This is a genomic window from Sphingomonas aurea (assembly GCF_030678875.1).
Classification (GTDB): domain Bacteria; phylum Pseudomonadota; class Alphaproteobacteria; order Sphingomonadales; family Sphingomonadaceae; genus Sphingomonas; species Sphingomonas aurea.
This window is the reverse complement of sequence record NZ_JAUUDS010000001.1, coordinates 167,313-612,975: the sequence shown is the minus strand read 5'-3', so window position 1 is coordinate 612,975 and position 445,663 is coordinate 167,313. Positions and strand designations below refer to the sequence as shown.

Annotated in this window: 453 protein-coding genes, 10 tRNA genes, 2 other RNA genes, 1 pseudogene and 1 riboswitch (2 of these 467 only partly in view); of the genes and pseudogenes, 218 read left to right on the top strand and 248 right to left on the bottom strand. The window is 68.6% G+C overall.

The annotated features are described in order from the left end of the window. On the top strand, positions 1-68 hold the 3' end of the coding sequence (locus Q5H91_RS03185; protein WP_305171760.1) for a hypothetical protein. 628 nt of this gene lie to the left of the window's left edge; only the last 68 of its 696 coding nucleotides appear in the window; the start codon falls outside the window, past its left edge; the stop codon is at positions 66-68. Here Q5H91_RS03185 and Q5H91_RS03180 read toward each other — a convergent pair. Both Q5H91_RS03180 and Q5H91_RS03175 read right to left on the bottom strand, forming a co-directional pair. Continuing rightward, entirely contained in the window at positions 65-1,840 is a 1,776-nt protein-coding gene (locus tag Q5H91_RS03180) for a cation:proton antiporter domain-containing protein (RefSeq protein ID WP_305171759.1), read from the bottom strand. The genes Q5H91_RS03185 and Q5H91_RS03180 overlap by 4 nt on opposite strands. A gap of 125 nt (positions 1,841-1,965) precedes the next feature. Then, positions 1,966-3,186, bottom strand: a complete 1,221-nt coding sequence (locus Q5H91_RS03175; protein WP_305171758.1) for an NADP-dependent isocitrate dehydrogenase — start codon at positions 3,184-3,186, stop codon at positions 1,966-1,968. Positions 3,187-3,350: 164 nt separating this feature from the next. Here Q5H91_RS03175 and Q5H91_RS03170 point away from each other — a divergent pair, with 164 nt between their 5' ends. The 3 genes from Q5H91_RS03170 (at position 3,351) to Q5H91_RS03160 (ending at position 6,076) form a co-directional block, all read left to right on the top strand. Next, the gene (locus Q5H91_RS03170) at positions 3,351-4,379 is read left to right on the top strand and encodes an SGNH/GDSL hydrolase family protein (RefSeq protein ID WP_305171757.1); all 1,029 of its coding nucleotides are present in this window, start codon (positions 3,351-3,353) and stop codon (positions 4,377-4,379) included. Between the two features lie 78 nt (positions 4,380-4,457). Next, a complete protein-coding gene (locus Q5H91_RS03165) occupies positions 4,458-5,195 on the top strand; it encodes a phosphatidylserine decarboxylase (protein ID WP_305171756.1) in 738 nt (245 codons plus the stop codon). Next, entirely contained in the window at positions 5,192-6,076 is an 885-nt protein-coding gene (locus tag Q5H91_RS03160; RefSeq protein ID WP_305171755.1) for a CDP-alcohol phosphatidyltransferase family protein, read from the top strand. The genes Q5H91_RS03165 and Q5H91_RS03160 overlap by 4 nt, the downstream gene beginning before the upstream one ends. On the opposite strand, the gene Q5H91_RS03155 is transcribed toward Q5H91_RS03160, so the two are convergent. Next, a complete protein-coding gene (locus Q5H91_RS03155; protein WP_305171754.1) occupies positions 6,015-6,254 on the bottom strand; it encodes a hypothetical protein in 240 nt (79 codons plus the stop codon). The genes Q5H91_RS03160 and Q5H91_RS03155 overlap by 62 nt on opposite strands. Positions 6,255-6,568: 314 nt before the next feature. Here Q5H91_RS03155 and rpsB point away from each other — a divergent pair, with 314 nt between their 5' ends. The 13 genes from rpsB (at position 6,569) to Q5H91_RS03090 (ending at position 18,477) form a co-directional block, all read left to right on the top strand. Further along, positions 6,569-7,393: a 30S ribosomal protein S2 gene (gene rpsB / locus Q5H91_RS03150; RefSeq protein WP_305171753.1), complete on the top strand. Its 825-nt coding sequence runs from the start codon at positions 6,569-6,571 to the stop codon at positions 7,391-7,393. 87 nt (positions 7,394-7,480) lie between these two features. Further along, a complete protein-coding gene (gene tsf / locus Q5H91_RS03145) occupies positions 7,481-8,416 on the top strand; it encodes a translation elongation factor Ts (RefSeq protein WP_305171752.1) in 936 nt (311 codons plus the stop codon). 200 nt (positions 8,417-8,616) lie between these two features. Beyond that, positions 8,617-9,357, top strand: a complete 741-nt coding sequence (gene pyrH / locus Q5H91_RS03140; protein WP_305171751.1) for a UMP kinase — start codon at positions 8,617-8,619, stop codon at positions 9,355-9,357. After that, the gene (gene frr / locus Q5H91_RS03135; RefSeq protein ID WP_305171750.1) at positions 9,344-9,901 is read left to right on the top strand and encodes a ribosome recycling factor; all 558 of its coding nucleotides are present in this window, start codon (positions 9,344-9,346) and stop codon (positions 9,899-9,901) included. Before pyrH ends, frr begins: the two co-directional genes overlap by 14 nt. An 85-nt stretch (positions 9,902-9,986) precedes the next feature. Then, positions 9,987-10,703 carry an isoprenyl transferase gene (locus Q5H91_RS03130; protein WP_305171749.1) on the top strand — a complete coding sequence of 239 codons (717 nt, stop codon included), beginning with the start codon at positions 9,987-9,989 and terminating at the stop codon, positions 10,701-10,703. Between the two features lie 59 nt (positions 10,704-10,762). After that, entirely contained in the window at positions 10,763-11,506 is a 744-nt protein-coding gene (locus Q5H91_RS03125; protein WP_305172373.1) for a phosphatidate cytidylyltransferase, read from the top strand. After that, positions 11,503-12,660 carry a 1-deoxy-D-xylulose-5-phosphate reductoisomerase gene (locus tag Q5H91_RS03120; RefSeq protein ID WP_305171748.1) on the top strand — a complete coding sequence of 386 codons (1,158 nt, stop codon included), beginning with the start codon at positions 11,503-11,505 and terminating at the stop codon, positions 12,658-12,660. The genes Q5H91_RS03125 and Q5H91_RS03120 overlap by 4 nt, the downstream gene beginning before the upstream one ends. After that, positions 12,657-13,790 (top strand): M50 family metallopeptidase, encoded by a 1,134-nt coding sequence (locus tag Q5H91_RS03115; RefSeq protein ID WP_305171747.1) that lies wholly within the window; start codon positions 12,657-12,659, stop codon positions 13,788-13,790. The genes Q5H91_RS03120 and Q5H91_RS03115 overlap by 4 nt, the downstream gene beginning before the upstream one ends. A gap of 120 nt (positions 13,791-13,910) precedes the next feature. Then, the gene (gene bamA, locus Q5H91_RS03110) at positions 13,911-16,649 is read left to right on the top strand and encodes an outer membrane protein assembly factor BamA (protein ID WP_305172372.1); all 2,739 of its coding nucleotides are present in this window, start codon (positions 13,911-13,913) and stop codon (positions 16,647-16,649) included. Then, positions 16,649-17,305 carry an OmpH family outer membrane protein gene (locus Q5H91_RS03105; protein ID WP_305171746.1) on the top strand — a complete coding sequence of 219 codons (657 nt, stop codon included), beginning with the start codon at positions 16,649-16,651 and terminating at the stop codon, positions 17,303-17,305. The genes bamA and Q5H91_RS03105 overlap by 1 nt, the downstream gene beginning before the upstream one ends. Further along, positions 17,302-17,796 carry a 3-hydroxyacyl-ACP dehydratase FabZ gene (gene fabZ, locus Q5H91_RS03100; RefSeq protein ID WP_305171745.1) on the top strand — a complete coding sequence of 165 codons (495 nt, stop codon included), beginning with the start codon at positions 17,302-17,304 and terminating at the stop codon, positions 17,794-17,796. Before Q5H91_RS03105 ends, fabZ begins: the two co-directional genes overlap by 4 nt. 98 nt (positions 17,797-17,894) lie before the next feature. Continuing rightward, positions 17,895-18,125, top strand: a complete 231-nt coding sequence (gene rpmE, locus Q5H91_RS03095; RefSeq protein ID WP_305171744.1) for a 50S ribosomal protein L31 — start codon at positions 17,895-17,897, stop codon at positions 18,123-18,125. Positions 18,126-18,159: 34 nt separating this feature from the next. Continuing rightward, complete coding sequence (locus tag Q5H91_RS03090) at positions 18,160-18,477, top strand: PilZ domain-containing protein (RefSeq protein WP_305171743.1); 318 nt, start codon at positions 18,160-18,162, stop codon at positions 18,475-18,477. Between the two features lie 8 nt (positions 18,478-18,485). Here Q5H91_RS03090 and Q5H91_RS03085 read toward each other — a convergent pair. Continuing rightward, positions 18,486-18,575, bottom strand: a tRNA-Ser gene (locus Q5H91_RS03085). A gap of 153 nt (positions 18,576-18,728) precedes the next feature. Between Q5H91_RS03085 and Q5H91_RS03080 the strand changes: the two genes are divergently transcribed. From Q5H91_RS03080 to mazG, 8 genes are all read left to right on the top strand, one after another. Continuing rightward, entirely contained in the window at positions 18,729-19,733 is a 1,005-nt protein-coding gene (locus Q5H91_RS03080) for a lytic murein transglycosylase (RefSeq protein WP_441347522.1), read from the top strand. 72 nt (positions 19,734-19,805) lie between these two features. Beyond that, the gene (locus tag Q5H91_RS03075; protein WP_305171741.1) at positions 19,806-20,969 is read left to right on the top strand and encodes a D-alanyl-D-alanine carboxypeptidase family protein; all 1,164 of its coding nucleotides are present in this window, start codon (positions 19,806-19,808) and stop codon (positions 20,967-20,969) included. A 7-nt stretch (positions 20,970-20,976) separates the two neighbouring features. Further along, the gene (locus Q5H91_RS03070) at positions 20,977-21,963 is read left to right on the top strand and encodes a DNA polymerase III delta subunit-related protein (protein ID WP_305171740.1); all 987 of its coding nucleotides are present in this window, start codon (positions 20,977-20,979) and stop codon (positions 21,961-21,963) included. A gap of 35 nt (positions 21,964-21,998) precedes the next feature. Continuing rightward, positions 21,999-23,546 (top strand): methionine--tRNA ligase, encoded by a 1,548-nt coding sequence (metG, locus tag Q5H91_RS03065; protein ID WP_305171739.1) that lies wholly within the window; start codon positions 21,999-22,001, stop codon positions 23,544-23,546. Continuing rightward, complete coding sequence (locus Q5H91_RS03060) at positions 23,546-24,322, top strand: TatD family hydrolase (RefSeq protein WP_305171738.1); 777 nt, start codon at positions 23,546-23,548, stop codon at positions 24,320-24,322. The genes metG and Q5H91_RS03060 overlap by 1 nt, the downstream gene beginning before the upstream one ends. Before the next feature lie 4 nt (positions 24,323-24,326). Next, the gene (locus tag Q5H91_RS03055; protein WP_305171737.1) at positions 24,327-25,091 is read left to right on the top strand and encodes an MBL fold metallo-hydrolase; all 765 of its coding nucleotides are present in this window, start codon (positions 24,327-24,329) and stop codon (positions 25,089-25,091) included. Continuing rightward, positions 25,088-25,249, top strand: a complete 162-nt coding sequence (locus Q5H91_RS03050; RefSeq protein ID WP_305171736.1) for a hypothetical protein — start codon at positions 25,088-25,090, stop codon at positions 25,247-25,249. Before Q5H91_RS03055 ends, Q5H91_RS03050 begins: the two co-directional genes overlap by 4 nt. Positions 25,250-25,270: 21 nt before the next feature. Then, positions 25,271-26,008: a nucleoside triphosphate pyrophosphohydrolase gene (gene mazG, locus Q5H91_RS03045; protein ID WP_305171735.1), complete on the top strand. Its 738-nt coding sequence runs from the start codon at positions 25,271-25,273 to the stop codon at positions 26,006-26,008. Here the strand turns inward: mazG and hflX are convergent. The 7 genes from hflX to dusB all read right to left on the bottom strand — a co-directional run bounded on the left by hflX (position 25,989) and on the right by dusB (position 35,059). Beyond that, entirely contained in the window at positions 25,989-27,281 is a 1,293-nt protein-coding gene (hflX, locus tag Q5H91_RS03040) for a GTPase HflX (protein ID WP_305171734.1), read from the bottom strand. The two genes, mazG and hflX, sit on opposite strands and share 20 nt — an antisense overlap. Further along, entirely contained in the window at positions 27,278-27,865 is a 588-nt protein-coding gene (gene hfq / locus Q5H91_RS03035) for an RNA chaperone Hfq (protein WP_305172371.1), read from the bottom strand. The genes hflX and hfq overlap by 4 nt, the downstream gene beginning before the upstream one ends. 29 nt (positions 27,866-27,894) lie before the next feature. Continuing rightward, entirely contained in the window at positions 27,895-29,268 is a 1,374-nt protein-coding gene (gene ntrX, locus Q5H91_RS03030) for a nitrogen assimilation response regulator NtrX (RefSeq protein WP_305171733.1), read from the bottom strand. A 4-nt stretch (positions 29,269-29,272) separates the two neighbouring features. Then, a complete protein-coding gene (locus Q5H91_RS03025) occupies positions 29,273-31,492 on the bottom strand; it encodes a sensor histidine kinase NtrY-like (protein ID WP_305171732.1) in 2,220 nt (739 codons plus the stop codon). A 102-nt stretch (positions 31,493-31,594) separates the two neighbouring features. Then, positions 31,595-33,019, bottom strand: a complete 1,425-nt coding sequence (ntrC, locus tag Q5H91_RS03020) for a nitrogen regulation protein NR(I) (protein ID WP_305171731.1) — start codon at positions 33,017-33,019, stop codon at positions 31,595-31,597. Then, positions 33,016-34,074 (bottom strand): two-component system sensor histidine kinase NtrB, encoded by a 1,059-nt coding sequence (locus tag Q5H91_RS03015; protein WP_305171730.1) that lies wholly within the window; start codon positions 34,072-34,074, stop codon positions 33,016-33,018. The genes ntrC and Q5H91_RS03015 overlap by 4 nt, the downstream gene beginning before the upstream one ends. Next, positions 34,061-35,059: a tRNA dihydrouridine synthase DusB gene (dusB, locus tag Q5H91_RS03010; RefSeq protein ID WP_305171729.1), complete on the bottom strand. Its 999-nt coding sequence runs from the start codon at positions 35,057-35,059 to the stop codon at positions 34,061-34,063. Before dusB ends, Q5H91_RS03015 begins: the two co-directional genes overlap by 14 nt. Positions 35,060-35,141: 82 nt before the next feature. On the opposite strand from dusB, the gene Q5H91_RS03005 reads away from it, so the two are divergent. From Q5H91_RS03005 to Q5H91_RS02995, 3 genes are read left to right on the top strand one after another with little or no spacing between them, the layout of a single operon-like run. Continuing rightward, a complete protein-coding gene (locus Q5H91_RS03005) occupies positions 35,142-36,293 on the top strand; it encodes a bifunctional 2-C-methyl-D-erythritol 4-phosphate cytidylyltransferase/2-C-methyl-D-erythritol 2,4-cyclodiphosphate synthase (protein WP_305171728.1) in 1,152 nt (383 codons plus the stop codon). Next, positions 36,290-36,811, top strand: coding sequence for a hypothetical protein (locus tag Q5H91_RS03000; protein ID WP_305171727.1), 522 nt, complete (start codon positions 36,290-36,292; stop codon positions 36,809-36,811). Before Q5H91_RS03005 ends, Q5H91_RS03000 begins: the two co-directional genes overlap by 4 nt. Positions 36,812-36,821: 10 nt before the next feature. Beyond that, positions 36,822-37,334 (top strand): CinA family protein, encoded by a 513-nt coding sequence (locus Q5H91_RS02995; protein ID WP_305172370.1) that lies wholly within the window; start codon positions 36,822-36,824, stop codon positions 37,332-37,334. Here the strand turns inward: Q5H91_RS02995 and Q5H91_RS02990 are convergent. After that, positions 37,286-37,753 (bottom strand): type II toxin-antitoxin system RatA family toxin, encoded by a 468-nt coding sequence (locus tag Q5H91_RS02990; RefSeq protein WP_305171726.1) that lies wholly within the window; start codon positions 37,751-37,753, stop codon positions 37,286-37,288. The genes Q5H91_RS02995 and Q5H91_RS02990 overlap by 49 nt on opposite strands. Before the next feature lie 7 nt (positions 37,754-37,760). Continuing rightward, entirely contained in the window at positions 37,761-38,702 is a 942-nt protein-coding gene (gene lipA, locus Q5H91_RS02985) for a lipoyl synthase (RefSeq protein WP_305171725.1), read from the bottom strand. Between the two features lie 190 nt (positions 38,703-38,892). Here lipA and Q5H91_RS02980 point away from each other — a divergent pair, with 190 nt between their 5' ends. Then, positions 38,893-39,522 carry a carbonic anhydrase gene (locus Q5H91_RS02980; protein WP_305171724.1) on the top strand — a complete coding sequence of 210 codons (630 nt, stop codon included), beginning with the start codon at positions 38,893-38,895 and terminating at the stop codon, positions 39,520-39,522. A gap of 51 nt (positions 39,523-39,573) precedes the next feature. On the opposite strand, the gene aspS is transcribed toward Q5H91_RS02980, so the two are convergent. Then, positions 39,574-41,394, bottom strand: a complete 1,821-nt coding sequence (gene aspS / locus Q5H91_RS02975) for an aspartate--tRNA ligase (protein ID WP_305171723.1) — start codon at positions 41,392-41,394, stop codon at positions 39,574-39,576. 173 nt (positions 41,395-41,567) lie between these two features. On the opposite strand from aspS, the gene rnd reads away from it, so the two are divergent. Further along, entirely contained in the window at positions 41,568-42,743 is a 1,176-nt protein-coding gene (gene rnd / locus Q5H91_RS02970; RefSeq protein WP_305171722.1) for a ribonuclease D, read from the top strand. After that, positions 42,740-43,024 carry an I78 family peptidase inhibitor gene (locus Q5H91_RS02965; protein ID WP_305171721.1) on the top strand — a complete coding sequence of 95 codons (285 nt, stop codon included), beginning with the start codon at positions 42,740-42,742 and terminating at the stop codon, positions 43,022-43,024. Before rnd ends, Q5H91_RS02965 begins: the two co-directional genes overlap by 4 nt. Here Q5H91_RS02965 and Q5H91_RS02960 read toward each other — a convergent pair whose 3' ends face one another. From Q5H91_RS02960 to Q5H91_RS02945, 4 genes are read right to left on the bottom strand one after another with little or no spacing between them, the layout of a single operon-like run. Then, entirely contained in the window at positions 43,025-44,512 is a 1,488-nt protein-coding gene (locus Q5H91_RS02960; RefSeq protein WP_305171720.1) for a Ppx/GppA family phosphatase, read from the bottom strand. Next, positions 44,509-46,665, bottom strand: coding sequence for an RNA degradosome polyphosphate kinase (locus Q5H91_RS02955; protein ID WP_305171718.1), 2,157 nt, complete (start codon positions 46,663-46,665; stop codon positions 44,509-44,511). The genes Q5H91_RS02960 and Q5H91_RS02955 overlap by 4 nt, the downstream gene beginning before the upstream one ends. Next, positions 46,662-47,297, bottom strand: coding sequence for an HdaA/DnaA family protein (locus Q5H91_RS02950; protein WP_305171717.1), 636 nt, complete (start codon positions 47,295-47,297; stop codon positions 46,662-46,664). The genes Q5H91_RS02955 and Q5H91_RS02950 overlap by 4 nt, the downstream gene beginning before the upstream one ends. Continuing rightward, positions 47,297-48,514 (bottom strand): heavy-metal-associated domain-containing protein, encoded by a 1,218-nt coding sequence (locus Q5H91_RS02945; protein ID WP_305171716.1) that lies wholly within the window; start codon positions 48,512-48,514, stop codon positions 47,297-47,299. Before Q5H91_RS02945 ends, Q5H91_RS02950 begins: the two co-directional genes overlap by 1 nt. A 63-nt stretch (positions 48,515-48,577) precedes the next feature. Here Q5H91_RS02945 and purM point away from each other — a divergent pair, with 63 nt between their 5' ends. From purM to Q5H91_RS02925, 4 genes are read left to right on the top strand one after another with little or no spacing between them, the layout of a single operon-like run. After that, positions 48,578-49,684, top strand: a complete 1,107-nt coding sequence (purM, locus tag Q5H91_RS02940; protein ID WP_305171715.1) for a phosphoribosylformylglycinamidine cyclo-ligase — start codon at positions 48,578-48,580, stop codon at positions 49,682-49,684. Continuing rightward, complete coding sequence (gene purN, locus Q5H91_RS02935) at positions 49,677-50,237, top strand: phosphoribosylglycinamide formyltransferase (RefSeq protein WP_305171714.1); 561 nt, start codon at positions 49,677-49,679, stop codon at positions 50,235-50,237. Before purM ends, purN begins: the two co-directional genes overlap by 8 nt. After that, positions 50,234-50,599 carry an MmcQ/YjbR family DNA-binding protein gene (locus tag Q5H91_RS02930; RefSeq protein ID WP_305171713.1) on the top strand — a complete coding sequence of 122 codons (366 nt, stop codon included), beginning with the start codon at positions 50,234-50,236 and terminating at the stop codon, positions 50,597-50,599. The genes purN and Q5H91_RS02930 overlap by 4 nt, the downstream gene beginning before the upstream one ends. Next, on the top strand, positions 50,596-51,201 hold the full coding sequence (locus Q5H91_RS02925; RefSeq protein ID WP_305171712.1) for a hypothetical protein: 606 nt from the start codon (positions 50,596-50,598) through the stop codon (positions 51,199-51,201). The genes Q5H91_RS02930 and Q5H91_RS02925 overlap by 4 nt, the downstream gene beginning before the upstream one ends. An 83-nt stretch (positions 51,202-51,284) precedes the next feature. Here the strand turns inward: Q5H91_RS02925 and Q5H91_RS02920 are convergent, their stop codons facing one another. From Q5H91_RS02920 to Q5H91_RS02905, 4 genes are all read right to left on the bottom strand, one after another. Next, positions 51,285-51,827 carry a GNAT family N-acetyltransferase gene (locus tag Q5H91_RS02920; RefSeq protein WP_305171711.1) on the bottom strand — a complete coding sequence of 181 codons (543 nt, stop codon included), beginning with the start codon at positions 51,825-51,827 and terminating at the stop codon, positions 51,285-51,287. A 10-nt stretch (positions 51,828-51,837) separates the two neighbouring features. Continuing rightward, positions 51,838-52,260, bottom strand: a complete 423-nt coding sequence (gene ndk / locus Q5H91_RS02915) for a nucleoside-diphosphate kinase (RefSeq protein ID WP_305171710.1) — start codon at positions 52,258-52,260, stop codon at positions 51,838-51,840. Between the two features lie 72 nt (positions 52,261-52,332). After that, entirely contained in the window at positions 52,333-52,773 is a 441-nt protein-coding gene (locus Q5H91_RS02910) for a DNA polymerase III subunit chi (protein ID WP_305171709.1), read from the bottom strand. 79 nt (positions 52,774-52,852) lie between these two features. Next, the gene (locus Q5H91_RS02905; RefSeq protein ID WP_305171708.1) at positions 52,853-54,328 is read right to left on the bottom strand and encodes a leucyl aminopeptidase; all 1,476 of its coding nucleotides are present in this window, start codon (positions 54,326-54,328) and stop codon (positions 52,853-52,855) included. Between the two features lie 242 nt (positions 54,329-54,570). Here Q5H91_RS02905 and Q5H91_RS02900 point away from each other — a divergent pair, with 242 nt between their 5' ends. The 3 genes from Q5H91_RS02900 to rsmA all read left to right on the top strand — a co-directional run bounded on the left by Q5H91_RS02900 (position 54,571) and on the right by rsmA (position 59,295). Next, on the top strand, positions 54,571-56,748 hold the full coding sequence (locus Q5H91_RS02900) for an LPS-assembly protein LptD (protein ID WP_305171707.1): 2,178 nt from the start codon (positions 54,571-54,573) through the stop codon (positions 56,746-56,748). 279 nt (positions 56,749-57,027) lie between these two features. Next, positions 57,028-58,443, top strand: a complete 1,416-nt coding sequence (locus Q5H91_RS02895) for a peptidylprolyl isomerase (RefSeq protein ID WP_370655208.1) — start codon at positions 57,028-57,030, stop codon at positions 58,441-58,443. A 27-nt stretch (positions 58,444-58,470) separates the two neighbouring features. Continuing rightward, on the top strand, positions 58,471-59,295 hold the full coding sequence (rsmA, locus tag Q5H91_RS02890; protein WP_305171706.1) for a 16S rRNA (adenine(1518)-N(6)/adenine(1519)-N(6))-dimethyltransferase RsmA: 825 nt from the start codon (positions 58,471-58,473) through the stop codon (positions 59,293-59,295). Between the two features lie 6 nt (positions 59,296-59,301). Here rsmA and Q5H91_RS02885 read toward each other — a convergent pair whose 3' ends face one another. Genes Q5H91_RS02885 through guaB form a run of 3 tightly spaced genes read right to left on the bottom strand, consistent with a single transcriptional unit; the run spans position 59,302 to position 62,461 of the window. Continuing rightward, a complete protein-coding gene (locus Q5H91_RS02885; RefSeq protein ID WP_305172368.1) occupies positions 59,302-59,796 on the bottom strand; it encodes a hypothetical protein in 495 nt (164 codons plus the stop codon). 31 nt (positions 59,797-59,827) lie between these two features. After that, positions 59,828-61,000: an RsmB/NOP family class I SAM-dependent RNA methyltransferase gene (locus Q5H91_RS02880; RefSeq protein ID WP_305171705.1), complete on the bottom strand. Its 1,173-nt coding sequence runs from the start codon at positions 60,998-61,000 to the stop codon at positions 59,828-59,830. Positions 61,001-61,003: 3 nt separating this feature from the next. Next, positions 61,004-62,461, bottom strand: a complete 1,458-nt coding sequence (gene guaB / locus Q5H91_RS02875; protein WP_305171704.1) for an IMP dehydrogenase — start codon at positions 62,459-62,461, stop codon at positions 61,004-61,006. 161 nt (positions 62,462-62,622) lie between these two features. On the opposite strand from guaB, the gene Q5H91_RS02870 reads away from it, so the two are divergent. The 3 genes from Q5H91_RS02870 (at position 62,623) to Q5H91_RS02860 (ending at position 65,819) form a co-directional block, all read left to right on the top strand. Then, the gene (locus Q5H91_RS02870; protein ID WP_305171703.1) at positions 62,623-63,066 is read left to right on the top strand and encodes a MarR family winged helix-turn-helix transcriptional regulator; all 444 of its coding nucleotides are present in this window, start codon (positions 62,623-62,625) and stop codon (positions 63,064-63,066) included. Then, positions 63,059-64,132 carry an HlyD family secretion protein gene (locus Q5H91_RS02865; RefSeq protein WP_305171702.1) on the top strand — a complete coding sequence of 358 codons (1,074 nt, stop codon included), beginning with the start codon at positions 63,059-63,061 and terminating at the stop codon, positions 64,130-64,132. The genes Q5H91_RS02870 and Q5H91_RS02865 overlap by 8 nt, the downstream gene beginning before the upstream one ends. A 136-nt stretch (positions 64,133-64,268) precedes the next feature. After that, positions 64,269-65,819, top strand: coding sequence for a DHA2 family efflux MFS transporter permease subunit (locus tag Q5H91_RS02860; RefSeq protein WP_305171701.1), 1,551 nt, complete (start codon positions 64,269-64,271; stop codon positions 65,817-65,819). A 204-nt stretch (positions 65,820-66,023) separates the two neighbouring features. Here Q5H91_RS02860 and Q5H91_RS02855 read toward each other — a convergent pair whose 3' ends face one another. Further along, the gene (locus tag Q5H91_RS02855; RefSeq protein WP_305171700.1) at positions 66,024-67,100 is read right to left on the bottom strand and encodes an aspartate-semialdehyde dehydrogenase; all 1,077 of its coding nucleotides are present in this window, start codon (positions 67,098-67,100) and stop codon (positions 66,024-66,026) included. A 90-nt stretch (positions 67,101-67,190) separates the two neighbouring features. Further along, entirely contained in the window at positions 67,191-69,452 is a 2,262-nt protein-coding gene (locus Q5H91_RS02850) for a S9 family peptidase (protein ID WP_370655207.1), read from the bottom strand. 277 nt (positions 69,453-69,729) lie between these two features. Here Q5H91_RS02850 and Q5H91_RS02845 point away from each other — a divergent pair, with 277 nt between their 5' ends. From Q5H91_RS02845 to Q5H91_RS02835, 3 genes are read left to right on the top strand one after another with little or no spacing between them, the layout of a single operon-like run. Then, a complete protein-coding gene (locus Q5H91_RS02845; RefSeq protein WP_305171698.1) occupies positions 69,730-70,401 on the top strand; it encodes a DUF6975 family protein in 672 nt (223 codons plus the stop codon). Between the two features lie 39 nt (positions 70,402-70,440). Next, entirely contained in the window at positions 70,441-71,292 is an 852-nt protein-coding gene (locus tag Q5H91_RS02840) for an AAA family ATPase (RefSeq protein ID WP_305171697.1), read from the top strand. Positions 71,293-71,299: 7 nt separating this feature from the next. After that, positions 71,300-72,478, top strand: a complete 1,179-nt coding sequence (locus tag Q5H91_RS02835) for a vWA domain-containing protein (RefSeq protein WP_305171696.1) — start codon at positions 71,300-71,302, stop codon at positions 72,476-72,478. 550 nt (positions 72,479-73,028) lie between these two features. Here Q5H91_RS02835 and Q5H91_RS02830 read toward each other — a convergent pair. After that, positions 73,029-74,114, bottom strand: a complete 1,086-nt coding sequence (locus Q5H91_RS02830; protein ID WP_305171695.1) for an anhydro-N-acetylmuramic acid kinase — start codon at positions 74,112-74,114, stop codon at positions 73,029-73,031. Positions 74,115-74,198: 84 nt separating this feature from the next. Here Q5H91_RS02830 and rimO point away from each other — a divergent pair, with 84 nt between their 5' ends. After that, the gene (gene rimO, locus Q5H91_RS02825; RefSeq protein ID WP_305171694.1) at positions 74,199-75,527 is read left to right on the top strand and encodes a 30S ribosomal protein S12 methylthiotransferase RimO; all 1,329 of its coding nucleotides are present in this window, start codon (positions 74,199-74,201) and stop codon (positions 75,525-75,527) included. On the opposite strand, the gene Q5H91_RS02820 is transcribed toward rimO, so the two are convergent. Further along, positions 75,524-75,667, bottom strand: coding sequence for a lmo0937 family membrane protein (locus tag Q5H91_RS02820; RefSeq protein WP_305171693.1), 144 nt, complete (start codon positions 75,665-75,667; stop codon positions 75,524-75,526). The two genes, rimO and Q5H91_RS02820, sit on opposite strands and share 4 nt — an antisense overlap. Positions 75,668-75,779: 112 nt before the next feature. Here Q5H91_RS02820 and Q5H91_RS02815 point away from each other — a divergent pair, with 112 nt between their 5' ends. Beyond that, a complete protein-coding gene (locus Q5H91_RS02815; protein ID WP_305171692.1) occupies positions 75,780-77,153 on the top strand; it encodes a leucyl aminopeptidase family protein in 1,374 nt (457 codons plus the stop codon). Between the two features lie 4 nt (positions 77,154-77,157). Here Q5H91_RS02815 and Q5H91_RS02810 read toward each other — a convergent pair whose 3' ends face one another. After that, positions 77,158-77,640 (bottom strand): hypothetical protein, encoded by a 483-nt coding sequence (locus Q5H91_RS02810; RefSeq protein ID WP_305171691.1) that lies wholly within the window; start codon positions 77,638-77,640, stop codon positions 77,158-77,160. A 65-nt stretch (positions 77,641-77,705) separates the two neighbouring features. Continuing rightward, positions 77,706-78,452, bottom strand: a complete 747-nt coding sequence (gene tpiA / locus Q5H91_RS02805) for a triose-phosphate isomerase (protein WP_305172367.1) — start codon at positions 78,450-78,452, stop codon at positions 77,706-77,708. An 88-nt stretch (positions 78,453-78,540) separates the two neighbouring features. Here tpiA and Q5H91_RS02800 point away from each other — a divergent pair, with 88 nt between their 5' ends. From Q5H91_RS02800 to Q5H91_RS02790, 3 genes are read left to right on the top strand one after another with little or no spacing between them, the layout of a single operon-like run. Next, the gene (locus tag Q5H91_RS02800; RefSeq protein WP_305171690.1) at positions 78,541-80,484 is read left to right on the top strand and encodes a SurA N-terminal domain-containing protein; all 1,944 of its coding nucleotides are present in this window, start codon (positions 78,541-78,543) and stop codon (positions 80,482-80,484) included. A 13-nt stretch (positions 80,485-80,497) separates the two neighbouring features. Then, positions 80,498-81,979, top strand: a complete 1,482-nt coding sequence (locus Q5H91_RS02795) for an anthranilate synthase component I family protein (protein WP_305171689.1) — start codon at positions 80,498-80,500, stop codon at positions 81,977-81,979. 3 nt (positions 81,980-81,982) lie between these two features. Beyond that, the gene (locus Q5H91_RS02790; RefSeq protein ID WP_305171688.1) at positions 81,983-82,606 is read left to right on the top strand and encodes a LysE family translocator; all 624 of its coding nucleotides are present in this window, start codon (positions 81,983-81,985) and stop codon (positions 82,604-82,606) included. Positions 82,607-82,651: 45 nt separating this feature from the next. Here Q5H91_RS02790 and Q5H91_RS02785 read toward each other — a convergent pair whose 3' ends face one another. Continuing rightward, positions 82,652-83,071, bottom strand: coding sequence for a hypothetical protein (locus tag Q5H91_RS02785; RefSeq protein ID WP_305171687.1), 420 nt, complete (start codon positions 83,069-83,071; stop codon positions 82,652-82,654). Positions 83,072-83,159: 88 nt separating this feature from the next. Here Q5H91_RS02785 and Q5H91_RS02780 point away from each other — a divergent pair, with 88 nt between their 5' ends. From Q5H91_RS02780 to lexA, 6 genes are read left to right on the top strand one after another with little or no spacing between them, the layout of a single operon-like run. After that, on the top strand, positions 83,160-83,744 hold the full coding sequence (locus Q5H91_RS02780) for an anthranilate synthase component II (RefSeq protein WP_305171686.1): 585 nt from the start codon (positions 83,160-83,162) through the stop codon (positions 83,742-83,744). After that, the gene (gene trpD / locus Q5H91_RS02775; protein ID WP_305171685.1) at positions 83,741-84,736 is read left to right on the top strand and encodes an anthranilate phosphoribosyltransferase; all 996 of its coding nucleotides are present in this window, start codon (positions 83,741-83,743) and stop codon (positions 84,734-84,736) included. The genes Q5H91_RS02780 and trpD overlap by 4 nt, the downstream gene beginning before the upstream one ends. Continuing rightward, positions 84,733-85,506 carry an indole-3-glycerol phosphate synthase TrpC gene (gene trpC / locus Q5H91_RS02770; protein ID WP_305171684.1) on the top strand — a complete coding sequence of 258 codons (774 nt, stop codon included), beginning with the start codon at positions 84,733-84,735 and terminating at the stop codon, positions 85,504-85,506. The genes trpD and trpC overlap by 4 nt, the downstream gene beginning before the upstream one ends. Further along, on the top strand, positions 85,503-85,973 hold the full coding sequence (gene moaC / locus Q5H91_RS02765; protein WP_305171683.1) for a cyclic pyranopterin monophosphate synthase MoaC: 471 nt from the start codon (positions 85,503-85,505) through the stop codon (positions 85,971-85,973). The genes trpC and moaC overlap by 4 nt, the downstream gene beginning before the upstream one ends. Beyond that, a complete protein-coding gene (locus tag Q5H91_RS02760; RefSeq protein WP_305171682.1) occupies positions 85,970-87,148 on the top strand; it encodes a molybdopterin molybdotransferase MoeA in 1,179 nt (392 codons plus the stop codon). Before moaC ends, Q5H91_RS02760 begins: the two co-directional genes overlap by 4 nt. Before the next feature lie 55 nt (positions 87,149-87,203). Then, positions 87,204-87,887, top strand: coding sequence for a transcriptional repressor LexA (lexA, locus tag Q5H91_RS02755; protein WP_305171681.1), 684 nt, complete (start codon positions 87,204-87,206; stop codon positions 87,885-87,887). Here lexA and Q5H91_RS02750 read toward each other — a convergent pair. Continuing rightward, positions 87,878-90,040, bottom strand: coding sequence for a ComEC/Rec2 family competence protein (locus tag Q5H91_RS02750; protein WP_370655206.1), 2,163 nt, complete (start codon positions 90,038-90,040; stop codon positions 87,878-87,880). The two genes, lexA and Q5H91_RS02750, sit on opposite strands and share 10 nt — an antisense overlap. Positions 90,041-90,098: 58 nt before the next feature. On the opposite strand from Q5H91_RS02750, the gene gltX reads away from it, so the two are divergent. From gltX to Q5H91_RS02735, 3 genes are read left to right on the top strand one after another with little or no spacing between them, the layout of a single operon-like run. Further along, entirely contained in the window at positions 90,099-91,529 is a 1,431-nt protein-coding gene (gltX, locus tag Q5H91_RS02745) for a glutamate--tRNA ligase (RefSeq protein WP_305171680.1), read from the top strand. A 16-nt stretch (positions 91,530-91,545) separates the two neighbouring features. Further along, on the top strand, positions 91,546-92,829 hold the full coding sequence (locus tag Q5H91_RS02740; protein ID WP_305171679.1) for a citrate synthase: 1,284 nt from the start codon (positions 91,546-91,548) through the stop codon (positions 92,827-92,829). Between the two features lie 43 nt (positions 92,830-92,872). Continuing rightward, positions 92,873-93,037 (top strand): hypothetical protein, encoded by a 165-nt coding sequence (locus Q5H91_RS02735; protein WP_305171678.1) that lies wholly within the window; start codon positions 92,873-92,875, stop codon positions 93,035-93,037. A 6-nt stretch (positions 93,038-93,043) separates the two neighbouring features. Here the strand turns inward: Q5H91_RS02735 and Q5H91_RS02730 are convergent, their stop codons facing one another. The 4 genes from Q5H91_RS02730 to Q5H91_RS02715 all read right to left on the bottom strand — a co-directional run bounded on the left by Q5H91_RS02730 (position 93,044) and on the right by Q5H91_RS02715 (position 97,126). Beyond that, a complete protein-coding gene (locus Q5H91_RS02730) occupies positions 93,044-94,399 on the bottom strand; it encodes a PAS domain-containing sensor histidine kinase (protein ID WP_305171677.1) in 1,356 nt (451 codons plus the stop codon). Next, positions 94,396-95,484 carry a hypothetical protein gene (locus tag Q5H91_RS02725; RefSeq protein WP_305171676.1) on the bottom strand — a complete coding sequence of 363 codons (1,089 nt, stop codon included), beginning with the start codon at positions 95,482-95,484 and terminating at the stop codon, positions 94,396-94,398. The genes Q5H91_RS02730 and Q5H91_RS02725 overlap by 4 nt, the downstream gene beginning before the upstream one ends. A 77-nt stretch (positions 95,485-95,561) precedes the next feature. Then, entirely contained in the window at positions 95,562-96,734 is a 1,173-nt protein-coding gene (locus Q5H91_RS02720) for a hypothetical protein (protein WP_305171675.1), read from the bottom strand. A gap of 98 nt (positions 96,735-96,832) precedes the next feature. After that, entirely contained in the window at positions 96,833-97,126 is a 294-nt protein-coding gene (locus Q5H91_RS02715; RefSeq protein ID WP_305171674.1) for an Hpt domain-containing protein, read from the bottom strand. 129 nt (positions 97,127-97,255) lie between these two features. Here Q5H91_RS02715 and Q5H91_RS02710 point away from each other — a divergent pair, with 129 nt between their 5' ends. Continuing rightward, positions 97,256-99,745, top strand: a complete 2,490-nt coding sequence (locus Q5H91_RS02710; protein ID WP_305171673.1) for a coiled-coil domain-containing protein — start codon at positions 97,256-97,258, stop codon at positions 99,743-99,745. A 51-nt stretch (positions 99,746-99,796) separates the two neighbouring features. Next, the gene (locus Q5H91_RS02705) at positions 99,797-100,321 is read left to right on the top strand and encodes a hypothetical protein (protein WP_305171672.1); all 525 of its coding nucleotides are present in this window, start codon (positions 99,797-99,799) and stop codon (positions 100,319-100,321) included. A 4-nt stretch (positions 100,322-100,325) separates the two neighbouring features. On the opposite strand, the gene Q5H91_RS02700 is transcribed toward Q5H91_RS02705, so the two are convergent. The 28 genes from Q5H91_RS02700 to Q5H91_RS02565 form a co-directional block, all read right to left on the bottom strand. Beyond that, entirely contained in the window at positions 100,326-100,607 is a 282-nt protein-coding gene (locus Q5H91_RS02700; RefSeq protein ID WP_305171671.1) for a DUF1467 family protein, read from the bottom strand. A 5-nt stretch (positions 100,608-100,612) separates the two neighbouring features. Next, positions 100,613-102,247, bottom strand: coding sequence for a ribonuclease J (locus tag Q5H91_RS02695; protein WP_305171670.1), 1,635 nt, complete (start codon positions 102,245-102,247; stop codon positions 100,613-100,615). Positions 102,248-102,300: 53 nt separating this feature from the next. Further along, on the bottom strand, positions 102,301-103,092 hold the full coding sequence (locus tag Q5H91_RS02690; RefSeq protein WP_305171669.1) for a type III pantothenate kinase: 792 nt from the start codon (positions 103,090-103,092) through the stop codon (positions 102,301-102,303). A 10-nt stretch (positions 103,093-103,102) separates the two neighbouring features. Then, positions 103,103-103,801: a biotin--[acetyl-CoA-carboxylase] ligase gene (locus tag Q5H91_RS02685; protein ID WP_305172365.1), complete on the bottom strand. Its 699-nt coding sequence runs from the start codon at positions 103,799-103,801 to the stop codon at positions 103,103-103,105. Positions 103,802-103,812: 11 nt separating this feature from the next. Beyond that, positions 103,813-105,276: an NADH-quinone oxidoreductase subunit NuoN gene (nuoN, locus tag Q5H91_RS02680; RefSeq protein WP_305171668.1), complete on the bottom strand. Its 1,464-nt coding sequence runs from the start codon at positions 105,274-105,276 to the stop codon at positions 103,813-103,815. Next, positions 105,276-106,856 (bottom strand): NADH-quinone oxidoreductase subunit M, encoded by a 1,581-nt coding sequence (locus tag Q5H91_RS02675; protein WP_305171667.1) that lies wholly within the window; start codon positions 106,854-106,856, stop codon positions 105,276-105,278. The genes nuoN and Q5H91_RS02675 overlap by 1 nt, the downstream gene beginning before the upstream one ends. Positions 106,857-106,863: 7 nt before the next feature. Then, positions 106,864-108,978, bottom strand: coding sequence for an NADH-quinone oxidoreductase subunit L (nuoL, locus tag Q5H91_RS02670; RefSeq protein WP_305171666.1), 2,115 nt, complete (start codon positions 108,976-108,978; stop codon positions 106,864-106,866). Between the two features lie 4 nt (positions 108,979-108,982). Then, positions 108,983-109,288, bottom strand: coding sequence for an NADH-quinone oxidoreductase subunit NuoK (gene nuoK, locus Q5H91_RS02665; RefSeq protein WP_305171665.1), 306 nt, complete (start codon positions 109,286-109,288; stop codon positions 108,983-108,985). After that, positions 109,285-109,896, bottom strand: coding sequence for an NADH-quinone oxidoreductase subunit J (locus tag Q5H91_RS02660; RefSeq protein ID WP_305171664.1), 612 nt, complete (start codon positions 109,894-109,896; stop codon positions 109,285-109,287). The genes nuoK and Q5H91_RS02660 overlap by 4 nt, the downstream gene beginning before the upstream one ends. 45 nt (positions 109,897-109,941) lie before the next feature. Next, positions 109,942-110,427 carry an NADH-quinone oxidoreductase subunit NuoI gene (gene nuoI / locus Q5H91_RS02655; protein WP_305171663.1) on the bottom strand — a complete coding sequence of 162 codons (486 nt, stop codon included), beginning with the start codon at positions 110,425-110,427 and terminating at the stop codon, positions 109,942-109,944. Continuing rightward, positions 110,424-111,482 (bottom strand): NADH-quinone oxidoreductase subunit NuoH, encoded by a 1,059-nt coding sequence (nuoH, locus tag Q5H91_RS02650; protein ID WP_305171662.1) that lies wholly within the window; start codon positions 111,480-111,482, stop codon positions 110,424-110,426. The genes nuoI and nuoH overlap by 4 nt, the downstream gene beginning before the upstream one ends. Further along, positions 111,479-113,473 carry an NADH-quinone oxidoreductase subunit NuoG gene (gene nuoG / locus Q5H91_RS02645; protein WP_305171661.1) on the bottom strand — a complete coding sequence of 665 codons (1,995 nt, stop codon included), beginning with the start codon at positions 113,471-113,473 and terminating at the stop codon, positions 111,479-111,481. Before nuoG ends, nuoH begins: the two co-directional genes overlap by 4 nt. 5 nt (positions 113,474-113,478) lie before the next feature. Continuing rightward, positions 113,479-114,108 (bottom strand): hypothetical protein, encoded by a 630-nt coding sequence (locus Q5H91_RS02640; protein WP_305171660.1) that lies wholly within the window; start codon positions 114,106-114,108, stop codon positions 113,479-113,481. Next, the gene (gene nuoF, locus Q5H91_RS02635) at positions 114,105-115,418 is read right to left on the bottom strand and encodes an NADH-quinone oxidoreductase subunit NuoF (protein ID WP_305171659.1); all 1,314 of its coding nucleotides are present in this window, start codon (positions 115,416-115,418) and stop codon (positions 114,105-114,107) included. Before nuoF ends, Q5H91_RS02640 begins: the two co-directional genes overlap by 4 nt. Beyond that, entirely contained in the window at positions 115,408-116,091 is a 684-nt protein-coding gene (locus tag Q5H91_RS02630) for a complex I 24 kDa subunit family protein (protein ID WP_305171658.1), read from the bottom strand. The genes nuoF and Q5H91_RS02630 overlap by 11 nt, the downstream gene beginning before the upstream one ends. Continuing rightward, positions 116,091-117,326 carry an NADH-quinone oxidoreductase subunit D gene (locus tag Q5H91_RS02625; RefSeq protein WP_305172364.1) on the bottom strand — a complete coding sequence of 412 codons (1,236 nt, stop codon included), beginning with the start codon at positions 117,324-117,326 and terminating at the stop codon, positions 116,091-116,093. The genes Q5H91_RS02630 and Q5H91_RS02625 overlap by 1 nt, the downstream gene beginning before the upstream one ends. 41 nt (positions 117,327-117,367) lie before the next feature. Next, positions 117,368-118,219 carry an NADH-quinone oxidoreductase subunit C gene (locus Q5H91_RS02620; RefSeq protein WP_305171657.1) on the bottom strand — a complete coding sequence of 284 codons (852 nt, stop codon included), beginning with the start codon at positions 118,217-118,219 and terminating at the stop codon, positions 117,368-117,370. Beyond that, positions 118,212-118,421 carry a hypothetical protein gene (locus tag Q5H91_RS02615; RefSeq protein WP_305171656.1) on the bottom strand — a complete coding sequence of 70 codons (210 nt, stop codon included), beginning with the start codon at positions 118,419-118,421 and terminating at the stop codon, positions 118,212-118,214. Before Q5H91_RS02615 ends, Q5H91_RS02620 begins: the two co-directional genes overlap by 8 nt. Continuing rightward, a complete protein-coding gene (locus tag Q5H91_RS02610) occupies positions 118,418-118,972 on the bottom strand; it encodes a NuoB/complex I 20 kDa subunit family protein (protein ID WP_305171655.1) in 555 nt (184 codons plus the stop codon). The genes Q5H91_RS02615 and Q5H91_RS02610 overlap by 4 nt, the downstream gene beginning before the upstream one ends. A 2-nt stretch (positions 118,973-118,974) precedes the next feature. Then, positions 118,975-119,349: an NADH-quinone oxidoreductase subunit A gene (gene ndhC / locus Q5H91_RS02605; RefSeq protein ID WP_305171654.1), complete on the bottom strand. Its 375-nt coding sequence runs from the start codon at positions 119,347-119,349 to the stop codon at positions 118,975-118,977. Between the two features lie 166 nt (positions 119,350-119,515). Continuing rightward, positions 119,516-120,328, bottom strand: a complete 813-nt coding sequence (locus Q5H91_RS02600) for an inositol monophosphatase family protein (RefSeq protein WP_305171653.1) — start codon at positions 120,326-120,328, stop codon at positions 119,516-119,518. A 174-nt stretch (positions 120,329-120,502) separates the two neighbouring features. Further along, positions 120,503-121,066 (bottom strand): elongation factor P, encoded by a 564-nt coding sequence (efp, locus tag Q5H91_RS02595; RefSeq protein WP_305171652.1) that lies wholly within the window; start codon positions 121,064-121,066, stop codon positions 120,503-120,505. 55 nt (positions 121,067-121,121) lie between these two features. After that, on the bottom strand, positions 121,122-121,703 hold the full coding sequence (locus tag Q5H91_RS02590; RefSeq protein ID WP_305171651.1) for a M23 family metallopeptidase: 582 nt from the start codon (positions 121,701-121,703) through the stop codon (positions 121,122-121,124). A gap of 4 nt (positions 121,704-121,707) precedes the next feature. Then, positions 121,708-122,733, bottom strand: coding sequence for a L,D-transpeptidase family protein (locus Q5H91_RS02585; RefSeq protein WP_370655205.1), 1,026 nt, complete (start codon positions 122,731-122,733; stop codon positions 121,708-121,710). Between the two features lie 64 nt (positions 122,734-122,797). Then, positions 122,798-123,481: a thiamine phosphate synthase gene (gene thiE / locus Q5H91_RS02580; protein ID WP_305171649.1), complete on the bottom strand. Its 684-nt coding sequence runs from the start codon at positions 123,479-123,481 to the stop codon at positions 122,798-122,800. A gap of 59 nt (positions 123,482-123,540) precedes the next feature. Further along, entirely contained in the window at positions 123,541-124,449 is a 909-nt protein-coding gene (locus Q5H91_RS02575) for a class I fructose-bisphosphate aldolase (protein ID WP_305172362.1), read from the bottom strand. Positions 124,450-124,484: 35 nt separating this feature from the next. Further along, the gene (locus tag Q5H91_RS02570) at positions 124,485-124,814 is read right to left on the bottom strand and encodes a type II toxin-antitoxin system PemK/MazF family toxin (RefSeq protein ID WP_305171648.1); all 330 of its coding nucleotides are present in this window, start codon (positions 124,812-124,814) and stop codon (positions 124,485-124,487) included. Beyond that, the gene (locus Q5H91_RS02565) at positions 124,805-125,041 is read right to left on the bottom strand and encodes a ribbon-helix-helix protein, CopG family (protein WP_305171647.1); all 237 of its coding nucleotides are present in this window, start codon (positions 125,039-125,041) and stop codon (positions 124,805-124,807) included. Before Q5H91_RS02565 ends, Q5H91_RS02570 begins: the two co-directional genes overlap by 10 nt. Before the next feature lie 129 nt (positions 125,042-125,170). Here Q5H91_RS02565 and Q5H91_RS02560 point away from each other — a divergent pair, with 129 nt between their 5' ends. Continuing rightward, positions 125,171-125,683: a TlpA family protein disulfide reductase gene (locus Q5H91_RS02560; RefSeq protein WP_370655204.1), complete on the top strand. Its 513-nt coding sequence runs from the start codon at positions 125,171-125,173 to the stop codon at positions 125,681-125,683. A gap of 115 nt (positions 125,684-125,798) precedes the next feature. Here the strand turns inward: Q5H91_RS02560 and Q5H91_RS02555 are convergent, their stop codons facing one another. From Q5H91_RS02555 to gap, 3 genes are read right to left on the bottom strand one after another with little or no spacing between them, the layout of a single operon-like run. Then, the gene (locus tag Q5H91_RS02555; protein WP_305171646.1) at positions 125,799-126,989 is read right to left on the bottom strand and encodes a phosphoglycerate kinase; all 1,191 of its coding nucleotides are present in this window, start codon (positions 126,987-126,989) and stop codon (positions 125,799-125,801) included. A 2-nt stretch (positions 126,990-126,991) separates the two neighbouring features. Next, positions 126,992-127,396, bottom strand: a complete 405-nt coding sequence (locus Q5H91_RS02550; RefSeq protein ID WP_305172360.1) for an MOSC domain-containing protein — start codon at positions 127,394-127,396, stop codon at positions 126,992-126,994. Between the two features lie 52 nt (positions 127,397-127,448). Further along, a complete protein-coding gene (gap, locus tag Q5H91_RS02545; protein WP_305171645.1) occupies positions 127,449-128,459 on the bottom strand; it encodes a type I glyceraldehyde-3-phosphate dehydrogenase in 1,011 nt (336 codons plus the stop codon). Positions 128,460-128,613: 154 nt separating this feature from the next. Here gap and Q5H91_RS02540 point away from each other — a divergent pair, with 154 nt between their 5' ends. The 4 genes from Q5H91_RS02540 (at position 128,614) to Q5H91_RS02525 (ending at position 130,054) form a co-directional block, all read left to right on the top strand. Continuing rightward, positions 128,614-128,811, top strand: coding sequence for a hypothetical protein (locus tag Q5H91_RS02540; protein WP_305171644.1), 198 nt, complete (start codon positions 128,614-128,616; stop codon positions 128,809-128,811). Further along, positions 128,811-129,116: a cell division protein ZapA gene (locus tag Q5H91_RS02535; protein ID WP_305171643.1), complete on the top strand. Its 306-nt coding sequence runs from the start codon at positions 128,811-128,813 to the stop codon at positions 129,114-129,116. The genes Q5H91_RS02540 and Q5H91_RS02535 overlap by 1 nt, the downstream gene beginning before the upstream one ends. Positions 129,117-129,299: 183 nt before the next feature. Further along, positions 129,300-129,830 (top strand): 5-formyltetrahydrofolate cyclo-ligase, encoded by a 531-nt coding sequence (locus tag Q5H91_RS02530; protein WP_305171642.1) that lies wholly within the window; start codon positions 129,300-129,302, stop codon positions 129,828-129,830. Next, the gene (locus tag Q5H91_RS02525; protein WP_305171641.1) at positions 129,827-130,054 is read left to right on the top strand and encodes a DUF2842 domain-containing protein; all 228 of its coding nucleotides are present in this window, start codon (positions 129,827-129,829) and stop codon (positions 130,052-130,054) included. Before Q5H91_RS02530 ends, Q5H91_RS02525 begins: the two co-directional genes overlap by 4 nt. A gap of 104 nt (positions 130,055-130,158) precedes the next feature. Here Q5H91_RS02525 and Q5H91_RS02520 read toward each other — a convergent pair. The 5 genes from Q5H91_RS02520 to Q5H91_RS02500 all read right to left on the bottom strand — a co-directional run bounded on the left by Q5H91_RS02520 (position 130,159) and on the right by Q5H91_RS02500 (position 135,944). Further along, positions 130,159-130,235, bottom strand: a tRNA-Asp gene (locus Q5H91_RS02520). A gap of 65 nt (positions 130,236-130,300) precedes the next feature. Beyond that, the gene (locus Q5H91_RS02515; protein ID WP_305171639.1) at positions 130,301-131,530 is read right to left on the bottom strand and encodes an AI-2E family transporter; all 1,230 of its coding nucleotides are present in this window, start codon (positions 131,528-131,530) and stop codon (positions 130,301-130,303) included. A 42-nt stretch (positions 131,531-131,572) separates the two neighbouring features. Next, entirely contained in the window at positions 131,573-131,914 is a 342-nt protein-coding gene (locus Q5H91_RS02510) for a hypothetical protein (RefSeq protein WP_305172358.1), read from the bottom strand. A gap of 127 nt (positions 131,915-132,041) precedes the next feature. Next, a complete protein-coding gene (locus Q5H91_RS02505) occupies positions 132,042-134,156 on the bottom strand; it encodes a prolyl oligopeptidase family serine peptidase (protein ID WP_370655203.1) in 2,115 nt (704 codons plus the stop codon). A gap of 69 nt (positions 134,157-134,225) precedes the next feature. Continuing rightward, complete coding sequence (locus tag Q5H91_RS02500; RefSeq protein ID WP_305171637.1) at positions 134,226-135,944, bottom strand: DUF885 domain-containing protein; 1,719 nt, start codon at positions 135,942-135,944, stop codon at positions 134,226-134,228. 115 nt (positions 135,945-136,059) lie between these two features. Between Q5H91_RS02500 and Q5H91_RS02495 the strand changes: the two genes are divergently transcribed. Further along, on the top strand, positions 136,060-136,923 hold the full coding sequence (locus tag Q5H91_RS02495) for an alpha/beta fold hydrolase (RefSeq protein ID WP_305171636.1): 864 nt from the start codon (positions 136,060-136,062) through the stop codon (positions 136,921-136,923). A gap of 69 nt (positions 136,924-136,992) precedes the next feature. On the opposite strand, the gene Q5H91_RS02490 is transcribed toward Q5H91_RS02495, so the two are convergent. Both Q5H91_RS02490 and eno read right to left on the bottom strand, forming a co-directional pair. Then, positions 136,993-137,235: an FtsB family cell division protein gene (locus Q5H91_RS02490; protein ID WP_305172357.1), complete on the bottom strand. Its 243-nt coding sequence runs from the start codon at positions 137,233-137,235 to the stop codon at positions 136,993-136,995. A gap of 73 nt (positions 137,236-137,308) precedes the next feature. Continuing rightward, positions 137,309-138,589: a phosphopyruvate hydratase gene (eno, locus tag Q5H91_RS02485; RefSeq protein WP_305171635.1), complete on the bottom strand. Its 1,281-nt coding sequence runs from the start codon at positions 138,587-138,589 to the stop codon at positions 137,309-137,311. A gap of 138 nt (positions 138,590-138,727) precedes the next feature. Here eno and Q5H91_RS02480 point away from each other — a divergent pair, with 138 nt between their 5' ends. The 5 genes from Q5H91_RS02480 (at position 138,728) to Q5H91_RS02460 (ending at position 140,636) form a co-directional block, all read left to right on the top strand. Continuing rightward, the gene (locus Q5H91_RS02480) at positions 138,728-139,246 is read left to right on the top strand and encodes a hypothetical protein (RefSeq protein WP_305171634.1); all 519 of its coding nucleotides are present in this window, start codon (positions 138,728-138,730) and stop codon (positions 139,244-139,246) included. A 7-nt stretch (positions 139,247-139,253) separates the two neighbouring features. Further along, entirely contained in the window at positions 139,254-139,586 is a 333-nt protein-coding gene (locus tag Q5H91_RS02475) for a phage holin family protein (RefSeq protein WP_305171633.1), read from the top strand. Further along, positions 139,583-139,903 carry a DUF3618 domain-containing protein gene (locus Q5H91_RS02470; RefSeq protein ID WP_305171632.1) on the top strand — a complete coding sequence of 107 codons (321 nt, stop codon included), beginning with the start codon at positions 139,583-139,585 and terminating at the stop codon, positions 139,901-139,903. The genes Q5H91_RS02475 and Q5H91_RS02470 overlap by 4 nt, the downstream gene beginning before the upstream one ends. Further along, positions 139,881-140,324 carry a hypothetical protein gene (locus Q5H91_RS02465; RefSeq protein ID WP_305171631.1) on the top strand — a complete coding sequence of 148 codons (444 nt, stop codon included), beginning with the start codon at positions 139,881-139,883 and terminating at the stop codon, positions 140,322-140,324. The genes Q5H91_RS02470 and Q5H91_RS02465 overlap by 23 nt, the downstream gene beginning before the upstream one ends. A gap of 90 nt (positions 140,325-140,414) precedes the next feature. Then, entirely contained in the window at positions 140,415-140,636 is a 222-nt protein-coding gene (locus tag Q5H91_RS02460; RefSeq protein WP_305171630.1) for a DUF4170 domain-containing protein, read from the top strand. A gap of 5 nt (positions 140,637-140,641) precedes the next feature. On the opposite strand, the gene Q5H91_RS02455 is transcribed toward Q5H91_RS02460, so the two are convergent. The 4 genes from Q5H91_RS02455 to carA form a co-directional block, all read right to left on the bottom strand. Next, positions 140,642-141,277, bottom strand: a complete 636-nt coding sequence (locus Q5H91_RS02455; protein WP_305171629.1) for a rhomboid family intramembrane serine protease — start codon at positions 141,275-141,277, stop codon at positions 140,642-140,644. A gap of 1 nt (position 141,278) precedes the next feature. After that, positions 141,279-141,755, bottom strand: coding sequence for a transcription elongation factor GreA (greA, locus tag Q5H91_RS02450; RefSeq protein WP_305171628.1), 477 nt, complete (start codon positions 141,753-141,755; stop codon positions 141,279-141,281). Between the two features lie 76 nt (positions 141,756-141,831). Then, positions 141,832-145,158, bottom strand: coding sequence for a carbamoyl-phosphate synthase large subunit (gene carB / locus Q5H91_RS02445; RefSeq protein ID WP_305171627.1), 3,327 nt, complete (start codon positions 145,156-145,158; stop codon positions 141,832-141,834). Positions 145,159-145,509: 351 nt separating this feature from the next. Next, entirely contained in the window at positions 145,510-146,682 is a 1,173-nt protein-coding gene (gene carA / locus Q5H91_RS02440) for a glutamine-hydrolyzing carbamoyl-phosphate synthase small subunit (protein WP_305171626.1), read from the bottom strand. Positions 146,683-146,772: 90 nt separating this feature from the next. Here carA and Q5H91_RS02435 point away from each other — a divergent pair, with 90 nt between their 5' ends. The 4 genes from Q5H91_RS02435 to Q5H91_RS02420 all read left to right on the top strand — a co-directional run bounded on the left by Q5H91_RS02435 (position 146,773) and on the right by Q5H91_RS02420 (position 152,809). Then, positions 146,773-147,225 (top strand): GatB/YqeY domain-containing protein, encoded by a 453-nt coding sequence (locus Q5H91_RS02435; protein ID WP_305171625.1) that lies wholly within the window; start codon positions 146,773-146,775, stop codon positions 147,223-147,225. Between the two features lie 160 nt (positions 147,226-147,385). Then, complete coding sequence (gene dnaG, locus Q5H91_RS02430) at positions 147,386-149,257, top strand: DNA primase (protein WP_305171624.1); 1,872 nt, start codon at positions 147,386-147,388, stop codon at positions 149,255-149,257. Further along, complete coding sequence (gene rpoD, locus Q5H91_RS02425; RefSeq protein ID WP_305171623.1) at positions 149,257-151,284, top strand: RNA polymerase sigma factor RpoD; 2,028 nt, start codon at positions 149,257-149,259, stop codon at positions 151,282-151,284. The genes dnaG and rpoD overlap by 1 nt, the downstream gene beginning before the upstream one ends. 40 nt (positions 151,285-151,324) lie before the next feature. Continuing rightward, complete coding sequence (locus Q5H91_RS02420; RefSeq protein ID WP_305171622.1) at positions 151,325-152,809, top strand: class I SAM-dependent methyltransferase; 1,485 nt, start codon at positions 151,325-151,327, stop codon at positions 152,807-152,809. A 75-nt stretch (positions 152,810-152,884) separates the two neighbouring features. Here Q5H91_RS02420 and rplS read toward each other — a convergent pair whose 3' ends face one another. Genes rplS through Q5H91_RS02405 form a run of 3 tightly spaced genes read right to left on the bottom strand, consistent with a single transcriptional unit; the run spans position 152,885 to position 155,505 of the window. Then, the gene (rplS, locus tag Q5H91_RS02415; RefSeq protein ID WP_305171621.1) at positions 152,885-153,277 is read right to left on the bottom strand and encodes a 50S ribosomal protein L19; all 393 of its coding nucleotides are present in this window, start codon (positions 153,275-153,277) and stop codon (positions 152,885-152,887) included. Between the two features lie 3 nt (positions 153,278-153,280). Then, positions 153,281-154,006 (bottom strand): tRNA (guanosine(37)-N1)-methyltransferase TrmD, encoded by a 726-nt coding sequence (trmD, locus tag Q5H91_RS02410; RefSeq protein WP_305171620.1) that lies wholly within the window; start codon positions 154,004-154,006, stop codon positions 153,281-153,283. Beyond that, positions 154,006-155,505 carry a serine hydrolase domain-containing protein gene (locus tag Q5H91_RS02405; protein WP_305171619.1) on the bottom strand — a complete coding sequence of 500 codons (1,500 nt, stop codon included), beginning with the start codon at positions 155,503-155,505 and terminating at the stop codon, positions 154,006-154,008. The genes trmD and Q5H91_RS02405 overlap by 1 nt, the downstream gene beginning before the upstream one ends. 72 nt (positions 155,506-155,577) lie before the next feature. Here Q5H91_RS02405 and Q5H91_RS02400 point away from each other — a divergent pair, with 72 nt between their 5' ends. Then, the gene (locus Q5H91_RS02400; RefSeq protein ID WP_305171618.1) at positions 155,578-156,483 is read left to right on the top strand and encodes an NAD(P)/FAD-dependent oxidoreductase; all 906 of its coding nucleotides are present in this window, start codon (positions 155,578-155,580) and stop codon (positions 156,481-156,483) included. A gap of 5 nt (positions 156,484-156,488) precedes the next feature. On the opposite strand, the gene rimM is transcribed toward Q5H91_RS02400, so the two are convergent. The 5 genes from rimM to Q5H91_RS02375 form a co-directional block, all read right to left on the bottom strand. Continuing rightward, complete coding sequence (gene rimM / locus Q5H91_RS02395; RefSeq protein WP_305171617.1) at positions 156,489-156,983, bottom strand: ribosome maturation factor RimM; 495 nt, start codon at positions 156,981-156,983, stop codon at positions 156,489-156,491. Then, positions 156,964-157,101, bottom strand: a complete 138-nt coding sequence (locus Q5H91_RS02390; protein ID WP_305171616.1) for a hypothetical protein — start codon at positions 157,099-157,101, stop codon at positions 156,964-156,966. The genes rimM and Q5H91_RS02390 overlap by 20 nt, the downstream gene beginning before the upstream one ends. Positions 157,102-157,192: 91 nt before the next feature. Further along, complete coding sequence (rpsP, locus tag Q5H91_RS02385) at positions 157,193-157,621, bottom strand: 30S ribosomal protein S16 (RefSeq protein ID WP_305171615.1); 429 nt, start codon at positions 157,619-157,621, stop codon at positions 157,193-157,195. 119 nt (positions 157,622-157,740) lie between these two features. Then, positions 157,741-159,249 carry a signal recognition particle protein gene (ffh, locus tag Q5H91_RS02380; RefSeq protein WP_305171614.1) on the bottom strand — a complete coding sequence of 503 codons (1,509 nt, stop codon included), beginning with the start codon at positions 159,247-159,249 and terminating at the stop codon, positions 157,741-157,743. Positions 159,250-159,455: 206 nt separating this feature from the next. Beyond that, on the bottom strand, positions 159,456-160,025 hold the full coding sequence (locus Q5H91_RS02375; protein ID WP_305171613.1) for a DUF924 family protein: 570 nt from the start codon (positions 160,023-160,025) through the stop codon (positions 159,456-159,458). On the opposite strand from Q5H91_RS02375, the gene mtaB reads away from it, so the two are divergent. From mtaB to Q5H91_RS02360, 3 genes are all read left to right on the top strand, one after another. Next, positions 160,024-161,217: a tRNA (N(6)-L-threonylcarbamoyladenosine(37)-C(2))-methylthiotransferase MtaB gene (gene mtaB / locus Q5H91_RS02370; RefSeq protein ID WP_305171612.1), complete on the top strand. Its 1,194-nt coding sequence runs from the start codon at positions 160,024-160,026 to the stop codon at positions 161,215-161,217. The genes Q5H91_RS02375 and mtaB overlap by 2 nt on opposite strands. After that, positions 161,214-162,149, top strand: a complete 936-nt coding sequence (gene ftsY / locus Q5H91_RS02365) for a signal recognition particle-docking protein FtsY (RefSeq protein ID WP_305171611.1) — start codon at positions 161,214-161,216, stop codon at positions 162,147-162,149. Before mtaB ends, ftsY begins: the two co-directional genes overlap by 4 nt. 151 nt (positions 162,150-162,300) lie before the next feature. Further along, positions 162,301-162,987 carry an inner membrane-spanning protein YciB gene (locus Q5H91_RS02360; RefSeq protein WP_305171610.1) on the top strand — a complete coding sequence of 229 codons (687 nt, stop codon included), beginning with the start codon at positions 162,301-162,303 and terminating at the stop codon, positions 162,985-162,987. A gap of 97 nt (positions 162,988-163,084) precedes the next feature. On the opposite strand, the gene Q5H91_RS02355 is transcribed toward Q5H91_RS02360, so the two are convergent. After that, positions 163,085-163,696, bottom strand: a complete 612-nt coding sequence (locus Q5H91_RS02355) for a superoxide dismutase (RefSeq protein ID WP_305171609.1) — start codon at positions 163,694-163,696, stop codon at positions 163,085-163,087. Between the two features lie 64 nt (positions 163,697-163,760). Continuing rightward, positions 163,761-164,795, bottom strand: coding sequence for a phage shock protein operon transcriptional activator (gene pspF, locus Q5H91_RS02350; RefSeq protein ID WP_305171608.1), 1,035 nt, complete (start codon positions 164,793-164,795; stop codon positions 163,761-163,763). Positions 164,796-164,963: 168 nt separating this feature from the next. On the opposite strand from pspF, the gene Q5H91_RS02345 reads away from it, so the two are divergent. The 9 genes from Q5H91_RS02345 to Q5H91_RS02305 all read left to right on the top strand — a co-directional run bounded on the left by Q5H91_RS02345 (position 164,964) and on the right by Q5H91_RS02305 (position 168,175). Then, positions 164,964-165,107, top strand: coding sequence for a hypothetical protein (locus Q5H91_RS02345; protein WP_305171607.1), 144 nt, complete (start codon positions 164,964-164,966; stop codon positions 165,105-165,107). A 37-nt stretch (positions 165,108-165,144) separates the two neighbouring features. Further along, positions 165,145-165,813: a phage shock protein PspA gene (gene pspA / locus Q5H91_RS02340; RefSeq protein WP_305172356.1), complete on the top strand. Its 669-nt coding sequence runs from the start codon at positions 165,145-165,147 to the stop codon at positions 165,811-165,813. Between the two features lies 1 nt (position 165,814). Next, on the top strand, positions 165,815-166,126 hold the full coding sequence (pspB, locus tag Q5H91_RS02335) for an envelope stress response membrane protein PspB (protein ID WP_305171606.1): 312 nt from the start codon (positions 165,815-165,817) through the stop codon (positions 166,124-166,126). Position 166,127: 1 nt separating this feature from the next. After that, positions 166,128-166,505: an envelope stress response membrane protein PspC gene (pspC, locus tag Q5H91_RS02330; RefSeq protein WP_305171605.1), complete on the top strand. Its 378-nt coding sequence runs from the start codon at positions 166,128-166,130 to the stop codon at positions 166,503-166,505. Between the two features lie 31 nt (positions 166,506-166,536). Beyond that, a complete protein-coding gene (locus tag Q5H91_RS02325) occupies positions 166,537-166,827 on the top strand; it encodes a hypothetical protein (RefSeq protein WP_305171604.1) in 291 nt (96 codons plus the stop codon). Between the two features lie 26 nt (positions 166,828-166,853). Then, a complete protein-coding gene (locus tag Q5H91_RS02320) occupies positions 166,854-167,138 on the top strand; it encodes a hypothetical protein (protein ID WP_305171603.1) in 285 nt (94 codons plus the stop codon). A gap of 27 nt (positions 167,139-167,165) precedes the next feature. After that, positions 167,166-167,408 carry a hypothetical protein gene (locus Q5H91_RS02315; protein WP_305171602.1) on the top strand — a complete coding sequence of 81 codons (243 nt, stop codon included), beginning with the start codon at positions 167,166-167,168 and terminating at the stop codon, positions 167,406-167,408. Between the two features lie 14 nt (positions 167,409-167,422). Then, positions 167,423-167,659: a hypothetical protein gene (locus tag Q5H91_RS02310; protein WP_305171601.1), complete on the top strand. Its 237-nt coding sequence runs from the start codon at positions 167,423-167,425 to the stop codon at positions 167,657-167,659. A 108-nt stretch (positions 167,660-167,767) separates the two neighbouring features. After that, positions 167,768-168,175, top strand: a complete 408-nt coding sequence (locus Q5H91_RS02305) for a SufE family protein (RefSeq protein ID WP_305171600.1) — start codon at positions 167,768-167,770, stop codon at positions 168,173-168,175. On the opposite strand, the gene Q5H91_RS02300 is transcribed toward Q5H91_RS02305, so the two are convergent. Further along, positions 168,166-168,468 carry a (2Fe-2S) ferredoxin domain-containing protein gene (locus tag Q5H91_RS02300; RefSeq protein WP_305171599.1) on the bottom strand — a complete coding sequence of 101 codons (303 nt, stop codon included), beginning with the start codon at positions 168,466-168,468 and terminating at the stop codon, positions 168,166-168,168. The two genes, Q5H91_RS02305 and Q5H91_RS02300, sit on opposite strands and share 10 nt — an antisense overlap. Next, complete coding sequence (locus Q5H91_RS02295; RefSeq protein WP_305172355.1) at positions 168,465-168,995, bottom strand: J domain-containing protein; 531 nt, start codon at positions 168,993-168,995, stop codon at positions 168,465-168,467. The genes Q5H91_RS02300 and Q5H91_RS02295 overlap by 4 nt, the downstream gene beginning before the upstream one ends. A gap of 169 nt (positions 168,996-169,164) precedes the next feature. Between Q5H91_RS02295 and Q5H91_RS02290 the strand changes: the two genes are divergently transcribed. Both Q5H91_RS02290 and Q5H91_RS02285 read left to right on the top strand, forming a co-directional pair. After that, complete coding sequence (locus Q5H91_RS02290) at positions 169,165-170,745, top strand: SulP family inorganic anion transporter (RefSeq protein ID WP_305171598.1); 1,581 nt, start codon at positions 169,165-169,167, stop codon at positions 170,743-170,745. Continuing rightward, a complete protein-coding gene (locus Q5H91_RS02285; protein ID WP_305171597.1) occupies positions 170,742-171,377 on the top strand; it encodes a carbonic anhydrase in 636 nt (211 codons plus the stop codon). The genes Q5H91_RS02290 and Q5H91_RS02285 overlap by 4 nt, the downstream gene beginning before the upstream one ends. Before the next feature lie 36 nt (positions 171,378-171,413). Here Q5H91_RS02285 and Q5H91_RS02280 read toward each other — a convergent pair whose 3' ends face one another. The 10 genes from Q5H91_RS02280 to Q5H91_RS02235 form a co-directional block, all read right to left on the bottom strand. Next, positions 171,414-173,372, bottom strand: coding sequence for a hypothetical protein (locus tag Q5H91_RS02280; protein ID WP_305171596.1), 1,959 nt, complete (start codon positions 173,370-173,372; stop codon positions 171,414-171,416). Positions 173,373-173,423: 51 nt separating this feature from the next. Beyond that, an RNA gene (rnpB, locus tag Q5H91_RS02275) (RNase P RNA component class A) lies at positions 173,424-173,810 on the bottom strand. Between the two features lie 10 nt (positions 173,811-173,820). Beyond that, positions 173,821-174,510 carry an N-acetylmuramoyl-L-alanine amidase gene (locus Q5H91_RS02270; protein ID WP_305171595.1) on the bottom strand — a complete coding sequence of 230 codons (690 nt, stop codon included), beginning with the start codon at positions 174,508-174,510 and terminating at the stop codon, positions 173,821-173,823. A gap of 54 nt (positions 174,511-174,564) precedes the next feature. Next, positions 174,565-175,428, bottom strand: a complete 864-nt coding sequence (locus Q5H91_RS02265; protein WP_305171594.1) for a CheR family methyltransferase — start codon at positions 175,426-175,428, stop codon at positions 174,565-174,567. Then, positions 175,425-176,486: a chemotaxis protein CheB gene (locus Q5H91_RS02260; RefSeq protein WP_305171593.1), complete on the bottom strand. Its 1,062-nt coding sequence runs from the start codon at positions 176,484-176,486 to the stop codon at positions 175,425-175,427. The genes Q5H91_RS02265 and Q5H91_RS02260 overlap by 4 nt, the downstream gene beginning before the upstream one ends. Positions 176,487-176,514: 28 nt before the next feature. Then, positions 176,515-176,880, bottom strand: coding sequence for a response regulator (locus tag Q5H91_RS02255; RefSeq protein ID WP_305171592.1), 366 nt, complete (start codon positions 176,878-176,880; stop codon positions 176,515-176,517). Between the two features lie 72 nt (positions 176,881-176,952). Further along, complete coding sequence (locus Q5H91_RS02250; RefSeq protein WP_305171591.1) at positions 176,953-177,381, bottom strand: chemotaxis protein CheW; 429 nt, start codon at positions 177,379-177,381, stop codon at positions 176,953-176,955. Then, positions 177,378-179,681 (bottom strand): chemotaxis protein CheA, encoded by a 2,304-nt coding sequence (locus Q5H91_RS02245; RefSeq protein WP_305171590.1) that lies wholly within the window; start codon positions 179,679-179,681, stop codon positions 177,378-177,380. The genes Q5H91_RS02250 and Q5H91_RS02245 overlap by 4 nt, the downstream gene beginning before the upstream one ends. 65 nt (positions 179,682-179,746) lie before the next feature. Then, positions 179,747-180,427: a histidine phosphotransferase family protein gene (locus Q5H91_RS02240; RefSeq protein WP_305171589.1), complete on the bottom strand. Its 681-nt coding sequence runs from the start codon at positions 180,425-180,427 to the stop codon at positions 179,747-179,749. Then, positions 180,424-180,858 carry a M67 family metallopeptidase gene (locus Q5H91_RS02235; RefSeq protein WP_305172354.1) on the bottom strand — a complete coding sequence of 145 codons (435 nt, stop codon included), beginning with the start codon at positions 180,856-180,858 and terminating at the stop codon, positions 180,424-180,426. Before Q5H91_RS02235 ends, Q5H91_RS02240 begins: the two co-directional genes overlap by 4 nt. A 27-nt stretch (positions 180,859-180,885) precedes the next feature. Here Q5H91_RS02235 and Q5H91_RS02230 point away from each other — a divergent pair, with 27 nt between their 5' ends. The 5 genes from Q5H91_RS02230 to Q5H91_RS02210 all read left to right on the top strand — a co-directional run bounded on the left by Q5H91_RS02230 (position 180,886) and on the right by Q5H91_RS02210 (position 185,343). Beyond that, entirely contained in the window at positions 180,886-181,833 is a 948-nt protein-coding gene (locus tag Q5H91_RS02230; protein ID WP_305171588.1) for an RluA family pseudouridine synthase, read from the top strand. 64 nt (positions 181,834-181,897) lie between these two features. Continuing rightward, positions 181,898-182,803 (top strand): RNA polymerase sigma factor RpoH, encoded by a 906-nt coding sequence (gene rpoH / locus Q5H91_RS02225; RefSeq protein ID WP_305171587.1) that lies wholly within the window; start codon positions 181,898-181,900, stop codon positions 182,801-182,803. A gap of 4 nt (positions 182,804-182,807) precedes the next feature. Then, positions 182,808-184,034 carry a flavin monoamine oxidase family protein gene (locus Q5H91_RS02220; RefSeq protein ID WP_305171586.1) on the top strand — a complete coding sequence of 409 codons (1,227 nt, stop codon included), beginning with the start codon at positions 182,808-182,810 and terminating at the stop codon, positions 184,032-184,034. A gap of 11 nt (positions 184,035-184,045) precedes the next feature. After that, on the top strand, positions 184,046-184,717 hold the full coding sequence (mtgA, locus tag Q5H91_RS02215) for a monofunctional biosynthetic peptidoglycan transglycosylase (RefSeq protein WP_370655202.1): 672 nt from the start codon (positions 184,046-184,048) through the stop codon (positions 184,715-184,717). Next, a complete protein-coding gene (locus tag Q5H91_RS02210) occupies positions 184,705-185,343 on the top strand; it encodes a CAP domain-containing protein (RefSeq protein ID WP_305171585.1) in 639 nt (212 codons plus the stop codon). The genes mtgA and Q5H91_RS02210 overlap by 13 nt, the downstream gene beginning before the upstream one ends. Before the next feature lie 57 nt (positions 185,344-185,400). Here the strand turns inward: Q5H91_RS02210 and Q5H91_RS02205 are convergent, their stop codons facing one another. From Q5H91_RS02205 to Q5H91_RS02170, 8 genes are all read right to left on the bottom strand, one after another. Continuing rightward, positions 185,401-185,646, bottom strand: coding sequence for a hypothetical protein (locus Q5H91_RS02205; RefSeq protein WP_305171584.1), 246 nt, complete (start codon positions 185,644-185,646; stop codon positions 185,401-185,403). A 76-nt stretch (positions 185,647-185,722) separates the two neighbouring features. Then, on the bottom strand, positions 185,723-186,046 hold the full coding sequence (locus Q5H91_RS02200) for a YbaB/EbfC family nucleoid-associated protein (RefSeq protein WP_305171582.1): 324 nt from the start codon (positions 186,044-186,046) through the stop codon (positions 185,723-185,725). Further along, positions 186,043-187,680, bottom strand: a complete 1,638-nt coding sequence (locus tag Q5H91_RS02195) for a DNA polymerase III subunit gamma/tau (protein ID WP_305171581.1) — start codon at positions 187,678-187,680, stop codon at positions 186,043-186,045. Before Q5H91_RS02195 ends, Q5H91_RS02200 begins: the two co-directional genes overlap by 4 nt. Positions 187,681-187,869: 189 nt before the next feature. Further along, positions 187,870-187,963: signal recognition particle sRNA small type (gene ffs / locus Q5H91_RS02190), an RNA gene on the bottom strand. Positions 187,964-188,002: 39 nt separating this feature from the next. Continuing rightward, entirely contained in the window at positions 188,003-188,293 is a 291-nt protein-coding gene (locus Q5H91_RS02185; RefSeq protein WP_305171580.1) for a hypothetical protein, read from the bottom strand. 113 nt (positions 188,294-188,406) lie between these two features. Next, positions 188,407-188,712: a 2Fe-2S iron-sulfur cluster-binding protein gene (locus tag Q5H91_RS02180; protein WP_305171579.1), complete on the bottom strand. Its 306-nt coding sequence runs from the start codon at positions 188,710-188,712 to the stop codon at positions 188,407-188,409. Next, entirely contained in the window at positions 188,709-189,788 is a 1,080-nt protein-coding gene (locus Q5H91_RS02175) for a cysteine desulfurase family protein (RefSeq protein ID WP_305171578.1), read from the bottom strand. The genes Q5H91_RS02180 and Q5H91_RS02175 overlap by 4 nt, the downstream gene beginning before the upstream one ends. Next, complete coding sequence (locus Q5H91_RS02170) at positions 189,785-190,873, bottom strand: cysteine desulfurase family protein (RefSeq protein WP_305171577.1); 1,089 nt, start codon at positions 190,871-190,873, stop codon at positions 189,785-189,787. The genes Q5H91_RS02175 and Q5H91_RS02170 overlap by 4 nt, the downstream gene beginning before the upstream one ends. A 98-nt stretch (positions 190,874-190,971) precedes the next feature. Between Q5H91_RS02170 and Q5H91_RS02165 the strand changes: the two genes are divergently transcribed. Further along, the gene (locus tag Q5H91_RS02165; protein WP_305171576.1) at positions 190,972-191,628 is read left to right on the top strand and encodes an alpha/beta hydrolase; all 657 of its coding nucleotides are present in this window, start codon (positions 190,972-190,974) and stop codon (positions 191,626-191,628) included. Positions 191,629-191,719: 91 nt separating this feature from the next. Here Q5H91_RS02165 and Q5H91_RS02160 read toward each other — a convergent pair whose 3' ends face one another. Together Q5H91_RS02160 and Q5H91_RS02155 are read right to left on the bottom strand one after the other, a co-directional pair. Further along, positions 191,720-191,887, bottom strand: coding sequence for a hypothetical protein (locus tag Q5H91_RS02160; RefSeq protein WP_305171575.1), 168 nt, complete (start codon positions 191,885-191,887; stop codon positions 191,720-191,722). Continuing rightward, the gene (locus tag Q5H91_RS02155; RefSeq protein ID WP_305171573.1) at positions 191,887-192,858 is read right to left on the bottom strand and encodes a threonine ammonia-lyase; all 972 of its coding nucleotides are present in this window, start codon (positions 192,856-192,858) and stop codon (positions 191,887-191,889) included. The genes Q5H91_RS02160 and Q5H91_RS02155 overlap by 1 nt, the downstream gene beginning before the upstream one ends. A 139-nt stretch (positions 192,859-192,997) precedes the next feature. Between Q5H91_RS02155 and Q5H91_RS02150 the strand changes: the two genes are divergently transcribed. Further along, entirely contained in the window at positions 192,998-194,230 is a 1,233-nt protein-coding gene (locus tag Q5H91_RS02150) for a type III PLP-dependent enzyme domain-containing protein (RefSeq protein WP_305171572.1), read from the top strand. 118 nt (positions 194,231-194,348) lie between these two features. After that, positions 194,349-195,449, top strand: a complete 1,101-nt coding sequence (locus tag Q5H91_RS02145; protein WP_305171571.1) for a 1,9-bis(guanidino)-5-aza-nonane synthase — start codon at positions 194,349-194,351, stop codon at positions 195,447-195,449. 231 nt (positions 195,450-195,680) lie between these two features. Here the strand turns inward: Q5H91_RS02145 and Q5H91_RS02140 are convergent, their stop codons facing one another. Both Q5H91_RS02140 and Q5H91_RS02135 read right to left on the bottom strand, forming a co-directional pair. Next, the gene (locus Q5H91_RS02140) at positions 195,681-196,892 is read right to left on the bottom strand and encodes a pyridoxal-dependent decarboxylase, exosortase A system-associated (protein ID WP_305171570.1); all 1,212 of its coding nucleotides are present in this window, start codon (positions 196,890-196,892) and stop codon (positions 195,681-195,683) included. Continuing rightward, complete coding sequence (locus tag Q5H91_RS02135) at positions 196,889-198,388, bottom strand: acyl-CoA ligase (AMP-forming), exosortase A system-associated (RefSeq protein ID WP_305171569.1); 1,500 nt, start codon at positions 198,386-198,388, stop codon at positions 196,889-196,891. The genes Q5H91_RS02140 and Q5H91_RS02135 overlap by 4 nt, the downstream gene beginning before the upstream one ends. Positions 198,389-198,479: 91 nt before the next feature. Between Q5H91_RS02135 and Q5H91_RS02130 the strand changes: the two genes are divergently transcribed. Further along, a complete protein-coding gene (locus Q5H91_RS02130; RefSeq protein WP_305171568.1) occupies positions 198,480-198,752 on the top strand; it encodes an acyl carrier protein in 273 nt (90 codons plus the stop codon). A gap of 5 nt (positions 198,753-198,757) precedes the next feature. Here Q5H91_RS02130 and trxB read toward each other — a convergent pair whose 3' ends face one another. Beyond that, on the bottom strand, positions 198,758-199,726 hold the full coding sequence (gene trxB / locus Q5H91_RS02125; RefSeq protein ID WP_305171567.1) for a thioredoxin-disulfide reductase: 969 nt from the start codon (positions 199,724-199,726) through the stop codon (positions 198,758-198,760). Between the two features lie 114 nt (positions 199,727-199,840). Between trxB and Q5H91_RS02120 the strand changes: the two genes are divergently transcribed. The 3 genes from Q5H91_RS02120 (at position 199,841) to fdhD (ending at position 203,489) form a co-directional block, all read left to right on the top strand. Next, the gene (locus Q5H91_RS02120; RefSeq protein WP_305171566.1) at positions 199,841-202,135 is read left to right on the top strand and encodes an FdhF/YdeP family oxidoreductase; all 2,295 of its coding nucleotides are present in this window, start codon (positions 199,841-199,843) and stop codon (positions 202,133-202,135) included. Further along, positions 202,132-202,665, top strand: coding sequence for a molybdenum cofactor guanylyltransferase (gene mobA, locus Q5H91_RS02115; protein ID WP_305171565.1), 534 nt, complete (start codon positions 202,132-202,134; stop codon positions 202,663-202,665). The genes Q5H91_RS02120 and mobA overlap by 4 nt, the downstream gene beginning before the upstream one ends. 116 nt (positions 202,666-202,781) lie before the next feature. Continuing rightward, positions 202,782-203,489 carry a formate dehydrogenase accessory sulfurtransferase FdhD gene (gene fdhD, locus Q5H91_RS02110; RefSeq protein WP_305172352.1) on the top strand — a complete coding sequence of 236 codons (708 nt, stop codon included), beginning with the start codon at positions 202,782-202,784 and terminating at the stop codon, positions 203,487-203,489. On the opposite strand, the gene Q5H91_RS02105 is transcribed toward fdhD, so the two are convergent. The 3 genes from Q5H91_RS02105 to Q5H91_RS02095 all read right to left on the bottom strand — a co-directional run bounded on the left by Q5H91_RS02105 (position 203,446) and on the right by Q5H91_RS02095 (position 206,016). Then, positions 203,446-203,522, bottom strand: a tRNA-Met gene (locus Q5H91_RS02105). The two genes, fdhD and Q5H91_RS02105, sit on opposite strands and share 44 nt — an antisense overlap. A gap of 44 nt (positions 203,523-203,566) precedes the next feature. Then, entirely contained in the window at positions 203,567-204,088 is a 522-nt protein-coding gene (locus Q5H91_RS02100; RefSeq protein ID WP_305171564.1) for a 2'-5' RNA ligase family protein, read from the bottom strand. Next, positions 204,085-206,016, bottom strand: coding sequence for a potassium transporter Kup (locus tag Q5H91_RS02095; protein WP_370655201.1), 1,932 nt, complete (start codon positions 206,014-206,016; stop codon positions 204,085-204,087). The genes Q5H91_RS02100 and Q5H91_RS02095 overlap by 4 nt, the downstream gene beginning before the upstream one ends. 204 nt (positions 206,017-206,220) lie before the next feature. Between Q5H91_RS02095 and Q5H91_RS02090 the strand changes: the two genes are divergently transcribed. Then, a complete protein-coding gene (locus tag Q5H91_RS02090; RefSeq protein WP_305171563.1) occupies positions 206,221-206,442 on the top strand; it encodes a DUF3072 domain-containing protein in 222 nt (73 codons plus the stop codon). Here the strand turns inward: Q5H91_RS02090 and Q5H91_RS02085 are convergent. From Q5H91_RS02085 to Q5H91_RS01990, 20 genes are all read right to left on the bottom strand, one after another. Then, positions 206,439-207,098, bottom strand: coding sequence for a tetratricopeptide repeat protein (locus tag Q5H91_RS02085; RefSeq protein ID WP_305171562.1), 660 nt, complete (start codon positions 207,096-207,098; stop codon positions 206,439-206,441). The two genes, Q5H91_RS02090 and Q5H91_RS02085, sit on opposite strands and share 4 nt — an antisense overlap. Further along, complete coding sequence (locus Q5H91_RS02080; RefSeq protein ID WP_305171561.1) at positions 207,062-207,454, bottom strand: cytochrome c-type biogenesis protein; 393 nt, start codon at positions 207,452-207,454, stop codon at positions 207,062-207,064. The genes Q5H91_RS02085 and Q5H91_RS02080 overlap by 37 nt, the downstream gene beginning before the upstream one ends. Next, positions 207,451-207,978 carry a redoxin family protein gene (locus Q5H91_RS02075; RefSeq protein WP_305171560.1) on the bottom strand — a complete coding sequence of 176 codons (528 nt, stop codon included), beginning with the start codon at positions 207,976-207,978 and terminating at the stop codon, positions 207,451-207,453. The genes Q5H91_RS02080 and Q5H91_RS02075 overlap by 4 nt, the downstream gene beginning before the upstream one ends. Then, positions 207,975-209,885, bottom strand: a complete 1,911-nt coding sequence (locus Q5H91_RS02070) for a heme lyase CcmF/NrfE family subunit (RefSeq protein ID WP_305171559.1) — start codon at positions 209,883-209,885, stop codon at positions 207,975-207,977. Before Q5H91_RS02070 ends, Q5H91_RS02075 begins: the two co-directional genes overlap by 4 nt. Beyond that, positions 209,882-210,316: a cytochrome c maturation protein CcmE gene (gene ccmE, locus Q5H91_RS02065; RefSeq protein ID WP_305171558.1), complete on the bottom strand. Its 435-nt coding sequence runs from the start codon at positions 210,314-210,316 to the stop codon at positions 209,882-209,884. The genes Q5H91_RS02070 and ccmE overlap by 4 nt, the downstream gene beginning before the upstream one ends. A 100-nt stretch (positions 210,317-210,416) precedes the next feature. Beyond that, positions 210,417-211,142: a heme ABC transporter permease CcmC gene (ccmC, locus tag Q5H91_RS02060; RefSeq protein WP_305171557.1), complete on the bottom strand. Its 726-nt coding sequence runs from the start codon at positions 211,140-211,142 to the stop codon at positions 210,417-210,419. A gap of 131 nt (positions 211,143-211,273) precedes the next feature. Further along, on the bottom strand, positions 211,274-212,326 hold the full coding sequence (locus Q5H91_RS02055; RefSeq protein WP_305171556.1) for a Glu/Leu/Phe/Val family dehydrogenase: 1,053 nt from the start codon (positions 212,324-212,326) through the stop codon (positions 211,274-211,276). 98 nt (positions 212,327-212,424) lie between these two features. Then, positions 212,425-212,501 (bottom strand) — tRNA-His (locus tag Q5H91_RS02050). Between the two features lie 49 nt (positions 212,502-212,550). Continuing rightward, the gene (gene gspN, locus Q5H91_RS02045) at positions 212,551-213,276 is read right to left on the bottom strand and encodes a type II secretion system protein N (protein WP_305171555.1); all 726 of its coding nucleotides are present in this window, start codon (positions 213,274-213,276) and stop codon (positions 212,551-212,553) included. Then, complete coding sequence (gene gspM, locus Q5H91_RS02040) at positions 213,273-213,749, bottom strand: type II secretion system protein GspM (protein ID WP_305171554.1); 477 nt, start codon at positions 213,747-213,749, stop codon at positions 213,273-213,275. The genes gspN and gspM overlap by 4 nt, the downstream gene beginning before the upstream one ends. A 10-nt stretch (positions 213,750-213,759) precedes the next feature. Next, the gene (gene gspL, locus Q5H91_RS02035; RefSeq protein WP_305171553.1) at positions 213,760-214,857 is read right to left on the bottom strand and encodes a type II secretion system protein GspL; all 1,098 of its coding nucleotides are present in this window, start codon (positions 214,855-214,857) and stop codon (positions 213,760-213,762) included. Continuing rightward, positions 214,854-215,843, bottom strand: coding sequence for a type II secretion system minor pseudopilin GspK (gspK, locus tag Q5H91_RS02030; protein WP_305171552.1), 990 nt, complete (start codon positions 215,841-215,843; stop codon positions 214,854-214,856). The genes gspL and gspK overlap by 4 nt, the downstream gene beginning before the upstream one ends. Continuing rightward, positions 215,833-216,483 carry a type II secretion system minor pseudopilin GspJ gene (gspJ, locus tag Q5H91_RS02025; RefSeq protein ID WP_305171551.1) on the bottom strand — a complete coding sequence of 217 codons (651 nt, stop codon included), beginning with the start codon at positions 216,481-216,483 and terminating at the stop codon, positions 215,833-215,835. The genes gspK and gspJ overlap by 11 nt, the downstream gene beginning before the upstream one ends. Before the next feature lie 50 nt (positions 216,484-216,533). Further along, a complete protein-coding gene (gspI, locus tag Q5H91_RS02020) occupies positions 216,534-216,980 on the bottom strand; it encodes a type II secretion system minor pseudopilin GspI (RefSeq protein ID WP_305171550.1) in 447 nt (148 codons plus the stop codon). Continuing rightward, positions 216,970-217,485 (bottom strand): GspH/FimT family pseudopilin, encoded by a 516-nt coding sequence (locus Q5H91_RS02015; RefSeq protein ID WP_305171549.1) that lies wholly within the window; start codon positions 217,483-217,485, stop codon positions 216,970-216,972. Before Q5H91_RS02015 ends, gspI begins: the two co-directional genes overlap by 11 nt. Positions 217,486-217,616: 131 nt before the next feature. Continuing rightward, positions 217,617-218,060, bottom strand: coding sequence for a type II secretion system major pseudopilin GspG (gene gspG, locus Q5H91_RS02010; RefSeq protein WP_305171548.1), 444 nt, complete (start codon positions 218,058-218,060; stop codon positions 217,617-217,619). Between the two features lie 19 nt (positions 218,061-218,079). Next, positions 218,080-219,303, bottom strand: a complete 1,224-nt coding sequence (gspF, locus tag Q5H91_RS02005; protein WP_305171547.1) for a type II secretion system inner membrane protein GspF — start codon at positions 219,301-219,303, stop codon at positions 218,080-218,082. Beyond that, entirely contained in the window at positions 219,296-220,927 is a 1,632-nt protein-coding gene (locus tag Q5H91_RS02000) for a GspE/PulE family protein (protein ID WP_305171546.1), read from the bottom strand. Before Q5H91_RS02000 ends, gspF begins: the two co-directional genes overlap by 8 nt. After that, positions 220,924-223,164 carry a type II secretion system secretin GspD gene (gspD, locus tag Q5H91_RS01995; protein WP_305172350.1) on the bottom strand — a complete coding sequence of 747 codons (2,241 nt, stop codon included), beginning with the start codon at positions 223,162-223,164 and terminating at the stop codon, positions 220,924-220,926. Before gspD ends, Q5H91_RS02000 begins: the two co-directional genes overlap by 4 nt. Then, positions 223,164-224,015, bottom strand: a complete 852-nt coding sequence (locus tag Q5H91_RS01990; protein ID WP_305171545.1) for a type II secretion system protein N — start codon at positions 224,013-224,015, stop codon at positions 223,164-223,166. The genes gspD and Q5H91_RS01990 overlap by 1 nt, the downstream gene beginning before the upstream one ends. Before the next feature lie 127 nt (positions 224,016-224,142). Between Q5H91_RS01990 and Q5H91_RS01985 the strand changes: the two genes are divergently transcribed. Next, the gene (locus Q5H91_RS01985) at positions 224,143-224,808 is read left to right on the top strand and encodes a prolyl hydroxylase family protein (protein WP_305171544.1); all 666 of its coding nucleotides are present in this window, start codon (positions 224,143-224,145) and stop codon (positions 224,806-224,808) included. On the opposite strand, the gene Q5H91_RS01980 is transcribed toward Q5H91_RS01985, so the two are convergent. The 6 genes from Q5H91_RS01980 to Q5H91_RS01955 form a co-directional block, all read right to left on the bottom strand. Beyond that, positions 224,805-227,615 (bottom strand): TonB-dependent receptor domain-containing protein, encoded by a 2,811-nt coding sequence (locus tag Q5H91_RS01980; RefSeq protein ID WP_305171543.1) that lies wholly within the window; start codon positions 227,613-227,615, stop codon positions 224,805-224,807. The genes Q5H91_RS01985 and Q5H91_RS01980 overlap by 4 nt on opposite strands. A 95-nt stretch (positions 227,616-227,710) precedes the next feature. Continuing rightward, positions 227,711-229,354 carry a beta-helix domain-containing protein gene (locus Q5H91_RS01975; protein ID WP_305171542.1) on the bottom strand — a complete coding sequence of 548 codons (1,644 nt, stop codon included), beginning with the start codon at positions 229,352-229,354 and terminating at the stop codon, positions 227,711-227,713. A 169-nt stretch (positions 229,355-229,523) separates the two neighbouring features. After that, positions 229,524-229,880, bottom strand: a complete 357-nt coding sequence (locus tag Q5H91_RS01970; RefSeq protein WP_305172349.1) for a JAB domain-containing protein — start codon at positions 229,878-229,880, stop codon at positions 229,524-229,526. Between the two features lie 167 nt (positions 229,881-230,047). Beyond that, on the bottom strand, positions 230,048-230,587 hold the full coding sequence (locus Q5H91_RS01965; RefSeq protein ID WP_305171541.1) for a hypothetical protein: 540 nt from the start codon (positions 230,585-230,587) through the stop codon (positions 230,048-230,050). A gap of 11 nt (positions 230,588-230,598) precedes the next feature. Further along, a complete protein-coding gene (locus Q5H91_RS01960; protein ID WP_305171540.1) occupies positions 230,599-230,967 on the bottom strand; it encodes a hypothetical protein in 369 nt (122 codons plus the stop codon). A gap of 63 nt (positions 230,968-231,030) precedes the next feature. Beyond that, positions 231,031-231,540: a response regulator transcription factor gene (locus Q5H91_RS01955; protein WP_305171539.1), complete on the bottom strand. Its 510-nt coding sequence runs from the start codon at positions 231,538-231,540 to the stop codon at positions 231,031-231,033. Positions 231,541-231,670: 130 nt separating this feature from the next. Between Q5H91_RS01955 and Q5H91_RS01950 the strand changes: the two genes are divergently transcribed. Next, positions 231,671-232,612, top strand: coding sequence for a DUF808 domain-containing protein (locus tag Q5H91_RS01950; RefSeq protein WP_305171538.1), 942 nt, complete (start codon positions 231,671-231,673; stop codon positions 232,610-232,612). 43 nt (positions 232,613-232,655) lie between these two features. Here the strand turns inward: Q5H91_RS01950 and Q5H91_RS01945 are convergent, their stop codons facing one another. From Q5H91_RS01945 to lon, 4 genes are all read right to left on the bottom strand, one after another. After that, on the bottom strand, positions 232,656-233,195 hold the full coding sequence (locus tag Q5H91_RS01945) for a hypothetical protein (RefSeq protein ID WP_305171537.1): 540 nt from the start codon (positions 233,193-233,195) through the stop codon (positions 232,656-232,658). A gap of 371 nt (positions 233,196-233,566) precedes the next feature. After that, positions 233,567-233,641 (bottom strand) — tRNA-Val (locus tag Q5H91_RS01940). A 68-nt stretch (positions 233,642-233,709) separates the two neighbouring features. Further along, positions 233,710-233,982 carry an HU family DNA-binding protein gene (locus Q5H91_RS01935; protein WP_305171536.1) on the bottom strand — a complete coding sequence of 91 codons (273 nt, stop codon included), beginning with the start codon at positions 233,980-233,982 and terminating at the stop codon, positions 233,710-233,712. Positions 233,983-234,121: 139 nt separating this feature from the next. Continuing rightward, complete coding sequence (gene lon / locus Q5H91_RS01930) at positions 234,122-236,518, bottom strand: endopeptidase La (protein WP_305171535.1); 2,397 nt, start codon at positions 236,516-236,518, stop codon at positions 234,122-234,124. 161 nt (positions 236,519-236,679) lie between these two features. Between lon and Q5H91_RS01925 the strand changes: the two genes are divergently transcribed. Both Q5H91_RS01925 and Q5H91_RS01920 read left to right on the top strand, forming a co-directional pair. After that, positions 236,680-237,609, top strand: a complete 930-nt coding sequence (locus Q5H91_RS01925) for a glycosyltransferase family 2 protein (protein ID WP_305171534.1) — start codon at positions 236,680-236,682, stop codon at positions 237,607-237,609. 1 nt (position 237,610) lies between these two features. After that, complete coding sequence (locus tag Q5H91_RS01920; protein WP_305171533.1) at positions 237,611-238,846, top strand: glycosyltransferase family protein; 1,236 nt, start codon at positions 237,611-237,613, stop codon at positions 238,844-238,846. A 107-nt stretch (positions 238,847-238,953) separates the two neighbouring features. On the opposite strand, the gene clpX is transcribed toward Q5H91_RS01920, so the two are convergent. The 5 genes from clpX to Q5H91_RS01895 form a co-directional block, all read right to left on the bottom strand. Beyond that, the gene (gene clpX, locus Q5H91_RS01915) at positions 238,954-240,222 is read right to left on the bottom strand and encodes an ATP-dependent Clp protease ATP-binding subunit ClpX (protein ID WP_305171532.1); all 1,269 of its coding nucleotides are present in this window, start codon (positions 240,220-240,222) and stop codon (positions 238,954-238,956) included. A gap of 223 nt (positions 240,223-240,445) precedes the next feature. Further along, the gene (locus Q5H91_RS01910) at positions 240,446-241,135 is read right to left on the bottom strand and encodes an ATP-dependent Clp protease proteolytic subunit (protein WP_305171531.1); all 690 of its coding nucleotides are present in this window, start codon (positions 241,133-241,135) and stop codon (positions 240,446-240,448) included. A gap of 57 nt (positions 241,136-241,192) precedes the next feature. Continuing rightward, entirely contained in the window at positions 241,193-242,164 is a 972-nt protein-coding gene (locus tag Q5H91_RS01905) for a glycosyltransferase family 2 protein (protein ID WP_305171530.1), read from the bottom strand. 255 nt (positions 242,165-242,419) lie between these two features. Then, positions 242,420-244,108 carry a trigger factor gene (gene tig, locus Q5H91_RS01900; protein WP_305171529.1) on the bottom strand — a complete coding sequence of 563 codons (1,689 nt, stop codon included), beginning with the start codon at positions 244,106-244,108 and terminating at the stop codon, positions 242,420-242,422. Between the two features lie 59 nt (positions 244,109-244,167). Beyond that, positions 244,168-244,252: transfer RNA gene (locus tag Q5H91_RS01895), tRNA-Leu, on the bottom strand. Between the two features lie 111 nt (positions 244,253-244,363). Between Q5H91_RS01895 and Q5H91_RS01890 the strand changes: the two genes are divergently transcribed. Then, a complete protein-coding gene (locus tag Q5H91_RS01890; RefSeq protein WP_305171528.1) occupies positions 244,364-244,525 on the top strand; it encodes a hypothetical protein in 162 nt (53 codons plus the stop codon). 3 nt (positions 244,526-244,528) lie between these two features. Then, a complete protein-coding gene (locus Q5H91_RS01885) occupies positions 244,529-244,780 on the top strand; it encodes a hypothetical protein (RefSeq protein ID WP_305171527.1) in 252 nt (83 codons plus the stop codon). 5 nt (positions 244,781-244,785) lie between these two features. Here Q5H91_RS01885 and Q5H91_RS01880 read toward each other — a convergent pair whose 3' ends face one another. The 5 genes from Q5H91_RS01880 to gatC all read right to left on the bottom strand — a co-directional run bounded on the left by Q5H91_RS01880 (position 244,786) and on the right by gatC (position 249,420). After that, on the bottom strand, positions 244,786-245,421 hold the full coding sequence (locus Q5H91_RS01880; protein ID WP_305171526.1) for a peptidylprolyl isomerase: 636 nt from the start codon (positions 245,419-245,421) through the stop codon (positions 244,786-244,788). Between the two features lie 281 nt (positions 245,422-245,702). Then, positions 245,703-246,101 carry a GFA family protein gene (locus tag Q5H91_RS01875; RefSeq protein ID WP_305171525.1) on the bottom strand — a complete coding sequence of 133 codons (399 nt, stop codon included), beginning with the start codon at positions 246,099-246,101 and terminating at the stop codon, positions 245,703-245,705. After that, the gene (gatB, locus tag Q5H91_RS01870) at positions 246,098-247,564 is read right to left on the bottom strand and encodes an Asp-tRNA(Asn)/Glu-tRNA(Gln) amidotransferase subunit GatB (RefSeq protein ID WP_305171524.1); all 1,467 of its coding nucleotides are present in this window, start codon (positions 247,562-247,564) and stop codon (positions 246,098-246,100) included. Before gatB ends, Q5H91_RS01875 begins: the two co-directional genes overlap by 4 nt. 1 nt (position 247,565) lies before the next feature. Continuing rightward, on the bottom strand, positions 247,566-249,050 hold the full coding sequence (gene gatA / locus Q5H91_RS01865) for an Asp-tRNA(Asn)/Glu-tRNA(Gln) amidotransferase subunit GatA (RefSeq protein ID WP_305171523.1): 1,485 nt from the start codon (positions 249,048-249,050) through the stop codon (positions 247,566-247,568). 67 nt (positions 249,051-249,117) lie between these two features. Next, a complete protein-coding gene (gatC, locus tag Q5H91_RS01860; RefSeq protein WP_305171522.1) occupies positions 249,118-249,420 on the bottom strand; it encodes an Asp-tRNA(Asn)/Glu-tRNA(Gln) amidotransferase subunit GatC in 303 nt (100 codons plus the stop codon). Between the two features lie 105 nt (positions 249,421-249,525). Between gatC and Q5H91_RS01855 the strand changes: the two genes are divergently transcribed. The 4 genes from Q5H91_RS01855 to Q5H91_RS01840 all read left to right on the top strand — a co-directional run bounded on the left by Q5H91_RS01855 (position 249,526) and on the right by Q5H91_RS01840 (position 253,477). Further along, positions 249,526-250,647 (top strand): DUF3089 domain-containing protein, encoded by a 1,122-nt coding sequence (locus Q5H91_RS01855; protein ID WP_305171521.1) that lies wholly within the window; start codon positions 249,526-249,528, stop codon positions 250,645-250,647. Beyond that, complete coding sequence (gene ruvX, locus Q5H91_RS01850; protein WP_305171520.1) at positions 250,644-251,108, top strand: Holliday junction resolvase RuvX; 465 nt, start codon at positions 250,644-250,646, stop codon at positions 251,106-251,108. The genes Q5H91_RS01855 and ruvX overlap by 4 nt, the downstream gene beginning before the upstream one ends. Positions 251,109-251,276: 168 nt before the next feature. After that, a complete protein-coding gene (locus tag Q5H91_RS01845; RefSeq protein WP_305171519.1) occupies positions 251,277-252,263 on the top strand; it encodes an aspartate carbamoyltransferase catalytic subunit in 987 nt (328 codons plus the stop codon). Next, on the top strand, positions 252,260-253,477 hold the full coding sequence (locus tag Q5H91_RS01840; protein WP_305171518.1) for a dihydroorotase: 1,218 nt from the start codon (positions 252,260-252,262) through the stop codon (positions 253,475-253,477). The genes Q5H91_RS01845 and Q5H91_RS01840 overlap by 4 nt, the downstream gene beginning before the upstream one ends. Here the strand turns inward: Q5H91_RS01840 and Q5H91_RS01835 are convergent. The 4 genes from Q5H91_RS01835 to serB all read right to left on the bottom strand — a co-directional run bounded on the left by Q5H91_RS01835 (position 253,466) and on the right by serB (position 256,722). Continuing rightward, positions 253,466-254,413 (bottom strand): tetratricopeptide repeat protein, encoded by a 948-nt coding sequence (locus Q5H91_RS01835; protein WP_305171517.1) that lies wholly within the window; start codon positions 254,411-254,413, stop codon positions 253,466-253,468. The two genes, Q5H91_RS01840 and Q5H91_RS01835, sit on opposite strands and share 12 nt — an antisense overlap. After that, positions 254,410-254,991 carry a hypothetical protein gene (locus Q5H91_RS01830; protein ID WP_305171516.1) on the bottom strand — a complete coding sequence of 194 codons (582 nt, stop codon included), beginning with the start codon at positions 254,989-254,991 and terminating at the stop codon, positions 254,410-254,412. The genes Q5H91_RS01835 and Q5H91_RS01830 overlap by 4 nt, the downstream gene beginning before the upstream one ends. A 1-nt stretch (position 254,992) precedes the next feature. After that, the gene (locus tag Q5H91_RS01825) at positions 254,993-255,709 is read right to left on the bottom strand and encodes an AAA family ATPase (RefSeq protein ID WP_305171515.1); all 717 of its coding nucleotides are present in this window, start codon (positions 255,707-255,709) and stop codon (positions 254,993-254,995) included. A gap of 128 nt (positions 255,710-255,837) precedes the next feature. Continuing rightward, positions 255,838-256,722 carry a phosphoserine phosphatase SerB gene (serB, locus tag Q5H91_RS01820; protein WP_305171514.1) on the bottom strand — a complete coding sequence of 295 codons (885 nt, stop codon included), beginning with the start codon at positions 256,720-256,722 and terminating at the stop codon, positions 255,838-255,840. On the opposite strand from serB, the gene miaA reads away from it, so the two are divergent. The 6 genes from miaA (at position 256,715) to leuA (ending at position 264,173) form a co-directional block, all read left to right on the top strand. Then, positions 256,715-257,716, top strand: coding sequence for a tRNA (adenosine(37)-N6)-dimethylallyltransferase MiaA (gene miaA / locus Q5H91_RS01815; protein ID WP_305171513.1), 1,002 nt, complete (start codon positions 256,715-256,717; stop codon positions 257,714-257,716). The genes serB and miaA overlap by 8 nt on opposite strands. Next, positions 257,713-259,476 carry a biosynthetic-type acetolactate synthase large subunit gene (gene ilvB, locus Q5H91_RS01810; RefSeq protein WP_305171512.1) on the top strand — a complete coding sequence of 588 codons (1,764 nt, stop codon included), beginning with the start codon at positions 257,713-257,715 and terminating at the stop codon, positions 259,474-259,476. The genes miaA and ilvB overlap by 4 nt, the downstream gene beginning before the upstream one ends. A gap of 145 nt (positions 259,477-259,621) precedes the next feature. Next, a complete protein-coding gene (gene ilvN / locus Q5H91_RS01805; RefSeq protein ID WP_305171511.1) occupies positions 259,622-260,137 on the top strand; it encodes an acetolactate synthase small subunit in 516 nt (171 codons plus the stop codon). Between the two features lie 107 nt (positions 260,138-260,244). Continuing rightward, a complete protein-coding gene (ilvC, locus tag Q5H91_RS01800; protein WP_305171510.1) occupies positions 260,245-261,264 on the top strand; it encodes a ketol-acid reductoisomerase in 1,020 nt (339 codons plus the stop codon). A 407-nt stretch (positions 261,265-261,671) separates the two neighbouring features. Then, entirely contained in the window at positions 261,672-262,277 is a 606-nt protein-coding gene (locus tag Q5H91_RS01795; protein WP_305171509.1) for a YceI family protein, read from the top strand. A 234-nt stretch (positions 262,278-262,511) separates the two neighbouring features. Continuing rightward, positions 262,512-264,173 carry a 2-isopropylmalate synthase gene (gene leuA, locus Q5H91_RS01790; protein WP_305171508.1) on the top strand — a complete coding sequence of 554 codons (1,662 nt, stop codon included), beginning with the start codon at positions 262,512-262,514 and terminating at the stop codon, positions 264,171-264,173. Between the two features lie 49 nt (positions 264,174-264,222). Here the strand turns inward: leuA and Q5H91_RS01785 are convergent, their stop codons facing one another. Both Q5H91_RS01785 and folE read right to left on the bottom strand, forming a co-directional pair. Then, on the bottom strand, positions 264,223-264,969 hold the full coding sequence (locus Q5H91_RS01785; RefSeq protein WP_305172348.1) for an SDR family oxidoreductase: 747 nt from the start codon (positions 264,967-264,969) through the stop codon (positions 264,223-264,225). Beyond that, entirely contained in the window at positions 264,966-265,604 is a 639-nt protein-coding gene (gene folE, locus Q5H91_RS01780; RefSeq protein ID WP_305171507.1) for a GTP cyclohydrolase I FolE, read from the bottom strand. Before folE ends, Q5H91_RS01785 begins: the two co-directional genes overlap by 4 nt. Positions 265,605-265,672: 68 nt before the next feature. Here folE and Q5H91_RS01775 point away from each other — a divergent pair, with 68 nt between their 5' ends. Together Q5H91_RS01775 and Q5H91_RS01770 are read left to right on the top strand one after the other, a co-directional pair. Continuing rightward, complete coding sequence (locus tag Q5H91_RS01775; RefSeq protein WP_305171506.1) at positions 265,673-265,876, top strand: hypervirulence associated TUDOR domain-containing protein; 204 nt, start codon at positions 265,673-265,675, stop codon at positions 265,874-265,876. Between the two features lie 45 nt (positions 265,877-265,921). After that, positions 265,922-266,188 carry an SWIB/MDM2 domain-containing protein gene (locus Q5H91_RS01770; RefSeq protein WP_305171505.1) on the top strand — a complete coding sequence of 89 codons (267 nt, stop codon included), beginning with the start codon at positions 265,922-265,924 and terminating at the stop codon, positions 266,186-266,188. Positions 266,189-266,213: 25 nt separating this feature from the next. Here Q5H91_RS01770 and Q5H91_RS01765 read toward each other — a convergent pair. The 6 genes from Q5H91_RS01765 to Q5H91_RS01740 form a co-directional block, all read right to left on the bottom strand. Further along, a tRNA-Arg gene (locus Q5H91_RS01765) sits at positions 266,214-266,290 on the bottom strand. A 78-nt stretch (positions 266,291-266,368) separates the two neighbouring features. Beyond that, entirely contained in the window at positions 266,369-267,286 is a 918-nt protein-coding gene (locus Q5H91_RS01760; RefSeq protein ID WP_305171504.1) for a DMT family transporter, read from the bottom strand. Beyond that, positions 267,283-267,711, bottom strand: coding sequence for a DUF1178 family protein (locus Q5H91_RS01755; protein WP_305171503.1), 429 nt, complete (start codon positions 267,709-267,711; stop codon positions 267,283-267,285). The genes Q5H91_RS01760 and Q5H91_RS01755 overlap by 4 nt, the downstream gene beginning before the upstream one ends. After that, positions 267,708-268,532 (bottom strand): carbon-nitrogen hydrolase family protein, encoded by an 825-nt coding sequence (locus Q5H91_RS01750; protein WP_305171502.1) that lies wholly within the window; start codon positions 268,530-268,532, stop codon positions 267,708-267,710. The genes Q5H91_RS01755 and Q5H91_RS01750 overlap by 4 nt, the downstream gene beginning before the upstream one ends. After that, positions 268,529-268,786, bottom strand: a complete 258-nt coding sequence (gene grxC, locus Q5H91_RS01745; RefSeq protein ID WP_305171501.1) for a glutaredoxin 3 — start codon at positions 268,784-268,786, stop codon at positions 268,529-268,531. The genes Q5H91_RS01750 and grxC overlap by 4 nt, the downstream gene beginning before the upstream one ends. Before the next feature lie 32 nt (positions 268,787-268,818). Then, complete coding sequence (locus tag Q5H91_RS01740) at positions 268,819-269,550, bottom strand: ComF family protein (RefSeq protein ID WP_305171500.1); 732 nt, start codon at positions 269,548-269,550, stop codon at positions 268,819-268,821. Positions 269,551-269,592: 42 nt separating this feature from the next. Between Q5H91_RS01740 and Q5H91_RS01735 the strand changes: the two genes are divergently transcribed. Continuing rightward, positions 269,593-270,423, top strand: a complete 831-nt coding sequence (locus tag Q5H91_RS01735) for a class I SAM-dependent methyltransferase (RefSeq protein WP_305171499.1) — start codon at positions 269,593-269,595, stop codon at positions 270,421-270,423. A 3-nt stretch (positions 270,424-270,426) separates the two neighbouring features. On the opposite strand, the gene Q5H91_RS01730 is transcribed toward Q5H91_RS01735, so the two are convergent. The 3 genes from Q5H91_RS01730 to Q5H91_RS01720 form a co-directional block, all read right to left on the bottom strand. Next, complete coding sequence (locus Q5H91_RS01730) at positions 270,427-272,271, bottom strand: acetyl/propionyl/methylcrotonyl-CoA carboxylase subunit alpha (RefSeq protein ID WP_305172347.1); 1,845 nt, start codon at positions 272,269-272,271, stop codon at positions 270,427-270,429. Between the two features lie 17 nt (positions 272,272-272,288). Next, the gene (locus tag Q5H91_RS01725) at positions 272,289-273,890 is read right to left on the bottom strand and encodes a carboxyl transferase domain-containing protein (protein WP_305171498.1); all 1,602 of its coding nucleotides are present in this window, start codon (positions 273,888-273,890) and stop codon (positions 272,289-272,291) included. A 145-nt stretch (positions 273,891-274,035) separates the two neighbouring features. Continuing rightward, positions 274,036-275,202, bottom strand: a complete 1,167-nt coding sequence (locus Q5H91_RS01720) for an isovaleryl-CoA dehydrogenase (RefSeq protein ID WP_305171497.1) — start codon at positions 275,200-275,202, stop codon at positions 274,036-274,038. A 107-nt stretch (positions 275,203-275,309) separates the two neighbouring features. Between Q5H91_RS01720 and Q5H91_RS01715 the strand changes: the two genes are divergently transcribed. Then, complete coding sequence (locus Q5H91_RS01715) at positions 275,310-276,179, top strand: LysR family transcriptional regulator (RefSeq protein ID WP_305171496.1); 870 nt, start codon at positions 275,310-275,312, stop codon at positions 276,177-276,179. Between the two features lie 5 nt (positions 276,180-276,184). Here Q5H91_RS01715 and Q5H91_RS01710 read toward each other — a convergent pair whose 3' ends face one another. From Q5H91_RS01710 to Q5H91_RS01695, 4 genes are all read right to left on the bottom strand, one after another. Further along, the gene (locus Q5H91_RS01710; RefSeq protein WP_305171495.1) at positions 276,185-277,819 is read right to left on the bottom strand and encodes a TldD/PmbA family protein; all 1,635 of its coding nucleotides are present in this window, start codon (positions 277,817-277,819) and stop codon (positions 276,185-276,187) included. Positions 277,820-277,884: 65 nt separating this feature from the next. Continuing rightward, positions 277,885-278,499 (bottom strand): uracil-DNA glycosylase family protein, encoded by a 615-nt coding sequence (locus Q5H91_RS01705; protein ID WP_305171494.1) that lies wholly within the window; start codon positions 278,497-278,499, stop codon positions 277,885-277,887. A 12-nt stretch (positions 278,500-278,511) separates the two neighbouring features. Beyond that, positions 278,512-278,595 (bottom strand) — tRNA-Leu (locus tag Q5H91_RS01700). Between the two features lie 53 nt (positions 278,596-278,648). Next, positions 278,649-280,160 (bottom strand): YifB family Mg chelatase-like AAA ATPase, encoded by a 1,512-nt coding sequence (locus Q5H91_RS01695; RefSeq protein WP_305171493.1) that lies wholly within the window; start codon positions 280,158-280,160, stop codon positions 278,649-278,651. 207 nt (positions 280,161-280,367) lie between these two features. On the opposite strand from Q5H91_RS01695, the gene rpmH reads away from it, so the two are divergent. The 9 genes from rpmH to Q5H91_RS01650 all read left to right on the top strand — a co-directional run bounded on the left by rpmH (position 280,368) and on the right by Q5H91_RS01650 (position 286,521). Then, a complete protein-coding gene (gene rpmH / locus Q5H91_RS01690) occupies positions 280,368-280,502 on the top strand; it encodes a 50S ribosomal protein L34 (RefSeq protein WP_017978410.1) in 135 nt (44 codons plus the stop codon). A gap of 53 nt (positions 280,503-280,555) precedes the next feature. Beyond that, complete coding sequence (rnpA, locus tag Q5H91_RS01685; RefSeq protein WP_305172346.1) at positions 280,556-280,876, top strand: ribonuclease P protein component; 321 nt, start codon at positions 280,556-280,558, stop codon at positions 280,874-280,876. Positions 280,877-280,947: 71 nt separating this feature from the next. Then, on the top strand, positions 280,948-281,142 hold the full coding sequence (yidD, locus tag Q5H91_RS01680; protein WP_370655232.1) for a membrane protein insertion efficiency factor YidD: 195 nt from the start codon (positions 280,948-280,950) through the stop codon (positions 281,140-281,142). 34 nt (positions 281,143-281,176) lie between these two features. Continuing rightward, positions 281,177-282,880, top strand: coding sequence for a membrane protein insertase YidC (gene yidC, locus Q5H91_RS01675; RefSeq protein WP_305171492.1), 1,704 nt, complete (start codon positions 281,177-281,179; stop codon positions 282,878-282,880). 209 nt (positions 282,881-283,089) lie between these two features. After that, positions 283,090-283,707 (top strand): ribosome biogenesis GTP-binding protein YihA/YsxC, encoded by a 618-nt coding sequence (gene yihA / locus Q5H91_RS01670; protein ID WP_305171491.1) that lies wholly within the window; start codon positions 283,090-283,092, stop codon positions 283,705-283,707. Positions 283,708-283,730: 23 nt separating this feature from the next. Further along, positions 283,731-284,066: a gamma-glutamylcyclotransferase family protein gene (locus Q5H91_RS01665; RefSeq protein WP_305171490.1), complete on the top strand. Its 336-nt coding sequence runs from the start codon at positions 283,731-283,733 to the stop codon at positions 284,064-284,066. Between the two features lie 76 nt (positions 284,067-284,142). After that, complete coding sequence (locus Q5H91_RS01660) at positions 284,143-285,207, top strand: acyl-CoA dehydrogenase family protein (protein ID WP_305171489.1); 1,065 nt, start codon at positions 284,143-284,145, stop codon at positions 285,205-285,207. Then, positions 285,198-285,950 carry a PIG-L deacetylase family protein gene (locus Q5H91_RS01655; RefSeq protein ID WP_305171488.1) on the top strand — a complete coding sequence of 251 codons (753 nt, stop codon included), beginning with the start codon at positions 285,198-285,200 and terminating at the stop codon, positions 285,948-285,950. Before Q5H91_RS01660 ends, Q5H91_RS01655 begins: the two co-directional genes overlap by 10 nt. Further along, positions 285,907-286,521, top strand: coding sequence for a class I SAM-dependent DNA methyltransferase (locus Q5H91_RS01650; RefSeq protein WP_370655200.1), 615 nt, complete (start codon positions 285,907-285,909; stop codon positions 286,519-286,521). The genes Q5H91_RS01655 and Q5H91_RS01650 overlap by 44 nt, the downstream gene beginning before the upstream one ends. A 477-nt stretch (positions 286,522-286,998) precedes the next feature. On the opposite strand, the pseudogene Q5H91_RS16615 reads toward Q5H91_RS01650, so the two are convergent. Beyond that, positions 286,999-287,433: pseudogene (locus Q5H91_RS16615) on the bottom strand (glycosyltransferase family 2 protein); the annotation flags it as partial. A 170-nt stretch (positions 287,434-287,603) separates the two neighbouring features. Between Q5H91_RS16615 and Q5H91_RS01640 the strand changes: the two are divergent. After that, entirely contained in the window at positions 287,604-289,298 is a 1,695-nt protein-coding gene (locus tag Q5H91_RS01640; protein ID WP_305171486.1) for a DUF1800 domain-containing protein, read from the top strand. Further along, a complete protein-coding gene (locus tag Q5H91_RS01635) occupies positions 289,298-290,686 on the top strand; it encodes a DUF1501 domain-containing protein (RefSeq protein WP_305171485.1) in 1,389 nt (462 codons plus the stop codon). The genes Q5H91_RS01640 and Q5H91_RS01635 overlap by 1 nt, the downstream gene beginning before the upstream one ends. Positions 290,687-290,701: 15 nt before the next feature. Here Q5H91_RS01635 and Q5H91_RS01630 read toward each other — a convergent pair whose 3' ends face one another. From Q5H91_RS01630 to Q5H91_RS16500, 12 genes are all read right to left on the bottom strand, one after another. Next, complete coding sequence (locus Q5H91_RS01630; RefSeq protein ID WP_305171484.1) at positions 290,702-290,914, bottom strand: DUF4287 domain-containing protein; 213 nt, start codon at positions 290,912-290,914, stop codon at positions 290,702-290,704. Between the two features lie 140 nt (positions 290,915-291,054). Further along, positions 291,055-292,866, bottom strand: a complete 1,812-nt coding sequence (lepA, locus tag Q5H91_RS01625) for a translation elongation factor 4 (RefSeq protein WP_305171483.1) — start codon at positions 292,864-292,866, stop codon at positions 291,055-291,057. Positions 292,867-292,944: 78 nt separating this feature from the next. Further along, positions 292,945-293,021: transfer RNA gene (locus Q5H91_RS01620), tRNA-Pro, on the bottom strand. 115 nt (positions 293,022-293,136) lie between these two features. Beyond that, the gene (locus Q5H91_RS01615; RefSeq protein WP_305171482.1) at positions 293,137-293,529 is read right to left on the bottom strand and encodes a response regulator; all 393 of its coding nucleotides are present in this window, start codon (positions 293,527-293,529) and stop codon (positions 293,137-293,139) included. Between the two features lie 62 nt (positions 293,530-293,591). Next, positions 293,592-296,030 carry an ATP-binding protein gene (locus Q5H91_RS01610; RefSeq protein ID WP_305171480.1) on the bottom strand — a complete coding sequence of 813 codons (2,439 nt, stop codon included), beginning with the start codon at positions 296,028-296,030 and terminating at the stop codon, positions 293,592-293,594. Next, the gene (locus Q5H91_RS01605; RefSeq protein WP_305171479.1) at positions 296,027-297,355 is read right to left on the bottom strand and encodes a GGDEF domain-containing phosphodiesterase; all 1,329 of its coding nucleotides are present in this window, start codon (positions 297,353-297,355) and stop codon (positions 296,027-296,029) included. Before Q5H91_RS01605 ends, Q5H91_RS01610 begins: the two co-directional genes overlap by 4 nt. A gap of 279 nt (positions 297,356-297,634) precedes the next feature. Then, on the bottom strand, positions 297,635-299,086 hold the full coding sequence (locus Q5H91_RS01600) for a flavin-containing monooxygenase (RefSeq protein WP_305171478.1): 1,452 nt from the start codon (positions 299,084-299,086) through the stop codon (positions 297,635-297,637). Next, positions 299,083-303,306, bottom strand: a complete 4,224-nt coding sequence (locus Q5H91_RS01595) for a translocation/assembly module TamB domain-containing protein (RefSeq protein ID WP_305171477.1) — start codon at positions 303,304-303,306, stop codon at positions 299,083-299,085. The genes Q5H91_RS01600 and Q5H91_RS01595 overlap by 4 nt, the downstream gene beginning before the upstream one ends. Next, positions 303,306-305,426: an autotransporter assembly complex protein TamA gene (locus tag Q5H91_RS01590; protein ID WP_305171476.1), complete on the bottom strand. Its 2,121-nt coding sequence runs from the start codon at positions 305,424-305,426 to the stop codon at positions 303,306-303,308. Before Q5H91_RS01590 ends, Q5H91_RS01595 begins: the two co-directional genes overlap by 1 nt. Positions 305,427-305,686: 260 nt before the next feature. Next, the gene (locus tag Q5H91_RS01585) at positions 305,687-306,121 is read right to left on the bottom strand and encodes a hypothetical protein (RefSeq protein ID WP_305171475.1); all 435 of its coding nucleotides are present in this window, start codon (positions 306,119-306,121) and stop codon (positions 305,687-305,689) included. After that, positions 306,118-306,876, bottom strand: coding sequence for a prepilin peptidase (locus tag Q5H91_RS01580; protein ID WP_305171474.1), 759 nt, complete (start codon positions 306,874-306,876; stop codon positions 306,118-306,120). The genes Q5H91_RS01585 and Q5H91_RS01580 overlap by 4 nt, the downstream gene beginning before the upstream one ends. Next, complete coding sequence (locus Q5H91_RS16500) at positions 306,869-307,120, bottom strand: hypothetical protein (protein WP_370655199.1); 252 nt, start codon at positions 307,118-307,120, stop codon at positions 306,869-306,871. The genes Q5H91_RS01580 and Q5H91_RS16500 overlap by 8 nt, the downstream gene beginning before the upstream one ends. Positions 307,121-307,216: 96 nt before the next feature. On the opposite strand from Q5H91_RS16500, the gene Q5H91_RS01575 reads away from it, so the two are divergent. Beyond that, the gene (locus tag Q5H91_RS01575) at positions 307,217-308,404 is read left to right on the top strand and encodes an acetyl-CoA C-acyltransferase (protein WP_370655198.1); all 1,188 of its coding nucleotides are present in this window, start codon (positions 307,217-307,219) and stop codon (positions 308,402-308,404) included. Positions 308,405-308,737: 333 nt separating this feature from the next. Here Q5H91_RS01575 and Q5H91_RS01570 read toward each other — a convergent pair whose 3' ends face one another. Next, positions 308,738-309,235, bottom strand: a complete 498-nt coding sequence (locus Q5H91_RS01570; RefSeq protein WP_305171472.1) for an SH3 domain-containing protein — start codon at positions 309,233-309,235, stop codon at positions 308,738-308,740. A gap of 128 nt (positions 309,236-309,363) precedes the next feature. On the opposite strand from Q5H91_RS01570, the gene Q5H91_RS01565 reads away from it, so the two are divergent. Together Q5H91_RS01565 and Q5H91_RS01560 are read left to right on the top strand one after the other, a co-directional pair. After that, complete coding sequence (locus Q5H91_RS01565; protein WP_305171471.1) at positions 309,364-310,362, top strand: 2-hydroxyacid dehydrogenase; 999 nt, start codon at positions 309,364-309,366, stop codon at positions 310,360-310,362. An 86-nt stretch (positions 310,363-310,448) separates the two neighbouring features. Next, the gene (locus tag Q5H91_RS01560; protein WP_305171470.1) at positions 310,449-310,640 is read left to right on the top strand and encodes a YMGG-like glycine zipper-containing protein; all 192 of its coding nucleotides are present in this window, start codon (positions 310,449-310,451) and stop codon (positions 310,638-310,640) included. A 42-nt stretch (positions 310,641-310,682) separates the two neighbouring features. On the opposite strand, the gene Q5H91_RS01555 is transcribed toward Q5H91_RS01560, so the two are convergent. From Q5H91_RS01555 to Q5H91_RS01545, 3 genes are all read right to left on the bottom strand, one after another. Further along, entirely contained in the window at positions 310,683-311,330 is a 648-nt protein-coding gene (locus Q5H91_RS01555) for a DUF4893 domain-containing protein (RefSeq protein ID WP_305171469.1), read from the bottom strand. 164 nt (positions 311,331-311,494) lie between these two features. Beyond that, on the bottom strand, positions 311,495-312,898 hold the full coding sequence (locus Q5H91_RS01550; protein WP_305172344.1) for an NAD(P)H-dependent flavin oxidoreductase: 1,404 nt from the start codon (positions 312,896-312,898) through the stop codon (positions 311,495-311,497). A gap of 79 nt (positions 312,899-312,977) precedes the next feature. Continuing rightward, positions 312,978-314,123: a glycosyltransferase family 4 protein gene (locus tag Q5H91_RS01545; RefSeq protein ID WP_305171468.1), complete on the bottom strand. Its 1,146-nt coding sequence runs from the start codon at positions 314,121-314,123 to the stop codon at positions 312,978-312,980. 133 nt (positions 314,124-314,256) lie between these two features. Between Q5H91_RS01545 and Q5H91_RS01540 the strand changes: the two genes are divergently transcribed. Beyond that, complete coding sequence (locus tag Q5H91_RS01540; RefSeq protein ID WP_305171467.1) at positions 314,257-314,505, top strand: hypothetical protein; 249 nt, start codon at positions 314,257-314,259, stop codon at positions 314,503-314,505. 63 nt (positions 314,506-314,568) lie between these two features. On the opposite strand, the gene Q5H91_RS01535 is transcribed toward Q5H91_RS01540, so the two are convergent. The 3 genes from Q5H91_RS01535 to Q5H91_RS01525 all read right to left on the bottom strand — a co-directional run bounded on the left by Q5H91_RS01535 (position 314,569) and on the right by Q5H91_RS01525 (position 317,258). After that, a complete protein-coding gene (locus Q5H91_RS01535; protein WP_305171465.1) occupies positions 314,569-315,180 on the bottom strand; it encodes a PEPxxWA-CTERM sorting domain-containing protein in 612 nt (203 codons plus the stop codon). 61 nt (positions 315,181-315,241) lie between these two features. Further along, complete coding sequence (locus Q5H91_RS01530) at positions 315,242-316,363, bottom strand: glycoside hydrolase family 130 protein (protein ID WP_305171464.1); 1,122 nt, start codon at positions 316,361-316,363, stop codon at positions 315,242-315,244. A 16-nt stretch (positions 316,364-316,379) separates the two neighbouring features. Then, on the bottom strand, positions 316,380-317,258 hold the full coding sequence (locus Q5H91_RS01525) for an alpha/beta fold hydrolase (protein ID WP_305171463.1): 879 nt from the start codon (positions 317,256-317,258) through the stop codon (positions 316,380-316,382). A 36-nt stretch (positions 317,259-317,294) separates the two neighbouring features. On the opposite strand from Q5H91_RS01525, the gene Q5H91_RS01520 reads away from it, so the two are divergent. Continuing rightward, positions 317,295-318,653, top strand: coding sequence for a protein adenylyltransferase SelO family protein (locus Q5H91_RS01520; protein WP_305171462.1), 1,359 nt, complete (start codon positions 317,295-317,297; stop codon positions 318,651-318,653). Between the two features lie 29 nt (positions 318,654-318,682). Continuing rightward, a complete protein-coding gene (gene astD, locus Q5H91_RS01515) occupies positions 318,683-320,092 on the top strand; it encodes a succinylglutamate-semialdehyde dehydrogenase (RefSeq protein ID WP_305171461.1) in 1,410 nt (469 codons plus the stop codon). A 41-nt stretch (positions 320,093-320,133) separates the two neighbouring features. Here the strand turns inward: astD and Q5H91_RS01510 are convergent, their stop codons facing one another. Then, positions 320,134-321,933, bottom strand: coding sequence for a DUF885 domain-containing protein (locus Q5H91_RS01510; RefSeq protein ID WP_305171460.1), 1,800 nt, complete (start codon positions 321,931-321,933; stop codon positions 320,134-320,136). Between the two features lie 128 nt (positions 321,934-322,061). Here Q5H91_RS01510 and cobA point away from each other — a divergent pair, with 128 nt between their 5' ends. From cobA to Q5H91_RS01485, 5 genes are all read left to right on the top strand, one after another. Next, positions 322,062-322,853, top strand: a complete 792-nt coding sequence (gene cobA / locus Q5H91_RS01505; RefSeq protein ID WP_305171459.1) for a uroporphyrinogen-III C-methyltransferase — start codon at positions 322,062-322,064, stop codon at positions 322,851-322,853. Further along, positions 322,850-323,146 carry a DUF2849 domain-containing protein gene (locus Q5H91_RS01500; protein WP_305171458.1) on the top strand — a complete coding sequence of 99 codons (297 nt, stop codon included), beginning with the start codon at positions 322,850-322,852 and terminating at the stop codon, positions 323,144-323,146. Before cobA ends, Q5H91_RS01500 begins: the two co-directional genes overlap by 4 nt. Before the next feature lie 142 nt (positions 323,147-323,288). Further along, complete coding sequence (locus Q5H91_RS01495) at positions 323,289-324,911, top strand: nitrite/sulfite reductase (RefSeq protein ID WP_305171457.1); 1,623 nt, start codon at positions 323,289-323,291, stop codon at positions 324,909-324,911. A 179-nt stretch (positions 324,912-325,090) separates the two neighbouring features. Next, positions 325,091-325,525 (top strand): DUF934 domain-containing protein, encoded by a 435-nt coding sequence (locus Q5H91_RS01490; protein ID WP_305171456.1) that lies wholly within the window; start codon positions 325,091-325,093, stop codon positions 325,523-325,525. Further along, the gene (locus tag Q5H91_RS01485; protein ID WP_305171455.1) at positions 325,518-326,276 is read left to right on the top strand and encodes a phosphoadenylyl-sulfate reductase; all 759 of its coding nucleotides are present in this window, start codon (positions 325,518-325,520) and stop codon (positions 326,274-326,276) included. Before Q5H91_RS01490 ends, Q5H91_RS01485 begins: the two co-directional genes overlap by 8 nt. A 29-nt stretch (positions 326,277-326,305) precedes the next feature. Here Q5H91_RS01485 and Q5H91_RS01480 read toward each other — a convergent pair whose 3' ends face one another. The 3 genes from Q5H91_RS01480 to Q5H91_RS01470 all read right to left on the bottom strand — a co-directional run bounded on the left by Q5H91_RS01480 (position 326,306) and on the right by Q5H91_RS01470 (position 329,157). Next, positions 326,306-326,524 carry a hypothetical protein gene (locus tag Q5H91_RS01480; RefSeq protein ID WP_305171454.1) on the bottom strand — a complete coding sequence of 73 codons (219 nt, stop codon included), beginning with the start codon at positions 326,522-326,524 and terminating at the stop codon, positions 326,306-326,308. Between the two features lie 166 nt (positions 326,525-326,690). Beyond that, positions 326,691-327,395, bottom strand: a complete 705-nt coding sequence (locus tag Q5H91_RS01475; RefSeq protein ID WP_305171453.1) for a hypothetical protein — start codon at positions 327,393-327,395, stop codon at positions 326,691-326,693. Between the two features lie 268 nt (positions 327,396-327,663). After that, positions 327,664-329,157, bottom strand: a complete 1,494-nt coding sequence (locus tag Q5H91_RS01470) for a replicative DNA helicase (protein WP_305171452.1) — start codon at positions 329,155-329,157, stop codon at positions 327,664-327,666. Between the two features lie 96 nt (positions 329,158-329,253). Here Q5H91_RS01470 and Q5H91_RS01465 point away from each other — a divergent pair, with 96 nt between their 5' ends. The 5 genes from Q5H91_RS01465 (at position 329,254) to nusG (ending at position 331,760) form a co-directional block, all read left to right on the top strand. Then, a complete protein-coding gene (locus Q5H91_RS01465; RefSeq protein ID WP_305171451.1) occupies positions 329,254-329,736 on the top strand; it encodes a UPF0262 family protein in 483 nt (160 codons plus the stop codon). A gap of 4 nt (positions 329,737-329,740) precedes the next feature. Beyond that, complete coding sequence (locus Q5H91_RS01460) at positions 329,741-330,415, top strand: GH25 family lysozyme (RefSeq protein WP_305171450.1); 675 nt, start codon at positions 329,741-329,743, stop codon at positions 330,413-330,415. Beyond that, a complete protein-coding gene (locus Q5H91_RS01455) occupies positions 330,412-330,876 on the top strand; it encodes a cytidine deaminase (protein ID WP_305171449.1) in 465 nt (154 codons plus the stop codon). The genes Q5H91_RS01460 and Q5H91_RS01455 overlap by 4 nt, the downstream gene beginning before the upstream one ends. 137 nt (positions 330,877-331,013) lie before the next feature. Beyond that, the gene (secE, locus tag Q5H91_RS01450) at positions 331,014-331,211 is read left to right on the top strand and encodes a preprotein translocase subunit SecE (RefSeq protein ID WP_305171448.1); all 198 of its coding nucleotides are present in this window, start codon (positions 331,014-331,016) and stop codon (positions 331,209-331,211) included. Between the two features lie 12 nt (positions 331,212-331,223). Further along, positions 331,224-331,760, top strand: a complete 537-nt coding sequence (nusG, locus tag Q5H91_RS01445; RefSeq protein WP_305171447.1) for a transcription termination/antitermination protein NusG — start codon at positions 331,224-331,226, stop codon at positions 331,758-331,760. 194 nt (positions 331,761-331,954) lie between these two features. On the opposite strand, the gene Q5H91_RS01440 is transcribed toward nusG, so the two are convergent. Both Q5H91_RS01440 and Q5H91_RS01435 read right to left on the bottom strand, forming a co-directional pair. After that, positions 331,955-332,752 carry a carbon-nitrogen hydrolase family protein gene (locus Q5H91_RS01440; RefSeq protein WP_305171446.1) on the bottom strand — a complete coding sequence of 266 codons (798 nt, stop codon included), beginning with the start codon at positions 332,750-332,752 and terminating at the stop codon, positions 331,955-331,957. 94 nt (positions 332,753-332,846) lie between these two features. Further along, positions 332,847-333,821, bottom strand: a complete 975-nt coding sequence (locus Q5H91_RS01435; RefSeq protein ID WP_305171445.1) for a hypothetical protein — start codon at positions 333,819-333,821, stop codon at positions 332,847-332,849. 415 nt (positions 333,822-334,236) lie between these two features. Between Q5H91_RS01435 and Q5H91_RS01430 the strand changes: the two genes are divergently transcribed. The 6 genes from Q5H91_RS01430 to Q5H91_RS01405 all read left to right on the top strand — a co-directional run bounded on the left by Q5H91_RS01430 (position 334,237) and on the right by Q5H91_RS01405 (position 338,612). Further along, positions 334,237-334,596: a PEPxxWA-CTERM sorting domain-containing protein gene (locus Q5H91_RS01430; RefSeq protein WP_305171444.1), complete on the top strand. Its 360-nt coding sequence runs from the start codon at positions 334,237-334,239 to the stop codon at positions 334,594-334,596. Between the two features lie 132 nt (positions 334,597-334,728). Then, positions 334,729-335,160: a 50S ribosomal protein L11 gene (gene rplK, locus Q5H91_RS01425; protein ID WP_305171443.1), complete on the top strand. Its 432-nt coding sequence runs from the start codon at positions 334,729-334,731 to the stop codon at positions 335,158-335,160. 4 nt (positions 335,161-335,164) lie between these two features. Further along, positions 335,165-335,857, top strand: a complete 693-nt coding sequence (gene rplA, locus Q5H91_RS01420; protein ID WP_305171442.1) for a 50S ribosomal protein L1 — start codon at positions 335,165-335,167, stop codon at positions 335,855-335,857. Between the two features lie 107 nt (positions 335,858-335,964). Further along, positions 335,965-336,411 (top strand): YaiI/YqxD family protein, encoded by a 447-nt coding sequence (locus tag Q5H91_RS01415; RefSeq protein WP_305172343.1) that lies wholly within the window; start codon positions 335,965-335,967, stop codon positions 336,409-336,411. 41 nt (positions 336,412-336,452) lie between these two features. After that, positions 336,453-336,917 carry a GFA family protein gene (locus Q5H91_RS01410; RefSeq protein WP_305171441.1) on the top strand — a complete coding sequence of 155 codons (465 nt, stop codon included), beginning with the start codon at positions 336,453-336,455 and terminating at the stop codon, positions 336,915-336,917. Between the two features lie 45 nt (positions 336,918-336,962). After that, positions 336,963-338,612, top strand: coding sequence for a thiamine pyrophosphate-binding protein (locus Q5H91_RS01405; protein WP_305171440.1), 1,650 nt, complete (start codon positions 336,963-336,965; stop codon positions 338,610-338,612). Between the two features lie 115 nt (positions 338,613-338,727). On the opposite strand, the gene Q5H91_RS01400 is transcribed toward Q5H91_RS01405, so the two are convergent. Then, a complete protein-coding gene (locus Q5H91_RS01400; RefSeq protein ID WP_305171439.1) occupies positions 338,728-338,910 on the bottom strand; it encodes a CsbD family protein in 183 nt (60 codons plus the stop codon). 96 nt (positions 338,911-339,006) lie between these two features. Then, on the bottom strand, positions 339,007-340,014 hold the full coding sequence (thiS, locus tag Q5H91_RS01395) for a sulfur carrier protein ThiS (RefSeq protein ID WP_305171438.1): 1,008 nt from the start codon (positions 340,012-340,014) through the stop codon (positions 339,007-339,009). A gap of 91 nt (positions 340,015-340,105) precedes the next feature. Between thiS and aroQ the strand changes: the two genes are divergently transcribed. From aroQ to Q5H91_RS01360, 7 genes are all read left to right on the top strand, one after another. Then, positions 340,106-340,543, top strand: coding sequence for a type II 3-dehydroquinate dehydratase (gene aroQ / locus Q5H91_RS01390; RefSeq protein ID WP_305171437.1), 438 nt, complete (start codon positions 340,106-340,108; stop codon positions 340,541-340,543). Positions 340,544-340,574: 31 nt separating this feature from the next. After that, on the top strand, positions 340,575-341,066 hold the full coding sequence (gene accB / locus Q5H91_RS01385) for an acetyl-CoA carboxylase biotin carboxyl carrier protein (RefSeq protein ID WP_305171436.1): 492 nt from the start codon (positions 340,575-340,577) through the stop codon (positions 341,064-341,066). 2 nt (positions 341,067-341,068) lie between these two features. Further along, on the top strand, positions 341,069-342,421 hold the full coding sequence (gene accC, locus Q5H91_RS01380) for an acetyl-CoA carboxylase biotin carboxylase subunit (RefSeq protein WP_305171435.1): 1,353 nt from the start codon (positions 341,069-341,071) through the stop codon (positions 342,419-342,421). Positions 342,422-342,575: 154 nt separating this feature from the next. After that, positions 342,576-342,926: an ArsC/Spx/MgsR family protein gene (locus tag Q5H91_RS01375; protein WP_305171434.1), complete on the top strand. Its 351-nt coding sequence runs from the start codon at positions 342,576-342,578 to the stop codon at positions 342,924-342,926. Positions 342,927-343,208: 282 nt separating this feature from the next. Then, entirely contained in the window at positions 343,209-343,547 is a 339-nt protein-coding gene (locus Q5H91_RS01370) for a P-II family nitrogen regulator (RefSeq protein ID WP_305171433.1), read from the top strand. Positions 343,548-343,640: 93 nt separating this feature from the next. Further along, on the top strand, positions 343,641-345,053 hold the full coding sequence (glnA, locus tag Q5H91_RS01365; RefSeq protein WP_305171432.1) for a type I glutamate--ammonia ligase: 1,413 nt from the start codon (positions 343,641-343,643) through the stop codon (positions 345,051-345,053). A gap of 224 nt (positions 345,054-345,277) precedes the next feature. Further along, positions 345,278-347,383 (top strand): TonB-dependent siderophore receptor, encoded by a 2,106-nt coding sequence (locus Q5H91_RS01360; protein WP_305171431.1) that lies wholly within the window; start codon positions 345,278-345,280, stop codon positions 347,381-347,383. A 6-nt stretch (positions 347,384-347,389) separates the two neighbouring features. Here Q5H91_RS01360 and Q5H91_RS01355 read toward each other — a convergent pair whose 3' ends face one another. The 3 genes from Q5H91_RS01355 to Q5H91_RS01345 are packed head-to-tail and all read right to left on the bottom strand — an operon-like array spanning position 347,390 to position 354,464. Next, positions 347,390-348,373: a quinone oxidoreductase family protein gene (locus tag Q5H91_RS01355; RefSeq protein ID WP_305171430.1), complete on the bottom strand. Its 984-nt coding sequence runs from the start codon at positions 348,371-348,373 to the stop codon at positions 347,390-347,392. Positions 348,374-348,384: 11 nt separating this feature from the next. Continuing rightward, positions 348,385-352,497 (bottom strand): translocation/assembly module TamB domain-containing protein, encoded by a 4,113-nt coding sequence (locus Q5H91_RS01350; protein WP_305171429.1) that lies wholly within the window; start codon positions 352,495-352,497, stop codon positions 348,385-348,387. Further along, a complete protein-coding gene (locus Q5H91_RS01345; RefSeq protein WP_305171428.1) occupies positions 352,497-354,464 on the bottom strand; it encodes an autotransporter assembly complex protein TamA in 1,968 nt (655 codons plus the stop codon). The genes Q5H91_RS01350 and Q5H91_RS01345 overlap by 1 nt, the downstream gene beginning before the upstream one ends. Positions 354,465-354,562: 98 nt before the next feature. Between Q5H91_RS01345 and Q5H91_RS01340 the strand changes: the two genes are divergently transcribed. After that, positions 354,563-354,757 carry a hypothetical protein gene (locus tag Q5H91_RS01340; protein ID WP_305171427.1) on the top strand — a complete coding sequence of 65 codons (195 nt, stop codon included), beginning with the start codon at positions 354,563-354,565 and terminating at the stop codon, positions 354,755-354,757. On the opposite strand, the gene Q5H91_RS01335 is transcribed toward Q5H91_RS01340, so the two are convergent. After that, complete coding sequence (locus Q5H91_RS01335; protein ID WP_305171426.1) at positions 354,754-355,374, bottom strand: S24 family peptidase; 621 nt, start codon at positions 355,372-355,374, stop codon at positions 354,754-354,756. The two genes, Q5H91_RS01340 and Q5H91_RS01335, sit on opposite strands and share 4 nt — an antisense overlap. 90 nt (positions 355,375-355,464) lie before the next feature. Between Q5H91_RS01335 and Q5H91_RS01330 the strand changes: the two genes are divergently transcribed. From Q5H91_RS01330 to Q5H91_RS01320, 3 genes are read left to right on the top strand one after another with little or no spacing between them, the layout of a single operon-like run. Then, entirely contained in the window at positions 355,465-355,641 is a 177-nt protein-coding gene (locus Q5H91_RS01330) for a hypothetical protein (RefSeq protein WP_305171425.1), read from the top strand. Next, positions 355,638-355,955, top strand: coding sequence for a hypothetical protein (locus tag Q5H91_RS01325; protein WP_305171424.1), 318 nt, complete (start codon positions 355,638-355,640; stop codon positions 355,953-355,955). Before Q5H91_RS01330 ends, Q5H91_RS01325 begins: the two co-directional genes overlap by 4 nt. Before the next feature lie 58 nt (positions 355,956-356,013). Then, the gene (locus Q5H91_RS01320) at positions 356,014-357,198 is read left to right on the top strand and encodes an acyl-CoA dehydrogenase (RefSeq protein ID WP_305171423.1); all 1,185 of its coding nucleotides are present in this window, start codon (positions 356,014-356,016) and stop codon (positions 357,196-357,198) included. A 150-nt stretch (positions 357,199-357,348) separates the two neighbouring features. Here Q5H91_RS01320 and Q5H91_RS01315 read toward each other — a convergent pair whose 3' ends face one another. Beyond that, positions 357,349-358,647: a sugar MFS transporter gene (locus Q5H91_RS01315; protein WP_370655197.1), complete on the bottom strand. Its 1,299-nt coding sequence runs from the start codon at positions 358,645-358,647 to the stop codon at positions 357,349-357,351. 109 nt (positions 358,648-358,756) lie between these two features. Between Q5H91_RS01315 and Q5H91_RS01310 the strand changes: the two genes are divergently transcribed. Continuing rightward, entirely contained in the window at positions 358,757-359,521 is a 765-nt protein-coding gene (locus Q5H91_RS01310; protein WP_305171422.1) for a class II aldolase/adducin family protein, read from the top strand. Here the strand turns inward: Q5H91_RS01310 and Q5H91_RS01305 are convergent, their stop codons facing one another. Beyond that, entirely contained in the window at positions 359,522-360,322 is an 801-nt protein-coding gene (locus tag Q5H91_RS01305; protein WP_305171421.1) for a DODA-type extradiol aromatic ring-opening family dioxygenase, read from the bottom strand. 95 nt (positions 360,323-360,417) lie between these two features. On the opposite strand from Q5H91_RS01305, the gene Q5H91_RS01300 reads away from it, so the two are divergent. Next, complete coding sequence (locus Q5H91_RS01300; protein ID WP_305171420.1) at positions 360,418-360,960, top strand: (2Fe-2S)-binding protein; 543 nt, start codon at positions 360,418-360,420, stop codon at positions 360,958-360,960. A 236-nt stretch (positions 360,961-361,196) separates the two neighbouring features. On the opposite strand, the gene Q5H91_RS01295 is transcribed toward Q5H91_RS01300, so the two are convergent. Beyond that, positions 361,197-361,982: a 3-hydroxybutyrate dehydrogenase gene (locus tag Q5H91_RS01295; RefSeq protein WP_305171419.1), complete on the bottom strand. Its 786-nt coding sequence runs from the start codon at positions 361,980-361,982 to the stop codon at positions 361,197-361,199. Between the two features lie 112 nt (positions 361,983-362,094). Between Q5H91_RS01295 and ypfJ the strand changes: the two genes are divergently transcribed. Continuing rightward, positions 362,095-363,012 carry a KPN_02809 family neutral zinc metallopeptidase gene (gene ypfJ, locus Q5H91_RS01290; RefSeq protein ID WP_305171418.1) on the top strand — a complete coding sequence of 306 codons (918 nt, stop codon included), beginning with the start codon at positions 362,095-362,097 and terminating at the stop codon, positions 363,010-363,012. A 66-nt stretch (positions 363,013-363,078) separates the two neighbouring features. Here ypfJ and Q5H91_RS01285 read toward each other — a convergent pair whose 3' ends face one another. Next, entirely contained in the window at positions 363,079-364,341 is a 1,263-nt protein-coding gene (locus tag Q5H91_RS01285) for a DUF2171 domain-containing protein (RefSeq protein WP_305171417.1), read from the bottom strand. 80 nt (positions 364,342-364,421) lie between these two features. Between Q5H91_RS01285 and Q5H91_RS01280 the strand changes: the two genes are divergently transcribed. From Q5H91_RS01280 to Q5H91_RS01270, 3 genes are all read left to right on the top strand, one after another. Beyond that, positions 364,422-364,497: transfer RNA gene (locus tag Q5H91_RS01280), tRNA-Ala, on the top strand. Between the two features lie 64 nt (positions 364,498-364,561). After that, positions 364,562-365,302 (top strand): NUDIX hydrolase, encoded by a 741-nt coding sequence (locus tag Q5H91_RS01275; protein WP_305171416.1) that lies wholly within the window; start codon positions 364,562-364,564, stop codon positions 365,300-365,302. Positions 365,303-365,316: 14 nt separating this feature from the next. Beyond that, positions 365,317-366,057, top strand: a complete 741-nt coding sequence (locus tag Q5H91_RS01270) for an extensin-like domain-containing protein (RefSeq protein WP_370655231.1) — start codon at positions 365,317-365,319, stop codon at positions 366,055-366,057. A gap of 1 nt (position 366,058) precedes the next feature. On the opposite strand, the gene Q5H91_RS01265 is transcribed toward Q5H91_RS01270, so the two are convergent. The 4 genes from Q5H91_RS01265 to Q5H91_RS01250 all read right to left on the bottom strand — a co-directional run bounded on the left by Q5H91_RS01265 (position 366,059) and on the right by Q5H91_RS01250 (position 368,761). After that, positions 366,059-366,613, bottom strand: a complete 555-nt coding sequence (locus Q5H91_RS01265; protein WP_305171415.1) for a hypothetical protein — start codon at positions 366,611-366,613, stop codon at positions 366,059-366,061. A 192-nt stretch (positions 366,614-366,805) separates the two neighbouring features. After that, complete coding sequence (locus Q5H91_RS01260; RefSeq protein ID WP_305171414.1) at positions 366,806-367,090, bottom strand: hypothetical protein; 285 nt, start codon at positions 367,088-367,090, stop codon at positions 366,806-366,808. Positions 367,091-367,158: 68 nt separating this feature from the next. Then, on the bottom strand, positions 367,159-367,944 hold the full coding sequence (locus Q5H91_RS01255) for a transglutaminase-like domain-containing protein (protein ID WP_305171413.1): 786 nt from the start codon (positions 367,942-367,944) through the stop codon (positions 367,159-367,161). Positions 367,945-368,020: 76 nt separating this feature from the next. After that, entirely contained in the window at positions 368,021-368,761 is a 741-nt protein-coding gene (locus Q5H91_RS01250) for a Bax inhibitor-1/YccA family protein (RefSeq protein WP_305171412.1), read from the bottom strand. A 141-nt stretch (positions 368,762-368,902) separates the two neighbouring features. Between Q5H91_RS01250 and thpR the strand changes: the two genes are divergently transcribed. After that, positions 368,903-369,448, top strand: coding sequence for an RNA 2',3'-cyclic phosphodiesterase (gene thpR / locus Q5H91_RS01245; protein ID WP_305171411.1), 546 nt, complete (start codon positions 368,903-368,905; stop codon positions 369,446-369,448). Positions 369,449-369,507: 59 nt separating this feature from the next. Continuing rightward, a complete protein-coding gene (locus Q5H91_RS01240; RefSeq protein ID WP_305171410.1) occupies positions 369,508-370,050 on the top strand; it encodes a superoxide dismutase family protein in 543 nt (180 codons plus the stop codon). A 2-nt stretch (positions 370,051-370,052) separates the two neighbouring features. Here the strand turns inward: Q5H91_RS01240 and Q5H91_RS01235 are convergent, their stop codons facing one another. The 3 genes from Q5H91_RS01235 to Q5H91_RS01225 form a co-directional block, all read right to left on the bottom strand. After that, positions 370,053-371,624: an MFS transporter gene (locus Q5H91_RS01235; RefSeq protein WP_305171409.1), complete on the bottom strand. Its 1,572-nt coding sequence runs from the start codon at positions 371,622-371,624 to the stop codon at positions 370,053-370,055. Positions 371,625-371,790: 166 nt separating this feature from the next. Next, positions 371,791-372,216 (bottom strand): hypothetical protein, encoded by a 426-nt coding sequence (locus Q5H91_RS01230; RefSeq protein WP_305171408.1) that lies wholly within the window; start codon positions 372,214-372,216, stop codon positions 371,791-371,793. Between the two features lie 94 nt (positions 372,217-372,310). Then, positions 372,311-372,883: a type 1 glutamine amidotransferase domain-containing protein gene (locus Q5H91_RS01225; RefSeq protein ID WP_305171407.1), complete on the bottom strand. Its 573-nt coding sequence runs from the start codon at positions 372,881-372,883 to the stop codon at positions 372,311-372,313. 110 nt (positions 372,884-372,993) lie between these two features. Between Q5H91_RS01225 and Q5H91_RS01220 the strand changes: the two genes are divergently transcribed. From Q5H91_RS01220 to Q5H91_RS01210, 3 genes are all read left to right on the top strand, one after another. Beyond that, the gene (locus Q5H91_RS01220) at positions 372,994-374,004 is read left to right on the top strand and encodes a DNA topoisomerase IB (RefSeq protein ID WP_305171406.1); all 1,011 of its coding nucleotides are present in this window, start codon (positions 372,994-372,996) and stop codon (positions 374,002-374,004) included. Position 374,005: 1 nt separating this feature from the next. Further along, a complete protein-coding gene (locus tag Q5H91_RS01215) occupies positions 374,006-375,190 on the top strand; it encodes a mechanosensitive ion channel family protein (RefSeq protein WP_305171405.1) in 1,185 nt (394 codons plus the stop codon). 66 nt (positions 375,191-375,256) lie between these two features. Further along, positions 375,257-376,000, top strand: coding sequence for a hypothetical protein (locus Q5H91_RS01210; protein WP_305171404.1), 744 nt, complete (start codon positions 375,257-375,259; stop codon positions 375,998-376,000). A 216-nt stretch (positions 376,001-376,216) separates the two neighbouring features. On the opposite strand, the gene Q5H91_RS01205 is transcribed toward Q5H91_RS01210, so the two are convergent. Continuing rightward, positions 376,217-379,183: an L-glutamate gamma-semialdehyde dehydrogenase gene (locus Q5H91_RS01205; RefSeq protein ID WP_305171403.1), complete on the bottom strand. Its 2,967-nt coding sequence runs from the start codon at positions 379,181-379,183 to the stop codon at positions 376,217-376,219. Between the two features lie 98 nt (positions 379,184-379,281). Here Q5H91_RS01205 and Q5H91_RS01200 point away from each other — a divergent pair, with 98 nt between their 5' ends. The 3 genes from Q5H91_RS01200 to Q5H91_RS01190 all read left to right on the top strand — a co-directional run bounded on the left by Q5H91_RS01200 (position 379,282) and on the right by Q5H91_RS01190 (position 381,817). Continuing rightward, the gene (locus tag Q5H91_RS01200) at positions 379,282-379,737 is read left to right on the top strand and encodes a MaoC family dehydratase (RefSeq protein WP_305171402.1); all 456 of its coding nucleotides are present in this window, start codon (positions 379,282-379,284) and stop codon (positions 379,735-379,737) included. 24 nt (positions 379,738-379,761) lie between these two features. Continuing rightward, a complete protein-coding gene (locus Q5H91_RS01195) occupies positions 379,762-380,940 on the top strand; it encodes an acetyl-CoA C-acyltransferase (protein ID WP_305171401.1) in 1,179 nt (392 codons plus the stop codon). Between the two features lie 394 nt (positions 380,941-381,334). After that, the gene (locus Q5H91_RS01190; RefSeq protein WP_305171400.1) at positions 381,335-381,817 is read left to right on the top strand and encodes a pyridoxamine 5'-phosphate oxidase family protein; all 483 of its coding nucleotides are present in this window, start codon (positions 381,335-381,337) and stop codon (positions 381,815-381,817) included. Between the two features lie 74 nt (positions 381,818-381,891). Here the strand turns inward: Q5H91_RS01190 and Q5H91_RS01185 are convergent, their stop codons facing one another. Continuing rightward, positions 381,892-383,124, bottom strand: coding sequence for a polyhydroxyalkanoate depolymerase (locus Q5H91_RS01185; RefSeq protein ID WP_305171399.1), 1,233 nt, complete (start codon positions 383,122-383,124; stop codon positions 381,892-381,894). A gap of 152 nt (positions 383,125-383,276) precedes the next feature. Here Q5H91_RS01185 and Q5H91_RS01180 point away from each other — a divergent pair, with 152 nt between their 5' ends. Further along, positions 383,277-385,094 carry an ABC transporter transmembrane domain-containing protein gene (locus Q5H91_RS01180; RefSeq protein ID WP_305171398.1) on the top strand — a complete coding sequence of 606 codons (1,818 nt, stop codon included), beginning with the start codon at positions 383,277-383,279 and terminating at the stop codon, positions 385,092-385,094. Positions 385,095-385,102: 8 nt separating this feature from the next. Here Q5H91_RS01180 and Q5H91_RS01175 read toward each other — a convergent pair whose 3' ends face one another. The 3 genes from Q5H91_RS01175 to Q5H91_RS01165 all read right to left on the bottom strand — a co-directional run bounded on the left by Q5H91_RS01175 (position 385,103) and on the right by Q5H91_RS01165 (position 390,211). Beyond that, positions 385,103-387,388 (bottom strand): ribonuclease R family protein, encoded by a 2,286-nt coding sequence (locus Q5H91_RS01175; RefSeq protein ID WP_305171397.1) that lies wholly within the window; start codon positions 387,386-387,388, stop codon positions 385,103-385,105. A gap of 141 nt (positions 387,389-387,529) precedes the next feature. Continuing rightward, positions 387,530-388,612 carry a potassium channel family protein gene (locus Q5H91_RS01170; protein ID WP_305171396.1) on the bottom strand — a complete coding sequence of 361 codons (1,083 nt, stop codon included), beginning with the start codon at positions 388,610-388,612 and terminating at the stop codon, positions 387,530-387,532. Positions 388,613-388,678: 66 nt separating this feature from the next. Then, positions 388,679-390,211, bottom strand: a complete 1,533-nt coding sequence (locus tag Q5H91_RS01165) for an aminoacyl--tRNA ligase-related protein (RefSeq protein WP_305171395.1) — start codon at positions 390,209-390,211, stop codon at positions 388,679-388,681. Positions 390,212-390,342: 131 nt separating this feature from the next. On the opposite strand from Q5H91_RS01165, the gene Q5H91_RS01160 reads away from it, so the two are divergent. Then, the gene (locus tag Q5H91_RS01160) at positions 390,343-391,242 is read left to right on the top strand and encodes a DMT family transporter (RefSeq protein ID WP_370655196.1); all 900 of its coding nucleotides are present in this window, start codon (positions 390,343-390,345) and stop codon (positions 391,240-391,242) included. On the opposite strand, the gene Q5H91_RS01155 is transcribed toward Q5H91_RS01160, so the two are convergent. Further along, positions 391,229-391,732 carry a CcdC protein domain-containing protein gene (locus tag Q5H91_RS01155; RefSeq protein WP_305171394.1) on the bottom strand — a complete coding sequence of 168 codons (504 nt, stop codon included), beginning with the start codon at positions 391,730-391,732 and terminating at the stop codon, positions 391,229-391,231. The genes Q5H91_RS01160 and Q5H91_RS01155 overlap by 14 nt on opposite strands. 85 nt (positions 391,733-391,817) lie before the next feature. Here Q5H91_RS01155 and Q5H91_RS01150 point away from each other — a divergent pair, with 85 nt between their 5' ends. After that, the gene (locus tag Q5H91_RS01150) at positions 391,818-393,563 is read left to right on the top strand and encodes a DUF885 domain-containing protein (RefSeq protein WP_305171393.1); all 1,746 of its coding nucleotides are present in this window, start codon (positions 391,818-391,820) and stop codon (positions 393,561-393,563) included. Beyond that, a complete protein-coding gene (locus Q5H91_RS01145; protein ID WP_305171392.1) occupies positions 393,560-393,895 on the top strand; it encodes a hypothetical protein in 336 nt (111 codons plus the stop codon). The genes Q5H91_RS01150 and Q5H91_RS01145 overlap by 4 nt, the downstream gene beginning before the upstream one ends. 3 nt (positions 393,896-393,898) lie before the next feature. Here Q5H91_RS01145 and gcvPB read toward each other — a convergent pair whose 3' ends face one another. The 6 genes from gcvPB to Q5H91_RS01115 form a co-directional block, all read right to left on the bottom strand. Beyond that, a complete protein-coding gene (gene gcvPB, locus Q5H91_RS01140; RefSeq protein ID WP_305171391.1) occupies positions 393,899-395,461 on the bottom strand; it encodes an aminomethyl-transferring glycine dehydrogenase subunit GcvPB in 1,563 nt (520 codons plus the stop codon). Continuing rightward, positions 395,458-396,816, bottom strand: a complete 1,359-nt coding sequence (gene gcvPA / locus Q5H91_RS01135) for an aminomethyl-transferring glycine dehydrogenase subunit GcvPA (protein ID WP_305171390.1) — start codon at positions 396,814-396,816, stop codon at positions 395,458-395,460. Before gcvPA ends, gcvPB begins: the two co-directional genes overlap by 4 nt. Positions 396,817-396,955: 139 nt before the next feature. Beyond that, positions 396,956-397,324, bottom strand: a complete 369-nt coding sequence (gene gcvH / locus Q5H91_RS01130) for a glycine cleavage system protein GcvH (protein WP_305171389.1) — start codon at positions 397,322-397,324, stop codon at positions 396,956-396,958. Position 397,325: 1 nt separating this feature from the next. Beyond that, entirely contained in the window at positions 397,326-398,519 is a 1,194-nt protein-coding gene (gene gcvT / locus Q5H91_RS01125) for a glycine cleavage system aminomethyltransferase GcvT (protein ID WP_370655195.1), read from the bottom strand. Positions 398,520-398,685: 166 nt separating this feature from the next. Further along, positions 398,686-398,812, bottom strand: a riboswitch (glycine riboswitch). A 36-nt stretch (positions 398,813-398,848) separates the two neighbouring features. After that, positions 398,849-400,006: an acyltransferase family protein gene (locus Q5H91_RS01120; protein ID WP_305171388.1), complete on the bottom strand. Its 1,158-nt coding sequence runs from the start codon at positions 400,004-400,006 to the stop codon at positions 398,849-398,851. After that, on the bottom strand, positions 400,006-400,620 hold the full coding sequence (locus Q5H91_RS01115) for a hypothetical protein (RefSeq protein WP_305172337.1): 615 nt from the start codon (positions 400,618-400,620) through the stop codon (positions 400,006-400,008). Before Q5H91_RS01115 ends, Q5H91_RS01120 begins: the two co-directional genes overlap by 1 nt. Before the next feature lie 117 nt (positions 400,621-400,737). Here Q5H91_RS01115 and ispH point away from each other — a divergent pair, with 117 nt between their 5' ends. Genes ispH through rnhA form a run of 3 tightly spaced genes read left to right on the top strand, consistent with a single transcriptional unit; the run spans position 400,738 to position 403,113 of the window. Further along, a complete protein-coding gene (ispH, locus tag Q5H91_RS01110; RefSeq protein WP_305171387.1) occupies positions 400,738-401,697 on the top strand; it encodes a 4-hydroxy-3-methylbut-2-enyl diphosphate reductase in 960 nt (319 codons plus the stop codon). Between the two features lie 10 nt (positions 401,698-401,707). Further along, positions 401,708-402,667 (top strand): homoserine kinase, encoded by a 960-nt coding sequence (gene thrB, locus Q5H91_RS01105; RefSeq protein WP_305171386.1) that lies wholly within the window; start codon positions 401,708-401,710, stop codon positions 402,665-402,667. Continuing rightward, on the top strand, positions 402,664-403,113 hold the full coding sequence (gene rnhA, locus Q5H91_RS01100; RefSeq protein ID WP_305171385.1) for a ribonuclease HI: 450 nt from the start codon (positions 402,664-402,666) through the stop codon (positions 403,111-403,113). Before thrB ends, rnhA begins: the two co-directional genes overlap by 4 nt. A 23-nt stretch (positions 403,114-403,136) precedes the next feature. Here the strand turns inward: rnhA and Q5H91_RS01095 are convergent, their stop codons facing one another. The 3 genes from Q5H91_RS01095 to Q5H91_RS01085 form a co-directional block, all read right to left on the bottom strand. Beyond that, on the bottom strand, positions 403,137-403,922 hold the full coding sequence (locus Q5H91_RS01095) for a histidine phosphatase family protein (RefSeq protein ID WP_305171384.1): 786 nt from the start codon (positions 403,920-403,922) through the stop codon (positions 403,137-403,139). A 76-nt stretch (positions 403,923-403,998) separates the two neighbouring features. Then, entirely contained in the window at positions 403,999-404,175 is a 177-nt protein-coding gene (locus Q5H91_RS01090) for a YegP family protein (protein WP_305171383.1), read from the bottom strand. Between the two features lie 10 nt (positions 404,176-404,185). Further along, positions 404,186-405,307 carry an NAD(P)/FAD-dependent oxidoreductase gene (locus Q5H91_RS01085; protein ID WP_305171382.1) on the bottom strand — a complete coding sequence of 374 codons (1,122 nt, stop codon included), beginning with the start codon at positions 405,305-405,307 and terminating at the stop codon, positions 404,186-404,188. 78 nt (positions 405,308-405,385) lie between these two features. Between Q5H91_RS01085 and Q5H91_RS01080 the strand changes: the two genes are divergently transcribed. Genes Q5H91_RS01080 through Q5H91_RS01050 form a run of 7 tightly spaced genes read left to right on the top strand, consistent with a single transcriptional unit; the run spans position 405,386 to position 412,379 of the window. Then, complete coding sequence (locus Q5H91_RS01080) at positions 405,386-405,874, top strand: A24 family peptidase (RefSeq protein ID WP_305171381.1); 489 nt, start codon at positions 405,386-405,388, stop codon at positions 405,872-405,874. 52 nt (positions 405,875-405,926) lie between these two features. Further along, positions 405,927-406,964, top strand: coding sequence for a Flp pilus assembly protein CpaB (cpaB, locus tag Q5H91_RS01075; protein WP_305171380.1), 1,038 nt, complete (start codon positions 405,927-405,929; stop codon positions 406,962-406,964). A gap of 1 nt (position 406,965) precedes the next feature. Next, positions 406,966-408,465: a type II and III secretion system protein family protein gene (locus tag Q5H91_RS01070; RefSeq protein WP_305171379.1), complete on the top strand. Its 1,500-nt coding sequence runs from the start codon at positions 406,966-406,968 to the stop codon at positions 408,463-408,465. Between the two features lie 17 nt (positions 408,466-408,482). Further along, positions 408,483-409,121, top strand: a complete 639-nt coding sequence (locus Q5H91_RS01065; RefSeq protein WP_305171378.1) for a CpaD family pilus assembly protein — start codon at positions 408,483-408,485, stop codon at positions 409,119-409,121. A 1-nt stretch (position 409,122) separates the two neighbouring features. Continuing rightward, the gene (locus Q5H91_RS01060) at positions 409,123-410,400 is read left to right on the top strand and encodes a CpaE/TadZ family protein (protein WP_305171377.1); all 1,278 of its coding nucleotides are present in this window, start codon (positions 409,123-409,125) and stop codon (positions 410,398-410,400) included. 4 nt (positions 410,401-410,404) lie between these two features. Then, positions 410,405-411,370, top strand: a complete 966-nt coding sequence (locus tag Q5H91_RS01055) for a type II secretion system F family protein (protein WP_305171376.1) — start codon at positions 410,405-410,407, stop codon at positions 411,368-411,370. A gap of 16 nt (positions 411,371-411,386) precedes the next feature. Beyond that, complete coding sequence (locus tag Q5H91_RS01050) at positions 411,387-412,379, top strand: type II secretion system F family protein (protein WP_305171375.1); 993 nt, start codon at positions 411,387-411,389, stop codon at positions 412,377-412,379. Here the strand turns inward: Q5H91_RS01050 and Q5H91_RS01045 are convergent. Further along, the gene (locus Q5H91_RS01045) at positions 412,376-412,996 is read right to left on the bottom strand and encodes a response regulator transcription factor (protein ID WP_305171374.1); all 621 of its coding nucleotides are present in this window, start codon (positions 412,994-412,996) and stop codon (positions 412,376-412,378) included. The genes Q5H91_RS01050 and Q5H91_RS01045 overlap by 4 nt on opposite strands. A gap of 100 nt (positions 412,997-413,096) precedes the next feature. Here Q5H91_RS01045 and Q5H91_RS01040 point away from each other — a divergent pair, with 100 nt between their 5' ends. The 6 genes from Q5H91_RS01040 (at position 413,097) to Q5H91_RS01015 (ending at position 418,043) form a co-directional block, all read left to right on the top strand. Beyond that, a complete protein-coding gene (locus Q5H91_RS01040) occupies positions 413,097-413,744 on the top strand; it encodes a response regulator (protein WP_305171373.1) in 648 nt (215 codons plus the stop codon). After that, complete coding sequence (locus tag Q5H91_RS01035) at positions 413,741-416,242, top strand: ATP-binding protein (RefSeq protein WP_305171372.1); 2,502 nt, start codon at positions 413,741-413,743, stop codon at positions 416,240-416,242. The genes Q5H91_RS01040 and Q5H91_RS01035 overlap by 4 nt, the downstream gene beginning before the upstream one ends. Continuing rightward, positions 416,239-416,634 carry a response regulator gene (locus tag Q5H91_RS01030; protein ID WP_305171371.1) on the top strand — a complete coding sequence of 132 codons (396 nt, stop codon included), beginning with the start codon at positions 416,239-416,241 and terminating at the stop codon, positions 416,632-416,634. Before Q5H91_RS01035 ends, Q5H91_RS01030 begins: the two co-directional genes overlap by 4 nt. Before the next feature lie 87 nt (positions 416,635-416,721). Further along, complete coding sequence (gene rplU, locus Q5H91_RS01025) at positions 416,722-417,018, top strand: 50S ribosomal protein L21 (protein ID WP_305171370.1); 297 nt, start codon at positions 416,722-416,724, stop codon at positions 417,016-417,018. 30 nt (positions 417,019-417,048) lie between these two features. Beyond that, on the top strand, positions 417,049-417,318 hold the full coding sequence (gene rpmA, locus Q5H91_RS01020) for a 50S ribosomal protein L27 (RefSeq protein ID WP_305171369.1): 270 nt from the start codon (positions 417,049-417,051) through the stop codon (positions 417,316-417,318). A 182-nt stretch (positions 417,319-417,500) separates the two neighbouring features. After that, entirely contained in the window at positions 417,501-418,043 is a 543-nt protein-coding gene (locus tag Q5H91_RS01015) for a GNAT family N-acetyltransferase (protein WP_305171368.1), read from the top strand. Positions 418,044-418,487: 444 nt separating this feature from the next. Here Q5H91_RS01015 and Q5H91_RS01010 read toward each other — a convergent pair whose 3' ends face one another. Further along, a complete protein-coding gene (locus tag Q5H91_RS01010) occupies positions 418,488-419,354 on the bottom strand; it encodes a metal-dependent hydrolase (RefSeq protein ID WP_305171367.1) in 867 nt (288 codons plus the stop codon). Positions 419,355-419,423: 69 nt separating this feature from the next. On the opposite strand from Q5H91_RS01010, the gene Q5H91_RS01005 reads away from it, so the two are divergent. From Q5H91_RS01005 to lptG, 10 genes are all read left to right on the top strand, one after another. Continuing rightward, entirely contained in the window at positions 419,424-420,020 is a 597-nt protein-coding gene (locus Q5H91_RS01005; RefSeq protein ID WP_305171366.1) for a TetR/AcrR family transcriptional regulator, read from the top strand. 93 nt (positions 420,021-420,113) lie between these two features. Further along, a complete protein-coding gene (gene obgE, locus Q5H91_RS01000) occupies positions 420,114-421,160 on the top strand; it encodes a GTPase ObgE (RefSeq protein ID WP_305171365.1) in 1,047 nt (348 codons plus the stop codon). Then, on the top strand, positions 421,145-421,717 hold the full coding sequence (locus Q5H91_RS00995) for a Uma2 family endonuclease (protein ID WP_305171364.1): 573 nt from the start codon (positions 421,145-421,147) through the stop codon (positions 421,715-421,717). Before obgE ends, Q5H91_RS00995 begins: the two co-directional genes overlap by 16 nt. 33 nt (positions 421,718-421,750) lie before the next feature. Then, positions 421,751-422,851: a glutamate 5-kinase gene (proB, locus tag Q5H91_RS00990; RefSeq protein WP_305171363.1), complete on the top strand. Its 1,101-nt coding sequence runs from the start codon at positions 421,751-421,753 to the stop codon at positions 422,849-422,851. Further along, positions 422,848-423,741, top strand: a complete 894-nt coding sequence (locus tag Q5H91_RS00985) for an NAD-dependent epimerase/dehydratase family protein (protein WP_305171362.1) — start codon at positions 422,848-422,850, stop codon at positions 423,739-423,741. The genes proB and Q5H91_RS00985 overlap by 4 nt, the downstream gene beginning before the upstream one ends. A 37-nt stretch (positions 423,742-423,778) precedes the next feature. Then, positions 423,779-424,024 carry an acyl carrier protein gene (locus Q5H91_RS00980; RefSeq protein WP_305171361.1) on the top strand — a complete coding sequence of 82 codons (246 nt, stop codon included), beginning with the start codon at positions 423,779-423,781 and terminating at the stop codon, positions 424,022-424,024. Positions 424,025-424,031: 7 nt separating this feature from the next. Beyond that, the gene (gene spt, locus Q5H91_RS00975; RefSeq protein ID WP_305171360.1) at positions 424,032-425,294 is read left to right on the top strand and encodes a serine palmitoyltransferase; all 1,263 of its coding nucleotides are present in this window, start codon (positions 424,032-424,034) and stop codon (positions 425,292-425,294) included. A gap of 141 nt (positions 425,295-425,435) precedes the next feature. Further along, on the top strand, positions 425,436-427,304 hold the full coding sequence (locus tag Q5H91_RS00970) for an ATP-binding protein (RefSeq protein ID WP_305172336.1): 1,869 nt from the start codon (positions 425,436-425,438) through the stop codon (positions 427,302-427,304). Between the two features lie 60 nt (positions 427,305-427,364). Beyond that, positions 427,365-428,567 (top strand): LPS export ABC transporter permease LptF, encoded by a 1,203-nt coding sequence (lptF, locus tag Q5H91_RS00965; RefSeq protein WP_305171359.1) that lies wholly within the window; start codon positions 427,365-427,367, stop codon positions 428,565-428,567. After that, entirely contained in the window at positions 428,567-429,664 is a 1,098-nt protein-coding gene (gene lptG, locus Q5H91_RS00960) for an LPS export ABC transporter permease LptG (protein WP_305172335.1), read from the top strand. Before lptF ends, lptG begins: the two co-directional genes overlap by 1 nt. A gap of 29 nt (positions 429,665-429,693) precedes the next feature. On the opposite strand, the gene Q5H91_RS00955 is transcribed toward lptG, so the two are convergent. Then, a complete protein-coding gene (locus Q5H91_RS00955; RefSeq protein ID WP_305171358.1) occupies positions 429,694-430,782 on the bottom strand; it encodes a fatty acid desaturase family protein in 1,089 nt (362 codons plus the stop codon). Between the two features lie 130 nt (positions 430,783-430,912). On the opposite strand from Q5H91_RS00955, the gene Q5H91_RS00950 reads away from it, so the two are divergent. Next, positions 430,913-432,061, top strand: coding sequence for an N-acetyltransferase (locus Q5H91_RS00950; RefSeq protein WP_305171357.1), 1,149 nt, complete (start codon positions 430,913-430,915; stop codon positions 432,059-432,061). 44 nt (positions 432,062-432,105) lie between these two features. Here Q5H91_RS00950 and Q5H91_RS00945 read toward each other — a convergent pair whose 3' ends face one another. The 4 genes from Q5H91_RS00945 to Q5H91_RS00930 form a co-directional block, all read right to left on the bottom strand. Continuing rightward, the gene (locus Q5H91_RS00945; protein ID WP_305171356.1) at positions 432,106-432,378 is read right to left on the bottom strand and encodes a hypothetical protein; all 273 of its coding nucleotides are present in this window, start codon (positions 432,376-432,378) and stop codon (positions 432,106-432,108) included. Positions 432,379-432,533: 155 nt separating this feature from the next. After that, on the bottom strand, positions 432,534-433,340 hold the full coding sequence (locus Q5H91_RS00940) for a transporter (protein ID WP_305171355.1): 807 nt from the start codon (positions 433,338-433,340) through the stop codon (positions 432,534-432,536). After that, positions 433,340-434,110 (bottom strand): exodeoxyribonuclease III, encoded by a 771-nt coding sequence (gene xth / locus Q5H91_RS00935; RefSeq protein WP_305171354.1) that lies wholly within the window; start codon positions 434,108-434,110, stop codon positions 433,340-433,342. Before xth ends, Q5H91_RS00940 begins: the two co-directional genes overlap by 1 nt. 3 nt (positions 434,111-434,113) lie before the next feature. Further along, positions 434,114-434,467: a HesB/IscA family protein gene (locus Q5H91_RS00930; RefSeq protein WP_305171353.1), complete on the bottom strand. Its 354-nt coding sequence runs from the start codon at positions 434,465-434,467 to the stop codon at positions 434,114-434,116. A gap of 89 nt (positions 434,468-434,556) precedes the next feature. Between Q5H91_RS00930 and radC the strand changes: the two genes are divergently transcribed. Continuing rightward, entirely contained in the window at positions 434,557-435,240 is a 684-nt protein-coding gene (gene radC, locus Q5H91_RS00925) for a RadC family protein (protein ID WP_305171352.1), read from the top strand. 246 nt (positions 435,241-435,486) lie between these two features. Here radC and Q5H91_RS00920 read toward each other — a convergent pair whose 3' ends face one another. Further along, on the bottom strand, positions 435,487-435,963 hold the full coding sequence (locus Q5H91_RS00920) for an EF-hand domain-containing protein (RefSeq protein WP_305171351.1): 477 nt from the start codon (positions 435,961-435,963) through the stop codon (positions 435,487-435,489). 208 nt (positions 435,964-436,171) lie between these two features. On the opposite strand from Q5H91_RS00920, the gene purB reads away from it, so the two are divergent. Continuing rightward, a complete protein-coding gene (purB, locus tag Q5H91_RS00915; protein ID WP_305171350.1) occupies positions 436,172-437,488 on the top strand; it encodes an adenylosuccinate lyase in 1,317 nt (438 codons plus the stop codon). Between the two features lie 85 nt (positions 437,489-437,573). Continuing rightward, the gene (locus Q5H91_RS00910) at positions 437,574-437,720 is read left to right on the top strand and encodes a hypothetical protein (protein ID WP_305171349.1); all 147 of its coding nucleotides are present in this window, start codon (positions 437,574-437,576) and stop codon (positions 437,718-437,720) included. A gap of 41 nt (positions 437,721-437,761) precedes the next feature. On the opposite strand, the gene Q5H91_RS00905 is transcribed toward Q5H91_RS00910, so the two are convergent. Then, entirely contained in the window at positions 437,762-438,217 is a 456-nt protein-coding gene (locus tag Q5H91_RS00905; protein WP_305171348.1) for a DUF3291 domain-containing protein, read from the bottom strand. Positions 438,218-438,381: 164 nt separating this feature from the next. Here Q5H91_RS00905 and Q5H91_RS00900 point away from each other — a divergent pair, with 164 nt between their 5' ends. Further along, positions 438,382-438,987 (top strand): hypothetical protein, encoded by a 606-nt coding sequence (locus Q5H91_RS00900; protein WP_305171347.1) that lies wholly within the window; start codon positions 438,382-438,384, stop codon positions 438,985-438,987. Positions 438,988-439,021: 34 nt separating this feature from the next. Here the strand turns inward: Q5H91_RS00900 and dnaJ are convergent, their stop codons facing one another. Beyond that, positions 439,022-440,140: a molecular chaperone DnaJ gene (dnaJ, locus tag Q5H91_RS00895; protein WP_305171346.1), complete on the bottom strand. Its 1,119-nt coding sequence runs from the start codon at positions 440,138-440,140 to the stop codon at positions 439,022-439,024. A gap of 102 nt (positions 440,141-440,242) precedes the next feature. Beyond that, positions 440,243-442,156 carry a molecular chaperone DnaK gene (gene dnaK / locus Q5H91_RS00890; protein ID WP_305171345.1) on the bottom strand — a complete coding sequence of 638 codons (1,914 nt, stop codon included), beginning with the start codon at positions 442,154-442,156 and terminating at the stop codon, positions 440,243-440,245. A 163-nt stretch (positions 442,157-442,319) separates the two neighbouring features. Here dnaK and Q5H91_RS00885 point away from each other — a divergent pair, with 163 nt between their 5' ends. Together Q5H91_RS00885 and Q5H91_RS00880 are read left to right on the top strand one after the other, a co-directional pair. Beyond that, positions 442,320-442,760: a copper chaperone PCu(A)C gene (locus tag Q5H91_RS00885; RefSeq protein ID WP_305171344.1), complete on the top strand. Its 441-nt coding sequence runs from the start codon at positions 442,320-442,322 to the stop codon at positions 442,758-442,760. After that, on the top strand, positions 442,757-443,227 hold the full coding sequence (locus Q5H91_RS00880; protein ID WP_305171343.1) for a vgr related protein: 471 nt from the start codon (positions 442,757-442,759) through the stop codon (positions 443,225-443,227). Before Q5H91_RS00885 ends, Q5H91_RS00880 begins: the two co-directional genes overlap by 4 nt. A 55-nt stretch (positions 443,228-443,282) precedes the next feature. Here Q5H91_RS00880 and Q5H91_RS00875 read toward each other — a convergent pair whose 3' ends face one another. The 3 genes from Q5H91_RS00875 to Q5H91_RS00865 form a co-directional block, all read right to left on the bottom strand. After that, the gene (locus Q5H91_RS00875; RefSeq protein WP_305171342.1) at positions 443,283-443,801 is read right to left on the bottom strand and encodes an FxDxF family PEP-CTERM protein; all 519 of its coding nucleotides are present in this window, start codon (positions 443,799-443,801) and stop codon (positions 443,283-443,285) included. A 205-nt stretch (positions 443,802-444,006) separates the two neighbouring features. Next, on the bottom strand, positions 444,007-444,954 hold the full coding sequence (trhO, locus tag Q5H91_RS00870; RefSeq protein WP_305171341.1) for an oxygen-dependent tRNA uridine(34) hydroxylase TrhO: 948 nt from the start codon (positions 444,952-444,954) through the stop codon (positions 444,007-444,009). Then, on the bottom strand, positions 444,951-445,663 hold the 3' portion of the coding sequence (locus Q5H91_RS00865; protein ID WP_305171340.1) for a threonine synthase. It continues 505 nt past the right edge of the window; only the last 713 of its 1,218 coding nucleotides appear in the window; its start codon lies beyond the right edge, outside the window; its stop codon occupies positions 444,951-444,953. The genes trhO and Q5H91_RS00865 overlap by 4 nt, the downstream gene beginning before the upstream one ends.

Here is a 445,663-nt window from a genome sequence, read left to right as displayed (position 1 = left end):
GCAAGGGAGCCAAGGCGCTGGCCGACCGGCTGCTGCCGTTCGGCTGGTTCGACGACAAAGACTCCTAGGCGTCCGCGATCTGGCTCTTGCGCACCCGGCGTAGGCGGGGCTCGCGGTCCAGCGACGCCTCGCGCCGGATCAACTGGCGCAGCTCGTCGCGCTTCTCGTGGATCGAGGCGATCACCGGTCCCATCGCCACGCCCAGATCGACCAGCACCGCCTCCGACAATTGCAGCGAGCTTTCCAGCGTCTCGGGAACGGCATCGGTCACCCCTGCGCGGTAGAGTTCCGCGGCATGAGCCGCGTCGCGGGCACGGGCGATGATCGGCAGCGTCGGTGAAAGGGCCCGCATCCGCCGCGCCAGCCTGACGGTCAGGACCGGATCGTCCATCGTCAGGATCAGCGCGCGCGCCTCTGACAGGTTCAGCCGGTCGACCAGTTCGTTGCGCGAGATGTCGCCGAACAGCACCGGATAGCCGGCCGCGCGTGCCTGCGACACGCTGTCGATATCCGCTTCCACGGCCAGATATCTCTGCCCGTGCGTGGTCAGCATATCGGCGACCATCTGCCCCACCCGGCCGAAGCCGATCAGGATCGTGCCCGGCCCATCCGGATCGGTGACGACGATCGGCTCGATCGCGCGCGCCTCGATACGCCGCGCCGCCAGCCGTCCCGCCTTGGCCAGCAGTGGGGTGATCGTCAGCCCGATCGAGGTCACCGTCTGCCAGAAGGCGGCGGTGGAGGGCAGGATCAACTGCGCCTGTGCAGCGGTCGCCAGCACGATTAGCGTGGTTTCGGACGGGCTGCCCATCAGCAGCCCGGTTTCCGCCGCCGTTCCCAGCCGCGCCTGCCCGACGCGCAGCAGCAGGAAGGTGACGATCGCCTTCACCGCCACCACGCCGACCACTGCGAGCAGCAGCGACGACCAGTTCGCCGCGATGGAACGCAGGTCCAGGTCCATGCCGACGGTGATGAGGAAGACGCCGAGCGCCAGCCCCTTGAACGGCGCGGTGATGACCTCGACCTCGCTGTGATACTCGGTTTCGGCAATCAGCAGCCCTGCCAGCAACGCACCGACGATCGGCGACAGGCCGGCAGCCGTGGTCGCGACCGATGCGGTGATGACGACGAGCAGCGACGCCGCCAGGAACAGCTCCGGGCTCTTGGTTCGTGCCGCCTGCGCGAACAGCCGCGGCAGCACGATCCGTCCGCCGACATACATGGCGACGACGGTCAGCGCCCCGCTCAGCGCCACGCCGCCGATACTCTCCCACCCGCCACCGCTCGCCGCAGGGGCCATCGCACCCAGCACGAAGATGATCGGCACCAGCGCCAGATCCTCGAACAGCAGCATGCCGAACGCGGACCGCCCGACGGCGCTCGTCGTCCCGACCAGCGGCAGCACCAGCGCGGTCGACGACAGCGCCAGCGCCAGCCCCAGTCCCGCCGCGCCGCCGGTGCCCTGACCCATCATGTGCAGCGCCAGGCCGATCAGCACTGCCGACCCGGCCAGCTCGGCAAAGCCCACCCCGAAGACCAGCCGTCGCATCGCCCACAGCCGCTTGAACGACAGCTCGAGCCCGATCGAGAACAGCAGCAGGACGATACCGAACTCGGCAAAGGGCGCGATCGACTCCCGGTCGCCGATCGTGACGTAGTAGAGCCATGGAAACCGGTCGATCAGCGAACCCAGCCCCGCCGGCCCGACCAGCACGCCGACCAGGATGAACCCGATTACCGGACTGATCCGAAACCGCGCGAAGGCCGGGATCACCAACCCGGCCGCCCCCAGGATCACCAGCGCGTCGCTGAATGCCGCATTGTCCAGTCCGATCGCCATGGCATCGTTCTAGCCGGGCGAGTCGGCGGCGTCAGTGCGAAAAGGCCGCGGCGCAGACAAAGAAAAAGGCACGGCGGTCGCGATCGACCACCGTGCCCCTTCCTGCGCACCGATGAAAGCGGGCGCTACGCCCAGTTGGCCATCGCGTTCTCGAGGTTGACGCGGACCTGCTCGAAAAACTGCTCGGTCGTCATCCACGGCTGGTCCGGGCCGATCAGGATGGCGAGATCCTTGGTCATGTGGCCGTTCTCGACCGTCTCGATGCACACCCGCTCGAGCGTCTCGGCGAAGCGGGTGACGTCGGGCGTGTCGTCGAACTTGCCGCGATACTTCAGGCCACCGGTCCAGGCGAAGATCGACGCGATCGGGTTGGTCGAGGTCGCCTTGCCCTGCTGATGCTGGCGATAGTGGCGGGTGACGGTGCCATGCGCCGCCTCCGCCTCGATCGTCTTGCCGTCCGGGGTCATCAGCACCGAGGTCATCAGTCCGAGCGACCCGAAGCCCTGCGCGACCTGATCCGACTGCACGTCGCCATCGTAATTCTTGCAGGCCCAGACGAACTCGCCGTTCCACTTCAGCGCGCTGGCGACCATGTCGTCGATCAGGCGATGCTCGTAGACGATGCCCGCGGCGGCGAACTGATCCTTGAACTCGGCCTCGAAGATCTCGGCGAACAGGTCCTTGAAGCGGCCGTCATAGGCCTTCAGGATCGTGTTCTTGGTCGACAGGTACAGCGGCCAGCCGCGACCCAGCGAATAATTCATGCTGGCGCGGGCGAAGTCGCGGATCGACTCGTCCAGATTGTACATGCCCATCGCGACGCCGCCGGCCGGGAAGTCGAACACCTCGTGCTCGATCGTCTGGCCGTCCTCGCCCTGCCACTTCATCGTCAGCTTGCCCTTGCCGGGCACGACGAAGTCGGTGGCCTTGTACTGGTCGCCGAACGCGTGGCGGCCGACGACGATCGGGTGCGTCCAGCCGGGAATCAGGCGGGGAACGTTCTTGATGACGATCGGCTCGCGGAAGATCACGCCGCCCAGGATGTTGCGGATCGTGCCGTTGGGCGACTTCCACATCTTCTTCAGGCCGAACTCCTCGACGCGCGCCTCGTCGGGGGTGATCGTCGCGCACTTCACCGCGACGCCGTATTTCTGGGTGGCGCGGGCGGAATCGATTGTCACCTGATCGTCGGTCGCGTCGCGATGCTCGACGCCCAGGTCGTAATAGTCGAGCTGGATGTCGAGATAGGGCTTTATCAGGCGCTCGCGGATCCATTCCCAGATGATCCGGGTCATCTCGTCGCCGTCGATCTCCACGACGGGCGTCTTCACCTGAATCTTGGCCATGCGTTCTCGGTCCTCGGCAAAAGGAAAGGGGATGGGCCCGCGTCTAGGCGGCGAGCCTCCGGCTGGCAACGGGGCATGCCCTTGGGAACGCTGGCGTGAGCAGGTCGTTCTGCGCTGGTAACCATGATGCACGACTAAACGTGCGGGTGAGCAGGGAGAGAGCGATGCGATACGGACGGCATGCGGCCTTCGGCACAATGGCCCTTCTGGCGGCGATGGTCGCGCTTCCGGCGGCGGCACAACAGCAATCCTATGACCGGCTGTTCGTGTTCGGCGACAGCCTGGTTGATTCCGGGAATGCGCAGGTATTCCGGGCACAGAGCGGCGGAGCAGATCCCGCGCCGGCCGCCCTGGGCTATTTCGATGGGCGCTTCTCCAACGGATATAACTTCGCCGACTATCTGTCGCTCGGGATCAGCGGCAGTCCGGCGACCGCCTCGGCGCGGGGCGGGATCAATTTCTCCGTCGGCGGCGCACAGGCGGCGGAGGTGACGGGCGATGCGAGCCCGAGCTTCATCGAGCAGATCGGGTTCTTCGACGAGAGCGGCGCCAGCTTCGACAGCGATGCGCTGGTGCTCGTCACCCTCGGCGGCAACGACGTACGTGGCCAGTTGGCGGCACTCGGCAATGGATCAAGCAACGCGCCAAACCTGACGCCCGCGATTGCCGCGCTCACCGCCGGCCTCGGCGACCTCTACGACCGCGGCGCGCGCAACTTCGTCGTCACCGGGCTGCCGGACATCGGCCAGATCCCGGCGGTGACCAGTCTGGGATCCACCGCCCTTGCGAATGCGGGAACGCAATTGTCCTCGGGATTGAACGCGGCGTTTGCGCAGGTCGTTGCCGGGTTCAACACGCGGCCCGGCGCCAATGCGGCGTTCTTCGACCTCTTCAACTTTCAGAAGACGATCTACGCCAATCCTGCCGCCTATGGTCTGCCGGTGCCGCTCGACACGACCACGCCGTGCCTGATCCTGCCCAATCCGGCATCGGGCTGCGGCGACAATGTCTATTTCGATGCGATCCATCCGACCACCGGTGTGCATCTGGCCATCGCACAAGGGATCGGGGCGCAGATCGGCGTGGCGGTGGTGCCCGAGCCGGCGAGCTGGTCGCTGATGCTGCTTGGCTTCGGCCTGACCGGTATGGTGCTGCGGCGCCGGCGGCAGGTCGTGGCGATGACCTTTGCCTGATCTATCTGCGCGGCCCGACCGACGCTCGGATCGCCGCGCGATTGTCACTGACGGCCGGGGAGGGTACACCCCGGCCGCATGACATCATTAGAAAAGCCGCCGGTGGCGACCTCGACGGTGAAGTGGCGCTTCCCCACCGTCCATCCCGAAGGTCGCAAATACGCCGCGATCTCGCTTGGCATCACCCTGCTCCTGACCATCGTGTCGAACGTCCTGTTCTGGCCGATGATCGGGGTCACGATCTGGGTGCTGGCGTTTTTCCGCGATCCCGTCCGCACCACGCCGCAGGGCGATGGCCTGATCGTCGCGCCTGCGGACGGGCTGGTGACGATGATCCAGCGCGTTCCCGTTCCGCGGGAGCTGATCGGCGATCTGGGAGAGGCACCGCTGGTCCGCGTGTCGATGTTCATGTCGGTGTTCGACGTCCATATCAACCGTACGCCGATCGCCGGCACCATCCGCCAGGTCGTCTACATCTCCGGCAAGTTCCTGAATGCCGATCTCGACAAGGCATCCGACGAGAATGAGCGGCAGCATATTGTGGTCGAGGGTCGCCCGCTCGCCGACGGCAGCGTCCGGCGGATCGGCTTCACCCAGATCGCCGGCCTGGTCGCCCGCCGCATCGTACCCTTCGTCAAGCCCGGCGACATGGTCGCGACCGGCCAGCGCGTTGGCCTGATCCGCTTCGGCAGCCGCGTCGACGTCTATCTGCCCGACGACTGCGCACCGCAGGTGACGCTGGGCCAGCGCACCATCGCCGGCGAAACCGTGATCGGCCGCATCGACGGTGTCGCCGTCACCGGCATCTCGCAATGATCGACGCCGACCCAAACTCGGCCGAAGGTGGAAACGAGGCGAGGCCGCCGCGATCTGTCGGACCGCGCACCGCCGCGTTCCGCTCGCGCGGGCGCTTCTCGCGGCCGCCGCGCGGGTTGCCGCTGCGCGCGATCGCGCCCAACGCCGTCACGGCGCTGGCGCTCTGCTCCGGCCTGTCTGGTGTGCGCTTCGCCATCGCAGGCCAGTGGGAGCAGGCGGTGACGATGATAATGATCGCCGGCGTGCTGGACGGGATCGACGGGCGCATCGCCCGACTGCTGCGGGGCGAGAGCCGATTCGGTGCCGAGCTCGACTCCTTGTCGGACGCCATCTCGTTCGGGGTCGCACCCGCGCTCATCATGTATCTCTGGTCGCTGGCCGCACTGCCGCGGATCGGCTGGATGTGCGCGCTGCTGCTTGCCGTGTTCTGCGCGCTACGCCTCGCCCGCTTCAACGCCAAGATCGACGAGCATGACCAGCCGCATAAATCGGCCGGCTTCCTGACCGGGGTTCCGGCACCGGCCGGGGCGGGGCTGGCGCTGCTGCCCCTCTTCTTCTGGCTTTGGACAGACGAGCCGATCTTCGCCTCGCCCTATCTGGTCGCACCCTGGGTCGCGTTCGTCGCGTTGCTGATGGTGTCGAGCATCGCGACCTTCTCCTGGTCGTCGCTACGCCTTCGCCGGAGCATCCGGTTCGAGGCTTTGGCAGGGGTGGTGCTGCTCGGTGCGGCACTGACCACGGCGCCCTGGCATACGCTCAGCGCGATCTCGGTCCTGTATCTGGCGACGCTGCCGTTCAGCATCGCCAGTTATGGCCGGGTCAGGCGGCTTCGCGCAGCCGATGGATCGACGCGGGCACCGGCATCGCCGCCCAGCGCCTGACCGCGATACGCCGCTCTGCCTGGGCCAACTGACGCAGCGGCGCGAACGAGAACGAGGCTTCGGTCCGACCCGATGCCAGCCGCAGGATACGACGCCACTGCGGCACGATCGATGCCAGGATCACCGACACCGCCAGCGCTACCGCGCCTGCAAAAACCAGAACACTGATGACCGACATGTTCGCCTCCCTGACGCGAACGTCACTTAATCGACGTTCGAAAACCGGCAGACGCACGCTCAGGTTCCGCAAAATCGGCTAAAAACGCCGATATCTGCGGTATTTAGCACCGGAATTGCGGTGTTTGACCCGATGTGCCTCTGTTGAACACTGTATGTTCCACTTGCGTTCCGCATGTCAAGCGGTTGCGCAGTCGGCGAGGCTGGGCTAAGGGGCGCGCCTCAACTCCGCATGGGAAGCATCATACACCGGTGCGCAGGCTTACAGCCGCCGCGTCATCCGCTCCCCAGAGGCATAACCGGAAGGAATTACCTATGGCGGCACCTGTCGTCACCATGCAGCAGCTCATCGAAACCGGCGCGCACTTCGGCCACCAGACGCATCGCTGGAACCCGAAGATGAAGCCCTACATCTTCGGCGACCGCAACGGCGTCCACATCCTCGATCTGTCGCAGACCGTGCCGCTGTTCGCGCGCGCGCTGGAGTTCGTGTCGTCGACCGTCGCCAGCGGCGGCAAGGTGCTGTTCGTCGGCACCAAGCGCCAGGCGCAGGAGCCGATCGCCGATTCGGCCCGTCGTGCCGGCCAGCACTTCGTCAACCATCGCTGGCTGGGCGGCATGCTCACCAACTGGAAGACGATCTCCAACTCGATCAAGCGCCTCAAGAGCCTTGAGGAGCAGCTGTCGGGCAACACCGCCGGCCTGACCAAGAAGGAAGTGCTGCAGCTGACCCGCGAGCGCGACAAGCTGGAGCTGTCGCTGGGCGGCATCCGCGACATGGGCGGTGTGCCCGATGTCATGTTCGTGATCGACGCGAACAAGGAAGAGCTGGCGATCAAGGAAGCCAACACCCTCGGCATCCCGGTCGTCGCGATCCTCGATTCGAACGTGTCGCCGGACGGCATTGCCTTCCCGGTCCCCGCCAATGACGACGCGGCGCGCGCGATCCGCCTCTATTGCGAGGCGATCGCCATCGCCGCGACCCGTGGCGGTCACGAGCAGCAGCAGCGCCGCGGCGTGGACATCGGCGCCATGGCCGAGCCGCCCGCCGAGGAGCAGGTCGAGGTTGCCGCCGAGGATACCGGTGCAGCGACCGTCGAGGGTGCGGGCGCCGAGACCGAGCGCCAGATCGACGCCTGAGCCGTCACCGGTTCGTCATGCGGGCGGGGCAGGGCGTTGGCGCCTCGCCTCGCCCGCAAACACATTCTGACTGGAAGGATTACAGACATGGCCGATATCACGGCAGCGATGGTCAAGGACCTGCGCGAGAAGAGCGGCGCGGGCATGATGGACTGCAAGAAGGCGCTGAACGAGACCGCCGGCGACATGGACGCCGCGCTGGACTGGCTGCGCACCAAGGGCCTTGCGGCCGCGCAGAAGAAGTCGAGCCGCACCGCGGCCGAGGGCCTGATCGGCATCGCCGTGTCCGGCACCAAAGGTGCGGCGGTCGAGGTCAATTCGGAGACCGACTTCGTCGCCAAGAACGACCAGTTCCAGCAGTTCGTCCGCGAAGTGACTCAAATCGCGCTCGCCACCGGCGGCGACGTCGAGGCGCTGAAGGCTGAGACCATGCCGTCGGGTACGTCAGTCGCCGAGGTGCTGACCAACAACATCGCGACGATCGGCGAGAACCAGTCGCTGCGCCGCGCCAAGCGCCTGGAAGTGTCGCAGGGCGCGGTGGTTCCCTACGTCCACACGCAGCAGGCGCCGGGTCTGGGCAAGATCGGCGTGCTCGTCGCGCTCGAATCCGATGCTTCGAATGAGGTGCTGCAGACGCTCGGCAAGCATCTGGCGATGCACATCGCCGCCGCCTTCCCCAAGGCGCTGAACGAGGCCGACCTGGACGAGGCCGAGATCGAGCGCGAGCGCGCGATCGCCGCCGAGAAGGCCGGCGAGAGCGGCAAGCCCGCCGACATCGTCGCCAAGATGGTCGAGGGCTCGATCGCCAAGTACCGCAAGGAGCACGCACTGGTCAGCCAGCTGTTCGTCATGGACGGCAAGACCAAGATCAGCGACGTCGTCGCCAAGGCGGGCAAGGACGCCGGCACGACCATCGTGCTGAAGGACTATGTCCGCTTCCAGCTGGGCGAGGGTATCGAGAAGGAAGCCTCTGACTTCGCCGCAGAGGTCGCCGCGGTGTCGGGTGTGCCGCAGGGTCAGTGATCCGGCGTGGGGAGGGGGCAATGCTTCCTCCCCTTGATCGCTTCGAAGTTGACGTCATGCCGGGCTCGTCCCGGCATGACGGTTTCAGCTGGGCTGGCGACGGCCCGCGATGAATTTCCGGTGCAGCCGCGGCGCTCGGGTTGCCCCGCCTGCGCCCCCCGCCTAAGGTCCGCGCCGCTCCCCCGATTTGACCGAGACGCATGACCGAACCCCGCTTCAAACGAATCCTGCTGAAATTGTCGGGAGAGGTACTGATGGGGGAGGGTGGCCTCGCCATCGATCCCGTCATCACCGCCCGTGTCGCCGGCGAGATCGCCGATGTCCGTGCCGCCGGGTACGAGCTGTGCGTCGTGGTGGGCGGAGGCAACATCTTTCGCGGCCTGTCCGCCGCCGCAAAGGGCATCGAGCGGGCGACCGCCGATTATATGGGCATGCTCGCGACCGTCATGAACGCGCTCGCGGTGCAGAACGCGCTGGAGCAGATCGGCGTCGACACGCGCGTTCAGTCGGCGATCCCGATGGCCAGCGTCTGCGAACCCTTCATCCGTCGCCGCGCCGAGCGGCATCTGGAAAAAGGCCGCGTGGTGATCTTCGCCGCCGGCGTCGGCAGCCCGTTCTTCACCACCGATTCCGGTGCAGCGCTGCGCGCGGCCGAGATGAAGTGCGACGCCCTGTTCAAGGGCACCAGCGTCGACGGCGTCTATGATGCCGATCCCAAGAAGGTGCCGACCGCCACCCGTTACGAAACGGTCAGCTATTCCCGCGTCCTGTCCGACGACCTGAAGGTCATGGACGCCTCCGCCATCGCGCTCTGCCGCGACAACAGCATCCCGATCGTCGTCTTCAACATCCGCGAGCACGGCAACTTCGCCGCGGTGCTCCGCGGCGAGGGCATTTCCACGATCGTGCAGAACCAGGAGACTATCGATGCCCGCCTATGACAAGGCCGATATCCAGCGCCGCATGACCGGCGCGGTCGACGCGCTGAAGCACGACCTGGGCGGCCTGCGCACGGGTCGCGCCTCGGCGACCCTGCTCGATCCCGTCACGGTCGAGGTCTATGGCAGCCACATGCCGCTCTCGCAGGTCGCGACCGTCTCGGTACCCGAGCCGCGCATGCTGTCGGTGCAGGTGTGGGACAAGTCGAACGTCGGCCCCGTGGAAAAGGCGATCCGCTCCGCCGGGCTCGGCCTGAACCCGATCAACGACGGCCAGACGCTGCGCCTGCCGATCCCCGACCTGACCGAGGAGCGCCGCAAGGAACTCGCCAAGCTCGCCAGCCAATATGCCGAGAAGGCGCGCATCGCCGCCCGCAACGTTCGCCGCGACGGCATGGACAGCCTGAAGACGGACGAGAAGAAGAACGTCTTCGGCGAGGACGAGCGCAAGCGGCACGAAACCGAGCTGCAGAAGATCACCGACGCGACCATCGCCGACATTGATGCCGCATCGAGTGGCAAGGAAAAGGAAATCCTCGGCAAGTGACGGGCAAACAGCTTCAGCTGTTTGGCGCAGGCCGCCGGCCTGCGTGCCCCGTCACTCCCGCGGAGCGCCGGTGGAGCAGGGTCGCGTGAGCACCGCGCCCGTCCTCGCCGCGGCGGACACCACCATCCCGCGCCACGTCGCCATCATCATGGACGGCAACGGGCGCTGGGCGAAGCGGCGTCATCTGCCGCGCGCTGCCGGGCACAAGGCCGGGGTCGACGCCGTCCGCCGGGTCACCCGCGCCGCACGGGCGATGGGGATCGAGGCGCTGACCCTCTACGCCTTCTCGTCCGAGAACTGGCGACGACCCGAGGAGGAGGTCGGCGAGCTGATGAAGCTGCTGCGCTTCTTCATCCGCTCCGACCTGGCCGAACTCGCGCGCGAGAATGTGCGCCTGCGCGTCATCGGCGACTATCGCGCGTTCAGCCCGGATCTCGTCGCGCTGATCGACGACGCGATCGCGCGGACCGCAGCCAATAGTGGCCCACTGCTGGTGATCGCGCTCAACTACGGCGCGCAGGCCGAGCTCGCCGCCGCCGCCCGCCGCCTCGCCGCGCGCCTGCCGGCCGAGCGGATCGACGAGGCCGCGATCGAGGCGGAACTGGACACTGCCGACCTGCCGCCGCTCGATCTCGTCATCCGCACCTCGGGCGAGCAGCGCCTGTCGAATTTCCTGCTGTGGCAGGCTGCCTATGCCGAGCTGCTGTTCGTCGACACGCTGTGGCCGGATTTCGATGCCGAAGCACTGGCGGACGCCGTTGCGGTGTTCGGGCGCCGGCAGCGGCGTTACGGCGGCCTGTGACCGATCCCCTGTCAACACCCGACCTGAAGCTCCGTACCCCGTCCAACCTGCGGCTGCGGATGATCGCCAGCGTTGCGATGATCGCGGTCGCGCTCGTCGCGCTTGTCGCGGGCGGGGTGCTGTTCTGGTTGCTCGCAGTCGTCGCCGCCCTGTTCATGATGGCCGAGTGGGCGAACCTGTCCGGTGCTTCCCCGCGCGAGAAGCGGATCGGCCAGTTCGCGCTGTCGGTGCCGCTCGCGCTGATGGCGCCTGCCTCGCTGATCCTGGAGGTCCACGACTTCTTCACGCTGGGGCTGCTGGTCGGCGCGGCGTTCTTCGTCGTGATCGTCACGAATCGCCGCCAGCTGGCGCTCGGCATCCTGTACTGCGGGCTGCCGGTACTCGCGCTGGTCGTGCTGCGTCGGCACGAGGCGGGGCTGGTCCACGCGCTCTGGGCGCTGGCGCTGGTCTGGGCGACCGACATCGGCGCCTTCTTCGCCGGACGCTCGCTTGGCGGGCCAAAGCTGGCGCCGCGGATCAGCCCGGCCAAGACGTGGTCGGGGCTCATCGGCGGCATCCTGCTGGCGACCGCCTTTGCCTTTGCCATGCATGTGGGTGAAGGGCTGCCGTTCCGCCTCGTCCTCGCCACGCCGCTGCTGGCGATCCTGGCGCAGGGCGGCGACCTGCTGGAAAGCTGGATCAAGCGGCGCGCGGGCGTGAAGGATTCGGGCAATGTCCTGCCCGGTCATGGCGGCGTGCTCGACCGGCTCGACGGCGTCGTCCCGGTGGCGCCGATCGCCGCGCTGATCGTCCTGCTGACGTGAGGACGGTGACGGTCCTGGGTGCCACCGGCTCGGTCGGCACCTCCACGCTCGACCTGATCGAGCGTGAGCCGGAGCGGTTCCGCGTCCGCGCGCTGACCGCCAATTGCGACGTAGCCAAGCTCGCTGCCGCCGCGCGCCGCACCCATGCCGAATTGGCGGTGGTTGCGGACGAGGCGTGCCTGCCCGCACTGCGCGAGGCGCTGGCGGGCACCGCCACCCGCGCCGCCGGCGGGGCCGCCGCGGTGATCGAGGCGGGCGCGTCGGGCGCCGACTGGACGATGGCCGCGATCGTCGGCTGCGCCGGGCTCGCCCCCACGATGGCGGCGATCCGGAACGGCGGCACGGTGGCGCTCGCCAACAAGGAGGCGCTCGTCTCCGCCGGCGACGTCGTGATGCGCGCGGTCACGGAGCATGGCGCGCGCCTGCTACCGGTCGACTCCGAGCACAATGCGATCTTCCAGTGTTTCGATTTCGACCGGCCGCATCAGGTCCGCCGCATTGTCCTGACCGCCAGCGGCGGGCCGTTTCGCGACACGTCGCTTGCCGATATGGCGCGGGTGACGCCGGTACAGGCGGTCGCGCATCCGAACTGGTCGATGGGCGCCAAGATCTCGGTCGATTCGGCGACGATGATGAACAAGGGGCTGGAGCTGATCGAGGCCGCCCGCCTGTTCCCCATCTGTCCTGAGCAGATCGAGATCGTCGTCCACCGCCAGTCGGTGATCCACAGCCTGGTCGACTATGTCGACGGATCGATGCTCGCGCAGCTCGGCCCGTCCGACATGCGCGTGCCGATCGCCCACGCACTCGCCTGGCCAGAGCGGATGGCGACGCCGATGGCGCCCCTCGACCTGGTGAAGCTCGGCCGGCTCGACTTCGAGGCACCCGATCCGGGTCGCTTCCTGGCCCTCTCGCTCGCCCGGAGCGCGGTGAACGCGGGTGGTGCAGCACCGGCGATCCTGAACGCCGCCAACGAGATCGCGGTCGCCGCCTTTCTGGCCGGACGGATCGGCTTCCTCGAAATTGCCGCAATCGTCGACGATATCCTGCAACGCTACGATCCGCCATCGCCGGAGACGCTCGACGCGGTACTCGCCGTCGACGCCCGTGCGAGGGAGCTGGCGGCCGGGCGGGTAGAGGATTGCGTGCGTTGATCGAGGCTCCCGGTATCCTGCTGACCCTGATCGCGTTCGTCGCGGTGATCGGCCCGCTCGTCTTCGTGCACGAGATGGGCCATTACCTCGCCGGCCGCTGGTTCGGGATCAAGGCAGAGGTGTTCTCGATCGGCTTCGGTCGCGAGGTCGCCGGCTTTACCGACCGGCGTGGTACGCGGTGGAAGTTCGGCTGGCTGCCGCTCGGCGGCTATGTGAAGTTCGCCGGCGACATGAACCCCGCCGGCCAGCCCAGCGCCGACTGGCTGGCGCTGCCCGCCAGCGAGCGGGCAAAGACCTTCCAGTCCAAGCCGGTGTGGCAGCGCGCGATCGTGGTTGCGGCCGGGCCGCTGGTCAATTTCCTCGTCGCCATCCTGATCCTTGCGGGCTTCGCGCACTTCTACGGCGTCCGCTACGCGCCGCCGCTGGTGGGAGAGGTGGTCGCCGCCAGCCCCGCCGCCGCGGCTGGCCTGCGCGCCGGCGACCGGATCGTGGCGCTCGGTGGCCGCTCGGTCGAGAGCTTCGCCGATATCGCCCAATATGCGATGATGCGCCCGGGTGAGGCGGTGCGCGTCGACCTGCTGCGTGCCGGTCGGCCGGCCAGCACCACCGTGGCGATCGGCACGCTGAAACAACGCGATCGGTTCGGCAACGAGTATCGCATCGGCCGCGTCGGTATTGGCAGTCCGCCGGTCGAGTATCGCCCCGTCTCGGTTCTCCGCGCTCCCGTAGAGGGTGCCATCCAGGTCGTCGCGATCGTCCGCGGTTCGCTCGACGCGATCGGCCAGATCATCAGCGGCCGCCGCTCTGTCGAGGAACTGGGTGGCCCGCTGCGCATCGCCAAGGTGTCCGGCGAGCAGATGACCCTGGGCTGGCCCGCCTTTATCGGGCTGGTCGCGCTGGTGTCCATCAATCTGGGGTTCATCAACCTGCTGCCAGTGCCGATGCTGGATGGCGGCCATCTGCTCTTCTACGCGATCGAGGCGGTGCGGCGGCGCCCGGTCGACGGACAGGTGCAGGAATGGGCGTATCGCGGTGGTCTGGCGGCGATTTTGGCCTTGATGATCCTGGTGACGTTCAACGATCTGGCTTCGCTCGGCCTGTGGCGCAATCTCGCCGGGTTGATTGGCTGAAGAAGCTGGGGCAGGGCGAAATCGACAGGGGTCGGTGTCACGTTATCCTGGGGTGGTTTTCTAGTGAAGAATAATGGTCATTCGGTCGCGGCGGTCGGCGCGACGCTGCTGGCGAGCACGATGCTCGCAGGCGTCCCTGCGCTGGCGCAGACGGGCACGGCCCCGGCGCGCGCACCTGCGGCCTCGCCCCCGGCAACCACGCCCCCCGCGGTGCCGGCCGCCGGAGCCGCGACGACGACGGCGGCACCGACTGCGCCGGTAACAGCCGGCACGATCCGCTCGCTGAAGGTGGAGGGCTCGCAGCGTATCGAGCCGGAGACGGTGCTCTCCTACACCAAGCTGCGGGTGGGTATCCCCTACACCACCGCGACGCTCGACCAGGCGCTGGTCGACCTGCAGGCGTCGGAGCTGTTCGCCGACTATTCGATCTCCGGCGTGGAGAGCGGCAACATCGTGCTGCGCATCCGCGAGAACCCGATCATCAACCGGGTGATCCTGGAGGGTAACAAGGCGATCAAGAGCGACAAGATCCAGAAGGAGCTGAAGCTCGCCCCCCGGCAGATCTTCACCCGCACCGCGGTGCGCGCCGATGTGGCGCGGATCATCGAGCTGTATCGTCGCGGCGGCCGCTTCGCCGCGGTGGTCGAGCCCAAGATGGTCAACCTCGACCAGAACCGCGTCGATATCGTCTACGAGATCAGCGAGGGATCGAAGTCCAAGGTCCGCCAGATCAACATCCTGGGCAACGAGAAGTTCTCGGACGACGAGCTGCGCGGGCAGATGTACACCAAGCAGTCGCGCTGGTTCCGCCTGCTGTCGTCGGGCACCAGCTACGACCAGGATCGCCTCGCCGCCGACCAGCAGAAGCTGCGCCAGTTTTACCTGACCAACGGCTATGCCGATTTCCGCGTAACCAGCGCGGTGGCCGAGCTGACGCCCGACAAGCGTGATTTCATCATCACCTATGTCGTCGAGGAGGGGCCCCGCTACAAGTTCGGCGACGTTACCGTCGACAGCGAGATCCGCGACTTCGACAACACCCGCCTGGCTGCGTCGCTGCCGATGAAGAAGGGCGACTGGTACAACGCCAAGATGGTCGAGGATTCGATCGACAGCCTCAGCCAGTCGGCGGGCCTGTTCGGCTATGCCTTCACCCAGGTCGATCCCGAGTTCCAGCGCGACCGCGACACCCTGACGATGGGGATCAACTTCCACATCGCGCAGGCGCAGCGCACCTATGTCGAGCGGATCGACATCAACGGCAACACCCAGACCCAGGACAAGGTGATCCGCCGCGAGATGCGCCTGGGCGAGGGCGACGCGTTCAACGATTTCCAGATCAAGCGCTCGCAGGACCGCATCAACTCGCTCGGCTATTTCCAGGACAAGTTCGAGATCAAGCGGACGCAGGGGACGACCCCGGACCGCATCCTGCTCGAAGCGCCTGTCGAGGAGAAGTCGACCGGCGAGCTGCAGCTGTCCGCCGGCTTCTCCAGCCTGGAGCGGTTCATCATCCAGGCGAACGTCACCCAGCGCAACTTCCGCGGCAAGGGGCAGGAGCTGCGCTTCGGCGTCAACTATTCCAGCTACCAGAAGTCGGTCGAGGCCGGCTTCACCGAGCCATACCTGTTCGACAAGAACATCGCGGTCGGCGTCGACATCTTCCGTCGCGACTTCAACCAGTTCAACTTCGATCTGAACGGCAACCGCAACACCATCTACAACCAGGTGTCGACCGGCTTCCAGGTCCGCTCGGGCGTGCCGCTGACCGAATATTGGTCGCTGTCGGCGCGCTACGGCCTCTCCTATGACGAGGTCGGGCTGGCGGACAGCCTGCTGGTCAACGGACAGTGCAGCAACGCGACCGTCGGCCGCTATCTCTGCGAGGCGCTGGGCAATCGCTGGACATCGTCGGTCGGCTACTCGCTGATCTACAACAGCCTGAACAGCAACTTGCGGCCCACCGCGGGCATGCGCCTGAACTTCAGCCAGGATTTCGCCGGCCTGGGCGGTGACGTGAAGTATATCCGCACCCGCGCCGAATTCGCCAAGTACAAGGGGCTGGGCAGCGGCTTCGTGCTCTCCTTCCTCGGCGAGGGCGGTTACATCAAGTCGCTCGAGAAGAGCCGGGGCGAGGGGATCGACAAGGTCCGCATCATCGACCGCTTCTACCTGGGCGAGCCGAACTTCCGCGGCTTCGACATCCGCGGCGTCGGTCCACGCATCCAGCGCGTGCCGCTCATCACCGACACCACGACCGGGCTGCAGTCGATGAGTACCGATCGCAACCAGATCGCCGACGACCCGCTGGGCGGCAAGGCCTATTATCTCGGCCGCGTCGAGCTGGAACTGCCGCTGGGCGCCGGTGCGCGTGAGATGGGATTGCGCCCGTCGATCTACGTGCAGGCGGGCAGCCTGTTCAGCCTGACCCGCCCGCTGCCGACGACGACGTTCGCGCAGGCGACGAATGCGGACGGCAGCCCGAAGTTCAACGCGGATGGCTCGCCGACGCTGCTCGCCGCCCCGCTGACCACCAACGTCAACAACCAGACGCTGGCGCTCTACACGGTCGGCAGTGGCGATACGACCAATGCCGGACTGACCACGACCTGTGCCGTCGGCTACTCGTCGACGCTCGGCGGGACCTGCTCGGGCACGTCGACCAACATCGCACAGACCACGCAACCGTTCACGGAACGCTTCCTCGGCAATTCGCCGCGGCCGCGTCTGTCGATCGGTATCGGCGTCAACTGGAATTCGCCCTTCGGCCCCTTGCGCATCGATCTCGCCAAGGCGCTCATCAAGCAGAAGGGCGACGACGACAAGCTTATCACCTTCAACGTAGGGACGCAGTTCTGATGACTCGTATGACCGCACTCCTCCTCGCCGCGGCCGCGCTGCCGCTGGCCGTCTCGACCGCTTCGGCGCAGGTGAACGGCGTCGCCGTCGCCAATCCGGAAGGCGCCGTCGCCAACTCGCGCGCCTGGGCCGCCGCCCGCACGCAGATCGAAACCACCTACAAGACCCAGATCGACCAGGCGAACGCCCGTCGCGAGGCGATCAGCAAGGAATTGCAGCCGCTCGTCACCGCGTATCAGACGGCAGCCCGCGCCCCGAACCCCAATCAGGCGTCGCTGCAGAGCCAGGCCCAGACCATCCAGACCCGCCAGCAGGCCGCCGAGCAGGAGCTGGGCCAGCTGACCCTTCCGGCGCAGCGTGCGCAGGCCTATGCGATCGAGCAGATCTCGGCGCGCCTGAACGAGGCGGTGCAGACCGTCGTGCGTGCCCGCAACGTCAGCCTGCTGATCCGCCCGGACGCGGCGCTGTTCACCCAGCCGACCGCCGACATCACGCCGGCGATCACGACCGAGCTCGACCGCCTGGTCCCGACGGTCGGCATCACCCCGCCCGCCAACTGGCAGCCGGGTCAGCAGCAGCAGGGTGCCGCACCGGCCGCCACCGCGCCGGCCGCGACCACCACGCCTGCGCGTCCGACGAAGCCCAGCGGCCGGTGACCGACACCGTCGCCGACGGTACGGAGGTGAACCATGGTCCGCTCGACATCGGGCGGGTCATGGCGGCTCTGCCGCACCGTTATCCCATGCTGCTGGTCGACCGGGTGGAGGAGCTGGTGCTCGACACCCGCATCGCCGCGATCAAGGCGGTGACGATCAACGAGGGCTTCTTCCAGGGTCATTTCCCCGGTCGCCCCATCATGCCTGGGGTGCTGATCGTCGAGGCGCTCGCCCAGGCGGCGGGCATCCTGGCGGTGCAAAGCCTTGGCCTCGCCGGCTCGGGCAAGCTCGTCTATTTCATGGCGATCGATGGCGCGAAGTTTCGCAAGCCGGTCGAACCCGGCGTGCTGCTCCGGCTGGAGGCGAGCTTCGTCCAGAAGCGCGCTTCGGTCTGCAAGTTCGCAGGCGTTGCCAAGATCGACGGACAAGTCGTTGCGGAGGCTAACTTCACCGCCATGATCGCCGATCCGCCAAAGTCGCAGAGCGTGTGACTTTCCGCCGGACACTTTGACTTTCGGGGCGGCCTTGGATAGGGGCCGCCCCTCGTTTCCCGGCTGGTCGGAACCAGCCACTTCGGAAGGCCAACACCATGAAGCAGAACACCCACCCCGACTATCACACGATCAAGGTCCAGATGACCGACGGCACCGTGTTCGAGACCCGCTCCACCTGGGGCAAGGAAGGCGACACGATGCAGCTCGACATCGACCCGCTGGCACATCCGGCCTGGACCGGCGGCCGTGGCACGATGCTCGATGCGGGCGGCCAGGTTGCCCGCTTTAACAAGCGCTTCGGTGGTGGGCTGACGCTCCGCAAGTAACCTGACGTTAGGCATGGCGGCGTAGCACGTCGCCATGTTTGTCGCGGAATTTGAGCCGTTTCATCCTAAAGGACGCCGCGCTTCACCCCGCGCGGCACTGACGATCGACGCGAGTCTCGATCGTGGGCGGCTCGGCCGCGCGGTCTGCCGGGTCATCGACCTGTCGACGACCGGCGCCCGGCTCCAGACCTATTCGGCGCTCAGCCGCGGCAGCATGATCTGCCTGATCCTGCCCGAGCTGGGCAAGGTCGAGGCCGAAATCATGTGGTCCAACGACTTCCTCGCCGGCTGCCAGTTCCGCCGTCCCATCCTCCAGACCCTGGTCGACCGCCTCGCTGGCGACGACGACTGACCCAAGGGTGGCGGAGAGAGTGGGATTCGAACCCACGGTGGGCGTGAACCCACGGCGGTTTTCAAGACCGCTGCCTTAAACCACTCGGCCATCTCTCCGCAGCGTCGCCCTCCCTAGCGTGCGCGCCCGGTCGTGCAAGCCCGGCGACGATCCGACTTGCCGCGCCGCGCCGTACGCCCGACAAGCGGGGCATGCCCAAACCCCTTGGTTCTACCGCGTTCCTTCCGCTTGCGCTGCTCGCCGCATCGTCGATGCCCGCGAGCGCGCAGGATCTTGCCCCGCCACCCGCAGAGGTCACGCCGGTCGCCGATCCGTTCCGCCAATATCTCGACCAGGTGCAGCAGCGCGCTATCGCGCAGGGTGTTTCGCCTGCCACGATCGCGCGCGAGTTCGCGGGGCTGACGCTCAACCAGCGGGTGATCGACCTCGATCGCCGCCAGCCGGGCAATCCGCAGAGCACCAGCTTCTCGCCCTTCGCGCCCTATCAGGCCGACCATGTCGATGCCGCGCGGATCGGACGCGGACGGACGGTCTATCAGGCCCAGCGTGCGCGGCTCGCCAGTATCGAGCGGGACACGGGAGTCCCCGAATCGATCATGGTCGCGATCTGGGGGCACGAGACCAATTACGGCAGCTACACCGGCAATTTCGACCTGATCCGCTCGCTTGCCAGCCTTGCGTTCGACGGTCGCCGACGCAGCCTGTTCGAAGGCGAGCTGATCGCGGCGCTGAAGATGATCGATCGCGGCGTGCCGCGGTCGCAGCTGAAGGGCAGCTGGGCCGGGGCGACGGGCAATCCGCAGTTCCTGCCGTCCATCTATCTCCGCCTGTCACGCGACGGCGATGGCGATGGGCGCGCCGACATCTGGACCAGCGACGCCGACACGCTCGCCTCGATCGCCGCCTATTTCGTCGATGCCGGCTGGCGGCCGGGCCAACCGTGGGGCGTCGCGGTCGGCGTGCCGGCGGGGTTCGACCGTTCGGCGATCCGCAACCGGCTGGTCAGCCCGCGCTGCCCACGCGTGTTCGAACGGCACAGTGGCTGGCGCTCGGTTGCGGAGTGGCGGGCACTGGGCATCGCACCGCTCGGCCGGGCGCTGCCCGCCGATGACGTGCAGGCGACGCTGATCGAGCCGGACGGGCCGGGCGCCACAGCCTATCTGCTGACCGGCAACTACCGGGTGATCCTCGATTACAACTGCTCGAACTTCTACGCGCTGTCGGTCGGGCTGCTCGCCGACGCGGTCGCCGGATGAGCGCGTGACGGGCGCCGACGCGCTCGCTATGGCTGTGCCGTTCCTGAACACCCGCCGACAACGGACTTTTCCATGAAGAAGCTGATCCTCGCCCCCGTCATGGCCGCGCTGCTGGCGTGCCCGTCCACTGCCGCCGCGCCGCAGTTCCAGACGCCGGCGCCCGTCGCCTTCCTGCAGGACCTGTCGACCGGTGCGATCCTGTTCCAGCGCGATGCCGACCGGCGGATGCCGCCGGCGTCGATGGCCAAGATGATGACGGTCTATGTCGCGTTCGATCTGGTCAGGCGCGGCGAGCTGAAGCTTAACGACATGGCGACGGTACGGCCGGAGACGTGGAAGCGCTGGCACGGACCCGCGGCGGGGTCGACCATGTTCCTGTCGGCGGGGGAGCAGGTCAGCGTCGCCAACCTGCTCTATGGCATCGTCACGCTATCGGGCAACGATGCCTGCGTCGTGCTGGCCGAGCATATCTCCGGTTCCGAACAGGCGTTTGTCGAGCGGATGAACCGGGTCGCGCAGCAGATCGGTCTGAAGAACAGCCATTTCGGCACCTCGAACGGCTGGCCGGACGAGGGCGTGACCTATGTCACCGCGCGTGACCTGGCGACGCTCGCCGAAGCGACGATCCAGAACTACCCGCAGCTCTACAAGCAGTTCTACTCGCGCCGGGACTTCACCTGGGGCAAGACGATGGGCGGGTCGGAGATCACCCAGGCCAATCGCGATCCGCTGCTCGGCCGCGTCGCCGGGGCCGACGGGTTGAAGACCGGGCATACCGAGGAAGCCGGCTATGGCTTCACCGGCTCGGCGGAGCAGAATGGCCGCCGGCTGGTGATGGTGATGGCCGGGCTGAACAGCTTCAACCAGCGCATCGAGGAGTCGGTGCGCTTCATGGACTGGGGTTTCCGCGCCTGGCAGGCCAAGCCGATCGCCGCCAAGGGCAAGCAGGTCGAGACGGCCGCCGTACAGATGGGCACCGCCTCCACCGTGCCGCTGGTCGCCGGGCAGGATCTAAAGGTCACGCTGCCCGCCGGCCTGGCGCCGGAACTGAGCGCCAAGGTGGTCTATCAGGGTCCGATCAAGGCTCCGATCAAGGCCGGGCAGCACATCGCCGACCTGGTCATCAGCTCGCCCGACGTTCCCGAGCAGCGCCTGCCGCTGGTCGCAGGCACCGATGTGGGCGAGGCGGGCTTCTTCCGCCGCGCCTGGAACGGATTGACCTCCTTCTTCGGCTGACCGGGCGGTGACCTCCGGGCCCGGTTACCGCCCGCTGGGTAATGACGCGGCAAAAGCCGCGTTCGTGGCGGCGCTGGACAGCGGAGCGCTGCACCATGCCTGGCTGCTGACGGGTGCGGAGGGGATCGGCAAGGCTGGCTTCGCCCGTGCCGCGGCATTGCGGATGCTGGCCGAAGGGGCAGGGGAAGCACTGCCGCCGGGCTTGGCCGTGCCTGCCGACAGCCGCACCGCGGCGTTGGTGGCGGCGGGGTCGCACCCCGACTTCCGCCTGCTTGCGCGCTTGCCCAAGGATGCCGACAAACCGGACGGCGAGCTCGCCCGGTCGATCAGTATCGCGCAGGTGCGCGCCCTTCAGCCGCTGTTTGCAACCGCCCCGTCGATGAGCCGGCGGCGGGTGGTGGTGATCGACGCGATCGACGATCTGGAGCGCAACGCCGCCAACGCGCTGCTCAAAAATCTCGAGGAGCCGCCGCAAGGCACGATCTTCCTGCTCGTCAGCCACATGCCCGGTCGCCTGTTGCCGACGATCCGCTCGCGCTGCCGGTTGCTGCGGTTCGAGCGGCTCACCGATGTCGAAGTCGGCACGATCATCCGTGACGCGCTGCCCGATGCGGATGCCGCTGAGATCGCCGCACTGGTGACCGCTGCGGAAGGTGCACCGGGGCGGGGGTTGCGCTTCGCGGGCCTCGACCTGGCATCGGTCGACGCGGCGATCGCCGCCATCGCCAACGATGGCGACCCCGACAATGTCCGCCGGGCCGCCCTTGCCAGGCAACTGGCGGGAAAGGCGGCGCAGCCCCGCTACGAAGCGTTCCTCGATCGCGTGCCCGCCCATATCGCCCGTGTCGCCCGCACTCGCACCGGTGCACCCCTGAAAACAGCGCTGGACGCCCATACCGCGGCGCGCGACCTTGCCGGCGCGGCGCGCGGGCTGTCGCTCGACGCGGGCGGGACGGTGTGGGAAATGGCGGGGCTGCTGGCGCGGCTGGGGTGATTGTCCTGAGGCGCATCACTGCCTAGAGCGGCAGTATGTCCGATCCCTATTACATCACGACCGCGATCAGCTATCCGAACGGCCGCCCGCATATCGGCCATGCTTATGAGGCGATCGCCGCCGATGCGATCGCGCGCTTTCAACGGCAGGCGGGACGCGACGTACGCTTCCAGACCGGCACCGACGAGCATGGGCTGAAGATGGTCCAGACCGCGCGCGACCGCGGGGTCGAGGTGCGCGCGCTTGCCGACGAAATGTCGTCGTATTTTCAGGCGATGTGCGACGATCTTGCGATCAGTTACGATCGCTTCATCCGGACCACCGACGCCGATCACCACCGCGCCAGCCAGGCGATCTGGCAGGCCATGGCCGACGCTGGCGACCTGTACCTCGACCGGTACGAGGGTTGGTACTCGGTGCGCGACGAGGCTTTCTACGACGAGAAGGAGCTGACCGAGGGGGAAGGGGGCGCCAAACTGTCGCCACAGGGCACGCCAGTCACCTGGACCGCGGAGGAGACGTGGTTCTTCCGCCTGTCCAAGTACCAGCAGCCGCTGCTCGATCTGTACGCGGCCGAGCCCGACTTCATCCGGCCCGATGCCCGGCGTAACGAGATCCTGCGCTTCGTCGAGGGCGGGCTGTCCGACCTGTCGGTGTCGCGGACCAGCTTCGACTGGGGCGTGCCGGTGCCGGGCAGCCCGGGACATGTGATGTACGTCTGGGTCGACGCGCTGACCAACTATCTGACCGGCGCTGGTTATCCGAACGGAACGACGCCGCACTGGCCGGCCGACCTGCACCTCATCGGCAAGGATATCGTCCGCTTCCACGCGGTCTATTGGCCGGCCTTTCTGATGTCGGCCGGGATCGCGTTGCCGAAGACCGTGTTCGGCCATGGTTTCCTGCTGCATCGCGGCGAGAAGATGTCGAAGAGCCTGGGCAACGTCGTCGATCCGGGCGATCTGGCGCGCGCGTTCGGGGTCGATGGCCTCCGCTATTTCCTGCTGCGGGAGGTCAGCTTCGGACATGACGGTAGCTATTCGGCAGAGGCGATCGTGACGCGGGTCAATGCCGAACTCGCCAACGCCTTTGGCAATCTGGCGCAGCGCACCTTGTCGTTCATCGCCAAGAATCTGGAGGGCGCGCTGCCCGATGCAGGCCGCCGCGACGATGCCGACGCGGTGCTGATCGAGGAGGTGGTCGTCGCATGTGCCGGGCTGAAGGCGGCGTTCGGCGACCTGATGCTCAGCCAGGGGATCGAGGCGTGGCTGCGGGGCGTCTATGCCTGCAACCAGTATATCGACGCGCAGGCGCCCTGGGCGCTGCGCAAGGCCGATCCTGAGCGGATGCATGCGGTGCTCGGCACGCTCGTGCGCTCGATCCGGATGCTCGCGATCGCGATCCTGCCGGTGGTGCCGGAGGGGGCGGGGCGCATCCTCGACCTGCTCGGTGCCGAGGCGCGGGATCACGCCGCGGTCGACGACGATGGCTGGTACGCGCGACAGGTCGCAGCCGGCTTCAAGCTCGGAACGCCGGCCCCGGCCTTTCCGCGACTGGAGATGCCGGCGGAGGAGGCTGCCTGATGCTGGCCGACAGCCACTGCCACCTGAACTACAAGGGGCTGGTCGAGGATCAGGCCGGCGTACTGGCCCGCGCACGGGCGCGCGGTGTCACCGCGATGCTCAACATCGCCACGCGCGAGCGCGAATGGGACGAGGTGATCGCCACTGCAGAGCGTGAACCCGACGTCTGGGCAACAGTCGGCATCCACCCCCACGAGACCGACGAGCATCCCCACATCGACACCACGAAGCTGGTCGAGCGTGCGCACCATCCCCGTGTGGTCGGCATTGGTGAGTCCGGGCTCGACTATCACTACGACCACAGCGACCGGACACGGCAGCGCGACAGTTTCCGCGCGCATATCGCCGCCTGCCGCGCAACCGGACTCCCGCTGATCGTCCACACTCGCGATGCCGAGGACGACACCGCCCAGATCCTGACCGACGAGATGGGGAAGGGGGCCTATCCCGGCGTCATCCACTGCTTCACCGCCAGCGCAGATTTCGCGGACAAGGCCCTGAACTTGGGACTCTATATCTCGATATCCGGCATCGTGACGTTCCGCAATGCAACCGATCTGCAGGCGGTTGCCGCACGGCTGCCGATCGAGCGGCTGCTGATCGAAACCGACGCGCCATTCCTCGCGCCCGTGCCGCATCGTGGCAAGCCGGGTGAGCCGGCGTTCGTCGCCGATACGCTCGCCTTCCTTGCCAAGCTGCGCGGCGAGGATGCCGACATGCTGGCCGAGCGGACCGCGGTAAACTTCCATACTCTATTCGCCAAGACGAAGGGCTGAACGGGTGAGGGCGCGCATCTTAGGCTGCGGCACCTCTTCCGGAGTGCCGCGGATCGGCAACGAGTGGGGTGCGTGCGATCCCGGGGAGCCTCGCAATCGCCGTACGCGCGCGGCCTTGCTGGTCGAACATGGCGACGTGCATGTGCTGATCGATACCGGCCCGGACATGCGGGAGCAGTTGTTGGCCGCGGACGTCGCGGCACTGGACGCGGTGATCTGGACGCACGATCATGCCGATCACTGTCACGGGATCGACGACCTGCGGCAGGTGTATCACGCGCTCGGTCATCCAGTGCGTGGGCTGGCGCGGCCAGAGACGATGGCGGCGCTGGAGACGCGGTTCGGCTACGCCTTTCGCGGGCGGCCCGGATATCCGCCGACCATCTCCGCAGAGCCGCTGCCGGACCGGATCACGATCGGCGATGTCGCCATCACTGTCGTCGATCAGCCACACGGCAGCACGATGAGCGCCGGACTGCGGTTCGAAGCTGGCGGCCGGTCAATCGGTTATGCGACGGACTTTCATGACCTTACGCCAAGCATGCGGGCGCTCTACACCGGACTGGACGTCTGGATCGTCGATGCACTGCGCCACGCGCCGCATCCGGCGCATCCCACGGTCGGCGCAGTGCTCGGCTGGGTCGAGGAACTGCGGCCGAAACGGACCGTGCTGGTCCATATGGACCAGAGTATGGATTATCGCAGCCTGCTGGACGCGCTGCCCGCCGGCGTCGAGCCGGGTTACGACGGCATGGTGATCGTACCGTGAACTCCACGCCATCGTTGATCTTCTACCTGCTGGTGCTGATCCTGCCGATCGCCGCATTGGCGGCGCGGCGCGTGCCGATGAGGACGACGGTACTGATGGTTAGTGCATGGGCAGCAATCTTCGCGATCGGCTTTCTCCTGTTCTCTTATTTTACATAATATATATTATCGGATCGATGTATGGCTGAAGAGGGGCTTGCCCGACTGCTCGCGATCATGGCGCGGCTGCGCGATCCTGAGCATGGCTGCGACTGGGACGTTGCGCAGCGCTGGGAGACGATCGCACCCTATACGATCGAGGAAGCCTATGAAGTCGCCGACGCAATCGAGCGTGGCGACGTGGACGACGTCCGCGACGAACTCGGTGACCTGCTGCTTCAGGTCGTGTTCCAGAGCCGGATCGCCGAGGAAAATGGCCACTTTACCTTCGACGATGTCGCCTGCTCCATTGCCGACAAGATGGAACGCCGCCATCCCCACATCTTTGGTGAAAGCGCCACCCGGCCAGACTGGGAGGCGATGAAGGCGGCCGAGCGTCCCGACGGCGGCGCGTTGGATGGTGTCGCCCTCGGCCTGCCGGCTTTGCAACGCGCCGAGAAGCTGCAACGCCGCGCCGCCCGGGTCGGCTTCGACTGGCCCGACGCGAGCGGCCCACGCGCCAAGATCGATGAGGAACTGGCAGAGGTCGATGCCGCGCCCCCTGACACGCTCGCCGAGGAGGTCGGCGACCTGCTGTTCAGCGTCGTCAACTGGGCACGGCATCGCGGCGTCGACGGCGAACAGGCGCTGCGATCCGCAAACGCCAAGTTCGAACGGCGGTTCGCGGCGATGGAACGGATCGCGGGCACCGGCTTCGCGGCCCTGACGCTCGACCAGAAGGAGGCGTTATGGGGTCAGGTCAAGCAAGCCGGCGCATGAACCTGGCATAATCCTCCTGCGCCAGGCGGACATCGACCTGGGTCACGTCGTCCTCGCTATGCTGCGCGACCACCTCGCCATGGGCGTGGAGCCAGGCCAGGCTGGCGCCGTCGCCGGCCGGCAGGTCGATGCAGTAGCGGCGATGCCCCTCGGTCAGCTTGGCGGCGACCGCGGCGATCAGCTCGTCGACCCCCTCCCCGGTCAAGGCGGAGATGGTCATCACCCCTTCCCTGCGTGCCGCGTCGCCGAGCACGTCCTCGCGCTCCTCGCCGTCCAGCAGGTCGAGTTTGTTCCACGCCTCGAACCGCGGCGTCGACTCGTCGACACCCAGGTCCGCCAACACCTGTTCGACGTCGGTCCGCTGCGCCTCGGTATCGGGATGGGCGATGTCGCGGACATGGATCAGCAGGTCGGCCGATACCACTTCCTCGAGCGTCGCCTTGAACGCCGCGACAAGCTGGGTCGGGAGGTCGGAGACGAAGCCGACTGTGTCCGACAGGATCGCCTTGTCGATCCCCGGCAGCGCGATCTGACGCAACGTGGGATCGAGCGTGGCGAAGAGCAGGTTTTCCGCCATGACGTCGGCACCGGTCAAGCGGTTGAACAGCGTCGATTTTCCGGCATTGGTATAGCCGACCAGCGCGATGACAGGCCAGGGCGCACGCTGGCGCCGCTCGCGGTGCAGGCCGCGTGTCCGGCTGACCTGTTCCAGCTCACGGCGAAGGCGCGCCATGCGGTCGCGGATCAGGCGGCGATCGGCCTCGATCTGGGTTTCGCCGGGTCCGCCGAGAAAGCCGAAGCCGCCGCGCTGGCGCTCCAGATGGGTCCAGCTGCGCACCAGCCGGCCGGACTGATAGTCGAGATGGGCCAGCTCGACCTGCAACCGCCCCTCGGCCGTTGCGGCCCGCTCGCCAAAAATCTCGAGGATCAGGCCCGTGCGGTCGATCACCTTCGCCTTCAGCGCGGTTTCCCAGTTGCGCTGCTGGATGGGGGTGAGCGGCGCGTCGACGACGACGAGCGCGGCATCTTCCATCGCGACGCGGGTCGCCAGTTCCTCGATCTGACCGCTGCCGATCAGCGTCGCGGCACGGGGCGCACGGACGCGAACGGCGACACGGTCGACGACATCGATGCCGATGGCGGCGGCCAGGCCGGCGCTCTCCTCCAGCCGCGCCTCAGCGTCGCGGGTCGAGTCACCACGGTCGGGCAGCACGACGATCGCCCGCGCGCCGCGGGTGAACTCGTCGCGATCACGCTCGAAACCGGTGCTCAATCCTCCTCGTCCGCCGGGCCGTTCTGCTCTTCCGCCAGGTTCAGCGGGCGCGCCGGCTGGATGGTCGACACAGCATGCTTGTAGACCAGCTGCACCATGCCCTCGCGCTGGAGGAGCATGCAGAACAGGTCGAACCCGGCGATCTGCCCCTGGAGCATGACCCCGTTGATGAGGAACATGGTCACGCTGTCCTCGGACTTGCGAACCGCGTTGAGAAACAGCTCCTGGAGCAGCGGCGTCTTGCGCTGGTTCTCACCGACCTGCGCAACGATCGCGTCGGCATCGAAGGTGCCGCCCGGCATGATCGTGGAGATGGCATGCTTGTAGATCAGCTGCGACTGGCCGTCGCGGCGGAGCAGCACGGAGAAATTGTCGAACCAGGTCACGATGCCCTGGAGCTTCACGCCCTTCACCAGGAACATGGTCACCGGCACCTTGGAACGGCGCAGAGCGTTCAGGAAAAGGTCCTGAAGCGAGGTCGGTTTGTCGGCCATTCGGCAAGCCTTCTTGTTGGCGGACCATGGCCCGCAATCGCACCGTTTACCGGCGTCGGCAGGCCGCCCGACGGACGGCCGCTGCCATATCTAGGTAGTCGGCGGCATTCCGTCCACAGTCAGTCGTCGCGGGTTTCGGTGATGCCGAGCAGCTTCAGCTTGCGATGGAGCGCCGAGCGTTCCATGCCGATGAAGCTGGCCGTCCGCGAGATGTTGCCCGAGAAGCGGCGGATTTGGACACGCAGATATTCCCGCTCGAACGTCTCGCGCGCCTCGCGCAGGGGTGCCCCCATGATCGCCGAGGCGCCGCGGTCGCCGCCCCCTTCCCCGCCCAGCACCTCTGCCGGCAGCATGTCGAGATCGATGCGGCCGATCCGGTCGCCGGGTGCCAGGATGACGGTACGTTCAACGACGTTGCGCAGCTGGCGGACATTGCCGGGCCACTCATAGGATTGCAGCGCGACCATCGCGTCGGCGGCAATTTCGGGCACCGGCACGCGCCGCTCGCCGGCATAGCGGGCGAGGAAGTGCTGGACGAGCGGCGGAATATCCTCGCGCCGGTCGGCGAGCGGCGGGATCAGCACGGGAACGACGTTGAGCCGGTAGTAGAGATCCTCGCGGAAGCGGCCCGCCGCGATCTCCTCGGTCAGGTCGCGCGCGGTGGCTGAGACGACGCGGACGTCGACCTTCACCACCCGATTGCCGCCGACACGGGTGAAGCTCTGATCGGTCAGCACGCGCAGGATGCGCGCCTGAGTGCCGAGCGGCATGTCGGCGATCTCGTCGAGGAACAGCGTGCCGCCATGCGCCTGTTCGAGCAGGCCGGGGCGGACCAGATCGCCGCCCTCCTCGATGCCGAACAGCTCCTCCTCGACCCGCTCCGGCGCCATGTTGGCAGCGGAGACGATGACGAACGGCGCAGTGGCCCGCTGGCTCCAGCCCTGGAGCAGCCGCGCCGCGACCTCCTTGCCGACGCCGGCAGGGCCGACGATCATCACCCGGCTGCCGGTGGCGGCGACCCGCTTCAGCGTGGCGCGGACGCCGTTGATCGCGCCCGAGGTTCCGGTCAGGTCGACCTCACCGCCGACCGTGGCGCGCAGCGACGCCACCTCGCGGCGCAGCCGCTCGCTCTCGGTCGCACGCTCGACCATCAGCAACAGGCGTTCGGCCTCGAACGGCTTCTCGATGAAGTCGACCGCGCCCTTTCGGATCGCGGCGACGGCAGTGTCGAGGCTGCCATGGCCCGAGATGACGAGGACGGGAATCGAGGGGTCGCGCCGCTTGATCTCGTCGAGCAGTTCCAGCCCGTCGAGGCGGCTGCCCTGCAACCACACGTCGAGGAGCGCCAGCGAGGGACGCCGCGCGGCGATCGCCTCCAGCGCCGAGTCGCTGTCGGCGGCGCCGCGGGTCTCGTACCCCTCGTCCTCCAGCACGCCGGCGACAAGCTCGCGAATGTCCAGCTCGTCGTCGACCACGAGAATATCTAACGCCATCAGTTCATATCCGATTCTGTGTGAGTGCGGCGAGCTGGCCCTCCCCTGCCAGCTCGGGCTCGGGTTCCCCGTGGTCGAGCGACGCGAGCCGCGCCGCGTCGAAGGTCATGGTCACGACGGTGCCGCCGCCGGGACGGTCGGAAAAGGCGATCGTGCCGCCATGCTCCTCGACGATCTTCTTGACGATCGCCAGCCCCAGCCCGGTGCCCCGTGCACGCGTGGTCATATAGGGTTCGGCAATGCGATCGCGTGCCTCGGGCAGGCCGACGCCGTTATCGGCGACGGTCAGCACGATTTGGTCGGGCACCGGCTCGGCAAGGGTCATTACGATCTCGCCGCCCTCGCCGCCCCGCGCCTCGATCGCCTCGACCGCATTCTTGACGATGTTGGTCAGCGCCTGGCCGATCTGGCGCCGGTCGCAGACCAGGCTAGGGCCAGGATCGTCATGGACCAGCTCGAACCGGATGGTCGGGTGCGCGACCTCGTGCAGGAACATCGCCTGGCGGGCGGTGTCGAGCAGCGGCTCCATCCGGAACACGGGCTTCGGCATCCGCGCGAATGAGGAGAATTCATCGACCATGCGGCGCAGGTCGCCGACCTGGCGGACGATCGTCTCGGTCAGGCGCTGGAAGGTGCCGTCGTCCGCCTCGATCTTGCTGCCGTAGCGGCGCTGGAGCCGCTCGGCGGCGAGCTGGATCGGAGTGAGCGGGTTCTTGATCTCGTGCGCGATGCGGCGTGCGACATCGGCCCAAGCGGCGCGACGCTGGTCGGACAGCTGCTGCGTCACGTCGTCGAAGGTCAGGATGGGGCCGCGGTCGATCTCCGCGCAGCGCACCGCGAGCGTGCGCGCCGCGGCACCGCTGCCGACCTCGACCACCGCTTCGCGCACCCCACCGCCGACGAGCGCGTCGAGCGTCGGCGCGACGTCGCGCAGCTCGCGCCCGACGATACCGCTCGCGTCGGCGCCGAGCAGGCGACCGGCAGAGGCGTTGGCAATGCTGATCGTGCGGCCCGGCGTGGTGGCGATGACACCGGCCGACACGCCCGCCATCACCGCCTCGATCAGCGCGCGGCGGCTGTCGAGCTGGGTGTTGGCGGCCAACAGCTCGCCATTCTGCTCCTGGATGCGGCCGGTCATCTGATTGAAGGCATTCGCCAGCGCCGCCACCTCGTCGCGGCTGCCGGGATCGGGCACGCGCGTCGACAGGTCACCGTCGGCGACGCGGCGGGCGGCGACGACCAGATCGCCGATCGGGCTGACCAGTCTGTCGGCGACCTTCAATGCGATCCACACGGCGATGCCGATGATGAGGAGCGAAAGGGCGTAAAGGGCGATGTTGAAGCGCAGCTGAAGAACGCGCGACCGCTCCTGCAAGCCGCGATAGTCGGTCAGCATCATTTCGCCGCGCCGGATCTGACGGAGCAGCTCGTCGTCATAGACGCGGGCGGCATACAGGTAATAGCCCGGCCGGTCGGCGAAGGGGACGAGGACGCCGGCCCGGTCGTTGCGACGGACCAGCACGAACTTGGCGCCCGCGTTTAGCTTGGCGATCATATCCGCACTGACCAGGCTGAGCAGCGGCCGGCCATAGGGGTTCAGCACTGCCAGCGGATCCTCGCCCGGCCGGAAGATCATCGCTTCGGACAAATTGCGGCGATAGGTCTGGTCGAACAGGTAGCGGCTGAACTGCTGGTCGAGCGGCTGGGATTGTAGGTAGAAGGACAGGTCGCCCGACATCGCTTCCGCCTCGCGCGCGACGCGCGACAGCTCCATTCCCAGATTTTCCTTCGGGATCGACATCGCATTTTCGATCATCCCGCGCGACCGGTCGGACGAGAAGAAGTCGACGCCGAACTGGAACAGCAGCGACGAAGCGATCACGACCAGCAGCATCGGCACCGCCGCCATCGCCGAAAAGGAGGCGACGAGGCGGACGTGCAGTCGACGGCTGCCCGACGACGATGCCTCCGGCTCGCGCCGCAGCGCGACGCGGCGGCCGGCAAGCACGATCAGCAGCGCGCCGGGAATGATGTTGGCGATCAGCAGGATGACGACGATGGTCTGATGCACCGGCCGGTCGGTACGCCCGTCACCGAAGATGGTCAGATAGCTGATCGCCGCGGCGAGGATCGCGCACGCCAAAACGCCGGCCTCAAGGTAGCGTAGGCCGCTGCGGCCACGCAGCTTGCGGAGTATCGACCGGTCCTCATTGACGGCATCCATCGCTGCGCGCCTTACCAGCGGTGTTGCAGCCAAGCCACACAAAAACGCCGCCGTGCCGGGTTGGGACGCTGGAGGCGTGCAATCAGCACTTTGCGGTATGACTTACTTGAGAATGTCGATGTTCAGCTCGGTCAATCGCTTGCGCAGCGTATTGCGGTTGATGCCCATCGCGCGGGCGGCGCGTAGCTGGTTCTGGCCGTGGCGGGCGAGCATGGTCAGGATCAGCGGCCGCTCGACCTCGCCGATCACGCGTTCGTAGAGCGAACCATCGTCGAGCGCGCCGGGCCGCTCGCGCGCGATGCGGTCGATCAGGGCGCGGACGGCGGCGGCGATATCCCCGTCGCTGGTCGCCGCGCCGGTCGCCGCGTCGACTCCGCTGGCGCCGAGCATGGCGCGAACGCCGTCCCCGTCGATCACCTCGTCGCGTGCCAGCACCGCGAGGCGGCGCATCAGGTTTTCCAGCTCACGCACGTTGCCGGGCCAGTCGTGCGCCTCCAGCGCCGCGACCGCATCAGGCGCGAGGCGGCGGCGGGGCAGGCCCTGCTCGGCGGCGCGGCCCAGGAAATGCTGGGCGAGGAGCGCAACGTCCGGCCCGCGTTCCCGCAGCGCCGGCAGGGCGACGGGAACGACGTTGAGGCGGTAGAACAGGTCCTCCCGGAACTGGCCGGTGCGAACCTGGTCGGTCAGGTCGCGGTTGGTCGCGGCGACGATGCGCACGTCGGCGCGGATCGTGCGACTGCCGCCGACGGTCGTGAACTCGCCGGTCTGGAGCACGCGGAGCAGGCGGGTCTGTGCCTCCAGCGGCATGTCCCCGATCTCGTCGAGGAACAAGGTGCCGCCGCCCGCCTGCTCGAACCGCCCCGCCGCGCGCTGGGCGGCGCCGGTGAAGGCGCCCCGCTCATGCCCGAACAGTTCCGCCTCGATCAGCTCGCGTGGGATCGCGGCCATGTTGATCGCGACGAACGGCCCGGCGCGACGATTGCCGAGATCGTGGACGGCGCGCGCGACCAGCTCCTTGCCGGTCCCCGACTCGCCCGAGACGAGCACGGTCAGGTCGTTGGACACGACGCGCGCGATGACCCGGTACACGTCCTGCATCGCGGGTGACCGCCCTATCAGCGGCAGGGCGGCGTCCTCGACCGCCTGTTCCGCCTCGGGCGCGGTGCCGCTGCGCGCCAGAGCGCCGGTCACGGCGCGGGTCAGCACATCGAGGTCGAACGGCTTGGGCAGGTATTCGTACGCCCCCGACTCGGCGGCGCGCACAGCGGTGGTCAGCGTGTTGCGCGCGGACATGATGATGACCGGCAGCCTTGGGAAGCGCTCCGCCACCTCGCGCATCCGGTCGATACCGTCGCCGTCGGGCAGCACGACGTCGCTGATGAGCACGTCGGGCGCTCCGGCGGCCAGTTGCCGATCGAGTTGGGTCAGGCTGTCGGCCGTCGCCACGCTGTGCCCGGCGCGGCGCAGCGCCTGGGCCACCACCGTGCGGATCGCGGCATCGTCGTCGCAGACCAGGATGTTGCTCATCCTTGTGCCCTTGGCAGGAGGAGACGGAGGATGGTCGCGGGCGGATCGCCCTCGCGCGCATATTGGACCAGCCCGCCCATGTCGCGGACCAGCTTGTCGACGAGCGCCAGGCCGAGCCCCTGCCCCTCCGGCTTGCCGGACACGAAGGGGTCGAACAGGTGCTCGACGATATCGGCGGGGGCGCCGGGGCCGTTGTCGATGACGCAGACCTCGATCGGAAGCGGCACGCGCTGGCCGCCGTCGGAGCGGGTGATGCCGTGGCGGTAGCCGGTGGTAATCGTCAACAGCGGCTCGCGCACGCCGGCAACGGCCTCGCGGGCGTTCTTCAAGAGGTTGATGAGCACCTGGGTCAGCGCGTCGCGGTTGACCAGTGCCAGCGGGAGCGACGGATCGTAGCGCTCCTCGATCCGCACCCCGCGCGCAAACCCGGCCTGCGCGACGCCGCGGACATGCGCCAGCAGCGGGTAGATATTCTCGCCCGACAGCGGCAGCGGGCGGGTGTCGCCGAATTCCTGCATCCGGTCGATCAGCCCCGCGATGCGATCGACCTCGGTGGTGATGAGACAGGTCAGCTCGCCCGGGCCGAGCAGTTGCGCGGCACCGCGGATACCGGACAGCGGGTTGCGGATCTCGTGCGCCAGCATCGCCGCCGCGCCCACCGCCGCCCGCGCGCCGGAGGAGCGATCGCTCGACTGGGCAAGGCGGCGCGATCCGGCCGCGTTGTGGAGCGTCACGACGCGCCAGCCAGGATGGTCGGCGATACCGGTTTCGACGAAGTCCACCCGCATGCGAATGCCTCTGACCGTCTCGATGGCGATGTCATAGACCGCGAAACCGAAGCCGTCCCCCGCCTCCAGCCCCTGCGGCGGCGGCAGGATGGCGGCGAGCGGCTGGCCCAGCATCAGCCGCTCCGACACGCACAGCATCTGCTCGGCGACGGCATTGGCGTGGGTGATGCGGTCGTCAGGATCGATCACCAGCACCGCGACTGGCAGCGCGGCGAACAGCTCGGCATAATCCGGACGGTCGCCGGGTACCGGCTCAGGCTGCGGCAAGGCGGCGCCAGGGGGCGTAGAACTCGGCGAGCATCGCCTTCACGCGGTCGGCACCCGGCTCCTGGTTGACCGCGTTGCGGAACTCGGCCGATCCCGGCAGTCCCTTGGTATACCAGCCGATATGCTTGCGGGCCATGTTGACGCCGGTGAAGCTGCCATAGTGGGACAGCATCGCCTCATAATGCTCGACGATGATGCGGTACTGCTCGTCCAGATCGGGATCGGGTACACGCCGCCCCTCCGCCAGCCAGGTCATCACCTGCCTCAGCAGCCAGGGCCGGCCATAGGCACCCCGCCCGATCATCAGCCCGTCGGCTCCCGACTGGTCGAGGGCCGCCTCGGCGTCCTCGATCGAACAGATGTCGCCGTTGACGATGACCGGGATCGACACCGCCTGCTTCACGCCCGCGACGAAGCGCCAGTCGGCCTGCCCCTTGTACATCTGGTTGCGGGTGCGACCGTGGACCGTGACCATGCGGACGCCCAGATCCTCGGCGATGCGGGCCAGCTCGGGCGCGTTCAGGCTGTCGTGGCACCAGCCCATCCGCATCTTGAGCGTCACCGGCGCGGACACCGCCTTCACCACCGCACGGACCAGCTCTGCGGCGAGCTTCAGGTCGCGCATCAGCGCGGAGCCAGCGTCGCCGTTCGTCACCTTCCGGACAGGACAGCCCATGTTGATGTCGATGATCGCGGCGCCGCGATCCTCGGCGAGCTTCGCCGCCTCACCCATCTCGTACGGGGTGCAGCCGACGAGTTGCATCGACACCGGCTCTTCCGACAGGTGCCACGCCGCCTTCTGGATCGACTGGCGCGTCTCGCGGATCGCCGCCTGACTGGCGATCATCTCGGTGACGTTCAGGCCCGAACCGTAGCGGCGGACGAGCGTACGGAACGGCATGTCGGTGACGCCGGTCATCGGTGCGAGCACGACCGGGCAGTCGATCCGGACGGGTCCGATCTGGATGGGAGAGAGGGTGCGCATCGATCTGCCTGAAAAACGGGCACTCTCTACGCGCTGTGCCCCGCGCTGGCAAGCTGCGGCCGAGCACGCTAGGCGGCGGCGGATGACCAACGCCCCCGCCCCGCGCACCGCCGCCCTGATCGTCGCCGCCGGGCGCGGCCTGCGCGCGGGGACTGCGCTACCCAAGCAATATGCGCCTGTTGCCGGACAGCCGATGCTGGCGCACGCCTATCGCGCCTTTGCCGAGCATCCGGGGATCGACACGGTGCTGGTGATGGTCGCGGAGGGGCAGCAGGCGATGGCGCGCGACGCCGTCGGAGCGGACGCGCGGATCGGTGTCGGCGGGGTGCTACGGCTCGATACGGTGAGGATCGGGCTGGACCTGCTCGGATCGGAGACGACGCGGGTGCTGGTGCATGACGCAGCGCGGCCGTTCGTGCCGGCCGGGGTGATCGACCGCGTGCTGGCGGCGCTTGACGAGGCGGATGGCGCGGTGCCGACGCTCGCGGTGGTCGACACGCTCAACCGCGAGGACGGCACGCTGGTGCCACGCGCGGGGCTGCACCGGGTCCAGACGCCGCAGGGCTTCCGCATCGCCGTGCTGGCCCGCGCCCACGCCGCCTGGCCCGCGGGCGAGGATGCCAGCGACGATGCGCAGATGGTGCGGGCGCTTGGCGGACGGGTCGAGTTGGTGCAGGGCGACGCGATGCTGGAAAAAGTGACCTATCCCGAAGACTTCGCCGCCGCCGAGGCCCGTATCCGCTGGGAAACGCGATCGGCGAGCGGCTTCGACGTGCACCGGCTGGAAGCGGGCGAGGAGCTATGGCTGGGCGGTGTCCTGATCCCGCATGATCGCGGCCTGTCCGGGCATTCCGACGCCGACGTCGTGCTCCACGCACTGACCGACGCGCTGCTCGGCACCATCGCCGCCGGTGACATCGGCACCCACTTCCCGCCGAGCGACCCGCAGTGGCGCGGGGCGGCATCCGACCAGTTCCTGGCCCATGCCGCGACACTGATCGCCGACAAGGGCGGGCGGATCGACTTCGTCGACCTGACGATCCTGTGCGAGGCGCCCAAAATTGGCCCGCACCGCGCCGCGATGATCGCGCGGATCGCGGAGATCCTGACGATCGATCCCGCGCGGGTCAGCGTCAAGGCGACGACGACGGAGCGGCTGGGCTTCACCGGCCGCGAGGAGGGGATCGCGACGCAGGCGATCGCCACGGTCAGCCTGCCGGAGATGCCGCGATGAAGTCCCTGGCCATTCCGCTCGTAGCACTTGCGCTGCTCGCCCAGCCGGTCGCGGCGCAGGGCCGCTGCGTTACCGACGCGCAGGCCGAATCGCTGGCGCTGGTCGCCCTGCCCGAGATCATCCGCGAGACGGGCCGCGTGTGTTCGGCACGGCTACCCGCCGCCAGCCTGATCCGGCGCGCCGACAGCGACCTGATCGCGCGCTATCAGGCGGCGGCCGACCGCGCCTGGCCGGCGGCGAAGACGGCGATCGGGCAGTTGAGCGACCCGGCGGTCGTCATGCTGCTCGATTCGGAATACGCGCGGCCCGTCATCGCCAGCGTGGTGGTGCCGCAGATCGTCGGTCGCATCGACCTGGCCGATTGCGGCACGATCGACCGGCTGGTGACCCAACTCGAACCGCTGCCGCCGCGCAACACCGCGTCGGTGGTCGTCACGGTGCTGCGCTATCTGAAGACGGACCGGGCGCGGGCCGGCAAGGCGGCGGTGCCGCAGCTGCCACTGTGCCCGGCACCGTGAGGGAATGATGATGGACACGCTGCTGCCGCCCGAGCTGATCGACCTTGCCGTCCGCGTGATCGAGGAGAACCGCGCCGCAGGTCGGCGCATCGCGGTCGCCGAGAGCTGCACCGGCGGGCTGGTCGCCGCCGCGCTGACCGAGGTGCCGGGATCGTCCGACGTGCTGGAGGCATCCGTCGTCACCTATTCGAACGAGGCGAAGTCGGCGCTGCTGAAGGTCAGCCGCGACGTGCTGGAGACGTTCGGCGCGGTGTCGGTCGCGGTCGCGTGGAGCATGGCGCGCGGCGCACAGGAGGCGACCGGTGCGGACGTGGCCGTCGCCATCACCGGTATCGCGGGGCCGGGCGGCGGATCGGAGAAGAAGCCGGTCGGCACCGTCGTCTTCGCGGTGGCAGAGAAGGGTGCGGACCCGGCCGATGTGCATGCCGATCGACGCCAGTTCGACCCCGACCTGGGCCGCGGTGCGATCCGGCTTCAGGCGGCGCTGTGCGCGCTGGAACTGCTGCTGCCGCCTGCCCCATAGAGTGCTGCTGCACGCGTTTCGAACGCCCCGATCATCTTGCGCAGCGCCGCGCCGAAGACCTGCCCCGCCAGCATCTCGAACACCCGGTTCTTGAAGGCGAAATCGACCGCGAAATCGACCGCGCAGCCGCCCTCCTCGGCGCGGAAGCGCCAGTCGTTGCGGAGATATTTCAGCGGGCCGTCGACATAATCGACGCTGATCCGCTCGGCGCGGACCTTCTCGACCCGGCTGGTGAAGGTTTCGCGCAGGCCCTTGAAGCCGACGATCATGTCGGCCAGCGTCTCGGTCTCGCTGTCCTTGCGCACGCGCATCGCCGTTACCCAGGGCAGGAACTCGGGATATCGCTTCACGTCGGCGACGAGGTCGAACATCTGCTCCGGCGTATAGGGCAGATGGCGGGTTTCCTGATGCTGCGGCATGAGCCCGTTACGCCTGCGCCCCGACCGGCCGGCGCGCGCCCAGCTTCGCCTCGCGCGCGGTGCGCAGCCGCTGGAAATCGTCGCCGGCATGGTAGCTCGACCGGGTCAGCGGCGACGAGGCGACCAGCAGGAAGCCCTTGGCGCGAGCGATCCCGGCATAGGCGTCGAACGCTTTGGGCGTCACGAACTCCTGCACCTTCGCGTGCCTGGGCGTCGGCTGGAGATACTGGCCCATGGTCAGGAAATCGATGTCGGCCGAGCGCATGTCGTCCATGACCTGATGCACCTCCAGCCGCTCCTCGCCCAGCCCGAGCATCACGCCCGACTTGGTGAAGATCGACGGATCGTGGCGCTTCACGCTCTCCAGCAGGCGCAGCGACGCGTAGTAGCGCGCACCCGGCCGGATCGTGGGGTAGAGACGCGGCACGGTTTCGAGATTGTGGTTGTAGACGTCCGGCCGGGCCTCGACGATCGACTCGATCGCGGACTGCGCCTTGTTCCGGAAATCGGGGGTCAGGATCTCGATCGTGGTCGCCGGGTTGCTGCGGCGGATCGCCTGGATGACCTTCACGAACTGCGACGCGCCGCCATCGGGAAGGTCGTCGCGGTCGACAGAGGTAACGACGATGTGGCTGAGCCCCATCTGCGCGGCGGCATCGGCCACGTTCTGCGGCTCCATCGCGTCGACCGCGCGGGGCATGCCGGTCTTGACGTTGCAGAAGGCGCAGGCGCGGGTGCAGGTGTCGCCCAGGATCATGACGGTCGCGTGCTTCTTGGTCCAGCACTCGCCGATATTGGGGCAGGCCGCCTCTTCGCAGACAGTGGTCAGGCTCTTCGAGCGCATCAGCGCACGGGTGGCGGCGAAGCCCTCCGACGTCGGTGCCTTGACACGGATCCAGTCGGGCTTGCGCAGGCGCTCCGGGCGGGCGAGCGGCGTCATCTCGTTCATGCGCGCCAGATAGGGCGGGTGCCGGCAAAAGTCACGGCCAACGCGACTTTCCAATCACCGACATGACAGACTTGTCATGTTTCAACCCGCTGGGGTATCGGGACGCCGCACGCCATGGAACGGCTCGCCTCGCGGGCGGTTCGATGGCAATCGGCCGGTTCGGCCTCATCCCCAAGGAGCATGACAGACGATGACCGACTTCTCCGACCTGATCGACGGCTATTACCGGTTCCGCGGCAATGAGTGGCTGGAGGAGAAGCAGCGCTGGAGCGAACTCGCCAGCGGGCAGGAGCCGAAGGTGATGATTATCGCCTGTTCCGACAGCCGCGTGGAGCCAGCGACGATCTTCGGGTCGCGGCCCGGCGAGGTGTTCGTGGTGCGCAACGTCGCGGCGCTGGTGCCGCCGTTCGACGCCTCGGGCGGCCTGCACGGCGTGTCGGCGGCGGTCGAGTTCGCGGTGACCAAGCTGAAGGTCGAAGAGATCGTGGTGCTGGGCCATGGCGCCTGCGGTGGCGTCAACGCCGCGCTGACCCAGAGCCTGGCCGATGCCAAGCCGGGCGAAGGCGGCTTCGTCGCCGAGTGGATCGGCCTGCTGAAGGAGGCGCGCGATAAGGTCGCCGCCGAGCACGGCACCGGCCCCGAGGGCCAGAGCGCGCTGGAGCAGGCGGGCGTCCAGGTGTCTATCGCCAACCTGAAGACCTTCCCCTTCATCCAGCAGGCGCTGGATGCGGGCGAGTTGAAGATCCATGGCGCGGTCTTTGCCATCGCCGACGGCAAGCTGCGCGTGCTGCAGGACGGCGGGCAGTTCGAGGCGGCGTGACGAGGCACCGGGCAGGGATGATCCCTGCCCGGCTTGTCCCGGCAGAACGTATTACTGCGCCGAGGGCGCCACCGTCACCGCGACGTTGGCGGCCTTGGACGCCTCGGCCGTGGAACGCAGGCTCAACTCGCGCAGCTGCTTCAGGCTGGCCGGGCTGGGTGCGGCCATCAGCAGGTCCTCGGCGCGCTGGTTCATCGGGAACAGCGTGATCTCGCGCAGGTTCTGGGCGCCGCAGATCAGCATGACGATCCGGTCAACGCCCGCCGCCATGCCGCCGTGCGGCGGGGCGCCGTACTGGAAGGCGCGGTAGAGGCCGCCGAACCGCTCCTCCACATCGGCCTTGGACAGGCCGACCAGCTCGAACGCCTTGACCATCAGCTCGGGCGACTGGTTGCGGATCGAGCCCGACGCGATCTCGTACCCGTTGCAGACCAGATCGTATTGGTACGCCTTGATCGACAGCGGATCGGCGCCGGTCAGCGCCTCCATCCCGCCCTGCGGCATCGAGAATGGGTTGTGGGCGAACTCGACCTTCTTCTCGTCCTCGTCCCACTCGTAGAAGGGGAAGTCGACGATCCAGCACAGCCGGAACGCGCCCTGCTCGATCAGGCCGAGCTGCTCGGCGACGCGGGTGCGCGCGGCACCGGCGAGCTTGGCCGCCTGCGCCGCCTTGCCGGCTGCGAAGAACAGCCCGTCGTCGGGGCCGAGACCGAGCGCGGCATAGATCGCCTCCATCCCCTCGGTGCCGTGATTCTTGGCAATCGGACCGCCAAACTCACCGCCCTTGCGGGTGACGTAGCCGAGGCCGGCATGACCCTCGGCGCGCGCCCACTCGTTCATCTCGTCGAAGAACTTGCGGCTCTTGTCGGCGGTAGCTGGCGCCGGGATGGCGCGGACGACGTCGCCGCCGCCGACGATCCGCTCGAACAGGCCGAAACCAGAGGTACGGAAATGCTCCGACACGTCGGTAATGACGAGCGGGTTGCGCAGATCGGGCTTATCGCTGCCGTATTTCAGCATCGCCTCGTCATAGGGGATGCGCGGGAACTTGCCCGAAGGCGTGACGGCGCGACCATCGGCGAAGCTCTCGAAGATGCCGCCGATCACCGGCTCCATCGTCTCCCACACCTCTTCCTGGGTGACGAAGCTCATCTCCAGGTCGAGCTGGTAGAATTCACCCGGCAGCCGGTCGGCGCGGGGATCCTCGTCGCGGAAGCAGGGAGCGATCTGGAAATAGCGGTCGAAGCCGGCGACCATCAGCAGCTGCTTGTACTGCTGCGGCGCCTGCGGCAGCGCGTAGAACTTGCCGGGATGGATGCGGCTGGGCACCAGGAAGTCGCGCGCGCCCTCCGGCGAGGAGGCGGTCAGGATCGGCGTGGAATATTCGGTGAAGCCCGCCGTTTCCATGCGGCGGCGCATGTCCGAGATCACCCGGGTGCGGCGGACGATGTTGGCGTGCAGCGTCTCGCGCCGCAGGTCGAGGAAGCGGTAGCGGAGGCGGATGTCCTCCGGGTATTCCTGCTCGCCGGCAACGGGCATCGGCAGCTCGTCGGCAGCCGACAGGATCGTGGCGCCGCGGGCGAAGACCTCGATCTCGCCTGTCGCCAGGTTGGCGTTCACCGTGCCGGCGCTGCGCGCCTTCACGCTGCCGTCGATCGTCACGACCGATTCGACGCGCACCGCCTCCAGCACCGCCAGTGCCGGCGAATCGCTGTCGGCGACGATCTGGGTGATCCCGTAATGATCGCGCAGGTCGACGAACAGCACGCCGCCATGATCGCGCTTGCGATGGACCCAGCCGGACAGGCGGACGGTGTCGCCGACATTGCCGGCGGTCAGCGCGGCGCAGGTGTGGGTGCGGTAGGCGTGCATCGGGTTCTTCTTTTCTTCGTCACCCCAGCGCAGGCTGGGGTCTCATGGGGCAAGGGTGCCGCCCCGCGCCGAAAGATGCCAGCCTTCGCTGGCATGACGGGTTGGGAGATGATGCGCCCTCCCCTTCCCACCCCCTCTTTGTCAACCCGCACGCACGTCGCTATGGGCGACAGATGCATATCCACCCGCTCGTCACCGACAGTGCCACGCTCGCCAATCTCTGCGCCCGGCTTTCCCAGGCGGACTTCGTCGCGATCGACACCGAATTCATGCGCGAGAGTACCTATTGGCCGGAACTCTGCCTGATCCAGATCGCCGATACCGAGGAGGCGGCAGCGATCGATCCGATGGCACCGGGGCTGGACATGACTCCGCTCCTCGACCTGCTGGTCCATAACGAGGACGTGTTGAAGGTCTTCCACGCCGGCGGGCAGGATATCGAGATCGTCTACAACCTGACCGGCAAGACCCCGCACCCGCTGTTCGACACGCAGGTGGCGGCGATGGCGCTGGGTCAGGGCGAGCAGATCGGCTATTCCAACCTTGTCGACAGCTGGCTGGGGATCAGCATCGACAAGGGCGCGCGCTTTACCGACTGGTCCAGGCGTCCACTCGACGCGCGGCAGATCGAATATGCGATCGGCGACGTCACCCATCTGGCGCGGATCTTCCCCAAGATGCTGGAGCGGCTGCGCACCACCGGGCGCGGCGCGTGGCTGGACCAGGAAATGGAGCGGCTGGCCGATCCCGCCCACTATGCCAACGATCCCGATCTGGCGTGGAAGCGCGTGCGTATCTCCGGCCGCAAGCCCGAAGTGCTCGGCCGGCTGAAGGCACTGGCGCGCTGGCGCGAGCTGGAAGCGCAGGCCAAGGACCTGCCGCGCGGCCGCATCGTCAAGGACGAGACGCTGGGCGACCTTGCCGGCAACCCGCCGCGCAAGCAGGCTGATCTCGCCAAGGTGCGCGGCCTGTCGGCGACCTGGGCAGGCAACGACATCGGTGCGCGGCTGATGGCGGCGATCGAGGGCGCAGGGCCGCTGCCCGCCGACGAGCTGCCGCCCCGCGATGACCGCAAGCCGGGGCTGGGCAAGGACGGCGCGCTGGTCGCCGACCTGCTGAAGCTGCTGCTGAAGATTCGCGCGCGCGACATCGACGTTGCCTCGAAACTGCTGGCGCGCAGCGACGAGCTGGAGGCGCTGGCCGCGGGATCGCGTAAGGGGCTACCGATGCTGGAGGGCTGGCGTTACGACCAGTTCGGGCGCGACGCGGTGGATCTGGTCGAGGGTCGACTGGGTTTTGCCGTCAAGGGTGGCCGACTGACGATGACCCGGACGGAGGATGTGGCATGAAGACGCCGATCATCGCTGGCCTGCTGCTTGCCGCCGGCTGCGCGCCGGTCGCCCCAGTCGAGCCGCCGCGTGGACCCTGCATGGTCGACGAGGCGCTGCGGATGCGCTTCGTCGGCACGAAGTTCCGGATGACCATGCGCGAGACGATCCAGCGCGCCGCCAATGCCCGCACCGCCCGCATCCTGCGCCCCGACGACGCGGCGACGATGGATTATCGCGAGGACCGGCTGAACATCCTGCTCGACGATGGCGGGCAGGTCGACGGCCTGCGCTGCGGCTGACTAGCCGAGTATCGCCGCCCGGTTCATGATCCCGGCCAGCGCGACGTGGCGGCGCTCGGTCGTTTCGGCGTAGAGCGGCCGGTCGGCGTCCGCGAGGGTCAGCGTCACCGCGTCGCCACTCAGCGACAGCGAGGAGCGGGCGAGCGGGCCCGCCAGTCCGCTCGACAGGCGCTGGCCCAGGCGAATTGCCAGACCCCAGATCACCGCCTGCCGCAGCGCCTCTGCCCCGGCCAGCCGCTGGAGCGGGTCGGGGATCGCGGTTCCCCCGCCCAGACTGGTGAACAGCGCCTGCGCCAGCATCGCGCGCTCGGCCGCCTCCATCGCGACCCAATTGCCGTGGAGCGCGATCTCCAGCCCGCGCTCGGCGCGGAACTCGGGATTGGCGCGCCAGCCGACATCGGCGAGCAGGCAGGCGGCATGGCGGATGCGCGCGAGGCGGGCGGGCTGGTCGGCGAACAGCGGCGCGATCCATCGGTCCAGCAGGTCGCCATGTTCGGGAAAGCGGCCGAGGATACGGCCCTCCTCGCGCGCGGCGACGATCAGCGGGTCGAGCGCGCGGGTCTGCTCGTCCAGCGCGCCGTAGAGCAGCCCCTCGCGAAGGCCATAGGCGGAGACGATGGTGGTACGGCTGCCCAGTCGGCGGATCAGCACGCCGAGCAGCGCGCCGGCATCGGCGAGCGTGCTCGCCCGGCCCGACGACAGGCCGGGCACGGTGCGCAGCTTCGCCTTGGTAAGATGCGAGACGCTGCGGCCGAGGCGCGCGATCGTCTCCGGCGACAGGCAATATTGGTGCGCGATCGGCAGCGGATAACCGGACTGCGCCATGTCGAGCCGGGCGAGCGCGCGCCAAGATCCGCCAACGAGGTAGAAGGGCAGGCCCGCCCCCTGCCCCGTCCAGCCGGCATCGGCGATCAGCCGCGACACCTTGCTGTCTAGCGCCTTGCCGCGGATCCCGGCGATGCGCAGCACGCCGAGCGGGAAGGACACGCGCTTCTCCACCGCGCCGGCGCGCACGCGGACCAGTTCCAGGCTGCCACCACCCAGATCGCCGACGATGCCGTCGGCATCGGGGATGCCGGACAGGACGCCGAGGCCCGCGCCCACCGCCTCCTGCTCGCCGGTCAGTATCTCCACCTTCAGGCCGAGCGCCGTGGCGGCGGCGATCAGCTCCTGACCGTTGGCGGCGTCACGGACCGCGGCGGTGGCGACGGTGCGGACCGTCTCGACCTCCATCTCGCGCACCACCGCGGCGAACCGCGCGAGCGACTGCCGTGCCAGCGCCATCGCTGCGGCGTCGATGCTGCCCGTCGCTGCCAGCCCGCGGCCGAGCCCGGCCATGACCTTCTCGTTGAACAGCACGGCCGGCACCCGCGGCTGACCCTGGTAGACGACGAGGCGGACCGAGTTGGAGCCGATGTCGATGATCGCGACGCGCGGGGTGGCGGGCCGGGTCGCGCCCTCACCCACCAGCCGGCCGAGCAGGCTCATGAAATCGTCCGCAGCAGCAGGGTCGGCACCTTCTCCAGCGCCGCGCCGCGGCCCGACAGCGACGGGTTGGTCATGAAGTAGCGGTGGAGGTTGAACGGCCGCTCGCCGGGCACGATGCGGGTATATTCACCGTCCGGACCCAGGATCCAGCTCTGCTCGTCATCAAGGAGGTTGGCGACCATCACCTGGTCGAGGATCTGGTCGTGGACGGTGCGGTTGGTGATCGGCAGCATATATTCGACGCGGCGGTCGAAGTTGCGCGGCATCCAGTCGGCCGACGAGATGAACAGCTTGGCGCCGTCGTTCGGCAGCGCCTTGCCCGCGCCGAACGCCCAGATGCGGCTATGCTCCAGAAAGCGGCCGACGATCGACTTGACGCGGATATTCTCCGACAACCCCTCCGTCTGCGGGCGCAGGCAGCAGATGCCGCGGATGATGAGGTCGATCTGCACGCCGGCGCCGCTCGCCTCGTACAGCTTGTCGATGATTGCGGGGTCGACCAGCGAGTTCATCTTGGCCCAGATCGCCGCCGGGCGGCCGGCGCGCGCCGCCGCGATCTCGTCGTCGATCAGCCCGGTCAGGCGACGGCGCAGACCGAGCGGCGACAGGCTGAGGCACTGCATGTCGCGCGGCTCGACATAGCCGGTGACATAGTTGAACATCTGCGCGGCATCGCGGCCGAGCTGCTGGTCGGCGGTGAAGTAGCTTATGTCCGTATAGATGCGTGCGGTCACCGGGTGATAATTGCCGGTGCCGAAATGGCAGTAGGTGCGGACCTGCCCGTTCTCGCGCCGCACGACCATCGACACCTTGGCATGCGTCTTCCAGTCGATGAAGCCGTAGACGACCTGCACCCCCGCCCGCTCCAGCTGCGATGCCCAGAGCAGGTTCTGCTCCTCGTCGAACCGCGCCTTCAGCTCGACGACCGCGGTCACCGACTTGCCCGCCTCGGCAGCGGCGACCAGCGCGTTGATGACGGCGGATTGTTTACCGGCGCGGTAGAGCGTCTGCTTGATCGCGATGACGTCGGGATCGGCGGCGGCCTGTTTCAGGAAGGCGAGCACCACCTCGAACGACTCGTACGGATGGTGGACGACGATGTCCTTGGCGCTGATCGCGGCGAAACAGTCGCCGTCGAACTCGCGGATGCGTTCGGGAAAACGCGGAGTCATCGGCGGGAACTTCAGGTCGGGGCGATCCTCGTCGACCAGCGCGTCGAGATCGGCGATGCCGAGCAGGTGGCCGCTCTCGGTGATGATCGCGTCGGTGCCGCCCAGCTCGCCCTTCAGCACGGCGGCGAGCGGATCGGGCATCCCCGTCTCCAGTTCGAGCCGAATGACGCGGCCGCGGCGGCGGCGCTTGATCGCCTTGGCGAAGTAGCGGACCAGATCCTCCGCCTCTTCCTCGATCTCGATGTCGCTGTCGCGCAATACGCGAAAGGCGGCGGCGCCGTGGACGACATAGCCGGGGAAGATCAGCGGCGCGAACCGCTTCACGATGGTCTCGACCGACACGTAGCGCGCCTCGTCGCCGGGCAGGCGGACGAAGCGGGGCGTGGTGGCGGGCAGCATCACCAGCTCGCGGATCGGCTCGCCATCGGCGATCCGCTCCAGGTCGAAGATCACCGACAGACCGCGATTGGGGATGAAGGGAAAGGGATGCGCCGGGTCGAGCGCCTGCGGCGTCAGGATCGGAAAGATCTGGTGGCGGAAATGATCCTCCAGCCAGTCGCTCGCCGCATCGTCGATCGCGTCGCGGCGCAGTACCCAGACGCCCGCCTCGTCGAGCAGCGTGCGCAGGTCGCCCCACACCGCCTGCTGGCTCTCCATCAGCCGGTCGGCCTCCGCGACGATCGCGCCCAGCTGCTGCCCCGGCGTCAGGCCGTCAGCGGAACGGCGATCGACGTCCTGCGCCTGCTGCCCCTTGAGGCCGGCGACGCGGACCATGAAGAACTCGTCGAGGTTCGACCCGCAGATCGAGAGGAAACGCAGCCGCTCCAGCAGGGGATGCGCGCCGTTGCACGCCTCTTCCAGCACCCGCCGGTTGAAGGCGAGCCAGGACAGCTCCCGATTGAAATAGCGGTCGTTGGGCTCGGCCGCGATCTCGTCGTCATCGACCACGGCAAGCGGGGCGATATGGGCGGGGCGGTTCATGCGTCCTCCAAAAAGCCGGGCGTGGCGCCGGCATCGATCAGGCCCGCTTCGATCAGCAGCGAGCGGGCAAGGGGAATGGTCAGACGGCGGCGGCGTTCCAGCGACACGCGGTCAAGCGCGTCGACGATCCGCTCGATCGCGGCGTGACTGCGCTCGGTCCGGGCGGCGAGCCAGTCGACCAGCTCGGCGGGCGCAGGCAGGCCGCGCCGCTCGACATGATGGGCCAGGAGGGCGCGAGCGAGGCTGTCGTCCGGTGGAGCGATCGTCGCCAGCGGACTGGCGGCAAGACGGGTGCGAAGGTCCGGCAACGCGACCGGCCAGGCAGGCGGCGCGGCGTCGGCGATCAGCAGCAGCGGGCGCTGCCGGTCCTGCGCGGCATTCCAGGCGTGGAACAATGACTCTTCCGGCTCGGCGGGCGCGTCGTCGATCACCACGCCGCCGGTCCGTGCCACGAACAGGCGGCCGAGCGTGCTGCGCCCCGAGCGTGGCGGACCGACGAGCAGCGCGGTGCCCACCGGCCACTCGCGCCATTCCTCCAGCATCCGCACCGCCGCCGCGTTGGATGGGGTGACCAGGAACACCGCGTCGCGCGGCTCCGCCGGCCAAGCGAGCGGCAGCGCCAGCTGGCTCATCAGCCGGGCCCGTCCTCGGCTGGCGTCGCGCGGCGGATGCGCAGCGTCGTGCCGGAACTCGCGACCTGATAGCCCCGCGCCTCCAGCTCGCGCTGCAGGGCGGCGGGATCGCCATCGACGACGACGCGCATCAGCGAGACGCCACCCAGCGCCAGGCTGCTGGTATCAGCGCTGCGCACGCCGGGAATGGCGCGGACCAGCGCCTCGGTATTGGCGACGCTGGCGGTGCCGGGCGTGTCGTATTGCACGGTCAGCGTCGTGCCGGTTGAAACCGCCAGGCCGGCACCCTCGCCGCCCTCCGCGATCAGCTCGGCCTCGGGCACCGGGGTCGGCGTGGCGTTGGGGTCGGGCGGTGGCGTCAGCGACGGATCGGCGCCGAGCCGGCCCTGCCGCAGCGCCTGCTGATAGAGCGCATCGATCCGCGCGACACCGGCGTCGAGCAGCTGCGGGATGCCGTCGGTACTGCCGACGCGCAGGGTGAAGCCGCCCAGCACCTCGTCATCGGGGCCGTGACGCGCCTGGAACACGCCGATCACCGGGCCACCCGGCCATTGGCGATAGAGGCGGACGCTCGGCACCAGCACGTCGGCGGCGCCATATTGATCGATGATCGTCCGCCACCAGCCGCGCCCCGGCCGGGTTACCTGGCCGACGTTCAGCAGCAGCGAATCGGGGCCGGTGCCGGCGGGGCGGACATAATCGACGGTGCTGTTGCCGGTGCGAAAGCGCGCCCAGGCCTGCTGCCACTCCGACCGTGCCTCGAACACCTGCCCGACGCCCGCAGACCATTGCACCGGCACGACCAGCATCGGCGACGAGCGATCCGCGTTCGGCGCGATGCCGAGCAGCGCACCGGCACGGTAGCGGTCGAACAGCACGCCCAGCCGCGCGATGTAGCGGGTGGGGCCGATCTGCTCGTTCTCGACGACGATGCCCGACACCATCTGGTCGAGCGTACCGTCCGACACCAGCGCGCCGCCGCCACCCAGCCGGCGCGACAGCTGCACCCACGCCTTGCGCTGGGCGAGGCGCCAGCCGGCGAGGCGCGCCGTCTCCGCGGTCTTGCCACCGACATCGACGGTGACGCCCGCCACCTCGAACGCGCCGCCGCCGTCGACCGGCGCGACGCCGCGGCTGCCCCCCTCGATCTGGGCGAGCGTGGCGCTTCCCGCGGCAAGGGCCGCGATGGCGACAAGGATCATCGACGAGCGGCGCATGCGAGGCGCCTTTTGCAGAAGCGGGCGTGGAAATCCAAGCGCGATATGGCTAGGCGCCGAACCATGAGCCAGAATGACGATTCCGCGACACCCTATACCTATGCCGATGCGGGGGTCTCGATCGCCGCGGGCAACGCGCTGGTGCGCGCAATTGCGCCGCTCGCACGCTCGACGCGGCGGCCGGGGGCAGACGCCGACCTGGGCGGGTTCGGCGGGATGTTCGACCTAAAGGCGGCGGGCTTTACCGATCCGCTGCTGGTTGCCGCCAACGACGGCGTCGGCACCAAGCTGAAGCTGGCGATCGAGTGGGATCGGCACGAGGGGGTCGGCATCGACCTGGTCGCGATGTGCGCCAACGACCTGATCGTCCAGGGCGCGGAGCCTTTGTTCTTCCTCGACTATTACGCCAGCGGCAAGCTGGAGGCGGGGATCGCGGAGCGGGTCATCGCCTCGATCGCGGAGGGGTGCAAACAGGCCGGCTGCGCGCTGATCGGCGGCGAGACGGCAGAGATGCCGGGCATGTACGCGGCGGGCGATTACGACCTGGCCGGCTTCTGCGTCGGCGCGGTGGAGCGCGAGCGGCTGCTGACCGGCGACCGGGTCGGGCCGGGCGACGTGATCCTGGGACTGGGCTCGTCGGGGGTGCATTCCAACGGCTTCTCGCTGGTGCGGCGACTCGCGGCCGATCTGGGCTGGAAGATGGATCGCCCCGCACTGTTCGATCAGGACCGGCTGCTGATCGACGCGCTGATGGCGCCGACGCGGATCTACGTCGCCAGCCTGCTGCCGCTGCTGCGCGAAGGCGCGATCAACGGCCTGGCGCATATCACCGGCGGCGGACTGCTGGAGAATGTGCCCCGCGTGCTGCCGAAGGACGCCCATGCGGTGATCGATGCCGATGGGTGGCCGCTGCCCCGCCTCATGGCGTTCCTGCAGGCGCAGGGTCGGATCGAGCCGGAGGAGATGGCGCGGACCTTCAACACCGGCATCGGCATGGTCGCGATCGTCGCCGAGGATCGTGCCGGCGCGGTGACGGCGGCGCTGGAGGCCGCGGGTGAGACGGTGTTCCGCATCGGCCGGGTCGAGTCGGGTGTTCGCGGCTGCACGGTGCGCGGCTCGGCGGAGACGTGGAGTGCGCGGGCGGACTGGTCTGCGACGCATCATGGCTGAGCCGGTCCGGGTCGGCATCCTGATCTCCGGCCGGGGATCGAACATGATGGCGCTGGTCGAGCAGGCACAGGGGTACGAGGTGGCGCTGGTCGCGTCCGACCGGCCGGATGCGGCCGGGCTGGCCTGGGCGCGCGAGCGCGGCATCGCCACCTTCGCGCTGTCGCCCAAGGGGATCGGCAAGGCGGGATACGAGGCCGAGATCGATGCGGCCCTGCGCGCGGCAGGGGTGCAGGTGATCGCGCTTGCCGGTTACATGCGGCTGCTGTCCGACGCGTTCGTCGCGCGCTGGCGCGAACGGATCGTCAATATCCATCCCTCGCTGCTGCCCCGCTACAAGGGGCTCGACACCCATTCCCGCGCGATCGCGGCGGGGGATGCGACGGCGGGCTGCTCGGTCCATGTCGTGACCGAGGAGCTGGATGGCGGCGCGGTGCTGGGGCAGGCCGAGGTTTCGATCCTGCCCGGCGATACCGCCGACACGCTGGCAGCACGGGTCCTGGTGGCCGAACATGCGTTATACCCGCGCATCCTGGCGGAGTATGTGAGCCGATGACCGACAGCCCCATCCTGCTGCGCGTCCGCGAACTGGCGCTGCTGCTGCCCGAGGTGGAGGAGCGGCCGAGCCATGGCCAGCCGACCTTCTTCGTCGCCGGCAAGCAGTTCGCGCAGGTGCGCGAGGATCATCACGGCGACGGACGGACCGTCGTGTGCGTCCGCACCAGCGGCACCGACGAGCAGGCGATGCTGATCGACGCCGCGCCCGACACGTACAGCCGTCCCGCCTATCTGGGGCCGAGCGGCTGGGTGAGCATCGATCTGGCCGGCGAGCCGGACTGGACCCTGGTCGAGGACCGGATCGCACGCAGCTGGGAGCTGGCGGCGCCGGCAGGACTGCTGGAGGCGGGCGGGCGATGAGCGATCCGACCCCGCAGGAACGCCGCGATGCGGCGGCGACCCGGCGACGCTGGGTGTCCCTGGCCGAGGCGGTGGCTGTGGCCGGCGTGCTGATCGGCGCGTTGACGCTGTGGATGAACTGGTCCGACCGCCGCGCGGATCAGGCGGACAAGGCGGCGACGCAGACCGCCGAATCGCGTGAGAAAGCGCGGGTCGAGCTGGTGGCGACCGTCGAGGATGGCGGCCGATCGCTGGCGCTGAAGGATGCGCGGCACGACCTGTCCGACGCTGTGGTCACCTTCCCCCAGGCGCTGGGCATCGCGGCGCAGCGTCCCTCCGGAGATCCGGCGATCGAGGCGGCGTGGTTTGCCGATCCGCTGCTGGCGCTGACCGACGGCGGCCCGGACGATCGTGCCGGGCGGCTGCCGGTGCTGGTGACGCTCCGCTACTGGGATGGCGACACGGCGCGAACGGCGACCGGGATCTATGACGTCGTGTGGAAGACCGAAGGCCGGGTCCTGCGCGGTCGTACGCTGCGGCTGGACGGGCTACGGCTGCGGCAGCGCGGCGGCACGCAGGCGCAGCTGGACGGCGCCTGGGCGCGCGAGAAGCCACGCACCTAGATCATCGACAGCGATCGGGTTGGGTCGCCGGACCGAAGTCATCCCGCCGCTAAGCGGGCGCCCGCAAGGGCAATAACGGTGGTTCAACCCGTTTGGGGAATGCCCTGGATCTGCCGGGCGTAGACGAGATCGTCGTGCCAGGTGGCACCGACCTTGAAGCGGCGGCGCTCGGCGACGACGAAACCCTGACGCTCGTAAAAGGCACAGGCGCGCGCGTTGCCGGCGAAAACGCCGAGCAGCATGCGGTTCGCACCCAATGCCCGCGCATCGTCCAGCGCCTGCTCCATCAGGGCGGCGCCCAGACCGGTGCTGCGCGCGGTGGACAGGGTATAGATGCGGCGCAGCTCGATATCGCCGGGGCCGGTATCGCCGACCTCCTGCGGAGCGGTCAGGACCGTATAGCCGACCGGCGCGGCGCCGTTTTCATGCTCGGCCAAGGTCACGACGCTGCCGAAATCCTCCGCCCAGGCGGCGAACGTCGCGGGCGCGCTCTTGGCGGTCAGGTGGGCGATGATATCCGCACCGGACAGAATACCGGCGAAGGTCTCGAGAAAGCTGGCCGCCGCGACCAGCGCGACTGCGGGCGCGTCCGCCGGGGACGCACGCCGCAGCCGCCAGTCGGTCATCAGCGCCCGATCAACCAACGATCTCTTCGGGCTTGAAGAAGTAAGCGATCTCGATCTCGGCATTCTCGTCGGAGTCCGAGCCGTGGACGCTGTTCGCCTCGATCGACTCGGCCAGCTCCTTGCGGATCGTGCCCGGCTCGGCATTGGCGGGGTTGGTCGCGCCCATCACGTCGCGGTTGCGCTGCATGGCGTTCTCGCCCTCCAGCACCTGCACGACGACCGGGCCGGAGATCATGAAGGTGACCAGGTCGTTGAAGAAGGGACGCTCGCGGTGGACGGCGTAGAAGCCCTCGGCCTGCTCGCGGGTCATCTGGATGCGCTTGGACGCGACGACGCGCAGGCCGGCCTCCTCCAGCATCTTGGTGACGGCGCCGGTCAGGTTGCGGCGGGTGGCATCGGGCTTGATGATCGAAAAGGTACGGTTCGCGGCCATGACGGTCACGGGCTCCCTGGATGAAGGTGTCGGAATGCGCGCCGCCCTAGTCGCGGGCGCGCGGCTTGGCAACTAGGCGGCCTGTTCCCAGCGGCCGCCGTCACCCTGTTTCCAATAACGCCGCTCGATCCCGTCGCGGCCGGCAAGCGCCTTCCACGCGAGGCGGGCGTCCTGGATACGGTCGTCGTCGAAGAAGTGGAAGGCGCGATCGAACGCCAGCGCGTCGTCGCGCCACACACCGTCGACCAGGGCGATGTGGCGGGCGCCGTTGGCGGCATCGGACGTGGCGGCGATCAGGATCGGCTGGTCGGCATCGTCGGGACCGCCCGTCTCTGCATGGGGCAGGAAGCTTTCGGGCGTATAGGCCCACAGATGCCGGTCGAGGTGGCGTCGCTGGTCCTCCGCACCGCTCACCACCAGCAGGCGCCCGCCGCCCGCCACGATCCGCTCGGCGATACGCGGCAGCGCGCGGTCGAGTGGGGTGGCGGTGAGGTGGTAGAAGTCGACCTGCATGTCCACGAGGGTAGCGCGGTGCGGCGAGTGGGTCACCTTCTACGTCATGCCGGGACGATCCCGGCATGACGATGGCAGCCTATTTCTCGAAATTGTCCGCCACGAAGCGGTCGAGCAGCTTCACGCCGTAGCCGGTCGCGCCCTTGTCGTACGTCGTCCCAGGCTTGTCGGCCCAGACCATGCCGGCAACGTCGAGATGCGCCCACTTCACCCCGTCGTCGACGAAGCGCTGGATGAACTGCGCCGCGGTGATCGATCCGGCACCGCGCGGTCCGACATTCTTCATGTCCGCGATCGGGCTGTCGATCAGCTTGTTGTAGGTGTCCGACAGCGGGAAGCGCCACAATTTGTCGTCGGTGGCGGTGCCGGCGGCGATCAGCTGGTCGGCGAGCGCGTCGTCGTTCGAGAAGATGCCGGCATATTCATTGCCCAGGCTGACGATCATCGCACCGGTCAGGGTGGCGAGGTCGACGATCACCTTCGGACGGAACGTCTTCTGGGTCCAGGTGATCGCGTCGGCGAGCACCAGCCGCCCCTCGGCATCGGTGTTCAGCACCTCGATGGTCTGGCCCGACATCGACGTCACGACGTCACCCGGCCGGGTCGCCGCGCCGTCGGGCATGTTCTCGACCAGCCCGCAGACGCCGACGACGTTCGCCTTCGCCTTGCGGCCCGCCAGCGCCTTCATCGCGCCGACGACGGCACCGGCGCCGCCCATGTCCCACTTCATGTCCTCCATGCCGGCGGCGGGCTTGATCGAGATGCCGCCGGTGTCGAAGGTCACGCCCTTGCCGACCAGCGCCAGTTCGGGATCGCCCTGACCAGCGCCCTGCCATCGCAGCGCCAGCAGCCGTGCCTCGCGCACCGAGCCCAGGCTGACCGCTAGCAGCGAGCCCATGCCAAGGTCGCGCATCGCCGCCTCGTCGAGGACGACGATCTCCAGCCCCAGCCCCTCGACATCGGCGCGAACGCGCTCGACGAAGCTCTCGGGATAGAGGATGTTGGGCGGCTCGGCGACGAGGGTGCGGGTCAGTTCCAGTCCCTTGGTCACCGCCTGCTGCGCGTGCCATGCGGCGTCCGTACCGGCGGGTGCGCCGGCGATGGTCAGGGTGGCGAGGCTAGGCTTCTGGTTGTCGGGCAGGCGGGTGCGATAGGTGTCGAGCCGCCAGGCGCGCTGCGCGGCGGCGGCGGCGAATCGTGCCACTGCCAGCGGCTGCACCGCCGCCTGCTTCGACAGATCGACCACGGCCTCGGTCGTGCCGGAGGTCAGCAGCCGCGCGACCAGCGCGCCGCCAGCCTTGGCCCAGTCGTTGTCGCCGCCCGCGCCGATGCCGGCCAGGATCACCCGCCGCGCGCCCGCGCCATTCGGCACGACGAGGTCGAGGAGCGTCCCCGCCTCTCCGGTGAAGCGCTGTCCGGCTGCGGCCACCGTCGCCAGCTGTGCGGCACCGCCCGGGTTCGTGCCCCAGTCGAGTTGCGGCAGCCCGTCCTTCCCGACCGGATAGACGGTGAGCGCCGCATCGGCGGCCGCGGACGGAGCAAGCTGAATCTGCATCAATACCTCTTCGATCTCGTCCGTTCATCTAGGCACGGCCACCTCCGGCGGCAACCACGGCACCGGCGCGTGTCGGTCGACATATGTCGGACCATGCGATAGGCGCTGATGCCAGGCGACCGTATCGGGGCGGCCGCCGGCCTGAGGGGTCGAGCAACATCGTGTCGCGTACCTGCCGGCCATTCAGCGGCCCATCCAGCAGCTTTGCCCTTGTCGTCGCCCTAGCCGCGGCCGCCACACCGGTGGCGGCGCAGACCCTGCAGGACCGTGGCGGCGCCCCTGCCGCCCCTGTCGCCGCGACGCCGACCGTCGATGCCGAGCAGGTGCAGTTCAGCGCCGCGACGCTCGAATATGATTACGACGCCGACATCGTCACCGCGACCGGCGACGTCCGCATGCTGCGCCGCGACGACCGGCTGCGCGCCGACAAGGTCGTCTGGAATCGCAAGACGGGCAAGGTCGTCGCCAACGGCAATATCGCGATCGCCAACCCGCAGGGCGACGTCGCGTATGGCGACGAGATCGAGCTGACCGACTCGCTGCGCGACGGCGTCGTGAACAACATGCTGCTGGTCCTGAACAAGGGCGGGCGGCTGGCCGCGGTGCGTGGCACGCGCGAGGAAGACGGCACCGTGCTCCTCGACCGGGCGGCCTATACCGCCTGCGCCGTCGAGACGCGCGCCGGCTGTCCCAAGGAGCCCAGCTGGAAGATCACCGCGGTTCGGGTGACGTATCGCCCGGAGCGCGAGCGGGTCTATTACGACGGCGCGCGGATCAACCTGTTCGGTCTGCCCACGCTTCCCCTTCCCCGCTTCTCCCACCCGGTCGGCGGCGGCAGCGACAGCGGCCTGCTCAGCCCCGATGCGCGGTACAGCCAGGTCAACGGGCTGGAAGTCGCCCTGCCCTATTATTTCCGGCTCGCGCCCAATCGCGGGCTGACCGTCACGCCGCACATCTATTCCAGCGTGCTGCCGATGGCAGAGGTCGACTATTCGCAGCTGAGCGACACCGGCGCGTTCCGCCTGCACGGCTATCTGACCGAGAGCCGGCGCAGCGACGACCTGCAGACGCTCGACCCTACCGACACGCGGATGGCGCTGCGCGGCTATATCGACGGCATCGCCCGCTATCAGTTCACGCCGGAGTGGAGCGCCAGCGGATCGCTGCGCTGGGCGAGCGACCGCACCTTCCTGCGCCGCTACGACATCTCGCGTGACGACCGGCTGCGCAACACCGCCAGCCTGCAGCGGATCGGCACCGACAGCTACTTTGCGATCACCGGCTGGGCGGTGCAGACGCTGCGCGTCAACGATTCGCAGGGAATGCAGCCGATCGCCCTGCCCGAGATCGATTACCGCCGGCGAATGACCGAGGGGCTGCTCGGCGGACGGGTAGAATTGCAGCTGAACAGCCTGGCGCTGTCCCGGACCGAGGGTCAGGATACGCAGCGTGCCTTTGCCAGCGTCCGCTGGGACCTGCGCCGGCTGACCAACTGGGGGCAAGAGGTCACCTTCACCGCCTTTGCCCGCGGCGATGCCTATAACACCCACGATACGCTGAGTACCGCCGTCGCCAGCTATCGCGGCACCGAGGGGTTCCAGACCCGCGCGATCGGCGCGGTCGCGGTCGACATACGCTGGCCGTTCGTCGGGCCGCTGGGTGGCGGCAACCAGCGCTTCACGCCGCGCTTCCAGATCGTGGCGGCGCCTCGCGTCAAGAACCTGTCGATCCCCAACGAAGACTCGCGTGCCGTCGATCTGGACGATTCCAACCTGTTCGCGCTCAACCGCTTCGCCGGATACGACCGGTTCGAGGATTCGACCCGCGCGACGTACGGCGCGGAATACGGGCTGGTCCTGCCCGGCTTCACGCTGGATGCGGTGATCGGCCAGAGCTATCGCCTGAACGCGCGCCCGTCGATCCTGCCGGACGGGACCGGGCTGTCCGACCGCTTTTCCGACTATGTCGGCCGCACCGAACTGCGGTTCCGCGACTTCGTCTCGATCGTCCATCGCTATCGCCTGGACAAGGACGGGTTCGCCGTGCGCCGGAACGAGGTGGACGCGACGGTCGGGTCGCGCAGCACCTATGCGCTGGTCGGGTACCTGAAGCTCAACCGCAACATCACCACGGTCGAGGATCTGCGCGACCGCGAGGAGCTGCGGGTCGCCGGACGCGTCCAGTTCGCACGCTTCTGGTCGGCGTTCGGGTCCGCGATCGTCGACCTGACCAACAAGGCGGAGGATCCCTTGTCGCTCGCCGACGGCTTCGATCCGATCCGTCACCGGCTGGGCGTGCAGTATGAGGACGACTGCCTGCGGCTGGGCGTGACCTGGCGGCGCGACTATCGTCAGATCGGCGACGCGCGGCGCGGCAACACCTTCCTCTTGACGCTTGGCCTGACCAACCTGGGTCGGTAAGGCCCAAACTCGCTCAGGACAACGCCGTGACGGAGCCGAGGCGGGTGACAGGCCAGGAGCAAGGAGGGAGCGATGCCAAGCATCGTGACCGACGCGCGACGCCGCCTGTCGCACGCCTCGGCCCGCCGCGCAGCGGTCGCCCGGAGCCGCTTGCTGACAGCGTCAGGCCGCTTGCGCGTAGCACCGCTACGCGACAGCGCGACCTTCCTTGTCAGTAAGCGGCTCCGGGCGATCACGGCATTGTCCTGAGCGAGTTTGGACCGTAAGCGGTGGTTCAGCATGGCGCGGCTAACCGCGGCGGTGTCGACCGGACGGCACCTGATGGGAACGGACATATACGTGAAGCATGAAAGTCGGTGGGTCGCGGCGAGCGGCCGGTTGCTGGGATCGGTGATGCTGGCGGTGCTGGCCGGCGGCGCGGTGGCGCAGCAGCCCGAACAGTCGAGCGCGGCCGGGCTGGACCTGCCCGCCAATCTCGAGATCTTCGGCAAGCTCGACCCCAACGTCCGCAAACCGACGGCGATCGTCAACGAGCATGTCATCACCGGCACCGATGTCGACCAGCGCGTCGCGTTGATCCTGGCGGCGAACAACACCACCAAGCTGCCCCAGGCCGAGTTGGATCGGCTGAAGCTGCAGGTGCTGCGCCAGCTGATCGACGAGACGCTGCAGATCCAAGAGGCGAAGACCGCCGACATCACGATCACGCGCGACGAGTTGCAGCAGAGCTACGACCGGATCGCCCAGAACTTCAATCGTACGCCGGCGCAGATGGCGGGCTTCCTGCGCGACGCCGGGTCGTCGGAACGGTCGCTGAAGCGGCAGATCGAGGGCGAGCTGGCCTGGCAGCGTTATCTGCGCCGTAAGGTCGAGCCGTCGGTCAATATCGGCGAGGCCGAGGTCAAGGCGATCCTCGACCGGCTGGAGGCGGCCAAGGGGACCGAGGAGTATAATCTCCGCGAGATCTATCTTTCTGCCAACGACGCCACCGCCCCGCAGGTGCTGGCGCGCGCGAAGCAGATCATCGCGGAGATCCAGAAGGCGCAGCAGCCGTTCGGCTTCTTCGCACGGCAATATTCCGAGGCGTCGACCCGCGGTGTCGACGGCGACCTGGGCTGGGTGCGCGCGGCGCAGCTGCCGACCGAGCTGGCCGCCTCGGTCCAGCAGATGCAGCCCGGCCAGGTCGCGGGCCCGATCCCGATCCCAGGCGGCTTCTCGATCATCGCGCTCGCCGACAAGCGGCAGGTGCTGACCGCCGATCCGCGCGACGCGCGGCTCAGTCTGAAGCAGCTGACGCTCAAGTTCCCGCCCGGCCTGGCCGAGGCGCAGGCGGCGGCGAAGGCGGCGGCGTTCGGCAAGGCACTGAGCGCGATCCAGGGCTGCGGCACGGTGGCGAAGGTCGCGGCGACGATCGGTGCGGAAGTGGTCGACAATGATGCGATCCGCGTCCGCGACCTGCCGCCGCAGCTGGCCGAGATCATGCTGCAGCTTCAGGTCGGCCAGGCGACGCCGCCGTTCGGATCGCGGGAAGACGGCGTTCGCGCGCTGGTGCTGTGCGGTCGCGACGATCCCAAGGGCGGACAGCTGCCCTCGTCCGAACAGGTCGAAAACCAGCTCCAGCAGCAGCGCGTGAACCTGCGCTCGCAGCAGAAGCTGCGCGATCTGCGGCGCGATGCGGTCGTCGAGTATCGCTGAGGTGGTGTCTCGCCACGCCGTTCGGGCGTGAGCGACACGCCTGCCCTGCCGCCCCTGCGTGAGGTGATCGCGCGCCACGGGCTGACCGCGTCCAAGGCGCTCGGGCAGAATTTCCTGTTCGACGGCCAGCTGCTCGCGCGCATCGCCGCGGTGCCGGGCGACCTGACGGGTGCCGAGGTGCTGGAGGTTGGCCCGGGGCCCGGTGGCCTGACCCGGGCCCTGCTCGCCGCGGGTGCCCGCGTGACCGCGATCGAGCGCGACCGGCGCTGCATCCCGGCGCTCGCAGAACTGGGCGACGCATACCCCGGCAAGCTGCGGGTGATCGAGGGTGACGCGCTGGAGATTGACGCACCCGCGCTGTTCGACGGTGCGCCGCATATCGTATCGAACCTGCCCTATAATGTCGGCACCGCGCTGCTGGTCGGGTGGCTGTCGGCCGAGTGGATGCCGTGGTGGCGATCGCTGACGCTGATGTTCCAGCGCGAGGTGGCGGACCGGATCGTCGCGGCGGCAGATGACGACGCCTATGGCCGGCTGGCGGTACTCGCCCAGTGGCGCTCGGCGGCGCGGATCGCGATGCCGGTCCATCGCTCCGCCTTTACCCCGCCGCCAAAGGTGATGTCGGCGGTTGTCCACATCACCCCGACCACGACGCCCGATGGGGTGCGGCTGGCGACGCTGGAGCGGCTGACCGGCGCGGCGTTCGGACAGCGGCGCAAGATGCTGCGGCAGAGTTTGAAGGGTGTCGCGGGCGCCGCAGAGGCGATGGAGGCTTGCGGCATCGATCCGACGCGGCGGGCCGAAACGGTGAGCGTTGCGGAGTTCATCGCCCTCGCTCGGGCGATGGCCTGACGAAGGTCAGGGCTTGCCGGTCGTTCCCTCGACCTGCGCGGTCGTGATCGGCGGGCCCTTGACGATGCTCGCGGCGAGCGTGGTCGCCTCGGGGCAAGGGCCCTTGCACAGCGTCTTCAGCCGGGCGAGGTTCGCGCGCGCGCGGTCGAGCGCACCCTTGGCGACCAGCGCCTCGCCCTGCCCCTGCAACGCGGCGCGATCGTCGGGTTCGAGGAGCAGCGCCTCGCGATAGAGGCGGATCGCCTTGCCGGGCAGCGCGCGCGTTTCGGCAATCTGGGCCAGGGTGATGAACGCCCCGGCGTTGCGCGGATCGACCAGCGCCGCCGTTTCCAGCGTGTCGTTGGCGAGTTCCAGGTGACCGGCGGCCTTCTGCGCCTTGCCCTCGGCCAGCAGCTGCATCGAACGCGGATCGATCGCCCGCTCGGTACGCTGGCCCTTCAGCGAGGTCGTGACGCTGACCGTCGCAAGCGCGGCGACAAGGGCGACCGAGGCGAAACGCATCATCATCTCCGAACGGGGCACGCCATGACGGCTAGCATGGCGCGATCAGCCGCGCGACGAAAAATCCATCCGTCCCGTCGGTGGCGGGATCAAGGCGGACGCCGTGCCCGTGCGGGCGACCGGCGGGCAGGTCCGGCGTTTCGGCGCGCCAGCCGGGATGAGCGGCAAGGAAACGGTCGACCTGCCCCGTTCCCTCCTCGTCGAGCAGCGAGCAGACGATGTAGACCAGGCTGCCGCCCGGCCGCACCAGCGGTGCCGCGATCGACAGGACGTGCGCCTGTGTCTCGACCAGCCGCGCCAACCGCTTGGGCGTCAGCCGCCAGCGCGCCTCGGGATTGCGGCGCCAGGTGCCGGTACCCGAGCAGGGCGCGTCGACCAGCATACCGTCGGCACTACCGCGCCAGCCGACCAGTGCCTCCGCTTCGCGACCCGGATCGAGCAGCCGCGTCTCGACGATCGACACGCCCGCCCGCTCGGCCCGTGGCAGCAGGCGCGACAGGCGACCGCGATCGGTATCGCAGGCGAGCAGCGCGCCCTCGTTCGCCATTCGCGCGGCGAGCGCCAGCGTTTTGCCACCGGCACCGGCACAGAGGTCGACGATCCGCTGTCCGGGTTCGACCGGCAGTGCCAGGCCGACGATCTGGCTGCCCTCGTCCTGCACCTCGACCGCGCCGTCCCGGAACGCCGGCAGTTGGTCGACCACGGTGCCACTCGGCAGGCGCAGGCCGGCGGGAACGCGCGGCAGCGGCTCCGCGCCCTCGACTTCGGGCGCGTCCTTCAGCGTGTTGATGCGCAGGTCGAGTGGTGCCCGCGATATCAGGGCCGGCATCGCCTCATCGGACAGGCTGGACAGGCGCAGCATCTCGACCAGCCAGGCCGGCGCGATCCCCCGCCCTGCCCGCTTCTCGCCCGGCGCGATCGGCGCGGGACCGTGCGCCGATCCGTCGAAGGTCGCTGCGACCGCGGGATCCTCGTCGGCGAGCAGCAGCAGCGCGGCGCGGCCGCTCGGCGGCACCTCGCCAGCAGAGCGGATCGCGGCATAGACCAGCTCGCGCACCGCCCGCCGGTCCTTCGACCCGGCATAGCGGCGCGTCGCGAAATAGCGGGCGACCAGCGTGTCCGCCGCCGCCCCGCCCTCGCGCGCGGCATCGGCGATCATGTCGAGCAGCTCGATCGCGGCCTGGGTCCGCGCCGCCGGCGTCATGGCTCAGCGCGTCGGATAATTGGGCGCCTCGCGCGTGATCGTCACGTCATGGACGTGGCTCTCCTTCAGCCCGGCGCCGGTGATCTGGACGAACTGCGCGCGGCTCTGCAGGTCGGCGATGGTAGCGGCGCCGGTATAGCCCATTGCCGCCTTGATACCGCCGACGAGCTGGTGGATCACGTCGCGCGCCGGTCCCTTGAAGGCGACCTGGCCCTCGATCCCCTCGGGCACCAGCTTCATCTGGTCCTTGATGTCGCCCTGGAAATAGCGATCGGCCGAGCCGCGGCCCATCGCGCCGACCGAGCCCATGCCGCGATACGACTTGTACGAGCGGCCCTGGTAGAGAAACGTCTCGCCCGGCGCCTCCTCGGTGCCCGCCAGAAGCGAGCCGACCATGCAGGTCGCCGCCCCCGCCGCGAGCGCCTTGGCGAGATCGCCCGAGGTGCGCAGCCCGCCATCGGCGATCACCGGCACGCCTGCCTTCGCACCCGCTTCGGCACAGTCCATGACGGCGGTCAGCTGCGGCACGCCGACGCCGGCGACAACGCGGGTGGTGCAGATCGAGCCCGGGCCGATGCCCACCTTCACCCCGTCCGCACCCGCATCGATCAGCGCGCGCGTCGCCTCTGCGGTGGCGACGTTGCCGGCCACCACCTCGACGGCGTTGGACAGCTTCTTCACGCGCGCGACCGCGGCGGCGACCTCTGCATTATGGCCGTGGGCGGTGTCGATGATGACCAGGTCGACGCCGGCATCGACCAGCGCCTCGGTCCGGGCGAAACCCTTGTCGCCCACGGTCGTCGCGGCAGCGACGCGCAGGCGGCCGGCGGCGTCCTTGGTCGCGTCAGGATGGATCGCGGCCTTCTCGATATCCTTGACGGTGATGAGGCCGACGCAGCGATAGGCGTCGTCGACCACCACCAGCTTCTCGATACGGCGCTGGTGGAGCAGGCGGCGGGCCTCGTCCTGGCCGACATCGGTCGATACGGTGGCGAGGTTGTCGCGCGTCATCAGCTCGGCGACCGGCTGGTGCGGGTTGCCCGCGAAGCGGACGTCGCGATTGGTCAGGATGCCGACCAGCCGGCCGTCCTGCTCGACGACGGGAATGCCGCTGATCCGGTGCTGCGCCATCAACGCCTGCGCCTCTGCCAGCGTCGCCGTCGGCGCGATGGTGATCGGGTTGACGACCATCCCGCTCTCGAACCGCTTGACCTGGCGGACCGCAGCCACCTGCTCGTCGACCGACAGGTTGCGGTGGAGCACGCCGATCCCGCCCAGCTGCGCCATGACGATCGCCATATCCGCCTCGGTCACAGTATCCATCGCCGCCGACAGCACCGGGATGTTGAGCGCGATGCCGCGCGTCACCTGGGTGCGCGTGTCGGCCTGGCTGGGCAGCACCGCCGAGGCCGCCGGGACCAGCAGCACGTCGTCAAAGGTAAGGCCGAGGCGGATGTCCATGGGAGCTGCCGAATCCTGCATGTGGGGCAAGTGGCGGGCCATGTAACCAAGATGCCGCCCCGCGGCTAGTGCGGGGAACATGCGTGCCGCGCAACCGCGGCGACATGGTTTGCAGGCACTCCCGCCTTCCTTTTACTAAGCATGCATATTATGTGCGCGCGATGAATGATGACTTGGCATTTCTGATCGGCGACGTGTCGCGCCTGATGCGCCGCCGCTTCGACGAGCGTGCGCGACAGGTCGGCGCCACCCGGCAGCAGTGGCGCGTGCTGCTGAAGCTGGCGCGGCACGAGGGCGCGACTCAGGGGACGCTCGCGGAACTGCTGGAGGTCGAGCCGATTACCTTGTGCCGCATGGTCGATCGGCTGGCGGATGCCGGGCTGGTCGAGCGGCGCCGGGATCCGGCCGACCGGCGGGCGTGGAACATCTTCCTGACCGAGCGGGCGCATCCCATGCTCGACCGGTTGCGCGGGGTCGCCGACGACCTGTTCGGCGAAGTGCTGGGCGGGATCGACGCCGCCGCGCTGGCGGCGATGAAGGACACGCTGGGACAGCTTCATACCAATCTTCAGGCGGCATCACCGAAGGAAAAGGCCCATGGCTGACGCGGATCCGCAGCGCACGCTGCACGCCGGCACGATCGATGCGACAGCGGAAGCCCCGGTCGCCCGGCGCCGCCGCTGGCGCCCGCTGTTGATGGTCAGCGTACCGTTGCTGGCCGCGATCGTCGCCGGCTGGTTCTGGTTCACCGCCGGCCGGACGGTGTCGACCGACAACGCCTATGTCGCGCAGGACAAGGTGGCAGTGTCGGCTGATGTCGCGGGCCGCATCGTCGAGGTCGGAGTGACCGAGAACCAGCGGGTGAAGGCAGGTGACCTGCTGTTCCGCATCGACCCGGCGCCGTACCGGATCGCCGTCGAACAGGCGGATGCGGCGATCGCCGGCGCGCAGGTCCAGCTCACCTCGCTCCAGTCCGACTATCGCGGGACCGGTGCCGACATCGTCGCCGCGCGTGACGCGATCCAGTCGGCCAAGGAGGATTACGACCGTCAGGCCGAGCTGATGCGCCGCGGCTTCACGACCCGCGCGCGGCTGCAACAGGCGGAACATGCGCTGGAACAGGCGCGCGGCCGGCTGGGCAATGCGCAGGCGGAAGCCGACAAGGCGCAGGCGAAGCTGTCGACCGGATCGGCGGTGCCCGGTGCCAATCCCGCGATCGCGGCCGCACGGGTGGGGCGTGACAAGGCAGCGCTCGATCTGTCGCGCACCGTCGTGCGCGCGCCGGTCGGCGGCACCGTCAGCCAGACCGACCGGCTTCAGGTCGGCCAGATGATGATCACCGGCCTGCCCGCCGTGTCGATCGTGGCCAGCGACACGTCGTGGGTGGAGGCGAACTTCAAGGAGACCGACCTGCAGCACATGCGCGTCGGCCAGCCGGCGGAGGTTCGCTTCGACGCCTTTCCGGGCGTGACGCTGAAGGGGCATGTCCAGTCGATCGGCGCGGGTACCGGATCGGAATTCTCGGTGCTGCCGGCGCAGAATGCGACGGGCAACTGGGTCAAGGTGACGCAGCGCATTCCGGTGCGCATTGCCATTGACCAGAAAAGCCCGCGCCAGCTGATCGCCGGCCAGTCGGCGGACGTGACCGTCGACGTGCGGAGCGGGCGTTGAGCTTTGGGATGCCCCGTCATGCCGGGCTCGTCCCGGCATCCACCGGGCCGCAAGAGCATCAGGCTGAGCGTTTGTTGAGCCGTGGAAGCCGGGACAAGCCCGGCATGACGATTGGCAATTTCGGCCGGTACTGGCCATGACTGCCGCCCACGACCAGCCCGCGCTCCACACCAGTAACCGTCCGCTGCTGACCCTCGGCGTAATGGCGGCGACGATCATGCAGATCCTCGATTCGACCATCGCCAATGTCGCGCTGCCGCACATGCAGGCGGCGCTGGGCGCGACGGCGGATACGATCACCTGGGTGCTGACCAGCTACATCGTCGCCTCGGCGGTCGCGATCCCGGTGACCGGCTGGCTGTCGGACCGGATCGGCAGCCGCAACCTGTTCCTGTGGTCGGTAGTCGGCTTCGTCGCGGCATCGATGCTGTGCGGGCTGGCGCAGAACCTGCCGTCGATGGTGTTCTTCCGCATCCTCCAGGGTATCGCGGCGGCCTTCATGAACCCGCTCAGCCAGACGGTGATGCTCGACATCAACCGGCCGTCGAAACAGGCCGGCGCGATGGCGGTGTGGGGCATGGGGGTGATGGTCGGCCCGATCATGGGGCCGGTGCTGGGTGGCTGGCTGACCGAGAACTACAACTGGCGCTGGGTCTTCTACGTCAACGTGCCGATCGGCATCGGCTGCTTCGCGATCCTGTGGTCGCTGCTGCCGAGCCGGCCGGTGCTGAAGCGCGGATTCGACCTGTTCGGCTTCGCGACGCTGGCGATCGCGATCAGCTCGCTCCAGCTGATGCTCGACCGCGGCCAGTCGGAGGATTGGTTCGCGTCGTGGGAGGTATGGCTGGAGGGACTGGTCGCGCTGTCGGCGGCGTGGATGTTTGCGGTCCATCTGGCGACCGCCAAGCGGCCGATGTTCGGGCGCGACCTGCTCGCCAACCGCAACCTGATGACCGGCATCGGCTTCATGCTGGTCGTCGGCATGCTGATGATGGCGACGATGGCGCTGCTGCCGCCGATGCTCCAGAACCTCTACGGCTATCCCGTTCTCGACACCGGGCTGCTGCTGGTGCCGCGCGGAGTGGGCATCATCTTCAGCATGGCGATCGCCGGGCGGCTGGTGGCGAAGGGCGCCGACCCGCGCTGGCTGGTCGGCACCGGCCTCGCGATCGCGGCGGTATCGCTGTGGGAGATGACCGGCTGGACGCTGGTGATGGGTGCGCGCCACTTCATCGTCACCGGGCTGATCCAGGGCGCGGGGTTGGGGCTGATCTTCATCCCGCTCAACATCACCGCCTTCGCGACGCTCGGCCCGCACCAGCGGACCGAGGGGTCGAGCCTGATGAACCTGTCGCGCAACATCGGCGCGTCGGTCGGTATCTCGATCGTCGTCGCGATGCTCGCCCGGAACATCCAGACCAGCCATATGGAGCTGGCCGGGCATGTCACCGCAGGCGGGCTGACCGGGGCCGACCCGATCGTCGGATCGATGCTGGGCACGAACAGCGACGCGGCGCTGGCGATCGTCGACGGGCTGGTGAACCAGCAGGCGGCGATGATCGCCTATCTCGACGACTTCAAGCTGATGATGATCCTGACCGCCTGCGCGATCCCCCTCGTGCTGCTGATGAAGCGGCCGCGCGGCGCGGCACCGGCAAAGGCGAGCGCAGATGCGATGGGGCATTGAGGCAGGGCACCGGCCACATTGTCGTCATCCCCGCGCAGGCTGAGATCTTTCGCGGCTGGAGTGTGTTCCACTCGAATTGAACCAGCCACTTAGTCTCCCCGGCGGAGGCCGCGGAGGTGCTTCAGTTTCGGTGGATTACACTCTAGGCGGTCGCGCTATTGGTGAGAGACCCCAGCCTGCGCTGGGGTGACGGATCAGGGTCGCTCAGTCCTCGTTGGCGGTTTCGCGCGCCTCGTCGGCGATCAGCGCGGCCTCGTTGCCCTTCTTCAGGTGGCGGCGGCCGAGCAGTTCGGCGATCTGGACGGCGTTGAGCGCGGCGCCCTTGCGCAGATTATCGCTGACGCACCACAGCGCCAGCCCGTTCTCGACCGTCGGGTCCTCGCGCACGCGGCTGACATAGGTGGCGTCGTCGCCGGCCGCCTCGATCGGGGTCGCGTAGCCGCCGTCCTCATGCTTGTCGATCAGCATGATGCCGGGCGCCTCGCGCAGGATGCGCTTGGCGTCCTCGGCGGACAGCTCGTTGGCGAATTCGACGTTCAGCGCCTCCGAATGGCCGACGAACACGGGGACGCGCACGCAGGTGGCAGTCACCTTGATCTTGGGATCGAGGATCTTCTTGGTCTCGACCACCATCTTCCATTCTTCCTTGGTCGATCCGTCGTCCAGGAAGCTGTCGATGTGCGGGATCACGTTGAACGCGATCTGCTTGGTGAACTTCTTCGGTTCGGCGCTGTCGCCGACGAAGATGTTGCGGCTCTGCTCGAACAGCTCGTCCATGCCGACCTTGCCGGCGCCCGACACCGACTGATAGGTCGCGACGACGACGCGGGTGATCGTCGCGGCATCGTGCAGCGGCTTCAGCGCGACGACCATCTGCGCGGTCGAGCAGTTGGGATTGGCGATGATGTTCCTGGCCTTGTAGCCATCGATCGCGTCCGGGTTCACCTCGGGCACGACCAGCGGCACGTCGGGGTCCATGCGATAGAGCGAGCTGTTGTCGATCACCGTGCAGCCGGCAGCCGCGAACTTCGGCGCGTAGACCTTGGTCGCCTCGCTGCCGATCGCGAACAGCGCCATATCCCAGCCGGCCGGATCGAAATGCTCGATATTCTGGACCTTCAGCAGCTTGCCGGTGTCGCCATATTCGATCTGGTCACCCTGGCTGCGACTGGAGGCGAGAACCGCAACCTCGTCCGCGGGGAAGCCGCGCTCGGCCAGGATGTTGACCATCTCGCGCCCGACATTGCCCGTCGCGCCCGCGACCACCACCCTGTAACCCATCGACCGTCTCCGTATTCTCGGCCCGCGCCCTAACGACATTGCGCGTGAGGGTACACCATCTTTCTGGTTGTTGCGGGCGATAGCTGGGCTTCAGTTCTCCGGCGTCGGGGGTGGCGGCAGCGCGGTATCGGCAACCGGAACGGGCTCCGGCCGGCTCTTCACCGTTCGGTCGAGGAAGTTCAGGATCGTACCCCACAGATGCTCGCTGATGCCGGCACCGCCGACCCGGTGGGTCTGGCCGGGATAGAACATCATCTCGAACGGGGTGGCGGTCCGCTGCAGTTCGGCGGCAAGCGCGGTGGAGTTGTCGAGAAAGACGTTATCGTCCGCCATGCCGTGGATCAGCAGCAGCGGATCGCGGATCTTCGCCGCGTCCGACACCGCATTGGACGCGGCATAGCCGGCCGGATCGAGCCGGGGGTCGCCCATGTACCGCTCGGTATAATGGGTATCGTAGAGCTGCCACTCGGTCACCGGCGCACCGGCCACCGCCGCCGCATAGACGCCCGGGGTCTTCTCCAGCATCTTCACCGACATATAGCCGCCGTACGACCAGCCATAGGTCGCGATCCGGGTCGGATCGACGAAGGACAGGGTCTTCAGATACTCGGCCCCCGCCAGCTGGTCGGCGACCTCTACCGTCCCCATCGCGTGATAGATCTGGTCCTCGAACGCCTTGCCCCGGTGCGGCGAGCCGCGATTGTCGATCTGGAAGAAGATCCAGCCCTGGTCGACCAGGAACTGCGGCAGCGCCCCCTGCCAGCCGCGCGTCACCGTCTGCGATCCGGGGCCGCCATAATGCTGGAAGAACACCGGATAGCGCTTGCCTGGCTCCAGCGGCGGCGCGATCATCTCCCAGTGGAGGACCGAGCCATCGGCCGCCTTCAGCGTGCCGAACTTGGTCGGCTGGTGGCTGGGCAAATAGGGGAAATAGGGGTGGCCCGGCACCACCGCATTCTCGTTCAGCCAGGCCAGCCGCTTGCCCTCGACATCGGCCAGGTAGGTCTGCGCCGGCTGGGCTGGGCCAGAGCGCGACAGGATCAGCCGGCTCGCCGCGCCGTCCATCGCCGCGGTATAGGTATAACCGCGCTCGGTCAGGCGGGTGACCTGGTTCGGCTTGGCGATGTCGACCGCGTAGACATGCTGCTCCAGCACATCGTCCTTGTTCGCGGTGAAGAAGATCCGCCCGCGCTTCTCGTCCACCCCGACCAGGTCCGACACGACCCAGTCGCCGCGGGTCAGCTGCGTCCACTTGCCCGCCGCGAAGCGATAGAGGTGCCCGAAGCCCGATCGCTCCGATCGCCAGATCAGGCTGCCGTCGCCGAGCGGCCGATAGGCGTCGGACAGGTTGAGCCAGCTGCGCTGCCCCGCCTTCTCGCTGAACAACGGCGTGGCGCGGCCGGTGGCCGGGTCCACGCGCAGCATGTCGAGCCGGTGCTGGTCGCGGCTCTCGCGCTGGACGAGCAGCGCCGATCCGTCCGGCAGCCAGTCGACGCGGGCGAGATAGATGTCGCGCTCGGTGCCGAGATTGACCTTCACCGCGCCGCTGCCGTCAGGCTTCATTACATAGAGTTCGACCAGCACGTTGGGCGTGCCTGCGGCGGGATAGCGCTGTTCGTAGACGCGGGTGCCGGTTGCGCCGATCGCGGCGCGTACAGCGACCTTGACCGGTGCCTCGTCGAACCGCTCGACCGCGATGTAGCGCTCGTCTGGGCTCCACCAGTAGCCGGTGCGGCGGTCCATCTCTTCCTGCGCGACGAACTCGGCCTCGCCCCAATGCACGGTGCCGGCACCATCGGTGGTGATCGCCTTCGCCGCGCCGCCGGCCTTCACCGGCTGGACGTAGAGATTCTGGTCGCGCACGAAGCTGATCGTGGTGCCGCGCGGGCTGATGACGGGGTTCAACCCGCCGCTGCCCCCCTGCGTCAGCCGCGTCGTCTGCCCGTCGAGCGTCGCCATGTAGAGGTCGCCGTCGAGCGGCACCAGGATCGAGCGACCATCCGGGCTCCAGTCGTACGAGACGATACCGCGACTGCCGCCGATGCGGCTGCGCTCGCGCTGCATCTTCTCCGCCTCGGACAGCTCGGCGCCGGAGCCGATCGCGCGGGAATCGACCAGCATCCGCTCGGCACCCGTAGCGGTGTCGACCGCCCACAGGTCGAACCGCTCTTTCTCGTCGGCACGGGCGCGCAGCATGGTGACGAGGCGACCGTCCGGCGACAGGCGCACCGCGCGCGGCTGCACCCCCGACAGGTCGGGATTGCCGAATACGCGCGCCAACGTCAGCGTCGCCGGCTGCTCCGCCACCACGGGTACGGGAGCAGGAGCGGGCGTCTCCTGGTCAGCGGCCATCGCCGCGCTCCCGCTCGAGGCCAAGGCAAGTCCCAGCAACCATGCACGCATCCCGTCGTCTCTCCGGAGCCGCCCGCGAAAAGCCGGGCGAGCGGCCGTTATCGCGGGCCACCGGCGCCGCATCAAGGGCGCGTGGACGATCTTCATCGACATGGCCGCTTTCCTAACGCGACGTACACCCTGTCTTTACGCGCTTCGTATAGCTCGGGCGGCAATGGGTGATCGCCACGGGCAGAGTTCGTCCGGCGGCTGGAATGACGGCCGGGAAAGAGGTGACGTGGAAAAGTGGAGCAACGGCGCGATCGGCGCGCGGCAGGGAACGGCGTTCGACCTGCTCGCCGCCCTGGTGGCATCGGACGGCAGCGGGGATCACCCGCATGTCCGCCGGATGCTGGCGCTGCGTCCGCCCGCGCGCGACCTGGCCGACGCCATCCACGCCCTGTGTGCCGTCCATGGCCGGCACCCTGGCATGATCGACGAGGCGCACGACCACTGCGCCCAGCCCGAGGCATGCGACTGGCTCGCCAAGGCGGGGTTCGGCTTCGCGGCCGAGCGGGGTGCGCTGATCCAGCTGGCCGCCGCGGTCGGGCCCCTGCCCTCGACACCCGGTCAGGCCGAGAGCGAGACGGCGCTGGCCGGCGTCCGCCACGCCGTGTCGATGCTCGCCCATTCCGACCGGGGCGGCTGCGCGACCGGTGCGGCGGCGGCGCTGGTCGGCGACTGGGCGGTCATCCGCGGCGTGCTCGAGGCGAGCGCAACGAGTGCCGGCATCGACCTGGCGCCCGGGGCATGGCCCTCGCCGCGCGAGACGGCCGAGGCGATCACCGCGCTTGGTGCCAGTGCCGCGGTCGAGCGGGCGATGATGTTCGGGGCGCGCCAGCTGCTCGCCCAGCATCGCGGACTGTGGGACCTGCTGGAGGCACGGGCCGCCGCTCGCGATCGCGGCTGATCGGTTGCAACCGGGCGACCGCTCCGCCACATCGGCGGAATGAAGCGCTTCGAGAGCACCGACACCTATGTCGCCACCGACGACCTGAAGGTCGCGGTCAATGCCGCCGTCCGCCTGCGCCGGCCCCTGCTGGTCAAGGGTGAGCCCGGCACCGGCAAGACCGTCCTCGCGCACGAGATCGCCGCCGCGATCGGCGCGCCGCTGATCGAGTGGACGGTGAAATCCACCACCAAGGCCGCACAGGGCCTGTACGAGTATGATGCGGTGGCGCGGCTGCGCGACGGCCAGCTCGGCGACCCGCGCGTCCACGACATCGCCAACTATATCCGCCGCGGCAAATTGTGGGAGGCATTCACCCATCCCACCCCGCCTGTCCTGCTGATCGACGAGGTCGACAAGGCGGATATCGAGTTCCCCAACGACCTGCTCCACGAACTCGATCGCATGGAATTCCATGTCTATGAGACCGGCGAGACGGTCCGCGCCGCCGAGCGGCCGATCGTCGTCATCACCTCGAACAACGAGAAGGACTTGCCCGACGCGTTCCTGCGCCGCTGCTTCTTTCACTACATCCGCTTTCCCGACCGCGAGACGATGCAGGCCATCGTCGACGTGCACTTCCCCGGCATCCAGAAGCTGCTGGTCGGCCGCGCGCTCGACCTGTTCTACGAGGTGCGCGAGGTGCCGGGACTGAAGAAGAAGCCGTCCACGTCCGAGCTGATCGACTGGCTGAAGCTGCTGCTGCACGAGGACATGCCGCTGGAGGTTCTCCAGAACCGGGATCCGACCAAGGCGATTCCACCGCTCCACGGTGCGCTCCTCAAGAACGAACAGGACGTCATGCTGTTCGAGCGGCTGGCCTTCATGGCGCGGCGGCAGGGGCGGCCCTGATCCGTCCATGTTCCTGAACTTCCTCGACGCGCTGCGCGCAGCCGGCATCCCGGTCGGCATCAAGGAGCATCTGGTGCTGATCGAGGCGCTCGACGCGGATGTGATCGAGCGCACGCCGGAGGATTTCTACCACCTCGCCCGCGCCACTTATGTCAAGGACGAGGGGCTGATCGACCGGTTCGACCAGGTCTTCGCCCGGGTGTTTCAGGGCGTGCTGGGCAGCGGCGGCGAGGCGCGTCCCGAGATCCCCGCCGACTGGCTGAAGGCGGTGGCCGAACGCTATCTGACCCCCGAGCAGATGGCGGAGATCCAGTCGCTGGGATCGTGGGACGCGATCATGGACACGCTGCGCCAGCGGCTCGAGGAGCAGACCGGCCGCCACCAGGGCGGCAGCAAGTGGATCGGCACCGGCGGCACCAGCCCGTTCGGCAATGGCGGCTATAATCCCGAGGGCGTGCGGATCGGCGGTGAGGGTCGCCACGGCCGCGCGATCAAGGTCTGGGACAAGCGCGAGTTCCGCAACCTCGACAACACGCGCGAGCTGGGCACCCGCAACATCAAGGTCGCGCTCCGCCGCCTGCGCCGCTTCGCGCGCGAGGGGGCAGCCGACGAGTTCGACCTGGACGGCACCGTCGCCGGTACTGCGCGGCAGGGCTGGCTCGACGTGAAGATGCGGCCCGAGCGACGCAATGCGGTGAAGCTCCTCCTGTTCCTCGACGTCGGCGGGTCGATGGACCCGTTCGTGAAGCTCTGCGAGGAGCTGTTCTCCGCCGCCACCGCCGAGTTCCGCCACCTTGAATTCTGGTACTTCCACAACTGCCCCTATGAGGGTGTGTGGAAGGATAATCGCCGCCGCTATCAGGAGCGCACGCCAACCTGGGACGTGCTCCACAAGTTCGGCTCCGACCACAAGCTGCTGTTCGTCGGCGACGCGTCGATGAGCCCCTATGAGATCAGCCATCCCGGCGGCTCGGTCGAGCATATGAACGAGGAGGCGGGCGCGGTATGGCTCCAGCGGCTGACCACCGCCTATCCCGCCGCCGCCTGGCTCAATCCGTTGCCGCGCGAGCAATGGGACTATGGCCAGTCGATCCGCATGATCCGCGACCTGATGGCCGATCGCATGTACCCGCTGACCCTGGCCGGGCTGGACGAGGCCACGCGCGAGCTGACGCGGAAGCGGTGACGATGCCGGCGGCTTTCGTCTATGCTCGGCTGAGAGGAGAAAAGGGATGATGCTCGTCTTTGCCTTGGCCGCCCTGAGCGGATCCGCCCAGCTAGGCCAGTCTGACGTGGCGAAGGTCGCTCCACCCTGCACACCTGCCAACCGTCATGCGGACGGCCGCGCCCAGTCACGTGTCGGACCGCAGCGACTTGGCGATCTGCCGCCGGCGCAGGAGATCAAGGCTGTATATCGGATAGTAGATGGCTGCTCGCGACCAGTTATGGTGCGGGCCGAGGTCGGCAAGCCGCGCTCCCGCTGGGCGCGGCGGCGGCTCAGCCGCCCAGTGCCGCCAGCTTGCGGGAATAGCTCTCGACGAGGCGCATGCGGCGCTCGCGCGCCTCGGCGGTGACCGCGCGCTCGGCGGCGGCTCGCTCCATGCTCAAACGTCGGGCGTAGTAACGCAGATCGGATTCCAACGTGACGGCCCTCCCCGGTTCGTCCATTGACCTGTGTTATTACAGCCAAAGTGTCAGTCTAGGGTTAACGTACCCGGACGACGATGGGCCGGGCATCAGACGCGGTGGATTACCCCGCCGACGGTCGGCACCGGGACGCCCGTCGTTCCGGGAAAGCTGATCGGTCGATTATCCAGCGTTCTCACGGCCATATAGGCGAATCCTTCCGCCTCCATGGCATCGCCGTTCCAGCCCAGCACATCGGACGGCTCGGGGGTCGATCCGGTCGCCTCGGCGATCATCCGGAGCATGGTCGGATTGTGCCGGCCACCCCCCGCCACGATCAGCCGGCGCGGCGGCGCGGGCAGCTGGCGGAGCGCCAGCGCCACCGATTCGGCAGTGAAGGCGGTCAGCGTCGCCGCGCCGTCCGCCGCCGACAGCCCGCGTGCGGGCTGGATGGTGAAATCGCTGCGGTCGAGCGACTTGGGCGATGCCGCGTCGAAGAAGGGATGGTCGAGCATCGCGGTCAGCACCGCCTGATCGACCCGGCCGGCCGCCGCGAGGGCCCCGTCCGTGTCGAAACGGGCGCCGCTCGTCTCCTCGATCCAGCTGTCGATCAGGCCATTGGCAGGACCAGTGTCGAAGGCGACCAGCGCGCCGTCGGCACCGATCCACGTCACGTTGGCGACGCCGCCCAGATTCAGCACCGCGACCGGCCGCTCCAGCCCGGCGGTCAGCGCGGCATGGTAGATGGGCAGCAGCGGCGCGCCCTGCCCGCCCGCCGCCACGTCGGCGCTGCGAAAGTCGGACACCGTGGTGATCCCGCACGCCGCCGCCAGCTGCGCGCCGTCGCCGATCTGCCACGTCCAGCCGCGATCCGGGCGGTGCGCGACCGTCTGACCGTGAAAGCCGATCACGTCGACCTTGTCCGCCTCGACCCCCGCCTCGCGCAGCAGCTTGTGGACCGCCAGCGCGTGGGTGCGCACGACAAGGTCGGCGGCGGCGGCGATCTCGGGACTCAGCCGGGGGCGGTCATAGGTCAGCGCGATGCGGGTCGCCTCGGCCAGTTCGGCCCTCGCGGCGTCCGAATAAGCCTCTCCGCGAAAGGCGAGCGGTCGCCCCAGTGCCTGCCCGTCGGTCTCGATCAGGGCCGCGTCGATACCGTCCAGCGACGTGCCGGACATCAGGCCGATGGCTAACATGGTGGTTCCTCCCGCCCCCGCGACGAAGCACGATTGCGCACGGCTGGCAAATCGCGTCGCCGCGCATTATGTGCGCGCCGTCCCATGGCAACCAAACTCCCCTCCCCGCCGCGTGTCGGCATGGTCTCGCTCGGCTGTCCGAAGAACCTCGTCGACAGCGAGCGCATCCTGACCCAGCTGCGCGCCGACGGCTACCAGATGTCCGCCGACTATGCCGGCGCCGACGTCGTGCTGGTCAACACCTGCGGCTTCCTCGATTCCGCCAAGGAAGAGAGCCTGGAGGCGATCGGCGAGGCGATCGCCGAGAACGGCCGCGTCATCGTCACCGGCTGCATGGGCAAGGAGGCAGAGGTCATCCGCGCCCGCTTCCCGCAGGTGCTCGCCGTCACCGGCGCGCACCAGTACGAGCAGGTGGTCGAGGCGGTGCACGAGGCGGCACCCGCCAACCTGTCACCCTATATCGACCTGATCCCCGATGCCGGGCTGAAGCTGACGCCGCGGCACTACAGCTATCTGAAGATCTCGGAGGGGTGCAACCACCGCTGCTCCTTCTGCATCATCCCCTCGCTTCGCGGCGATCTGGTCAGCCGCCGCCCCGACGCGATCCTGCGCGAGGCGGAGAAGCTGGTTGCGGCCGGCACACAGGAGCTGCTGGTCATCAGCCAGGACACCAGCGCCTATGGCCTGGACCTGCGCCATGCCAGCTGGCCGCTGAAGGGCGGTGGTGAGGTGCGAGCGCACATGACCGATCTGGCCCGCGAACTCGGGCGGATCGCGCCTTGGGTGCGGCTCCATTACGTCTATCCCTATCCGCACGTCGATCAGGTCATTCCGTTGATGGCGGACGGCTTGGTACTCCCCTATCTCGACATCCCGTTCCAGCATGCGGCGCCCGCCGTGCTCAAGCGGATGAAGCGCCCCGCCAACGATGCCAAGGTGCTCGGCCGGATCAAGGCGTGGCGCGACATCTGCCCGGACCTCGCGATCCGCTCGACCTTCGTGGTCGGGTTCCCGGGAGAGACGGAGGCGGACTTCCAGTACCTGCTCGACTGGCTGGACGAGGCGCAGCTCGACCGCGTCGGCGCCTTCCGCTTCGAGCCCGTCGAAGGTGCCACCGCCAACGCCCTGCCCGACCCGGTGCCCGAGGAGGTGAAGGAGGAGCGCTACCAGCGCATCATGGCGAAGACCGCGGCCATTTCCGCTGCGCGCCTCGCCGCCAAGATCGGCCGCACCCTGCCCGTCATCATCGACGAGGTCGGCGAGGAAGGCGCGACCGGTCGATCACAGGCCGATGCTCCCGAAATCGACGGCCAGGTCTTCCTGCGCGATGCCGCTCACCTGTCGGTCGGCGTGATCGTGCCGGTCAGCATCGAGGACGCCGACGAGCACGACCTTTACGGGGTGCCCGTCTAGGCCCGGCGGCCGCTGAACAGCTGTACCAGCCCGACGATGAGCGCGATGATGAGCAGGATGTGGATCAGCCCGCCTGCGACGTGCAGCGAGAAGCCGAGCAGCCACAGAATGACCAGAATGATGACGATGGTCCACAACATGGCGGCAACCTCCTGACGATCATCGATAAACCCGGCAGCCGGGGCAATGTTCCGGCTGCGATCCGATCTTGCGCCGGATTGCGCGTCTCTGCCGCATCTGCTTGGTGATGCCATGAACCGTTTCGACGCGATGCTGCTCCCCGATCGCGGCCAGGCCGCCCACCGGATCGATGTGGTGACCCCGGACGCCTATGACGCATGGCTTGCCGCGCGGCCGGCGCAGACCCGCGCATTGCTGGCGGCGCAGCGCTTCGCCGGCAAGGCCGGTACCCACGCGATCGTGCCTGGCGAGGGCGAGGACTGGCACGTCGTTGCGGTCGTCGCCGATCCGGAGTCGACCTGGGCGCTGGCGGCATTGCCCGCGGTACTGCCGGCCGGCACCTATCGTGCCGATGTCGGGGGCCCCTCCGCGCTCGGCTGGCTGCTCGGCCAGTACCGCTTCGATCGCTATCGCCGTGCCGAGAACGACGAGCCGCGCGTCCTCCTGACGCCGGACGCGGCAGCGATCGCGGAGACGTTGCGGCTGGCGGCGGCGACGGCGCAGATCCGCGACCTGGTCAACACCCCGACCAACGACATGGGGCCTGCCGAACTGGAAGCCGCCACGGAAGCGCTCGCAGCGCGTCACGGCGCGACCGTCACCGTTCGCCGTGGCGACGAGCTGGAGCAGGGGTATCCGATGATCCACGCGGTCGGCCGCGCCGCCGCGCGCGACCGGGCGCCGCGACTGATCGAGCTGAACTGGGGTGACCCACGCCACCCGCGCGTTGCGATCGTCGGCAAGGGCGTGTGCTTCGACACCGGCGGGCTCGACATCAAGCCCTCGAGCGGCATGCGCCTGATGAAGAAGGACATGGGGGGCGCCGCGCACGCGCTGGCGCTGGCCGAGCTGGTTATGGCGGCGAAGCTGCCGCTGCGGCTGCACCTGCTGATCCCGGCGGTCGAGAATGCGATCTCCGGCGACGCCTTCCGCCCCGGCGACGTGCTGCGCACCCGCAAGGGGCTGACGGTCGAGAACACCAATACCGATGCCGAGGGGCGGCTGATCCTGGGCGATGCGCTCACCCGCGCGGGCGAGGAGCATCCCGAGCTGATCCTCGACTTCGCCACCCTGACCGGTGCGGCGCGCGTCGCGCTCGGCCCCGATCTGCCGCCGCTGTTCACCGACGACGAGGCGCTGTCGGCCGAGCTGCTGGCGGCGGGCACCGCCGTCGACGACCCGCTGTGGCGGCTGCCGCTGTGGGACGGGTATGACGAGATGCTGAAGTCCGATGTCGCCGATCTGGTCAACGCGCCCGACGGCGGCTTTGCCGGCTCGATCACCGCGGCGCTGTTCCTGCGCCGCTTCGTTCCGAAGGACGTGGCCTGGGCGCATCTCGACGTCTTCGCATGGCGGCCGAGCGCCAAGCCCGGCCGGCCCAAGGGTGGCGACGCGTTCGCGTTGCGCGCCGCCTATCAGGTGCTGAAGCGCCGCTATCCGGCCTGACCGGTCACGCCTTTGCCAAGGGCGTGCCCGATCGCTCGCAGATGAAGCTGGCCAGCTCCTCTCGCAGCGGCAGGCCGGTGATCGGCCGCAGCGGCCCGTCATAGGTGGTCGCGACCTCTGCCGACGCCCGCGACGGACCGACGCCCAGGACGTGGAACAGGCGGCGGGCACAATCGACTTCGGTGCGGGCATAGGCGACCTTGTCGCCCCGCTCCTCGCGCAGGATGGCGACGATGTTGCCGGTGATCGTACGCCGCTCACGCAGCAGAAAATGGCGCGAGCGGGTATCGGATGGCGTCGGCACCAGCGTACCCTTCAGCCGGAACTCGCGATCGGCTGCGGAACTCGCGACCTCGCTCTCGGTCAGGTTGCGGAGCGAGACCCGGTTACCCTCGTCGGCCGTATCGCTGCCGGGCGCGCCGCCCGAGCAGGCACTTGCCGCCAGCGCGCCGGCCAGTGCCGCCGCCTTCATCACCCATGCCGCCATCGATCACTCCCGGATTGCTCGCGTCTGCGAACGTCCTGCTTCTATGATCGATCCTGAACTTTTTGTCATATTCGGGCGGCAGCCTCGATGATCGGGACGAACTTGGCTGCGGTCAGGCTGGCACCGCCGACCAGCGCGCCGTCGACATTGTCGGTCGCCAGGATGTCGCCCGCATTGCCGCCCACCACCGAGCCGCCATAGAGGATCCGCACGCCGTCGGCGGCGTCGCCGATCATGTGGCGCAGCTTGGCACGGGCGATCGCGTGGATCGCGGCGATCTCGTCAAGGGTCGGCGTCCGCCCGGTGCCGATCGCCCAGCGCGGTTCATAGGCGAGCGTGAACCAGCGCCCATCGGCGTGGTCGGGCACCGACTTCTCGATCTGCGCCTGCACGACGCGTTCGGCACGGCCGGCATCGCGCTCCGCCTCGGTCTCGCCACAGCAGAGGATGACGTTCAGCCCCTGGCGATGCGCTGCCGCGGCCTTGGCCCAGGCGTCATGGCTGGTTTCGCCCTGGTCGGCGCGGCGCTCGGAATGGCCGGCGATGGTGAAGCTGGCGCCCGCCTCGCGCACCATGGCGGCCGACACGCAGCCGGTATGCGCGCCCGATTCCGCCTCGTGCACGTCCTCGGCGCCGATCGCCAGACCGGGGGCACGGACGGCGGCGGGGTGGATCAGCGTGAACGGCACCGCAATCGCGACGTCGACGCCGGGTGCCGCCGCCGCGGCCTGCGCGATCGCGTCCAGCTCTGCCAGCGTCGCCAGCGAGCCGTTCATCTTCCAGTTTCCCGCTACCAGCTTGCGCCGCATCATCGTCTCCCATTCATTGTCGCGCCCTAGCGCGTCTTGAAGCGCGCGCGCCAGCGTCATAAGGCGGCGCATTCCTTTCGAACGGTTGTCCATGCTCAGCTTCTTTCGCCGTCTCATCAATTCCAAGGTCGGCGTGATCGTCACCTTCGTCGTGCTCGGGGTGATCGCCCTCGCCTTCGCGGCGGGCGACGTGTCGAACATCGCGGGGTCGGCCGCGGGCATCGGCGGCAACGACATCGCCAAGATCGGCAAGGAAGAGATCACCGTCGCCGAGCTGCGCCAGCGCGCCGGTGACGAGGTCGCGGCCGCACGCCGGACCCAGCCGACCGCCGACATGGCCGGCTATCTCCAGGCCGGCGCGCTGGAGCAGGCACTCGACCGGATGATCGGCGCCACCTCGCTCGCGGTGTTCGGGCGCGACCAGGGCATGGCGATCAGCAAGCGGCTGGTCGACGGGCAGATCGCCAGCATCCCCGCGCTGCAGGGGCCGACCGGCAAGTTCGACGAGAACCTCTATCGCCGCATCCTGGCGGAGCGGAAGCTGACCGATGCGGGCATCCGCAAGGACATCGCGCAGGAACTGCTCGCGCAGCAGCTGACTGCCCCCACGGTCGGTGCGGCATCGGTCGGCGAGCAGATGGCGCGCCCCTATGCGGCGCTGATGCTGGAGCGTCGCCAGGGTCAGGCCGGCTTCATCCCGACTGCCACGCTGCCCGCCGGTCCGGCGCCGACCGCGGCCGAGTTGCAGGCGTTCTACGGCCGCAACCTGTCGCGCTATCGCGTGCCGGAACGCCGCTCGCTGCGCTATGCGCTGGTCACGCCCGAGCAGGTTCGCGCCGCCGCGACCCCGACCGAGGCGGAGGTCGCGCGCGCCTATCAGCAGAACCGCGCCGCTTATCAGGCAAGTGAGAAGCGCACCGTGTCGCAGGTGATCGTCGCCGATCAGGCAGGCGCGCAGGCGCTCGCGGCCAAGGTCCGCGCCGGCACGTCGCTGGCCGATGCCGCCCGGGCGGCCGGGTTGGAGGCATCGACGCTGACCGGGCTCGACAAGGCGGCGCTGACCGCCCAGTCGTCCGCCGCCGTCGCCGACGCGGCCTTCGGCGCCGCCAAGGGCGCGGTGCTGGGTCCGATCCGCGGGCCGCTCGGCTTCGCGGTCGTGCGGGTCGACGCGGTCGAGCAGGTGCCGGCGCGCACGCTCGACCAGGTCCGCCCGGCGATCGTCGCCGAACTGACCCAGCGCAAGGCCGCCGACGCACTGGCGACGCTGCACGACAAGCTGGACGATGCGCTCGGCGGCGGTGCGACCTTCGACGAGGCGATCGCCGACGCCAAGCTCCAGCCGCGCACCACCCCGGCGCTGACCGCCACCGGCATCGATCCGGCCGCGCCGGCGCAGCCCGACCCGGCGCTCCAGCCGCTGCTCGCCGCCGCCTTCTCCGCCGCCGAGGACGATGCGCCGCAGCTGGTGCAGACCGACAAGGACGGCAGTTTCGCGGTGGTCGCCGTCGGCCAGATCGTTCCCGCCGCCCCGCGCCCGCTCGCCGATATCCGCGCGGCGGTGACCAGCGACCTGATCGCCGATCGCAGGCGCCAGGCGGCGCGCCGTATCGCCGGACAGGTGCTCGCCGCCGTCAACAAGGGCACGCCGCTCGCCCAGGCGATGGTGGCGGCCGGCGTTGCCGCGCCGCAGGTCAAGCCGCTGGTCGGCACCCGCGCCGAGCTGGCGCGCCAGCAGGCGCCCGATCCCGCGATGGCGACGCTGTTCGGCATGGCGCCGCGCTCGACCCGGCTGGTCGAGGCACCGCAGGGCGCCGGCTGGCTGATCGTCCGCCTCGACGGTGCGCAGCAGGGCGACGTCGCCGGCAACCCGACGCTGATCGCCGGCGTGCGCAGCGATCTCGGCCGCCTCAGCGGCAACGAATTCGCGCAGCAGTTCGCCCGGGCTGCGCGCACGCAGGTCGGCGTGAAGACCAACGCCTCCGCGCTCGCCAAGCTTAAGGCGGAACTCGCCGGCCAGGGTGGTTCCGATAACTGATCCCGCTACCGCGATGGCGGCGCTGGCGGCGGGCCGACCGGCCCTGCTCTGGCGCCGACGCATCGCCGACACTGAGACGCCGGTCGCAGCGGCGCTGCGCCTGATCGAGGCAGGGCGCGGCGACTTCCTGCTCGAGTCGGTCGAGGGCGGCGCGATCCGGGGCCGGTACAGCCTGATCGGCCTCGCGCCCGACCTAGTGTTCCGCGCGCGCGGTGCCCGGGCCGAGATCAACGCTGACTGGACGACCGACCGCGAGGCGTGGCAGCCCTGCGCGTCGCCGACGCTCGACGCGCTCCGCGATCTGGTCGCGAAGTGCCGCGCCGACGTGCCGGCAGAGCTGCCGCGCGCGCTCGCCTGCCTGGTCGGCTATTTCGGCTATGAGACGGTGGGCCTGGTCGAGCGGCTGGAGCAGCCCGACGCCGATCCGCTGGGTCTTCCGGACATGATGTTCGTGCGACCCACGGTGCTGCTGGTCTTCGACCGTCTCGCCGACGCCCTGTTCCTGGTCGCGCCTGTCTGGCCCGACCCAACCCGCGACCCCGCCGCAATCGTCGGTGCCGCAGAGGAGCGGCTCGACGCGATCGAGGCACGGCTGGCGAGCGCGACGCTGCCCCCGCCGGTTCGCCTCGATACGCCCGAGCCGGCCTACACTCCCGCCATGCCGCCCGCCCGCTACGAGGCAATGGTCGACGCGGCCAAGGAGTATATCGCGGCCGGCGACATATTTCAGGTGGTGCTGGCGCAGCGCTTCACCGCGCCCTTCCCGCTGCCGCCGTTCGAACTCTACCGCTCGCTGCGTCGCATCAACCCTTCGCCGTTTCTCTATCATCTCGACCTGCCCGGCTTCGCGCTGATCGGGTCGAGCCCGGAGATCCTGGTCCGTGTCCGGGACGGCGAGATCACGGTGCGCCCGATCGCCGGCACCCGCCCGCGCGGCGCGACGGCCAGCGAGGACGAGGCGAACCGCACCGACCTGCTCGCCGATCCCAAGGAACGGGCAGAGCATCTGATGCTACTCGACCTCGGCCGCAACGACGCCGGCCGCGCCGCCTCGCCCGGCAGCGTGCGGGTGACCGACAGCTACACGGTCGAACTCTACAGCCATGTCATGCACATCGTCTCCAACGTGACCGCACGGCTGGCACCCGAGCGTGACGCGCTCGACGCGATGTTCGCGGGCTTTCCCGCCGGGACGGTCAGCGGCGCGCCCAAGATCCGCGCTTGCCAGATCATCGCCGAGCTGGAGCCGGAGCGGCGCGGCGCCTATGCCGGCGGGGTCGGTTATTTCTCGCCGGACGGATCACTCGACTCGTGCATCGTCCTGCGCACAGCGGTGGTGAAGGACGGCACCATCCACGTCCAGGCCGGTGCTGGCATCGTCGCCGACTCGACCGCCGCCTATGAGCAGCGCGAGTGCGAGGCCAAGGCCGGCGCGATCCTTGCCGCTGCCCGCGACGCGGTGACCCGCGCCGGCGAGGCCGATTTCGGACAGTAGCCGATGGGCTGGCAGAGCTGGTGGCTGTTCGTCGGCGCGGTGTTCCTGCTGTCCGGCACGCCCGGTCCCAACATGCTCCACGTCATGCGCCAGAGCATCGCCGTCGGCTTCGTCCGTGCCACGGCAACGATGGCCGGGTGCCTGCTGGCGATCGTGCTGGTCCTGTCGGCATCGGCCGCGGGGCTCAGCGCGCTGCTGATCGCCTGGCCGCGGCTGTTCGATGCGATCCGCTACGCCGGCGTCGCCTATCTCTTCTATCTGGGCGTGAAGGCATGGCGGAGCAGCGGCGCGAGCCCCGCGGCGCTCGATCCGCTGTCCCCGGCGGTTGGCCGCTGGTCGCTATTCCGCGGCGGGCTGCTGATCGGGCTGACCAATCCCAAGCTGATCCTGTTCGCCGCCGCCTTCCTGCCGCAGTTCATCGACCCTGTTCGGCCGCAGGTGCCACAGTTCGCTATCCTGGTTGCAACCTTCGCCGTGATCGAGTCGGGCTGGTATGCCGCTTACGGTCTGGGTGGCCGGCAACTCGCCCGCTATCTCGCCACCCCGGCGCGACAGCGGCTGTTCGATCGGCTGACCGGCACGCTGTTCATCGGCTTCGGAACGGCGCTTCTCGCAGCACGGGCTTAGCGGCTGTTTGAAAATCGGCGAACGAGCCGCTTTTCTAACGAACCCTTAGGGCACCGACTCTTCCGCCCGCTTCTGTGCGCGCCGCTCTGCTGCCCACTGCTTGGCCGCCATGATCGAGCAGCCGGTCTGACCGCCTGTCCCGATCGGCGAGCAGGTGTTGGGTAGGCCGCCCGCGACGCGCCCCGCCTGGTCGATGTCCGCTACGCGGTTCACCCAGCTCTGGCTCGGCACCGGGATCGGGCCGTCGTTGCGCAGCGCCTTGGGGATGCGATACGGCTCGTCGTTGCGCGAGCAGACGACGATCTCGTCGCCCTCCGACTTCGGGCACTGCTGCTCGCCGGTCAGGGTGACGCTGCGCACCCGCTGCGGCGGCTGGCCGCCGGCCGACCCGTCGGCATTCTGTTGTGCCACAGCCATCGCCGGCAGCGACAGCAGGATCAGGCTCAACGGCAGGGCGATACGCATGGGGTTACTCCTTCACGGCACATATAACGCATCGCCCGCATCGCGGCTCCGGGTTGCGGGAATGTTTCAGGCGGCTATGGCGACCGGCATGATCCTCGTCGTCGACAATTACGACAGCTTTACCTGGAACCTCGTCCATTATCTCCAGCAACTGGGGGCAGAGGTGCAGGTGGTGCGCAACGATGCCATCTCGGCCGGCCAGGCGCTGTCGTCGGGGGCGAAGGCGTTCCTGATCTCGCCCGGTCCCTGCACCCCGAACGAGGCGGGCGTCAGCCTCGATCTGGTCGAGGCGTGCGCGGCGGAGGGGCGGCCGCTCCTCGGCGTGTGCCTGGGCCATCAGGCGATCGGCCAGTATTTCGGCGGGCGGGTGGAGCGCGGCGGCCTGATGCACGGCAAGACCTCGCCGGTGCTGCACGACGGCAGCGGCATGTTCGCGGGGCTCCCCTCACCTTTCACCGCCACCCGCTACCACTCGCTGATCGTCAATGACGTGCCGCCGGCGCTGGTCGTCAACGCGCGGGCAGAGGATGGCACGGTCATGGGCTTCCGTCACGCCACACTGCCGGTACACGGCGTGCAATTCCATCCCGAAAGCATCGCGACCGAGCACGGCCACGCCCTGCTCGCCAATTTCATGCGCGTCGCCGGCATGGTGGTGCGGGAGCTGGCATGACGATCGTCTCGCCGTTGCCCGATCCCACGACGCCGCTGTCGCGCGAGAGTGCCGCCGCCGCCTTTGCCGACATCCTCGACGGGCGGGTTGGCGAGGATGCGATCACCACCTTCCTCACCGACCTTGCGGTGCGCGGCGAGACGTCGATCGAGGTCGCCGAGGCGGCCCGCGCGCTGCGCGCCCGGATGCTGCCAATCGTTGCCCCGGCGAACGCCATCGATGTCTGCGGCACCGGCGGTGATGGACATCACACGCTGAACGTCTCCACCGCGGTCGCGCTGGTCGTGGCTGCCGCCGGGGTGCCCGTCGCCAAGCACGGCAACCGCGCCGCCTCGTCGAAGGCGGGGGCGGCCGACACGCTGGAGGCGCTGGGACTCGACATGATGGCGGCCGGCGCGTCGGCCGAAGCGAGCTTGGCGGAACTCGGCATCTGCTTCCTGTTCGCGGCCAATCACCATCCGGCGATGGTCCGCATCACGCCGATCCGCCGCCGGATCGGCCGACGCACCATCTTCAACCTGATGGGGCCGCTTGCCAATCCGGCGCGGGTTCGGCGGCAGCTGATCGGCATCGCCCGTCCCGATTATGCCGGCCTCTATGCCGAGGCGCTGGAGCAGCTCGGCACCGAGGCCGCGCTCGTCGTGTCCGGCGAGGAGGGGCTGGACGAGATTTCCGGCGCCGGCGCCACCATCGTCCGCACCGTCGGTGCGGCGACCCTGGCGGCGCGCATCGCGCCCGAGGATGCCGGCCTGCCGCGTCATCCCGTCGAGTCCATCCGCGGTGGCGATCCCGCCTATAACGCACTGGCACTGCGCCGGCTGCTGCGCGGGGAATACGGCCCGTATCGCGATGCGGTGCTGCTCAACGCCGCCGCCGCGCTGCTGCTCGCCGGGCGGGCGGACGACCTGACCCGCGGTGCGGCGATCGCGGCCGAAGCGATCGACAGCGGCGCGGCGGACCATCTCCTCGACCGCTGGATCGCCTTTTCATGACGATGCTCGACACCATCATCGCCACCAAGCGCGAGGAGGTCGCCGCCCGACGCGCCGCCACGCCGCTGGCTGCGTTGCAGGCGCGCGCCGCCGCCTCCACCCCGCGCGGTTTTCGTGCGGCGCTAATGGCGAAGACCGGCCACGCGCTGATCGCCGAGGTGAAGAAGGCCAGCCCGTCTAAAGGCCTGATCCGTCCCGACTTCGATCCCCCCGCCCACGCCCTCGCCTATCAGGCGGGGGGGGCGGCCTGCCTTTCGGTGCTGACCGACGAGCGTTATTTCCAGGGGGCCGACGCCTATCTGGTCGCTGCGCGCGCGGCCGCGTCGATCCCGGTGCTGCGCAAGGATTTCACCGTCGATCCGTGGCAGGCGGTCGAGGCCCGGTCGCTCGGCGCCGATGCCATCCTGCTGATCGTCGCCGCGCTGGACGACGGCGCACTCGCCGAGATCGAATCGGCGGCGATCGAGCAGGGGCTCGACTGTCTGGTAGAGGTGCATGACGAGGCGGAACTGGAGCGCGCACTGCGCCTTCGCTCGCGCCTGATCGGAGTCAACAACCGCGACCTTCGCGACTTTTCGATCGATATCGGCCGTTCCGCCCGGCTGAAGGCGCTGGCGCCTGCCGACTGCACCTTCGTCGCGGAGAGCGGGCTATCGACCCGTGCCGATCTCGACGCGCTGGCGGCGCAGGGCATCAACTGCTTCCTCATCGGCGAGGCGCTGATGCGTCAGCCCGACGTCGAGGCGGCGACCCGCGCGCTGGTCGGGTGACCGGGCTTACCCATCTCGACGGGGCGGGTGCGGCGCGCATGGTCGATGTCGGCGCCAAGCCCGCCACCGCACGCGAGGCGACGGCGGCAGGCCGGATCACCCTGTCCCCAGAGGCTCTCGCGCTGGTCCGCGATGCGACCGCGAAAAAGGGCGACGTGCTCGCCGTCGCCCGCGTCGCCGGCATCATGGCGGCCAAACGCACTGCCGAGCTGATCCCGCTCTGCCACCCCCTACCGCTCACTCGCGTCGCCATCGAGCTGACCCTGCTCGCCGATGGCGTCGAGGTGACCGCGACCTGCGCCACCACGGGCCCGACCGGCGTGGAGATGGAGGCATTGACTGCCGCCAGCGTCGCACTTCTCACCATCTACGACATGGTCAAGGCGGTCGACCGGCACATGGTGATCGACAATGTCCGCGTTCTTGCCAAGTCGGGCGGCAAGTCGGGTGACTGGCAGGCGCCATGACGCTCATCCCCGTCGCAGAGGCGCAGGCGCGACTGTTCGCGCTCGCGACACCGGTCGCGCCGGAGCGGGTCACGCTGCGCGCCGGCGTCGGCCGCTGGGCAGCGGATGATGTGGTGGCGTGCCGCACCCAGCCCGCCGCCGACCTGTCGGCAATGGACGGCTACGCGATCCGGTTTGCCGACATGCCCGGCCCATGGCGGGTCATCGGCGAGAGTGCGGCAGGACGCCCCTTCGCCGGCCAGGTCGAAGCAGGGCAGGCCACCCGCATCTTCACCGGCGCGGCACTGCCCACCGGCACCGACACGGTATTGATCCAGGAAGAGGCGGAGCGCGATGGCGCAGAACTGCGCCTGTCCGGCGAAGGACCGCCCTACCGTCATCGGAACGTTCGCCCACGCGGCCTCGATTTCACCACGGGCGACCGGCTGATCCAGGCCGGCGCGCGGCTGACCCCGGCTCGCATCGCGGTCGCGGCGACGGGTGGCATCGTCGCGCTGCCGGTACGCCGCCGGGTCCGGGTTGCGATCGCCGCAACCGGGGACGAGCTGGTGGCGCCGGGCAGCGACGATCCGATTGCCCTGCCCGAATCGAACGGTGCGATGCTCGCCGCGATGCTGGAGGGATTACCGGTCGACCTGATCGATCTTGGCATCCTGCCCGATTCGCTGGAGGTGCTGCGCGACGCCTTTGCCGCGGTCGAGGCCGACCTGCTGGTGACCACCGGCGGTGCCTCGGTCGGCGACCATGATCTGGTCCGCCCGGCGCTAGAGGCGGCGGGCGGCGCGATCGAGTTCTGGCGTATCGCGCTGCGTCCGGGCAAGCCGATGATGGCCGGCCGGCGGGGTGACATGCTGGTGCTCGGGCTGCCGGGAAATCCCGTATCGGCCTTCGTCACCGCGACATTGTTCGTCCTGCCGCTGATCGCGCGACTGGGCGGTGCCGCCGATCCGCTGCCGGTCACGACGCACGGCATTCTCGGCGAGGACCTGCCCGCCAATGGCGGGCGCACCGACTATCTGCGGGCCGAGATCCGCGACGGCCGCGCCTATGCCTCGACCATTCAGGACAGCTCGATGCTGCTGACGCTCGCCCGCTCGAACTGCCTGATCGTTCGCCCGGCAGGCGCGATGGCGGCACGGGCAGGCGAATCGGCAGAAATCCTGATGATCGCTTGACGCAAGCCAGATTGTTCCATATCGGTTCCTCGTCTGTTCCCGACGGAGGCTTGGCATGCTCACGCGCAAGCAGCACGAACTGGTCTGCTTCATCAACGATCGCCTGAAAGAAACGGGTGTATCCCCCTCGTTCGAGGAGATGAAGGACGCGCTCGACCTGAAGTCGAAGTCGGGAGTGCACCGCCTGATCTCGGCGCTGGAGGAGCGGCAGTTCATCCGCCGCCTGCCTAACCGGGCGCGTGCGCTCGAAGTCCTGCGGATGCCCGATCGTCCGGAAAAGGCCGAGAAGAAGGCACGTAGCCGCCCGGCCGCGACGCCGCCCGGCCAATCTCAGCCTGTTCGCGTCGTCGCCAACGACGTTGTTGAGATCCCGCTCCACGGCCGGATCGCCGCCGGTGTTCCGATCGAGGCGTTCGAGGGCTCGACCATGCTGTCGGTCCCCGCGGCACTGCTCGGGCAGGGCGACCACTATGCGCTGGAGGTGTCGGGCGACTCGATGGTCGAGGCGGGCATTCTTGACGGCGACTATGCACTGGTCCGCCGGACCGAGGTGGCGCGCGACGGAGAGATCGTCGTGGCGCTGATCGACGAGGCAGAGGCGACGCTGAAATTCTTCCGGCGCGAGGGAACGATGGTCCGCCTCGACCCTGCGAATCGCGCCTATGACCCGCAGCGCTACGCACCGCAGCAGGTGCGTATTCAGGGCAAGCTGTCGGGTATCCTGCGCCGCTACGACTGAGGACGGCGCGGCGGCGGTGCCGCGCCGACGCGTGGCGGGTCGATCCAGGGGTGCGCGTCGCCCGGCTGGCGGACGGTGACGATCCGGCCGTTTGCGAAGGTGACGGCCAGCCCGCCGGTCTGCGCCAGCGTGTCGCGATCCAGCTTCAGCCAGCGCGGGGTACAGCGGCGCGGCAGTCGCCGCTCGCTGACGACGACATCCGCCCGAGTGCAGGCGGCGATCAACTCGCCGGCAGGCACCAGATAGGCGCTGCGCGTCATCAACACCCGCCAGCGCCGACCCGACCGCCCCTGCACCTCTGCCAGGCACAGGTCGCGCGTGCACCGGGCGCTGCCGGTCTCGCCCAGCAGGACCGGTGCGATGCTGCCGCCATTGGCGGCGAGCACGTCGCGCATATAGTCGCCGGTACGGTCGCGCAGGATCGCCACCTCGTCGCCCGCTCGCACCGCGGCATGCCGTCCGTCGCCGGTCACCAGCAGGTCTGGCGGCGGGGTCGCCAGCGCCCACACGATCCCCAACAGCAACGGCACCGCCCCCCAACGCCGCACCCGCGTCCGCCACAGCGCCACCCACAGCCCGCCGCCGATCATCAGCGCGAAGGCGCCGTCGGGCAGGGCGGCCCATGCCGTCACCGCGCCGGGGCTCGCCGCCACGACCTGCGCCAGCCACAGCAGCAGACCCAGTGCCCGCTCGGTCAACCACCAGACCGGCGCACCCACTCCGCCCATGTCGAGCAGAAGCGCGAGCAGTTCGAGGGGCATGATGACGAAGGTCGTCAGCGGAATGGCGATGATATTGGCAAGCGCGCCGTAAAGCCCGGCGCGGTGGAAATGATAGACGGCGATCGGCATCAGCGCGAGTTCCACCACCACGCCCGTCGCGAGCAGCAGGAGCAGGTCTCTCGCCAGCCGCCGCCAGCCCCGCTCCTCTCGCTGGCCGAACCGCCGCAGCGCCGGATGGTCGTGCAGCGCGACGATTGCGGTGATCGCCGCGAACGACAGCTGAAAGCTCGGCCCCGCCAGCGCTTCCGGCCACGCCAGCAGCACGACGAGTGCCCCGCCCGCGACCAGCCGCAGCGTCATTGCCTCGCGCCCCAACGCCAGCGCCGCCAGCACCAGCAGCGCCGCGACGCATGACCGGATCGTCGGCACCTCCGCACCCGTCAGCAGGGTGTAGCCGATCGCCGCGCCCGCACCCGCCATTGCCGCGACCAGCGGCAACCGTAGCCGCAGCGCGAGCGCGGGGATCAGCGCCAGCACTCTGAGCACCAGCACCATCGTCGCGCCGACCACGGCGGTGATGTGCAGCCCACTGACCGACAGCAGGTGCGCCAGCCCCGCCGCGCGCATCGCCTCCGCATCCGCTTCGTCGATCGCGCCGGTATCGCCCGTCGCCAGCGCCGCCGCGACGCCGCCGGCGCTCCCCGGCACATTGGCGATGATATGCGCGGTCAGCGCCGCGCGAATGCCGGGGTCTGGCTGGCCCGCTCGCAGGACTGCGATCGGCGCCAGCCCGCGCCCCGTTGCGCCGATCCCGGCGAACCACGCGACCCGTGCATAATCATACGCTCCCGGCACGGCTGCGGTGGGCGGCGGCATCAGGCGCGCGCGCAGCCGGATGACGGCCCCTCGCCCCGCCTTCGGCATCTCGGCGACCGCGACATTCACGCGTACGCGATCGGGCAGGTCGATCCGCCGCCCCTTACCATCCGTAGCCGACCCGATCGGCACCAAGGTCAACCGCACGAGTTGCCGCGCCACCAGCGGCTCGACCCGCTCGACCCGTGCGGTGAAGCCCGCCACCACCGGCCGGGCCAGCACCGGCGCTGCGACCCTTTCGGCCCGCCAGCCGATCACCGCGACGCCCGCAGCCATCGCCACCGCCCCCACCGCGATTGCGTGGGCGAGCCGCCCGCCCCGCCCGATCGCCGCCGCCGCAGCTGCCGTTGCCAGGCACGCCAGCGCCGTCGCGATCCACAGGATGGGGCGCGGCAGCACGAACCACAGGGTGATCCCCGCGCCCAGCATCACCGGCAGCCACAGCGGCAGCTGGTCGCGCTCCGCCTCCAGCCACGCCTCCACCGCATCGCGGGTGCGCGCGATTTGGCGCCCCGGAGGGTGCGTGCTAGGGGCGTCCACGGCTGAACCGGCCATCAATCATCCAGTCTGGGAGCATGCGCGCTTGGGCGCAACAACCGATCAGGGCGGCACCATGACCGCCGCCGCCACCCCTTCGACCGCAGCCGCCGACGGCGCGCGGATCGTGACCCGTTTCGCACCCTCGCCGACCGGCTTCCTGCATCTGGGCGGCGCGCGCACCGCGCTGTTCAACTGGCTGTTCGCCCGCCATCACGGTGGCCGTTTCCTGCTGAGGATCGAGGATACCGATCGCGCCCGTTCAACGCAGCCGGCGGTCGACGCGATCCTTGCCGGCATGCGCTGGCTGGGCCTGGACTGGGACGGCGACGCTGTCATGCAGTTCGCGCGCAGCGACCGCCACGCAGAGGTCGCGCACCAGATGGTCGCCGCCGGCCACGCCTATCGCTGTTACATGACCGCCGAGGAAATCACGGCGCAGCGGGAAGCGGCGCAGGCGGCCAAGCAGCCGCTGCGCATCCGCAGCCCCTGGCGCGACCGCAGCGACGCGCCCGAGGGGCAGCCCTTCGTCGTCCGGCTGCGTGCCCCGCGCGAGGGTGCGACGACGATCGAGGATCGGGTACAGGGCAGCGTCACCGTCCAGAATGCCGAACTGGACGACCTGGTCCTGCTCCGCTCCGACGGCACGCCGACCTATATGCTGGCCGTCGTGGTCGACGATCACGACATGGGCGTCACCCATGTGATCCGCGGCGACGACCATCTCAACAACGCCTTCCGCCAGCTGCCCATCTACACCGCCAATGGCTGGCCGGTGCCGGTCTATGCCCATATTCCACTGATCCACGGATCGGACGGCGCCAAGCTGTCCAAGCGCCACGGCGCAGTCGGGATCGAGGCGTATCGCGACGAGCTCGGCATCCTGCCCGAGGCGCTCGACAATTACCTGCTACGGCTCGGCTGGGGGCATGGCGACGAGGAAAAGATCAGCCGCGATCAGGCGGTCGAGTGGTTCGACCTTGGCGCGGTTGGCAAGTCACCCTCGCGGTTCGACCTGAAGAAACTCGAGAATTTGAACGGCAAGTACATCCGCGAGGCGGCTGACGACCGGCTCGCCGCGCTGGTCGCCGAGCGGCTGCCGCAGGCAGACGCGGCGCTACTCGCCCGCGCGATGCCAGCGCTGAAGGAACGGGCGGCGAACCTGAACGAGTTGGCCGATGGCGCCGGCTTCCTGTTCGCGCAGCGGCCGCTGGCGATCGATCCGGCTGCCGCGCCGCTGCTCGAGGGCGAGGCGCCTGCGATCCTCGCATCCGTCCATGCGGCGCTTGACGCGCTCGCCGACTGGGATACGGAGCATCTCGAAGGCGCGGTACGGCAGGTGGCGGAGGAGCGGGGCGTAAAGCTCGGCCAGGTCGCCCAGCCGCTGCGTGTGGCTCTGACCGGGCGCAAGACGTCGCCCGGCATCTTCGACGTTCTCGCCCTTCTAGGGCGCTCCGAAAGCCTCGGCCGGATCGCCGATCGCGCGACCACCGGGCATGACAGCTAAGATGAAGGATGGTGGAATGACCGACCCCGCAACGCTCACCCTTGACGGCAAGAGCTACGACTATCCGGTCATGTCGGGCACGATTGGCCCGGACGTGGTCGATATCCGCAAGATGTACGGCCAGACGGACGCCTTCACCTATGATCCCGGCTTCACCTCGACCGCGTCCTGCCAGTCGAAGCTGACCTATATCGACGGCGACCAGGGCGTCCTGCTCCACCGCGGCTATGCGATCGGCGATCTTGCCGAACAGTCGAGCTTCATGGAGGTCGCCTACCTCCTCCTGAACGGCGAACTGCCGTCGCAGGGCGAGCTGAAGACGTTCAGCACCACCATCACCCGCCACACGATGGTGCACGAGCAGCTGGCGACCTTCTTCCGCGGGTTTCGGCGCGACGCGCATCCGATGGCGATCATGTGCGGCGTGGTCGGTGCGCTGTCGGCCTTCTACCACGATTCGACCGATATCCATGATCCGGCGCAGCGGGTGATCGCCTCGCACCGGTTGATCGCCAAGATGCCGACGATCGCGGCGATGGCGTACAAGTACAGCGTCGGACAGCCCTTCCTCTATCCCGACAACTCGCTGTCCTACACGGGCAATTTCCTGCGCATGACCTTCGGCGTGCCGGCCGAGCCCTATGAGGTGAACCCGGCGGTCGAGAAGGCGATGGACCGGATCTTCATCCTCCATGCCGATCACGAGCAGAACGCGTCGACCTCGACCGTCCGTCTGGCGGGGTCGTCGGGCGCCAATCCGTTCGCCTGCATCGCGGCCGGCATCGCATGTCTGTGGGGTCCGGCGCATGGCGGCGCCAACGAGGCGGCGCTGAACATGCTGCGCGAGATCGGCACGCCCGAGCGCATTCCCGAATATATCGCCCGCGCCAAGGACAAGAACGATCCGTTCCGCCTGATGGGCTTTGGCCACCGCGTCTACAAGAACTACGATCCGCGCGCGACGGTGATGCAGAAGACGGTGCGCGAGGTGTTCGACGCGCTGAAGGTCAACGACCCGCTGTTCGACACCGCGCTGCGGCTGGAGGAACTGGCACTCAACGATGATTATTTCGTCGAGAAGAAGCTGTTCCCGAACGTCGACTTCTACTCGGGCGTGATCCTGTCGGCGATCGGCTTCCCGACATCGATGTTCACCGTGCTGTTCGCGCTGGCGCGTACGGTGGGCTGGGTGGCGCAGTGGAACGAGATGATTACCGATCCCGACCAGAAGATCGGCCGCCCGCGCCAGCTCTATACGGGCCCGACGCAGCGCGATTACGTTCCCGTCGGACAGCGCTGACGTGCGCCGCCTCCGGCCGATCCTTCTTTCCATCGGCGTCCTCATGGCGCTGATGGGCATGCTTTGGATCGGCCAGGGGCTGGGGTACATCCACTGGCCGCGGTCGAGCTTCATGCTCGATCAGACCGTGTGGGCAGACTATGGCGCTGCGCTGGCGGTCGCCGGGCTGCTGATCGTCCTCGTCATGCGCCGCTTGCCGCGCCGCTGAGGTCTGTCACGCCGACGGCAGCGTGCCCGTCGGCAGCGTCAGCGTGAAACGCGCCCCCTCGCCCGGTGCACTCGCCAGTGTCAGGTCGCCGCCCATCGCACGCGCCAGCCGGCGGGCGATGAACAGGCCCAGACCATTGCCGCCGACCTCGTTGGGGTCGACCCGCTCGAACTTGCCGAACACTCGCTCCTGATCCTGCGGGGCGATGCCCTTGCCGTGATCGGTCACGGTGATCCGCGCGGTCGGTCCGCTGAGCCCGACATCCAGCGCCACCGCGCCGCCATTGGGTGTGTAGCGCACCGCATTGCCGATCAGGTTGACGAGGATCTGGAGCACACGCCGCGCGTCGCCGATCGCCGGTGCGCGCTCGTCGGCGGCGGGTTTCAGGATCGTCACCCCGGCGTGATCGGCGCGCACGGACAGCAAAGCCGCCGCGCGCCGCGCACCTTCGGCCAGATCGATCGGCACGGCGGCCGGCGTAAAGTCCGGCCGCTCGATCGCCTGCAGGTCGACTAGATCGTCGACCAGCGCCATCAGGTGTCGTCCTGCGCTGGCGATATCAGCGGCATAGTCGACATAGTCGGCCGCCACCGGTCCATCCGTCGCCGCGCCGATCGCATCGGCATGGGCGACAATGCGGAGCAGCGGCGCGCGCAACGCCTTGTCGAGGCCGGTGGTGAACACCGACGACAGCGGGTCCTGCCGATCCACCGTCTCGACGAAGCTCGCGGAGCCGGTCAGCCCGCCGAACTCGCCCTGCGCGTCCGGACGGATCGACGCCGACAGGATCACCGGCTGGCCGGTCGGGCGCAGCAAAGCGGGCTGTTCGCGGAACGGGCGACGACGCGCGAGCGCATCGAGGATCGGCATGGCCCCGCCCGCCCCCTCGTCGAACCCGAACAGGATGGTCAGCGGGCGTCCGAGCAGCGTCAGCGGATCGAACCCCTGCAAGCGGGCAGTGCCCGGCGACACGAAGGTCAGCCGCAGCGTCGCGTCCGTTTCCCATGACAGCCCGCCGTCGTTCAGCAGTGGCAGGGGATCGCAGGTCGGCCGCCAGGCAGGACGCTCGATCCAGCCGCTCGCGGCGATGCGGATGCGCTCGCCCTCGGGCTGGGCCCGGACCCACAACTCGACGTCGCTGTCATCGTCGGCGACGGTCACCCGGCGACAGACGACGATACCCAGCCGCCGCGCCAGCCACGCCGCCGCCGCCAGCTGCGGAATGGCGAGCCGGCTGCCGAGCACCCCGCCGGCGCGGCTGTTCAGCATCGCGATTGCCGGGTCGGCCGACAGCAGCGCGCCGTCGACGCCGATCACCGCATGTGCCACCGCACCCCCGGTCGTCGCGTCGGGCACGTTCATCGGCCGCCCTCCTCGACCATGCGGATCGCCGCCAGGAAGCGCGGGTCGAGCGTCAGCGGCATCAGCGCGGCATGCGCCTCGGCCGCTGGCACCGCCACGATTGCGTCAAGTGCGTCGGCGAACACCTCTATGTCGCGCGCCGGATCGGCCTCGCCGAGCGCCAGCCCGATACGGGCGATCGACGGCCGGTCGAGCTTCAACGCGCGTAGCGCCAGCCATAGCCGGTCGCCCTCCGGCTCCAGCACGATCGTCCGCGCCTGGTCGAACGGCAGGTCGAGCATATGGGCGATCAGGGCGATGAAGAAGCCAAGGCGCCGGTCGCCGATCGCCTCAACCAGCAGGCTCGCGATCTCCGCAGGGCGCGGGTCGATGGCCGCGGCCAGCCGCATCGCGAGCATGTCCGCCCGGTCGCCATCCTCCTGCGCCGCCAGGCAACGCGCCGCCGCCTCGGCCAATGCGTGATCGCGCGCGCCGTCATGCGCCCCGCCGCGCATCGCCGCCGCGACCCACCAGACCAGCCTGGCGTGAAGCGCCGGCGGCAGCTCCGCGCCATCCGGTTCGCCCCGCTCGAACTGGTCGCGACGCCGGCTGTCCGCCGCCAGCAGCGCCGCCGCCGCGCGCGCCACCGGCGCATCGGGGGCCAGCGACAGACGGGCAAGCAGGCTCGGCTCGTCGGGACCGTTCACCGCCACCGGCAGCGCGGCGACAAGCATGTCCTGCCGCACGCGGGCCAGCCACTCGCCGATCAGGTCGGTATCGCGGAGCAGCCCGGATGCCGCCAGCTGCGCCGACACGGCCTCGGTCGGCTGCAACAGCCCCTCCGCCCGCGCTGCCGTCATCTGATCGGCGAGCAGGCGCAGCGCATGGCGCCGGATCGCCGCCTCTGCTGCACTCACCGCCGCCCGGCAGTGCCGGCCCAGCGCCAATCGGGTATGCTCGTCCGGGCGATCGACCTCGCCGACCGCCAGGTCGGCGGATGCCATCGCCACGACGTTCCGCGCCCGCCGGTCGGCACCGGCGGCACGCGCCGCGAGCCCGTGCGGGGTCCAGTCCCCCGCCTCTTCCCGATCAGAGTGCGCCGCCATGATACCGAAGGCCTATTCTTTCCGTAGTTAAGGCGACCCTAAGCCTCCTCAAGATCGTTCCACACGCGGCCCGCCGGCTACGCCTCCCCGCGCAGCGACTCGATCGCGGCCGTCAGTGTCGCACCGGCATACAGCAGCGTCGCGGCAATTCCCCAGTCCGCATGACCCGCCAGCGTGAAGATCGTCAGCACCACCAGATAGGCTTGCGGCGTACCCCACCAGGCGCGCCGCTGCGACCGGCGGATCGCGCGCAGGCCGAGTATCCCTACGAACACCAGCATCGCCACGCCCGCCACGGCCAGTGCCGACGTTTCGCTGCCGCTCGCCAGCGCCAGCACCGCGCCGGCCGGAATGACATTGGCCGCAACGCCTTGCACCCGGTCGAGCCGATCCTCGTCGCGCAGCCGAGCGAGCACCGCACCGACGCTCAGCACCAGGCTGCCGGCCAACGCCACGACCAGCCCGGTGGCTGGCGCCCCCATCGTCGTGGCGACGATGCCGCCAAATCCAGCCACTCCACCGACTGCGGCAACCAACGCCGTCGCCACCCCGCGGGATACCAGCGGCGGCACGCTCGCTCGGGCAAGCGGCGCGGTCAGCGCGGTGTTGAACCAGTTGCGCCGGTCGGCAACCGTCGCCGCCAGGACTGCGCGGCCACGCGCCGCCATCCCCTGGCTGGAATGCTCGATGCCGTGCCCGTCGTGCAGCGCGCTCGGCGGCAGCGGCAGGTGCGCGGCGCGCGCCTGCTCGGCGAGCCGCAGCGTCGTCGATTGCAGGTCATAGTCGCGCGGCAGCGCCGCCACCTCGGCGATCCGGCGTGGGTCGAGCAGCGCGACCCCGGCCCAGGCGGTGCGGCCACCCAGCCGCTCATATTCCGGTGGGCAATCGGCATCGGGCATCACCAGCAGGACGTCGGCCGGCTCGTGCGCCATCGCATCGACGATGTCCTGGGTGGTGATGAGTCCGTCCGCGAGCATCAGCACGCGCGACAGCGGATGTAGTTTCTCGGTCGCCTCCGCGGCAGACCGCACCGCATCGACGGCGATCCCGCGCCGCCCGATCCGGCCCAGCGCGCCGAGCAGTTCCGGCGTCAGCCGCCCGACCGAGACGATCAGTTGCGAGGCACCGGCACCGACCAGCAATCGCGCCTGATACTCGATCAGCGACACGCCGCCGAACGGCAGCGTCGCGGTCAACTGGCCCGGCCGGTCGAGCGCTTCATGATCGGCGAAGAGAAGCCCTGCGAGCATCGTCCACGCTGTTAGGGATCATTTCGGCACAGGACAACGGCGCTGTGGTCCGTTCGCGGAAGCGGGCCGGTGCCGCCATCCACATCAGCCGATCGCGATCAGAGCCGCTGTACCGCGCGGCGCAGCTTCGCCAGCATCTGCTGGTCGCCCATCCTGCCGTCGACGGCTCCGGCGGCCAGCGCCATCAGCCGCACCGCGCCGAAGCTCGCCGCAAGCCCTCGCAACCGCGCGGCACTGGTCCGCCAGGTGTCGAGATCCTCGGCCTTCTCCATCGCCGACAACGCCTTCTCGGCACTGGAGACGAAGGCCAGCCGCAACTCCACGATCAGCGCGGGGTCATCCCCCACCGTCGCCGCCAACGTCGCATCGATTGCACCGGGATCATACGCCATGACCGAGCCTTATGACCGAGATAGTTACCAGATGGTTAGAGCCTACGCCAAATCCCGCGGCATGCGCAGCCGGCATTTACGCTCGCCGCAAAGCTGGTACACGGGACCGATGATCTGGGGGCCGGCCTGATGGGCGCACGCATCGACGCGCATGACGATCTCTGGCCCCGCGCCGAATCGGACTGGGTGGAGGACGATGTCCTCGACCTGGTCGATGCCGAACCGCTCGACGCGTCGGGCGGCTGGGGCTGGACAGCGCCCGCCGCCGCGCTGCTGCTGACCGCCCTGTGGATCGGCGGCATGGTCTGGCTGGCACTCCCCTCCCTCCCCACGCTCTCCCCGGTCGACCTCACCCAGTTCGTCGCCGCACTGGCGGTGGTGCCGACGCTGATCGGGATCGTCTGGCTGCTCGCGCGTCGTACCAGCCGGGCCGAGGCTCGCCGCTTCGGCGCCTCTGCGCAGGCGATGAGGGCGGAGGCGGCGGCGCTGGAACGGCGCGTCGCCTCGCTGTCGCGTACCCTCGCCTCGCACCGCGAGCAGATCGCCGTCCAGCTCGACGCCGGCGCCGCCGCCGCGACGCGCCTCGCCTCGGTGGGTGACGCCATGGCCGAGCGGATCGAGGAAGCCGAGGCGCAGGCCGATCGCCTCTCCCAGACCGCCGAGCGCGCCCGTGCCACGGTCGGCGAACTGATCGCCGCCATGCCGCGCGCCCGCGCCGAGAGCGAGGAGGTCGGCCGACGCCTGGACCAGGCCGGACTGACCGCCGCCGCTCAGGCCGCCGCGCTCGAGGCGCAGCTGGTCGCGCTGGGCGAACGCTCGCGTCTCGTCGACAGCGGCACCGCGATCGCCGCCGAGCATCTGGCAGAGCAGGTCGCGCGGATCGACGCGGCCGGTGACAGCGCGAGCACACGGCTGGAACGGGCCACGGCCGAGGCGGGCACCGCCCTGGCCCAGCACGGCGACGCCGCCGCCCGCCTGCTCCACGAACATGGCGTGCGCCTCGATGCGATCGGCGACGCGGCCGGGCAGCGGCTGGAACAGACGGTCGAGGGCATGTCCGCTGCGGTCGACGTATTCGCGACGACCGCGGCCGGCCGACTGGCCGAGCAGGTCGGCCGCCTCGACGCGGCCGGCAGCGCGGCAGGTGGTCGCCTCGCCCGCGTCGCCGGCGAATTGGCCGAGACGGTCGAGGCACTCATCGGACGCACCGAGCAGGCGACCGACACCGCCCGGCTCAACCTGGCCGACCAGTCAGAGGCGATGCTCGCGGTGGTCGGTCGCCATCACGCCGCCCTCGACGCGGCAACGGGCGAGACGGTCGAGGTTCTGGCGGACCGGTTGCACGCGATCGAGGACGTCGTTCACCGGATCGCCGCCCGCCTCGCCGACGAGCGTGGCACCGCCGACACGATGGTCGACGACCTGTCGACCGGGCTCGCACGGGTCGACGGCCAGCTCCAGGCGCTGCACGCACAGGGGGTCGAGCGGTCGCAGATGCTTGCCGCCTCGATCAGCGCGCTTGGCGGCTCGGCAGACGCGATGACCGAGGCATTGCGCGCCGGCGACACGATGGCCAAGCGGACGATGGGATCGACCGAGGCGCTGCTCGTCGCGCTCGACGCCGCCGCCCGCGAGATCGACGAGACGCTGCCCGACGCGCTCGACCGGCTCGACGCGCGGGTCGGCGACAGCCGCCGGGCGGTGGCGCAGGCCAAGCCCGAACTCCTCGCGCTGGTCACTGCCGCCGAGAGCACGCACGACGCGATCGAGGCGGTCGCCGGCGTCGTCGCCGATCAGCGTCGCACGCTCGACCAGCTGTCGAGCAACCTGCTCGAAACTCTGACCGAGGGTCGCGCCAAGGCCGATGCGCTCGGTGAGATGGTCGACGAGACGATCGACCGCAGCCACCGCTTCGCCGACGAGGCCGCGCCGCGACTGCTCGACGCGCTGCTACGGGTTCGCGAGACGGCGCAGATCGCCGCCGACCGCGCGCGCGAGACGCTGGAGACAGTGATTCCCGACGCGGCCGGCGCGCTGGAACAGGCCAGCGCCGCCGCGATGCGCCGCGCCACCGGCGACACCGTGCAGCGCCAGATCTCCGCGATCGACGAAGCGGCCGGCGCCGCCGTGACCGCCGCTACGCGCGCCACCGAACGCCTCGCAGCACAGGTCCAGACGATCAGCGAGCAGACCGCGATCGTCGAGACCCGGCTGGAAGAGGCACGGATCGAGCGGGAGGCGGCGGATCACGACTCGCTCTCGCGCCGCGTGTCGGTGCTGATCGAGGCGTTGAACTCCGCCTCGATCGACATCGCCAAGGCGTTCGCGCCCGACATCGCCGACAGCGCCTGGGCTGCCTATCTGAAGGGCGACCGTGGCGTCTTCACCCGTCGCGCCGTACGCCTGATCGATGGCAGCGACGCGCGCGAGATCGCCAATCTCTATGATGGCGACGCCCGGTTCCGCGACCAGGTCAACGGCTACATCCACGATTTCGAGGCGATGCTGCGCACGATCCTGGCCCAGCGCGACGGTTCGCCACTGGGCGTGACCCTGCTGTCGTCCGACATGGGCAAGCTCTACGTGGCCTTGGCGCAGGCGATCGAGCGACTGCGCTGATGCTTCAGGACGGTAACCGTTCGGAAAACTAGCCTATCCTATCTTGGCGGCATGGACGCTGCCGCCCTCGATATTGATACATCCCACGACCCTGTGGATTGGACGGCGCTGAACGCAGCGGTCGATCGCTGGCGCGGTGCGTTGATCCGACGCTTCGCCGAAGCAGAGACGGCGGTCAGCGAAACGCTGGTAACGCTTCAGTCCGTGCCCAAGCGTGGTAAAACCATTGTCCTCCCCCATCTGACAGGACAACGCTTCGAACAGCTGGCGCTAGCGATCGCGGAGGCGGGACCATTCGGCGCCGAAGGAAAAGCCGGGCGAGCGGCGCTGGCGGCCTTTCGCAGTCACGAGAACCTACGCCCCCTGCTCTGTCACGGTAAGGCCAAGGTCACCGCCGATCGCCGCGGTCATTGGCAGTTGCGTCTCGATATGCTGCATTTCTCAGCCGTCGGCAAAGAGCACCGACGCCATGTTGTCGATCAGCAGGAAGCACACGAGCTTTTGAGTACGATCGGTTCGGCCACTCAGCGCCTGACATCGCTGCTGGGCCAATTGCGTCGGGCAATTGAGACCTGAAGCCTCAGCGGATCTCCATGTTCATCCGGTCGAAGAAGTCCACGTCGCGCGCTTCGATCCAGCCATAGCGGTAGTTCAACTGGAACAGCGCGAACAGGATCGTCGCCACGATCGTCACCCTTAGCGCGGTACGCCCGGCGCGGAACTCGTGCGGAGCGCTCTCCGCCTGCCCCGCGACCTTGTCGCCACCCGCCTCGTCCGTGGTCCTGACCCCGAAGGGCAGGACCAGGAACACCGAGAACGACCAGAACAGGATGTAGATCGCGAGCGCGGACGTCCACCTCATGGCAGTCAGGCGTCGATGACGAGGACGTCGACAATCGGCTTCTTGCCGGTCCAGCGCGTCGCCACCTTGCGCACAGCCAGGCGGACATCCTCGCGCATCCGATCGGCGCCGCGGCGATTGCCACGGGCGGCCTGTGCCGCCGCGTCGATGGCATCGTCGATGAAGGCGTCGCGCTCATCCTCGACCGGCACGCCCTGCAACCGCACCTGCGGCTGGCCGAGCAACCGCCCCTCCTTCATTGCCAGTGCGACCGAGATCTGGCCGTTCAGCGCCAGCTTGCGCCGCTCGTTGATCGTCGAGCCGTCCGACGGCAGGATCACGTCGCCGTCCAGCACCAGTCGACCGATCGGCGCGTTGCCGATCTTCTTGGCAGCACCCGGCAGCAGGCGGACGACATCGCCGTCCGCCTGGACGATCGCCTGCGGCACGCCCTGCGACAGGCCGAAGCGCGCCTGTTCCATCATGTGGCGCATCTCGCCATGGACCGGGACCAGCAGGTCGGGGCGCAGCCAGGAATAGATCTTCGCCAGCTCGGGCCGGCCCGGATGACCGGAAACATGGACATGAGCCTGCCGCTCGGTCACCATCTCGACGCCCTTGGCAGCGAGCAGGTTCTGGATGCGGCCGATCGCCACCTCGTTGCCCGGGATCTGCTTGGACGAGAAGATCACCGTGTCGCCCTTGTCCAGGCTGATCGTGTGCGCGCCCTCGGCAACGCGTGACAGCGCGGCGCGCGGCTCGCCCTGACCGCCGGTGGCGACGATCAGCACCTTGTTCCTGGGCAGCCGCATCGCCGTCTCGGGATCGACCGTCTCGGGAAAGTCCTGCAGATAGCCGACGGACCGCGCGACCTTCAGGATGCGGTCGAGCGAGCGCCCGGTCACGCACAGCTTGCGCCCGGTCTCGCGCGCCACTTGGCCCAACGTGTGAAGCCGCGCGGCGTTCGACGCGAAGGTGGTAACCAGCACCCGCCCCTTCGCCTTGGCGACGGTTTCCGCCAGCCCCTGCCGCACGCTCGCCTCGGAGCCGGAGGCTTCCTTGTTGAATACGTTGGTCGAATCGCAGACCAGCACGTCCACGCCCGCGTCGCCGATCGCGGTCAGTTCCGCCTCGCCGACGGGATTGCCGATGACCGGCGTCGCGTCCAGCTTCCAGTCGCCTGAGTGGAAGACGCGGCCGACCGGCGTGTCGATCAGCAGCGCCGACGCCTCGGGGATCGAGTGCGACATCGGCACGAAGGTGAAGCCGAACGGCTTCAGCTCGAACCGCTCGCCCGGCTGGATCACGCGCAGCTTGACGCGGTTGGCGATCCCTTCCTCTTCCAGCTTGCCGCGGATCAGTCCGGCGGTGAACGGCGTGGCGTAGAGCGGTACGCCGAGATCTTCGGCCAGGTACGGCAGTGCGCCGATATGATCCTCATGCCCATGGGTCAGGACGATGCCGAGCAGGTCGTCGGCCCGCTCCTCGATGAACTGCAGGTCGGGCAGGATCACGTCGATGCCGGGATAGGCGGGGTCGGCGAAGGTGATGCCGCAATCGACCATCACCCATTTGCCGTTCGAACCATAGAGGTTCACGTTCATGCCGATCTCGCCGGAGCCGCCCAGGGCACAGAAGAGAAGTTCGTTCTTGGGAGTCATTCAATACTTTCGAAAAAGGGGAGCGCCGGATGGCCGCCCGGCGCGGGCGTGGTTCAGTCGATATGGGCCCTCTGCCACAGCATCGCCAGCCCCTGGATGGTCAGATCGGGCTCGATATGGTCGAAGACGGCCGTGTGCGTCTCGAACATGGTGGCGAGGCCGCCGGTGGCGATCACCTTGACCGGCCGGCCGACCTGCGCCTTCAGCCGGGCGACCAACCCCTCGATCATCGCGACATAGCCCCAATAGATGCCGATATGCATCTGGTCGACCGTGTTCCGGCCAACGACGCTGGTCGTCGCCGGCGCCTCGATCGCGATGCGCGGCAGCTTGGCCGCGGCAGTGACCAGCGCGTCGAGCGACAGGTTTATGCCCGGCGCGATGATCCCGCCCTTGTACGCCCCGGTATAGTCGCTGACGTCGAACGTCGCAGCGGTGCCGAAATCGATGACGATCAGGTCGCCGGGGTGCAGCGCGTGCGCCGCGATCGTGTTCACCGCCCGGTCGGCGCCCAGTGAGCCGGGCTCGTCGATGTCGAGCGTCATGCCCCATTCGACCGGCGCCCGGCCGGCGATCAGGGGCGTGGTACGGAAATACTTTGTGGCCAGCACCTCAAGATTGTGGAGCGCGCGTGGCACGACGGTGGCGATGATTACCCCCTCGACATCGCCGCGCTCGTAACCTTCGAGTGCCAGCAACTGGCTGAGCCAGACGGCATATTCGTCGGCGGTGCGACGCGGATCGGTGGCGATCCGCCAGCGCGCCCGGATCGTCCGCATCTCGCCGTCGATTGCGACGAGCGCGAAGACAATGTTGGTATTGCCGGCATCGATCGCGAGCAGCATGGTCCGGGCCCTAGAGCAGGAAGACGTCGGCGGCGTGGATGACACGCCGCTCGCCAGAGGCCAAGCGCAGGTTCAGCGCACCGTCGGGATCTAGCCCGTCGAACAGGCCGTCGATCGCGGTGCCGTCAGACAGCCGCGCGGTGAGCGCCGTGCCGATCGGATGCGCCCGCTCCAGCCAGCGCGCGCGGATCGGCGCCAGTCCCTCGCCGCGCCAGCGGGACAGCCAGCGCGAGAATATCTCGGCAAGCACGTCCAGAAACATCGCCGGCTCGACTGCGACGCCTGCCGCCGAAAAGCTGGTCGCGGGCCGGTCCGGCAGGTCGGGATGATGCGCCAGGTTCACACCGATGCCGATCACCACCGCATCGGCGGCACGTTCGAGCAGGATGCCCGACAGCTTGGCGCCGTCGATCAGCAGGTCGTTGGGCCATTTCAGCCGCGCGCGATCGGGCAGGAAGGTACCCACCGTCTCGTCGAGCGCTACCGCTGCGACCAGTGCGAGCGTTGCCGCGGCCGGATCGCTCGGGCGCAGGCGGACGAGGACGCTGGCGTAGAGATTGCCGGCGGGGGACGCCCAGTCACGGCCCTGCCGCCCGCGACCCGCAGACTGCCGGTCGGCCCGCAGCCACATCCCCTCACCCGCACCCGCCTGCGCCAATGCCAGCAGATCGGCATTGGTCGATCCCGTATCGGCGACGGTCCGGACGATAGGCGCCGCGATCAGAACAGCGCCTGCGCCGCGGCCATGCTCCACGCGGCCAGCAGGGGGATGGACAGATAGCCGAGCGGCGACACGATCACCGCCGCGACCGCGATCAGTCCCCCCTCGACCGCGCCGTTGCCCTCACGCGTATATTCCGGCGCCGGATCGTCGAAGTACATCGTCTTGACGACGCGGAGATAATAATAGGCGCCGATCACCGAGGCGGCGATGCCGACCGCCGCGAGCGGGAACAGTCCGGCACGCACGGCAGCATCAAACACCGCGAACTTGGCGTAGAAGCCGAAGAGCGGCGGAATGCCGGCGAGCGAGAACATGAACATCGCCATCGCCGCGGCCAGGCCGGGCCGGCTGCGCGACAGACCGGAGAGGCTGGCGATCGTCTCGACCGGCTGCCCCGACTCGTCGCGCATCCGCAGGACGACGAGAAAGCAGCCGAGCGTCATTGCGACGTAGATCGCCATATAGGTCATGACCCCGGCGACACCCTCCGGTGTCCCGGCGGCGAGGCCGATCAGCGCGAACCCGACATTGTTGATCGACGAATAGGCGAGTAGCCGCTTGACGTTGCTCTGCCCGATCGCGCCGACTGCGCCGAGCACGATCGAGGCGAGCGCCGCGAAGATCACGATCTGGCGCCACTCGCCCAGCGCCGGCCCCATCGCCTCGATCGCGACGCGCACCGCCAGCCCCATCGCCGCCACCTTTGGCGCGGAGGCGAAGAAGGCGGTGACCGGCGTCGGTGCGCCCTCATACACGTCGGGCGTCCACATGTGGAACGGCACCGCCGCAATCTTGAAGGCAAGTCCGGCGAACACGAACACCAGTCCGAAAGTCAGGCCAAGCGAGCGCACCGGCGCGTCGACGTCGACCGCATAGGCACTTGCGATGCCGTCGAACATCGTGGTGCCCGAGAAGCCATAGACTAGGCTGACGCCGTAGAGCAGGATGCCGCTGGCCAGCGCGCCGAGGACGAAATATTTGAGCCCCGCCTCGGTCGAGCGCAGGTCACGGCGCACGAAGCTGGCCAGCACATATGCAGCCAGGCTCTGCAGCTCCAGCCCGACATAGAGGGTCAGCAGGTCACCCGCCGACACCATCATGCCCATGCCGGTCGCCGACAGCAGCATCAGCACCGGATATTCGGGGCGCAGATCGTCGCCGGCGGTGCGCTCGAAGAAGCCGGGGGCCAGGATGATCGACACGGCGGTCGCCAGGTAGATCAGCACCTTGGCGAACGCCGCAAAGGCATCTGCCCGGTACAGCCCCTGGAACGCCGCACCGCCCGACCCGGCGGGCCCGAGCAGCGCGACACCGGCGCCGAGCAGAACGACAACCGACGTCCACGATACAGCGCGGGTCGACCCCGGCCCGCCCCATGCGGACACCATCATCAGCAGCACGGCGCCGACGCCGAGGATCACCTCAGGCAGCGTCATGGCGAGGTTGGCAGCATAGCCCATCAGTGTGCCTCCCCCGGCGTAGCTTCATGTCCGGCAGCGGCGGCTCCATGCTCGCCGCCATGTTCGCCGACCGCCTTGACCGCGGCGGCAGGATCGCCCGGCGTCGGTTGCGAATCGCTGACCGGCGTGGCGCGGTCGATACGTTGCAGCAGCACCGCCACGTCGCCCCGCATCGGCGCCAGGAAGCTCTCCGGGTAAACGCCCATCCACAGCACCACCGCCGCGATCGGCGCCAGCAGCCACAGCTCGCGACGCGACAGGTCGGGCATCGCCCGCACCTCGTCCGACTTGATCTCGCCGTACGCAATCCGCGCGTACAGGTAGAGCATGTACGCCGCGCCCAGGATGATGCCCGTCGTGCAGAGCAGCGCCGTCCAGGTCGACACCTGATAGGTGCCCATCAGGCTCAGGAACTCGGCGACGAAGCCGCTGGTCCCAGGCAACCCGATCGACGCCATTGTGAAGAACAGGAATAGCACCGCATATTTCGGCATGTTGATGCTCAGGCCGCCGTACCGCGCGATCTCACGGGTGTGCAGCCGGTCGTAAATCACGCCGACGCACAGGAACAGCGCACCCGACACCAGCCCATGGCTCAGCATCATGATCATCGCGCCCTCGATGCCCTGTCGGTTGAAGGCGAACAGGCCGATGGTCACGATCGCCATGTGCGCGACCGAGGAATAGGCGATCAGCTTCTTCATGTCCGACTGCACCAGCGCGACGAGCGAAGTGTAGACGACCGCGACGCACGACAGCGCGAAGATCAGCCAGGTCAGCTGGCCCGACGCCTCCGGAAACATCGGCAGGCTGAAGCGCAGGAAGCCATAGCCGCCCAGCTTCAGCAGCACGCCCGCCAGGATCACCGATCCCGCGGTCGGCGCCTGAACGTGCGCGTCGGGCAGCCAGGTATGGACCGGCCACATCGGCATCTTCACCGCGAACGAGGCAAAGAAGGCCAGCCACAGCCAGGTCTGGACATGCGCCGGGAAGTCGAAGCGCTGCAGGTCGGGGATGGACGAGCTGCCCGCGGTCTGCGCCATGTAGAGCATCGCGACCAGCATCAGGAGCGAGCCGAGCAGCGTGTACAGGAAGAACTTGTACGACGCGTAGATCCGGTTCGCTCCGCCCCAGATGCCGATGATGAGGTACATCGGGATCAGTCCCGCCTCGAAGAACAGGTAGAACAGGAACAGGTCCTGCGCCGCGAAGGTGCCGATCATCAGCACCTCGGTCAGCAGGAACGCCGCCATATATTCGGGCACCCGCTTCGTCACCGCGCGCCAGCTGGCACCGATGCAGATCGGCATCAGGAAGACGCTGAGCATGATGAGCAGCAGCGCGAAGCCGTCGATGCCGAGCGACCAGCTGAAGAAGCCGAAGCGCGGACCGGCCTCGACATATTGCCACTGCGCACCGCCCACGTCAAAGCCGGTCCACAGCACGACGCCGAGCGCCAGGTCGATCAGCGTCGCGACCAGCGCGGTGACCCGCGCCGCCTCGGCGGAGAGGAACAGGCACGCGATCGCGGCGACCGCCGGAACCGCCAGCATCAGCGACAGGAGGGGGAAACCGTCCATCAGCCGATCAACCCGCGATGGCCCAGGTGACCGCGGCGGTCAGCCCGATCAGCATGACGAAGGCATAGGAATAGAGATACCCCGATTGTAGCTTGGCCGCGCCCCGCGACCCCAATTGGACCAGCCAGGCCGAGCCATTCGGCCCGAACCGGTCGATCGTCTGCTCGTCACCGCGGTGCCACAGCAGGCGGCCGATCGCAAAGGCCGGACGGACGAACAGCAGATTGTAGAGTTCGTCGAAATACCATTTGTGGAGCAGGAAGTCGTACAGAACGCTGAACTGCTCGGCGACGATCGCGGGGAAGCGCGTGTTGCGAATATAGGCGTACCAGGCGGTATAGAGCCCCAGCAGCATCGCCACCGTCGCCGACAATTTGATCGGCACCGGCACCTCATGCATCGCATGCATCAGATGCTCGCGGAACGCCAACGCGCCCTTCCAGAAGTGCGCGCCTGCCTCCGGCTCGATGAAATAGCCGTGGAAGACGAAGCCCGCCGCGATCGCGCCGAGCGACAGTACGCCGAGCGGCACCAGCATCGGAAGCGGGCTCTCATGCGGGTGATAGCCGCCGGTACCGACCTTCAGCTCCTGCTGCGACGGCCCGTGGGTCGTCGGCGCGTGGCCGGCATCCTCGGCCTGGGCCGGATTGCCATGGGCATCATCGGTGTGATGCGCGTCGTGCGCGTGATCGTGACCATGGTCATGCCCATGCGCGTCATGGACGGCGTGCTGGACATGCTCGGAGTTCACCCAGCGGGGCTGACCCCAGAAGGTCAGGAACATGACCCGCCACGAGTAGAAGCTGGTCAGCAGCGCGACGAGCACGCCGACGAACCACACACCCGGATTGCCCGACGCCCAGCCGGCCTCGATGATCGCGTCCTTCGAGTGGAAGCCGGCGAACCCGATGTTCGGCAGGCCGACGAGGCCCGGGATGCCAACGCCGGTGATCGCCAGCGTCCCCATCATCATCGCCCAGAAGGTGAGCGGGATCTCCTTCCGCAGGCCGCCATAGTAGCGCATGTCCTGCTCGTGGTGCATCGCATGGATCACCGATCCCGCGCCCAGGAACAGTAGTGCCTTGAAGAAGGCGTGGGTGAACAGGTGGAACATCGCCGCCCCGTACGCCCCGACGCCCGCCGCGAAGAACATATAGCCGAGCTGCGAGCAGGTCGAATAGGCGATCACCCGCTTGATGTCGGTCTGGACCAGGCCGCAGGTCGCGGCGAACAGGCAGGTCGCGGCACCGACGAAGCGGACGACGTCGAGCGCGACCGGCGCCATCTCGAACATCGGCGACAGGCGGCACACCATGAACACGCCCGCGGTCACCATCGTCGCGGCATGGATCAGCGCCGACACCGGCGTCGGCCCCTCCATCGCGTCGGGCAGCCAGGTGTGCAGGCCAAGCTGCGCCGACTTGCCCATCGCACCGACGAACAGCAACAGGCAGAGCACGGTCAGCGTATCGGCGCGGAACCACAGGAAGCCGATGGTCGAGCCCGCCATGTTCGGCGCCGCGGCCAAGATCGCGGGGATCGAGACGGTACCGAACACCAGGAAGGTGCCGAAGATGCCGAGCATGAAGCCCAGGTCGCCGACGCGGTTGACGACAAACGCCTTGATCGCGGCCGCCTGCGCTGTCGGCTTGCGGAACCAGAAGCCGATCAGGAGATAGCTGGCGAGACCGACGCCCTCCCAGCCGAAGAACATCTGGACCAGGCTGTCGGCGGTCACCAGCATCAGCATGGCGAAGGTGAACAGCGACAGATAGGCGAAGAAGCGCGGCTGGTCCGGATCCTCGCTCATATAGCCCCAGCTATAGAGGTGGACGAGCGCCGAGACGCTGGTGATGACGACCAGCATGACCGCGGTCAGCGCGTCGACGCGTAGCGCCCAGGCCGCGTCCATGCCGCCCGACACGATCCACTTCAGCACCGGGGTGACATGCGCCGTCTCGGTGCCGGCCATGAAGCCGATGAAGATGGGCCAGGACAGCGCGCACGACACGAACAGCGCGCCCGTGGTGATGAGCTTGGCGGGCGTGAAGCCCAGGGCCTTGTTGCCCAGCCCCGCGATGGCGGCGGCGAGCAGCGGCAGGAAGACGATAGCGAGGATCAACCGTTTACCCCTTCATCCGGTTGACGTCGTCGGTCGCGATGGTGCCGCGGCCGCGATAGTAGATGACCAGAATGGCGAGCCCGATCGCCGCCTCGCCCGCCGCCACGGTCAGCACGAACATCGCGAAGACCTGGCCGACCAGATCGCCCAGATAGGCGGAGAAGGCGACGAGGTTGATGTTCACCGACAACAAGATCAGCTCGATCGCCATCAGGATGACGATCAGGTTCTTGCGGTTCAGGAAGATGCCCACCGTCCCCAGCGTGAACAGGATCGCCGAGACGACCAGATAATGGATCAATCCGATCACAGCTCCACCCCCTGGCCGATCGCCGGCTTGACGTTACGGGTCGCATCCTGCGGCCGGCGCGCGACCTGGCGCGCGACCTTCTGCGCGCGCGTGCCCGGCCGCTCGCGGTGCGTCAGCACGATCGCGCCGATCATCGCGACGAGAAGGACAAAGCCCGCCGCCTCGAACAGGAACAGGTAGCGCGAGTAGAGCAGCTGCCCCAGCGCCTGGATATTCGGCACCGTCGCGTCGATCGGCGCGGCGCGGCGGGCGAGATCGACCTTGCCCTCGTTCCACGCGAACGCCGCGATCATCACCTCGACGGCGAGCAAGCCGCCCAGCCCTAGTCCGATCGCGGCATAGCGCACCACCTCGGTCCGCAGCTGCGTAAAGTCGATGTCCATCATCATGACGACGAACAGGAACAGCACCGCGACCGCACCGACATAGACGATGACGAGCAGCATCGCGATGAACTCGGCGCCGACCAGTACCATCAGCCCGGCGGCGTTGAAGAAGGCCAGGATCAGCCACATGACCGAATGGACCGGATTGCGCGACGAGATCGTCATCGCGCCCGACAGGATCACCACGGCGGCGAACAGGTAGAAGGCGATTGCCTGGATCACGCGGTCAGGCCCCCTTGCCTTGCACGGTTACGAAGTCGGCGCGCATTAACGGTACGGCGCATCGGCGGCAAGGTTCGCCGCGATGGTGCTTTCCCAGCGGTCGCCATTGTCGAGCAGCTTGGCCTTGTCGTAGATCAGCTCCTCGCGCGTTTCGGTCGAGAATTCGTAGTTCGGACCCTCGACGATCGCGTCGACCGGGCACGCCTCTTGGCACAGGCCGCAGTAGATGCACTTGGTCATGTCGATGTCGTAGCGCGTCGTGCGGCGGCTGCCGTCGTCGCGCGGCTCCGCCTCGATCGTGATCGCCTGGGCTGGGCACACCGCCTCGCACAGCTTGCACGCGATGCAGCGCTCCTCGCCATTGGGATAGCGACGCAGCGCGTGCTCGCCGCGGAATCGCGGGCTGACCGGATTGCGCTCGAACGGATAGTTGATCGTCGCCTTCGCCTTGAAGAAATATTTCAGCGTCAGGGCATGCGCCTTGACGAACTCCCACAGCGTAAAGGCCTTGACGTACTGCGCGACACTCATGCGCCAACTCCCACGCGCATCCACATCAGGATGCCGGATACAAGGAATACCCAGAACAGCGACACCGGCAGGAACACCTTCCACCCCAGCCGCATCAGCTGGTCGTAGCGGTAGCGCGGCACGGTCGCCTTGATCCAGCTGAACACGAAGAAGAAGAACAGGATCTTGGCGAACAGCCAGATGATGCCCGGCACGACATAGAGCGGCGCCCAGTCGACCGGCGGCAGCCAGCCACCCCAGAACAGCGTCGCGTTCAGCGCGCACATCAGGATGACGTTGGCATATTCGCCGAGCCAGAACAGCGCGAAGCTCATTGAGCTGTACTCGGTCTGGTACCCCGCGACGAGCTCCGACTCCGCCTCGGTCAGGTCGAACGGCGCGCGCTGCGTCTCGGCCAGCGCCGAGATCAGGAACATGACCGCCATGGGAAAGAACAGCGGGTTGAATGCCAGCCCGTTGATCGGGATGATCGGCCAGATCGCCCGCTGCGCCTCGACGATGCGCGACAGGTTGAAGCTGCCCGACCAGAGCACCACCGAGATCAGGATGAAGCCGATCGCGACTTCGTAGCTGACCATCTGCGCGGCGGCACGCAAGGCGGAGTAGAACGGGTATTTCGAGTTGGACGACCAGCCCGACAGGATGATGCCGTACACGCCGAGCGACGACGCTGCGAGGATGTAGAGCAGGCCAACGTTGATGTCGGCCAGCACCACACCCGCCTGGAACGGCACCACCGCCCACACGATCAGCGCGACCGTGAAGGTGATAATGGGCGCCAGCAGGAACAGCCCGCGATTGGCCGCGGCGGGGATGATGGTTTCCTGCAGGAACACCTTCAGCCCGTCGGCGAACGACTGGAGCAATCCGAACGGGCCGACCACGTTCGGTCCGCGGCGCAGCGCCATCGCCGCCCAGATCTTGCGATCGGCATAGATTATCATCGCCACCGCCAGCATCAGCGGCAGCGCGATCAGCAGGATACCGGCGATCGTGGCGACGAACCACGCCCAGCCATAAGGCAGGCCGATGGTGGTATTGAAGAAACTCGTCACTCCGCCGCCTCCGCGAACGTCTCGCCATGGACCAGTTCGGCCGAGCAGCGCTGCATCGTCGGGCTGGCCCGGCAGATCGCGTTGGTCAGGTAGAAGTCCTTGATTGGATAGCCTTCCAGCACGCCCGACGCCGTGCCGTCGAGCGCCGGCGGGTTCCAGTCGAACGTGACCAGGCCCTGCTCGCGCAGCGCCGGCACCTCGGCATACATCGCCTCGCGCAGCCCCGCGAAGCTGTCGAACGGCAGCGTGGCGCGCATCGCATCGGACAGCGCGCGCAGGATGCTCCAGTCCTCGCGCGCGTCACCCGGCGGGAAGACCGCCCGCTCGCCGCGCTGGACCCGGCCTTCCAGATTGACCCAGGTGCCTGACTTCTCGGCATAGCTCGCGCCCGGCAGCACGACGTCCGCCGCCGCCGCGCCCTTGTCGCCGTGATGGCCGATGAACACCTTGAACCCCAAGAAGCGGCTGAAATCCACCTCGTCGGCGCCCAGGAAGAAGGCCAGTTTCGCCTCGGCCAGATCCGCGATCCCGCCCTTGGCCGCATAGCCCAGCATCAGCCCGCCCATGCGGCTCGCCGCCATGTGCAGGACGTTGAAGCCGTTCCAGCCGTCCTTGATGAGCCCCAGCGTCTCGACCAGCTTCAGGCTGGCGGCATGACCGCCCTTCAACGCGCCGCCGCCGACGATCACCATCGGCTTCTTCGCGTTGGCGAAGGCCTTCACCACCGCCTCGGGCAGGTCGCCCAGCAGCGCCAGATCGGCACCCAGCCACTCGGCGTTGTAGGTCAGGTCCGTCTCCGGGCCGACCGCGAACACCTTGGCGCCGCGCTTGATCGCCTTGCGGATGCGGGTGTTCACCAGCGGCGCTTCCCAGCGCAGGTTGGTGCCGACCAGCAGGATGGCGTCCGCTTCCTCGGTGCCCGCAATCGTGGTGTTGAAGTTCACCGCCGCCAGGCTGGACGTGTCATAATCCATGCCCGTCTGCCGCCCTTCGAGCAGCGACGAGCCGAGCCCGCGCAGCAGCACCTTGGCCGCGTACATCGTCTCGCAATCGACCAGGTCGCCGGCCACCGCCGCGACGCTGCCGCCGTGATCGACCGCCGCGATCGCCGCGAACGCCTCGTCCCAGCTCGCCGGCTTCAGCTTGCCGTTCACGCGAACGAACGGCTGGTCGAGCCGGCGGCGCACCAGTCCGTCGACTGCATGGCGCGTCTTGTCCGACGCCCATTCCTCATTCACGTCCTCGTTAATGCGCGGCACGCAGCGCAGCACCTGCCGCCCGCGGCTGTCGAGGCGGATGTTGGTGCCGACCGCGTCCATCACGTCGATGGTCAGCGTCCGGCGCAGCTCCCACGGCCGCGCCTCATAGGCGTACGGCTTCGACGTCAGCGCACCGACCGGGCACAGGTCGACGACGTTGCCCGACAGCTCGCTGGTCACCGCCTCTTCGAGGTAGCTGGTGATCTGCATGTTCTCGCCGCGATAGATCGCGCCGATCTCCTCCACGCCCGCGACCTCTTCGGCGAAGCGGATGCAGCGGGTGCACTGGATGCAGCGGGTCATGATCGTCTTGACGATCGGGCCCATATATTTCTCGGTCACCGCCCGCTTGTTCTCGCCGAACCGGCTTTGGCCACGGCCATAGGCGACCGACTGGTCCTGCAGGTCGCACTCGCCGCCCTGATCGCAGATCGGGCAGTCGAGCGGGTGGTTGATGAGCAGGAATTCCATGATGCCCTCTCGGGCATGCTTCACCATCGGCGTGGTGGTGAAGACCTCCTGATTGTCCGCCGCCGGCAGCGCGCACGACGCCTGCGGCTTGGGCGGGCCCGGCTTTACCTCGACCAGGCACATGCGGCAATTGCCGGCGATCGACAGCCGCTCGTGATAGCAGAAGCGCGGGATTTCCTTGCCCGCCGCCTCGCACGCCTGGAGAACCGTGGCGCCGGCCGGCACCTCGACCTCGATCCCGTCTACCTTCAGTTTCGGCACAGCCCTCAGCCCTGCTTGGCGGGCGTCACGCCCGCTGCGATCCGAAAGGCCGACAGCGCAAGGATCGCGCGCAGGCCCGGACGGTTGAAACGAAAATCCTGCCCTGCGGGCAGGCACTGCGACAGGACCGGCGCCATCGCCGAGACGGCGTCCTTCTCCTGCGCACTCGCCGGCTCGGTGCCGAGCAGCGCGCGGAAGCCGGCGACGTCCCGCTTCACGACGCAGATCGCGGCGGTGTCTGTCGGCGAAAAGCCCTGATCCGGTGCCGTGGCGGCGCGGGCGGCGAGGGTGGCGAGTAGCGCACCGCTGTCCTTCTCCAGCAGCCCCTCGGCGATCGCCCCGGCACCCAGCACGCCGCCACCGCTGAACCGCGCGGTCTGCCCACGGGGAACGCACTGGCGGTTATTGTCGAGCAGCGCGCCCAGACCGGTGTGATAGGCCCGGGTGGTGAAGTCCTGCCGCAGCACCCGGGTCGCGGTCTGCCCGGCATCGTGCGCCATGCAACGACCATAGCGATTGAGCGCCAGCTGCGCGTCACTCGACAGGCCGAGCCGCTCGGCCCCGGTCGGATGGCGAGGCGGAGTCGCAGCCGCGGGTGAGGCACCGAGCGCCAGCAGAAGCAGGAGCGCGCTCACTCCGCCGCCTCCTGCATCGGCGCCAGATCGCCCCCGTGCACAATGGCGCGCTCCTTGATGCGCCGCTCCAGCTCGGGCCGGAAATGCTTGATGAGGCCCTGGATCGGCCAGGCCGCGGCGTCGCCCAGCGCACAGATCGAGTGGCCCTCGACCTGCTTGGTGACCTGCTGCAGCATGTCGATCTCGGAAAGGTCGGCGTCGCCGGTGCGCAGCCGCTCCATCACCCGCCACATCCAGCCGGTGCCCTCGCGGCACGGCGTGCACTGGCCGCAGCTCTCATGCTTGTAGAAATAGCTGATCCGGCTGATCGCGCGGACGACGTCGGTCGACTTGTCCATGACGATGATCGCCGCCGTCCCCAGCCCCGATCCGACCGCCTTCAGCCCGTCGAAATCCATCGGCGCGTCGATGATCTGCGCCGCCGGCACCAGCGGCACCGAGGAGCCGCCGGGGATCACCGCGAGCAGATTGTCCCAGCCGCCGCGAATGCCGCCGCAATGCGTCTCGATCAGCTCGCGGAAGCTGATCGACATTGCCTCCTCGACCACGCAAGGCTTATTCACATGGCCGCTGATCTGGAACAGCTTGGTGCCACGATTATTCTCGTTGCCGAAGCTCGCGAACCAGTCGGCACCGCGGCGCAGGATCGTCGGCGCGACCGCGATCGACTCGACATTGTTGACCGTCGTCGGGCAGCCATAAAGGCCCGCGCCCGCCGGGAAGGGCGGCTTTAGCCGCGGCTGGCCCTTCTTGCCCTCCAGCGACTCGAGCATCGCCGTCTCTTCGCCGCAGATATAGGCGCCGGCGCCGCGATGGACGAACACGTCGAAGTCATAGCCGGAGCCGCAGGCGTTCTTGCCGATCAACCCGGCCTCGTACGCCTCGGCGACCGCCGCGAACAGCGTCTCCGCCTCGCGGATATATTCGCCGCGAATATAGATGTATGCCGCCCGCGCGCGCATCGCGAAGCCCGCGACCAGCGCGCCCTCGATCAGCTTGTGCGGATCGTGGCGGATGATCTCGCGATCCTTGCAGCTGCCAGGCTCGGACTCGTCGGCATTAATGACCAGGAAGTTCGGGCGATCCGCCTTCGGCTCCTTGGGCATGAACGACCATTTCGTACCGGTGGGGAAGCCCGCCCCGCCGCGTCCGCGCAGGCCCGACGCCTTGACGACGTCGATGATCTTGTCGTTGCCGAGTTCCAGCAGCGCCTTGGTATTGTCCCAGTCGCCACGCGCGCGCGCCGCCTGCAGCGTCCAGGGCTGGAAGCCGTAGACGTTGGTGAAGATGCGGTCCTTGTCAGCCAGCATGGGCCGTCCCCCACTCGCCACGATAGTCGTGGTTCTCGTCGACCATCGCCTTCAGCGTCGTCGGGCCGCCTTCCGGACAGCTCGCGCGGCGACTGATGGTGGAGCCGGGGGTCGGCGTCTCGCCCTTGGCCAGCGCCTCCAGCACCGCGACCGTGCGGTCGTAGTCGAGGTCTTCGTAATTATCGTCGTTGATCTGGACCATCGGCGCATTGGCGCAGGTGCCCAGACACTCGACCTCGGTCAGGGTGAACAGCCCGTCCGGGGTCGTGCCGCCCTTCACCAGCCCGCGGTTCTTGCAGGCGGCGAGCACGTCGTCGGACCCGGCCAGCATGCACGGCGTCGTGCCGCACACCTGGACGTGATAGCGGCCGACCGGCGCCAGGTTGAACATCGTGTAGAAGGTCGCGACCTCGTACACGCGCATGTAGGGCACGCCGATCTGGCGCGCGACGAACTCGATCACTGGCACCGGCAGCCAGCCCTGGGTATGCGTTTCCGCCCCCACCTGGCGCTGCGCCAGGTCGAGCAGCGGGATCGAGGCCGACTGCTCGCGCCCGGCCGGATAGCGGCCCAGCACGACCTTCGCCTGCTCGGCATTCGCATCGGTCCAGGCGAAATTGCCCCAACGCGCGCGGGTCTCCGCCTCGTCGGGGATGTGTACGGCGTCAGCCATCAGCGGTCACACTCACCAAAAACGATGTCCATAGCGCCCAGGATCGCCGTCGTGTCCGCCAGCATGTGCCCGCGGCTCATGAAGTCCATCGCCTGGAGATGCGAGAAGGCGGTCGGGCGGATCTTGCAGCGATACGGCTTGTTGGTGCCGTCCGACACCAGGTACACGCCGAACTCGCCCTTGGGGCTCTCGGTCGCGACATAGACCTCGCCGGCGGGAACGTGGAAGCCCTCGGTATAGAGCTTGAAGTGGTGGATCAGCGCTTCCATCGACCGCTTCATGTCGCTGCGTTTGGGCGGCACCACCTTGCGGTCGTCGGACGCGATCGGCCCCTCGGGCATCTCGGCCAGGCACTGCTTCATGATCCGCGCCGACTGGCGGACCTCCTCCACGCGCACCATGAACCGGTCGTAACAGTCGCCACGCGTGCCGACCGGCACGTCGAAGTCCATCTTGGCGTAGACGTCATAGGGCTGCTGCTTGCGCAGGTCCCAGGGGATGCCCGCCGCGCGGATCATCGGGCCCGAAAAGCCCCAGGCGATCGCATCGTCGCGCGCCACCGTGGCGATGTCGACGTTACGCTGCTTGAAGATGCGATTGTCCGCAACCAGCGAGATCGCGTCCTCGAACAGTCGCGGCAGGCGCGTGTCGAGCCAGTCGGCGATGTCGGTCAGCAGCTTCAGCGGCACGTCCTGATGGACGCCGCCCGGCCGCAGGTAATTGTGGTGCATCCGCGCACCCGACATCCGCTCGAAGAAGTTCATGCAGTCTTCGCGGATCTCGAACAGCCACAGGTTCGGCGTCATCGCGCCGACGTCCATGACGTGCGAGCCCAGGTTCAGCATGTGGTTAGAGATGCGGGTCAGCTCGGCGAAGAACACGCGCAGATACTGCGCGCGGATCGGCACCTCCAGATCGAGCAGCTTCTCGATCGCCAGCACGAAACTGTGCTCCATGCAGAGCGGCGAGCAATAGTCGAGCCGGTCGAAATAGGGCAGTGCCTGCGCGTAGGTCTTGTACTCGATCAGCTTCTCGGTGCCGCGGTGGAGCAGCCCAACATGCGGGTCGATCCGCTCGACGATCTCGCCGTCCAGCTCCATCACCAGCCGCAGCACGCCGTGCGCGGCGGGATGCTGCGGCCCGAAGTTGATCGTGTAGTTCTGGATGGTAACGTCGCCCTCGGTCGGGTGCGACGGCGTCTCGATGCCGAGCACTTCCTCGACATGCGGGTCCATCTCGGTCGTGGCGGGCGCCACGGTCGGCGCGTCGGTGTCGCTCACTGGTTTTGCCCTCCCTTTGAGGGGATCACGTCCGGATCGGCCGGCTTGGGCGTCGCATCGGCCTCTGCCGCGCCCTTGCCGGTGTCGGCGGTGCTCTCCGCCGTGGTCTTGGCATAGGGTTCGCTCGACGCCTTGGGCGCATCCTTGCCGCTCTCGGCGGCATCGGCCTTCTTCACCGCATCGGCGCTCAGCGGCGTCTGCGCACCCTTCGCCTCGGGCACCGCGGCGGGCGCCTTTTCGTCCCCGGGCAGCACATACGCGCCACCCTCCCACGGACTGAGGAAATCGAAGGTGCGGAAATCCTGCGCCAGGCTGACCGGCTCATACACCACCCGCTTCTCCTCCTCGGAGTAGCGCAGCTCGGTATAGCCCGTCATCGGGAAGTCCTTCCGCAGCGGATGGCCGCGGAAGCCATAGTCGGTCAGGATGCGGCGCAGGTCCTTGTTGCCGTCGAACAGCACGCCGTACAGATCATAGACCTCACGCTCCAGCCAGCCGGCGACCGGCCAGATGCCGGTAACCGACGGGATCGGATGATCCTCGTCGGTGGCGACGTGCACCTGGATGCGGTGGTTCCGCGTCAGCGACAGGAGGTTGTAGACGACGTCGAACCGCTCCGGCCGCTCCGGATAGTCGACCCCGGCGATCTCCATCAGCTGCTGATATTCGAGGCCCGGCGCATCGCGCAGCGCGGTCAGCGCGCCGACGATGCCGCTGCGATGGACGTACAGCTGAACCTCGCCGACGCGCTCCTGCGCATCGAGCAGCGCCGGCCCGATCGCCGCGCGTGCGGCATCGATGGTCGCGTCGTTCAGGTGGGAAGCCCAGGCGGGCGCGGCGCTACGCATCACGCATCGCCCCCAGTCCGGCCGCAATCAGTGCGAACAGCATGCCGCAAAGGATGATGCCCAGCATCGGCACAAATACGGGAGCGGTATCCCGCAATATGCCCGCCAGCTCATGACGTGCTCGAAAGACCTGCGGCAATGCTATCGCCCAGATGACCAGCACCGGAGCCACTCGGTTCATGATACCCTTGAAGCGGATCACCGTTCGATGCTCCCCGAGCGGCGGATCTTCCGCTGTAGCTGCATGATGCCATAGAGCAGCGCCTCGGCGGTCGGCGGACAGCCGGGCACGTAGATATCAACCGGCACCACCCGGTCGCAGCCGCGCACCACCGAATAGCTGTAATGATAGTAACCGCCGCCATTGGCGCAGCTACCCATCGAGATCACGTATTTCGGCTCCGACATCTGGTCGTAGACCCGGCGCAGCGCCGGCGCCATCTTGTTGCACAGCGTACCGGCGACGATCATCACGTCCGACTGGCGCGGAGACGCGCGCGGCGCCGCGCCGAACCGCTCCAGATCATAGCGCGGCATGTTGACGTGGATCATCTCGACGGCGCAGCACGCCAGGCCGAACGTCATCCACCAGAGCGAGCCGGTGCGCGCCCACTGGAACAGCTCCTCGGTCGAGGTGACCAGGAAGCCCTTGTCGGTCAGCTCGCCGTTCAGGCTGTCGAAGAACCCCTGATCGGGCGGCACCAGCGAGGTGGGGCCGGCAGACCGATCGAGCTCGACGGGACCGGAGTGCATTTCTACTCCCAATCCAACGCTCCCTTCTTCCATGCATAGGCCAAGCCGAGCGCAAGCTCGCCGATGAAGATCATCATCCCGATCCAGGCGCTCCAGCCGATCGAGAAGACGCTCACCGCCCAGGGGTAGATGAAGGCCGCCTCCAGATCGAACACGATGAACAGGATGGCGACCAGATAGAAGCGCACGTCATACTGGCTGCGCGGATCTTCGAACGCGGGGAAGCCGCATTCATATTCGGCGAGCTTCTGCTCGTTGGGCTTGTGGCTGCCGGTCAGGCGGCCCACCGCCATCGGCAGGAACACGAACGCCGACGACAGGATGATCGCCACCCCCAGGAAGAGCAGGATCGGCAGATATTGCGACAGGTCGACCAAAGGCTTTCTCGCAGGTGCGAACGGATGGGGGACGCTTTAGGCCCGTGGCCCTTTAGGGGCAAGGTTCTGGGGCTGTGAGAATAACTCGCAACTAGGGCGCGTCCCGCGGCATAACCTGCATCACGTCACCCCAGCGCAGGCTGGGGTGACGAGGGGCGTCGTCCGTTCAGCGCAGCGCGCCGGCCACCAGCTTGTGCAGCTTCGAATGCAGCCCGTCGTTCGCGGCGAGAAACTCGCCGCGTTCCATCGGCCGGTCGCCGCCACGATAGTCGGTGACGAAGCCGCCGGCCTCCTTCACCAGCAGCATGCCGGCGGCCACGTCCCATGGCTTCAGCCCGGTTTCCCAGAACCCGTCGAAGCGCCCCGCCGCGACCCAGGCGAGGTCGAGCGCCGCCGCGCCGAAGCGGCGGATGCCGGCAACCTCCGGCGCGACCGCACCGAAGATGCGGCTCCACTCGGCAAAATTGCCATGGCCCAGGAACGGGATGCCCGTCGCGATCAGCGCATCGGACAGGTCGCGCCGCGCCGACACGCGCAGCCGCTGGTCGGTGTGCCAGGCGCCCCGCCCCTTCTCGGCCCAGAAGCTCTCGTCGGTCATCGGCTGATAGACCAGCGCGGTCGTGATCTCGCGCTTGCCGCTGGGCAGCGGCTCCTCGACCGCGATCGAGATGGCGAAATGCGGAATGCCGTGGAGGAAATTCGACGTGCCATCGAGCGGATCGACGATGAAGCGCGGCTTGTCCGGATCGCCCGCCACCTCGCCGCGCTCTTCCATCAGGAAGCCCCAGTCGGGGCGCGCGCGCGACAGTTCCTCGTACAGTGTCTGCTCGGCGCGCTGGTCGGCGATGGTGACGAAGTCGGCGGGCCCCTTGCGGCTCACCTGCAGGTGCTGGACCTCGTTGAAGTCGCGGCGCAGCCGCGGGCCGGCCTTGCGGGCGGCACGCTCGATGACGGTGAAGAGGCCGGAATGGCTGGGCATGGGCAATCTCTATACCCCTCTCCCATCGGGGAGAGGGAGGGGTCCACCGCCGTCAGGCGGTGGGAGGGTGAGGGCAATCAGGCCTCGGAAGCGTCACGGGCCAAGCCCGTGACGTCGGTCGGGCTGCGCCCGCCGGCCGGGCGGCCGACTGTGCGGATAGCTGCGCTATTCGTCTCAGTCGGCGCGCCGCACGTACGTCTGCTCGTACACGTCGACGACGATCTTCGTACCCGCACCGATATGCGGCGGCACCATCACGCGCACGCCATTGTCGAGGATCGCGGGCTTGTAGCTGGATGAGGCGGTCTGCCCCTTCACCACCGCGTCCGCCTCGACGATCGTCGCCTCGATCGTGCTCGGCAGCTCGACCGAGATCGGCTTCTCGTCATAGAGTTCGAGCACCACGTCCATGCCGTCCTGCAGGAAGGCCGCGGCGTCGCCCAGGATGCCCGCGTCGAGCGTGATCTGCTCGTAGTTTTCCTTGTCCATGAAGGTCAGCTGCTCGCCGTCCTTGAACAGGAACTGGAAGTCCTTGGTATCCAGCCGCACCCGCTCCACCGTCTCGGCCGAGCGGAAGCGGACGTTGTTCTTGCGCCCGTCGATCAGGTTCTTCATCTCGACCTGCATGTACGCACCGCCCTTGCCGGGCTGCGTGTGCTGGATCTTCACGGCGCGCCAAATGCCGCCTTCATACTCGATGATGTTGCCGGGACGGATGTCCACGCCGCTGATCTTCATGGGGAGAACCCTGCTGGAAAGAGCCGTGGGGCCGCGGCCCCGATGCGCAGGCGATCTAGCGACGTGCCGCGCGTCCGGCAAGCAGGGGGTAGGGATCGACCGGCTCGCCACCCCACCATTTCTCGCCCGCGGCCATGCGCGACAGGCCGAAATGCAGGTGCGTGTTGCCGGCCCCGGCATTGCCGGTATCGCCGACGAAGCCAATCGGGTCGCCCGCTCGTACCGCCTGCCCCTCTGCCAGACCGGGTGCGTAGCCCGACAGGTGCGCGTAATAATAGCTCCACCTGCCATCCAGGGAGCGGACATAGGCGGTGATCCCGCCGGCATCGCTGTGGAACAGCTTCTCGACCCGGCCGGGCGCCGCGGCGATGACCGGAGCACCACCCGGGGCCATGATGTCGGTGCCGTGATGCGCCCGCCCGCCCCCGTCGCGCGCGTCGCCCCAGCTGTCGGCGATCGCCGATCGCGGTACGCCCGAAACCGGCACGGGGAGCAGATCGCCCGCCGGATCGGCCGGCACGGCCTGCTCGGTGGTCGGGACCGGCGCCCCATGCCCGCCGCCGAACGACAGCATCGATCCAAACGCCAGCGCCGCCAGGACGACCAGCGCCAGGAAGATCCAGCCGATCCGGCTCACGCCCTCACGCCTGGAACACGACCGGCGTTCCCGGCTTCACCATCATCGCCAGCCGTGCCGCATTCCAGTTGGTCAGGCGCACGCAGCCATGGCTTTCCGACCGACCAATCAGTTCGGGATTGGGCGTGCCGTGGATGCCGTAATGCGGCTTGGACAGGTCGAGCCACACCACCCCCACCGGCCCGTTCGGCCCAGGCGGCAGCATCGCCTTCTCGTCGTCCTTCTTGGCATCCCAGAACAGGTCGGGGTTGAAGTGGAACTTGGGATTATAGTCGGCGCCGTTGATCTTCCAGTTGCCCAGCGGCAGCGGATCATGCTCCGACCCCGTCGTCACCCCGAACTGCGCGACCAGCTTGCCGCCATCGTCATAGACGCGCAGCACCTTGTCCGACTTGTCGACGACGATCTTCGCCGCCTGCGGCTGCACCGCATCGACGTTCAGCCCGTTCAGCGTCGCCCGCCAGTCGTCGCGCAGCTTGGAGTCATAGGCGCGGCTGGACGGCAGGACATTGGGAAACTCCACTTTGCTACCCGGCCGCAGCCAGGTCTGCGGGCTGTTCAACGCCACCAGCACCTGCGGCGTGGTGTGGAACATCTCGGCCAGCTTCTCCAGCGGACTGCGATAATAGAGGCCGGGCAGCCTGGCCTGCTGGTCCTCGTCCTTGGGGATCGGATTCACATAGGGACCGGCAAGCACCCGCGCGTTCAGCGTCAGCACCTTGGTCGCCTCGGTGCCCCAATAGGGGGCGAGCGCCTGCATCGTCGCCGCGTCGGGTTTGCCCGTCTCGGGCAAGTCGCGGCTCTGCTGGAAACCCTTGATCGCCGCGGTCAGCGACATGCCGGGCCTGCCGTCGATCACCCCGGGCGAGAAGCCCAGCCGGTCGAGAACCACCTGCATCTTCAACAGCTCGCGATCGATGCCCGGTGACTGGGAGGTTGGTGACTGGGACGTTGGGGACTGGGGCGTCGGGGACTGCGCCGTGGCGACGGCGGCGACACCGATGGCGAGCAGGGTGAGAAGACGACGCATGATGCTCCGATCCGAAACTGTTACGCTGTCGGATCAAACGAGCATCGGCGCGCTTGGCTCCCGCCTATCTGCCCAGAACTGCGCCGAAAGCGCGGACGGCGCTTGCCTCGTCCCCGTTCCACACCACGCCTGACACCGCGAGGAAATCGGCGCCCGCCGCTACCAGCGGCGCGGCGTTGGCCGGGGTGATCCCGCCGATCGCGACGGACGGGATCTCGAACAACGCCGCCCACCAGGACAGCAGCACCGGCTCCGCATGGTGGCGCACCGCCTTGGTCGTGGTCGGGTGGAAGCTGCCGAACGCGACATAGTCCGCCCCCGCCTCGCCTGCCTCCATCGCCAGGTGACGGCTGTCGTGGCAGGTGACGCCGATCTGAGCGTTCGGCCCGAGCATCGCGCGTGCTTCGCGCGGGTCACCGTCTTCCTGACCCAGATGGACGCCATCGGCGCCTAGCCGCTTCGCGAGCGACGCCGAGTCGTTGACGATGAACGCCACCTCGCGGTCGGCGCAGATGCGCTGGAGCGGCTCGGCGAGGCGCGCCGCCTCGTGCTGGTCGACGTCCTTCACCCGGAACTGGAACGCCGCGACCGGACCGGCGTCGAGGGCACGCGCCAACCGATCCGCAAAGCCGCCGGTGACGTCGAGCGGCGACACCAGATAGAGCTGGCACGGCGGCCTGCGGTCGTCACGCTTGAACGAGGCGGCGAAGTCGGGGTCCAGCGGCCCGAGCGGATCGATCATGTCCATCCGCCCGCCTCTATCGCGATCGGCGGCGGGGGTCACCTCCCCCGCCGCCTGCCCCGCGGTTACTCGCCGCCTTGGTAGATCGACACGATCCGGTCGAGCATCGCGATCGCCTCGTCGCGCGGCCGCTGAAAGGTGTTGCGCCCGATGATCGAGCCGTTGCCGCCACCGTCGCGGATGTCGCGCGCGTCCTGATAGACCGCGTCCGCTCCCTTGGCCGCACCGCCGGAGAAGACGACGATCCGGCGCCCGGCGAAGCTGGACTGGACGACATGGCGCACCCGGTCGGACTGCTTGGCCCAGTCGGTGCCCTCATACGCCTTCTGCGCGTCCTTCTGCTCGATATGCGCGGTCGGCAGCTTGACCTTGATGATGTGCGCCCCGAGCAGCGCCGCCATGTGTGCGGCATAGGCGCCGACATCGAGCGCCAGTTCGCCGTCCTTCGACAGGTCGCCGCCGCGCGGATAGCTCCAGATCACGGTGGCGAGGCCGGCGGCCGCTGCCTCCTCGCGAAGCTCGCGGATCTGCTCCATCGCGTCGAAGATGCCGTCCGACCCCGGATAGATGGTGAAGCCGATCGCCGCGCAGCCCAGCCGCAGCGCATCCTCGACGCTGCCGGTCTGCGCCTGCGCGATGGAGGTTGCCCAGCTGTTCGAGCTGTTGACCTTCAGGATGGTCGGGATCTGCCCGGCAAAGGTGTCGGCACCCGCCTCCAGCATACCCAGCGGCGCGGCATAGGCCGACAGGCCGGCATCGATCGCCAGCTGGTAGTGATAATGGGGATCATAGGCTGGCGGGTTGATCGCGAAGCTGCGCGCCGGACCATGTTCGAACCCCTGGTCGACCGGCAGGATCACCAGCTTGCCGGTGCCGCCCAGGCGCCCCTGCATCAGGATGCGCGCCAGATTGGCCTTCACGGCCGGGCTGGTGCCTTCATACTTGTCGAGAATGGTCTTCACGATCGGCGTCATTGTGGAGGTCATGGGCGTTTCCTGTGGTGTGATGGTCAAAGAGCGAGCCAGCGGCGCAGCGCCTGATCGACCTGCTCCATCCGGGTTGCGGAGGCGTGACCGAGCACGCGAATAATCCGGTCCCGACGGACCGAGGTGATGCGATCGACCTGCACCTCGCACTCGACGGTCAGGCCGGTATGTTCCTGCGGAGAGATGGCGACGCGGAACAACGCCTCACCACCGACGACATTGGTCAGCGGACAGACGGTGACGGTCGCGTGGTCGGCATTGAACAGGTCTGCCTGTACGATCACCGCCGCGCGCGCCGATCCGGCATCGGTCGGCGGTGCCACGAGGACGATGGCGCCATGGGCTATTTCCACGCCGCATCCTCGCGTTCGATCGTTTCCCAAAACGCATAGTCGGCGGTCACATCGCGGCGCGACGCGCGCAGCGACTGGCGCCGCGCCTCGCGACGGAACGCCTCGTCGTGGAGGTCGACATAGCGGCGGACGGCCTCACGGGCGATGTCGCTCTTGCTGCGGCCCTGGGTGCGAGCGACCGCTGCCAGCCGTTCCTCCAGTTCCGTATCGAGCCTGACGCCGAGCACCCGTTCCTCCGTTTAACGTGTTAAACATAGCAGCACGCTTTCATCGCTTCAACTGCATCCGTCATACGGGATCACCTCGATTGACGAGGACCGCGGTACGGGAGCAACTTGGCGGCAGGGGGGTACGGGATGAGGAACGGGGCATGTAGCGTGGCGGCACTGGCGGCATGGGCGATGGCGTCGCCTGCGGTCGCGGAAACGCCGAAGGTCGGCAAGCCGATGCCGAACGTGCAACTGACGCTGGTGGACGGCACCAAGGTCGATCTGGCCGATCTGAAGGGCCAGGTCGTGATCCTCAACTTCTGGGCGACCTGGTGCGTGCCGTGCCGACAGGAACTGCCGCTGCTCGACGCCTATTATCGCAAGCTGCAGCCGTTCGGCCTGCGGGTCTTCGCCATCACGACCGAAGGGTCGGTGTCGCTGTCACAGCTGAAGCCGCTGTTCTCGGTCCTCGCCATACCGGCGGTACGGCGGGTGAAAGGCATGTCGGTCGACATGCCTGCGGTGCCGACGAACTACGTCATCGATCGCGCAGGGATCGTCCGCCACACTAAGGCGGGCGCGTTCGACCTGGCCGACCTGAACGCCCTCATCGTGCCGTTGCTGAAGGAAGACGCGGGTTTACGGGTGGCTCACCCGTAATGAAGCACCTCTCCGGCAAAGGCCGGTGTCCAGGTGGAAAGGCCAACGTGGCCCCCGCCGGGGAGGCATCGAGCTTGGCTCAAACCCGGGCGATGAAACGCTAAAGCCGTGCCGATCAGCCCGCCAGCGCCGCGACGCCGGGCAGCTCGCGCCCTTCCATCCATTCCAGGAAGGCGCCGCCAGCGGTCGAGACGAAGGTAAAGTCGCTCGCCACCCCGGCATGGTTCAGCGCGGCGACCGTGTCGCCGCCGCCCGCCACCGACACCAGCGATCCGTCGCCGGTCAGCGCCGCCGCGGTCCGCGCCAGGGCAACGGTCGCGGCATCGAACGGCGTCATCTCGAACGCGCCCATCGGTCCGTTCCACACCAGAGTGCGGCAGTTCTTCAGCACGTCGCCGAGCGCTTCGACCGCGGCCGGTCCGACGTCGAGGATCATTTCGTCCGCCGCGACCTCGTGGACGTTGACGGTGCGGGTCGGCGGGTCGGCGCGGAACTCCTTCGCGACCACCACGTCATAGGGCAGGTGGACGGTGCAGCCGGCCTTGTCGGCGGCATCCATGATCGCCTCTGCCGTACCGGTCAGATCGTGCTCGCACAGCGACTTGCCGACATCGACCCCGCGCGCGGCGAGGAAAGTATTGGCCATGCCGCCGCCGATGATGAGGTGGTCGACCCGCGCGACCAGATGCTTCAGCACGTCGAGCTTGGTCGACACCTTGGCCCCGCCGACGACCGCGGCGACCGGATGCTCGGGATTGCCCAGCGCCTTTTCCAGCGCGGCGAGTTCCGCCTCCATCGCGCGTCCAGCGAATGCCGGCAGCCTGTGCGCCAGCCCCTCGGTCGAGGCGTGGGCGCGGTGTGCGGCCGAGAAGGCGTCGTTGACGTACATATCACCGAGCGCGGCGAAGCGATCGACCACCGCCGGATCGTTCTTCTCCTCGCCGCCGAAGAAGCGGGTGTTCTCCAGCACCGCGATATCACCGGGCTGGAGCGTTCCCACCGTGGCGTCCGCCCCCTCCCAGTCGATGAAGCGAACCGGGCGGCCCAGCACCGCCTCGTACGGCTTGGTGACCAGCGCCAGCGACATATCGGGGTTCGGCTGGCCCTTGGGCCGGCCGAAATGCGCCAGCACCAGCACGATCGCGCCGCGATCGGCCAGCTCGGCCACGGTCGTTACCGTCGCGCGCAGCCGCGTGTCGTCGGTTACCGCGCCGTCCTGCATCGGCACGTTCAGGTCCTCGCGGACCAGCACGCGCTTGCCCTGGATATCGCCCATGTCGTCGAGCGTCTTGTACGGCTTGCTCATGTTCACTCGATCCTGATGGGGTCGCCGACGGCGATGATGCCGCCAGCCAGAACTCGGGTACAGGCGCCGCCTCGCCAATCGGGGGTCAGCGCCGCGCGCAGGCCGGGGGCCAGCGCCTCCATCCGCTCGCACGGATCAGTCTCGCGGGTTACCTCCAGCAGCACGTCGGCGCCGATCCGCAGGCGGACGCCGGGGACCTGCGGCAGATCGAGGCCATCGACCAGCAGGTTGGCGCGCCGTTCCGACCAGGCGATGTTGTGACCGACCTCGGCCATCGCCGCCTGCCAGTCGATCCGCTCCATCAGCGTCACCTGCCGCCGGCCGCGCCCGCCCGGCTTCACCGCGCCGCGATAGTCGCCGGCAAGGCCGCCGTCGACGGTGACGGCGACATGGTCGACCGTCTCCATCACCGCCTTCGGAAAGGCGTGGCGGGCGATGCCGGCGAGCGTCCCCGTCACCTCAGAGGAACTTCGCCATCGCCGTCGCGGTGTCGACCATGCGGTTCGAGAAGCCCCACTCGTTATCGTACCAGCTGACCACGCGGACCAGCTTGCCGTCGAGCACCGCCGTCTCCAGGCTGTCGACCGTCGACGACGCTGGCGTGTGCTGGATGTCGATCGAAACCAGCGGCTCGTCGGTATATTCCAGCACGCCCTTCAGCGGACCGGACTCCGATGCGGCCTTCAGGATCGCGTTGATCTCGTCGCGGGTCGTGTCGCGCTTGGGCGTGAAGGTCAGGTCGACCAGGCTGCCGTCCGGCACCGGCACACGGATCGCCGAACCGTCGAGGCGGCCCTTCAGCTCGGGCAGCACCTCGCCCACCGCGCGCGCGGCGCCGGTGGTGGTCGGGATCATCGACATGGCGGCGGCGCGTGCGCGGCGCAGGTCGGGATGGATCTGGTCGAGGATCTTCTGGTCGTTGGTATAGGCGTGGACGGTGGTCATCAGCCCGCGCTCGATCCCGACCGTGTCGTTCAGCACCTTGGCGACCGGCGCCAGGCAGTTGGTGGTGCACGACGCGTTCGACACGATCATGTGGTCCGCCGCCAGCTTGTCATGGTTGACGCCGTAAACGACGGTCAGGTCGACATCCTTGCCCGGCGCGGAGATCAGCACCTTCTTGGCGCCGGCATCGATGTGCTTCTGGCACGAGGTACGGTCGGTGAAGAAACCGGTGCACTCCAGCACCAGGTCGACGCCCAGCTCCTTGTGCGGCAGGTTGGCGGGATCGCGCTCCGCGGTCACGCGGATGCGCTTGCCGTCGACGACCAGGTCGTTGCCCTCGGCCGTCACCGTGCCGGGCCAGCGGCCGTGGACGCTGTCGCGGCTGAACAGCCAGGCGTTCGACTTGGCGTCGGCGAGATCGTTGATCGCGACCAGTTCCAAAGCGTCGCCGCCGCGCTCCAGCATCGCGCGCGCCACCAGGCGGCCGATCCGACCGAAACCGTTGATCGCTACCTTGACCGTCATCGCTGGCTCTCCGTGATTGGCGGCCTCGGGGACGTGGGGCCGGGACGGTGCGGCCTTTGCGGGGTCGAACGCCCGCCTGTCAACCGCCGGGAAACGCCCCCGCCGTGCCGACGCGACACTTGCCGCACCCCGGCCACCTGCCTATCCGGAAGCGATGACCGAGACTCCTCTTGCCGGCGAACGCCCCGCCGTCGACCGTATCGAGCAGGCGATCGCCCGCATCGAGGCGGCGGTGACCGCGCGTGCCGCCGGTGCCGACGCGCTCGCCCGTCGCCACGCCGCGCTGAAGGCACGGATGGCCGACGCGGTCGCCGCGCTCGACGAGGTCATCGCGCGCACGGGCACCCGCTGATGGCTTCGGTGACGCTGGAGATCGGCGGCCGCGCCCACACCGTCGCCTGCCGGCCGGGCGAGGAGGCGCGCGTCCAGCTGCTCGGCCGGATGCTCGACGAGCGCTGGGCCGCGGCCGACCGCGCCGCCGCCGGCCAGCCCGAGCGCGCGATGCTGTTCGTCGCGCTGATGCTGGCTGACGCATTGGAGGAATCGGAGACGCGCCCGCCGGTCGGCGCCGCGATCGCCGAATCGGCGCTGGAGCGGATCGCCGAGCGACTGGAAAGCCTGGCCGATGCCCTTGAGCAATCGTCCGCAACCTCCTAAATCAGGGACGACGGGTTCTGCCCGGTACGAGCCTTTATTATCCCTGAGGCTATTCATCATCCAATGGGGGCTGTCCCTGCCCGGATCCTGGTCCGACGCACATGGTCCCCACCTGACGTATCGTGCGTCAGTGGATAACCCGGCACACGGCCAAGGCGGTCCCGTCACCCGCCCCCTGCGCTCATGACCGACAAGGCGCCTCTGCGCGCGCGCTTGCGCGCTGCCCGCGACGCGGCAGCCGGCGGGCGCCAGCCGATCGTCGATGAGGCATTCGTCTTGCGGCTGAGGCCGGGGATGGTGGTCGCTGCCTATCTGCCGACCCCCGGAGAGGCGGACCCGGCTGCGTTCATCGACGCTGCACGGACGATGGGCTGCACGCTCGCCCTGCCCTTCGTCGTCGACCGGCCGACGCCGCTGCGCTTCCTGCACTGGCAAGGACAACTGGTCGCTGGCCCCTTCGGACTGCGTCAGCCCCCCGCCGCCGCACCGGAGCTGGTGCCGGAGATCATCCTGACGCCGCTGGTCGGCTTCGACCGGCGCGGCAACCGGCTGGGCCAAGGTGCCGGCCATTACGACCGCGCCTTTGCCCAGCATCCCTCCGCCTGGCGGGTCGGCATCGCGCTCGGCGTGCAGGAGGTGCCGGCGCTTACTCCCGATCCGTGGGACGTTCCGCTCCACGCGATCGCCACCGAAAGTGAATGGATCTTGCCATGACCCCCAACGCACCCGAGCCCGGCCCCAGCTGGCGCAAGCCCGCCGGCATCTTCGCCATCCTGGCGCTGATCCTGATCTGGACGGTGATGGTCGCCAGCCTGTCGGGCGTGGTCGGCGGCTGGCATTGGGTAATTCAGCTGCTGTTCTACGTCGTGACCGGCATCGTCTGGATCACGCCGATGCGGCCGCTGCTCAGCTGGATGGAAACGGGGCGCTGGCGGTAGACCACGACCCCATACCGCCGCGTCGTCGGCCCTCGCAATGCGAGGCCGGCAAGGCTTACAGAGATGCGCGATGACTTCATCAGCGCGTCTTTTCGACTGCGCTGTGGCGCGAGTGACGGGGCTCGAACCCGCGACCTCCGGCGTGACAGGCCGGCGCTCTAACCAACTGAGCTACACCCGCTTGGAAGCGAGGCCGGCCAACTAGGCGAGGGTCCGGGGGCTGTCAACGACCCTTCGTCGCTTTTTTCATCCGCGGTCCTCTTCCTCGCTCCCGGCATGCCCGCGCTTGGCCCGTTGCTGCTGCACCAACGTGCCATGCTCGAACAGGAAGCCGGCGATATCGGGCTTGCCGGCGGCGCCCAGCACCGTCTGGATGATGATGAGGAGCGGCACCGCGAGGAGCGCGCCCAGCGTCCCCCACACCCATCCCCAGAAGCTCAGCGAGATGAGGATCAGGAGCGGGCTGATCGTCAGGCGATGGCCGACGATCAGCGGCGTGATCGCATTCGCCTCGATCAGGTGGAGGCCGTACATCAGCGCGGCGGGCAGCAGCGCGACCCAGATGTCGGAAAAGGTCATCAACCCGCCCAGCGCCAGCAGGAACGCGCCGATCACCGGCCCGAAATAGGGGATGTAGTTCAGCAGCGCGACGATCCCGCCCCACATCGCCGGATAGGGCATGCCGATCGCCCACAGCGCCGTGCCCGTCACCACGCCCAGCATTAAATTGATGACGGTGATGGTGCCGAGATAGGCCGACACGTCATCGACCACGTCCTGGATCACCCGCGCGGTGGCCATCGCGCCGTCGAAGCTGGTTCGCCCGGTGATCGTCCGCTGGCGCAGCCGCGTCCAGCCCGACAGGAAGAAGAAGACGATCAGGATGCCGAACAGCACCTGGATGATGAGCGCCGGCGCCGAGGTGGCGGCGAGTTCGAGGATCGATCCCGGCGCGGCCACCGCCGCCGTGCTCGGCCGCCGGATCGGGGTCGACGCGACCTGGCGCAGCGCCCGGTTCACATAGGCTTCGAGGTTGGAATAGAGGTCGAGCAGCGGCGCCAGATTGTGCTGGATGCGGTCGAGCCGGGTCGGCAGCAGCCGGAAGAAGTCGGTCGCCGGCACCACGATCGCCGCCAGCGCGACATTGGCGACAACGATGAACGCGATCAGGCACATCAGCGCGGCGAGCGGCGAGGGCACCCGTCGCCGCTCCAGCCATTCCAGCACCGGCACCAGCGCGACCGCGATCACCAGCGCGGTGGTCAGCGGCAGGAAGAATTCCGCCCCCGATTTCAGCGCGAACGGCATTGCCAGCGCCAGCCCCGCCCCCGCCGTCAGCGTGAGGGCAGCGAGCAGCCGGTCGCGACGCAGCGCGATCCGCACCGCGTCGTCGGCCCCTACCCCGACCGGCAGCCCCAGAATGTTGTCGCCGGGCGTGTCATGCGGCTCGACCGCGCGGGTTGTGTCGTCCACCATGCAGCCAGCGTAGAGCGCAGGCCGCAAGGCGGCAACCGAGGATCAGGCGATCTCGACCGCCATCAGGACGGTGCCGGCGTAACGCTTTTCGCCGGGATTGTAGAGCGAGTGGGGCGAGAAGCGGCGGGGCGTCACGCGCAGGCCCGCCAGTCCGGCGAGCTTGAACGACCCCATCTTCTCTTCCTTGGGCGGCTTGCCGTCGCGCTCCAGCGTCACGGCATCGACATAGATCTCGTCGTGGCGGGTGTAGATGACGTGCGGCGCCAGCGTAACTTCGCCGCGGTTGTAGCTGGCGGCCACCGCCAGCTGCTTCACGATCGCCTCGAAGACGATCGCCGGGGACGGCGGCGGCAGCGTGGCCGCGCGGTCTGCCGTGGTAATCATGTCAGTCATCCCGACCATCCTGCCGTTTTCGCCGCATTGCAGCAATAACCTTTGTGGGCAACGGATCGTTTCATACCGGAACCAAAAGGCGGAGGCGCCGGTAATCCCCGGCGCCTCCGCTCAAATGCTACTTATTGACGACACCCGTGCCCATCAGCTTCTGGGCGAAATAGGTCATCTGCAACGCCGTCATACGCGCCTGCTGCTCGATGTCCGCATCCCCCGAATGGCCGCCCGCAGTATCTTCGTAGAAAAGATAGGGCTGGCCATATTCCTTCATCCGCGCGGCGAACTTGCGCGCGTGCTGCGGCCCAACCCGGTCGTCCTTGGTGGTCGTCCAGATATAGGGCTCGGGATAGGTCGCGCCCTTCTTCAGGTTCGCATAGGGCGAGATACGGCGCAGGAACGCCGCCTCGTCCGGCTTGTCGATCGAGCCATATTCGTCCTCCCACGAGGCACCGGCAGCGATCTGCTGATAGCGGACCATGTCGAGCAGCGGCACGGCGATGGTCACCGCCTTCCACAGCTCGGGATGCTGCGTCATCTCGACGCCCATCAGCAGCCCGCCGTTCGAGCCGCCATAGATACCCAGCTTCTGCGCGCTGGTGATCTTCCGCGCGAACAGGTCGCGCGCGACTGCGGCGAAGTCGTCATAGATCACCTGCCGCTTGGTCTTGCGGCCGGCGTCGTGCCACGCCGGGCCGAACTCGCCGCCGCCGCGGATGTTGGCGAGCACGAAAGCGCCGCCATTCTCCAGCCACAGCTTGCCGGTCGCGCCCAGATAGGTCGGCAGGCGCGACAGCTCGAACCCGCCATAAGCCGTCATCATCGTCGGCGTGCTGCCATCCAGCGGCCGGTCGCGGCGGTGGACAACGAAATACGGCACCTTGGTCCCGTCCGACGACGTCGCCTCGAACTGCTCGACCACTTGCCCGGTCGCATCGAACTTCGCCGGCAACGCCTTGACCGTCTTCGGCGCCGCGGTCGTCGCGACGTCGATCGACTGGAGCGTCGTCGGCGTGACGAAGCCGGTGATCGTCAGATAGGCCAGGTCGCTGCGATCGGTCGCACTGGCGACGCCGACCGCGATATTCTCCGGCACCGACACCGCGCGGCTCGACCAGCCGTCGGCGGACGGCGCCAGAACCGACACGCGCCCGCGGACATTGTCGGTATAGGTGACGATCACCCGGTCCTTCGTCGTCGCGACCTGCTGCACCGCCTGGCGCGGAGTCGGCGCGAACAGGACGCGCGGGTTCAGCCGGCCGCTCTCCACCTCGGCCAGCGGTACCCAGGCGACCGCACCCGCCGGGATCGCGCCCCAGGGATCGCTCGTCTCGAAGATCACCCGCCCGTCGACCATGCCGACCGGCTGGGTGCGGCCGGGAATGTCGAGCTTGCGCGTGCCCTTGGGCGTCCACACCAGCGTGTCGCCGCCAAAGAACTGCTGCCGCCGGCCGATCAGGACCAGCCGGTGGCCGGCGGCGTCGGTCATCACCTGCGCATAGCTGCCGAGTTGGTCGGTCGGCGCCCCGCGGAACACCTCGGTCGCGGCGGCCAGCGGCTGGCCACGCTTCACCAGCTTGACGACGAACGGATAGCTGGAGTTGGTCAGCGTCCCCTGCCCCCAGTCACGGCTGACCAGCAGCGTGTCGCGATCGATCCAGGCCGCCCCCTGCTTGCTCTTGGGCAGGTCGAACCCGCCGTTCACGAACTGGCCGGTCTGCAGGTCGAACTCGCGCAGGGTCACCGCGTCCTCGCCACCCTCGGACAGCTCGACCAGGCAATACCGCTCCTCGGGCTGGAGGCAGGTGCTGCCCTTCCACACCCACTGCTTGCCCTCGGCCTTGCCCAGCGCGTCGATGTCGAGCGCGGTGGTCCATTGCGGCGTGGCGGCGGCGTAGCCGGCCTCGGTCGTCCAGCGCCAGATTCCGCGCGGATGCTGCGCGTCGCGCCAGAAATTATAGATGCGGCCGTACAGCTGCTCCGGCATCGGGATGCGATCCTCGGCCGACGCGATCGCCAGCGCCTCCTTGTAGAAACCGGCATAGCGCGGGTCGTTCTGGAGCCGCGGCAGGGTGCGGGCATTCTCCGCCTCCACCCACGCCAGCGGCTTGGCGCCGTCCTTGTCCTCCAGCCAGATATAGGGATCGTCGGTCATCGGCGCCGTCTGCGCCAGCGCGCTACTTCCCGCAAGCAGGCCGGCACCGATCGTCGCAGCCCAGCGTAATCCAGAACGCATGCTCATCTCCCAAGGATTGGAACGATCCCTAAGCGGCCGCAGCGATTTAGGAAAGCCAGGCTGACCCGCTTAGAACATGGCTCGCGCGGTCGCTTCCCCCATCATCCGCTGCCGCACCAGCGGGATCGGCGGGCCACCATAGCCAAGGAACGCGTCGTGGAACGCCTTCCACCCTGCCCGCCCTCCGCGTGTCGCGGTCCAGTCGGCGCGCAGGCGCCGGATCATCAGCTTGCCCATCGTGTAGTTCAGATAGGCGGGGTCATAGGTCCCGCGCGCCGACTGCTGCCGCGCGGTGCCCTCGTCCTGGAAACATTGCTCGACGAACATCTGCCGCGATTGCTCCTGGGTCCAGCCGCGTGCGTGCAGCCCGATCGCCGACAGGAAGCGGCAATCGCGCAGCAGCGCGTTCGACAGCTGGCCGATATGGACCTTGGGATCGCCCGCACCGAGCCCCGCCTCCCACATCATCTCCTCGCTGTAATGCGCCCAGCCTTCCGCGAACGCATAGCCGACGAAGATCCGGCCGAAGAGCGAGGGCGATCGGTTGGCGTGCAGGAATTGCAGGAAATGCCCCGGCATCACCTCGTGCACCGAGGTGAACAGCAGATTGTCGACCCCGACGACGAAGGCGTCGCGCGTCGCCTTGTCCCACGCCGGATCGGGTGGCGCGATGTAATAGATCGACGGGATGCCGTGCTCGAACGGTCCCGGCGGATCGATATAGGCGGCGTTCTGCCGCATGTATGGGGGCGCCTCCTCCACCAGCGCCTTCTCGGTGCCCGGGATGGTCACCAGGTCCTTGTCGAGCACGAACTGGCGCAGCACCGGGATCTGCCGCCGCGCCTCTGCCACCGGACCGTTGGCCGGCTTGTCGGCGTTCATCCGGTCGACGCACGCCGGCACCGTGGCGCCGGGCGCGAACTGCGCGCAGGCAGCGACCAGCGCCGCGCGGTTGCGCGCCAGATCGGCCCGCCCCGCCGCCTCCAATGCCGCAAGCGGCGTGGTCACGCCCTCGGTCGCCGCCAGCATCCGCTGGAACCGCGCAGCTCCCAGCGGAAAGGCGGCGTTGGCAGAGCGACGCGCTGCGTCCAGCGAGCCGCCCAGCGACCGCATCGCCGCCGCCGCGCTGGCCGCCGCCGCCTTCAGGTCGCGCTGAATCCGGTCGTCCCGCACAGTGGCGAAGGCGTGCACCGCGTCGCCCTCGTAGTAATCCGCGAAGCCGTTGAACGCCGCTGCGCCGAACTGCGCGAAACTCAGCGGCATCGGCGTCTTCAGGTTGGCGCGGATATTGGCCGCGGCCGCCGGCACCGCGCGCAGGAACCGGGTCAGCGCCCGCGCCCGGTCCGCGACCGGGGCATAGTCGCGCGCGACATAGACGTTGGGGTCCAGCCCGTTGGACACGTACCATTGCGGATTGGCGTGCGGCTGGTCGGCGTCCTCTAGCCAGAACAACCGTCCTTCGGTCACCTTGACCAGATAGTCGCGCTCGAACCGCTCGTCCGCCGTCGTGGCCGGGGTGCGGCGCGCGTCGGCGATCGAGCGGCGATAGAAATCGCCCAGCCGTTTCAGTCCCGCCGGGCTCCAGTCCTGCACCTGCCCGTCGAAATCGTGCCGACCCTGATAGACCGCGAAGCCGGGATCTAGCCGGAACAGCTGCTCGATATAGGCGTCGCGGAACTGCGCCCAGCGTGTCTTTGCCGCAGAGGCGGACGGTGTCGCGGGCGCCGCCTGCTGCGCGTCCGCCGTTCCCGTCGCCAGCAGCAGCGCCGCACAGACCAGCTTCCTCATGCCACTTCCCCCGATTCGCCACATCGGTCGATGCTGCCAGCGGATGGCCGCCGCCGCTAGTGGAACGGGGCGCGGCCGGCGCACGTTGGCGCCATCGCAGTAACGGAGAGCTTTCATGCCCTATATCAAGACGCGCGACGGCACCGACATCTACGTCAAGGACTGGGGCTCGGGCCGGCCGGTGATCCTGCTCCACGGCTGGCCGCTCAACGCCGACAGCTGGGACGTGCAGGCCATGGCGCTGGCAGAGGCGGGGTTCCGCGCCATCGCCTATGACCGGCGCGGCTTCGGCCGGTCGGGCCAGCCCTGGAGCGGCTATGACTATGATACGCTGTCGGACGACCTGGCCGATGTGATGAAGGAGGCAGGCGCCGATCACGACGCGACCATCGTCGGCTTCTCGATGGGCGGGGGCGAAGTCGCCCGCTACATGAGCCGTCATCAGGGACAGGGCGTGATCGCCGCCGGGCTGATCTCGTCGGTCGTACCCTATATGCTGAAAACCGACGACAATCCCGACGGCACGCCGCAATCGACCTTCGACCAGATCGCCGAGGGTATCCAAGAGGACCGCGCGAAGTTCTTCCGCCACACCTTCACGCCGCAATTCTACGGCGTCGGCTACATCACCAGCCCGGTCAGCGACGACGTTCTCGACTGGTCGACGGCGATGGCGATGATGGCGGGGCTGAAGCCGACCCTGGCCTGCGCGCAGGCGTTCAGCCACACCGACTTCCGCCCCGACCTGGCCGCGTTCCGCGTGCCGACGCTGATCGTCCATGGCACCGGCGACCAGACCGTGCCGATCGACGCCGCCGGGCGCGCCGCCGCGGCCGGTATCGCCAACAGCCAGCTGGTCGAATATGACGGCGCACCGCACGGCCTGAACGTCACCCATGCCGACCGGCTGACGCAGGACCTTCTGACATTCCTGGGAGCAGGCCAGGCCGATCGCGGCGATCGGCCGGTTTACGACTGAGATCTGGTACCCAAATCACTTCCACTGCTTCCAGGTAAATGCCGGGAAGCAGTGGAACCGATCCGCGGATCAGCGGAGAGGGACGATCACCTCGTCCGGATGCGTCACGTTCAATTCCTTGCGCACCATCTCGTCGACCATGTCGGGGTTGGCATGATCCGGATCGAGCAGCGCGACCCGGTTGCGCAGCACCTCGCGCTTCTTGTCGAGCAGCGCATAGTCCTGCTCGCGCTTGGCCAGCTGGCGCTTATAGTCGCCGTACGCCAGCACGCCGTTCGGCCCCAGCACCGCATAGGCGCCGAAGAACGCCATGACCGTGAACACCAGCGCCGGGATGGCGGCGCGGCGCAGCGTGCGCTGGAAGGCCGAGGGCTTCTTCACCCGGTCACCCGCCGATCAGCACGTCGCGCCCGGCATAGCGCGCTGCGTCGCCCAGCTCTTCCTCGATGCGGATCAGCTGGTTGTACTTGGCAAGCCGGTCCGACCGGGCGAGCGACCCCGTCTTGATCTGGCCGCAGTTGGTCGCGACCGCCAGGTCGGCGATCGTCGCGTCCTCCGTCTCACCCGAACGGTGGCTCATCACCGCGGTGTAGCGCGCACGCTGCGCCATCGACACCGCCTCCAGCGTCTCGGTCAGCGTGCCGATCTGGTTGACCTTCACCAGCAGCGAGTTGGCGAGGCCATCCTTGATCCCCTGGCGCAAGCGCTTCGGATTGGTCACGAACAGGTCGTCGCCGACCAGTTGCACCTTGTCGCCGATCAGGTCGGTCAGCGCCTTCCAGCCCTCGAAATCATCCTCGGCCATGCCGTCCTCGATCGACAGGATCGGATAGCGGCGGGTCAGGTCGGCGAGATACTCGGCCATCTCGTGGCTCGACAGGATGCGGTTCTCGCCGCTGATGTCATATTTGCCGTTTTTGAAGAACTCGGTCGCCGCGCAGTCGAGCGCCAGCATCACGTCCTCGCCCGGCGTGTACCCCGCCGTCTCGACCGCCTTCATGATGAAGTCGAGCGCGTCGGTGGTCGAGGCGATGTTGGGCGCGAAGCCGCCCTCGTCGCCGACACCCGTCGCCAGCCCCTTGTCGTGCAGCGCCTTCTTCAGCGTGTGGAAGATCTCCGACCCGCAGCGGACCGCCTCGACGATGCTCGACGCACCGACCGGCATAATCATGAATTCCTGGAAATCGATCGGGTTGTCGGCATGTTCGCCGCCGTTGATGATGTTCATCATCGGCACGGGGATCAGGTGCGCGGCGACCCCGCCGACATATTTGTAGAGCGGCATGCCGCGCGCTTCAGCCGCCGCCTTCGCCGCCGCCAGGCTGACGCCCAGGATCGCGTTGGCACCCAGCCGGCCCTTGTTCTCGGTGCCGTCCAGCTCGATCATCGCATTGTCGAGATCGGCCTGATCCTCGGCATCGCGGCCGATCACCGCGTCGGCGATCTCGTCGTTGACCGACTCGACCGCCTGCTCGACGCCCTTGCCGCCCCAGCGGCTCTTGTCGCCGTCGCGCTTCTCGACCGCCTCGTGCGCGCCGGTGGACGCGCCCGAGGGCACGGCGGCGCGGCCGAAGCTGCCGTCCTCCAGCAGCACGTCGACCTCCACCGTGGGATTGCCCCGGCTATCGAGGATCTGGCGGGCGTGGATGTCGATGATCGCGGTCAAGTCTTCGCTCCTGAAGTCGCTTCACGCGCCTCCTATAACGCGGGCGCGTGCCGGGCAATCGCCGGACGACGTTGCGCGAGTGGAACCGTCGCCGTTAAGACTGGTTGACTGGCGCAGAACAGCCGAGGACCACGAATCATGGCCGACAACGACATCACGCCGATGACCGACGGCGACATCACCCCGCCCCCCGCCAGCACGCAGTTCGAGCCTGCCACGCCGCTGAAGACCGAGGGCGTCGACTTTTCCCCCGCCGACGCCAGCGCCGGCAGTGGTCGCACGACCGATGCCAAGCAGGCGATCCGCGACGGCGCCGGCAAGGTCGGGCAGCAGGCCAGCGAGAAGCTGCGTTCCTTCGCCGATGACGGCAAGGCACGCGCCGGATCGGCGCTCGACCAGCTGTCGCAGCTGCTGACCGACGCGGCCGGGCAGGTCGATGACAAGCTGGGCGGCCAGTACGGCCAATATGCCCGCACCGCCGCCGACCAGGTGTCGGGCTTCTCCGACACGATCAAGAACAAGAATGTCGATGAGCTGATCGAGGACGCACGCGGCTTCGTGAAGGCGAGCCCCGCCGTCGCGATCGGCATCGCCGCCGCGCTCGGCTTCGCGGTCGCGCGGCTGGTCCAGTCCGGCGTGGACGCGCAGCGGGACTGATCGGCGGATGGCCTCCACGCTCGATCCCCTGCCCCCGGAACAGGAGGGCGTCGCCGCCCTGGTCGGGCGACTGGTCGACGACAGCCGGTCGCTCGTCTCCGCCGAGGTCGCGCTCTACAAGGCCAAGGCGACCGAGCGGATCGGCGCGTTCAGGTCTGCCGCGATCTTTTTCGCAGTCGCGGCTGTGCTGGCGCTGGCCGCGCTCGTCGCGCTGCTGGTCGGGCTGATCTTCTCGCTGTCGACCTTGGTCGGGCCGTTGCTGGCGACGGTGATCGTGGTCGGCGTCGTGCTGGTGATCGCCGCCGTGCTGGCGGTGATCGGCAAGGGCAAGCTGGCATGAGCGACTCCGCCAAGCTCGACCTCGCCGCCGCCGAACTGGAGGCCGCCGCCGCGCGCCAACGGCTGTCGGACACGGTAAACAATCTCCAGGCCCGGCTCGACCCCAAGCTGCTGGCCGAAGATGCCAGGCAGGTCGGGCTGACCGCCGCCCGTGCCAGCGTCAACGGTGCGCGCCGCAATCCCGGTGTCGTCGCGGGCGCGCTCGCGGCGGCGGGACTGCTGCTCGCCCGTCATCGCATCGCCGGTCTGTTCCGCGGCCGCAAATCCCCTCCTCCGCCCCCTTCGAAGGAAAGACATGATGACCGCTCCAAAGGCTGATCCCGCTACGGGCTCCAACAACCACAAGGCGCACGGTGGCGCCAAGTCGCATCACGGCGCTCGCGACACGGCCTCTGACGTCGCACGCCGTACCGCCGCTGCGATCGAGACGAATCCCCTGGCCATCCTGGTCGGCGGCGCCGCGATCGGCGCACTCGCCGGCGCGCTGGTGCCCCGCTCGGCGAAGGAGAGGGAGCTGCTCGCGCCGCTGGGCCAGCGGCTCGGCGACACGGCGCGTCAGGCTTTGGCCGCCGCGCGCGAAGCCGGAAAAGAGGAACTCGGCAATGCCGGTCTGACCCCGGACGCCGCGCGCGAGCGGGGGCGGTCGCTGCTCGATGGCGTTGGCAAGGCGCTGGCGAGCGCCGGCTCGGCGGCGGCACACAGCACGCGCGCGTCGGACAAGGGCAACGCGGGCGCCTGAACCTTTCGGGGCGCGGCCTAATCGCTGCGCCCCGATGCTGCGCCTGCGAAGGATTGTCGCTCGCCTCGCCTGCCCTTAAAAGGCCGGATCATGAGCAAACTTCATCTCGTATTCGGCGGCCGCGTCCGCGATCCGCAAACGCTGGACTGGGTCGATCCCGGCAAGCTGGACGTGGTCGGCATCTTCCCCGACTATGCCAGCGCCGAAAAGGCATGGCGCGCCGCCGCGCAACGGACCGTCGATGATGCCGAGATGAAATTCGTGGTGGTCCATCTCCACCGTCTGCTCGAGCCGGCGCTTCCCGGCGCCTGAGCGCGTCAGGCGCGGCGGTAGCGCCAGCGCAGCAGCGGCCGGGCAAGCAGCAGGCCGATCGCGAAGCCGCCAATATGCGCGCCGATCGCGATGTCGACGCCGCCCATTCCGGCATAGCCGGTCAAAAGCTGGATACCGATCCATGTCGCCGCCAACCAGGCGACGTGGAGCGCGTGGCCGGAGATCGGCCCCCAGCGCCGCGGCCGCCGCTCCGCGAAGAGCAGCGCATACGCGCCGATGACCGCAGAGATTGCGCCGCTCGCCCCAATCATCGGCTGCGGCGACAGCGGGTCGGTGCCGTACTGCGCCGCCGCCGCCGCGTAAGCGCCGAGCACGTAGAGCAGCGCCATCGACCGTCCGCCCAGCGCCTGTTCCAGACGCGGCCCGCAGAAGCACAGCACGACCAGGTTGAGCAGCAGGTGCGCGATCCCGCCATGGATCAACGTGGCAGTCAGCGGGGTCAGCGCGCTGGGCACCAGCAGCGGCACGCCGATCGGCACGGCACCGGTCAGTCGCGCCGGCACGAAGCCCGCCGCGATGGCCGCGACCGGCAATGTGCCGGTGATGACCAGCAGCAGCGACACGGTGGCGGTCAGCGCCGCGACGACGGTCGTCACCGGCGCGGTGCGCAGCACCTCCACGTCAGATGAAGGCGATCTTGGAGACCACGTAATACCGGTCGCCGGCCGGCACCGACACCTCGACCTCGTCATCGACCTTGCGCCCGATCAGCGCCCGGCCCAGCGGCGAGTTGTAGCTGATCCGCCCCGTCTTGGCATTCGCCTCGGTCTGGCCGACGATCTGATAGGTGACCGGCTTGTCGTCGTCGTCGAGCAGCGTCACCGTCGCGCCGAACACCACCTTGTCGCCCGACAGATCCTTGGGATCGATGATCTGGGCGCGCGCCAGCTTGTCCTCGATGTCGGCGATCGACGCCTCGATCTGGCCCTGACGCTCCTTGGCGGCGTGGTACTCGGCATTTTCCGAGAGATCGCCGTGCGCGCGCGCTTCCTCGATCGCGTCGACGATCTGCGGCCGTTCCTCTTTCAGACGCTTCAGCGACGCAGTGAGGGTCTCGTACCCTTCTTGCAGCATCGGCATCTTCTCGACGGTGGCCATGTCTCGGTCCCCAAATTCCATTCTACCCACGCGGCCCGGAACCGGGCCGCCCGCATCGTCCACGATGCTGTCGGGATCAGTTGTGCGACTGCGAATAATAGGCTTGCAATGGCCGCACTTCAAGCGTGCCGCCCGCCGCAATCGCGCGCGCCGCCTCGACGCTGGCCGGCGCCGTGGTGAAATAGGGAATGCGCCCTGCCAGTGCCGCCTGCCGGATCGGGGTGGAGTCCTTCAGGCTCTGCCATCCCTCGGTCGTGTTGAAGATCAGGTCGATACCGCCGTCGACGATGCGGTCGACGATATGAGGGCGCCCCTGCGCAACCTTGTTGATCCGCTCGACCGGCAGGCCGGCACGGGTCAGGTGGTCCGCCGTACCGCCGGTCGCGACGATCGTGAACCCCGCCTCGGCCAGCGCGCGTGCGGCCGGCACGATATGCTCCTTGTCGGTGTCCTTGACGCTGACGAACACCGCGCCGCCGGTCGGCAGCACCGTGCCGGCGCCCAGCTGCGCCTTCATGAAGGCATCGGTGAAGCGCGGCGCGATCCCCATCACCTCGCCGGTCGACTTCATCTCCGGGCTGAGCACGGGGTCGACGCCGGGGAAGCGGTTGAACGGGAAAACTGCTTCCTTTACAGCGAAATAGGGAATGTTCCGATCGATCGGTGGCAGGTCCGCCAGCTTCTCGCCGGCCATCACCCGCGCCGCGATCTTGGCGATCGGCATCCCGATCGCCTTGGCGACGAAGGGCACGGTGCGCGACGCGCGGGGATTGACCTCGATGAGATAAACCTTGCCGTCCTTCACCGCGAACTGGATGTTCATCAGCCCGACGACGTTCAGCCCATGCGCCAGCGCCGTCGCCTGCCGCTCGATCTCGGCGACGATCTCGGCCGGTAGCGAATAGGGCGGAATGGAGCAGGCACTGTCGCCCGAATGGACGCCGGCCTCCTCGATATGCTGAAGCACGCCGGCGACCACCACATCGGTGCCGTCGCAGATGGCATCGACATCAACCTCGATCGCGTCGCGCAGATACTGGTCGATGAGAACAGGTGCGTCACCAGAGACTTGCACCGCGGTCTGGATATAATCCTCCAGCTGTACCGGCCCCTCGACGATCTCCATCGCCCGTCCGCCGAGCACGAAGCTGGGGCGCATCAGCACCGGATAGCCGACCCGCTCGGCGACGATCAGCGCCTCTTCGCGGCTGCGCGCGATGCCATTCGACGGTTGCAGCAGCCGCAGCTTGTCGACCAACGCCGCGAATTGCTCACGGTCCTCTGCCAGGTCGATCGCGGCGGGCGAGGTACCGAGGATCGGGATCCCCGCGGCCTCCAAAGCGCGCGCCAGGTTGAGCGGGGTCTGCCCGCCGAACTGCACGATCACCCCGACCAGCTCGCCGCGCGACTTCTCGACGTCGAGGATCGCCAGCACGTCCTCGGCGGTCAGCGGCTCGAAATAGAGACGGTCAGATGTGTCATAGTCGGTGCTCACCGTCTCCGGATTGCAGTTGACCATGATCGTCTCATACCCGGCGTCCGCCAGCGCGAAGCAGGCATGGCAGCAGCAGTAATCGAACTCGATCCCCTGCCCGATCCGGTTCGGCCCGCCGCCCAGGATCACAACCTTGCGCCGGTCGCTGGGCTGCGCCTCGTCCTCCGGCTCGCCGAAGCTCGGCGCCTCGTAGGTCGAGTACATATAAGGCGTCTTCGCGTCGAACTCGGCGGCGCAGGTGTCGATCCGCTTGAAGACCGGACGCACGCCCAGCTTCAGCCGATGCTCGCGCACCTCGTCCTCGGTCACACCGCCGGTCATCGCCTTGACGACCTCGTGGATCAGCCCCGAGCCGCGGGCGATACCGCGCGTCATGCCGCGCAGGTTCGCCGATTGCAGCGCCAGCCAGGCGAGCCGCTTGTCGCTGAAGCCCATCGCCTTCAGCCGGCGCATGCCGGGCGCGTCGATCGGCAGTCCCTCGGCCATCACCTGGTTCTCGGCCGCGACGATCTCGGCCATCCGCTCCAGGAACCAGGGATCGTAACCCGCGATCGCCTGCACCTCGGCGACGGTGAAGCCCTCGCGCAACGCCTGCGCCGCGACCAGCAGCCGGTCGGGCGTCGGGCTGGCGAGCGCCGCCTCGATCTCCGCGCGCGGCGCGCCGATCAGGCGGTCGACATGGTTGAAGCCCGACAGGCCGGTTTCCAGCCCGCGCAGCGCCTTCTGCATCGATTCCTGGATGTTGCGGCCGATCGCCATCACCTCGCCGACCGACTTCATTGCGGTGCCCAGTACCGGCTCGGCACCCTTGAACTTCTCGAAGGCGAAGCGCGGGATCTTGGTGACGACATAGTCGATCGTCGGCTCGAACGAGGCCGGGGTCGCCCCGGTGATGTCGTTCTCGATCTCGTCGAGCGTGTAGCCGACCGCCAGCTTGGCCGCGACCTTCGCGATCGGGAAGCCGGTCGCCTTCGACGCCAGCGCCGAGGAGCGCGAGACGCGCGGGTTCATCTCGATGACGACGAGGCGCCCATCCTTCGGATTGACCGCGAACTGAACGTTGGAACCGCCTGTTTCGACACCGATTTCCCGGAGCACCGCGATCGATGCGTTGCGCATGATCTGGTATTCCTTGTCGGTCAGCGTCAGTGCCGGAGCGACGGTGATGGAGTCGCCGGTATGGACGCCCATCGGATCGACATTCTCGATTGAGCAGATGATGATCGCGTTGTCCTTGCGGTCGCGCACCACCTCCATCTCATATTCCTTCCAACCGAGAAGCGACTCCTCGATCAGCACCTCGGTCGTCGGCGATAGGTCCAGCCCGTTGCGAACGATGGTCAGGAACTCACTGCGATTATAAGCGATTCCGCCGCCCGAGCCGCCCATGGTGAAGCTCGGCCGGATGATCGCCGGCAGGCCCACCTTCTCCAGCCCCTCCAGCGCCTCCGCCTCGGTATGCGCGATCGCGGAGCGGGCGGATTCGAGGTCGATCTTGTCCATCGCGTTGCGGAACTTCAGCCGGTCCTCGGCCTTGTCGATCGCTTCCGCATCGGCGCCGATCATCTGGACGCCGAACTTCTCCAGCGTGCCGTCGCGGAAGAGCGCCAACGCGGTGTTCAGCGCGGTCTGGCCACCCATCGTCGGCAGCACCGCGTCGGGGCGCTCCGCCTCGATGATCTTGGCGACGACGGCGGGCGTGATCGGCTCGACATAGGTCGCGTCGGCCAGCTCCGGATCGGTCATGATCGTGGCAGGGTTGGAATTGACGAGGACGATGCGATAGCCCTCCTCCTTCAACGCCTTAATCGCCTGCGTGCCCGAATAGTCAAACTCGCACGCCTGACCAATAACGATCGGCCCCGCGCCGATTACGAGGATGGAGGAGATGTCGGTGCGTTTAGGCATGAGAGTTTGCCCGCCTTCTTCTAAAGATCATCAGCGCAACAACAGGTCCAAATAAGATGGCGCCTGCTACAAAGGTAATTACGATTGCCCGCGGCATCGAGCTGCACGTCGTGCGATATGTGGCACCCCCGCCGGTATAGTCGTAAATGTGGGAGCGGTTTGTCCAACTGGCACATTGCGCTTTAATTGACGCCAGATACCTAGCACCGCTTGGCGACACCCCACCTGCTCTATAATATTCACTCGAAGCTATCGAAAACGAGCGATTTGGGATCTCACGTATAAGCCGATCTGCTTGCGCCCAAACAAAGAGGGCGTAAATCGTCCAGATCACGCCTAGGGCAAAGAGCTTCACTGCAGCGAACCTACAAACCGTTCGAACAGATACAGGCTGTCCTGCGGCCCCGGGCTCGCCTCCGGGTGATACTGCACGCTGAACGCCGGCCGATCGGTCAGCTCCAGCCCCGCATTCGACCCGTCGAACAGCGACACATGCGTCTCGCGCGCATTCGCGGGCAGCGAATCCCGCTCGACCGCGAAGCCGTGGTTCATGCTGGTGATCTCGACCGCGCCGTCGGACAGGCGCTTGACCGGGTGGTTGGCACCACGATGGCCCTGGAACATCTTGGTCGTCCGTGCCCCCACCGCCAGCGCCAGCAGCTGGTGGCCCAGGCAGATGCCGAACAGCGGCACGCCGGCGTCGAGCACCTGCCGGATCACCGGCACCGCATATTCCGCGGTCGCCGCCGGATCGCCGGGGCCGTTCGACAGGAACACGCCGTCCGGGTTCAGTGCCATCACCTGCTCGAACGTCGCCGTCGCGGGCAGCACCGATACCTTCGATCCGGCCTGAGAAAGGTTGCGGAAGATGTTGCGTTTGCTGCCGTAATCGATCGCGACGACATGCGGACGCTCGCCCTCGCCGACGCTCTCGTCATAGCCGAAGCCGAGCCGCCACAGCCCGCCTGCCCAGCCATAATGCGTCTCGGTCGACACGGTCTTCGCCAGGTCCATCCCCTCCAGCCCAGGCCAGCTCTTCGCCATGTCGCGCAGCAGGTCGAGGTCGAACTCGCCTGCCGCCGAATGGGCGATCACGCCGTTCGGCGCGCCGCCGCCGCGGATGCGCCGGGTCAGGGCGCGGGTATCGACGCCAGCCAGACCGATGCGCGCGTGGCGCTTCATCCAACCGTCGAGGTTCTCCATCGCGCGGAAGCTCGACGGCGCGGTCGGCACCTCGCGCACGATCATGCCCAGCGCGTGCGGCGCGTCGGCCTCGACGTCGTCGGGGTTGGCACCGACATTGCCGATGTGCGGGAAGGTGAAGGCGATCATCTGGCCCGCGAACGACGGGTCGGTCATGATCTCCTGATAGCCGGTCATCGCGGTGTGGAAGCACACCTCGCCCACCGCCTCGCCCTCGGCGCCGAAGCCATGGCCCCAGATCACCTCGCCACTGGCGAGGACGAGGCAGCCGGTCGCTCCCTCAGGCTTTTCGGGCGCAGCAATATGGGTGGCGTCGGCCATGATGCGGCGGGCACTCCTGATGGTTTGTCGGCGATGTCGCTAAGGCCCGCCCGCTAGACCTAGGCCCGTCTCGCGTCAATAAGAGCGGCCATGATTCGAGACGACATCAAATCCGCCCAGGTCGCCGCCATGAAGGCCGGCGACAAGGAATCCCGCGCCGCTATCTCGCTGATCCAGGCCGCGATCAAAAACCGCGACATCGAGGCACGCACCGGCAAGGCGCCCGACGACGACGATGCACTCGTCGTCGAGGTGCTGCAAAAAATGGTCAAGCAGCGCCGCGAATCGATCGCCATGTACCAGCAGGGCGGTCGCCCCGAGCTGGCGGAGGCGGAAGGTCGCGAGGTCGCGGTGATCGAGCGTTTCCTGCCGCAGCAGATGAGCGAGGACGAGACCCGCGCCGCGATCGAGGCGATCAAGGCGGAGCTGGGCGCGGCCGGCATGAAGGACATGGGCCGGGTGATGGCCGAGCTGAAGGCGCGCCACGCGTCGAGCCTCGACATGAGCAAGGCGAGCGGGCTGGTGAAGGCGGCGCTAAGCTGAACTTTCCCGTCATGCCGGGCTCGTCCCGGCATCCACGGCGCCGCGTACTCCCGAGCCGTGGCTTCTGCGGAACGGTGGATGCCGGAACGAGCCCGGCATGACGAAGATGGTAGGTATTGCCTTCCTGCGAACCGCGCGCCATGGCACATATAATCGCGCGATGAGTCTCTCGCCCGCCTTCCTCGACGAGTTGCGCGCCCGCACCTCGCTGTCGGCGCTGATCGGCAAGACAACCAAGCTGCAAAAGGCCGGCCGCGAGATGCGCGGCTGTTGTCCGTTCCATAACGAGAAGACGCCGAGCTTCTACGTCAACGACGACAAGGGCTTCTATCACTGTTTCGGCTGTTCGGCGCACGGCGACGCGATCCGCTGGATGACCGACCAGCGCGGCCTGCCCTTCATCGACGCGGTCAAGGAACTCGCGCAGGCGGCGGGCATGGAGATGCCGGCGATGGACCGCCGCGCCGCCGAGAAGGCGGAGCGGGCCAAGGGTCTGCACGAGGCAATGGCGGACGCCGCCGCCTGGTTCGCCGAGCAGCTGGGCGGCCTGTCCGGCAACGACGCGCGCGCGCTGCTCGACCGGCGGGGGATCAGTGCGGAGACGGCGCGGACCTTCGGCATGGGCTTCGCGCCCGACTCGCGCGGCCGGCTGAAGACCGCGCTCGCCGATTATGGCGATCCGATGCTGGTCGAGGCGGGGCTGCTGATCCAGGTCGAGGGCAAGGACCCCTATGACCGGTTCCGCGGCCGGCTGATGATCCCGATCCGCGACGCACGCGGGCGGACGATCGCGTTCGGCGGTCGCATCCTCGACCAGGGCGAGCCCAAATATCTGAACTCGCCCGACACGCCGCTCTTCGACAAGGGCCGCACGCTCTACAATCTCGACCGTGCCGCGCCGGCGGCGCGCAAGGCGAAGCGCGTGCTGGTGGTCGAGGGCTATATGGACGTGATCGCCCTGTCGCAGGCGGGCATCCACGAGGCGGTCGCACCGCTCGGCACCGCGCTGACCGAGCATCAGCTGGAGCGGCTGTGGCGGATGGTCGACGTGCCGATCCTGTGCTTCGACGGCGACGCGGCCGGGCAGAAGGCGGCGTTGCGCGCCGCGCACCGTGCGCTGCCGATGCTGGCGCCGGGCCGCAGCCTGGCGTTCGTCACCCTGCCGGCTGGGCAAGACCCGGACGACGTGGTGAAGGGCGGCGGCGCCGTCGCGATGGAGACGCTGCTGCGCACGCCGGAGCCGCTGGTCGACCGGCTCTGGGCAGCGGAGCTTGCCGCGGAGGCGCTCGACACACCCGAGCAGCGTGCCGGGCTCAAGAGCCGCCTGCAGGAGCTGGCCGGGACGATCGCCGACACGGGCGTCCGCACCGAATATCAGTCCGAGTTCCGCCGCCGCTTCGACGCGCATTTCACGCCGCAGCGCCGCCCATTCCGCCCGATGGGCAACGGGAAGCAGCCCTGGCGCCCCCCCGCCCCCGTCACCGAGGACGCCAAGGCGTTCCGCGCCGCCGGGATCGACCGGGTGCTGGCGAAAGCGGTGCTCGCCGGCCTGATCCGCCACCCGGCCGAGATCGCGCGCCACATGGAGGTGCTCGGCAGCCTGCGGATGGCGGAGGGCGCGCTCGGCCGCCTGTTCGAAGCGGTGGTCGACGTCGCGCTGGAGGACGGGCGGCGCGCGGGATCGGCGCTTGATAGTGAGCGGCTCGTTACCATATTGGCACGATCCGGTTTCGAGCCGATCGCCAGCGACCTGCTCCGCGCCGATGCCATGCCTTATACGTTCACGCAGAAATCCGGCGATCCCACTCGCGCCCGCGAGGATCTGGACGAGGCGATCGCCATCCTGATCGCCCGGCCCGAGGTTGATGCCCAGCTTGCCACGGCGACGCAGGCGATGCAGGCGCGCTTCACGGACGAGGCGTTCGAGCGGCAGGTGGCACTGGTCAGAGAGAAACAGGCGTTGGAATTGCGGCTTGCAAACCTATGTCAGGCACATGAAGACGCGCGAGCGTTGGGACCCGAGGGTAATTGATGGCGAAGGCTAACATGGCGGATACGACGGACGCTCCGGAGACGGGCGACGCGCCGCTGATCGATCTCAACGATGCGTCGATCAAGAAGGTGATCGCGCGCGCCAAGAAGCGCGGCTACATCACCTACGACCAGCTGAACGAGGCGCTGCCCCAGGGCGAGATGTCGTCCGATCAGATCGAGGACATCACCTCGGCCCTGAACGAGATGGGCATCAACATCGTCGAGAACGAGGAAGCCGGCGAGGACGGCGAGCCCGAGGAGCGCGCCGACGACGGCGACGAGGCCGAGGCGACCGAGGGCGAGGCGGATGCCGCGCTACCGGAGAAGAAGAAGGAGACGGTCGATCGCACCGACGATCCCGTCCGCATGTACCTGCGCGAGATGGGCGCGGTCGAGCTGCTCAGCCGCGAGGGCGAGATCGCGATCGCCAAGCGGATCGAGGCCGGCCGGGATACGATGATCCTGGGGCTGTGCGAGTCGCCGATCACCTTCAACGCGATCATCGACTGGTCGACCGCGCTGAACGAGGGCACGATGCAGCTGCGCGAGATCCTCGATCTCGATGCGATGTTGTCCAAGGGTCCGTCGGCCGAGCAGGTCGAGGGCGCCGAGGACGAAGGCGACGAGATTTCCGAGAAGAGCGCCGGTCCTTCCTACAAGGAGGAAGAGGACATCAAGGAAGAGGCGTCGGCCGACGAGGACGACGACCTGACCGAGCGCCGCGCGCCACGCCCGTCGGACGACGAGGAGGAGGACAACACCCTCTCGCTCGCCCAGATGGAGGAGCAGCTGAAGCCGCAGGCGCTGGAGCGCTTCGCCAACATCACCTCGCTCTACAAGAAATTTGCCAAGCTCCAGCAGAGCCGGCTCGACGCGATGGCGGCGGGCGGCGAGCTGACCGCGGCCGACGAGCGCAAGTACCAGAAGCTGCGCGAGGAGCTGACCGCCGAGGTCGAGAGCGTCCAGTTCCACAACGCCAAGATCGAGTATCTGGTCGACCAGCTCTACGCCTTCAATCGCCGCCTGACCGCGCTGGGCGGCCAGATGCTGCGCCTGGCCGAGCGGCACAAGGTCAACCGCAAGGACTTCCTCGACCGCTATGTCGGGCACGAGCTGGACGACACCTGGCTGGTAACGGTCGGCGGTCTCGACAAGAAGTGGACGGCGTTCGCGACCAACGAGGGTGCGGCCGTTGACCGCATCCGTACCGAGATCGGCGAGATCGCGCAGCAGACCGGCATGGCGCTCACCGAGTTCCGCCGCATCGTCAACATGGTGCAGAAGGGCGAGCGCGAGGCGCGGATCGCCAAGAAGGAAATGGTCGAGGCGAACCTGCGCCTCGTCATCTCGATCGCCAAGAAATACACCAACCGCGGCCTGCAGTTCCTGGATCTGATCCAGGAAGGCAATATCGGCCTGATGAAGGCGGTCGACAAGTTCGAGTATCGCCGCGGCTACAAGTTCTCGACCTACGCGACCTGGTGGATCCGCCAGGCGATCACCCGCTCGATCGCCGATCAGGCGCGCACGATCCGTATCCCGGTCCATATGATCGAGACGATCAACAAGCTGGTCCGCACCAGCCGCCAGTTCCTCCACGAGCAGGGTCGCGAGCCCACGCCCGAGGAGATGGCGGAGCGCCTGAGCATGCCGCTCGAGAAGGTGCGCAAGGTGATGAAGATCGCCAAGGAGCCGATCAGCCTCGAGACGCCGATCGGCGACGAGGAGGACAGCCATCTCGGCGACTTCATCGAGGACAAGAATGCGGTCATTCCGGTCGACGCGGCAATCCAGGCGAACCTGAAGGAAACGGTCACCCGCGTCCTCGCCAGCCTGACCCCGCGTGAGGAGCGCGTGCTGCGCATGCGCTTCGGCATCGGCATGAACACCGACCACACACTCGAAGAGGTCGGCCAGCAGTTCAGCGTGACCCGCGAGCGCATCCGCCAGATCGAGGCAAAGGCGCTCCGCAAGCTGAAGCACCCCAGCCGCAGCCGGAAGATGCGCAGCTTCCTCGATCAGTGATCGTTCGGCCGCGGCGATCGTCCTGCCGCGGCCCGCTCGGATGACCATCGCGCCCGTCGCGAAGATCCGGGACGCGGCAGAGCGCCTGCTCGCCGCCGGGCGGCTCGGCGAGGCGGCGCAACTCCTCACCGGGGCGCTCGGCCGGATCGATGCGGGCGACCGGCCGGCGCTGGCGCCGCTCCTCGCCCGCACGCTCGGCGCGATCGATCCGCCCGGCTATCACCCGCGCTTCGAAACGGACCTGCTCGCCTGCTTCGCGCTGCCGGCCGACCACCAGTTGCTGGCCCGCACTACCGCCCGGCTCCTGCTCCATAAATATCGGAACGGCTGGTCGGGCGCGTCAGGTGACGTGCTGCTGACGACGTTCCTCAGCCATTGCATCAACGTCGATCCGGCGATGGAGCGTCAGTTGCTGAAGCTACGCGCCAAGACGCGCGATGACGCGCTGATGACCGCTTTGGCCCTGCAGGCGGAGGCGAACGAGTATGTATGGCCGAACGACCGGCCCGCTGCCGTCAATAGCCCGCTGGTTTCCGCAATGTTCGCCCGGCCCTCGTCCCCCAAGGGCTTACCACCCTCGCTGGCTGACCGGCTGTTCGCCGAGCCCGCCCGCCGTGCCGCGCTGGCAGCGATGATCCCGCACCTTGGCTCTACCGGCGACGCGGTGTCCGGAGCGGTGCGCGAGCATTACGACGACAACCCCTATCCCCGCTGGCAAGCGCTACCCGCCCCCCGGCCGGGCGCGCTGATCGCCCACATCCGCACCCTGCCCGGCCTGAGCGACTTTGCCGATCCCGCCCGCCTCTTGGTGGCCGGCTGCGGCACGGGGTATGAGGCGATCGACTTGGCCGGCGCCTGTCCGACGGCCGAGATCGTGGCGCTCGACCTGAGTGCGACCGCGCTGGGCCATGCCGCCAGCAAGGCGGAGGATGCCGGCATAGCGACGATCCGCTGGCTGTGCGGCGACATTCTGGCGCTGCCCGCGCTCACGGGTCAGTCCGATGTCGCGACCAGTACCGGCGTCATCCATCACATGGCCGATCCGGCGGCGGGGCTGGCGGCGGTCGCTGCCGCCGTGCGACCCGGCGGCGTGGTGCGGGTTGCCGTCTACAGCCGCCGCGCACGCACATTGGTGGCGCAGGCCCATGCGCTGATCGCCGAACAGGGATGGCAGCCGGACCTCACCGGCATCCGCGCGCTACGCGCCCATATCCTCGCGCTGCCCGCCGAGGCACCGCTGGCGGCGCTGCGCGACAGCGACGATTTCTACAGTGCCAGCGGGTGTCGCGACCTGCTGTTCCACCGGTACGAACGGACCTTCGATCTGCCCGACCTGCTGCAAACCGCGCGCGGTGCCGGGCTCCTGCCCCTCGCACTCGACGTCGATGGCGACGCCGCCCGGCGCTATGCCGAGCTGCTCGGCAAGCCCGTGGACCTGACGGATTTCACCGGCTGGCAGCGAGTGGAGGCGCACTGGCCTCAGCTGTTTGCCGGCATGTACCACCTGTGGTGCCGCAAGCCCTGACGTTCCGTATACGAGAAAGGGACGCGAAACCCTGAGTTCCGCGCCCCTTCTCGTGCATCCGATCCGGACGACCGCTTACTCGGCGGCGGCAGTGCCCTTGGCCGGGCGCGTGTCGCGGCGCTCGGCGATGCGGGCCGACTTGCCGGTACGGCCGCGCAGGTAATAGAGCTTGGCGCGACGCACCGCACCCTTGCGAACCACCTCGATCGAATCAATGTTCGGCGAATAGAGCGGGAAGACACGCTCGACGCCCTCGCCGAAGCTGATCTTGCGGACGGTGAAGCTCGACCCCATGCCCTTGTTCGAGCGCGCGATGCACACGCCCTCATAGGCCTGGACGCGGGTGCGCTCGCCCTCGACCACCTTCACGCCGACCTTCAGCGTGTCGCCGGGACGGAATTCAGGGATCGCGCGCTTCTCGGTCAGCTTCTGGATCTGCTCGGCTTCGAGCTGCTGGATCAGGTTCATGTCTCAGTCCTTCGTTCGCCGCGCGCCAGAGGGCGGCTGGACCCGAGCGCCCTCGTGGCGCTCCCAAAGGTCCGGCCGCCTTAGCCGTGTATCGGTCTCGGCCATCGACTTGCGCCAGGCCGCGATCCTCGCATGATCCCCCGATCGCAGCACTTCGGGGATCGTGCGCCCTTCCCATGTGACTGGTCGGGTATAATGCGGATATTCGAGAAGGCCGCTTTCGAAGCTCTCTTCATCCCCGCTGGAAGCCGCGCCCATTACGCCGGGAAGCAGCCGAACGCAAGCGTCGAGCAGCACCAGCGCACCCATCTCTCCCCCCGACAGGACATAGTCGCCGATCGCCACCTCCTCGATGTCGCGCCCCTCGAACAGCCGCTCGTCGAACCCCTCGAACCGGCCGCACAGGATCGTGACCCCCCCCCCCGCCGCGAGCGCGCGGACGCGCGGCTGGGTCAGCGGCCGTCCGCGCGGAGTCATCGCCACGACCGGCCGCGCATCGGCGACGCTGTCGAGTGCGGCGGCGACCACGTCGGCGCGCAGCACCATGCCCGCACCACCCCCCGCCGGCGTATCGTCGACGGAACGATGCCGGTCGGTCGCGAAATCACGGATCTGGACGAGGTCGATCGCCCAGCGCTCCTCTCGCAGCGCCCGCCCGGCCAGGCTGTGCCCGAGCGGACCGGGAAACATCTCGGGATACAGCGTCAGGACGGTGGCACGAAACGGCATCACGGCGCTGCCTGGAAGTCGAGCACCTGCAGGCTGAGCGCCGGGGTCGGCGCACGCTGTATCCGGCCGGCAATGCGGCCGGTCGCGCAGGTCCAGACGAAGTGCCCCTCCATCGCGGAGACGGGTGCGATCGGTTCGTCCATGCCGCAGTCGCCAACGGCGCGCTTCAGACCGGCGATCTCGGCGCGACGGCGGTCGGCATCGCGGTCGAGCAAGACGTTGATCGCGAGTGGTGCCACGGTCGCATCGCCCTTCCGCCATGCGGCCTGCGCCGCCGCATAGGCAGCGGCGAGCCCGCTCGACACCGGTGTGCGGCGATCGGGCGCCAGCCCGGCGGCGCGCAGTGCCAGCAGCGCCTGCATTGCCGGCACGGACGGCGCAGCATAGGTGCGGTTGGCGAAGGCGAAGACGCCGACCCCCGCATCCGGCAACAGCGCCACGACCGAGCCATAGCCGGGATAACCGCCGGTGTGGGTGACGACCCGCCCGAGGTCGCAGTCCCCGACCACCGACCAGCCCTTGGCGTAGGCGACCGGCTGGCGGCAGGCTTGCCCCAGTGCCGCGTGGCGATCGCGGACGTCGACGAAATTCGCCCCCTCAACGATTTCGCGCACGGTTGCGCGGCGAACCGGCTCCGCATCGGGTCCGTCGCGTGCAGGCCAGCCCGATAACAGGAACGCGACCCAGCGCGCATAGTCGTTGGCACTGGTCTGGAGCCCGCCCATCGCCCCGAACGCGCCATCGGCCATGTCCGGTTCGCGCAGCCAGGCGCCGTCCTGCCAGCGATAGCCAAGCGCGCGGACCTGCTGCGGCCCGGCGAGCACGTCGTAGCCGGTCGACGTCATGCCGAGCGGGGCCAGAAGATGCCGGCCGATCCACTGCTGATAGGGCAGTCCGCCGACATTCGAAACGATCCGTCCGAGCATCGCATAGCCGAGGTTCGAATATTCCATGCCCACCCCCGGCGCGTTGGCGAAGGGCACCCCGGCCCTCAGCATTGTGGTGAAGGCCGGTTCGGTCAGCGGCTGCTGCCGATCGCCCCAGGGATTGTCCTCGACAAAGCCGGCGCTGTGGTGGAGCAGGTCGGCGACCCGGATGCGCGGCGCGTCGCTGGTCGGATAGCGCCAGCCCGCCATTTCCGGCAGGTAGCGCTCGGCCGGTGCGTCCAGCGATAATTTACCGGCGTCGCGCAGCGCCAGGATCGACAGCGCCGTGAACGCCTTGGACATGGAGGCGATGCGGAAGCGCGTGTCCGCGGTGACGGGGCGCTTCGTAGCGATGTCCTGCACGCCCAGACCGCGCACCAGCACCAGCCGCCCGGCCTTGACCACGCCGAAGACCAGGCCGGGAATATGCCGCTCGCGCATGTCCGCCTCGAAAAAGGCGGTCAGGGCCGGAGCGAGGGCATCTACGCTGGCGGACGGAGGCGCCGACTGCGCGGCCGTGGTCTGCGGCTGAACCATGAGGAGCGCGGCGGCAAAGGCAAGCGAGCGGATCATCGGGCATCCATAGCGCGCCTGCCGACGATTGCATCAGGAACCCAAATCGCCCGACAGGCGCTTGGAGGCCGCATGGACGATTGCATCATCATTGGCGCGGGACCGGCGGGGCTGACCGCGGCGATCTATCTGGCGCGGTTCCGCCTCGATATCCGCCTGTTCGATTCGGGTGACAGCCGCGCGGCCTGGATCCCCCGGACCAACAACCATGCCGGCTATCCGGATGGTATTCCGGGCAGCGAGTTGCTCGCACGGATGCAGGCGCAGGCGGCACGTTTCGGCGCGGTGCGCGAAGAGGCGGAGGTGACCGCGATCGAACCGGTAGCGGGCGGCTTTGCGGTACGGATCGGCGAACGAGCGGCGCTGACACGATCGGTCCTGCTGGCGACTGGCGTGGTCAATAACCGGCCAAAGATGGACGTCGACCTGCATAGCCGCGCGTTGCAGCGGGGCCTGCTGCGCTACTGCCCGATCTGCGACGGATATGAGGTGACCGACAAGCGGGTGGGCGTGATCGGCCGCGGGCAGCATGGCACGAAGGAGGCGCTGTTCCTGCGCAGCTACACGCGCGACGTGACGCTGGTCAGCCCCGATGCCGATCTGGCGCTGGACGCGACGTGCGAGGCAGCGCTGGACGCCGCGGGCGTGGTGCGGGTGCAGGGCCCGTGCGGCGCATTCGCCATCGAGGACGATCGCTTCGCCTTCGACACCGCAGACGGGCGGATGGCCTTCGACAGCGTCTATCCGGCGATGGGATCGGTGATCCGCTCCAGCCTGGCGGTCGAGGCAGGCGCACGGGCGACGGAGGATGGCTGCCTGGAGGTGGACGATCATCAGCGCACCACCATACCGGGCCTGTTCGCGGCAGGGGACGTGGTGAAGGGACTCGACCAGATCAGCCACGCGATGGGCGAGGCGGGAGTTGCGGCGACCACGATCCGCAACATGCTGAACGAGCAGCAGCCGATCCGCCGATAACGCCGTCAGTCGATATAGGCGGGGTCGACCACCAGCCGCTCGGCATTCCACTCGGGCACCGCCTCCGGGCGCATCGGCACCATGAAGCGCTTGCCGGTCGCGCGCTCGATCTCGATCACGTCGCCGGCACCGAAATTGTCGATCGCGACCACGGTGCCGACCGCGTCTCCCTGCGGCGTCTCTGCCGGCAGGCCGAGCAGGTCTGCATGGTAATATTCACCCTCCGCCAGCGGCGGCAGCGCCGAGCGGGGAACGGTCAGCACCGTACCGCGCATTGCCTCTGCCGCGGTGCGATCCCTGACCTCGGCGAAGCGGGCGATGGCGCCGTTGGTGCCGGCGCGCAGCGCAGTGATGGTCAATGCGCCCTCGTTGAAGACGCGGTGCGCCGACAGGTCGTCGGCAAACACCTTCAGCCGCACCTCGCCCGCCACGCCGTGCGCGCCGATGACGGCCGCCAGCGTGACGGGGGATGCGGATCGTTCAGCCTTGGGGGGAGCCATCATTCTCCGTGGACGCGTCGTCGGCGCCCTCGGCCGGATCATCGGCCGATTGCCCCTGGTTGCTCGCGTCCTCCAGATCGTCGGGCGCGGTGCGTGGGTCCGGGTCTTGTGTCATCATGCCTATCCTTCGCTCGAGCGAAAGACGGCAACGCACCAGACCCGGATCGGCTGCGCGAGGACGTCATGCGACCGTCCTCGCGGGCAGCGTCTTACTGCTCGGCCGTCTCGGCCTCGGCGGCCGGGGCCTCCTCGGCAGCGGGGGCCGGCGCGGCGGCAGCGGCCGCAGCGGCCTCTTCCTGCGCCTTCAGCTTCTCGGCCCGCTCCTCGGCGCGCTCGGTCGCCTTCTCGCCCGGCTTGCCCTTGTTGGGGTTGCTGCGGGCCGGACGCTCACGCACGCCAGCCTGGTCGAGGAAGCGGGCGACGCGGTCGGTCGGCTGCGCACCGTTCGACAGCCAGTGCTTGGCGCGCTCACCGTCGAGCACGACGCGCTTCTCGTCGTCCTTGCCCAGCAGCGGGTTGTAGTTGCCGATCTTCTCGATGAACTTGCCGTCGCGGGGGCTGCGCGCGTCGGCGACGACGATGCGGTAGTACGGACGCTTCTTGGAGCCGCCACGCGACAGTCGGATGCTGAGTGCCATAGTCTTAGTCCTTGCCTTCTGATCGTCACCCCGGCGAAGGCCGGGGTCTTTCTGGTTGGTGTTGTGCCCTGCCGCGGGATGCCCCTGCCTGCGCAGGGGCGACGGGTCGGGCCGTGTCGTCACTTCTTCTTGATGAAGTTCTCGAAGCCGGGCGGCAGCTGCGGCGCACCGCCGCCACCCAGACCGGGCAGGCCGGCGCCACCGGCCTTGCCCATCATGTCGCCCAGGCCCGGGCCGCCCAGCGCGTTGCCGATACCGGCCATGCCGCCCGCCGGACCGCCCTTGCCCAGCATCGCCATCATGCCCTTCAGCCCGCCCATCTTCTTGATCTTCTTCATGGCGGTCGACATTTCCTGGTGCATCTTCAGGAGCTTGTTCACCTCCTGCACCGTCGTGCCGGAACCCTTGGCGATGCGGATCTTGCGCTTGGCGTTGATGAGTTCGGGCTTGCCGCGTTCCTTGACCGTCATCGACCCGATCATCGCGTCCATGTGGATCAGAACCTTGTCGCCACCGGCCTGGGCCAGCGCACCCTGCGCCTTCTTCATGCCGGGCATCATGCCTGCCAGCGCGCCGAGCCCGCCCATACGCCGCATCTGCGCCAGTTGGCCGCGCAGGTCGTTCATGTCGAACTGACCCTTGGCCATCTTGGCGGCCATCCGCTCGGCATCTTCGACCTGGATCGACTCCGCGGCGCGCTCGACCAGCGACACCACATCGCCCATGCCCAGGATGCGGCCGGCGACGCGCTCCGGATGGAACGCCTCCAGCGCGTCCATCTTCTCGCCGGTGCCGGCGAACTTGATCGGCTTGCCGGTGACGCTGCGCATCGACAGCGCCGCACCGCCACGCGCGTCGCCGTCCATCCGGGTCAGCACGACGCCGGTCAGCGGCACCTGATCCGAGAAGTTCTGCGCGACGTTGACCGCATCCTGCCCGGTCAGCGAGTCGACGACCAGCAGGATCTCGGCCGGACGGGCGATGTCGGCCACCGCCTTCATCTCGTCCATCAGCGCCTGGTCGACATGCAGGCGACCCGCGGTGTCGAGCATCAGGACGTCATAGCCCTGCAGCTTCGCCGCTTGCAGCGCGCGGCGCGCGATCTCGACCGGCTGCTGACCCGCAACGATCGGCAGCGTCGCCACCTCGACCTGCGTACCCAACGTCGCCAGCTGCTCCTGCGCGGCCGGGCGATTGACGTCGAGCGACGCCATCAGCACCTTCTTGCGCTCGCGGCCGGCCAAAGACCCCGTGGAAAGCCGCTTGGCGATCTTGGCTGTCGTGGTCGTCTTGCCCGAACCCTGCAGGCCGACCATCATCACGACGGCCGGCGGCGTGACGTCGAGCAGCAGCGCGCTCTCGTCCGCGCCCAGCATCGCGACCAGCGCATCATGGACGATCTTGACGACCTGCTGCCCCGGCGTGACCGAGCGCAGGACGTTGTGGCCGATCGCCTGTTCGGTGACCTTGTCGACGAAATCGCGCGCGACCGGCAGAGCGACATCGGCTTCGAGCAGCGCGACGCGCACCTCGCGCATCGCGCCGCGCACATCGGCCTCGGTCAGCGCACCGCGACCGCGCAGCCGGTCGAAGACGCCGCCAAGCCGGTCGCTCAAGCTCTCGAACATCGCCTATCCAGCCTCAATACCGCCAAACGCAAAAGCGCCGGCGGGCGAAACTCGCCAGCCAGCGGGCACGCCGCACCAGGCGGTCGTGCTGATCTTCAGCGTTCGGCTAAACGAACGTGGGCGGCGCTATAGGAGAATGTGACCTGACACACAACCCTGCCGCCCCTCGCCACCCCCGGCTTGATCCGGGATGACGATGGAAGGGGCTACCATCCGCCGCCCGTCTCTTCGAGCCACGCCTGCTCCTCCGCCGTCGTCTCGCGGCCCAACGCGGCATTGCGGCCGGGAAAGCGCCCGAACCGGCGGAACACGTCGCGGTGATCGCGGGCATAGGCGGCGTTCTCCTCGATGCCCAGCGCCTCGAACAATGCAACCGACCGATCCTGCAATGGCCCGTCCTCGGCATGCATCAGCGGCATGTAGAGGAACACGCGGCGTTCCGGCGGCAGGCGTGAATCATAGCCGCGATCGATCGCCTCCAGCGTCAGTCCGGCGGCGAGGTCGTCGGCGGCGAACGCCTCTGCCTGCCTCCGGAACAGGTTGCGCGAGAACTGGTCGAGCAGAATGATTGCCGCCAGCATCGTGTCGGGATGGTCGCGCCACCCTTCCGCACGGGTCGCCAGCACCGTCTCACGCAGCGCGCCGAACCGCTCGGCGATCTGGCGGTCGAGCGCGTCGTCGCGCATGAACTGCTGTTCGGTCGTCAGGCCGAACCAGAAATCCAGCACCTCGCGTGCGTGGACTTGGATCGCATCCGCCCCTAGATCGCCTGCCATGTCACCTCCTGTCGCCGAGGTCGTCAGCCTCGGCTGCCGGCTCAACATCGCCGAGAGCGAAACGATCCGCGCGATGGTGGCGGGGCGGGACATGGTCGTGGTCAATAGCTGCGCCGTGACCAACGAGGCGGTGAAGCAGACCCGCGCCGCGATCCGCCGCGCCGCCCGCGAGCGACCGGGCGCGGAGATCGTCGTCACCGGCTGCGCCGCGACGATCGACCCTGCCGGCTTTACCGCCATGGCAGAGGTCGCGCGGGTCGTGCCCAATGCCGACAAGCTCGCCCCTGCCGCGTGGCAGACCTCCGCGCCGCCGCCCGCGTCCTTCGCCGGCCACGCCCGCGCGTTCGTGGAGGTGCAGAACGGCTGCGACCATAGCTGCACCTTCTGCATCATTCCGCAGGGACGGGGGGCCAGCCGCTCGTCACCGGCGGGGGCGGTGATCGAGCGGGTCCGCGCACTGGTCGAGGCAGGGCACCGCGAGGTCGTACTGACCGGGGTCGATCTGACCAGCTACGGCCCCGATCTGCCGGGCGCGCCGACGCTGGGGCTGCTCGTCGAGCGCATCCTGCACCATGTCCCCGCTCTGGAGCGGCTGCGGCTGTCGTCGCTCGATTCGGTCGAGATCGACGACCGGCTGTTCGCGATCGTGACGCAGGAGCCGCGGGTGATGCCGCACCTCCATTTGTCATTGCAGGCGGGCAGCGACCTGATCCTGAAGCGGATGAAGCGCCGCCACACCCGTGCGCAGTCCGTCGCTCTGGTCGAGCGGCTGTTGGCGGTCCGTCCGGACATCGCGATCGGCGCCGACCTGATCGCCGGCTTCCCGACCGAGGACGAGGGCATGTTCGCCGACACGCTGGCGCTGATCGCCGACGCGCACATCGTCCATGCCCATATCTTTCCCTACTCGGCCCGGACCGGCACGCCCGCCGCGCGGATGCCGCAGGTCGCGCCCGAGCTCCGGCGCGAGCGGGCCGGGCGGCTGCGCGCGGCAGCGAACGCGGCGCGGCGGGCGTGGCTGGCCTCGCTGGTCGGCACGCGACAGGCGATGCTGGTCGAACGGCCGGGCGACCGCGGCCACGCCCCTAATTTCGCCTCCATCACCTGCGACGCCGTGGCGGAGCCGGGCAGCGTCCGAGACGTTCGGATCACCGGCACCACCGACACCGGCCTGATCGGATCAATGACATGAGCACGACACCTTCCTGGCACGAGAAGCTGCTGGGCGGCTTCCGGCGGACATCGGACCGGCTGGTCGGCAATCTCGCCGGTCTGAGCGGCGCGCGACTGGGCGACGATACGCTCGACGAGATCGAGGAGGCGCTGATCGCGTCCGATCTGGGTCCGGAAACCGCGGGGCACATCCGCACCCGGCTGGCGGAGGGCACGTTCGGGCGCGACATGGAGGAACTCGGCATCCGTCTGGTCGTCGCCGAGGAGGTCGAGAAGGCACTGGCGAGGGTGGCGACCCCGCTGGAGATCGACGCCTTTCCGCGGCCCCAGGTGATCCTGGTCATCGGCGTGAACGGATCGGGCAAGACGACGACGATCGCCAAGCTGGCGCACCTGTTCATGGAGCAGGATTACGGCGTCATGCTCGCCGCCGGCGATACCTTCCGCGCCGCCGCGATCGGGCAGCTGAAGACCTGGGCGGACCGGGTCGGCGTGCCGATCGTCACCGGCAAGGAAGGCGGCGACGCCGCCGGCATCGTGTTCGAGGCGGTGAAGCAGGCGACCGCGACCGGCATCGACGTGCTGATCGTCGACACCGCCGGGCGCCTCCAGAACAAGCGGGAGCTGATGGACGAACTGTCCAAGATCCGCCGCGTACTGGGGCGGCTCAACCCGGAGGCGCCACACGACGTCGTGCTGGTGCTCGACGCCACTACCGGCCAGAACGCGCTGAACCAGATCGAGGTGTTCCGCGACGTGGCGGGCGTGACGGGACTGGTAATGACCAAGCTGGACGGCACCGCGCGCGGCGGCGTGCTGGTGGCGGCGGCGGAGCGGTACGGCCTGCCCATCCACGCGATCGGTGTGGGCGAAGGCATGACGGACCTGCGGCCGTTCGACGCGAACGAGGTCAGCCGGATCATCGCCGGTGTGGAAGGGGTGCGGAAGTGATGGCCACGCAAATCCTCCCCGCCACGGGGAGGGCGACCTTGCCGAAGGCATGGTGCAGGGGGGCCTCCACCAACACTCCGTTCGCGGCGAACCCCCTTCACCACCGCGCCGGGGCGCGGCGGTCCCCCTCCCCATGCCGGGGAGGATTTTGATGACCGCCCCCACCAAGACCGACGCACCCGGCCTGCGCATAGCGGTCGACTATGCGCCGCTGGTCGTCTTCTTCCTCGTCAACTTCCTTGCCCCGGCCGAGCCGATGATGCGCCTGGTCGCGGCGTTCAGCGGCATCCTGTCCGACATGGACCGGCTCGGCGCAGTGGTGATCGCGCGGGTGATCTGCGCGACCGCGGCGTTCGTGATCGCCACGGTCGCGGCGATCGTCGTGTCTCGGGTGAAGCTCGGCCATGTGTCGCCGATGCTGTGGATCTCGGGCGTGCTGGTGGTCGTGTTCGGCGGGCTGACCATCTATTTCCACGACCCGCGCTTTATTCAGATGAAGCCTACCATCGTCTACGCGACCTTCGCGGCAGTGCTGGCGTTCGGCCTGGCGACTGGCAAGCCGCTGCTCCAGGGGCTGCTCGGCACCGCCTATCCGGGGCTGAGCGCGCTCGGCTGGCGCAAGTTGACGCGGAACTGGGCGCTGTTCTTCGCCGCCATGGCGGTGCTCAACGAACTGGTGTGGCGGAACACCGGCTGGAACTTCTGGGTCGGGTTCAAGCTGTGGGGCGCCATCCCGCTGACCTTGGGCTTCGCGGTGGCCAACCTGCCGATGCTGCTGCGCCACGGGCTGCAGGCAGAGGGCGGCGACGCGGTTACGAAGGAATTGCCGCCCGAATAACCCCATCACGCCAGTGGAGGCTTGCGTCTCCCCGTGGCGAGCTTTGCGCGCCGCCACGGGGATACCCCTGCCTGCGCAGGGGCGACGTAAGTGGCGATTACTTCGCCACGGCCTCATAACGCTGGCCGACCGTGTCCCAGTCGACCACGTCCCACCACGCCTTCAGATAGCCGGGGCGATCGTTCATGTAGGTCAGGTAATAGGCGTGTTCCCACACGTCGTTGCCGAGGAGCGGCGTGCCCTTGTCCTTGGCATCGTCCATCAGGGGATTGTCCTGGTTGGGCGTGCTCGTGACCTTCAGCTTGCCGCTGTCGTCGGCGATCAGCCACGCCCAGCCGGAGCCGAACTGGCCCGCGCCCTTGGTGTTGAACTCTTCCTTCAGCTTGTCGAGTCCGCCGAAATCGCGGTCGATCGCCTCGGCCAGCTTGCCCGACGGCTGGCCACCGCCCTGCTTCATCGTCTTCCAGAAGAAGTCGTGGTTCCAGTAGCCGCCGCCATTGTTGCGGATACCCGCGGGCAGCGTCGAGATCATGCCGAGGATGTCCTCGATCGACTTGCCGGCAAGCTTGTCATCGGCGGCGACGAACTCGTTCAGCTTGTTGGTATAGGCGGCGTGATGCTTGTCATGGTGGAACGTCATCGTCTCTTTCGAGATGGTCGGCTCCAGCGCGTCATAGGCATAAGGAAGGGGCGGCAGTTCGAACGCCATCTGGCTTCTCCTGATTGGTCGCACGGCAAACGCGTGGGGCCCTCAATTGGTCCGAGGCGCGGCGTTACGCAACCGTTCCGATGAGATCGTGTCGCCGCAAGGCGTGGCGCAGCTGGTCGTAGGACAGGCCGAGCGCCTCGGCGGTCTGGCGCTGGTTGAAGCGATGCTCGGCCAGGCTGCGGGCGAGCAGGTCGCGCTCGAAGGCGGCGACGCGCGACTTGAAGTCGGACGGGCCGACCTCGCACGCGGTCACTTCCTCGTCGTCCGTCACGGGTGGCGGAGCCGCCGCGGGCGCCTCTGGCCGGGCAGCGGCGCGGGTCTGCGGGCGATAGGGTGAGGCGAACGGATCGATCTCGATATGGTCGATCGCCCCCCGCTCCTCCCAGCGATAGACCGCGCGCTCGACGACGTTCCGCAGTTCGCGGACATTGCCGGGCCAGCGATAGCGGGTCAGCTGCTCGACTGCCGCGGGACCGAAGCCCAGCCAGCGCTCGCGTCCCAGTTCGGCCGCCATCCGTCGCCCGAAATGATCCGCCAGGACGTGGATATCGCCGGCGCGGCTGCGCAACGGTGGCAGCGTCACGACCTCGAACGACAGCCGGTCGAGTAGGTCGGCGCGGAATTCGTGCGCGTCGACCTTGTCGGGCAGATGCTCGTTGGTGGCAGCGACGATGCGGACATCGACCCGCACCGGCCGCGACGAGCCGATCCGGGTGATCTCGCCATATTCGACCGCGCGCAGCAGCCGCTCCTGCGCGCCCATCGACAGGGTGCCCAGCTCGTCGAGAAACAACGTACCGCCGTCCGCCTCCTCGAACCGCCCCGTCCGCGCCTTGGTTGCGCCGGTGAAGGCGCCCGCCTCGTGCCCGAACAGCTCGGCCTCGATCAGCGTCTCGGGCAGCGCGGCGCAGTTCATCACGACCAGCGGCTGATCCCAGCGTGGGCTCAGGCGGTGGAGCCGCTCGGCCACGAGTTCCTTGCCCGTCCCCCGCTCGCCGATGACGAGCACGGGACGGTCGAGTGCCGCCGCACGGCTGGCGCGTTCGAGGGCATCGAGGAACGCCCCCGACTGGCCGATCACCTGGCTAGTCCGTTCCATTCCCAATGATTGGCGCAAAATCCCAATCCTGCGCAAGTCGCCCGCCTCTTCGCCGACGGTAAAATCTCATATCCCGTTGTAAAATCGTCGTTTTAAAAACTGGCACGCCACCTGCAATGCTGTCGGCATACCGCCTCGGCGGACACACACAGCATCACGGAGGACCCCATGTTCAACGATTTCGCCCGCAAGCTCGCCGCCCTCGCCCTGACCGTCGTGACCAGCGCCACGCTGATCGTCAGCGCGGTCGGCCCGGCGACCGCGCACGGTGGCAACGGCGCTGTCGCCAGCACCACCCGCTTCATGGCATAAGCCGATGAATGCCATTTCCGCCCCTCAGGAGTTCATGATGGGAATCTTCAGCCGAACCCGCGACATCGTCGCCGCCAATTTCGCCGACCTGCTCGACAAGGCGGAAGACCCGGCCAAGATGATCCGGATGATTATCCTCGAGATGGAGGAAACGCTGGTCGAGGTTCGCGCCTCTGCGGCCCGCACCATCGCCGACCAGAAGGAAATGCGCCGCCACATCACGAAGCTGGAACAGCTTCAGGCGAACTGGACCGAGAAGGCGGAACTGGCCCTGTCCAAGGACCGCGAGGACCTGGCCAAGGCGGCCCTGGTCGAGCGCCAGAAGGCGACCGACATGGCCGACCAGCTAAAGGCCGAGATCCAGGTGCTCGACGATGCGCTGCGCGCGTCGGAAGAGGACATCGCCAAGCTGCAGGGTCGCCTGCGCGAGGCGCGCAACAAGCAGTCGTCGATCCAGACCCGTCTGGAGAGCGCCAACAACCGCTATCGCCTGCGCGACATGTATGCCGGGCCGAAGACGCAGGAGGCGTTCAGCCGCTTCGGCGAGCTGGAGCGCCGCGCCGACGAGGCGGAGGGACGCGCCGAGGCGATGGGCCTGGGTGTGACCAAGAGCCTGGAGGACGAGATTGCCGAGCTGCGCCAGAGCGACCGGGTGGATGCCGAACTGGCCGCGCTGAAGGCGCGCCTGAACAAGACGGAGGGCTGACATGGACCTGACCACCGTCTTTGTGTGCGGCTTCATCTTCGTCGGCCTGCCCTGGATCATCCTCCACTATGTCTCGCAGTGGAAGCGGGCGCCGAAGATCACCGAGGAGGACGAGCGGATGCTCGATGAGATGTACAATCTCGCCCGCCGCCTGGAGGATCGCCTGAACACCGTCGAGCGCATCGTCGCCGCCGACAATCCCGACTGGAAGCCGGGGCTTGGCACCCCTGGGCCCAACTGGAAGCCCGGGCTGAACGCCCCGCAGGACCAGCCGCAATATCGCCTCGACCGCAACCTTGACCGGAGCAACTGAGATGGCCGCCCGTACCCAATTCTACCTGAACAAGCAGGACGCCAAGTGGAAGGGCGTCTGCGCCGGGATCGCCGACTATACCGGCATCGACGTCCTCTGGGTCCGGCTCGGCATCACGGGCATGACCGTGATCGCCCAGCAATGGTGGCTGGTGGTGGCCTATATGGTCGTCGCGTGGATCGTCGATCCCAAGCCGGTCGGCCTCTATGAGACGCAGGACGATGCCAAGTTCTGGCAGGGCGTCCGCTCCAATCCCAAGCGGTCCAGTGCCGAGGTGCGCAGCAAGCTGCGCGACATCGACCGGCGCCTGGCCGACATGGAAACCCATTTCACCAGCCGCAACACACAGCTGGCCAACGAGATCGACGCGCTGCGCTGAGGCGCAACGGCATCACAGGGGAGTTATCGCAATGGAATGGGGTGGACCTTTCTTCGTCCTCGCGATCATCGCGATGTCGACCGGCGGTTGGATCATCAACAACTGGATCCGCGCCAAGCACGGCTACGCGCCGACCAACGACTGGGGCACGACCGACGGCAGCGGCCGGATCGACGACAGTCGCAAGATGCAGCTGCTGACCGCGGAGAACGACAAGCTGAACGGCCAGGTGAGCCGGCTGGAGGAGCGGATCGCGGTCCTGGAACGCATCGCCACCGACCCCGCCGAACGCACCGCCCGCGCCATCGACGCGCTGCGCTGAACCCACTGTTCTGAGGGATCGCGATCATGGACGCCTGGTTCATACTCAGCTTCTTCCTGATCGTCGTCGGCTTGCCGGTGATCGTCGGGGTCGGCGGCGACGCCTTCAAGCGGTGGCTGAAGCACAAAGAGACGATGGCCGACGCCCTGACGGCGCAGACGGCGGAAAAGGCGGCGCAATATGCCGCCCAGACCGAGCGGCTGGAGCAGCGGGTGCGGGTGCTGGAGCGGATCGTGACCGACAAGGGTCACGACCTGTCCAACGAAATCGAACGGCTGCGCGGCCCTGCGGCGACGCCACAAATCAACTGAACCTCATCAATCTGGGGAGCGGATAACATGAATCCCTTTTCGATGGTCGTCGCGATCATCCTGATCGTCTCGGTCAGCAAGATCATCTCGCGCTATCTGACCGCCAAGGCGCATAGCCAGGGCAACGCCGTCCAGAGCGCCGACGCGATGCGCGCGCAGGACGAGGTCCGGCAACTGAAGGAACGCGTCGCCGTGCTGGAGCGCGTCATCACCGACAACCACGGCAGCCTCGGGCTCGATCGCGAGATCGAGCGGCTGCGCGACCGCTGAAAGGAGGCGGACCGATGACCCCCGATCCCTTCACCACCGTTACCCTGTCGCTGTCGGGCCTGGCCGGCTTGGGCATGGTCGTCGCAGGCGGCCTCGCCGGATGGCGCGGCTGGCTGCAGCTGAAGCGCAGCGAGATGGATCGCAGCGTCGACCCGGTCGGGGTGCCGCAGGCCGGCGCCCGCATCGAGATTGCCGACCTGAAGGAGCGGATCCGCAAGCTGGAGGCGATCGCGGCGGGCGTGGACCTCTGAACGACCTGAGCGGAGGCAGACGCTAAGCCAAGGTACTGTGCTTCACCTCCACTCAGCACAAGCGGTCTACGCTTGCCGCCGCCAAGTGACCTATATACCGCGTTGACCATGCAAAGCTTCAACGACATTCGCGAGGATTACGAGTTTCTCGATGAACGAGATGACCGTTATCGGCTAATAATTGACCTGGGCCGCGAGCTTGAGCCAATGGAAGAAGCTCTGAAAACAGAGCGAACTCAAGTAAAAGGCTGCCTTTCGCAGGTATGGGCATATCCGACAGTTAACTCTGACGGAACTCTACATTTTAAGGCGGACTCCAATTCAGCCATAACCAAAGGGATCATTGCCTTGATCCTTAAGCTCGTCCAAGATCAGCCGCCCTGCGACGTTCTGGCCATCGATATCAAAGCCCAACTATCTCCCTTTGAGATTGAACGGCACCTCACGTCCAACCGGACGCAGGGCATTCCCAACATGATCGCCCTGATCCGCGAGACCGCCGCCCGTTACGCCTGAGGCGTGATCCCCAGCCGCTCGGCGAGCGCGTCGATCGGCTCGCCGGGTGCCACCACCAGCCATTCGGCCGGACGGCGTGCATCGACCACCGTCACCGCCCGCTTGGGACAGAGTTTCAGGCAGCGTGTCTCGACCACGCCGACCTTCGCCTTGCGTCCCTTGCCAGCGTAGCGGCGCAGCGCCTTGGCGAGCGGCTCGTCGCCATCGCGACCGAAGCAGGCACCAACCTTTTTCGAACATTTCGCGCAGACCAGCACCACGCCGATCCACTCGCTCTTCGCCCGCTTCGTCACGCCGCGCGGCGCTCCTCGGCGGTGCGCAGCACCTCGTAGGCGGCCTGTACCGCCTGAAAACGGACGGCAGCGTCGGGGTCGCCGGGCCGAACGTCGGGGTGGTTCTCCTTGGCCAGCCGCCGCCACGCCGCGCGGACCGCCTCGAAATCGGCGTCGTCCTCCAGCCCCAGCGCCGCCAGCGCGCGCATCTCGTCGCGCGAGCGGCTGCCGTCGCCCGGGCCGCTCCAGGCATAATGGCGTGACCGTTCATAGCCGTTGGCGCCGCGCTGCTCGTCCGCCTCGCGCGCGGCGGCTTCCTCGGCGGACAGGCCCTGAAAATAGTCCCAGCCGCGATTATACTCCGCGGCGTGCTCGCGGCAGAAATACCAGCGGTCCGGGTTGTTGGGCGATTTCGGTGCGGGACAGTCGCCCGGCTCCTCGCAGCCGTCACGGTCGCACAGCCGCACCGGCCTCGCCTCACGGCCGCTGCCATAGCCGCGCCAGCGAGGGAAACCCCAGTCGTTCGATCGTGTCGGGCGGTACGCCATCGTGGCGACATAGGCCGGTCCGCCGCCGGTGCAACCGTCACTGACCACCATGGTTCTCCGTTGCACCTGCGAAAGCCGCAGGATAGATCATGCGACATGACGAATGTGTCATGTTGCGTTCACGTCCGATCCGGGACTAGTGAGCCGCTGTGAAGCCAGAGGAACCCCGGTGACCGCTCCCAGATCCCTACTCGCCACCGCTAGGTCCGACATTCCCTCGTCGATCGTGGTGTTCCTGGTCGCGTTGCCGTTGTGCCTGGGCGTTGCGCTCGCATCGGGGGCGCCGCTGTTCGCCGGGATCATCGCCGGCGTCTGTGGCGGGTTGGTCGTCGGCGGCCTGTCGAAGTCGCCGCTTTCGGTCAGCGGCCCCGCCGCCGGGCTGACCGTGATCGTGCTGGCCGCGATCGAGAGCCTGCCGAGCTTCCAGGTCTTTACCCTGGCGGTGATGCTGGCCGGCGTCATGCAGCTCGCCTTTTCCTTGACCAGGGCCGGTATCCTGGCCGAGTTCGTGCCGTCCTCGGTCATCACCGGGATGCTTGCCGCGATCGGGCTGATCCTGATCCTGAAGCAGGTGCCCCACGCGGTCGGCTATGATTCAGAGGCGGAGGGCATCTTCGAGTTCACCACCGGCGACGGCGTCAACACCTTCTCACGCCTGTGGAACAGCATCACCGGGTCGGTCACCCCCGGCGCGATCCTGATCGCCGGCGTCAGCCTCGCCTTTCTGTTCTGGTGGGACGGCGCCCGTCCCAAGCAGGGGCCGCTGCGCTTCGTGCCCGGCCCGCTCGTCGTGGTCATCATCGGCGTGGGCGGCAATCTGCTGCTTGGCCTGCTGAAGCCCGAGTGGAAGCTGCTCGACCGTCATCTGGTCCAGGTGCCGATCGCGCGCAGCCCGTCCGAGTTCGTCAACCTGTTCTCGCTGCCCGACTTCTCGGCGATCGGCATGGGCGCGGTCTGGACCACCGCCGTGACACTGGCGATCGTCGCCAGCCTGGAATCGCTGCTCAGCGTCAAGGCGATCGACGAGATCGATCCGCAGCGCCGCACCACCGACAAGAACTGGGAGCTGATGGCGCAGGGCGGCGGCAATATCGTCTCCGGCCTGGTCGGCGGCCTGCCGGTGACGTCGGTGATCGTCCGCTCGTCGGCCAACGTCGATGCGGGCGCGGAGAGCAAGCTCTCGACCCTCCTCCACGGCACCTGGCTGCTCCTGTCGGTGGCGCTGATCCCGGCGGTGCTGAACCTGATCCCGCTGTCGGCGCTGGCCGCGGTACTGATCGCCACCGGCTACAAGCTGACCAAGCCCAAGCTGTTCGCCGAGCGCTTCAAGCAGGGCTGGACCCAGTTCGTGCCGCTGGTGGTCACGGTCGTCGCCATCCTGTTCACCGACCTGCTGGAGGGGATCATGATCGGCATGGCGGTTGGCTTCGTCTTCGTGGTCGCTCGCAACTTCCGCACCGCGATCACCGTCGCGCACGATGGCAACGACTGGCTGGTCCGCGCCCGGCGTAACCTGTACTTCATCCACAAATACGAGCTGCAGAAGGATCTGGGTCTGGTGCCGGACGGTGCCAACCTGATGATCGACCTGACCTCGACCAACTATGTCGACCTGGACAATGTCGACATCATCAACGCCTTCATCAAGAACGCGCAGTATCGCGACATCAACGTCATCATCCGCGGCGACATCGCGCAGAAGACGGCGCCGATGATCGACGCCCCCCTGACCGAGGTCCGCTACACATGAGACAGCACAAGCAACTCCTGCTCGCCAACCGGGCCTGGGCGGCGGAGCTGACCGACGAGAATGCCGACTTCTTCAGCCGCCAGGTGGCGGGGCAGCGGCCGCAGTTCCTGTGGATCGGCTGCTCCGACAGCCGCGTCAGCCCCGAGCAGAAGACGCAGTCGCTGCCCGGCCTGATGTTCATCCACCGCAACATCGCCAATCTGGTCCATGCCGACGACCTGAACCTGCTGTCGGTGCTGCAATATGCGGTCGACGTGCTGGAGGTGCCGAACATCGTCATCTGCGGCCATCACGGCTGCGGCGGGATCAAGGCGGCGCTGGCGGGCGGCGTCACCGGTCCGGTCGACACCTGGCTGGAAGCGGCGCGCGCGGTGAAGCACGCCCATGCCGACGAGTTGGCCCCCCTCGACGACGCGCAGAAGGTGGACCGGCTGGTCGAGATGAACGTCCGCGACCAGCTCATCAACCTCGCCCATACCGAGACGGTGCGAACCGCATTCGCCGCGGGCCGAGACCTGACGCTGCACGGCTGGGTCTACGACATTCGCGACGGCCTGCTGAAGCCGCTGATGGAAATCGACCGGCATACCCGCCTGGACGAGGTCGGCCGGCCGGAGCCGGTGCTGGTGTGATCGCCCGGCGGGGGACGGCTCTCCCCCGCCCGCCGCTCAGCCCGGCATCTTGAAGACGATGCGGCTGATCGTGCCGCCGCATCCCAGCTGCCCGTCGGGACGGAAGGTCTTGGCGAAACGCGCCCTGCCGGCGAAATCGGTTCCTGCCTGGGAGAAGATGAAGGGCGGATAACTCAGCAGCGTGCGGGCATTGCCGGTCCGCCCGCTGGCGGTGATGTCGTACTGGAGCATGGTCCAGCCCTCGAACCCCCAGCGCATCGCCTCCATCGGAAATGCTTCCGAACCCGGCATGCTGGTCATCTTGGGCGGCGCGTCCAGGATCGCGCACTGGTCGGCGGCCAGGCCCGTCGCGGCGAAGGTGGTGCGCGCCGCGTCCGCCGCGCCGCGCCGCTGCTCGATCGAGGCGATGCGGATCAGCGCGCCGACGCGGAACGGGTCGCTCGCGGCCAGGCGCGCGTCCGCGCCGACCGGGCGCAGCAGCGCGAGTGCCGCGTCGTCGCGCTTGCCGTGCAGCTGATCGGCGGTCATCAGCGCGATCGCCGCCTGGGCCTGCGGATCGGCGGCATAGCCCGGCTCGCGCGACAGCGGCGTTGCGACCCGCGCGAAGGCGCCGTCCCGCCACTCGTCGACCAGCGCCCGCGTCCGGCTGGGCAGGTCCAAGGCCAGCCGGGCGAGCGGTGGCGCATCCTTCTTCACCGCGATCGCCGCGGCACGCGCGTAGAGCGCGGCGCTCTCCTCGCGCGGGACCACGCGGTTGCTCGCCAGCCGGTAGGCGGCACCCAGCGTTTCCAGCGAATCGGGAGAGTGCGTCGCCGCCGCGGCGAGCGCCTTGCGCTGCCCCTCCACCGCCGCGGCATCGCCGTCCTCCGCGACCGGCGGGGCCGGCACGCCCTGATCGACCAGCCATTGTTCCAGCCGGGCATCCATGCTGTCCGCGATCGACGGCCGCGCGAACGCGGTCGAACAGCGCATCTCGACCCGCACGCCATAGCGGAAGAAGGGCGGGATCGCCGCGACGTCCTTCACCGGCCAGGACCAGCGTCGCACCGCGCGTGCGAACTCGAGCGCGACGCCGCCGCCGCCTGCCGCGTAGATCGGCTGCACGCCGGTCACCCGGCCATCGGCACCGATGGTGAACTCGACCACGGCGACGTCCGCCGGCTTCAGCCCCGCCTCGCCACCGCAGTCCGGCGGCTGCATCTCGGCGGCCGGGTTGAATTCACCCTTCGATAGCCGCCCCGCCCCCGTCATCGCCATATACTCGCGGGCCTTGTCCCGGTCGCCGGCGAGCAGATAGGCGAGTGCGGCGTCCGCCCGCGCAGGGACGTCGTCCAGCTTGGTGCGATCGGTCAGCCCGCCCAGCGCGTTGACCGCATAGCTCGCCTGCGTCTTCGCACCGCCGATATCGCCGGTGTTGAGCATCAGCGTCGCGTGGCGCCGGGCGATGATCGCCTTGTCGCTGGCGTTCAGCTTCATCGGCGCGGCCAGCGTGTCGATCCGCGCGAGCGTCCGCCCCGCCGCCGCCGGATCGACGAAGGTCTGGACCTGCGCCAGCGACACCAGCACCGACAGCTTGTCCCCCGGTTCGTCGGCCAGCGCCTCGGCCTCGGTGAACCGGCGTGCGGCACCGGCATAGTCCAGCGTCTCACGCGACAGCGCACCCAGCAGCAGGGCGGCGCGGCTGCGATCCTGCCGCAACGTGGCATCGCTTGCGGGCAGCGCGGCGAGGCCCGCCTGCAGTGCTGCCGACGCCTCTTCCATCCGCCCCAGCCGGAACAGCGCGTCGCCCTTGCGCACCAGCACGATGGCGGCACTGCGCGATCCCGGCCGCACGCGTTTGCCAAGCGCTTCCCACGCGGCGAGCGCAGGTCCGGCATCCGGCGCCGCGTCGAGCGCGGTGGCGGCATCGAAGTCCTGCTGAACCGTGCGCTCGGGCGCCTGTGTCGCCACGGCCGCAGCCGCCGCGACGGACCACCACACGACACCCGCCATCATCTTCCCTCCGCTCACCCTAGTCCGCGGCCAGGGTGCGATGGCGGGCAGGAAAAGGCCAGAGGATCTGTAAGCCGGGTTCTGTCCTTTCCGCTTTATCGCGGAAATGGGCGACCATTCCTCTACGACGACGCTTGCGCGCCGCCTGCAGCAATCAACCCGGGTAGCGGGCGGGAACGCGCCCTGGGACGTAAGCCCCGTGCCACCCCTATTCGATCTTGCTCCCGGTGGGGTTTACCATGCCGCTTCCGTTACCGGTCGCGCGGTGCGCTCTTACCGCACCCTTTCACCATGGCGGGGCCGAAGCCGTCGCCGTCTGCTCTCTGTGGCACTGTCCCTGGGGTCGCCCCCGCCGGGCGTTACCCGGCACCGTCGTTCCATGGAGCCCGGACTTTCCTCGCCCCCCACTCACGCGGGGGCCGCGGTCGCCCGATCCTCTGGCCCGGCCGCCCTAGTCGTCACCCTGCGGTTTGGGAAGCAGCAATGCGAGTAGGATCATGCGGCACTCGGCATCGATCTCGCCATCGATCAACTCGGGGCGGAAGCGGCGCTGGAATGCCATGATCGCCGCCATGCGGTCTGTGACGTCATAGCCGAACCGCTCCAGCGCGAGGCAGAAGCCCGCCTCGGTCCATTGCGGGTCCATCAGGTTCTTGGTCGGGCGCGGCAGGGCAAGGCGCAGCCGCGCCAGGCTGTGCCAGGGGAACAGTTCGCCGGGATCGCGCTTGCGCGCCGGCGCGACGTCGGAATGGCCGACGACGTTGCCGCGGGTGATCTCGTACCGGTCCTTGACCATCGCGACCAGCCGGATCACCGCCGCCATCTGCGCGTCGGGAAAGGCGCGATAGCCCCAGTCATGGCCAGGATTGACGATCTCGACACCGATGCTCGCCGAGTTGACGTCGTCGATGTCGCGCCAGTGCGATCGGCCCGCGTGCCAGGCGCGATGCTCCTCGGCGACCAGCCGGTGCGTGCTGCCATCTTCGTCGACGACATAATGGCACGACACCTTGGCGTCGGGATCGCATAATCGGCCGATCGCGTCTCCGGCGGTCGGCATGCCGGTGTAATGAAGGACGATCATCGAGATCGGCAGCGTTCGCGCGTCCCAGTTGGGCGACGGGGTCTCGATGAGGGTCATGGCGCCGTGGTCGTTGGCCGATGTCGCGCGCCGTCGCAAGTCATGACGGCAGCGTCACGCCGCGTTGCGGGTCATGCCGGCAGCGACGCGCTGATAGAGGCCGCGATAGGCGCGGCTCGGCTCGAACAGACCGGTCTGGCCGATCACCGTCTCTCCCGCCCCCAGCACCAGCACCCCGCCCGGTGCCAGCGCGTCGGCGACGCTCAGGAACACGCGCGCCTTGATGGCCGGCGCCAGATAGAGAAGGACGTTGCGACACAGCACCGCATCGAACCGGCCGGGCGGGGGCGCCTCACTCACCAGGTTCTGCCGGCGGAACTGGATCATTCGCACCAGCTCCGGCTTGGCGACCCAGTCGCCCCGGTCGCCGTTAAACCAGCGCATCGCGGTACGGATCGGCAGCCCCCGCTGGATCTCGAACTGGGTGTAGCGGCCGCTGCGGGCACGGGCGAGTGCGCCCTCCGACACGTCGGTCGCGACGATCTCGGGCATGGCGATCCCGCTGCTCTCGGCCAGGTCGGCGAACAGCATCGCCAGCGACAAGGGCTCCTGCCCGGTGGCGCAGCCGGCGCACCAGATCCGCAGCCGCTGTCCATGTTGCCCCGATGCCTCGGCACGGGCGACCAGCGCCTTGCCGATCAGGCCGAAGACCGGCTGGTCGCGGAAGAAGGAGCTTTCGCCATTCACCAGCGCCTCGACGATGCGGTCGCCGATCGTCGCGTCGCGCCCGTCGAGCAGCAGCGCGACGAGCTGGTCGAGCGTGTCGATCTCGCGCTCGCGCAGCAGCGGCTTCAGCGCCATGTCGAGCCGCCACGACCGATAGCTGGCGAGCTGCTGCCCCGTCCGCGCCTCCAGGAGCGCCGACAGGACCGTCATCGCACGGGTTGATACGGCGGGTATGGCGACCGTCACGGTCATGCGCGGCGTCCGGTCATAAGCAAGCGGGCAATTCCCTCGGGCGGCATGACCGCATCGGCCAGTCCCATTCCGACGACTGCGCCCGGCATGCCCCAGACGACCGAACTCTGCTCATCCTGCACGACCACGCATCCCCCCGCCTCGTGGATCAGGCGCGCACCCTCCGCTCCGTCCTTGCCCATGCCGCTCAACACGATCGCCAGCGTGCGTGCGCCGAATGCCTCGGCGGCAGACGCGAACATCGGGTCGACGGCGGGCAGGCAACCGGTCGGCGCCCGCTCGCGAGTCAGGCGCACCGCACCGGCACCCTCCCCCGTCGATACGCAGCGGATATGCGCGTCGCCAGGAGCGACGAGGATATGGCGTGGCTTCAATCGCATGCAGTCAGTCGCGATCGTGCAGGGGCGTCCGGTGATCGTCGCCAGCTGGGCCGTGAAATAGGGCATGAACGCGGCCGGCAGATGCTGGGTGATGACGATCGGCTGGCTCAGCGTCACCGGCAGGTCGCGCAACACGATGCTCAGGGCGTGGATGCCGCCGGTCGATGCGCCGATCAGCACGACGTCGAACGCGCCGGCGTCTACCGGCTGGCGGATCACCGGCCGCAAGACGGGCGCGAGCGGCTCGGGGAGCCGACCGGCCACGAGCCGGTCCATGCTGCCGATCAGCGCCCGCGCGAACTCGCCCGACATATGGGCGGCCGCCGGCTTCTCGACCGTATCGGCGGCGCCGAGCGCCAGCGCCCGCACCGTTTCGCTGGCACCGCGCACCGCCGAGGTCGAGACGATGATGATGCGTGCGCCGTGGCCGATGGCCAGCAGGTCCGGCAAGGCGGTCAGCCCATCCATCCCGGGCATCGCGATGTCGAGCAGGATCAGGTCGACCCGCTCGTCCGCGACGAAGTCCAGCGCGGCCTGTGCCGTTCCCACGACCCCGGCGATGGCGAAGCGACCACATGACTCGACCACACGGGCGATCACCGTCCGCGCGACAACCGAATCGTCGACGATCAGGACGCGCGGCGCGCTCGCATCGATGGCGAATGAGCGGGCAAGCATGGGTAAATGCCTGGAATACCGTGGAAGATCAGGCCATTCCCACAATCTGGAGCTTGCTCTCCAGCGTGTCCCGATCGAACGGCTTCATCACGTACTCGTCCGCCCCAGCCTCGATCGCGGCGCGGATATAGGCCATGCCGCTCTCGGTGGTGCAGAACACGACCTTGGGCTTTGACGCGACCTCCGATTCCTTCAGCGCGAGCAGGAAATCCATCCCGCTCATGACGGGCATATTCCAGTCGAGCAGGATGACGTCGGGCGCCGCGGCGAGGCAGGAGTCGAGCGCCTCGCGGCCGTCGCATGCCTCGCGGACCTCGAAGTCCAGCGTTTCCAGGATGTGGCGGGCGACCTTCCGGATCACCTTCGAGTCGTCGACCACCAGACACGTCTTCATCGAACTGCCTTCCTTAACGTCGCCTCCCCTCTGTCATGGAGGAGTAAGCGTATGCTTAACCGCGGTGCTCGATCAGGCGGCGATTGCCACGGCACCCGGCACCAGGCGCGACAGGTCCAAGATCAGGAGCGGCTCGCCGTCGCGATCGACCATGCCCGACGCGCAGGCTGCCCATTGCCCATCGAGCGGCAACCCCGACGACAGCGGCAGTCGTTCGAGCGCGAAGACATCGTCCAGCGCGTCGACGAGCAGCGCGTAATGGTGACCCTGCACCTGCGCGATCACGGCTCGCTTCGCCTCGGTGCACGGCGGCAGCCCCAATGCGGTGCAGGTGTCGATGACGGTCACCACCCGGCTGCGCAGCGCGGCGAGGCCACGGATCGTCGACGGTGCATGCGGCACGGCGACGATGGCGCCGATATCGACGGCGGACTCGACCTCGGTCGCGGGTACCGCGACCCAGCGTGCGGCGATCTGGACGATCAGGAACAATTCGGTCATGCGCGCCTGCTCCCGGCACTGGCGGCGACCGCGGCGATCAGCGCGGCACGGTCGTAGCGATAGATGGCGTCGGCGCCGGCCACAGGCTGACGGCTGAGATAGACGACCGGAGAGCCGGCCGCGACGTCGCGCTGCGGAGCGGCATCGGCCATTGCCAGCGTGACATCGGCGATGTCGTCGTCTCTCATCTGGCTAGTGCAGCGATAGCCCGATGCTTCAAGCACTGGGCGAAGGAAGGTATCCATCCAGCCCGAACCGTCGCAGCGCAACAGGCAGAGCGGCCGATCGGCCGGCGGTGCCAGTTCACCAGCGAACAGGGCGTGGACGTCGACGAGTTCGACCTGCTCGCCCGCGATCATCAACACCGCGGCGACCCCTGCCCGTCCGGCCGCCGGTGCGGCTTGGGCCGGCAGGCTGACGATCTCCTGCGCGTCGCCGATCAGATAGCCATATTCGCTGGCGCCATCGGTCAGGCGGACCACCGCGACCTGGTTCGTGTCCGGCAGGTCGCCGTTGGCGAAGACCGGGATCACTCCCGTATCCAGCGAGAGATGCAGCCGCCCGCCGGTGCGGCGGATGGCGGCGCGCGGCACCGTCTCGACCCGGTCGACCGCGATCAGAGGCAGGGCACGGCGCATGCCGTCCAGATCGTCGAACAGCAGCGCGGCAATCCCGCGCGCCTCCTCGACGGGTGCTTCGGTCCGGTCCTCGCTGGCGGGCGTGAAATGCAGGCCCGCCGCCGCGGCGATGCCGGTACCATCCAGCAGTAGCAGGGGATCGCCGCTGTCGGGCAGCGTCTGCCCTGCATAGAGGCCCGTCGCCATGATCGCGGGTGAGACTGGTTTGACGACCAGCTCCTCGGTATCCAGAACTTCGTCGATCCCGAGCGCATATTGCCCGTCGCGGGTGGCGACGATCGCGAGTGCGGTGACCTTTGCGTCGGGAATGTTGAGGAGTGAGCCGAGCTCCACCATCGGCAGTCGCCGTCCGCGCACGGTTGCGACGGTCGTGCCGCCCAGCATGTCGAGCCGCACCGCCGCCCCGCGAAGCGCGACGATCTCCTCGATCGACTGGCGCGGCAAGGCGAATTTCTCACCGCCGATCGCGACGATGATGGTCGGGATGATCGACAGCGTCAGGGGCACCTGCAGCTCGATCGTCAGCCCGCATCCGGGCCGATTGCGCAGCGCCACCCGCCCGCCGATCCGCTCAATATTGGCGCGGACCACGTCCATGCCGACCCCGCGGCCGGATATGCTGGTGACGACGTCGCGGCTCGACAGCCCCGGCTCGAAGATCAGCTCCAGCCGCTCGGCGTCGGTCATCATCGCCAGCTGCCGGTCGGTACGCAGCCCCGATGCCGCCGCCTTGGCGACCAGCCGCGACTCGTCGATGCCGCGGCCGTCGTCGCTGATCCCCAGGACGATCTGGTTGCCGGTCTGGCGCGCCGACACGATCAGCTGCCCGGCCACGCGCTTGCCCGCCGCACGACGCTCCGCCGGCGTTTCGATGCCGTGGTCGACGGCGTTGCGGATGATATGGACCAGGGGGTCTCGCAGCAGCTCGACCAGCTCGCGGTCCAGCTCGACATCCGCTCCCTCGACATCAAGGATGACGGCCTTGCCGAGCGAATTGGCGGTGTCGCGGACCATGCGCGGCAGCGCGGAGAACAATGCGCTGATCCGCTGCATGCGGGTACGCGTGACCGTGTCGCGCATCTCGCCGACGGTCAGGGACAGCCGCTCCAGTGCGCCTTCGACCCGCGCATCGAGCGCGTGCTCGCGCAGGCGGCGGGCCAGCTCGTTGCGGGCCAGTACCATCTCGGACATGCCGATCATCATCCGGTCGAGCAGGTCCACCGCCAGCCGCACGCTGCTGCTCGCCACCCGCGCGGTGGGCGCGGTCGAGGCAGCGAGCACGGTCGGCGGTGCCGCATCCTCGGCAAGTGCCGCGATCAGCAGGTCTTCGGTAACGTCGTCCAGTGCATGCCCGCCGGCGATCGCCTCGGTCAGTTCGCCGATGCGATCGACGATGGCGAGCACGGCGCTGACCAGCGCGGTATCGGCGGGACGCCGCCCGTCGCGCACCGCCGACAGCACATCCTCCGCCGCGTGGGCCAGGCGCCCAAGTCGCGGCAGTTCCAGAAAGCCGCAGCTGCCCTTAACGGTGTGGACGAAGCGGAAGATGGCGTCCAGTCGCGCGCGATCGCCGGGAGTAGCCTCCCACAGCACGATCTCTCCCGACAACGCGTCCAGCGTCTCCCGGGTTTCCGCGATGAATTCCTGCAGCAGGTCGTCCATGGGCCTCCGGGGCGTTCCCTTCGCCCATGAAGCCGTTCTTGCCGCGCCAAGGGTTAAGGTCGACTTTACCCCGCAACCGCCGGAATCGCCTGCGCAAAACCTCCGGTCGGACGCAGCACCGCGCCGAAGATCATCACGCCGTCCGCCGCATCGGACACCATCACCTCGCCATTCGCCTCGGCGACCAGGGCGTGAACCAGGAACGCCGCCGCCGAGCGCGAGCCGACCGGCTCCGTGCCCGGCCCCTCGACCAGCATCTTGCGAAGAGACGGGTCGAGCGTGATGCGCGGTCCCGCGATCCGCACCACGATCTCCAGCTGCTCGCCGCCCAGCTCTGCGCCGACATCCAGCGTACCGCCGCGCACCAGCGCCTCGTTGGCGATCAGCGACAGGTTCAGCAGCGCCTTGACCGCCGTCTTGGGCAGCGCCGGCGCCTCCACCAGCCAGCCGAGCGTCGTGCGGCGGGCGTCGGACAGCAGCCCCTCGATCGCCGCCCGCGCCTCCGACGGATCGACCATCTCGCCGAAGCTGCCGGCCGCCCCGAACGCGAGCCGAAAGAACTTCAGCTTGTTGGCAGAGGTCCGCGCACTCTCGGCCAGCAGGTCCATGCAGCGCTGGCGCATGTCCGGGTCCGTCTCGTCGGCCAGCAACTCCAGGCCGTTGTTGAGCGCTCCGACCGGCGAGAGCAGGTCGTGGCAGAGGCGCGAGCAGAGCAGGCTGGCGAAATCGACCGGGCTGATGGTCATCGGTTTTCCTCGTTCTTCAACCCCGTACTGGCCTCTCCCGCGTCGCAGCGCAACGTTACCGGGTCGAACCGGCCATGTCGTGCGCCGCCCGACACCGCCCGCCATGCGCCGATCCGCCCGTCCGCGACGATCAGCCACAGCGATCCATCAGGCGCCGCGTCAGCCGCGTCGCGCGGCGACGGCTCCGCCCGGCCGGTCGGGTGAGAGTGATAGCAGCCGATGATCGCCGGGCCGCCCAGCCTTGCCCGCCGATGCGCGGTGAGCAGAGCGGCCGGGTCGATCTCGAACCGCGTCGCCGGGTCGGCTGCTACGTTCGCACAAGGCTGTATGCCGGAAACCCTATCCGGCGCGCCGGTCAGCAATCCGCAGACCTCCCGCATCGGATCGGCCGCCGCCGCAGCCAGGATCCGTGCGACCAGTCCGCTTGACATCGTCACCGTCGCCACCATCTCTTCACCATGGACCGGGGGGTCTCCATTATCCAGGCAAGGATTGCGCCGACAGCGGATGGCTGGCGGCTCGACCGGGCGCTGGCGGACGCGGTGCCGACGCTGTCGCGAGAGCGGCTGAAGGTGCTGATCGCGGGCGGTCGCGTCGAGCAGGACGGCATCCTGACCCGCGATCCGGCGCGAAAGGTCACCGTTGGCGAGACTTTTGCCGTCGCCGTTCCCGATCCGGAGCCGGCCCATAATGCGGCCCAGGACATCCCGCTGGTCGTCGCTTACGAGGACGAGCATCTGATCGTCGTCGACAAGCCGGCGGGGCTGGTCGTCCATCCGGCGGCCGGCAATCTCGACGGCACGCTGGTCAATGCGCTGCTCCACCATTGCGGCGGCTCGCTGTCGGGGATCGGCGGCGTCGCGCGGCCGGGTATCGTCCATCGCATCGACAAGGACACATCGGGCCTGATGCTCGCCGCCAAGACCGATCGGACCCATGTCGGCCTGGCGAAGCAATTCGCCGATCACAGCATCGATCGCCGCTACCGCGCCATCGTCGGCGGCGTGCCGCGCACAGCCAGCGGCAGCGTCGACGCACCGCTCGCGCGCAGCCCGCACAACCGCAAGAAGATGGCAATCGTGCCGGGCGGCAAGCGCGCCGTCACCTACTGGCACATGCTACAGCGGCTCGACGGCGCAGCGCTGGTCGAATGCCGGCTGGAGACGGGGCGCACGCATCAGGTCCGGGTACACATGGCCTCGATCGGCCACGCGCTGCTCGGCGATCCGGTCTATGGCAAGTCGGCGGGCCGGGTGCGCGGCACGCTGGAAACGCTGGGGTTCCGCCGACAGGCCTTGCACGCCGCGCGACTGGGGTTCATCCATCCGATAACCCATGATGCTCTGGCGTTCGAAAGCATCATGCCTGCAGATATGCAGGAACTGTTCACCACGCTTCACGTATAGAAACACGGACGCGTCCGCCGCTGCACTGCGGAATGGCACGCTACCGACTGGAAAGGGATCGATCATGGCAAAAGGCAGCAACGTCCCGGCGACGATCCCTGCCCTGGGCGGGGAGCAGAGCCTCAACCGCTATCTGTCGGAAATCCGCAAGTTTCCGCTGCTTCAGCCCGAGCAGGAATATATGCTCGCCAAGCGTTTCCAGGAGCATGGCGATACCGAGGCGGCGGCGCAGCTGGTCACCAGCCACCTGCGCCTCGTCGCCAAGATCGCGATGGGATATCGCGGCTACGGCCTGCCCACGTCGGAGCTGATTTCCGAGGGCAATATCGGGCTGATGCAGGGCGTGAAGAAGTTCGAGCCCGATCGCGGCTTCCGCCTCGCCACCTATGCGATGTGGTGGATCCGCGCCTCGATCCAGGAATATATCCTGCGGTCGTGGAGCCTGGTGAAGATGGGCACGACCGCGGCGCAGAAGAAGCTGTTCTTCAACCTGCGCCGGATGAAGTCCAAGCTCGACGCGTTCGAGGACGGCGACCTTCGCCCCGAGGACGTGACCAAGATCGCGACCGATCTGGGCGTAACCGAGAACGACGTCGTCTCGATGAACCGCCGCATGGCGATGGGTGGCGACACCAGCCTGAACGTGCCGATGCGCGAGGATGGCGAGGGTCAGTGGCAGGACTGGCTGGCCGACGATGCGCCGTTGCAGGATACGATCGTCGCCGACCAGCAGGAGGCGGACGTCCGCCACGATATGCTGGTATCAGCGATGGACGACCTGAACGATCGCGAGAAGCACATCCTGACCGAGCGGCGCCTGACCGACGATCCCAAGACGCTCGAGGAACTGAGCCAGGTCTATGGTGTCAGCCGCGAGCGTGTCCGCCAGATCGAGGTGCGCGCGTTCGAGAAGCTGCAAAAGGCGATGATGCGCCTGGCCGGTGACAAGCGGCTGCTGACCGCGGCCTGAGCGCATGCCCGCCACCGTCGTGATCGGCGGCGGCGCGGCCGGCATCGCCGCGGCCCGGCACCTGCACGATGCGGGCGAGGACGTGCTCCTCGTCGAGGCGAGCGACCGGCTCGGCGGGCGGGCACACTCCATAACGCTCGGGGTTGCCGCGGGAACGGTCGATCTGGGCTGCGGCTGGCTCCACTCCGCGCGCCGCAATCCGTGGACGCAAATCGCGGAATCGCGAGGTCTGACGATCGATCGATCGTCGCCGAACTGGGGCGTCCAATGGCGCGACCTGGGCTATCCGCCGGCGGATCAGCGTGCCTTCGGCAAGGCGTGGACCCGGTGGGAGCAGGCGGCGCACGCCGCGCTCGCTGGTCCGGATCGCCCATTGTCGGACTTCATCGCCGAGGACGATCCCGCGCGGCCGCAGATCGACGCCATTTCCGGCTTCGCCAACGGTGCGCCGCTGTCGGCGGTGTCGCTGCACGACTGGGCGGCTTACGAGGATGCGGCCACCGACGACAATTGGGCGCTGCCGTCCGGTTACGGGTCGCTGATCGTCGAGCATGCGGCCGGACTGACCGTGCGCCTGTCGACGCCCGTCACCCGGATCGACCATCGCGGCCGCACGCTGATACTGGATACCCCGGCGGGCACGATCGCGGCGGAGCGGGTGATAATCTGCGTGCCGACGACCGTGCTCGCTTCGGAGGCGCTCCGCTTCACGCCCGCCCTGGCTACCAAACACGCCGCCGCCACCGCGCTGCCGCTCGGGCTGGCAGACAAGGTCTTCCTGTCGGTCGACCGCCCGATCTGGCCGGGAAACGCGCATCTGACCGGCAACCCACGCAGCGCCTGCACCGCCAGCCACCGGCTGTCACCGTTCGGCCGACCGGTGATCGAGAGCTTCTTCGGCGGCAGCTGTGCCGAGGCGCTGGAGGGCGCCGACGCCGCTGCCTTCGCGATCGACGAGCTGGTCGCGCTGCTCGGCAGCGACTGGCGTCGACGCCTGAATCCGCTCGCCGTCACGCGCTGGCGGCAGCAGGCGTGGATCGGCGGCAGCTACAGCCACGCGGCTGTCGGTCAGGCCGGGCAGCGCCGGGTGCTGGCCGAGCCCGTCGACGACCGCGTCTTCTTCGCGGGCGAGGCGTGCCACCACCACGACTTCTCCACCGCCCACGGCGCCTACGAGACCGGTCTCGCCGCCGCGCGCGCGGTTCTGGCGCTCCGCCGGTCCAGCCTGTAGGAACGGCGGCGATGTTCATGCTTCGCTGGCTGTTCAAGGCCCTCCTGGTGTTCGTCGGCATCTCGGTGCTGTGGGTCGGCATCTACCGGTTCGTGCCGCCGCCCTTCACCTTCACCATGCTGGGCGATGTGATCGGCGGGCGCAGCGTGACCAAGGACTGGATGCCCCTGTCGGCGATGGACCCCGACATGGCCCGCGCCGCGATCGCCGGCGAGGACTCGCATTTCTGCAGCCATTCGGGCTTCGACATGGGCGCGATCGCCAGTGCGGCGTGGCGCAACGCGCAGGGCGGCCGCATCCGCGGCGGATCGACGATCAGCCAGCAGACCGCGAAGAACGCCTTCCTGTTCCAGGGCGGCGGCTATCTGCGCAAGGCGTTCGAAGCGTATTTCACCGTCCTGATCGAGGCGCTGTGGGGCAAGCGGCGGATCATGGAGGTCTATCTGAATATCGCCGAAACGGGGATCGGCACCTACGGCGCCAATGCCGGGGCGATGCGCTATTTCGGGCATGACGCGTCCAGGCTCTCGCCGACCGAGGCGGCACGGATCGCGGCGGTGCTGCCGCTGCCCAAGAAGCGCGCCGCGATCGATCCACGCGGCTTCGTGCGGCGGCACGGCAATGTGCTCAGCCGCTATGTCGGCGTGGTCCGGCGGGCGGGGCTGGACTCGTGCCTGCGCTGAGGCCGGGGCTGGCGCTGACCCTGCTCGCCGCACCCGCGCTGGCGGGCGGTGGGCGCGCGCTCGACGAGGCTGCGGTGCTCTCCGTGCTCAATGCGGTGCGGCAGAACCCCGGCGGCTATGCCGATTTCCTGCGCCGCGCGGCGGATGGGTATCAGAACAACGCCTATGTCGAGCGCGACGGCACCGAGCATGCCACCTACGAAGGCACACGCGCGGTCGAGGAAGCGGCGCGGGTGCTCGCCGCGGCCCGACCACTGCCGGCGCTGGAGAGCGATCCGATCCTGACCGCGGCCGCCCGCGACCATGCCGAGGCACAGGGGCGGGCGGGCAGCATCGGTCATGTCAGCAGCGCCGGCTCGTCGCCCGGCGCGCGGGTGCGCAGCCGCGGCGGGGACATCTACGTCGTCGAGGCGATCAGCTACGGCATGCGCAGCCCGGAGGCGGTGGTGCGGCAGTGGATGGTCGACGACGGCGTCGTCGGGCGCGGGCATCGCAAGCTGCTGATGACCGGCTTCTACCGCTATGCCGGGATCTGGTGCGGGCCGCACGCCGGGCGCACCACCATGTGCGTCATCGATCTGTCGGCGACGCCGGGCGGCCGGCCCGTCGTCCCCGCCGAGCGATAGCGACCGGCCCGGTCGCATTGCGACACGGGCCGGCCAAACGCCTACGCTACATCACGCCTACTTGCCGTTCCCGCCGACCGCGTCGCCGACCTTGTCGGCGGCCCCGCCGACGCTCTTGGCAGCGGAGGTGATCGCGGCGTCCTTCTGGTTCTGCGCGCCCTGACGGCCGAACAGATAGAGGCCGCCGATGACGACCGCGATCAGCAACACGATCGCGATCAGCACACCGCCGCTACCGCCGCGGCGCTCGATGATTGTGGTCTGCGGATGGCCGTCCGTGGTGGTCACACGTTCTTCGACCATGGCGATACTCCCTCTCCTGTATAAACGGCGCAACGCCGATGCCGGGAAATTTGTTCCTGGCCCGAAACGGTAGGGGTCAGAACGGCAGCTTGAAGCCGGGCGGCAGCGGCAGGCCGCTCGTCATCTTCGACATCTCGGTGCCCGACACCGCGTCGGCGCGTGTCCGTGCGTCGTTGAAGGCGGCGGCGAGCAGATCCTCCAGCATCTGCTTCTCGGACACCTGCAGCAGCGAATCGTCGATGGCGATGCCGATGATCCGACCCTTCGCCGATGCCTTGACCTTGACGAGGCCACCGCCGGACACGCCCTCGACCTCGATCGTGTCGAGATTGGCCTGCGCCTTCTGCAGCTCGTTCTGGACGTTCTGGGCCATCGCCAGGATCTCGTCGATATTGTTCATGCGTTGCTCCTCTTGCCTGGCCATTCGACCAGTTCGGCCTCGGGAAAGGCATCACGGGCGGCGCGGACCAGGGGCGAGTTCCACGCCTCCTGCCGCCGCGCCTCTGCCGACGCATCGTCCTGCTCCTTGAGCGAGGGCGTGCCGGCGACATCCTCGAACGTAATGCGCCACTGCGCCTTTGTCAGCGCCTTCAGCGCCTGTGTCAGTTCGGCGACCAGATCGGTAGTCAGCGGTCGGCTGCCGCTCAGCACCAGTTCGGGCGCGGCGTAGCGGACGACGCGGGCGCTGTGATGCAGCCGCGCGGCCAATGCCTGTTTCTGATTGCTCTCCAGCATCGCGACGAGCGCCTCGAAACTGGCGGGCATCAGGTCGGCGACGGGCGCCGGTGCGGGTGCGGGCGCACTCGTAGCGACTGCCGCAGGCGCAGCGGCGACCGGCGTCCCCTCGGCCAGCCGCCGCGCCAGCTCGCCCGGATCGGGCAGTTGCGAGGCGTGAAGGATGCGGAGCAGCGCCATCTCCGCCGCCTCGATCGGCAGCGCCGCCTGCGCGACCTCGTCATGCCCCTTCAGCACCAGCTGCCACAGCCGGTGGAGGACGGGGTAGGACAGCCGCGCCGCCCAGTCGCTGCGCGCTGCCCGCTCCTCGGCCGGCTGGGCCAGGTCCTCGGCCGCCCCGACCTTGGTCAGGGTGATGCCGTGCACCGTCTCCAGCAACGCGCGAAGCACCGCGACCGGATCGACGCCATAGTCGTACTGCCGTCGCAGCGAATCGAGCGCCGCCATCGCGTCGCCGGCCAGCAGCATGCCGAACAGGTCGCGCACCGCGCCGCGATCGGACAGGCCGAGCATCTGGCGCACGGCCGCCGCCGTCACCCCGCCGCCATCCAGCCCGGCATGGGCGATCGCCTGGTCGAGGATCGACAGACCGTCGCGCGCAGACCCTTCCGCGGCGCGTGCGATCAGGGCCAGCGCCTCGGACTCGGCGGTCACCCCCTCCTTCTCACATACCTCGGCGAAATGCGCCGCCAGCCGATCGGCGGGAATGCGGCGCAGGTCGAACCGCTGGCACCGCGACAGGACGGTGATCGGCACCTTGTTCACCTCGGTCGTGGCGAACAGGAATTTGACGTGGGCGGGCGGCTCCTCCAGCGTCTTCAACAGCGCGTTGAAGGCGTTCTTGGAGAGCATGTGGACCTCGTCCACGATGTAGATCTTGAAGCGGGCGGAGACAGCGGCGTAGCGCGACGCATCGATGATCTCGCGCACGTCGTCGACGCCGGTGTGGCTGGCCGCGTCCATCTCGATCACGTCGATGTGCCGGCCCTCGGCGATCGCGCGACAGGGCTCGCAGACACCGCAGGGCTCGATGGTCGGGCCGCCGTTGCCGTCCGGGCCGATGCAGTTTAGCGCCTTGGCGATCAGGCGCGCGGTCGAGGTCTTTCCGACACCACGGACGCCGGTCATCAGGAAGGCATGGGCCAGCCGGTCGCGGGCGATCGCGTTGCCCAAGGTGCGGACCATCGGCTCCTGGCCGATCAGCGCCTTGAAGGTCTGGGGCCGGTACTTGCGGGCGAGGACGCGGTAGGCCTCCGCGGCCGGGGCGGGCGGGGTACCGAGATCGAGGGCGTCAGCCATGGGTGACCGAAAGGGAAAGCGGCTGGGCGGGCATGGCGGCGTTATGGCGGATCGGGGCGGGTTATGACAGGGGGTTTGCCTGCCGCTTGCATCGCGGAGGATGAGCCGGGCCGCGGCAAGGCCGAGACCTGACGCCGGACGGCGCGTTCGCACCGCCGGCCGCGCTCACCGCGGCGCGGCAGCGGTTTGCGGTGGGAGCCGGGACGACCCGTGGCGGAATCGTTGCGGCTGCTTCCTTCCGGACCTGACCGGGTTGGCGACGACCACGTCCGCCCGACTCCCGGCAGCGCCTATGGCGGAGCCGGGCGGCGCGATCAAGGGTTTAGCGGCGAACCTGGAAGCAGCGGCGGACCGGGCCATAATAGCCGCGCTCGATCCGGCAGACGGTGCGATAGCGCGCGCGGTAGCCGCCGTGCCAGCGCCGCCCGCGATCGCCACGCCAGCCGCGGCGGTCACCGCGCCAGTCGCGCCGGTCGCCGCGCCAGCCATCGCCCCGCCAGCCGTCGCCGCGATGATAGTCGTTATAGCCCCAGCGGCCCTGCGCCTCGGCAGGGGCGGCGGCGAAGGTAGCGGTGGCGAGCAGTCCGGCACCGATGGCAGCAATGATCTTCATGATCCTACTCCTGTACGCACCCGCACGAACCGGCGGGCATGACCGGGAGGTAAACGCACCGGCGTGCATCGCGGCTGAACCGCCGGTTGTGAAAACGTCAGCTTTGCGGACGCTTACGGCACCCGCACTTCCAGTCCGTCCAGCGCAGCGGTCAGGATGATCTGGCACGACAGTCGGCTGGTCCGCGTGGCGCCCGGCGCGAAGTCGAGCATATCCTCCTCTTCTGCGGACGGCGGCGGCAGGCGCCCGGCATCCTGCGCCGCGACGATGACATGGCATGTGGCACAGGCAAGGTCGCCGTTGCAGGTGCCCTCCAGCGGCTGACCGGTGTTGCGGGCGAGGTCGAGCAGCCGCTGACCTTCCGTGCCATTGGCGTCGGTTGCGACACCATCGACGCCGATGAAGCGCACGCGGATCATCCCTGCGCGTCCGCCGCCGCGACGATGCGATCGAGCGCCTCGGCCAGCTCCGCCTCGGTCGTGTAGCGCCCCCAGCCGAGCCGGATCGAGGAGCGCGCTTGCGCCTCGCTCAGCCCGATCGCGCGCAGCACATGGCTGGACCGGCCGGACGCGCTTGCGCAGGCCGAACCGGCGGAGAAGGCGATGTCGCGGCAGTCGCTCATCAGTCGCGCGACATCTAGACCGTCGCGGCGGACGTTGAGGTTGCCGTGGTAGCGCTGCTCGACCGAGCCGTTGATCGACCAGTCCCTCAGCCGGGCGACGGCGATCTGCCAGAGACGCTCCACATGCGCGGCGTCTTCGTCGGCACGTTCACGCATCAGGGCCGCGGCGCGGCCGAACCCCGCGCAGAGCGCCGGCGACAGCGTGCCCGAACGCCCTCCCTCTTGGTCGCCGCCATGGAGCAGCGGCTCCAGCGTCACGCCATTGCGGATCCACAGCGCGCCGATCCCCTTGGGACCATGGATCTTGTGGGCTGAGACGGCGACCAGATCGACGTTTTCGGGGATCGTCACCCGGCCATAACCCTGCACCGCGTCGCACAGCATCACGGCACCCGCGTCGTGCGCCGCGGCGGCGACGTCGGCGATCGGCTGGATCGTACCGATTTCGTTGTTGACGAGCATGGCGGCGACAAGCTGTCGCTCGGCTCGAGGCGTGAGCATAATGTCGACAAGCGCTGGGTCAGCCAGTCCAGCATGATCGACGCCAAGGATCGCGCGAGCACCGTCGGGACGCGAGTTCACCGTGTCCAGCACCGCCGCATGTTCGGTCGCCATCGCGACGACGGTCCGGGCATGGCTACCCTTGATCGCCCAGTTCAGCGCCTCGGTCGCGCCGCTGGTGAAGACCACCCGGCCACCCGGCGGCAGCAGTGCGGCGACCTGCTCGCGCGCCAGCTCCACGGCCGCCTTTGCCATTCGCCCGGCGCGGTGCGGCGAATGCGGATTGCCGTGCTGGTCGCGCAACCAGGGCAGCATCGCCTCCAGCGCCTCGGGTGCGAGCGGGGTGGTCGCCTGATAGTCGAGATAGGTCATGCCGCGAACCGGCGGGTGGCGCGGGCTAGGTCGCGCCAGGCGGCGATGAACGCCTCGACATCCGCCTCGGTCGTCGAGCGGCCGAAGCTGACGCGGATCACTTCGCGCCCCGCCGCCTCGTCCCATCCCATCGCGGCCAGCACATGGCTGGGCTTCATGCTGCCACTCGCACACGCGCTCCCCGCCGAGACGGCGAAGCCCGCCATGTCGAGGCGAATCAGTTGCACCGTCGCCGCCGTGCCGGGCAGGCGATAGGCGCCGATCGCCGGATGGCGCGCCGACCCGTCCGCAACCACCTGCCCACCCGATCGCAGGATCGCATCGTCGAGCCGTGCGCGCAGGCCGACCAGCCGCGCGACATCCTCGGGCTCGGTAAGCGCGGCGGCGTAGCCCAGCGCCGCGGGCACGTTCTCGGTGCCGGGGCGATAGCCGCGCTCCTGCCCACCGGTCGGCATCAGCATGGCGAGATCGCGAACCAGCAGCGCGCCGATACCCGGCGGACCACCGCGCTTGTGAGCGGACAACGCCACGAAGTCGGCGTGGAGACTGACATCGGGGTCGTGGCCCGCGGGCAGCTGCGCGGCATCGACCAGCAGCAGCCCACCGGCCGCCTTCACCCGCGCGGCGATGGCGGCGATCGGCTGGCGCACGCCTGTCTCGCTGTTGCACCATTGAATGCCGAGCAGCGGCCGCCCCTCGCCCGCGGCCAGCCACGCACCCAGGGCGTCGAGGTCGAGTGTGCCGTCGCTCACGACCGGCAGCACGGTCGCGCTGGCGGGCGCCGCACGCAGGACGGCGTCATGCTCCACCGCGCTGATCGCCACGCGCGCGACCTGCGCCCGCCCCAGGACGATGGCGAGCGACTCGCTGGCCCCGCCGGTCAGCAGCGTCTCGCCCGACCAGCCATAAGCCGCCCCGATCCGCCCGCGCGCGTCCTCCAGCGCCGCCTTCGCAGCGCGGCCCTCCGCATGGGGCGAGGATGGGTTGGCCCAGCCTAGCCAGGCCGCCGCCATCGCCTGCCGCGCGACAGGCAGCGTCGGCGTGGTGGCGGCATGGTCGAGATAGATGCGGTCGGGCTGGGACACGGGCTACAGGTCGTTCCGATTGCGAAAACAGGGTCCGCCCCTATATAGCGCGCGCTTTCCCGCGCTCCACCCGGGGCGCCGACCGATTGGCGAGTTCCATGCCCGAAGTGATCTTTCCCGGCCCCGAAGGTCGTCTGGAGGGGCGGTTCGCCCCCGCACCCCGTCCGCGCGCACCCGTCGCGATGATCCTCCACCCCCACCCCTCGGCGGGCGGGACGATGAACAACCGCATCGTGCAGGAACTGTACAAGACCTTCCAGCGGCGCGGTTTCGCGACCCTGCGGTTCAACTTCCGTGGCGTCGGCAAGAGCCAGGGCGTGTTCGACAACGGCATCGGCGAATTGTCCGACGCCGCCTCGGCGCTCGACTGGGTGCAGAGCTTCCATCCCGAAGCATCGTCGACCTGGGTCGCGGGATCGGGTTTCGGGGCGTGGATCGGCATGCAGCTGCTAATGCGGCGCCCGGAGATCCGCGGGTTCATATCGATCGCGCCGCCGGCGAATATGTTCGACTTCACCTTCCTCGCCCCCTGCCCCTCGTCGGGCATCATCATTCAGGGCGAGAATGACGAGGTGGTGACGCCGGGCTCGGTGCAGAAGCTGGTCGACAAGCTCCGCACGCAGAAGCACATCACCATCCATCACGACACGATCCCGAAGGCGAACCATTTCTTCGAGCACGAGATGCCCGAGCTGATGGGATCGGTGGACAAGTATCTGGACATGCGGCTGGATCCGAATTCGCCGATTCGATAGGCGTTGTGCACAGCGCAGGCGCCGATCGGATCGCGGGCCGGCGGCGCTCCGGCGCCGTCCGACGCCGCGGATTTGCCGCGGCGCTGCCGTCCTACATCGTCCAGACCAGCACGTTGCCGACCAGCACCGCGGCCATCACCAGCATCAGTATGCCCTTGAACCGCTGATCGCCTTTCCGGATCAGCGCGATGCCCCCGCCGACGCAGGCGAAGGCGGCGAGCATCGCGATCGCGGGCGCGGCCTGGCCGATGCTCGCCATCAGCGCGCAACCCCGGCCAGTGCACGCGCATAGGCGGCTAGGTCGACATTGCCGCCCGACAGCAGGACCAGCAATCCCGGCACTGCCTCGACCCGTCCAGCGAGCAGCGCCGCCAGCGCGACCGCGCCACCGGGCTCTACGACGATGCGGAACCTCTCGGCGGCCCAACGCTGCGCCGCGGCAATCTCCGCCTCGCTGACCACCACACCCTCTGCACCGCGGCGCGACAGCACGTCGAAGGTCAGCGGCGATACGCGCGTCGCCTGCAACGCGTCGCAGGCGGTCGGCGGCGGCGAGTCGTCCACCGGTTCGATCCAGCCCGCCTCCAGGCTGCGGCGCATGTCGTCCCAGCCTTCCGGTTCGACCACGGTCACCCTTGCGTCGCGGAGTGCCAGTGCCAGCCCCGCCGCCAGGCCGCCGCCGCCGCAGGGTGACACGACATGGGTCGGTGCCGACAGGCCCAGCGCCGCCATCTGCGCGGCCGCCTCGATCCCCGCGGTACCCTGTCCCTCGATGATCCAGGGATCGTCGAAGCTCGGCACCAGGGTGCTGCCGCGTGCCTCCGCGAGCCGCCCCGCGATCTGCTCGCGGCTCTCGGTCGCGCGGTCATAGTCGACGACCTCTGCACCCAGCGCCAGTGTCGCCTCGCGCTTCACCGGCGGTGCGTCGGCAGGCATCACGATCGTCGCCGGAATGCCGAGTCGCTTCGCCGCCCACGCGACGCCCTGCGCATGATTGCCACTGGAGAAGGCGACGACGCCGCGCTTCGCCTGCGCCGCGTTCAGCGCGGTCAGCCGGTGCCAGGCCCCGCGTAGCTTGAACGAGCCGATCGGCTGGAGTGATTCGACCTTGAACGCGACCGCGACCCCGCGGAAATCCGCGGTAAATAGCGGGCTGGGCGGCAGCACCCGGGCGATCTTGGCGGCGGCATCACGCACCCCCGCGGCGGTGGGCTGTCGCAGAATCGTCACATTCCGTCCTTCATCGCACAGAGGCACTTTACATCCGGGTTCGGCGACCATAGATCGCGCCTCCGCTGCCCCATGGGACTTCCAACCGCAAGGCAGCTTTTCGAACCGTTCGGCGCAAGCCACTTGGAGGTCCCTTGAATTGCACAAGCACCATCGCGCGCTGGGGCTAGCCCCCCAATCGACAGCCCGTAGTGTCGCGGGCCTCGACATCGCCAAGCGCAAGCCGGTCGATCCGGTGACGCTCGTCCGCCCGCACGCCGCTGCGCGCGCCGCCCGATTTTTCGTCGAGAAGTTTCCGGGCCGCTCGATGTATGCCGTGAAGGCGAACCCGTCGCCCGACCTGCTGCGTATCCTGTGGGACAACGGCATCAGCCACTACGACACGGCGTCGATCGCCGAGGTGCGCCTAGTCAAGGCGACGCTGCCGGACGCGACCTGCTGCTTCATGCACCCGGTCAAGTCGCCGGAGGCGATCGCCGAGGCGTATTTCGACCACGGCGTGCGCACCTTCTCGCTCGACAGCCTGGAAGAGCTGGCGAAGATCGTGGCGGCCACGGACGGCGCGACCGACCTGACGTTGTGCGTCCGGATGCGGGTGTCGTCGGAATATGCCAAGCTGAGCCTGGGGTCGAAGTTCGGTGTCGGGCTGGACGAATCGAAGGAGCTGCTGATCGCGACCCGCCAGGTGGCGGACGCACTCGGCATCTGCTTCCATGTCGGCAGCCAGACCATGTCGCCCGATGCGTACAGCAATGCGATGGAGCGTGTTCGCGCCGCGATCGTCGACGCAGCGGTGACGGTCGATGTGATCGACGTCGGCGGTGGCTTCCCTTCGGCCTATCCGGGGATGACCCCGCCCCCGCTGGAGCGTTTCTTCGAGACGATCCACCGCGCGTTCGAGAGCCTGCCGGTGTCCTACTCGGCCGAGCTGTGGGCGGAGCCGGGCCGGGCGCTGTGTGCCGAATATTCGTCGGTCGTGGTGCGCGTCGAGCGGCGCCGCGGGGCGGAGCTGTTCATCAACGACGGCGCCTATGGCACGCTGTTCGATGCCGCGCATATCGGCTGGAAATATCCGGTGCAGCTGCTGCGCACGCCGGACTCCAGCGCGCGCGACATGGACTTCGCCTTCTGGGGCCCGACCTGCGACGATCTCGACTATATGAAGGGGCCCTTCCCGCTGCCCGCCGACGTGCAGGCGGGGGATTATTTCGAGATCGGCATGCTCGGCGCATACGGCATCGCGATGCGGACGCAGTTCAACGGCTTCGGCACTGGCGACACCGTCGTCGCGACCGACGAGGCGATGCTGTCCGTCTATCTGGATGACCGGCAGGTCGCACAGGGGCGGACGGGCAACGTCGTCAAGCTGTAACGCCTGTTTCCTAGAAGCAGAATAATCCCCTCCCGCTGCGGCGGGAGGGGTCGTTTTGGGTTTCCGCGTCCCCAACTGAATCGAATGACGACGGGTATTGGATAGCCAAGGGCGAACCATGACCGACACCCTCACCAAGACCGATACTTTGACCAAGACTGCGGGGGCGAACGCGCCGATCAACGACACGCGCAAGGCCGAGCTGCTGTCGAAGCAGGTCAAGCACATCGACATCAAGAGCTTCGACGCGCGTCCGATCGTCGATGCGATGGCGGACATGAGCTTCACCAGCCGCGACCTGGGCCGCGCGACCAACATCTACAACCAGATGCTGGCCGACAAGGACTGCTCGATCTTCCTCGTCATCGCCGGGTCGACCTCGGCTGGCGGGTGCATGGACCTGTATGCCGAGCTGGTGCGCAACAACATGGTCGACGGCATCGTCGCAACCGGCGCGACCATCGTCGACATGGATTTCTTCGAGGGCCTCGGTCACAAGCATTACCAGGCGCTCGAGATCCCCGACGACGACACGCTGCGCTCGCTCTACATCGACCGCATCTACGACACCTATATCGACGAGGAAGCGCTCCAGAACGTCGACCACACGATCTTCGAGATCGCCGAGTCGCTGGAGCCGCGCGCCTATTCCAGCCGAGCCTTCATTCGCGAGATGGGCAAGTATCTGGTCGAGCACGGCAAAAAGGACAACAGCCTCGTCAAGCTGGCGTACGAGCATGACGTGCCGATCTTCTGCCCGGCGTTCGTCGATTCCTCGGCCGGTTTCGGCCTCGTGAAGCATCAGGTCGATGCCGCCAAAGCGGGTCGTCCGTACCTGATGATCGACGCGGTCGCGGATTTCCGCGAGCTGACCGAGATCAAGATCGCGGCGGGCACCACCGGCCTTCTCATGATCGGCGGCGGCGTGCCGAAGAACTTCATCCAGGACACGGTCGTCTGCGCCGAGATCCTGGGTCACGACGACGTGCAGGTCCACAAATACGCGGTGCAGATCACCGTCGCCGACGTGCGCGACGGCGCATGCTCGTCCTCGACGCTGCAGGAGGCGGCGAGCTGGGGCAAGGTGAACACCGGGATCGAGCAGATGGTGTTCGCGGAGGCCGGCTCGGTCATGCCGCTGCTGGCGTCCGACGCCTATCACCGCGGCCTGTGGAAGGACCGTCCGGTCCATCGCTGGGGTACGCTGTTCGACAAGTAAGCGTAAACTCCTCCCCGCTTGCGAGGAGGGGGACCGCTCAGTGTCGGCCGAGGGGTGGAGGGGGATCGTCGCGAGCGCATCGTACGCGGCCAACCCCCTCCGTCACCGCCAGTCGGTACTACCTCCCCGTTCGCGGGGAGGATTTCAGAGCGTGATCCACCGATACTAAAGCACCTCTCCGGCCTGCGCCGGGGAGGCAAAGTGGCTGGTTCAATCCGAGTGGATCACACTCTAGGCGACGAGTTCCGCGGCGGGCGGATGCCCCAGAAATGCCGCCGGGCTCGCGCTAGCGCCATAGGCACCCGCCAGGAAGATCGCGATCAGGTCGCCCACCTCTGCCCGTGGCAGCGCCACCCGGTCGCCCAGCCGGTCTAGCGGGGTGCAGAGCGGGCCGACGACGCTGACGGTTTCTTCCACCGGCCCACTCATCCGGTGCGCGATCGCGATCGGATAGTTGCGGCGAACAACCGTGCCGAAATTGCCCGATGCGGCAAGCTGGTGGTTGAGGCCCCCGTCAAGGATCAGGAAGGTCTCGCCGCCGCTCTCCTTGCGATCGACTATGCGGGCCAGATAGACACCCGCCTCCGCGACCAGCCAGCGACCGAGTTCTATCGCGAAGCGGCTGTCCGCCAGGATCATGGGCCGTTCCGCCAGCGTCGCAGCGAGCCGGGCGCCGACCGCCGTCACGTCGACGGGCGCGTCTCCCGAGAAATAGGGAACACCGAACCCGCCGCCGAGATTGACGAGCGGCGGCGCCTGCCCGACCTCTTCGGCCAGCCGGGCGGCGAGTGCCACCGTCGCCGCCTGGGTATCGGCGATGGCGCCGGCGTCGAGCGCCTGACTGCCGGCATAGATGTGGAAACCGCGCCAGTCCGCCCCGCCCCCGATCAGCTGCCGCACCAGTGCCGGCACCCGCACGGCATCGACGCCGAAGGGCGACGGCCGGCCGCCCATCTTCATCCCCGATCCCTTGAGCTCCACATCCGGATTGACCCGCACCGCCAGCCGCGGACGGCGTCCAAGCCGGTCGGCAAGGGCGAGGGCACGCGCCCCCTCCCCTTCCGACTCGACGTTGATCGTCGCGCCGGCCATGATCGCGGCCGCCAGTTCCTCGTCGCGCTTGCCGGGACCGGCAAAGCTGATCGCGGCGGCCGGTTTTACCGCCAGCGCCTTTGCCAGCTCGCCCCCGGATGCGACGTCGAGGCCGTCGAGCATCGGCGCGATCGCAGCGAGCAGGCCGGCATGCGGATTGGCCTTGATCGCATAGTGAAGGTCGATACCGGGCAGCGCCGCCCGGAACCGCGTTACCTGTCCGGTGACGATGGCCGGATCGTAGACGAAGACCGGCGTCTGCTGCGCCCAGGCGTCGGCCCCGCGCCCGGCGATCGTCAGCATGCCGCGTTGGTCCGCGAACATCGGCGGGATCGGTCCGGCCGGCTTCATCGCAGCACCTCGGCGCGGATCGCGGCGCGATCGAGCTTGCCGTTGGCGTTGCGCGGCAGGGTGGCATGCCAGACATAGCGAGCCGGCTGCATGAAGCTGGGCAGGTCCGTGCGCAGGCGGCGGAGCAGTGCCTGCTCCTGCATCGGATCGCCTGCCACCACCGCGACGATCGCCTGGCCAAGCCGATCGTCAGGGACGCCGACGACCACTGCCTCCCGCGCCTCCTCGCCAGACAGGATCGCCTCTTCGATCTCTTGTGGACTCAGTCTGTTACCAGCGGTCTTTATCATCTCGTCGTCGCGTCCGACGAAGCGGAGCAGACCATCCTCGCCCTCGACCACGGTATCACCCGACCAGACGGCGGTTCCGCCAGCAGCGGCGAAGTCCGGCGCAGGACGAAAGCGCGCGGCGGTCCGCTCGGCATCCCGCCAATAGCCGTGGGCGACGAGAGGGCCGGCATGGACCAGTTCGCCCGGCTCACCTGCTATGGCGCGCTGGCCATCGGGGCGCACGACCATCACGTCGGCGAACGGAATGGCGCGACCGATCGCATCGGGATTGGCGTCGATCAGCGCCGGGTCCAGCCAGGTCGAGCGGAACGCCTCGGTCAGTCCATACATCGCGTAGAGGTCCGCCTGCGGAAAGTGGCTGCGCAGATTTCGGACCATTCGCGGCGTGAGCGCACCGCCAGAATTAGTCAATCTTCGCAGGTTGTTGCCGGCATCTTCCCACTCGATTTCGAGCAGCTGGGTCCATAGCGGCGGCACCCCGGCGAGCGTCGTCGCGCCGAGCCGGGCAACCGCCTTCACCACGTCGCGCGGGGCCAGATAGTCGAGCGGCATCACCGCTCCCCCCGCCGCCCAGGTCGAGAATAGCTGGTTCTGGCCATAGTCGAACGACAGCGGCAGGACGGCGAGAACCCGGTCCTCGGGCGCAAGCCGCAGGTAATGCGCGACGGCGATCGCGCCCAGCCAGAGATTGGCGTGGCTCAGCATCACCCCCTTGGGACGGCCGGTCGAACCGGAGGTGTAGAGGATCGCTGCCAGTTTCTCCGGATCGCCAGAAGAGAGCGGCAATGCGGCACCGTTTCGCGGCAGCGCATCCTCTTGGATGACCGGACAATCGTGGGGAACATCGTCCCGCTCGAGCGTCGCGGCTCGCATCGGCTGGGTGACGAGCAGCGTCGCACCGCTGTCGTGGAGAATATGCGCGACCTGTCCGTGGCGCAGGGCCGGATTGACGGGAACATGCACCAGCCCCGCGCGCGCCGCAGCGAGCGGCATGATGCAGGCGAGCCGCGTCTTCGGCAGCCAGGTCGCGACGCGGTCCCCCGCCACCAGCCCGCGGTCGAGCAGCGCGCGGGCGACTGCACCGGTTGCGGCGTCCAGCTCCGCGAAGCTCATGGCACCGGTGCGATCGATCAGCGCCGGCGCGTCCGGCTGGCCACGAACGGCAAGATGGTCGATCGGGCGCGGGATGGGATCGAGCGGGATCATCGCCCCGCCATAGCAGGGACGTTGCCGTTTTCACCCCCAGGCGGTAACGCGACACGTCCGGCCGCGTGGCAGGTACGAAGCGGGGTATTGGGTGGATTCGCAGAACCGTGACGAGATCGAGGATCGCGTACGCGCCGTGCTGGCGGACGTTCTGGGCCTGACGCCGGAACGCGTCGCCGCCTTCGACGCCGCGACGCCGCTGTTCGGGGCACTGCCGGAACTCGACTCGATGGCGGTTGCCGGCGTGCTGACCGAACTGGAGGATGCGTTAGGCATCGTCATCGACGATGACGAGGTCGACGGCGACATGCTGGAGACGTTCGGCGCGCTGACCGACTTCGTCGTGGGCAAGCGGCGCGGCTGACGCCGCTATTCCGCGGCCTCTTTCAGCTCCTCGAACTCCGCTGCGGCCAGGAAGCGCTCCGCATCCAGCGCCGCCATGCAGCCGGTGCCCGCCGCCGTCACCGCCTGGCGATACACCTTGTCGGCCACGTCGCCACAGGCGAACACGCCGGGTACCGAGGTGCGGGTCGAGCCGGTCTCGACCGCGATATAGCCATCGTCGTCGAGCGCGAGGTGCCCGCGGAACAGCTCGGTCGCAGGATGGTGGCCGATCGCGACGAAGCCCCCCTCCACGTCGAGCCGACTATGCTCGCCGGTGACCGTATCCTCCAGCTCGAGCGCGACGAGGCCAGCGGTGCCGCCCCCGTCGACGAAGGTGCGGACCTCCTTGTTCCACAGCACCTTGATGCCCGGATGCGCGTGCAGCCGCTCCTGCAGGATACGCTCGGCGCGCAGGCTGTCGCGGCGGTGGATCAGCGTCACGTCGGGCGAGTGGTTGGTCAGGTACAGCGCCTCCTCGACCGCGGTGTTGCCGCCGCCGATCACCGCGACCTTCTTGCCGCGATAGAAGAAGCCGTCGCAGGTCGCGCAGGCGGATACGCCCTTGCCCTTCATCGCCTCCTCGCTCTCCAAGCCCAGCCACTTGGCCTGTGCACCGGTGGCGATCACCAGCACCTCGCCCTCGTACACGTCGCCGCCGTCGCCGATCAGCCGGAACGGACGCCGGGTCAGGTCGACCTCGACGATCGTGTCCCACATCAGGGTGGTGCCGACATGCTCGGCCTGTTTCTGCATCTGCTCCATCAGCCAGGGGCCCTGGATGACGTCGGCGAAGCCCGGATAATTCTCGACATCGGTGGTTGTCGTCAGCTGACCACCCGGCTGGATGCCCTGCACCACGATCGGCTTCATCCCGGCACGCGCGCCATAGATGGCGGCGGACAGCCCGGCCGGACCGGAGCCAAGGATGAGCATGCGGGTGGAATGGGTGGTCATGAAAGTATCCTGTGCGAATCTTTGCCCCATCTAGGCGCGGATGACGCAGAATTGAACCGGTTCGGCGGCACCGGCTGCGCTTCGCTTCGTTGACGGGCCAGAGCGGAGGACAGGATGCGCGACGAAGACACGGGCGAAGAGATCGTCATCAGCAACTATACCGGCCCGTCCGGCGGCTGGGGATCGATGAAGGGGATGGCGCGTGTGCTGCCCGGCGAGCATCCCGGCCCGGCCGTGCTCGACACGCTGCGCCGCCAGAACAAGCCCGGCGGCTTCATGTGCGTGTCGTGCGCCTGGGGCAAACCGGCCAAGCCGCACACCGCGGAATTCTGCGAGAATGGGGCCAAGGCGACCGCTTGGGAGTTGTCGAGCAACCGCGTCACTCCCGCCTTTTTTCAGCGCTACACGGTCAGCGAACTGGCGGAGTGGCTCGACCACGACCTGGAACAGGCCGGGCGGCTCACCCATCCGATGCGCTACGACGCGGCGACCGACCGCTATGTGGCGGCCAGCTGGGACGAGGCGTTCGCCGCGATCGGCGCGACGCTGAAGACCTGCGACCCCAAGAAGGTCGTGCTCTATTCCTCGGGGCGGGCGAGCCTCGAGACGTCGTTCATGTACTCGCTGTTCGCGCGGATGTGGGGGCAGCAGAACCTGCCCGACTCATCGAACATGTGCCACGAGACGACGTCGGTCGGGCTGAAGAACGCGATCGGGTCGCCGGTCGCGACGATCCAGCTCGACGATTACGAGAAGTGCGACGCGATCTTCTCGTTTGGGCAGAATGTCGGCACCAACAGTCCGCGGATGCTCCACACGCTGAAGGAGTGCCGCGATCGCGGAGTGGAGATCGTCACCTTCAACCCGCTGCGCGAACGCGGGTGGGAGAGCTTTGCCGACCCGCAGAACCCGCTGCAGATGGCCAAGCTGCAGAAGCCGACCACCATCTCGACACAGTATCACCAGGTTCGCGCCGGCGGCGACATCGCCGCGCTGCTCGGGATGTGCAAGACGGTGATCGAGGCCGACGACCGTGCGTTGGCCGAGGGTGGCGAGCGGGTGATCGACCATCATTTTATCGCGCAGCACTGCACCCGCTTCGACGAGTTCGCGACCTTCTGCCGCGACGCCGAGTGGGACCGGATCGTCCATGAGAGCGGCCTGACCCGCGCCGCGATCGAGGGCGCGGCAAGCGTCTATATGCGCGCCAAGGCGGTCATCGCCGTCTATGGCATGGGTATTACCCAGCATCGGTTCGGCATGGACAGCCTGTACATGCTGGTCAACTTCCTGCTGCTGCGCGGCAATATCGGGCGCGAGGGCGCGGGGCCGGGTCCGGTCCGCGGGCACAGCAACGTGCAGGGACAGCGCACCGTCGGCATCACCGAGAAGACCGAGCTGGCGCCGGTCGAGCGGCTGAAGACCCTGTTCGAGTTCGAACCCCCGACCGAGAAGGGCTGGGACACGGTCGAGAGTTGCCGCGCGATCATCAGCGGCGAGTGTCAGGGCTTCGTCCAGCTCGGCGGTAATTTCCTGCGTGCGACACCTGAACATGCGGCGATGCGCGAGGCCTGGTCCAAACTCCCGATCGCGGTTCACATCGCCACCAAGCTGAACCGCAGCCACCTGCACCCCGGCAAGGAGAGCTGGATCCTTCCCTGCCTCGGCCGGTCGGAACGGGACGAGCAGGCGACCGGGCCGCAGGCGGTGTCGATGGAGGACTCGTTCAGCCATATCTACGGGTCGGTCGGCAAGGTGACCCCGGCGGCGGACACCCTGCTGTCCGAGCCGGCGATCGTCGCCGGACTGGCCAAGGCGGTGCTGGCTCCCAACCCCAACGTGCCGTGGGACGACTGGGTGGGCGACTATGGTCTGGTCCGCACCGCGATCGAGAATTGCTATCCGGACAAGTTCGCCAATTTCAACGAACGCCTGTTCGAGCCCGGCGGCTTCTGGAAAGGCAATCCCGCATCTCATCGCGAGTGGCAGACCGAGAGCGGAAAGGCGGAGTTCAACGTGCCGCGCGCGCTCAACTCCAGCGGGTTCGCAGAGAAGGAGGGGCGCTTCCGGCTCGTCACCCTGCGGTCGAACGATCAGTTCAACACCACAATCTACGGCTATGATGACCGCTTTCGCGGCATCCGGGGCACGCGGATGGTGGCGATGATGAACCGCGCTGACATCGCCCGCCTCGGCCTGTCGGACGGTGACAGGATCGCGCTGGAGAGCGATGCCGAGGACGGCGTCGAACGGGTGGTCGAAGGGTTGCGCGTGGTCGAATACAACATCCCCGAAGGATGTATCGGCGGCTATTATCCCGAACTCAACTACCTGATCCCGCTGGAGCATCACGCGCTGGAAAGCCATGTTCCCGCGGGCAAGTCGGTGCCGGTCAGGATAAGGCCGTGAGCGGGCTGCTGGGCGCCGTGCTGGCCGGCGGCCAGTCGCGCCGGTTCGGATCGGACAAGGCGGCTGCGCTGCTCGATGGCGACACGCTGCTCGCCCACGCCCGCCGGGCGCTGGCGCCGCACGTCGACGAGGTGGTGGTGGTCGGCGGCATCGATGGTCTTCCCGACCTGCCCCGCCCCGGCCTGGGCCCGTTGGGCGGCATCGCCGCGGCGCTCGACCATGCTGCGACCCATGGCTTCCGTTGCGTCCTGACGATCGGTTGCGACATGCCGGTGCTGCCGGAGCCGTTGGTCAAGGCCCTGATGCAGCGCGAGCCGAGCTTCTGCGCGGAGGCGCCGATCCTGGGCCTGTGGCCGGCAGCGCTGGGGGCGCACCTCCTCTCCTATCTGGAGGTTGCGCCGGAGCGGTCGGTCAGGGGCTGGGCACGCAGCGTCGGCGCGCTGCCGATCCTGTCGCCGGTACCGATCCCCAACGTCAATACGCCCACCGATCTGACGGCGCTGGCCGAAGCGATGCTCGTCACGTCATGACGATGCGCGACGAGGCGGTCGTGGTGCTGCGGCCCGATCGCCACGTTCCCGACACGCGGACCGTCGCTGTCGAGGCGCCGGTCGCGATCGAGGTCGATGGCATCGGCTATGCTGTGATGATGATGACGCCGGCCGACCTGCCAGCGTTCGCGACCGGCTTCATGCTGACCGAGCGGCTCGCCGACACGGCAGCCGACATCGTCGAGATCGATGCCTTTGAGGCGGAGGCCGGCTGGATCGTCCGCGTCGCACTCGCCGAGCATTGCCGCGGCCGCATCCAGGACCGGGTTCGCCATCGCAGCAGCGACACCGGCTGCGGGCTGTGCGGGATCGCCAGCCTCGAGCAACTGCACCGGCCAGTCGCGAACCACCCTGCCCGCCCGACGACTGATGCAGCCGCCCTGTTCGCGGCGATCGGTTCATTGCGCGATCATCAATCACTCAACCGCGCTACCGGTGCGGTCCATGCCGCAGCAGCGTGCGATGCCCGTGGCGGCATCGTTGCCGTGTGCGAGGATGTCGGGCGCCACAATGCGCTCGACAAACTGATCGGCCGGCTGATGCTGGAAGAAATCGACGCGAGCTTCGTGCTGGTCACCTCGCGCATCAGTTTCGAGATGGTGGACAAGGCGCTGGTGCTCGGCACGCCGCTGCTGGTCGGGGTATCGGCGCCGACCAGCATGGCGATCGACCATGCCCGCGCGCACGGACTGGCGCTGGTCGCGCTGGCCAGGGCCGACGCGATGCTGGTGCTCAACGATCCGTATGAAACCTTCGGGCTGGTAGCGAAGGAGGGACTTGAACCCCCGACCCCAGGATTATGATTCCCGTGCTCTAACCAGCTGAGCTACTTCGCCTCAGCCCGAAGGAGCGGCGCCTATAGGAAGCGGCGCGAAGACGGTCAAGCGAACATATGGCGCGACAGCGCTTCCCAAGGGCCGCCGCGATACCACCAGGTCGCCACGCCGGCGAGTTCGATCGGTCGCGGATGAAAATCGCGGGCCAATCCCTCCATCAGCAGCTTGGCGACGGATGGCTGAACCTTGTTCTGGATCGTGACGTGCGGACGCCATCCGCCCGCATCCTGCGGGGTCAGCAGCGGTGCGAACGCGTCGGCGAGCATGTGGCGGATCGCCGCCAGTCCCGGTGATTCGATGCGATAGGCGACGCCCCGCCCCAGCGACATCAGCCCGGCGACCCGCGCATCGGGCGCGCGAAGACCGCGGGTTTCCTGGTTCAGGCGATGCTTCAGCTCCGCCTCGCACGATGGTGGCAGGTGGTGAAACAGCGTGCAGTGCGCGGCCAGCACGTTGCGCTCGGGCGGGAAATGCTGGGCACGCTGCGCGTCGAACCAGCCCTGATCCCGTCGCCCGAACAGCGCGGTGACGATGATCGGTGCCGGGATCGACGCCCCCTCGCTCAAATCTCCACCTGGCTGCCCAGCTCGACGACGCGGTTGGACGGCAGGCGGAAGAATTCCATCGCACTTTCCGCGTTGCGCAGCATCCAGGCGAACAGCTTCTCGCGCCACAGCGCCATGCCCGGCCGGTCGGATGCGATCAGGGTCTGGCGCGACAGGAAGAAGCTGGTGTCCATCATCTTGTATTCAGGCCCCGCCCCCGCCGCATGTTTCAGCGCGGCGGGCACGTTCGCCTCTTCCATGAAGCCGAAGCGGAGGACGACCCGGTAGAAGCCGTGGCCCAGATCCTCGCGCTTCACGCGCTGGTCCTCGTGCCAATAGGGCTGGTCGGCGATGGCGACCGTCAACAGGACGATGCGGTCGTGCAGCACCTTGTTGTGCTTCAGGTTGTGGAGCAGCGCGTGGGGCACGCCTTCGGCGGTCGAGGTCATGAAGACCGCGGTGCCGGGCACGCGGCTGGCCGAGGTGGCGGCGCTGGCGATGAACACCTTGATCGGCATCGCCGCCTCGCGCAGCCGCTCGATCATCAGCTGCCGCCCCTTCGACCAGGTGGTCAGCACGGTGAAGACGACCGCACCCGCCAGCAGCGGGAACCAGCCGCCATCGGGCACCTTGGTCAGGTTGGACGAGAAATAGGCCCCGTCGATCGACAGGAAGACGCCCTCGAAGATGCCCAGCGCCCAGAACGGCCACTGCCACACCCGGCGGATCAGCACCCCGACCATCAGCGTGCTGATGAACATCGTGCCCGTTACCGCGATGCCGTACGCCGCGGCGAGGTTCGACGATTCCTTGAACCCGAAGATCAGCAGCAGCACCATGACCATCAGCGCCCAGTTGACGACCGGGATATAGATCTGCCCCGCCTCCGACGCGCTGGTATGCTCGATGCGCAGCCGCGGCATCAGGCCCAGCTGCACCGCCTGCTGCACGACGCTGAACGCGCCGGTGATGACCGCCTGGCTGGCGATCACCGTCGCCATCATCGACAGGATGACCAGCGGCAGGCGCCAGCCCTCCGACGCCATCAGGAAGAAGGGGTTTTCCGCGGCGCCGGGCTGGTCGAGGAGCAGCGCCCCCTGTCCCAGATAGTTCACCATCAGCGCCGGGAAGACCAGGTACAGCCACGCCACCTCGATCGGGCGGCGGCCGAAATGACCCATATCGGCGTAGAGCGCCTCCGCCCCCGTCACCGCCAGCACGACCGAGCCGAGCGCCAGGAAAGCGAGCATGCCGTCGTCGGCGACGAAGCGAAACGCCCAGCGCGGATCGATCGCGGCGATGATATCCGGCCGTCCGGCGATGTTGATCGCCCCCAGCACGGTCAGCGTCACGAAATAGACGAGCATGATCGGGCCGAACAGCTTGCCGATCCCGCCGGTGCCGCGCGCCTGGATGTAGAAGAGCGAGACCAGGATCGCCACCGCGATCGGTATCACGAACGCGCCGAAACCCTGCTCGACCGTGGTCAGCCCCTCCGCGGCGGACAGCACCGAAACAGCCGGTGTAATCATGCAGTCGCCGAAGAACAGCGCGGTGGCCAGTACGCCCAGGATGACCAGGCTGGCGCTCCACTTCCCCTTGGCGCCGCCAGTCCGCCGCTGGATCAGGGCGAGCAGCGCCAGGCTGCCCCCCTCGCCATTATTGTCGGCGCGCAGGACCAGCAGCACGTATTTCATCGTGACGATCAGCAGCAGCGACCAGAAGATCAGGCTGACGACGCCGAAGATATGCAGCTGGTCGACCGCCAGCGGGTGGTGGCCGACGAACACCTCCTTCATCGCGTAGAGCGGGCTGGTGCCGATGTCGCCATAGACGACACCGATCGCGCCCAGCGCCAGCCGGGCGAGCCCCTGCTTGGGATGATGGTGATACGTCGTCGCATCCTGCGGCGGCGCGTCGGGCAGCGGTGCTGCCCGTTCCGTGCTCACGACCATGTGATCCCAGCACGATAGGGGCGCAGCCGCCCACTCACGCCCCTGTCCGTCATTTCGCGCCCGTACACCCGCTGGCGGGCACACGCAACGGCCGTTGATGCAGGGACGCCGAACCGACGCGGGCCGGGTAACCCATGACATCTCGCTGCCGGAACACAATGGGAACACAAGGGTTTATCGCGACGAAGGAGATCATGCGTGACCGACACCGCCAATCCGAAGAGCGAGCCCTTCTCGAATGCGGAGAAGGATCCGGACGACTGGACCACCGGCGACGAGCCGATGACCGGCGCACAGGCCAGCTATCTGAAAACGCTGAGCGAAGAGGCGCATGAGGATTTCGACGAGACGTTGAGCAAGGCGGACGCATCCAAGCGGATCGACGCGCTTCAGGCGAAGACCGGGCGCGGCGCCTCTTAACGACCCGTCGCCGCGCGCAGGCGGCGCAGCATGTCGAGGCGCAGAACGATCGCCGGCCGGTACTCGGCCGTCGGCGGAGCCAGTGCTACGGCACGGCGCCACGAGGCCTCCGCCGCGGCGAAATCATCCGCGCGCAGCTGTGCCAGTCCCCGGAAGAAGGGCGGACCGGGACTGCGCGGGTCGAGCTGCGCTGCGCGGTCGAAGGCCAGCTTGGCCGCGGGCGACAGCTGCCGGTCATGCCGGGCGATCGCGTCACCGAGCGCGGTCCAGAGCTGCACGCTGGTGCCGTCGTGGCGAAGGCCGCCGAGCAGCGCCTCGACCTCGTAGCGCGGAGACCCTGTCCGGGCGAGCGCGTCGGCGGCGGTCAGATACGCACCGGCAACGCCGAACCGCCCGAACATGCGGCCCCGCAGCTCGACGATCGACTCGTCGCTCGCCATCAGCCGTTCGTCGGTCGCGGCGGGGCTCGCCGACAGGTCGGGCGAGCCTTGCAGGGCATAACCGGTCGCCGCCAGCATCAGCGCCGCGCCGACCAGCGACCAGAGCGGCCGGGCGACGCGGAGCAGCAGCAGCGCCGCAAAGGCGCCGCTCGCGAGCAACAGGAGCGCCAGCCAGCCCATCAGCGCCGCCGCCGGAAGCTGCCGCGCGCGAGCCACGCGCCGATCGCCAGCAGCGCGATCGGTGCCAGCCAAAGCGGCCAGGTGACGGGGCTGAGCGGCGGATCATAGCTGATATAATCGCCGTAGCGGCCGATCAGCCATGCGCGGATCGCCGCCGGCCGCTCGCCACGGCGGATGCGGTCGCGGACCAGCGCGCGCATGTCACCGGCCATGGTCGCGTCGCTGTCGGCGATCGACTGACCCTGGCAGACGACACAGCGCAGCGTCTCCATCAGCGCCCTCGCCTCCGCCTCGCGCGTCGGATCGGCCAGCTGCGTGTCGGCGAGCGCCGCCGGCACCTGGGTCTGGGCAGTGAGCGAGAGGGCCAGCAGGGCGGCAGCGAGGCGCCTCATTTCAGCGCCTTCCAATCGGCGATCAGGCCGTCGACGTCGTCGGGGCGAATGTCACCGACATATTGGCGTACGACGCGGCCCTGGCCGTCGATCAGGAACGTCTCGGGCACGCCTGACGAGCCGAGCGACAGCTGGACCGCGCTGTCGCGATCGTCGCCGATCCGCTGATAGGGGTCGCCGTTCCGCTCCAGGAACCGGCGCACGTCGACGGCGGTGTCGCGTATCGCGATGGCGTCGATCGGCACGCCGGCCGCCTTCAGGCGGAGCAGTTGTGGCGCTTCGGCGATGCACGGGATGCACCAGCTGGCGAAGACGTTCAGCAGGCGCGGCCCCTGCCCCGTCAATGTGGCACGCGACAGACCGGGACGACCGGGGATCAGCGGCTGGAGCGTGAAGTCGGGCAGCGGCTTGCCGACCAGCTGCGAGTGGACGACGCGGTCCGCCGGCCGGAATAGCCCGGCCGCGACGACCGCGAGCAGGACGAGGAAGCCGATCAGCGGCAGCCAGGGCAGCGGACGCTTCACGCCACTGCCTCCTGCCGCCGCCGCATCAGGCGCCCGGCAAGCGACAGCGCGCCGCCCAGCGCGATCAGCGCGCCGCCTGCCCAGATCAGCGTCACGAACGGCTTCCACCACAGCCGCAGCTGCCAGCGTCCCTGTCCGTCCGGCTGGCCGAGCACGGTATAGAGCTGACCGTCCGCGACGGTCGCGATCGCTGATTCGCTGGTGGTGGTCGGCGGGTCGGAGAAGGTTCGCGACTGCGGGTAGAGCCGGCGCACCCCCTCGTCCCGCTCGACGGTCAGCCGCGCCTGCAATGCCGACCAGTTGTCCGCCACGACCGGCGAGATCCCGTCGAGCGTCACCCGCCACGGGCCGACCCGCGTCGCCTGCCCCGGCGCCAGCGCCACCAGCCGTTCCGCCGTGAACGCCGCATCACAGGCCATGCCGGCGAGCGACACCGCGATGCCGAGATGGGCGATCACCATGCCCCAGGTGAACAGCGGCGTGCGCCGCAGGTTTCGCCCCCAAAGAGGCGCGACGCTCGCCACCGCCAGCCCCGCCGCAAGGCTCAGCCCGAGGAGCGGCAGCACCCCGATCGGCATGGCCGCGAGCAGCGCGACGACGAACGCGACGCCGGTCGCGACCAGCGGCCAGGTAATCCGCTCCGCCAGCGCGCTCAGGTCGTCGCGGCGCCAGCGCAGCAGCGGCCCTACACCCATGATCGCGACCAGCAGCAGCGCGATCGGCCCCGCCGCCTTGTTGAAGAAGGGCGGCCCCACCGAAAGCTGCACGCCGAACCCCGCCGCGACGATCGGATAGAGCGTGCCGATCAGCACAATACCCAAGATCACCGACAGCAGCAGGTTGTTGGCGACCAGCCCGCCCTCGCGGCTGACCAGCTCGAACGTGCGACCCTGCCGCACGGTCCCGACCCTGAGCGCGAACAGCGTCAGCGCCCCGCCGATATAGATCGCCAGCAGCGCCAGGATGAACGCGCCACGCCGCGGATCGACGGCAAAGGCGTGGACGCTGGTCAGGATACCCGATCGGACCAGGAAGGTGCCGATCATCGACATGGAAAAGGCGACCACCGCCAGCATCACCGTCCACGCGCGCAACCCGTCGCGGGTCGCCAGCACCGTCACCGAATGGAGCAGCGCCGTCGCCGCCAGCCACGGCATCAGCGACGCATTCTCGACCGGGTCCCAGAACCACCAGCCGCCCCAACCCAGCTCGTAATAGGCCCAGTAGCTGCCGGCGGTGATACCGATCGTCAGGAATATCCAGGCGCCCAGCACCCATGGCCGCATCGCCCGCGCGAACTCGCGCTCGACATCGCGGGTGACGAGCGCGCCGACCGCGAAGGAGAAGGCGACCGACAGCCCGACATAGCCCGCGTAGAGCGTCGGCGGGTGAAAGGCGAGGCCGGGATCCTGGAGCAGCGGGTTGAGCCCCGCGCCCTCCGTCGGCGCCGGATAGAGCCGCGCGAAGGGGTTGGAGGCGAGTAGCAGGAAAGCGTAGAAGCCCAGCGCGATCGCCGCCTGCGCGCCCAATGTCGCAATTGCCGTGCGCTCGTCCAGCTGGCGCTCGAACAGCGCAACCGCTCCGCCGGCCAGCCCCAGGATGGTGACCCAGAGCAGCATCGAGCCCTCGTGATTCCCCCAGGCACCGGCGATCTTGTAGATCCACGGCTTTGCCGAGTGGCTGTTCTCAGCGACCAGCTTCACCGACATGTCCGACTGCTGGAACACCGCGATCAGCAGCAGCATCGCCGCCGCCGCGAGTACGCCTTGCACGATCGCCACCGGCCGCACCGCCGCCGACAGTTCGGGCGCGGCCGGGCGCACGAGCCCCAACGCCGCCAGCGCGAGCTGGAGCGCGGCGAGCGCGGCGGCGATCCACAGCGCGGCAAGACCCGCCTCGGCGATCACTGCTCCAGCGTCTTCGTCTCGTGCATCTTGCCGGCGAGTTCGGGGGGCATGTATTTCTCGTCGTGCTTGGCAAGCAGGTTGGTGGCGACGAACGCGCCGTCCGGCCGGAACTGCCCCTCGGCCACCACGCCCGATTTTTCCCGGAACAGGTCGGGAACGATACCGGCGAAGGTGACCGGCGTGGTCGCCCGGCCGTCGGTCACGACGAAGTGGACGGTGACGCCGTCGGCGGCGCGGCGAACCGATCCTGCCTCGACCATCCCACCCAGCCGCACTGCCTTGCCCAGCGGCAGGCCGTTCCTGGCGACATCGGACGGTGCGTAGAAGAACGCCGCCTGGTCGCCGAGCGCCGACAGCGCGAGCAGCGCCGCCGCAGCAACCGCGGCGAGGGCGAGCAGGACGAGCGTCAGCCGCTGGTTCTTCGCGGTCATGGCCGCTCTGCGGCGCGCATCGCGCGCCAGCTGACGAATGCCAGCACCGCCGCGCCGATCAGGGTGACCGCATAGGCGGCCGTTACGAAGGGCCAGGGGTTCATACAGTCGCCATCCGGCGCAGCCGCGCTTCCGACTTGGCCATCGCCAGCATCGCGCGCATCCGCATCAGCACGATCGCCCCGAACAGGAGCGAGAAGCCGAGTAGCATGATCGGCAGCGGCCACAGGATCGCCGGCGCGATCGACGAGCGGGTCAGCCCGATGCTCGGCCCCTGGTGCAGCGTGTTCCACCACACCACGGAGTAGCGGATGATCGGCAGCAGCACCGTGCCCGCGATCCCGAACACCGCCGGCACCCGCCCGTCGCCGCCGCGATCGGCGTCGGCGCGGGCGAGCGCGATGAAGGCGCAGTAGACGAAGAACAGGAGCAGCATCGAGGTCAGCCGCCCGTCCCACTGCCACCACGTTCCCCAGGTCGGCCGCCCCCAGATCGATCCGGTGACGAGGCAGATGGCGGCGAACACCGCCCCCGGCAGCGCGACCGCGCGCGCGGCGATTGCGGCGAGCGGGTGGCGCCAGACGAGGAGCGCGATCGACGACAGCGCAATACCGCTCCACCCGCCCATCCCCAGCCAGGCGGCGGGAACGTGGATGTAGAGGATGCGGACCGTCTCACCCTGAAGATAGTCGGGCGGCGTCTGCGTCAGCCCTGCCCAGCAGCCGATCGCAACCAACACCGCGCCCAGCCAGAACAGCACCGGCGTCAGCGGCCGGGCGATCTTCAGGAAGCGGGCAGGATTGGCGAAGGCGTGGAGGCTGGGCACGGTAGGCGCCTGATATGGCAAGTTGGGGGCTGCGTCACCAGTCCGTATGGCCCGCGGCCGATTGTCGCTGACACTCCACCCCTCGTCATCCCGGCGTGCGCCGGGATGACGAACGGGAGTGTAGGACGATCCTACCCCCGCCCGATCAGACCGCGCGCGATCCGGTCGGCGACATGGGCAGCAGGCTCGCCGGAGCGCTCGCTCTCGTCCCATACCTCGACCAGCCGGTCGGGGATGCGGGCGATGCGCGCCATTACCTCGGCCTCGTCGCCGTGACCGAGATATTCCAGTCCGACATTGATGATGCCGCCGGCGTTGATGACGTAATCGGGCGCGTAGAGGATGCCGCGATCATGGACGCGCTGCCCGTCGGCCGGGGTGGCCAGCTGGTTGTTGGCGCCGCCGGCGATCACGCGTGCCTTCAGGTCGGCAATGCTCGCCTCGGTCAGGATTGCGCCAAGCGCATTGGGGCTGACCAGATCGACGTCCTGTACCAGGATAGCCTCGGGCGCGACGACGGTGGCGCCCAACTCACCGGCCATCGCGTTGGCGCGGCCCTCGTCGACATCGGCCAGCGTCAGCACCGCGCCGTCACGCGCCAGCAGCCGGGCGAGCCCCCCGCCGACCGAGCCCAGACCCTGGATGGCGACGCGCACGCCCTTCATGTCGGTCGCACCCAGCCCGCGCGCGGCGGCGGCCTTCACGCCCAGATAGACGCCGTGCGCGGTATAGGGGCCGGGGTCGCCGCCCGCCGCGCCGCTGGCGACGGGCAGGCCGGAGACGTAGCGGGTCTGCCCGGCGATGACCTTCATCCGCGCCTCGGACATGCCGACATCCTCGGCTGTGACATAGCGGCCGCCCAGCGACTCGACCGCGCGGCCGAACGCCTCCAGCTGCGCGGTGGAGATCGTCGCGCCCGGCCGGTCGGCGAGAACGACGCCCTTGCCGCCGCCCAGCTCCAGTCCTGCCATCGCGTTCTTGAAGCTCATGCCGCGCGACAGGCGCAGCGCGTCGGTCAGCGCGCGCTCGTCAGAGGCATAGTGCCAGAAGCGGACGCCGCCGGCGGCAGGCCCCAGCTTGGTCGAGTGGATAGCGACGATCGCCCGCAGCCCCGAATCCGGGTCGCTGAACAGGTGAACGCCCTCATGCTCGTCGAAGTCGGGAAGGCCCCATGCGGTCGGCATCGCTTACTCGCCTCGTAATTCCGTAACGGCGGCGTGAAATATTGTTATTGAGCGGCTTTGGCCAGCCCCAATGCGCGATTGTCAGGATGGTGGAGGAATGGGGCGACCGACGGGACTTGAACCCGCAACTTCCGGCATCACAAGCCGGCGCTCTAACCAATTGAACTACGGTCGCCGCAGAAGGTCTGCGCCCCTAGCGGTGGAGACGGACGATCGTCAAGCTATCAGAAGCTGCCTTCGACCGAAAGTGCGTAGCCGGCCGGTCCCCGGACGAAGCCCGCCGCCTCCAGTCGCTGCGCCGCGACCGGATCGGCAGGGCGCACCGCCAGCTCGGCGGTATAGCGGCCGTTGCCGGCGATGCGAAGATTGACGACCTCGGTTCCCGCCGGGCCACTCAGTGGCAGCAGCAGCGCCCCCGCGTCGCAGCGCGCGGCCCCGGCGACCGATGGCGGCACGCCGATCCCGGCGACGTCACCCGACAGCAGCGCGCGCACCCGCCCCTCGGCGATCTTGCAGCGATCGTCCTCGAACTGCACGGTCAGGTCGTCCAGGTCGATGCTGGTGACCGGCAGCGGCTGGAACGCGCGACCGGTGGTGATCCGTCCGGTCATCGCGCCGACGCCGTAGCCGTGGCGGCTGACATAGGCATCGCCCGACAGCGGCGGCACGCCAATGCCGCCCGGCCCCTCCAGCGCGAGCGCCGCACGCCCGCCGAACAGCGCCAGCGGCGACAGGCGGGCGCTGAGGTCGCCGACCGCCAGGTCACCGAAGCGCGCCTCGCTCAGTGTCGCGCCCCAGATGCTGCCGGTGACCGACCGGGCGCGCAGGCCCATCTCGCCGGCGTCCGCCCAGCCGAGCACCAGCCGCATCGGCAGGAAGACGATGAGGGCGATCAGCAGCATCGCGCCGAACAGCGCGGCCGGGCCGGTGGACAGGCGGATGCGCCTCATGTCGCGCGGCTCCTCAACACCAGGCGGGCGGCAACGGTGCGGTCGCCATTGTCGGTCAGGGTCGCCGACTGGACGACGATGCCACCCCGCTCCAGCCGGGCCAGCCAGGCGGTCAGCGCCGCGCCGCGTGCCGACTGGATCGACAGGTTGACGCTGCCGTCGTTGCCGGGATCGAGGCTGCCGATCGGAAAGCCCGCCTCCTCGGCCCGGAGACGAACCGTGTCGGCGAGCGTGCCGGCGAGCGGCCGCACCCGCGCCGCCTTCGCATCGCGCAGTGCCTCGACCCGCGCCGCCGTCTCGCCATAGCGGATGACGGCGGTGGTGTGCGCCTCGCGCGCACTCGACAGCGCGTCGTCGAGCGGGCGGAGGATCAAACCCCAGACGATCGTCACGGCCAGCAGCGCGGCCATGACCAGCAGCAGCCGCTTCTCGCGCAGCGAGCGCCCGTCGAACCAGGTACGCAGGCCCCTCATCGCCGCCCCCTCATCGCCGGCTGACCGTCAGCTCGCCGGTCACCCGGCCACCGTTCGACTGGAACACGCTGGCGCGGACGCGGAAGCCGGCGGCCTCCAGCGCGTTCTTGAGGTCGGTGGCCAGCGCCTCGCGTTCCGTTGCGACGGTCAGGCGCAGCTCGCCGGTGTCGGTGAAGTCGATCGCGGTCACTTCCGTCCCCGGCACGCTGCGGATCGCCGCAAAGGCGGCCGCGGTGGTGGTGGTGAAGCCCAGCCCCGGCCCGATCACCCGCCGTCCGCGCTCGTCGAGCTGGCGGTCGGGATCGGTCAGCGTCTCGCCACGCGGCAGGCCCGTGGCGGCGAGCGCGTCGGCGCGGGCGTTCACCGTGTCGGCGGCGACGTCGTACTTCGCCAGCCGCACCAGCGAGATCGCGAAGGAGACGAGCAGGATCGCGCCGCCATACATGGCCAGCCGGCGGATCAGTCGCCAGTCGATCGCCAGCTTGCGGCGCCGCGCGAACGCGCCCTGGCGCAGGTCGAGCACCGGCGCGGCGGCAGCGGCGGCGAGCGCGCGCTCCAGCGGGTCGCGGACCAGCGGCTTGACGGGTGCGCCGGCGGTGACCAGCTCGGTCAGTTGCGCCTCGTCGGCAAAGCCGCTGGTACGGCCGCGGATGACGCCGACGCCGCCGACAGTGGCGCGGTAATACCCCTCGTCGGGCTGCGGCAGCAGCATCGGCGCGGGCACCAGCGCGATCGGATCGACCCCCGCGGCAGCGAGCATCGCCAGCCACTCGCGCATGGCCGCGGCCCCTACCACCGCGATCGGACGATCGGGCGATCCGGCCCCGCCCTCGCCGACCGCCACATGGAGTTCGCCTGTCGTCGCTGCGCTCGCCTCGGCGGCGAGGATGCGCGCGGCGGCAGTTGCCTGTGCGACCGAGCGGCCGGGCAAATCCGCCCAGTGCAGCGTCACCGCATCAGCGGGCGCGACCGCGACGACGCGGTCACCCTCGGGCGGTGTCCCCTCGCCGCGCGCCAGCATGCCGGTGTCGCCGAAGCGCATCCAGCGCAGCCCCACGGGTGCGTCGGGGTCCGGCAGGCCGGGCGGAAGGAACAGCAGGGTCGTCATGTCTCCTCCCCCCATTGCCGCGACACGAGCCCGACGGGAAGCCTTGTCGCGTCGATCAGCGCATGTTCTTCCACCTGAGCGCCCGGCAGCGACACGTCGATGGCCAGATCGAACCAGCCGGTGGTGACCGCCGTCTGCTGCCCCGCCTCGATCGGCGCGGTCATGCCGGTCCACACCGCGGCTGGATCGCTCCAGCCTTGGAGCGGCCGACGCAGCAGCTGCTGGCGCGCCGCCTCGACCGACACGGTGTCGGGCGCCAGCATGGCGAGGAGCGGCGCCCGCTCGGGCAGCAGCGTGTTGACGTTGATCCGCGCCGGCGAGACGGTCGGCAGTGTGCAGACCCAGGGGCGGATCTGCGTGTAGAGTTCGGGCGTCATCCCCGCCACCGCGCGCAGCTCGCTGCGATCGGCCATCAGCGTGCCGCCGGTGCGGTATGGCAGCTGCTGGCCGGTATAGCGTGCGTCCTCGGCACCGCTGACCTGCTGCTCGTCGTCGGTGTCGATCCAGTCGGCGGTGCTGCCCGCGACCTGCTCGGCAACCTGCGCGGGGATGCCGATCAGCCGCAGCAGCCGGGTGAACTGCACCCGCGCGCCGAAATTGGTCGCATAGACGCCTGGCGTCACCTGTAGCGCCAGGCTGTTGAGGTTGAAGCAGTTGCCGCCATCGCTGACCCGTGCCGTCGCGACGCCGCCGCCGGGCAGCGGCAGGCCGAACGGTCGCCCGCTCCAGTCGCCGAGCAGGGTGACCCGTTGGTTGCTCTGCGACAGCAGGTCGCCGACCCGGACCATCGCCAGCGCCTCTGCCGCCACGGCATAGGCACGAGCCTGCTCGACCGCGGCGGCGTTGCCGGCCAGTCGTGTCGACAGGCGCAGCTTCTCCAGCCCGGCGCCCGCCATCACTGCGATGACCGCGACCAGCATCAGCACGGTCAGCAGCGCCGCACCCCGCTCCCCGGCACGTTCCGGCGGGCGGGGATCAGGTCGCATTGCCGGTCTGCGCAGGGGCGTTCGCGGCATAGCCGGTGCCGACCAGGAACATCGCGCGGTACTGCGCGCCATTGCTGCGGACCAGCCGCACCTCGATCGCCTGGGGCAGTGCGACGCCCGAGGCGCCGTCCCAGCGGTCGCTCCACGCGCCGCCATAGCGATAGCGCATCACCAGCGCCCGCACCCCCGGCAGCATCGGCGTCGGCGGCAGCGGCGCCGCGCCGTCGAGCCGGGGAAAGCCGGTCCGCACCAGATTTTCGCCGTCGACGGTCCATGCCACCTTCTGCTCGCCGGCGCGCGGCGCGGCATCGATGTTGGTCCAGCCGCCGCGAACCAGCAGCAGGCTGGTCGGCTCGCCGATGAAAGCGGGGCGAAGGATGCCGCCCTCGTCGCGGGTCGGCCGAGCCACCGCCTGCGCCAGGTCGGCGGACAGGACCGACAGCGTCCGCGCGAGCGCCGCGCCCTCGTCCAGCCGCGCGCCCGAGGCGGCCTGCGCGCGGATGCTGAACGACAGGATCGCGACGCCGGCGGCGGCGATCATGCCGAAAATCATCAGCGCGACCATCACTTCGACCAGCGTGAAGCCGTGTTCGGCGGATCGCCTCAAGGGCGTGAAGCCGTGTTCGGCGGAACGCCTCACGGGCGTGAAGCCGTGTTCGGCGGATCGGTCTACCGGGCGGACGCAAGCCATCAGCGGCCGCCCGCGGGAGGGGTCGCGGTAGGCGTCGGCGTCGGCGTCGCCCCCGGTACCGGCGTCGTCTGACCCGCCGCCGCGGACGGTGGGCGGATCATGGTGATGCGGCCGACCTGCTGCCCGGCGAGGTTGGACACCGCCACATCCACCCGCATCACCCGCGCGTCGCCGGCCGACGACACCTGCCGCGTCCAGTTCCAGCTGCGCCCGCCATTCGCCTCCGATCCCGTCGTCAGCCCGGGCGCGGGCGGCTGGGCCTCGGTCAGCGCCTCGACCGCGACGTTGCGGGCGACGAGTTGCGCCACCGTCGTCTCGTCGATCAGCCCGGCGCCACGCGCGGTCGCGCTTTCCAGCCGGACCAGGGCGAGCACGGCGAGACTGAATACGGCGAGCGCGACCATGATCTCGATCAGGGTGAAGCCCGCATCGGCCCTATTGCGCATCGGTGCGGACCTCTCCGTCGGCGCCCACGCGGACCAGCGCGTCGACGCCGCTGCGCGACAATTGCAGGTCGAGGCCCCGATCGGCGATCCCGGTGGGATCGAAGGTCAGGCGCACCCGGCCGCTGGGATCGGGGATGGTGGCGCGCGTGCCCTCGTTCCAGCGCTCGACCCGCAGCGGCTTGTCGGCGACCGGGCTCCAGCGCCCGGCGATGCGGCGCTCGAAGCCATAGCCGCCGGTCGTCACCCACAGGCTCACCGGTCGCGCTTCTACGACTGCGATGTCACGCGCGGCGCGGACGCGGGCGGCGAAGCGCAGCCCCTCGTCGAACACCCGCCCGCGCGAGTCGGGCATGTTGAACGCCGCGATCGCGGCGGCAAGGCCGATCACGGTAATGACGACCATCAGCTCGACCAAAGTGAAGCCGTGTTCGGCGGAACGCCTCACGGGGGTGAAGCCGCGTTCGGCGGAACGGCTCTCGGGCATGGAGCCGCGTTCGGCGGGCATCGTCCCCCTCCCGTCATCCCCACGCAGGCGGGGATCCAGACGCGCTGACGTTCCGGACGATCGCGGACGACGGCGTGTATGGATCCCCGCTTGCGCAGGGATGACGATGGAGGGAGAGTGGCGCGGTCACCTTACTGCCAGCTGCCGATATCGGCGTTGATCCCCTCGCCGCCTTCCTTGCCATCGGCCCCGTAGGTCCAGACATCGGCCTCGCCGTGCTGGCCGGGCGAGGCGTAGAGATAGGCGTTGCCCCAAGGGTCCTTGGGCAGACGCTTCAGATAGCCGCCGGTCTGGTAACGGCTGGGATCGGCAAGGCCATCGGGGCGGGTTACCAGTGCTTGAAGGCCTTGGGCGGTGGTTGGGTAGTTGATGTTCTGGAGCTTGAAGAGTTCCAACCCGCCCTCGATCTGCGCGATATCGGCCTTCGCCTTCTGGATGCGCGCGGTATCGCCGGAGGGCAGGACGTTCAGCGCGACGATCGTCGCCAGCAGGCCGATGATGACGATCACGACCATCAGCTCCACCAGCGTAAAGCCGGCCTCCCGTTTACGACGCTTTTCCAAATCGGTACGCATGAAACCTCTCATTCGCGTGTCACCCGCCCGCCAGCGTGTTGAGCTGGAGGATGGGCAGCAGGATCGATAGCACGATGGTGGCGACGATGCCTCCCATCACGACGATGATCGCCGGCTCCAGCAGCGACAGGGCGGTCGCGGTGAAGCGGTCGAACTCGCGCTCCAGATAGTCGGCGGCGCGCTCCAGCATCTCGTCGAGCCGCCCCGCCGCCTCGCCGCTGGCGGCCAGATAGGTCAGGAGCGGCGGGAAGACGCCCGCCCGCCGCATCGCCGCCGACAGGCTGCCACCGCCGCGGATCGCATCGACGATCTCGTCGGACGCGACGCGCAGGCGACGGTTGTGGATCGTACCGGCGGTCAGAGTCAGCCCCTCCAGCAGCGGCAGCCGACTGGCGACCATCGTGCCGAGCGTCCGCGCCATCCGCGCCGCGTGCAGGTCGCGCAGCAGCCGCCCGATCAGCGGCATGCGGAGCAGGCCGGTGTCGAACGACAGCCGGATGCCCGGATCCTTCAGCAGCCGCCACGTCGCGAGGCCGAGCAGCACGGCCGCGATCAGCATCACCCACCACCAGCCGACCAGGAAATCGGACAGCGCAATGACCATGCGGGTGAGGAGCGGCAGCTGCTGCCCGACCGTGTCGAACTGCTCGACCACCTGCGGCACCACGAACATCATCAGCGCGGTCACCACGCCCAGCGCCACCACCGCGAGGATCGCGGGATAGGCGAGCGCGGTGATGAGCTTGCCGCGGATCTCCGCCTGCCGTTCCAGCAGGGCCGCCAGCCGGTCGAGGATGGTCGGCAGCGTCCCCGAACTCTCGCCCGCCGCGACCATCGCGCGGTAGAGCGGCGGGAAGCTCTTCGGCTCGCGCGCCATCGCATCGGCCAGCCGCCGTCCCTCGACAACCCCGGCATGGACGGTGCGGACGATCGCCTGCACCCGCTCCTGCTCGGTCTGGCGGGTGATCGTGCGCAGCGATTCCTCCAGCGGCGAGACGCGGTTGAGCGTCGCCAGCTGGCGGGTGAACAGGGTCAGCTGCTTGCCCGACATGCGCGGCCGGCCGAGCTGCAGCCCGAACAGCGGCCGCCCACGCGCGACCGGCGGCGCGCCCGGCTCGATCCGGACGACGTAGAGCCGCTGGCGGTCGAGCGTCGTGCGCGCGGCGTCGATGTCGGCGGCGGCGACATGGCCGCGGCGTTCGTTGCCGCGGGTGTCGATCGCCAGATAGTCGAAATCAGCCATCGATCGGCAACGCGCGCCGCTCCACGTCGACCGGCACCGGCTCGGCTTCCTCGGTTTCGGTCGCGTCGCGACGCGACACGCGGATCGCCTCTTCGGGCGTCGTCTGGCCAGCGATCACCAGATCGCGCGCTGCCGCGGCGAGGTTGGGGGTGCGGGCAAAGGCATGCGCGGAAATTGCCGCCTCGTCGCCGCCCTCGTTGATGAGGCGGCGGATCGTGTCGTCCACCCGCACCGCCTCGAACACCCCGATCCGCCCCTTGAAGCCGGTATGGCTGCACTGGTCGCAGCCCGCCGCCTCGTAGATCGTCGCGTCGTCGGGAATGCCGAGCAGCGTCGCCAGCGTGTCGCCGGCACGCACCTTAAGCCCCGCGACGGTCGAACGGGCGGGCACCGGACGGCGGCAATTGGGGCAGAGCCGTCGCACCAGCCGCTGCGCGATCACCGCGCGCAACGTCGAGGCGAGCAGGAACGGCTCGACTTTCATGTCACGCATCCGGGTGATCGCGCCGACCGCGTCGTTGGTATGGACGGTGGAGAGCACCAGATGCCCGGTCAGCGACGCCTGCACCGCGATCTCGGCCGTCTCGCGGTCGCGGATTTCGCCGATCATCACCACGTCCGGGTCCTGGCGCAGGATCGCTCGCAAGCCCGCGGCAAAGGTCAGCCCGACCTTGGCATTGACCTGCGTCTGGCCGACACCCTCGACCGCGTATTCGACCGGGTCTTCGACCGTCAGGATGTTGCGACTGCCGTCGTTTAGCAGGCGCAGCGCCGCATAGAGGCTGGTCGTCTTGCCCGAACCGGTCGGGCCGGTGACCAGGATGATGCCGTTGGGTTCGGCGAGCGCACCCTTCAGCAGCGCGTACATCGACGGCGTCAGCCCCAGCGCCTCCAGGTCGATGCCGGCATTCTCCTTGTCGAGGATACGCAGCACCACCCGCTCGCCCGCGCGGCTCGGCAGCGTCGAGACGCGCACGTCGAGCAGCTTGCCGCCCAGCGTCAGCCCCATGCGCCCATCCTGCGGCACGCGCCGCTCGGCGATGTCGAGCCGCGCCATCACCTTGACGCGGCTGACCACCACCGGCGCGACGTGTGGCGGCATCCTGAGCGTCTCGCGCAGCACGCCGTCGATGCGCATCCGCACGACAAGGCCGGTTTCATAGGGCTCGATATGAATGTCCGACACGCCGTTGCGCGCGGCGTCGGCGATGATGCCGTTGATGAGGCGGATGGCCGGCGCATCGTCGGCGGTGTCGAGCAGGTCCTCGGCGGTCGGAATGCCGTCCGCCAGCATGTCCAGCTCGTTGCCCATGCCGACCGCGGCGAGCGCATTGGCCTGGCCATCCATCGCATAGGCGTCAGACAGCAGGCGCTCGAACGCGGATGCGTCGATCACCGCGATGTCGAACGGGCGGGCGAGGACGCGGCGCGCCTCGATCAGCGCGCGCGGATCTGCACCCTCGCGCAGCGCGACGGTCAGCGGCGCATCGGGCTCGCCCGGCCGCACCGCGACGCCGTATTTGCGCGCGAAACCATAGGGGAGCGTCAGTTGCGGCACGATCGCCCGATCGCCCTCTGCCGGGGGCGGCGGCGGGATCGTCTGGTCGCCGGTCGCGATCTTCATTTCCGCTCCGGCCGGATCGACATGCTCGGCTGACCCTGGGTCGGCACGGCGATGTTCGGGTCCTCGATATTGCCGGGCATAGGAGAGGACGGGATCGGCGGCGCGGCGTTCATGTAATCGCGGACCAGCTGGTCGATCGAGGGCTCGACACCCGGCTGCGCATAGCCCTGCGTCGCGCGCAGATAGCCATAACGCTGCTCGGTCACACGGCGGCTGTCGGCGGGCGTGCGCAGAATGGTGGGGCGGATGAAGACCATCAGGTTGGTCTTGGTCCGGCTGCGCGCCTTGGACCGGAACAGGTTGCCGAGCACGGGGATGTCGCCGAGCACCGGGATCTTCTCGATCGTCCGCCGCTCCGCATCGTCGAGCAGCCCGCCGATGACGGTAATCTGCCCGTCGTCGGGGGTGAACACGTTCTCGAACGCGCGCTTGTTCAGGATCAGCTCCTGGTTGCTGGTCGAGACCGGCCCGGCGATCGAGCTGACCTCCAGCCGCACATAGAGTTTCAAGGAGCCACCCGCATTCACCTGCGGCTTCACGTCGAGCTGGATGCCGACATTCTGGCGCTGCACGGTGCGGAAGGCATTGTCGAAATTGTTCGACAGCGCCTGCCCGGTGGTGACCGGGATTTCCTGCCCGACCAGGCTGTGCGCCTGCTGGTTGTCGAGCGTGATGATGTGCGGCACCTGGAGCAGGTTCGAGGTATTGTCGCTCTTCACCGCGTTGATGATCGCGCCGAAGATCGTGTCGCCGACCTTGCCGCCCCAGCCCGCGAAGCCGCCGGCGGTGCCGATGATCGAGCTGATCGCCGACTGGGTCAGCGTATCGGCTGCGGCATTGTTGGTGTTCGTCGTGGTGCGCGTCCCGTCCGCCGCGACGACAGTGGTGGTCGTCCCGCCGATCTCACGCGCGCCGACGGCGCCGGCGATCTGGAGAATGTTGGGCGCGGTATTGGTGTAGGTCGACGCCGCGAACGCCCCGCCCGACAGATTGCCGAGCAGGAACTGCGCGCCCAGCCGTTTGACGGTGGAGTCCGAAACCTCGGCGATGATCGCCTCGATCAGCACCTGCTCGCGCCGTGTGTCGAGCTGGCGCGTCACTTCGGCCAGCTGGCGCTGGATATCGGCGGGGGCGGCGATGACGATGGCGTTGGCGCCGGTGAAGCGGGTGACGACCGCCTGGGTACGGCTGCCCGCCGAGGAGATCGGCGCCTGCTGCCCGTTCGCGGTGGTCGATCCACCACCACCGCCGCTCGACACCTGCGTCGCCGGCTGAATGATCTGTGGCGTGATCTGGCCGCTGGAGCTGCCCGTCGTCGAGTTGGTCGTCTGGAAACTGCCGCGCGACAGCGTCGTCTCCTGCACCGGGTCCGGGGTCTGTCCAACGAGGCGCTGGAGGACGGGGAGCAGCTGCTCGGCATCGGCGTTTTCGAGGAAGACGACGCGGATCTCGGTGCCGCTCTTGGCCTTGCGGTCGAGGTCGGCGGCGACGGCGGCGAGGCGCGCGACGCTCGCCTGATCGCCGCGCAGGCCGACCGAATTGGAACTCTCGATCGCGACGACCGACACGCCGCTGCCACCGGCGGTGGCCGCGCCACCGGTGCCGCCCGGTGCCGTTCCGCCACCGGCCAGCGCCTGGAGCGCGGTCGCGACCTCGCGGGCAGAGGCGTTGCGCAGCGTCACGATGCGGGTCGACGAGCCATCGGCATCGACCCGGCGCAGCACCTCGCGGATGCGGCGGATATTGTCGGCGAAGTCGACGACGACGATGCTGTTGCCGCCGCGATTGGCGGTGACCGCCCCTTGCGCGCTGACCAGCGGACGCACCGTCTCGACCGCGCTGGCCGCGTCGATCGAGCGCAGGCGCACGATCTCGGTCACGAAGCTGTTGCGCTGCGCCCCGGCCGACCCGATCCGGCTGGGCTGCGAGGCGGCGTTGTCGATCGGCTGGATGCGCAGCACGCCGTTCCCGGTCGGCACCGCGACGAGGCCATTGGCACGCAGCGTCGACAGGAACACCTCGAAATATTCGGAGCGCGACAGCGGCCGGTCGGTGACGACCGTCACCTTCCCGGCGACCCGCGCGTCGACGATGAAGGTCCTCCCGGTCACCCGCGCGGCGTCGGCGATGAAGGCGCGGATGTCCGCGTCGCGGACGTTGAGCGTCGTCTGCGCCGCGACGGGCGCGACTGCGGCGACCGCCATGACGGCGGCGGACAGGGAGAAGGAAGTACGCATCATCGATTGGGAGCCGCTATCGTAATGGTGAGGGGCAGCGTGTCCTGTCCGCGCTCTACCGTGATGGAAACATTGCCGCCGCCCGCATTCTCGCTGGCGACGCGGTCGAGGTCGCTGGGTCCGGTGACCGGGCGGCCGCCGATCGAGGTGACGACGTCGCCCTCGCGCAGGCCCGCCCTTCTGAACGCGTCGCCCGACCCCTGCGGCCGGACGACCAGTCCGCTGACCCGGCCATTGTCAAGCCGCGGGATGAAGCCGATCTCCTGGCGCAGCTGACCGACCTGGATGCCGCCGCTTCCGGCCGGCGCGGCGCCCGGGGGCGGACCACCGGGGATGGGCGCACCCGTCGGCGCCCCGCCCGGCGGCGCGCCCGCCTGTCCGGACTGGTCGAGGAACAGATCCTCGCTGGCGCCGCCGCGATCGAGGGTAATGTGATCGAACGCCACCGATTTCAGGCGTACGCCGGGCTGGATCTCCTCGCCGACGGCGACGCTCTGCTGCACACCGTCCGGCCCGGCGACGATCGCCGATCCCCGCCCGGTCGCCTCGTCGAGGCGGATGCCGAAGACGGTGAGTTGCAGGTTGGTGACGTTGGTCGGCGCGGTCTGCGCCTGTTGCAGGCGGAAGAAGGGGTCGAAGCCGGTCAGCAGCTCGACGGGCGAGCCGGGCACGGTGACACCCGCCGGGCGCCAGTCCCCCACCGGCCCCACCGGCGTGGCGATCACCCAGATCAGTCGCGCGACCTGCACCGCCAGCCCGGCCATCAGCGCCAGTTCCGCGATCGAGTAGACGTTCACGACCGGCAGCCGGGCGATCAGCCGGCGCGCGCGCGGGTCGAGCTTCAATCGCATCGAGTCACCATTCCGCCCGCTCTACCGCCATTAACCAAGCCCTTTCGCCCCATGTATCAGCGAAGTCGGGGCGTGCCGAACGAAAAGATGGTTTCCGCCGCGGGCACGATGCTGGCACCATGGGGCCATGGCCAGCCTTTCCTCCACGCCCGACCTGGGCTCGGGCATCGATGGCGACGCGATCGTCGCCCATATCCTCAGCCACCCCGGCGTCCAGCGCATCCCCAGTCCCAAGCTGACGCTGTTCGTGCGCCGCGGCTTCCTGCCCGCTGGCCTGTGCGCCCGGTTGGTCGAGCGGATCGACGCGGTCCGCCGCCCCTCGACCATCGCCGACACCAATGGCGACGCCGCGTATCGGACCAGCGAGACCGGCGACCTCGCCGCCGATGACCCGGCGGTGATGGAAACGGAGGCGCTGCTCCGCGCCTTCACCGGCCTCGACCCGGCGCATGGCGAGCCGCTCCAGGGTCAACGCTACGCGATCGGGCAGGAGTTCAAGGCACATACCGACTATTTCGAGCCCCGTGGCATCGATTACGATCGCTATTGCAGCGTCGCCGGCAACCGCACCTGGACGGTGATGGTCTACCTCAACGAACCCGAGGCCGGCGGTGCGACCCGGTTCAAGGCGGTCGACAAGATCATCCAGCCCGAAACGGGAAAGCTGGTCTGCTGGAACAATCGCCGACCCGACGGCACGCTCAACCCCGCCACGCTCCATCAGGGAATGAAGGTGCGCGGCGGGGTGAAGTACGTCATCACCAAATGGTACCGCGAGCGGCCCTGGGGTTAGAAGCGTACGCTCGCGCCCAGGCTGTACACGCGACCGAGCTTGTAGCGGTTGATGAAGACGGTCGAATTCTCGAACGTCTGGAACTCGCGATAGCTGGTGCCGGTCAGGTTGCGCGCCTCGGCCTTGATCTCGACCTTTTGGCCGACCAGCTCGATCTCCTGCCGGGCGACGAGGTCGAGGCGGATGCCGGGCCGCTCGATGATGTCGGGCTGGAAACCCACGCCACTCGGCAGCGAGGGGCCGCGATTGGTGACGCGGTCGCTGGCATAGCTGAACAGCGCTGTCACCTGCGCCTTGTTCTCCTTGTCCTCGAACCCGAGCTGGAGATTGACCAGGTGATCCGACTGGCCAGTCAGCGGCGCGCCGTCGCGGAACAGCGTGTTGGCCGGCTGGAAATTGGCCGCGCAGCCGCCCAGCGTCGTTCCCTCCAGTGGGCCGGGCACGCACTGGCCGTCCGCGGTGATCTTGGACTGGGTATAGGTGTAGTTGGCCACGATCAGCGCGCGCTTGCCGATCAGCGCGTCGCCCAGGCCGTCCAGGTCGAAATATTTCTGAAGCTCGAACTCGCCGCCCCACAGCACGGCGCGCGGCAGATAGGTGAAGCCGGTCTGGAGACGCGAATCGAGCGTGGGGAAGAAGCCGACCTGCTCGGTCGGGCGATCGATCCGCTTGTAGAAACCGGCGGCGGTGATGCGCTGGTCACGCGCGAAGAACCACTCGTAGCGCGCCTCGAGATTGTAAAGCTCGCTGTCGCGCAGGCGCGAATTGCCCAGGAAAAGGCGATCGCTGTCGAAATCCTGGTACAGCTGCGGCGCGAGCTCGCGGAACTGCGGACGAGCGATCGTCTTGGCGGCGGCGAAGCGCAGCTGCATGTTCTCCGCGAAATTCCACGTCAGCGTGGCGGCCGGCAGGAAATAATCGTTATTCAGCCGGGTACCGATCGCGTTGATCGGATCGACCGTCTCCTTCGCCGTCTCGTAGCGGACGCCGATCGTCGCGCGCAGGCCATCGGTCGCCTCCGCCTCGGCCTGGACATAGCCGGCATGGACCAGCAGCTTGGCATCATAGGCGTAGGAGCCGTTCTGCCCAGCGTCGAAGCGCAGCTGGACCGAATTGTCCGCGACATTGCCGCCCGACACCGCGCAGCCGTTCAGCACGTCCGGCGACAGCAGATAGTCGGGGCGGAACAGGTTGCAGGGGAACGGGATCGCCCCGCCGGTCCGCGTCTGATAGGCGAACGGCAGGCGGATCGAGGTGCGCTCGCTTTGCGAGTAGTAATAGCCGCCCGACAGAGTGAAGGGCCGCTCGCCCGGGATCTTGTAGGCGACGTCCGCCTGGCCCGAGTAGAGGTTCTCGTCCAACTCGCTGAAGACGACGGTGGCGAAGCGGCCGAACGCGTTGGTCGCCTGATAGGCGGTGCGGCAGTTGACGCCGGAGCCCGCCACCGGATCGGTGACGGTGATGTTCAGCGATCCCTCCGGCGCGCAGACATAGGTGAACTGACGCTCATAGGGCGCGTTGCGGCGCGAATTGGCATAGGCGCCACGCAGGTCGACCGACAGGTTATCGGTCGGCTTGAACTCGCCGACCAGCTGCGTCTCGACCAGCTGCCGCTCGAACCAGCTGGTGTTCTGCTGGAAGAGCGGGTCGCCCGACGAATTGTTGTAGACGGTCGCCGCGGCCCCGCGCGCCTGCTTCAGCGTGTCGTGGATATAGACGTTGGTCCAGCGGATGCGGTTCTCGCCGAACTCCGCACCGAAGCCGAGCAGGCCGTTCACCACCGCGCGGTTGTCCGTGATGAGGGTGCGGAAATCGTTGCGCAGCGCACCGGCGTTGGTGACCGTGTCCTGCTGCGTCACGTCGCGCGTGCGGAAGGTGTTCGATACGTTGCCGGTCGCGATCATGCCCAGCCGGACCGCGCCGGCATCGCCGGTGATACCCAGGCTCATCTCGCCGGCATAGTTGCCGGGAATGTCGCGGTTGCGCTGGAGGAGCGTGGTGCGCGCGTTCGACAGCTGCGCGACCTGCGCGGTCGGAATGATGCCGGTGCCGGTCGGGGCCGCCTTGATGAAGCCGGGCACGTTGCGCTCGCCGCCGTCATAGCCCAGCCAGTCGGTGGTCGAGCCGTAATAGGTGTAGCCGAGATGGCCGGTCGACTGGGTGTCGACCGAGCCGGAGGCGCCGACGGTGAAGAAATTCTCGTCCGGGATCGCCTTGGTCGTCAGGTTGATGACGCCGCCGCCGAATTCGCCGGGGTAGTTGGCCGAATAGGTCTTCTGGACCAGTGCCGAGCCGATGATCGCGGTCGGGAAGATGTCGAGCGGCACGCTGCGGCGCAGCGGCTCCGGGCTCGGCAGGGGCGATCCGTTGAGGAGCGCCGAGGAGTAACGATCGCCCAGCCCGCGTACGAAGACGAAGCCGTTGCCGACCACCGACAGGCCGGTGACGCGGGTCAGGGCGCCGGCGATGTCGCCCTCGCCGGTGCGTGCGATGTCGGCGCTCGACAGGACGCTGATGATCTGCGCGGTCGAGCGGACGGTATTGGGGATGTTGCGGCCGACGACGACGATGTCCTCGCCCGCGCTGGCGTCGACACCGGGGGCGGACACCTCGACCTGTTCTTCGGTCGCGGCGGGATCGGTCGCGGGATCGGCGGCACCCGGCGTCTGGCCGGTCGACGGCGTGCTGACCGGCGGCGGCGCCGGCGTAGCGGTGGCGGAACCCGGCGCGACCTGCGCCAGCGCGGCCGGTGCGACCAGCGTGGTCGTCAGCAGCAGGAGGGATGAATAGACGGTGCGCTGGCGCATGGCGGAGCCTTCGAAGCGAGGATCATGTGAACGGGCCGGGGCGGCGCGATCGCGCACTCCCCCGGCCCGTGGTCGTCATCAGTGCTGGCCGGGCCTCAGCGGCCCTGGCACTGGAAATAGACCGAGTTGAAGGTCGGCGGCCCGACGTCCTGCAGGCTCTGGTCCGCCGCACGCACGGTGGTCCGCTGGCCGTTCACCGTCTCGCCGGCGATGATGTTCAGGCAGGTCGCGCCGGTCACCGTCTTCACGATGCCGTTGACGAAGGCGAAGTCCGCACCGCCGCGCAGGCGGATCGCCGACGGCGCCGAGTTGGTCTGGATGAAGGTGAAGTTGGCGTAGCGGCCGAAGGTGCGCGGCAGCAGATCCTCGGCATTGTTCGAGTCGATCTCGGTCGCGAACGAGTCCGCGGTAGAGCCGGACGCCTTCTGCGCGGCGATGATGAACTGCATGTACCCGCGCCAGCCATTGTCGACGTCGAAGCCGTCGTCGTCGGCGCCGGTCACGACGAAATACTTCAGGTTGGTGGTGCCGCCGAAGATCTCGACGCCATCGTCCGACGAGTTGTGGCTCTGGACGTGGTCGATCGTCGTGCCCGAGCCGGTACCGCCCAGGGTCAGGCCCTGCAGCTCATTGCCCTCGCTGATCGCGATGCCGGTGTAGCGGATCTGGACATATTGCAGCGTGCCCGAATTATCGGCCTGGGTGGTACCGCCGTAGAAGCGGTTGCCGACGCCCTCGATCTGCGCCTGGCAGGTGGTGCTGGTACCGCCCGCGGTGTTCGGGCCGGTGCCGGTCGCGCAGACGGCGGTCGGCGCACGGCCGAGCAGGATCACGCCGCCCCACTGGCCCTGGGTCGCATCGGACACGCCGTTGCTGAACAGGTTCTGCTGCGAGGTGAAGATGATCGGCGCATCGGCGGTGCCGACCGCGCTGATGCGGCTGCCGCGGTTGACCAGCAGCAGGTCGTTCGCCGAATCGGTCGCGTCGGCGGCCAGCACCACGCCCGGCGCGATCGTCAGCGTGACGCCCGAATCGGCGCCCTGCGAACCGACGTCGACGCCCACCTCGGTCTGGCCGCGGAAGCGATAGACGACGCCGGCGATCTTCGGCAGCGTCAGGCTGGTGGTGATGACCTGCGGCAGGCGGCAGATGCGGAAGCCGGTGTTGGTCGAGCCTGCGGTCAGGATGCCGTCGTCAGTCGTGCCGGTCGGGCACGAAGCCGCCGACCCGCCCGAGCCGACCGACGGCACTGCCGAGCAGGCCGCACTGTTCAGGAAGGTCGCCGCCGTCGAGCTGCAGGTCCAGCCCGAGAAGCTGTTGTCGTTCGGCCCGCTCAGCGCGCCGACATAGCTGGTGTTCTGGATGAAGCTGCTGTTGCCCAGCACCGTCTGCGGGTTGCTGGCGGTCGCCAGCGAAGCGCCGCTGATCGGATAGACGCCGTTCAGCGTCGTGCCGAAGCCGTTGACGACATTGTTGCTGCCGGCATTCACCAGCGCCAGCTGCTCGTCGGCAGTCACGCTGATATTGTTGACGGTCGTCGCCGTAGCGAACTGCGCCGCCGTCAGTGCGGCCGGAGTGGGTGCGGCGGTCGGGGTCGGCGTGGGGGCCGGCTGGTTGATGACGACGCCGATCGTGCCGGCACCCGGCGACGCGATGTCATCCGCACCCCCGCAAGAGGCAAGAAGCATGCAGGCGGTGCCCGCCATGAGCAGGCGGGTGGTGCGCGAAAAGCTGGACATCGGTAACTCCCGGTCGGTCGTGGTGGTTCGGGCACTTGGCCCGCGATCGACTCGGGTCCCCCTGCCGATCTCGAGAGGGGCGTTAGGGACGTTGCATGACGGTTCGATGCGAGATCGGCGTCATGTTCGTGACGATGACGTTACGGTTCGGTGACAGCCGAAGGAGAGATCACGCGGCAGGCAGCGCGGTCACCTCGATCGCGTGGGTGCCGCCGCGCGCGACGATCAGGTGATCGTGCAGCTGGATGCCCAGGCACTCGCCCGCCGTGGCCAGCCGCCGGGTGAAGCGCCGGTCCGCAGGGCTGGGCATAGGGTCGCCACTGGGGTGATTATGGACCAGGATCACGCCGGTCGCTCCCAGCGCCAGCGCACGGACGAGAACCTGGCGCGGCTCGACCGAGACGCCGCTGGGTCCGCCGCGCGCGATCTGCTCCTCGGCGATCAACTCGCGGCGGGTGTTGACGAAGAAGGCGCGCAGCTGCTCGACGGGGTCGAACGCCATCGCGTGACGCAGATAGTCGAGCAGCTCGAAACGGGTGGTCAGCAGCGGACGGGCGACCGCCGCTTCGCGCAGCGTCCATAGCAGCGCGCGGCGATGCGCCGCGACGTGGATTGCGGCAGCCTCGCCCAGCAGCAGGCGCAGCTCGTCCGGCGCGGCCGCCAGTGCCGGCGCGACCCCGCCGAAGCGGGCGATCAGCCGATCCGCGCGTTCGCCGGCCAGCGCCGAGTTGGTGACGGCCAGGAGATCGACCAGGACCTGTCGCCCCCCTCCTCCCGCATCCGCCGCCGGTGCCAGTGCGTGGCCACGATCAGCAGGATCAGCCCCGGATAGGCCGAGAAACCATGTGCGGCCTGGTACACGTTGGGCAGTATGTCGGGCGCCAGCGCCTTGGCGACATGGCCGATCAGCCCGAACGCGTGGATGGCCGTCATCCATAGCGGCCAGAACCGGTCCGCGAGCAGCGCCACGCCGGTGAGCGCCACGACCAGCGCCGCGTCGACCGCCAATATGCCAAGCTCCAGCCCGCCATGGAACTGGCGGTCGTAATAGCCGCGCCCGGCGATCGCGACGGCCCAGGTCGCCGCCGTCGCCGCCAGCAGGATCGTCGCCACCGCACGCTCGGGCCCGCCGCCGAAGCGGAAGGCGGTGCCGGTCGCGAGGAGCAGCAGGGCATAGAAGAACAGGACATGCGCCATGACGCCGACGGGACCACCGGTTGGCGGCCCCGTCAAGCGCCGGCCGTTCAGGCGGCGATGCGGACGACGTCGGCTCCGGCTGCCTGTGCGGCGGCTTCGGCCAGTCCCTTGACGAACTGTTGACAGGGGAACTGGTCGCCATACGCCTCGGTCAGCCCCTGCTCCTTGGCATAGGCGAGGAGCAGGCCATGGGTGCGGGCGACCTTGCCGCGTGCCTCGACCAGCGCGGCGAAGGTCTCGGCAGCGGCGTCGAGCATCCGCTGCCCCTCGATCGGAGCGGCGCCGGCGCGGGCCAGCTCATCGAGCAGGTCGGCCGGCAGGCGGGCGCTGGAGCGGGCAGCGAGGTCGATCTCCTGCTCCAGCGTCTTCAGGCGAGTGGCGATCTTGTAGGCGGCGGCGGGGGCGATGGTGGTCATGCGCGTCGAACTCCAGATACGCCGGCGAAGGAGCGGCGCAGAGGCGGAGGTTGACGGTGCGCGCTAGAACCGCAGCCCGCGGCTCGCCTCGACGAAGAAGCCGACCGCCGCGATCAGCAGCACGGTCAGCGCGACGACGATGGCCAGCCTGGCCCCGATACCCAGTTCGTTCCGTTGCCCCCTTCGCGTCGGAAACGGCAGCGGGAGCGACGGGTGAAGCGGCAGTGACGTCAAACCGCCACTGTCGCCGACCCCGTCGACCTCCCGCTCGTCCTCCGACCGGCCCGGCGGTGGGTCGTTCAGATAGGACCGGTCGGCTATCCCCGGCGGGGTACTAGTACCCCGAGTACCAGTCGCCCCCGCCGCAGCCTCCATCTCGGCCTTCGCCACCAGCCGCGCCGCGTCGATGCTGCGCGCGACGCCCAGCGCGGTGCGCGCGGCGCTCAGGTGGTTCTTGACGGTCATGTCGGAGATGCCGAGCGCGCGGCCGATCTCCTTGGCCTCCAGCCCCTGTCCCACCAGCCGCAGGCATTGCAGCTGGCGGGGGCTCAAGACGGACAGCGGATCGGCCATGCCGCGCGCCTAGCGGCGGGTGCCCCCTTCCCGCAGGCAGAGAATCATCCGGATCGGAGGAACTTCGCGCGGGATTGCCACCGCGGGTGATTGCGGACAGACGGGCGGACACGCTTTCGGGGAGACGGGAATGCCATCGGGACTGGCCGCACTGCTGGACGACGTCGCCGCGATCACCCGGCTGGCGGCGGCATCGCTGGACGATGTCGGCGCCGCGGCCGGGCGCGCGGGGGCGAAGGCGGCGGGCGTGGTGATCGACGACGCGGCGGTCACCCCGCGCTACGTCACCGGCCTGTCGCCGGCGCGCGAGCTGCCGATCATCGGCCGGATCGCGCTGGGGTCGATCCGCAACAAGCTGCTGATCCTGCTGCCGGTCGCGCTGCTGCTCAGCGCCTTCGCACCCTGGGCGCTGACCCCGCTGCTGATGGTCGGCGGCGCCTATCTGAGCTTCGAGGGCGCAGAGAAGCTGTGGGAGGCGGTCGCGGGCGGCCACGCGCACGTCGCCGCTGCCGATCAGGCCGCGCAGACGCCCGAGGAACTCGAAAAGCAGACGATCGCGGGCGCGATCCGCACCGACTTCATCCTGTCCGCCGAGATCATGGCGATCGCCCTGGCCGAGGTGGCGGGCAGCGGCATCGTCGCCCAGGCGGCGGCGCTCGCGCTGGTCGCGCTGGCGATCACCGCCGGCGTCTATGGCGCGGTAGGTCTGATCGTGAAGCTGGACGATATCGGCCTGCACCTCGCCGCGCGCCGCTCATCCGCGGTGCAGGCACTGGGACGCGGCATGGTGAAGGCGATGCCGATCGTCATGACCGCGCTGGCCGCGATCGGCACGGCAGCGATGATCTGGGTCGGCGGCGGCATCATCGTCCACGGGCTGGCAAGCTTCGGCGTCGACGCGCCCGAGCACGCGATCCACGTCGCGGCGGAGGGTGCAGCGGCGGCGCTGCCGGCGGCTCACGGCGCGGTGGCGTGGATCGTCACCGCGATCGGATCGGGCTTGGTCGGGCTGATCGTTGGCGGCGTGATCGCCGCGGCACTGCACAGGCTGCCGCGGCGGGGCGGGCATTGAGGGCAACCATTGTCGCCGTTGGTAGAGAGCTGCCTGACCGCTTTTAGCGACAGATCCCCCCCTCCGGACATTTCCTCAGCGAGATCATGCGATCGACAATGACTTCGTGGCCCGACATCCCGAGATGACCATAGGCGCCCGGATACATGGTTTTCCGGCCGACAAACTCGATGAACCATTTTGCCCCACGCTGGCGAGGCTTCTGGTCAAGGTTAATGCGACTGGCATCAAGCCAGATAGTTGCAAGTCTGGCTTGCTCGAACCGCTCTCTCCACCCAGGGGATTTTGGATCGGTGCGCGGCCATTCGGGAGGCCTGGTACCTTCCGGTATGAACCTTTGCCCTTCGAACTCGTCAATCCATACGCCGCGGTAGCGGCGTGGCGCCTCCATTTTGTAGCATTGATCGGTGGGCAGCGACCCGATCACATTGGTCTCGATTTGATAGGTACAGGGGATTTCACGTATCAAACGCTTGTTGTCGCGATAACAGCCGCGCCCCACGTCGGTATCGGCGCATGTCGTCGTGAGCAGGCGTGCCCGCTGCTGGTCTTCGGCACGTGCAAACGCGTCAGGCTTGGGCAAGGGGAATTGTCCCAGCGCGGGCCCGCTCACTCCCAACATAGCCCAGTTCAACGCCAGGAGGAGTAGAGTTCTCGACATGACAGCTTCCAGGCAGGTTTTCTCCAAAGGATCTCCTCCCCGGCAGTTTACAGACAAGCTACGCTTTTAACCCATGTCCGCAAGGGGGCGATCGCGCGCTGCCTCTTTGCACCGAGAAGCGGCTGAGCGCAGTTGGCGCGATTTAGCGAGCAACGCTCGCTTGCCCCCCTTCCAGGCATAGAAGTTCGACCTTGCTCCGTGGCCGACGAACGATGGTCGGGACGGCAGATCTCCTGCACCGCGAAAAAGCCCGCCGCTCGTCGCCGAGCCGCGGGCTTTTCATAGCATCGGGATGGTGGGCGCGACAGGGATTGAACCTGTGACCCCACCCGTGTGAAGGGTGTGCTCTACCGCTGAGCTACGCGCCCATCCCGTGGCGGAGGCGGCGTCCTAGGCGAGCGCCGGCCTGCCTGTCCAGCCCCCAATTGCCAAAACTCTAGTTGACCGAATCCTTCAGGATCTTGCCAGCCTTGAACTTGGGCTGGGTGGACGCCTTGATCGTCATCGGCTCGCCGGTACGCGGGTTGCGGCCGGTCGACGCCTTGCGCTTCGAAACCGAGAAGGTGCCGAACCCGACCAGGCGCACCTCGTCCCCCTTCTTCAGGCTCGTCGAGATGGCGTCGAACACCGCCTCCACCGCCCGTGCCGCATCGCTGCGCGCCAGCCCCGACGTGTCGGCGACCGTCGCGATCAGCTCCTGCTTGTTCATCGATCTTTCCCCCGCAGCATAGAATCAGCATGGCACCCGCGGACTCGCGGACGCGCAAGGGTTCCACTTAAGGGCAGCAGCTTGCACCAAGTCAACCGGGTGCGGAACGATCCGTCACCGGACCGCCCCGCCCACCCGATCAGTGGTGCAGCTCGCCCCCTGCCGGCGCGACACCCGGTGGCGGCAGTGCGGCCAGCTCGTCGGCGTCGGTCCAGTCGATCGCCTCCAGCGGCTGGGTCAGCGCCAGGCGCAGCACCTCGTCGACATGGGCCACCGGCACGATGGTCAGCCCCTCCTTCACATTGGCGGGGATGTCGGCGAGGTCCTTCTCGTTCTCCTGCGGGATCAGGACGGTGGTGATGCCGCCGCGCAGCGCCGCGAGGAGCTTCTCCTTCAGCCCGCCGATCGGCAGCACGCGACCGCGCAGTGTCACCTCGCCCGTCATCGCCACCTCGCGCCGCACCGGCACGCCGGTCAGCGTCGAGACGAGCGATGTCACCAGACCGATGCCCGCCGACGGCCCGTCCTTGGGCACCGCGCCCTCGGGCAGGTGGACATGGACGTCCTTGCGGTGGAACACGCTGGGCTTGATGCCATAGCTGGGCGCGCGCGCCTTCACGAAGCTCCACGCCGCCTCGACCGACTCCTTCATCACGTCGCCAAGCTTGCCGGTGGTCTTCACCGCACCCTTGCCGCCGACCGTGACCGATTCGATGGTCAGCAGCTCGCCGCCGACCTCGGTCCAGGCAAGCCCGGTCACCGCGCCGATCTGGTGCTCGGTTTCCGACAGGCCGTGGCGATATTTCTGCGTGCCTGCGAACTCATGGAGATTGTCCGGCGTCACGGTGACGCTCTCCGCCTTGCCCTCCAGGATGCGGCGCAGCGCCTTGCGGGCGAGCTTGGCGATCTCGCGCTCCAGCGTACGCACCCCCGCCTCGCGGGTGTAGCGCTGGATCAGGGCGCGCAGGCCCTCCTGCGTCAGGGTGAACTCACCCGGCTTCAGCCCGTGCGCTTCTACCTGCTTGGCGACCAGATGGCGCTCGGCGATCTCCACCTTCTCGTCCTCGGTATAGCCCTCCAGCCGGATGATCTCCATCCGGTCGAGAAGCGGCTGCGGCAGGTTCAGCGTGTTGGCGGTGCAGACGAACATCACGTCCGACAGATCGATGTCGATCTCGAGATAATGGTCGTTGAACTTCGCGTTCTGCTCCGGATCGAGCACCTCAAGGAGCGCCGAGGCGGGATCGCCGCGGAAATCCTGGCCCAGCTTGTCGATCTCGTCGAGCAGGAACAGCGGGTTCGACGTGCCGGCCTTCTTCAGGTTGGTCACGATCTTGCCCGGCAGCGAGCCGATATAGGTCCGGCGATGGCCGCGGATCTCGGCCTCGTCGCGGACGCCGCCCAGCGACTGGCGGATGAACTCGCGCCCGCATGCCTTGGCGATCGACTGGCCGAGCGAGGTCTTGCCGACGCCCGGCGGGCCGACGAGGCACAGGATCGGCCCCTTCAGCTTGTTGGTGCGCGCCTGCACGCCCAGATACTCGACGATCCGGTCCTTGACCTTCTCCAGCGCGTAGTGATCCTCGTCCAGCACGCCCTGCGCGGCGGCGATATCCTTCTTGATCTTCGACTTCTTGCCCCAGGGCAGCCCCAGCAGCACGTCGAGATAGTTGCGCACCACGGTCGCCTCGGCGCTCATCGGCGCCATGGTCTTCAGCTTCTTCAGCTCGGCCGTCGCCTTGGTCCGCGCCTCTTTGGACAGCTTCAGCGTCGCGATCTTCTGCGTCAGCTCGGCGATCTCGTCGCCGTCGCCCTCGTCGTCGCCGTTACCCAGCTCGCGCTGGATCGCCTTCAGCTGCTCGTTCAGGTAATATTCGCGCTGCGACTTCTCCATCTGGCGCTTCACGCGGCTCTTGATCTTCTTCTCGACCTGAAGGACGCCCAGCTCGCCCTCCATCAGCGCGAACGCCATCTCCAGCCGCTTGGCCGGGTCCAGCTCGACCAGCAGCGCCTGCTTGTCGGCGACCTTCACCGCGATGTTTGCCGCAACCGAATCGGCCAGCCGCGACGCGCTCTCGACTTCGCCGACCTGGGCGACGGTCTCGGGCGGCAGCTTCTTGTTGAGCTTGGCGTAATTCTCGAACTGGCCGACGACAGAGCGCATCAGCGCCTCGACCTCGGCACCTTCGGCCGGCAGGTCCTCGACGGGCTCGACCGTGGCGGCGAGATAGCCTTCCGCCGGCTGCAACTCGCCCAGCCGGCCACGCTCCTTGCCCTCGACCAGCACGCGGACCGTGCCGTCGGGCAGCTTCAGCAGCTGGAGCACGGTCGCGGTCACGCCGATCTCGTACAGGTCGGCGCGGGCGGGATCGTCCTCATCCTTGTCAAGCTGCGCGACCAGGAAGATCTCCTTTTCCACCGCCATCGCGGCTTCCAGCGCGGCGACCGACTTGTCGCGGCCGACGAACAGGGGAACGATCATCTGGGGAAACACGACGATGTCACGCAGCGGCAACACGGGATAGGTCTGGTTCATGTACACTCCGTCGGACGCGCACCCGCGTCCCTTAACACGCCATATATGGGGAGGTGTTGGAGAAGCATCAATCGCCACGGCACGATCGCGGATCCAGCACGCTTGCAAATGGACCATCGGGTCCGCACAAGGCGCGCCATCATCATGATCGGATATAGCATTTGAGCGACACGCCGCCGACGGTCAGCGCCCTTGCCGGAGCGATGCTGGTTGCGATCACCGTAACCTACAACTCCGGCGACGTGCTGCGCGACTTTCTCGATTGCTGTGTGCGGCAGGCTGGCGACTGGCGGCTGATCGTGGTCGACAATGCGAGTACCGACAACACGCGGTCGATCCTGGCGGACTATCACGATCCCCGCGTCACTACGATCCTCAACACGGACAATGTCGGCTTCGCGGCCGGATGCAATCAGGGCATCCGCATCGCGATGGAAGGCGGCGCGCGTCAGGTCCTGCTCGTCAACAATGACACGGTGTTCGACGATGGGGTATTCGTCGCGCTGTCGGCCCGGCTGATCGCCAGTCGGGCCGATGCCGTGTCACCCGTGATCGCGGTTCATCCCGATGGGCAATCAATCTGGTACGCGGGTGGCCGCATTGACTGGTCGCGGGGCGCGCGAAACCTACACGATCACTTCAACGAGCCAGTAGCATCGATCGGACCGGATGATTTCAGCACCACCTTCTGCCCGGCCTGTTTCATGCTGTTCGACATCGATGTCTTCCGCCGCGTCGGGCTGATGACCGAAGACTATTTTGTCTACTGGGAAGACGTCGACTATTGTGAGCGGATGAACCTTGCCGGCGCGCGGATGCTCGTCACCCCATCGATCACGGTCCTGCACAAGGTCAGCGCCACTACCGGTGCGATGTCCGACTTCACGCTGAAGCACCTGTATCGCAACCGGATGCTGTTCGCCCGGCGATTCGGCAGTGGGGCGATGGCTGCCTATACCTTCGCGATGATCTTCGCCGCGATCGGTGGCCGTTTCCTTTTCAAGGGCGATCCGATGAGCAAGGCACGCCTTCGTGTTCGCGCGGTGATGGCGGGCCTGCGCATGCCGGTCACGCCCGGAAAGGTCCGCTGAGATGCACGTCCAGATCTACGAGCCATTCCGGGGCGGTCACCATACCAACTATCTCGCCGCACTGATCCCCAGCCTGATCGCGCGGCGCGAGCGGGGTGACATCGATCGTATCACCGTCACGATCAGTCGGGCTCACCTCGACTCGCCAAACTACGCCGAGCAGCTGTCGCCGTTCGAAGGCGAAGTCGATTTCGATCCCTCGATCGGGTCCGTCGATGCGGGCGTGCCGGTCAGGGAAAGGCTGCGGCTGGCACGCGTGTTGGAGGCGGCGGTCGATCGCTGCCGACCGGATGCGCTGGTGCTGACGACCGGCGATCACGACACGCTGGCGGCGGCAATGCGCCCCCTTTCCCGCGTTCACCGCATCACGGGCAAGACCCGCGTGGTGGCGATGGTCCATGCTGGCTATGCGGGGCTTGCCGATACCCCGGCGTCGCGAGTCAAGGACCTGCTGTACCAGATCGCCCTGCGCCGCGCGCCGTGGCAAAAGCTGCTGCTGGTCAACCCGCTGAACTATGAATGGGCCGCACGCGCCGGCCTGCCTGCCGATCAGATCGGGGTGCTGCCCGATCCCGTGCCGCCGATCGCGCCGAGGGAGCGATCCGAGGCGCGTGCGCATCTGGGCCTTCCGCAGGACGGCCGGCTGGTCGGCTATGTTGGGGCGACCGACGGTCGAAAGGCCATACCGCAATTGATTGCGGCTTTTCGCACGGTCGCCGGCCCCGACGAGCGCCTGGCGATGATCGGGCGCCTGTCGACCGAGCACCGGGCGCTGATCGAAGGGGCGCATGGCGACCTGGTCGGTTCGGGCCGGCTGGTTCTGATCGATCGCTTCCTCGACACCGCAGAGTTCGAAGCCGGACTCTGCGCGCTCGATGTCGTGGCGCCGCTCCACTACCGCCGTGCGGAACTCTCGGCCAACGTACTGAAGGCAGTGGCCGTCCGCCGCCCGATCTTCGCCGACTGTTTCGGCTATACCGGCTGGCTGATCGACAAGTTCGCGCTCGGCACCTGCGGCGATGTGCGCGATCCGGAGTCGCTTGCGACTGCTTTGCGTGCAGTGCTCGATCGCTCTGCAACTTATTCCTCTTCAGCGGCGGCTGAGCGACTGGTCCGATTCCATCTGCCCGACAACTATGCCGCAACGGTAGAGGAAGCGATCGGCCTGCCTCCGATACCCGGCCGCGCCGCGCCGATCAGCTGGGCGCATGTCATCGATCCAAAATCGAGAGGTTGAGCAGGGCCCGAACAGGATCCCGCCGAACCGATCAATACAGCGACATGAAAAAGCCGTGGCGCACATCGGACGCGCCACGGCTCTATCGCTCGAATGATCGGACCGGATCAGGCCGCAGCGCCGTCCTTCTGCTTCTTCTCGGTATAGACGCGGATCGGTTCCTTGCGGCCTTCGACCACGTCCTTGTCGATCATCACCTCGTCGACGCCGTCCATGCCGGGCAGGTCGAACATGGTGTCGAGCAGGATGCCCTCCAGGATCGAGCGCAGCCCGCGCGCGCCGGTCTTGCGTTCGATGCCCTTCTTGGCGACCGAGACCAGCGCATCGTCGGTGAAGCCCAACTCCACCTGCTCCATCTCGAACAGCTTCTGGTATTGCTTGACCAGCGCGTTCTTCGGCTCCTTCAGGATCTTGACCAGCGCACCGACGTCGAGGTCCTCCAGCGTCGCGATCACCGGCAGGCGGCCGACGAACTCGGGGATCAGGCCGAACTTCAGCAGATCCTCGGGCTCGGTCTGGCGCAGCACCTCGCCGGTACGCTTCTCCTCGGGCGCGGCGACATAGGCGCCGAAACCGATCGACTTGCCCTGCAGGCGATCACCGATGATCTTCTCGAGGCCAGAAAACGCACCGCCGCAGATGAACAGGATGTTGGTCGTGTCGACCTGCAGGAACTCCTGCTGCGGATGCTTGCGCCCGCCCTGCGGCGGCACGGAGGCGGTGGTGCCCTCCATCAGCTTCAGGAGCGCCTGTTGTACGCCCTCGCCTGACACGTCGCGCGTGATCGACGGGTTCTCGGCCTTGCGGCTGATCTTGTCGATCTCGTCGATATAGACGATGCCGCGCTGCGCCCGCTCAACATTATAGTCCGACGCCTGGAGCAGCTTGAGGATGATGTTCTCGACATCCTCGCCGACGTAACCCGCTTCGGTCAGCGTCGTCGCATCGGCCATCGTGAACGGCACGTCGAGGATGCGCGCCAGCGTTTGCGCCAGCAGCGTCTTGCCGCAGCCGGTCGGGCCGACGAGCAGGATGTTCGACTTGGCCAGCTCGACATCGGCACCCTTGGCACCGTGGTTTAGCCGCTTGTAGTGGTTGTGGACCGCCACAGACAATACGCGCTTGGCCTGCTTCTGCCCGATGACGTAATCGTCCAGGACGTTACAGATCTCCTGCGGGGTCGGCACGCCGCCGTCCTTCTTGGACACCAGCGCCGACTTCGTCTCCTCGCGGATGATGTCGTTGCACAGCTCCACGCACTCGTCGCAGATGAAGACCGTCGGTCCGGCGATCAGCTTGCGCACCTCGTGCTGCGACTTGCCGCAGAACGAGCAGTAGAGGGTGCTCTTCGAGTCGCCACCGCTCAGCTTCGTCATTCAGATAACCCTCTTGGCCGCCATGTCGCACGACGGCGTCTACGCTGTGCGCGTCCGCGAACGGATCGCGCCGGGCACCAGATATGGCCTTCCCGCCGCCGCTCTACAAGCCGTCATCGACCCGGACGGAACGCCGTTCTCCGCCCCGCTACACCGATCCGTCTTAATGGAGCGACAATGGCGAGGGCGGCGACCTAGGCCCCGACCCTCGCCGTATCGCAAGTCAGGCCGCGGCCGCCACGTCGTCGGACGGAACCGGACGCTTGTCGAACACCTCGTCGATCAGGCCGAAATTCTTCGCTTCGTCCGACGACAGGAAGGTGTCGCGGTCCATGCGCCGCTCGATCTCCTCGATCGGCTGGCCGGTGTACTTCGCGTACAGCTCGTTCATCCGGGCGCGGATACGCAGGATTTCCTTGGCCTGGATCTCGATGTCCGACGCCATGCCCTGCGCGCCGCCCGAAGGCTGGTGGATCATGATCCGCGCGTTGGTCAGCGCCACGCGCATCCCGGGCTCGCCGGACGCGAGCAGGAAGCTGCCCATCGAAGCCGCCTGACCGATGCACACCGTGCCGACGCGCGGGCGGATGTACTGCATGGTGTCGTGGATCGCCATGCCCGCCGTGACGACGCCGCCCGGCGAGTTGATGTACATGAAGATGTCCTTCTTCGGGTTCTCGGACTCGAGGAAGAGCAGCTGCGCGGTGATGAGGCTGGCCATGCCGTCCTCGACCCCGCCGGTCACGAAGACGATGCGCTCGCGCAGCAGGCGCGAGAAGATGTCGAACGACCGCTCGCCGCGATTGGACTGTTCGATAACGATGGGAACGAGACCGGCCTGCGTCTGCTGCAGCCCGACACCGGCGCCCGCCAGCGGGCTCGCGAAATCACCGGTCTCGAATGGATTGTGCATGGGGAACTCTCTGAAGCCCGTGAAGAGCCGCCTATGTCGCGCGGCCTGCGGGGGAGTTCAAGCCCCGCCCGACGGCGCCGGATGTGCGAGATAGGCGAGCCGCCGCACCTCGCGCCGGCCGCGCACCACCGTGTCGAGGATCAAACCTGCGAAGAAACAAAGCGCTGCGACGATCATCAGCCCGGTGACGAGGATCGCGGTCGGCATCCGCGGCACCAGCCCGGTTTTCAGATAGGTGATCGCCAGCGGCACGCTGAGCCCGAACGCCGATACCGCCAGTAGAAGGGCGACCGCGCCGAAGAACCACAGCGGCCGCTCGTAGCGATAGAGCGTCAGGATCGTGTTGAGGATGCGCCAGCCATCGGCATAGGTGTTCAGCTTCGACGCCGACCCTTCAGGACGGGCGTGATAGGGTGTCGTGATCTCCGCGCACGGCATCTTCAGCTCCAGCGCGTGGACGCTGATCTCCGTCTCGATCTCGAACCCCGCCGACAAGGAGGGAAAGCTCTTGACGAAGCGGCGCGAGAACACCCGGTAGCCGGACAGGATATCGGTGAAGCTGCGCCCGAAGAGACGCCCGAGCATACCAGTCAGCATCGCATTGCCGAACCGGTGGCCGCGTCGATAGGCGAGGTCGGCCTGGCTGATGCGGCTGCCGACGATCATGTCGAGCTGCTCGGCGAGCAGATGATCGACCAGCCGGCGGGCAGACGCGGCATCATAGGTCGCGTCGCCATCGGCCATGACATAGACGTCGGCGTCCACGTCGGCGAACATCCTTCGCACGACATTGCCCTTGCCCTGAATCCGCTCGCTCCGGACGATCGCGCCGGCTGCGCGGGCTACCTCGACCGTACGGTCACGACTGTTGTTGTCGTAGACATAGACCGCTGCGCCCGGCAGCGCGGCGTGGAACCCGGCAACCGTCTGCGCGATCGCAGCCTCTTCGTTGTAGCAGGGCAGCAGGACCGCAATGCGCGGCTCCGGGCTGGCCGTGGCACCCTCAGCGACCACCCGCAGCCTGCTCATATGCCTCGCGACCACTATGCAGCACCGCGTCGCGGCACGTTGCCGTCCAGCAGGACGTTGCGTCGCACCTAGCGACCGCCTCCGCGTCGTGGCGTCGGATCACGAAAAACCCGCTCACCGCGACCACGACAAGCACGCCGGCGACGATCAGCTGGATGTTGCCACCGCGATTGCCGTTACTCACACCACCCCATCCCCGTCGCGATCACCTGAGCGGCCACCGATGCTGCGGTGGCCGTCATAATTCATCCGGTATCAGCCTTCCGCCTTCGGCTTCTTGGCGCGGGGCTTCTTGGCCGGGGCGGCGTCGGCCGCCTCGGTGCCCTCGGCCTGCTCGGCTGCCTCGGGCGAGGACTCGACGACCTGCGTCTCGGCCTCGACCGGCGCCGCGGCCTTCTTCGCGCGCGGCTTCTTCGGCGCGGCCTCAGCCGCCGGCTCCGCTTCGGCGCCAGCATTGTCGTCCTTGGCGACCGGCTTCTTCTTCGCAGCCCTGGGCTTGGCGTCGGTCACCGGCTCATCGTGCGCGTGGTCATGTCCGTGGTCATGTCCGGCATGATCGTGGTCATGGTCATGGTCATGGTCATGATTGTGGACATGCGTCCCGGTCGCGAAGCCGTCCTCGCTCTCGATCGCGGCTTCCAGCTCCTCGCGCGTCGTCTCGCGATCGGTGACCTCGGCCTTGCCGAACAGGAAGTCGACGACCTTGTCCTCGTACAGCGGCGCGCGCAGCTGGGCGGCCGCCATCGGCTCCGCTTGCACATACTGGATGAAGCGCTGGCGATCCTCGGGGCCGTACTGCTGCGCGGCCTGCGCGATCAGGCGGTTCATCTCCTGCGCGGTCACCTCGACGCCGTTGGCCTGGCCGATCTCGGACAAGAGCAGACCCAGGCGCACGCGGCGCTCGGCGATCTTGCGGTAATCGTCGCGCTCGGATTCCATCTCCTCGCGTGCCTTGGCGGGGTCGGCCTCGTGGGTCGCCTCATGCTCCAGCTGCGCCCAGATCTGGCTGAACTCCGCCTCGACCATCGACGGCGGCACTTCGAAGTCATGGTCCGAGGCCAGCTGGTCGAGCAGCTTGCGCTTCATATGGGTGCGCGTCAGGCCGTTATGCTCCTGCTCGATCTGCCCCTTGATGAGGCCGCGCAGCTGCTCCAGGCTTTCCAGGCCCAGGTTCTTGGCCATATCGTCGTCGATCTTGGTATCGCCGGCGGTCTTCACCGACTTGATGACGAGGTCGAAGGTTGCGGGCTGGCCGGCCAGCTCCTTGGCCTGGTAGTCGGTCGGGAAGGTGACGGCGATCTGCTTCTCCTCGCCCGCCTTCACGCCGACCAGCTGGTCCTCGAAGCCGGGGATCAGGCGGCCCGAGCCGATCTCGACACCCATATCGGTGCCGGTGCCGCCCTCGAACGCCACGCCGTCCGCCGTCTTGCCGACGAAGTCGACGGTGACCAGGTCGCCCTGCTCGGCCGCCTTGCCGCCGGCATCGTCCCAGCCCTTCTGGCCGGCGGCGAACTTGCCGATCTGCTCGTCGATCGCGGCGTCGGCGACCGGCACGGTCAGCCGCTCCAGCTTCAGCCCGTCGATCGCCGGGGCCGGCACCTCGGGCAGCACTTCCAGCGCGACCTTGATCTCGGCGTCCTTGCCCGCTTCATAGCCATCGGCCAGCTCGACCGAGGGCTGCATCGCCGGGCGCAGCTTCTTGTCGGCGACCAGCTCCTGGATACCTTGCTGGATCGCCGAGTTCAGCGCGTCCTGCGCCAGCGCCTCACCGTGCATCTTGCGGACCAGATTGGCGGGCACCTTGCCGGGGCGGAAACCGGGCATCTTCACCTGCGGGGCAACGCGCTTCACCTCGGCATCCACCTTGGCATCGATGTCCTTGGCGGTGATGGTGAGCGTGTAGGCGCGCTTCAGCCCCTCGTTCAGCGTCTCGACAGTCTGCATTGCTGGCCTTCGATCTGGAGAAATTTCGTGTCGGCACCCCGCCTTGCGCCGGGCGGGACTGGTGCGGGCGAAGGGACTCGAACCCCCACATCTTGCGATGGCAGGACCTAAACCTGCTGCGTCTACCAGTTCCGCCACGCCCGCATGTTGGACCCGCCGTTGGGCGCGCGTCTATACCAGCCCGGCACGCACTAGCAAGCAGAGAGGCAACCAGCGCGTCACCCAGGACGTTGAAAGGGCGAAGGAGAAAGCCTGATGGCCACCCAGCCCCCGCCCGAAAACCCGATCCCGTCGAGCCAGCCGGTCCAGCCAAACGCTCCCCCGCCGGAGATCGCGCCCCCCGCCCCCGACATCGACCAGCCCTCGCCCGCCACGCCGGCCGGCGATCCCGGCACCAGCCAGCCGGCGGAGATCTGAACCATGGGCGACCAGCGCAGCGCCGCCAACGATCCCCTGCCCGAAGATCATGTCGGCACCGATCCGGATACCCCACCCGAACGCCGCGACGATGACGCGCGCAGTGACATCGAGCAGGCGGTCGCATCCCGCTCGGACGCGGTCGAGCGCGGCGACGGCGGGCCTGAACCGGAAACCTTCACGGAGACCGGCGAATATGATGGCCATGCCGGCACCGGCGGCGTGGTGAAGAACCAGGACCTCGACGCACAGTGAGCTTGTCAGCGCGCGGGGGAGATCCGCCGCGCGCTGACGATCCTGACCGGCGCCACCGGCACCTCGCCCTTGAACGCGCCGCGCACAGTCGCGTCCGGCGATACCGGCGCGTTGAAGATCGACAGGATCACGTCCATCCCCTCGACGATCCGCCCGAAGGCGGCATATCCCTGATTGTCGCCGGGCCGCGCCGGATCGGCGTCGAACGACGGCTGGTCGCCGACCGAAACGGTGAACTCGCCCCGTGCCGTCCCCGGCGCCAGTCGCGCGGTCGAGATCGTGCCGTCGAGATGCTTCAGCCCCGTCGTGCTGGTCGGCTCATGCCGGATTGGCGGCAACGACCGCTTCGGATCGCCATTTGACCCAAACTGCACGAAGCCGAAATGGTCGGCGACCTTGACCACGCGGTAGAAGTCGGTTCCGTCGAGCCGCTTCTGGTCGACATAGCGCAGGAAATTGCCGGCACTGACCGGCGCGCGCTTCGTATCGGCCTCGACGACGAAGCGACCCTTGTCGGTGACGATCTCGACGCGGGGCAGATCGGTGGGCGCAACCGCCGTCGTGGCCGGAGCCGATACCTGCGCCATCAGCGGCACCGCCGCCAGGGCCAACATCCAGCATGACAACATCTTCATGCACATTCTCCCACGGCGATTTCAGGCGACCGACATCGCTCCTCCATAATGTGGTTTACCCCCATCTGAAACGTCTTCGCGCCTCTGGGTAGCAGCGAGATGCTGACCGAAGATCCGCCCGATCGCTTCCCGCAACGTCATGGCACGCTGGTTCCCGCATCCACCGCTCCGCGAAAACAAGGGCTCGAACATGCGGCACCGGGTGCCGCGACCAGACCGGCATGACGTAGCGAACGTTGCAACGCTCCTGTGTTGGCCGAGGCACCTCGGCTCAGGCCAGTCTATCGCTAATCGAAATGCTCGATGTCGGCGCCGACGATCGCCAGCCAATCCTGCTGGTGCTCCTCGAACACGGAGACGGTCGGGCGCGGCACCTCGCCTCCGGCAAAGCCGCCGAGCGGGATCGCGATCACGCCGTCCATGCCTTCGTTCGTATAGGCCACCGTCGCGCCGCACTCCGGACACCAGCGATACCAGGCCCGCCGACCGCTGCCGCCGATGCGCTCCCAAGTCCGGAACGCACCGGACAGAGTGACGGCATCCACCGGAAAGCGCGCCTGTGCCGAGAAGACACCGCCGGTACGCCGCTGACACGCCTGGCAATGACAGACCGACACGCGCACCGGCTCGCCGCGACACTCGGCGGTCAGCTGACCGCACCGGCACCGCGCGAGCCGCTCGCTCACCCCGCCAGCATCGCCTTCAGCCGTTCGTTGACCACGCCCGGATTGGCCTTGCCGCCCATCGCCTTCATCGTCTGGCCGACGAAGAAGCCGAACAAGGCCTCCTTGCCGCCGCGATACTGGGCGAGCTGGTTGGGGTTCTTCGCGATCACGTCGGCGATCACCACGTCGATCGCGCCGGTGTCGCTGGTCTGCTTCAGCCCGCGCGCTTCGACGATCGCGGCGGGCGCCTCGCCCGTCTCGAGCATCACCTCGAACACCTGCTTGGCCAAGCTGCCCGACAATGTGCCGTCTGCGACCAACGCCAGCAATTCTGCGGCAGCGGAGGGACTTACGGGCGATTCCTCGATCCCCTTGCCAAGTCGGTTGAGCGCCCCGAACAGCTCTGACGACACCCAGTTCGCCGCCTGCGCGCCCGGCGCACCAGCCGCCAGCAGCGCATCGAACCACCGCGCCGACTCGACTTCGGCGGTCAGCACGCCCGCCTGATAGGCCGACACGCCCGCCGCCTCGTAGCGCTGCCGCTTCGCATCGGGCAGTTCGGGAAGCGACGCGCGGCACTCCGCCACGAACGCCTCGTCCAGCTCCAGCGGCAGCAGGTCGGGGTCTGGGAAGTAACGGTAATCGTGCGCGTCTTCCTTCGACCGCATCGACCGGGTCTGGCCGGTGTCGGGGTTGAACAGGCGCGTTTCCTGAACGATCGTCCCGCCCTCTTCGAGCAGCGCGACCTGGCGTTTCGCCTCATGCTCGATCGCCTGCATGACGAACCGTACCGAGTTGACGTTCTTCGTCTCGGTCCGCGTGCCGAGCGGCTCGCCCGGCTTCCGGACCGACACGTTGACGTCGGCGCGCATCGAGCCCTGGTCCATATTGCCGTCGCACGACCCGACATAGCGCAAGATCGAGCGCAGCTTGGTCAGGTACGCCCCCGCCTCCGCGGGCGAGCGCATGTCGGGCCGGCTGACGATCTCCATCAGCGCAACGCCCGAGCGATTGAGATCGACATAGGAGCGCGTCGGATGCTGATCGTGCATCAGCTTGCCGGCGTCCTGCTCGACATGGATGCGCTCGATCCCGATGCGCTTCACCGCCTCGGGATTCTTGTCATCGGGGCTGACGTCCAGATGCCCCTCCCCGACCAGCGGGTGGTAGAGCTGGCTGATCTGATAGCCCTGCGGCAGATCGGCGTAGAAATAATTCTTGCGGTCGAACCGCGACCAGCGGTTGATCTGTGCGTCGATCGCCATGCCGGTCCGCACCGCCTGCCGGATGCACTCACGATTGGGCACCGGCAACATCCCCGGCATCGCCGCGTCGACCAGCGACACCTGGGTATTCGGCTCCGCCCCGAAAGCGGTCGCCGATCCGGAGAACAGCTTGGCATTCGACGTAACCTGGGCATGGACCTCCAGCCCGATCACGACCTCCCACTCGCCGGTGTCGCCCTGGATTCGATAGTCACTCATCTTACCACCAACCTTCCGGCCGCGCCGCGAAGCCGGCTCGTTCCTCGATCGCCAGCCCTGCGTTCAGCACGCCCTGCTCGTCGAGCGGCTTGCCGATGATCTGGAGGCCGAGCGGCAGGCCGGCGCCGTCCAGTCCGCCCGGCACGCTCATCGCCGGCAGGCCGGCGAGCGACGAGGGCACGGTGAACACGTCGTTGAGGTACATCGCGATCGGGTCGGCCGATTTCTCGCCGAGCGCAAAGGCCGCGGAGGGCGCGGTCGGCGTCAGGAGCACGTCGCACCGTTCCCACGCCTGCTCGAAGTCGCGGGCGATCAGGGTGCGGACCTTCTGCGCCTGGGTGTAATAGGCGTCGTAGAAGCCTGCCGAAAGTACATAGGTGCCGATCATGATGCGGCGCTTTACCTCTGCGCCGAAACCGTCGGCGCGGGTCGCGGCGTACATGTCCTGCAACCCCGCCCCTTCAGGCAGGTCGCGCAGGCCGTAGCGGACGCCGTCGTAGCGGGCGAGGTTCGACGACGCCTCTGCCGGCGCGATGATGTAATAGGCCGGCAGCGCGTATCTGGTGTGCGGCAGCGAGACCTCGACGATCTCGGCACCGGCGTCGCGGAGCCAGTCGACGCCCTGCTGCCACAAAGTCTCGATCTCGGCAGGCATGCCGTCGACCCGATACTCCTTGGGAATACCGACGCGCTTGCCCTTCAGATCGCTGGACAATCTCGCTTCCCAGCGCGGCACGTCGAGCTGGAGCGAGGTCGCGTCCTTGGCATCGAAACCGGCCATCGCCTCCAGCATGATCGCGCAGTCGCGGACGTCGCGCGCCATCGGCCCGGCCTGGTCGAGGCTGGAGGCAAACGCGATCGTGCCCCAGCGCGAGCAGCGGCCATAGGTCGGCTTGATGCCGCTGATCCCGGTGAACGCCGCCGGCTGGCGGATCGAACCGCCGGTATCGGTACCGGTCGCACCCGGGCACAGCCGCGCAGCGACCGCGGCAGACGAACCGCCGGATGAGCCGCCCGGCGCCAGCGGAGCGTTCCCGCCGTCCTTGCGCCGCCAGGGCGAGATGACGTTGCCGAACGCCGACGTCTCGTTGGACGAGCCCATCGCGAACTGGTCCATGTTCAGCTTGCCGAGCATCCCGGCGCCCGCGTCCCACAGGTTCTGCGAAACGGTCGATTCATAGGGCGGCACGAAGCCGGCCAGGATCTCGCTCGCCGCCGTCGTCGCGACGCCGTTGGTGCAGAACAGGTCCTTCATGCCGATCGGCACGCCGGCGAGCGGCTTGGGCGCCTCTCCGGCGGCGCGGGCGCGGTCGGCCTCGTCGGCAGCGGCGAGCGCGTGCTCTGGCGTCTCGACCAGAAAGGCGTTGAGCGTCTTGGCGCCGGCGACGCGGGCGTTGAACGCGGTCGCCACCTCACGCGCGGAAAAGTCTCCGGCGCGAACGCCGTCGCGAATGGCGGCGATGCCCAGATCGGTCAGGTCGGTCACGAAAGCTCTCCCATGCGGCTGGGGATCCCCGCCTTCGCGGGGACGATCGATTGATGGTCGCGGATCATCACTCGATCACCTTGGGCACGGTGAAGAAGCCATGCTCGGCCTGGGGAGCATTGGTCATCAGCTTGTCCCGGATGCCGCCGCCGGTCAGCGGGTCGGCGTCTATCACGTCGTCACGCAGGCGCAGCGTGTTGGGGATCACCGCAGTCATCGGCTCGACGCCGGCGGTATCGACCTCGCCCAGCTGCTCGATCCAGTGGAGGATGTTGCCGAGTTCGGGCGCCAGCCGGGCGGCGTCCTCCTCGGTGATGGCGATGCGGGCGAGGCTCGCGATCTTCTTGACGGTTCGGGTGTCGACGGACATGCCGCGCGGCTAGCATCCGACTTCGCCCGCGCGCAATGGTTTTGCGGTCCAACTGGCCGCGGATCGACGGCGGCGGACGGGGTCGACGGGTTCGGAGCAGGCGGTTTGGCGCGTAAATTCCTCTATGTCATGGCGGCTCTGGTCCTGCTGACGATCGCAGGCGCGTTCGCGTACCGCTTCTATGGCAACGACCTGATCCGCATGGCGCTGGTCCCCGGCGAGGATTTCCGCGCCCAGCCCAAGGCGGAAAGCCACGTCTATGACGACCGCCGCCTGTGGCTGGCTCGTCCCGACAAGCCGGGCAATCCGGCGCTGTGGGTGCCGGCCGGCTACACGCCCGGCCCGGCAGGCAAGGGTGCGGCGATCTTCTTCATCCACCCGACCTCTTATGTCAGCCGCGACCACTGGAACGCGCCGATCAACGATCCGGAGACCAACGATCGCGCCGCGCTGTTCCTGCGCGGGCAGGCGAGCGCATTCAACGGCGTGGGCGAGATCTGGGCGCCGCGCTATCGCCAGGCGACCTTCGGCGCCTTCCTGACCAGCGCCCAGGATGCCGAGCGGGCGCTCCAGGCGGCCTACCGCGACGTGGAGACGGCGTTCGCCAGCTTCCTGCGCCAGGTCGGCCCGACGCGGCCGATCATCCTGGCCGGGCACAGCCAGGGCGGGCTGCACCTGACCTGGCTGCTCCGCGACAAGGTGGCGACCGACCCGAAGCTCGCCCGGCGGATCGTCGCGGCTTACGTGGTCGGCTGGCCGGTGTCGCGCACGGCAGACCTGCCGAAGATGGGCCTGCCCGAATGCCGTACCGCGGCGCAGACCGGCTGCATCCTGTCGTGGCAGAGCTTCGCCGAGCCGGCCGACCCGTCGCTGATCGTCGACACCTATGACCGCACGCGCGGCTTTACCGGCCAGCCGCGCCAGGGCACGCCGATGGTCTGCACCAACCCGCTGACCGGCACCGCCGACGGCGCCGCGCCGGCGACCGCGAACCTGGGCACGCTGTTTCCCTCCGCCGACCTGTCGACCGCCACGATCGAGCCGGGGCGGGTGCCGGCGCAGTGCCAGGGGCGCGGCTTCCTGATGATCGGCGCGGCGCCCGATGTCGGCCCCTATGTGCTGCCCGGCAACAACTATCACGTCTACGACTACAGCCTGTTCTGGGCGAACGTGCGCGCCGATGCCGAGCGGCGGCTGGCGGCGTTCCGCCCGGGGCGCCGACCGTGACCCTCGTCACCACCGATGCCGCCGTCTTTCGTGCCGCGCTACCGGACGGCGGACGGCTGATCGGGCTCGATGTCGGCACCAAGACGGTCGGCACCGCGCTGTGCGACGCCGGCTGGAGCTTCGCGAGCCCCGCCACGCTGATCCGCCGGACCAAGTTCGCGCGCGACAAGCTGGCGCTCGACGCGATCGTCGCGGCCCAGCAGGTGAAGGGGGCGGTGATCGGCCTGCCGCTGAACCTGGACGGCAGTGAGAGCCCGCGCAGCCAATCGTCGCGCTCCTTCGCCCGGCTGGTCGCCGACTGGGGTCCGATCCTCTTGTGGGACGAGCGCTGGTCCACCGTCGCGGTCGAACGGGTGATGATCGAGCAGGACATGAGCCGCGCCAAACGCGCCGAGCGGATCGACAACCTCGCCGCCGCGCATATCCTGCAGGCCGCGATCGACGCGCTGGTGGCGGCTTAGAGCAGTTTCCGATCAGGTTGAACCATCGTCATCGCCCTCCGGGCGACCGCTTGCGCGGCGGGCCGCTTTCGGCCCCGTGCCGATGATCCAACCTGATCGGAAACCACTCTAGCATCCACTGCCGGGCAGCTTGCGCGCGTGTGAAGGGCGCGCTACCCGGCCGCTCCGATGCCTGTATCCGACCACCGCCCCGCCGCCATGATCGCTGGCGGCGCCGTGTTTCCGCATCGCCACCTGACCGGGATCGACGGGCTCCAGCCGCACGAGATCGCCTTCCTCCTCGACGAGGCGGAGCAGTGGGTGGAGGCGAACCGCACCCACGCCCGTGGCACCGCACCGCTGGCCGGCCTGACCCAGATCAACGCCTTTTTCGAGAATTCCACCCGCACGCTGCTGTCGTTCGAGATCGCGGGCAAGCGGCTAGGCGCCGACGTCGTCAACATGCATGCCGCGCAAAGCTCGGTGAAGAAGGGCGAGACGCTGATCGACACCGCGCAGACGCTGAACGCGATGCGCGCCGACGTACTGGTCATCCGTCACATGTCCTCCGGCGCGGTCAAGCTGATCGCCGACAAGGTCGACTGTGCGGTGCTGAATGCGGGCGACGGGCGGCACGAACACCCGACCCAGGCGCTGCTCGACGCGCTGACCATCCGGCGCCGCCGCGGCGCGATCGCCGGGCAGCGGGTGGTGATCTGCGGCGACCTGCTCCACAGCCGGGTCGCGCGCTCCAACATCCTGTCGCTGACCGCGCTCGCTGCCGAGGTGCGGGTCTGCGCGCCGTCGACGCTGATGCCGCCGGCGATCGAGCGGATGGGGGTGACGCCCTTCACCGATTTCGACGCCGCGCTGGAGGGGGCCGATGTCGTCATGATGCTGCGCCTGCAGAGCGAGCGGATGGAGGGCGCCCTGGTCCCCTCCCCCCGCGAATATCGCCTGCGCTACGGCCTGACGCCAGAGCGGCTGGCGCGCGCCGTGCCGGGGGCGCTGGTGATGCATCCCGGCCCGATGAACCGCGGGGTCGAGATCGATTCGGTCGTGGCCGACGGGGCGCAGTCCGCGATCACCGAGCAGGTGGCGATGGGCGTGGCGGTGCGGATGGCGTGCCTGGACGTGCTGACCCGCCGCGCGCGCGGCGTGGAGGGCTGGGCATGACGCTGGCGATCGTCAACGCGCGGCTGGTCGGCGCCGACTCGGTGGAGCCGGGCACGCTGCTGGTGCAGGACAGCATGATCGCGGCGGTCGGCCGGATCGACGTGCCCGGCGACGCCATGGTGATCGATGCCGGCGGCAAGTTGCTCGCCCCCGCGATCGTCGATCTCGGCGTCTTCGCCGTCGACCGCGAGGCGTGTCGGCGCGGCGGAGTCGTGCGGGTCGGACTGATGCCCGACCAGTCGCCGGTGCTCGACGATCCGGGCATGGTCCAGCGCGCGGCGCTGGTCGGCAAGCCGGACCTCTGGATCCACCCCCTCGCCGCCGCGACGCAGGGACTGGCGGGGCGGGATCTGGCCGAGATCGCCTTTTGCCAGCAGGCCGGCGCCATGGCGGTCGCCACCGGGCGCGGCTGGATCGCCGATGCGGCGGTGATGGCGCGGGTGCTGGCCTATGCCCACGACCTCGATCTGGCGGTCGTCACCCATGCCGAGGATGGCGGACTGACGGCGGGTGCGGTGGCGACGGCGGGTGAGACCGCGACGCGCCTGGGCCTGCCCGCCGCACCGGCGGTGGCAGAGGCGCTGGCGGTCGCGCGTGACCTGATGCTGGCGGAGGAAACCGGCGCCCGGCTGCACATTCGCCAGGTGACGACCGCCGCCGCGCTCGACCTGATCCGCGCGGCGAAGCGGCGCGGCGTGGCGGTGACCTGCGGGATCACGCCCGCGCATCTGCTGCTCGCCGACATCGCGATGAGCGATTTCCGGACCTTCGCGCACCTGTCGCCGCCCTTGCGCGGCGAGGCCGACCGGCGCGCCTGCCTGGCGGCGGTGGCGGACGGGACGATCGACGTGATCGGATCGGGCCACGATCCGCAGGGACCGGAGGCGAAGCGCCTCCCCTTCGCCGACTCGGCACCCGGCATGGCGGGAGCGGAGACGCTGCTGCCGCTCGCCCTGACGCTGGTGCGCGATGGCCATATCGAGCTGCCACGGCTGTTCACCCTGCTCGCCGCCAATCCGGCGAAGGTGCTGGGGATCGACGCGGGGCGGCTGGCGGCCGGCGCCTCGGCCGACCTGCTGCTCTTCGACCAGCACGCGCCGTGGCAGGTGGAGGGCGAACGCTTCGCCTCGGCCGGCAATACGCCGTTCGACGGCCTGCCCGTCCAGGGCCGGCCCTTGCGCGTCTGGAAGGGCGGGCGGGAGTTACTTGCCTAGATAGGCGACACGCACCGGTCTGCGGGGCGCCGCGAGCTTGCGCGGAGCGGCGACGGCGGCCGTCGCGACGGGCAATTGCTGCACCACCTCCTGCCGCGGTCCGAAGACGATGCGGGTGGCGCGGGCGACGGGTTGCGGCACCTCCTGCGTGATGACGGCCACCTGTGTCGCCGATGCGGCCGGGGCTGGTGCCGGCTGGACCAGCGCCAGCGCGGTCGGCTGACCCATGTCCTGGCCGGCCGGCTGCACGCCGAGCAGCGCAGCGACCTGCGCCTTCGCACCGCGCGGCTGCGCGAAGGCGACCCAGTCGAGCATGCGCCGGTCGAGGTCGGCGGGCGACACGTCGACCGCCGCGACCGCGCGCGCCATCTGCCACTGACCGGCGAGCGCAAGGCTGAGTGCCAGATTCTGGCGGACGCGCGGCGTGGCACCCGGCTGCCGGGCGGCATCCATCAGCGTCGCGACACCACGCGCCGGATCGCCGGTCAGCGCCTGCGCCAGCCCCAGATCGGCCGGTGCGATGATCGCGGCGTGGGTGTTCAGCGTCTCACGCGCGCCCAGCCAGTCGTCGCAGGCGAGCTGGGTCAGCGCCAGGTTCAGCGCTGCCTTGGCATTGCCGCCGTCGAGCCGCAGGACGTCGCCGAACGCCTCGCGCGCCGACGCGAAACGCCCCGCCGCGAGATAGCTCTGCGCCAGCAGCAGGCGATAGTCGGCGCGGTCGGGCGCGGCCTGAACCGCCGCCTCGGCCAAGGTAACCGCGGCGGGCGCATCCTGCCTGGCGAGCGCCTTGCCCGCGCCCTTGGCATAGTCGGCATGCTTCACCGCGCGGGTGCCGGCGGCGGCGAGGCCGCGCTGCCCGTCCATCGCGCAGCCGGCGGTCAGGCCGCCGAACAGGAGCATGGACAGGCCGAGCGACAGGATCGGACGCATGGTCATCGACGACGACTCCGGGTGGCCGGGCGCGGCAGCTGGGTGGCCAGCTGCTCGACATTGGGCATGGTTTCGAGAAAGCGGTCCAGCGCATCGACGAGCAGCGCCTGGGCCGACCGATCGGCTACCGCGCTCGCCAGCCGCAGCCGCAGGTGCCGGTCACCGTCGAGCCGCAGGGTGAAGGCGGCCTTGCCCTTGGCGGTCTGCGCCGCGCTCTCGCGTCCGATCCGGGCAGCGGTGGCAAGCGAGACCGAGCGGACGGGCGCCTGCTCGACGGGCACGACCTCGACCTGCTCGCGCAGCACCTCGCGCTGAGCGAGCACCGGCGGCAGCTCTTCGTCGACCGGGGCGGCGAGCGGGGTCAGGCGGGCGACCGCGACGGTCGGGCCGCGATCGTCCCGGCTCCTGTCATCCCAGCCCATGTCGTTCCAGCCGAGATCGTCGAGCGCCCCGGCGGTGGCGACGCTCGTCGGGGTCAGTTCGGCGAATCCCTGCGGGCGCATCGCCGGCCTTGCCTGCCCCTTGCGGGCGAGCAGGCCAGAGCTGAGCGAGGCGAGCGGCTTGGCGGTTCCGAGCATCGCCATCTCAACCCACCTGGCGCCGACCGAAGGTCGCCGCCGCGCCGGCGCGCGGGCCGACCCCCGGCGCCGCGAACGGCGTGGCGAACACGGTGCGGCGGAAATTCTTCTCGAGCCGGTCGGCGATATAGGTCCACAGCGCCGTGATCTCGGCCGCCGACTTGCCCTTGGGATCGCACTCCATCACGGTGCGGCCGTCGATCATCGAGGCGGCATAGTCGTTGCGCTGCTGGATGGTGATCGGCGCGACGGTGCCGTGCTGCGACAGCGCGACCGCCGCCTCGCCGGTGATCCGCGCCTTTATCATCGCGGCATTGACGACAAAGATCAGCGGCTTGCCGGCACGCTCGCACAGGTCGACGGTGGCGCCGACCGCGCGCAGGTCGTGCGGGGACGGACGGGTAGGCACCACGACCAGCTCGGCCACCTGGATGACGCTCTGGATCGCCATAGTGATCGCGGGCGGCGTGTCGATGACGGCCAGCTTGAAACCCTGCTGACGCAGCGTCTCCAGGTCCGACGCCAGCCGCGCGACGGTGGTCTGGGCGAAGGCCGGATAATCCGCCTCGCGCTCGTTCCACCAGTCGGCGAGCGACCCTTGCGGATCGATGTCGATCAGCACCACCGGGCCGGCGCCCGATCGCTGCGCCTGCACGGCGAGATGCCCGGACAAGGTCGTCTTGCCCGAACCGCCCTTCTGCGAGGCCATCGCGAGTACGCGCATAGCTTGGTCACACCTTCCGTTATTTACGAAAGCGAGGTGACATGGCCGGCGCTAAGAAGCGGTTAACGGGACAGAATGAGCCTCGCCATCACCGTCATGCCGGAACAAGCCCGGCAGGACGAAGGGGACTACTCCTCCACCACCCAGTCGGCCCGCGCTATGCCCTGCGCGTAGAGCAGCGCGGTCAGGTCGCCATGCTCGATCCGCGCCGCCGCCGCCGCGGCGACCACAGGCTTGGCATGATAGGCGACGCCCAGCCCGGCGGCGCGGACCATCGGCAGGTCGTTGGCACCGTCGCCCACCGCCAGCGTCTCGGCCAGCGTCAGCCCGCGCTCGGTGGCGGCGCTGCGCAGCGTTTCCTCCTTGGTCGCGGCGCCGACGATCGGCTTGGCGACGCGGCCGGTCAGCGCACCGCCCGCGACCAGTAGCCGGTTGGCGATGGCGCGATCGAAGCCGATCTCGCGCGCGACCGGCTCGGCGAAGCGGGTGAAGCCGCCCGACACCAGCACCGTCGCCGCCCCGCGTGCGCGCATCGTGCGGACCAGCGCGCGCGCGCCGGGCATGATCGTCACCCGCTCGGCCAGGCAGCGTTCGATCGCATCCTCGCCCAGCCCGGCGAGCAGCGCCACGCGCGCGTCGAGCGCGCCCTCGAAGTCCAGTTCGCCGCGCATCGCCCGTTCGGTCACCTCCGCGACCTCGGCCTTGATGCCGGCATAATCGGCCAGCTCGTCGATGCACTCGACCGTAATCATGGTCGAATCCATGTCGGCGACCAGCAGCCGCTTCGCCCGCCCCTCGCTCGGCTGGACAACCACGTCGGTGCGGGCAAAGCCGCCCTCCAGCGCGGCACGGGCGGCCGCGGCATCCCCTTCGAAGCGCAGGTCGGCGGCAACCCCGCGCTCGATCCAGTCCTGCCGGGCGACGGTGCAGCCGGCCGTGGCCAGCCGGTCGGCGGCAGCCGATACGTCTCCCTCGGCCAGTCGATCTGCTGCTATCAGCGTCGCCGTGAACATCGATCTTCCCCCCAATGCGCGGGTCGCGCTCATCGCAGGGCCGACCGCCAGCGGCAAGTCCGCTGCGGCCGTCGCGGTCGCCGAGCGCCACCGCGGCACGGTCATCAATGCCGATGCGAGCCAGGTCTATGCCGACCTGCGCGTCCTCACCGCCCGCCCCCCCGCCGAGGACGAAGAGCGCGTGCCGCACCGCCTGTTCGGCCATGTCGACGGTGCCGACGGCGGCTACTCGGCCGCACGCTGGGCGGCAGAGGCCCGCGAGGCGATCGTGGCGACGCTGGCCGATGGGCGCCTGCCCGTGCTGGTCGGCGGCACCGGCCTCTACCTGCGCACCCTGCTCGACGGGATCGCACCGGTCCCCACGATCGACCCGGACATCCGCGCCGCGGTCCGCGCACTGCCGGTCGCCGCCGCCCACGCCGCGCTGGCGGCGGAGGACGCAGCTGCGGCGGCACGGCTCAACCCCGCCGACACCACGCGGGTCGCGCGCGCGCTGGAGGTCATACGCTCGACCGGCCGTCCATTATCGGCGTGGCAGGCGCAACGCGCCGGCGGCATCGGCGATCGTATCCGCCTCGCCGCCGTCCGCCTCCTACCCCCGCGCGCGGCGCTGCTCGAGGCGATCGACCGCCGTGCCGCCGCGATGATGGAGCCGGCGCTTGCCGAGGTGGCCGCGCTCCTCGCCCGCACCGATATTCCAGCCGACGCACCGATCCGCCGCGCGATCGGCGTACCTCCACTGGCCGCGCATCTGGCGGGTTCGCTTCGTCGGAACGAGGCTCTCCAGCGTCTTCAACTGGATACCCGGCAGTACGCGAAAAGGCAGTTCACCTGGTTCCGCAATCAACCGCCGTCGATCTGGCGCATTGCGCAACAAAATATCGATGTAGATGGCTGCATCGACTTTTTATTATCTGAAACCGGGTTGACGGGACCGCCCCTGCCCTCTAGCGCCCCGCTCGACCTTCCAGACAGTGACGGAGCGACACCATGACCGAGAAGAGCGGAGCCGACATCCTTGTCGAGGCGCTGTGCGATCTCGGCGTAGAGGTGGTGTTCGGCTATCCCGGCGGCGCGGTGCTGCCGATCTACGACGCCCTGTTCCGCCAGTCCAAGGAACGCGGCGGTCGCATCCGCCACATCCTGGTCCGCCACGAGCAGGCCGCGACCCATGCCGCCGAGGGTTACGCCCGCTCGACCGGCAAGCCCGGGGTCGTGCTCGTCACCTCGGGCCCCGGCGCGACCAACGCAGTCACCGGCATCACCGACGCGCTACTCGATTCGATCCCGATGGTCGTCATCACCGGGCAGGTCCCCACCGGGCTGATCGGCACCGACGCCTTTCAGGAGGCGGACACCGTCGGCATCACCCGCCACTGCACCAAGCATAATTATCTGGTGAAGGACCCGGCAAAGCTGGGCGCCGTCATCCACGAGGCGTTCCACATCGCCACCTCCGGCCGCCCGGGCCCAGTCGTGATCGACATTCCCAAGGACGTTCAGGTCGCCACCGCGAAATACGCGAAGCCCGGTCCGATCCAGCACAAGACCTATCGCCCGCAGGTGAAGGCCGACCGCGCTGCGGTCGAGGCGGTGGTCGACATGCTCGCCGCCGCCGAGCGACCGGTGCTCTATACCGGTGGCGGGATCATCAACTCCGGGCCGGCGGCATCGCAGCTGCTGCGCGAGCTGGTCCGGCTGACCGGCGCCCCCGTCACCTCGACCCTGATGGGCCTGGGCGCCTATCCCGCGACCGGGCCACACTGGCTGGGGATGCTCGGGATGCACGGCACCTATGAAGCGAACATGGCGATGAACCAGGCCGATCTGGTCGTCGCGATCGGCAGCCGCTTCGACGACCGGGTCACCGGCCGCCTCGACGCGTTCAGCCCCAACAGCCGCAAGGTCCATATCGATATCGACCGGTCGAGCGTGAACAAGAATGTCCGCGTCGATCTGGCGGTGATCGCCGATGCCGGTCACGCGCTGGAGGACATGGTCCATATCTGGAAGGCGCGGCAGCACCCCCGGCCCGACCTGACCGAGTGGAACCACCGCATCGATGGCTGGCGCGCGGTCCGCTGCCTCGACTTTCCCGAGGGCAACGGCACCGAGATCATGCCCCAGCGCGCCGTCCGCGCACTCTATGAGGCGACGAAGGCGCGCCAGCCGATCATCACGACCGAGGTCGGCCAGCACCAGATGTGGGCCGCCCAGCATTTCGGGTTCGAGGCGCCGAACAAGTGGCTGACCTCGGGCGGGCTCGGCACCATGGGCTATGGCCTGCCCGCCGCGATCGGCGCGCAGCTCGGCAACCCCAATGCGCTGGTCATCGACATCGCCGGCGAGGCCTCGATCCAGATGAACATCCAGGAGCTGGCCACCGCCAGCCAGTACCGGCTGCCGGTCAAGATCTTCATCCTCAACAACGAATATATGGGCATGGTCCGCCAGTGGCAGGAGCTGACCTACTCCTCGCGCTATGCCGAGAGCTATTCGGAGAGCCTGCCCGATTTCGTCAAGCTGGCCGAGGCTTACGGCTGGAAGGGCATCCGCATCGAGACCCTCGACCAGCTCGACGGTGGCATCGCCGACATGCTGGCGCATGACGGGCCGGTGCTGGTCGACTGCATGGTGTCGAAGCTGACCAACTGCTTCCCGATGATCCCGAGCGGAGCCGCGCACACCGACATGATCCTGCAGGCCAACGAGGTATCGGGCGAGATGGACGACGAGGCCAAGGCGCTGGTTTGATACTTCAAGCTCCTCCCCGGCACGGGGAGGGGGACCGTGACGCGAAGCGGCATGGTGGAGGGGGAGTGCGGCAGGCGGGACGTTCGTGGCGATCCCCCTCCACCAGCCTGCGGCTGGTCCCCCTCCCCGTTCCGGGGAGGAATAGATGCACATCAAGACCGAGACTGCCGAACGCCACACGCTGGCAGTGATCGTCGACAACGAGCCGGGCATCCTTGCCCGGATCGCCGGCCTGTTCACCGCGCGCGGCTATAATATCGAGAGCCTGACCGTGTCGGAGATCACGCACGACAAGGCGGTCAGCCGCATCACCATCGTCACCAGCGCCTCGCCGCCGGTGATGGAGCAGATCATGGCGCAGCTCGACCGGCTGGTGCCCGTCCACCGCGTCACCGACCTGACCGTCGCCGGCGAGCATGTCGAGCGCGAGCTGGCGCTGGTGAAGGTCGCCGGCGTCGGCGACAAGCGGATCGAGGCGATGCGCCTGGCCGAGGTCTATCGCGGCCGTGTCGTCGATGCGACCACGTCGAGCTTCGTCTTCGAGGTCACCGGCGGACGCGACAAGATCGACAAGTTCGTCGAGCTGATGGGCGAGGTCGGCCTGGTCGAGGTCGCCCGCACCGGCATCGTCGCCATCTCGCGCGGGCGCGACGCAGCGTAGCGCGCTACAATTCTCTTTTTCGTCATCCCCGCGCAGGCGGGGATCCATAATCACTAGCGTGTGCGGGTCTGGACCCCGCCTGCGCGGGAATGACAAGGGGTAAAACCATGAAGGTCTATTACGATCGCGACGCCGACCTGAACCTCATCGCCGACAAGAAGATCGCCATCGTCGGCTATGGCTCGCAGGGGCACGCCCACGCCCAGAACCTGCGCGACTCCGGCGTGAAGCAGGTCGCGATCGCGCTGCGCGACGGATCGCCGACCGCCAAGAAGGCGACCGACGCCGGCTTCCAGGTCATGTCCAACGAGGCCGCCGCCGGCTGGGCCGACATCCTCATGATCCTCGCCCCCGACGAGCACCAGGCCGCGATCTGGGAGAACGACCTGAAGGGCAACATGAAGCCGGGCGCCGCGCTCGCCTTCGCCCACGGCCTCAACGTCCATTTCGGCCTGATCGAGCCGCCGAAGGACATCGACGTCATCATGATCGCGCCGAAGGGCCCCGGCCACACGGTGCGCAGCGAGTATAGCCGCGGCGGCGGCGTTCCCTGCCTGATCGCGATCCATCAGGATGCCAGCGGCAACGCGCACGACATCGCGCTCGCCTATGCGTCGGGCGTCGGCGGCGGCCGCTCGGGCATCATCGAGACGAACTTCCGCGAAGAGTGCGAAACCGACCTGTTCGGCGAGCAGGCGGTGCTGTGCGGCGGCGTCACCCACCTCATCCAGGCCGGGTTCGAGACGCTGGTCGAGGCCGGCTACGCCCCCGAGATGGCCTATTTCGAGTGCCTGCACGAGACGAAGCTGATCGTCGACCTGCTGTACGAGGGTGGCATCGCCAACATGCGCTACTCGATCTCGAACACCGCCGAATATGGCGACATCGTCACCGGTCCGCGCATCATCACCGACGAGACGAAGAAGGAGATGAAGCGCGTGCTGGCCGACATCCAGTCGGGCCGCTTCGTCAAGAACTTCGTCCTCGACAACCGCGCCGGCCAGCCCGAGCTGAAGGCGGCGCGCAAGCAGGCGGCGGCGCATCCGATCGAGAAGACGGGGGCCGAGCTGCGCGCGATGATGCCGTGGATCGGGGCGAACAAGCTGGTCGACCGCGAGCGGAACTGACGTTCCGCTCGCGCGCCAGGGCGTTCGCCCGGCCGGCACGACAGAGCCGGCCCACAGGGCCCGGCTCTGCCGGGTCCGACGGGGCGGCGGCCAAGCCAACCTTCACCCGGCAACAAGCCCCGCCGGACGACGCAGATCCGCCGTCGCGCCCGCCCTGTCCTACACGCCCTGAAACGTGGCAGATAACCGCTATGACCATCCGCTGCCTCACCCGGAGAGCGCCGCCCCGAAACGTCTCGCCTGCCGGACACACGCCGGCGGAACCGGACATGCGAGGGGGAGTGTAGTGTCCGGTTCCGCGATTCTGCGCTCGACTACCCCGGCGAAACACACCGTTGCCGCTCGGGGGATTTGACGCTCGATCACCAACCGGGCACCACCCCGGCATCAACAGGGAGTTCCCATCCATGCGCCTGATCGTCCTATCCGCCCTCGCCCTTGCCGCCGCGCCGGTGATCGCCCAGGCCCCCGGTCTGCCGGGCAGCGCCGACCGCTCGCTGGTGAAGGCCGGCACCTATCAGGTCGATCCGAACCACACCCAGGTGACTTGGACGGTCAACCACATGGGCTTCTCGATGCTGTCGGGTCAGTTCGGCGCCGGTTCGGGCTCGATCACCGTCGATCCCGCCAAGCCAGCGGCGACCCGGGTCGAGGTGACCTTCCCGCTCGACCAGCTGTCCACCACCAGCGCCCCCTTCGCCACTCACCTCAAGTCAAAGGACTTCTTCGATGTCGCGGCCAACCCGACCGCGAAGTTCGTCTCGACCGGCGTCACGCCGATGGGCGACCACTGGATGCTGAACGGCAACCTGACGATCAAGGGCGTGACCAAGCCCGTCTCGCTCACCACCCGCTTCGTCGGGGCGGGCAACAATCCGATGAACAAGAAGCTGAACTTCGGCTTCATCGCGACCGGATCGATCAATCGCAGTGATTTTGGCTTGGGCATGGCCGTGCCGGTCGTATCGGACAAGGTCGACCTGACGATCAACGCCGCCTTCCAGGCGGGCTGATCCGATCGGGCCGCGCGCTTTGATCGCGCGGCCCGATCCCGGCCGCCGCTCTGGACAGCGGCGGCGCGGCGCGTCATGGAGCATGGCGATGACGATCGCGCTGCCCGGCCTGCGACTTATCCGCCCTTAGGGCGGCGGCGCACGCATGCGCGCTTCTCTAAGGGCCGACTTGCACCCATAGGCGCCATCAGGCCGCGCGGGCGCGACGCTCGCGGGCGAAGACCGGAAACCACCATGCTCCGCGATCCCTCGACCAAATACCGACCCTTCCCGCCGATCGCCCTGCCCGACCGGCAATGGCCCAATGCCGTCATCACGGCCGCCCCCCGCTGGCTGTCGACAGACCTGCGCGACGGCAACCAGGCACTGATCGACCCGATGGACGCCGAGAAGAAGACGCGGCTGTTCGACCTGCTGGTCAAAGTGGGGCTGAAGGAGATCGAGGTCGGTTTCCCCTCCGCCGGCGCGACCGAGTTCGACTTCATCTCGGGCCTGGTCAAGCACGATCGCATCCCGGACGACGTCGTCGTCCAGGTGCTCACCCAGTCGCGTCGCGACCTGATCGAGACGAGCTTCGCCAGTCTCGACGGGGCGAAGGCGGCAATCGTCCACCTCTACAACGCGGTCAGCCCGGCTTGGCGCAAGATCGTGTTCGGCATGTCGCGCTACGAGGTGAAGGCGATCGCGGTCGCCGGCGCCAAGGTGCTGCGCGACGAAGCGGCAAAGCGCCCGGACACCGCCTGGCAGTTCGAATACAGCCCGGAAACCTTCTCGACCGCCGAACTCGATTTCTCGGTCGAGGTCTGCGAGGCGGTAATGGAGGTGCTGCAGCCGACGCCGGAGCGGCCGATCATCTTCAACCTGCCGGCGACCGTCGAGTGCGCGACGCCCAATGTCTATGCCGACCAGATCGAATGGTTCGGCCGCCATATCCGCAACCGCGACAGCGTCGTGATCTCGCTCCACACCCACAACGACCGCGGCACCGGCGTCGCCGCGGCGGAGCTGGGAATGATGGCGGGCGCAGACCGGGTCGAGGGCTGCCTGCTCGGCAATGGCGAGCGGACCGGCAACTGCGACCTCGTGACGGTCGCGCTCAACATGTACACGCAAGGGGTCGATCCGGGGCTCGACCTGTCGGACATCGACGCGGTGGTGAATACCATCACCTATTGCACCAACCTACCCGTCCACCCGCGCACGCCCTATGCTGGCGACCTCGTCTTCACCGCCTTCTCCGGCTCGCACCAGGACGCGATCAAGAAGGGGTTCGCGGCGCAGGGCCAGCGCAACGATGGCTATTGGGAGGTGCCCTACCTGCCGATCGACCCGGCGGACCTGGGCCGCAGCTACGAGGCGGTGATCCGCGTCAACTCGCAGTCGGGCAAGGGCGGCGTCGCTTGGGTGATCGAGCAGGACAAGGGGCTGAAGCTGCCCAAGCGGCTCCAGGCCGATTTCAGCCGCCACGTCCAGGCGCTGGCCGACGAGACCAGCCGCGAACTGGGTGCGGCCGACATCTGGGGCCGGTTCGAGGAGACGTACCTGCCGCGAACCGACGACCGCTTCGTACTCCGCGACTACGAGGAGAGCGGCGGTGCCGGCCAGCGCCTGTTCGTCGGCAGGGTCGCGGTCGATGGCGAGGAGCGGTCGATCTCCGGCCGCGGCAACGGATTGATCTCCGGCGTCATTGCCGCACTCGGCGAGAGCACCGGGCCGTCGCTCGACGTCGTCGACTATAGCGAGCACGCGATCGGCCACGGCGCCGACGCGCAGGCCGCCGCGTATGTCGAGTGCCGGACCCAGGACGGGCGGACGGTCTTCGGCGTTGGCATCGACGCCGATATCGCCACCGCCTCTGTCCGCGCGGTGCTGTCGGCGGCGAACCGGGCGGGCTGACGCCTCCACCTCCGTCACCCCGGCCTTGAGCCGGGGTGACGGGGTGTTGCTACAGGTGCAAGAAGTCCCGCTCGAACCGGACGAGGTGCGCGCCTCCGTCGACGAACAACACCTGCCGGTCCAGCGCCGATGTTCGCGCGCAGAACAGCACCGCCGCCGCGATATCTCCCGGTGTCGGCAACCGGGATAGCGGCATGCGTGCCGCCAACGTCGCCATCTGCGCCGCGTCATAGTCGCCGGTCGGCAGCGTCAGCCCCGGCGCGACGCCGTTGACGCGAATGCCGGCCGCACCGATCCGCGTCAGCCCGGCCAGCCCCAGCTTGGCGAGCGTATAGGCGAGCTGGTCGGCATGCGGATGCGCGATCCGCTGGTCCAGAATGTTGACCACCGACCGGTCCCCCACACCGCCCGACTCCGCGAAAGCCTGGGTCAACAGCACCGGCGCTGCGCAGTTCACTGCCTGCGCCCCTGCCAGATCGACGGCGGTAACGTCATCCAGCCGATCCTGCCCAAAGACGGACGCGCCGTTCACCAGCAGCGCCGGAGCACGACCGAAGCCGGCAACCACCTGCGCGTAGAGCGCGGTTGCGCTGACCGGGTCGGCGAAGTCCGCGACGAAGCCCCGCCATGCCGCCCCCGCCGCGCCGATCGCGTCGAGCAGCGCCGGCTCCGGCTCGGCATCGTGGCTGCCGTGCAGCGCCAGGTCGTATCCGGCGCCCGCCAGCATCGCGGCGATGCTGGCCCCCAGCCGCCGACACCCGCCCGTCACCAGCGCCAGCGGCCGCACCACGCTCAGCGCTTTGCCCCCATGCCCATCAGGTCGAGCACCTCCTTGCGGCTGCGCTCATCCTCGCGGAACACGCCCATCATCCGGCTGGTGACCATCGCCACCCCCGGCGTCCGCACGCCGCGCGCGGTCATGCAGGCATGGGACGCCTCGATCACCACCGCGACGCCCAGCGGCTTCAGGTAGGTCCAGATACAATCGGCGACCTCTGCGGTCAGCCGCTCCTGCACCTGCAGCCGCCGCGCGAAACCGTGCAGCACGCGCGCCAGCTTCGATATACCGACGACGTGATCGCGCGGCAGATAGGCGATGTGCGCCCGGCCGATGATCGGTGCCATGTGATGCTCGCAATGCGACTGGAACGGGATGTCCTTCAGCAGCACGATCTCGTCATAGCCGCCGACCTCCTCGAACACCCGCGCCAGATGGACCGAGGGATCATCGGCATAGCCGGCGCAATATTCGCGCCATGCCCGCGCGACGCGGCGGGGGGTGTCGACCAGCCCCTCGCGCGCGGGATCGTCGCCGGCCCAGCGGATCAGCGTGCGGATCGCATCCTCGACATGCGCCGGCACCGCGATCTTGCCGTCGCTGCCGATCAGGTCGCCGTCTTCGGGGCTGCCGTTAAACTGGGTATCCGCCACTCGATCCTCCACACGCAACCAACCAGCGGCTGCCGCGCTTGATCCGCTTCGATCAAGGAGAGACTGCGATGGCCGATCTGAAGAAGGGCGACAAGGTGACCTGGAAATCGCACGGCGGCACCGCGCACGGCGAGGTCGATAAGAAGCAGACCAGCGATACCCATATCAAGGGCCACACCGTCCGCGCGTCGAAGGACGACCCCCAATATATCGTAGAGAGTGACAATGGCGGAAAGGCAGCGCACAAGGCGTCCGCGCTCAAAAAGGCGTGAGTCCGCCCCGGGCGGACTGCCAGGATTTGATTGGAAGGGAAGAACATGGCCACTGCTACCAAGGAAGGCACGGGGATCCACGCCCCGGTGAAGCCGTCCGCCGACCTCGGCGCGATCGTCGGCAACGACGCGCTGCCGCGCAGCGAAGTCATCAGCAAGGTCTGGGACTATATCAAGAAGAACAACCTGCAGAACCCCGAGAACAAGCGGGAAATCCTGGCCGACGACAAGCTGGCCAAGGTGTTCGGCAAGGACAAGGCGACCATGTTCGAGATGAACAAGTATATTTCGGCGCACCTGACCAAGGCGTGACGAATAGCCGATCGGGGGCGCTGCCTGGTGCCCCCGAGAGGACTCGAACCTCCTACCTGCGGTTTAGGAAACCGTCGCTCTATCCTGATGAGCTACGGGGGCACTGGCGCCGATCCGGATAGTCGGAGCCGTCCGCCCGGTCAACGATTCCGGCCTTGTTCGTTCCGGCATCGATTCGTTCTAGTCCGCCGAGAGCCCCCGTGCCGCCTCCGCGACATGGATGGTGCCCGGCCCCGATCGCTCGCCGCGCACCACGACGATGCTGCCCGCGACGATCAGCATCCCGCCCACGATCAGCGGCAATCCCGCAGGATCGCCGAACAGGCCGATGCCCAGCGCCGCGCCGATCAGCGGCTCGATATTGATGAACACGCCGGCACTCGCGCTGTCGACCCGTGCCGCGCCATATTGCCAGGCGGCGGTGGCGATGAAGGTAGAGAGCAGCCCCTGCCCCATGATCCCGCCCCAGGCGACAGCACTCAGCCGCACCGGCGGCGCACCATGGAGCAGCAGCGCGATCGGCAGGATCACCGCGGTCGCCACCACCAGCGTGACTGCCGGCACCGCCAGTGCCCCGCGCGTGACCGGCGCCCGCTTCAGCACCAGCAGCCACGCCAGGAAGATCACCAGCGAGGCGAGCGACAGGGCAATCCCCACCGGCGTTCCCGCTCCACCCGGCTTGCCCGCGATCAGCGCCGCCCCGATCGTCGCACCGGCCACGCCGACCCAGGATGTGCGGCTGACCCGCTCGCCGAGCAGCCACGCGGAGATGGCGACCAGCGCCGGCATCGCCCCGACCAGCAGCGCCGCGAGCGTCACCGTGACCCCGGCCAATCCCTCGAACTGAACGAGGAACGCGACGCCATAGAGTGCCCCCGCCGCCAGAACCGCCGGCGAGCGGAACAGTGCCCGCGCCTCCGCGCCCAGCACGAACGGCAGCGCCGCGACCGCTGCGACGACGAAGCGCCACAGCACCAGATGCGCCGGTTCGACCTCGCGCAATGCCAATTTGCCGAGCGGAAAGCCCAAGCCCCAGAACAGCCCGGCCAGCGTCAGCGCGAGAAAGGCGGTGCCGCGCCGCGCGGCCGTGTCGGTCAATGCACCTGGTCCGGCGGGGTGACCGGCAGCGGCAGCGGCGCGACCGGCACGCCGTCGTCGATCAGCGCCTTGGCCTCGGCCAGACTTGCCTGACCGTGGATGGTCGCGTGCGCCTCCTCACCGTCGTGCATCGCCCGGGCGCGCTGGGCGAAGCTGGTGCCGACCCATTCCGACCCGTTCAGCATTCGCGCCTGCTCGCTGGCGAGCATCGCAACCGCCTGCTTGAGCGCGGCGGGGGTCATCGCTGCCGCACGATTGCCCTTGGCCGCGACCGCCGGTGCCATCACCGCCTTCTCGACCCGCGTGTCGCCGCAGATCGGGCAGGCGACATGGCCCGCCCCCCGCTGTTGATCCCATGCCGCGCTGGAGGCGAACCAAGCCTCGAACACGTGGCCGGCATCGCAGCGAAGGTCGAAGACGATCATGCGATCCGCTCGACCGGCGGGATCGCGCGGCGGTGCTGGAGCGCCGGGATGCGCGCGCGCACCTCGGCCAATCGCTCCTGACGGAGCGTCACCGTCGCCAAGCCTGCCGCCTCGCCCATGTCGAGCAGCACCTCGCCCCAGGGATCGACCACCAGCGAGTGGCCGTAGGTGGCGCGACCATCGTCATGCACGCCGGCCTGTGCCGCGGCGATTACGAACGCTCCCGCCTCGATCGCGCGGGCGCGCAGCAGCGTGTGCCAGTGCGCCGCACCGGTCGGCCGGGTAAAGGCGGCGGGCATCGCCAGCACCGTCGCGCCGGCATCGCTCAGCGCGCGATACAGGTCTGGAAAGCGCAGGTCGTAGCAGATCGACAGGCCCAGCGGCCCCAGCGGCGTCTCGACCACGACCGCCGCCTCGCCAGGCGCGTAGCTGGCCGATTCGCGCCAGCTCTCGCCGGTCGGCAGGTCGACATCGAACAGATGCAGCTTGTCGTAGCGGGCCCGGATCGCCCCCTTCGCATCGATCACGAAGCCGCGATTGGCGAAGCGGCCGTCCGCCCGCCGGATCGCCAGCGAGCCGAGATGCACCCACAGGCCTTGTCGCGCCGCGGCCTCGCACACGGCGGCGAGTACCCGGTCGTCCGCTTCGACGACCACCTTCGCCGCGCCGCGCTGCCGGTCGCGGTCGAGCAACCCCGACATCTCGGGCGTGAACAGCATCGTTGCGCCCTCCCCCGCCGCGCAATCGATCGCGTCGACCAGGGTCGCGGTATTGGCGGCCGGGTCGATCCCGGCCGTCATCTGGAGGAGAGCGACCTTCACGCCGCCAGCAGCGGGTCGAGCCCCCCTGCCCGGTCGAGCGCGACCAGATCGTCCGAGCCGCCGATATGCCGCCCGTCGATGAAGACCTGCGGCACCGTGGTGCGACCGTTGGCGCGCTGGATCATCTCCTGCCGGCGCGGGCCGCCCATGGTGATGTCGACCTCCTCGGGCGTGACGCCCTTGTCCGCCAGCAGGCGCATTGCGCGGGAGCAATAGGGGCAAAACGCCTTCGTATAGATTTCTACCTGGGCCATGCCGACGGAGGTGTGATGCCGACCGTCGCTTGTCAATCGTCGCCCGGCAATACCCGCGCCCAGCACAGCACCGTCACCGACCGTGCGCCCGCCGCGCGCAGTGCCCGGGTGCAGGCAGCGGCGGTCGCGCCGGTCGTATAGACGTCGTCGACCAGCACCACCGCCCGTCCCCTGACCAGATTGCGTCGCCCCGCCGGCACGACGAATGCCCCCGCGACCGTCCTGGCCCGCGCGCGCCGGCCGAGCCCGCGCAGCAGCGTCGTCGCGCGGCGTCGCTCCAGCGCGTCCACCGGCTGCGTTACCCCGGTCAGTCGCGACACCGCCGCACCAATCAGGACCGCCTGATTGAACCCGCGTCGCCACAGCCGTCCGCGATGGAGCGGCACCGGCACCAGCAGGTCGGCGTCTTCGGGCATCAACCGCACCATGGCGCGCGCCATCGTATCGGCCAGCGCGATCCGCCCGCCATGTTTCAGCCGCACCGCCAGCGCGCCCGCGACCGGGCCATAGGCGACGGCGGCACGAACCCCGGCGTGGCGGGGCGGCGTCTGCGCACACGCCGCGCAGACCGCATCGGCGCCACGGTCATGGTCGAACGGCAGGTGGCACGCCGCGCACCAGGGTGGCCCCAGGAAGCGCAGTCCGCTCCAGCAATCGGCGCAGAAGCGATGATCGGCCCCCACCGGCACGCCGCAGCCGGGGCAGCGCGGCGGCAGGGCGTAATCCGCGATCCAGCGCAGCGGAGTCGTCAGCGGGCGGAGCATCGCCGCTTGTCGCTGCGGACCGCGCGGGGCACAAGCGCCGGCATGGCCGTCCCCGACATCTTCGATCGCGCGCTGCGCCGGCGGCGGCGCGATCGCGCCGCACCAGGCTATGGTGCGCATGATTTCCTGCGCGCGGCGATGCTCGACGGGATTGCCGAGCGGCTCGACGCGGTGACGCGCGACTTCACCGATATCCTCGACCTGGGCAGTTTCGACGGCGCCTTCCCGGTGCCGGCCGGCGCTCGTATCGCGCGGGTCGATGCGGGCTATCGCTTCGCACGGGCCAGCGCCGGCGTGCAGGGGGACGAGGATCGCCTGCCCTTTGCCGATGGTGCATTCGACTGCGTCGTCAGTGCCGGGGTACTCGACCAGATCGGCGACCTGCCCGGCGCGCTGACGTTGGCGCGCCGGGTGCTGCGGCCCGACGGACTGTTCCTGGCGGCGTTCGTCGGCGCGGGGTCGTTTCCCGTCCTGCGCCGCGCGCTGGCGACAGCGGAGCGCGAGCGGCCGGTGGCGCGGCTGCACCCGCAGGTCGATGTGCGATCGGCCGGCGACCTGCTGGTCCGCGCGGGCTTCGCACTGCCGGTCGCCGATATCGAGACGCTCGACATCGGCTATCCGGATCTGTTCCGTCTGGTCGAGGATCTGCGCGGCATGGCCGGCACCGGTGTCCTCGCCGAACGGCACCCCCTGTCCCGCGCAGCGCTGGCGGGGGCGGCTCAGGCGTTCAGCGCGGCGGCAGGGGCGGACGGGCGCACACGCGAGCGGATCGACATCATCTATCTGACCGGCTGGTCGCCCGATCCCAGCCAGCCGCTGCCGGCCCGGCGCGGCAGCGGGCGCACCTCGCTGGCGGATGCGCTGAAGCCTTAGCCGTTATTCCACCGCCCCGATCCGGATCAGCAGCGCCCCCTCGGTCACCTGTGCGCCCGCCGCGACCGGCAGTTCCTCGACCACCCCGTCGAACGGGGCGGTCAGCGCATGTTCCATCTTCATCGCCTCCAGCGTGACGAGCTTCTGTCCGCGCGTCACCGTGTCGCCCGCCGTCACGTCGACGGCGATCACCCGGCCTGGCATCGGCGACAGGATCACGCCATCCGCCGCCCCGCCCGACGCCCCGCCCGACGCCCGCCACGGCGCCAGCCGCCAGACCTGCCCGCGCTCGGCGATCAGCAGGTCGGGCTGACCATCACCCGCATCCTCATGTGCCTCCGCCCCGACGGGCAGGCTGACCGCCTCGTCATCGAGCAGGAACAGGGCATCCCGGCGTGCCGGTGCGTTCAGCCGAAACCCCGCCAGCGGCCCTGCCCCGGCCAGCGCCGCCGCCGCATCGGCCAGCGCCACCTCGGTGGGGCGAGCAGACGGCATCAGCGCGTCCCCTTCGCGCGCGATCAGTCCCGTATCCATCTCGCCAGCCGCAAAGCCGGGATGCTCCAGCGCGCGTACCAGGAAGCCGGCATTGGTGCGCACCGGCCAGATCACCGCCTGCTCCACCGCCTCGGCCAGCGTGGTGCGGGCGGTATCCCGGTCCGGCCCCCACGCAATCAGCTTGGCGATCATCGGATCGTACCAGGGCGAGATCGTCGCGCCCTGCTCGACCCCCGTATCGATCCGCACCGCATTGCCCAGATCAAACCGGTCGAGCCGCCCGATCGACGGCAGGAAGCCTTTCGCCGGATCCTCGGCATAGAGGCGCGCCTCCATCGCCCAGCCACGGATCGCCAGTTCATCCTGACGCAGCGGCAGCGGCTCGCCGGAGGCGACTCGCAGCTGCCACTCGACCAGATCCTGGCCGGTGATCGCCTCGGTCACCGGATGCTCGACCTGAAGCCGCGTGTTCATTTCCATGAACCAGATACGGTCGGCACGAAGCCCTTCACTGGCGTCGGCGATGAACTCGATCGTGCCCGCGCCGACATAGTCGACCGCACGCGCCGCCTTCACCGCCGCGTCGCACACGGCGGCGCGAGTGGCGTCATCCATGCCCGGCGCCGGCGCCTCCTCGATCACCTTCTGGTGGCGGCGCTGGAGCGAGCAGTCGCGCTCGAACAGGTGGACGACGTTCCCGTGCGTGTCGCCGAAGACCTGCACCTCGATATGGCGGGGCGACAGGATGTACTTCTCGATCAGCACGCGCGCGTCGCCGAACGAGGACGCCGCCTCGCGCTGGCAGGAGGCAAGCGCGTCGGCGAAGGCAGCGGGGTCGTCGACGCGGCGCATCCCCTTGCCGCCGCCGCCGGCCACCGCCTTGATGAGCACCGGATAGCCGATCGCCGCCGCCTCTGCCGCCAGCCGGTCGGGCGACTGGTCCTCGCCCAGATAGCCGGGCGTGACCGGCACGCCCGCCGCGATCATCCGCGCCTTGGCCGCATCCTTCAGCCCCATCGCGCGGATGCTGGCGGGACGTGGGCCGACCCAGATCAGGCCGGCAGCCGTAACCGCCTCGGCAAACTCGGCATTCTCCGACAGGAAGCCATAGCCGGGGTGGATCGCCGCGGCGCCGCTCTCCTTCGCGGCGGCGATAATCCGCTCGCCGACCAGATAGCTCTCGCGCGCCGCTGCCGGTCCGATGGCAACGGCGGTGTCGGCCATGCGGACGTGGAGCGCATCGGCATCCGCGTCGGAATAGACCGCGACCGTTCGGATGCCCACCCGGCGCGCGGTGCGGATGATCCGGCAGGCGATCTCGCCGCGATTGGCGATCAGCAGCGAGGGGATGATCGGCATGGCTTGCTCCATCACATCCGGAACACCCCGAAGCGGGGCGCCTCCGCCACCGGGGCATTTAGGCAGGCGTCGAGCGCGAGGCCCAGCACGTCGCGAGTCTGGGCCGGGTCGACGATGCCGTCGTCCCACAGTCGCGCGGTGGCGTACCAGGGATTGCCCTCATCCTCATATTTCGCGCGGACCGGCGCCTTGAACGCCTCCGCCTCTTCGGGCGTCCAGCGCTCGGCATCGCGGTGGACAGTGGCGAGGACGCTTGCCGCCTGTTCGCCACCCATCACGCTGATCCGCGCATTAGGCCAGGTGAACAGGAAGCGTGGGCCATAGGCGCGCCCGCACATCCCGTAGTTGCCCGCGCCGAAGCTGCCGCCGATCAGGATCGTGATCTTGGGCACGCTGGCGGTGGCGACCGCGGTCACCAGCTTCGCGCCATGTTTCGCAATGCCTTCGGCCTCATACTTTCCACCGACCATGAAGCCGGAGATGTTCTGGAGGAACAGCAGCGGCACGCGGCGCTGGCACGCCAGCTCGATGAAGTGCGCACCCTTTTGCGCGCTCTCCGAGAAGAGCACGCCGTTGTTCGCCAGGATCGCGACCGGCTTGCCGTGGATGTGCGCGAAACCGCACACCAGCGACGCGCCGTAGAGCGCCTTGAACTCGTGGAACTCGGACCCGTCGACCAGCCGGGCGATCACCTCATGCACGTCATAGGGCGCGCGCACATCCTGTGGAACGATGCCGTACAGGTCCTCGGGCGGATGGATCGGGTCGCGTGGCGCCCGCAGGTTCAGTTCCGGCACGCGCGGCGGTGGCAGCGTGGCGACGATGTCGCGGACGATGGTGAGCGCGTGATCGTCATTCTCGGCCACGTGATCGACGACGCCCGAGCGGCGGCCGTGCGTCTCCGCCCCGCCCAGTTCCTCGGCCGAGATGACCTCACCGGTCGCCGCCTTCACGAGCGGCGGGCCGGCGAGGAAGATCGTCCCCTGCCCGCGGACGATCACCGTCTCGTCCGACATGGCGGGCACATAGGCGCCACCGGCGGTGCAGCTGCCCATGACGCAGGCGATCTGCGGTATGCCGAGCGAGGACATCTGCGCCTGGTTGAAGAAGATGCGGCCGAAATGCTCGCGATCGGGAAACACCTCTGCCTGATGCGGCAAATTGGCACCGCCGCTGTCGACGAGGTAGACGCAAGGCAGCCGGTTTTCCTGCGCGATCTCCTGCGCACGCAGATGCTTCTTGACGGTGAGCGGGTAATAGGTGCCGCCCTTCACGGTCGCGTCGTTGCAGACGATCATGACCTGCCGGCCGGATACGCGGCCGATGCCGCAGATCAGCCCGGCGCCGGGCACCTCGCCGTTGTAGAGGCCGTGCGCAGCCAACTGGCCGATTTCGAGGAAGGGCGAGCCGGGGTCGAGCAGCCGCTCGACCCGGTCGCGGGGGAGCAGCTTGCCGCGTGCGACGTGGCGGTCTCGCGACGCGGTGCTGCCGCCGAGCCCTGCGGTGGCGACATCGGTGCGCAGCCGCTCGGCCAACGCGCGGTTGTGCGCGGCGTTGGTGCGGACGGCTTCGCTGTCCGCCGACAGTGCGGTGGTGAGGACGGGCGCGGTCATGCCAGATCCTCCCCGGCACGGGGAGGGGGACCAGCGAAGCTGGTGGAGGGGGCTATCCACGAGCGGCGCGCCTGTGGCGCTCCCCCTCCACCACGCCCTGCGGGCGCGGTCCCCCTCCCCGTGCCGGGGAGGATCCGCACCCCCCTCACTGTGCCACCCGCTCGGCCGCGCCGATCAGTTCGCGGCCGATCAGCATCCGCCGGATCTCGTTCGTGCCCGCGCCGATATCCAGCAGCTTGGCGTCGCGCAGGAAGCGCTCGACCGGCCAGTCCTTGGTATAGCCGGCGCCGCCCAGCGCCTGGATCGCCTCCAGCGCGACCTTCACCGCATTCTCGCTCGCCAACAGGATCGCGCCGGCGGCGTCGAACCGTGTCGTCCGCCCAGCGTCGCAGCTGCGCGCCACCGCATAGACATAGGCGCGCGAGGAATTGAGCGCGACATACATGTCGGCGACCTTCGCCTGGATCAGCTGGAACTGCCCGATCGGCTGGCCGAACTGCCGCCGCTCGCGGACATAGGGGACGACCACGTCGAGGCACGCCTGCATGATGCCCAGCTGGATTCCGGCGAGCACCGCGCGCTCGTAATCCAGCCCGCTCATCAGCACGCCGACGCCGCCATTCTCCGGCCCCATCACGTTGCCGGTCGGCACGAAACAGTCGTCGAACACCAGCTCCGCGGTCGGCGAGCCACGCATTCCCATCTTGTCGATCTTCTGCCCGATCGAGAAGCCGGGCATATCCCGCTCGATCAGGAAGGCGGTGATGCCGCGCGACCCTTCCCCGGTCTTGGCATAGACGACCAGCGTGTCGGCATAGGCGGCGTTGGTGATCCAGAACTTGGTGCCGTTCAGCACATAGCCGTCGTCGCGGCGCTCGGCACGCAGCTTCATCGAGACGACGTCCGACCCCGCGCCCGCTTCCGACATCGCCAGGCTGCCGACATGCTCGCCGGAGATCAGCTTTGGCAGGTATCTGGCCTTCTGCTCGGGGTTCGCCCAGCGCGCGATCTGGTTGATGCACAGGTTGGAGTGCGCGCCGTAGCTGAGGCCGACCGAGGCCGAAGCGCGGCTGACCTCCTCGACCGCGACGACATGCTCCAGATAGCCCAGGCCCAGGCCGCCATCGGCCTCCGCGACCGTGATGCCGTGCAGGCCCAGCTCGCCCATCGCCGGCCACAGATCCTGCGGGAAGCGATCCTCGGCATCGATGGCGGCGGCCAGCGGTGCGATCCGGTCGGCGGCGAAGCGCCGGGTGGTGTCGCGGATCATCTCGGCGGCCTCGCCCAAGGCGAAGTCGAAATCAGGCGTCATCGGCTCTCCCATCCGCCCCGTCGGGGTCGTCGTCAGACCAACCTCCTACCACCCGAAGCGATCCCGGCAAAATTGAACCGGCGGCAAACACGCTATAGATGGCATCTATGATCGACCGCTATCTGCTGCGCTATTTCCTGGCGGTCGTCGACCAGGGCAATTTCTCGCGGGCGGCACTGCACTGCCGGGTATCGCAGCCGACGCTGTCGGTCGGAATCGCCAAGCTGGAGGCGGAACTGGGCCGCGCGCTGTTCCTGCGCACCAATCGCCGGGTCGAGCTGACCGCCGCCGGTACCCGCTTCGCCGGCCATGCCCGCCGGATCGAGGCCGAGTTCGCCGAGGCCGAGCGCGACGTCACCACCGATATCGATGCGACGCCGCTGCGCCTTGGCATCGTCGCCACGCTGCCCGGCGAGCGGATCGAGGCCGCGCTCGCCGCCGCCCGACGCGCCACCGCGACCGAGCGGCTGGAGGTGGTCGAGGGGCCGCTGCGCACGCTGCTGCCGCTCCTCGACCGGGGGCGGATCGACGCGCTGCTCGGCCCCACCGGCAGCGACCCGCGGCGGCGACGTATCCTGTTCGAGGAGGGCTATGGCATGGCCCTGCCGCTCGACCACCCGCTCGCCGGGCGGAGCGCGATCGAGGCGCAGGAGGTCGCCGCGGAGCCGATGATCGTCCGCCGCCACTGCGAGGCGCTGGCCGAAACCAGCCGCCACTTCACCGCGCGCGGCGTCCGTCCCTTCATGGCGGCCCGCACCACCAGCGACGAGCGCGCGCTCGCCTATGTGCGCGCCGGGCTGGGGATCACCGTGATGCCGATGTGCTATGCGGGATCGGGCGTGGCGGTGGTGCCGCTGACCGGCTTCCATCCAACCCGCGCGATCGGTGTGCTGATCGAGGACGAACGGGCGATGCGGGTGGAGGGTAGCGAAGCATACCGCGCGTTCGTGGCGGCGATAAACCGATCGGAATCATAAACCCGTCACCCCAGTGACCGCGCCGTACTGATGACGTTGATCCCGTCGAACCGCGTCGTCGCCGACCCGTGGCTGACCGCCGACACCTGCCCCGGCTGGCCCTTGCCGTCGAAGAACGAGCCGAACAGCCGGTAATCCCGCTCATCGCAGGTTGCGGTGCAGGCGTTCCAGAACTCCGGCGTGCGCATCTGATAGGCGACATCGGCCAGTGGCCGCGTGATCTTGCCCTTCTTGATCTCGTAGAACAGCTGCCCGCCGAACTGCGCGTTGTAGCGCTGCTGGTCGATCGAGAAGCTGCCGCGGCCCATGATGTAGATGCCGTTGTCGACCCCGGCGATCATGTCCGCGACGCTGAGGCGCGCCTTGCCGGGCTGGAGCGAGACGTTGGGCATGCGCTGGAACTGCACGTTGGCCCAGCTGTCGGCATAGGAGCAACCGTCCGATTCGGTCTTGCCCAGGATATGCGCCTGATCGCGCGTCGCCTGGAAGTCGACCAGCTTGCCGTCCTCGATCAGGTTCCACCGCTTCGTCCTGACGCCCTCGTCGTCATAGCCGACCGCCCCCAGGCTGCCGGGTTGCAACTTGTCGGCGACAACCGTCACCTTGTCGCTGCCGTAGCGATACCCCGCCGCCCGCTTGTCCAGCGTGGCGAAGCTGGTGCCAGCGTAGTTCGCCTCATAGCCCAGCACCCGATCCAGCTCGAGCGGGTGCCCGACGGATTCGTGGATGGTCAGGCCGAGATGGTTGGGATCGAGCACCAGGTCGTAGCGGCCCGGCGTCACCGATGCCGCAGTCAGCTTCTCGCGCGCCTGCTTCGCCGCGGCGACGGCATCCTCGCGCATGTCATAGGATTTGCCATAGGCGACGACGCCGTTCGGCGCTGTCGTCTTGTCCATCGCCCGGCCCGCCAGATACTCGTAGCCGAGCCCCATCGGGGCCGATAGCCCGTCGCGGGTGCGGAACTTGCCCGACGCCTTGTCGATCGCGGTGACGGTGAAGGGCGCCCAGATCCGGTGGATGTCCTGGTCGATGTACGACCCGTCCGAACTGGCGAAATATTTCTGCTCGTTGACCAGGAACAGCTGCGAGTTGACGAAACTCGCCCCTGCGGTGATCGCCGCGGCGTTGACGCCCAGCAGTAGGTCCACCTTCTCCTGCAAGGGCACCTCCATGCCGTTGCGCACGATCGGTGTGCGCCAGCTGACCTCGCCCACGCCCTTGGCGGGGGCCAGCTGGACCGGCGACGTCTGGCTGCGCGCATTGGCCTTGGCAATGGCGAGCGCCAGCCGCGTCGCCTCAGCCACCGCCTCCGCGGTCATCGCGTTGGTCGCGGCGAAGCCCCAGGCGCCGTCGGCGATCACGCGGACGCCGACGCCGGTCGATTCGGTGTTGACGACATTCTGCACCGTCGCCTCGCGCGTCATCACGAACTGACGCAGATACCGGCCGACCCGCACGTCGCAGTAGCTCGCCCCGCCCTGCTTCGCCGCGGAGAGCGCCGCATCCGCGAGCCGCCGCTTGACCGCCGCCTCGATCGGCTCCCCAAGCTGGTCGGCGGCGATTGCCCGCCCCGCGAAGCCAGGCAGCAGCACCCCGCCCGCTCCGATCCCGCAGGCCGCAAGAAACCGACGTCTGTCCACGGGCAATCTCCACTCTCTCGGTCGACCCGACCGGTCGGCCACCATCGCCAACCCGCTGGCGCGGGTCAATTATCCAGCGCGAGCCGCGCCTGCGCCATCGCCGCACCGATGCGCTGCGGCACTGCCGGGCTGGTGCAGACATAGGTCGGGCTGGGATGCGGCATGGTCAGGATAGTGGCGTCGGGCCGCTCGCGTGCCACGACCGGGGCCGCTTCCCGCGCGACCCGCCCGGCGAGCAGCACGACGCGCAGCGCCGGGAGAAGCCGCAGCAGATCGGGCAGCAGCGCCAGTCCCTCCGCAATCTCTCCGCGCCGCAGTGGGCGATTGCGCGCACCCGGTGCATGGACGATCCATGGCACGCTGTTCCACAGCACCATCTCGGCCCGCGTGATCCCCGCCGCGTCCAGGAAGCGGCCGAGATTGCGCGCCGTTCCGGTCGGATTGTCCCGCGAGACGAAGCTCAGCGCCGCCATTCCGGCACCTGGCGTCTCCAACAGCACCAGCAGCCGCGCCCGATCCCCGCCATCCGCCGGATCGAAATGCGGCACCCGCCGCCCCGCCGCGAGCAGCGGCACCCGCAGCCACTCCAGCGCCACGACATGCCCCTCGCGCAGCCGAGCGGCGCGTTCGGCGATGGCATCGCCGACCAGCGGCTGCACCGGAAAGGATGTGCGCGTCACGGGGAAAGTCCCTGGTGCCCCTGGCCGGACTCGAACCAGCACGCCTCTCGGCAACCGATTTTGAGTCGGTCGCGTCTACCATTTCGCCACAGGGGCAGCGATGCCGCTCGCGCTAGCGAAGCGAAACGGGCGCGGCAAGCCCGTGCCCGTTAATTCCGCGGCGGCTGGCGGCGATAACCGAGCGCCTCGGCGACGTGGATGCGCCCGACCGTCTCGGCACCGGCCAGGTCGGCGATGGTGCGGGCGACGCGCAGGATGCGGGTATAACCGCGCGCGGTCAGCCGCATCGCCGCGGCCGCCTGGGCCAGCAGCGCGCGGCCCGGCTCGTCGGGCGTCGCCACCCGGTCCAGCAACGGCCCATCCGCCTCGGCGTTGGTCCGCGCGCCCTCCCCCGCGTAGCGCGCCGATTGCAGGCGTCGCGCGGCAGCGACCCGGGCAGCGACCTCCGCCGATCCTTCGGCAGGCGGCGGCAGGATCAGGTCGGCGGCGCTGACCGCAGCGACATCGACGTGCAGGTCGATGCGGTCGAGCAGCGGCCCCGACACCTTGGCCTGATAATCGGCTGCACAGCGCGGCGCGCGGGCGCAGGCGAGCGTCGCGTCGCCCAGATGCCCGCAACGACATGGGTTCATCGCCGCGATCAGCTGTACCCGCGCCGGAAAGGTGACATGCGCATTGGCGCGGGCGACGCTGACCGTCCCCGTCTCGAGCGGTTGGCGCAGGGAGTCGAGCACGGTCCGACTGAATTCCGGCAGCTCGTCGAGGAACAGCACGCCCAGATGCGCGAGGCTGACCTCGCCCGGCCGTACCTTCAGTCCGCCGCCGGTCAGCGCCGCCATCGACGCGGAGTGGTGCGGACTGCGGAACGGGCGTGCGCGGGTCAGCCGCCCGCCGGTCAGCGTGCCCGCAACCGACTGGACCATCGACACCTCCAACACCTCCTCGGGCGTCAGTGGCGGCAGGATGCCGGGCAGGCAGGCGGCCATCAGCGACTTGCCGGATCCTGGTGGACCGCAGAACAGGAGATTGTGACCGCCAGCTGCGGCGATCTCCAGCGCGCGCTTGGCGGTCTCCTGACCTTTGACCTGGCGCAGATCGGGGCCGGTGACGATATCGTCCTCGACCCCGCCGGGCTGCGGGGCAGAGAGCAGGCCATGCCCCTTGAAGTGATTGATAAGGGCCAGCAGGTCGGGCGCCGCCACCACCTCGACCGACCCCGCCCAGGCCGCCTCCGCCCCCTGCGCCGCGGAACAGACCAGCCCCAGCTCGCTTTCGGCGGCGTGGAGCGCGGCAAGCAGCACACCCGGCGACGGCGCGATCCGCGCGTCGAGCCCCAGCTCGCCGACCACGACATAGCCCGACAGCGCCTCGGCATCGACCACGCCCATCGCCGCCAGCAGCGCCAGCGCGATCGGCAGGTCGAAATGCGACCCCTCCTTGGGCAGGTCGGCGGGCGACAGGTTCACCGCGATCCGCTTGGGCGGCAGCGCCAGCCCCATGGCGGCGATCGCGCCGCGCACCCGCTCGCGGCTCTCGCCGACCGCCTTGTCGCCCAGGCCGACGACGTTGAATGCGGGCAGCCCGGCGATCAGCTGCACCTGCACCTCGACCGCGCGCGCCTCCAGCCCCAGATACGCCACCGTCGATACGATCGCCGCCATACGCCCCCTGTTCCCCGCGCCTCCTTACCGGCTTTTGTCCGGCGCGGAATGGAGTAAGGCGCACCCGAATGGGGACAATCGCGTCCAGCCCGATCGGGCGTGGTCCAGATTGACTTGCGCGCCACCCCCGCCTATGCGCGGCCCCAGCAAGGCCGTCCGCGTGGCGGCCCTTTTCGTGTTACAGATGATTTTGTTGAGGAATGAACGATGAAGCGGACCTTCCAGCCGAGCAATCTGGTGCGGGCGCGTCGTCACGGCTTCCGCTCGCGGATGGCCACCGTCGGCGGTCGTGCGGTGATCCGGGCACGCCGGGCGCGCGGTCGCAAGAAGCTGTCGGCCTGATCCTTCCGGGCCGCGATCCGGTGCCCGCGACCGATGGCGCGGGCGGGATCGTGGTGCTGACGCGCCGCCGGGACTTTCTGGCGGCGAATGCCGGGCGGCGCGCACCGATGCCGGGCTTCGTCCTGCTGGTGCGTCCCCGCGACGATGGCGATGCGACGATGCGCATCGGTTACACCGTCACCAAGAAGATCGGCAACGCGGTGGTGCGCAATCGCATGAAGCGCCGCCTGCGCGCGCTGGTGCGCGAGGTGCTGCCGGACACCGGCATTGCCGGCGCCGACCATGTCCTGATCGGCCGTGCCGGCGGGGTCGAGCGCGACTTCGCCACGCTGCGCAGCGAGCTGGGCAAGGCGTTGCGCAAGGTACTCCGGTGAGCGAGCCAGCCGAATCGGCCGCGCACCCTGCGAAGTGCGAATGCCGACCTTCGCCCTCTGCCCGGCTCCTGATCCTTCTCGCCCGCGCGTGGCAGGTGGGGCCTTCGGCGATCATGCCGCCCTCATGCCGCTACGACCCGTCGTGTTCGGCCTATGCAATCACCGCCCTTCGCCGCTATGGCGCGCTGAAGGGGGGCTGGCTCGCGACGAAACGGATCGCGCGCTGTCACCCCTGGGGCGGGTTCGGCCCCGATCCCGTGCCCTGATCGCGCTCCCGATTTATCCAGGAACTTCGCTGCCGTGAAAGACGACCGCCAGAATTTCGTGCTGTTCGCGGTGATCGCGGCGCTGATCCTGTTCGGCTGGCCGCTGGTCCAGAACCGGTTCTTCCCGACCGCGAACCCGCCCGCCACCAAGATGGTCGACGGCAAGCAGGTGGCACTGCCAAAGCCCGGCGCCGATCCCACCGCCGACAGCCCGGCCGCGATCCGCGACCGGCAGGTGGTGCTGGCAGAAACGCCGCGCGTCCGCATCGAGACGCCGGCGCTGCGCGGCTCGATCAACCTGAAGGGCCCGCGGATCGACGACCTGGTCCTGACCCGGTATAACGAGACGGTCGCGAAGAACTCCGCGCCGATCCGCCTGCTGTCGCCCGCTGGAGCGCCCGAGGCGTATTTCGCCGGCTTCGGCTGGCGCGCGGAGGGGCTGAGCCCGCCCGCTGCCGATACGGTCTGGACCGCCTCTGCCCCCGTACTGACTCCGGCCAAGCCGGTGACGCTGGAGGCCGCCAACGCCACCGGCCAGCGTTTCCGCATCGAGATCGCGATCGACAACGACTATCTGTTCACCATCCGCCAGACGGTGATGAACGGCGGCGCGCAGCCGGTGCCGGTCGCCCCCTATGGCTTCGTCAACCGGGTCGGCGTGTCGAAGGATCCGGACAGCTGGACGATCCATACCGGGCCGATGTCCGTCAACAACGGCGCGGCGCATTATGCCCCCAACTTCAAGGATGTCGACGCCGGGGCGCAGCGCTTCACGACGCAGGGCGGCTGGCTGGGCTTTACCGACAAATACTGGCTGACCGCGCTGGTCCCCGACGCGTCGCAGACCTTCGACGGCCAGTTCCGCGCCGGCGCCAACAAGGCCTATCAGGCAGATTACAGCGTCCAGCCGAAGCTGCTGCCGCCGGGCCGCTCGTTGACGCAGAACGCGCGGTTCTTCGCCGGCGCCAAGGAGGTCCGCCTCCTCGACCGCTACACCGACGACGGCATCGTCACGAAGCTCGATTACGCGATCGACTGGGGCTGGTTCCGCCTCGTCGAGAAGCCGATCTTCTACTATCTGGACTGGCTGTTCCGCCTGATCGGAAATTTCGGCGTCGCGATCATCCTGCTGACGCTGACCATCCGCCTGATCCTGTTCCCGATCGCGCAGCGCCAGTTCGCCTCGATGGCGGCGATGCGCGCGCTCCAGCCCAAGATGAAGGCGCTGCAGGAGCGCTACAAGGACGACAAGCCGCGCCTGCAGCAGGAGGTGATGGCCCTCTACAAGACCGAGAAGGTGAACCCGCTGGCCGGCTGCCTGCCCGCGATCATCCAGATTCCGATCTTCTACGCGCTCTACAAGGTACTGCTGCTGACGATCGAGATGCGCCATCAGCATTTCGTGCTGTGGATCAAGGACCTGTCGGCCCCCGATCCGGCGACGATCCTGAACCTGTTCGGCATCATCCCCTTCACCCCGCCGCACTTCCTGGCGATCGGCGTGGTGCCGGTGCTGCTGGGGATCAGCATGTACTTCCAGTTCAAGCTGAACCCGCAGGCGATGGACGAGACCCAGCGCCAGGTCTTCGCCTTCCTGCCCTGGGTGCTGATGTTCGTGATGGCGCCGTTCGCAGTCGGGCTGCAGGTCTACTGGATCACGACCAACTGCGTCTCGATCCTCCAGCAGCGCCTGCTCTACGCCCGTCATCCCGGGCTGAAGGAGGCACCGGTAAAGTGACTATTCCTCCCCAGCATGAGGCATCGGGTCGGATCGTCCCCCAGACGATCCTTGACCATGCGGGGCATGGTCAACCCGATGCCGGGGACCAGCCGCAGGCTGGTGGAGGGGGGGGCGCCACGAGCGACTCGCCTGCCGATATCCCCCTCCACCATCAGCCTGCGGCTGACGGTTCCCCTCCCCGTACTGGGGAGGATTTCGATCCCGAGTTGATCGAGTCCGCCCGCAAGATCTTCGCCGGCCCGGTCGCGTTCCTGAAGTCCGCGCCCAAGCTGGAGCATCTGCCCGCGCCCGTGGTGCCGGAGGTGGCGTTCGCCGGACGGTCGAATGTCGGCAAGTCGTCGCTGCTCAACGCGCTGACCAATCGCAACGGGCTGGCCCGCACGTCGAACACGCCGGGGCGGACGCAGGAGCTGAACTTCTTCGACGTCGGCATTCCGCTTGCCTTTCGCCTCGTCGACATGCCCGGCTACGGCTTTGCCAAGGCGCCCAAGGACATGGTCCGCCAATGGCGCTATCTGGTGAACGACTTCCTGCGCGGGCGCGACGTGCTGAAGCGGGCGCTGGTTCTGATCGACTCGCGCCACGGCATCAAGGAGGTCGACCGCGAGATCCTGGCCATGCTCGACAAGGCGGCGGTCAGCTATCGCATCGTCCTGACCAAGGCCGACAAGGTGAAGGCGACCGATCTCGCCGCGGTGCTCGCCGCGACCGAGGTCGAGGCGCGCCGCCGCCCCGCCGCGCACCCGTCGATCATCGCCACCTCGTCGGAAGGTGGCATGGGCATCGCCGAACTGCGCGCGGCGGTACTGGAAGCGATCGGCTGACGGCGGCGGGCGTGGCGTCGGACATGCTCCTCTTCTCCTACGGCACCCTGCAGGACGCGCGCGTCCAGCTTGCCACCTTCGGGCGACGGCTGGATGGCACATCCGATACGCTGACCGGCTATCGCGTCACCACCATCCGCATCCACGATCCCGCCGTGCTGGCGACGAGCGGGCTGGCGGAGCATCTGGCGCTGGTCGTCGATCCGGACGCGCCGCCGATCGCCGGCACGGTCCTGACGCTGACCCCCGAAGAGGTCGCCGCGGCCGACCGGTACGAGGGCGACACTTACCGACGGGTCGCAGTGGCGCTCGCCTCCGGTCGCCACGCGTTCGTTTACGTCCTCGCCACAACGGCTTAGGGAACCACCCGCGCCGACACGCGCTCCGACCCTCGAAGGCCATCGACAGGCTTTCAGGGAGAAGCGATCCTTGCTGATGGAAACGACGATCGATCGCATCCGTGCGCTGGCCGCGGCCTGGGATGACGCGAATGGCGACGAGGCGTTTCCCGCCGACCGCCTCGCGCAGCTCGCCGATGCGGGCGCGCTGACCGACTTCACGACGCTTGCCGACGATGATGCGGTCGCGCGACTGGTGCAGGCGCTCCGCCTGATCGGCGGTGCCGACCTCAGCCTGGGCCGCGTGTTCGAGGGCCATGTCAACGCCGCGCAGCTGGTCCACGCCTATGGCAACGCCCAGCAACGTGCGACGCTCGCCGACGACCTCGCCGCCGGGCGCAGCTTCGGCGTGTGGAACACCGAGCCTGCGCCGGGGATGACGCTGACCGCGGCGGATGGCGGCTATCGGTTGAGCGGCGCCAAATGCTTCGCGACCGGCGCCGGCCATATCGACCGCGCGCTCATCACCGCGCGATGGCCGGATGGCGGCAAGCAGTTGGTGCTGGCCGACATCGCCAACGTCACTGATCGCGCCGACAATGCCGCCTGGCAGGTCCGCGGTATGAAGGGGACTGCGAGCGGCACCTTCGACTTCGACGGTCTGGTCGTCGGCGACGCCGCGCTGATCGGCGCGCCCGGCGATTACGAGCGCGAGCCGCGCTTCTCGGCCGGCGCGTGGCGATTCACCGCGGTTCAGCTCGGCGCGGTCGAGGCCCTGATCCGCCACTGGCGCGATCATCTGGTCGCGACGGGCAAGGGCGCCGATCCGATCCAGCGTGCCCGCTTCGCGACCGCCGTCGCCGCCACCCGCTCGGCGGGGCTGTGGGTCGTCCGCGCCGCCCGACTGGCCGAAGCCGCCCGCCCGGAAGCGATCGCGCAGGTGCTGATGACCCGCGGCGTGGTCGAGGATGCCGCGCTGCTGGTGATGGAGGGCGCCGCCCGCGCGATCGGCACCGCAGCCTTCTTCTTTGGCAGCCGCGTCGACCGGATCACGCGCGACCTCGGGCTCTACCTGCGCCAGCCCGTCCCCGATCAGGCGCGCGACCGCGCCGCTGCGGCGTGGCTGGAGGCGGACTGCTGGGGCGACGATCCGTGGTGGTGACGCCGGGCCGGCGCAGCTGGGGCCGCCTGCTTCGCCGCGCCCGGCCACTGTCACCGCAACAGGCGGCGCGCGAGGGCGGCTGGCTGGTGCTGGCGCCGCATCCGGACGACGAGACGCTCGGCTGCGGCGGCCTGATCGCGGCGCTGGCGGCGTGCGGCGGCGCGGTGACCGTCGCGATCCTGACGGACGGATCGGGGAGCCATGTCGGCGCACCCGGCTGGAGCGCCAGCCGCGTCGCCCATGTTCGCGCGCGAGAGGCTGGTGCCGCGCTGCGCCAGCTCGGTCACTCCGCCCAAGCCGTGACGCTCGGCTGGCGCGATGCCGCCCCCCTCCCCGCCGGATCGCCGCCGTTCGAAGCGAGCGTCGACCGCCTGGTCGCGCTATGCCGCGCTCGACGCATTCGCCGGATTATCGCCAGTTGGGAGGGCGATCCGCACTGCGACCACGAGGCCGCTGCGCAGCTGGCGACCGCTGTCGCGCGGCGGCTGGGCGTCGTGCCCCGCTTCTACTGTGTCTGGGGCTGGACCGTCGCCGATCTCGACCACCGGCTCGCCGGTTGGAAGGCGTTGTCGATCCCCGTCGCGCGCTGGCGCGGGCGGCAGCGGCGAGCGCTCGACCGCCACGCCACCCAGCTGGGTGGCCGCATCGCCGGCGCGCCCGACCGCTTCGTCCTGCCCCGCCCGATGCGACGGCTGGTCGATGCCAGTCACCTCCTGCTGCTGGAGCCGCGCCATGCGCCGTAACCGATCGATCGCGCCCGACTGGTTCGAGGCGCTCTACCGCGAGCAGGGTGATCCCTGGAACTTCGAAACAAGCGCCTATGAGCGCGCGAAGTACGATCACACGCTCGCCGCCCTGCCCTGCCCACGTCTCGGATCGATGCTGGAAGTCGGCTGCGCCAACGGCGTGCTGACCGAGCGGCTGGCGCCACGCTGCGATCGGCTACTGGCGGTCGACGTTTCCGAGACCGCGCTCGCTGCCGCCGCCGTGCGCTGCGCCGACCTGCCGCAGGTCGTGTTCGAACGCCGCCACCTGCCCGCCGAGGCACCGCCCGGATCGTTCGACCTGATCCTGCTGTCCGAGGTCATCTACTATTGGGACAGCGACGACCTGGCCCGCATGGCCGACTATCTGCGCGGGGCAGTGCCGTCGGGCGGCCACCTCATGCTCGTCCACTGGCTGGGGGAAACCGACTATCCCAAGTCCGGCGACGCGGCGGTCGGGGAACTCGCCGGGTTGCTCGGCGACGCGGTCGAAGTCATCGCTGCGGAGCGGCGGGAGGAGTATCGGCTCGACCTGTGGCGCCGCCGCTGAACGTCGCGCGCGGATCATCGCCCCTGCCGTCGCGATCGCCGCCGGCAGTGTCCCAAAGCTCAGTCGGTCGCCCTCCCCGGCTCTCGCGGGATCGAGCGCCACCGACACCGCATAGGTTTCATGCAGCGGCGTGTCGTCCGCCTGGGCGATCCAGCGCGCGAACGCGTCGGCCATTCCGCCGGGCGCCCGCCCCTGCAATCGGCTGGAGGTGAAGACCCGCACGTCGAGCGGGTGCCGCACCCGCCCGCCCGCCGCCCGCACCGCTGCGAACAGTGCGCGATCCTCCGCCACCGGCGGCGTCGGCGCGCCACCGATGCGACGGTAGAGATCGAGCGTCAGGCCGATGCTTGCCCCACCCTCGTAATAGTGCCGCGGCCAGGCGTCCGCCACAGCCGGCGCCATGTCCGCCCGCAGCCAGTCGAGCGCGGTGTAATAGCGCCCGAGCAGGTTCAGCCGTCGCGCCGCCGACGGTCCCAACTGCGCCCGGTCGACGCGCCGGGTCAGCGCCCGGCCCGCCACCGCCTCTACCCCGGCATCGAGATGCGCGACGGTGCGGACGATCCAGTCCGGCGCGACCGCCGTGTCCGCGTCGGTCGACGCGAGCAGGTCCTCCGGCCGCGCCAGCAGCGCCGTCGCCGCGTCGAACGCCAGCCGTCGCGCCCAGCCGGCATGGCGCGCCTCTGGCAGCAGCGATACCGCCCGCCACATCAGCCGCGCATGCCGCAGCCGCGTCCGCTCGAGCAGCGCCACCGTGTCGTCGGTGCAGTTGTTCGCCAGCACGACTATGCTGACCGGCCCGCCATAGCGCCCCGCAGCCACGTCGAGCGCGGCGAGACATGCGGGCAGTTCCTCCTCCTCGTCCCGCGCGGGTAGCGCGACGGCGACATGGCGGACAGAGCGAGGAGCGGTCATCGCCAGAGACAATCCTCCATGCCCGTCGGCGTTCCCGCAAACCCCTGATATGCCGTACAAACCGCCGCGACGACCCGCCCCGCCGGCACGCCGGAGCGAGCCGGCGCGGTGCGAACTCGTTAACCACTTGGACGGTATTCCGGCGCGGCGAACGACCCTGGGGGACCATCGTGCTGCACGACCAGCATAGCGACACCGCAACCGATCCGATCGACGATCCGACGCCCACGCGCATCGCCCCGTCGGCGGCGATCCTGGCGCCCGCTCTCCTGCTCGCCGCCTGCGGTAGCGGCGACGGTCAGGCGTCCTCGGGCGCGAGCGGCGGCGCGGCGGTGCCGATCGCCCGCGTGCCGCCCACCGAGGTACAGGCCAGCCGCTTCCTGTCGCAGTCGACCATGGGCGCGACGCGCGAGGCGATCGCCGACGTCGTCGGCCAAGGTTACGAGGCGTGGATCGCCGCCCAGCTCGCCCTGCCCCGCGCCACCAGTCACTGGGACTGGCTGGTCGCCAACGGTTATAATGTCGACGCCAACATCAACAACACCGCCGGTTTCGACGTCACCATGTGGCGCCAGCTGATCGTCGAGCCCGACCAGCTGCGCCAGCGTGTCGGCATGGCGCTGCTCGACATGCTGGTGGTGGGCATCGACGGGGTGAACCTGAACTGGAAACAGTTCGCGATGGCCGCCTATGTCGACGTGCTGCTCGATAATGCGTTCGGCAATTACCGCCAGCTGATGGAGGCGATCACCTACAACGCCGCGATGGGGTCGTTCCTGACCTTCCTCTACAATCGCAAGGCGAACGCGACGACCGGCGCCCAGCCCGACGAGAATTACGCGCGCGAGCTGATGCAGCTGTTCACGCTCGGCCTCTACCAGCTGAACATGGACGGCACGGTGAAGGGAAGCGCCGCCCAGCCGCTGGAAACCTATACCCAGGCCGACGTTGGCGGCTTGGCTCGCGTGTTTACCGGCCTGTCGCTGGCGACCAACGTCTCGACCACGCCCGATCGCTATCGCCAGCCGCTGGTGATGAACGCCGGGCTGAACGAGACCGGCGCGGCCAGCTTCCTCGGCACCGGCACCTCGGGCGGCGGCGTGGCGGCGATCAAGACCGCGCTCGATACGATCTTCGCGCATCCCAACCTGCCGCCCTTCGTATCGAGGCAGCTGATCCAGCGGCTCGTCACCTCCAACCCCTCGCCCGCCTATGTTGCGCGGGTCGCGAGCAAATTTGCCGACAATGGTGCGGGCGTGCGCGGCGACATGAAGGCGGTCGTCACCGCCATCCTGCTCGACAGCGAGGCACGCAGCGACGCGGCGCTGACCGCCACCAACGCGGGCAAGCTGCGCGAGCCGGTGATGCGGCTGACCGGCTGGGCGCGCGCGTTCAAGGTGACCTCGCCGTCGAACGCCTGGGCGTTCGGCGATACCAGCAGCCAGTCGAACCGGCTCGGCCAGGCGATGGGACGCAGCCAGACCGTCTTCAACTTCTTCCGCCCCGGCTACAGCCCGCCCGCCACCGCGATCGCGCAGGCCGGCCTGGTCGCGCCCGAGTTCCAGATCACCAACGAGCAGTCGGTGGTCGGCTATATCAACTATATGTACGCGCTGGTCGCGAACGGCACCGGCGACACCAAGGCCGATTACGCCACCATCCTGGCCAAGGCCGCCGACACCAACGCGCTGGTCGACGAGGTGGCCCTGCTGCTCGCCGCCGGCCAGCTGTCTGCCACCACCATCGGCACGATCCGCGCCGCCGTCGACAGCGTGTCGGCGACCGCTACCGGCGGACCGACCAACCGCGTCGGCATCGCGATCATGCTGACCTTGGCTGCCCCCGACTATCTGACGGTGAAGTGATGAGCTGTTTCGAACACGACCAGTCGCGCCGCGCCTTCCTGAAGCGGTCGGCCGCGCTGGGCCTGGCGGGTGTCGCCGCCCCGTTCGCCACGACGCTGGGCGCGATCGGCGAGGCGGCAGCGGCGACCGCGACCGATTACAAGGCAATGGTCTGCATCTTCCTCTATGGCGGGATGGATTATGCCAACACGCTGACACCGTACGACCAGGCGAGCTACGACCTGTACCGCGCCGCCCGGCCCAATATCGCCACCGCGCGCGATGCACTGGCCGGAACCCTGTTGTCGCCGGCCCAGGCGCTGGCCGGTGGCCGGCAATATGCGCTGGCGCCAACGATGACGCCGCTGCTGCCGCTGTTCGACCAGGGCAAGCTCGCCGTCGCGCTGAACCTCGGCACGCTGGTCCAGCCCACCACCAAGACCCAGTATCAACAGAACGCGGTCAAGCTGCCGCCCAAGCTGTTCAGCCACAACGACCAGCAGAGCTATTTCCAGGCATCGCACCCGGAGGGCGCGACCACCGGCTGGGGCGGGCGCATCGGTGACGTGTTCCAGAACGGCAACGGCAGCGCGGCGCTCACCTGCATCAACACCAGCGGCAATGCGGTCTACCTGACCGGGCGCAACGCGGTGCAATATTCGGTCGGCACCGGCGGACCGATCCCGCTGATCGGCAACAGCCGCACCCTCTATGGCTCCGCCGCCGCCGCACAGGCGCTGCGCACGCTGATGACGACGCCGACCGGCGGGCTGCTCGCCGACGAGCATGCCCGCGTGTCGAAGCGCTCGCTCGACACCTATGCGCAGGTCGCCGGCGCGCTTGGCGGAGCACCGGCCGCCAATTTCCCCCTCTTCCCGTCAGGCAACACCCTTGCCGACCAGCTGAAGATGGTCGCGCGGCTGATCTCCGTATCGTCCGAACTGGGCGTGAAGCGACAGGTGTTCTTCGTCTCGATGGGTGGGTTCGACCTGCACGACAATCTCGTCGCGCAGCATGGGCCGCTGATGGGCCGGGTCGCCGCTGCGATGCGCGCCTTCCACGACACCACGGCAGCGCTGGGCGTCGCCGACAAAGTGACCAGCTTCACCGCCTCCGACTTCGGCCGCACGCTCCAGTCGAACGACGACGGGTCGGACCATGGCTGGGGCTCCATGCATTTCGTGCTGGGGGGCGCGGTGAACGGCGGCCGATTCTATGGCACCCCGCCCGCGATCGGCAACGGCACGGCCGACGATGTCGGCCAGGGGCGTCTGCTACCGACGATGGCCGTCGACCAGTACGCCGCGACGCTGGCGCGCTGGTTCGGCGTGGGGGATACGGACCTGCGGACGGTGCTGCCGAACATCGGCAATTATGATGCGTCGACGTGGAATCTCGGATTCGTGTGACCGGGGCGTAGCCGGTCAGCCCTTCTCCGCGACCAGCGTGTGCGCGACGATCGCGTTGGCATGGCCATGCCCCATGCCATGCTCGTCCTTCAGCATGGCTACCAGGTCCATGTGCCTGGCCGGCAGCTTCCCGCGGACCAGATCCTGCCACTCGGCGATGGGGCGACCGTACTTCTTCTCGATCGAGGGGAAATAGGAGGCAGGTCCTTTGACCGGTTCGTCCGTCATGCTTCTGCCGCTCCCTATTCCTTACGACGGCATCATCGTCCGATCGTCGGGCGGCTGCAAGGGCGCCGCGGCAAAGCCGTCCCGTCGGCCGGGCTGGCGCTGATCCGCGGCTAAGCTACGCTTGGTCGCGGACGCTCGGCCTAGCCCTCATCCCCCATCCTCAGCGCGGCGATGAACGCCTCCTGCGGGATGCTGACCGAGCCGTACTCGCGCATCTTCGCCTTGCCCTTCTTCTGCTTGTCGAGCAGCTTGCGCTTGCGGGTCGCGTCGCCGCCATAGCATTTGGCGGTCACGTCCTTGCGCATCGCGCTGATCGTCTCGCGCGCGATCACCTTGCCGCCGATCGCCGCCTGAATCGGAATCTTGAACAGGTGCCGGGGGATCAGCTCCTTCAGCCGCTCGCACATGCCGCGGCCGCGCACCTCGGCAGTGCCGCGATGGACGATCATGCTGAGCGCGTCGACCGGCTCCTCGTTGACGAGGATGCTCATCTTGACGAGGTCGCCCTCGCGGTAGCCGATCTGGTGATAGTCGAAGCTGGCATAGCCCTTCGACAGCGATTTCAGACGATCGTAGAAGTCGAACACCACCTCGTTCAGCGGCAGTTCGTACGTCGCCTGCGCCCGTCCGCCGACATAGGTCAGGTTCTTCTGGATGCCGCGCCGGTCCTGACACAGCTTCAGGATGCTGCCGAGATACTCGTCGGGGACATAGATCGTCGCCTCGATCCACGGCTCGCTGATCGTGGCGATCTTGTTCGGATCGGGCATGTCGGCCGGATTGTGCAACTCGATACTGCCGCCGTTGTGCGTCAGTTCGATCTCGTACACCACCGAAGGCGCGGTGGTGATGAGGTCGAGATCATACTCGCGGGTCAGCCGCTCCTGGATGATCTCCAGATGCAGCAGCCCCAGGAACCCGCAACGGAAACCGAAGCCGAGCGCGGCCGACGTCTCCATCTCGAACGAGAAGCTGGCATCGTTCAGCCGCAGCTTCGAGATGCTCTCGCGCAGCTTCTCGAAGTCGTTGGCGTCGACCGGGAACAGCCCGCAGAACACGACCGGCTGGACTTCCTTGAACCCAGCCAGCGCTTCCGCCGCCGGGCGTTTGGCATCGGTCAGCGTGTCGCCGACCCGAGCCTGCGCCACATCCTTGATCTGCGCGGTGATGAAGCCGATCTCGCCCGGCCCCAGTTCGGCCAGCTGCTCGATCTTGGGGCGGAAACAGCCGACGCGGTCGATCAGGTGGGTGGTCCCGGCCTGCATGAAGCTGACCTGCTGGCCCTTCTTCAGCACGCCGTCGACGACCCGCACCAGGATCATCACACCCAGATACGGGTCGTACCAGCTGTCGACCAGCATCGCCTTCAGCGGCGCACTCTCGTCGCCCTTGGGCGCCGGGATCTTGGTGACGATCGCCTCGAGGATATCGGCGATGCCGATCCCCGACTTCGCGCTGGCGAGCACCGCCCCCGACGCATCGAGCCCGATCACGTCCTCGATCTCCGCGCGTACCTTCTCGGGCTCGGCGGCGGGCAGGTCGATCTTGTTGATGACCGGTACGATCTCATGGTCGTGCTCGATCGATTGATAGACATTGGCCAGCGTCTGCGCCTCGACACCCTGCGCAGCGTCGACCACCAGCAGCGCGCCCTCGCATGCCGCCAGCGAGCGGCTGACCTCGTACGCGAAGTCGACATGCCCCGGCGTGTCCATCAGGTTCAGCGTGTAGGTCTCGCCGTCCTGGGCCTTGTAGGCCAGGCGCACGGTCTGCGCCTTGATCGTGATCCCGCGCTCCTTCTCGATCTCCATATTGTCGAGCACCTGCTCGGACATCTCGCGCTCGGTCAGACCACCGGTCTGCTGGATGAGCCGGTCGGCGAGCGTGGATTTGCCGTGATCGATATGCGCGATGATCGAGAAATTGCGGATCTTGTCGAGGGGAGTGGCCATGGTCCGGCGCGCCTAGCCTGTCCCGGGTGCGGCGGCTAGTCCCGCATGTCGTGCGCCGATCCTGAGACTTCCAAGAAATGGTCGGGAAGAGAGGATTCGAACCTCCGGCCCCTGCCTCCCGAAGACAGTGCTCTACCAGGCTGAGCTACTCCCCGACGGAGCCCGGTCGTTCAGCTCTCGGGAGCCGACCGGAATGCTTGGAGGCGCGCCTATACCCATGCGGATCGACCGGTGCAAGCGCTGTTGTGGCCCTTGCCGGCGATCGCAGGATCAGGCGATCAGGCCGTCGCCCTCGGCGCCCTTCGCCAATACGCGGCCCATCGCTTCGAACAGCGCATCCATCGCCACCGGCTTGAAGATCACCTCGTCGGCGCCCGCATCCAGGCACCGCTGCCGCAGGTCGAGTGCCGCATCGGCGGTGACGACGATGATTGGGACCATCGCCTTGGCATCGGCGCGCGCGCGAATATGGCCGATGGCTGTAATTCCATCCATACCAGGCATTCGAAGATCGATCAGAATTACCTGAAAATCCTGTTCTCCGATCAGGCGGAGACCATCCTCGGCGCTTTCGGCCTCGACCATCCCAACGCCTGCGACGTCCAGCATATCGTTGACAACACGGCGATTCATCCGGTCGTCCTCGATGAACAGGACGTTCATCGCCCTGCCCTACCCTCGCGGGGTTTCGGCAGATTTTCGCACTTCATGCTGTGCTCTATGCATCATGCAGCCTGCGATACAAGCCGCGAAGCGGCCCGTTCGTCGCACTCGTGTCCGAACAGCGTCGCCGCCAGTGCCGCACCGCTGATCGGCTTGGCGATCAGACGGGTCATGCCCTTGGCCAGCGCCACGCCTCCCTCGCGCCCTTCGGTCCACAACAGGCTCGTCTCGGCACCTGCCGCCTGCGCGGCCTCGACCAGCGCGGCAGCGGCTGCGGCGGGCTCGGCATCGGCGCACAGCGTCGCCTCGTCGATCAGTACGCGCGCGATCCGCTCCTCCCGCAACGCGGTTCGCGCATCGTCGACCGTGGCCACGAACAACAGGCGTCCCGCGCGACGCTCCAACAGCGTCTTCCACATGCTGCGGGTGATCGGATTGCGATCGAGCACCAGCAGGGCCGCCGGCATCACGACAGCCTCGACGCTCGGCTCCGCATCGATCACGCTCTCCAGCGGCAGCGTGACGGTGAAGGCAGCGCCGGCGCCGGGCCGGCTCTCGACCGCAATGTCGCCATGCATCGCCAGCACCAGATTGCGGCAGATCGTCAGGCCCAGCCCCGTACCGCCATATTGGCGCGTCGTGCTCGTATCGGCTTGGCGGAACGATTCGAAGATCGCTGCCTGTTTCTCGGTCGCGATGCCGATGCCGGTGTCTGCGACCCGGATGATAAACTGGGAACGGTCGTCGCTCGTCGTCACGCTCAGCGACACGCGGCCGGTCGCGGTGAACTTCACCGCATTGGACAGCAGGTTGAACACGATCTGCCGCAGCCGCGCCGCATCGCCCAGCACCCGCTGCGGGCAGTCGGAAAGGTCGACCACGAAGTCCAGACCCTTGTGGCGTGCCTGATCCTCCCACAGCCGCGTGGCACCGGTGATGGTCGTAACCAGATCGACCGATTCGTGGTCGATGCTCAACTCGCCTGTCTCCATTTTGGCGACGTCGAGGATATCGTCGACCAGTGCGCGCATCGTCAGTCCGGCATCCTGCACGACGCCCAACCGGTCGCGGGTCGTCGCGGGCAGGTATGCGTCGGCGAGCATCACCTGCGTCATGCCGAGAATACCGTTCAGCGGCGTCCGGATCTCGTGGCTGGTCGTCGCCAGGAACTCGGTCTTGGCGGCGAGCGCCTTGTTGAGCGCCGCGTTGGTCAGGGCCAGCCCGTCGCGGGCGTCGCGCACCTCGTTGCGGCTGCGGCGGATGGTGAACAGGCCGATTGCCAGCAGCACGATGATGACGGCCGTCGCGCCCGCGACCGCCATGAAGACGATCTGCTGCACCCGCGCCCGTGCCTGCTCCAGCGCGACGCTGCGCTGCAACTCGCCTGCCTTCAGCTTGGCGATGCGCAGCTCCTGATTGGCGAAGTCGAACCGTGCCGCCATCAGGGCGTTGCTGGTACTGGTGGCAAGCGACGTCGCCTGGTCGTCGATGCGCTTCAGCGCTGCCAGATGCGCGATCGCGAGATCATAGCGACCGAGACGAGAGAACACCCGGTATGCCGTCTTGTGGGGCTCCAGCCAGGAATATTCCGTGGTCTTCAGATCGACGCCGGCGAAGCTCTGCTCGATCAGCGTCGTCGCCTGATCCAGATTGCCCCGTTGCAACGCTGCTTCTGCGGCCAGAGCGAGAAGCTGGGGCCGCCAGCTGGCCGCCTCGCCCGTCGCGGCAACCGTGAGGCTGCGGCGCACCGCCTGCTCGGCCAGCGCGACCCTGCCAGCCTTCAGGCGATTGCGCGCGATGTTACGCAGCACCTGCGCGACGAGCACCGGGCTGTCCATCTTTTCGGCATAGGACAACGCGACGGTGAATTGCTTCTCGGCGTCGTCGGGGCGCTGCAGGTCCTGCAATACGCCACCGCGATTGTTGTAGAGCGCAACCATCAGGCTGGGATCACCCTTGTAGATGTCTGACGCCTGGGTCAAATACCGGAGTGCCCGCTCATAATCCTTGCCGTCGCTGCACAGTGAAGCGATCAGCATCAGGGCGATGGCCTGACTACGCGCGTTTCCATTGTGCTGGAATATCTCGAACGCGCGCTGATAGTCGGCGAGCGACCCTGCCACCTCGGTACGTGCGTTCCGCAGACCGCCGCGAGTCAGCAGGATCTCGCCGGCCAGCATCGAGTCTGGATCGTCGCGCAGCACCACGTTCGCGGCATCGTTAATCAACGGCTCGGCGCGCGAGAATGCGCCCAGACGCGAATAGGCTTCGCTTCGCAGCCACTGGGTCGTGGCGATCAGGATGCGTCGCTGGCGCGGGTCGCCGATCAGGGCGGCAGATTGCGCGGCCTCGACGGCCTTCTTCTGCGTCGCGTCCGGATCGACCATCATCGACGCACGGGCATCGGCGATCTGCCGCTCGACACCGGCGACCGATTGCGCCGCCGCCGCCATGGGCAGCGCCAACAGGAGCGCCGCCAGGCAGGCGGTCAACGCTCTCACTGACCGCCTGCGCGGTTGAGAACGCTGGTCAGGCCGGGAATGAGAGGCGGGCGCTCTGGGCCCTTGACCCGGTACTGATCCATGAACTCGATCAATGCCGAAAGGGCGATCGGCCGGCTGATGAAATATCCCTGCACCACGTCGCAGCCCATCACCGACAGCAGGGCAAGTGCGGAGGCGGTCTCGACCCCCTCGGCCACGACCTCCATTTCCAGCGCATGAGCCAGATCGATCGTCGAGCGCACGATCAAGGGATCGCGGTTGGAGCTGGTCAACTGGGTGACGAACAGCTTGTCGATCTTCAGCTCGCGCGCCGGCAACTGCTTGAGATACGCGAGCGACGACAGGCCGGCGCCGTAATCGTCGATCGCGATAACAATCCCGATGGCGGCAAAGGTGTGGAGGTGCCCGATGGCACTCTCGGGATCGCGGATCACGGCCGTCTCGGTGATCTCGAACCCGATCTTGGCGCCGCTGTTCTCCACCAGCGCACAGGCCCGCCGGACAAAGCGCGCGTCGGAGAGCAGCAGGCCCGACACGTTTACGAACATCGTCACGTCATGGCCGCGCGTCGCCAGGATGCGCTGGTCGCGGATCGCCTGCTGGATCGTCCAGATCGTCAAGTCGACGATGTCGCGCGATTCCTCGGCCAGCTGGATGAAGTCGCCCGGCAGCACCAGGCCGCGGGTCGGATGCTGCCACCGGACCAGCGCCTCGACGCTGGTGATCTCCTGCCGCCGGACATGCGCCTTGGGCTGATAGTGGAGGAACAGCTCGCCATTACCGATCGCCGAGCGCAGATCACGGGCCAGGCTGACCCGGTCGAGCGCGCCGGGATCGGCGCCGACGCGGCGAATGACGGGCTCTCGCGAATCGCGCGCTTCTTCCAGCGCCCGCTCCGCCTCGTCGACCAGCCGCACGTCGTCGTGCGGACCTGTCATCATCACCGCCGCACCGATCAACAACTCGATCGCGCAGGGTTCGTCATCGACATGGAACGGCGCCTCGAACGCGACGTCGATCATGCGCAGGATGTGCGCGATCAGCTCGGGATGCTCGGCGAAGGTCAGGTCGATCCGGTCACGCGCCACGACCGCCACGTCAGCGCGCGGCATCAACTCGCCGATGCGATCCGCTATGTCGCTGGCGAGCCGATTGGCCCGGGCAAGACCGAGATGACGGCGCAGGATGGCGAAGTTGGCGATCCGTGCGATCACCACAACCGCACACGAAGCGTCGCCGATCGCCGGAGCGCACGACTGACCGATCGCGCATGCCGCACGCGATTCGGGTTGCTGGCCGGGGCCGGGCTCCGTTCGCTTCATGGCGACGGGCGTACGGCCCGAGGCTAAACAATTAGTTAAGGATGTCGCGACCCCGACTTTTGTCGAGGATTGGACGCGTTGAGCTATGGTTAAAATTCGTTTACCATCTTCAATGCGTCCAACGAGGCGCGTTGAAGGAGATAATCATGCTTCGGTTCATTCTGGCTCTGATCGCCAACGAGAACATCCGCCCCTGGTAAGCGGTGGGTCGACCCGGCGGCTCACGCCATCCTTTCGGATGGACGCCGCCGGGTCGATTTTCATAGCGTTCTCACCAGGTTAACGATCGAACCGCATATTCTTTCTGAGCGCGCCGAAACGCAACGCAAGCACGTCTAGTAGATAATTCTGATGCAGCCGCCACGGCTTGCGCGCACCTTGCACGGGCAACTGGTCCGCCACCCGCGCGATATAGCCAGAGCTGAATGGCAGAAATGCCTCCCGCGTCATCGCCGGATCTTCGTTCACCGGCGTTGCGATCCGCACGGCCCGCCGTTGCATCGCGTTCAGCAGCCGACACAGATACCGCGCCGTCAGATCCGCCTTCAGCGTCCATGAGGCATTGGTATAGCCGAAGGTGAAGGCGAGGTTCGGCACCCCGTCGAACATCATCCCGCGATATTGCAGCCGTCCGGCAAAATCGATCGGCGCGCCGTCCAGCGAGAAGGCGATGCCGCCCGCCATCTTCACCGCCAGTCCGGTCGCCGTGACCACCACGTCTGCCGGCACCCACTCTCCCGACGCCATGCGCACGCCGCCGGGCTCGAACCGCTCGATCGCTCCGGTCACCACCGCCGCCCGCCCCTCGCCGATCGCCGCGAAGAAGTCACCGTCCGGCGTCAGGCAGACCCGCTGGTCCCACGGCTTGTAGCGCGGCGTGAAATGACGCTCCGTGTCGTAATCCGGCCCAAGCGCCGCCTGCGCCATCCCGATCATCCGGCGCGCCACCCGCTCCGGCCAGCGGCGGGACGCCTGGAAGAACGCCATCGACAGCGTGACATTCTTCGCCCGCACCAGTCGATACGCCAATCGCGCTCCCAACGCCCGTCGCAACCCCGCTGCAATCCTGTCCCGCGCCGGCTGTGCCACCACATAGCTGGGCGAGCGCTGCACCATCGTCACCGAAGCGGCGACCTGCGCGAGGGCGGGCACCAGCGTCACCGCAGTCGCGCCGCTGCCGATCACCGCGACCCTCTTGCCACCGAGGTCGAGCTTCTCGGGCCAGAACTGCGGATGGACGATTGGTCCGCCGAAATCCTCGCTGCCCGCGAATACCGGAGCATGGCCGGCCGCATAGTCGTAATAACCCGAACACAGGTCGATGAACCCGCAGGTCAGGACCGCATGCCCGGCCGGTCCGATCACGGCGACCGTCCAGCGAGCCTCCCGCTCCGACCAGTCCGCGGACACCACGCGGGTGCCGAAGCGGATATGCCGGTCGATGCCGTGCGCGCTCGCCGTATCCTGCACGTAACGCAGGATCGCCGCGCCATCGGCGATCGCCGCTTCTCCGGTCCAGGGTTGGAACGCGAAACCCAGCGTATGCATGTCCGAATCGGAGCGCACGCCCGGATAGCGGAACAGGTCCCACGTCCCCCCGATCGCCTCGCGCGCTTCAAGGATCAGATAGGAACGGTCAGGGCAATGGCGCTGGAGGTGCCACCCCGCGCTGATGCCGGAGATTCCCGCCCCCACCACCAGCACGTCGACATGCTCCGGCGCCGCGATCAATAGTCCTTCCGGTAGCGCAGCGATCCGCTCGATCCGCCGAACGATCCGGTCGAGGTCAGCAGGCTCAGCGCCTTGGTCAACGCGATCTCCAGCTGGGTGGCGGTGAAGCCGCGCGCGTCGGTGACGATCTCGACATAGATGTCGTCGGTCAGATACTTACCTGCCGCCAGGCTCGTCCCGCGCCCGCTCGCCTCGTCCGCGCCCAGTACCCGCAGCCGGTCGAAACCGGTCGCCGAGCGCAGCTTGCCGAGCGGGTTGAGCCCGCCGCCGCCCGATCCGCGCAGCGAGTTGAGCGCGCTCGCCAGCTGGATCGCTTCGGTTGCCGACAGATTTTCCGGGTTGGTCCCGAACAGCAGCCGGCTCAGCACCTCGTCCTGCGGCAGGTTCGGGGTGGAGGTGAAGCTGATCTGCGGCCGTTGCCCGGTGCCGGTCACGTTGATGACCGCGGTGATGCCGTCGGTGGTCGTCGTCGCCTGGATGTTGATGTCCGGATCGGTCAGCGCGCCGCCGCGGAAGCGGATGGTGCCGCGGTTCACCTCGAACCGCTTGCCCGCGAAGCTGTAGGTGCCGCGCACCAGATCTAGCCCGCCGGTGATGACCGGCGCCGCGGAGGTACCGCCGATGCGCAGATCCATCTCCCATTCGGACTCCAGCCCCATGCCCGACACGAACAGCTGGTTGTCGGCGCGGATACGCAGGTCGAGCTTGAACAGCCCGACCGGCGCCGCCTTCGGACGGTCGGTCGAGCGGGCGACGCGGATCTCGCTGCGGCGACGGATGCCGGTCAGCTCGGGCACCTCGGCCGCGCCCTGGCGGATGATCTGGTAGCGCGCATTGGGGATGGTCAGCTCGCCCTGGATCAGGCCGCCCTGCGGTCCGTTGGTCAGCCGCACCGTGCCGCTCGTCGTCGCCGCCAGTGCGTCGCTGTTGGCGAGCCGCGCATTGTCGAGCGTCGCGCGCAGGTCGATCGGATAACCCGAGTCCGCCGCCAACCCGATCGATCCCTGCGCCTGCACGGTACCGTCGCCGGCGCGCGCATTCAGCGTCGTGATCTCCAGCCGGTCATTGGTGAAACGCCCGGCCACCTGCATCCGCGACAGGCGGGTGCCGTATGTCTCGTTGTCATAAGTCAGGTTGTCGGCCCGGACGAGACCGGTCAGCCGCGGTGCCGACACCCGGCCCGAAAAGTCTGCCGCCAGTGCAATCGGCCCGGTCAGCTGCTGGTTGGGCAGCGCCGCGAACGAGAACAGCAGCGACGATGGCCCGTTGTAACGGATGCCGCCAGACAGCGGCGCGGACATCAGCCGCGTCGTCCACGATCCCGCTCCCGGCGGCAGCGGGCGCAGCGTCGCCAGCATCCTGCCGACCACGGTCTGCCCGCTCTTGACCAGCGCGCGCGCCTCGCCGCCATCGGCAACCAGTCGGCCGGCGAAGACGATGTCGACCGGGGTCGACACGGCCGCCACGCCGGTGCGGCGGAACTGCGCGATCGTCAGCCGCGCGTCGGCCGTTGGGAAAGAGGTGCCTGCCGCCTGCGCGAAGTCGAGACTGCCGGTCGCCTGCCCCGACAATCCCAGATTGGGCACGAAGGCGCTGATGATCGACAGGTCGAGCCGGTCGAGCCGCACCTGCGCGCTCGTCGCACCGCCGAACGCGCCGGCGATCCGGGCCGACCCCTGGTTGAAGTCGATCCGCGTCGGCGCCAGCCGGTACGTGCCGCCACTCGCCCGGATTCGTGCCGGGTTGGCGGTACGGAAGCCGATGCCGTTCGCCTGCCCCTGCAGGGCGACCAGATAATCCTCGGGCGCCAAGCGCGCGTTCAGCGCGACGCGGAACGGCACGCCGTTCGATCCAGTCAGCAGCGCCTGCGCGGTGCCACGCCCGCCGACATAGTTCACCTTCGCCCGCGCCGACTGGATCACCGTCGGCCCATAGCGGGTGTCGGCCAGCTGCACGTCGGCCACGACCTGCGGCGCCCGCGGCAGCAGCACGACGCTGGCGTCGACGATGGCGCGGCCGATGGTAAAGTCGACCTGTCCAGGGATCTTGGCATTGTAAGCCCGCGCCTTCACGTCGGCGCGCTGGTTGCCGCCCTGGTTGGCGAGCTGGACGTTGCCGGTCAGCCCCGATCCGTTGAAGGCGAGAGCGCCTGCGAACGGTCCGGCCGCGGTCTGCACGATCCGGCCATTGGCGACGATCCCGGCGAACACCACCCGCCGCACGTCGACGGCCAGTTGTCCACTCGGGCGGACCAGCACGTCGGCGGTGAAGGGACCGTAATTCGTCCCGCCGCTCGCCGTCACCGCATAGGCGCCATTCCGCCCGACGACGCGGGCGTTCAGATCGACGAGGCCGATCCCGACACCGGGTCGCGGCGCGCGCAGCACGACGACGGGACTGGTGGCGGACCCGGTGACGCGTGCGAACAACGGACCATATTGGGCAGAATTGGCATCCGCCTCCACCGCGACCGCGCCGGTGCGCGGGTCGAACCGCCCCTGCCCGCGGGTCACGCGGAACTGCGGCGCAGTCAGCCTCAGGCCACTGAAGGTCACCACACCCTCGGGGCTATAGCCCACGTCCGCGCGCACGATCGCATTGCCGCCAAGGAAGTTGCGCGCGCCGTCGTTGAACAGCTGCGTGGTCTGCGCGACGACGCGCCCGGTGATGCCGAAGCCACCGTTCGGCCCCGGCACCAGCTTGGCATCGGTCTGCAGGTTGATGATACCGATCGAATCCACGCGGTAGTTGTTGACCCGCCCCTTCAGCGCCCCGGTGTAGCGCCCCGTCTGGACGTTCGCGACGACGATCGCGGTCGCATCGATATTGTCCGAACGGATGCGCAGATTGTCCGACAGGATGTTGGGCATCGAGATCGCGAAGTCACCCTGGATCGCGACATTGTTGGCGAGCCCGCCGACCGCGGCGTTCAGCCCGACGACCCGCTTCGCCCGTGCCTTCACCGGCACCAGGATGCGGTCGGAATTTACGCGCGCCAGCCCCTCGGCATAGAGTTGCTCGACCGCCATCTCACCGAAGCCCAGCCGGGCGGCGGCGATCTTGTAGTCGACCGTCGGCGTCGCGAAGGCACCGTCCAGCACCAGCCGCGCCGTCACGTCGCGCCCGTTCAAATTCGGCGCGATCGCACCGGGCGTCAGCAATTTGGCGTCCACTGCGAAATTGCCAAACCGGCTGTTCGCCAGGTCGAGCATTCCGCCCGCATCGACGATCAGCGCGTCGGAGCGCAGCTTGATCCGGCTATCGGCGCGACGCTCGTTCAGCGTGGTGTCGATCGCCACCTGGAGCGCGGGGGCGGTCAGCCGCTCGACCGGTCCTTCCAGGTAGAGGCCCGGCCGGGTCGTGCCGCGCACCTCGATATGCCCCGACTTGGCGGTGACGCCCAGGTTGGCGAGTTCGCCCGCGCCCAGCGTGGCGCGCGCGCGTCCCTGCCAGTCGGCCCAGCTGCCGCGTCCGTCGACCGACAGCGCCAGCGGCTGCTTCAGCCCGCCCATCGTCGCGACCACGCCGCCAGTCGGCGCGGTCAGCTTGACGTTCACGTCCAGCTTGTTCTGGTCGGGCACCGCGTCGATCTTCATGACCAGGCGGTCGCCGCCGGCCACGCCGGGCGCGCGCAGTGCCATCGCGTTTGCCGTCAGCTGCGCCCGGCGGTCGGCGATATGCACCCCGCCGTCGATCGACAGGATATGCGCCTGTCCCGTCACCGGCGCAGCCAGCACGAAGCGGCCGATGCGCAGCCGGTTCACATCGATGTCCAGATCCGGCAGCAGCGGCGCGTTCGGGTCGCTCGGCTCGGTCGCCTTCAGCACCGGCTTGCGGCGCATCGTCACCGTACCCGCCGTCAGCTCGCGGACGTCGACATGGTTGCGTGCGAAGGCGAAGGGACGCCAGTCGACCTCAAGCCGCGGGCTGTCGAGGAACACGCCCTGCGGATCGCTGACCCTCAGGTCGGAGAGCACCATCCGGCCATAGAGCGATCCGTCGATCCGCCCGACCTTGATGTTCAGCCCCGATGCGGTGGTGTAGCCGCCGATCTGGTCCGCCACCAGCCGCCGGCCGGGATCGGTGTTGATCCCGAACAGGATCAGCATGACGAGCACAACCAGGCCGAGGATCGCGATCCCCAGCCATTTCAGCACGCGCTGCCACAGCGGGCGCTTCTCCACCACCACCACCGTATCGGAACTGCCGTTCTCGACCATCAGAATGCCTGCCCGATCGAGATGTAGAGCGCGACCTTGCCGTCGCCGGGCCGCGGGTTGAGCGGCGTGGCGATGTCGACCCGGAACGGCCCGAAATTGGTATAGAACCGCCCGCCGATACCGGCGCCGAACTTCAGCGCCGAGAAAGTCGGCAGGCTCGATTCATAGCTGTTGCCGGCATCGATGAACGGCACGATCCCGAAATTGCCGAAGCGATAGCGCGCCTCGAGCGCGAACTCGTTCAGACTGCGTCCGCCGACCGGATTGCCGTCCGGATCGAATGGTCCCAGCCGCTGATAGCCATAGCCGCGCACCGACCCGCCGCCGCCGCCATAATAGCGGCGCGACGGTGCCAGATCGTCGCGTTCGATCCCCTGGATCGATCCGGCCCGCACGCGGCCCGCGATCACCAGGCTGTCGCTGACCGGGTAATAGGCGGTGCCCTCCACCATGGTCCGCACATAGGGGCGCACCGCGCCGCGCACCGACGTCTCGGGGCTCAGGTTCAGCTTCAGCCGATATCCCGTCGTCGGGTTGAGCAGATTGTCCGACCGGTCGAACACGACCTGCCCGGGCAGCGCGACGATGCCATAGGTGCCACGTCGCCGCTCGCCGGCCGCGAAGTCGTACACGTCCTCATTGGTGCCGGTCAGCTCGACGCCGTACGCATAGGTGAATTTCTTCTGCCAGATCGGCGTCGAGTCATAGCTCCAGCGGACCGCCAGCGTGCCGATGAACGCCTCGTACGCGTCGTAATTCTGGTGGCTGGCATTGGCGATGATCGAGAAGGTGCGATCGCGCCGCCCGGCATTGGAGCGGCGGAAGGTCGCACCTGCGCCCTGCTCCTGCGTGCCCGCCACGACCGAGGCGATCAGCGCGCCCTCGTCGGGGAACAGGTTGCGGTGGGTCCAGCTGCCTTCGATGCGCGTACCCTGCCCGGTCGAGTAGCCCGCCGTTGCCGCCAGCGAGCGCGGCGGCCCCTTGCTCTGGCGCACCAGCAGGTCGACCGCTTCGGTCCCGTCCGGCCCGGTGCGGCCAGTCCGCTGCGGCTCCACCGCGACGCTGTTGAACAGGCCGGTGCCGACCAGCGCGTCGCGCAGGTCGTCGGTCAGCCGCGCATCGTACAGCTGGCCTTCCTTGTAGCGGGGAAAGACGTTCAGATGGTCGAGCCCGAACACCTGATCGCCCGTCGTCACGATCCGCCCGAACGACGAACGCGGCCCGGTATCGACCGGCAGCGTATAGGCGCCGACCGGATCGGGCGCCTGATCCTCCAGCAGGATATCGCGCTCGCCGACCTTGACGAAGGGATAGCCCTGCTGCGGCAGGACCAGGCTGACGTTCGCCTCCGCACCCTGGATGCGTGCCGCCTCGATCGGATCGCCGACTTTCAGCGGCAGGTTGCGGCGGAGCAGGTCCGCCGGGACGACCGGATCGGCCTGGATCGTCACCGACGACAGCGTGTAGAGGCGCCCCGGCGTCGCAGTCAGCACCGCGCGCAGCCGGCCCGTCGCCTCAGGAGTTGCCGGCGCCGCACCATCGACTGGCGGCGTGGCGGTCGCAGCTGGCGTGACGGTCGGCGCCGTCGGCTGCTCAATCGTCGAGATCGCGGTCGCGTCGTAATAGCCGAGCGAGCGCATCAGCCGCACCGCCAGCCCTTCGTCCTCGCGTGCCCGCGCGGCGACCTGCGCGCCGTTGGCCGCCTTGCCGCCGCCCTCGCGCAGCGCCGACAGCGACTTGAACTCGTCCTCGAGCCCCAGCTTGTCCAACCCGCGCACGACCGTGTCGTAGCGGATCTCGGGCGCGTCCGGGTCGGCGACGACGACATTCTGGAGCGGCGTCGAATCGAAACTGCCGAGCGGGGTCAGCGGCTGGGTCAGCGCCGGATCCTCCGGCCCCACCGCGCCCAGCGTATCGCCGGGGCCGATCGGCGTTGCCCTGGCCGGCTGGGCCGGCGTCGTCGCGGCCGGCGCGGCGGGCGTCATCGCCTCGAGCGGCGCGTTGATGTCGCCCGACAGCGGCGGCAGCGCCGCGTCGAACTCCGCTTCCGGCACGATCGGGGCATTACCCTGCGGGTCGGACGCGGGAGCGTTCCCCACGGCCGGTTCTGCGGCGGACATATCCTTCGGCTTGGGCGCGTCGGGGCCGCGCGCGGGGGCCGTGCCGGGCTGCGACAACTGCCCTGCCGCAGCCGTGGCGGTGGACGAAGTAGCGACCAGCGCGACGGCGAGCCAAAAATGCCGGCGATCTGAAGCGGTCACGCTGATCGTAGTCCCCCAGGTTCAACAGAGGGCGGCCCGGTTACCGGATCAGCCCCCTTCCAACTACCGCAACGCGCGAACGGCCACTCGGTTCAACACAATGATGATTTCGTGCGCGATCATTGCGCCGCAGCACAGCCGATCACGCCGGCGACCGGGATCAGCGTGGCGTCGGCGCCCGCCCGCTCGATCGTCAGCATGCCCTGCTGCACCAATCCGCCATCGGTCAGTTCCGCCTCCGTCGACACGGTCATGTCGAGCGTGAAGCCGATATCGCGCGCGCCGTATCGGGTACTCGCCGCAAAGCCGAAGCCGCCCGTGCCGGACTGGGCGGTCCGCGGATAGTCGACGGGCTTACCGTCCAGCGCCACGCGCAGCGTGCCGCCCGCGGCACTCGCCACCGCGACCATCTTGCGGTCCGACACGCTCCACAGGAACGCCGCGCAGCCCTGTCGCGGCATGGATTGCGGCCCCAGCGCGTTGGGCAGCACCGGCATGGCCGCAGGGGGCGCCGCCTGGAGCGCCAGCACGAGCAGGGGGACGAGCGCGATCATGCCCCCACCCCTACCATCAACAGCCAGGCCGGGTAAGCCGCCAGCGCCATCAGCGTGCCGAGCGGCAGGGCGTCGGTCGCCGCCATCGGTCGCCCGGTCAGCTGGCGGAACAGCACCACGCCCAGCCCGATCAGCCCGGCGCAAAGCAGCACCGCCGGCAGCAGCCGCCAGCCCAGCCACAGCCCGATCGCGCCCAGCAGCTTGGGGTCGCCCCCGCCCAGCCCCTCGCGCCCCCGCCAATGCCGATAGCTAAAGGCGACCAGCGCCAGCAGCGCGTACCCCGCCGCTCCCCCGATCAGCCGATCGAGCAGCGAAGGCGCCAGCCCGACTGCGCCGCCCGCCAACCCCAGCAGCGCCAGCGGCGCCACCAGCCGGTCCGGTAGCCAGAACGCGCGCGCGTCGAGCGTGCCGAGCGCCAGCAACAGCCAGCCGAACGCCGCACCCATGACGCCCGCCGGACCCGGCGCGATCCAGCCGGCACTCGCCCCGATCAGCAGCGCCGCCGCTTCGACCTGCCAGTGGAGCGGATCGATCCGTCCGCCGCAACGCCGGCATCGCCCGCGCGATGCCAGCGCGCTGACCAGCGGGATCAGCTCGATCGCCCGCAATGTCCGCCCGCAGCCGTCGCAGGCGGAGCGCCCGTGCACCACCGACCGCTCCTCGGGCCAGCGCAGCACCAGCGTCGCGACGAAGCTGCCGACCAGCGCGCCGAGCACGCCCAGCCCGATCGCCCAGATGCCGGCGGCGTCAATCACTCCGCGCCCGGATCAGGTAGCGATAGACGCCCAGCACGTTGATCGCGAACAACATGCCGTTCTGCGTGCCCAGCGCCCAGTCCTCGGTCAACCACGCACCGGCGAACCACGCGACCGAGGACGCGACGAAGATCACGAATCCCCATCCCGTCATCCGCCGCCCCAGGTCGAGCGAGACGATCAGCGCCGCACTCATCCCCGAGATCGAGGCAAACCATTTGATCGCGTCGGCAAATGTTTCCATGCTCCGGCGCGTAGCGGCCCGCGCGGCTTTTGCTATCGGCGACGGGCGACACTAGATCGCGATCAACCAGAAACTTTGAGAGAGGCCCTGAGCGCCATGGCAACCGAACCCGTCGTCATCCTGTCCTATGCCCGCACGCCGATGGGCTCGTTCCAGGGTGCGCTCGCCGGCGCCAGCGCGACCGAACTGGGCGCCGCCGCCGTCCGCGGCGCGGTCGACCGCGCCGGTGTGTCCGCAGAGGCGGTCGAGCGCATCTATATGGGCTGCGTCCTCCCCGCCGGGCTCGGCCAGGCGCCGGCGCGGCAGGCGGCGATCGGCGCCGGGCTCGGCACCCATGTCGAGGCGACGACCGTCAACAAGATGTGCGGATCGGGGATGCAGGCCGCGATCATGGCCGCCGACGCGCTCGCCGCCGGCTCCGCCGACTTGCTGGTCGCGGGCGGAATGGAGAGCATGACCAACGCCCCCTTCCTGTCGAAGAAGCACCGCGCCGGCGCCCGCATCGGCCACGACACGCTCTATGACCATATGTATCTCGACGGGCTGGAAGACGCCTATGAGCCTGGCCGCCTGATGGGCAGCTTCGCCGAGGACACGGCGGCCGAGTACCAGTTCACCCGCGCCGCGATGGACGATTACGCGATCGAATCGCTCCACCGGGCGCAGCGCGCCCAGACCGACGGTTCCTTCGCGCAGGAGATCGTGCCGGTGGCGATCAAGACGCGCAAGGGCGTGGAGACGGTGAGCCTCGACGAGCAGCCCGCCCGCGGCGACGTCGCCAAGATCCCGACGCTGAAGCCGGCCTTCTCGAAAGAGGGCACGATCACCGCCGCCAATGCCTCGTCCATTTCCGACGGCGCCGCCGCGCTGGTGATGGCCCGCGCCGACGCCGCCGAGCGGATCGGGGCGAAGCCGATCGCCCGCGTCGTCGCCCATGCGGCCCATGCCCACGCGCCGGCGCTGTTCACCACCGCGCCGGTGTTCGCGATCCGCAAGGTCCTGGACAAGGCCGGCTGGACCGCCGCCGACGTCGACCTGTTCGAGATCAACGAGGCGTTCGCCGCCGTCGCGATGATCGCGATGCGCGATCTCGACCTGCCGCATGACAAGGTCAACGTCCATGGCGGCGCCTGCGCCCTCGGTCATCCGATCGGCGCCTCGGGCGCCCGCGTCATCGCCACTCTGCTGTCCGCACTGGAAAAGACCGGCGGCAAGCGCGGCGTCGCCGCGCTGTGCATCGGCGGCGGCGAGGCCACCGCACTGGCGGTCGAGATGATTGACTGAGCGAGGTCAGCTGGAGTTTTCCCAACCGTCTTCGTCATGCCGTGCTTGTCCCGGCATCCACCGTTCCGCAAGCACCGCGACCGACACGCTTGCCGCGCGGTGAATGCCGGGATTAGAGGCGAAAGCGATCAGCCTTGTACACCCCTCCCCTTCAGGGGAGGGGCCGGGGGTGGGGCGTAGCCGAAGGCGCGCCGCCCCGAGGAAGCGCCCCACCCCAACCCCTCCCCTGAAGGGGAGGGGCTCAATTCGTGCAGTCCAGATCGCATCACGGATACTCTAGCCTGGCATGACGAAGAGGCCCTTGCGGGAATGCCGTGCGCCAACCGCTATTGGTTACGGCAGAACCTCGCCGGGATCGACACCCCAGAGATCACCAACCTCGACGAACCCGGCCTTGCCCTTCACGTCGAACCTGCACCAACCCTCGCCGCACGCGCTGATCCGCCCGACCACGCCCGGTGCGGCATGCCACGCGGCGCCCGACCCGGCCGAGGGCTTGTCGCGCATCGCCGCGGCACCCGGCCCGCGGACATAGGCGGTGCGCGTCTTGCGCAGCAGGTTGACGAGCATCCACCCCTCGGTGCCGTCCGGATCCTGCACCCGGCGCCACTCCTGGAACGCAGCCGTCACCCTCAGCGGCAGGTCGGGCCGCTGGTACAGCCAGGCCCCCGGATAGGTGCGCGCCGGTCCCGTCCGCATCAGGGCGCGGCCGGCGCCGATCGACATCCAGCGCGGCGGCTGCGGCGCCGCATCCTGCGCGACGGCGGGGGCGACCGGCCCGGCCGTGCCGACCGCCAACAGGGTGAAGAGCACGAGGCTCGCGATACGCATGACGTTGATCCCAAAGCGACGTTTTCCCGGGCGCCGCATCCCCTCCTCCATCCACCAAAGTCGCCGGCCGATCAATCGCGTTGCCCGCATCGGTTGACGCGCCGGGCCGCGCGCGCCAAGCAGCCGGCATGTCCGATCCGCGCCGCTGCCCCCACCCGCGGGTGGTCGTCACCCGCGAACTGCCAGAGGCGGTGATGCGCCGCATGGACGCGCTGTTCCAGGCCCGGCTGAACCACACCGACGCCGCCTGGTCGGCCGAGGCGCTACGCGTGGCACTGGCGACCTGCGACGTGCTGGTCCCCACCGTCACCGACACGATCGACGCCGCCCTGATCGCCGCCGCCGGGCCGGATCTGCGGCTGATCGCCAATTTCGGCGCGGGCGTGAACCATATCGACCTCGCCGCAGCCCGCGCCCGCGGCATCATCGTCACCAACACGCCCGGCGTCCTGACCGAGGATACCGCCGACATGACGATGGCGCTGATCGTCTCGGTCCCCCGCCGCCTTGCAGAGGGCGAGAAGCTGGTCCGCTCCGGCGAGTGGCACGGGTGGAGCCCGGGGGGCATGCTCGGCTATCGAATCGGCGGCAAGGCGCTGGGTATCGTCGGCATGGGCCGGATCGGCCAGGCGGTGGCGCAGCGCGCGCGCGCCTTCGGCCTGTCGATCCACTATCACAACCGCCACCGCCTGCCTGCGGTGCTGGAGGGGCAGCTGGGCGCGACCTTCCACGCCGATCTCGACGATCTGCTCCGCGTCGCGGACATCGTCACCGTCCACACCCCGCTCAACGCCGACAGCCGGATGCTGATCGACCGCCGCCGCATCGGCCTGATGCGCCCCGATGTCTTCCTCATCAACGCCAGCCGCGGCGGCATCGTCGACGAGGAGGCGCTGGTCGACGCGCTGGAGGGCGGTCGCCTCGCCGGGGCGGGGCTGGACGTGTGGGAGCACGAGCCGCGGATCGATCCACGCCTGCTCGCCCTGCCCAACGTGGTGATGACCCCGCATATGGGTTCGGCGACGATCGAGGGGCGTGTCGCCTCGGGCGAGAAGGTTATCCAGAACATCCGCATGTGGGCCGACGGCCACCGCCCGCCCGACCAGGTGCTGGAAGGCTGGGCCTGAAATCCCATTACACTCCCGCAACATACGGAACGAAGGCTGCAGTGCAGCATTCGTCGAGGCATCCCTTAACTGACAGGAATGCTCTCATGAAAAAGATCGCGATGTCCGCCGCCCTGCTCGCCTGCGGCCTGTCGATGGCGGCCTGCTCGACGCTGCGCGGTGCGGCGATCGGCGGTGCCGGCGGCGCCGGTGTAGCTGCCGTGACGGGCAACGACGTCGGCAAGGGCGCGGCCGTCGGCGGCACGGCCGGTGCGGTGGTCGGCACGGTGGTCGACTGACCCCTGTTCGTCATGCCGGGCGTGTCCCGGCATGACGACCGCTTATCCTACTGCACCCTGCTGCTCGACCGGCACCGGGGTCAGTTCATAGACCTGGAACTCCGCACCGGGCAGCACCAGCCGCCAGCGGAACGCGCCGACCCGCTCGACCACGCCCACCAGATCGCGGCTGCGATCCTCGCCATAGCCCAGCGACGTATCCCCCGCCCGCTTCTGCCGCGCGCCGAGGAAGACGTAGCGATGCGCCTCGTCCGGATAGAGCCAGCCGCCCGGCAGCGCGGTGCCGGTCTGCTTGGTGAAGCTGACCCGCTCGCCCGCCTCGCCTCCGACATAGCAGAAGAAGGACGGCGACTTGCTGACCCCTGCGCGCTTCAGCGTCACCGAGCGGCACTTGTACGAGCCCGGTGGCAGCGCCGGATGGTCGAGCGCGGCGTCCGCCTTCAACAGGTCACCCTCCGCCTTCAGCAGGCGTGCGCCGCGCCGGGCCGCCTGCTCGCGCGCGGTCGCCCAGTCGGTCGGCAACGCCTCGATCCGCTGCGCATCGGCCTGATCGATCGCCTGCCGCCACGCGGGCTCGGGTGCGAGCGTGACGGTGGGGGCGGCTGCCGTGGCCGGCCGATGCCGTCCACCGGCACAGCCTGCAAGTGTGGTGGCCAGTGACAGGGCCAGGATAAAGTTGGTGCGCGACATGCCTTCCTCCCGCACGGGTCAGGGACGCGTGCTTTCGGTGCTGGCGGTCGGGCTCGGCGGCCAATCCGTCGGCGCGACCTGCATGGACAGGGATGCGCCGACAGGGTTGATGAAAGGTTAAACGCGCGGCCAAATGACTGGCCCGTGCGGTAAATCCCGGCCGATCAGTCGCCGGTCAGGATGCGATCGACCAGCTGCTTCACCGTCGGTACGAAGCCGTTCGAGTAGAAGGGATCGCGCTGGAAATTATAGGCCGCATGCCCCGCGAACATGAGGTTCTGGTCGGTATCGCCGCCATGCGCGATGTCCTGCAGCGTCTTCTGGATGCAGAAGCTGCGCGGATCGGCCAGCCGCCCGGTCGAGTTCGTCTCGGTATCCGCCCAGCTGGAAAACAGGCACTGCGACAGGCAGCCCATGCAGTCCGCCTGGTCCTTGCGGATCACCTTCGCCTCATCGGGCGTGACGAAGACCAGCGTGTTGTCCGGCGTCTTCATGGCGAGCTGGAAACCCTGGCCGAACCACTCGCGCGCACGCAGCAGGTCGCCGCGCGTCACCCAGAAATTCTTGCCCTTCACCCCCACGTCGAGCTGGAAGACATGGTCGCCCGCCTCCTGCGTCGAGAAGGCGATCTGCCGCTCCGACCGCGCCTCGAGCGCGCGCAGAAACGGATTGCGCACCGCCGACGAGTAGAAGCCGGTCGGCGAGAACCGGTGGAGCAGTACGTCGCCCTCGCCGATCTCCATCAGCTGCTGCTTCCAGCCCTGCGGAATCGGGCTTTCCTGCGTCAGCAGCGGACGGGTGCCGTACTGGAAGGCGATGGTGCCGAGTTCGGGATTGTCGATCCACCCGTTCCAGTCGCGCAGATACCAGACGCCGCCGGCCATCACGATCGGCGTACTGTCGGGAATGCCGCCCTCGCGCATCGTCTCGCGCAGCGCCTTGACGCGCGGATAGGGATCTTCGGGCTTCAGCGGGTCTTCCGCGTTGGACAGGCCGTTATGGCCGCCGGCCAGCCACGGATCCTCATACACCACCGCCGCCAGCCACTCGGCCGCCTTGGAATAGGCACGCTTCCACAGCGCCCTGAACGCCCGGCCCGAACTGACGATCGGCAGGTATGCCACCTCGTAAGAGGCGGCGATCTCCGACAGCTTGTACGGCATGCCTGCGCCGCAGGTCACACCCGCGACCATGCCGCGCGTGCGCTCGAGAACGCCGTGCAGCACCCGCTGCGCGCCACCCATCTCCCACAGTACGTTGATGTTGATCGCACCCTTGCCGCCCGCGATCTCGAACGCGCGGCGCACCTGCTCCACCGCGCCGTCGATCGCGTACTGGATCAGCTCCTCGTGCCGCTCGCGCCGGGTCAGCGCGCGGTAGACCTGCGGGATGATCCGCCCCTCGGGATCATAGCTGTCGGCATTGACCGCCGACACGGTGCCGATCCCGCCCGCCGCCGCCCACGCGCCGGCCGAGGCGTGATTGGTTGCGGCGACGCCTTTGCCGCCTTCCACCAGCGGCCACACCTCGCGGCCGTTGTAGACGATGGGTTGCAGGCCTTTGAACACGGACAAGGGGGTCACCTTTGGGGGGATGAAACCCGATCCCTATAACGAATGCACGCGGCCAAGCGAGCGAAACTATCTCTCAGCCGAGCGCGCCCGGCCGTCCCAGCGCCCCTTCGTATAGCGCACGATACTGCGCGATCATCGCCGCCTCGTCATAGGATGCGGTCGCCAGCGCCCGGTTCGCCGCGCCGACCTCGCGCCGCAGCCCCTCGTCGTTCATCAGCGCCTGCACCGCGTCGCGCAGCCGCACCTCGGTCGGCCACTCGGCGACGAAAGGGCGATTGGCGGGCGAGACCATGGCCGGGATGTCGCCGACCGGCATCGCGGCAACCGGCAGCCCCGCCGCCATCGCCTCGACGATCGCGGTCGGGAACTGCTCGCTGACCGACGGCAGCGCGACCATGTCGAACAGCCCCAGCCAGCGATAGGCCGGCACTTCGGTCGCGATCACCGATACCCGATCGGCGATCCCCATCGCCGCCGCCGCGCCCATGATCGCGTCGCGCTCCGGCCCGGCGCCGATGAAGACCAGCCGGAACCGGCCCGACAGACCGCCGGCCGCGCGAACCAGCGCGGTCGGGTTCTTGGCGGCGACCAGCGGCCCCGGCACCGCGATCGCCACCTCGCCGCTCTCCCTGCGAAAGCCCGGCAATGCGCGCGGATCCGCCTTGGCGGCATAGGCCGCGGTGGCGATGCCGTTCACGATCCGGTGGACGCGCGCGGCCGGCTGCTTCCACGGTCCCAGCGCGATCCGCTCCAGCGTCGCGGACGGCACCGCCAGCGCGTGCGCGGCGGGCAGCGCCATGCGGCGATAGAGGTTACGTTCTAGCTTCAGCCCCGTCGCTTCCTCCGGTCCGAACCCGTCCTCGTGATGGACCAGCGGCGGCAGCACGCGCTTGCCGGTGCCGAATACCCGCCGCGCCATCACCCCGTCGATCGCATCCCAGCCATAGGTCAGCACCAGATCGAACCGCTGCATGGAACGCGCGATCGCCTCATAGCGCGCGACGGACGGCCGTCCGGCGAGCGGTGGCGCGTTCTGGGCGACCTCGTGCGCGATGCCTGCCGGGATCGTCGCGAGCGCCCCCAGCGCATGCGGGTCGGCGGAGACAGTGACGTGGCGCGCGCGCGTACCGAAGGCCGCCATCAGCCGCGCGACACGCGCCGCCTTGCCGCTCGGTTCGAACGTGCCGTGCAGGTGGAGGATCGAGATCGAAGAGGTCATTGGCCGTCGTTAATCGCTCCGGTGCGACTTGGCACCCCGGCATGAGCGTGAGGATTTGTTAACCATTTTATTAGCAGGAACCTGTTGCCTGCTGCTGCGTTGCGGCAAGTTGGGTTCGAAAGGGAGTTCGACCATGTTGAAGAAGATTCTCGCCTCCGGTTGCGCCGCCGCCCTGTGCGTCGCCCCCGCCTATGCGGCACCGACCGCCAATCCGGCCGCGTCGCTGTCGGTCAAGCCGGCCGCGCGTGCCACCGCCACCTCGCGTCAGTCGCAGAAGCTCGCCGCCCCCGGCGCGATCATCGGCCTGGTCCTCGCTGCGGCGGTGATCGCCGGCGGCGTGTTCATCGTGGTGGACGACGACGACAATTCCGACAGCAACTGATCGGTTCTGATCGAGAGAAGGGCGGGTCCGGATGGAGCCGCCCTTTTTCGCATCCGCGACGGATCAGCCCGCCTCGCCCGCGGCGATCCGGCGCATCCGTTCGGTAAAGCGCGCCTCCGACAGGCGGATACGGCGGCGGATCAGTGCGGCCGTGGCACCGAAACCGATCATCAGCATCGCCCACGTCGCCGGCTCCGGCAGGCGCGATCCGGTCTTCACGTCGGCGAAGCTCAGGTCGGCGACCGCGATCGGCCCGCGCCCGCTGACATGGATGCGCGCGATGTCGCCCAGACCGGTCAGCGTCAGGCGCTCGCCCATCCCGTCCACCGTGCTGCGATCCGCGACGCCCAGCAGGCGTCCCGACTCGTCATAGGCGGTCAGCATCGCCTTCGACCCGGCGTCGACGTCGATCGAGAAGGAGCTGGTCGATCCTTTGCGCGCCGGATTGCCCGGGTCGACGAACATCAGGTCGAAATCGGTGCTGGCGCCACCCTGGCACACCGCCACCGCGCCGGCACCGGCATAGGCCGAGCCGTCACAGGCCGCATCTGCACTGCGCACCACCATGCCGGCGGGCGCGCGGGCCAGGTCGATCGCGGCCGTCGCCGGTGCGGCGATCGTCGCCGCAACCACTGCCACCATGATCCCCACCGACCGCACGTCTGCCAACTCCATCTGGAAAACAGGCACTCCCCTTAATCTGCGGTTCATCCGATCTCAAGACGGTTGCAGGGGGTCAGGCGAAGGTCTGCTTCCCGATATGGGTCACGCGGCACGCCAGATCGGCCTCGCCGCTCGCGACGACATAATGGTCGCCGGCGTCGACGATCCCGGTCGTGAACACCACATCGTCGAGGTACATCAGATCGGCGAGCGGCGCGGTCAGATGCGGCGCGGGCGCCAGCAGCGGCTCGTGCTGCGTCCGGATCACCCGCGACGGGTCCTCGCCATCGAGCAGCGACCAATAGGTGCGATAGATGCCGACCACCCCAGCCGGCTCCACCCCGTGCCACAGGCTCAGCCAGCCCTCGGGCGTGCGGATCGGCGGCGCGCCACCGCCCATCCGCGCGGTCGCCACGGTGGCGGCATGCGGGCGGATGCCGGGCCGGTCGCACGGCTTCCAGTGCAGCGCATCGGGCGAAGAGGCCAGGTTGATCGACGGCCCCGCCCGCCACGCGCTGTCGGGCGGATAGGCGAAGTACAGGTCGCCCAGCGGCCGGGTCTGCGCCCAGTACTTGCCACCGATCAACCCCTCGAAGATCAGCATGTCCTTGTTCTGGTGGTCGAGCACGATGCCCTCCAGCCGCCAGTCGACCGCGTCGTCGCTGGTATAGAGCGTCGTCGAATGCCGCTCCGGACTGACCGAGCAGGTCGTCATCAGCCAGCGTCCGCCTTTTCCCACGCCGACCCGGCTGATCCGCGCATCCTCGACGCCGTAGCATTGGTAATCCGCCGCCGGCACGATCGCCCGGTCGTAATGGATCGCCTCTACCCGCGTGCCGTCCGCCGACAGCTCGACGGGCAGCAGCCAGGACAGGCTGGTCAACGCCATCACCTTCCATCCGCCCCCGCGCATCATGAACTTGCGCGGGTCGGCGGTGTCGACCAGCTGCAGCGGCCAGGGGTCGAGCCGATAGCCCTCCGCGGTCCATCGGATCGCATGGACATGGCCGTCGCGGATCGGCCGGCGCAGCGCCTCCGCCACGCGCACCATCATCAGCAGGTTGCCATTGGGCAGCCGCGTCAGCCCCGGATTGAACGCCCCCAACACATAGGTTTCGGCATCCACCCGGCCCGCCAGCGGCGAGCGGGCGATCTCGATATCCTGCGGTGTCAGAACCAGCGCGTCGAAGGCCATTGGCGTAAAATCCTCGTCACCCCGCGTCCAGCCGCGCCAGCAGCCGGTCGACAGCCGCCTCGACCTCGGGCTCGGTCAGAAGCGGCGTGTGCCCGACGCCCGGCACCGTCACCAGTTCCGCCCCCGGCAGCGCGTCGGCCATCCGCGCCGCGGTTTCCGCGCTCAACAGGTCCGAACGCGCGCCGCGCACGATCGTCACCGGCAGGCCGTCCAGCCCGGCCAGCGCGCCCCACATGTCCGGTCCGGCCTCCGCGCCCGGAACCCGAAACGGCTCGGCGATGCGCAGGTCATAGTCGAGCACCACCCGCCCCGCCGAGTTCAGCCGGTACAGCCGCTTGGCCATCGCCAGCCACTGTTCCAGCCCCCAGTCTGGATAGACGTCGGCATTACCCTCCTGCACCGCGCGCGCGGCATGGAGCCAGGTCGGCCAGCTCGACGGCTTGCCGACATAGCCGCGGATGCGCGACAGCCCGCCCGGCTCGACGACCGGTCCGATATCGTTGATGAGCGCCCCCGCCAGCCGCCCGCGCGCCGGCCCGGCCAGCAGCATCGTCACGATGCCGCCCAGCGAGGTGCCGACCATCGCGAACCGGCCGATCCCCTGGTCCGCCAGCAGCGCCTCGATATCCTGGACATAGGTGAGCGGGACATAGCTCATCGCGTCCTTGGCATAGCCGCTCTCGCCGCGCCCGCGCAGGTCGACGCAGATCACCCGCCGCCGCCCCGCCCAGCGCTCGGCGAACCCGGCGAAGTCGCGTGCGTTGCGGGTCAGGCCCGGCACGCAGACCAGGGGCACCACCGCCGCATCGCCCAAGCCAGAGTCACCGGGATAGTCGCGCGCGTGCAGCCGCACCCCGTCGTTCGACCACCAATACAGCTTCGCGTAATCGGCCATGTTGCACCCCGGCTTGCGGCGCACCCATATCGCGGCATGCCCATCACCCCGCAAGCCTATGCGCCCGCCCGCCCGCTCCTGTCGCTCGGCTCCGATTTCTGGGATCCGGTCGCGCCCGCCGCCTTTCCCGAAACCCGTCTGCGCTTCCGCAACGACCGCGCCGCCGCGGAGGTCGGGCTCGCCGACCTGACCGATGAGGAATGGACGCGGCATTTCGGCCGCTTCACGCCCCTGCCCGACACGCTGCCCCAGCCGCTGGCGCTCCGCTACCACGGCCATCAGTTCCGCCAGTACAATCCGGACATCGGCGACGGCCGCGGCTTCACCTTCGCGCAGCTGCGGGATGACCAGGGGCGCCTGAAGGACCTCGGCACCAAGGGTTCCGGCCAGACCCCGTGGAGCCGCTTCGGCGACGGCCGCCTGACGCTGAAGGGCGCTGTCCGCGAGATCCTTGCGACCGAGATGCTCGAAGCGCTGAACGTCCCCACCTCGCGCACCCTATCGGTGATCGAGACCGGCGAGGAACTCCACCGCGGCGACGAGCCCTCGCCGACCCGCTCGGCGGTACTCGTCCGGCTCAGCCACGGCCATATCCGCATCGGCACCTTCCAGCGGCTGGCCTATTTGCGCGACGAGGCGAACATGCGCCGGCTCACCGCCTATGTGCTGGGCGAACTCTACGGCGAACCCGGCGACGATCCCGTCCGGCTGCTGACCCATGTCGTCGGGCGCACCGCGACGCTGGCGGCGCGCTACATGGCGGCGAGCTTCGTCCACGGCGTCCTCAATTCCGACAACATCAACGTCACCGGCGAGAGCTTTGACTATGGTCCGTGGCGGTTCGCACCCACCTGGGACGCGCAATTCACCGCCGCCTATTTCGATCATGCCGGCCTCTACGCTTTTGGTCGCCAGCCCGAGGCGATCGGCTGGGATGTGGCCCAGCTCGCCGCCGCGCTCCGCCTGATCGCGGACAGCGACCCGCTGATCGCCGCGCTGGAGGGCTTCGCCCCCGCCTTCCAGGCCGCGCTGCCGCCCGCAATCCTGTGGCGCCTGGGCCGTGCCCCCGTCGATACCGCCACCGACCGCGCGACGGTGCGGACGGTGGAGGCGACGCTGCGCAACACGCAGGCGCCGCTCGACCGGTTCTTCTTCGATGCCTTCGCCACCGATCTGCCCCCGGACTATGGCCTGGAATGGGACAGCGTCCGCGCCGCGCTGGCCGCCCATCCGCCGCGCCGCGCGCGCGACGCCGGCTACTGGTCCGCGTCCCCGTGCAGCATGCAGATCGCGGAGGTGGAGGCGCTCTGGGCACCCATCGCGACGGACGACGATTGGGCGCCGCTCGAGGCAAAGATCGCCGCGATCCGGGCGATGGGAGCCGCCCTCGCCTGATCCGCAGACGCTTGCTACACACGCCGCCCATGGCCGAACTGATCTCGTACGAACCGGCGACCGGCGCCGAACTCGCCCGCCTGACCATTGGCGATGCCGATACCGAGGTCGCGGCGGCCCGCGCCGGCTGGGCCGAGTGGGCCGCCCGCCCGCTCGCCTTCCGGGTCGAGACGATGCGCCGCTACGCCAACATCGTCCGCCAGCGGCACGAGAGCTTTGCCGACCTGATCGCGCGCGAGACCGGCAAGCCGCTCTGGGAAGCGCGGACCGAGGTCGACTCGGTGATGGCCAAGGTCGACATCTCGGTCGCCGCCTATGCCGACCGTACTTCGCAACGGCGCATGGAGGGGCAGATGGGCGCCCGCGTCGCCGTCCGGCACAAGCCGCACGGCGTCCTCGCGGTGCTCGGCCCCTACAACTTCCCCGCGCACCTGCCCAACGGTCACATCGTCCCCGCGCTGATCGCCGGCAACGCCGTCGTCTTCAAGCCGTCGGAGAAGACCCCTGCCACCGGCCGCTTCCTGGTCGAATGCCTCCACGCCGCCGGGGTGCCGGAGAACTGCGTCCGCCTGCTGGTCGGCGGCCCCGAACAGGGTCGCGCCCTGTCGGAGCATCGCGGCATCGACGGGCTGCTGTTCACCGGCTCGGCGCGCACCGGCCTCGCGCTCAACCGCCAGTTCGCCGACCGGCCCGACAAGATCCTGGCGCTCGAGATGGGCGGCAACAACCCGATCGTGGTGTGGGACACGCCCGACCTTCACGCCGCCGCGATCCTGGTCATCCAGTCCGCCTTTACCAGCGCCGGCCAGCGCTGCACCGCCGCCCGCCGCCTGATCGTCGACGAGCAGCTGGCGACGCCGCTGCTGGCCGAGATCGACCGGCTGGTCGCGCGGCTGATCGTCGGCGCCCCGCACGACGATCCCGCCCCGTTCATGGGTCCGGTGATCGACAACGAGGCGGCCGACCAGCTGACCGAGGGGTTCCTCGCGCTGCTGATGCGCGGTGCCCGCCCGATCCGCCATCTCGAGCGGCCCGATCCTAAGCGCCCCTTCCTGCTCCCCGCGCTGATCGACACCACCGCGCTCAACGACCGGCCGGATGTCGAACTGTTCGGCCCCATCCTTCAGGTCGTCCGCGTCGCCGATTTCGACGCCGCGATCGCAGAGGCGAACGCCACCCGCTACGGCCTGTCCGCCTCGCTCGTCAGCCAGACGCCCTCGCTCTACGACCGGTTCTGGGCCGGCGCCCGCGCCGGCATCGTCAACTGGAACCGCCCCACCAACGGCGCCGCCAGCAACGCCCCGTTCGGCGGCATCGGCCTGTCGGGCAACCACCGCCCCTCGGCCTATTACGCCGCCGACTATTGCGCCTACCCCGTCGTCTCCAGCGAAGCGGACTCCGCCCGCGCCTCGATCGGCATCGGGTTGCGGGACGCGTAACATAACCCCTTCCCTGGCAGGGAAGGGGAGAGCAGCCTTCCCTACTTCACCATCCAGTCCCGCAGCTTCTTCTCCAGCACCGGCATCGGCAGCGACCCCGTGTCCAGCACCTCGGCGTGGAAGGCGCGCGGGTCGAACTTCGCGCCCTGTTTCGCCTGCGCCTCCGCCTTCAGCTTCAGGATGGTCAGCTGGCCGATCTTGTACGCCAGCGCCTGCCCCGGAATGGCGATGTATCGCTCCACCTCGGCGGTGGCGTCGGTCCTGCCCATCGGCGAGTTGGCCAGCATGTACGCGATCGCCTGGTCGCGGGTCCAACCCTTGGCGTGGATGCCGGTGTCGACGACCAGCCGCATCGCACGCAGCATCTCGTCGGACAGGCCGCCCATCCGCTGGTACGGATCGGTCTCCATGCCCAGCGGCTTCCACAGCGTCTCGGCATACAGCGCCCACCCTTCGACATAGGCGGTATTGCCGCCGAAGCGCATGAAGGCGGGCAGCGCCGCATTCTCCTGCGCCAGGCTGATCTGGAAATGATGCCCCGGCACCGCCTCGTGCAGGTACAGGGTTTCCATGCCCCAGGTGTAGCGGGTCGGCAGGTCATAGGTGTTGTAGTAGAAGATGCCGGGCCGCGAGCCATCGGGCGTACCCTGCTGGTACGATCCGCCGGCATCGGTCTTGGCGCGGAAGTCCGGCACCGGGCGGATCTCCAGCGGCGATTTGGGGATCAGCGAGAATTGCGTGGCGATGCGCTGGTCGATCCGCTTGCCGATCGCCTCATAGCCCGCGCGCAGCTCCGCCGCGCTCTTGGGCTGGAAGCGGGTGTCGGTGCGCAGATAGTCGAAGAACTGCGCCAGCGTCCCCTTGAAGCCGACTGCCGCCTTCTGCGCCTCCATCTCGCGCGTGATCCGCGCCACCTCGGACAGGCCCAGCCGGTGCACGGCATCGGCCTTGAGCGGCAGGGTGGTGCTCGCCTCGATGTCGTAATCGTACAGCGCCGCACCACCGGGCAGCGCCGACAGGCCGACCGTGTCGCGCGCCTTGGGCAGATACTCGGTCTTCAGGAAATCGCGCATCTTGCGGTGCGCCGGGATGATGACGTCACGCACCTGCGCGCCGTAGGCGGCGGTCAGCGCCGGCCGATCGGCGGCGGGCACCGTGTCGGGGAACATGGTGACCGGCGCGTAGAAGACCGATCCCTCCACGCCCTGGTCGATCAGCGCGTCGAACTGCGCGATCATGTTGGTGACGACCAGCTTGGGCTGCACCACGCCCTTCGCCATCCCCTCGCGCATCAGCGCGATCGCCCGGTCGTAGAGCGCGGCATAGCCGGCATTGCGCTTCAGGTTGTTGCGATAGTCCGCCACCGTCTTGAACGGCGCCCCGCCCTTGCCGCTGGCGAAGTCGGGATAGAAGGTCTGGAAGCCGCCGAAATGGTTCATCGGCAACAGCCGCGTCACCGCCAGGATGTTGGGCGCAAAGCCCCGCAGGTTGATCTCGGCCTGGTTGCGGAACACGTCGTACGCGATCTGGTCGACATGGGTCAGCTTGGCGCGATCGATCGCCTTCAGCGCGGCCAGGTCGGCCTCGACGTTGCGCTTGTTCTGGGCGGTGCGCGCGTCGGTCAGATATTCGCCGAACTGGTCGGCGTAGCGCATGTCGCCGCGAAAGATCGCGCTGATCGGGTCGAGCGCCAGGTCGCGCTCGTCGCTGTCGTAGAACAGCCGCTTCAGCTTCGCATCCTCCGGCCCGTCGCCCGGCACCGGCACGGGGGGCGGCAGCGCCTGGCCGAGCGCCGGCGCGGCGGTGGCGATCATCAGGGCGGCGAGCAGGATGTGGCGCATGGATGTCCTTGGATCGAAGCGGTTATGTTCCTTCCCTACGCCCGCCATCGCGCCGGCGAAAGCAGGACTAGCCGATCCCCAAGCAGATGTGGCTTTCGCCGCCCGGCCCCCGCGCCCATCTGGCGATCATGGCGACGTTACTCGATCCCACAGCCCGCGGCCGGGTCATCCTGGTCGGTGCCGGCCCCGGCGACCCCGGCCTTCTCACCGTCCGCGCGGTGGAGGCGCTGCGCGGCGCCGACATCGTCGTGCATGACGGCCTGATCGACCCGCGCGTCCTCGACCTCGCGCCCGCCACGGCGCAGCGCATTTCGGTCGCCAAGCGCCGCGCGCGCCACACCCTGCCGCAGGAGGCGATCAATGCGCTGATCGTCGCGCATGTCCGCACCGGCGCGGTCGTCGTCCGGCTGAAGGGCGGCGACCCGTTCATCTTCGGCCGTGGCGGGGAAGAGGTGGAGGCGGTGCGCGCCGCCGGCCTGCCGGTCGAGGTGATCCCCGGCGTGTCGGCCGCGCTCGGCTGCGCGGCAGAGGCGATGCTACCCCTCACCCACCGCGACCACAGCTCGGCCGTCTCGTTCGTCGCCGGCCAGTGCAAGGGCCTGTCCGAGCAGGACTGGTCCGGCCTTGCCGGGCAGGGCCGCACGCTCGTCATCTACATGGGCGTCGCCACCGCCGCCGCGATCGCCGACAAGCTGATGGCCGACGGCGTCGCTCCCGACATGCCGGTCGCGGTGCTGGAGCGCGGCACGCTGGAGGGTCATCGCGCGATCCGCACGCTCCTCGCCGATCTCGGCGCGATGGTCGATCGCGAGAAGGTCGGCAGCCCCGCGATCATCGTCGTCGGTGAGGTCGTCACCCTCTCGGATGCCGAGGACAAGCTGGGCCGCTGGGCACGCGTCGCAGAGGGTATGGCAGCATGAAGATCCTGACCGGCAACGATCTCGCCTCGGGCGACGTCACCTGGTGGACCGGCAACGGCTGGTCCCGCCACATCGAGGACGCCACCGACGTCGGCGACCAGGGCGAGGCGATCGCCCGTGCCGAGGAGGGCGCGCGTCGCGTCAACGTGCCTTACGTGATCGAGGCGAGCCTGACCGCCGACGGCCCCCGCCCCGCCCACATCAAGGACCGCATCCGCGCGCTCGGCCCCACCGTGCGCGCCGACCTGACACTGAAGCCCGCCGACCCGCAGGCGGGCAGCTGGGTCATATGAATGGCCGCTCGCTCCTCCCCTTGCAGGGGAGGTGGCAGCACATCGTGCTGACGGAGGGGTGTCCCCGGTCCGCGATCGGCGACACCCCTCCACCAGCTTCGCTGGTCCCCCTCCCCTTGCAGGGGAGGATTTAGGAAGAGCCATGTATAAGTACGACCAGTACGACCAGTCGATCGTCGATGCCCGTGTCGAGGAGTTCCGCGACCAGGTCGCCCGCCGCCTGTCGGGCCAACTGACCGAGGATCAATTCAAGCCGCTGCGGCTGATGAACGGCCTCTATCTCCAGCTGCACGCGTACATGCTGCGCGTCGCGGTGCCCTATGGCACGCTCGACAGCCGGCAGATGCGGATGCTCGGCCATATCGCGCGCAAGTACGATCGTGGCTACGGCCACTTCACCACCCGCCAGAACCTCCAGTTCAACTGGATCAAGCTGGAGGATACGCCTGATATCCTTGCAGAATTGGCGACGGTCGAGATGCACGCCATCCAGACCAGCGGCAATTGCATCCGCAACATCTCGTCCGACCAGTTCGCCGGCGCCGCCGCCGACGAGGTCGCCGACCCGCGTCCCTGGGCCGAGCTGATCCGTCAGTGGAGCACCTTCCACCCGGAATTCAGCTACCTGCCGCGCAAGTTCAAGATCTGCGTGATTGCCGCCGACGAGGACCGCGCCGCGATGCGCCTCCACGATATCGGCATTCGGCTGGTCGAGCGAGACGGCGTGCTCGGCGGCCAGATCTTCGTCGGCGGCGGCATGGGCCGCACCCCGATGATCGCGCCGCTGATCCGCGACTTCGTCACCGCCGACGACCTGATGAGCTATCTTGAAGCCTGTCTACGTGTCTACAATCGCTATGGCCGGCGCGACAATATGTACAAGGCGCGGATCAAGATCCTGGTCCATGAGATCGGCGCCGACGACTATCGCCGCCAGGTCGAGGAGGAGTTCGCGCTCGTCAAGGCGCTCGGCATCGACCCGCCCGCCGCCGAGCTGGCCCGCATCACCGCGATGTTCGCGCCTCCCGCGCTGGACGCCGCGCCGGTCGCCCTCGACCGCAGCGATCCCGACTTCGCCGTCTGGCTCGACCAGAACGTCCGCGCCCATCAGGCGCCCGGCCACGCGATCGTCACGGTCAGCCTGAAGCCGGTCGGCGGCATCCCCGGCGACGCCACCGCTGACCAGATCGACCTGATGGCCGACCTGGCCCAGCGCTACTCGCACGACGAGCTGCGCGTCACCCACGCGCAGAACATCGTCCTGCCGCATGTTGCCGAGCGCGACCTGCCCGCGGTGTGGCAGGCCTTGGCCGAGGCCGGTCTGGCCGAGGCGAACCTGGACCTCGTCACCGACATCATCGCCTGCCCCGGGCTCGACTATTGCAGCCTGGCCAATGCCCGCTCGATCCCGCTGGCGCAGAAGCTCGCCGTCCGCCTCGCGCCGAAACAGCGCGATCTGGGTGAGCTGAAGGTCAAGATCTCGGGCTGCATCAACGCCTGCGGCCACCACCATGCCGGCCATATCGGCATCCTCGGCGTCGACAAGAAGGGCACCGAGAACTACCAGCTGTCGCTCGGCGGTTCGGGCGCGGAGGACGTGTCGCTCGGCAAGATCACCGGGCCCGGCTTCGACGAGGACGGCGTCGTCGACGCGATCGAGCGCGTCACCGACACCTACGTCGCCCACCGCGCCGAGGGCGAGCGCTTCCTCGACACCTATCGCCGGATCGGGATGCAGCCGTTCAAGGAGGCGATCTATGGGTGATCCAACGTTCTCCCCTCCCTTTCAGGGAGGGGCGCCAACGTTCTCCCCTCCCTTTCAGGGAGGGGTCGGGGGTGGGTCGCGGCCGGGTGATACGGCCGCCCGCACGCCTGCCGCCGCCGTATCGCTCCACGCCACCCACCCCCAGCCCCTCCCTGACAGGGAGGGGAGCAGGTTCCGCCATGACCGCTGACGCCCTTCTCCGCTTCCGCGACGACCCGGCCCATGACGAGCCCGCCGTCACCCTCGACGCGTTCCTCGCGGAACAGACCAACGCCACCGCCGTCCGGCTGGAGGCGGGCGAGGACGCCCGCGCGCTCCTCCCCCATCTCGACCGGCTCGCGCTGGTCGAGGTCAGCTTCCCGACGTTCCGCGACGGCCGCAGCTATTCCGCCGGCCGTATCCTGCGCGAGGCGGGCTACAGTGGCGAGCTGCGCGCACAGGGCGACGTGCTCGTCGACCAGTTGCCGCTGATGCGCCGCTGCGGCTTCGACAGCTTCGCGCCCCAGGCGGAGATCGACGGCGATGCGCTCCGCCGCAGCCTCGAACGCTACGATTATCGCTATCAGGCGGCGGCCGACGCCGCCGTTCCCGTCTGGAAACTGCGCCATGGGTGAGCCCGCCCGCATCCTCGATACGATCGACACCGCCCCCGCCTTCACCGCCGCCGATGCCGCCGCGATGCAGGCGCGGTTCGATGGTGTATCCGCACCCGATATGCTGCGCGAGCTGCTGACCGGCGAACTCGCCGGCCGCATCGCCTCGGTCTCGTCCTACGGTGCCGAGTCCGCCGTCCTTCTCCACATGGTGGCGACGATCGACCCGGATGTGCCGGTCATTTTCACCAACACGCAGAAGATGTTCGGCGAGACTCTTGCTTACCGGGATGAGTTGTCGGAGCGGCTCGGCCTGACCGACCTGCGCGTCTTCCGTCCGGACCCGCGCGTGCTGGCGGCGAAGGACAAAACCGGGCTGCGCTGGTCCTACGACCCCGACGGCTGCTGCGAGATCCGCAAGGTCGAGCCGCTGCGCCGCGCGCTCGCCCCGTTCGACGCCTGGATCTCGGGCCGCAAGGGCTTCCAGTCCGGCACCCGCCTCGCCCTGCCCCGTTTCGAGGAGGATGAGGGCCGGCTGAAGATCAACCCGCTCGCCGACTGGAAGAAGGCCGATCTCGACGCCTATTTCGAGGAGCACGACCTGCCCCGCCACCCGCTGGAGGCGCAGGGCTATCTCTCGATCGGCTGCGCGCCGTGCACCAGCAAGGTGCGTCCTGGCGAGGATCCCCGTGCCGGTCGCTGGCGCGGCTGGGACAAGGTGGAATGCGGCATCCACCAGCCGGTGCAGCCGGGCGAAGACCCGGTCTTCTGACCGTCACCCTTGCCCCGCGTGCGCTATCGTCAGTGCGCGCGGGCCGCGGCCTTCTGCGCGCGCGCCTGCTTGGCATAATGGTGGTGTGCGATCGCGCAGCCCGCCGCCGCGCCGAGCATCGCGTGCCCCTTGCCGACCATGTGTCCACCCACCGCGCCGGCCGCCGCACCGCGGATGCAGCCCTTGGCCAGCACCGGCGAGGCGGTCGCGACGAGCAATGGCAGGGCGAGCAGGGAAACGAAGCGCATATCGACCTCCACGAACACCATGTCCGACGGACGAGATACGGTCGGCTGCGACGGCGCGTTCCGTTAAACTTCGGTCATGTTGGCCGGCACGCAAAGAACCGGCCCTCGCGACACTGAAGTCGCGAGAGCCGGCCCCTCCCTGTTCAGCTCGTGAAAGCCGAAAGCTTTAGAACCGCCACCCGATCGAGGCCTGGACGATCGGATAGACCTTATAATCGTCGACATCATCCTGCAGGCTGCGACGCTCCTCTTCCAGGCTGGCGCGGAAGGTGGCGTTGTTCTGCAGCGTGCCGGTCGAGGTGAAGTCGCGCACCTTGACCGAACCCTGGAACAGCGCGCCCGCCTCGAACCCGAACATGAAGCCGCGGCGGTTCGATCCGCTCCAGCCGAGCGTCAGCGCCGGCGCGACCTTCTTCACCTCGGCCCGGCCGGACAGCGTGCCGACCTGCGCCTGGGTGTAGGTGTCGTCGCCGACCTCGACCGAGGATCCGCTCGGCGTGGCGTTCAGCCGCGCATAGTTGCGGTTGATGCGCGCGCCGCCCGAGACGCGGAACGAGCCGCCGAACGGATAGACGTCGACCATCGCGCCGAACGACTTCAGCTTCAGCTTGCCGTCGTAGTCGATGTCGTCGGAGCTATAGTCGGCGTTGATCCCCAGGAAGGTGGCGTTGCCGCGGATGCCGATATGGTCGGCGAAGCGGAACCCCACTTCCGGTCCGATCCCCAGCGTGCCCGCGGTCACCGCGACGGTGAAGGTCGATGCCGGATCGTTCACGGTCGTCTGCGCGGCAGCCGGCGCGGCGCAGGCGAGCGCGACCAGACCCAGCGCGCCCGTGCCCAGCACGCGCGCCGTCGAGAAACTGACAGTCATGATTACCCCTTTTGACGTGTCCACCGCCGCCCGGCCGCCCCCTCCCTGTGAATGACGGCCGGCCGACGATGTCCGTTCGCACCGGTTCCCCCCGGTACGCCCACCGTGTGACCGATAAGCGATCGGCCGGCATGCCCAGTTTGGGCGATGCGGAGGATATTTCTGCAATGCAGCAGAATGTTCGCGGAGAAGGATCGGAAGGCATGAGCAGCCGCCGCCCCATACTTCTCCCCTTCCTGGACCAGGGAGGCGAGTTTGATCCTCTCCCTCAATACCCCGCATAGTCCGAGAAGCGGGTGATCGTCGGGTCGAACTTCATCACCACCTTGCCGGTTGCGCCGTGGCGCTGCTTGGCGACGATCAGCTCGGCCAGGCCATAGACCCGCTCCATGTCGGTCGCCCATTTCTGGTGGTCCTCGAACACCTTGCTGTCGTCGCCCTCCACCGGGCGCTTGGGCTCGCGCGCGGCGGTGTAGTAATCCTCGCGGAACACGAACCAGACCATGTCCGCGTCCTGCTCGATCGATCCCGATTCGCGCAGGTCGGACAGCATCGGGCGCTTGTCCTCGCGGCTCTCGACCGCGCGGCTCAGCTGCGACAGCGCCAGCACCGGCACGTTCATGTCCTTGGCCAGCGTTTTCAGCCCGCGGCTGATCTCGGAGATTTCCTGGACGCGGTTCTCCTTCGATCCCTTGCCGCCGCTGGTCAGCAGCTGGAGATAGTCGACCACGACCAGGCCGATCTCGTTATTGTGCCGCCGCTGCAGCCGGCGGACGCGGGTGTGCAGCGCCGAGATGCTGAGGCCGCCGGTATCGTCGATGAACAGCGGCAGGTTCTCCAGCTCGGCGGCCGCGGCGGCCAGCTGCGCGAACTCCTGCCGGCTGATCTTGCCCATGCGCAGCGATTCGGAGCTGATCTGCGACTGCTCGGCCAGGATACGCGTGGCGAGCTGGTCGGCGCTCATTTCCAGGCTGAAGAACGCGACCTTCGCCCCCACCGAATCGGCCGGCGCGATGCCGTCGGCCATGTCGCGCATCCACCGGCGCGCGGCGTTGAACGCGATGTTGGTCGCCAGCGACGTCTTGCCCATGCCGGGACGCCCGGCCAGGATCATCAGGTCCGAATGGTGCATGCCGCCGATCTTGGCATTGATCGAATCAAGCCCGGTGGTGACGCCCGACAGGTTGCCGCCGCTGTTCAGCGCGCGCTCGGCCATCTTCACCGCCATCGTCGTGGCCTGGGCAAAGGTCTTGGTCGCGTTCTCGGCACCGCCGTCGCCGGCGACCTTGTACAGCTCCTCCTCCGCCGCCTCGATCTGCGCGCGCGGGTTCACCTCTTCGGACGTGTCCATCGCCCGGTCGACCAGCGTGCGGCCTACCGTCACCAGCGCGCGCAGCATCGCCAGGTCATAGATCTGCGTCGCGAACTGGCGCGCACCGATCAGTCCCGCGCCAGAGCCGGTCAGTCCGGCCAGATAGGCGGGGCCGCCCAGCTCCTTCATCGCCTCGTCCGCCTCGAACATCGGGCGCAGCGTGACGGGCGTCGCCAGCATGTCGTTGGCGCGCAGCGTCTTGATCGCGGCGAAGATGCGGCCGTGCAGCGGCTCGAAGAAATGCGCCGGTTCCAGCCGGTCGACCAGATCGTCGGCGAGGCGATTGTCGATCATCATCGCGCCGAGCATCGCGGCCTCCGCCTCGACGTTGCGGGGCAGCTGCTGGGGTTCCGCGGGGGTCGCGGGGGCGGGGAATGCTAGGGTGGCCATCGGCCGCTTCTACGCGCTGCCGAGGCGTTCTCAAGCGGCGCGCGGCGAATTGCTGGGGATAAGTGACAGGCTTCGTCCGCGCCGCTAATCGGGGCCATGGCCGACCCGCGGATCATCCATGTCGAGCTCGACGAGCGCAGCATCGGCTGGCGCTCGGCCGATGTCGAGCAGGAGCGGCGGATCGCGATCTTCGACCTGATCGAGGACAATCGCTTCGCGCCCCAGCGCGCCTATCCCGACGGCTATGCCGGCCCCTACCGGATCAAGCTGGAGACGGAGGAGGGGCGCCTGGGCATCCACATCCACCGCGAGGACGGCTCGCATCTGGAGACGCTGGTGCTGGCGCTCGGCCGCTTCCGGCGGCCGATCAAGGATTATTTCGCGATCTGCGACAGCTATTACCAGGCGATCCGCCAGGCGACGCCGCAGCAGATCGAGACGGTCGACATGGCCAGGCGCGGCATCCACAACGAGGCGGCCGAGCTGCTGAAGGAGCGCCTCGCCGGCAAAATCGACGTCGATTTCGATACCGCGCGGCGGCTCTTCACGCTGCTGTGCGTCCTGCATCTTCGGGGCTGACCACATGAATTTCCTGGCCAAGGCCGCCGCGATCCTGGTCGCGGCCGGCGCGATCGGCATCGGCGGCTGGCACTATGCCACCGGCTGGGCGCCCGACCACGCGACCTATCCGCTCCAGGGCATCGATCTGGGCGAGAATCCCGGCGAGATCGAGTGGGGCACGGTGCGTGCCGCCGGCGCCGACTTCGCCTATCTGGCGGCGACCGCCGGGGCCGACCGGCGCGTGCCCTCGTTCGAGGCGAACTGGAACGCCCTGCCCGCCGCCGGCCTGCGCCGCGGCGCCGTCCACCTCTACTCGCTCTGTCAGCCTGCCGTGGCGCAGGCCAATACGTTCAACACCACCGTGCCGCGCATCGCCGACGCGCTGCCCCCTGCGGTCGACATCGACCTGCGCGAGGACTGCGCTGCCCGGCCCGAACCCGCCGCGCTTGCCGCCGACCTCAGGCGCTTCATCGCGCTGGTCGAGGCGCATACCGGCAAGCCCGTGCTGCTGCGCATCTCGAAGCCCGTCGAGCACGTCTTCGCCCTGACCGCCGCGATCCAGCGCCCGGTCTGGGCAAGCGGCAATTTCTTCGCCCCCGGCTACCCTGCCCGCCCCTGGGCGATGTGGCGCGCCAGCGACCTGCGCCGGGTCGACGGCATCGAGGGGCCCGTCAACTGGAACGTGGTGAGACCATGACCGATGTCCTGCCGGATGAGACCGTCCGCACCCTGATCGCCGCCGCGCGCGCCGCGGCACTCCACGCCCACGCCCCCTACTCGCGCTTCGCGGTCGGCGCCGCGCTGCTGATGGCGGACGGCAGCGTCGTGACCGGCGCCAATGTCGAGAATGCCAGCTACGGCCTGTCGCTCTGCGCGGAAACGGTCGCGATTGCCACCGCCAGCGCGCAGGGAAGGCTGCGTCAGATCGTCGCCGTCGCGGTGATCGGCGGCGCGATGGACGCATCCGGCCGCCCGACCGGTACCACCCCGGTCAGCCCCTGCGGCCGCTGCCGCCAGGTCATCAACGAGGCCGCGCAGATGGGCGGCCGCGACCTGCCCGTGCTGTGCGCGGCGGCAGAGGGCGACGCGGTCGCCCGCCACCGCCTGTCGGACCTCCTTCCCCACGCCTTTGGCCCCGGCGACCTGGGCATTTCCTGACGCCTTGCGTTTGGCCGGGCCGGCGATTAAGTGCAGCACCCATCCGACAGCGAGGATGGTTCCCCACGCCGGCTTCCGAAAGGCAAGCGGCGGGCGGCGCCATGTCTCCACGTCGTGCAATTTACGGGCGGAACCAAGTGGCGAAGACGACCCCCATCGAGTTCATCAACCAGGTCAAGGCAGAGACCAGGAAGGTCACCTGGCCGACCTGGAAGGAAACCTGGATGACCGGCCTGATGGTCGTCATCATGACGACGATCCTGGCGCTGTTCTTCCTGGGCGTGGACTCGTTCTTCAACACGCTCGTCAACGCCCTTCTCAAGCTCGCGCAGTAAGGATCTGATTTCATGGCGCGCTGGTACATCATCCACGCCTATTCGGGTTTCGAGGGCAAGGTCCGCGATTCGATCATGGCAGAGGCGACCCGCATGGGCCTCGACCGCCTGGTCGAGCAGATCGAGGTGCCGACCGAGACCGTGACCGAGGCGCGTCGCGGCAAGAAGATCGCGGTCGAGCGCAAGTTCATGCCCGGCTACGTCCTCGCCAAGCTGGACATGAACGACCAGGTCTATCACCTCGTCAAGAACACGCCCAAGGTCACGGGCTTCCTCGGCAGCATGGGCAAGCCCCAGGCGATCAGCGAGTCCGAAGCCGCGCGGATGCTGAACTCCAAGGAAGAAGCCGCCGCCGCGCCCAAGACCAAGGTCAAGGTCGATTACGAGATCGGCGACGCGGTCAAGGTGCTCGACGGCCCCTTCGCCAGCTTCAACGGCACGGTCGAGGAACTCGATTTCGACAAGTCGAAGGTCAAGGTGTCAGTCTCGATCTTCGGTCGCGCCACCCCGGTCGAACTGGATTTCGAGCAGGTCGAGCGAAGCAAGTAAGCCTGCGGCTTAGTTGCTGACCGCACGCGCCGAGCGAAGCTCGAAGCGAGACGGCGCTCGACCGGCCAGCGGGTCGCTTCAGCGAACCCGACTGACGTCAGGCGCGGGATTAACTCCCGCGCCTTTTCCATGCTCGCCGCGTCTATTTTCCGACACCCGCTCGAACGTAGTGGCAAATGTCGGCCCGACGATGGTCACATCGGCGACGTACGACAGCGCTCGGCAAGCTGGCGCGTAGCCAGGTCCAGATCGAGATCGGCGATCAGCAGCCCCGCCTGACCATAGGGCTGGTAGGACAGCAGGGTGCCGTCCGGCCGAGCGATCGCGGAGGTCGCCGGCGCACCCTCGCTCGCGCAGTTCACCGATGCGAACCAGCAGGTGTTTTCCGCCGCGCGACACAGGATCGCCTTCTCGTGGAAGCTGTTGTCGGGGTGAACGAAGGTTTGCGGCCGGTAGGAGCCGGGCTCGGCAATATATGCGTAAGGGTGAAAGACGATCTGTGCGCCGCGACGCGCCGCCCACCGCACCGTTTCCGGGTAACGCCATCCCTCGTGGCAGATGACGACGCCGAAGGTGACTTCGCCTGCGGTGAACACGCGCCGCTCGGTTCCGAACGCCGGGTACTGCACCTCTTCCAACGGATCGAGCTGCCCCTTGTCCTGCCAGCCCTGGGTCGATCCGTCCGGATCATATATCCTTGCGGTGATCTGCAGCCCATGCTCGGTCGGCCGCTCGGTACCGAGTATCACGGAAACACCCGCCGACTTCGCCGCGACGCCTACCCTGTCCCACGCGTCCTCGAGAAACGTCAGAGAAGGCGGTGGTAAGTTGTTGTCCTGCCAGCGATAGCCGGGAATGAAGCACTCCGGAAAGCAGATGATCTGCACGCCTTGACGACCCGCTTCGGCAATAGCTTCGACGGCAAGCTCAACGGACTGTTCCGGCGTGTCTGCAACAGGAAGGTTGGCGAGGGCTATGCGACAACTGGCCATGACCCTGTATAGCGTCCCGCCGCATCGCCGCCATCATCTAAGTACCGCCCGACATCTTCCTTCCCAAAATCATCTTTTCAAGCCCCCTACTGCATCAGTCCTTCCCCTCCCGCGCCTCCCAGTCCTCCAGCCGCCACCCGCCGAACAGCGCCAGCCCCTCCCGCGTCGGCACCTTCGCCGGGTCCGCCTTCGACCATCCCGTCACCTGATCCAGCGCGGGCAGCAGCGGCGGCTGCTCATGCCGTACAGCGCCGCGCTTCAGGTTGCGCAGCACCGTCGCCAGCATCTGGTCCTCGGCCTCGCGCGCCAGGTCGGCGATGTAGCGTGCCCGGATGCGCGCGGCGTGCGTCGCCTCCCTCTCGTTCCGGCGCCGCCGCCGATCGGGACGCTGGTCGAAGAAGCGCGCTTCCTTCTGGTGGAGGTACAGCAGTTGCAGCGCCTGTGCCGGCGTCATCGCCGGCATCGTCGGCGGTTCATTGTGCCGCCAGGCGTCGTCCTCATGGCTGCCGATGCGAAACCCCGCGACCAGCGCCATATCGACCCGCTCATACCCCATCGCCAGCGCCATCCGCATCTCGCGCGCGAAGGCGGGGTTGTTGCGCCGGCGGCGATGAAACGCCGCCTCCGCCCCGCCCGCCGCCGCGGCCGACAGCGCGATGTTGGCGGTCGCCGACAGCGCCGACAGGAACGCCTGCTCGCACGCCCGCGTCAGCTTGCCCGGCTGTGAGCGGCGCACCTGCACGCGGCCATCGGGGGTGCGCACGATCACCGGCTCGCCGCCCTGCGTGCGGTGCACGTCGCACTTCCCCACCGGCACCCGCGCCGCCGCCGGCGCCGCCGGGTCGAGCCGCCGGTTCAGCCGCGCCTGCGCCGTGGCCAGCGCCGCCTCCCAGCGTTGCGCGAAGGCGGGATGATGTTTCCGCCGATGCTGGATGGTGCCGTACCGCACCCCCACCTCACGCGCGGCGAGCCGGACATTGCCGGTCCGCGCCAGCGCCTTCAGGAAAGCGCGGTTCTCCAGCGCCTGCTCGCGGGTCAATGCCCGTCCGGATATGGGGGATCGTGCCATGTCGGCAGACCATCTCTACCTTTTCGTCCGTGTAGGACAGCGGCAATCGGCCTACCCAAATCGGATCACTCCCCTATGCCGCGACCGATACCGCGATTAGCCATGCACGGGTGACGAACGCCGCGCCGCCCCCGTTGCCCTTTCAACTGATCGGGCGGCTGTCGAACGAGGTGCATCTCGACACCACGCTGGCGATGCGATCCGCGGCATCGGCAGTGATCCCTTTCTGTCGGGGGTCGGCGACCGGATCTATGACGTCGATGGCGTCCAGTATCGCAGCTATACCGACGTCGAATTTCTCGACGGCAGCTGCGCGACGGTCTTCACGGGATCGGGATGCACGAACAACGACGGGCGGAGCGGGACCGCACGCCGCCTTTCCACGTTCGTCATCCCCTATCTGGTCGACGGCGTCGTGATCGACGGCAGGACCTATGATTTCGACAGCGATCCGGCGAGCATCAACGGGTGCACCGATGCGGCGCTGTGCGAGATCCATACCGGCCTCGACCGGTCCGATTCGACGACCGCGATGATAGTGCGCGTATCCAATGCGGCGACCGGCACCAACCTTGCTGGTTCGGCGACCGATCCGCTGACGGTCGATACGACGCACGTGACCGACGCCACCTTCGCGCGCCTGACCAGCTACCGGGTCGCGGTCATGTCCGCGGTGCCGGAGCCGCAGAGCTGGGCGCTGATGCTCGCCGGCTTCGGCCTGACCGGGGCGGCGCTGCGCCGGTGGCGCGGGCGGCCCGCGGCGGTAGCTGCCTGACAGACCCTGCCCGGCGCCCTTGCCTGTTGGCGCGCGCTTCGCTAAGGGCGCGCTCTTCCGTCCACCGATGGAACAGCTCGCGGGAGGGTGCCCTGGCATCCGTCTGGACCGCTAAACTTGGAATAGAGTGACATGGCAAAGAAGATTACAGGTTACATCAACCTGCAGGTTCCGGCGGGCGACGCCAAGCCTGCTCCGCCGATCGGCCCGGCGCTGGGTCAGCGCGGCGTGAACATCATGGAGTTCTGCAAGGCGTTCAACGCCGCGACGACCGACATGGCCAAGGGGACGCCGATCCCCACCAAGATCACCGTCTATGCGGACCGCTCCTTCTCGTTCGAGACGAAGACGCCGCCGGCGACCTTCCTCATCAAGCAGGCGATCAACCTGAAGTCGGGTTCGAAGGAGCCGGGCAAGGCGTCCGCGGGCAAGATCAAGATGTCACAGCTGTCGGAGATCGCGCAGGTCAAGATGAAGGACCTGAACGCCAACGACATCGAGGCGGCGACGAAGATCATTGCCGGCTCCGCCCGCGCGATGGGCCTCGAAGTGGTGGAGGGCTGATACGATGGCCAAGCTGAGCAAGAAGCAGAAGGCGCTCTCGATCAATCCGGAGCAGCTGCACGGCATCGACGAGGCGATCGCCCTCGCCCGCACCAACGCCACCTCCAAGTTCGACGAGACGATCGAGGTCGCCCTGAACCTCGGCGTCGATCCGCGCCACGCCGACCAGATGGTCCGCGGCGTCGTCAACCTGCCCAAGGGCACCGGCAAGACCGTCCGCGTCGGCGTGTTCGCGCGCGGGGCGAAGGCGGACGAGGCGCGCGAGGCGGGTGCGGACGTCGTCGGCGCCGAGGACCTGATGGAGACCATCCAGGGCGGCACCATCGACTTCGACCGCTGCATCGCGACGCCTGACATGATGGGCGTCGTCGGCCGTCTCGGCAAGGTGCTGGGCCCCAAGGGCCTGATGCCGAACCCGAAGCTCGGCACCGTGACGATGAACGTCGCGCAGGCGGTCAAGGACGCCAAGTCGGGCCAGGTCGAGTATCGCGTCGAGAAGGCCGGCATCATCCACTCGGGCATCGGCAAGGCGAGCTTCCCGGCCGAGGACCTGCGCGCCAATTTCGACGCGCTGGTCGATGCCGTGGTGAAGGCCAAGCCGTCGGGCGCGAAGGGCAAGTATGTCCGCAAGATCGCCGTGTCCTCGACCATGGGCCCGGGCATCCGGGTCGACACGACCGAGGTCGCCGGCGCCTGATACCGAAGCGGGGCATCGCCCCGATCCGACGACCATAACGGAAAGGGCCGGGAGCGATCCCGGCCCTTTTCTGTTCGACAGCCGAGAGGAACCCGATCATCGCCACCATCCGCATCCTGGTCGACGCCGACGCCTGCCCGGTGAAGGACGAGGTCTACCGGGTCGCGTGGCGCGTCGGCGTGCCGGTCACCATCGTCAGCAACCAGCACCTGCGCATCCCCCAGCACCCGCTGGTCGACCGGGTCGTGGTGAGCGACGGTTTCGACGCGGCGGACGACTGGATCGCCGAGCATGCCGACGGCGATGCCGTGGTCGTCACCGCCGACATCCTCCTCGCCGATCGCTGCCTGAAAGCGGGCGCGACCGTCCTCGCTCCCACTGGCAGGCCGTTCACCATCGCCTCGATCGGCGGCGCGATCGCGACGCGCGCGATCATGGCGGACCTGCGCGCCGGCGGCGATCAGATCGGCGGCCCGCCGCCCTTTGCAAAGACGGACCGCTCGCGCTTCCTCTCCGCGCTGGATGCGACCCTGGTGAAACTGGCGCGGCGCTGATCGGTTGGGATCACGCGATCGAATCGGAAGGATACGCGACCATGGCCATTCCTGCCCTGCCCATCGAGGGCGGCTGCCGCTGCGGACGGGTTCGCTTCCAGATGACGGCCGCGCCGTGGATGGAGGCGGCCTGCCACTGCCGCGGCTGCCAGCGCATGACCGGCAGCGCCTTCTCGACCACGCTCATGCTGCCCGACGACGGCTTCGCGCTGACCGCCGGTGATACGGTGATCGGCGGCCTGCACGGTGATGAGGCGGACCATCATCACTGCGACTGGTGCAAGAGCTGGGTGTTCACCCGCCCCCGCGCCGCCATGGGCTTCGTCAACGTTCGCGCGACGCTGCTCGACGATCCCGCCTGGTTTGCGCCCTGGATGGAAACGCAGACCGATGAGGCGCTGCCCTGGGCCGTGACGGGCGCGGCGCGAAGCTTCGGCCGCTTTCCCGCCGCGGACGATTATTCGCCCCTGATCGCGGCCTATCGCAAGGATCGCGGCATCGGCTGACGTCAAAGGGTTACAGGTGACGCTCGCCGCGTTAGGCTGGCGTCCATGACCCAGCGCACCGGTGGCCGCCTGCTCGTCGACCAGCTCCTGATCCAGGGCTGCGAGCGCATCTTTACCGTTCCGGGCGAGAGCTTCCTCGCCGTGCTCGACGCCCTCCACGACACGCCGGCGATCGATCTGGTCGTGTGCCGGCAAGAGGGTGGCGCCGCGTTCATGGCCTGCGCAGACGGTGCGCTGACCCACCGCCCGGGCGTCGCCTTCGTCACCCGCGGACCCGGCGCGACCAACGCGTCGATCGGCGTTCATGTCGCGATGCAGGATTCCCAGCCGATGATCCTGTTCATCGGCGATGTCGACCGCGCCACCCGCGACCGCGAGGCGTTTCAGGAGATCGACTTCGCCCGCATGTTTGGTCCCTTGTGCAAATGGGCGGCCCGCATCGACGATGCCGCGCGCATTCCCGAATATGTCGCCCGCGCCTATGCCACCGCGATGAATGGCAGGCCGGGTCCGGTGGTGCTCGCACTACCGGAAGACATGCTGCTCGACATGGTAGAGGCAGTCGACCGTCCCCGCGCGACGCGCACGCCGCAGGGCTGCGACGAGTCGGCGATCGCCCCGCTCGCCGATCTGCTTGCCACCGCCGAACGGCCGGTGGCGATCGTCGGCGGCGCCGGCTGGGATCGGATCGCGGCGCAGAATTTCGCGGCGTGGGCCGACCGGACCTGCGTGCCCGTCGTCGCCGCCTTTCGCCGGCAGGACGCGGTTCCCAACGACTGCCCCGCCTATGCCGGCAATCTCGGCTATGGACCCAATCCCGCGCTGGTCGCACGGGTCAGGGCGGCGGACCTGCTGCTCGTCGTCGGTCCGCGTCTCGGCGAGGCGACGACCGACGGCTACAGCCTCGTCACGCCCGATCATCCGGGGCAGCGGCTGATCCACGTCCACCCGGACCCAGACGAGCTGGGCATGACCTATCGCACCGATCTGGCGATCTGCGCCGGAATGGCGGAATTTGCCGAGGCGCTGCTGACGATCGACGGACCGCCGCACGCGGCCGGTAAGGAGGCGCATCGGGCGTTCGAGCAGTGGTCGACGCCGGTGCCGCGTGAGGGCGTCGCACTGGATCTGGGACAATGCGTCGCCGCGATGCGCGACACGCTGCCCGCGGATACGATCATCTGCAACGGCGCGGGGAATTACAGCGGCTGGTGGCACCGCTACTGGCGCTATGCCGGGCCGGGGACGCAGCTCGCCCCGACCGCCGGCGCGATGGGGTACGGCCTGCCCGCCGCGGTCGCCGCCGCGCTACGCCATCCGGGCCGCAGCGTCGTCGCGCTGGCTGGTGACGGGTGTTTCCTGATGAACGGTCAGGAGCTGGCGACCGCGGTACAGCACGGCGCCTCCATGATCGTCCTCGTGATCGACAACGGCACCTACGGGACGATCCGCATGCATCAGGAGCGCGCGTTTCCCGGCCGCCCGAGTGGAACCGGACTGGCCAACCCGGATTTCGCCGCCCTCGCCCGCGCCTATGGCTGCTGGGCCGAGCGGGTGGAACGCACCGACGATTTCGCCTATGCGCTTGCCCGCGCGCAGGCGGAAGAGGGCGTGCGGCTGCTGCACCTGGTCACCGACATAGAGGTTATCACGCCGGCCACGACACTGGACGCCTTGTCACGCCCGGCCGGTTGACGCCCACTCGCCAACGCTACCGCGCGAACCGCTGACATCGAAGGCATGGCTGACAACGAGAAGGGCCGCAGCGAGCGATCGCGACGGCCCTGCCGTTTAGTTCAGGACTGCGACGTCAGATGTTGTCGCCAAGTGCACCCTTGACCGAACCCTTGACGTCCTGACCGGCGCCCTTGACCTGCTGGGCCTGGCCCTCTGCAACCAGCTTGTCGTTGTCGGTCGCCTTGCCCACGGCTTCCTTGACGTTGCCTGCGACCTTGTTGCCGGCTGCTGCGACCTTGTCGGTGAATTCGCCCATGATGGCCTCCGTAATTATGCGCGCCCGCCAGTCGGGCCGCTTGAATTGTTACGGATTAAACGACGCGTCCGCCGCGCAGGTTCCATGAATCTTGCGTCAGATCAGTCCGGCAAGCGGGCTGGACGGGTCGGCATAGCGCCGCTGCCCCATCCGCCCGGCGCGGTATGCCAGTCGGCCGCCCTCGACCGCGGCACGCATCGCCGCGGCCATCATGATCGGGTCCTTCGCCTCGGCGATCGCGGTGTTCATCAGCACACCGTCGCAGCCCAGCTCCATCGCGACCGCCGCGTCCGATGCGGTGCCGACGCCGGCATCGACCAGCACCGGCACGCCCGCGCCCTCGACGATCAGGCGGATCGTGATGCGGTTCTGGATACCCAGTCCCGACCCGATCGGCGCACCCAGCGGCATGATCGCCACCGCGCCGGCATTCTCCAGCCGCTTCGCCGCGATCGGATCGTCGACGCAGTAGACCATCGGCTTGAAGCCTTCGTTGGCCAGGATCTCGGTTGCGCGCAGCGTCTCGTGCATGTCGGGATAGAGCGTCTTCGCCTCGCCCAGCACCTCCAGCTTCACGAGGTCCCAGCCGCCCGCCTCGCGCGCCAGCCGCAGCGTGCGGATCGCGCTTTCCGCGTCGAAACAGCCGGCGGTGTTCGGCAGATAGGTGACGCGCTTGGGATCGATGAAGTCAGTCAGCATCGGCGCGTTCGGGTCCGACACGTTGACCCGCCGCACCGCCACCGTGACGATCTCCGCGCCCGACGCCTCGACCGCCGCGGCGTTCTGGGCGAAGTCCTTGTACTTGCCGGTGCCGACGATCAGGCGCGATCGGAACGTCCTGCCCGCGACCGTCCAGCTGTCGGTATCGACCTTGCCCGCATGGTCGCCGCCGCCGACGAAATGGACGATCTCGTAATCGTCACCGTCCTCGACGACCACCTGCGCCAGGGTAGAGCGCGGCACGACCTCCATGTTGCGCTCCACCGCAACCTTCTCGGGCACCAGCCCCAGTTCGCTGGCGAGCTGGGCGATGGTGATGCCTGCGGCGACGCGCTTGTGCTCGCCGTTGACGGTGATGGTGACGGTGCCGTCGCTATGGGGCATGGGTGACGGGTCCTCGACTTGGGTCAGGGCATGGGGGTAGGATGCCGCCGATCTAGGCGTCGACACCGGGCGCCGCAACCGAAAGCCCGTGATGACCGCCGCAACCGTCTTCGTCCTGAACGGCCCGAACCTGAACCTGCTCGGCACCCGCGAGCCAGAGATCTACGGCCACGACACGCTCGACGACATTGCCGGCCAGCTCGAGGATCGCGCCCGCGACCTGGGGCTGGAGATCGACATGCGCCAGTCCAACCACGAGGGCCATCTGGTCGACTGGCTGCACGAGGCGCAGGCACGTGGCGCAAAGGGGGTGATCCTGAACGGCGGCGCCTTCACCCACACCTCCATCGCCGTTCACGACGCGATCAAGGGCATTCGCACGCCGGTGATCGAGGTGCACCTTTCCAACCCCCATGCGCGTGAAGAATTCCGGCATATCAGCTACATAGGCCGCGCTGCCAAGGGCACGATCGCAGGGTTCGGCGCGCAATCCTACCTGCTGGCGCTTGAAGCCGCGGCCCGGTTCTGACAGACGCGCGCGCTTGAACAGGGAAATATCCATGACCGATCCGAAACCGGCCGATCCGATGCAGATCGACGTCGACCTCGTCCGCCAGCTCGCCGAGCTGCTCGACACTACCCAGCTGACCGAAATCGAGGTCGAGGACAAGGATCGCAAGATCCGCGTCGCGCGCAAGGCTGCACCGGTCGCCGCCCCCGTCCAGTATGCCCCCGCGCCCCAGCCGGCACCGCTGGCCAGTCCGGCGGCAGGCGCGGCGATCGTCGCGGAGGTCGGTGCCTCCACCCCGGCGCCGACCGCCGATGCGGTCCGCTCGCCGATGGTCGGCACCGCCTATCTCTCGCCCAATCCCGAGGCGAAGGCGTTCGCCCCGGTCGGCGCGCGGGTCGCCGCCGGCGACACGCTGCTGATCGTCGAGGCGATGAAGGTGATGAACCCGATCGTCGCGCCGACCGCCGGCACCGTCACCGCGATCCTGGTCGAGAACGGCCAGCCGGTGGAATTCGACCAGCCGCTCGTGGTGGTCGAATAACCATGACGCAGATCAGGAAGCTGCTGATCGCCAATCGCGGCGAGATCGCGCTGCGCATCCACCGCGCCTGTCACGAGATGGGCATCCAGACGGTGGCGGTCCACTCCACCGCCGATGCCGACGCGATGCATGTCCGGCTGGCGGACGAGGCGATCTGCATCGGACCGCCATCGGCGACCGACAGCTACCTCAATATCCCCAACATCATCTCGGCCGCCGAGATCTCCGGCGCCGACGCGGTCCATCCGGGCTATGGCTTCCTCAGCGAGAATGCCCGCTTCGCCGAGATCGTCGAGAGCCACGGGCTCCTCTTCGTCGGCCCCAAGCCCGAGCATATCCGCACCATGGGCGACAAGGTAGAGGCCAAGCGCACCGCCGGCGCGCTCGGCCTGCCGCTGGTCCCCGGCTCGGACGGCGCGATCAGCGACATCGCCGAGGCGACGGCGCTTGCCGAACAGATCGGCTATCCGGTCATCATCAAGGCGGCGTCGGGTGGCGGCGGCCGCGGCATGAAGGTGTGCAACAGCCCCGACCAGCTCGAAAGCCTGATGCAGCAGGCCGGGTCCGAGGCGAAGGCGGCGTTCGGCGACGCGACCGTCTACATGGAGAAATATCTCGGCAACCCACGCCATATCGAGTTCCAGGTGTTCGGCGACGGCAACGGCAACGCCATTCACCTGGGCGAGCGCGACTGCTCGCTCCAGCGTCGCCACCAGAAGGTGCTGGAAGAGGCGCCCTCTCCCGTCATCACCGCCGAGGAGCGGGCGCGAATGGGCGGCATCGTCGCGAAGGCGATGGCGGACATGGGCTATCGCGGTGCCGGCACGATCGAGTTCCTGTGGGAAGACGGCCACTTCTACTTCATCGAGATGAACACCCGGCTGCAGGTCGAGCATCCGGTGACCGAGATGATTACCGGCATCGACCTGGTCCGCGAGCAGATCCGCGTCGCGGAGGGGCATCCCCTGTCCTGCCGGCAGGAAGACATCCGCTTCCACGGCCACGCCATCGAGTGCCGGATCAACGCCGAGGATCCGCGCAACTTCACGCCCTCGCCCGGCAAGGTCACCCAGTTCCACGCGCCCGGCGGCATGCACGTCCGCGTCGACTCGGGTCTCTATGCCGGCTATAAAGTCCCACCCTATTACGACAGCATGATCGCCAAACTGATCGTCTACGGCACCACCCGCGAACGCTGCATCGCCCGCCTGCGCCGCGCGCTGGAGGAGTTCGTGATCGAGGGAATGAAGACCACCATTCCCCTCCACCGCGAGCTGATCGAGGATCCGGAGTTCGCCGATGGGGCGTACACCATCAAGTGGCTGGAGGAATGGCTAGGCCGCGAGACGCAATAGCGGAGCTATTGCGCACGCGGCCTAGCCACGGCCAGCGCGGCGAAGCGCGCCTCAAGGCGCGGTTTTGCGCAGGCAGGGGCCTCTCCCAGCCATGCTCTCCCAAGCCCCATACAGGCCACTGCCTGCGCAGAGGCGACGCGCTGAAGAGGCCAAGGTGAAAGCCACCATTTACCACAACCCGCGCTGCTCGAAGTCGCGCGCCACCCTCGCGATCCTGGAAGAGGCCGGCGCGGATGTGACGGTGGTCGAGTATCTAAAGGCTCCGCTGACGGCCGACGAACTCGCTCGCCTCTACGCACGCGCCGGCATGACACCGCGCGAGGGCCTCCGCGCCGACGCACCCGCAATCGCCGACGATGCGATCCTCGCCGGCATGGCCGCGAACCCCGCGATTATCGAGCGGCCGCTGGTCGAGACCGACATGGGCGTGGTGCTCGCCCGCCCCCCGGAGCGTGTCCGCGACATCATGTCCGTGGCGCAGGCCAGCCGGATCGCGCCGCGCTGATTTCGCGGTCCAACAGCCGGCCAGATGCGTGATGGTGGCCGGAGGCGCGCTCGCGACTCTGTCACCCCGTCACGCCTTCGCACGGCACGCACGACCCCGTGACTTTTCGTGACGTTTTGCGAGGGGCCGTGCTGCCGCATTGACGGGCAGCGGGCGCCTCCCTGCCTACATTTGCGGCAGGGTCAGCCGGCCGATCCGGGGTTGCCCCTGAGGCACCCGACTGGCACGTTGCCTGCATTGCGCTCGCACGGGCGAGCGTCTCATCACGTATCGGGGAAAGCCGTGAAGAAGGTCGAGGCCATCATCAAGCCGTTCAAGCTGGATGAGGTGAAGGAAGCACTGCACGAGATCGGCGTGTCCGGCATCACCGTGACCGAGGCCAAGGGCTTCGGCCGGCAGAAGGGTCATACCGAGCTGTACCGCGGCGCCGAGTACGTCGTCGATTTCCTGCCCAAGGTGAAGCTGGAGGTCGTCGTCGAGGACGTGCTGGCGGAACGCGTCGTCGAGGCGATCGCCGCCGCCGCGCAGACCGGCCGCATCGGCGACGGCAAGATCTTCGTCATCCCCGTCGAAACCGCGCTCCGCATCCGCACCGGCGAGCGCGATGAAGCCGCAATCTAAGCACTAACCCCGTCACCCCGGCGAAAGCCGGGGTCTCCCCGTTACAGCAAGCCCCCAGCCTTCGCTGGGGTGACGATAAGGAAAGAACACCTCATGGCTGCAACTGCCAACGACATCCTTCAGCGCATCAAGGACGAGGAGATCGAGTGGGTCGATCTGCGCTTCACCGACCCCAAGGGCAAGTGGCAGCACCTGACCATGGTGGCCGGCATCATGGGCGAGGACGAGTTCACCGACGGCCTGATGTTCGACGGCAGCTCGATCGAGGGCTGGAAGGCGATCAACGAATCCGACATGGTGCTGAAGCCCGATCTGGACGCGGTGTATGTCGATCCGTTTTCGGCCACCCCGATGCTGATCGTGTTCTGCGACGTGGTCGAGCCCTCGACCGGTGAGCTCTACGCCCGCGACCCGCGCTCGACCGCGAAGCGCGCCGAGGCGTATCTGAAGACCACGGGGATCGGCGACACCGTCTATGTCGGTCCCGAGGCCGAATTCTTCATGTTCGACGACGTGCGGTTCGAGAACAGCTACTCGACCAGCTACTACAAGATTGACGATATCGAGCTGCCCGGGAATTCCGGCCGCGAATATGAGGGCGGCAATCTGGCGCACCGTCCGCGCGCCAAGGGCGGTTATTTCCCGGTCGCGCCGGTCGACTCGGCGGTCGATATCCGCGGCGAGATGGTCTCGACCATGATCGAGATGGGCCTGCCCTGCGACAAGCACCATCACGAGGTCGCCGCCGCGCAGCATGAACTGGGCCTGACCTTCGGCACGCTGACCACCACCGCCGATCGCATGCAGATCTACAAGTACGTCGTGCACCAGGTCGCCCACGCCTATGGCAAGACCGCGACCTTCATGCCCAAGCCGATCAAGGAAGATAACGGCTCGGGCATGCACACCCACTTCTCGATCTGGAACGGCAAGGAGCCGCTGTTCGCGGGCAACGGCTATGCCGGTCTGTCGGATATGTGCCTCTACTTCATCGGCGGCATCATCAAGCATGCCAAGGCGGTCAACGCCTTCACCAACCCGTCGACCAACAGCTACAAGCGGCTGGTGCCGGGTTACGAGGCGCCGGTGCTGCTCGCCTATTCGGCGCGCAACCGCTCGGCCTCGTGCCGCATCCCGTACGGCACCGGTCCGAAGGCGAAGCGGGTCGAGGTCCGCTTCCCCGACGCGCTGGCCAACCCCTATCTCGCCTATGCGGCGCTGATGATGGCGGGCATGGACGGCATCCAGAACAAGATCCATCCCGGAGAGGCGATGGACAAGAACCTGTACGACCTGCCCCCGGCCGAGCTGGCCGAAGTGCCGACCGTCGCCGGTTCGCTGCGCGAGGCGCTCGACTGTCTGGAGGCCGATCACGACTTCCTGCTGAAGGGTGACGTGTTCTCGAAGGACCAGATCGAGGCATTCGTCGAGATCAAGCGCGCGGAGGTCGCCCGCTGGGAGATGACCCCGTCGCCGGTCGAATACGACATGTACTACAGCGGCTGAGCCGTGCCGCACCGGCACGGCGGTGCGCTCCGGCGCACAGCCGCTGCCGGCCGGCGGGGCAGCGCCCCGACCGACGACGCGGCTTTGCCGCGTCGCTTCCAAACACGAGGCGTCCGGAGCGATCCGGGCGCCTCTGCCTTTTTCCAGCCCAACCCAGCTTAATCTAATATTGATAATCATCCGCATTAGCGCTACCCGCCGCTTCGTTAGCGGAAGGGAGCATCATGACACGAGCCATCATCCTGGGCGGCGCCGCGCTCGGCGCGATCGCCGCATCTCACGTTCAGGCGCAGAGTCCAGCGCCGCAGGTCACGGCCAGCACGACCGCCGATCCGCAGGGCGGCTCCGACATCCTGGTCGAGGGGCAGCGCGAGCAGCGTTCCGCCGGCACCAAGACCGACACGCCGCTGATACAGGTGCCGCAGCCGATCACCGTCGTCACCGCCGACCAGTATCTGGCGCAGGGCGCGGTCAACATCGCCGATACCGTCCGCTACGTCGCCGGCGTCAATTCCGACGCCTATGGCCGCGACACCCGGGTCGACAGCTTCACCATCCGCGGCGTCGACGCGCTCCAGTTCCGTGACGGGATGCGCGACATCTTCAGCTATTACGCCAGCATCACCTCCGACCCCTACAACTTCTCGCGGGTCGAGGTGGTGCGCGGCCCTGCCTCGGTGCTGTTCGGCCAGGGCTCGATCGGTGGTATCGTCAACCTCGTCTCGAAGACGCCGCAGTTCACGAACGGCGGAGAGATCGGCGTCACCTATGGCAGCTACGATCGCAAGGAGGTGCTGGCCGACCTGAACGCGACCACCGGCGATACGCTGGCCGCGCGCTTCGTCGCCCGCCTCCGCGATGCCGATACCTATGTCGATCACACCCCCGACGACCGCGTGATGCTCGCGCCATCGCTGACGTGGCGGCCGAGTGCTGCCACCAGTATCACCCTGCTCGGCCTCTATCAGGAGGACGACACCGGCTCGACGACCAACTTCCTGCCGGTCGTCGGTACGCTGCGCGACAATCCCGGCAACCCGCGCCTGCCGCGTTACCTGTTCGTCGGCAAGCCTGGCTACGACCGCTATGCCGGGCGGCTGCTACAGGGCAGCGGATTGGTTACCCAGCACTTCGGTGACGACGTGACGCTGAGCCTGAAGGCGCGCTACATCGACAGCCATCTCGACTATTTTACCCATTACACCAACAGCTACGCCGATCCGACCGATCCCTATATCCCGGGCAGCAACGGGCGACAGATCGGGCTGTACGCAGATTCCTCCGTCGCGCGGATGAACGTCTTCAGCACCGACAACAACGTCCAATGGCGCTTCAACACCGGTTCCGCCGTCGAACATCGGCTGCTCGCCGGCCTCGATTACAGCTGGAACAGCGTGCGCAAGCGCGGCGCCTTTTCTGAGCAGGTGATCGATCTCTACGATATCGACTATGCCGTCACCGCCGCGCCGGCCATCACCGATCCGTTCTCCCGTGACGCGCAGAAGCAGCTCGGCGTCTATGTTCAGGACCAGATCCGCGTCTGGAACCGGGTGTCGGTGGTGCTGGGCGCCCGGCGCGACCATGTCCGCACCGCCAGCCTGAACGTCGCCAGCGGCGCGACGACGCGGACCACCGACAACGCCACGACGTTTCGCGCCGGCATCATCGGCGAGATTGGCGCCGGTCTGTCACCCTTCTTCAGCTATACCGAAAGCTTCCAGCCGATCGCCGGGCAGACCAGCAAGGGTACGCCCTTCCGCCCGCAGACCGGCTCCCAGTACGAGAGCGGCATGAAGTGGCAACCCGACGCGGCGACACTCGTCACCCTCACGGGCTTTCGCATCAAGGAGCAGAACCGCCCGATCCCTGACCCGGTCAACCCGCTCGGCCAGATCCAGGCCGGAGAACTGACCACCAGGGGGATCGAGGTGGAAGCGACACGGACACTGCCGGGCCGTTACGATCTCACCCTCGCCTATGGCTATAACGACGTCAGCGGCGACAGCGCGGCGAGCGGCTATCTCGCAAAGCACACCACATCCGCCTGGGGCACGAAGACCTGGGCATTGACGGGCACCACCACGCTGCGGGTCGGTGCCGGCGTGCGGTATCTGGGCAAGCAGGTGTCGAGCAGCAGCCTGTGGACCATCGTTACCCCCGGCCGCACCATGGTCGACGCGCTTGTCGAACTGGAGCGGGATCGCTGGCGCCTCGCGGTGAACGCCACCAACCTCCTTGACAACCGCGCCTATGCGTCCTGTCTGACCCGCGGCGATTGTTTCGTCAGCGCGCCGCGCAACGTGATGGCCAACTTGTCCTGGCGCTACTGAACGTCGCTAGACGATCAGGATCGTGCTGCCATGCGTCTCGCCCGCTTCCATCGCGCGGTGGGCGGCGGCGGCCTCTTCGAGGGGGAATTGCTGGCCGATGACGGGGTCGATCGCGCCGCGTGCCAGCATCTCGAACACCCGGTCGGCCATCGCCTGCCGCTCGCTTTGGGTGGTCGCATAGTCGAACAGCGTGGGACGGGTGACGAACAGCGACCCGTGCGCGGAGAGCGTGCCGAGGTTCACCCCCTCCACCGCGCCCGACGCATTGCCATAGCTCACGATCATGCCGCGCCGCGCCGTCGCCGCGAGCGAGGTGGCCCAAGTCGCCTTGCCGACGCCGTCCAGCACCACCGCCGCGCCGGCATCGTCGGTGATCGCGCGCACCTGAGCGGCCACGTCCGCGCGGCTGTGGATGAGGACATGATCGGCGCCGGCGGCGCGAGCGATCTCTGCCTTCTCATCGTTGCCGACGCTGCCGATCACCACCGCGCCGACCGCTTTCAGCCACCCGACCAGCAGATGTCCGACGCCGCCCGCGGCGGCATGGACCAGCACCGTCTGCCCGGGCTGAACCCGCGCGCACTGCTCGACCAGCATCGCCGCGGTACCGCCCTTCAGCAGCAGCGCCGCCGCGGCGCGATCGTCGACGCCGGCGGGCAGGTGGACCAGTTCCTCCACGGCCACGTTGCGCGCCGATGCGTATGCACCGCGTGACGGGCCGAACGTGCCGACCCGATCACCGACCTGAAAGCCGTCACTGGCGCCGCCGACCGCCTCGACCACTCCCGCCGCCTCCGAGCCCAGCCCGCTCGGCAGGTCGATCCTGTACAAGCCGCTGCGGTGATAGGCGTCGATATAGTTTAGGCCGACCGCCCGGGTCCGGAACCGCACCTCGCCGGGTGCCGGCGGCGCGAGGGGCGCGTCGATCCACTCGATCACCTCGGGACCGCCGGTGCGGGTGATGCGTGCGGTGCGGGCGATGTCGGTCATCGGATGCTCCCTCAATAATCGCGCGAGATGCGTAGGTTGGCGCTCTGTCGACCTAGGGTTGAGATGCTGGAGAGGAGTGACAACCAGCGGGTCACCTGGAACTCGACCTGTGTCGCGGAATAGCCCTGCCCATCGGTCACGATCTCTGCATAGAGGCGCCGGGTGATATACTTGCCTGCCGCGATCGAGGTTCCCTGCCCGGTCTGCGGATCGGCCGGGAGAATGCGCAGCCGGTCGAGCCCCGCCGCCCGTCGCACCGCGTTGATCGGGTTCAGCCCGCCGCCGCCGTCCTGCAACGCCGCCACCGCCGCCGCCAGCTGCAAAGCCTCCGGCGCCGACAGGTTGACGATCGAGGTGCCGAACAGCAGCCGCGAGAGCAGCTCGTCCTCGGGCAGCGCGGGTACGCTGGCAAAGCCGATCTCGGGCTTCAAGGCGTTGCCGGTGACGCGGATCGTCGCGTTCAGCCCGGTCGTGTTTGCGTCCGCCTCGATGTCCAAAGATGGGTTGGCGGGCACGTCACCGTCGAAGCGGATGACCCCGCGCGACAGATTGAACTCCCGCCCGGCGAACTCATAGTCGCCGCGAACCAGCTTCGCCGTGCCGGTGATCGCCGGATTGTCAGGCGCGCCGCCGATCTTCAGCGTCGCCGACCACTCGCTGGTCAGCCCGAGGCCCGTGACCATCACACCCGACCGCGCGCGTGCGTTCAGCGCCAGCGTCCAGGGGGCCACCGGTCGCTCATCCTCGCCGTCGCTGTCGGGCACGTTGATCTCGCGCACGTTCAGCCGCGGCGCGACGCTGGCGGCGGTCGCGCGGCCGAGGCGGTAGCTCGCCCGGTCGAGCGTCACGTCGCCGCCGATCGTCCCGCCCACGCCGTTGGACTGGAACTGGAGCGGTCCGCTGACCGTCGCGCCGATGTCGTCGCGCGCGATCATCACCGCGTGATCGGCCTGGAGACGGATGTCGAGACCAATGCCCTTGGCTGCCGCGAAGTCGAACTGGCCGATGCCGGTCACCCGCCCGCCCTTGCCGGCATCGGCGGCGAAGCGATCGATGGCCAGCCGCGACCCGGCGAAACGGCCGCTCGCCTGCACCCCGGTCAGCAGCGTGCCGGTGGTCGCGCTCTCGATCCGCGCGCCGTTCGCCTGCACCACGCCGCGGATGACGGGGGCGGAGGCTCGGCCGGTCACGTCCGCGGCGATCGACACCGGTCCCGACAGGTCGAACAGCTCCACGCCGGTCAGCCGCCACAGTGCATCCGCCGGCCCGGCATAGCGCAACTGCGCGAACAGCGCCGCGCCCGACAACCGATCGACCAGTGATCCCCCCGCCAGCGACGTCAGTTGCGCCTGCGCCCTGCCCACCGTCTTGCCGCCAGAGGCGATCACCGCGCGCAGGCCCGCCCGGTCGGCGCCCAGCACCGCCGCGACACCGACGTCGATCGGTGCGGAGCTCAGCACCAGTCCCGACCGGGTCACGCCGCGCAGCGTCAGGTCGGCGCGGCCGGTCGGCACCCCGCCCGCATCCTGTGCGTAACGCACGCTGCCCGATGCGCTGCCGCCCAGCCCCAGGCCCGGGAAGCCGATATCGAGGATGGTGAGCGGCAGGCGCTGGCTGCTCGCCTCCACGCTGATTCCTCGCGACCCCCACGCGCCGGCGAGCCGCGCTTCGCCGCCCGCGAACGACAGCCACGTCGGCCGCAGTCGCCAGCCGTCGCCCTCCGCGACGATCACCGCCGGATCAACCAGCGCGAGCGGCCGGCGGTCGAGCGTGCCCTGCGCCTGTACGGTAAAGCCGTCCGGCCGCACCTGCGTCACCGTCTGAATGTCAAAGGCGCGGCCGCGCGACCCGGCGATCGACGCCCGCACCTCGCCGGCGCCCCCGCTCAGCCGCGTGGTGCCGGCAAAGCGGGCGAGCTGGACACTGCCATACCGCAAGCCGACACCACGCGCGGTGCCCTCCACGGCCAGTCCCGCGGGGTCGAGCAGCACCGATCCGTCGACGCGACCCTGCCGCACCGTGGCACCGGCGAACGCCGCATTGCGCAGGGCTAGGTGCGCCTCGATCCGCTGCACCGCGCCGACCGGCCTGAACAGCAGGTCGCCGGAGATCGGGCCGGTCACCGCGACCCGTCCGTCGAAGCCGTCGTCGACGATCGCCAGCCGGCCGCTGCCGCGCGAGCCGGCGACCTGCAGCGCATCGATCACGATCGCCGCCTGCCCGCCGGAGGGCAGCAGGATGGCACCGTTCCCGCGGAACGGCCCCAGGCGCGACCCGCCCATAGCGGTAAAGGCGAAGCCTTGCGGCGTCGGGTCGAGATGCGCGCGTACGTCGCTGAGGCCCAGCGCCGCATTGGGGCGTGCCAGCCGCAGGTCGATGGTCGGCTTCTCGATCGCGCCGTCGAGCACCAGCGTGACCGGGCCATAGGTCGCCTGCCGTCCGGTGCCCTCGAAATGGACGCTGCCGTCACGCCGACGATATCCGTTGCCCGTCAGCGTCAGCGCTGGCGAATTGAGCGTCGCGCCCCGAAAGTAGAGGACACCGTCGCTCCCCCGCTCCAGTTCGGTCGTGATCCGCGGCAGGCCGCCTGTCAGCGAGCGGAAGAAGGCATTGTCGAGCCGCCGCACCACCGCCGTTCCCCGCCCGACAACGCGCGTGCCGTGCCCGCCGGGGCCGGGCACTACCTGAAGCGTCGAGTCGATGTCGACGATGCCGATGCCGGGGATCAGATAGCGGCCCAGCCGGCCGCCCAGCCCCACCCGGTATTCGCCGGTACGCAGGTCGAGCAGTAGGGCGATGGTCCCGCGCAGCTTGTCCGATCGCAGCACCAGCCCGCTGCCCGTCACGGTCGGCGGCGCGATGGTGAGGACGCCGTCGACCGAGAGGTTGTTGAGGATGCCGCCCGCCACCTGCCCGACACCGGTCACGCGCGCGGCGGTGATCCGCACCGGCAGCTTGGCCGGCCAGCCCGACAGCCGCCCCCTGCCGGCGGCGCGGGCGCGCTCGAACCCCGTATCGTCGAACGCCAGCCGGTCGGCGGCGATCCGATAGTCATAGGTGGCGGTGGCGAACGGCCCGTCGAGGATCGCGCGCAGGGTGATCGCGCGCCCGCTCATATTGGGGAAGAGCGCGGCGGGCCGCAGCAGGCTCGCGGCGATGCGGACATTGCGGTAATGGCTGGTGGCGAGGTCGACCTCTCCGGTCGCGTCCACCGCCATCGCCGCCGAACGCAGGCCGATGCGGCCGTCCAGCCGCCGGTTGGCGAAGCTGGCCTCTCCCGTCACCCGCACGCGCGGCGCGGTCAGTCGCTGGCCCTTGCCGGTCAGCAGGGCCGAGGGTGCTATCATGCCCGACAGGCCGTAGCGCCCCTCCCGCGCGGCGAGCGCGAGGTCGACGATCGGGGTGCCCGCGATCGTGCCCCGTGCGCTGCCCCGCCACTCAGCCCAGCGCCCGTCGCCGGCCACCGCCAGCGTGACCGGACCGCGTCCGCCCGCCAGCCGCGCCAGCACGCCGTCGCGGCTTCCCTGTGCGCGGATATCCAGGTCGAACCGGTCGCGATCGGGTTCGGCGTCCAGCGACAGGGCAAGCCGGTCACTACCCTCGACCAGCGCACCCAGCCGAACCATCGCCCGGCCAGAGCGGATATCGGCAGCGCCCCGGATGCGTGCGACCCGCGCCCGACCGGCAACGGGCGCGGCCAGCTCCAGCCGGTCGACCGACAGCCGGCCGATATGGATGTCGAAGTCGGGCAGCACCGGCCCGCGCCCGCTGCCCGGCCGGGTGCGCGGCATGCGCGCCAGCCGGGCGACCGGCATCGTCAGTTCGTCGATCGCCAGCTGGTTGGACAGCCAGCGCCAAGGCTGCCAGTCGAGCGTCACCTGCGGCGCGGTAAAGACCGCGCCGTCCAGATCATACACGGTCACGTCGACCAGCCGCGCCCGCGAGTAGAGCGAGCCGTCGATCCGCCCGACCGCGAAGCGCAGGCCGTTGGCGGTCCGGATCGCGCCGATCCGCTCGGCCACCAGCCGGTGCCCCCACTGCGTATCGACCGCGACCAGCGCGCCCGCGACGATCGCCACCAGCACCAGCAGCACGCCGGCGAGCAGGCGCCACCAGCGCCGCATCAGAACGCCTGCCCCAGCGAGACATAGACCGCCAGCCGCGAGTCACCCCGTTGCGGGTTGATCGGCGTGCCGACATCCAGGCGGATCGGGCCGAAGTTGGAGTAGTAGCGAATGCCCAGCCCGGTGCCGAAGCGCAGCCCGTCGAACTGCGGCAGCGCGCTCGTGTAGATGTTGCCCGCGTCGAGGAACGGCACCAGCCCGAACGATCCGAACAGCTTCACCCGCGCCTCGACCGCGAACTCGGTCAGGCTGCGCCCGCCGATCGGATCGTTGTTGGGATCGCGCGGACCGATCGACTGATAGCCATAGCCGCGTACCGACGCGCCGCCCCCGGCATAGAAGCGCCGCGACGGCGCCACCGCGTCGCGCGGCGCGCCGGCGATGGTACCCAGTCGGGTCCGCGCCGCCAGTACCACGCCCGGCGAAACGGTGCGGTAAATGCTGCCGTCGAACTGCACGCGGGCATAGCCGAAGGCGGTGCCCTGCAACGACAGCTCGGGACTGAACCGTCCCCCCAGCCGGAACCCGCGAGTCGGGTTCAGCAGATCGTCGGTACCGTCATAGATCAGGCTGGTCGGCAGCGCGCCGATCAGGAAGGTCCGCCGCCGCGGCGCACCGGTCGACACGATGACGTCGCGCTCGTCCGACGCCAGCAGCTCGGCACCCAGCGACCAGGTCCAGGTCTTTTGGAAGAAGATGTTGGTCTGCCGCTCGAGCGTGCCCGACAGGGAGTAGGTCTTGGCATCGTAGGCATCGCGATTCTGGTGGGCGGCGGCGACCTGGAAGGTCAGCACCCGGTCGCGCCCATGGAAATTGTTGCGACGATAGACGAGGGACGACAGCTGCTCCTGCGTACCGAGCACGCTGCGGATCGTCAGCGCGCCTTCGGGCGGAAACAGGTTCCGGTGGGTCCAGCTCAGTTCCAGTCGCGCGCCCTCGCCGGTGCCATAGCCCGCCTCCCCGGCGACGGTGTGCGGCGGGGCGGGATCGAGCTTTACCGCCATGTCGACGGTGCCCGGCACCCGTCCGTCGACCGGCTTCAGCTCGACCGAGGAGACCAGCCCGGTCTGGATCAGCGCGCGGCGCAGATCGTCGACCCTCGCCTGGTCGAACCGATCGCCGCGGTTGAAGCGGGCGATCTCGGCAACGTGATCGGGCCCGAACACGCGGTTGCCGGGCAGCGCGACGATGTCGCCGAAGCGCTTCTGCGCGCCGGGCGCGACCGCCAGCGCCAGCGTCGCCGTCTTCGCGGCACGGTCGACCACCACCTCGGGCTCGCCGACCTGGGCGAAGGGAAAACCGTTGCGCCCCGCCGTCGTTGCCAGCGCGCCGGTGCCGGCGACGATCGCGTCGGCGTCGACCGGATCGCCCGCGGTCACGCCGAATGCGCGGGTCAGATCGGGGGTCTGCGCGCCGGCCGCCGCGACGCCGCTCAGCGTCACGTCGGTCAGGTGGTACAGCCCGCCCGGCGTCGCCTCCAGCACGACCTGGGTCCGTCCGGTCGCGGCGGCGGGCGGGTCGATCCGGGTCGCGACCTGGGCGTCGTAATAGCCGGCCGAGCGGAGCAGCGTCGTCAGCAGCTCCGCATCCTCACGCGCGCGCCGGTCGAGTTGCGCGGCGTTGGCGGGCGCGCCGTCATTGGCGTTCAGCGTCGAGTTATCGGCAAAGCGCTGGCGCAACAGCGGCGTCGCCACGGGATCGATCCCGTCGATCCGCCAGCCATAGCGTCGCTCTGCGACCACGTCGGTGCCGGCCGTGGCGGCGGTCGCGTCGTCGGTCGGCGCAGCGGACAGGTCGGGCCAGTCGACGCCGATGCCCGGTAGCGGCGCCAGCGGCGCATCGGGGTCGAGCGGAACGCCAGCCGAGGCCACGGGCGCCTGCGCCCCGGCGACGGCCGGCGCCCACGCGACAAGGATGATGCTGGCGCCGGCCGCCAACCGGCCCGCCCGCCGACCGCGGCTCGACATGCCCGCTCTCTAGCGGCACCGGATGCGCCGCGACACCCCGTTCGTGGCGCCCGCGCGACCGACTGGCGCAATGGACGCGGGCATGGCAGGACGCGCGCATGGCCAGCCCTTCGAACCCCACCCCGCCGACCGCCGCGGGCGGCGCCCTGATCGCGCTGGGCGCGCTGCTCGGCGCAGCGATCGGCTTCGGCTTCGGAGAGGCGACGCCCGGCTTCCTGATCGGGCTGGCGGCCGGCATCGGCGCCTCCGTACTGGTCTGGCTGCGCGATCGCGGGCGTCGGGGGCCAAACTAGGCTACCGCGCGCATCTGCCACACGACGCGGCCGATCACCGCGATCTCGCCGTCGGGCACCGGTGGCGCCTGCGGATTGTCGCTCGTCGCGACCAGCCCGTTCGCGGTCGCGCGGACCCGCTTCACCATCAGCACCTCGCCGATCCGGATGACGAACGCCGCTCCGCGTGAACCGGGCGTCCGCGCCGACGTGTCGATCAGGATCTGATCGCCGTCGACCAGCCCCGGCGCCATCGAGGTGCCGCGCACCCTGAGGATCGCCGCCTGCCCCTGGGCCAGCCCCAGCCGCCGCGCGAGTGCCGGATCGATCAGGTCGCTGCCCAGCACCGTCTCCGCATCGACCAGCGCGCCCGGTCCCGCCGATACCGCCACGTCCAGCCGCGGCACGCGCCACGCCGCCGCAGCGCCTCCTGGCCCGCCGAGCGCCTCCTCGCCCACGCCGAAGAACGCCGCCAGCCGCTGTCGATCCTCGTCCTCGAGGCGTCGCGGCGTGCCCCGCCGGACATATTGCTGAAGATAGGCGACGTTCCGCCCCAGCATCCGCGACAGGGCGGACAGGCTGACGCCCTGCCCTTCCGCCAGGGCCGCCAGCGCGGAGCGGGGATCGACTGTCGCCATGACGGATCGATAGCCTAGGAAATTTTCCTAGACAAGTTGGAGATTGAAGAACAGATCAGGAACGTGATTCGGGAATCGGAGGCAGGTGCCATGACGCTGTTGGGCAGGATCGAACATTATCGGGCCGTCACGGGCACGTCCGCGACGCGCTTCGGCCGGCGGGCGGTGAACGATCCGCGGCTGATCCACGACATGCGGCGGGGGCGCCAGCCCGGCCCGGCGATGGTCGCGCGGGTCGAGGCGTTCATGGCGGAGCACCGGGCATGAGCCGCCGGGGGCGCGACCCTTCTGCACCGCTGGTCCGCGCGCTGCTCGCCGATGCGGCGGCGGCGGGCTGCCGCGCCAGTGCCGAGTCGAGCGAGGCGGCCGACTGGTCCAGCGCCACCTTCGTCGGTGCCCGCCACCGGCTCGTCCTCTCCGCACCGCACGGGCCAGCGCTGTCGCACTGGCTTGCCGGCCTCTCCTCGGCGCGCCTCGCGCTGCCGCACGCGCTGGTCGGCGAATTGCGCGTGGACCGGGTCGAGCAGTCCGGTACGCGTCGCCGCATCGCATTGTCCGCGCTGACGATCGAGGCGGCGTAGCCGCGGCTTGCCCCGGCCTGCCCGCGCTCGTACCGGTGACCGGGACAAGGAGAGCGTGATGGCGGGCATGGGCAGATTCGACTGGGCGGACCCGTTCCTGCTCGACGAGCAGCTGACCGAGGACGAGCGGATGATCCGCGACGCCGCGCGCGCCTATGCCGACGACCGGCTGGCGCCGCGGATCGTCGACGCGTTCCAGCACGAGCATACCGACCCGGCGATCTTTCGCGAGATGGGCGAACTGGGGCTGCTCGGCCCCACGGTGCCGGAGGAATATGGCGGCGTCGGCGCCAGCTACGTCGCCTATGGGCTGGTCGCGCGCGAGGTGGAGCGGATCGACAGCGGCTATCGATCGATGATGAGCGTCCAGTCGAGCCTCGTCATGTACCCGATCTACGCCTATGGCTCGGAGGAGCAGAAGCGCGCCTTTCTGCCCGGCCTGGCCTCGGGCGAATTGATCGGCTGCTTCGGCCTGACCGAACCCGATGCCGGCTCGGACCCCGGCGGGATGACGACGCGGGCGCGCAAGGTCGAGGGCGGCTATGTCCTGTCGGGCGCCAAGACCTGGATCTCGAACGCGCCGATCGCCGACGTGTTCGTCGTCTGGGCCAAGTCGGATGCACATGGCGGCGCGATCCGCGGCTTTGTCCTGACCAAGGGGATGAAGGGGCTGGAGACGCCGAAGATCGAGGGCAAGCTGTCCTTGCGCGCCTCGATCACCGGCATGATAATGATGGACGAGGTCGCGGTGGGCGAGGATGCACTGCTGCCGGATGTCGAGGGGCTTAAGGGGCCGTTCGGCTGCCTGAACCGCGCGCGCTACGGCATCTCATGGGGTGCACTGGGTGCGGCGGAATTCTGCTTTCACGCAGCGCGGCAGTACGGGCTCGATCGCAAGCAGTTCGGCACCCCGCTCGCCGGGCGCCAGCTCTACCAGAAGAAGCTGGCCGACATGGAGACAGAGATCGCGCTGGGCCTGCAGGCTTCGCTGCGGGTCGGGCGGCTGATGGACGAGGGCCGCTTCGCACCGGAGATGGTCAGCCTGGTCAAGCGCAACAATGTCGGCAAGGCGCTCGATATCGCCCGCACCGCCCGCGACATGCACGGCGGCAACGGTATCTCAGGCGAGTACCATGTCATGCGCCACCTGATGAACCTGGAGACGGTCAACACCTATGAGGGCGCGCACGACGTCCACGCGCTGATCCTCGGGCGGGCGATCACGGGGATCGCGGCGTTCTGAAGCCGAGTACCTTCGCCCCCCTTTTTCGTCATCCCCGCGCAGGCGGGGATCCAGACACGCTGACGTCGCGACTCGAGTCATAAACGTCAGCGTTTATGGATCCCCGCCTTCGCGGGGATGACGGTGGGGGACGGTGTCAGCCGATGATCGTCACCCCGCCATCGGCCGCCGCGCATACAGCCCGTATCCCAGGATCAGCGCGTAACACAGCGCCGGCAGCACCAGCGCGAAGTGGAGCGAGCCGCTGCTGTCGGCCAGCAGGCCGGTCAGCGGCGGGATGATCGCCCCGCCGACGATCGCGGTGGCGATCACGCCCGATCCTTCGGCCGCGCGCTTGCCCAGCCCCTCGCTCGCCAGGCTGAAGATGGTGGGGAACATGATCGAGTTGACCAGCCCGATCGCCAGCAGCGACCAGCCCGACACGGCGCCGGTCGTGTTGGCAGAGATCAGGATCAGCGCGATCGCGCCCGTCGCCACGGTCGCCAGCACCTTTCCCGGCGACACCCGCGTCAGCACGTAAGCGCCGATGAACCGGCCGACCAGCGCGCCGCCCCAGTAGAAGGGGACATGGTCGCCCGCCGCCTTGTCGGTCAGCCCCAATACGCCCGGCTGCATCAGGTAGTTGACGATCAGCGACCCGACCGCGACCTCTGCCCCGACATAGAGGAAGATGCACGCTGCCCCCATCGCGAAGCGCGGGCGCGACAGCAGGGTGAAGGCGTGGAACATGCCGCCCTGATGATCCTGCTCCTCGTTCAGCCGGTTGCGCCGCGTCCACACCACCGCCGCGATCACCAGCAGCGCGACGGCGAGGCCCAGATAGGCGTGGACGATCGCCCGCGACGATTCGACCCGGTACGCATCGAGCGCCGCACCGGTCAGCGTCGCCGCGCTGACGTTCGCCAGCCCGCCCAGGATCAGCGCCGATCCCGCGAGCGGAAACAGCGTCGTGCCCAGCGAGTTGAACGCCTGCGCGAAGGTCAGCCGCCCGGCCGCCGTCTGCGGCTTGCCCAGCAGCGAGATCAGCGGATTCGCGACCACCTGCACAATGGTGATCCCCGCCCCCAGCACGAACAGCGCGAGCAGGAACAGCCCGAACACCGCGTTGCTCGAGGCCGGAATGAACAGCAGGCACCCCGCCGTCATCGTCACCAGCCCGATCGAGGCGGTCCGCATATAGCCGAAGCGCCGCACGATCGCCGCGGCGGGGATCGAGAACAAGGCATAGGCGAGGAAGAACGCGGTCTGCACCAGCATCGCCGTCGCATGGTCGAGCGTGAACAGCTCCTTCAGCTTGGGGATGATGATGTCGTTCAGGCTGGTTATGCCGCCGAAGATGAAGAACAGCGCGAACACGAAGATGCGCAGGTCGGGCGCGTCATAGCCATGTGCGGCATCGCCGCTGGCCTGGTCCTCGGCGGGGGGATTGGGACTTACGTTCAGGGCCACGCGAATAATCCTGTTGCTGCGGTGCCAGGGTATGGCGGCCCGGCACCGGGCTGGCAATGCCAGCCCGGCCGTGCGATGAAACCGCAAAATAGCAGAGAGGACAGCCCCGATGGCCACTGCCGTCCCGATCCGCCCGCAGGTCGCCGAAGCCGAGTGGGAGGCGCGCCAGCAGCTCGCCGCCTGCTACCGCGTGTTCGACATGCTCGGCTGGTCCGAGATGATCTACAACCACATCACGCTGAAGGTACCGGGCGACGAGGGCGCGTTCCTCATCAATCCGTTCGGGCTGCACTTTTCCGAGGTGACGGCGTCGAGCCTGGTGAAGATCGATATCGACGGCAACAAGCTGGACGATAGTCCCTATCCGGTGAACCGCGCCGGATTCGTGCAGCACGCGCTGTTCCATCGCCACCTGCCCGACGCGCACTGCATCATGCACACCCACACGACCGCCGGCATGGCGGTGAGTTCGCTGGAAGGTGGGCTGCGCCCCATCAACTTCTATGCCTGCAACTTCGCCGGGCAGATCGCCTATCACGATTTCGAGGGCGTGACGGTGCGCGACGAGGAGGGCGAGCGGCTGCTCGCCCATCTGGGCGACAGGCGTGTCATGCTGCTGCGCAACCACGGCATCCTGGTGATGGGGCGTACCCTGCCGGAGGCGTTCATCAAGCACTGGTCGCTCCAGCGCGCCTGCGAGATCCAGCTCGCCACCCTGTCGATGGGCGGTCGCCCGCTGGAGGTCGCGGATGAGGTGGTCGCCGTCCATCAGCGCGACCTGCACCTGGCGCAGGTGCCGGGCGGCCCGGGTGCCGCCGACTTCGCCGCGATGGTGCGGCTGGTCGACAAGCGGGACACCGGCTGGCGGAACTGACTAGCCGAAGCGATAACCCGAGACGACCCAGCCGAGCACCGTGTCGCGATAGTCGCAGACCGCCGGACCATCGCCGCCGGCGCCGAGCGCGACCATCAGCGGCAGCAGATGCTCCGCCTCGGGATGGGCGAAGCGGGCGTGGGGCAGCGTCTCCCACCCCGCCACGCGCGCCGTGCGCCGGGCTGGATCGGGATCGGTGACCGCCGCGGTCAGCGCCGCATCCCACTGCGCCGCGACCGGCGTGACCGCCGGGCCACGGGCACGCAGATTGTGGAAGCTCATCCCCGATCCGACGATCAGCACGCCCTCGTCGCGGAGCGGTGCCAATGCGCGGCCGATCGCGATATGCGCCGCCGGGTCGAGATCGGCCCTTAGCGACAGCTGCGCGACGGGGATGTCGGCGTCCGGCACCGCGACCTTCATCGGTACGAACACGCCGTGATCCCAGTCGCGGCTGGCGTCCTCGGCGATCTCGTGTCCGGCCGCGCGGAGCAGCGTCGCCGCACGCCGCGCCACGGCGGGGGCGCCGGGCGCATCCCAGCGCAGGTGATAGGTGTGCTCGGGGAAGCCGTAATAGTCGAACAACAGCCCCGGTCGGTCGCCGGTCTGCACGGTCGGCACCGATGTCTCCCAATGCCCCGACACGATCAGGATCGCGCGCGGCCGCTCCGGCAGGCTGTCGATCAGCCCCGCCAGATAGGCCTGCATCGGCCGCCACATCGGCTCGGGCGGTCCGCCGGCCGGATCCATGAAAAAGCAGGGGCCGCCGCCATGCGGCACGAACAGGGCAGGAAGTGTCATGCGGCGAATGTCGCGACCGCCCGGCAGGGTGACAAGGCGGCGGAACGAAACGGCCCGTTTCCTCTCCCCGCTCCTTCGCCTACAAGCTGCCGCCGATGACCCGCTTCACCGTCAACAACCAGTCGGTCGAATATCTGCTCGATCCCGAAACGCCGCTGCTGTGGGCGCTGCGCGACGCGTCGAACCTGACCGGCACCAAATATGGCTGCGGCACCGGGCATTGCGGCGCCTGCACCGTCGACGTCGACGGGCGCGCGGTCCGGTCGTGCCGGATGACGATCGCCGAGGCGGAGGGCACCTACGTCACCACGATCGAGGGCCTCTCGCGTGAGCGGGCGCATCCTCTGCAACTGGCGCTGCTCGCCGACAATGTCGTCCAGTGCGGCTTCTGCATCCCCGGCATCGTCATGGCCGCGCAGGCGCTGCTCCGCCGCAACGCCGACCCGGACGAGGACGCGATCCGCGCCGCCATCACCAACCTGTGCCGCTGCGGCATCTATCCCCGGCTGGTCGAGGCGATCGGCCGCGCCGCCCGCGCGGCGCGGGGGGAGGACGTGATCCCGGCGGGTGCCCGGCCCGACATCGACCCGGCCGATGCGGCACGCGCGATCCCGGCACTGGTGCCGCGGGGTCGGTAGTCTGCCGTTAGAGGCAAATGCGATCAGGACCGCACGCATCAAGCCCCTCCCCTTCAGGGGAGGGGTTGGGGTGGGGCGCTTCCCCGGGCGGCGCGCCTGCGGATACGCCCCACCCCCGGCCCCTCCCCTGAAGGGGAGGGGTGCGCAGTCGTGATCGCAGATGGCTCTAGGTCAAGGGGAGCTTCTCTCGTCATGCCGGCTCGTCCCGACTGACGTGTCTCGCGCGTCCATCGCCCTCAGGCCGCGGTCCAGCCGCCATCCATCGACAGGTTCGCGCCAGTGATCTGCGCCGCCTCGTCGCGGCACAGGAACAGCGCCAGCGCGGCGACCTGCTCGGGCGTCACGAACTCCTTGGTCGGCTGGGCGGCGAGGAGCACGTCGTTCATCACCTGCTCGCGGGTCAGTCCACGCGCCTTCATCGTGTCGGGGATCTGGTTCTCGACCAGCGGTGTCCAGACATAGCCGGGCGAGATGCAGTTGGCGGTGATCTTCGCCTGCGCAAGCTCCAGCGCCACCGCCTTGGTCAGCCCGGCGACGCCGTGCTTGGCGGCGACATAGGCCGCCTTGTTGGGGCTGGCGACGAGCGAGTGGGCGGAGGCGGTGGAGATGATCCGGCCCCACCCCTTCGCCTTCATCGCCGGGATCGCCGCGCGCATCAGGTGAAAGACGCTCGACAGGTTGATCGCGATGATCGCGTCCCACTTGTCGGGCGGGAAGTCGGCGACCGGCGCGACGTGCTGGATGCCGGCATTGGCGACGACGATGTCGCACCCGCCCGTCTCTGCCACCGCGCGCTCGACCATCGCAGCGATCTGCTCGGGCCGGGTCATGTCGGCCGGGTCGTGGAGCGCGACCGCGCCGCTGGCGGCCGCCAGCTCCGCGCGCGCCGCCTCGATCGCGTCCGCCTCGCCGAAGCCGTTCAGGACGACGCTTGCCCCCTCGGCCGCGAAGGCGCGGGCGATCGCCAGCCCGATGCCGGAGGTGGAGCCGGTGACGACTGCGGTCTTGCCAGTCAGGAACATGCCATTCTCCCTATCCCGCCTGCCCATGCGGCCAAGACGACCGGCGATCAACCGTGGACCTTCGCAGCAGTTTCGCGCATTTCACCTGCGCAACGAAGAGGGGCGATCGGTCATGCGGCTCGACGATTTCGATCCGAACATCAATGTCGGCGACCAGCGCGGACAGGGTGGCGGCTTTGGCGGCGGCGGGGGCGGCGGGCTGTTGTTCGGGCTGCTGCCGCTGATTGGCAGCCGCTTCGGCTGCGGCGGGATCGTCGTCGTGCTGCTGCTGATGGCGGTGTTCGGCGGGCTGGGCAATCTCGGCTCGCTGATCGGTGGCGGCGGGTCGCCGTCGACGCAGGTCACCCGCTCCGCCCCCGCCGGCCAGGGCGGCACCGCCGCCCAGCAGGCATGCACCGTCGATGCCGAGAGCCGCGCCGCCTGCAACGCGTTCAGCTCGGCGCAGAAGACCTGGGCGGCGATCTTCGCCCAGTCCGGCCAGCGCTTCCAGGCACCATCGCTGCAATTCTATGGCGGTTCGGGCCGGTCGGGCTGCGGCGCGGCGCAGGCGGCGATGGGGCCGTTCTATTGCCCAACCGATCAGGGCATCTATCTCGACACCAGCTTCTTCAACGAGCTGGCCAACCGTTTCGGCGCCAAGGGCGACTTCGCGCAGGACTACGTGATCGCGCACGAGTTCGGCCACCACATCCAGAACCTGCTCGGTACGTCCGACCAGGTGCAGCGCGTCCAGCGTTCGTCGTCTGAGCGGGAGGGCAACGCCGCCTCGGTTCGGCTGGAGCTGCAGGCGGACTGCTATGCCGGCGTCTGGGCGGCGGCCAATCGCGACCGGCTCGAGCCGGGTGACGTCGAGGAGGGCATGACCGCCGCGCAGGCGATCGGCGACGACACGCTCCAGCGCGAATCCTCTGGTCGCGTGATGCCCGACAGCTTCACCCACGGCACCTCGGCGCAGCGCATGGCGTGGCTGCGGCGCGGCATGGAGAGCGGCGATCCCGCCCAGTGCGACACCTTCTCCGGCGCGATCTGACGCCGACACGAAAAGGCCCGGCCACCTGATCGGCGACCGGGCCCTTCCCCTAGCGATCGTGGGGGATCAGTAGGTGCCGGAGAAGCTCCGGTTCAGGTTCGTCTTGCCGTCGTCGGGACGGTCGTTCGACCCGCCCGAGCGACTATTGTCGCCATAGCCGAACATCGCCGACTGGCGATCCTCGTCGCGCCATGCCTGCTTGGCCTCGTCCGCCGACTTGGACAGCGTCACCTTGTCGTCGACCGAGGTGATCCAGCGCGACGGGATCGAGTGGTGCTGGCCACCGGCATCGGCATCGTTCTTGGTCAGCAGGATGCGGTCGCCGCGCACCTTGTCGACCGTGCCGACATGCGCGCCGTCGGAGCCGACCACCTCCTGATGCTCGGTCACCTTCTTCAGCAGGTCGCGCTGGCCCTGCCGACCGGTCCGCCAGGTCGAGAATTCCTGCTCGAACCGCGAGCGGTTCTCCTGGCGATACTCGTCATAGTCGCGGTCGAGCGCGGCGATCTGGCCGGAGCGCCAGCCGTGATAGTCCTGGTCGTGCTGGCCGCCGGCATAGTAGCGCTCGTCGTAGCGTGCATCCGCCTCGCGCCGGCGCTCGGCATCGTCGTCGCCGAACCAGGAGCGGACCTCGTCGCCCGCGCGCTGGAAGAAGCCGCGATCCTCATAGTCATAGCCCTGTGGCTGACGGCCATAGCCGCCGCGGCCCTGCTGCTGCTGACGCCCACGGTAATTGTCGTCATCGGCATGGGCATAGCGGCCGACATCCTCGAACCGGTGCCCGTCCGACGCGTAGGAACCGCGATACTCGCCGCCGGAGCGCGCCTGGGTGCCGTAGCGATCCTGCCGGCCATAGCCGCCACCCTGCTGCTGGCGGCCGTAATCGCTCCGACCCTGATCGTAGCGGCCTGTATCCTGGCGACCGTAATCCTGGCGACCATAGCCGCCCTGCTGCCCGCCGACGCGGTCGCGCTGGGCGTAGCGCTGGTTGCCGTATTCGCGCCGGCCGTAGCGGTCCTGCCGACCGTCATGCTCGTCGAGGCGACCGGCGGCGGCATAATCGCGCGCGCTGGAGTAGGTGTAGTCGCGGCCCGTGCCATAATCCGGCCCATAGTCCTGCGCGCCCGAACTGGTGGTGTAATCGTCCTGGTAATTACCCCGCGGATAGCGCTCATAGCCCATGATCGTCTCCTGTCTCTGCGGCGCCGGCGCGTCCTTTGCAGATACGCTCGGGTCCATTGGGAAAAACGGGTGGTCGGGTGCGATGTTCCGGCTGGTGCCGACCGGCGACGGCGCCTCGTCGCGATGCACCGTCACCCCGCCGCGCATGTCCGGCGGACAACATATTGCAATGGTGGAGAGGGCCCGCTAAGGGCGTCGCTCCCGGCCGTGCCGGGGATCGAAGGTGCGGGGCCGTAGCTCAGATGGGAGAGCGCTGCAATCGCACTGCAGAGGTCAGGGGTTCGATTCCCCTCGGCTCCACCACCCACCTTCGACAGCGATTTTCCACCCGCCGCATCACCCTGCGCCATCGCGCGTTGAGCGGCGGATGACGCCTTCCGATCCGATCCCCGCCGCCACCGTCGTGATCCTGCGCGATCGCGTGGATGGACCGCCCGAGATGCTGATGGTGGAACGGGCCCGCACGCTTGCGTTTGCCGGCGGCGCGCTGGTGTTTCCCGGCGGACGGGTCGATCCGGGCGACCGCGCGCTCGGCGGCGACGACGAGACGGCCGCCCGTGTCGCCGCGATCCGCGAGACGCTGGAGGAGACCGGCGTGGCGATCGGGCTCGATCCCCTGCCCCCGCCCGCAACGCTCGCGGCGATCCGCGCCGCGCTCCATACCGGCGGCGATTTCGGGACGCTGCTCGCCGGAGCCGGTATCGCGATCCGACCGGACCTGCTGATTCCCTTTGCCCGGTGGCTGCCCTCGCATCCGCTGACCCGCGTGTTCGACACCCGCTTCTACCTCGCGCGCCTGCCGGAGGACGCCCCGGCCGCTTCGGTGGATCACACCGAGAATGTCCGACTGCTCTGGACCACCGCCGCCGGGGTGATCGCAGAGGCCGCGGCCGGGCGGGCGACGCTGATCTTCCCGACGCTGAGGAACCTCGAACGGCTCGCCCGCTTCGCCAGCCATGCCGAGGCGGTGGCCGACGCCGAGGCATATCCGGTGCGGACGATCACGCCGTTCACCGCCGTGGTGGACGGGGTGGAGCATCTCTGCATCCCGGACGACCTCGGCTATCCGGTCGTATCGGTGCCGCTCGACCGGGAAGCACGCGGGTGAGCGGCGCGCCGCTGCTGCGCGCGCTGCGTCGCGTGGCGGGGACGGTGGTGATCGCCGGCGTGCTTGCCGTCCTGCTGTTCGTCGGTTGGGCAGCGATACGGGGGCGGCCGCAGGACCTGCCCTGGACGCCGCTCGACCTGGGCCAGCCGATCGGATTGTTCACGGGCCGAAAGCTCGCCGCGCTGACCGACGACTTCCCGGCCTGCCGCGCCGCACTCGACCGCGCCGGTGTCCGCTACACCGTGCTGCCGCCGCGCGGGCAAAGGGGAGAGACGTGCGGTTATGCCGATGGCGTGCGCTTCACCTCCGGCGGTCCGCGACGGGTCGGCTTTACGCCAGCCGACCTGGGCGTCGCCTGCCCGGTCGCCGCCGCACTGGCGGTGTGGGAGTGGGAGGTGGTGCAGCCCGCCGCACGGACGATCCTGGGCAGCCCGGTCGTCGCGATCGAGCATTTCGGCAGCTATAGCTGCCGTCGCCTCTATGGCCGCGATGCGGGCAGCTGGAGCGAGCATGCCACCGCCGACGCGGTCGACATCGCCGGCTTTCGCCTGGCGGACGGGCGCCGCCTGACGATCGTGGGCGACTGGAGCCGCGAGGGTCAGGGCGCCGACGCCCGGTTCCTGCGCACGGTGCGCGACGGCGCGTGCCGGCTGTTCTCCACCACCCTGTCGCCCGATTATAATGCCGCGCACCGCGACCATCTGCACCTCGACCAGGCGAGCCGCGGCGCGACCGGCTGGCGCGCGTGCCGCTGACTCAGCTGGCCAGCCACTGGCCTGGCTCGACCTTCTCGACCCAGTAGGGGAAGAAGGCAGGCTGGCGGTTCGACCAGCCCGAGGCGGTAGCTGCCGCCTCGCTGATCGACTGGAGCAGCTTGCGGCGCAGTTCCGGGTGAAGATGCGGCAGCGCTGCGGCAGCGCAGAAGGCGGCGGGGAGCCATGGCCGTACCTCCGCGCCGATCAGCCGTTCGTAGAGGAAGCGCACCGCCGAGAAGCTCGGCAAGCGTCCCTGCCCCAGATCGAAGGCGACGATGGTGACGAGCGGCGCCAGGAACGGCTCGACCGAGTCCAGCCCGCTGTCGTCGGGTACCAGTTCGCGCAGCTGCGGCAGGGCGCGGTAGAGGCGAGCCTGGGCGCGGATGCTCGCCGCCTCGACAACGTCGCGCGACCAGCGAGCCATCGCATCGTCGCGGTCCAGTCCGATATCGAGCGAGCGGCGGATGTAGCGCTGTGTTGCGGCCGGGAAGCTCGCGAATTCCTTGATCTCGGCCAGGGTCATCGTTCCCTCGGCCGGCTTGCTCCTGGCACCCATCGCGTTCACCCCGCCCCAGCATGTCCAACCGGGTGACCCTAGCGAAAGGTGGTTAACACCACCCTTAACGATCGGGCCAGCCGGCAGGTGCAAGGAACGATGAAAGCCGTTGCACCGCAACACGCGATGCGACGAGCCGAGCGGCCCGCCGCATCATCCCGGCACAGTGATGCGGCAGCGCCACATCGTTGGTCAGGCGTCGCGCTGGCGCTCCGCCTCTTCGTCGAAGCCGGACGACGGTGCGGGTTCGCCACGCGAGGGATCGGAAATGGCAACCGGGTCGCTGCCGTCCATGCTCTCGTCCAGGCCATTGTCGAGGCGGGCATCGACGCTGTCGGGGTTCTTCTGGAGCCGCTTGGTGATCGACTTGTCCTGCCCGGCATCGCCGCGGGGATCGCGACCATTGCCCTCGGCGGGCTGGTCGTCGGCATCGGGGGCGACCGACAGGCTGTCGAGCGCGCGATCGTCGATGGTCATGGATCAATCCTCTCGAAGTCGTTCCCGATATAGAACGACCAGCCCGCGCCCGCGTTCCGGCGGATCGCTCAACCCCGTCGCGTCACCCGCACCTGCTGGCGCTGGAGGAACGCGGTGCCGAACACGGTCATGAAGGCGATGTCGGTGGCGTCGCGGCCGACCACGACGCCGGCGATCTCGCGCGCATCGGCCATGCCCGTGGCATCGACCAGCCGCCACGCGCCATCCAGCCACAGCTCGGCCACGGCATGGAAGTCGGGCGGATCGACGCCGGGGGCATAGGCGGCGACGCAACGCGCGGGGATTTCCGCCGCCCGGGCCAGCGAGACCAGCAGGTGCGCATAGTCGCGGCATACGCCGGTGCGGCTGGCGAAGGTGTCGAGCGCGGTGGTGGTACCGCTCGTGTCGGTCGCGCCATACGTCAGCTCGGCGGCGACCCAGTCCGCCAGCGCCGCCGCCATCGCCCCGCCCTGAAGCCCGGCGAAGCGGCGGCGAACGAAGCCCTCCAGCCGGTCGGACGGGCAGTAGCGGCTGGGCAGCAGATAGGCGACGACCTCACCCGGCAGGCCGCGCGGTGGCGTCGCACCGAAGCCGGCGAGCGACACTGGCGCGCGGTCCACCGCGACCTCGGCGCGATAGCGTGCCTGGAAAAGACCGGCGGCGCGCACCCAGCTGCGCTGGCCGATCCCATCCTGCCCCGGCACCGCGGCGATCGGATGGTCGGACCAGATGGTCAGCGCGCTCTGCGCCAGCCGCTGCTCGGACGTCGCCGCCACCTCGATCTGCAACAGGATATCGCACTCGGCGGGAAGGACATATTCCAGGTCGACCTCGACCGACAGGCGACAGGTCATCGAACGTCACACCCGAACAGAGAAAAGGGCCCGGCAGTCGCCCGCCGAGCCCCGAAGAAATCCTGTCAGCCCGAACTTAGTCGCGGCTGGAGCCGAACAGGCGCAGGATGAACAGGAACATATTGATGAAGTCGAGATACAGGCTGAGCGCCGACATCACGACGACCTTGCCCTCCATGTCGGTGCCGGCGACGTGCGCATACATGCTCTTCGTGCGCTGCGTGTCGTAGGCAGTCAGACCGGCGAACAGCAGCACGCCGACGGCGCTGATGAGCATGCCCAGCGGACCCGACTGGACGAAGATGTTGATGACGCTGGCGACCAGCAGGCCGACGACGCCGATGATGAGAAAGGTGCCGAACGCCGACAGGTCCTTCTTCGTCGTGTAGCCGTACAGGCTGAGCGCCGCGAAGCCGGCGGCGGTCGCGAAGAACGCCTGCGCGATCGCGATCGGGCTGTACTGCAGGAAGATCGTCGACAGCGACAGGCCCATCAGGACCGCGAAGCCCCAGAACATCATCTGCAAGGTCGAGGTCGACATGCGCCCCTGGCCGAAGCTCATGCCGAACACGATGCCGAGCGGCGCGAACATGATGACGTACTTCAGGATCCCGGGGCCGGTGAACACCGCCTCCGCCTGGCCGCTGACCGCGAACAGCAGCGCGACGATGCCGGTCAGCAGCACGCCCGACGCCATGTAGTTGTAGACCGACAGCATGTACGAGCGGAGACCCGCGTCGTAGGCCGCGTCACCCGCCCGCGCGCGCGTCGTTCCGAACGGCGCGGCGGTTGGCCGAGGATCAGACCAGTTAGCCATCTCTGAAAAATCTCCTTATCCCGGCATCGGCCCGCCACGGGCCACCGGATGATTGCAATATCGGCCCCGTCCCGGCAGGTTTCAAGCGAAACCGGCATGGCCGGACCGTCAACATGACAATTTTGTTAGTTAATCATACGCATGATCCGCCTGTTCCTTGCCTTGCGGCCGCCGCCCTCGTTGCGGGAGATGCTGTTCGACGTCATGGACGACGTGCCCGGCGCGCGTTGGCAGGACGACGAGCAGCTGCACGTCACCCTGCGCTTCGTCGGCGAGGTCGACCGGCCGCAGGCGGAGGATCTCGCCGCCGCGCTCGGTCAGGTCCACGCGCCGGCGCCCATGGTGTCGCTTGCCGGGGTCGGCAGCTTCGACCAGCGCGGGCGTGTCGATACGCTGTGGGCCGGGCTGTCGCCGGCCGAGCCGCTCGCGAGGCTGCATGCCTCCGTTGAGCAGGCATGCGCGCGCGCCGGGCTGCCACCGGAGCGGCGCGCCTACAGGCCGCACGTCACGGTCGCCCGGCTGGCCCGCTCGGCCGGCTCCTCTCCGGCGATCGCGGCGTGGCTGGTGCGGCATGCGGCGCTGCGCAGCGCGCCGGTCGCCTTGCCGCACCTGATCCTCTATCGCAGCCATCTAGGCCGGTCGGGCGCGAGTTACGAGCCGGTCGCGCGCTGGCCGCTGGAGGGGTGATGGAACCGGCGGCGCGACCGCTGGTTCGCTCGAAAGCGAAACGGGAAAGGGAAAAGACCATGCGGACGCAAACGATCGTGGGAGTGACCGTGCTGGGAGCGGCGGCCATGCTGGCCGGCTGCCAGACCGACCGGACGGACCGGAACGCGGGTGCGGCGAGCTATCGCACCGCGACCGCGATGATGCGCACTGCGAGCAACGCCGATGCGGGTCGCGCGACGGCGACCGAGGTTGAGGGGGGCCTGCGCTTCACCCTCGACGCGCGCAGCCTGCCGCCCGGCACGCACGGGGCGCATGTCCACATGGTCGGCCGCTGCGACGCGCCCGACTTCACCACCGCCGGCGGACACTGGAACCCGACCGCGCACCAGCACGGCACGATGAACCCGCAGGGGCCGCATGCCGGCGACATGCCGAACCTGATCGTCGGCACCGACGGACGCGGCACGATCGGCGTAACCATTCCGGGCGCAACGATGGCCGGACTGCTCGATGCGGACGGCGCCGCGATGGTCGTCCACGCCAACGCCGATGACCTGAAGACGGACCCGTCGGGCAACAGCGGCGCGCGGATCGCCTGCGGCGTGTTCCAGCCGGCCTGAGGTCAGCCGACTTCCTCTCCTGCCGCCGCGGCCCGCGCCTCGCGCGTGGCTTCGGCGGCGGGGACCAGGCGATAGGCGGCGATGGCGGCGGTCAGGGTGATCGGCACACTGAGGAGGAGCGACAGCATGCCGGTCGACAGGCTGCCGCTCAGCGTCGACACCCGCCCCGCCAGATAGGGGCCGAGTGCCAGCCCCAAAAGCGTCGTGCCGATGAAGAAGGTCGCGGTCGCCGTGCCCCGCATGCGTGGCAGCACCAGATCCTGCGTGGTCGCCGCCGCCGCGCCGAGCGCACAGGCCGCGGTGACCTGCGCCAGGAACAGCATCGGATAGAGCAGGCTGGTGCTGTTCGCGGTAAACGCGAGCGCCAGGAACGGAGCCGGCACCACCGCGCCGAAGATCACCACCGCCAGCCGCCCCGCCGGATTGCGCCGGTGCAGCCGGTCGGCGGCCATTCCGCCCAGCGTCACCCCCAGGAACCCCGCGCCCGCGCCGATCGCGCCGATCGCCAGCCCGGCGCTCGCCGGCGGCGCACCCAGCACGCGGAGCGCGTAGGGCGCCGCCCAGAAGCTCGCCGCATAGGCCATGAACGCGTTCAGCCCATAGGCGACGACGGTGCACAGGAATGCCGGCGTGCCGAGGATCAGGGCGAAGGTGGCGGGATCGCGCCGCTTCAGCGCGCACGACCAGGAGAATACGGCATAGGCGCCGATCCCCACCGCAACCCATTGCGGCCAGGGCTCGCCGAGCAGGACGAGCCCGGTCACCGCCCCGGCGGTGACGGCGGCGGCGATCAGATTGATCGCCAGCGCTCGCGCGCCGCCCTGCGCCGCGCCCCACAGGGTCAGGGGCGGGATGATCGTGACCAGTTCGGCCGCGAAGGCGCGGAACGGCGCCGGATGGCGCGGCGGCGGCGGCAGCCCCTCGACCGCGCCGCGATGCGGCTCGCGCAGGGTGGCGATCCACGCCGCGACCAGCAGGCCCGGAATGCCGACCGCCAGGAACGCCGCCTGCCAGCCGACCAGCCCCAACGGTCCGCCGCCCGGCCAGGCGCGATTCCAGTTCTGGACGATCAGCCCGCCGATGAACAGCGACGCACCGCCGCCGACATAGAGGCCGGCCGAGTATATCGACAGCGCGGTGGCGCGCAGGTGCTTGGGAAACCAGTCGGAGATCAGCGAATAGGCCGCCGGGCTAGCCGTCGCCTCGCCGATCCCCACGCCGATCCGTGCCGCCGCGAGGTGCGTACCGGTGCGCGACAGGCCGGACAGCGCGGTCATCGTCGACCACAGCGCCAGCCCCATCACCATCAGCCGCCCGCGATGCCAATTGTCGGCGAGCCGCCCGAGCGGGATGCCGAACAGCGAGTAGAAGACACCGAATGCCGTGCCGTAGAGGAAGCCCAGATCCTCGTCGCGCAGCGCCAGGTCGCGCTTGATGTCCTCCGCCAGGATCGAGATGATCTGCCGGTCGACGAAGTTCAGCACATAGACGAGGAACAGGATGCCGAGCACGTACCAGGCATAGCGCGACGCGCGCGGGCGCGATCCGGGGGGCGCGGCGGCGGCGTCTGGCATGCTCTCTCCCGGTGACATTCTTGTCTGGCGACAGGCGTATCAGATGCGGGAGGCGGGGCAAGCCTTGTGCTCCCGCGAAGGCGGGAGCCCAGTGCCTTGGGAGCCACGGATGCGGGGCTGAAGAACACTGGGTTCCCGCCTGCGCGGGAACACGAAGGAGGGTGACCTAACGCAGCCGCCGCTGGTTGAACGCGATCGCTTCGGGATCAAAGGCGGAGAGCGGCTGGTCGAGATCACTCGGCAGCGGCTGCTCGCGTGGGGGTGGCGGGCCGAGATCGGCGTAGGAGAGCGGGCGCCGGCGCTCCTCGCGGCGCCATGGCCGGTCGCCCCAGCCGCCGCGGCCCCAGATCAGGTAGAGTGCCGCCCACACCACCACGCCTGCCGCGATCCCGGCGGTGACGGCGAAGGCGAGCGGATCGGGCGCGCCCGGCAGGCCCGCGGTCGCCATCACCGACGCGACCTCGGCCGGCGTCCAGCGCGACAGCAACAGCACCACCGTCACACCCACGGCGGCACCGCCGAAGCCCGGCACCTGCCGCAGCGGATAGCGGGCCGATGCCGGGCGGGCAGTCTCGGAAACGGAACGGGTCATCTCGCCGATTGGAGACGAGCGGAGCCGGTCCGGTCAAGCCTCTACACGCGGGCGGGCGCTCCATCGCGGCACACCCGCTCCGCGCCACCGGGCTTCAGGCGTTCTCCTCGGCCAATTCCTCGACCAATGCGTCGATGATCGCCTGGTTGAACGCAGGAATGTCGTCGGGCTTGCGGCTGGTGATGAGGTTGCCGTCGACGACCACTTGCTCGTCGACCACCTCGGCGCCGGCATTTTCCAGATCGGTGCGGATCGAGGGGAAGCTGGTCAGGCGCCGGCCATCGATCACGTCCGCCTCGGCGAGCAGCCAGGGGCCGTGGCAGATCGCGGCGACGATCTTGTCGTCCTCCATGAACTCGGCGACGATCTCGACCGCGCGGTCCTCCTGCCGCAGCTTGTCGGGGTTGCAGGTGCCGCCCGGCAGGACCAGCGCGTCGTAATCGTCGGTATCGACCTGATCGAGCGTCAGGTCCGGCGTCGCCATCTCCGCCTTGTTCAGGTCCTGCTCCATGCCCTGGATCGGGTCGGCCTTGATCGAGGCGAGCGTCACGGTCGCGCCGGCGGCTTCCAGCGCCTTTTTCGGCTCGAACAGTTCCACCGTCTCGAATCCGTCGGCGGCGAGCATGAGGATTCGGGCTTTGCTGAGGTCGGGGCGCAGGTCAGGCATGAGGATACTCCTGTCGGGGGACTTGAGGCGCCTGAACCCCCGTGCCCCGTCCCCCGTTCCGGAACGAAGCGCCCGCCCGCGCATTGGCCGAGACGAAGCGAGGAGCGTCGATGGCAGTCAGAATCGTTTATTCCGATGATTCGAAACCGGGGATAACCCGCCGCAAGATCAGGGAAAAATGGGCCTATTACCGCCCGGACGGCGAGCGGGTGACCGACCGCGACGAGATCGACCGGCTGAACGGCATCGGCCTGCCCCCCGCGTACCGCGATGCCTGGTTCAACCCGCGCGCCAACGGCCATATCCAGGCGGTCGGCTGGGACGAGAAGGGCCGCAAGCAGTATCGCTACCACGCCGACTTCCGCGAGGCACAGGAGGCGTCGAAGTACGAGAAGTGCGCCGATTTCGGCCACTGTCTGCCCAAGTTGCGCCGCAAGGTGGAGGCGGACCTGACCGCCCGCGGCCTGACCCGCGAGCGGGCGATCGCCGCGGTCGTCCGCCTGCTCGACAGCGCACATATCCGCGTCGGCAACGAAGCCTATGCCGCCGCCAACGAGAGTTTCGGCGCGACCACGCTGCGCAAGCGCCACGGACAGGTGAAGGGCCAGACGCTGAAGCTGCGCTACAAGGGCAAGTCGGGCAAGATGCGCGACGTGAAGGTCTCCGACCGTTCGCTGGCGCGCACCGTCCGCCAGATGCAGGACCTGGACGAGCAGCACCTGTTCGCCTGGGTCGACAAGGCCGGCGAAGCGCACCCGGTCACCTCGTCCGACGTCAATGACTATATCCGCGACGCGACCGGTACGGAGTTCACCGCCAAGCATTTTCGCACCTGGGCGGCGAGCGTCACCGCGTTCGAGGCGCTGGCCAAGGCAGAGGCGGACCTGAGCCTGAAGGCGATCCTGGAGCCGGTGGTGGAGAAGCTGGGCAACACCCCCGCGATCGCGCGCAAGAGTTATGTCCACCCCGCGCTGATCGCGCTGGCCAAGAAGGGGCAGGCCGCGTTCCGGCGTGGCATCCGCCTGCCCCGCTCCGCCCGCTATCTCAGCCGCGAGGAGCGCGGGCTGATCGCCTTCCTCGAAGGGCTCGCGCCCGCCGCCACGCTGGCCAAGGCCGCCTGACATGGCCGCGAAGACCACCAATGCCGAGCCGCTGTTCGACGCGGCTGGCTTCCAGAGCCAATATACCGGCCTGCTGTCGTCCGCGATCGAGTGGCTGCAGGGCAACTGGCTGCGCATCGTCGTCGCGTTCGCGATCGGCGCGATCATCGTGGTCGCGCTGCACTGGCTGCGCGGTCTCGGCAAGCGGCTGTGCGCGCGCGACCGCACCGGCACCGGCTGGGGTCGCATCCTCGGCAAGGCGGTGGCGCGGACCGGCAGCTTCTTCATCGTCATGCTCGCCGCCAAGCTGGTGCAGGGTTACGCCGGCACACCGGGTCCGGTCAGCAGCACGATCGAGTTCCTGTGGATCGTCGCCTCGGTCTTCCAGGCGGCGATCTGGGCGCGCGAGCTGATCCTGGGCGCGGTCGAGCATCGCACCAGCGCGGACGGCTATCAGGGCGAGGCGCTGCTGTCGGCGATGGGGCTGATCCGCCTGCTCGTCACCGTCGCGCTGTTCGCGGTGGCGCTGGTCGTGGTGCTCGACAATCTGGGCGTCAACGTCACCGGCCTGGTCGCAGGGCTCGGCGTCGGCGGCATCGCCATCGGCCTGGCCGCGCAGGGCATCTTCGCCGACCTGTTCGCCGCGCTCGCGATCATCTTCGACCGGCCGTTCCGGCGCGGCGACAAGGTTTCCTATGACCAAACGTCGGGCGTGATCGAGTCGATCGGGCTGAAATCGACGCGCATCCGGTCGTTCAACGGCGAGATGCGGGTCATCTCGAACCGGCAACTGCTGGACAAGGAGATCCAGAACACCTCGAACCGCGACCATGTCCGCATCGCGCTGACCATCGGTGTCGCGTACGAGACGCCACCCGACACGCTGGCGCGGGTGCCCGCCATCCTGCGCGAGATCGTCGAGGCGGAGAAGGCGAAGCTCGCCCGTGCCAGTTTCGAGAGCTTCGGCGCCTCGTCACTCGATTTCGTCCTCCAGTTCGACATTCCCGGCGACGACTGGCCGACTGCGCACGCCACCCGCGACCGGGTGATGGTCGGCGTGATCCGCCGCTTCGCCGCAGAGGGGATCGCGATCCCCTATCCGACCCAGACGACCTTCACCGCCGCGCCCGACGGATCGCTGGTCATGCCCTACCCCCAGGTGCAGCCGGTCCATGTCGAGGAGGGAAGCGCGCTACGGCCAGCATGACTTCGGCGACAGGCGGCACGCCCCCGCTTGTCGGGGGGCGCTGGCCCGCGTAACGCACGCGCCGCAATGGCGACCTCCACCTATCGCGAGTCCGGGTCGCCGCTGCGCCGCGCCACGTCGTTCACGTTCGCCGTGGGCGTACAGCTCCTCCTCCTGTGGCTGCTGTTCCACCTGGGCACCCGCACGCCGAAACAGCCGGACGAGCCGCCGCTCAGCACCTTCGCGCTCGATGCCGAGCGTCCGGCGGCGCGTGCCGCCGCCAAGGCGACGACCGCGCGCCGGGCCCCGACCAGGAGCGCCAGCAGCAGCGCCGCCGCCTCGACCCCGCCGCCCGTCCGCACCCCGCCGGTGCCGAGCGAGAAGGCGGTGTGGCCGACGATGCTGTCCGATTCGTTCGACCTTGCGCGGGCACCAAAGGGCGACCGCAGTGCCGAGGAGGGTCATGGCGACGCCGACGCACGCGGCGACAGCGCTGTCGCCTATGGTCCCGGCGCCGGACCAGGTGGCCAGCGGCTCTACGACGCCGACTGGCAGCGTGAGCCGAGCTCTTCGGAGATCAGCGGCTATCTGAAAACGGCGCCGCCGCCCGACAGCTGGGCGCTGATCGCCTGCAAGACGGCGGAGGATTACCGGGTCGAGGACTGCCGCGTGCTGGGCGAGTCGCCGATCGGCTCGGGCCTTGGCCGCTCGATGCGCGAGGCGGCGTGGCAGTTCCGCATCCTGCCGCCGCGGCTGGGCGGCAAGAAGCTGCTCGGTGCCTGGGTGCGGATCCGGATTTCGTGGACCCAGAACGGCGCGCAGTTGCGGTAGGGCGCGATCCGCCGCCCCGGCGCAGGCTGGCAATCCCGTCAGCCTTCAGCAGGCACTTCTCCCGTCGTCATGCCGGGCTCGTCCCGGCATCCACTGTTCCGCAAGAACAACGACTTGAGTATGTGCGGCTCGGTGGATGCCGGGACAAGCCCGGCATGACGACGTGAGTTTGCAAAGGTGCCGTGAAGGTCGTGATGACGATGTTGCGGACGAATCTTAGATGCCGCCCTCGTCCAGGCTCAGCAGCGTCGCATTTCCGCCGGCAGAGGTCGTATCGACCGACACCGCCCGCTCCGCGCAGAAGCGGTAGAGGTAGTGCGGCCCGCCCGCCTTCGGTCCCGTGCCCGACAGCCCCTCGCCGCCGAACGGCTGCGAGCCGACGACCGCGCCGATCATCGACCGGTTGATATAGAGGTTGCCGACCGCCGCCTCTGCCTCCGCCACTTCGGCCGCGCGGGCAATGCGGCTGTGCAGGCCCATGGTCAGGCCGTAACCCTTGGCATTGACCCGCGCGATCGTCTCCGACAGCTTGCCCGCTTCCCAGGTGGCGACGTGCAGGATGGGGCCGAACCACTCCTGGTTCAGCTCCTCGATCGCGCCCAGCCGGATCAGCGTCGGCGGTACGAACAGGCCGTCCGCCGGCACCTCGACCGTCTTCAGCCAGCGGTCGCGCACCGTCTCCCGGTAACCCATCAGCCGGTCGTACGCCGCCCGGTCGATCACCGGTCCGACATCGGTCGCCGGATTGCCGGGATCGCCGATCCGCAGCGTGTCCATCGCGCCGCGCAGCATCTCGATCACCGTATCGGCGACATCCTCCTGCACCAGCAGCAGCCGCAGCGCCGAGCAGCGCTGCCCCGCCGAGCGGAACGAGGAGGCGATGACGTCGGCCACCACCTGCTCGGGCAGCGCGGTCGAATCGACGATCATCGCGTTGATCCCGCCCGTCTCCGCGATCAGCGGCACGATCGGGCGGTCGTCATCCTCGACCAGCGTCCGCGCGATCCGCTTGGCGGTGGCGGTCGATCCGGTGAAGGCGACGCCCATCACGCGGGCGTCCGCCGTCAGCGCCGCACCCACCTCTGGTCCGCCGGGGACCAGCACCAGCGCGTCGGCGGGGATGCCTGCCCGGTGCGCCAGCTCGACCGCGCGAGCGGCGATGCGCGGCGTCTGCGGCGCGGGCTTGGCGACCACGGTGTTGCCCGCGACCAGCGCCGCGGCGGTCTGGCCGAGGAAGATCGCCAGCGGGAAGTTCCACGGCGCCACCGTCGCCCACACGCCCCGCCCCTCGATATGGAGCGTGTTGCGCTCGCCGGTCGGCCCCGGCAGCTCGACGGGGCGTAGCCGCGCGCGTGCCTCGCCGGCATAGTAGCGGCAGAAATCCGCGGCCTCGCGCACCTCGCCGATCGCGTCGGCGATCGTCTTCCGCGCCTCCTGCACACAGATCGCCATCAGTTCGTCGCGATGCTCCTCCAGCAGGTCGGCGAGCCGCTCCAGACAGGCGGCACGCTCGTCCACCGGGGTCACCTGCCAGTCCGGGAAGGCGGCATGGGCGCGGGTGACGGCTTCGGCGACGTTGCCTTCCGCAACGGGCGCCGATGCCACCGGTCTGCTCACCGCCTGCACCGTCCGCTCCAGCACCGCCACGTCGCTGAGGTCGAGGCCGGCCGAATTGCGATGCCCCGGCGCGAACAGGTCGCGGGGCAGCGGGATGCTGGGGTGCCGCGCGCCGCCGACCGCGGCAATCTTGGCAACGGGATCGGCCAGGATCTCCGCCTCGCTCAACCGCTCGTCGGCGAGCTGGTGGACGAACGACGAGTTCGCGCCATTCTCGAGCAGGCGCCGGACCAGATAGGCGAGCAGGTCGCGGTGGCCCCCGACCGGCGCATAGATGCGGCAGTGATAGCCATTCTCGCGCACCAGCCGCTCGTACAGCCCGTCGCCCATGCCGTGCAGCCGCTGGAACTCGAAATCACGGTTGTTGCCCGCCCATTCCAGGATGGTGGCGACGGTCAGCGCGTTATGGCTGGCGAAGGCGGGCCGGATATTATCCGCAGCCAGCATGTCCTTGGCCACCGCCAGATACGACACGTCGGTCGCCGCCTTGCGCGTGAACAGCGGATAATCGGCTAGCCCCTCGACCTGCGTCCGCTTGATCTCGCTGTCCCAGTAGGCGCCCTTGACCAACCGAACGTTCATCAGCCGGTCGAGGCCGTTCGCCCAGGCGACTACCGGTCGCGCGCGCTTGCCATAGGCCTGCACCGCCATGCCGAACCCGTCCCAGCCCTTCAGCGACGGCAGCGCGGCGACGGTGCCGATGATGTCGAGGCTCATCTCCAGCCGCTCGGATTCCTCGGCATCGACGGTCAGTGCGATGCCCTTGGCCGCTGCCTGCACCGCCAGTGCCTCGAGCATCCCGGTCAGCGCCGGCACGCACTCGCTCCACCGCGCCACCTCGTAGCGCGGGTGGAGCGCAGAGAGCTTGACCGACACCGAATGCCCTGCCGCCGGATCGCTGCCCACCGCGTCGATTGCGCCGACATAGGCCTGAAAATAGCGGTCGGCGTCGGCAAAGGTCCGCGCCGCCTCTCCCAGCATGTCGAAGCTGGCGGTGAAGCCCTTGTTCTCCGGCTTTTTCATCCGGCGCATCGCCTCGTCGATGGTGCGGCCCATCACGAAGATCTCGCCCATCATCTTCATCGCCGCGCCGACCGCCTGGCGGACGAACGGCTCGCCTGCACGGCTGATGAGGCGGCGCAAGGGACCAGACGGCCCCTCGCCGACCAGCACGCGGCCGACGACCAGACCCCAGGTCGCGCTGTTGACCAGCTTGCTGTTCGACTTGCCGGCATGGGCGCGCCAGTCGGCATCGCCCAGCTTGTCGGCGATCAGCAGGTCGGCCGTTTCGGGATCGGGCACGCGCAGGAACGCCTCGGCAAGCGACAGCAGCGCGATCCCCTCCGACGAGTTCAGCCGGTATTCCTGCAGGAACTGGTTCACCCAGCCGCGCCCCTGCGCCGCGCGCAGATCGGCGAGCAGGCCACCGGCATGCCCCATGATCCGCTCACGCGAATCAGCGCTGGTGGCGGCCCGGTCCAGCAGCGGCTTTAGAACATCGGGTTCGGGCGCGCGGTACAGCTTTGCCATGGTTTCACGGGCGGCGGACGTTACGGCTGTGGTCATCGTCGAACTTTCGGTGCGGCAAGGCTTGCGACACGGGGCCGCGGGAGCCTACAGGATGACGACGCGCTTAGCGCCAAACGCCTGTCGAGGGGAATGCCGTGGCGACGATCGCCATCGAACAGCTGCCGTCCATCATCGGCCAGTCGTTCGCGTCGGAGTGGGTGCTGGTCGATCAGGCGATGATCGACGCCTTTGCCGCGGCGACCGGCGACCACCAGTTCATCCATGTTGATCCGGTCGCCGCCGCGCAGACCCCGTTTGGTGGCACGATCGCGCACGGCTTCCTCACGCTGTCGCTGATGCCGATGCTGATGGAGCGGTCCGACGTGCCGCGCCCCGCGGGCATTCGGATGGGCGTCAATTACGGCTGCAATGCACTGCGCTTTCTGACCCCCGTGCGTTCGGGCTCACGCGTCCGGGGCCATTTCAAGCCATTGTCGATCACCGAGAAGCGACCCGGCCAGTTCCAGCAGGTCACCGAGTTCACCGTCGAGATCGAGGGATCGGACAAGCCGGCGCTCGCCGCCGAGTGGATCAGCCAGTTCTTCATCTAGTTTTTCCAAAAGGACATCACCGCCATGCGCTCTGCCGTCATCGTCTCCACCGCACGCACCCCGATCGGCCGCGCCTATCGCGGCGCGTTCAACAACCTGCCCTCCCCCACCCTTGCCGGCCACGCGATCAAGGCTGCGGTGGAGCGTGCGGGTCTGGGCGGGGCCGAGGTCGATGACGTGGTCTGGGGCTCGGCGCTCCAGCAGGGGCATCAGGCCGGCAATATCGCCCGCACCGCCCTGCTGCGCGCGGGCCTGCCGACCACGGTCTCGGGCATGTCGCTCGACCGCCAGTGCGCCAGCGGGCTGATGGCAATCGCAACGGCGGCCAAGGAGATCATCGTCGACGGCATGGACATCGCGATCGGCGGCGGCGTCGAGAGCATCAGCCTGGTCCAGACGCCCAAGATGAACGTCGCGCCCGATCCCGAGCTGGTCGCGATGCACAAGGACATCTACATGCCGATGCTCCAGACCGCCGAGGTGGTCGCGAAGCGCTATGGCATCACGCGCGAGCAGATGGATGCGTACAGCCTCCAGTCGCAGCAGCGCACCGCCGCCGCGCAGGCCGCCGGCAAGTTCGACGACGAGATCGTGCCGGTCGCCGCGACGATGGCGATCGTCGACAAGGAGACGAAGGAGGTCAGCCACAAGGAAGTGACCCTGTCGAAGGACGAGGGCAACCGCGCCGATACCACGCTGGAGGGTTTGTCGTCGCTGAAGCCGGTGCTCGGCCCCGATTACGCCATCACCGCCGGCAATGCCTCGCAGCTGTCGGACGGCGCGTCGGCCTCTGTGCTGATGAGCGAGGACGAGGCGGGGCGCCGCGGGCTGACGCCGCTGGGTCGCTATGTCGGCATGGCGGTGGCGGGCACCGAGCCCGATGAGATGGGTATCGGTCCCGTCTTCGCCATCCCCAAGCTGCTGGAGCGCAACGGGCTGAAGATGGACGATATCGGCCTGTGGGAGCTGAACGAGGCGTTCGCGGTGCAGGTGCTCTATTGCCGCGACAAGCTGGGCATTCCGGGCGAGTTGCTGAACGTGAACGGCGGCGCGATCTCCATCGGCCATCCCTATGGCATGTCGGGCGCACGGATGACCGGCCACGCGCTGATCGAAGGCAAGCGCCGCGGGGCGAAGTACGTTGTCGTCACCATGTGCGTTGGCGGCGGCATGGGTGCTGCGGGGCTGTTCGAGGTGCTGTGATCCGATTGAAACCGTCTAGCCGGAATGCTATGTAATCGACAGGCGATGACATAAGCGCCTTTCTGTGAGCCCCGATCGTTGCAGCGGTCGGGGCTCTAAACGTTTGGGGCCCAGCTTGCAGGCCAGGCCCCGCCCGTGTGCTATTCCTTGCGCGCGACCTCGACGACCTTCACGACCAAGGTCGCGAAGGCGAAGAGGACGCCCAGGAACAGGCACAGATCGGCGAACGACATAAGTCGACCTTTCTGTGTGGCAGCGGGAATGCTGCCGCCTTCGGCTGTGCCCCGACTATCCATCGGCTTCAAGTCGCAGCCTGTGCGGCCGCCGCCATACCGGCCGCAACCAACACCGGCTCAGCATCGTTCTCCCGTCGACCCTATCAGGAGAGACGTACATGGCCGATCATGACAGCCCGCAGGAAATCGCCGCCAAGTTCCTGGACAAGGTGAAGGAAAGCCCGTTCATCATGCTGGGCCTGACCGATGGCCAGCATTCCGAACCGATGACGGCGCGGCTCGACGACGATCAGCCCAACACGCTGTTCGTCTTCGCCGGCAAGAACAACCGCGCGGCCAAGGGCGGCGACGCGATGGTGCAGTTCGTCGGCAAGGGGCACGACTTCTTCGCCTGCCTGGCCGGCACGGTCAGCCAGGACAATGATCGCGCCCAGATCGACAAGCTCTGGGACAAGCAGATCGAAGCCTGGTTCCCGGACGGCAAGGACGATCCGAACCTGGCGCTGCTCCGCTTCGACGTCAGCTCGGCGGAGCTGTGGGAAACCGACATCTCCGTGTCGGGTCGCGTGAAGATGCTGTTCGGTGGCACGATCACGGCCGACGAGTCGTCCAGCCACGCAAAGGTCGGCACCATCGCCTGACGGCATCCGGCCCGACCAAGCCAAGCAACGGCGCCGGCTCTCCCGAGGGAGCCGGCGCCGTTCGCGTATTCGGATCAGCCCGCGTTGGCGGCCATCCACTGCTCCACCACGGGCGCGATGCGATTACGCCATTTCGAGCCGTTGAAGATGCCGTAATGACCGACGCTGTCGGCCATCAGATACCGCTTCTTCTCGTCGGGCAGCGCGGTCGCCAGCGTCAGTGCCGCCTTGGTCTGCCCCAGGCCCGAGATATCGTCGCGCTCGCCCTCGATCGCCAGCAGGCCGATATCCTTGATCGCGCCCGGATCGATCCGCTGACCGCGATGGATATACTCGCCCTTGGGCAGCGCGTGCGTCTGGAAAACGACGTCGATGGTCTGGAGGTAGAACTCCGCGGTCATGTCGCAGACCGAGCGATACTCGTCATAAAAGTCCTTGGTCGCCGACGCACCCTCGCCATCGCCCTGGACCAGGTGTTTGAACATGCCCCAATGGCTTATCATGTGGTTGCCGAGGTTCATCGACATGAAGCCGGCGAGTTGCAGGAAACCGGGATAGACCTGACGCCCCGCGCCCGGATAGGTCATCGGTACGGTGACGATCACGTTCTGCTCGAACCACGCGTGCGGGCGCTTCGTCGCCAGCGTGTTGACCGCGGTCGGCGCCTCGCGCGTGTCGACCGGGCCGCCCATCATGGTGAGCGTCAGCGGTCGCAGCGGATGTTCCCGCGCCGACATCAGGGCGGCGGTGGCATAGGCCGGGACCGAAGGCTGGCACACCGCCAGCATGTGCGCGCGGCCAGAGCCGTCCGCGCCCATCGCCTCGAGGAACTCGACCAGATAGTCGACATAGTCGTCCAGGTCGAAACGCCCGTCGGACAGCGGCACCAGCTTGGCATCGCGCCAGTCGGTGATGTGGACATCGGCGACCCGCAGCATCCGCTCCACCGTGCCGCGCAGCAGCGTGGCGTAGTGGCCCGACATCGGCGCCACGATCAGCAGCTTGGGCGCGCCGTCGACGCCTTCGCGGCGGAAGCGCTTCAGCTGGCCGAACGGCTTGCGCAGCACGATCTCTTCGGTGACGCGCACGTCGCGGCCATCGACGACGGTGTGGTCCAGTCCGAACCCCGGCTTGCCGCGCGGCGCCGCGGCATGCGCGAACACCTCCAGCGCCGATCCGACGATCGCGCCGCCGCCCATATAGGCGAATGGGTTTGCCGGATTCTGCAAAAGTCCGGCACCAAAATTCGCCATTGCACTAGCGCCGGCGAGCATCGAGCGCTGCATTTCATAGGCATTATAGAGCATCGGGTATCCTTTACCCTGGATTCGTTTCCGGGTGGTAACGCAAACCTGTCATTGTGCAACGCGTCATTCACCCGATACGTTCAACATCGCCTGCGGATCATGGCGGTTGCGCGGCGTTGAGCCGGCGTCATGGCGCTGCTAGGCGGCGCTGCATGGCCGATCCCGACCCGCGTTCGCCCCTGCCCGCCCATCCCGCTTTCCCCGACGGCGCGGCGCCTGCCGAGCGCCGGCGTCTGGGCGATCTGGGCATGGTCTGGCATCACGCCGCCCGCTATCCCGGCCGCATCGCCATCGCCTGTGCGGCGCTGGTGACGACCTCGGCCGCGACCATCGCCATCCCCTATGGCTTCAAGCGGGTGATCGATCGCGGCTTCGGCGGCGGTGCCTCGACCTCGTTCGCGACGTCGTTCCATTACCTGCTGATGATCGTCGCGGTGCTGGCGATCGCGACCGCCATCCGCTTCTACTACGTATCGTGGCTGGGCGAGCGAGTGGTGGCCGACATCCGCACAAAGACGCAGGGCCACCTGCTGCGGCTGTCCCCGCGCTTCTTCGAGGAAAACCGGCCGTCCGAAATCGCTTCGCGGCTGACATCGGACACCGCGCTGATCGAGATGGTGGTGGGCAGCACGGTGTCGGTGGCGCTGCGCAACTGCTTCACCGGCGTCGGCGGCATGATCTACCTGTTCGCGATCTCGCCCAAGCTGGCCGGGCTGCTGATGCTGGGCATCCCGCTCATCATCCTGCCGATGACGCTGCTGGGCAAGCGAGTGCGCGCCTATTCGCGGACGTCGCAGGACCGGGTGGCGATGGTCGGCACGCTGACCACCGAAACGCTGGGTGCAATGCGGATCGTCCAGGCATTCGGGCAGGAGCGGCGCGAGGGCGCGCGTTTTGCCGAGGCGGTGGAGGCGACCTTCGCCGCCGCGCGTCAGCGCAACGCCCTGCGCGCCGGCATGACCGCGATCGTCATCGCGCTGGTGTTCGGATCGATCACGCTGGTGCTGTGGGAGGGTGCGATCGACGTCGCCGCCGGCCGCCTGTCGGGCGGGTCGATCGCCGCGTTCGTGCTGACCGGCGGTATCGTCGCCGGCGCGTTCGGTGCGCTGACCGAAGTCTATGGCGACCTGCTGCGCGGCGCCGGCGCTGCCAGCCGGCTGGCCGAGCTGATGGCCGAGGTGCCGGCGATCGCCCCGCCCGCGCAGCCGGTGTCGCTGCCCCTGCCGCCGCGCGGGGCGATCCGGTTCGAGGATGTGCGGTTTCATTATCCGACCCGGCCGGAAATCGCCGCGCTGGACCATTTCTCTCTGGACGTCGCGCCGGGTGAGACGGTGGCAGTGGTCGGGCCGTCAGGGGCCGGCAAGTCGACCCTGTTCCAGCTCGCCGAGCGTTTCTACGATCCCGATGCCGGCCGGGTGCTGGTCGACGGCGTGCCGCTGACCGACGCCGATCCGGCCGAGGTGCGCGCGCGGATCGCGATGGTGCCGCAGGAGACGGTGATCTTCGCCGCCAGCGCGCGCGACAATCTGCGCTATGGCCGCTGGGACGCGCATGACGACGAACTATGGGCTGCGGCGGAGGCGGCGAATGCGGCGGAGTTCCTGCGCCGCCTGCCGGCCGGGTTCGACACCTATCTGGGCGAGGGCGGCGCGCGGCTGTCGGGCGGTCAGCGCCAGCGGCTGGCGATCGCGCGCGCACTGCTGCGTGACGCGCCGATCCTGCTGCTCGACGAGGCGACCAGCGCGCTCGACGCCGAAAGCGAGCGGCTGGTGCAGCAGGCGCTGGAGCGGCTGATGGAGCACCGCACCACGCTGGTCATCGCGCACCGGCTGGCGACGGTGCGCGCGGCCGGGCGGATCATCGTCATGGACGAGGGCCGCATCGTCGAGCAGGGCAGCCACGCCGCGCTGATCGAGCGCAGCGGGCTCTACGCACGGCTGGCCAGCCTACAGTTCAGCGAAGCGGCGTAGCTACCAGCCTACCGGCGCTTCCCCTGGTGCCGAATGTTCGCCGGCCGCCCCCGCCGCTTCAGGACGCGTTGCGGTTTGCCCGAGCGATGCGGCGGTGCGGCGCCCTTGCCGCCCGGCAGTTCGAAACGCAGCCCGCCCGATACCGGGTTCGCCTCCGCCAGCCGTAGCCGCAGCCGCTGGCCCAGCGAATAGACGTCGCCGCTGTCCTGCCCGGTCAGCGTCCGCGCGCCCTCGTCGAACTGGAAATATTCGCCGCCCAGATCGCGGACCGGCATCAGGCCGTCGCCGCCGACGCCCTCCACGGTCGCGAAGAAGCCGAAATTGGTGATGCCGGTAATCCGCGCGTCGACCTCCTCCCCCACCCGTTCCGCCAGGAAGGCGGCGACGTAGCGGTCGATCGTGTCGCGCTCCGCCTCCATCGCGCGGCGCTCGAGCTGGCTGATGCTGGTGCCGATCCGCTCCATCTCATCGTCCGCGGGCAGCGCGCCGCCCGGGCCCAGCGCATAGGCGCCGACCAGCGCCCGGTGGACGACCAGATCGGCATAGCGCCGGATCGGCGAGGTGAAGTGCGCGTAACTGCCCAGCGACAGTCCGAAATGCCCCTGATTGGCCGGCGCGTAATAGGCCTGGGTCTGGGTGCGCAGCACCTGTTCCATCACCTGCGGCCGGAAATCGGCCTCCCCGACCCGGTCGAGGATGTGGTTGAACGTCTTGGGCCGAATGACCTGGCCGAGCGCGAAGGCGATGTCGAAGGTGCCGAGATAATCCTTCAGCGCGACCAGCTTCTCGCGGCTCGGCGGTTCGTGGACGCGGTACATGACCGGCGCCTTCTTCGCCTCCAGCGCCTTGGCGGCGGCGACGTTGGCGGCGATCATGTAGTCCTCGATCAGCCGGTGCGCGTCGAGCCGCTCGCGCGGGGCGACGGAGAGGATACGCCCCTTCTCGTCGAGTACGACCCGGCGCTCGGGCAGGTCGAGGTCGAGCGGCTCGCGCGCGTCGCGGGCCTTGGCGAGCGCGTGCCAGCAGGACCAGAGGGGCTGGAGGACGGCACGCAGGTCCTCCCCGCGAGCGGGCAGGATCTGGCCGTCGATGATGGCCTGCGCGTCCTCGTACGCGATGTTCGCCGCCAGTCGCACCACGGCGCGGCTGAACCGCCAGCCCTTCAGCTCGCCGTCCTTGCCGATCGTCAGGTGGCAGGCGAGTGCGGCGCGATCCTCGCCCTCCTTCAGCGAACAGACGTCCGCCGACAGGATCTCGGGCAGCATCGGCACGACCCGGTCGGGGAAGTAGACCGAATTGCCCCGCCGCCGCGCGTCCTTGTCGAGGGCCGAGCCGGGGCGAACATAGAAGGACACGTCGGCGATCGCGACGATCGCGCGCCAGCCGCCGGGATTGGCGGGATCGTCGTCGGGCGCGGCCCAGACCGCGTCGTCATGATCGCGCGCGTCGGCGGGGTCGATCGCGACGATCGGCAGATGGGTCAGGTCCTCGCGGTGCTCGCCCAGCGGCTGTCGGGCGACGCGCTCGGCCTCCTCCAGTGTTTCCGGTTCGAAGCGGTCGGGGATGCCGAGCTTGTGGATGGCGATCAGCGAGAAGCTGCGCGGCGCGAACGGATCGCCCAGCTTCTGGACGACGCGGACGGTGATCCGCGGCGGGCGGCCGCCCAGTTCGCACAGCACCAGGTCTCCCGGCCCCGCATCGCCTGCGTCGGAGACGGGAAACTCGCGCCGCTCCTTCTTGTCGACGCCGGTCAGCCAGAGCCGGTCACCAGTTGCGGGTCGACCATGCCCCGCATGGTCGAGGGATGTCCGGGGGACATCCCGACCCGCAACTCCGCGCAGCACGCCCAGGATCTGCTCGGACGCGCGGGCCAGCACCTTCATCGGGTGCGCGGTCCAGCCGTTGCCGGTCTCCTCGGTGCGGGCGAGGATGCGCTCGCCGATCGCCAGCGCACCGCGCTTGCGCTCGCGCACGCGGATGCGCGGGATCGGCACGCCGTCCGCCTCCCAGCGCTCCGGGCTTGCCCAGACATTGCCGCCGTCGTCGACGTCGACGATGCGCAGCACGGTGACCTTGGGCAGCCCGCCCATCTTGTGGAAGGCGCGGCCGGGGGCGCTGTCGATCAGCCCTTCGTCGGCCATGTCCTTCAGGAGCGCCTTCAGCGCGATCTTCGCCTGTGCGGTCAGGCCGAACGCGCGCGCGATCTCGCGCTTGCCGGCCGGCGTGTCAGACGAAGTGATGAAGTCGAGGATCTGCTCGCGGGTCGGCAGGCCGGGCGTGGCGTGTTTGGGCATCAGCGGACCCCACTCATGGTGAACCGCTTCACCAGAGCCGTCATGCCGGCGTTCGCCGGAATGACGAGATCGTTGTGAATTGGTGGCGTGGCGGAAAACATGGTCATGGCCTGCCACATATAGGGTGGGCGGGACAGGCCGCTATCGCTCGCCCCCGCCGGCCTGCACCACCTCGATCACCGAGTCGCCGGGCTGCAGCACCTGCGCGTCCGCCTCCCAGAAGCCGATAGCACGGTCGCCGCGATAGATGCGCAGCAGCTGGCCGCCGACGATCTGGCGCGGGCTGCGGCCGATCTCGTCGTCGCGCACGGGCCGCTCGCGCAGTTCGACCTTGCCGCCGCGGGTCACGAGGTCGGCGACATAGTCGGCGATGTGCGGACCGTTGGTGCATTGCGCCAACAGCTGCCCGCCGAAGCTGACCGGATTGACGATGATCGTCGCGCCGGCATCGCGCGCCAGCTGCTCGTTCTCGATCGCCGCGATCGACACCGCGACCTGGGCCTGGGGTGCTAGGCGGCGGACGGTCAGGACGATCAGCACCGCCGTGTCGTCGCGTCCCGGCGCGACGATGACCGAGGCGGCGGCCTCCACCTTGGCGATCGACAGGACGGCGTTGTGGGTGGCGTCTCCCTCCACCGTGGCGACACCCAGCTCCTCCGCCTCGCGCAGCCGCTCGGCGCGTTCGTCGACGACGACGATGGTGCCGGGGGCGTGGCCGCGCTCCAGCAGTTCGGCGACCGATGCCGCGCCCGACCGGCCATAGCCGCAGACGACCACATGATCCTTCAGCTCGCGTCGTATCAGGCCCATCCGCCACCTTTCCCATCCCTGTCGCAGCATGAAGCTGTACGCGCTGCCGAGGAAGATGAGGAACACGAAGATGCGGATCGGCGTGACGACGAACGTGTCGAACATTCGCGCCGAGTTGGAAACAGGGACGATGTCGCCATAGCCGACCGTGGTGACGGTGATGACGGTGAAGTAGACGACATCGAGGAACGTGACCGAGCCGTCGCTATTGTCCCTCAGGCCCGCCCGGTCGATCCAGTGGCCCCCGAGCGCGATGCCGACGAGCAGCAGCACCGCCGCTGCCCGGATGGCGAGCGTGGTGAGCGGACCGAACCGACCGGCGCGGTAGAAGCGCGGCCGCGCCACCTGCACCGCCGCCCGCGCCGCCATGCGGCCGGGCGGAAGGGCGCGGCGAACGGGGCGGTGCGGGGTCATGGAGATTGGTTGTAGCGCGGTCTGGGAAAATTGCGCCCCTCCCTCTCAGGGAAGGGCGCAGGAGCTTTAATACGCCCGACCGATCAGCACGCGCTCCACTGCCGGCGCGCCGGTGAACACGCACGGGCCCTCGTCACAGCCGGTCTGGCCGAGCGGCGCGTTGCGGATGGTCAGCTTCAGCGCCTTCAGCCGCTCGACCACTGCGTCGAGCGCCGTGCCGGTCGGCTTCGACCAGCGCACATCGATCCAGCCGGGGTTCTTCACGCCCTCGGCGAAATGCGCCTCGACGCCGGCCCAGTCGTCGACGGGCACGATCCGGTCGCGCAGCGCCTGGGTCGACTGGCCGAGCAGCGTGGCCTGCACCTCCTCCAGCGTCGCGGCGATCGACCCCACCAGATCGCCGCGCGGCATCACCGCCGACTTCAGCTTGCCGCCGTCCTGATACAGATCGGTGCGCAGGATGACCGAGACGTTGCCGCCGGCCACGTCGCGCCCGCCGACCTCGATCACAACGGGCGCGCCCTTCTTCACCCAGCCCCAGCGCTTGGTCGCGGCCTTGACCGGCTTCAGGTCCAGGAGCGCGCGGACCGGCTCGCCGAGCGCAGACTGCGCCGCCAGCTCCTTCTGAAGCGAGCGGCAGTAATCGACGATCGCCTGATCCTCGGGCTGGTCGCGCAGCATCGGCACGATCACCACCTGCCACGGCGCGATCGCCGGCGGCACGCGCAGCCCGTCATCGTCGCCGTGCACCATGATGACCCCGCCGATCATCCGCGTCGACACGCCCCAGCTGGTGGTGTTGGCCAGCTCCAGCTCGCCGGCCGCGTTCTGGAAGCGGATGTTCTGCGCATGGGCGAAGTTGGTACCGAGGAAATGGCTGGTGCCCGCCTGCAGCGCCTTGCCGTCCTGCATCATCGCCTCGATCGACCAGGTCTCCACCGCGCCGGGGAAACGCTCGTTCTCGGGCTTCTCGCCGGCGACGGTGTGGAGCGCGAGGCAGGTCTCGGCGAACTCGCGATAGACTTCCAGCATCCTGAGCGTCTCCTCCCGCGCCTCGTCGGCGGAGGCATGGGCGGTGTGGCCCTCCTGCCAGAGGAACTCGGCGGTACGCAGGAACATGCGGGTACGCATCTCCCAGCGGACGACATTGGCCCACTGGTTGATGAGGACCGGCAGGTCGCGCCACGACTGGACCCAGCGGGCAAAGGCGGTGCCGATCACCGTCTCCGACGTCGGCCGGACGACCAGCGGCTCCTCCAGCTTCGCAGCAGGATCGGGGGTCAGCCCCCCCTTGCCGTCGCCGATCAGGCGATGGTGGGTGACGACCGCCATCTCCTTGGCGAATCCCTCGACATGCTCAGCCTCCTTCTCGAAATAGGAGAGCGGGATGAAGAGCGGGAAATAGCAGTTCTCGTGTCCCGTCGCCTTGATCCGGTCGTCGAGCAGGCGCTGGATCCGCTCCCAGATGCCATAGCCCCATGGGCGGATGACCATGCAGCCGCGGACGCCGGACTCCTCGGCCAGGTCGGCCTCGGTGATGACGGATTGATACCAGGCGGCGAAATCCGCCTCGCGGGTGACGGGGAGTGCGTGCTTCATCGGCGGGGCTGTAGCGGCACCGTAGTTTTTCGTCACCCCGGACTTGTTCCGGGGTCCACCCTCCCGCAAGAGCCGCCCGTGCAACGTGAGCGGGACAGTGGATGCCGGGACGAGCCCGGCATGACGCGATGGTGAGCAGCGACCGCCTGCTCCCTGCCATCGGCCTGCGCCTGTTGTCGGTCGGGCTGTTCGCGACGATGAACGCCGCGATCAAGCTGGCCGAGGTGAACGGCGCACGGCTGGGCGAGATCCTGTTCTTTCGCCAGTTCGGCGCGGCGCTGCTGGTCACCGCGGTGGTGGCGAGCGGGCCCGGGCTGGCATCCGTCCGGACGCAGCGGATCGGCGCGCATGTCGGCCGGGCGATCGTCGGCGTGGTCAGCATGGCCTTTACCTTTGCGGCACTCCTCGCGCTGCCGCTGGCGGAGGCGGCGACGATCATGTTCAGCACGCCGATCTTCGCCACGGTGCTCGGCGCGCTGGTGCTGGGCGAGCCGACCGGCTGGCGGCGGTGGAGCGCGGTGGCGCTGGGCTTTGTCGGCGTGCTGATCGTGCTGCGACCGGGCGGGCACAGCATTCCGCTCGACGGGGCGCTCTATGGCATCGTCGCGGCACTGCTGACCGCGGTCGTCTTCATCCTGCTGCGCCAGATCGGGCGGACGGAGCGGGCGCAGACGACGGTCTGGTGGTTCTCGGTCCTGTCGCTGGTGCCGCTCGGCATCGCCTATATGCTCCAGGCGCAGGCGCACCCGCTGGCGACCTGGGCATGCCTGGCGGCCGTCGGCCTGTTCGGCGGGGCGGCGCAGCTGGCGATGACCTCGTCGCTCCGCCGCGGCGCGGTGTCGGTGGTGGTGCCGTTCGACTATAGCTCGCTGCTCTGGGCGACGGGCTATGGCTGGCTGCTCTTCGGCACGCTGCCCAGCGACACGACCTGGATCGGCGCGCCGCTGATCGTCGCGTCCGGTCTCTACATCGTCTGGCGCGAGCATGTCCGCCGGCGTGAGGAAACCCGCAGCGCGCTCAGCGAGGAATAGCGGCGCGGAGCAGCCGCCTGGCGCGCAGGTACATCTCCACCCGCTGCGCGACGACCAGGCCGAAGGCGAGCGCCAGCAGCATGTCCGACAGCGCCAGCGCGTCGAGGTGCAGCCACGCCGCCCCACCCGCCCGCGCCGCCTGGCGCAGCACGACGATGGCGAGGATCAGGACCAGCGCCGCGGGCGACGATGTCTGGCTCAGTTGGTGCGTCTCTGGATCGACCGCGATGTGCATCATCCGCCCGCGCTGCCAGCCGAGCGCCGCACCCAATCCGGCGGCGATCAGGCAGAACAGCCAGCCCAGCCCGTGCGGCGGCATGGTGGCGAAGGTCGCGACCACCGCCAGCGTCAGGATCGCGGGCAGGATCCACAGCCGCTCCAGCTTCAACGGCACCGCCCTGCCCGTCCGTCGCCAGCGCAGCGCCATGACGAGCAGGATGACGCCGGCGGTGATGGCGTAGGTGAGCAGGGTGTCGGGGCGAGGCTGCATGGCGCCAGTGTGTCGGCAGATCGCGACGCCGTCCAGCTTGATCGGCCCGCTTGATCCGAGGGGACCGATCGCGCACGCTGCGGCCATGCTCCGCTCCCTGATCGCGCCGATCGCGCTCCTCGCCGCCGCTCCCGCTCCTGCCCAGACGACCAGTGCCGACCGCGCCTTCACCGCGATCTGGCAGGGCGAGTGGGCTTGGCGGACCGCTCAGCACCTCGCCGACGACGAGCGCGACGAGACCAACGCGCACTTGCCCGACGTGTCGGCCGCCGCCGAGGAACGCCGCGCAAGCTATTGGCAAGGCGTGATGAAGCGGCTCGACGCGATCGACACAAAAGCGCTCTCGCCCACGACGCTGGTCAATTATCAGGTCTATCGCAACCAGATCGCCGGCTTCCTCGCCGACGCGAAGTTCCGCGAGTGGGAGAAGCCGCTGAACGGCGACAGCGCATTCTGGGGCGACCTGCAATATGCCGCGCGCGGGCAGTTCGCGCGCGGGGCGGCGGATTACCGCAACTACCTGACGTGGCTGGGCGAGATGCCGCGCTATCTCGACCAGCAGACCGACAATCTGCGCGCCGGGCTGAAACGCGGCTTCACCCCGCCCGCCGTCGTGATGAAGGGCCGCGAGGCGCCGGTGGTGGCGATCGCCGACGCGAAGAGTGCCGAGGCGACCGTCTATTACGAACCCTTCGCCAAAATGCCCGCCACCGTGCCGAACCGCGCCGCGCTGCAGGCGGAAGCGAAGCGGCTGATCGAGGCGCAGGTGATCCCCGCGCACCGCAAGCTGCTGGCATTCCTGCGCACCACCTACTTTCCCGGCCTGCGCAAACCGCTCGACGCGACCAGCTACCCGGACGGCGCGGCCTATTATCAAAGTCGCATCCGCCTGTTCACCACCACCGACATGACCGCCGACCAGATCCACCGGCTGGGGCTGGCCGAGGTCGCGAAGATCCGTGCCGAGATGGAGACGGTGAAGGCGGACGCGAAATTCTCAGGCGACCTGCCCGCCTTCCTGACATTCCTGCGCACCGATCCGCAATTCTACGCCAGGACGCCCGAGCAGTTGCTGAAGGAAGCGGCGTGGGAGGCCAAGCGCTTCGACGCGATGGCCAGCCGCTGGTTCGGGCACAATCCGCGCGCGCGCTTCGCGATCCGGCCGGTCCCGCTCGACATCGCGCCCTTCTACACCGCCGGGCGCGGCGGGCCGGGCGGCTATCTGGTCAACACCTATGATCTGCCGTCGCGCCCGCTGTTCCAGCTGCCGGCGCTGACCCTGCACGAGAGTGCGCCGGGCCATGCGTGGCAGATGTCGCTGGCCAACGAGAATACCGACCTGCCGCCGTTCCGCCGCTACAGCTACATCTCGGCATACGGCGAGGGCTGGGCGCTCTATTGCGAGCGGCTGGGCGACGAGATGGGCTTCTACGAGACGCCGTACGAGCGGTTCGGAATGCTCAGCTATCAGATGTGGCGCGCGGTGCGGCTGGTGGTCGATACCGGCGTCCACTCCAAGGGCTGGACGCGCGAGCAGGCGCAGGCTTTCCTGCGCGACAATACCGCCCTGTCCGAGCGGGAGATCGGGACCGAGGTCGACCGCTATATCGGCTGGCCCGGTCAGGCGCTGAGCTATTATTTGGGCCAGCTCGCCATTCAGCAGGCGCGCACCAAGGCGGAGAAGGCGCTCGGCGACAAGTTCGATATCCGCGCCTTCCACGACACGGTGCTGTCGCTCGGCTCGGTGCCGCTGCCCGTGCTGGCGGCGCGGGTGGACCGGTTCATCGCCGAAGGGGGCAAGGATCCCTACCCGAAGGAGAGCGACGGATGATCGCGATCCTGCTGCTGGCTGCGGCCGCCGCCCCGACGCTGGAGGGTGCGTGGACGGTCGACCTGTCGACCGATCCCGCCAAACCCTATGTCCAGCCGATGGATCTGCACCTGCAGCCGGACGGGACGGTGACCGGCTCCTTCTACCAGAGCAGCATCGAGGCCGGTCGATGGAAGTCCGCGCGCGGGCGCAGCTGTGTCAGCTTCCGCACGACCGACGGCAAGGGCCCGTATCACACCGCCGCCTGTCTGGTCGGCGACCATGTCGAGGGCCAGACCTGGGCCGAGCACCGCAACTTCCTGTTCAACTGGAACGCGGTGCGCCGACCCTGATCGTCACGCTGCGGGCCGCTCCTTCCACACCAGCACCGGCTTGCGCGCGGCCAGCGTCTCGTCGAGCCGCGCGCGCGGGGCGAAGTGCGGGGCTGACTTCAGCGCCGGATCGCCCGCCTTGGCCCGTTCGGCGACGCTGCGCAGCGCGCCGATGAACTGGTCGAGCGCCGCCTTCGATTCGGTTTCAGTCGGTTCGACCAGCATCGCGCCGTGGACGACCAGCGGGAAATAGACCGTCATCGGGTGGAAGCCCTCGTCGATCAGCCCCTTGGCGACGTCGAGCGTCGAGAAGCCGTCGGCCAGGTTCGCGTCGCTGAACAGCGCCTCGTGCATGCACGGCCCCGCACCGGCGAAGGGGGCGTCGAGCACGTCCTCTAATGAACGCAGCACGTAGTTGGCGTTCAGCACCGCATCCTCGGCCACCTGCTTCAGCCCGTCGGCACCGTGGCTGAGGATGTAGGTCAAGGCGCGGGTGAACATGCCCATCTGGCCGTGGAACGCGGTCATCCGGCCGAACGTGTCGGGATGATCGTCGCCCGCCGTCTCTTCCTCGATCAACTGGATGTGGCCGTCCGCCATGCGCGCCGTGAAGGGCAGCGGACCGAACGGGCTCAATGCCTTCGACAGCACCACCGGACCGGACCCGGGTCCGCCGCCGCCGTGCGGGGTCGAGAAGGTCTTGTGCAGGTTGATGTGCATCGCATCGACGCCAAGGTCGCCCGGCCGCACCCGCCCGACGATCGCGTTGAAGTTTGCGCCGTCGCAATAGACATAGCCGCCGGCGGCGTGGACCGCGTCGGAGATCGCCTTCAGGTCGCGCTCGAACAGGCCGCAGGTATTGGGGTTGGTAATCATCACCGCGGCGACGTCCGGCCCCAGCCGCGCCTTCAGCGCGTCGGTATCGACGCGCCCGTCCGGCGTTGCGGGAATGTCCTCGACGGTGAAGCCGGCGAAGGCGGCGGTGGCGGGGTTGGTGCCGTGCGCACTCTCGGGCACCAGGATGACCTTGCGGTGCCCCTCGCCGCGCTTCTCCAGCGCCGCCTTGATGCACAGGATGCCGCACAGCTCGCCATGCGCGCCCGCCTTTGGGCTCATCGCGACGCCGTGCATGCCGGTCAATTTGATGAGCCACACCGCCAGCTCGTTGATGACGCCGAGCGCACCCTGCACCGTGTCGACCGGCGCGAGCGGATGGACGTCGGCGAAGCCGGGCAGTCGCGCGACCTTCTCGTTGAGGCGCGGATTATGCTTCATCGTGCACGAGCCTAGCGGGAACAGGCCCAGGTCGATCGCATAGTTCTGCCGCGACAGGCGGGTGTAGTGGCGGACGGTCTCCGGCTCCGACAAACCGGGCAGACCGATCGGGGTGGCGCGGGCCAGACCGGCCAGGCGGTCCTCGCCGACCAGCGTATCGGCCAGGTCGACACCCGTCGTCTCGCTATCGCCGATCTCGAAGATCAGCGCTTCCTCCAGCATCAGCGCGCGATTGCCGGTGAAGGTCAGTGACGGGGCCGCATCGCCGGCCGCCGTCATCGCCGGGCGCCAGCCGCTCTGGTTGATGCTCATGCCAGTACCTCCTGAAGCGCGGCGGCAAGGGTTTCGACGTCCTCCCCGGTTGTCGTCTCGGTCACCGCGACGACCAGCCCGTTGGCGAGGTCCGCCTCGCCGGGATAGAGCCGTCCGAGCGACACGCCGGCCAGGATGCCGCGATCGGCCAACGTGCGGACGACGGGCCGCGCCTCGACCGGCAGGGTCAGGGTGAACTCGTTGAAGAAGCCGGTATTCACCACCGACACGCCCGGCACCTGCGCCAGCCGGTCGGCGGCGGCGACCGCCTTGCGATGGTTGAGCATGGCCAGGCCGCGCAGCCCCTTCTCGCCCAGCAGCGTCATGTGGATCGAGAAGGCCAGCGCGCACAGCCCGGAATTGGTGCAGATGTTCGACGTCGCCTTCTCGCGCCGGATATGCTGCTCGCGGGTCGACAGCGTCAGCACGAAGCCGCGCTTGCCATTGGCGTCGACCGTCTCGCCGCACAGGCGCCCGGGCATCTGGCGGACATATTTGTCCTTGCAGCCGAACAGCCCGACATAGGGGCCGCCGAACTGGAGCCCGACGCCGAGCGACTGCCCTTCGCCCACGACGATGTCCGCGTCCATCTCTCCCGGCGACGTGAGCGCGCCGAGCGCCACCGGCTCGGTGACCACCGCGATCAGCAGCGCCTTCTTCGCGTGACACGCGTCGGCGAGGGGGCGCAGGTCAGCGATGCGGCCGAGGATGTCGGGATATTGGACGACGACGCAGCTCGTCTCGTCGTCGATCGCGGCGATCAGCCGGTCGAGATCGGTCTCGGCGGTCAGCTGCGGCACGGCGGTGTCGAGCAGGTCGCCGGTATATTTCGCCATGGTCTTCGCGACCGAGACATAGTGCGGGTGGAGCCCGGACGAGAGGATCGCCTTCGCCTTCTTGGTGATCCGCCGCGCCATGCCGATCGCCTCCCAGCAGGCGGTCGAGCCGTCGTACATCGACGCGTTCGCCACGTCGGTGCCGAGCAGGCGCGCGACCTGCGTCTGGAACTCGAACAGCATCTGGAGCGTGCCCTGCGCGATTTCCGGCTGATACGGCGTGTAGGCGGTCAGGAACTCGCCGCGCTGGATCAGGTGATCGACGCTGGCGGGGACATGATGGCGATAGGCGCCGGCGCCGAGGAAGAAGGGCACCTCCCCCGCCACGACATTCTGCCGGGCGAGCGCGGTCATGTGCCGCTCCACCGCCAGCTCGGACGCATGGTTCGGCAGGTCGTGGACCGGGCCATCGAGCCGCGCGGCCGGGGGCACATCGACGAACAGATCGTCGATCGATGCGGCGCCGATGACCGACAGCATGGCGTCACGGTCGGACTGGGTGAGCGGGAGATAGCGCATGACGGGCTTTCGGAAGGCCGTCACCCCAGCGAAGGCTGGGGTCTTTGCCCGCAGGAGAGACGATGACGTCGCTCCCGCGGCCCGAGATGCCAGCCTGCGCTGGCATGACGACAGGGATCAAAGGGCAGTTAGCGGGTCGTCACAGCTTGGCGACGAACGCCTCATAGGCGGCTTCGTCCATCAGGCTGTCGAGTTCGGCCTCGTCGGACAGGGTGATGCGGAAGAACCAACCCTCACCCTCGGCGTCGGAGTTCACCAGATCGGGCGAGTCGGAGAGGGCCGGATTGCCCTCCAGCACCGCACCCGACACCGGCGAATAGACGTCGGAGGCAGCCTTGACCGACTCGACCACCGCCGCCTCGTCGCCCTTGGCCAGCTGGCGGCCGTCGGCGGGGACGTCGACGAAGACGATGTCGCCGAGCTGGCTCTGCGCATAGTCGCTGATGCCGACGGTGCCGATCTGGCCGTCGACCTCGATCCATTCATGATCCTCGGTGAAATAACGCATGTCAGGCTCCGGCTTTAGAGGGGGTCTGGGGGCTGGCGCTGGCGCGCACGTAGCGATGGGGGACGAAGGGCATGGCGGCAACGGTCGCCTCGTGGACTTTGCCGCGCTGGACCAGGCGGACGCCGCTGCCCGGAGCGGCGAGTTCGGCGGGGACATAGGCCATCGCGATCGCCGCGCCGAGCGTGGGAGCGAAGCCGCCGGAGGTGACGCGGCCGATCACCGCGCCGTCCTCCGCCACGACCGACGCGCCCTCGCGCACGGGCTGGCGACCGGTGACGAGCAGGCCGACGCGCTTCACGGCCGGGCCTGCTTCACGCTCGGCCAGGATGCGCTGCGCACCGGCGAAGTCCGCCGCCTCGCGCCGCCGCTTCGACAGGGCAAAGCCGAGATCGGCCATGACCGGCGTCGTCTCGGGATCGAGGTCGTGGCCGTAGAGCGGCAGCCCCGCCTCCAGCCGCAGCGAGTCGCGCGCGCCCAGACCGATCGGCTTCACCTCCGGCTCGGCGCACAGCGCGTCGGCGAAGGCGGCGGCGGCCTCGGCGGGGATCGACACCTCGAACCCGTCCTCGCCGGTATAGCCCGATCGGCTGATCCACAGCGCGTGGCCGTTCCAGTCGAACGCGCCTGCCGTCATGAACACCAGCGCCTCGACCCCCGGCACCAGCCGCGCCAGCGCGTCGACCGCCTTGGGGCCCTGCACCGCGAGCAGCGCCTGCTCGTCCTGCAAATTCATCGTGACGTCGTCGGGCAGCGCGTCGAGCAGATGGCCGATGTCGTCATACTTGGTCGCGCCGTTGACGACCATGTAAATCTCGCTGCCGCGGCGCGTGACCATCAGGTCGTCGAGGATGCCGCCCTCTTCGTTCAGCAGCAGCGAGTAGCGCATCCGGCCGTCGCCCAGCCCCGCCACGTCGCCGGGCAGCACCGATTCGAGCGCGCGGACGACGGTGGCGATATCGCCGTCATGGGTGAAGACCAGCTGGCCCATATGGCTGACGTCGAACAGGCCGGCGCTCTCGCGGGTCCAGAGGTGCTCGGCCATGATGCCTTCGTACTGGACCGGCATCAGATAGCCGGCGAAGGGGACCATCCGGCCGCCGCGCGCGCGGTGCCACGCATCGAGCGGCAGGATCTGCGGTTCCTCGACGCCCTCGGGCGCGTCCTCGACGTTCAGCTCTGTCTGTGGGTCCGTCACGGCCAACACTCCTCTCGCACAAAGGGCGACCGACGGCGAAACGCGTCCGCTGGCGGTCCGGTCCCCCTCTGTCACGAAACCTGAGAGCTTTCCCCCGGCCTATGCCAAGGTTACCCCTTCGGTGGCCGGCCGCCTGAAAGGCAGCGGCGCTTTCCAGAGTGTCGTATATCCTCGCGCGGTCCCTGATGCCTGAGAGATTCCGGGGTGGTTGCTCCTTCGGCGGCCCCTGACCGGCCCATCGAAGCGATACTTCGTTGGGGCCGGGGAAAGGGGCACTCTCCCGCGCGTGGCGTCGACGGTCCGGCCTGTGGCCAGCGCCGCGCCTGCCGTCAAGCGTGATTGCGCGCCCTGAGGAAACGCTGCGCAAGTCGCCGCCGGATCGGCGCGTCGTAGAAGCGCAGGCTGGCCCAGGCGATGGCCAGTGCCGCTGCCAGCGTCGCTGCGCCGACGATGGCGCCGGTCTCCTGCGGAATGCCGTTGTCCACCACCCAGGCGGTGTAGAGATACACCAGCGGATAATGGGTGATGTAGAGCGGGTAGGACAGGTCGCCGAACACCCGCGCGATCCGCACCGACCGGCCTTCCGCCTCCAACTGCCCCGCGCCGATCGCCACGATCAGCGGGAAGAGGAGGACAACGCAGCCGACCTCGTACAGGCCGTTCATCCAGTCCTGCCCCACACCTCCGACCCGAGGCAGCGCGAGCGCGGCGGCAAGCAGTACCGCGCAGATCGCGAAGCCGTGACGCAGCGGCAGGCGCCAGCCCGTCCGCATCAGCAGCATGCCCGCCAGAAATGGAAAGGTCAGCCGCGCGAAACCGATCTTGAGACCGCCGGCGTCAAGCGCCCAGCCGCCGACCAGGTCTCCGCGTGGCCCGAACACCGCGACGTCGGCCAGCAGCGCCGCAGCGGGCACCAGCAGCAGCGCGACCACGCGGTTCGACAGGCGGCGCATCCCGAGCGCGTAGGCGATGTTGGCGACATATTCGAAGAACAGCGACCAGGCCGGGCCGTTCAGCGGATGCATCTCGTCCCACCCCCGAATGTCGAGCGATGGCGGCAGCGGCAGCAGGGTCATGCCGAGCAGCATGACCAGCAGCATCTGCCAGACCGGGGTGGCGGCGATCAGCGGGAAGTAGCGGCCCGCCTGGGTGTAGAACAGCACCGCGCCGATCAGGCTGCCGAGCACGATCATCGGCTGCAACCGGATCAGCCGCCGGGTAAAGAATTCCCGCAGCGTCATCCCGCCCCAGCGATCGTCATAGGCATAGGCGATGACGAAGCCGGACAGCAGGAAGAAGAAGTCGACGGCCAGATACCCGTGGTTGACGATCTGCCGGTGCGAATCGCCGCCGGCATAGGCCTCGAACAGGTGGAAGATCACGACCATGACGGCGGCGACGCCGCGCAGCCCGTCGAGTATTGCATAGTGGCGCTTGCCCGGCGCGACCGCGCTCGTCGATGTCGCGGCCGAAAGCGTGTCGGGCATCAACGGGTGACGTTGTACTTCAGCTGCGCGTCGGTCAGCTGGAAGCCGACCAGCGCCTCGAAACTGGCGGACAGCACGGCGCGGCGCACCTCGGGCTGGGCGAGCGGATCGACCGCGGCATCCTCGTCGCCTGCCTTGCGGCGGCGGGTCAGCCGTTCGCGCACCTCGGCCGGCAGGGTGGCGGCGGACCTGGCGACGCTGGTGCTGGCCGTGCCGCGCGTGCTGGCGCGTGCCTGGCCGGCGTCGAAATGGACGTTGACGGTCGCGACCCGCTTGGCGACCACCGCGGTGCCGCCGCGCACCACCGCGATGTAGAAGGGCAACTGCACGTCGCGCGGTCCATCGGTGCGGGTGCGCCGGGCGAGCACGTCGAAGGTGACGGTGGTCACGATCTCCTCGCCGGCCTCGTCGCAGGTGCCGCGCACATTGGTCATGGCCGCCGTCACGTCGATCGCAGTCGCATCCTGGCTGGCGGGAGGGTCGAACAGGGTGACGTCGCCGGTGCCGGCCGGCTGACCGACCACCGGGCAGGCAGAGCGCACCGCGGTGATGCCGCCGGTCGCGTCGATCTCGCCCGTCCGGGCACAGCCCGCCACCAGGCCCATTGCCGACATCGCAGCGGCGGAGAAGAGAAGCGGTGCTTTCACGGAAACGCGTACCTTTGCTGGGCCAGTCGGCCCGCCATAGGAACCGGCTTGGACCCGCGCAAGCAATCGCGTAAGGCCGGGGCCATGCAGGCCCCCTCGCCCAAGCTTCCGCTCGACCTCCTGATCGCCGCCCCACGCGGCTTCTGCGCCGGGGTCGACCGCGCCATCCGCATCGTCGAACTGGCGATCGAGAAGCACGGTGCGCCCGTTTATGTCCGGCACGAGATCGTCCACAACAAGTTCGTCGTCGACCGGCTGAAATCGATGGGGGCGATCTTCGTCGAGGATCTGGACGAGGTGCCCGACGGCAAGCCGGTCGTCTTCTCCGCCCATGGCGTGCCCAAGTCGGTGCCGGCGGCGGCACAGAGTCGCGGGCTCGACTATCTCGACGCCACCTGCCCGCTGGTGTCGAAGGTGCATCGCCAGGCCGAACGACTGGTCGCGGCCGGGCGCCACATCATTTTCATCGGCCATGCCGGCCATCCGGAGGTGATCGGCACCTTCGGCCAGGTGCCCGCCGGCGACATGAGCCTGATCGAGACGGTGGAGGACGCGGAGGCGTTCGTGCCGCCCGATCCCGCCAACCTCGCCTTCCTGACCCAGACCACCCTGTCGGTCGACGACACCGCCGCGGTGGTCGCGGTGCTGCAGCGCCGCTTCCCGCTGATGCAGGCGCCGCGCGGCGAGGACATCTGCTACGCCACCTCGAACCGTCAGGCGGCGGTGAAGGCGATCGCGGGCCAGTGCGACGCGATGCTGGTGATCGGCGCGCCCAATTCGTCCAACTCGGTCCGGCTGGTCGAGGTGGCGGAGCGCGAGGGCGTTCCCGCCCGCCTGATCCAGCGGGCGGCCGACCTGGACTGGGATTTCCTGATCGGAGTCGGCACGCTGGGCCTGACCGCGGGCGCCTCCGCGCCCGAGCTGCTGGTGCGCGAGCTGGTCGAGCGGCTGGGTGAGCGCTACGCAGTGACGGAGCGCGAAGAGGAAACCACGCGCGAGACGATCGCGTTCAAGCTGCCCCGCGACCTCGACGCCGCAGCCTGACGCCCCGCGCATGGCCGTCTACACGCAGGTCTCCGCCGAGGCGCTGGCCGACTTCCTGAGCGGGTTCAATGTCGGCGCGCTGGTGTCGGCCAAGGGCATTGCCGAAGGGGTGGAGAACTCCAACTACCTGGTCGACACCGATCGCGACCGCTTCATCCTGACGCTTTACGAGAAGCGGGTGGCGGCGGGCGACCTGCCCTTCTTCCTCGACCTGCTCGACCATGTCGCGGCCAAGGGGCTGCCGGTGCCGCCCGCGGTGCCCGACCTGCAGGATCGCGTGATCCACGAGCTTCAGGGGCGCCCGGCCTGCCTGATCCGCTTCCTGACCGGCGTATCGGTGTCGCACCCGAGCGCGGCGCAGGCGGAGGCCGCCGCATCCGCGCTCGGCCGGCTGCACGGTGCGGTCGGCGATTTCACCGGCGAGCGGCCCAATACGATGGGCGTCGAGGCTTGGCGTCCCCTGTTCGAGCGCTGCGGCCGCGCGCTCGACCAGATCGCGCCGGGGCTGCACGACGATTTGGCCGAGGCGATCGACCATGTCGTCGCGCGCTGGCCCGGCGATGCCCTCGACCGCAGCGTCATCCATGCCGACCTGTTTCCGGACAACGTCCTGATGCTGGGCGAGGCGGTGACGGGGCTGATCGACTTCTATTTCGCCTGCACCGACATCCGCGCCTATGATCTCGCGATCATGCACACCGCCTGGTCGTTCCGCGGCGACGGGCGCGGGTACGATGCGGGGGTCGGCGACGCGCTGCTGCGCGGATACGAGACGCATTTCCCCTTGTCCGCTGCCGAGCGGGCCCATTTCACCACGCTGGCGAGCGGCGCCTGCATCCGCTTCGCGCTGTCGCGTGCCTGGGACTGGCTGAATACGCCGGCCGATGCGCTGGTGACGCGCAAGGACCCGCTGGCGTACATGCGCCGGCTCCATCATTATGATCCAGTATTGGCGACGCGGACGGCATGAGTGAAGAGAATGTGGTGGAAATCGCCACCGATGGTGCGTGCAAGGGCAATCCCGGCCCCGGCGGCTGGGGCGCGCTGATCCGGTTCGGCACTGCCGAGAAGGAATTGTCGGGCGGCGAGCCGCTGACCACCAACAACCGCATGGAGCTGACCGCGGCGATCGAGGCGCTGAACGCCCTGACGCGACCCTGCACGGTTAAGCTCTCCACCGACAGCCGCTACGTCATGGACGGCCTGACCAAGTGGATCCATGGCTGGCAGCGCAACGGCTGGAAGACCGCCGACAAGAAGCCGGTGAAGAATGCCGAACTGTGGCAGGCGCTGCTGGAAGCCGCCAAACGCCACAAGATCGACTGGAAATGGGTCAAGGGCCATGCCGGCCACCCCGACAACGAGCGCGCCGACAAGCTGGCGAGCGACGCGGCGGTGGTGGCCGGGCGGCGGTAGCACCCTACCGCTGATGACAGGGGTCAGGCGAAGCTGACCCGCGTGGCGACCCGGCGCCGGCGGCGCATCACATAGCCGATGGCGCCGAAGCCGGTCAGCATCATCGCCCAGCTGGCGGGTTCGGGCACGGCGAGCGCCGTACCCTGCCAGTTGGTGACATAGGGCTGGCCGCCCACCAGTTCGACCTGGATGATGCCGGTGTTGCGCATGCCGTTGGCGAAGGCGAAGCCGGAACTGACGTTCCTGGCGAAATACGGCATGACGAAGCCGGTTTCCGCACCATGCCCGACGATGACGATCGTGCCGGTGTCGTTGCGATGCGCGTCGATGATCTCCTGCCACGCCGGCAGGACGCGGGCGGCGAGATCATCGAGCGACTCGGCGTTGGGCAGGTCCGTCTTGGCGGCGGTATTGCCCGCCGCCCAGGCACCGATCACGCCATAGAGTTGCGCGTTGCTCACGTCGGACAGGCTCTTGGCGTCGCCGTAATACCATTCGTTGGTGCGCGCATCGATGGTCGGGGTCAGCCCGAACAGCGCGGCCGTCGGCGCGATCGTCTTCTGCGTGCGCTGATAGGCGCTGGTGTAGATGCTGGTGACATTATAGCTCGCCAGCACCTTGGCCAGGTCGATCGCCTGCTGCTGGCCCAGCGCGGTCAGCGGCGGGTCCAGCGCCTCCTGCGGGGTGGCGGCGGTGCCCGCATTGGCGGTGCTTTCGGCATGGCGGATGAACAGGAACGATGCCGCCTGCGCGGGCATGGCGGACGCCGCCGCCAGCAATGTTGCGAACAGCGTAGCGATCTTCGGCACGGCACATCTCCCATCGGCTCGCCGCCGCGGTAGTCCGGTGCCATGACGTCACTGTTAACCATCAGAGACGGTTCGGTTACTCCGCCTCCTCGACCGCAGCGGCAGGCCCGTTCTTCAGGATCGAGGCGATGGCGTTGCGGGCGCTGGCCTTGCTCGTATAGCCTTCGGTCCAGAAGATCGTCTCGCTGTTGTGCTTAAACTTGGCGACGAACTCGCCGGCCTTGTTCTTCTCGATCACGAATTTGTGCGCCATCTTCGCCTCCTCAATCCGATGCACGGTCCTTATCATCGAACCGAGCCGGTGAGTAGCGATCGGGGTCGACGCCGGGCACGTCCGGCACCCGGCCGAGCAGCAGCGAGGCGGCCATCTGCGCCGCCGCCGGCGCGGTCTGGATGCCGAAACCGCCCTGCCCCGCGCACCAGAAGAAGCCGCGCTCGGCATAGCCATAGACGGGTAGCCGGTCGGGCGCGAAGGTCCGCAGCCCCGCCCAGCTGCGCTCGACCGCCGTCACCTGCCAGTCGACCGCGCCTTCGAACCGGTCGACCGCAAGGGCGATGTCGATCTCCTCGGGCTGCGCGTCGCAGGGGCTGGTCGGCACCTCGTCGTGCGGCGACAGCCACAGCCGCCCACCGGATTCGGGCTTGAAGTAGAAGCGGCCCGCCAGATCGACCACCAGCGGCATCGTCGTGGGCGCGGGCGGATCGGTGCGCAACTGCACCATGGTCCGGCGATAGGGCTTCAGCCCCAGCGGCCGCGCGCCGGCGGCGACCGCGACCTGATCGGCCCAGGCACCGGCGGCGTTGACGATCACCTCGGCCACGATCCGCCCTGCGGCGGTGTCGATCGCCCAGCCGCCGCCCTGCCGCTCCGCCCCGCGGATCGCGGCATCGGCGACGATGGTCGCACGCGCTCGCCGCGCCGCCGCCAGATAGTGCGCGTGGAGCCGGGCGACGTCGATATAGGCGCAGCTCGGCTCCATCACCCCGACCGTCCAGCCGGCACGCAGGCCCGGAACATGCGCGGCCGGGTCGACCGCCGCCAGGTCCACGGCGGTGCCGTCGAACGCCGCCAGCAGTGCCTCCGCCGCCCCCGCATCGTCCGCGCGGCCGATGTGCAGCGACCCGAGCGGCGCCAGGAAGTCGCCGTCGCGCAGCGCCCCCCCCGAGGCGGTGGTCAACGGCTGGATCGCCGGCCCGCCATAGGTTTCCGACCAGAAGGCCGCCGAGCGCCCGGTGGCGTGCAGGCCGGGCATCGATTCGCCCTCCAGCACCACGACGCGGGCATGCGGTGCCAGCGCGGCGGCGAGGCTGGCGCCCGCGATGCCGCCACCGACGATCGCGACATCGACCGCGCCGAGGCCGGCAAGGAGATCGGCCACGCTCATGCGGGTCGGGTCGGGTGGAAAAGGGCCATGGGAGCACCGGTTACGGTTTCGCAAGCCCTGCCGTCTAGGACTCGCGGAATGGACTGGGATTTCATCCGGATCGCCCTTGCCCTGACGGCGGCGGCGCTGCTGCTGTCGGCGGGCATCGAGGATGCGCGTACCCGCGAGATCGCGAATCGCAAGAGCGTCGCGCTCGTGCTGCTCGCGCCCCTCTGGTGGTGGGCGAACGGGGCGGCGCTGTGGCCGGACGCGGCGATCCAGCTGGCACTGGCGCTGGCCGCGTTCGGGGTGTTCGCCTTCGCCTTCCACCTGGGCATGATGGGTGGCGGCGACGTGAAGCTGATCGCGGCGCTGACGCTGTGGCTGCCGCTGCCGCTGTTCGCGGGAATGCTGGTGACGATGTCGCTGGCGGGCGGCGCGGTGACGCTGGTGATGCTGGCCGAGCGGCTGTGGCTGCGCCGGCGGCAGGGCGGCGAACTGCCCGCGATCGAGGTGCCGTACGGGGTGGCGATCGCCATCGCCGGCATGCTGGCGCTTCGCGAACCCATCCTTAACCAATTTGGCTGATGATTAACGCCGGATCAACTCCGACGGCCCTGGAAAGGCGCGAGAAATAGACATGGACAGTCGTAAGCTCATCCTGCTGGTCAGTGCCCTGATGGTCGCGGTCGTCACGGCCCTGATCGCCCGGTCGCTGATCGCCGGCAGCGCCGCGCCGGAAGCGGCCGCGGTACAGCCCGTCGCAGTACAGGGCGGCCCCGAAGTGCTGGTCGCGACCCGCGCCCTGCCCGTCGGCACCATCCTGGACGCCAGTGCGCTGAAGTTCCAGCCCTGGCCCAAGGAGCTGGTCGACAACGCCTATTTCATCAAGGACAAGGCCGACCTGAAATCGCTGCAGGGCACGGTGGTGCGCAACGCCATCACTGCCGGTCAGCCGGTGACGCAGGGCGCGCTGGTGAAGCCGGGCGATCGCGGCTTCCTGGCCGCCGCGCTCGGGCCGGGCATGCGCGCCGTGACCGTGCCGGTGTCGGCGCAGTCGGCGGTCGCCGGCTTCGTGTTCCCTGGCGACCGCATCGACCTGGTCCTGACCCAGTCGGTCGCTGGCGGCGGCGACGGCCCTCCCCTGCGCGTCTCGGAGACGTTCATGCGCAACATGCGCGTGCTCGCCACCGACCAGCGCACCGACAATCAGGTCGGCGACGACGGCAAGACCCAGGTCCGCACCTTCTCCACCGTCACGCTCGAAGTGACGCCCAAGATCGCCGAGGAACTGGCGGTGGCGCAGACGGTCGGCTCGATCTCGCTGTCGCTGCGCTCGATCGCCGACAACTCGTCCGAGCTGGAGGAGGCGATCGCCAATGGCAGCGTGAAGATGCCCGACGGCGATCCGCGCGCCGAGAAGGCGATGCTGGTGCGTATCGCCAGCCAGCCGCAGTCGGGCGTCGCCTCGATCGCGACCGGTGCCGACGTGTCCCGCTTCCAGCGCCGCTCGGTGCCCGGCAAGGGTGACGGCGCCGCGATGGGCGGCCCGGTCGCACCCGGTGCCGCCGCGGCGCCGGCCCCCGCTTTCCCCGGCGCGACGGTCGTCGCCGTCGGCCCCGTGGTGCGCATCGCCCGCGGCAACAACATCACCGCCGTCTCGGTCGGAGGTAAGTAAGATGCATCGCCTGACGATCCCCCTTTCCGCTTCGGCGGGGCTGGCCCTGGCGCTCGCCGCCGCGATGCCGGCGCCGCTCGCTGCGCAGACCACTGCCGCCCCGGCCAGCCAGCCGGTGGTTGAGGTGGCGACCGGCCGCGGCCGTCTGGTCACCCTGTCGCGTCCGATGAGCGACCTGTTCATCGCCGACGACACGGTCGCCGACGTGCAGGTCCGCTCGCCCACCCAGCTCTACGTCTTCGGCAAGAAGACCGGCGAGACGACCATCTCCGCCACCGCCAAGGGCGGCGCTGTGGTCTTCACCACCACCGTCCGGGTCGGCAACAATCTGGGCCAGGTCGGCGAGATGCTGGCGCTCGCGATGCCGGAGGCGCGGATCACCGCGACGCCGATGAACGGCATGGTCCTGCTGACCGGCACGGTCCAGGCACCGGCCGACGTCGCCGAGGCCGAGCGGCTGGTGCAGACCTTCGTCGGGGATTCGACCAAGGTGCTCAGCCGCCTGCGCACCGCGACACCGCTGCAGGTCAACCTGCAGGTTCGCATTGCCGAGGTGAGTCGCGGGTTCACCAAGAACCTGGGCGTCAACATCCTGACCAAGGATACGACCGGCGGCTTTCAGTTCGGGATCGGTTCGGGCCGGTCCGCGGGCACGTTCAACGCCGACGGGACCAAGACGTACACGATCGGATCGCAGCGCTCGACCATCGGGCTGGCGGGCAAGCTGCTTGGTCTAGACATCCTGAGCGCGATCGACCTGGGTGAGACGGTCGGCCAGGTGACGACGCTCGCCAATCCCAACCTGACCGCGCTCTCGGGCGAGACGGGCAGCTTCCTGGCGGGCGGCGAGATCCCGATCCCGCTCGCCGGCGGCCTGGGCACCGTTTCGGTCGAGTACAAGCAGTACGGCGTCAGCCTGTCCTACACGCCGACGGTGCTGTCCGACGGCCGCATCTCGCTGCGTGTCCGGCCGGAGGTGTCGCAGCTCGACTATTCGAACGCGGTCACGATCAGCGGCACCCGCGTACCGGGCCTGACCTCGCGCCGCGCCGAGACGACGGTCGAGCTGGGATCGGGCCAGAGCCTGATGATCGGCGGCCTGCTGTCGAACAGCCGCAACAACTCGATCGACAAGACGCCGTTCCTCGGCGACCTGCCGATCCTGGGCTCGCTGTTCCGCTCCAACAGCTGGCAGCGCAACGAGACCGAGCTGGTCATCATCATCACGCCCTATCTGGTAAAGCCGGTCGACAACATGCGCGACATCGCGCTGCCGACCGACGGTGACAAGGCGCCGACCGATGCGGAGCGCATCCTGCTGGGCAAGGTAGGATCGGGCGATACCGGCGGACAGCGCCCCGTGCCGACGATGGCGCCACCGGCGACCGCACCGGCTCCGGGCGTTTCGGCCGTCGCGCCGGCGCCGATGGCGGTCACCGCCCTGGCCCAGCCCTCCCGCACGCGGGGCGACAGCGTCGCTACGCCCGGCTTTTCCAACTGATCCGCAAGGTAGCACCCATGATGCACCGTAACCTGATCCTGACCTGCCTGGCGCCGGCCGTTGCGCTCGCCGGCTGCGCGGGGACCAAGAACCGCGGGATTGAATCGGTCCACCAGCCGGTGGTCGGGCGATCCGACTATCAGCTCGACCTCGGCGCGCCCGGCGGCCGCCTGGCCGCAGGCGAGCAGCAGCGGCTGACCGGCTGGCTGACCGGACTGCATGCCGGCTATGGCGACCGCGTCGCTGTCGACGATCCGGCGGGCCGTAATCCCGAAGCCCGCGACGCGGTGTCGAGCGTCGTCGCCGGTTTCGGCCTGCTCCTCGCCGACGAGACGCCGCCCTCCGCCGCCCCCGTGCAGCCCGGCACGGTGCGCGTGGTGGTCAGCCGGATGCGCGCCGATGTGCCGCACTGCAACGACTGGTCGCGCGACAGCTCGGTCGATTACGAGCAGAACACCTCGTCCTTCTACGGCTGCGCGGTGAACGGCAACTTGGCGGCGATGGCCGCCAACCCGCAGGACCTGGTCCACGGCGCCGGCAACAGCCGCGGCAGCGACCCGATGATCGTCTACAAATCGATCGATCTCTATCGCAAGGCCGCCCCCAGCGGCGGCGGCGGCACCACGGTCAAGGCCGAATCGGCAGGAGGCAAGTAAAATGAACGCACCCTGGAAGCCGACGACCCGCGAACCGTTCGTCGCCTATGTCTGCGACGAGACTACGGCAGAAGCGCTGCGCCCGATCGCCAGCGAGATGGGCTGGTCGGTCGAAAAGATCCACAAGGGCGGCCTGCGCGGCGCGATTCAGGCGCTGTCGGTGTCAGCCAGCCCCAACGTGCTGCTGGTCGACCTGGCCGAGTCCGGCGATCCGCTGAACGAGATCAACGCGCTGGCCGAAGTGTGCGAGCCGGGCACGATGGTGATCGCCACCGGCAAGGTGAACGACGTCCGCCTGTACCGCGATCTGGTATCGAGCGGCATCCAGGATTACCTGCTGAAACCGCTGCACCCGGACTCGGTGCGGCAAGCCTTTACCAACGCGCAGGCGGTGCTGAACGCGCCCAAGCCGACCGAAACCGCGGACGACCGTCCGCACAGTGCCGTCGCGGTGATCGGCGCGCGCGGCGGTGTCGGCGCATCGACGGTGGCCGCCTCGCTCGCCTGGCTGCTGGCCGAGCGCGAGACCCGGTCGACCGCGCTGCTCGACCTCGACATCCATTTCGGCACCGGCGCGCTGGCCCTCGACCTGGAGCCGGGCCGCGGCCTGACCGACGCGATCGACAATCCCAGTCGGATCGACGGGCTGTTCATCGAACGCGCGATGGTCAAGGCGTCGGAGCGGCTGTCGGTGCTGTCGGCCGAGGCACCGATCAACACGCCGCTGGTGACCGACGGCGCCGCCTTCTACCAGTTGCAGGAAGAGATGCGGGCGGCGTTCGAGTGCACCGTCGTCGATCTGCCGCGCACCATGCTGGTCCAGCATCCGCACCTGATGGCCGAGGTACAGGTGGCGGTGATCGTCACCGAGCTGACGCTGGCCGCCGCACGCGACACGATCCGCCTGCTGTCGTGGATGAAGACCAACGCCCCGCAGTGCCAGATCCAGGTTATCGCGAACCGCGTTCACACCGCCGGCCAGCCCGAGATCGGCCGCAAGGATTTCGAAGGGTCGATCGAGCGCAAGATCGATCACATCATGCCGTTCGACCAGAAGCTGGCCAGCCAGGCCGCCAAACTGGGCAAGCCGCTGGCGGAAGCGGGCAAGAACGCCAAGACCGTTACGCCGCTCGTCGACCTGGTGACCGCGGTGACCGGCGTCGTCGACGAGGCCGGCGAGGGCAAAACCGGCTTGGCCAAGGCGGGCAAGGGTTCGTTGATGGGCAAGCTGGGCGATTTCCGCAGTCTGCTGTCCAAGCCCGCCGCGGCGAAGAAGTAACGCCATGTTCTTCCCCGTTCTGCTGATGGCGATCAGTGCGGCGATGCTGGTGGTGGTCGCCGCGATCGCGCTGTCCGGGCCGTCCGCATCGCGCAGCCAGGCACGGCGGATCGCAGGTCTGCGCGACCGCCACGCGCATGTCGAGGTCGCCGAGAGCCAGTCGCGCGGCATCGCACACGCGCGCGACACGCGGATGGACCTGGCGTTCGGACGCATCCTGCCCAATCGCGAGCTGCTGGCGAAGCGGCTGGCGATGACCGGGCGCGACTGGACCGTGGGTCAATACGGGCAGGCGACGGCGGGGCTGGTGCTGGCCTTCACCCTGCTGCTGTGGCTGAAGGGCCTACCGATCTTCATCGTCCTGCTGCTCGGCGTGACGCTGGGCTGCGGCCTGCCGCATTTCGTGGTGAGCCGCCTGATCGCGCGGCGCGTGGGCAAGTTCACTGTCCGCTTTCCCGACGCGATCGACCTGCTGGTCCGCGGTCTGCGCTCGGGCCTGCCGATCAGCGAGACGATGGGTGTCGTCGGCCACGAGGTCGAGGGGCCGGTGGGCGAGGAATTCCGCAGCATCAGCGACAAAATGAAGATCGGCCGGACGATGGACGTGGCGCTGCAGGAAACTGCGGACCGCCTCGGCACCGCGGAATTCCAGTTCTTCGTCATCACCATTGCCATCCAGCGCGAGACCGGCGGCAATCTGGCCGAGACCCTGTCGAACCTGGCCGACGTGCTGAGGAAGCGCGGGCAGATGAAGCTTAAGATCCGCGCCATGTCGTCGGAGTCCAAGGCGTCGGCCTATATCATCGGGTCGCTGCCGTTCATCGTCTTCGGGCTGATCTGGTTCATCAACGACAAGTACATGCAGAACTTCTTTGTCGACGAGCGCCTGATCGCCACCGGCATGGGCGGCATGGTGTGGATGGGCATCGGCGGGTTCATCATGGCCAAGATGATTAGCTTCGAAATCTGAGAGAGTAGGACCGGCGATGGGCCAGACTGGCGGACCGACGCTCCTGGGCGTCGATGTGATATGGGCGGCGACGATTCTCTCGGGCATCGCCGCGTTCGCGGTGATGGTCGCGATCTATGCGGCGACCACCGTGCGCGATCCGATGGCGAAGCGCGTCAAGGCGCTGAACGACCGGCGCGAGCAGCTGAAGGCAGGCATTACCGCCTCGACCAAGCGGCGCGCCAAGCTGGTCCAGCGCAACGATACGACCGACCGGATGCGCGACCTGCTCGGCTCGATGAAGATGCTGCAGGACAGCCAGATCAAGGAAGCGCAGCAGAAGCTGCTGCAGGCCGGCATCCGTCGCAAGGAATGGGCTGTCGCGGTGATCTTCGGCCGGCTGGTGTTGCCCGTGGTGTTCGGCCTCGTCATCGGTTTCTGGGTCTATGGCACCGACGGCTTTGTCGACTGGTCGCCGATGAAGAAGTACGCGCTCGTCGCGGGCACGCTGATCCTGGCGTACAAGGCGCCCGATATCTTCCTGAAGAACAAGATCCAGAAGCGGTCGGACGCGATCCGCAAGGGTCTGCCAGACGCCCTCGACCTGCTGGTGATCTGCGCCGAGGCGGGGCTGACCGTCGACGCCGCCTTCCACCGCGTCGCGCGCGAGCTTGGCCGCGGCTATCCCGAGCTGGGCGAGGAATTCACGCTAACCGCGATCGAACTGGGCTTCCTGACCGATCGCCGCCAGGCGTTCGAGAACCTCGCGATGCGCGTGAAGCTCGACGCGGTGAAGGGCGTCGTCACCACGATGATCCAGACCGAGAAATACGGCACCCCGCTCGCCTCGGCGCTGCGCGTCCTGTCGGCGGAGTTCCGCAACGAGCGGATGATGCGCGCCGAGGAGAAAGCCGCGCGCCTACCCGCGATCATGACGGTGCCGCTGATCCTGTTCATCCTGCCGGTGCTGTTCATCGTCATCCTCGGCCCCGCCGCCTGCTCGATCAAGGATGCGCTGCTGAGCGGCTAACCGCGTCGCGCCAGCGCCAGCAGCGCACGGCGGGTGGCGATGCGGGCGGGCGGTAGCGCATCGACCGCACCGTCCGCCACCGCCAGCCACGCCGCGCCCAGCTCCGCGAAGCCGAGCATGCCGGCGATGCCGGCGATGCGGTGGGCCTCGGCCCGTCCGCCCGTCTCCAGCGCCGCGCGCAGTTGCTCGCGCAGCTTCGCCGTCATCGCGGCGATCTCCGCCCGGCCTAGCGCCGCCTCCAGCCGCCCCAGCACGGCCGACGGGTCGTCGGGCCGCCAGCGTCGCGCCAGCGCGGCGATCGCCGCCGGCGTGAAGGGTTTGACCAGTCCATCGTCGTAGCCCGAAGGAGTGAGCCCCTCCCTCGTCCAGGCGACGAGCGGCGCTTCCCCCACGTTCGGCGTCGCGCGCAGCGCCGCGACTGGCGGGCCGTCGCCCGCGACCAGAACCAGCGAGGGTGGTTGCGCGCGACCCGCGGCGGCCCAGCCGTCGCTCGCCACGCCGACCGCCATCCACCCTGCCGTCGCGAACGCCTGCGCGGCGAGGCAGCGGTCGGCCACCGCGTTGTCGATCACCAGAACCGCCGGTCGCGCCGCTGGTATCGCTCCCAGCTCCGTCATTTGCCGCTCCGTTAGGACCACCGCGATTAGGAATTTTCTGGCTTATGAACGAAAACTACTAGAAAACCGATCCACGTTGTCGTGACGTGAAGGGAGATTGATGACGGATGGCCGCATCCTGATTGCGGACGACCATCCCCTGACGTGGGAAGGATTGTCGCTGGCGGCACGCGCGGCCTTGCCGGGCGCCGCGATCGTACCGGCGGCATCGGTCGCCGATGCCGTGGCCGCATTGGAGGGGCGATCGGCATTCCGGCTGGTCCTGCTAGATTTCCAGCTGCCCGACGCGCACGGCTTCTCGGGCATGCTGAAACTCCAGCATATCCGCCCCACGGTGCCGATCTGCGTTGTTACCGCGCATCAGGATTCGACGCTGGTCGAAGCGGCGCGCGCGCTCGGCGCGGCGGGGTTCATCCCCAAGAGCCTGGCACTTGACGCGATCGCCGCCATCCTGCGCCACATCCTCGCCGGCGGCACGCATTTCCCCGCGACCGCCCCCGCCGCCAACGCCATCGCCGCCGCGCGCGAACGGCTCGACGATCTGTCGCCGGCCCAGCGTGCGGTGCTGATCGCGATGGCGGACGGGCGCGCAAACAAGCAGATCGCCTTCGACCTCCAGATCGGCGAGGCGACGGTCAAGGCGCACCTGACCGCGATTTTCCGCAAGCTGGGGGTGACCAACCGCAGCCAGGCGCTGCTCGCCGTGCAACCGCTCATCCAAGCCGGCAGCGGCGTGCCCGATCGATGAACCAGCAGAGCCGCCGCGCGGAGCTGTTTCTCAAGGCGCCGCGGCGCCGCCGCTACATACTGGTCGCGGTCCTGGTGCCGCTGCTCCTCACCGGGCTGGTCTTCGGCATGCACCACGAGTTCGGCCGGGCGGAGGCGATGCGGCTGGAGGCGGTGCGCTCCTACGACCGGCGAGTCGCCGCGCTGTCGCTGCTGTCGCGGCTGAAGGATGCCGAGACGGCCCAGCGGGGATATCTGCTGACCGGCGACCCTGCATTTCTCGTTCCCTATGACCCTGCCAGGGCACAGATCGCCGCGATGCTCCGGCCTGCGACGCTCTGGCCCGCAGGGGTGACGCGGGACGTCGCCGCCAAGTTCGCAGAATTGGACCGGACCATCGCCATGGCCCGTCGCGGCGACCGGGCGCTGGCCTACGCGACGGTAGCGGACGGGCGCGGCAAGCAGCTGATGGATCGGCTGCGCGACGAGATCGGCCGGATCGTGGATGCGGAGGCGACGACCTACGCCCGCGACGAGGCGGCGTTCCGCCGGCGTCAGGGCCGCGAGCAGCTGTTTGTCACCCTTGCCGTACTAGGGCTCGTGGGGGTGCTGATCGCCTCGCTCGCCATGCTCTGGCGCTTGCAGCGGCAGCGCTACAACGGGCTGGTCGACACGTTCGAGGCGGCCGAGCGCCACCGCACCATCCTGGACAGCACGATCGATGCGATCCTGATCCTGAACCCCAGCGGCACGATCGAGGTGGTGAATGCCGCCGCCACCGCGATGCTGGGCTATCCGGACAGCGAGCTGGAGCGTCGCGACATCGCCATGCTGATCGACCTGGCGCCGGGTACGGGCAGCTTCCACCAGCGCATCGGGCTGGTCGACGGGCTGATCCACCGCTCCTTCCTGACCGACCTCACTGTCCGCCACCGTGACGGGCGCGAGATCGCGGTCGATGTCGCGATGGGGGTCATGCACCTGCCCAGCGGCGACCACATCGTCGTATCGCTGCGCGACATCGCCGAGCGGAAGCGGATCGAGCGGATGAAGGACGACCTGATGTCGACCGTCAGCCACGAGCTGCGCACGCCGCTTACCTCCGTCATCGGCTCGCTGGGACTGCTGCGCGCGGGCAGCGTCGGCCCGCTGCCCGCCGGTGCGGACCGGCTGGTCGAGATCGCCGAGAACAACTCGCGCCGGCTGATCCGTCTTATCAACGACATGCTCGACATCGACCGGATCGAATCGGGCAAGCTGCATCTGGCGCGGGATCCGACCGACCTCGGCAGCGTCGTCGACCGCGCCTGTATCGGCAGCCAGGGACTGGCGAGCGCCAAGGGGGTGCGGATCTTCTGCCATCCGTTCGACAGGCCGGTGATGGTGTCGGGGGACGCCGACCGGCTGCTCCAGGTCGTGACCAACCTGTTGTCCAACGCGACCCGCGCCTCGCCGGCCGGCGGCACGGTCGATGTCGGCCTGACGATCGATTCGCAGGGTCGGGCGCTGGTCTTCGTCGACGATCGCGGCCCCGGCATTCCGCCGGCGTTCCGCGACCGCATCTTCGGCCGGTTCGAGCGTGCCCCGCGTGAGGACGGGTCGACCGGTACCGGGCTAGGCCTGGCCATCTCGCGCGAGATCGTCGCGCGCCACGACGGCAAATTGTGGTTCGAGGACCGGGCCGGCGGTGGCACTCGCTTCGCCTTCGCGCTGGCGACGATCGGCGCAGTGGCCTGGCGCGACGGTCAGGCGCCGCGCGTGCTGGTCTGCACGCCCGACGAGGCGGAGGCGGGCAAGCTGGTCGCGATGGTGCTGAACGAGGGCTGCACCTACGATCTGGCCCGCAGCGCCGCCGAGGCTCGCGCCGCCGTCGCCCGCAGCGACCATGCCGCGGTACTGGTCGACCTGCACCTGCCGGGCGAGGGCGGGCTTGCACTGGCGCGGCAACTGCGCGCCGGCGATCCGCCCTGCGACGCGCCGATCATCATCGTGTCGGCCGACGCGATCAACGATGGCGAGGGACTGTCGCCGCTCGACGTGGTCGACGTGATCGACGAGCGCGGCGATGTCGAGCGCACCGCCGCCGCGCTCCGGACCGCACTCGGGCGTACCGGATCGCGCCAGCCGGTGATCCTGCATCTCGACGACGATCCCGACCTGCTGGCGGTGGTCGCCGCCGCGCTCGCGCCGGAGGCGCGCACCGTCACCGCCTGCACCATGGCCGCCGCCCGCACCCTGCTCCAGACGGTTTCGCCCGACGCGGTCATCCTCGACATGCAACTGGCACACGGATCGGGGCTGGAGCTGGTGCCGTTCCTCCTCGACGCCAACGGCCTCGCCATTCCGACCATCCTCTATTCCGCGCAGGAGGTCGGGCCCGACCTGGCCGCCCGAGTCGACGCCGTGCTGGTCAAGGCGCGCGGGTCGATCCCCGATCTGAAGGCGACCGTGCGCCGCGTCGTGCGCGGCCGCGCGCGGACCCTTTCGGGCGACGGCACCACCGCCGAGGGATCGGCATGACACCGCTTGCCATCCTGTACGTCGACGATGACGAGGATATCCGCCACATCGTCCGCCTGTCGCTGGCACTCGACGGCGGGATCGCCCTGCAGACGGCGGGAACGGCGGCGGAGGCGCTGGTGCTGCTCGACCGCGGCCCCCCGCCGCAGGTCGCGCTGCTCGACGTGATGATGCCCGGCACGGACGGGCTGGCGCTGCTGACGCTGCTGCGCGCACGACCCGACACGGCAACGCTGCCGGTGATCTTCATGACCGCCAAGGGGCGCCCGGCGGATGCCGCGCTCTACCGGGCGCGCGGTGCGCTGGGCATGATCCTGAAACCCTTCGATCCGCTCGACCTGGCCAACCAGATCCGCACCCTGATGCAGGCCGGACCGAACGAGAGCGGTTGACAAGGGCGGCGGGCTTGCCTAGCTGGCCCCTCTTCCCCGCCCGGCGCCAGCCTGGCGAGGCTACGCATTTGGAAAGTGATTAAGGCCATGTTCGCAGTCGTGCGCACGGGCGGCAAGCAGTATCGCGTCGCCGCCGGAGACAAGATCGTCGTCGAGAAGATCGACGGCGACGCCGGTTCGTCCGTGACGCTGGGCGACGTCCTGCTCGCCGGAGAGGGTTCCGAGCTGAAGGCCGTTGCCGGCCTGACGGTCGCGGCCGAGATCGTGGCGCAGGCGAAGGGCGAGAAGGTCATCGTCTTCAAGAAGCGTCGCCGTCACAACTACCGCCGCCGTAACGGCCATCGCCAGAACCACACGATCCTCAAGATCGTGTCGGTCGGCTGATCCTCGGTACGCGAACAGGAGTAATCGCAAATGGCACATAAGAAAGCAGGCGGTTCGTCGCGCAACGGTCGCGATTCGGCCGGTCGTCGCCTCGGCGTGAAGAAGTTCGGCGGGCAGGAGTGCGTCGCCGGCAACATCCTCGTGCGTCAGCGCGGCACCAAATTCTATCCCGGCGCGAACGTCGGCATCGGCACCGACCACACGCTGTTCGCGCTGGTCGACGGCCGCGTGGCGTTTTCGAAGGGCAAACTCGGCCGCAGCTTCTGCTCGGTCGAGATTATGGCCGAGGCCGCTGAATAACATCGGACAACCGGCCGGGTTGTCCACCAGGACGACCCGGTAGCCAAGCCGACAGGCAAGGCCAACCGAACAAGGGAGACGGGTCGCCCCGGCTCCCTTTTTTCTTGCTCCCTCCCCGCGTGTGTCGCCGTCCCGTCATGTCGACGTGGCAGCGCGCGCGCAACGCGAAGGAGTGAGGAAGAATGTTCGCGCGGACGGAGAGACTGACGCTGCGGCCGGCCTGGCCAGAGGATGCCGCGGCGCTGACGGCGGCGTTGGGCGACGCGCAGGTCGCAACCATGCTGGCGCGCGTGCCGCATCCCTATACGCTGGTCGATGCGATCGACCGGGTTCAGGAGCCGCGCGGCCCGCATCAGCCCCGCTTCCTGATCGAGGCGCATGAGGGCGGCGCCCCCCGGCTGATCGGCGGCATCGCCGTCCACCGGCACGACGATCGGCACGAGCTGGCCTATTGGCTGACGCCTGCCGTCTGGGGTCGCGGCTATGCGACCGAGGCCGGTCGCGCTGTCATCGACATGGCCCGCCACGCCCTGCCGATCGCGCGGCTGGACGCATGGCACTTCGTCGACAATCCCGCCTCCGGTCGCGTCCTACGGAAGCTCGGCTTTCGGCCCACGGGCACGAATGGCGAGCGCCACTCCTGCGCGCGCGGCGCGGCGGCGCCCGTCATCGACTATGCATTGGACTTGGACGAGGACCGAAGCGCGATGCCGATCGCGGCTTAACGACCGATGTTGCGCCTCCTCGTGCATCCGTCAGTTCGGGGCGAGTAGCTGTAATGGCATCGGCGCCCGGATGGTGGCCCTGTCCTTCAGGCATCGTTGCGCAAGTCTTCCCGTCATGCCGGGCTCGTCCCGGCATCCACCGTCCCGCAGGCGCATAGGCCGCTGTTTTCGTGGAACAGTGGATGCCGGGACGAGCCCGGCATGACGTCAGGAAATGCTGGTTCTGCCGTTTCGGGACGATCCTAGGGTTTGATCCACCTGATCTGAAACAACTTACCTGCCTCCCCCGGTGAGGGCCGGGGCCCAGTTGGGAAAGTTCGGGTGATCGGGCGTCGCAGAGCGTCACGATCGTCCCCCAACTGGGTCCCGGCCTTCGCCGGGGAGGCGCTTCAGCTTGGCTGGATCAAACCCTAGGTAGGGGAGAAGCAGGCGGCGTCGCGGCCCCTACGCCGCCGCCAGCTTGCGCGCGTCGGGCAGCAACGCATCCTCATACTCGCTCTCGGCCAGCGCGATCAGCGCGCGGTCGTCGTGGCTCCATGGGTGGAAGCCGGGCAGGAAATAGCTGACCCAAACGCCTGCCACCTTGCGCGCCATGCCCGGCCGGCCGAACGCGTACCAGGCGAGCTTCGCCCAGACCTTTGGCCCCGTCAGTCCGTCCTGCCGCAGCAGTTCCAGCATCCCCTTGCGCCGGCCCTGGAAGAACTTCCACGTCGTGATGAGCATCACCAAAGACTTGACCTTCCACCGCCGCCAGCGCGACCAGTCGCGCGTCGCGTAGAGCCAGGTGTCATAGGCGACGCCCTTGTGCTCGATCTCCTCGGCCGCGTGCCACTGCCACAGGCCGGCCGCCTGCGGCTCACCGCCCGCCAGGTGACGCGGATCGGCGATCAGCTCGTGCGCCAGCATCGCGGTGAAATGCTCCAGCGCCATGGTCGCGGCCAGATTGCCGATCGGATGCCGCCCCTTGGTCAGTGCCAGCGCCTCGTCGACATGCCGCTCCAGCAGCGTCACGTCGTAACCCTGATCGACGACGTGGCGGTTGAAGGCGACATGCTCGCGGCTGTGGATCACCTCCTGCTTCACGAAGGCGCTGATCTCGCCGTGCAGCTTGGGCGGCGTGCCCTCGCGAAACGCCTTCACGCTCTCGCAGAAATACGCCTCGCCCTTGGGGAAGGTGATCGACAGCGCATTGTAGAAGGCGGTCGCGATCGGATCGTCGTTCAGCCAGTAGCGCTTCAGCTGCTGCCCGCGCCCGAAGCGCACGTCGCGCGGCGTGATCGTCAGGTCCGCGGGAGTGGTTGCCTTCGCCATGAAATCCTCCAAGGTCGCACAGACGGCGACGCTTATTGACAGTCGTGTAAGTAAGGCCCCAGACCTCCCATGTCAACGCGTGCCACGCCCCTGCCCCGCCGCCTCGCTCCCGAGGAGTCGCGTACCGCCGCGCTCGACGCCGCCCGCGCGCTGCTGATCGAGGCGGGGCCACAGGGGGTGACGCTGAAGGCGGTGGCCGCGCGGGTCGGGCGGACCCATGCCAATCTGCTCCACCATTTCGGCTCGGCCGCCGGGCTGCAGCGGGCGCTGGCCGAGCGGATGGCGGCGGATATCACCGCGACGATCGGCGAGGCGGTGCTCGCCGCACGCGCCGGCACCCGCGACCCGCGCGCGATCGTCGACCTGACCTTCGACGCCTTCGACCGGGAGGGGGCCGGCGCGCTGGCCAGCTGGATGATCCTGTCGGGCCATCACGATGCGCTCGACCCGATCCTCCAGGCGATCCACCGGCTGGTCGACCAGCTTGCCGCCGGGACCGGCATCGGCGCGCGGCCGATCGCCGAGGAGACGTTGCAGCTGGTGCTACTGGCATTGGGTGATGCGCTGCTGGGTGGTCCGATGGCGGGGGCGCTGGGATTGCCGCGAACCCGGGCGCGCGAGCTGGCGCTGGCGGGGCTCCTGGGGTCTGCGGCCATTCGGGAGTAGGCGAAGCCGCGTCGTCGGTCCTCGCCTGGGCGAGGCCGGCCGGGCGCGCGTTGTTCCTCGATTTAGCTGCGCTAAATCGCTAGGACGCGCGCCATGCACTTCCTAGACCAGGCAAAGATCTTCGTCCGCTCCGGCACCGGCGGCCCCGGCGCCGTCAGCTTCCGGCGCGAGAAGTTCATCGAATATGGCGGCCCAGACGGCGGCAATGGCGGCAAGGGCGGCGACATCGTGTTCGAGGCGGTGGCCGGGCTGAACACGCTGATCGACTTCCGCTACACCCAGCATTTCCGCGCCCCGCGCGGCCAGGGCGGATCGGGCAGCAACCGCACCGGCGGCGGTGGCGACGATCTGGTCATCAAGGTTCCCCTCGGCACCCAAATTTTGTCCGAAGATCGGGAAGAGGTGCTGCTCGACTTCACCCGCGTCGGCCAGCGCGAGATCTTCCTGCGCGGCGGCGACGGCGGGCGCGGCAATGCCAGCTACAAGACCTCGACCAACCGCGCACCGCGCCAGCACGGCACCGGCTGGCCCTGCGAGGAGGCGTGGGTGTGGCTGCGGCTGAAGCTGCTCGCCGATGCCGGGCTGGTCGGCCTGCCCAATGCCGGCAAGTCGACCTTCATCAATGCGGTCACCAACGCGCAGGCCAAGGTGGGCGAATATGCCTTCACCACCACCCGCCCGCAGCTGGGGGTCGTCCGCCACAAGCAGCGCGAATTCGTGATCGCCGACATCCCCGGCCTGATCGAGGGTGCCGCCGACGGCGCCGGCATCGGCGACCGGTTCCTGGGCCATATTGAGCGGTGCCGCGTCCTGCTGCACCTCGTCGACGCCAATGACGCCGACGTGGCCGAAAGCTATCGCATCGTCCGCGACGAGCTGGAGGCCTATGGCGCGGGCCTAATCGACAAGCCGCACATCGTCGCGCTCAACAAGATCGACACGCTCGACGACGAGCTGATCGAGGCGCTCTCGGCCGAGCTTGCCGAGGAGTCCGGCGCCGACGTCATCCCGATCTCGGGCGCGAGCGGCGTCGGGGTGGACTGGATCCTCGACCAGCTGATCGAAGCGATCGGCCCCACCGCCGACGCGGTCGCCGCCGACGACGAGGGTGAGGATGTGGTGGAGTGGTCGCCGGTTTGAGGATGCTGCTTCCTCCCGAATACGACGTGCTGACGGCCACCGATTTCCTCGACTTCCGATTCGGGGATCGCAAGGCGGAGCTCGACAACGGGGTGATCCGCCTGATGGCAGGCGTCACGGGTCGGCATGGTGTTGTCGCAGGCAATATCCTGTCCGCTCTGGCGGCACGCCTGCGTGGTAGCGGCTTCGGACCTTATACCTCGGCGATGGCCGTTCAGACGCACGCCCTGTCCGTTCGCCGTCCGGACATCAGCGTGTTTCCGCGCCATGGCAGCGAGGACGATGACAAGACGGCCTTCGACAATCCGGTTGCGCTGTTTGAGATCGCATCGGCCGGCCATTGCCGCACCGACCTTCACATGAAGCTCGACGAATATCGCGCCGTGCCAAGCGTCGACACCATCGTCTTGGTCGACATCGCGACCGAGCGGGTCCGGGTGATCCAGCGCACCGGGCCACATGATTGGACCGATGTCGCCCATGACGAACCGGTCGACATCCCCCTTCCCATGCCGAACCTCACCCTGCCCCACACAGAGATGTTCGCGCGCGATTGATCGCGACGGGTCGTGCGCGCTAACGGGGCGGCGATGCTGTTTCCGCCCGCCTCCTGCCGCCGGCTGATCGTGAAGATCGGGTCGGCGCTGCTCGTCGATCCGGCGGGCGAGGTTCGTGCGGCGTGGCTGGCGGGGGTCGCCGCCGATATCGCGGAGCGGACGCGGGCGGGTCAGCAGGTCGCCGTCGTCTCGTCCGGCTCGATCGCGCTCGGCGCACGACGGCTGGGGCTGGCAAAGGGCGGCCGCGCCAGCCTGGAGGACGCGCAGGCCGCCGCCGCGACCGGCCAGATCGCGCTCTGCCGTACCTGGGCCGAGGTGCTGGGCGCCCAGGGGCTGACCGCGGCGCAGATGCTGGTGACGCTCGGCGACCTCGAGGATCGGCGGCGTTACCTGAACGCGGCCGGCACGCTGGCGCGGCTGCTGGGGCTGGGCGTGGTGCCGGTCATCAACGAGAATGACAGTGTCGCGACCGAGGAAATCCGCTTCGGGGATAACGACCGGCTCGCCGCGCGGATGGCGCAGGCGGCGGGGGCGGCGGGCGTCGTGCTGCTGTCCGACGTCGACGGGCTGTACGACGCGAACCCGACCACCAACCCCGATGCGCGCCACATCCCGCTGGTCGAGCGGATCGATGCGGTCGCCGGCATGGCGGACGCGGGCTCGGCGTCGGGCATGGGATCGGGCGGCATGGTGTCGAAGATCGCCGCCGCGCGCATCGCGACAGGCGCCGGTATCGCGCTGGCGATCGCGTCGGGCCGGGTGGAGCGGCCGCTGTCGGGCGATCGCCGCCACACGCTCTTCACTGCCGAGCGCAGCGCCAGCGCGCGCAAGGCGTGGTTGTCGGGCGGGCTGACCGCGGCGGGCACGATCCGCGTCGATGCCGGTGCCGCCGCGGCACTGGCGGGCGGCGGCAGCCTGCTCGCCGCCGGCGCGGTGGCGGTCGAGGGCGAGTTCGCGCGCGGTGACCTCGTCGCGATCCATGGGCCGGCCGGCGCCATCGCGCGCGGGCTTGCCGAATATGACGCGGGCGAGGCGCGCCGCCTGCTCGGCCGGCGCAGCGACGAGCAGGCGGCGATCCTGGGCTATGCCCCGCGCGCCGCGCTGGTCCATCGCAGTCACCTGGCGCTGCTGTGACGCTGGCGATCACCGGCGGCACCGGCTTTGTCGGTGGCGCGCTGATCCGGCAGGCGGTCGAGGCCGGCCACGCGGTCCGTGCCCTGGCCCGCCGTCCGCAGCCCGACCGACCGGGAGTGACGTGGATCGCCGGCGCACTCGACGATGCCGGCGCGCTCGCCCAGCTGGTCGAGGGTGCCGACGCGCTGGTCCACGTCGCCGGCGTGGTCAACGCGCTCGACCGCGCCGGCTTCGTCGCCGGCAATGTCGAGGGCACGCGCGCGGTGCTGGCCGCCGCGTCCGGCATCCGCCGGTTCGTCCATGTCTCGTCGCTCGCCGCGCGCGAGCCCGGCCTGTCCAACTATGGCTGGTCCAAGGCGGAGGCGGAGCGGCTGGTCGAGGCGTCCGCCCTGCCCTGGACGATCGTGCGCCCCCCCGGCATCTTCGGTCCCGGCGATCTCGACCAGCTCGACCTGTTCAAGCTGGCGAAGCGCGGCCTGGCCTTCCTGCCGCCACCCGGCCTCGTGTCGCTGATCGCGGTCGACGACCTGGCGCGACTGCTGCTGGTGCTGGCGACCACCGACGCGCCCCGGACGATCTACGAGGTCGACGATGGGACGGAGGGGTGGACGCACGAGGGCTATGCCCGCGCGATCGGTGCGGCGGTCGGGCAGCGCGTGCTGCCGATGCACCTGCCGCGCGCGCTCCTGTCGCTGATCGCCTGGGGCGACCGGCGGGTGCGCGGAGACGCCGCGCGGCTGACCGCCGATCGCGTCGCCTATCTCTGCCATCCCGACTGGCGGATCGACCCGACGAAGCGCCCGCCCGCCGCGCTGTGGCAACCACTGATCCCGACACCCGAGGGGCTGGCGGCCGCGGCGCGCTGGTATCGCGCGGGCGGGCTGTTATAGCCGCAACCCTGCCGTATTTTCCCGCCAAGGAATTCCGATGAGCGATCGCCAGACCATCTTCGACACCGTCGCCGCCCAGATCGAGCCGTTCAACAAGAAGGGCGTGGACCTGACCGACGCGACCACGTTCCAGGGCGACTTGGAGTGGGACAGCCTGACGGTCATGGATTTCGTCGCGGCGATCGAGGACGAGTTCGACATCGTCATCACCATGAACATGCAGGCCGAGATCGAGACGATCGGCCAGCTGGTCGACGCCGTGGCCAAGCTGAAGGACGACTGACCCCGACATGACCGAGACCGGTTTGCAGGCGGAAACGCTGCCCCCCCTCGCCGCCACCGTCGCACCCGAGCGCGACCTGATGTCGAAGTTCGATGGCCTGATCGCGGAGCGGCAGGCGCTGATGGACAGCGGCGTGATCGATCCCTTCGCGATCGTGATGGAAGAGGTGCGCAGCCCGACCGAGGCCGTCATCAAGGGGCGCGAGACGATCCTGCTCGGCACCTACAACTATATGGGCATGACGTTCGATCCGGACGTGATCGCCGCGGGCAAGGCCGCGCTCGACCGGTTCGGATCGGGCACGAACGGCAGCCGCATGCTCAACGGCACCTTTCGCGACCATATGGAGGCGGAGGCCGCGCTCCGCGACTTCTACGGCACCACCGGCGCGATCGTGTTCTCGACCGGCTATATGGCCAATCTGGGCATGATCTCGACCTTGGTCGGCAAGGGCGAGTACGTCATCCTCGACGCCGACAGCCACGCATCCATCTATGACGGGTGCAAGCAGGGCGTCGCCGAGATCGTCCGCTTTCGCCACAACAGCGTCGAGGATCTGGACCGCCGGCTCGGCCGCCTGCCCAAGGATGCGGGCAAGCTCGTCGTGCTGGAGGGCGTCTACTCGATGCTGGGCGACGTCGCCCCGCTGAAGGAGATGGTCGCGGTCGCGAAGAAGCACGGCGCCATGGTGCTGTCCGACGAGGCGCACTCGATGGGCTTCTACGGCCCCAACGGCCGCGGCGTGTACGAGGCGCAGGGGCTGGAGGGCGATGTCGACTTCGTCGTCGGCACCTTCTCGAAATCGGTCGGCACGGTCGGCGGCTTCTGCGTGTCGAACCATCCGAAGTTCGAGGCGATCCGCCTCGCCTGCCGCCCCTATATCTTCACCGCCAGCCTGCCGCCCTCGGTCGTCGCGACCGCCGCCGCGTCGATCCGCAAGCTGATGACCGCGCACGAGAAGCGCGCGCGGCTGTGGGACAATGCCCGCACGCTGCACGCCGGGCTGAAGGCGCTCGGCTTCAAGCTGGGCACCGAAACCTGCGACAGCGCGATCGTCGCGGTGATCCTGGAGGATCAGGAGCAGGCGGTGGCGATCTGGCAGACGCTGCTGGAAAACGGCCTCTATGTGAACGTCGCGCGTCCGCCGGCCACCCCGGCCGGCACCTTCCTGCTGCGCTGCTCCATCTGTGCGGAGCATAGCCCGGCGCAGATCCAGGCGGTCCTCGACAAGTTCGCCGCCGCCGGACGCGCCACCGGCACGATCGACTGAGCGGGCGAGCATGACAGGGTGATGACGGGCGCGCACCTTTCTCTGTACGGCAGCATGGTCTAAGGTCCGGCGGTGGAGCGCGAAGGCGACTCGAACGCGCCGGGGGGCGCCGTACGGTGGCAGACCGTCTCGCTGGTCGCGATGGCGCTGCTGGCGGGGATCGTCCTGATCGCGCTGATCGTGACGCTGCGCGGCAGCAACCGCGAACGCGATCACGCACTGGAGTTGCAGCGCCACAGCTATGACGTGATGATCCTGGCGCGCTCGCTGGCCGGCACCATCGCCCGGTCAGAGGCGTCGCTGGGTCGCTACGTCATCTCTGGCGATGTGAAGATGGGGCAGCTCTATTTCGATGACTGGCGGCTCGCCTCGTCGCAGATCGACCGGCTCGACCAGCTGACCAGCGACAATGCCGCGCAGGACCCGGCGATCGAGCGGCTGCGTGCCGCCTATGCGGCACGGGGGCGCGATCTGTCGACGACGGCGCTGTCGACCACCTATGGCCGCAACAGCCAGGCGCTGGCGCGCTACTATCAGTCGCGCAAGGCGCGCGCGCTGCTGGCGATCAACGGCGAGCTGGACGACATCATCGGGCGTGAGCGGCGGCTGCTTGAAAGCCGGGTCCAGGGTGCCGCGGCCTCGGTCGACCGATCGAGCCGGATCGCCAGTGTGCTGGGCGTGTTCGGGCTGTTGCTGGTGCTGGGCGCGATCCTGCTCGGCTGGCTGAGCGTGAAGGCGGTCAACGAGCGGGTGCTGGCGCGCGCCGACGCCGATGCCGCGCGCGAGCGGGCGCAGGCGCTCGCGACCGCTGTTGCGGAGGCGACGGCCGAGTTGCAGGCGCGCGAGGCGACGCTGCGCCAGGTCCAGAAGATGGAGGCGGTCGGCCAGTTGACCGGTGGCATCGCTCATGACTTCAACAACATGCTGGCCGTCGTTCTCGGCGGGCTGGAACTGGCGCGACGGCAGGTGATGCAGGATCCGGTCGCCGCGCAGCGTCATCTCGACAATGCGACAGAGGGCGCCAATCGCGCCGCCGCCCTCACCCGCCGACTGCTGGCGTTCAGCCGCGAAGAGACGTTGAAGCCCGAGCCGATCGCCGCGGGCGAGCTGATTACCGACATGTCGGAACTGCTCGACCGGACCCTGGGCGACGGCATCGTGCTGGAGGTGCGCAACGACGCACCCGGCTGGCAGGTGCGCGTCGACCGGGTCCAGCTGGAAAATGTCGTCCTGAACCTGGCGGTGAACGCGCGCGACGCGCTGGCCGGGCGCGGCACGATCCGCGTGCTGACCGCCGCGCGCACCCTGACCGAGGGTCAGGTCGGCCAGTGCGCGGCCGGCGACTATGTCGTGCTGGCGGTCGCCGACGATGGCTGCGGCATGACGCCCGAGGTGGCGGAGCGGGTGTTCGAGCCGTTCTACACCACCAAGGAGGCCGGCAAGGGCACCGGCCTGGGCCTCAGCCAGGTGTTCGCCTTCGTCCGCGGCCAGATGGGTGAGATCACCATCGACACCGCGCCGGATTGCGGCACCACCGTGACGCTGTACCTTCCCCGCGCCACCACCGTCGCCTTGCCGGCCGAAGAGGCGGAGGCGGTGTTCGTTGAGGATCACGACGTCGCCGGGCTGGACGTGCTGGTGGTCGAGGACGACCCGCGCGTGCTGACGGCGACCGTCGAGGCGCTGGAGGAGCTGGGTCACCGCGCGATCGGCTGCGACGATCCCTCGGCAGCGGCCGACCTGCTGGCGAGCCATCCGCAGATCGGCCTGCTCGTCTCCGACGTGCTGATGCCCCGCCAGACCGGGCCGGAGATGGTCGCCGGGCTGCGCGACCGCTTTCCGCATGTCGCGGTGATGTTCGTCACCGGCTATGCCGGCGAGAGCGGCAGCGCGGATCTGGGTGCCTATCAGGTGCTCCGCAAGCCGTTCACCCTCGCCCGTCTCGAGCGTGCGATCGCCGAGACGATGCGCGGTCGCAAGCCGCTGCCGCAGCGACTGGCCGCCGAGTAGCACCGGTATCGGATTTTTCGGGCTGGCGCGCGGCAGGAGGGCGCTTTACCGCTCGCCGCCATGAAGTCCATCGATCGCTACATGGCGCGGCTGATCGCGCTGCCGCTGTTCGCGACCCTGGTGATCGCGGCGATGCTGCTGGTGCTCGACCGCATGCTGCGCCTGTTCGACTTCGTTGCGACGCAGGGCGGGCCGATCAGCGTCGTCTGGCGGATGCTGGCCAATCTGCTGCCGGAATATCTGGGCCTAGGCATTCCGATCGGGCTGATGCTCGGCATCCTCCTCGCCTTTCGCCGCCTCGCCACCTCGTCGGAGCTGGACGTGATGAGCGGCGTGGGGATGAGCTATAATCGGCTGCTGCGCGTGCCCTACATGTTCGCGATTGGGCTGGCGCTGGTCAACATCGCCATCGTCGGCTTCGTCCAGCCGCAGGCGCGCTATTACTACGAGCAGCTGCGGTTCGAGCTGCGCACCGGCGCGCTCGGCGCCTCGGTCAAGGTCGGCGAGTTCACCCATCTGGGCAGCCGCATGACGCTGCGCATCGAGCAGAGCCGCGACTCCGGCCGCGACCTGTCGGGCATCTTCGTCCATGTCCAGACGCCCAAGAACGACTGGATCGGGGTGACGGCAGAGCGCGGCCGCTTCATGGCGACCGACGATCCCAACGTCATCAACTTCCGCCTGACCAACGGCACGCTGGTCCATGACAAGCCCGGCTTCCGCACGCCGCGGGTGCTGCGCTTCACCTCGCACGACCTGCCGATCGACCTGCCCAAGTTCGAGAATTTCCGCCAGCGCGGCGGCCGCAACCTGGAATTCACCCTGCCCGAGCTGGCCAAGCTGGGGAAGAGCGGCGCGCTGAGCGAGCAGCAGCGCGACAGCAGCCGCGCCGAGTTCCACTTCCGCCTGGCAGAGGTCGCCTCGATGTTCCTGCTGCCGCTTCTCGCCGTTGCCTTGGGCGTGCCGCAGAAGCGATCGACCTCGGCACTCGGCGTGTTCCTGGCGATCGTGATGATCGTCACCTATCACAAGGTGAACGAATATGCGCAGAGCATCGGCGAGCTGGGCAAGGTCGATCCCGCTATCGCGCTATGGGTGCCGTTCGTGATCTTCGCCGCGCTCGTGATCCGCATGTACTATGTCATCGCCTATGTGCCCGGTGGCCAGCCGATCGGCGGGCTGGAGCGCGGCTTTGCCAAGCTGGGCAAGGCGATCGGCCGCTGGCTGAAGGGGCGGCGGCAGATGGCGGAGAACCCGGCATGATGAAGGCGATGAGCTTCTTCCCGTCGCGGACCGTCGCGATCTACACCGCCCGGCTGTTCCTGGTGCGGACCTTCGCGATCCTGTTCGCGCTGGTGCTGGTGCTCCAGGCGCTCGACCTGTTGAGCGAGAGCGGCAACATCCTGGCGGTGCCGGGCAACGGTCAGGGGCAGATCTGGACCTATATCGGCCTGCGCAGCCCGCAGATCGTCGCCCGGTTCCTCCCCTTCTCGGTGCTGCTCGGCACCATCCTGACCCTCATCACGATGAACCAGAGTAGCGAGGTCATCGCGCTGAAGGCGGCCGGACTGTCGGCGCATCAGGTGCTGGCGCCGCTGATCGTCGCCAGCCTGGCCGTCGCGGGGCTGCAGTTCGCGTTCAACGAGCGGATCGTGGCGCGGGCGACGGCGACGCTCAGCCAGTGGCAGCGGGTCGATTACGGCCCCATGCCGATCGACCGCGGCGACCGTAGCAACGTGTGGGTCCGCGACGGCGACGACCTGATCCAGGTCGATCAGATCAAGGGCCGCGGCGACGCGGCGCAGCTGGGCGGGGTGACGCTGTACGACCGTGCCGGCGGCAACCTCCAGTCGATCGTGCGGGCACCGCGCGGGGTGCGGCGGGGGGACGGCTGGCTGATCGGCCCGGCGACGCGGTTCGACGTGGCGAGCGGCACGCAGACGCAGCTGCCATCGGTCGTGGTGGCGCGCGGGGTGCGGCCGGACCAGTTCACGCTATCGACGGTTGATCCTGACGGCCTGCCGTTCGATCAGCTGGATTCGGCGATCGACGACCTGTCCGAATCCGGCCGTCCGACCAAGGCGCTGGAGGGCGCGCTGTGGCACAAGCTGTCGGGGCCGCTATCGTCGGTGCTGATGCCGCTGCTGGGCGCGGTGGCGGCGTTCGGGATCGCACGATCGGGCAAGCTGTTCGTGCGCGCGGTGATCGGCATGGCGCTGGGCTTCGCCTATTTCGTCGCCGACAATTTCGCGCTGGCGATGGGCAACCTGGGCGCCTACCCGCCCTTCCTTGCCGCCTGGGCGCCGTTCCTGCTGTTCTTCCTGATCGGCGAGGCGGTGCTGTTCCGCACCGAGGAATAGCGCGGAAGGTCACAAGAAGTCACACCGGATCAGCGGCGGAGCATGGTGCTCCGCGCGATCCGGCCGACCAGCACCGGAAGGCCCGAATAGCTCGCCTTGTGATAGGGCGACTCGACCTCGAGCAGCCGGGTCAGCCGGCGATGCGCTTCGCCCAGCGCATGATACGGCACGCTCGGGATCAGGTGGTGGAGGGCATGGTAGCGCAGCCCGACCGGCGCCCACAGCCCCGGCAGCAGCGACGGCGGCGGCACGTTGACGGTGTCTAGATACTGGGCGGTGACCGTCATCGGCTCGCCGTCATTCTCCCACAGATGCGCGACCAGGGTCCGGACCTGGTTGAGCACGGCGACCGCAGCAGCGACGACCAGGATGATGGCGAAGGCGCGCAGCGACAGCACGCCGGTCGCCGCCATCGCCAGCAATGCGATCGCCCACAGGCTGGCCGCGGCCTCGATCCGGTTCCACAGCGCCTTTGCCTCACCCTCCGGCGCGCGACGGCGGAACTGCGGGTTGATCGCGAGCGCCGAGTAGCGTTCCACCACCGCTGTGCGCAGCCGCGACGACAGCAGCGACAGCGGCGACAGGATGCCATAGCGAAACAGCAACGCGACCGGCGCCAGCGCGGACACGACGATGAACACCGGCAAAGTCCACGGCTTCATCAGCGCCAGCGGCAGATATTCCGGATCCTCGACGGTGCCATAGCGCGTCTTGGCGTGATGGAGATTGTGGACGCCCTCGTACATGAAGGACGGGATCAGCATCGGCACGCCGACCAGCGCATTCCAGCCGGTGCGAAAGCCCGGCAGGCTTGCATGCTTCATGTGGCTGACTTCGTGGATGAAGCTCATCGCCCGGTAGAGGCCGAGCACCGCGACGATACCCGCGGTCACCATTATGCCGGTGGAGGTGGCAAGGATCGCAACGATCAGCGCCCCGTACCCCAGCACGGCCGAACCGATCAGGTCGGCCCAGTAGATCGCCGGACGCGGCTTCGACAGGTCGCGCGTGAGGTCGGCGGCGGCACGAAGCATCGCCTTGTCGTCGGCGATCTGCGCGAGCGACGGACGCACGGCCGCACCGGCGGGCGCACGATCGAGGGTCAACGAGCGGTTCATGACGTGATCCATTGCCATCAGATAGTGGCGACCATGTGGCTTTCACAGGCGGTGTGAATGACGGAATCCTCACTCGCCATGATCGATCCCGCCGTTTAGACAGCGCGATCCTAAAAGGGGGAGCGAGACGATGGCAGTGACGATCCGGCCGGTGACCACCAAGCGGGACCGCAAGACGTTCGTCGACCTGCCCTTCCGCCTCTATGCCGACGATCCCAACTGGGTGCCGCCGCTGAAATCGGAGGCGCTGGGGCTGATAACGCCCGAGAAGAACGGGTGGTACAGCCATGCCAAGGCCCAGCTTTTCCTGGCGGAAGAGAGCGGCCGCGTCGTCGGGCGGATTAGCGCGCACATCGATACGCTGGCGCTGACCATGCCGGCCGAGCAGGGCTTCGGCCCGGGCGTCGGCCAGTGGGGGCTGATGGATGCCGAGCGTGAGGACATCTTCGTCGCCCTCCTCGCCAAGGCGGAGGAGTGGCTGCGTTCACAGGGCATGACCCGTGCCCTGGGTCCGATCTCGCAGTCAATCTGGGAAGAGCCCGGCCTGCTTATCGATGGATACGATCATCCGCCGACGATCATGATGGGCCATGCCAAGCCCGAATATCGCCGCTGGATCGAGACGGCGGGCTATGCCCCTTCCAAGCAGCTGCTGACCTATGAGCTGGACATCACGCAGGATTTTCCGCCGATCGTCCAGCGGATCATCAAGTCGGGCGAGAAGAACGCCCGCATCCGCATCCGCGAGGTCGACAAGTCGAAGTTTGACGAGGAAGCGGCGATCATCCTCGCCATCCTGAACGATGCATGGTCGGACAATTGGGGTTTCGTCCCCCTCACCCCGCCCGAGATCAAGGACGTGGGCGTCAAGCTGAAGCCGATCGTCTTCAACGACCTGATCCGCATCGCGGAGCTGGACGGCAAACCGGTCGCGTTCATGATTACCCTGCCCGACCTGAACGAGGCGCTGGGGCCGCTGAAGGGTAATCTGCTGCCGTTCGGCTGGGCCAAGCTGCTGCTATGGCTGCGCAAGCCCAAGGTACGGACGATGCGCGTGCCGCTGATGGGCGTCGTAAAGGAGCTGCAATCGTCGCGAATGGCGAGCCAGCTCGCCTTCATGATGATCGAGTATATCCGCCGTGCCTCGGTCGAGCGCTATGGCGCGACGCGCGGCGAGATCGGCTGGATCCTCGACGACAATCAGGGGATGCGCTCGATCGCCGAGACGATCGATAGCCGGGTCAACAAGGTCTATCAGGTTTACGAGCGGGCGCTGTAGGCGGGTCGACGGGCTCCGCGGCACGCGCCGCGGAGCCCATGTCGTCAGCGACGGCGGGGCATCAGGCGGGGATCGACGCCCTGCTCCTGCCAGGCCGAAAGCGTATCACAGGTACGGCGACGGACGTGCGAGCCGGTCGCCGGCTCCTGGACGATGCAGTAGCGCTGGTCGGGACTGTCGGCGCGGGCGGTCGCAACAGTCGACTTGTTCAGTCCGGCATCGACGGTGGCGGCGGCGGTTTCGACCGGCGCGGCGGTGGCGGCGGTGGTCAGCATCATGGCGACGAATGAGCCCAGGATAATGGTCTTGGCGGTCATGGTGGTCACTCCCTATCGGTGCGGTTGTTCCGCATCCGAGGTATTGCAGCCGCCGTGCCAACTTGATCTCTCACGCAAGATCAATAACTTACAAAATTGGTGTATTACCTGAGTACGCCACAACGCGGTGAAATCCGCCAATTGGTGGCGCAGGTTCAGAACTGTGTCACGAAGCCGCCATATATGCGGAGCGCCGGCGCATCATGGTCGAGCCCAGCGACCGCACCGACATCGAATTGAACCCGCCGTCGCGGTTGCCACGCCGCCGACAGGCCCGCGACCCAGCTGGTCGCATGGTCGTACGGCTCGTGGTTGTGCAGCGCCTGCACCTCGGCCATCACGGCGACACGGGACGTCACGTCCACCGCCGCGCCGACCACGCCCGAATAGGCCAGATGCCGGCCATGCCCGTCCGCGTTGACCGCAGCGTCGACCTCCGGCGTGAATTCCAGCTGGATCGCGTCGGTCAGGTCATAGGTCAGCGGCGCGAGCAGCCCTGCCCCCCAGTCGCCCATGCCGATCGGCATCCGGCCGACCGGCAGCGTCACGAACGGCAGCACTGCAAAGGACAGACCGCGACCGTCCGGATTGGACAGGTTCTGCTTCGCCGCGAGCCTGACATCCCCCACTCGTCCGGCCTTTTCGACCGTGCCCGCACCGTCTCGTGTGCGTTGATGGCCATAGGGCGTCCAGCTCAGCTGAACTTCGGTGGCGTCGGCGACCCCGAACCGGAGTTCGGTGGCGGCGAAACTGACAGTGTCGATGCGCTCGCCATCGCCATGCTCGTGCGTCCAGTCGGCAAGGCCGGTCTCGACCAGAATGCGACCCGGCTCCACCGTACACGCCGACGTGCCCAGGCCCGGACGCTCGCTGCACAGGTCACGCTCGGCAGCGGGCTCCTGCGCGCCCGCGAGTCCCGGCGACAGGGCGGCGACCATCGCCACCCCGATCAGGCCGCGCATCAGCGCAGGCGCACCCAGGTCGGCGCGTGGTCGCTGGCTTTCTCGCGGGCGCGATACGCCTTGTCGACCCCTGCCTCGACCAGCCGGTCGGCGGCCTGGGGGCTGAGCAGCAGATGGTCGATCCGGAAGCCGGCATCGCGCTGCCACGCGCCCGCCTGATAGTCCCAGAACGTCCAGACGCCACCGGTCGGATGCCGGGTGCGCAGCGCGTCGGTCCAGCCCTGCGCCAGCAGCCGGCGATAGGCGGCGCGGCTCTCTGGCTGCATCAACGCGTCCTCTGCCATGGCGCGAACCGAGAAGGTGTCGTCGTCATTGGGGATGACGTTGTAGTCGCCGGCCAGCACCGCCGGCACCTCTTCGGCCAGCAGGTCGCGCGCGCGGGCGGCGAGCCGGTCCATCCAACGCAATTTATAGTCGAATTTGGGGCCCGGACGCGGATTGCCGTTGGGAAGGTAGAGCGACGCGACGACCAGCCCGCCGACCTCGCACTCCAGATACCGGCTATGCTCGTCCTCCGGCTCGCCGGCCAGGCCGCGCTGCCGCTCGACCGGCACCTGACCGCGCGCGAGCACGGCGACGCCGTTCCATGCCTTCTGTCCGTGCCAGACCGCACCATATCCCGCCGCCTCGATCTCGGCCGCGGGAAAGCCCTCGTCGGCGGATTTCAGCTCCTGCAGGCAGACGATGTCCGGCTGGTCCTCGGTCAGATACTCCAGCACGCGCGGCAGCCGGGCCTTGATGCCGTTCACGTTGTAGGTGACGATCTTCACGCGTCAGACGGCGAAGCTGGTGCCGCAGCCACAGCCCGAGGCCGCCTGCGGATTGTCGACCCGGAACGCCGCGCCGCCGAGCGACTCGACGTAATCGACCACGCAGCCACGGACCAGGTCCAGGCTGACGCTGTCGACGACCAGCCGCACCCCGTTGGTTTCGGCTACGGTATCGTCGCCGTCCGGCGCATCGGCGAGGCCGAACTTGTACTGGAAGCCCGAACAGCCGCCGCCATCGACCGACAGCCGCAGGATCGCGGGCTTGCTCTGGCGGACGGCGATCGCCGCCACGCGGGCAGCGGCGGCGGGGGACAGCGATACGTCTTGCGAAAGCGTGGGGGATGCTTGCGTGGCCATGCAGGCTAGATAGGCGGTGTGCCGGGATGCGGCAATGCGGGCGCGCATCGGCGCTTGATCGCAGGCGGGCGGAGCTTAGCAAGGCGGGGATGGCCGACAGCGACCCCTCCGATACCGCCGGACACCGCGAGCGGCTGCGCGGACGGCTGCTCGCCGATCCGGCCGGGCTGCTGGAACATGAGCTGGTCGAATATCTGCTGATGCTCGCCATCCCGCGCGTCGATACCAAACCGATGGCGAAGCGGCTGCTGAAGGAGTTCGGCGGCCTGGGCGGGCTGTGCGCCGCCGATGCCGAGAGCCTGATGCGGGTCGACGGTGTCGGCAAGAGCGCGGCGGCGGCGATCCGCATCGTGCAGGCGACCGCGACCCGGCTGCTGCAATCGGCGGTGGCGGAGCGGCCGGTGCTGGCCAACTGGCAGGCGCTGCTCGACTATCTGCGCGCCGATATGGCGCATCACGGCATAGAGCGGTTCCGGGTGCTGCACCTGAACACCCGCAACGTCCTGATCCGTGACGAGGTGATGAGCAAGGGCACACTGGACGAGGCGGCGGTCCATGTCCGCGAGGTGATCCGCCGCGCGATCGAGCTGCAATCGGCGGCGCTGATCCTGGTCCACAACCACCCCTCCGGCGACCCCTCCCCCAGCCGCGCCGATATCGAGGTGACGCGGTCGATCATGGAGGCGGGCAAGCGGATGGGGATCGCGGTGCACGATCACCTCATCATCGGGGCAAGCGGCCATGTGTCGATGCGGGCGCAGGGTTTGATCTGAGGGTTGGAGGACGCGACCTCTCCCTTCCGTCCTCCACGCAAAAGCATAAGTACATATATGCCCAGCATTCGTCATCGCGCCGCAACGCCAGCGGCTCTGGATCCCCGCCTCCACGGGGGTGACGGTGGATGACGTCATCGACGCGAGCGGCAGAACCCGCGCGGGTCGCATGATTTCACCTCCACATACGGCAACGCCGCCGGACTGGAGTCCGGCGGCGCCGTCGCGGCTATTGCCTAAAGCGGGTTACGACTGACCCTGGTTCAGGAACCCGGTCACCTCGGCCTTGTCGAGGGACTTGTTCTTGTTCGTATCGGCCTGGGCGAAGGCTGCGCCGACCCACTTCTTGGTCTCCGCGCTCTCCGCCTTGGTCGACGGGTCGCTCGCGGTCTTCAGCGCGACCATCCACGAAGTGAACTCGGTGCGGTCGAGCTTGCCGTCGGCGTTCTTGTCATACTGGCCGAACTGCGTGTCGACCGCCGAGGCGACCTGGGTGCTGTCCGCCGGCTGCGTCGACGCGGTCGCGGTCGCATCGGCCGCCGGGGTCACCGGCGTCGTCTGGGCGGCCGCGGTCGCGGTAGTATCCGCCTGCGGCGCAGTTGTCGTCGCAGGTGCCATCGGGGCGGCGGTCACCGGAGCAGCAGGCGCGCCCGCGGGGGCCGTCTGCGCAAAGGCGGGGGCCGCAATCGCCATGGTACCGGCGAGAAGGATGGTCTTCATCATCTGACGTCTCCTTTTAAAATCAACATCATCACGTTCAAAAGATGCTTTCGTGAACATGAACGATGCTGTGAAATGCTGTGGTACAACTTCAGATAGGTCGATTTCGTTCCGGTTTGAAGGGGGCGACACATGCTGCTAACGCCCGCTCACCCCTTCGCCCGAGAGGGGCGCACGACGGCCCGTGGTCAAAAGAGGACGAAAGACAGAGATGATTCCGCGCTATTCCCGCCCCGATATGGTCGCGATCTGGACGCCGGAGGCGCGATTCCGGATCTGGTTCCAGATCGAGGCGCACGCCACCGATGCGCTCGCCGAACTGGGTGTCGTGCCGAAAGAGGCTGCCGCGCGGATCTGGGAGGCGGACAAGGCCGCGGGGCCTTTCGACGTCGCGCGGATCGACGCGATCGAGGCAGAGACGAAGCACGACGTCATCGCCTTCCTGACCCATGTGTCCGAGCGGACCGGTCCGGAGGCGCGCTTCCTGCATCAGGGCATGACGTCTTCGGACGTGCTCGACACCTGCCTCGCGGTGCAGCTGGCGCAGGCGGCCGACATCCTGATCGCCGATCTCGACGCGCTGCTCGCCGTGCTGAAGCGCCGGGCGTTCGAGCACAAGCTGACGCCGACGATCGGCCGCAGCCACGGCATCCATGCCGAGCCGGTCACCTTCGGGCTGAAACTGGCGCAGGCCTATGCCGAATTCGACCGCAACCGCGCGCGGCTGGTCGCGGCGCGGGCGGACGTTGCGACCTGCGCGATCTCCGGCGCGGTCGGCACCTTCGCCAATATCGACCCCTTCGTGGAGGAATATGTCGCCGGCAAGCTGGGCCTGACGGTCGAGCCGGTGTCGACGCAGGTGATCCCGCGCGACCGCCACGCGATGTTCTTCGCGACGTTGGGCGTGATCGCCAGCTCGATCGAGCGGCTGGCGACCGAGGTCCGCCACCTGCAACGGACCGAGGTGCTGGAGGCCGAGGAGTATTTTTCGCCCGGCCAGAAGGGCTCGTCGGCGATGCCGCACAAGCGCAATCCGGTGCTGACCGAGAATCTGACCGGTCTCGCGCGCATGGTACGTGGCTATGTCACGCCGGCGCTGGAAAATGTCGCGCTGTGGCATGAGCGTGACATCAGCCACTCGTCGGTGGAGCGCTATATCGGCCCCGATGCGACGATCACGCTCGACTTCGCGCTCGCGCGGCTGACCGGGGTGATGGACAAGCTGCTGGTCTATCCGGCACGGATGCAGAAGAATCTCGACCGGATGGGTGGGCTGGTCCACTCGCAGCGGGTGCTGCTGGCGCTGACGCAGGCGGGGGTGAGCCGCGAGGATTCGTATCGGCTCGTCCAGCGCAACGCGATGAAGGTGTGGGAATCGGACGGCGCGCTGTCGCTGCTCGACCTGCTCAAGGCCGATCCGGAAGTCACCGCGGCGCTGCCGGCCGAGGAGATCGAGGCGCGGTTCGACCTCGATTATCATCTGAAGCATGTCGACACGATCTTCGCGCGGGTGTTCGGCGACAGTTGAACCCCGCGCCGTGCTGCTTGTACCGCTATTGGCCTGTCCGATTGCACGAGATGCAATCGCGATGGACTGTTACAAAATTGCGTCAATGCGACATGAACGCCATATCGCCCTTGCCGGATATTTCGCCGGCATCGGAGACCTTACCATGCGCATGTTCGAGACCGTGACCAGCACCATGCTGGTACTCGCGGCCCAGGCGCTGGTGGTCGGCGTGGTCGTCACCACGTTCTAACCATCGGCCCACCGCCCCCTGACGGGGGCGGACAGGGCAGGTCAGTTATCATCCAATCGGCTGGCAGGGGTTTTCGCCCGGATCGGTACCGCACCCGACAGACGGGGTGGCGCAAAGCTCATATCGGCGTGGCCCGGTGCTGGATGGCGAACCTTCGACGGACGACCTTCGATCCGCATGCGACCATCGGCATCGGCCCAACCCGGCAGTGACGGCGTTTCCTGATCCCAATGCGCGATGCTCACCTGGTCACACCAGTCGAGCAGGCGGGGCATTGCCGTCAGATGGTCGCCGCTCGTCATATAAGCACGCATATCGCTCCGATCGCGCCACAGCGTCATAGTCCAGAAGGTCAGTTTCCGATCGGCGAGCAGCGAGCCGCCAACGATCCCGGCCGCGCGCTCCACCTGCCGCTGCGCGCGCCATGTGTGCAGCGCAAAGGCCGGCATGAAACGGAAGGCACGGATCCGCAGGCGGGTGATGCTGACGAAGGTCATGGCATTTAGGGTGGCCTGCACCGACAACTCGGGCAAGGCAGTATCGGAGGCAGTCGCCCCCGGATCTGCCGTCCCTTAATGCTGATTCAGCTTCTCGCTCATGCATCGACATGGTGCCACCGCCATGTTTCACTTCGCTTCACGCAGACAGCGAGGGGAGAGGGATGAGCGCGCGCATCATCGGGGCTGGGCTTGGTATGGTCGTTATCGCCGGAACCTTGTTCGTGTGGCGCGATCGTTCGATGCCGCGCGAGGCCGGCTTGGCCGATCGGGTCGTCGTCGCGCCGGGGAATGTCACAGCACCCTCACGCCCTGCGCCTACCGCCGCTCCCACGAGACCTCCCGCTGCTGCAGAGGCGCCCGCGCAGGTAGCCGTCGGCGATCCGCCACCGCTCCCGGAGGGACTGGAGGGCGGTTTCGATCCGTCTGCCTTCGCCAAATCGCTTCGCGCGGAGCGCCGGGATCAGCAATGGGCACCCGGAGCAGAGGCGGGCTTGAGGAGCAGCATCACGCGTCTGCCCTATATGGGTCCGGAAGCGAACACGCTCGCCGTCTATTGCGCGGCGACCCGGTGCGAGGCTTCGGGGAAACTGCCGCAGGCATCGCAGGAGAATATGAACGTCGCCATGATGGCGCTTCAGGGCGAACCATTGAACGACGCACTGAAGGGGGCTTGGCCAGGGAATACATGGCGCCGCGTTCAACGAACACGGCTTCATCATCTGGACGACCCGCAAGCCCGGTCCGCCCGGCAGCGTTCCGCCTCCTAGGCCCTAGCCCTGGCGACGGACGCAGCCGCCGGTATCACTCCCCCGCGAACACGCCCTTCAGTTTCGAGAAGAAGCCTTGGCTGGCCGGACACTCGTCGCCCGTCTCCGTCTCGCGGAACAGCTCGAGCAGTTCGCGCTGGCGGGTCGACAGCTTCGTTGGCGTTTCCACCTCGATCTGAACGACCAGGTCGCCATGCCCCCTGCCCTGTAGCACTGGCATGCCCGCACCGCGCTGACGGAGCTGCTTGCCCGACTGGATGCCGGCGGGGATCTTCACCTCATGGGTCCGCCCATCGAGGCCGGGGATGGACAGTGATCCTCCCAAGGCAGCGGTGGTGAAGCTGATGGGCGCGCGCGCGAACAGCGTCGTGCCCTCGCGCTCGAAGATCGCGTGCCGCTTGACGTGGAGGAAGATGTAGAGGTCGCCGGCCGGCGCGCCGCGTGGACCCGCCTCGCCCTCGCCGGTCAGGCGAATGCGCGTGCCCTCGTCGACGCCGGGGGGCACGTTGACGCTGAGCGTCTTGGTCTTCTCGACCCGCCCCTCGCCGCGGCAGTCGCTGCACGGGTCGGCGATGACCTGGCCCGATCCCTGGCACACCGGACAGGCACGCTCGACCACGAAGAAGCCCTGCTGCGCCCGCACCTTGCCATGGCCATTGCACTGGCGGCAGGTGGCGGCATGGGTGCCGGGCTTTGCCCCCGAGCCGTGGCAGGTGTCGCACTCGGCCGACACGTCCACCGTTATCTCGGTCGCCTTGCCGTGGAATGCCTCTTCCAGCGTCACGTCCATGTCGTAGCGCAGGTCGGCGCCGCGGCGGGCCTGCTGGCGACCACCGCGGCCACCGCCCATGAACTCCCCGAACACGCTCTCGAAGATGTCGGAGAAGCCGCCGAAATCCTGCGGGCCCGCCCCACCGCCGCCGTTCTGGAACGCCGCGTGGCCGAAGCGGTCATAGGCCGCGCGCTTCTGCGGATCCTTCAGAATATCATAGGCTTCGGAGACGGCCTTGAACTTGGCCTCAGAGTCCTTGCAGCCGGCATTCTTGTCCGGATGATATTTCATCGCGAGCTTGCGATAGGACGACTTGATCGTCCCCGCATCCGCGGTCCGCTCGCATTCGAGCAGCTCGTAATAGTCGATCTGGGTGCTCATGATCGGCCCTTCAGCTCCCCGTCGTCACCCCAGCGAAGGCTGGGGTCTCCCGGTGGAGGGAGATGCCAGCCTGCGCCGGCATGACGACAAGGAGGGGTGACATCACGCCTTGTGGCTATCGTCGACTTCCGAGAATTCGGCGTCGACCACGTCCTCGCCGCCGGCCTCCGAACCCGCCGCGGCGCCGCCCTGGGGCGAGGCTTCGGCCTGCTGCTGCTTCTCGTAGATCGCCTGGCCCATCTTCATCGCGACCTGGGCCAGCGCCTGCGCCTTGTCGTTCATCGTGTCGGGATCACCACCCTCCACCGCGGTCTTGGCCTCGGCGATCGCCGCCTCGATCTCCGACTTCAGGCCGTCGTCGATCTTGTCGCCATTGTCGGCGAGCTGACGCTCGGTCGTGTGGATCAGCGACTCGGCATTGTTCTTCGCCTCGGCACCGGCGCGACGCTTCTTGTCCTCCTCGGCGAACTGCTCCGCGTCGCGGACCATCTGGTCGATGTCGGCGTCGGACAGGCCGCCCGATGCCTGGATGCGGATCTGCTGCTCCTTGCCGGTGCCCTTGTCCTTGGCGGACACGTTGACCAGGCCGTTGGCGTCGATGTCGAACGTCACCTCGATCTGCGGCACGCCGCGCGGCGCCGGCGGAATGCCGACCAGGTCGAACTGGCCGAGCAGCTTGTTGTCCGCCGCCATCTCGCGCTCGCCCTGGAAGACGCGGATCGTCACCGCGCCCTGATTGTCGTCGGCGGTCGAGTAGGTCTGCGACTTCTTGGTCGGGATCGTCGTGTTGCGGTCGATCATGCGGGTGAACACGCCGCCCAGCGTCTCGATGCCCAGCGACAGCGGCGTCACGTCGAGCAGCAGCACGTCCTTGACGTCACCCTGCAGCACGCCCGCCTGGATCGCGGCGCCCATGGCGACGACCTCGTCCGGGTTGACGCCGGTGTGCGGGTCCTTGCCGAAGAAGCTCTTCACCACCTCGCGCACGCGCGGCATGCGGGTCATGCCGCCGACCAGCACCACCTCGCTGATATCGCCCGACGCGACACCGGCATCGGCCAGCGCCTTCTTGCACGGCTCCAGCGTCCGCTTGATGAGATCCTCGACCAGCCGCTCCAGATCGGCGCGGGTGATCGTCCGGACCAGATGCTTCGGCCCGTTCTGGTCGGCGGTGATGAACGGCAGGTTGACCTCGGTCGACTGGGCCGAAGACAGCTCGATCTTCGCCTTCTCGGCGGCTTCCTTCAGCCGCTGCAGCGCCAGCTTGTCCTTGGCGAGGTCGATGCCCTCGTCCTTCTTGAAGCCCTCGGCCAGGTATTCGACGATCTTGTTGTCGAAATCCTCACCGCCCAGGAAGGTGTCGCCGTTGGTCGCCTTCACCTCGAACACGCCGTCGCCGATCTCGAGGATCGAGATGTCGAAGGTGCCGCCGCCAAGGTCATAGACCGCAATGGTCTTGCCGTCCTGCTTCTCCAGACCATAGGCGAGCGCCGCCGCGGTCGGCTCGTTGATGATGCGCAGCACTTCGAGGCCCGCGATCTGGCCGGCGTCCTTGGTCGCCTGGCGCTGCGCGTCGTTGAAATATGCGGGCACGGTGATGACCGCCTGCGTCACCGTCTCGCCGAGATACGATTCGGCGGTTTCCTTCATCTTCTGGAGCGTGAAGGCCGAAATCTGCGAGGGGCTGTAATCCTTGCCGCCGGCCGTGACCCACGCATCGCCGTTCGGTCCACGCGCGATCTTGTAGGGAACCAGCTCGGTATCCTTCTTGGTGATCGGATCGTCGAACCGGCGGCCGATCAGCCGCTTCACCGCGAAGATGGTGTTGTCGCCATTGGTCACCGCCTGGCGCTTCGCCGGCTGGCCGACCAGTCGCTCGCCGTCCTTGGCGAAGGCGACGATCGAGGGCGTCGTGCGCGCGCCCTCGGCATTCTCGATCACCTTGGGCTTGCCGCCCTCCATCACCGCCACGCAGCTGTTGGTCGTGCCGAGATCAATACCGATTACTTTAGCCATGAGTTCGTGTCGTCCCTCACTCGATATGAAAAATTGCCAGATCGCACCCCGTTACGGCAGCGCAATCTCTTCCCTATGGCCGCGATATAGGAGGGGTTCCGCTTGCCGCAAGACGGCGGGGAACCTACGCCCGATTCGATAGTGGGACGACGGGATGGATGCGATGCGCTGGCTGGCACCGATGGCGATCATGGCGGCGACGCTCGGCGGATGCAGCGACCCTGCCGAACTGGCGGTCGACGGCGCCTGGGTGCGGCTGCCGGCGGTGGCGAGCCGGCCGGGTGTCGCCTATTTCACCGTCCATGGCGGGCCGCAGCCCGCGACCCTCATCAACGTATCGAGCGGCTGGGCGGTGCGCGCCGACATGCACGAGAGCATGGCCGGCGCCGGCGGCATGATGGCGATGAAGCCGCTGCAAGATCTCGCAATTCCGGCAAACGGCACGGTGGCCTTCGCGCCGGGCGGGCGGCACGTCATGGTCTATGGCATCAACCCGGCGGTGCATGCCGGCGACACCATGACGTTCACCTTCACCTTCGCCGACGGACGCCGCATCCGACGGGTCGCGCGCGTGCTCGGCGCGGGCGACACGGGGCCGCAGTGACCACCCCACCCGGCGGCGCCCGGCCGCTGACCGCGGGCGAGGCGGCGCTGGCGCGATCGGTTTTTCACGACAGCGTCGACCTGCGACGGGTGGAGATCAGGCGGCGCAAATGGGCGTTCTTCCAGCCCCGCGCCGTGGCGATGGCGCCGTGCGGCCACCTGCACTTCCACCCGCAGAGCAGCAACTGGACCGAGGATTTCGCGGGCGAAGGGCCGGGTGCGCGCGGGTTGTTCCTGCATGAATTGTGTCACGTCTGGCAGTGGCAGCGCGGCGTGTACCTGCCGCTCGCCCGGCACCCTTTCTGCCGGTACAGCTATACGATGAAGCCCGGCTGGCGCCTGGCGCGCTACGGGCTGGAGCAGCAGGCCGAGATCGTCCGTCACGCCTATCTGCTGCGCGAGGGGCACAGCGTGCCCGGCGCGCCGCCGCTATCGGCCTATGAAAGCCTGCTCGGCATATTCCGCTGACATGAAAAAGGGCCGCCGGCTCGCGCCGACGACCCCTTTCGTCATCCGCCAGAGATCAGGCGTAGGTGACGTTCGCGCTGCGACGGCGATAGCGCGCCACGCCGGCGACCATGCCGAAGCCGAGGAGCATCATCGCCCAGGTGGCGGGTTCCGGCACCGCCGCGACCGGCGTCACGACCAGCTTGCCCGAGTAGGACGACAGGAACTGCGCGTTCCTGTAGCCGACGGTCAGCGTCTGGGGGCCGGCGGCCACCAGCTGGCTGATCGTGCGCAGCTCGAACACGCCGCTGGAGATATTGTCGAACGCGACGTTGTTCAGCTTGACCGAGGTGAAATCCAGATCGGTGAAGGTCAGGCGCAGACCCAACGACGACGTGCTGGCGAACACGTTGCTCGCCTGGTCGAGCGTGAAGTTGTACGTGTCGGTGCCGGTGCCCGACGGATTGGTGTTGCCGAACAGACCAACCAGCGAACCATTTTGGAATTCGAAGGTAATCAGGCCGGTTGCCGCAGATGCCGGCGAGGCGGCGATCGCAGTGGCGGCGGCGAGCGCCGCAAAAATCGTCTTCTTCATCCCATGTCTCCCCCGGGAATTGCACCCCCCATTGGTGTGCTGAATAGATCGTTAATGGAACAAAGTTGCGCCGAAAAGTCCCATTCTCCGGGAGAATCTCCGATGTTTCATATTGAAACGGATAATGCGTCCGAACCGGCTCTTCATTTTAGGAGATTGCAGGTCTGACGGCGTGGATTTTGCTCGTGAACGGCGGTTGCCGCCGTTACCCGTCGCGATCCGGCTCCGGCCGATCGCGATCACTTGGCATCGCCGCGCCGACATGCTGCACGCCGCGCGCTGCCGCGATCGCCGTCTGGCGGTGGCGCTCGGCATAGCCGTGGCGCTGCGCCATCGTACGCGCGGCGTGGCAGCGCGGGCAGGCGATGCCCTGCTCGAACAGCGGCGACAGGCGGTCATCGGGGCTGACCGGCATCCGGCATGCCCGGCACAGTTCGTGGGTGCCCGCCGACAGCCCATGGCCCACAGCGACCCGCTCGTCGAAGACGAAGCATTCGCCGTCCCAGCGACTGTCCTCGACCGGCACCTCCTCCAGATAGCGCAGGATGCCGCCGTCGAGGTGATATACGTCGGTGACGCCCTCCGCCTTCATCAGCGCAGTCGCCTTCTCGCAGCGGATGCCACCGGTGCAGAACATGGCGACGCGCTTGCCCGCCAGCTCGTCGCGATGCGCGCGGACCCATGCGGGAAATTCGCGGAAGCTGGCGGTGCCGGGATCGACCGCACCGCGAAAGCTGCCGACCGCGACCTCGTACGCGTTCCGGGTGTCGATCACGACGGTGTCGGGATCGTCGATCAGCGCGTTCCAGCCGGACGGCGCAACGTGCATGCCGGCGTCGAGCGCATCGACGTCCGCCACCCCCATCGTCACGATCTCTGCCTTCACCCGCACCTTCAGCCTGTGGAACGGCATGGCCTCGGCATCGGCGAATTTGGGCTGGAGGTCGTCGCAGCCGGGCAACGCGCGGATCGCCGCCAGCACCGCCTCCACCCCCGCTCGCGGGCCGGCGATGGTGCCGTTGATCCCCTCATGCGCCAGCAGCAGCGTGCCACGCACCCCCGCTCCTGCTGCCACCGCCTCCAGCCGTTCGCGGATCGCGGCGGGATCGTCGAGGCGGGCGAAGCGGTACAGCGCCGCGATGCGGACGCTCACAGCGCGTCGAAGTCGATCGGCGCGTGGCGATCGAGCGTGTTCGGCGCCGCAGGCATCGGATATTTGAGCCCGGTGGCGCAGTTGAACAGGACGACCCGCTCCTCCGCATCGACCTCGCCGGTGCGAAGCGCCTCGCGATAGGCGGCGAGCGTCGCGCCACCCTCCGGACACAGGAGCAGGCCGTCGCGGCGGGCACAATCGTCCACAGCCTTCAGGATGGCCGGATCGCCCACCCCCAGCGCCTTGCCGCCACTCTGGCGCACCGCACGCAGGATCAGGAAGTCGCCGACCGCACGCGGCACCCGGATGCCGGCGGCGACGGTGTGCGCGTCCTCCCACCGCTCGGCATGCTCCTCGCCCGCCTCGAACGCACGGACGATCGGCGCGCAACCCGATGCCTGCACCGCGTACATGCGCGGTCGCTTCGGTCCGATCCAGCCGAGTGCCTCCAGCTCGTCGAACGCCTTCCACATTCCGATCAGGCCGGTGCCGCCGCCGGTCGGATAGAAGATCGCGTCGGGCAATTCCCAGCCGAGCTGCGCGGCCAGCTCCAGCCCCATCGTCTTCTTGCCCTCGATCCGGTACGGCTCCTTCAGGGTCGAGAAGTCGAACCAGCGGCCCTCGGCGGCGCCCCTGCCGACGATCGCCCCGCAATCGTCGATCAGGCCGTTGACCCGCCACACCCGCGCGCCCTGCATCGCGATCTCGC

Bases quoted from the DNA above. Each gene is read 5' to 3' on its own strand.
- trpC (WP_305171684.1), top strand. From the start codon at position 84,733: ATGACGATGCTCGACACCATCATCGCCACCAAGCGCGAGGAGGTCGCC.
- bamA (WP_305172372.1), top strand. From the start codon at position 13,911: ATGCTCGCAGGCGTCCCTGCGCTGGCGCAGACGGGCACGGCCCCGGCG.
- nuoF (WP_305171659.1), bottom strand. From the start codon at position 115,418: ATGCTGGCTGACAAGGACCGCATCTTCACCAACGTCTACGGCTTCCAG.
- Q5H91_RS03105 (WP_305171746.1), top strand. From the start codon at position 16,649: ATGACTCGTATGACCGCACTCCTCCTCGCCGCGGCCGCGCTGCCGCTG.
- Q5H91_RS01980 (WP_305171543.1), bottom strand. From the start codon at position 227,615: ATGCGCCAGCGCACCGTCTATTCATCCCTCCTGCTGCTGACGACCACG.
- Q5H91_RS03175 (WP_305171758.1), bottom strand. From the start codon at position 3,186: ATGGCCAAGATTCAGGTGAAGACGCCCGTCGTGGAGATCGACGGCGAC.
- Q5H91_RS00875 (WP_305171342.1), bottom strand. From the start codon at position 443,801: ATGAAGAAGACGATTTTTGCGGCGCTCGCCGCCGCCACTGCGATCGCC.
- dusB (WP_305171729.1), bottom strand. From the start codon at position 35,059: ATGCGCACCCTCTCTCCCATCCAGATCGGACCCGTCCGGATCGACTGC.
- Q5H91_RS01725 (WP_305171498.1), bottom strand. From the start codon at position 273,890: ATGACCGCGCCCGTCCTCACCACCGCACTGTCGGCGGACAGCGAAGCC.
- Q5H91_RS03160 (WP_305171755.1), top strand. From the start codon at position 5,192: ATGATCGACGCCGACCCAAACTCGGCCGAAGGTGGAAACGAGGCGAGG.
- Q5H91_RS16500 (WP_370655199.1), bottom strand. From the start codon at position 307,120: ATGGAAACATTTGCCGACGCGATCAAATGGTTTGCCTCGATCTCGGGG.
- Q5H91_RS02690 (WP_305171669.1), bottom strand. From the start codon at position 103,092: ATGCTGCTCGCGATCGATGCCGGCAATACCAACATTGTCTTCGCGCTC.
- Q5H91_RS02830 (WP_305171695.1), bottom strand. From the start codon at position 74,114: ATGTTAGCCATCGGCCTGATGTCCGGCACGTCGCTGGACGGTATCGAC.
- Q5H91_RS01015 (WP_305171368.1), top strand. From the start codon at position 417,501: ATGTTCGCGCGGACGGAGAGACTGACGCTGCGGCCGGCCTGGCCAGAG.
- Q5H91_RS02310 (WP_305171601.1), top strand. From the start codon at position 167,423: ATGACCCCCGATCCCTTCACCACCGTTACCCTGTCGCTGTCGGGCCTG.
- Q5H91_RS01120 (WP_305171388.1), bottom strand. From the start codon at position 400,006: ATGCCCGACACGCTTTCGGCCGCGACATCGACGAGCGCGGTCGCGCCG.
- greA (WP_305171628.1), bottom strand. From the start codon at position 141,755: ATGGCCACCGTCGAGAAGATGCCGATGCTGCAAGAAGGGTACGAGACC.
- gspF (WP_305171547.1), bottom strand. From the start codon at position 219,303: ATGGCTGATTTCGACTATCTGGCGATCGACACCCGCGGCAACGAACGC.
- Q5H91_RS02980 (WP_305171724.1), top strand. From the start codon at position 38,893: ATGACCGACTTCTCCGACCTGATCGACGGCTATTACCGGTTCCGCGGC.
- Q5H91_RS01205 (WP_305171403.1), bottom strand. From the start codon at position 379,183: ATGACCACAGCCGTAACGTCCGCCGCCCGTGAAACCATGGCAAAGCTG.
- Q5H91_RS01260 (WP_305171414.1), bottom strand. From the start codon at position 367,090: ATGACCATCGACGATCGCGCGCTCGACAGCCTGTCGGTCGCCCCCGAT.
- Q5H91_RS02785 (WP_305171687.1), bottom strand. From the start codon at position 83,071: ATGCGTATCGCCCTGCCGTTGAGCCTGATCCTGCTGTCGCTGCCGGCG.
- Q5H91_RS01475 (WP_305171453.1), bottom strand. From the start codon at position 327,395: ATGACTGTCAGTTTCTCGACGGCGCGCGTGCTGGGCACGGGCGCGCTG.
- Q5H91_RS01355 (WP_305171430.1), bottom strand. From the start codon at position 348,373: ATGACCGACATCGCCCGCACCGCACGCATCACCCGCACCGGCGGTCCC.
- Q5H91_RS03090 (WP_305171743.1), top strand. From the start codon at position 18,160: ATGTTTGTCGCGGAATTTGAGCCGTTTCATCCTAAAGGACGCCGCGCT.
- Q5H91_RS02560 (WP_370655204.1), top strand. From the start codon at position 125,171: ATGAGGAACGGGGCATGTAGCGTGGCGGCACTGGCGGCATGGGCGATG.
- Q5H91_RS03180 (WP_305171759.1), bottom strand. From the start codon at position 1,840: ATGGCGATCGGACTGGACAATGCGGCATTCAGCGACGCGCTGGTGATC.
- Q5H91_RS02245 (WP_305171590.1), bottom strand. From the start codon at position 179,681: ATGGACGACCTGCTGCAGGAATTCATCGCGGAAACCCGGGAGACGCTG.
- aroQ (WP_305171437.1), top strand. From the start codon at position 340,106: ATGACCGCCGCAACCGTCTTCGTCCTGAACGGCCCGAACCTGAACCTG.
- ndk (WP_305171710.1), bottom strand. From the start codon at position 52,260: ATGGCCGCGAACCGTACCTTTTCGATCATCAAGCCCGATGCCACCCGC.
- Q5H91_RS02750 (WP_370655206.1), bottom strand. From the start codon at position 90,040: ATGGCCGGTTCAGCCGTGGACGCCCCTAGCACGCACCCTCCGGGGCGC.
- Q5H91_RS02865 (WP_305171702.1), top strand. From the start codon at position 63,059: ATGGCTGACGCGGATCCGCAGCGCACGCTGCACGCCGGCACGATCGAT.
- gcvH (WP_305171389.1), bottom strand. From the start codon at position 397,324: ATGCGTTATTTCACCGAGGATCATGAATGGATCGAGGTCGACGGCCAG.
- rplS (WP_305171621.1), bottom strand. From the start codon at position 153,277: ATGAACCTGATCCAGCAGCTCGAAGCCGAGCAGATCCAGAAGCTGACC.
- Q5H91_RS02835 (WP_305171696.1), top strand. From the start codon at position 71,300: ATGTTCCTGAACTTCCTCGACGCGCTGCGCGCAGCCGGCATCCCGGTC.
- Q5H91_RS01510 (WP_305171460.1), bottom strand. From the start codon at position 321,933: ATGCGCCACATCCTGCTCGCCGCCCTGATGATCGCCACCGCCGCGCCG.
- fdhD (WP_305172352.1), top strand. From the start codon at position 202,782: ATGATGATGACGCCGGCCGACCTGCCAGCGTTCGCGACCGGCTTCATG.
- Q5H91_RS02855 (WP_305171700.1), bottom strand. From the start codon at position 67,100: ATGGGTTACAGGGTGGTGGTCGCGGGCGCGACGGGCAATGTCGGGCGC.
- carB (WP_305171627.1), bottom strand. From the start codon at position 145,158: ATGCCTAAACGCACCGACATCTCCTCCATCCTCGTAATCGGCGCGGGG.
- Q5H91_RS00950 (WP_305171357.1), top strand. From the start codon at position 430,913: ATGGCAGTGACGATCCGGCCGGTGACCACCAAGCGGGACCGCAAGACG.
- Q5H91_RS02505 (WP_370655203.1), bottom strand. From the start codon at position 134,156: ATGCGTTCTGGATTACGCTGGGCTGCGACGATCGGTGCCGGCCTGCTT.
- Q5H91_RS03080 (WP_441347522.1), top strand. From the start codon at position 18,729: ATGCCCGCGAGCGCGCAGGATCTTGCCCCGCCACCCGCAGAGGTCACG.
- Q5H91_RS01910 (WP_305171531.1), bottom strand. From the start codon at position 241,135: ATGCACAATCCATTCGAGACCGGTGATTTCGCGAGCCCGCTGGCGGGC.
- Q5H91_RS02700 (WP_305171671.1), bottom strand. From the start codon at position 100,607: ATGAGGTGGACGTCCGCGCTCGCGATCTACATCCTGTTCTGGTCGTTC.
- Q5H91_RS02575 (WP_305172362.1), bottom strand. From the start codon at position 124,449: ATGACGCCGATCGTGAAGACCATTCTCGACAAGTATGAAGGCACCAGC.
- Q5H91_RS01935 (WP_305171536.1), bottom strand. From the start codon at position 233,982: ATGAACAAGCAGGAGCTGATCGCGACGGTCGCCGACACGTCGGGGCTG.
- Q5H91_RS01085 (WP_305171382.1), bottom strand. From the start codon at position 405,307: ATGAGCGTGGCCGATCTCCTTGCCGGCCTCGGCGCGGTCGATGTCGCG.
- tpiA (WP_305172367.1), bottom strand. From the start codon at position 78,452: ATGATGCGGCGCAAGCTGGTAGCGGGAAACTGGAAGATGAACGGCTCG.
- Q5H91_RS02910 (WP_305171709.1), bottom strand. From the start codon at position 52,773: ATGCAGGTCGACTTCTACCACCTCACCGCCACCCCACTCGACCGCGCG.
- gatB (WP_305171524.1), bottom strand. From the start codon at position 247,564: ATGAGTGACTATCGAATCCAGGGCGACACCGGCGAGTGGGAGGTCGTG.
- Q5H91_RS00945 (WP_305171356.1), bottom strand. From the start codon at position 432,378: ATGACCGCCAAGACCATTATCCTGGGCTCATTCGTCGCCATGATGCTG.
- Q5H91_RS02850 (WP_370655207.1), bottom strand. From the start codon at position 69,452: ATGGCCGCTGACCAGGAGACGCCCGCTCCTGCTCCCGTACCCGTGGTG.
- purM (WP_305171715.1), top strand. From the start codon at position 48,578: ATGAGCCAGAATGACGATTCCGCGACACCCTATACCTATGCCGATGCG.
- Q5H91_RS01345 (WP_305171428.1), bottom strand. From the start codon at position 354,464: ATGTCGAGCCGCGGTCGGCGGGCGGGCCGGTTGGCGGCCGGCGCCAGC.
- rplK (WP_305171443.1), top strand. From the start codon at position 334,729: ATGGCAAAGAAGATTACAGGTTACATCAACCTGCAGGTTCCGGCGGGC.
- Q5H91_RS01040 (WP_305171373.1), top strand. From the start codon at position 413,097: ATGACGGATGGCCGCATCCTGATTGCGGACGACCATCCCCTGACGTGG.
- gspG (WP_305171548.1), bottom strand. From the start codon at position 218,060: ATGCGTACCGATTTGGAAAAGCGTCGTAAACGGGAGGCCGGCTTTACG.
- Q5H91_RS00955 (WP_305171358.1), bottom strand. From the start codon at position 430,782: ATGAACCGCTCGTTGACCCTCGATCGTGCGCCCGCCGGTGCGGCCGTG.
- lipA (WP_305171725.1), bottom strand. From the start codon at position 38,702: ATGAACGAGATGACGCCGCTCGCCCGCCCGGAGCGCCTGCGCAAGCCC.
- Q5H91_RS01720 (WP_305171497.1), bottom strand. From the start codon at position 275,202: ATGACGCCTGATTTCGACTTCGCCTTGGGCGAGGCCGCCGAGATGATC.
- Q5H91_RS01590 (WP_305171476.1), bottom strand. From the start codon at position 305,426: ATGTCCGCCGCAGAACCGGCCGTGGGGAACGCTCCCGCGTCCGACCCG.
- frr (WP_305171750.1), top strand. From the start codon at position 9,344: ATGCCCGCCTATGACAAGGCCGATATCCAGCGCCGCATGACCGGCGCG.
- Q5H91_RS01235 (WP_305171409.1), bottom strand. From the start codon at position 371,624: ATGCCAGACGCCGCCGCCGCGCCCCCCGGATCGCGCCCGCGCGCGTCG.
- obgE (WP_305171365.1), top strand. From the start codon at position 420,114: ATGCACTTCCTAGACCAGGCAAAGATCTTCGTCCGCTCCGGCACCGGC.
- cobA (WP_305171459.1), top strand. From the start codon at position 322,062: ATGGCGACGTTACTCGATCCCACAGCCCGCGGCCGGGTCATCCTGGTC.
- pspC (WP_305171605.1), top strand. From the start codon at position 166,128: ATGGCCGCCCGTACCCAATTCTACCTGAACAAGCAGGACGCCAAGTGG.
- Q5H91_RS02515 (WP_305171639.1), bottom strand. From the start codon at position 131,530: ATGGTGGACGACACAACCCGCGCGGTCGAGCCGCATGACACGCCCGGC.
- rpoH (WP_305171587.1), top strand. From the start codon at position 181,898: ATGGCAAAAGGCAGCAACGTCCCGGCGACGATCCCTGCCCTGGGCGGG.
- Q5H91_RS01180 (WP_305171398.1), top strand. From the start codon at position 383,277: ATGGCCGATCCCGACCCGCGTTCGCCCCTGCCCGCCCATCCCGCTTTC.
- lon (WP_305171535.1), bottom strand. From the start codon at position 236,518: ATGAACCAGACCTATCCCGTGTTGCCGCTGCGTGACATCGTCGTGTTT.
- Q5H91_RS02295 (WP_305172355.1), bottom strand. From the start codon at position 168,995: ATGGCGTACCGCCCGACACGATCGAACGACTGGGGTTTCCCTCGCTGG.
- lptF (WP_305171359.1), top strand. From the start codon at position 427,365: ATGAAGTCCATCGATCGCTACATGGCGCGGCTGATCGCGCTGCCGCTG.
- lptG (WP_305172335.1), top strand. From the start codon at position 428,567: ATGAAGGCGATGAGCTTCTTCCCGTCGCGGACCGTCGCGATCTACACC.
- Q5H91_RS01890 (WP_305171528.1), top strand. From the start codon at position 244,364: ATGGCCACCCAGCCCCCGCCCGAAAACCCGATCCCGTCGAGCCAGCCG.
- Q5H91_RS01845 (WP_305171519.1), top strand. From the start codon at position 251,277: ATGCCTGTATCCGACCACCGCCCCGCCGCCATGATCGCTGGCGGCGCC.
- Q5H91_RS02255 (WP_305171592.1), bottom strand. From the start codon at position 176,880: ATGAAGACGTGTCTGGTGGTCGACGACTCGAAGGTGATCCGGAAGGTC.
- Q5H91_RS01005 (WP_305171366.1), top strand. From the start codon at position 419,424: ATGTCAACGCGTGCCACGCCCCTGCCCCGCCGCCTCGCTCCCGAGGAG.
- Q5H91_RS02695 (WP_305171670.1), bottom strand. From the start codon at position 102,247: ATGACTCCCAAGAACGAACTTCTCTTCTGTGCCCTGGGCGGCTCCGGC.
- Q5H91_RS01185 (WP_305171399.1), bottom strand. From the start codon at position 383,124: ATGCTCTATAATGCCTATGAAATGCAGCGCTCGATGCTCGCCGGCGCT.
- Q5H91_RS02925 (WP_305171712.1), top strand. From the start codon at position 50,596: ATGAGCGATCCGACCCCGCAGGAACGCCGCGATGCGGCGGCGACCCGG.
- rpmE (WP_305171744.1), top strand. From the start codon at position 17,895: ATGAAGCAGAACACCCACCCCGACTATCACACGATCAAGGTCCAGATG.
- Q5H91_RS01825 (WP_305171515.1), bottom strand. From the start codon at position 255,709: ATGCGCGTACTCGCGATGGCCTCGCAGAAGGGCGGTTCGGGCAAGACG.
- Q5H91_RS01555 (WP_305171469.1), bottom strand. From the start codon at position 311,330: ATGTCGCGCACCAACTTTATCCTGGCCCTGTCACTGGCCACCACACTT.
- Q5H91_RS01405 (WP_305171440.1), top strand. From the start codon at position 336,963: ATGACCCAGCGCACCGGTGGCCGCCTGCTCGTCGACCAGCTCCTGATC.
- Q5H91_RS02990 (WP_305171726.1), bottom strand. From the start codon at position 37,753: ATGCCGCAGCATCAGGAAACCCGCCATCTGCCCTATACGCCGGAGCAG.
- Q5H91_RS02905 (WP_305171708.1), bottom strand. From the start codon at position 54,328: ATGCAGATTCAGCTTGCTCCGTCCGCGGCCGCCGATGCGGCGCTCACC.
- ypfJ (WP_305171418.1), top strand. From the start codon at position 362,095: ATGCGGCTCGACGATTTCGATCCGAACATCAATGTCGGCGACCAGCGC.
- Q5H91_RS01470 (WP_305171452.1), bottom strand. From the start codon at position 329,157: ATGGCCACCCTAGCATTCCCCGCCCCCGCGACCCCCGCGGAACCCCAG.
- Q5H91_RS02140 (WP_305171570.1), bottom strand. From the start codon at position 196,892: ATGAAGCCGGCCGGACCGATCCCGCCGATGTTCGCGGACCAACGCGGC.
- Q5H91_RS02535 (WP_305171643.1), top strand. From the start codon at position 128,811: ATGGCTTCGGTGACGCTGGAGATCGGCGGCCGCGCCCACACCGTCGCC.
- pspF (WP_305171608.1), bottom strand. From the start codon at position 164,795: ATGGAACGGACTAGCCAGGTGATCGGCCAGTCGGGGGCGTTCCTCGAT.
- Q5H91_RS01560 (WP_305171470.1), top strand. From the start codon at position 310,449: ATGAAAAAGATCGCGATGTCCGCCGCCCTGCTCGCCTGCGGCCTGTCG.
- Q5H91_RS02135 (WP_305171569.1), bottom strand. From the start codon at position 198,388: ATGATCCCGCTCGATCCCATCCCGCGCCCGATCGACCATCTTGCCGTT.
- nuoN (WP_305171668.1), bottom strand. From the start codon at position 105,276: ATGGGCTATGCTGCCAACCTCGCCATGACGCTGCCTGAGGTGATCCTC.
- Q5H91_RS01035 (WP_305171372.1), top strand. From the start codon at position 413,741: ATGAACCAGCAGAGCCGCCGCGCGGAGCTGTTTCTCAAGGCGCCGCGG.
- Q5H91_RS02550 (WP_305172360.1), bottom strand. From the start codon at position 127,396: ATGGAGACGGTCGACCATGTCGCCGTCACCGTCGACGGCGGCCTTGCC.
- Q5H91_RS01440 (WP_305171446.1), bottom strand. From the start codon at position 332,752: ATGGCCAGTTGTCGCATAGCCCTCGCCAACCTTCCTGTTGCAGACACG.
- Q5H91_RS02955 (WP_305171718.1), bottom strand. From the start codon at position 46,665: ATGAACCGCCCCGCCCATATCGCCCCGCTTGCCGTGGTCGATGACGAC.
- ilvN (WP_305171511.1), top strand. From the start codon at position 259,622: ATGCACATCAAGACCGAGACTGCCGAACGCCACACGCTGGCAGTGATC.
- Q5H91_RS01190 (WP_305171400.1), top strand. From the start codon at position 381,335: ATGGCCGATCATGACAGCCCGCAGGAAATCGCCGCCAAGTTCCTGGAC.
- Q5H91_RS02465 (WP_305171631.1), top strand. From the start codon at position 139,881: ATGATGACCGCTCCAAAGGCTGATCCCGCTACGGGCTCCAACAACCAC.
- gspI (WP_305171550.1), bottom strand. From the start codon at position 216,980: ATGCGCAATAGGGCCGATGCGGGCTTCACCCTGATCGAGATCATGGTC.
- Q5H91_RS02885 (WP_305172368.1), bottom strand. From the start codon at position 59,796: ATGCGTTTCGCCTCGGTCGCCCTTGTCGCCGCGCTTGCGACGGTCAGC.
- Q5H91_RS02930 (WP_305171713.1), top strand. From the start codon at position 50,234: ATGACCGACAGCCCCATCCTGCTGCGCGTCCGCGAACTGGCGCTGCTG.
- radC (WP_305171352.1), top strand. From the start codon at position 434,557: ATGGCCGACAGCGACCCCTCCGATACCGCCGGACACCGCGAGCGGCTG.
- Q5H91_RS00910 (WP_305171349.1), top strand. From the start codon at position 437,574: ATGCGACATGAACGCCATATCGCCCTTGCCGGATATTTCGCCGGCATC.
- Q5H91_RS02965 (WP_305171721.1), top strand. From the start codon at position 42,740: ATGAAGACGCCGATCATCGCTGGCCTGCTGCTTGCCGCCGGCTGCGCG.
- Q5H91_RS02490 (WP_305172357.1), bottom strand. From the start codon at position 137,235: ATGGCGTTCTTCGGCGCCTATGCGGTGCTGGGGCCGAACGGCGTGCTG.
- Q5H91_RS01325 (WP_305171424.1), top strand. From the start codon at position 355,638: ATGAGCCGCCGGGGGCGCGACCCTTCTGCACCGCTGGTCCGCGCGCTG.
- Q5H91_RS01660 (WP_305171489.1), top strand. From the start codon at position 284,143: ATGGAAACGACGATCGATCGCATCCGTGCGCTGGCCGCGGCCTGGGAT.
- Q5H91_RS02280 (WP_305171596.1), bottom strand. From the start codon at position 173,372: ATGATGGCGGGTGTCGTGTGGTGGTCCGTCGCGGCGGCTGCGGCCGTG.
- gspN (WP_305171555.1), bottom strand. From the start codon at position 213,276: ATGAGGCGCATCCGCCTGTCCACCGGCCCGGCCGCGCTGTTCGGCGCG.
- mtgA (WP_370655202.1), top strand. From the start codon at position 184,046: ATGTTCATGCTTCGCTGGCTGTTCAAGGCCCTCCTGGTGTTCGTCGGC.
- Q5H91_RS01535 (WP_305171465.1), bottom strand. From the start codon at position 315,180: ATGGAGTTGGCAGACGTGCGGTCGGTGGGGATCATGGTGGCAGTGGTT.
- Q5H91_RS01615 (WP_305171482.1), bottom strand. From the start codon at position 293,529: ATGAACGTCCTGTTCATCGAGGACGACCGGATGAATCGCCGTGTTGTC.
- Q5H91_RS01880 (WP_305171526.1), bottom strand. From the start codon at position 245,421: ATGTGCATGAAGATGTTGTCATGCTGGATGTTGGCCCTGGCGGCGGTG.
- Q5H91_RS02270 (WP_305171595.1), bottom strand. From the start codon at position 174,510: ATGACCCTCATCGAGACCCCGTCGCCCAACTGGGACGCGCGAACGCTG.
- Q5H91_RS02720 (WP_305171675.1), bottom strand. From the start codon at position 96,734: ATGCTCGCAGGGCTTCTCTTCGCCGATCATGAAGCGCTCGACCGGCCG.
- Q5H91_RS02390 (WP_305171616.1), bottom strand. From the start codon at position 157,101: ATGATGACACAAGACCCGGACCCACGCACCGCGCCCGACGATCTGGAG.
- Q5H91_RS01650 (WP_370655200.1), top strand. From the start codon at position 285,907: ATGCCAGTCACCTCCTGCTGCTGGAGCCGCGCCATGCGCCGTAACCGA.
- Q5H91_RS02260 (WP_305171593.1), bottom strand. From the start codon at position 176,486: ATGCTTGCCCGCTCATTCGCCATCGATGCGAGCGCGCCGCGCGTCCTG.
- thiE (WP_305171649.1), bottom strand. From the start codon at position 123,481: ATGGACATGATCGATCCGCTCGGGCCGCTGGACCCCGACTTCGCCGCC.
- Q5H91_RS02870 (WP_305171703.1), top strand. From the start codon at position 62,623: ATGAATGATGACTTGGCATTTCTGATCGGCGACGTGTCGCGCCTGATG.
- astD (WP_305171461.1), top strand. From the start codon at position 318,683: ATGGCCGAACTGATCTCGTACGAACCGGCGACCGGCGCCGAACTCGCC.
- Q5H91_RS01215 (WP_305171405.1), top strand. From the start codon at position 374,006: ATGGCCGCGAAGACCACCAATGCCGAGCCGCTGTTCGACGCGGCTGGC.
- Q5H91_RS02735 (WP_305171678.1), top strand. From the start codon at position 92,873: ATGGCGCTGATGGGCATGCTTTGGATCGGCCAGGGGCTGGGGTACATC.
- Q5H91_RS02305 (WP_305171600.1), top strand. From the start codon at position 167,768: ATGCAAAGCTTCAACGACATTCGCGAGGATTACGAGTTTCTCGATGAA.
- accC (WP_305171435.1), top strand. From the start codon at position 341,069: ATGACGCAGATCAGGAAGCTGCTGATCGCCAATCGCGGCGAGATCGCG.
- Q5H91_RS02510 (WP_305172358.1), bottom strand. From the start codon at position 131,914: ATGATTACCACGGCAGACCGCGCGGCCACGCTGCCGCCGCCGTCCCCG.
- Q5H91_RS02710 (WP_305171673.1), top strand. From the start codon at position 97,256: ATGGGCGCACGCATCGACGCGCATGACGATCTCTGGCCCCGCGCCGAA.
- Q5H91_RS03155 (WP_305171754.1), bottom strand. From the start codon at position 6,254: ATGTCGGTCATCAGTGTTCTGGTTTTTGCAGGCGCGGTAGCGCTGGCG.
- Q5H91_RS01010 (WP_305171367.1), bottom strand. From the start codon at position 419,354: ATGGCGAAGGCAACCACTCCCGCGGACCTGACGATCACGCCGCGCGAC.
- spt (WP_305171360.1), top strand. From the start codon at position 424,032: ATGACCGAGACCGGTTTGCAGGCGGAAACGCTGCCCCCCCTCGCCGCC.
- ntrC (WP_305171731.1), bottom strand. From the start codon at position 33,019: ATGAGCAACATCCTGGTCTGCGACGACGATGCCGCGATCCGCACGGTG.
- Q5H91_RS01250 (WP_305171412.1), bottom strand. From the start codon at position 368,761: ATGGCTAACTGGTCTGATCCTCGGCCAACCGCCGCGCCGTTCGGAACG.
- Q5H91_RS01545 (WP_305171468.1), bottom strand. From the start codon at position 314,123: ATGACCTCTTCGATCTCGATCCTCCACCTGCACGGCACGTTCGAACCG.
- ccmE (WP_305171558.1), bottom strand. From the start codon at position 210,316: ATGACCGCGAAGAACCAGCGGCTGACGCTCGTCCTGCTCGCCCTCGCC.
- rpmH (WP_017978410.1), top strand. From the start codon at position 280,368: ATGAAGCGGACCTTCCAGCCGAGCAATCTGGTGCGGGCGCGTCGTCAC.
- gatC (WP_305171522.1), bottom strand. From the start codon at position 249,420: ATGTCCGTCGACACCCGAACCGTCAAGAAGATCGCGAGCCTCGCCCGC.
- Q5H91_RS01500 (WP_305171458.1), top strand. From the start codon at position 322,850: ATGAAGATCCTGACCGGCAACGATCTCGCCTCGGGCGACGTCACCTGG.
- Q5H91_RS01585 (WP_305171475.1), bottom strand. From the start codon at position 306,121: ATGATCGCGCTCGTCCCCCTGCTCGTGCTGGCGCTCCAGGCGGCGCCC.
- Q5H91_RS02345 (WP_305171607.1), top strand. From the start codon at position 164,964: ATGTTCAACGATTTCGCCCGCAAGCTCGCCGCCCTCGCCCTGACCGTC.
- Q5H91_RS01070 (WP_305171379.1), top strand. From the start codon at position 406,966: ATGCATCGCCTGACGATCCCCCTTTCCGCTTCGGCGGGGCTGGCCCTG.
- Q5H91_RS03075 (WP_305171741.1), top strand. From the start codon at position 19,806: ATGAAGAAGCTGATCCTCGCCCCCGTCATGGCCGCGCTGCTGGCGTGC.
- ispH (WP_305171387.1), top strand. From the start codon at position 400,738: ATGCAGGCCCCCTCGCCCAAGCTTCCGCTCGACCTCCTGATCGCCGCC.
- Q5H91_RS01595 (WP_305171477.1), bottom strand. From the start codon at position 303,306: ATGGTCGAGAACGGCAGTTCCGATACGGTGGTGGTGGTGGAGAAGCGC.
- Q5H91_RS03060 (WP_305171738.1), top strand. From the start codon at position 23,546: ATGCTGGCCGACAGCCACTGCCACCTGAACTACAAGGGGCTGGTCGAG.
- thrB (WP_305171386.1), top strand. From the start codon at position 401,708: ATGGCCGTCTACACGCAGGTCTCCGCCGAGGCGCTGGCCGACTTCCTG.
- Q5H91_RS01525 (WP_305171463.1), bottom strand. From the start codon at position 317,258: ATGGCCGATTACGCGAAGCTGTATTGGTGGTCGAACGACGGGGTGCGG.
- Q5H91_RS02230 (WP_305171588.1), top strand. From the start codon at position 180,886: ATGGACCGGGGGGTCTCCATTATCCAGGCAAGGATTGCGCCGACAGCG.
- Q5H91_RS01295 (WP_305171419.1), bottom strand. From the start codon at position 361,982: ATGTTCCTGACTGGCAAGACCGCAGTCGTCACCGGCTCCACCTCCGGC.
- Q5H91_RS01540 (WP_305171467.1), top strand. From the start codon at position 314,257: ATGTTGAAGAAGATTCTCGCCTCCGGTTGCGCCGCCGCCCTGTGCGTC.
- Q5H91_RS01960 (WP_305171540.1), bottom strand. From the start codon at position 230,967: ATGACCACCATCGCCCCCGCCGCCGCCTACAAGATCGCCACTCGCCTG.
- trpD (WP_305171685.1), top strand. From the start codon at position 83,741: ATGACGATCGTCTCGCCGTTGCCCGATCCCACGACGCCGCTGTCGCGC.
- ntrX (WP_305171733.1), bottom strand. From the start codon at position 29,268: ATGGCGTTAGATATTCTCGTGGTCGACGACGAGCTGGACATTCGCGAG.
- gspK (WP_305171552.1), bottom strand. From the start codon at position 215,843: ATGCGACCTGATCCCCGCCCGCCGGAACGTGCCGGGGAGCGGGGTGCG.
- Q5H91_RS02630 (WP_305171658.1), bottom strand. From the start codon at position 116,091: ATGGCTGACGCCGTACACATCCCCGACGAGGCGGAGACCCGCGCGCGT.
- Q5H91_RS02620 (WP_305171657.1), bottom strand. From the start codon at position 118,219: ATGCGTAGCGCCGCGCCCGCCTGGGCTTCCCACCTGAACGACGCGACC.
- Q5H91_RS01175 (WP_305171397.1), bottom strand. From the start codon at position 387,388: ATGCCCAAACACGCCACGCCCGGCCTGCCGACCCGCGAGCAGATCCTC.
- purB (WP_305171350.1), top strand. From the start codon at position 436,172: ATGATTCCGCGCTATTCCCGCCCCGATATGGTCGCGATCTGGACGCCG.
- rpoD (WP_305171623.1), top strand. From the start codon at position 149,257: ATGGCGAAGGCTAACATGGCGGATACGACGGACGCTCCGGAGACGGGC.
- rplA (WP_305171442.1), top strand. From the start codon at position 335,165: ATGGCCAAGCTGAGCAAGAAGCAGAAGGCGCTCTCGATCAATCCGGAG.
- Q5H91_RS01330 (WP_305171425.1), top strand. From the start codon at position 355,465: ATGACGCTGTTGGGCAGGATCGAACATTATCGGGCCGTCACGGGCACG.
- Q5H91_RS02400 (WP_305171618.1), top strand. From the start codon at position 155,578: ATGGACGATTGCATCATCATTGGCGCGGGACCGGCGGGGCTGACCGCG.
- Q5H91_RS02780 (WP_305171686.1), top strand. From the start codon at position 83,160: ATGATCCTCGTCGTCGACAATTACGACAGCTTTACCTGGAACCTCGTC.
- Q5H91_RS02240 (WP_305171589.1), bottom strand. From the start codon at position 180,427: ATGACCATCAGCCCGGTCGATTTCGCCAGCCTGCTCTGCTCGCGCCTC.
- Q5H91_RS00905 (WP_305171348.1), bottom strand. From the start codon at position 438,217: ATGACCTTCGTCAGCATCACCCGCCTGCGGATCCGTGCCTTCCGTTTC.
- ffh (WP_305171614.1), bottom strand. From the start codon at position 159,249: ATGTTCGAGAGCTTGAGCGACCGGCTTGGCGGCGTCTTCGACCGGCTG.
- Q5H91_RS01485 (WP_305171455.1), top strand. From the start codon at position 325,518: ATGGGTGAGCCCGCCCGCATCCTCGATACGATCGACACCGCCCCCGCC.
- pspB (WP_305171606.1), top strand. From the start codon at position 165,815: ATGGACCTGACCACCGTCTTTGTGTGCGGCTTCATCTTCGTCGGCCTG.
- Q5H91_RS02790 (WP_305171688.1), top strand. From the start codon at position 81,983: ATGGGCTGGCAGAGCTGGTGGCTGTTCGTCGGCGCGGTGTTCCTGCTG.
- Q5H91_RS01740 (WP_305171500.1), bottom strand. From the start codon at position 269,550: ATGCTCCGCCCGCTGACGACTCCGCTGCGCTGGATCGCGGATTACGCC.
- Q5H91_RS01985 (WP_305171544.1), top strand. From the start codon at position 224,143: ATGGCCAGCCTTTCCTCCACGCCCGACCTGGGCTCGGGCATCGATGGC.
- Q5H91_RS02540 (WP_305171644.1), top strand. From the start codon at position 128,614: ATGACCGAGACTCCTCTTGCCGGCGAACGCCCCGCCGTCGACCGTATC.
- Q5H91_RS02810 (WP_305171691.1), bottom strand. From the start codon at position 77,640: ATGGCGGCATGGGTGATGAAGGCGGCGGCACTGGCCGGCGCGCTGGCG.
- gspM (WP_305171554.1), bottom strand. From the start codon at position 213,749: ATGAGGGGCCTGCGTACCTGGTTCGACGGGCGCTCGCTGCGCGAGAAG.
- Q5H91_RS01715 (WP_305171496.1), top strand. From the start codon at position 275,310: ATGATCGACCGCTATCTGCTGCGCTATTTCCTGGCGGTCGTCGACCAG.
- gcvPA (WP_305171390.1), bottom strand. From the start codon at position 396,816: ATGCGCTATCTCCCGCTCACCCAGTCCGACCGTGACGCCATGCTGTCG.
- Q5H91_RS02145 (WP_305171571.1), top strand. From the start codon at position 194,349: ATGACCGACACCCTCACCAAGACCGATACTTTGACCAAGACTGCGGGG.
- Q5H91_RS01990 (WP_305171545.1), bottom strand. From the start codon at position 224,015: ATGCGATTGAAGCTCGACCCGCGCGCGCGCCGGCTGATCGCCCGGCTG.
- Q5H91_RS01455 (WP_305171449.1), top strand. From the start codon at position 330,412: ATGACCGATGTCCTGCCGGATGAGACCGTCCGCACCCTGATCGCCGCC.
- Q5H91_RS01080 (WP_305171381.1), top strand. From the start codon at position 405,386: ATGGACTGGGATTTCATCCGGATCGCCCTTGCCCTGACGGCGGCGGCG.
- Q5H91_RS02475 (WP_305171633.1), top strand. From the start codon at position 139,254: ATGGCCTCCACGCTCGATCCCCTGCCCCCGGAACAGGAGGGCGTCGCC.
- Q5H91_RS02860 (WP_305171701.1), top strand. From the start codon at position 64,269: ATGACTGCCGCCCACGACCAGCCCGCGCTCCACACCAGTAACCGTCCG.
- lexA (WP_305171681.1), top strand. From the start codon at position 87,204: ATGCTCACGCGCAAGCAGCACGAACTGGTCTGCTTCATCAACGATCGC.
- ftsY (WP_305171611.1), top strand. From the start codon at position 161,214: ATGAGCACGACACCTTCCTGGCACGAGAAGCTGCTGGGCGGCTTCCGG.
- Q5H91_RS01360 (WP_305171431.1), top strand. From the start codon at position 345,278: ATGACACGAGCCATCATCCTGGGCGGCGCCGCGCTCGGCGCGATCGCC.
- Q5H91_RS02160 (WP_305171575.1), bottom strand. From the start codon at position 191,887: ATGGCGAGCATCGGCCAGGCCGCGCCCGCGATCGCGATGCTCGCCGCC.
- accB (WP_305171436.1), top strand. From the start codon at position 340,575: ATGACCGATCCGAAACCGGCCGATCCGATGCAGATCGACGTCGACCTC.
- Q5H91_RS00900 (WP_305171347.1), top strand. From the start codon at position 438,382: ATGAGCGCGCGCATCATCGGGGCTGGGCTTGGTATGGTCGTTATCGCC.
- Q5H91_RS02080 (WP_305171561.1), bottom strand. From the start codon at position 207,454: ATGAGGCGCCTCGCTGCCGCCCTGCTGGCCCTCTCGCTCACTGCCCAG.
- Q5H91_RS02405 (WP_305171619.1), bottom strand. From the start codon at position 155,505: ATGATCCGCTCGCTTGCCTTTGCCGCCGCGCTCCTCATGGTTCAGCCG.
- Q5H91_RS02315 (WP_305171602.1), top strand. From the start codon at position 167,166: ATGAATCCCTTTTCGATGGTCGTCGCGATCATCCTGATCGTCTCGGTC.
- Q5H91_RS02730 (WP_305171677.1), bottom strand. From the start codon at position 94,399: ATGAACGTGCCCGACGCGACGACCGGGGGTGCGGTGGCACATGCGGTG.
- Q5H91_RS02375 (WP_305171613.1), bottom strand. From the start codon at position 160,025: ATGGCAGGCGATCTAGGGGCGGATGCGATCCAAGTCCACGCACGCGAG.
- Q5H91_RS01265 (WP_305171415.1), bottom strand. From the start codon at position 366,613: ATGGGTGCCAGGAGCAAGCCGGCCGAGGGAACGATGACCCTGGCCGAG.
- Q5H91_RS03165 (WP_305171756.1), top strand. From the start codon at position 4,458: ATGACATCATTAGAAAAGCCGCCGGTGGCGACCTCGACGGTGAAGTGG.
- Q5H91_RS01335 (WP_305171426.1), bottom strand. From the start codon at position 355,374: ATGGCGACAGTCGATCCCCGCTCCGCGCTGGCGGCCCTGGCGGAAGGG.
- Q5H91_RS02820 (WP_305171693.1), bottom strand. From the start codon at position 75,667: ATGTTGTGGACCATCGTCATCATTCTGGTCATTCTGTGGCTGCTCGGC.
- clpX (WP_305171532.1), bottom strand. From the start codon at position 240,222: ATGACGAAGCTGAGCGGTGGCGACTCGAAGAGCACCCTCTACTGCTCG.
- dnaJ (WP_305171346.1), bottom strand. From the start codon at position 440,140: ATGAGCACCCAGATCGACTATTACGAGCTGCTCGAATGCGAGCGGACC.
- Q5H91_RS02000 (WP_305171546.1), bottom strand. From the start codon at position 220,927: ATGAAGATCGCGACCGGCGACCAGACGATCCCGCCGCCGCCCCCGGCA.
- Q5H91_RS01145 (WP_305171392.1), top strand. From the start codon at position 393,560: ATGATCGCGATCCTGCTGCTGGCTGCGGCCGCCGCCCCGACGCTGGAG.
- Q5H91_RS02250 (WP_305171591.1), bottom strand. From the start codon at position 177,381: ATGACCGAATTGTTCCTGATCGTCCAGATCGCCGCACGCTGGGTCGCG.
- Q5H91_RS02200 (WP_305171582.1), bottom strand. From the start codon at position 186,046: ATGAACAATATCGACGAGATCCTGGCGATGGCCCAGAACGTCCAGAAC.
- Q5H91_RS02420 (WP_305171622.1), top strand. From the start codon at position 151,325: ATGACCATCGCGCCCGTCGCGAAGATCCGGGACGCGGCAGAGCGCCTG.
- Q5H91_RS01240 (WP_305171410.1), top strand. From the start codon at position 369,508: ATGCGGACGCAAACGATCGTGGGAGTGACCGTGCTGGGAGCGGCGGCC.
- Q5H91_RS01770 (WP_305171505.1), top strand. From the start codon at position 265,922: ATGGCCACTGCTACCAAGGAAGGCACGGGGATCCACGCCCCGGTGAAG.
- gspD (WP_305172350.1), bottom strand. From the start codon at position 223,164: ATGCGTACTTCCTTCTCCCTGTCCGCCGCCGTCATGGCGGTCGCCGCA.
- ilvB (WP_305171512.1), top strand. From the start codon at position 257,713: ATGACCGAGAAGAGCGGAGCCGACATCCTTGTCGAGGCGCTGTGCGAT.
- Q5H91_RS01480 (WP_305171454.1), bottom strand. From the start codon at position 326,524: ATGCGCTTCGTTTCCCTGCTCGCCCTGCCATTGCTCGTCGCGACCGCC.
- gap (WP_305171645.1), bottom strand. From the start codon at position 128,459: ATGACGGTCAAGGTAGCGATCAACGGTTTCGGTCGGATCGGCCGCCTG.
- Q5H91_RS01045 (WP_305171374.1), bottom strand. From the start codon at position 412,996: ATGACGGAGCTGGGAGCGATACCAGCGGCGCGACCGGCGGTTCTGGTG.
- dnaG (WP_305171624.1), top strand. From the start codon at position 147,386: ATGAGTCTCTCGCCCGCCTTCCTCGACGAGTTGCGCGCCCGCACCTCG.
- Q5H91_RS01695 (WP_305171493.1), bottom strand. From the start codon at position 280,160: ATGGCGGCGATCGTATCGACGGTGGCGTATCTGGGGCTGGAGGCGCGC.
- Q5H91_RS01775 (WP_305171506.1), top strand. From the start codon at position 265,673: ATGGCCGATCTGAAGAAGGGCGACAAGGTGACCTGGAAATCGCACGGC.
- Q5H91_RS02585 (WP_370655205.1), bottom strand. From the start codon at position 122,733: ATGCGTCGTCTTCTCACCCTGCTCGCCATCGGTGTCGCCGCCGTCGCC.
- nusG (WP_305171447.1), top strand. From the start codon at position 331,224: ATGGCGCGCTGGTACATCATCCACGCCTATTCGGGTTTCGAGGGCAAG.
- Q5H91_RS01195 (WP_305171401.1), top strand. From the start codon at position 379,762: ATGCGCTCTGCCGTCATCGTCTCCACCGCACGCACCCCGATCGGCCGC.
- Q5H91_RS01575 (WP_370655198.1), top strand. From the start codon at position 307,217: ATGGCAACCGAACCCGTCGTCATCCTGTCCTATGCCCGCACGCCGATG.
- Q5H91_RS01230 (WP_305171408.1), bottom strand. From the start codon at position 372,216: ATGACCCGTTCCGTTTCCGAGACTGCCCGCCCGGCATCGGCCCGCTAT.
- Q5H91_RS01090 (WP_305171383.1), bottom strand. From the start codon at position 404,175: ATGGCGCACAAATTCGTGATCGAGAAGAACAAGGCCGGCGAGTTCGTC.
- Q5H91_RS01830 (WP_305171516.1), bottom strand. From the start codon at position 254,991: ATGGCGATGCTCGGAACCGCCAAGCCGCTCGCCTCGCTCAGCTCTGGC.
- Q5H91_RS02175 (WP_305171578.1), bottom strand. From the start codon at position 189,788: ATGACCTATCTCGACTATCAGGCGACCACCCCGCTCGCACCCGAGGCG.
- Q5H91_RS00940 (WP_305171355.1), bottom strand. From the start codon at position 433,340: ATGCGCGGCCTGATCGGGGTGGCGATGGTCGCCGCCCTGTCGCCGGGA.
- Q5H91_RS02325 (WP_305171604.1), top strand. From the start codon at position 166,537: ATGGAATGGGGTGGACCTTTCTTCGTCCTCGCGATCATCGCGATGTCG.
- rplU (WP_305171370.1), top strand. From the start codon at position 416,722: ATGTTCGCAGTCGTGCGCACGGGCGGCAAGCAGTATCGCGTCGCCGCC.
- Q5H91_RS02265 (WP_305171594.1), bottom strand. From the start codon at position 175,428: ATGACCGTGACGGTCGCCATACCCGCCGTATCAACCCGTGCGATGACG.
- lepA (WP_305171483.1), bottom strand. From the start codon at position 292,866: ATGGCCACTCCCCTCGACAAGATCCGCAATTTCTCGATCATCGCGCAT.
- Q5H91_RS01570 (WP_305171472.1), bottom strand. From the start codon at position 309,235: ATGCGTATCGCGAGCCTCGTGCTCTTCACCCTGTTGGCGGTCGGCACG.
- Q5H91_RS01350 (WP_305171429.1), bottom strand. From the start codon at position 352,497: ATGCGGCGCTGGTGGCGCCTGCTCGCCGGCGTGCTGCTGGTGCTGGTG.
- Q5H91_RS01490 (WP_305171456.1), top strand. From the start codon at position 325,091: ATGACCGCTGACGCCCTTCTCCGCTTCCGCGACGACCCGGCCCATGAC.
- Q5H91_RS01165 (WP_305171395.1), bottom strand. From the start codon at position 390,211: ATGAAGCACGCACTCCCCGTCACCCGCGAGGCGGATTTCGCCGCCTGG.
- Q5H91_RS01060 (WP_305171377.1), top strand. From the start codon at position 409,123: ATGAACGCACCCTGGAAGCCGACGACCCGCGAACCGTTCGTCGCCTAT.
- Q5H91_RS01435 (WP_305171445.1), bottom strand. From the start codon at position 333,821: ATGGCACGATCCCCCATATCCGGACGGGCATTGACCCGCGAGCAGGCG.
- rnd (WP_305171722.1), top strand. From the start codon at position 41,568: ATGCATATCCACCCGCTCGTCACCGACAGTGCCACGCTCGCCAATCTC.
- carA (WP_305171626.1), bottom strand. From the start codon at position 146,682: ATGGCCGACGCCACCCATATTGCTGCGCCCGAAAAGCCTGAGGGAGCG.
- tsf (WP_305171752.1), top strand. From the start codon at position 7,481: ATGGCCGATATCACGGCAGCGATGGTCAAGGACCTGCGCGAGAAGAGC.
- Q5H91_RS02435 (WP_305171625.1), top strand. From the start codon at position 146,773: ATGATTCGAGACGACATCAAATCCGCCCAGGTCGCCGCCATGAAGGCC.
- Q5H91_RS01065 (WP_305171378.1), top strand. From the start codon at position 408,483: ATGATGCACCGTAACCTGATCCTGACCTGCCTGGCGCCGGCCGTTGCG.
- Q5H91_RS01520 (WP_305171462.1), top strand. From the start codon at position 317,295: ATGCCCATCACCCCGCAAGCCTATGCGCCCGCCCGCCCGCTCCTGTCG.
- Q5H91_RS02320 (WP_305171603.1), top strand. From the start codon at position 166,854: ATGGACGCCTGGTTCATACTCAGCTTCTTCCTGATCGTCGTCGGCTTG.
- proB (WP_305171363.1), top strand. From the start codon at position 421,751: ATGCTGTTTCCGCCCGCCTCCTGCCGCCGGCTGATCGTGAAGATCGGG.
- Q5H91_RS02610 (WP_305171655.1), bottom strand. From the start codon at position 118,972: ATGCACTCCGGTCCCGTCGAGCTCGATCGGTCTGCCGGCCCCACCTCG.
- Q5H91_RS02880 (WP_305171705.1), bottom strand. From the start codon at position 61,000: ATGACGCCGGCGGCGCGGACCCAGGCCGCGATCGAGCTGCTCGACATG.
- gspL (WP_305171553.1), bottom strand. From the start codon at position 214,857: ATGACGACCCTGCTGTTCCTTCCGCCCGGCCTGCCGGACCCCGACGCA.
- Q5H91_RS01410 (WP_305171441.1), top strand. From the start codon at position 336,453: ATGGCCATTCCTGCCCTGCCCATCGAGGGCGGCTGCCGCTGCGGACGG.
- Q5H91_RS02895 (WP_370655208.1), top strand. From the start codon at position 57,028: ATGGCGCGGCTAACCGCGGCGGTGTCGACCGGACGGCACCTGATGGGA.
- Q5H91_RS01170 (WP_305171396.1), bottom strand. From the start codon at position 388,612: ATGACCCCGCACCGCCCCGTTCGCCGCGCCCTTCCGCCCGGCCGCATG.
- rpsB (WP_305171753.1), top strand. From the start codon at position 6,569: ATGGCGGCACCTGTCGTCACCATGCAGCAGCTCATCGAAACCGGCGCG.
- Q5H91_RS02205 (WP_305171584.1), bottom strand. From the start codon at position 185,646: ATGGTCGAAGAACGTGTGACCACCACGGACGGCCATCCGCAGACCACA.
- rimO (WP_305171694.1), top strand. From the start codon at position 74,199: ATGGCAACCAAACTCCCCTCCCCGCCGCGTGTCGGCATGGTCTCGCTC.
- Q5H91_RS01320 (WP_305171423.1), top strand. From the start codon at position 356,014: ATGGCGGGCATGGGCAGATTCGACTGGGCGGACCCGTTCCTGCTCGAC.
- Q5H91_RS02675 (WP_305171667.1), bottom strand. From the start codon at position 106,856: ATGGACGGTTTCCCCCTCCTGTCGCTGATGCTGGCGGTTCCGGCGGTC.
- Q5H91_RS01665 (WP_305171490.1), top strand. From the start codon at position 283,731: ATGCTCCTCTTCTCCTACGGCACCCTGCAGGACGCGCGCGTCCAGCTT.
- Q5H91_RS03005 (WP_305171728.1), top strand. From the start codon at position 35,142: ATGACCAACGCCCCCGCCCCGCGCACCGCCGCCCTGATCGTCGCCGCC.
- Q5H91_RS01630 (WP_305171484.1), bottom strand. From the start codon at position 290,914: ATGACGGACGAACCGGTCAAAGGACCTGCCTCCTATTTCCCCTCGATC.
- Q5H91_RS01225 (WP_305171407.1), bottom strand. From the start codon at position 372,883: ATGCCTGACCTGCGCCCCGACCTCAGCAAAGCCCGAATCCTCATGCTC.
- metG (WP_305171739.1), top strand. From the start codon at position 21,999: ATGTCCGATCCCTATTACATCACGACCGCGATCAGCTATCCGAACGGC.
- Q5H91_RS02360 (WP_305171610.1), top strand. From the start codon at position 162,301: ATGACCGCCCCCACCAAGACCGACGCACCCGGCCTGCGCATAGCGGTC.
- Q5H91_RS02055 (WP_305171556.1), bottom strand. From the start codon at position 212,326: ATGCCGACCGCATGGGGCCTTCCCGACTTCGACGAGCATGAGGGCGTT.
- Q5H91_RS02285 (WP_305171597.1), top strand. From the start codon at position 170,742: ATGAGACAGCACAAGCAACTCCTGCTCGCCAACCGGGCCTGGGCGGCG.
- nuoI (WP_305171663.1), bottom strand. From the start codon at position 110,427: ATGAGTGTCGCGCAGTACGTCAAGGCCTTTACGCTGTGGGAGTTCGTC.
- Q5H91_RS02920 (WP_305171711.1), bottom strand. From the start codon at position 51,827: ATGACCGACTGGCGGCTGCGGCGTGCGTCCCCGGCGGACGCGCCCGCA.
- Q5H91_RS01300 (WP_305171420.1), top strand. From the start codon at position 360,418: ATGACCCGCTTCACCGTCAACAACCAGTCGGTCGAATATCTGCTCGAT.
- Q5H91_RS02120 (WP_305171566.1), top strand. From the start codon at position 199,841: ATGCGCGACGAAGACACGGGCGAAGAGATCGTCATCAGCAACTATACC.
- Q5H91_RS01565 (WP_305171471.1), top strand. From the start codon at position 309,364: ATGTCCGATCCGCGCCGCTGCCCCCACCCGCGGGTGGTCGTCACCCGC.
- Q5H91_RS01115 (WP_305172337.1), bottom strand. From the start codon at position 400,620: ATGTCGGCAATGGGCCTGGTGGCGGGCTGTGCCCGGACGGGCGAGATC.
- Q5H91_RS02715 (WP_305171674.1), bottom strand. From the start codon at position 97,126: ATGGCGTATGATCCCGGTGCAATCGATGCGACGTTGGCGGCGACGGTG.
- Q5H91_RS02840 (WP_305171697.1), top strand. From the start codon at position 70,441: ATGAAGCGCTTCGAGAGCACCGACACCTATGTCGCCACCGACGACCTG.
- Q5H91_RS02815 (WP_305171692.1), top strand. From the start codon at position 75,780: ATGAACCGTTTCGACGCGATGCTGCTCCCCGATCGCGGCCAGGCCGCC.
- Q5H91_RS01635 (WP_305171485.1), top strand. From the start codon at position 289,298: ATGAGCTGTTTCGAACACGACCAGTCGCGCCGCGCCTTCCTGAAGCGG.
- rimM (WP_305171617.1), bottom strand. From the start codon at position 156,983: ATGGCTCCCCCCAAGGCTGAACGATCCGCATCCCCCGTCACGCTGGCG.
- Q5H91_RS01285 (WP_305171417.1), bottom strand. From the start codon at position 364,341: ATGCGCGGCGGGGTGACGGTGCATCGCGACGAGGCGCCGTCGCCGGTC.
- Q5H91_RS03125 (WP_305172373.1), top strand. From the start codon at position 10,763: ATGATCGCCAGCGTTGCGATGATCGCGGTCGCGCTCGTCGCGCTTGTC.
- Q5H91_RS03170 (WP_305171757.1), top strand. From the start codon at position 3,351: ATGCGATACGGACGGCATGCGGCCTTCGGCACAATGGCCCTTCTGGCG.
- cpaB (WP_305171380.1), top strand. From the start codon at position 405,927: ATGGACAGTCGTAAGCTCATCCTGCTGGTCAGTGCCCTGATGGTCGCG.
- ilvC (WP_305171510.1), top strand. From the start codon at position 260,245: ATGAAGGTCTATTACGATCGCGACGCCGACCTGAACCTCATCGCCGAC.
- pspA (WP_305172356.1), top strand. From the start codon at position 165,145: ATGGGAATCTTCAGCCGAACCCGCGACATCGTCGCCGCCAATTTCGCC.
- Q5H91_RS02740 (WP_305171679.1), top strand. From the start codon at position 91,546: ATGACCGACCCCGCAACGCTCACCCTTGACGGCAAGAGCTACGACTAT.
- Q5H91_RS02470 (WP_305171632.1), top strand. From the start codon at position 139,583: ATGAGCGACTCCGCCAAGCTCGACCTCGCCGCCGCCGAACTGGAGGCC.
- Q5H91_RS02195 (WP_305171581.1), bottom strand. From the start codon at position 187,680: ATGGCTGACGCCCTCGATCTCGGTACCCCGCCCGCCCCGGCCGCGGAG.
- efp (WP_305171652.1), bottom strand. From the start codon at position 121,066: ATGAAGATCAGCGGCGTGGACATCCGTCCCGGCAACATCATCGAGTAT.
- Q5H91_RS01905 (WP_305171530.1), bottom strand. From the start codon at position 242,164: ATGAGCAGGCTGCGGGTGGTCGCTGAGGGTGCCACGGCCAGCCCGGAG.
- grxC (WP_305171501.1), bottom strand. From the start codon at position 268,786: ATGGCCCAGGTAGAAATCTATACGAAGGCGTTTTGCCCCTATTGCTCC.
- Q5H91_RS01340 (WP_305171427.1), top strand. From the start codon at position 354,563: ATGGCCAGCCCTTCGAACCCCACCCCGCCGACCGCCGCGGGCGGCGCC.
- Q5H91_RS02705 (WP_305171672.1), top strand. From the start codon at position 99,797: ATGGACGCTGCCGCCCTCGATATTGATACATCCCACGACCCTGTGGAT.
- rpsP (WP_305171615.1), bottom strand. From the start codon at position 157,621: ATGGCACTCAGCATCCGACTGTCGCGTGGCGGCTCCAAGAAGCGTCCG.
- Q5H91_RS00930 (WP_305171353.1), bottom strand. From the start codon at position 434,467: ATGGCCACGCAAGCATCCCCCACGCTTTCGCAAGACGTATCGCTGTCC.
- Q5H91_RS01055 (WP_305171376.1), top strand. From the start codon at position 410,405: ATGTTCTTCCCCGTTCTGCTGATGGCGATCAGTGCGGCGATGCTGGTG.
- trxB (WP_305171567.1), bottom strand. From the start codon at position 199,726: ATGACCACCCATTCCACCCGCATGCTCATCCTTGGCTCCGGTCCGGCC.
- Q5H91_RS01835 (WP_305171517.1), bottom strand. From the start codon at position 254,413: ATGACCATGCGTCCGATCCTGTCGCTCGGCCTGTCCATGCTCCTGTTC.
- Q5H91_RS02180 (WP_305171579.1), bottom strand. From the start codon at position 188,712: ATGATCCGCGTGCGCTTCATCGGCGTCGATGGTGTCGCAACCGACGCC.
- Q5H91_RS01050 (WP_305171375.1), top strand. From the start codon at position 411,387: ATGGGCCAGACTGGCGGACCGACGCTCCTGGGCGTCGATGTGATATGG.
- Q5H91_RS02355 (WP_305171609.1), bottom strand. From the start codon at position 163,696: ATGGCGTTCGAACTGCCGCCCCTTCCTTATGCCTATGACGCGCTGGAG.
- Q5H91_RS01030 (WP_305171371.1), top strand. From the start codon at position 416,239: ATGACACCGCTTGCCATCCTGTACGTCGACGATGACGAGGATATCCGC.
- Q5H91_RS02960 (WP_305171720.1), bottom strand. From the start codon at position 44,512: ATGAGCCTGCTCGGCCGGCTGGTGGGTGAGGGCGCGACCCGGCCCGCC.
- tig (WP_305171529.1), bottom strand. From the start codon at position 244,108: ATGCAGACTGTCGAGACGCTGAACGAGGGGCTGAAGCGCGCCTACACG.
- Q5H91_RS01735 (WP_305171499.1), top strand. From the start codon at position 269,593: ATGGCCGTCCCCGACATCTTCGATCGCGCGCTGCGCCGGCGGCGGCGC.
- Q5H91_RS02235 (WP_305172354.1), bottom strand. From the start codon at position 180,858: ATGTCAAGCGGACTGGTCGCACGGATCCTGGCTGCGGCGGCGGCCGAT.
- Q5H91_RS02495 (WP_305171636.1), top strand. From the start codon at position 136,060: ATGCCCTATATCAAGACGCGCGACGGCACCGACATCTACGTCAAGGAC.
- pyrH (WP_305171751.1), top strand. From the start codon at position 8,617: ATGACCGAACCCCGCTTCAAACGAATCCTGCTGAAATTGTCGGGAGAG.
- Q5H91_RS01795 (WP_305171509.1), top strand. From the start codon at position 261,672: ATGCGCCTGATCGTCCTATCCGCCCTCGCCCTTGCCGCCGCGCCGGTG.
- Q5H91_RS02165 (WP_305171576.1), top strand. From the start codon at position 190,972: ATGCCCGAAGTGATCTTTCCCGGCCCCGAAGGTCGTCTGGAGGGGCGG.
- Q5H91_RS02625 (WP_305172364.1), bottom strand. From the start codon at position 117,326: ATGGACCCGCATGTCGAGGAAGTGCTCGGCATCGAGACGCCGTCGCAC.
- Q5H91_RS01150 (WP_305171393.1), top strand. From the start codon at position 391,818: ATGCTCCGCTCCCTGATCGCGCCGATCGCGCTCCTCGCCGCCGCTCCC.
- Q5H91_RS01530 (WP_305171464.1), bottom strand. From the start codon at position 316,363: ATGGCCTTCGACGCGCTGGTTCTGACACCGCAGGATATCGAGATCGCC.
- mtaB (WP_305171612.1), top strand. From the start codon at position 160,024: ATGTCACCTCCTGTCGCCGAGGTCGTCAGCCTCGGCTGCCGGCTCAAC.
- Q5H91_RS02460 (WP_305171630.1), top strand. From the start codon at position 140,415: ATGAGCAAACTTCATCTCGTATTCGGCGGCCGCGTCCGCGATCCGCAA.
- Q5H91_RS02220 (WP_305171586.1), top strand. From the start codon at position 182,808: ATGCCCGCCACCGTCGTGATCGGCGGCGGCGCGGCCGGCATCGCCGCG.
- dnaK (WP_305171345.1), bottom strand. From the start codon at position 442,156: ATGGCTAAAGTAATCGGTATTGATCTCGGCACGACCAACAGCTGCGTG.
- Q5H91_RS01310 (WP_305171422.1), top strand. From the start codon at position 358,757: ATGGCCACTGCCGTCCCGATCCGCCCGCAGGTCGCCGAAGCCGAGTGG.
- Q5H91_RS02480 (WP_305171634.1), top strand. From the start codon at position 138,728: ATGGCCGACAACGACATCACGCCGATGACCGACGGCGACATCACCCCG.
- Q5H91_RS02600 (WP_305171653.1), bottom strand. From the start codon at position 120,328: ATGCCCAGCCATTCCGGCCTCTTCACCGTCATCGAGCGTGCCGCCCGC.
- Q5H91_RS00885 (WP_305171344.1), top strand. From the start codon at position 442,320: ATGCGCTGGCTGGCACCGATGGCGATCATGGCGGCGACGCTCGGCGGA.
- Q5H91_RS00980 (WP_305171361.1), top strand. From the start codon at position 423,779: ATGAGCGATCGCCAGACCATCTTCGACACCGTCGCCGCCCAGATCGAG.
- Q5H91_RS00970 (WP_305172336.1), top strand. From the start codon at position 425,436: ATGGCGCTGCTGGCGGGGATCGTCCTGATCGCGCTGATCGTGACGCTG.
- leuA (WP_305171508.1), top strand. From the start codon at position 262,512: ATGCTCCGCGATCCCTCGACCAAATACCGACCCTTCCCGCCGATCGCC.
- Q5H91_RS02555 (WP_305171646.1), bottom strand. From the start codon at position 126,989: ATGAGCAAGCCGTACAAGACGCTCGACGACATGGGCGATATCCAGGGC.
- Q5H91_RS01955 (WP_305171539.1), bottom strand. From the start codon at position 231,540: ATGGCCGATCCGCTGTCCGTCTTGAGCCCCCGCCAGCTGCAATGCCTG.
- mazG (WP_305171735.1), top strand. From the start codon at position 25,271: ATGGCTGAAGAGGGGCTTGCCCGACTGCTCGCGATCATGGCGCGGCTG.
- Q5H91_RS01255 (WP_305171413.1), bottom strand. From the start codon at position 367,944: ATGACCTGTCGCCTGTCGGTCGAGGTCGACCTGGAATATGTCCTTCCC.
- glnA (WP_305171432.1), top strand. From the start codon at position 343,641: ATGGCTGCAACTGCCAACGACATCCTTCAGCGCATCAAGGACGAGGAG.
- guaB (WP_305171704.1), bottom strand. From the start codon at position 62,461: ATGGACATCCGCCTCGGCCTTACCTTTGACGACGTGCTGCTGGTCCCG.
- Q5H91_RS02760 (WP_305171682.1), top strand. From the start codon at position 85,970: ATGACGCTCATCCCCGTCGCAGAGGCGCAGGCGCGACTGTTCGCGCTC.
- Q5H91_RS01605 (WP_305171479.1), bottom strand. From the start codon at position 297,355: ATGAAGCGAACGGAGCCCGGCCCCGGCCAGCAACCCGAATCGCGTGCG.
- aspS (WP_305171723.1), bottom strand. From the start codon at position 41,394: ATGCACGCCTACCGCACCCACACCTGCGCCGCGCTGACCGCCGGCAAT.
- gltX (WP_305171680.1), top strand. From the start codon at position 90,099: ATGACCGCCGCCGCCACCCCTTCGACCGCAGCCGCCGACGGCGCGCGG.
- Q5H91_RS01305 (WP_305171421.1), bottom strand. From the start codon at position 360,322: ATGACACTTCCTGCCCTGTTCGTGCCGCATGGCGGCGGCCCCTGCTTT.
- Q5H91_RS02995 (WP_305172370.1), top strand. From the start codon at position 36,822: ATGGACACGCTGCTGCCGCCCGAGCTGATCGACCTTGCCGTCCGCGTG.
- Q5H91_RS03025 (WP_305171732.1), bottom strand. From the start codon at position 31,492: ATGGATGCCGTCAATGAGGACCGGTCGATACTCCGCAAGCTGCGTGGC.
- Q5H91_RS01840 (WP_305171518.1), top strand. From the start codon at position 252,260: ATGACGCTGGCGATCGTCAACGCGCGGCTGGTCGGCGCCGACTCGGTG.
- trmD (WP_305171620.1), bottom strand. From the start codon at position 154,006: ATGCCGTTTCGTGCCACCGTCCTGACGCTGTATCCCGAGATGTTTCCC.
- thiS (WP_305171438.1), bottom strand. From the start codon at position 340,014: ATGCCCCATAGCGACGGCACCGTCACCATCACCGTCAACGGCGAGCAC.
- rnhA (WP_305171385.1), top strand. From the start codon at position 402,664: ATGAGTGAAGAGAATGTGGTGGAAATCGCCACCGATGGTGCGTGCAAG.
- Q5H91_RS01275 (WP_305171416.1), top strand. From the start codon at position 364,562: ATGACGCCTTCCGATCCGATCCCCGCCGCCACCGTCGTGATCCTGCGC.
- Q5H91_RS03000 (WP_305171727.1), top strand. From the start codon at position 36,290: ATGAAGTCCCTGGCCATTCCGCTCGTAGCACTTGCGCTGCTCGCCCAG.
- serB (WP_305171514.1), bottom strand. From the start codon at position 256,722: ATGTTCACGGCGACGCTGATAGCAGCAGATCGACTGGCCGAGGGAGAC.
- Q5H91_RS00920 (WP_305171351.1), bottom strand. From the start codon at position 435,963: ATGATGAAGACCATCCTTCTCGCCGGTACCATGGCGATTGCGGCCCCC.
- purN (WP_305171714.1), top strand. From the start codon at position 49,677: ATGGCTGAGCCGGTCCGGGTCGGCATCCTGATCTCCGGCCGGGGATCG.
- Q5H91_RS02945 (WP_305171716.1), bottom strand. From the start codon at position 48,514: ATGCGCCGCTCGTCGATGATCCTTGTCGCCATCGCGGCCCTTGCCGCG.
- Q5H91_RS02530 (WP_305171642.1), top strand. From the start codon at position 129,300: ATGACCGACAAGGCGCCTCTGCGCGCGCGCTTGCGCGCTGCCCGCGAC.
- Q5H91_RS01210 (WP_305171404.1), top strand. From the start codon at position 375,257: ATGGCGACCTCCACCTATCGCGAGTCCGGGTCGCCGCTGCGCCGCGCC.
- Q5H91_RS01755 (WP_305171503.1), bottom strand. From the start codon at position 267,711: ATGATCGTCTTCGACCTTCGCTGCGATGCCGGCCACGTGTTCGAGGCT.
- gcvPB (WP_305171391.1), bottom strand. From the start codon at position 395,461: ATGAGCATCAACCAGAGCGGCTGGCGCCCGGCGATGACGGCGGCCGGC.
- Q5H91_RS02500 (WP_305171637.1), bottom strand. From the start codon at position 135,944: ATGAGGAAGCTGGTCTGTGCGGCGCTGCTGCTGGCGACGGGAACGGCG.
- Q5H91_RS02525 (WP_305171641.1), top strand. From the start codon at position 129,827: ATGACCCCCAACGCACCCGAGCCCGGCCCCAGCTGGCGCAAGCCCGCC.
- Q5H91_RS02795 (WP_305171689.1), top strand. From the start codon at position 80,498: ATGGCGGCGCTGGCGGCGGGCCGACCGGCCCTGCTCTGGCGCCGACGC.
- Q5H91_RS01460 (WP_305171450.1), top strand. From the start codon at position 329,741: ATGAATTTCCTGGCCAAGGCCGCCGCGATCCTGGTCGCGGCCGGCGCG.
- Q5H91_RS01155 (WP_305171394.1), bottom strand. From the start codon at position 391,732: ATGCAGCCTCGCCCCGACACCCTGCTCACCTACGCCATCACCGCCGGC.
- thpR (WP_305171411.1), top strand. From the start codon at position 368,903: ATGATCCGCCTGTTCCTTGCCTTGCGGCCGCCGCCCTCGTTGCGGGAG.
- Q5H91_RS02185 (WP_305171580.1), bottom strand. From the start codon at position 188,293: ATGAAGATCATTGCTGCCATCGGTGCCGGACTGCTCGCCACCGCTACC.
- Q5H91_RS01400 (WP_305171439.1), bottom strand. From the start codon at position 338,910: ATGGGCGAATTCACCGACAAGGTCGCAGCAGCCGGCAACAAGGTCGCA.
- Q5H91_RS02015 (WP_305171549.1), bottom strand. From the start codon at position 217,485: ATGCCCGCCGAACGCGGCTCCATGCCCGAGAGCCGTTCCGCCGAACGC.
- Q5H91_RS02950 (WP_305171717.1), bottom strand. From the start codon at position 47,297: ATGAGCCAGCTGGCGCTGCCGCTCGCTTGGCCGGCGGAGCCGCGCGAC.
- Q5H91_RS01885 (WP_305171527.1), top strand. From the start codon at position 244,529: ATGGGCGACCAGCGCAGCGCCGCCAACGATCCCCTGCCCGAAGATCAT.
- Q5H91_RS01950 (WP_305171538.1), top strand. From the start codon at position 231,671: ATGCCATCGGGACTGGCCGCACTGCTGGACGACGTCGCCGCGATCACC.
- Q5H91_RS01495 (WP_305171457.1), top strand. From the start codon at position 323,289: ATGTATAAGTACGACCAGTACGACCAGTCGATCGTCGATGCCCGTGTC.
- Q5H91_RS01975 (WP_305171542.1), bottom strand. From the start codon at position 229,354: ATGTCCAGCTTTTCGCGCACCACCCGCCTGCTCATGGCGGGCACCGCC.
- Q5H91_RS01465 (WP_305171451.1), top strand. From the start codon at position 329,254: ATGGCCGACCCGCGGATCATCCATGTCGAGCTCGACGAGCGCAGCATC.
- Q5H91_RS02800 (WP_305171690.1), top strand. From the start codon at position 78,541: ATGCTCAGCTTCTTTCGCCGTCTCATCAATTCCAAGGTCGGCGTGATC.
- rpmA (WP_305171369.1), top strand. From the start codon at position 417,049: ATGGCACATAAGAAAGCAGGCGGTTCGTCGCGCAACGGTCGCGATTCG.
- Q5H91_RS02725 (WP_305171676.1), bottom strand. From the start codon at position 95,484: ATGGCGGCGCACTCTGATCGGGAAGAGGCGGGGGACTGGACCCCGCAC.
- Q5H91_RS01920 (WP_305171533.1), top strand. From the start codon at position 237,611: ATGCACGTCCAGATCTACGAGCCATTCCGGGGCGGTCACCATACCAAC.
- Q5H91_RS01220 (WP_305171406.1), top strand. From the start codon at position 372,994: ATGGCAGTCAGAATCGTTTATTCCGATGATTCGAAACCGGGGATAACC.